Below are 461,373 nucleotides of genomic sequence, written 5' to 3' on the forward strand. Positions count from 1 at the left end.
AAGAGGAACTCCCCGATGTAAGGCCGAGGGAGTGAACTCTGCCGGTTCGCGGCTGGGGGCCGGAATCCCAAAAAGTCGAAGGCCCTGGAGCCCCCAGCTTTCGCCAAGGACTCCAGGGCCTTCTATTGGTCGGGGCGACAGGATTTGAACCTGCGACCACTTGCACCCCAAGCAAGTGCGCTACCAGGCTGCGCTACGCCCCGAGAACTTCTTTGCGGCCGCCGTCGTGAAACGGTGCGCCCTTATGCCCCTACACAACGCCCAGGTCAAGCAAGAGCAGCAGGGCGCCGTGGAAAAACCTACCCTTCCGAGTCCTCCATTCCCTCCTCGTCGAAGTCCTCGCCACGGGCCTCCGCCGCGTCCGCCGCCGCCTCCTCCCGCGCGTCGATCTCCGCGTGATCCTCGGGCGGGGCCTCGCCGTTCAGCGCGCTCTTCAACACCTGGCTCGGCCGGAAGGTCAGCACCCGACGCGCCGAGATCTCGATCTCCTTGCCCGTCTGCGGGTTGCGGCCCACGCGCGCCTTCTTCTGGCGCACCTGGAAGTTGCCGAACCCGGAGATCTTGATCTTGTCCCCACGCTCCAGCGTCTCCTTGAGCGTGTCGAACACGAGCTCCACGATCTCGGCCGACTCCTTCTTCGAGAAGCCGACCTTCTCGTAGACGCCCTCGATGATGTCCGCCTTCGTCATGCGAATCCTCGGGATGCCCTCACCCTCAGCGCGGTGAACGCCCGGCCACTGTTGCAGCCTTCCCGAAGCCAAGTCAACCCTCTGACTTCATTCAGGAATTCAGGCACGCAACGAAGCACCCAGCCGCTGGTCCACCTCCGAGACGATCCGCTTGTGCGCCTCGTTGACCTCCACGTCCGTCAACGTCCGGTCCGAAGCCCGGTACCGCAGCGCGAACGCCAGGTTCTTCTTCCCCTCGGGAATCTGCTTGCCCGTGTACACGTCGAACACCAACGCGTCCTCCACCAGCGCCCCGCCCACCTCCAGAATCACCTTCCGCACCGCCCCCGTCTCCAGCTCCACCGGCACCAACACCGCCAGGTCCCGCAGCACCGCCGGGAACTTCGGCAGCGCCCGGTACTCGGGCACCAGCCGGGACGCCGCGTACAAAGGCTCCGTGTCCAGCTCGAACACGAACACGCCCTCGGGCAACCCCAGCGCCTTCACCACCTTCGGGTGCAGCTCCCCCACGTGGCCCAGCACCGTGCCGTCCGCCAGCTTCACCTCCGCGCTGGCTCGCGGGTGGTACGCCGACGGCCCGCCCAGCGACCAGGTGACTCCCTCCACCCGCAGCGCCGCCAGCAGCGCCTCCACCGCCCCCTTCGCGTCGTAGAAGTCCGCCCGCGCGTCCTTCTGCGTCCAGCTCCGCTCCCCACCCCGCAGGCCCCACACCAGGCCCGCCACCCGGTTCACCTCGCGCGCCGCCGGCCGCGTCCCCTGCCCGCCCTGCGCATCCCGGAAGTACGCCCGGCCCGTCTCGTACAGCGACACCGACTCCACCTGGTGCCGCACGCTGCGCGACAGGTTCTCCAGGAGCCCCGGCAGCAGGCTCGTCCGCATCACCGACTGCTCGACGCTCAGCGGGTTGAGCAGCGCCACCGGCTGCTCCTTCAGGCCCAGCACCTCCAGGCTCTTGGGCGCCACGAACGAGTAGTTCACCACCTCGTCCAGCCCCGCCCCCGCCAGCGCGTGCCGCAACCGCCGCTCGGCCTCCGAGTTCGCCGGCTCCGGCGCCAGCGACGCCAGCCCCCGCGGCAGCTTCGCCGGGATGTTGTCGTAGCCGAACACGCGGGCGACCTCCTCCAGCAGGTCCTCCTCACGCTCCACGTCCACGCGCGCCCGAGGCACCTCGTACGTCGCCTGCCCCGCGCCCTCGGACACCTGCTCGAACCCGAGCGCCGCCAGGATGCGACGCACCTCGACCTCCGGCACCGCCACGCCCAGCACCTTCTCCACCCGCGCGAAGCGCAGCGTCACCTGCCGCCGCGGCTTCTCGGCCGGGTACACCTCCACCCGACCCGGCGCCACCGTGCCGCCCGACAGCTCCGCGATGAGCTGCGCGGCCCGATCAATCGCCGGCACCACCGCGTCCAGGTCCGCACCCCGCTCGAACCGGTGCGACGCCTCCGTGTGCAGCGCGTACCGCTTCGCCGTCCGGCGCACCCCGGCGCCCGCGAAGTTCGCCGACTCGAGCACCAGCCGCGTCGTCTTCTCGGTGACCTCGCTGTCCCCACCACCCATGACGCCCGCGAGCGCCTGCGGCCGCTCCTTGTCGCAGATGACCAGGTCATCCACGTCCAGCGTGCGCGCCTTGCCGTCCAGCGTGGTCAGCTTCTCGCCCTTCGCCGCGGTGCGGACGACGAGTTCCTGCCCCGACAGCTTGTCCAGGTCGAACGCGTGCAGCGGCTGGCCGTACTCCAGGTTCACGTAGTTGGTGACGTCCACCACGTTGTTGATGGCCCGCACGCCACAGGCCTTCAGTCGCTCCTGCATCCACTGCGGCGACGGCTTGATGGTGACGTTCTCCACCACCCGGGCCGCATACCGCGGGCAGCGCTCCGGGCTCTCCACCCGGACCTTCACCTTCTCGGACGCGGGCGAGCCCGACTCCACCGGCTTCGGCTGGGGCAGCTTCAACGCCGCTCCCGTCACCACGCCCACCTCGCGCGCCACGCCCAGGTGGCTCAGCGCGTCCGGCCGGTTCGGCGTGACGTTCACCTCCAGCACCACGTCATCCAACCCCAGCGCCTGCGCGATGGGCGTGCCCGGCTTCAGGTCCGGCGAGAGGATGAGCAGCCCGCTCGACTCCTCGCTCAGCCCCAGCTCCTTCGAGGAGCAGAGCATGCCGGAGCTGTCCACACCGCGCAGCGCCGCCTGCTTGATCTCCATCCCGTTGGGCAGCTTCGTCCCCACGGTGGCCAGCGGCACCTTGTCGCCGACCTTGTAGTTCTTCGCGCCGCACACCACCTGGATGAGCGCGTCCCCGCCCGCGTCGATCTTCGTGACGGAGAGCTTGTCCGCGTTGGGGTGCTGCACCGACTCCTTGATCTGCGCCACCACCACGCCGCGCAGGCCCTCGGCCGGACTCTCCTGGCCCTCAATCTCCAGGCCCGCCGCGGTCAACTTGCGCGCCAGCTCGTCCACCGACGGCGGCAGCGCCACGTAATCGCCGAGCCACTTCACCGAAATCTTCACAGGTCCACCCTCTTGCTCTCTCGGGACGAAGACAGGAGCGCGGGCCGCGCCACTCCTCCAGGGAGCGGCATGCGGGCCCGCGCCCGCCAGGACTCAGAACTGCTCGAGGAACCGAGCGTCGTTCTCGAACATCATCCGCAGGTCGTCGATGCGGTAGCGCAGCATGGCGATTCGCTCCACGCCCATGCCGAACGCGTACCCCGTCACCTCGCCCGGGTCATACCCCGCGGACGTGAAGACGTTCGGGTGCACCATCCCGCTGCCCAGCACCTCCAGCCACCCGGTCTGCTTGCACACCCGGCAGCCCTTGCCGCCGCACGAGGTGCAGGAGATGTCCACCTCCGCCGACGGCTCGGTGAACGGGAAGAACGACGGACGGAAGCGCGTCTTCGTCTCCGAACCGAAGAACGCCTTCACGAACGCGTCCAGCGAGCCCTTCAGCTCCGCGAACGTCACGTCCTTGTCCACCAGCAGCCCCTCCACCTGGTGGAACATCGGCGTGTGCGTGATGTCCGAGTCGCGCCGGTACACCCGCCCCGGCATCACAGCGCGGATGGGCGGCTTGCGCTGCAGCATGTAGCGCACCTGCACCGGCGACGTGTGCGTGCGCAGCAGCACCGAGCTGTCCGCCTTCTTCGCGTGTCCCAGCGAGGGCTCGTCCACGTAGAACGTGTCCTGCATGTCCCGCGCGGGGTGGTCCTTCGGCAGGTTCAGCGCCTCGAAGTTGAAGTAGTCCAGCTCGATCTCCGGACCACTCGCCACGTCGAAGCCGAGCCGGGAGAACGTCCGGACGATGTCCTCCATCGTCCGCGACACGGGGTGCCGGCTGCCCGGCTTCACCGCGCGGCCCGGCAGCGTCACGTCCAGCCCGGGGCCCTGCAGCTGCGCCTCCAGCTCGGCGTCCTCGACCCGCTGGAGGGCGGCGGACAGGAGCGTCTCCAGCTCCGCCTTCACGGTGTTGGCCACCTCGCCCAGCGCCCGGCGCTCGTCCGGGGCCAGCTTGCCCATGCCGCCCAGCACCGCGGACAGCTCGCCCTTCTTGCCCAGGTAGCGGACCTTGAGCGCCTCCACCGCGGGCCTGTCCGACGCGCCCGCAATCTCCTGCCGCGCGGCCTCCGCCAACGCCTGCAACCTGTCTCGCATGGCCGTGTGCCTCCGTTGTCGCTTCCCCGGGCCCGAGGGCTTCTTCCGGGACAAAAAAAAGGGCCGCCTGGTGAGGCGACCCGTTCACTCTCGCAGGCGGGCGGCCCGTGAAGGCCACCCCACCCGCTCTGTCACCCGCCCGTGAGGGCCGGCGTGTCTCAGGCCGCCTTCGCGATGTTGGCGACGGCCGCGAAGCCCGCGGGATCCGCGATGGCCATGTCCGACAGGACCTTGCGGTCCAGGCTGATCTTCGCCTTGGCCAGGCCCGCGATGAGCTTGGAGTACGAGAGGCCGACGGTGCGGGCCGCCGCGTTGATGCGGACGATCCACAGGCGACGGAAGTCGCGCTTGCGCTGCATGCGGTCACGGCTGGCGTAGTCCAGCGCGCGCTCGACCGCCTGGTTCGCCCGGCGGTAGCAGTTCTTGCGACGGCCGCGGAAGCCCTTGGCCAGCTTCAGGATACTATTGCGACGGCGACGAGCCTTTACACCCTTCTTGACGCGCATGTCTCACTCACTCCGTACTGCGTAGGTTGTCGGTCCCGGGGCGCAGGCTTCACGCCGCTCCACCAGGGACGTCAGGGTTGCCGAGCCGAGGCTCAGGCCCCGTAGGGGAACATCTCCTTGATGACCTTCTTCGCGTCCATATCGCGAAGATGGCTGGTGCCGCGGTTGCCGCGCTTCTGCTTCGGCGTCTTGGCGTGCGTGAAGAGGTGCTTGCCGTAGGCCTTGCCGTGCTTGACCTGGCCGCTCTTCTTCACCTGGAAGCGCTTCTTCGCGCCACTGCGGGTCTTCAACTTCGGCATCGTCCTGATTCCTTCCTTACAGCGTGCCGTCAGCTTCGCGGCCTCAGGCGTTGTCACTTCCAGGCCACGGCGGGAGGCGGCAGCCTGTATCACTCTTTCGTCTCGACTGGAACGGCTACCGCACTCAGAAGTGGCACCGCGCGCCTACACGGTCGCCGCCTCTCCAGGTTGCCTGCCCACGCCCACACCTTCCGTCCGCCCTGGCCACCCTCCCAGTCCTCCACCCTCGCCCATCCACCCGCTCGCTCACCACCCGAGCGGTGTACGCCCCCATCGGAAAGCGCCGCACCTTACTTGGGTGCAACTGGGAGTCAAGACCCGTCCGCAAGACGCGGGCCAACTGCTCACGGCAGCGCGGACTCCTTGGCCAGCAGGGCCTCGAAGTCGGTGAGCTTCATGCTCTTGAGGTCCTCGCCGCCGTAGCGACGGGGCGACACGCTCTCGGAAGAGACCTCGTTGTCGCCCACCACGAGCGTGAACGGGATCTTCTGGAGCTGGGCCTCGCGGATCTTCGCGTTGAGCGACATGCCGCGATCATCGAAGTCCACCCGGAAGCCCTTGGCCCGCAGGGTGTCACGCACCTTGCGGGCGTAGTCTGCCTGACGGTCCGCCACCACGACGATGACCGCCTGGATGGGCGCGAGCCACGCCGGGAAGGCCCCCGCGAAGTGCTCGATGAGGATGGCCGTGAAGCGCTCGAAGGAGCCGAAGATGGCGCGGTGGAGCACCACCGGGCGGTGCAGCGCGTTGTCCTCGCCCACGTAGGACAGGTCGAAGCGCTCCGGGGCCAGGTAGTCCAGCTGCATGGTGCCCAGCTGCCACCGGCGGCCGATGCTGTCGGATACCGCGAAGTCGATCTTCGGGCCGTAGAAGGCGCCGTCGCCCGGGGCCAACTCGTACGCGAGGCCCAGCGACTCGAGCGCCGTCTTGAGGCCCGCCTCGGCGCGGTCCCACAGCGAGTCGTCGCCCAGGCGCTGCTCGGGGCGGGTGGACAGCTTCACCGCGTACGTCAGGCCCACCGCCTTGTAGACGTGGTCCAGCAGCTTCACGAAGCGCTTCACCTCGTCGGTGATCTGCGCCTCGGTGCAGTAGATGTGCGCGTCGTCCTGTGCGAACTGGCGCACGCGGGTCAGGCCACCCAGGGAGCCCGCCGCCTCGTTGCGGTGCAGCACGTCCTGGGTGTGCAGGCGCAGGGGCAGGTCGCGGTAGCTGTGCTTCTTGAAGCCGTAGAACAGGTGGTGCGACGGGCAGTTCATCGGCTTGAGCGAGAAGTCATGCTCCCCCGACTCGCTGTCGAGCACGAGGAACATGTTCTCCTTGTACTTGCCCCAGTGGCCGCTGGTCTCCCAGAGCCCCTTGTTGAACATCAAGGGGGTCTTGATCTCCACGTAGCCGTCGTCCTTCGTCAGGCGGCGCATCCAGTCGGAGAGCGTCTGGTAGAAGGTGGTGCCCTTGGCGGTCCAGAAGGCCGCGCCCGGCGCGTACGGGTGGAAGTGGAAGAGGTCCAGCTCCTTGCCCAGCTTGCGGTGGTCGCGCTTCTTCGACTCCTCGATGCGCGTCAGGTACTCCTGCAGCGCCTTCTTGTCGAAGAAGGCCGTGCCGTAGACGCGCTGGAGCATCGGGTTGCGGTGGTCGCCGCGCCAGTAGGCGCCGCTCGAGGAGAGGATCTTGATGACGCCGATCTTCCCCGTGCTCGGGGCGTGGGGCCCCAGGCAGAAGTCCACCCAGTCGCCGTGGGTGTAGAGGGTGAGCGTCTTGGCGCCGCGCTCGGCGATGTCCTTGACGATCTCCACTTTGAACTTCTCACCCTTCTCCTCGAAGAGGCGGATGGCCTCCTCCATGGAGATCTCGGTGCGGACAAACGCCAGGTCCTTCTTCAGCTCGGCGTTGGCCTCGGCCTCGATCTTCTCCAGGTCCTCGGGCGTGAAGGGCTTCTCGCGGAAGAAGTCGTAATAGAAGCCCTCCTCCGTCGCCGGACCGATGGTCACCTGCGTGCCGGGGAAGATGCGCTGGACGGCGCTGGCCACCACGTGGGCCGCGTCGTGACGGATGAGCTCCAGCGACTCGGGGCTCTTGGGCGTGAAGATCTGCAGCTTCACGTCCTCGTCCAGCTTGCGGCTCAGGTCCATGTCCTGGCCGTTCACCCGGGCGAACAGGGCGGCCTTCGCCAGGCCCGCGCCGATGCCCTCCCGCACGAAGTCCGCGATGGTCGTCCCCCGGGCCGTCTGCTTCTGGGTGCCGTCGGGGAGCGTCACGGTGATCATGTCGGACATGCGATACCTCCGAAAAAACCGCGGGCGGCAGGGCTCTTGAGAAGCCGTGCCGCCCGCTGGAGATTCACTTCAACTGAGTTGGGTCGTAGTGGGATCGAACCACTGACCCCTACCGTGTCAAGGTAGTGCTCTACCGCTGAGCTAACGACCCGTTGGTGCTGAGGTGGCGCGGGGAATACCAGCGGGCTCCCGCGACTGTCAAGCAAACACGCCGATGAGCCTTCGATCTTCCTTCTTTTAGCGGATCAGCGCGTGGACCCTCGCCATCACCGCGTCGAACATGGCGGGCGTCAGCCGCCCCGTCTGCGTGTTCTGCTGGCTCACGTGGTAGCAGCCCACCAGCGTCCGCCCGCCCGGCAGCGGCAGCTCCGCCCCATGCCCGAAGGCCGGCCGGGGTGAGCCGAACGTCACCCCCGTCCGCTCCAGCGAGGCCAGCGCCGCGTTCCAGCCGATGGCGCCCAGGGCGAGCAGGACCCGCGCGGGTAGGAGCGCCATCTCGCGGTCCAGGAACGGCGCGCAGCGGGCCACCTCCTCCGGGAGCGGCTTGTTATCGGGGGGAGCGCAGCGGGCGGCCGCCACGATGAAGGCGTCCTTCAGGGCCAGGCCGTCGTCCCGGTGCTCGCTGGTCCCCTGGTTCGCGAACCCCGCGCGGTGCAGCCCCGCGAACAGGAAGTCGCCCGAGCGATCTCCCGTGAACATCCGCCCCGTCCGGTTGGCTCCGTGCGCGGCCGGCGCCAGACCGACGATGACCAGCCGGGCCCGTGGATCACCGAACCCCGGGACGGGACGGCCCCAGTAGGTCCACTCGCGGTACGCACGGCGCTTCACCCGGGCGACCTCCTCGCGCCACTCGACCAGCCGGGGGCAGGCCCGACACGAGGCGATCTCCTGGTGTAGCTTCTCCAGCTTCGTCAACGCACGCTCCTGTTCAAGGCGGCCCTCCGCCGCTCGAAACCAGCCCGGGCATAACGCGGAGGCCCGCTCCTGGCGCGGGGTTCCCACCCGAGGGTGGCCCGGCGGCTCGCAGGGAGCCGCCCTCCCCATCAGGCGGACTGCGACTCGCCGGTGTACAGGCGTGTGCGCTGGTAGCGCTGCACCACCACGCGCAGCACCACCTTGAGGATGGCCGCCACCGGCACCGCCAGGAGGATGCCGACGAAGCCGAACAGCTCGCCGAAGGCCAGGATGGCGATGATGACCGCCACGGGCGCCAGGCCCACCTTCTCGCCCACGATGCGCGGGGTGATGACGAACCCCTCCAGCATCTGGCCGATGATGAACGTGCCCGCCACCACGCCAATCTGCCAGGGCCCCTGCCACGACAGCATCAGCCCCACCAGGGACAGCAGGATGCCCACGCCCGTGCCCAGGTACGGCACCATGTTGCCGAAGCCGGCGATGACCCCGATGACGATGGCCATGTCGATGCGGCCGATGGACAGGCCCGCCGCGTAGATGACCGACAGCAGCGCCCCCACCGTCAGCTGCCCGCGCACGAAGGCCGAGAGCACCTCGTCGACCTCGGCGAAGCGGCGCGCCACCAGCGCCACCGAGCGACGCGGGAGCAGGTCCTTCACCCGCCCCATCAACCAGGGGTAGTCCTGGAGGAAGAAGAACGCCAGCACCGGCACCACGGCGAGCCCCAGCAGAGTGACCACGAAGCGCGCCGTGTTGCCCGCGAAGGCCGCCACGATTCGCGCCGCCGCGGGCCCCGCGCTCTGCACCAGTTCGGAGGCCTGCTGCCCCAGCTCCGTCGTGCGCTGACGGATGAGGTCCGGCAACGAGGCGCCGACCAGCGCCTCCACACGCGGCACCACCTGCGTGCTCGCTCGCGAGAAGAAGTCCGGGAGCTTCAACGCCTCGTCGCGGAACACGGGGATGAGGTAGAGCACCGCGCCCACGAGCAGCAACGTCCCGGCGACGAAGACCAGCGTCGTCCCCAGGGTCCGATCGAGTCCGCGGCGCTCCAGGGATGTCACCATCGGGTTGAAGATGTAGGCGCCGGACAGCGCCAGCAGCACGGGCACCGCCACGCCGCCGAACACCGCGAGCAGCGCAAACACCAGCCCCAGCGAGCCCACCATCACCGCCGACCACCACAGGTCGATGCGGCGCGCCTCGGTCTCCGTCAGCTCGACGTCAGGTACGGACTCGGCCACGGGGACCGCGGGCTCCTCCGTCTTCACCGAGTGAAGCACGGGCGGCACCGGCGCACGGCTGATGGACCCAGGGCTGCTCTTCTTGTTGCGCCGTCCGATGACCCACGCTCCTCCGCGAAGCACTCGCGGACTCCGGCTCCTTACAAGCCGCCATGTCACGACCCGAAAGCGCGCAGCCTAGCTTGCAGGCCCCTCCCGGACGAAGGACCCACCTCGGGCCGCGCCCTCGCAACCCTGAATACCTCGGCGAGCGAGCGCCTGGCTGGTCGAAGTGCCTCCCTGCCCCGCGCGGCCGTCCCGAGGAAAGGAGGAAGGGACGAGAAACCAAGTGGGGCTCCTCGCTCAGGCGCCTCCTGACCTGGGGGACGCACCTTGTTCGTACTTCCTGGCGACATCGAACACAGGGCCGCCCTCCCGAGAGCGGTCCGGGACCTGCATCGGGAGCGAGCAACCGGCTGGCCGAAGTGCCTCCTTACGTCCCGCGCGGGCCGTCCCGACGCACGAAGGAAGAGGCGAGAACACTGGAGACGGACCTTTTCGCTCGGGCGCATCGTGGTGTGGGGGGCGCACCTTGCTCGTGCATCCTCGCGACATCGAACACAGCGCTGCCATGCGGAAGGAAGGGACGAGAATACGGGAGGATGCCCCTCTCCCTCGGGCGCATCGTGGTGTGGGGGGGCGCACCTTGCTCGTGCATCCTCGCGACATCGAACACGGCGCTGCCATCCGGAGGACCCTCTCGCTGGGGCGCCTCGTGGTCTGGGGCGCACCTTGCTCGTGCATCCTCGCGACATCGAAAACAGCGCTGCCATCCCGAGCGAAGGTCCGGCACGCCCCGGGAATCACCGTCGCGCCGTGCACCACAGCGCCCGAGTCACCGCCGAAGACTCACGCCCCTCAGGGCGTCCCTTCCGCGGGAGGCGCGGACTCCGTGGCGCGCAGCGTGACGTTCAGTCGCGCCCGCGCTCCGCTGGGCTCGTAGTACGTCGTGTACGGCCAGTACCCGTGCTTCTTCACCTCAATCTGATGCAGCCCGACGCCCAGGTTGAGCCCCCGTGGATTGCCCGCATAGTCGCTGCACACACCCTGGAGCACGCCGTCCAGATACACCTCGGCGTCCTCGGGCACGCAGCGCAGCGACACATCCCCACTGGTGGGCTTCGCCCCCGCCATCAGCTCGCGCGCCTTCGCTACGGAGTCGGGCTCCTTGCGCCCACACCCCGACAGCGCGCCCACCACCAACCACGCACACCACCCAGTCACCAGACGGCGTCGCACCCCGTCACCCACTCTTCCCTGCGAAGTCGCGCCGCGAATCCATGCCCGGGTCACTGCGTGACGATGACGACCCGGCCCTCGGCGAGGAAGCGCGCGTCGACCTCACCCAGCGTCTTCACATCCTCCGACGCGAGCACCAGGTCCGAGCCCTTCAGCCCCGTGGCCTTCACCACCATCGGCTTCTCGCCCACGAGCGCGGCCTTCTTCGCCGCGTCCAGGCTCCGGAACCACGCGGCGACCCCCGTCGATTCCCGCACCTCGCTCGCCAACGCACCCGCGCCATAGAGCGCCTTGCCCGCCGCATCCAACAACCGGGGCGCGAGCACCGGCTTCGCCCCGAGCCCTCGCGCGTCCACCACCAGGCCCGTGTACTTCTTCGCGCCCTCGCGGTTGAAGACGATGACGGACTCCGGCCCGCGGTCCACCAGCGCGGAGGTGATCGCCGCCAGCGGCACCTCCACGTCCAGCTCCACGCCACTGTCCGAATAGAAACGCTTCGCGACCACCTTGAACCCGTTCACGGCCGCTTCCACCCGGCCGCGCACGTCGTCGCGCGCCATCTCGTCGCCGACGCTCCGGTCCGCCCGCAGCTGCAGCGCGCGCACCTGTTCGAGCAGATTCCGGGACGCGACCTGCCGCGCCACCCGCTCGGCCCCGAGTCTCGCCTGAGAGGGATTCGCGGCCTTCAGGTCCGGAGCACCCGCTCCCGTCGCCCGGAGCACCTGCCCCTCCCAGTTCACACCCACACTTCCCACCGGACGGACAACCTCCACGGTGGGAGCGGGCTTCACCGCCTTGCCCTGGGCCGATGCCACCATCGGCACCACCAGCAATACCGCCCATCGTGCTCGGCTCACGGAGCTCCTCCTGTCCTCACCCGATACCTTGGGTAGTCCCAGGGCAGAATGGCAACCCATTCAACGAGCCCACCTCGAAGGAAGTCAAGGCAACCCCCGAGGCCCGACAGCGCGGTGCGTCAGTTCTCGCTGCCCGCGCGGCCGTGACGGTCCACGTACGCGTCGATCATCTTCCGGTGCCGCTCGGTGAGCAGCGTGAAGCGCACACCCGAGTGCTCGCGCTTGGCCGTGGACAGCTCCACCCACTCGCGCACCACCTCGCCCTCCGCGTAGATGATCTCCTCCGAGCCCGGCAGCTGGAACTGGAGACCCACGCGCTTGGCGTCGTGCTGGGGCTCGATCAACCGGGCCAGGCTCACACCCTCCGGGCTGATGTCCGCGGCCCGCGACATGTACGGCACGCCGCCCATGTACTTGTTCAGGTAGATGTCGAGGGGCGCCCGCTTCGACTTACGCTTGTCGCTCATCGCTCCAGCTCCTTCGCTGCGTGCAACAGGTTGCTCCGGGGTTGAAGCAACCTGGACGCAGGGTAGAGGCACGAGCGTGTCGCGCAAGAAAACGACCCTTTCGCGACTCCCAGTTCGTGCTGGGCGCGGACGCTCGGGCCCTATATTCCAGTGCCCATGAGGAAAGGTGGAACCATGCGAACGATGTGGATGGCAACGCTCGCCCTGGTGCTCGGCGCCACGGGTGCGCACGCGCAAGGCGGTGCTCCGGCTCCCGTGAAGAAGGCCGAGCCCGCCACGAAGGCGCCAGCGGCGCCAGCGGCCGTGGACCCCGGCGAGCTCACCGAGGAGCAGCAGACCATCTACGCGCTGGGCGCCAGCGTGGGGAAGGACCTGTCCCTCTTCGCGCTCACGCCGGAGGAGGTGCAGATCCTCCAGCGCGGCATGGTGGACGGCATGGCCGGCACGGCCGCCCTCGAGCCCAAGGAGTTCGCGCCGAAGATCCAGGCCTTCGCGAAGTCGCGTCAGGCGCAGGCCGGCAACGCGGCCCTGGTGCGCGCGGCGAGGGAGCCCGGCGCGGTGAAGCTGCCCTCGGGCGTCATCTACCGCGAGACGCAGGCGGGCACGGGCAAGAGCCCGCGCGCCACCGACACCGTCAAGGTCCACTACGAGGGCCGGCTCGTGGACGGCTCCATCTTCGACACGTCCGCCAAGCGCGGCATCCCCGTCGAGTTCCCCCTCAACGGCGTCATCCCCTGCTGGACGCAGGGCGTGTCGCGCATGAAGGTCGGCGGCAAGGCGAAGCTCACCTGCCCTGGAGACACCGCGTACGGCGAGCGTCCGCCCTCCGGCTCGCGCATCCCGCCCAACGCCGTCCTCACCTTCGACGTGGAGCTGGTCGCCATCCCCGGCGACACCCGTCAGTAGTCAGCGCCTCACTTCACCCGACGCAGCCAGAAGCTCCCGGGCCAGTCCTCGGGAGCCCCCCGGTACGACGGGAACGCCTGACGCAACCGCTCCGGATGCGTCAGGTGCATGAAGCTGCTGCCCCAGAGCACCTCGAAGCTGTCGTTGAAGCTCAGGAACGCCTGCAGCAGGTACTGCTCCGTCCAGAAGCGCCGGTGCTCCAGCACCCACGCGCGCGGGTACTCCGCCGGCAGGAAGATGTCGTGGACGTGCACCACCACGCCCTTCTTCAGCCGAGGCAGCAGCTCCAGGAACTCCACCTGCACGTCGCTGCCCACCTTCAACACATGGCTGGAGTCGATGAAGAGGATGTCGTCCGCCTCCAGTCGCTCCACCTCCGAGTACGGGATGTCCTGCGCCTTCAGCGGCTCCAGGCGCGTCAGGCCCGGGAAGCCCGCGCGCAGCACCTCGCTCGGATAGGGCTCGAAGGCCACCAGCTCGCACGCGGGCGCGCCCTCCCCTTCGTTCTTCCGGCACGCCTGCGCGGACAGCCGCGTGGACCAGCCGGAGCCGATCTCGAACAGCCTTCGCGGCCGCAGCTCGCGCACCAGCCCGTAGGCCACCTCCGCGTCCACCGTCCCGAACTCGCTGTTGCCCAGGTGGTAGACGTGCGGCTCGCCCGTCGCGGACCTCGGGAACGCCTGGTACTCGTCGCGGTACTTCGAGGACAGGCGCTCGAGCAGCGCGAGCTGGCTCGACTCGCGCAGGTCGATTCCCACCATCTTCGAGCGCGTGCCCCACAGCGCCTCGGGCAGCGAGCCCGTGTCGGGGATGGGCTGATAGAAGTGGTTCGGCGTGACGTGGTAGCCGCCACGCTCGTAGACCTGGAACAGCCTCGGGTCGTCGAGCAACCCGAGCCGCCGGCTTCCCTTCACCACCCCCTGGGCCAACAGCTCCTTGATGCGACGCTTGATGGGCATGAGCGGCGCCGAGCCTACCCTACGGTCGCGCCTTCAGCGCCGCCTCTGTCGCGCGCAAGAGCGGCTCCGCGCTCACCGGCGCCCCCGTCGCGTGCGTCATCCACAGGTCCGGCGTCACCGAGCCGTACGTCGCCATCCGCTCGAACTCCGCCCCCAGCGGCCCCTTGCGCGACAGGTGCTCCTCGATCTGGAACGCGATGAGGTGCCCCAGCGGATAGTCCGGCAGGTACAGCGGGTAGCTGATCATGTGGCTGTAGACGGCCAGCAGCGTGGTGTCCTTTCCCCCCAGCACCGGCGCGAAGTAGCGATTCCACACGTCGCGGGAGATGGACACCACCGCGTCCCGCAGCTGCGCGGGCGTGGCCTCCGGGTTCGCGTACAGCCAATGCCACACGGCCATGTCCACCATCGCGATGCCCGAGCGCTCCCAGGTCTGCCAGAAGTCGCCGAGCACCCGCTCCCGCTCGCTCTCCGCGGTGGGCCTGCCCTGCCCCAGCAGCTCCAGATCCCTCGCCTGGAACACGAAGGCCAGCGCCTCCGTGAAGGCGTTGTTGGGCACCCCGGTGAGCAGCGTGTGGTCCACGCCGTAGAGCCCGAAGGTCTGCTCCACGTTGTGCCCCAGCTCGTGCACCGCGATGTTGTAGCCCTTGTAGTCCATGCCCCCCTTCTCCACTCGCGTGCGCAGCCGGGCGAAGTCACCGCGCCGCAGCGCCTGCTGCGCATGGCCCGCGCCACGCGAGGCATCCACGCGGATGCGCGCCGCCAGCCAGTCCGCCTTCTGTGCGCTGAAGCCCATGCCCTGGAGGATGCGCGGCAGGTCCTTCGCGAACGCCTCCGCCGTCGGGTAGCGCTTGCGCGTCAGCGCATCCAGCTCCGACTCCGGCCGCTTCGCCCCGGGCTTGAAGCCCGCGTACCAGACGTCCTGCGGCTCCAGCTTCCGTCCCAGCCGGGATTGGATCTCCGCGGCCACGCGGGGCACCAGCGGTGACTCCAGCACCTGCGTCAGCAGCGCCTTCACCCGTGCCTCGGGCAGCTCACGTCCCAGCTCGAACGAGCGGGCGATGCGCGTGGGCGCCACCGGCGCGTACGCGTCCAGCTTCCGCTCCGCCCGGAAGATGGCGAGCATCCGCGCATAGCGCACGTCCGCCTCCCGCGTGGCGTCCGCGCGGGCCTCGCGCGAGGGCGCGTCCGCCTCCACCGTCTGGGGCGGCGCCACCGTGACGGCGTTGGTGAACGGGTTCCAGTCCAGCCTCGGGTTGTCGATGACCGCGGCCGGAATCGTCTGGGTGACGATGCGCTCCATCACCTGCACGATGGTCCGCTGCTTCTCGTGTCCGCGCGGGTCCGCGTAGTCCGCCTTCAGCTCGTCGCGCAGGTTCCAATGACTGATGAGGCGCAGGCCCTTGGGGAAGAGCCGCTCGCCGCGCTCGTCCACCAGGTGGTGCATCCACACGTTGTACTCGGCGATGTACAGGTTCGCCGCCGCCACCTCGCGCGAGGACGCCTGCTGCACGTCCGCGGGGATGCGCATGCTGAAGCGCCCCGCCAGCCGAGCCTCGGCCCACTGCCGCCGCGTCCACGTCGCGCCCTGGCGCGCCCGCTCCTCCAGCGTCGTCAGCGGGAAGTTGAGCAGCACCACGAAGCCGACCTTCGCGCGGAACAGATCCTCCGTCACATGCGAGGACGGGTCATACGACGCCACCAGCGGCTCCACGGGAAGCAGCGGACCCAGGTCCAGGTCCGTGTACCACTGCGTCTCGCGCCCCAGCTCCAGCATGTGCCCGTCGAGCTGCTCGAACAGGCGCTCCAGCCGCGCGAAGGTCGCGTCCAGCACCTGGGGGTCCGACACGAACTGCTCGCGCGCGAAGGCGGCCAGGTCGCCGTCCTCGGTGCGCCACAGCAGGGCCACCTGAGCCACGCCGCGCTCGATGCGCGCGCGCTGCGCCTCGCCGTGCTTCGCCACCAGCTCCGCCGTCACCTGGGCCAGCGCGTCGGACGAGGGCTTCATCGCGGGGCCTTCGGGAGCGGGCCGCGCATCCACCGCGGCGGCGGGCGTCGGCGTGGGGGACGTCGTGGAGCACCCCAGCAGCATCACCAGGGGAAGGGCGTGCAGCGGGGACACCCGACGCGGCTTCGACGAGGACATGGACAGCTCCGAGAAAGCACGAAGGGCCCGACCCTTGGCAGGCCGGACCCTCATGATGCATCCAGGAAGTCGTTACGAACGACGCCGGGAATCAGGCAGCGCGGACGTTCTGCGCCTGAAGACCCTTGGGGCCGCGGGCGACCTCGAACTCCACCTTCTGCCCCTCCTGGAGGGTGCGGAAGCCATCCATGTTGATGGCGGTGTGGTGGCAGAACACGTCCTCACCACCGCCGTCCTGGGTGATGAAGCCAAAGCCCTTCGCATCGTTGAACCACTTCACGGTACCAGTAGCCATTTGCTTTCTTCTTCTTTCGTCACGGACGCGAAAATCCGCCGTCCGGTCCTACCGAGCGAACTCTAACGGACCCCGAGAATCTACGCGGCCTTTCCCCGGGAAGTCCACCAGGGACCTTCACCATCCGCACTTCTGGCCCTTGTTCTGGGTCTTCAGCCACTGACGCAGAGGGCTGAAATAATCCAGCAACGGTGTCGCATCCATGCGGCGAGTCCCAGTGACGACCTGGAGCGCATCCGGCCAGGGCTTGCTGGCGCCGAGCTCCAGCATCGCCTGCAGCCGCTTTCCGGCCTCCTTGTTCCCGTAGATGGAGCACTCGTGGAGGGGGCCCTTGTAGCCGGAGGCCTCGCACAGGGCCTTGTGGAACTGGAACTGGAGGATGCGGGCCAGGAAGTAGCGGGTGTAGGGGACGTTGGCGGGGACGTGGTACTTGGCGCCCGCGTCGAAGTCCTGCTCGGAGCGGGCCACCGGCGCGGCCACGCCCTGGTACTTCTGGCGCAGGGCCCACCAGGACTTGTTGTAGTCCGCCGGCTTCACGCGGCCGGAGAAGACCTCCCAGCGCCACTGGTCCACGAGCAGGCCGAAGGGCAGGAAGGCCACCTTCTCCAGCGCGTCCTTGAGCTGGAGGTTGATGAGGTTCTTGTCGTTCTTCGCCACCTCCTTGAGCAGGCCGACCTGCTGGAGGTACGCGGGGGTGATGGACAGCGTCAGCGCGTCGCCGATGGCCTCGTGGAAGCCGTCGTTGGCGCCGGCCTGATAGAGCACGGGCAGGTTGTAGTAGTACGTGTAGTAGTAGTTGTGGCCCAGCTCGTGGTGGATGGTGACCAGGTCCTCCTCGGTGGGCTTGATGCACATCTTGATGCGCAGGTCGTTCTCGTACGTCACGTCCCAGGCGCTGGCGTGGCAGACGACGTCGCGATCCCTGGGCTTGGTGAACTGCGAGCGCTCGAAGAAGGTCTCCGGCAGCGGCTTGAGGCCGAGCGAGGTGAAGAACTTCTCCCCCAGTCGCACCATCTTCAGCGCGTCGTAGTTCTGCGCCTTCAGCGCGGCGTCCACGTCCAGGCTGGCCTGACCGGGGAACGGCTCCACCAGGGGGTAGATGTTGTTCCACTCCTGGGCCCACATGTTGCCCAAGAGGTGCGCCGGGATGGGCTTGCCCGCGGGCACCTTGTCCGCGCCGTACTGCTTCGCCAGCCGCCCGCGCACGTAGCAGTGCAGGTCGTCATACAGGGGCTTGACCTGGCCCCACAGGCGCTGGGCCTCCTTCTCGAACTCCGCGGGCGGCATGTCGTAGCCGGAGCGCCACAGCGTGCCCAGGTCGTTGAAGCCGATGTCCTTGGCGCCATCGTTGGAGATGGTGACCAGGTTCTCGTACAGCGGGCGCATGGGCCGGGAGATGGAGTGCCAGCCCTGCCACGCATCGAGCAGCGCGGCGTAGTCGCGGCTCTCGGCCATGACGTCGGAGAGCTCCTCCAGGTCGCGGCACTTCCCCTTGCCGTCGGCGCCACAGTATTTGCCCTTGCCGTAGAGGCCCTCCAGCTTGGCGGCCGTGGTGGCCAGCTCCGCGCGCTTCTTCGCGTCCGACGGCGCGGGCAGCGCCTGCGACACGCGCAAGAGGTGCAGCATGCGCGCGGTGTCGGCGTCCAGCTTCAGCCCGTCGAAGCGGCGCGAGTCCTTGATGGCGCCGTTGACGTAGCCGAGCACCTCCTCGTTGACGTAGGCGGCGTTCCGCTCGGTGTCGTCGGTGATGTACGTGGACTTGATCCACTCGGCGGTGGCCTGCTTCGTCCACAGGCGCTTGAGGTCCGCGTTCACCTTCTCGGCGAACTGCTTCGCCTCTTCGGGCGTGGCCTTGGGGGCGGGCGTCTGGGCGAGGCCAGGGGCGGCGGTCAGCGCCAGGGCCGCGAGGGCCGAGCGCAGCAACGACTGCGTGAGTCGGGTCCGGTTCATGGACGCGGACCGTAGAGGAACCGCCGCCCGAAGACATCCAAGAAAACAATGTCTACGGCGCCGGCGCGCCCACCCCACCGCGTCGGCCTCGGCGTTCGTTCGCGAGCTGACGCAATGCGAAAACCGCGACGTCCTTCTCCTTCGCCTCCAGCATCAGGTCCGCCGGCACGGGCAGAGCGGCCACCATCCTCCGGAAGTCCGCCGGGTCCACGCGGTCCGAGTGGGCCCCGGCCCGCGCCTGGGGACGCTGGCTGGCCAGGTGGAACTTGGGCCGCAGGTCCAGCGCAGTCCACGTCGACGCGGCCTCGCGCAGGAGCTCCTTCAATGACATCACAGGCGTCGAGGCGAGGACCGCGTTGTGGAGGTTGTCTCCCACCATCGGGACGCCGTGCTCGCGCGCGAGGGGCAGGACCTCCCGCGCGCTCCACACCTTGTCGTCGTGCTCGATGGTGAGCCGCTCGCGCAGCGACTCGGGCAGCTCGTCCAGGAATCGGTGCGCGGCGACCCGTGCCTCCTCGCGCGTCGGCGCGGCGCCGCCGACGTGGAGCACCACGCGCGACTCGGGCCCGGCCTCCAGCAAGTCCAACACGCGCGCGCTGTAGCGCAGCTCCGCCAGCGAGGCCTCGCGAACCCGCGCGTGCCGGGAGGACAGCGAGGCGCCCGCCGGCGAGGGATGCATCGACAGCCGCTGATTCGAGCGGCGCGCGATGCGCGCCAGGTGCTCGAAGTCCCGGCCGAAGGTCTTCCACCACGGGAGCGTGTTCATCGGGTGCGAGCCGAACGGGATGAGCGAGGAGCCGATGCGGAACACCTCGATGCCTCGCGAGGCGTTGAACTCGAGCAGGCGCTGGAGCTCCTCGAGGTTTTGAGCAATGAGCGACTCCAGGCGTTGGGGCGTGGCGCCCGCCAGGCGGCAGGTGTGCCCCGCGCTCACGCCCAGCGTCAGGCTCTGCGCGACATAGCCGAGTCGGTAGGAGTCGAAGCCTTCCATCACCAGGACAAGCTCGCCACGAACGGGCCCACGCACAGCGGGCCACCAGCCCCACTCGGGCACGCTCGTGGAGCAGGCGGGCTCCCCTTGCCGCTCCTTCTGCTGTCAGGGGTTGGCGTTACAGCTTGAAGGCATGCTGCTCGGTCACACGAAGGACCCCGCCTGGCCCACGTCTGAAAAGGCGCTCGCCGAGGCCCGACGCTTCATCCAAGCCCAGCGCGGCAAGCGCGTGCTGGTGGCGCCCCACTCGGATGTGGATGGCCTGGCCTCCGGCGTCCTGATGGTGCGAGCGCTCGAGGCCGTGGGCGCCCGCGTCGCCGTCCGCGTGCCCGGGAAGGGAGAGCATGCCCACTCGCCCGGCTTCCTGGAGCGGCTCGGCGCGACGAAGCCCGACGCGCTCGTCGTCCTCGACATGGGCAGCAGACCCGCCCCGCTGCTGCCCTCTGTCCCCACCCTCATCGTGGACCACCACGCGGCGGAGTCCTTTCCGCCCGAGGCACGCGTCGTCACCGCGTACGGCCATGAGCCCATCGCGAGCAGCAGCCTGCTCACCTACGTGCTGGTGTCGCCGCTCGTCGTGCCGGGGCCGCTGGAGTGGCTCGCGGTGCTCGGTACCGTGGGGGACCTGGGCGCGGATGCCCCCATGCCGTTCCTCAAGGACGCGCTGCGACGCGCGAACCGCAAGGCGGTGACGGAGACGGTGTCCCTCATCAACGCGGCCCGACGCTCGGCCCGCTTCGCCGCGCCCCGGGCCCTGGAGGTCCTGCTGCGCGCGGGGGCCGCGAAGGACATCTCCGAGGGTCGCGTGCCCGGCGTGGACGAGCTGCACGACTGCCGCGTGGAGGTGCGCCGCGAGGTCGAACGGTGTGCTCGCACACCGCCGCGCGTCGCCTCGCGTGTGGCGCTGCTCCTGTTCAGCTCAGCGGCGCAGGTTCATCCGCTGGTGGCCGTGCGATGGACGCAGCGGCTGCCCGAGCACATCGTCATCGCGGCCAACACGGGCTACCTGCCCGGCCGCGTGAACTTCGCGATGCGCAGCCATGCGCCCATCGACCTGAGGGCCTTCATCCAGGGACTGGGCCTGCCGCCGATGGGCGAGGAGCTGGGCCACGGCCATGCTCGCGCCACGGGAGGCAGCGTGAGCCAGTCCGACTTCCTCCGCTTCGCCGAAGCCGTGGGGCTGCCAGGGCTGCGCGCCCAGGACGTGGAGCGTCGCGGTGCGTTCCCCGGCTGATGCGGTATGACGGGGGCGTGCACGCCCAACGCCTCCTCACCCTCCCCTCGCTGCTCGCGCTCCTGTCCCTGTCCGCCTGCGACTCCTCGGACGCGGCGCCTGGCGGCTGCGGCCAGTTCAGCTTCCCCCTCTCCACGCAGACGTCCTCCGGGCACCTCGCCGTCTGCGACAGCCCCGCCTGCGGCAACGGGGAGAACCCTCCGAACTCCGGTCCCCACTGCGCCAGCGTGGCCCGCTGTGGCATCTACGAAGAACCCGTGTCGCGCTGCCTGTACGTCCACAACCTGGAGCACGGACACGCGGTGTTCCTCTACAACTGCCCGGACGGCTGTCCCGACGAAGTGGCGAAGCTGGAGGCCGCGGCGGCCACCGTGCCCATCGGCGCCAACGGCGTGCGACGCGCGCTCATCGCGCAGGACCCGCGACTGCCCAACCGCGTGGCCGCAATGCTGTGGCGGCGCACGTATCTGGCTGACGCCGCGGATCCGGAAGCGCTCCGCTGCCTGCTCGCCTTCCAGGACACGGACGCGCCCGAGCCGGGCCTCGCCTGTCCCGGCCCGTGACACCGAGGGGCTGAGGCCCCGGACGTGTAGCAGGCGACGAGGCTCCCGCTGCGGGCAACCGGCGTGGCGACCGCACGCCGTTTGTATTCAGGGGCATGAGAACAACGCTCCGAAGAACCGTCGCCGTGCTGGCGCTGGCCTGCACGACCCTGGCTGTGTCGTCCGCGTTCGCTCAAGCCGCACCGCCCGGCGTGAAGGGCCCCGTGCCCACGGGCCTCCCCAATCGCCTGTCCATCGGCCTGTTCGAGGAAGCGGGCCAGAACTGGATGCGTGACAGCGGCGTCCCCTGGGACGTGCGCTACCGCTACCTCACCAAGGGCTGGGTGGACAACTGGGGCTGGGGCCCGCGCGATGGCGCGTGGGCGAAGACCTTCCTCACCGAGTCCAACACCCAGGGCTTCATCCCCGCGCCCGTCTTCTACCAGCTCTTCGCGGAGCCGGGCGGCGGCGAGGCCGAGTCCCTCGCGAAGGTGCAGAACATCGACACCATGCGCGGCTACTTCAGTGACTTCAAGATCCTCCTCCAGCGCGCGAAGGAGTACGGCAGGCCGGTGCTGATGCCCATCGAACCGGACGCGGTGGGCCTGCTCCAGTTCTATACGAACTCCAACCCCAACACGTACGCCGCCGTCGCGGCGACGGGCATGCCGGAGCTCGCGGGCCTGCCCAACACCGTCGCCGGATGGGGGCTCGCCTTCCTCCAGCTGCGCAAGGCCGTGGGCGCGAACAACGTCATCCTCGGCCTCCACATCTCCGCGTGGGCCAGCGGCAAGGACATCTCCTGCTGCTCCATCAGCGATCCCCTGCAGCCGGAGGTGGACAAGGTCGTCAACTTCCTCAAGCCGCTGGGCCTGGGCGCCAACAGCACCGGCGCGACATATGACGTGCTCGTCGGAGACCCGCTGGACCGTGACGCGGACTTCTACAAGCTCACCCGGGGCCAGGACGTGTGGTGGGACACGAACGACAACGCCGCCATCGCCTCGCGCTCGTTCAATCGCTACCACCAGTGGCTCACGCTGATGAACCAGACCTCCGGCAAGCGCTGGGTGCTCTGGCAGATTCCGCTCGGCAACTCACAGCACCGCAACATCAACAACGATGGCACCCCTCGCGCGGGCTACCGAGACAACCGGACCGAGTATTTCTTCGGCCCCGCTGGAGACGCGCACCGGCGCAAGTTCGCCAACGCGGGTGTCATCGCGCTGCTCTTCGGCGCGGGCGCGGGCGGACAGAGTTCCTACACCAATGACCTGGGCACGAACGGCCAGCCCTATCTCAAGAGCAACGCGTCGCCCTTCCTGACCGCCGGTGGACTGACGCTCCCGGCCACGGGCACCACCCTGCCCGTCCCGGGCACTGGCACCGACGGAGGAACCGACGCGGGGGTTCCGGATGCAGGGGGACCGCGAGACGCCGGCTCGGGCGGCACCGACGCGGGGACACCGGATGCCGGCTCGGGCGGGGGCACGGGTCGTGGGTATGGCTTCGAGTCCGGCACCGAGGGCTGGTCCGCCACGGGCGCGCCGCTCAAGACCGCGACGTCCACCACCACCCGGCCCCATTCGGGCACGCGCTCGCTCGCGATTCCGTTCAGTGGCACCGCGGGCACGGGCGTCGTGTCCGTGATGACCGCCACCGTGCCTCAAGCGGGCGTGGTCACGATGCGCCTGTGGGTTCCCGCGGGGAGCAAGCTCACCGCCGTCCAGCCGTTCGCGCTGGAGGGCGCCACCAGCAACTGGCGCTACACGGGCAAGTGGACCGCCGCGAGCAGCCTCCAGACGGGGGCCTGGAACACGCTGACCATTCCCCTGCCCTCGGACAGCACCACGCCGCTGTACCAGCTGGGCGTGGAGCTCATCACCAACGCGGGCTGGACGGGCACCATCCACCTGGACAGCGTGGCCTGGTAGCAACCAGCACGACGGCTCCGGCGCTCGACTCGAGAGACGGAGCCGTGTCGTTCCCGTCCGGACTCAGTCGTCCAGGCCGAGCTCGCGGTTGTCCAGGGCGGTGCCCCGCGCGGTCTCGTAGATGGTCGCCAGCAACGGATTGGAGATGGCCTCTCCGAAGAGCAGGTGGAAGGGAATCGCATCCTTCGGGTCATCCGGATGCTCCTTCAGCGCGTCGGTGACCCAGTCCTGGATCTGGTCGAGCGTGAGGTCGCGCACGCTCCCAATCACGGGGAGCGACACATCCGGAAGCAGGTCCTTGGCCTTGAAGATCAACCCCACCAGGCCCTCGGTGGCCTCGTTGCGCGCGTCCAGCTCCTCGACGGCGAGCATGAAGCCGCCCTCGATGGCGCCCACGAGGCTGCCCATGCCCCGGGCCAGGCGCTGAGCGTCCTGAGAAGGAGGATTGGCGGTCGCCTCGGTCTCCAGCCGCCTCTGCATCTCCCCCAGCTTCTGCACCACGAACGTGTGCAGGGCCTCCTGTCCCTCGAATGAGGGGTCGGTGAAGAGCGTCCTCGTGAAGAACTCGGCGAGCTTCCCGGCGCTCTGGCTGCTGATGGCTCCAGAGGCGTCCGCCACGGACGCGAGGATGGCATCCGCGTTGCGCGTGAAGAACCGGGCCGCCGCGGCGCGGGACTCCTCGTTCTCACCCAGGTACGGGATGCTGTCCATGAACACCTGGAGGGACTGGGGTGTGGGCGGCTGGATGGCGCCGGCCGCGTCCAGCAGCTTCCCGAGCGCCTCGTACGACCCCGTTCCCATGCGCGCGATGGGCTCCTCGAGGTTCTTCAACACCCGCGAGACGACCTCCGGGCTGCGCTCGAGGAACTTCTGGAGCTCGTCCGGCGGAAGGCTCGCCAGGGCCGTGGCGATGGCCACCGCTCGCGCGGGGTCCTCCACGTTCTCGGCCTGCATGATCTCCAGCTCGCGCTCCACGTAGGCGTTGATGAGGTCCGGGTTCCCCGTCCCGGCGATGATCTTCACCAACATCTCGTGGGACTCGCCGCTCCACGTCCCGTTCCCGTGGGAGCCGACCGCCTCCTTCAGCTCCTCGAGCGTGACCTCTCCCCGCCGGTAGGCCGCGTCCAGCGCGTCCGAGAGGAGCTGCTGGTCCTCCGGGCTCAGGTCGTCCGCGTTGTCGAGGATGTTCCCCACCGTGGGGCCGTAGTCGAAGAGCATGTCCATGAACGCCGCCTGCTCCGCGGGGTCCGGATGCGCCCTCAGCCACTCCGCGATGGTCTCCGGGTCCTCGCGGCCCGTCGCCTCCTCGATGGCCCGCCGCGCCTCCGCCTCCTCCGCGGGCGTCAGCACCGGGACAGGACACGCCGCCCCCTGCTTCGCGAGCGCCGTGGGATTGCCGAGGCTCGCCAGCGAACGCTCGCTCAGCCGCGCTCCCTGAAAGGCATCCACGACGCCCTTCTGACGCGCCCGCTCCGCGACGCCGTTCCCGGAGGGCGTCCGGACCGGCACGGCCGAAGGCTCCTCCTTCTTCTGGGTGCTCCCGACGTGCGGGCGTGGCTTGCCATCGATGCGGGCGGTCATGGGCAGACTCTCGCGTGCTTGAAGGAAATGACTGACAAACCAGTTCTCGGCCTGGCGCGCGGATTTGTTGCCTCGGCCCGCAGGCCTCGCGCATCTCCCCCGCATGACGCGGCCCGCCGCGAGCCCCGCCAGCCTCCGGGCCCACACCTGGAAATCAAAAACAAACCATCAACACACCGTCACCCGCAGAGCGGCCCGCCATGCCCCAATCAACTCGAAACATAATCGTGCAAACAAATACACGAATCCCTACCCTGGTGCGCATGACAACCAATCCAACGAAGCGACCGAGTGGCTATGACGTGCTCCTGTCCGCGCTGCGGGCCTGGGGCGTCACGACCTGCACTGGAGTCACGGGTGGCGGCCTGCTGCACTTCCTCCAGAACCTGGAGCCCCATCCAGGACGACGGGAGGAGCCGCGCGGCGAGGAGTCTCCCTGGTTCTTCACACTGGGCGAGTACGCCGCGGGCTTCACGCCCCTGGGCAGCTATCTCGCCACGGGCGGGCTGGGATGCTGCGTCGCGACCACGGGCGCGGCGACCAAGCTGCTGTCCTGCGGCTTGAGCGACGCCAAGCTGCATGACATCCCGGCGGTCTTCCTGGTGCCCCTGTGCTCCACGAAGAGTCAGGGGCTCAGCCCACTCCAGGACACCTCCCCGCTCGGCAGCAACATCGTTCCCCAGCTCCAGGCGGAGCTCCCCGGGGGCGTGTTCGTGCTCGACCAGCCCGCCACCCTCATCCCACAGCTGCGCCGGGCCCAGCACCGGCTCCAGCAGTCCAAGCCCATCGTGCTCGTCATCGAGCCGAACCTCCTCAAGCTCCCCAGCGGCGAGGAGTCCTGCCATTTCCACCCGCTCCGTCCACCCGAGGCGAAGCCGGAGGACGTCCGTCACTTCGTCAAGACGTTCCACGCCGCGGCGGAGGGGCGGCGCGTCGTCATCCTTGCCGGCGAGGAACTGGCGCGCGCACCTCGGGCACCGAGGCTCACCACCCGCCTGTGTGAGCAGCTCGGAGCCTCGCTCGTCTGGAGCATCAACGGCGCCAACGGTGTCGAGCGACAGAACCCGTGGGGCCATGGCTACATCTCCTTCGGGGGCAACGACGCGGCCATGGACGTCTGGAAGGACCTGGGCGAGGAAGATGTCCTCCTGGTGCTCGGAGCGTGTCCGGACGAGTACACCGTCAACCTCCAGCCCTACCCCGCCGGGAAGACCTTCGTCGTCACGTCCATCGAGGACGGCTACGGCCAGCTCGACGGCAGCTTCGCCCACCGCTCGCGGCACGAGTTCCATCAATGGGTGACGCCCCTGGACAGCGCCCTGCATGCGCTCGTCGAGCACCTGGAGCACAGCCCTCCGCGCACCCGACGCGCCTCCCCCGCGCCCGCGAACCTCAACCACACGCCGCGCCTCCCACCCCGTCCCGGCTTCGTGGACCTGCGCCAGCTCTTCACCCGGCTGGACACCCGCTGGGCTCCGGGGACACTCGGCTTCGATGATGTCTGTCTTTCCTACAAGGACCGGCAATATGTCACCCAGCGCCCCCATCCGAACGCGCGCTTCTTCTCTCTCTATCGGGGCTCGGCCATGGGCAACGTGCTGGGCCTGTGCATCGGCGCGCGACTGGCAAGCCCCGACAGCCACGTCGTCGGATTCACCGGTGACGGTTGCTTCCGGCTCTTCGCGGGATGTCTTTCCGAGGCGAGCCACCTGGACCTGCTCCTGTTCGTGCTCGACAACTCCAGCTACGGCATCGTCGAGCAGGCCCTGCCCACCATCCTCCCGGGCATCCAGGCCACTCGCCGCCACACCCAGCTCACCCCCATGGAGTTCGGCGACATCGCTCGCGCCTGTGGCTGGGTGGGGTTCGATCTGAAGCCAGACCTCACCAACCTGGACGCCATCCTGAGCCTCCACCGTGCTCGCGCGGGGCAGTCCATCCTGGTGACCGTCCCTGTCGACAGCGAACAGGTGCTCGGCCTCAACCCCCGCGCCGGCAACCTCTGACCGCCCGCGCTTCCCCGGAGGAACCCCGATGAAAGCCATCCACGAAGTGCTGCCGTACCTGAAGCTGCTCGACACCACCTACCGGCGATATTTCAACAAGCCCCTGGGCGTCGGCTTCTGCCCTCCCCACCTCGAGCACGTCTCCGACCCGACCCGCCTCTCGTGGGTCCACACCGAGGCGCCCTTCATGTTGCTGGCCCAGGATGCCCAGCCAGAGCCGGTCTATTTCTACACCAACGCCGCCGCGTCCCGGCAGTTCGGCTACTCCGCCGAGGAGTTCCTCCGAACACCCGCTCGACTCAGCGCGCCACCCGATGGCCGGGAGCATCGCGCGGCCGTGATTCGAGAGGTCGAGGAGCGCGGCTTCATGAAGGGTTACTCCGGCATCCGCGTCACCCAGGGTGGGAAGCTGTTCCGCATCCGCGACACGGAGCTGTGGCTCGTCCATGACGCGAAAGGAACCCACCTGGGCCTGGGCGCGCTCGTCTGGCCCGCGCCGCTCTAGAAGGCCCTCGCATGGGTCACTCGCGACAACTCAAGCCTGGTAGGATGAAACGCTGTTTTGTTGCCTACCCGATAAAACCTTGAATCCGGAGTGTTCCTTCGCATACTCTCCGTGTGCGCTCATGTTTCGCGTGAGCGCGCTCAAATCACTCGAGGGGGACATTCCATGGCAGCAGACGCAGCGGCGAACGTATCCGACGCCCTGGCCACGGTGGACAACATCGCCATCCAGGTCGAGCAGGCGCTGTACAAGCTGTATCTGGCGGTGAGCGGTTCGGGTTTCAAGACCATCACCGACAAGATTGCTGTCATCTGGACGCCGGTGCGCAATGTCCTGAGCTCGGTGCTCAAGCAGGTGGAGGGGCTCATCAAGCCCCTGATGGACCCCAACGTGGTGGACTCCATCAAGAACGTGCTGGAGGCCGGGCGCGACCTGGTGAACTCCACGTTGGATCTGCTGCCGGACTCGGCGCGGAACCTGGCGCTGACGGGACAGCGCTTCCTGAACATCATCGTCGACTTCGTGGGAGCGGGCGTCGAGCACATCGTCGCCATCGTCGACCTGCTGCTCAACGTGGGCAAGGCGCTCATCAACGAGGCGTCCACGCTGCTGCCGGCGACGCTCGCGGCGCTGCGCAAGACGGGCGTGCAGATTCCCGCCACCAATCCCTGATTCCAGACGTCGTCGGCTCAAAAACAACCAGTCATTGAATAGGACCGTGCCCCGGTCGGGGTGGGCGTGTGCCCAGTCACACGGTCCGGGGAACCTGCACCCTGAGCAGGGTTCGATACCCCCTCGCTCACGAGGGTCGGGGAGCGTATGGCCACAGGTCTCATCATTCCCGGTGTCCAGGTCACGGTCGTCAAGGAAGTGTTGCCCCAACAGCTCGCGCCGTCAGGGGTTCTGGGTATCACCGGCTTCCTGGAGTCAGCCCAGGGCAAGGTGATACGTGCCAGCAGCTGGTCGCGGTTCCTGGAGGTGGCCGGACGCGCGAGCGCCTACAGCCTCCCGGAGGCGCGACAGGCATTGGACAACGGTGTCTCGGAGCTGGTGATTTCGCCGCTCGCCGCGACGGCGGGGACGAGCGCGACCATCACCGCGCCGCCGGATGCGAGCAAGTATCCCTCCGGCTCCACCGGGGAGAAGTATGGCGCGACGTTCCAGGCGCGCGTCGCCGGCCCGTGGGCCAACGGCATCACCGTCAAGGTGAGCTACCGGGACAACATCGACAAGACGGTGTCGTTCGACCTGGAGGTCATCCACCCGGCGAGCGGCGCGGCGGAGGTGCTGCGCAACGTGAACTCGGCGGGGCTGGTGTCGACGCTGGACACCTCGTCGTTCATCCGCGTGGACACGACGAAGGGCGTGGGCTGGCCCACGGCGGGCACGTACACGCTGGCGGGCGGCAAGGACGCGTCGCCGGACGAGTACGCCACGGCGCTGGGGAAGCTGAAGGACCATCCCGACGTGGACCTGGTGCTGGCCGCGGTGCAGGACTTCACCGACAGGACCAAGCTGTCGCGCATCTATGGCGACGTCATCAGCCACTGCAACGCGCTGAGCGGCGAGAGCAAGGGGCGCCTGGGCTTCGGACAGATTCCTCCCACGGGGACGCTGGAGGAGACCGCGCAGCTGGCCTCCAACCTGGTGAGTGACAGGTTCGTGCTCGTCGCGCCGCACGGCGTGGTGGGCGCGGTGGCGGGCATGGTGGGTGGCCTCACGCCGCACCAGTCGCCCACGTTCAAGCGCGTGTCCGGGTTGAACGAGCTGTCCCTGAGCGTGGAGGAGCAGAAGGCGCTGCTCAGGGCCTTCGTGGTGCCGGTGGTCACGGAGCGCGGCCGGGGCACCATCGTCGTGCGGGGCCTGACGACGGATGGAGATCAGATCAACGTGCGCCGCGTGGCGGACCGCGCGGTGCGCACGCTGAAGATGGTGGGCGACCTGTTCATCGGGTTGCTCAACAACGCGGACGGGCGCAGCGCGCTGAAGCAGAAGCTGGTGGAAGCGCTGGTGCAGATGGAGAAGGACGGCGCCATCGTCCCCTCCACCGACGGCAAGGACCCCGCCTTCAAGGTGGAGGTCTATTCGTCGCAGCAGGACTTCGCGCTCGGAATCGTGAGGGTCAACATGGCCGTCAGGCCCGTGCGCGCCATCGACTACATCTACGCGACCATCACGGTCCAGGTCTGATGAGGGAACGCATCGATGCCAACGGTATTCTCAGCCAACCGTAGCAGCATCCTCGTCGACGGCGAGGCCGTGGACGGCCTCCAGTCGCTCGCCTTCCGGGTGGTCACGGAGCGCGAGGACATCCGCGCCATCGGCTCCAACGAGCGCGTCGACGTCATCTTCGGCCTGCGCACCGTCATCGGTGAGCTGGTCATCCGCTCCGCCGCCGTGAAGCTGGACTCGCTGCTCGACGCGCGCGGCAAGTTCCAGCTGGTGGCCAACCTCAAGCGCACCGAGGGCACGGACGACACGCGCACCCTGTCCTTCGACGACTGCTTCGTGGAGAGCAAGTCGTTCCAGATGGACGCCCACGGCAGCGCCGCCACGACGTACGCCTTCACGGCGACCCGCCTGCGCGAGGAATAGTCCGTGAGGGAGGCGCCCGCGAGCCCACACACGGAATCGCCCGGAGCGTCGGTCTCCATCGAGATCGACGGCCGGCGATTCCGCCTCCACACCGAGGACTCCTCGCGGAGCATCGAGGTGGAGGTCGCCACCGGGGAGCGCTTCCCGCTCCGACGGTGGGGCTTCGGGGCGCACCTGCGCGCGCTGGACTCGCACGCGCGGCTGGAGGGCGCAAGGCTGGACTTCGACGCGGAGGCCTTCGCGCTCGACGTGCTGCGGGACTCGGGCGTTCCGGAGTCGTGCTTCACGGAGCTGGCGCCGCTCGCGCTGTGGTGGGCGCTGTGTGGACTTCGCGAGCCGTCCGTCGGGGTGCTTCCCGAGGGATGGCGGCAGGTGGGCGAGGTGCGTGCCCGGCTGCGCCCATGGACGTTCGCCGAGCGCACCCAGGTGCTCGAGGCGAGCCTGGTCACGATGGCCGATGGCGCCCGCGAGCTGAGCCTGGAGCGGTATCTGCGCGGGATGCTCGACGCGTCGGTCGTCGAGTGGGCTCCCCCGGTGACGCTGGAGTCGCTGGACGGCGCCACCACCGCGGCGCTGCTGGAGGCGGTGGTCACCGTCAACGCGGACGCCGCGAGTCCCGAGGACCGGATGCTGGAGGCTTCCGGCAAGCAGGCCCGGGTCCTCGCGGAGATGACGCTGAAGCTGTGCCGTGCCCTGGGGTGGACTCCCGCCCAGGTCTGGGCGACGCCCGCCTCCGAGGTGGACCGACTGCTGACGATGTTGAAGCTCACGGAGCCTCCTGCTCCGCCTCCGCGTCAGCCCCCCGCATCGCGGGCCCCGCGGCTGTCCGACCTTCCCGATGCGGTGGTCATCCAGGTGGAGGACGACTGATGCGAACGACGTTCACCACCGCGGAGCTGACCTCACGCCTGCGCACCCCGGCGCTGCGTGCACTCGAAGGGGTCGCGCGGCAGATCGGCGCGCCCCTCCCGCGCCCCCTCGAGGAGCCACGTCCCGGGCCAGCCGAGGAGAACGTCGCGAGCGCGACGGCTGGAACCGACGCATCCCGCCTGGCTCGCACTCCGAACCCGTCAAGCCACATGCAGTCCGGAGCGCTCGTCATGGCGAATGACGGAGCCCTCTTGAAGCCCGCGCATGGACACGAGGTGCCCTCAGGCCTCTCGTCGAGGGACGTGGCGCCGCCCCAACGAGCACCCCTCTCCCCATCGATTGAGACGCGGGGGCTTGCGTCCCAAGCATCCGTTCCGAGCAGCCTCTCGACAGCTGCCACGCACAAGATCCAGCAGGACGTGGCCGCGAGTCACGCAGCGCATGAGACGCGCGACCTCGCGCTCTCGACGGAGGCCGCGCACATGGCCCCCCAAGGCCCTTCCTCGGGTCACACAGCGCCTGGGCCGCGCGACTTCGCCCTCTCGACGGAGGCCGCGCACAAGGCCCAGCGGGCTCCTTCCGCGAGTCACACAGCGCCTGGGATGCGCGACTTCGTCCCCTCGGCGGCTGCCGCGCACATGACCCAGCAGGAGCCTTCCGCGAGTCACACAGCGCCTGGGCCGCGCGACTTCGCCCTCTCGACGGATGGCGTGCACAAGGCGCGGCAAGCTCCTTCCGCGAGTCACACAGCGCCTGGGCCGCGCGACTTCGCGCTCTTGACGGAGGCCGCGCACAAGGCCCAGCAAGCTCCTTCCACGAGTCACACAGCGCCTGGGATGCGCGACTTCGTCCCCTCGGCGGATGCCGCTCACATAGCCCAGCAAGCTCCTTCCGCGAGTCACACAGCGCCTGGGCCGCGCGACTTCGTCCCCTCGGCGGATGCCGCGCACAAGGCGCAGCAGGCTCCTTCCGCGGGTCACACTGCGCAGGGAACACGCGACCTCGCCCTCTCAACGGATGCGACGCGTGAGATGCAGCACGCTTCGCGCGCGAGTCACACGGCACACGGGACGCGCGCTCTTGCCCTCTCGATGGTTGCGACGCGCGAGGCTCGGCACGGTCCCGTCGCGAGTCACGCAGCAGATGGAGCAGCGGCATCCAGCCCGTCTTGGGCCTCATCCCGTGATGCGGCGCATGGGGCATCCGACCTCACATCGCTTGCGTCATCGAGCGAAGCCGCCCTCGCCGCTCGGGGGCTCTCCCCTGAAGCGTCCGCGTCTCACGCCTCGTCGGGTGACTCGGTGCGAACCGGTGCCTCCGCGACACATGAACACGCTCCGCGCGTGCAGCACGGAGTTGCGTCGCGGGCGTCCGAGTCCCTCGGAGCTTCTCCAGTTCCCAGGGGGTGGTCCTCCGACGCCTCGATGTTCGCGAGCGATGACGGAAGCGGCACGGCCACGACTCCCCTGTCCGTCTCCGTGGGACCGCGCCCCGATGCATCGCCGCACGCCAGCGTTCCCCGAGGGCCCGAGGTCTCCGCCGGGACGCCCGTTGCTTCCGCCGCAACAAGACCCGCACCGGAAGGACTCCGCATCACCGTCAAGTCCACGGACCCGGCCTCGCCGAAGCGACAGGTCGTCCGGCTCATGCGAGCCCTGCCTCCCAGCAGCACCGCGGTGCCCGCTCCGCCGCTCGTCGCCGATGCGACGAACCTCCCGGCTCCGCACGAGCGAGCCTTCGAGGTCCCCCTCCCCTCGCCCGCCGCGAGCGGTACTCCCACGAGCGCGGACGCCGGCCCACGCCCGCGCGTCGTGCAGTTGCTGTCTCCCACACCGCCGTCGCCCACGACTCCCCACGCTCGTCCCAAGTCCCGACTCACGTTCGCGCCTCCCGAAGCGCCGTCGCCCGCTGCCGCGCCCTCCCCCCAGCCGGTGCTCCCCCTCTCGCGTGATGTCTCCCACGCGATGGCGCCGCTGCTGGAGCACGCGCGACAGCTCTCCGTCCCCGCCCCGAGCACCGAGCCCAACACCAGCGCCCCCGTCCAGAACACGTTCAACGTGAGCGTGCAGGTCGGCGCCGACAACACGGCGACGGGCATGGACCGGCGCACGCTGGAGGACGCGCTGGTGGACATCCTCCGCGAGTCGGCGCGTCGCCACGGACTGGAGGTCTGAGCCATGGCCGGCATCGGATACACGGTGAGCATCGGCTCGCTCCGGGCCTCCAACTCCTCCCGACAGGGCCAGGCCCTCGTCCGCTCCATCTCCAGCGAGCTGACCATGGACGGCGTGGGCGGACGATGCACCGTGGAGCTCGTCCCCTCCGACGCGGGGCTCCCCTCTCCCGGCGAATCCACCACCATCGCCCTGGACCCGGGTGACGGCTCCGTCACCGTCTTCACCGGACAGGTGCTGGAGGCCCGCGCCGCCGCGGACTCCGCCGTCGTCATCGGCGGCGACGCGCTGACCCAGCTCGCCCGCATCGACGCCACGGGCGCCTACGAGCAGATGTCCGCGGGCGCCATCGTGCGAGACCTGCTCGGGCTCGCGAGCGCGAAGGCGGGCACCGTCGAGGACGGCCTGACGTTCCCCAGCTACGTGCTCCACCGCGGCCCTCGCGCCCTGCGCCACATCCAGCGCCTGGCCGAACAGTGCGGCTTCGACGTCTTCACGAACGGAAGAGGCCAGGTGCACTTCTCCGCGCCCAGGAAGGGCGGCGCGGACCACACGTTCGTCTACCGTACCCAGGTGCTGCGCACGCAGCTGCACCAGGCGCTCCCCGCCATCGACGGCTTCGAGGTCTGGGGAGAGGGCGCGGCCAGCTCCCAGGGCGACAGCAAGGCCCACTGGCTGGTGGACGACGTCGCCCCCATCCACGGCAAGGCCGCGCTGGGTGACCAGGGGCAGGTCCGCGGTGGCTCCGTGGGCAAGCACTCGCGCGAGGTGAAGGACGGCGCCGTGCGCAGCGGTGACAGCGCCTCCGCGCAGGCCAAGGGCCGCGTCACCGCGCTGGCGTCACGCAAGCTCCAGGGCTTCCTCGTCGTGCTCGGCGCGCCCGCCGTCCAACCCGGAGACCTCATCGCCGTGAAGGACATCCCCCAGGGACACCCCGTGGAGGACCTGCTCTCCGGACAGGTGCTCCGCGTGCGCACCGTGCGCCACCAGCTCGACGCCCGCACGGGCTTCACCACCCGGATGGAGCTCTGACATGCCCGTCCGCATCGGAAGAATCGAGCTCATCGGGCTCACGAAGATCTACACCGAGGACGCGCGAAACCTCGTCCAGCAGCGCGTGCCCGGGCAGGCCGGCAGCTTCTTCCAGGACCTGGGCCGCGAGCCCGTCACCGTGGTCATGGAGGGCCTGCTGCTCGGCGAGGATCCGCAGGCCGCGCTGGAGGAGCTGCGTCAGGCGCAGATGAAGGCGACGCCCCTTTCGTTCGCCTCGGACGCCATCGCCGGCGCGGACCTCACCGACGTCCTCATCGCGGACTTCCAGGTGCGCCAGCTCGCGGGCCACCAGAGCCGCTTCAGCTTCTTCCTGCGCGTGAAGGAGTACGTCGAGCCCCCCGCCAAGGCGGACGCGGGCGTGGGCGCCGTGAACGACGCCGTCTCCCAGGACGCGCAGTCCTGGGCCAGGAGCTCCACGGACGCCGCGGGCGTGCTCCAGAAGCCGGAGACGCTCATGGACGCGGTGGACGCGAACCCGGAGCTGCTCGGCCACCTGTCGCCGGACGAGCTGGGCTCGGTGGTCAACGGCACCAAGGGCTCGCTCACCGGAGGCAACTTCAGCAGCCTGCTCGGCAAGCTCGGCAAGGTGAACCCCGGCGCCATCATCGGCTTCGTGCAGTCGCTCAGCCAGGCGGGGAGCCTGGGCGAGTTCATCGAGAAGCTCGCCACCGAGGGCATCAACATCCTGGAGCAGATGACGGGCCTGGACCTGGGCGACGCGCTCGAAATCATCAAGGACATCGCCGGCGCCGGAGACTTCCTCGCCAAGGTCCAGCGCGTGGGCAAGGAGGCCGTCGCCCTGGGCGAGGTCATCAGCGGGTTCGATCCGCTCGGCCCCTTCAAGGACCTGGAGAAACTCCCGTGAGCACGACGGCCGACATCGTGGATGGCATCACCCGGCTCATCGACGCGCTGGACGAGCTGCTCGAATCCAACACCGTCGCCGCCATCGTCCGGCTGGTGCGCAAGTGCGGCATCGGCGCCCCCGTGAAGGTCGTCCTCGACGGCATGGACAAGGCGCTGGACTTCATCATCACGTGGATCGGCAAGCTGGAGCAGGTCGCGGCCATCCCGGACCTGCTCGACGCGCTGGACCCCGCGCTCGATGGGCTCAAGGCGCTGGGCGAGAAGTCCGAACAGGAGATGCGCGACATGGGTCTGGAGCCCCTGGCCCCGCTGGCGGGCGCGGCGCACGCGGCGCACCAGCTCCTGGAGAAGATCCGCGCGGGCGTCACCGTCGTCCTCCAGGGCTACCTGCCCAAGCAGTCCCTCGCGTCGCTGCGCGGGGCCGTCATCGACCTGAAGGACACGCTGAAGGAGCTGGCCGAAGCGCTCGTCGCCCCCGGCAACGAGTCGTTCACCGCCCTGCCGTCCAGCGCGCCCCAGCTCGTGGGAGGCGGAGCATGAGCGACCTGGTCACCATCATCCGCGCCATCATCCGCGACGAGCTGGCCTCGCTGCGCCTGGGAGACCTGGGCGTGGTGACGAGCGCCTTCCCCCACGCGGACGGCGACGCGCACAACCACGAGTGCAACGTGAAGCTGCGCGAGAGCGGCCTGGAGCTGCGCCGCGTGCCGATCGCGACGCCGCACCTGGGCATGGTGAGCGCGCCGCACGCCGGGGACCTCGTCGTCATCACGTACCTCAACGGCGACCCCAACCGCCCCGTCATCACCGGCCGGCTCTACTCGGACAAGCTCAACCCGCCCATCCACGAGGCGGACGAGTGGCGCGTCGTCTCGCCCCCCAACGGCAAGACGTCCATCGCCATCGACCAGGAGCAGTCGGTGGTCATCACCGCCGGGGAGACCGTCGTCACGGTGAAGCAGGACGACGTCATCACCATCAAGGGCAAGACGGACCTGTCGCTGGAGGTGGAGGGCAACGTGCAGCTCAAGTGCACCGACTGCACGGTGGACGCGTCCGGGAAGATCGACCTGGGCAAGGGCGGCAGCGGCGTCATCACCGAGCAGAGCCACAAGTGCTACTTCACCGGCGCGCCGCTCAAGGGCTCGCAGGACGTGAAGGCCAAGTAACCATGCCCGCACCGAGCGGAAGCGAGATAGGCGGCCTGGCGAAGGGCGCCATGCAGTCCGCGGGGCTCCGGGGAGAGAACGCCCCGGACCTGGCCACCGCGCTCGGCGACGCGTGCGGCCAGGCGTTCACCCTCTTCGCGAACATGGCCATCGTGTCACCAGGCATCCCCGCCGCCGCGCCTCCGCCTCCGGGCGCGGGCAGCACCGCGGGGCCCGGCATGATGCTGCCCCCGCCCGCGGGCGGCCCCGGCGCGTCGCAGATAGAGCCCATCGCCAAGGGCCTGCTCGCGTCCAACCAGCTCAACGGCGAGCAGCGCGACGCGCTGGCGAAGGCCATCGCGCAGACGGTGGAGCAGGCCCTGGTGCTCTTCACCACGACGGTGATGGTGGCGCCGGGGATGGCCATCGCGGGCTTCACCACCACGTCGCCGGGCAGCCTCATGGGCGCCGCGCCCGCCAAGCCCATGCTCCAGCCGATTGCGCTCGGCTTCCTCCAGGCCGGTGGCATCCGGGGAGAGAACGCGCCGGACCTGGCGGGCGCGATGGCGCAGACGCTGGCCGACGCGCTCACGCAGATGATGACGCGCCTGAAGGTCGCCCCGGGCATCCCCAGCTCGCCCGGCGCCACCGCGGGCCCGGGGAGGTTGCTCTGATGGCGGACGCGCTCAAGACCGACCTGCGTCTCTCCTTCAAGGAGTCGGGCGGCGTGGACCTGGACTGGTCCGACGACGGCGGCGCCGCGACGGTGAGCGGCAAGGACAACCTCATCCAGGCCCTGACGATGCGGCTGCTCGTCTACCGCGGACACCTGGAGCAGCTGGGCCACCAGCGCTACGGCAGCCGGGTGGCGGACCTCATCGGCGAGCCGCTGGACCGCGCCAACCTGGACCTGCTGCGCAGGTACGTGCGGCAGGCCATCAAGGAGGACCCGCGCGTGGACGAGGTGCTGCAGCTCACCGTCTCCGCGCGGCCGGACCTCCCGGGGGCCGTGGAGGTGCGGGCACGCATCCGCGCCATCACCGGCGACCCGGTGGAGCTGGGGCTGTCGCTCGACCTGGGCTGAGCGCGGCGGGACACACGGGGTACGGACACGACTTCGGGAGAGCGTGATGAACGGCAAGGAAACGCAGGGCATGAACGGAGTGCTGACCCTGGAGCTCTTGAACCTGGACGGCACGCTGATGGAGCGCCGCAAGGTCCCCAACCTCATCACCATCGCCGGCAAGCGACTGGTGGCGGAGCTGCTCATGGGGCGCGTCAACGCGCTGACCACGAGCTGGTCCATCGCCGTGGGCACCGGCACCACGCAGCCGATGCCTTCCAACATCAAGCTCGACAACCAGGTGGACCTGGCCGCGGACACCGCGCCCAAGGTGGAGGAGGTCATCCTCGGCGACGGCACCAGCACGGTGCGCGCCCTGGTGACGGCCACCCTGCCCCCGCCGCCGGCCCAGTCCACGGTCCAGCCCCTGACGGAGGCCGGCATCCTCGTCACGTTGGGGACGGGGGCGCCCATCCTCTTCAACCGCGTGCGCTTCGAGGAGGTCAACCGGGGCTCCAACATGGTCATGAAGATGACGTGGGAGATCTCCTTTTGAGCCTCATCCCTCCGGAGACGACCACGTTCAGCGCCATCGTCGAGCGGCTGCTGGCGAACATGGGGGCCGGAACAGACCCCAACGCCGGAGGCATGGCTCGGACCCTCGCGGAGGCGTACGCGCGGGAGATGGCGACGTTCTACGCGATGATGGAGCTGGCGCACCGCTCGGGCTACCTGGACACCGCCGAGGGCGCGGCGCTGGACAACGTGGTGGCAGTGCTGGGCCTCACGCGCGCACGCGCCGGACGCCTCACCGGGGAGGTGGAGCTCAGCCGCGCCGCGCCCGCGCCGGAGGACATCGGCATCCCCGCCGGACGCCAGGTGACAGGCATGGCGGCGGACGGCCAGCCCCTGCCCCTCTTCGAGACGCGGGAGGACGCCACGCTGCGCAAGGGCGACACGCGCGTGCTCATCCCGGTGCAGGAGGTCCAGTCGGACGACGAGGACGCGCGTCAGGCGCCCCCCGTCATCAACCCCTTCCAGCTGACGCTGATGCCCCGGCCCATCCTGGGCATCGAGGCCGTCTCCAACCCGGCCCCGCTGCGCCGGGACTCGGAGGACGAGACGGACACGGACCTGCGCGCCCGCGCGCGCACCGCGATGCGCGACGGCGAGAAGGGCACGCTGGAGTCCATCGCCGCGGCGGTGCGCAAGCAAGGGGTCCAACACGTCACGGTGCGAGAGCCCGCGGACGCGCCGCCTGGCGTCGTCGACGTGCTGGTGGGCGACACGGACTTCGAGTCGGACGTCGAGGGCGTCCGGCGCGTCGAGGCCGCCATCCGCGAGTCCAAGGCCGCGGGCATCCTGGTGCGGCTGCGCTATGCGCGCACCATCTTCTTCCTGCTCGACTTCAAGGTGGAGCCGAACGACGACGCCATGGACGAGGCGACGTTCGACCGGCTGCGCCGCGAGCTCCAGCAGAAGCTGTCCAGCTACATGCGGGAGCTGCCCGTGGGCGCGTCGGTGAGCCGGCGCAAGCTGGAGGCGCTGTTCTACGGCGACCCGGCGGTGCGGCGCATCTCCGACATCCAGGTGGAGACGTACGTGTGGGGGACCGCCTCCGAGGCCGCGCTCGGGAAGACGCTCGTGTTGGAGTCCACCAGCCGCCTGTATGGCGCCAACCGGGACTGGCGGCTGGAGTCGCTCGAGGCCGCGCGCGTGGACCTGGTGCGCAAGCCGCCGCGCATCACCCGGCTGCGCCCCCCGACGTGGCGGCTGGACCTGGTCGTCACACTCGCCCAGGGCGACACGCGCACGGCGGAGCAGGTGCGCGACGCGCTGCGCGGCGCGGTGGAGGTCCACGCGGCGCGGCTCACCGAGGAGGCGCAGCAGCGCCCCACCCTCCCGACGTACCTCACGCGCGGCAAGCTGGAAGAGGCGCTGCGCTCGCAGGCCCACGTGGCGGGGCTGCTCGGCTGTGACGTCACTCTGCCGTCGGGGACCACGGTGGCCCTGGTCTCCGCCCCGTCCGCGAATGCGCTCACCGAGGAGGTGACGCAGCTCGAGGTGTCCGCGGACCTGCGCCTCGTGTTCGGCGGAGCGGAGCTGGTGGGGGGCGGATGAGCGCGGACCAGCGCAGACGCCGCATGGTCGGCTACCTTCCCCCGGTCCTCCAATCGGGGACGAAGCTCAACGAGTTCTTCTCCACGCTCGCCCTGGAGCTGGAGCAGATGGAGGGCGGGCTGACGCGGCTGATGCGCTCGCGCTGGTACACCCTGGCCCGGGGCTTCGCCGTGGCGGAGTCACCCGCGGACAAGGCGCTCTCCGAGCTGGGGCGGCTCGGGGCGCTCCACGGGCTGCTGCCCCGCCGGGGTGAGTCCGCCGAGTACTTCCGCACGCGACTGGCGACGGTGGTGGAGTTGCACCGCACGGGCCTGGGCTCGGCGTCCGCGCTGCTGCGCCTGGTCTCCCTGGTCTACATGGCGCGGCAACCTCCGGCGGTGACGTGGGAGGAAGGCCGGACGGTGGCCCGGCTCGTCGTGCCCCGGAAGGACGGCACCTTCCGGCCACTCACCCTGGAGCTGGTGGACAATCCGCAGACGCCCGCCACCGCCGGCTTCCGCGACGTGAGCGGCGGCCAGCGGCTGCTCACCACGAACGCGGGGCTCGCGACGGCGATGCCCACCATCACCCTGCGGGCCACCTCGCGCGAGGTCGCGGTCCCCATCCTGCGGCACGCGGAGTCCGGGCTCGACCTCATCTACCTGGGCCGCATCCCCCAGGGCGCCACGCTGAAGCTGCGGGACGGCTTCGCGCCCATGCTCGACGGCGTCCCCGTGGAGCGGCCCATCATCCTGGCCCACCCCACCCGCTTCTCCGACGAGGACGGGACGAGCCCACCGACGCGCTTCGACGCGGTGGACTCCCGCTTCTCCGTGTTCAAGGAGGACCATCGGCTGCCGGAGCTGCCGCCCGGCGAGAGCCACTGGACCTACGGCACGCTGGAGCGGCCCGAGGTGCGCGCCTATCTGCTCGGGTGGAGCGAGGAGGACGTGCTCGAGGCCGAGGCCCAGGCCCTGCCCCAGCGGGACACCCCGCCGTTGGAGCTGCGCTTCGACTGGACGGAGGTGTCCCCCGCCACCTTCTCGCTGCGCATCCCCGCGGACCACATCCCGCCGCACCTGCTGGAGCCGAACGAGGAGGGCGTGACGCCCGGACTGCCAGGGCTGGTGCAGGAGCTGACCGCCGCGCTGGAGTACGGACGGTGCGCCGGCGTGCGCACGCGCATCGAGCTGACGCTGCCCATGCCCGCCGAGGCGCTCGTGGCGCGCGAGGGCCCGCTGGGCGTCGTGCTGGAGGCGGACTTCTCCGAGCGGCTCGTCCCCACCGACGCGCTGACGTCGTTCGGCTCCCACATCGAATTGCACGAACAGTTCCCCGCGCCCCAGGAGTCGCTGACCTGGGGTGGCGTCTTCGACGGCACCCGTTTCGATACCTCGAGGTTCCAGCCATGAGTCAGCCCTACTACCCCGCCCGTCCCGGTGACCCCATCCTCGCGGACACCTGGAACAACATGCAGTTGCAGGCGCGAGCGGAGATCCACAACCACACCCACCGCGGCGGCCTGGATGGCAAGCAGCTCGCGGGCGACAGCATCTCCCCCTCCGCGATATTGAAGGTGACCCGCGTCGAGGCCACCGACACCCTCGTGGTGAGGAATGTCGACGTCACCACGCGCTTCCTGGACCTGGAGGCCCAGAAGCTGTCCCTCACGGGGGGCACCCTGAGTGGCCCGCTGACGGTGAACGCCAACGTGGGCATCGGCGCGGCGCCGGGGACCAAGCGCCTGCTGGTGGTGGCACCGCCGAACACCGAGGCCCCCGCGCCCCTGGAGGTGCGCACCTCGGGCAGCCAGACCTGGGGCATCGGCCTCGTCGTCAAGACGATGGGCGGCGCGGAGGGCGCGTCCATGCTCCTGCGCACCCGAACCAAGAGCTGGCAGGTGCGCGGAGAGCCCGGCCCGGCGGCGCTGGGCTTGCAGATCACCGAGGACGGAGGAGACCCGGAGACGGGCTCGGGCCCGGGCACGCCTCGGCTGCACATCAAGGCCGGCGGAAGCGTGGGGCTCAACACCAACGATCCGCAGGGCGCGCTGGACGTGCGGCTGCCGGGGGGCGCGTCCGGGTTCGACCGCTTCGTGGTGAACCTGACCAGCGACTGGTCCCCCGGCATGTCCCACGTGACCATCGGCGCGGGGCAGGCCGCGGGGCTGATGATCAACAACCCCCACGTCGTCTGGCACAAGGGCGAGTCGCGGGCGTCCATCCGCTATGGCCTGAGCGGCGGCACGGCCTCCGGCCTGTTCTGGGACGTGGGCGCGCGCGCGAACAACGCGTTCTCCTTCATCGTCAACAACACGTCGACGCTGTGGATGAACGCGGATGGGAACATCGGCATCGGCACGCAGACGCCGGGCGCGCGGCTGGACGTCCAGGGGGGCAACCTGCGCGTCAGCGGCGCCATCACGCCCTCCATCGGGAACTCCACGGGCAATGGCATCCAGTTCCCCGTGGACGCCTTCGGTGGCGCGGGCGACGGCGCGTGGATCCGCTACTACCGGCTCCCCAATCCGCTCCCGGGCGACGAGGAGAATGGCCGGCTGGTCATCGGCGTCGAGAACGACCCCGGGGACGCGTTCGCCATCTTCCAGGGGACCGCGGAGCGGCTGTGCATCGTCAACGGCAACGTCGGCATCGGCGCGGCGCGGCCCTCGGCCCCCCTGCATGTCCAGCAGCGCGAGGCGAACGTGGGCATCCGCCTCAGCGAGAACACCTCCGGTCGCTACATCGACATCGCGTACGAGGGCCAGGGCACCTTCCGCATGTTCCACAGCAGCGGCAACGGCCGCTACATGCCCCAGGATGGTGAGTGGCATAAGTTCTCCGACGTCCAGCTCAAGGAGAACATCGAGTCGCTCCAGGGCATCCTCCCGCGCGTGCTCGCGCTGCGCCCGGTGAGCTTCGACCTGAAGTCCACGGGCCATCACCAGCTGGGGCTCGTCGCGCAGGAGGTGGAGCCCCTGTTCCCGGAGCTCGTCTCGGACGCGCCCATGCTCGAGGACGGCAAGCCGCTCAAGGGGCTCGCGTACGAGGCCTTCAGCGTGCTGGCCATCGCAGCGCTCCAGGAGCTCAAGGCGCACTACGACACACGCATCGAGGCGCTGGAGCGGCGCCTCCACGACCAGGAGCAGCACGGATGAAGAGCCAGATCGAGAAGCGCCTCGCGGACCTCAAGGCCGAGCACGAGGCGGGACAGAAGATGCTCGCGGAGCTGGATGCGAAGCGCACGGGACTGGTGCAGACGATGCTGCGCATCGAGGGCGCCATGCAGGTGCTCCAGGAGCTCCTGCCCGCCGACGAGGCCACCAACGCCACCGTGACGAACCTCCCGCACGCCGCGCGCTGAAGCCCCGCGGCGCAGAGACTCCTGCCATGAGCGACACGCGCGTCGGCGCCACGCTGACCTATACCGGAACGGCCACTCCTCCCACGCCCGCGCAGGTGCCGGTGGACCCGGCCGGGCTCGTCGTCGCGCTGGAGGTGCCGGCGGGGGTGGTGTTGCTGCGCGCGTCGCTCGCCCTGCGCGCCCCGGGCGACGACGTGACGGTGAACCTGATTCCCACCGCCACGCTGGCCACGAGCACCGGGCAGAACGTGGTGGACGCGAGCCAGGCCATCACCTGGCTCAGCCTGGACTGGGGCTCGCGGCGGCCCCTGTCCTCGATGGAGCTGACCCTTCCGGCGTCACCGACCCAGACGGCCAAGAAGGGCCGCCTCAGCATCGCGGAGGGCGGCGCCTGGTATCCGCCCACGCCGTCCGACACGGTGGGCGTCAACGCCGTGGAGCCCCTGCCCGGCATCTTCGCCAGCCGCCTGCTGGTGGAGTTCGTGGAGGCGAACAACTCCCATCCTCCGTTGGGGACGCCGAAGACGCTGTCGGCGACGAAGCTCGCGAGCCTCACCCTGCGCGCGCCCGCGCGTCCGCCGGACCTCACCGCCTCCGCGGGCACGGGCTCGGGCGCGCTCTTCTTCCACCAGGCGCTCCCGATGAACGCGCGCCAGGAGCTGGTGATGGAGGACGTGCTCACCCAGGCGCTCCAGCGCGCCTGGCCCGCGAACCTCGAGGCGGGCCGCGTGACGGTGTCCCTGCGCGCCTCCGGGCTGGGCATGTTCGACCGCGTCCGGCTCGCGCTGGACACGCTCGATGACATCCGACGCTTCAGCGACGGCGCCGATGAGCGGACGCTGGCGCTGGACACGGACGGCACCGCCATCGCGAGCGTCTCCGTCCCCAGGGACCGCGCGCTGTCGGAGGTGCGCTTCCACGTGCGCCACGCCTTGCGCGACGAGCACCTGCCTCTGACACCGCGTCCACCCGCGCGGCCCTCGCGCGCTCATCGCTGCGGCTCCGGGCGCTCCGCCGCACAGGCCTTCATCGCGTCGCGTGCTCCGGGGGCGTTGACGGCCGTGGACCTCCACCTGCGCCCGGGGACGCGCCAGGTGACGGGCACCGTCGCCCTCCACGCGGACGTGCACGACCGGCCCGACGAGGCACCGCTCCCGGGGAGCGCCGTGCCACTGCTGCTCGAGGCGTCGGGGCCTCCGCCGTGGCCCGCGCGCTGGGTGTCCTTCACGCTCCCCAAGCCCCTCGCGCTGAACAAGGGGCGCTGGTGGGTGGTCGTCACCACCGACGAGGGAGAGGTCCTCTGGAGCCTCATCGAGCCCGCGTCCGGCACACCCGAGCCGGGAGCGGTGACACCGGACACCACGCTCCATCGCACCGAGCCGACCGGCCCCTGGCTGCCGCGCGACAGCGAGCTGCCCGGAGAGGCCCCGGGAGCCGCGCCGCTCTGGGCCTGCGCCCGTCCCCGCCTCCGCCCCATCGTGCCCGTGCCGCCGCCTCCGCCCCGGCTCCAGTTGCGCTGGGGTACGAAGGTGCTCGACGTGACACCGGACGGTGACGGCGTCGTCCACCTGGACGCCCAGGCGCTGGCGGTGCTCACTCCGCCCGGAGGAACGGGCGAAGCACCACCGCTCGAGCTCATCGTCCAATCCCGCGTGGCCGGTGAGGTCACCCTCTCCGGACTCCAGGTCGTCATCCCCCGGCAGGAGACGTACGCGCTCTTCCCGAGATAGCGAGCCCCCACCCATGCTCCTCGCCATCGAGTCCTACTTCCACGATGCGCTGCGCGCCGCGATTCCCGAGACGGTGGAGGTCGCGACCGGCCCCTCGCGAGGGCCCTCAGCCGAGATGGAGGCGCTCGTCGAGGTCATCGCCTCGCGGATGAAGCTCACGCTGCCCGAGGGCGATGACCTCACCGCGCTGCGACAGCCGTCCTACTTCGCGCAGGTGCATCGCTGGGCTGGCAATGGCACGCGCAAGGACTTCACCCTGCCGGCGAACGCGACGGGACAGGTGGTGGAGGTGGAGTCACCTCCTGGCCGTCCGCTGCGTCGGGGCGACGACTACGTCGTGGAGGAGTCCACGCTGCGCCTGTACCGCGCGCCCGCGGTCGCCAGCGAGGCCGTGGTGGCCTACCTGCGAGGGACCCGCGCCGAGGGCTTCCTGGAGCGGCGGCGCTGTGAGCTGCGATTGTCCGTCCGCGCGTGGGTGAAGTCCCCGGGCAACGCGGCGCCGCTGCTGTCCCGCGCGCTCGCCGCGGCCCTGGCCGCGTCCGCGGACCTGGGAAACCTGGAGGACGAGGACACGGAGGCGGAGACCTCCGGGGTGCGTCTGCGATTGCTCCAACCCCAGGCAACCCTGGTGGAGGTCCATCGCACCCTGGAGCTGCAGGGCGACATTCCCTATCACCGCGCCCAGGCGAACTTCCTGGTCCGCGGAGAGCTGGAGCAGCTCGTCTCGCTCGGCACGCCCGAGTCCGAGGGCATCATCCTCGAGGTGCGGCGGGAAACGTAGGATTCACAACAGCTAGACTAAGCAGCAATTGAAGCAACTCCAGCATGTGTCGTCCCATCGACATTCGGGCGCGAGCACCCACGCACGCGCTCCGAACCCTAAGGACATCGACATGCCTCGTCATCTGTCGACCGTGCACGCGCTGACCGCGCTCACCGCCTTCGTCACGCTGTCCACTGCCTCCGCCGAGGAGCGCGGCGAGCCCGTCGCCCCCCAGGCCACGACGCCCGCCGTGGTCGTCACCGAGAAGGCTTCGCCCCGAGCGGCGCCCACGTACTCGGACGCGAGGATGGAGTCGGTGGCGCGGACGTGCGGGGCGGACGCCATCGGCAGCGTCACGCCGGACGGGTCCATCCGCTGCCAGTCCAAGCCAGCCACCCTCGCGCAGACCGGCCCGCGGGAGCTGCTGGCCGGGACGTACTACGTGTCCATCCCCGCCATCGCCTGCACGCCGCAGGGGACCGCGGCCGCGGCGACGACGGGCCAATGCAGTGGCGGCGGCACGCTCCGGACCGATGGGGACAACCTCTTCCCCTGCACCGTGAACGCCAACGCCACCCGCAACACCTTCGTCTGCGGTCTGGACCTCCCGAACGGCGCGCAGATCCAGGAGGTCATCGCCTACGGCCTGGACTACTCCACCGCCGGATACTTCGAGGCGGCCATCTGGAGCACGGGGGATACGACGTTCGCGCCCATCTACTTCAGCAGCTTCGGAGGCACCTGGCAGTCCTCGGGTGTGGCGTTCAACGGCGGCTTCACCAGCTTCCCCATCTTCTCCGCGTCCCAGCCGGCCCACACGGTGACGGTGGGTAACCGGTATACGATTGGCTTCGGCACGCGCGACCCCAACGCGAGCGTCAATTTCTACGGCTTCCGCGCCCGCTACTTCCTGCCGTGAGCCGCGCGGCCTGGGGTGAGGCATGGACGCGCGGGGCACGCCTCCCGCGCACACCATCCTGGCCGGTGAGCGGTATGTGATTGGCTTCGCGGCCAGGGACCCGAACGGGTTCACCTGGGTCGGCGGCTTCCGCGTCAATGACTACCAGCCCTGAAGTCCGCAGCATGGCGGCCCCTTCCTCTCGAAGGAAGGAGCCGGCACGTCTGGCCATCCCACCCCATCCGCGAGATGAGCCACGCCACGAGTGACACCAATCGCACACTCAGTCACACTGAACCATGAAATCCAGACAAAATAGTCACTCCTGACAAATCTCCCGCGACAATTCCGGCCCCCGCTCGTTCAATCCAATGCATGGGAGGCCGGCACACCGGCGCCCATGTCATTCCAGTCAGCATTCGAGCGAAAGGGAGACACATGGCGTCCTACGTCAGAGCTGTTTCGAGCGTGAAGGGTTTGCGTTGGGGTGCGGTGTTGCTGGCGGGCCTGGTGGGCTGTGAGCCCACGACGACGAAGGAGCCCGCGACGAATCACCAGGAGGTGGGCTCCCTGGAGGAGCAGGCCAGGCTGCTGACGGCGCCTCCGGGCTGTGAGGAGATCACCCTCGGGGAGATGGCCAATGGCATCGAGCTGACGCCGGTCATGTACACCAACCAGCCCACGCTGCGCGGCGACTTCAGCAGCTTCGGAGACCCGGCCGCCCGGGACCGGGCGTTCATCCGCCTGGACGTGGACACGACGCCGGGCCTCTACAACCTGGCCACCGCGGGCGGAAACACCTTCGCGTGCGACCAGTGCGTCTTCGGAACCAAGGACTCGGGCGCGGCCACGCAGAAGGACCTGGTGGCCGAGTCCGGCACGCTGCTGCTGGCGCTGAAGGTGTCCCCCGACCAGACCATCGGCGCGCTGGCCAACGTGGTGCTGCGCGAGGCCGTGGACGCCCCGCCCCTCAACGCGCCCTTCTGGGGCAGCGCGCTGGTGCCGGGTGGGGAGTGCAAGTGGATCCGCTTCGCGACGTGGAACACCGTGCGCCAGGGCGGGTGTGATCCCCGCCAGGGCTCGCTGACGGCGAACCTGCCGGACACCACGTGCGTGCCCACCAACTACGTGGCCTCGGACGGCACGCTGGAGCGCTCGCTGGGGACCAAGACGCAGGGCGAGGCGTGCACCACCACGCCGGCCGCGAGCGAGTACGAGCTGGCGTCGACGGACTGCGAGCAGGGCTACACCTGCACGGATCTGCTGTCGGAGAACGCGCAGTGCACCCAGACGTGTGACTTCCTGGCCGCCGACCCCGGCTGTCCCCAGGGCATGATGTGCGGCGTCTACGGCCTGTGCACCACGCAGGCCGTGCTGCAGTCGTTCGGCTTCCGGTTCGACACCGCGCCGGTGGGCTCCACGTGCACCCCGGGCGTGACGTTCGCCGAGTTCTGCGGCAGCGAGGGCGCGCGCGGAACGTGCCTGGACCTGGGCCGCACGGGCACCGCCACCTGCCTGCGCTACGAGCGGGCCCGCACGAACTGCGGTCCGGGTGAGGAGCTGGGCTACTTCAGCTACTCGCGTCCGCCCGGCGGCTTCGACCGCACCATGGGCTTCTGCTACCACGACGGCCTGTAGTCACCGCCATTCCTCGCGGCCCGGGTGCCTCACGAGGCCCGGGCCGCGCGTCCACCGATGCGCGAGCCCGCGTCCTCGGGCAGCCGGCGGAACAAGAACCCCGCCAGCGAGGACACCACGCCGATGGCGATGAAGGGCATCAGGAAGCGGTCCGGCGTCAGGGGCAGCTCGCCGGCCCCGCGCGCCAGGTGCAGCATGAGCGCGCCGAAGCTGATGCCCACGCTCAACGCCATCTGCTGCGTCACCACCGCCATGGTCGACGCCTGGCTCATCTTCTCCGGGGGGATGTCCGCGTAGGCCACGGCGTTGATGGCGGTGAACTGGAGCGAGCGCACGAAGCCGCTGACGAACAGCGTGACGACGATGACCGGGATGGGCGTGCCCACGCGGAACAACGCCGGCACGGCCGTCAGCACCGCGGCGGCCAGGTTGGAGCCCGTCAGCGTGGCGCGGAAGCCCAGCTTGCGGATGACCCACGGCGCCAGCGGCTTGCAGGACATGGCCCCCAGGCCCGTGCCGATGGTCATCATGCCCGCCTCGAAGGGACCCCATCCCAGGCCCACCTGCAAGAGCAGCGGCAGCAGGAAGGGCGTCGCGCCCAGGCCCATGCGCACCAGCCCTCCGCCCGCGATGCTGGCGCGGAACGTGGCCACCTTGACCAGCCGCACGTCCAGCACCGGCCGATGGCGCCGCAGCGCGTGGCGCACGTAGAGCACCCCCGCGCCGACGGCCACCAGGGCCATGCCCAGCTGCGTCTCCGGAGGCACCAGCCCCACGCCCAGCGTCTCCACCGCGACAATCGTCAGCGTGATCGCCACGGCGGCGATGGCATAGCCCTTCCAATCGAAGGGCCCCGGGTGCGGCTGCGGCAGCTCCGGGACGAAGCGCGCCACCGCGAGCATGCCCAACAGGCCCACCGGGACATTGACGAAGAAGATCCATGGCCAGTCGGCCACGCCCAGGATGAGCCCGGCGATGGGGGGACCGATGAGCGGCCCCACGAGCGCGGGCATGGTGAACCAGCTCAGCGCGGACACCAGCTTCTCGCGCGGCGCCGAGCCCACCACGATGAGCCTGCCCACGGGCGTCATCAGCGCGCCGCCCAACCCCTGCAGCGTCCGGAAGAGGACCAGCTGCGGCAGCGTGCGCGAGAAGCCGCACAGCACCGAGCCCAGCAGGAAGACGCTCATCGCGACCATGAAGACGCGACGAGGGCCGAAGCGGTCCGCCACCCAGCCGCTCGCCGGCGCGAGCACGGCCAGGGCCAGGATGTACGACGTCAGCGCCAGCTTGAGGTGGATGGGGTCCGTGCCGAAGGCCGCGGACAACGTCGGCAGCGCGGTGGACAGCGCGGTGGAGTCGACGAACTCCATGAACAGCGCGCTCGCCACCGCGATGGACGCCAGCCGGGAGCCTCTCTGGGAGGACGCGGGCGGCGAGCCGGGTGGAGAGGAGCCAGGGGAGTCGGACACCTCTCTTCTATGCACATGTGGCCGCGCGACTGTCACGCTCGACGACACTGCGCGCGGGCGGCCCCTCGCCCACCCTGCCACCGGGCGGCCGGCACTCGGCCGACGCCCCGGTGGAATCACGGACGGGGCGCGGGGGACTCGTCAGGCCGGCCGCTCCAGCCGGCCATCCGCGTGCCGGGCGAAGCGCCCCTCCTCGCGCGCGTGCACCGGGTCATCGCTCTTCCAGGGCCACCCGCCGAACTGGGTGCGCTGGTAGTCGTTGAACGCCTGGACGATCTCCTCCCGCGAGTTCATGACGAACGGCCCGTGCTGCACGACGGGCTCATTGATGGGGCGCCCCTGGAGCATGAGCAGCTCCGTCTCGTCCGGGCCGTTCTCCAGCAGCGCGTCCGCGTCCGGGCGCAGCTGCAGGACATGCCGGGCGGGGACGTCCCGGCCGCCGACCTTCAGCGCGGAGCCCTTGAAGAAGTACACGAAGCGGTTGCTGCCGCGCTGGGCCGCGGGCAGCGTCCAGCGCGCGCCGGGCGACAGCTTCACCGTCCAGATGGCCACGTCCGAGTCCACCCGCGCGGCCCAGGACTTCGGCGGAGGCGACGGCGGCTTCGCGTCCCCCAGCCTGCCGGCCACCACGGTGACCTCGGTGGTGCGCCCCGCCTCGTCCTTCGCCACGTGGCGGGGGATGGCGTGGTCCCAGAGCATGGAGAAGTGCGGCGCCACGAGCTTGTCGGCGCGCGGGAGGTTGAGCCAGATTTGAAACAGCTCCACGGGGTTGGGCGCGTCCTTCTTCAGGAGCGGGAACATCTCCGAGTGCAGCACGCCGCTGCCCGCCGTGAGCCACTGCACGTCCCCGCCGCCGAAGCGCGCCGCGGCGCCCAGCGAGTCCGAGTGATCCAACAGCCCGCTGCGGACGATGGTCACCGTCTCGAAGCCCCGGTGCGGATGCTGCGGGAAGCCCGGCACCACGGTGCCGTGGTACATGTTCCAGCCGTCGCGACCCTCGAAGTCCTGGCCCAGCTGCCGGCCCGCCAGCGACGCGGTGGGCCCCAGCTGCTCGTTGCCCTGGGGGTAGGCGTCGACGTGGTGGACGCAGAACAGGAACGGGTCCGGCGTGGGCCAGGGCATGCCCCGCAGGGGGCCCATGCCCAGGATGACGGGTGGCGCTTCACTCCCCTTCGACGACTGGCTCATCCCCTGCTCCTCTGCCTTTCCCGGGCTCTTCGTGCAGCTCGCCGTGGTGGTGGCCCCCGCCACCGCGAGCAACCGCAGCGCCGCTCTCCGACTGACTTCCTCGCTCAAGGGGCCTCCTGCCACGCGTGACGCCGTCCGGAGCCTCTAATCCCGGCCAGCCCGGGGCGCATTCTTTCACGTCCGGGGCCCGCCAGCCCGCTCCCCATACACCTTCGCCTGGGGTTGCCGTAGGGTTCGCCCGCCGTGAGCCCATCCCCCCCCTTCGCCGTGTCCCAAGAGCGCGTGCGCGCCATCGACTGGCTGCGCGGCATCGCCGTGCTGTTCATGGTCCAGACGCACTCGCTGGCCCTGCTCACCCCGGAGCTGCGCAAGAGCGTCTGGGTGGGCCGCCTGCTCAAGGTGGACGGGCTGGTGGCCCCCGCGTTCATCTTCTCCGCGGGCTTCGCCCTGGCCCTCGTCATGGTGCGCAGCGCCGCCGCCGGGAAGCTGCGCGAGCGCGTGCCGCGAAACCTCCGCCGCGCCTGCGAGGTGCTGCTGGTGGCCTCGCTGGTCAACTGGGCCTGGTTCCCCCTGCTGAGCGAGCCGAAGTGGCTGCTGCGCATGGACATCCTCCAGTGCGTGGGCGTGTGCCTGCTCCTGATGTTGCCGGTGGCCGCCCTGCTCGCCTCGCGTCCCCGCGCGCTGGCCGGCCTGAGCCTCGCGCTGGCGTTCACCGTCTTCGCGGTGGCGCCGCTGGGGGAACAGGTGACGGGGCCGTGGGCCACGCTGACGAACAAGTCCTCCTTCGCGCCGTTCCCCCTGCTGCCCTGGCTGGGCTTCGGGTGGCTGGGCGCGTTCGCGGGGACACTCGCGGGCGCGTGGGGCCGCCGCGCGCTGGCCCTGGCGTTGCTGGCGCTGGTGACGGTGGGCGCCGTGGGCGCCGCGTCCGGCGACTTCCTCTTCCAGCTCTACCCGCACCACCGCTTCTTCGTGGCCAACCCGTCCAACTCCGCGGCGCGCTTCGCGTGGGTGTGCGCGGTGCTGCTCGGCTTGATGTGGCTGGAGGGGCGCGTGGCGGAGGCGAGCGCGCCTTCGCGCCTGCGGCGGTTCATCGAGGTGTTCGGCACCTCGTCGCTCTCCGCATACTTCTTCCACGAGATGCTGCTGTTCTACCGGCTGGGGGGCGTCTTCTCGTTCCAGCGCTTCTGGGGGGACAAGAGCGACTGGCCCCAGTACTGGCTGCTCACCGCCGTGCTCATCGTCGCCACGTGGATGCTGTGCCTGGCGTGGGACGGGCTGGAGCGCCTGGTGAAGAGCGCGCTCCGGGCCGTGACGAAGCGCCCGCGTGGAGCGCTGACGTCAGTGGGAAGCTGACGCCAGCTTCTCGAAGGCGGAGACGACCTCGGGCGGGGCCTGCACCAGCTCGATGAGCACGCCCTCTCCGCTGTAGGGGAACTGCTCGTTGGCCTTGGGGTGCACGAAGCAGATGTCGAAGCCCGCGGCGCCCTTGCGGATGCCGCCGGGGGCGAAGCGCAGGCCCTGCTTCTCCAACCACGCCACGGCGACGGGCAGGTCATCCACCCACAAGCCCACGTGGTTGAGCGGCGTCTCGTGGACCCGGGGCTTGCCCTCGGGGTTGATGGGCTGCATCAGGTCCACCTCCACCTTGAAGGGGCCCGCACCGGCCGTGACGATGTCCTCGTCCACGTTCTCGCGCTCGCTGCGATAGGTGGAGTGAGGCGTCAGGCCCAGCAGGTCCACCCACAGCTTGCGCAGGGGGGCCTTGTCGGCGGCGCCGATGGCGATCTGCTGGACGCCCAGGATTCGAAAGGGTCTCGAGGTCTCCATGGGGGGCACCCTGTCACGGGAAAATCCGGGGGAATAGACCCATTTCCCAGGTCGTGCGTTTCGAAGCGGCGAACGTCGTATCCGTCCCCCGGAGAACGCATGTCCCAGTCCTTCCTGAAGCGCCGCCTGAGCCAGTGGGGAAGTGCCCTGCTCGTCGCCTGCACCCTGCCGGCGTGCACGTCGTCCAAGCCCACCGCGGAGGGCCTCTCCGTGGCCCCCCAGGCCGACTACAAGCCCCGGGCCGCCCACCGAGATGACGCGGCGCAGGACGGCGCCAAGGACGAGCGCAGGGAGAAGGCCCCCGCGGGCGCCGTGGCGCAGGCGATGCGGCCCGAGGCGCCCAAGGCCGACCCCCACACGTTCGCCGAGACCGAGCACGACGAGTCCTCCGCGGTGGAAGGCGCGCCCATGGAGGAGCCGAGCGCAGTGATGATGGCCGCGCCTCCTCCGCCGAGCCCCGCCACGCTGGGTGGCGCGGGCGCCGCGCCCAGGTCCATGGAGCTCGCCAAGCGCGCGGCCCCCGGCCCCAGCAAGAGCATGCCCAGCCTCCCCACGCGCAAGCCCGCGCAGGACACGCTGGCCCCGGCGGACGCGGACACCACGCACCAGGGCAACACGTTCGAGAACTGGAAGCCCAACGCCTTCACCGAGACGGCCAAGGACGCGCTGTCCACCTTCGCCGCGGACGTGGACACCGCGTCGTACACCGTGGCCCGCCGCTACCTGCAGCAGGGCAACCTGCCGCCGGCCTCCGCGGTGCGCGTGGAGGAGTTCGTCAACTACTTCAAGTACCGCTACGCCCCGCCGGAGAAGGGCGCGTTCACGGTGCACCTGGAGGCGGCGCCCTCCCCGTTCGACTCGAAGCGCCACTTCGTGCGCGTGGGCGTGCAGGGCAAGGTCGTCTCGCGCTCGCAGCGCAAGCCCGCGCACCTGGTGTTCCTCATCGACACCAGCGGCTCCATGGCGTCGCAGGACAAGCTGCCGCTCGCCAAGGAGGCCATCAAGATCGCCGTGAAGAACCTCAACGAGAACGACACGGTGGCCATCGTCACCTACGCGGGCTCGACGCGGGACGTGCTGGCGCCCACGCCCGCCACGGACGTCAAGCGCATCCACGCGGCGCTGGACGGGCTGGAGTCCGGCGGCGGCACGGCGATGGGCTCGGGCATGGAGATGGCCTACAAGCACGCGGTGAAGAAGGCGTCCGGGCAGGTCGTCTCCCGCGTCGTGGTGCTCACCGACGGCGACGCCAACATCGGCAGCGTGTCCCCGGAGTCCATGCTGGAGAGCATCCGCAAGTACGTGGCCGAGGGCGTCACCCTCACCACCGTGGGCTTCGGCATGGGCAACTACCGTGACGACATGATGGAGAAGCTGGCCGACAAGGGGAACGGCAACAGCTTCTACGTGGACAGCTACAAGGAGGCCAAGAAGGTCTTCGAGACGCAGCTGACGGGCACGCTGGAGGTCATCGCCAAGGACGTGAAGCTGCAGGTGGAGTTCAACCCCGCCGCCGTGAGCCGCTACCGACTGGTCGGCTACGAGAACCGCGACGTGGCGGACAAGGACTTCCGCGACGACAAGGTGGACGCGGGTGAGATTGGCGCGGGACACAACGTGACGGCGCTGTACGAGGTGGAGCTGGTGAAGGGCGCCAGGGAGTCGCTGGCCACGGTGCGCGTGCGCGCCAAGGCGCCCAACGGCACGGAGGCCTCCGAGCAGGCCTTCCCGCTGGAGCGCTCGCTGCTGCGCGACTCGCTGGAGGCCGCCTCGCCCGACTTCCGCTTCGCGCTGGCCGTGGCCGCCACCGCCGACGTGCTGCGCGGCAACCCGGCCGCCGAGGGCTGGAGCCTGGCCACCGCGCAGAAGCTGGCCGAGGGCGCCGTGGGCGGTGACGCGGACCGCGCCGAGTTCGTCCGGCTGGTGACGCAGGCCCGCGCGCTGTCGGGTGCCTCGGCGCGCGGTCGCTGAAGAGAGGTTCGCTGTCGGGGGTCGTGGGGTGGAAGGCCCACTGGGGGAGCCTTCCACCCCACTTTTTCATTCCGGCACGCCCGCTCAGAACGCGAGGACGGTGCCCGGCGTGGTGCTGGTGAAGAAGTCGGGGTACGACACCACGAACTCCGGGCCGGTGCCCGTCTCACCGTAGATGACGCCGGCCTTGGTCCCGTAGGACGTCAGCGTCGTGCCGTCCAGCTCGATGGCCACCGACGTCAGGTCAATCGTGCCGGACACCTGGTGGCCATCCCGCCGGATGATGGTCATCGTCTCCGGGTCCACGTGGAAGAAGCTCAGCGTGCGGTAGGGCCCGCCGCCATAGCTGCTCTTGTAGGTGAGGCCCACCGCCACGCCCAGCTCGTTGGCCGCGACGTACAGCGACGGGGGCGCGTAGCCGCTGGACGAGGGCAGGGACAGGCTCGCCGCGGCCCACGGGCACGACGCGGACGCGCGCCGGTGCAGCTTGTTCTCGGTGACGGGAGGCACCGGGGCCTGCGTCACGACCACCGACGTCACCTCGAACGTGCAGCCCCTGGACGTCGCCGTGGACGACAGCGCCGCCTCCCGAGCCTCCAGTGACGCCTCCTGCTCGCTCCCGGGAGCCTCCCCACCGCAGGCGGAGAGGACCGACATCGCACAAAGACAGACAGACTTCTTGAGGAACCCCATGACGTGACAACCCCCGGTTCAGGAATGTGGCGGCGGCACCGTACCACCCCCGCAATGTCTTGCATCCGGAATCGCAGCCAGACAAAGACTCACGCGCTGAGAACCCCAACCCCATCCTCTCCGTCTCCGAGAATCACCTGGAGGCCCGGTCCGCCCACGGCCGCGCTCAGTACGCGACGACGCTGGGTGGGGTGGTGCTGGTGAAGAAGTCCGGGAACGTCGCGATGAAGTTGCTGCCGCTGCCCGTCTCGGTGGGGCTGATGATGCCCGCCTTCGTCCCGCCCGCGGTGAGCGTGGTGCCGTCCGCGCCGATGGCCAGGTAGCCCAGGAAGACGCTGCCGGTGCCCAGGTACACGGCGAAGCCGGTGTTGCGCACCACCGTCAGCAGCTCCGGGTCCACGTGCTTGATGCCCACGGTCCTGGGCGAGCTGCCGCTGTAGCCGTTCTTCACCGTGAAGCCCGCCACCACGCCCAGGTCATTGGCCACCAGGGACAGGCTGGGCGTGGAGTTGATGGAGGTGCCCAGCCCGATGCTGGCCGCGGGCCACGCGCACGTCCCGGAGGCCAGCCGGCTCAGGAAGATGTCGTGGATGGGCGGAAGCGTGCCCGCGCGCACCACCGAGGTGAGCTCGAAGACACATCCACGGGACACCGCCGAGACCAGCTCCGCCTCGCGGACGTCGAACACCTCATCGAGTCCGCCCGTGGGCTCCTCCACACCACAGGCCGGAAGGACCATCGCCGCACAAAGAGAGACAGCGCGTCGGAAGCTTCGCATGACGTGACAACCCCCTGGTTCGCTAACAGCGCCCGCACGCTAGCAGCCTGCAAGTCATTGCACCGACATTTCCAGGCAACGGGCCTGGGCACCGGGAGGACGCCTTGCGGTATCCTCCGCCACGTATGCGCCCATCCCACCTGTCCTCCCGAGTGCTGCTCGTTCCCCTCGCCGCCTCCCTCCTCGCCTGCGGCGGCTGCGGAAAAGATGACCCCTCCGGCGGAGGCGTGCCCCTGGGCGAGGAGCAGAAGGGCATCGCGACGTTCTACGACGCCACCGGCGCGGGCAATTGCAGCTACGACGCCAGCCCGGACGACATGATGGTGGCGGCGATGAACACGCCCCAGTACGCCAACAGTGCCGCCTGTGGCCAGTGTGTGGACATCCAGGGCCCCAGCGGCTCGGTGCGCGTGCGCATCGTCGACCGCTGCCCTGAATGCGAGGCGGGCCACCTGGACCTGAGCCGCGAGGCCTTCGCGAAGATCGCCGAGATGCGCCTGGGCCGCGTGGACATCACCTGGAAGGTGGTCTCCTGCGACGTCGCCGGCAACCTGGAGTACCACTTCAAGAACGGCAGCAACCCGTGGTGGACCGCCATCCAGGTCCGCAACCACCGGCTGCCCATCTCGAAGCTCGAGTGGCGACGCGGCGATGGCGCCTGGAAGAACGTGCCGCGCGAGGACTACAACTACTTCGTCGAGTCGGGCGGAATGGGCGAAGGCGCGTTCACCGTGCGCGTGACGTCGTCCACCGGCGAGCAGGTGGAGGACACCCTCCCCCGCGTCCTCGACGACGACAGCGTGCGCGGCACCCAGCAGTTCCGCTGACCCCGAGCACCCCGGACCGAGGCTCGCGCGAAGCGAGCCCCGGCCCGCACCTCAGCGCCGCAGCATCGAGCGCAGGAGCTCCAGCGCCTCGGTGACGTTCTGCCAGACCTGGAGCGACTTGACGCCCTCCCCTTCGCCCTGCACCGCGCGACGGGAGGCCCGCTCCAGGGGCAGCAGCACACCCTCCACCAGCTCGATCTGCCGGCTGAGCTCCGCGGGCGAGGGTCCGGCCACGGCGGTCCGCTGGAGCGCCTCCGCCGGCACCTGGGCCGACACATTCACGGGGCGGTCCGCCAGCGCCGCGAGCGCTCGCGACAGTTGGTCCAGGTACGGCCCGAAGTCCTGCGCGGGCGCCTGCTGGACGACGGGCGCCTGAACGGGCATGGCCGCGCGCTCCGTCAGCGCCTTGAGCAGCTGGGCCAGGTGCTTGAGGTACGGCGTCAGATCCGGGCTCGCGGCGACGGGCGCGGCGGCCGCGACGACCGGAGCCTGCTTCACCTCGCGGCCCACCCGCGCCACCTCCAGCACCGCGTCGCGCAGGGCCTCCAGGTACGGCAGGGCCTCGGCCGTGGGGTCCGCCTCGTCATTCGCGGCGCCCTGGGCCAGCTGCGTGGCCGCCTGCGCGACGGCGTCGCGCACCGCGCCGAGCTGCTCCTCGATGCCGCTGAGCTGCCCGGTGACGCGGGCCACGGGGTCGTCCTCCTTGCCCCCCATGCGCTTGACGCGCGCGAAGCCCTGCTTGATCTCCTCCCAGCGCTTCGCCTTCTCCGGGGTGAGCCGGCCGCGCATCTCCGCCAGCTTCAGCAGATTCTGCTCCGCGGCGGTGGTGAGCGTCTGGGACTCGCCCTGGTAGTGGTCGTCGATGAGCCGCTCCAGCTCCGCGTCCGTCATCGCGGAGACGAGCTTCTCCGTCAGCTTGCTCATGTTGCGGTAGCTGCCCTGGAGCTTGAAGGCCGGCTCGGTGCGGAAGCGCTCGTCCTGCGCCGCCGAGGCGATGTACTGCATGTTCACCTTCAACAGCACCGACTGCACCCGGAACATCCGCTGGAAGATGGCGATGATCTCCTGCAGCTCCGCCGCCGCGTAGCCGTGCTTCATCTCGCCCGCGGGCACCTCCTCGCCCTGGGCCATGCGGATGAGCCGATGCGTGTCCGCCGAGTCCCGCGTGGCCAGCGGCGCCGTCACCGTGTTGGAGGTCAGCGCGTTCTCCAGGTAGCTCAGCGCGAACAGGTGCTCCTTCCCGTCCAGGATGTCGCCCAGGTTGTACGTGTCCGCGCGGTTGGCGAGCATGTCCGGGATGCGGAAGCGCTCCCCCGTCTCCGTGTAGGGATTGCCGGCCATGACGACGCAGAACTTCTTGCCGCGCAAATCGTAGGTGCGCGTGCGGCCATTCCAGACGCCCTCGACGCGGCGCTGGCCGTCGCACAGGGAGATGAACTTCTGGAGCAGCTCCGGGTCCGTGTGCTGGATGTCGTCGAGGTAGAGCATCACGTTGTTGCCCATCTCGAAGGACAGGTTGATGCGCTCCACCTCCTGCCGCGCGGTGGCGTTGGGCGCCTCCGCCGGGTCCAGCGACTTCACCGAGTGCCCCAGCGCGGGGCCGTTCACCTTGACGAAGGTGAGGCCCAGGCGGCTCGCCACGTACTCCATCAGCGTCGTCTTGCCGTAGCCCGGCGGCGACATGAGCAGCAGCATGCCCATGCGGTCCGTGCGCTTGCCCTCGCCCGCCGCGCCGAGCTGCTTGGCCAGGTTGGCGCCGATGAGCGGCAGGTACACCTCGTCGATGAGCCGGTTGCGCACGAAGGACGACAGCACCTTCGGCGTCAGCTCCTCCAGGCGCAGCTTGCGCCGCTCGCGCTCCAGCAGGTCCCGCTGCAACGCGCGGTAGGCCTGATACCGGGGCACGCGCAGCTGCCGGAACTCGCCCAGGCGCGCCAGGAACTCATCCAGGCGCAACGGCAGCTTGCGGTCCTGGATGCGCGGGTGGCTGCCCAACAGGCCCGTCACCTCGGCCGCCGTCAGCGCGCCCGCGGGCTCGCGGTCCAGCTTGCGCTCGGTGAGCAGCAACACCGCCGTCTCCAGCACGAAGTAGCCGGAGTCCCCGGGGCCGCCGTCCCGCTGCGCGAGCCACGCCTGCACCCACGCGCGCGCGATGTCCAGCCGCGACGCCAGGTCCTTCTCCAGCCCGCGCAAATCCTCCTCGAAGGCCGTGCGCGTCCCCTGCCGCTCCAGCTGCGCCAGGAACGCGTCCCGGAGCACCAGCGCCTCGCCGCTCGTGGTGAAGCGGGGCCGCTCCACGGCCAGCTCCTCCACCAGGTAGCCACCCGCCAGCCGCGCCTCCGCCGGCGAGTGCGAAAGCCCCTGCGCCTTCAGGAAGGCCCCCACGGCCTCGCCCAGCGCCATGCCCAGTTCGTGCAGGCCGCCCGCCGCGGAGAACGTCTGCCGCAGCCGCGCGAGGCTGCGCGCCCGACGGTGCAGGAGCGCCCGCGCCGCCTCCTCGGTGTCGAAGGCCCAGTACAGCGCCGCCAGGGCGCGAGGCACCGGAGCGAAGCGCAAGAGGCCCGCGCCCTGGTGCAGCGCCAGGAGCTTCTCCAGCACCGCGGCCGCGTCCACGTCGTGCACGCCGCGCTCGTAGCCCTCGTCGAAGCGGTCCGCCGCGTACGCGCGCACGGGCTCCAGCAGCGTCCCGCCCATCACCGCCGCGTGCAGCCCCGTCAGGGACAGGCCGTTCTTGCCCTCCTCCGCGTCGGAGAGGATGCACGCGGCCAGGTACTCGGCGCGGTACACCTCGCGCGTCTCGGAGACCAGGTGCTGGTCCCAGAGGTCCTTCTGCTCGAGCAGCGCCGGGTCCTCCAGCTTCTGCGCGTAGTCGGAGCCGGTGAGCTGCAGGTACAGCGCGCCGTCGCGCGGCACCAGCGTCAAATCCAGCGGCTGGGTGTTGACGTTGAAGCGGTAGGTCCCCAGCTTGATGACGTTGTCGCCGTCCGCGAACAGGTCCTGCTTGTCACGCAGCGCGCGCAGCGCGTCCTGCTTGGCGGACTTCAGCCGCGACTGCACCTCGTCCGAGCGCACGCTGTCCTGCAGCGCCATCAGCTGCTCGGAGAGCTGCCGCAGCTTGAGGATCATCGCGTCGGTGGCGAAGTACGCGTTGAGCTCGTCGTCGGACTTGAACGCCTTGGAGCGGCGCTGCACGCCCTGGAGGATGCGCTCCGCGGCGCCGAAGAGGCTCTGCGCGCGGCGCTGGCGCTCGTCCACCAGCGTCTGCTTGCGCGCGCCGAACGCCTCCAGCAGCTCCTCGCGCTTCTGGGTGATCTGCCCGAGGAACTCGTCGAACTCGCCGAAGCGGCCCTCCAGCTCCTCCAGCTGCACGGTGAGGCGCGACAGGCCCTCGTCGCACTTCTCCGGCACGTCCGCCTGCGCCAGCGCGTTCTCGATCGCCTGCCCGAGCAGCTTGAACTGGGCGCCGAACTCCGCGCGCTTCTCGCGGCCGGACAGCTCCTTGCGCTTGGCTGACAGGCTCGCGCGCACGCGGTTGAGCCGGCCGAACAGCTCGGAGATGCCCTCCAGGATGCGGGCGCGCGCGAGCGGGTCTCCCACCTGGAGGCCGCCCACCACCTCGCCCAGCACGGTGAGGCCCTGGGCCGTCTTCTCGATGTCCTCGCCCAGCGGCTGCAGCTCCGCCGTCGTCTGCACCGGCTCCAGCTTCGCGAGCAGCTCGTCCAGTCGCGCGGCCAGCGGCTGGAGCGCCTCCCCCTTCTGGAGGAACTCCACGCACGCGGTGCTGGTGGAGTCGGACGCCTCCACCACCGCCTTCTCCAGGGCGTCCACCCGCCCCAGGTCCATGTAGCGGATGTCCTTGAGGGTGATGAGGTGCCCGCGCTGCTGGCGCAGCTCCGCCAGCACCAGCATGAACTCCTCGGCGGTGGTGAGCAGCTCCGGCCGCACCCGCGCGAGCAGCTTCGCCTGGGCCTGCTCCGCCTCCGCCAGGGCCTCCGTGGCGCGCTTCTGGAGGGCGAGCACCTTCTCGAACTCGTCGATGATGAGCTCGGAGGTGCGCCGCAGCGTCTCGATCGGCTCCTGGAGGCCCGTCTCCGCGTGGCCCAGCCAGTAGTACGCGTCCAGCGCGCGCGTGGCCGCGGCGACCAGGTCCTCGTAGGTGCGCCGGCTGGGCTTGTCCGTCTTCGCGATGCGCTGGAGCGTCAGCGAGTCGGAGATGCCGCGCACCAGCTCCGCGTTGCCCACCTTGCCCAGGTACCCGGGCGCGGGCGGCGTCGCCGCCGCGTGCTCGTCCGACGCGAAGGGCGTCTGCCACACCTGCATCGGGTGCACGCGCGTGGGGTCCGCCGACGTCTCGCGGAACACCACCAGCCCGCCGTCCCCGAAGAGGCTGTACCCGTTGCACACCAGCGGGTTCTGCACCTCCTTGCGCACCAGGTTGTACGGGAAGAGCAGGTAGCGCCCCACCTCGCGCTGGTGGAAGACGTAGAGCACGTCCTCGCCATTCGGCGAGCGGATGACCTTCTTGAACTCCATGCCCTCGCCGGTGGCCTCACCGTCGAAGACCTTGTAGTCCCCCGTCTGGAGGTAGTAGCCGCCGGGGAAGATGATGCCCTGGTCCTCGGGCAGCCGGATGCACGCCTGACCGATGGCGTCGATGCGCACCACGTGCTGCGTGCGCGAGTTGAACACCAGGTAGCGCTGCACCTTCTCGCGGAAGGGCAGCACGCGCAGCAGGATGAGCGTGCCCACCTGCGCCCAGGCGAAGCGCGCGTCGTCCAGCGACTGGTTCGCGTCCTCCACCGGCTCGCTGTAGATGCCCAGGCCCGAGGACGTGTTGTCCTCCACCTTCACGGTGAGGTCCCCCTTCACCGTCTCCACGAAGACCTGGTCCAGCACGTTGACGTGCGGGTGGGCGCCCAGCACGTAGTTCTCGCGCGTGGCCACCGTCCACTCGAAGTCGTGCGACGGCGGGAAGGTGTGGTCCTTGTCGCCCTGGTTGTCGAGGTAGGTGGCGTTGCCGTCCGTGTCCAGGCTGAAGCGGAAGACCTTCAGGTCTCTCGCGGACTGGCCCGTCTTGAACACCGCCAACAGGCGCGCGTCCTTGCGCCGCAGCTGCAGGAGCTTCGCGTCCTTGTAGTAGCGGTACAGCTCGCCGAAGTCCTTGATGAAGCGCGGGTCCGCCAGGAAGCCGCCGCCTTCCGTGTGCGGCACCGCGGACAGGTCGAACCCGTCCGCCGTCTTCTCGAAGCGGTGCAGCGAGAACACGTCCGCGACGGACGTCTCCTTCTTCAGCCCGATGAAGACGTTGTAGCCGAAGAGCAGGTACTTGCCGACGCTGACGATGTCGCGCGCCACGCAGTTGTTCTCGGTGCGCACGCGCTCGTTGCCGATGACAGCCAGCTCCGTGCCACCGAAGAACGCCTTGCGCCGCGCGTTGAGGTCCGCCGCCTTGGTGCCCAGCGCCTCCGCCTGCGCGAGCAGTCGCGTCCGGATGACCTCGTAGCTGCCCCCCTCTAGCGCGACCTCGCCCGTGGGCGCCGCGCCCTTGCCACCTTCAGTTGCCATGAGTGCTCACCGGAATTGCGCATGGACCCCGCCCCGTCCCCCGTCGAGGGGACGCCACCCCGGATGGCCCGGGGCGGAGTCGTCGTGACGTCATGGCCGCCACCGCACGGCTCGCGCGGCGATGGCGGCCCCCTGCTGATGGCCTCAGCCCTGCTTGTCGGCGGAGGCGGCCTTGCCGTCGGAGCCCAGCAGGGCCTTCAGGCTCGCCGCCGTCGCGTCCGTCGCGCTCGGCGTCATGCGGTGCAGCAACGCGGCCACGGCCAGGTTCTGCGCGTCGTTGCTCAGACCCGGCTTGGAGAGGATCTCCTTGAGGTCCGCCGGCAGGTCCTTCTCGCCGTTGACGTACCCGCCCAGCGCCTTCTTCAGCGACTCGCTGTGGTCCAGCGCGCCGTCCACCGCCGTGCCGAAGGACACCGCCTTGACGAAGCGCTCGAAGAACTCGCCGTCGCCGCCGACGATGTTGAACTTCGAGTTGGCGAACGCCTTGGCCAGCACCTCCGCCTGCGCCTGCGCGATGTCCTTGCGCACGCGGATGTTCTCCAGCTCCACGTCGCGCTCCTTTCCGAGCCGCAGGCGGAACTCCTCGTGCTCGCGCCCCACGCCGTCCATCAGCTTCATGGACGCCGCCTTCTCCGCCAGGCCCCGGGCCTCGGCGAGCAGCTTCTCCTGGATGGCCGCGGCCTCCGCCAGCTGCTTCTCCTTCGTCGCGATGGCCTCCGCCTCGCCGCGCTTCTGGATGGCGACGGCCTCCGCCTCCTGCACGCGCGCCCGGGCCAGGCCCTTCTCCTGCTCACCCGCGGCCTCCGCCAGGAGCTTCTCGCGCACCGCCTGCGCCTGGGCGTGGCCCTGCTTCTCGATGACGCCCGCCTCGGCCTCCTGCACGCGCACCTGCGCCATGCCCAGCTTCTCCGTGGCCGCGGCGTCCGCCTCCTTCACGCGGATGCCGGCCAGGCCCGTCGCGGCGGCCTCCGCCTGGATGCCCTCGGCCAGGCGCGTCTTCGCCTTGGCCGTCTTGTCCGCGGCCTCCAGGTCCGCCTCGGCCAGGGTGAGCTTCTCCTTCGCCATGTACACCGCCATCTCGCTGTTGGCCTTGGCGGCGTTCACGTCCTTGACGGTCTTCTCCTGCGCCTGGCCCTCGGCGGTGATGATGAGCGCCTGCTTCTTGCGCAGCGCGTCCGACTCCACGCGCAGGTCCTTGATGCGCTCCTCCTCCTGCGCCACCGTCTTCTCCACGGCGATGCGCGCGCGCACCACGTCCGCGATGTCCTTCTTCTGCTCCTCCAGCGCGCGCTCCTTGGCGATGCGCTCCAGCTCCGTCTCACGCTCCCGGCCGATGGCCGCCAGCGAGCGGGCGCGCTCCACGTTCTCCGCCTCCACGCTCACCTCGCGCTCGCGGTGCTTCTGGGCCACCTCGATGTCGCGCGTCTTGTTCTGCTCCTGGACGAGGATCTCCTGCTCGGCCTTGATGCGCGCCAGCTGCGCCTTGGAGTACTGCTCCTGCTTGACGCGCTCGGCCTCCGCGGACTCCTCGGCCTGCACGGATTCAATCGCGCGCTTCTGCTTGGCGGCCGCCTCCTCGCGCTGACGCTCCAGCTCGAAGATGCTCTGGTCGGCCTCGACGTTGCGCTTGGTCACCGCCTGGCGCTCGGTCTGCTTGAGCTCGTTGGTGACGATGTTCTGCTCGGTGGTGAGCTTGGTGATCTTCCGGATGCCCTCGGCGTCCAGGATGTTGTCCTTGTCCAACATCTCCACCGGGGTCTGCTCCAGGTAGTCGATGGCGCAGTCCTCCAGCATGTAGCCGTTGAGGTCGCGGCCGATGACCTCCACCACGTTGTCCTTGATTTCGGCGCGCTTGGTGTAGAGGTCCACGAAGTTGAAGTTCTTGCCCACCGTCTTGAGGGCCTCGGAGAACTTCGCCTCGAAGAGCTTCTCCAGCGTCTCCTGGTCGCTGGCGCGCACGCAGCCGATGGACTGGGCGACCTTGAGCACGTCCTCGCGCGTCTTGTTCACGCGCACGAAGAAGGTGACCTTGATGTCCGCCCGGATGTTGTCCTGGCAGATGAGGCCCTCCTTGCCGCGGCGGTCGATCTCCACCGTCTTCAGGGAGATGTCCATCACCTCCGCCCGGTTGATGATGGGGAACACCACCGCGCCGGAGAAGGTCACCAGCGGCTCGCTCTTGAGCGTGTTGACGATGAGCACCTTGCCCTGGTCCACCTGCCGGTAGAGACGGACGATGGTGAGAATGATGCCGGTCAGGAGGATGACACCTCCGCCGACGGCGGCTACCAGCGTGATGGGATCCATGGCCTTTTCCTGTGAAGTATTGACGGCGGGCCTTGTATCAGGCGCCAGGGATCCCCCGCGAAAGCCCCCTGGCGTCGAATCCATTCACGGCCCGCCCCCCTCTGAAGCGGACCCGTGCCTCGACTCAAGTCATGCGCGCGCCCGGGAGCGCGCCAGCGCCGCGGCCCGCACCGGGTCGCGAAGCTGATCCATCTCCTCCGGCAACAACCAATCCACCGGCTCCACCTCGTACGCGTCGCGCTCGGCGTCGTACGCGAGCACCAGGGCCGGGTCTCCGCGCTTCAGGCCGTTCGCCTTGGCGCAGATGACATTCAAGATGATGCCCGCGCCGCCGTCCTCGAACGTGGCGTGGCCGTTCCTGTCCGTGACGCTGCCGCTGGAGATGGTGCACACCCGGCCGAGCAGCGAGTCGCGCCCCGGCGCCTTGTGCGCCACGAACACGGGCCGCAGCGGCCGCACCGCGAAGCCGGAGATGACCAGGCCCGCGATGAAGCACAGGATGCCCAGCGTGGAGTTGATGAGCCACGATGGCAGCGCCCCGCCGAGCAGCGCGTGCGCCGGCGGCGTGGCCAGCAGCGACAGGAACCACGAGAAGAACGACACCAGGCTCACGGACACCGTGAGCGGAATCCCCGCGAAGCCCAGCGTGGAGAGGATGCCCCCGTCCACGTGCGCGTCGTGGTCATGCCCCGCGAGCGCCTTGCCGCCCTGGAGCGCCTCGCCCGCCGCCTTCGCCCCGCCCTCCAGCGAGCCCGCCAGCGCCTTGCCGCCACCCTCGATGGCCGCGCCCAGCGCCTTGCCGCCCGACTCGAAGTCGACGTGCCCGCCGTCCAGCAGGTCGATCCCCACCGCGCCCACGATGACGAACAGCCAATAGGTCAGCACCACGCCCATGGCGGTGGTGAAGAGGGCGGTGGGGAACGCGAGGATGGCGTCGAAGAAGGGCGTCATCAGCGCTCCGGACTCTAATCCACGGGCATTCCCTGCGAAAACCGGGGGGGTCGTTTTCCTGCCTGCTCCACGGGCGGGAAAGCAGAGGCGACCTTCGTTGCCGCGCGCGCTCGGGATTGGCACCTCCAGAGGGCCGGGACCCAAGGGTTCCCGGGGTCCACCTCCACCCGGAAGCCGCGAAATGCAAGCCACCGCCGCCACTGCCCGCCCGCCTCGAGCCCCCGCCCGGAGCCGGGGTCTCACGCGGCTGGAGCGGCTCCAGCAAGAGGGCCTGCGCCGCGTGGGCTCACCGGCCCGGGGCTTCCGCTACGTGGACGCGAGCGGAAGGCGCGTGGACGCGAGGACGAAGGAGCGCATCGAGGCCCTGCGACTGCCGCCCGCGTGGCGCGACGTGTTCATCGCCCCCTCCCCCACCGCGAGCCTCCAGGCCGTGGGCCGCGACGCCGCGGGCCGCTGGCAGTACCGCTACCACGCCGCGTACCGGAGGAAGGCGGACGAGGCGAAGTTCCGGCGCATCGTCGGCTTCGCCCGGGCCCTGCCGCGCATGCGCAGGCGCGTGAACGCGGACCTGCGGCGCCAGGGGCTGGGGCGCGACAAGGTGCTGGCCGCCACCCTGCGCATCCTGGGCACGTGCTTCATCCGCCCGGGCAGCCAGCGCTACGCGGAGGACAACGCGAGCTTCGGCATCGCCACCCTGAGGAGGAACCACGTGCGCGTGTCCGGGGACACGGTGTCGTTCGACTTCCCGGGCAAGAGCGGCAAGCAGCAGCACCGCCAGCTCACCGACCGGCGCGTCGCCACGCTCGTGCGCAAGCTCCTGAAGGTGCCCGGGCGGGACGTGTTCAAGTTCGTGCTGGATGACGGGCTGGTGGTGGACGTCCGCCGGCGCCACATCAACGCGTACATCCAGGAGGTCATGGGCGAGGACTACAGCGCCAAGGACTTCCGCACCTGGGCGGGCACCCTCATCTGCGCGTGCGCCCTGGCCCGGGCCCGCGCGAAGCAGGCCCAGGCGAAGGGTCCCGCGCTCAAGAAGAGCATGGTGGCCGCGGTGAAGGAGGTCGCCGAGCACCTGGGCAACACGCCCGCCGTCGCGCGCTCCTCGTACATCTACCCGTCCGTGCTGGCCCTGTTCGAGCGGGGCCAGGTGGTGGACCGCTACTTCGACTCCGTGGACGAGCTGACGTCGTCGCGCGGCGACAGGCTGCACTGCTCCGAGAAGGCGCTCCTGCACCTGCTCGACACGCCCCGGCGCCGGCCCGACGCGTGAGCCGGGCCGGGCCCGTCCCGCGCCTAGGCGGGGACGACCTCCACCACGCTCGGCGGCATGTACGTGGGCAGCACGCGGTGCACGCGCAGGCCCGCCTTCTCCACCAGCGCGGAGTACTCCGGCCCCGTGCGCTCGCGGCCGCCCACCAGCACCAGCATGGCCATGTCGTAGAGGTTGCCGAAGTGCGGCACGTTGTCGCCCGGCAGCACCGTCTCCACGATGAGCAGCTTGGACTGCGGGCCCATCGCCTCGCGCATGTTGGTGAGGATCTTCAGGCTGCGCTCGTCGTCCCAGTCGTGGAGGATCTGCGACAGGATGTAGACGTCGTGGCCCGCCGGAATCTTGGCGAAGAAGTCGCCCTCCAGCACCTGGCAGCGGTTGCCCAGCCCCATCCCGTTCAGCCGCGCCGTCGCCTCCGCCTTCACGTGCGGCAGCTCGAACAGCGCGCCCTTCAGGTGCGGGTGCGACTGGAGGATGTGGCCCAGGAGCGTGCCCGTGCCGCCGCCCACGTCCACCACCGAGCGGACCTGCGAGAAGTCGTACGCGCCCACCACCGCCGGCGCGTTGAGGCTCTGGTACGCGGCCATGCTGCCGTTGAAGATGGCCGCGTCCTCCGGATGACTCGACAGGTAGCCGAAGAAGCTGTCCCCCATGAACTTCTCGACGGACGGCTGCCCCGTCTTCAGCGACGACACCAGGTCACCCCAGGCCGACCACGACAGCAGGTGGCCATGCGCCCGCAGCGAGCCGTACACCGAGCCGGGGCTGTCCTTGCGCAGCATCTCCCCCAGCTCCGTCAGCCCGAAGGCCTGTGTCTGTTCGTCCTTGATGAGCACGCCCAGCCCGCTGAGCAGCCGGAGCATGCGGCGCAGCGCGGGGGCATACGTGCCGCTCGCCTGCGCGAGCTCCTCCGCCGTCTTGGGCACGTCACCGATGATGTCGGCGATGCCGAGCTCCGCCATGATTTGCAGGCTGCGAGAAATCCAGAATCCGTAGACCATCTGGGTCATCACCGCCGCGGCCGGCGGAGAGCTGGGAGCAGCGGAGGGAGCACTGTTGACGGAACGAGGTTGCTGGCTCATGCAGGGGGGACCTTGCGCGGGGGGGAGGGACGGCCCCGCAATTCTGGAACCTAAAAGGTAGGCAGTAAAAGCCAATTGATCCGCTCCCCCTGAAACTCCGTTATTTCTCGTCTTGAGCGCCTACATCACCCACCGTCAAGCCCTGCCTCCCGGTGAGCTGGAGGCCCTCCGGGACGCCCTGCTCGGCTCGCGCTTCGTGGCGCGCAGCCCGTTGATGGGGACGTTCCAGGGCAGCCGGGGCTTCGCCCTCATCTTCACCCGGGAGGGCCGCCCCACGCTTGAGGCGCGCTTCCCCTTCCTCACGCCCTTCCTGGCGCGCGTGCTGGAGCCCGGAAGCGCGCGGGGCCTGCTGCCGTGGCGCGAGCGACTGTTCAGCGGACGACAGCCCCGAGCCGAGCCGAACGCCTTCTATCTGAACCTCCTGCTGCTCGACGCGGGCATGGGCGTGGGCCGGCACATCGACGCCACGCTCCAGGGGCCCAGCGGCGTGCCGGACGCCACGCCCCGCCACGTCAGCGTGCTCTACCTCCAGGTGCCTCCGGGCGCGCGAGGCGGCGCGCTGCGGCTGCTCGAGGACAACCGCCCGCTGGGTGAGGTGCGGCCGCGCCCGGGACTGCTGGTGCACTTCCAGGGACACCTCCAGCACGAGGTGCAGCCCTTCATCGGCGCAAGCGACGACACCCAGCGCGCCAGCCTCGTGTGCGAGCAGTACGTCTTCGCGCCCGAGGCCCTCGCGCGCCTGCCGCCCTTCCGCATCCAGTCCAAGGCGGGCTTCGCGGCCTACCTGGACTCGCAGCGCGAGCGCACCGACGGCTGACCCGCATCCGTACTGCTGGTGTCACCGGATTGCGCGAAACCAAGAAATCAATGTGAGGAGCAACTTCCAGGCAGGCTGCGCGGATGACTCTTTGCGGCATCTCCTTGAGCAAAGGGGAAGCCGCGAAGCGAAGTGGCGAAACCCCATGGAGGCAACAATGAGGTGGAATTCCCCGCTGCGGCGCGGCCTGTTCGGCGCCGTCACCACCATCTTGGCCCTGGGCGTTGGCTGCGGTCCCGCATCCGACGCGAACGAGCCTCAACCCCCGACCCCTGAAGCACCCGCCGAGTCATTGCAGGTGGAGCTGGATGACGCGTTCGTCGCCGTTCCGCGCAAGGTGAGCGCCGAGGAGCAGGGCCGGGTCGTCCAGCGACTGGACGGCTCCGTGTCCAACTCCGGCGAGAGCTTCTACCTGGCCATCCGCAAGAGCGAGCTGGGGCAGCGCTGGTTCATGTCGGCGTACCTCAAGCAGCTGCACCCCGGTGCGGTGTACTACGGCGCGGCGTCCTCGCTAGGCACGCGCGTGGTGAGCTTCAAGGAGCAGAACGGGAAGCTGTTCGTCTTCGACGCGGATGACCGCAAGACGATGAGCGACGTGTTCGACCCGGAGGTGCTCATCGAGGCGTGGCCCATCGTCAACGACTACGGCGCCTTCAACGTCCTGCGCGGCTCCAACAGCTACATCCTGGTGGACCCGACGGCGGGGCTCAACCGCTACGGGGTGATGGGCGAGGCCTACGGCGCCACCGGCGTGCGCTTCCAGACGGAGCTGAGCTTCGCGCAGCGCTTCCGGAAGATCTCCGACGGCGTCACGTTCGAGCAGGTGTTCACCGGCTACGCGGACGTGCCGGACCCGTCCGCGCCGGACTTCCTGGAGGACAACCTGTTCCGCACCTCCGGCACGCTGGGAATCGCCCTGCGCCAGTACAAGGAGGGCCAGGGCTACACCCCCACGGAGCTGCCGTGGCTGGAGCACTACTTCCGCGGTGAGCCGCGCATCCTCCCCAACACGGGCTACGTCACCCAGACGGCGGCGAAGTGGAACATCCGCCCGGGCATGAAGCCCATCAAGTGGATCATCACCGACACGGTGAACAAGGTGCAGGCCGACCCGCGCTTCGCCAACTACGACGTGGTGGCGGCGGTGAAGCGGGGCGTCGAGGGCTGGAACCAGGCGTTCGGCTTCAAGGTGTTCGAGGCCTCCGTGGGCGCGACGTCGGGCTTCGCGGACGACGACAAGAACGTCATCATCTTCGACCCGGACGCGTCCGCGGGCTTCGCCTTCGCCGACTGGCGCCTCAACCCCAACACCAGCGAGATTCGCGGCGCCACCGTCTACGTCAACGCGCTGTGGCTGGAGCTGGCCGACGGTGAGTTCGGCGACGACGCGCAGGCCGCCGTCGCGGCGAAGCTGAAGAACGCGCGCAAGCCGGTGCGCATGTCGTGGGGCGGCTTCGACAAGGACCACCTGTGCGCCATGCCCCTGCCCCCCATGCGCGACGACGCGCTGGCCAAGCACAAGAAGCTGCCGGGGCCCGCGGCGGAGACGCAGCGCACGAAGAAGGAGAAGGTGGAGGCGTACCTGACGCACGTCATCCTCCACGAGGTGGGCCACACGCTGGGCCTGCGCCACAACTTCGCCGGCTCGCTCGTGTACACCGGCGCGCCCAACAGCCCGCGCTCCAACTCGGTGATGGAGTACGTGTACGATCCCGACGCCATCTTCGTGGACACGCCGCAGTCCTACGACGTGCAGGCCGTCCGCTACCTGTACGATTTGTCGCCGGACGAGCCCACGGAGCTGTTCTGCACGGACGAGGACACGGAGCTCGAGCCGTACTGCAACCCGTATGACCGCTACTCCGACCCGCTGGGCGCCTTCTACGGCTCCACGTACGCGCTGGTGCAGGAGCTGCTGCTGTACGAAGTCCTCCCCTTCCCGCTGCTCGCGGGCTCGTTCGACTACTACCTGAACGCGACGCTGCAGTGGGCGCGCTCGGGTGTGGAAGCCGACCAGACGTACGCGTACGACGTCGCCATCGCGGCCGTGCGTCCTCCGCTCGCGGTTCCGCCGGACGCGGGCCCGGGCTACGGCGCGGTGGCCGATGACCTCGCCCGTCGCGTGCTGTCCCGCCTGTACCTGGACCCGCTCGCCGCGCGCGGCAGCTTCACGGCCACGCCCGACGAGGACAGCGCCATCACCCCGCAGGTGCTCGCGGACATCCACGGCATCCTCATCAACGTGGACGGCGTGCGCGGCTTCCAGTCCCGCCGCGCCATGGTGGACATCCTGAAGAACATGCAGAGCCTGCCGGCCTACGTGGCCCTGCGCCAGGGCCGCGACGCGGTCCAGGCCCAGTTGGGGACGCTCAGCGGCACGGAGCTCATCCAGGCCGAGGACCTGCTGGCGCGCATCCAGGCCGCGCTGTCGCCGTACTACCGCTGATGACGTGACGCCCGGGGCCTCGTGCACCGGGCTTCCGACCGGGGCCTCCGCCACTCGTGACGTGCTCGTCGTGGGTGTCGGGGGCCCCAGTGTTTGACAGGGCCGAGTCGCCGGCGCGCCAGGTGCACCACACTGCGCGTCTGGGAGACAATGGCTCGCCGTCTCGATGGGGGGCGGATTGATTCACAGGAGCGAGGAGGCATCACCGTGGCCGTCGATCCGCAGGGCAACGACATCGAGCGATTTCTCCAGGAAGACCCCGGCGGTCCCCTGGTGATGATGAACCTGGTGAAGTTCAAGGAGGGTGGCCGCGCCTCGTTCGCCGAGTACGCGAACGCCGTGATGCCCTTCATGCTGAAGGCGGGCGCGCAGCCGCTGTACGCGGGCGACTGCTCCACTCCGCTGGTGGCCGAGCCGGGCCAGACGTGGGACGCGGTGATGCTGGTGCGCTATCCGAGCCGCGCCGCCTTCCTGCAGATGGTGAGCGACCCGGAGTACCAGCGCTTCAACCACCTGCGCACCGCCGCGCTGCACGAGGCGGTGATGCAGGCGACGCTGCCGTGGGCCGCGTCGCCCTGAGCGGTGTAGCGCCGACTCAGCGCCCGGCGAGCAGCCGCAGCTCGGCGGTGGGCAGGAAGCCGGGCGGACGTCGGTGGCGGGTGGCCTGCTCGTAGGCGTAGGCGAGCTTGAGCAGCGTGGGCTCGCTCCAGGCCTGACCGATGAAGGACAGCCCCACGGGCAGCCCGCGCACGTAGCCCGCGGGCACGGTGAGGGTGGCGTAGCCGGAGACTGCGGCGGGCGTGGAGCTGCTGCCCAGCCAGTGGTCTCCGTTCACCAGGTCGATGAGGCTGGGAGGCGCCTCGGTGGGGGCGACGAGCGCGTCCAGGCGGTGCTTGCGCATCACCGCGTCCAGGCCCTGCTCACGCGACAGCTTGCGGCACGCGGCCAGCGCCTTGCGGTACTTCGCGTCGGTGAGCGGCCCGCGCGCCTGGGCCTGACGGAACAGCTCCTGGCCGAAGTACGGCAGCTCCCGGTCCGAGTGCTCCTCGTTGTAGCGGATGAGGTCCGCGAGCGTGCGCAGCTTCGTCTGGTCGCCCAGGCTCGCGAGCCAGGCCTCCGTGCCGGCCTTGAACTCGTACAGCATCACCTCGAACTCGTGCTCCTGGAGCTTCTCGACGTTGGGGATGGGCGCCGGGTCGATGATGATGGCGCCCTTGGAGCGCATGACCTCCAGGGCCTGCTCCGCGAGCGCGTCCGTGGCGGCGTGGTAGCCGTAGTAGTGCTCGCGCGGGACGCCGATGCGCGCGCCCTTGAGCCCGTCGGCGTCGAGGAACTTCGTGTAGTCGAGCCCGGTGTGGCCCTCACTGCGCGCGGTCGCCGCGTCCGCGGGGTCGATGCCCGCGAGCACCGTGAGCAGCGCGGCGGCATCCGCCACGGTGCGCGTCATGGGCCCCGCGGTGTCCTGGCTCTGGGAGATGGGGATGATGCCCGCGCGGCTGATGAGCCCCACCGTCGGCTTGAGGCCCACCAGTGAGCACGCCGAGGACGGGGACACGATGGAGCCATCCGTCTCCGTGCCCACGGACACGGCGCAGAAGTTGGCCGAGGTGGCCGCGCCCGAGCCGGAGCTGGAGCCCGACGGCGTCCTGTCCAACGCATAGGGATTGCGACACTGCCCGCCCCGTCCGCTCCAGCCGCTGGCCGAGCGCGTGGAGCGGAAGTTGGCCCACTCGCTGAGGTTCGTCTTGCCGAGGATGACGGCGCCGGCCGCGCGGAGCTTCGTGACGAGGAAGGCCTCGCGAGGAGGCACCGCGCCGACGAGCGCGAGCGAGCCCGCCGACGTCTGCATCCGGTCCGTCGTGGCGATGTTGTCCTTGAGCAGCACGGGGATGCCGTGGAGCGGTCCGCGCGCGCCCTTGCTCTTGCGCTCTTCATCCAGGGCCTGCGCGATGGCGAGCGCGTCCGGGTTCACCTCGATGACGGACGACAGCGGCAGCGGGCCCGAGCGGTCCAGGGCGGCGATGCGCGACAGGTAGCGCTCGGTGAGGCCGTGCGCGGTGTACTTCCCTTCCCGCATGCCGGCCTGGAGGTCGGCGACGGTGGCCTCTTCCAGCTCGAACGGCGCGGGCAGGGACTTCGTCGCGTCGGGGCTCGCCGAGGCGTCGAGCGTGGCCAGCGCGGTGGCCGCGGCCGTGCCACCGAGGAAGGCGCGACGACTCAGATTCCATTCGGAGGGCGGGAGCTTTTTCATGGCGTCGCGCGCACTACAGCAGTGGTGCATGAACGGCCGCAACCCGGGTGGGACGATTGGAGGAAGTCCCGCGCACGACGCGTCGCCCTGTTAGCGTACCGGGTCGACATGGCATCGAACCTGACGCTTCTGGCCGGCCCCGACGCACTGCGGCTCCTGCGCGCGCGGGGCCTGCGTGGTGACGACGTGGACGTCGTTCCTGGGGCCTCCGGAGGTCCCAAGTGGCTGGTGCTCGCGGGGCTGGACCGGGCGCTCTTCGGTGGGCTCTTCCAGGGGCGCACCCGTCCGCTGCACCTGATTGGCAGCTCCATCGGCAGCTGGCGGCTGGCGTGTCTGGCGCAGAAGGACCCGGTCGCCGCGCTACATCGTTTCGAGGCGGCGTACATCGACCAGCGCTATCCGCCCAAGCCCTCCCCCGCCCTGGTGAGCGAGACGAGCGAGCGGATCCTCGACGCGCTCCTGGGCGATGACGGCGTGGAGGAGATCCTCCGCCACCCGTGGGCCCGGCTGCACGTGGTCACCGCGCTGTGCAAGGGGCCGCTGGGCGTGGAGCATCCGCGCGTGCAGCTTCTCGGGCTGGCGCTGTGCGCCATGGGCAACGTGGTGAGCCGCCGGAGCCTGAGCCTGCACCTTCAGCGCGTCATCTTCGACACGGCGGGCGACACCAGCCCCTTCGTGGGACAGAAGGACCTGCCCTCGGTCCACCTGCCGTTGACGAAGGAGAACCTGAAGCCGGCGCTCATCGCGTCGGGCTCCATCCCGCTGGTGCTCAGCGGCGTGCGCATCCCGGGCGCGCATGCGGGCGTGTACCGGGACGGCGGCGTCATCGACTACCACCTGGACCTGGACTTCGGCGCGGGCGAGGGCCTGGTGCTCTATCCGCACTTCTATCCATACGTGGTGCCGGGCTGGTTCGACAAGGCGCTGCGCTGGCGACGGGCGAAGCCGCTGAACTTCCGCAGGGCCCTGCTCATCTCCCCTTCCCCGGAGCTGGTGGCGCGCCTGCCCGGAGGACGGATTCCGGACCGCTCCGACTTCGAGCGCATGAGCGACACCGCGCGCATCCGCGCCTGGAACCAGGTGGTCGCCGAGAGCGAGCGCATGGGCGACGAGCTCCAGGAGTTGATGACCACGGGCCGACTCGCCGAGCACGTGCGGCCGCTCTGAAGCGACAGCGGTGCTACGTGCGCGCGGGCGGCTCGCTGTCGAGCTGGACCTTGTCCACGTAGCACCAGCCCCAGCGCTCGCCCGGCTCCACGGAGCGGATGATGGGGTGGTCCGACTCGTGGAAGTGCCGCGTCGCGTGCTTGTTCTTCGAGTCGTCGCAGCACCCCACGTGGCCGCACGTCATGCACAGCCGCAGGTGCACCCAGGTGTCGTGGAGCTTCAGGCACTCCTCGCACCCGCGGGTCCTCGGTCGCACGGGTCGCAGCCGGTCGAGGTGGCCACAAGGCCCTGTGCCCGGCTTCGGCAGGAACTCGAGGGTCGCCTGCGTGTCGATGAGCTCCGCCGACGTGCGAGGCGCGGCGGGCACGGGCTCCAGCTCGATCCCCTCGGGCGCGGGGGTGCGGAACAGCTCGGCGCAACGCTCGAAGGCGTCCGCGGCGCCCTTGAGCACCAGCTCGTCACCGGCCTCGAAGAGGGTGTGGGGCGTGACGGAGGTCAGCGGCACGTCGTCTCGTCGCAGCTCCAGGACTCCAAGGGCGCCGCCCGCGCGCTCGATGAGCGCCGCGACCGAGAGCCCCACGAGGGGCGCGCCCGGACGGACCGACACCCGGCGGGAGCCGAGACAGTCCTTCTCCAGCGCACAGACGAGCAGCGGCTTCTCCAGCGCGCCGGACCTGCGCAGCGCCGCGTAGCCGGAGCGACGCACGGAGTCCTCGTGCCCCTCGATGTCCTCGGGGGATTGGCGGTAGTCCTCGAGCACCGAGGAGAGCACGGCCACCAGGCTCTCCAGCTCCTCGCAGACCACGACGTCCGCGCCGGCCTCGCGCAGCGGCTCCACGTCCGCCACGGCGCGCACCCGGGCGACGAGTCGCAGCGTCGGGTTCTCCATCCGCGCGACGGCGACCACACGGTGGGCCATGGCCGCGTCGTCATCCACGACGAGCAGGAGCTTGGCGCGCTGGACACCCGCGACGCGCAGCGTGCGCTGTCGGGCGTAGTCGCCGCGGAGCACCGCCATCCCCTCGGCCTCCGCCTCGTTCGCGCCCGGGGGACTCAGCGTGGAGACGAGGAAGGGAATGCCCGAGCCGCGCAGCACGCGCGCGAGCCTGCGTGCCCCATCTCCGTAGCCCGCGACGATGACGTGGTTCTCGTAGCGGGCGAAGGACTCGGCCGCGAGCGCCTCCGCATCGTCCGTGGTGGGGCCCGCCTGCGCCACCGCGCGATGGACCTTGCGGGTGAGCCGCCCCTGGGCCCAGCCGCCCAGCCGTGACAGCAGCGGCGTGAGCACCATCAACATCACGGTGGCCGCGATGAACGCCTGCGAGCCCTCCTCCAGCCCCGCGGGGAACAGGCCCAGCCGACGACCGCTGCGCTCCAGCACGAAGGAGAACTCGCCCACCTGGGCCAGCAGCAGCGCGCTCTCCACCGCCACCGGCATGCGGTAGCCGAGCGCCAGCACCGCGATGCCCGTGGTGAGGACCTTCACCAGGAGCACCGCGATGATGGCCAGGAGCACCTCCGGCAGGTGCTCCACGAGGAAGCCCACGTCGAGCAGCATGCCGACGGAGACGAAGAACGTGGCGCTGAAGAGGATTTGCAGCGGGAGGATTTCGCCGAAGGCGTGCTCGCTGAAGCGGCTCTCGCTGACCACCAGCCCCGCCAGGAAGGCGCCCAGCGACACGCTCACACCCGCGAGGCTGGTGAGGTACGCGGTGCCGAAGCACACGGCGATGACGGTGAGCAGGAACAGCTCCGGTGAGCAAGTGCGCGCCACCACCTCGAGGAGCCTGGGCATCAACCTGCGCGCCACCACGAGCACCGCGACGATGATGCCCAGTGCCTTGCCGAAGGCCCCCAGGAAGTGGAGCGGCGTATCGCCCTTCCCCGCCAGCACGGGCACCAGCAGCACCATCATCACCACGGCCAGGTCCTGGAAGATGAGCAGCCCCAGCGACACCTGCCCCACGTCCGAGGACGTCTCGCCCCTATCTCCCAGCAGCTTGAGGACGATGGCGGTGGAGGACAGCGCCACCAGGAAGCCCGTGAAGAGCGCGGGCCGCCACGCCACGCCGAACAGCATCAGCAGGCCCATCATCCCCACGGACGAAAGGCCCACCTGGAGCCCGCCGCCGCCGAACAGGAGCTTCTGGAGGCGCACCAGCTTCTCCAGGCTGAACTCCAGGCCGATGCTGAACAGGAGCAGGATGACGCCCAGTTCCGCGGCCGAGTTCACCAGCTCCAGGTCCTTCACCAGCTTCAGCGCGTTGGGACCAATCAGCGCGCCGGCGAGCAGGAAGCCGACGATGGGCACCAGCCGGAAGCGATGGCCGACATAGGCCATGAGCGCGCCTGCGAGAATCAGCACCACGATTTCCTGCAGGAACGGCGCGGTAGTGGTGGCGAGCTGGGGCATGGGCGCGACACGCAGACCCCACGATGGGCCCGCCGTGTGCCTCCAGCCTGCTCCGGGCCCGCGTCCGGGCTTCATGCCCCACGGGAGCATTCGTGCACCAGTCAGCGCCCGCTGCAGCGCGAAAGCTCAACGGCCGACACCCTCGCGCGAGGATGCCGGCCGTCGGACTGCTTCAGACTGTCTCGAGCGACTCCGGGTCCGGGCCTGTCAGGCACCCGACCCCGGAGGGTGCCACCTCTCCGAGGAGAGGCGGCGTCCGGCTCAGCTCACGCGGCGACGACGGTGCAGCAGGCTGAGGAGCGCCAGGGCGATCATGCCCGCCGGAGCACCCGCGCCCGTGGAGGAGCAACCCCCGCCCTCGTCGGGCCTGGCCGTCGCCTGCACGGTGACGCTGTGCGAGGCGCCGCTGGGGTCCTTCACCGTCAGCTTGAAGGAGAAGGTGGCGCTCTCGCCGTCCAGGTCCGGCACGTCCACGCTGAGCACCGCGCGGGTGGACTCGTTGAGCGTGACGCTCGGGCCCCCCGTCTGCTCCCACTTGTACGTCAGGGCGTCACCATCGGGGTCGCTGGACTCCGAGCCGTCGAGCGTCAGCGACGTCTGGGAACCATTGACGATGATGCGGGCCTTCGCCACCGGGTCCTGGTTCGGAATCGGCGACGGGGTGACCTGCACGTCCACCGTGTCGCTGGCGATGACGCTGCCATCGCTCACCGTCAGGCGGAACGTCAGCGTCTCGGCGGCCGACAGGTCCGGCGCGGTGAATGTCGCCACGGCGGAGGTGGCATTGGACAGCGCCACCGACGTACCCGCCGTCTGCACCCACGTGTACGAGAGCGTGTCACCGTCCTCGTCCGTCGCCGAGCCGCTCAGCGTGGCCGTGGCGCGCGCGGCCACGGTGCCATCCAGACCCGCGTTCACCGTCGGCGCGCGGTTGACGTTCAGCACGTCCACCGACACATCCTGGGTGGCGTTGGCCGTCCCGTCGGACACCGTCACGCGGAAGGTGAGGACAGCGTTGGCGGCCACCTCACCCGTGGCGAACGTGGCCGTCGCCGTGTTGGCGTTGTCCAGCGTCACCGGCGTACCGGTCAGCTGCGTCCAGGCGTACGTCAGCGTGTCGCCGTCGGCGTCCGAGGCCACGGCCGTGAGCGTGGCCGTGCTGCGCTCGTTCACCGTCACGGACGTCGCCGTCACCACCGGCGCGCGGTTCGCGGGGTGGATGACCACGTCCACCGTGTCGTTCACGCTCGTCTTGCCGTCGGACACCGTGAGGCGGAAGGACAGCGTCTCGTCCCCCGTCACCTCGGGCGCGACGAAGGTCGCCGTCGGCGTCGTGTAGTTCGCGATGGCCACGGGCGTACCGGACACCTGGGTCCAGAGGTACGTCAGGGGGTCGTTGTCCGCGTCCGTCGCGGCGCCGGACAGGGTGACGGTGCTGCGCTCGTCGGCGGATCCATCCGCGCCCGCGTTCACCGTGGGAGCGCGGTTGACGTTGCGCACGCGCACCGTGACGTTGTCGGAGGTCGTCAGGGTGCCGTCGCTGACGGTCAGCCGCAGGACGATGTTCGAGTCGACGGCCACTTCGGGCGCCGTGAAGGTCACCGTCGGCGTGGTCGCGCCGGACAGCGCCACCGCCGCGCCGGACACGCGCGTCCACTGGAACGTGAGCGAATCGCCGTCGGCGTCCGTGCCGCTGCCCGCCACCGTGACGAGCGTGCGCTCGTCCACCGTGAGGTCAGGACCCGCGTTGGTGACGGGGGGACGGTTGAAGCAGACGCCCGTGTCCGCCACCAGGCTGGTGAACGGGGTGTTGGTGATGCCCGTGAAGGCGATGTTGTCGATGGCCCAACCCGTCGTGCCCGTCGCGTTGTCCGTGCCGATGCGGAAGCGCAGCTGCACCGTCTTGCCCGCGTACGTGGTGCCCAGGTTCAGCGTGGCGGCCACCAGGTTCGGGAAGCCCGCGCTCGTGCCGACGATGGCCTGACGGCCCTGCAGGTTGTTGATGATGCCCGCGGCCGTGTTCAGCGTGCCGCCATAGAGCGGAGTGCCGACGTCCACCCATGACTGCCCGCCATCCTGGGTCAGCTCGATGACGGCGCCGTCGTAGTAGACGGTGGGGTTGGTGCCCGTCTCGAACTGGTAGGCATGGTCGAACCGGACGATGAGGTCCCCCGTCTCCGCCACGTTCAGCTCCGGCGTCTTGAGCCAGAAGTCCGTGGGTCGACCCGCGGCCTGCCCGAGGAACGCGCGGTTCAGGCCACGCGTGTCCAAGGTGGTGAAGGAGAAGTACTGCTCGGTGATGCCACCACCCTCGGCGGACTCCATCTCCCATGGCAGCAGGAGGATGTTGGACTGGACCGTCTCCGTGGTGCTGGTCGCCGGCGCCTCGTTGTAGTTCGTCGTGGCGGCCATCGAGGCGACCACGTCTCCGGGGTTCGCGCTGTCGGGATCCCGGAGCGCGACGGTGAACTCCGCGACCGTGCTGGGCGCCGCGTCCGTCAGCGTCACCGGCACGGACACCGTCGCCTGCTCGAAGGAGCCCAGCGCGGGGATGGCGACGACACCATTGTTGCCGAGGGTGATGCCCCGCGTCGGGGAGATGACCGTGGCGGTGCTCGCGTTCGCCGGCACCGAGCCATTGTTGATGACGGTCAGGACCAGGCGGCCCGTCTCGCCGTTGTCGAGCACGCCGTCGCGATCACACGAGCCCGTCGGAGAGTCGTCCGCGAGCGTGAGCGCCACGAACTCGAGCGAGGCGCCGACCTTGAAGCTCTCGACGACGCCCGCATGCGTGGTGGAACCGCGCGGTGGGGAGATGGCGCCCGGGCCCATGCCGCGCTTGGCGAAGGCCACCCAGAAGCGCTGCGCGTCCTCGGGATCATTCGCCTCGGCGGCGGCGATGAGGGCGTTGCGCGCCTCGTTGTAGGTGGGCGCGGCCGGCGTCAGCATGTAGCCGGTGACCAGGTAGCGCTTCATGCGCGCCTGGGCCTCCTCGAACGGGTGGACCCGCAGCAGGGACGTGTACGCCTCCCAGAGCATGGTGGCCCAGATCTCACCCGAGTTGTGGACCTGCGAGTTGACGCTGGCGCTCGGAGAGATGGGCGCGGTGGTGGGCAGCGGCACCCCGTTCATGATGTGGCGGAACGTCAGCGCGTTCTTCGCCATGTCCGACGAGTAAGCCACCCGGCGGATGCCGTAGAAGGCGCTGTCCAGGGAGATGGCGCGCGTGGCGAACTCGCCCGGGCCGTAGGCGCCCATCCAGTTGGCGTTGGACTCGACCTGGATGTCCTCCGGACGCGTCATCATCAGCAGGCCGTGGAAGTCCGCCCAGCCCTCGCCCATCGCGCGGCCCTGGTTGTTGGTGAGGCCCGCGGCGTTCTGGACGAGGCGGTTGCTGATGTAGTGACCCCACTCGTGGGCCACGATGAAGTTGTCGACGGTGCCATCCGGCCGGTACGTCGCGGTGCGGTTGAGGTGCAGCGTCAGGCCCGGCGCGTTGCGGATGCGGGTCGCATCCGGCAGGGTGATGAGCACCACGGGAATGCCGATGGTCCTCGAGGAGCCACCGAGGTTCGCGACCGCGCCCGCCACGTTGTTGGCGATGATGACGGCCGCGGCGCCAGCCGCCTCCGCGTTCTGCACCTTCACGACGAAGGAGCACTCAGGGGGGCCGCCTCGGTCGATGATGGCGATGTTCCCCGCCACCTCCGCGGCGTTGGTGAGGGGGCTGCAGCCATCACGGTCCGTCGAGCCGGGACCCGCCGCGTCCAGCGCGTTGACAGCGGGCCGCGTCAGGTCGAAGCCCTGCGGCCCCATGTCCATCGCGATGCCCACGGGGACACTGCCCGCGACCTCGGCGGGTGCCGTCACCGTCAACGTCGCGATGCGCTCCGCGTTGAAGACGTACATCTGCATGACGGGCGAGGCACCGTCCGCCGGCGTCGACATGTTGGCGTTGTTGGTGCCGCTGTAGTCCTGCGCCTCCGCGAGGACCGGGTCACCGCCGATGCCACCGCGACCGAAGTTGTCGGTCTGCGCGTTGCCCGACGCCTCGTCGAAGCCGGAGTCGTAGTACCAGTCGTGCAGCCAGTTGTTCACGAAGAACAGGCTGGTGGTCGCCGCGGCGATCTGCTCGTCGTTGATGTTCGGCCGCATGTCGAACTGCATCGTCCGGTCGAACACGCCGGGCGCGGTGACGGTGGGCCGCAGATCTCCGGCGGAGAAGCGCGGGGGGGCCACGAGGTCCGCGTAGGCGTCCACGTTGTTGCCCGTCGTCACCGTCGCGTCCGCGGGCAGCCACGGGTCGTTCCGGCTGAAGGGCGCGTTCTGCAGCGTGATGAGCGCGGGGGGCACGAAGGCCGGGCGGAAGCCGGTGGGCGCGCCGTCCGGGTGCGGGCTCGCGTTGGTGCCCGCGGGGCCGTCATGCGGCGTGTACGGAGGCGTGGTGTCCGCGAACGCGCGGTAGCTGAAGGCGGCCTCCTCGCGCATGTTCTTGCGCATGAGGACCTGCCCATCCACCGCGGAGATGACGTACGAGTACGCATCCCACTCGAGGCTGTCCTCGCGTCCGCTCTGCACCTCCACGTAGTACGCGGGGACGAGCCTGTCCTCGAACGGGTAGTAGAGCGGCCGGGCCCGGGCCGGGACGCGCAGCCCCTCCTCGAGGGGACGCGCGTAGGTCGCGAGCGAGAAGTGCGTGTACCGGTCTCCAGGCCGCGCGCTCTTGACCTGCGCCAGCAGGCTCGCGTCCAGGCGCGTGCCGGTGACGTCCTGGTACGCGGCGGCGATGGCGGCGCTCGCGCTCCCCTTGAACGCCAGGCGCTCGGGGACGGCGCTGGTGGACACGTGCTCGGACAGCGCACCGGACAGGCCCACCACGGAGTTGCCCTTGTCGAGCAGCACCGTCACGTTGTTGCGGAACACCTCGACGCCGCCGAACTCCTGCGTCAGCGTGACGAGCCGGGCGTTGCCGAGCAGCTTCACGGAGGTGACGCGCGCGCCGGCCTCCTCGAAGGAGCGGAGGCCGAAGTCGGAGGCGTAGTCCTTCAGCTGCGAGAGCGCCGCGGCCTCGGGCGACATCTTCGCGAGCTTCGCACGCTGCGCCTTCTGCGCGTCCGTGGTCCGGGCCCAGATGAAGCGAGGAGCACTCGAGCCTGCCGCGGGCAGCGAGACACGCGCACTCGTGTCACCAGCCGCGGACTTGAGCTTCGCGGACTTGGGCTCCGCGGGCTTGGCTTCCAGGTATGCGTCGTAGTTCGGCAGCGTCCGAGCGAAGGAACCGGTACCCGAAAGTACCAGCGCCAGGCCGGACAGCTTGGCAACCAACCTTCTCACGTGGGGGTGCTCCCTTGGGAAAGCGCGGGGGTAGGAAGCCACCCCGAAGAGACGGGTATTGCGCGCCCCGGACAGCTCACCGGGTACACGGATCTCTTCGGGAAGGCCCCCAGGTGACAAATTGTCACCTGTTGAAGAGATTAGTGCCTTTACTGATGTAGGTTGAAAGGCGACAAAGCCGTTTTTTCTACGCTCGCGGGAGATTTTCATGGGCACGGGAGACCCGGCGCAAAATTTCTCCAGCAAGAACAGAGGGTTGCAATGTCCCTGGCACACATTCCAGTGAGGACGGACCTACCCAGTTTCTCCAGAGTCAAGTCAGTGATGACCCGCACGGTGGACAAAGTGTCGCGGCGGAGACAGGCGGGACTCGGAGCCCCTCTGGCGAAAGCTCGACGCGAGCCTGGGCAACGGCACGCGGAACTCAGGGAGCAGGACGCCTGAAAAGCGAAGCCCCATCCTCCGGAGCGGGAGGATGGGGCCTCTTGAAACATCATTGCGGGGGCAGGATTTGAACCTGCGACCTTCGGGTTATGAGCCCGACGAGCTACCAGGCTGCTCCACCCCGCGTCATGTTGATGTCTGCCTTTGAACACCAGAGGTCCGGCTTTGATTCACCGGACCTCTGGCTTCCTGAATTGCGGGGGCAGGATTTGAACCTGCGACCTTCGGGTTATGAGCCCGACGAGCTACCAGGCTGCTCCACCCCGCGTCAGCGGCGAGGGAGGTAGTACCGCCCCTCGCCGGGGACTGCAACATCTATTTCGAGCGAACCCGAGCACGCATCCAACACGTGCTCGAGCGCGCGGTGTGAATCACTTGCGCAGCTTGCTGAAGAGGTCGGCCATCGTGCCGAAGCCCTTCTTGCCCGCGCCCTGCGGCTGCTGCGTCTTCTGCCAGGCCTCCACCTCGGCGCGCTCCTCCGCGCGGACGGCGGCGGTGACGGAGAGGCGGATCTTCCCGGACGCGTCGATGTCCAGGATGGCCACCTTCACCTCCTGGCCCAGCGCGTAGTGCTTGCGCAGATCCGTGCCGCGCTCGGTGCCCGTCTCGCTCGCGGGGAGCAGGCCCTTGCCACCGGCGAACACGAGGAAGACGCCGTACGGCTCGATGCGGTCCACCTTGCCGACGACGACCTGGCCCACCTTGGGACGGGGCGCCGCGGGAGCCGCGGGCGCGGCCTTCTCCGCCGAGGCGGCCGGACGCTCCTCGGGGGGACGCTGCGCCTCCTCCTCGGAGATGCGGCGCAGGCCGATGCGCTTGTCCTTCTCGTCGATCTTCTCGACGGCGACCCAGATGGTCTCGCCTTCCTTCACCACGTCGCGCGGGTGCGCGATGCGGCGGTCGCTCAGCGCGGAGATGTGCACCAGGCCATCCACGCCCGGACGCAGCTCCACGAAGGCGCCGAACTGCTGGAGCCGGACGACCTTGCCCTGCAGACGGTCCCCCTCCTTGATCTCGGAGATGGCCTTCTTGAACGGGTCCTCCTGCCGCGAGCGCATGGACAGCGTGATGCGCTCCTTCTGCTTGCTCTTGTCGGGGGAGTTGGGCTGCGCGGCCTCCATGCGCAGGATCTCCACCTCCACGTCGTCACCGACCTTCACCACGTCGCTGGGGTGACCCACGCGCGTGTACGAGAGCTCGGAGACGGGGATCATCCCCTCCACGCCGCCCAGGTCCACGAACACGCCGAAGTCCCGGACGCCGGTGACCTTGCCCTTGACGACCTTGCCGTCGCCCAGGTTCTTGCGCGTCTCCGCGGCCAGCTGGCGCTGCTCGTCCTCGAGCAGCGAGCGGCGCGAGAGCACCACGTTGCGGTCCCGGACCTCGGTGACGCGGAACTTGAGCTTCTCGCCGATGAACTGGTCCGGCTTCTCGACGTAGCGCAGGTCCAGCTGGCTGATGGGGCAGAACGCGCGCACGTCGCCGATGGCGACCTCCACGCCGCCCTTGTTCACGCTCAGCACCATGCCCTCGACGGGCATGCCCGACGCGCGGGCCTCGGCCAGCATCGCCATGGAGGCGCTGCCCTTGGCCAGCGCGCGGCTCAGCACGATGCCCTTGGCGCCCACCTCGATGACGTGCGCGTCCAGGCTGTCACCCACGCCGTAGCGCAGGATGCCCTCGTCGTCCTTGAGCTCGCGCAGCTCGATCATCGCCTCGCTCTTGGACGCGCCCTCCAGCGACACGAACGCGGTGTCCGCGCCGAGCTGGAAGATGGTGCCCTTGACCTTCTCGCCCAGGCGCACGCCCCGGCGGCCCGGCGCCCCACCCTCCTTGGCCTGCGCCTCGAACATCTCGGCGAAGGACTCGGACTCGGGAACCTCCTCGTACAGCGCGGAGGAAGGCGCCGGCGTCGGCGTCACAGGGCGCGGCGCGGAGGTCGTCGTCGGCGCGCCGGAGGCCTCGGCCTCCGCAGTGGTCGCCTCGGCGGTCGCGGTCGCCTCGGCGGGGTTCTCCCCCACCGGGCCTCGCGTCTCGATGGCGCCCGACGCGCGCTTCACGACGACCATGGGACCGGACGGACGGCGCTCGCCGCCACCGCGGCGCTCGCCTCCACCCCGCTCCTGACCGCCCTGGCCACGAGGAGGACGGCGCTCGTCGCGCGGAGCCCCTCCCTCGGAGCGCGGACGCGCGTCACGGCCCTGACCGGGACCGCCGCGCTCGCCGCCGCCGCGAGGACCCTCGCCACGGCCGCTGCCGCCCGAAGGGATGCCGAGCATCACGTCACCGAAGGTGGCCTTCGGCTTCTTGGGGCCGCCCATCCCACCCGGACCGCCCGCATTGGAACCGTTCTTCTCGTCGCTCACTGCCGAGACCTTCCTGAGACGAAGTCAGCCAGACTTCCCGTGAAGCCGGGCCCATGAAAAAGGCGGCGCACTCTACACGCGCGCCCCGTCCGGAGGAAGCCCCGAAGACAGGCACGCGGCCCACACCACCGCAAGGACCTCAACGGAGGCCCCCCGCCAGCCCATCCCGCCCACCCCCTCCTTGCTGCTCCAACCACCCCCTGCCCGCTCCGTGAGGAGCCGAGCATCGGCGAGCACTTAGCGCGCCCGGCGCAGCCGTCCGGAGACCTTGCGGAACACCGCGCCGGCCTCGGGGACACCCAGCGCGGCGGCCACCGCGAAATAGATGCCGCCCATGGGGATGGCGACGGCCAGGAAGCCCAGGACGGGGTGCAGCCTGGGAGGCGCGAGGAAGGCCCCGCCCCACTCCGCCTGCACTCCCGGCATGGGGCCCAGCACGGCCGCGAGCCCCAGCTTCACGCCCAGGGCCACGAGGCCCGCGATGACGGCCGCGCCCCACAGCCGGGGCAGGAGCCCCGGGGGAACACCCACGGGCCCCAACTGCCGGGTCAGCTTGCGGCGCAGGAGATACGACTCGAGCCAGGCCACGAGCCCGCTGGCGAGCGTGAGCCCCAGCGCGCCCAGTTCCGAGGGCAGCCCCAGCCACCCGGGCAGATGCAGGCCGAGGATCCAGGCGCCCACCGAGCCCACCGCCACGCGGACGATGGCGAAGCGCAGGGGCGTCTTGGGGTCCTTCAAGGCGTAGAAGGCGGAGGCGTACAGCCGGCCCACGGTGGAGGCCACCAGCCCCACGGCGGCGCCCATGAGCAGGTACCAGAGGTAGCGCGAGTCCGCCGCGTCGAAGCGGCCCGTCTGAAGGAGCGCCGCGGCCACCATGTCGCCCAGGAACAGGAAGGCCGCCGCGGAGGGCACCACCCAGAAGGCGATTCGCCGCGCCCCTCCGTCGATGCGCTGACGCAGCTTCGCGACAGCCTCCTCCTTGTCTCCGTCCGCCGCGCGCGCCATCTCCGGTAGCTCCGCCGCGGACACCGCCATGCCGAAGAGGCTCACCGGGATGAGGTAGATGGTCTGCGCGTACACGAGGGACGACATGGCGCGCTCGGAGATGAGCGTGGCGAAGGCGGTGTCCACCCAGGCGCTGAACTGCACCACGCCGCGCCCCAGCACCACCGGGCCGAAGCTGCGGAGCACCTGCCGCACCGGCTCCGTCGCCGTGGAGAGCGACGGGCGGAACCTCCCCAGCAGCTGGAGCGTGCGGGGCACCTGCACCGCGAACTGGAGGAAGCCGCCGGCCACCACGCCGTAGGCCAGCAGCTCCACCAGCCGGTCCTCTTCGTAGCGGCCGCCCACGACGAGCAGCGTGGCGATGATGGCCCCGTTCCAGACGACGGGCGCCAGGTACGACAGCAGGAAGCGTCGGTGGCTGTTGAGGATGCCCAGGCACCAGGCGCTCAGCACCAGGAAGCCCGTGCCGGGGAAGAGGATGCGCACCACGCGGATGGCCAGCTCTCGCGCGTGGCCCTCGAAGCCCGGAGCGATGAGGTCCACGAACACGGGCGTGAACAGCATGCCCGCGCACACCAGCAGCGCCGTCGCCAGGGACAACAAGCCGAAGACCGCGCCCGCCACCCGGTCCGCCTGCTCCGTGTCCTTGCGGCCCAGCAGCTGGGCGTACACGGGGATGAAGGAGCCGGAGAGGACTCCCTCACCGAAGAGGTTCTGCAGGAAGTTGGGGATGCGCAGCGCGGCCTTGAAGACGGCGGCCGCCTCCGCGTTGCCCAGGTAGTGGGCGAAGACGCGCTCGCGCACCAGGCCCATCAGGCGCGAGGCGAGGATGCCCGTGGCCACGAGCATGGCGCCCCTGCCCCCCGAGCGTTCGGACCGTCCGGTCGAGGCGGGAGGAGTCGGGGAAGGCTCGGGCGCGGAGGCGGTCACGGGCCGGGGACTCTATGCGTGACGTCAAGTGGCATGAAGCGCGAAACCCATGGCCCCTGTTTCTCTTGACGGTGCCCCCGGCGGATTGCGAGGGTCCGTCCTCAATGGCCGACATACCGGACAGCGACCTGGACGACGTGGCGCGTATCCGCCTCGTGCTGGCGCGCGAGCTCGAGACCATCAACGAGTACGAGGCCTTCGCCCGGGCGTCCTCCCACCCAGAGGTGCGGGCCTTCTTCCTCCACCTGGCGACGGAGGAGAAGGAGCACGTGTCCGAGGCGGTCCACATGCTGCGCATGCTCGACGCCCACCAGGACTCGCGCTTCACCACGCCCATCGCGCCGGGTCACTTCCAGCAGGCCGTGGGCGAGGCGCCACCTCCCGCCGCCGTGCTCGCGCCGCCGCCTCCTCCGCCTCCGGCCAAGCAGGTCCTCAACGGCCGCTCTCCGGTGGAGCCCCTCACCGCCCTGCCCCCGCAGCGGCTCATGTATGGCCTGCCCGCCCCGCCGCCCGCCGTCGAGTCCCACCCCCTCACGGTGGGCTCGCTGCGCCGTGGCGGTGGTGGCGGTAATCGCTGACGACGTTCCCCTTTTTCTCCCTAGATGTTGAGCCGGAGATTGTTCGATGCCTGACTTCCTTGGACATGCCGAGAACCCGCTTCGTGAGGAGGAGTGGGCGCGCCTGAATGAAACCGTCATCCAGGTGGCGCGCCGCTCACTGGTGGGCCGCCGCATCCTCGACATCTACGGTCCGCTGGGCGCGGGCGTGCAGACGGTGCCCTACGACGAGTTCCAGGGCGTGTCCCCGGGCGCTGTGGACATCGTCGGCGAGCAGGAGACCGCGATGGTCTTCACGGACGCTCGCAAGTTCAAGACCATCCCCATCATCTACAAGGACTTCCTGCTGCACTGGCGGGACATCGAGGCGGCGCGCACGCACAACATGCCGCTGGATGTCTCGGCCGCCGCCGGCGCCGCGGCGCTGTGCGCGCAGCAGGAGGACGAGCTCATCTTCTACGGCGACGCGCGCCTGGGCTACGAGGGCCTGATGACGGCCAATGGCCGGCTCACCGTGCCGCTCGGTGACTGGACGGCGGCGGGTGGCGGGTTCCAGGCCATCGTCGAGGCCACGCGCACGCTCAACGAGCACGGCCACTTCGGCCCCTACGCCGTGGTGCTGTCGCCCAAGCTCTACTCGCAGCTGCACCGCATCTACGAGAAGACGGGCGTGCTGGAGATCGAGACCATCAAGCAGCTGGCCGCCGACGGCGTCTATCAGTCCAACCGCCTGCGCGGCGACTCGGGCGTGGTGGTGTCCACCGGCCGCGAGAACATGGACCTGGCGGTCTCCATGGACATGGTGGCCGCGTACCTGGGCGCGTCGAGGATGAACCACCCGTTCCGCGTGCTGGAGGCGCTGCTGTTGCGCATCAAGCACCCGGACGCCATCTGCACCCTCGAGGGCGCTCCCGCGGCTGCCGCCCGTCGGTAGTCCAGCCCCCCATGGCCAAGGTCCTGGTGATCGACGACGAGGTGAACCTGCGCAAGGTGCTCGCCGCCATGCTGCGCAGGGACGGCTTCGACGTCACCGTCGCGGAGAACGGTGAGCAGGGCCTGGCCGAGTTCAACAAGAACGGCGCGGACATCATCGTCACCGATCTGGTGATGCCCAAGGTGGGCGGCATGGAGGTGCTCGGCACCATCCGCGCCGCCAACCCGGACGTGCCGGTCATCATCATCACCGCGCACGGCACGGTGGACTCCGCCGTGGACGCCATCAAGGCGGGCGCGTTCGACTACATCACCAAGCCCTTCGATCAGGTGGAGCTGTCCTCCGTCGTCGCGAAGGCCGCCAAGACCAACGAGAGCGCCCGTCGCTCCGTGCGTCCGGACCTCAAGGCGCGCGCCGCCATCATCGGCGAGGCGCCGCAGATGCAGGAGGTCTACAAGGTCATCGACAAGGTGGCGGACACACCGTCGACGGTGCTCATCACCGGAGAGAGCGGCACCGGCAAGGAGCTCATCGCCACCGCGCTGCACGGCGCGTCCAGCCGCCGCGACAAGCCGTTCATCAAGATCAACTGCGCGGCCATCCCCGCCACGCTGCTGGAGAGCGAGCTGTTCGGCTACGAGCGGGGCGCCTTCACCGGCGCCGTCACCTCCAAGCCGGGCCGCTTCGAGCTGGCCGACGAGGGCACGCTCTTCCTCGACGAGATTGGCGAGATTCCCGTCGAGATGCAGGTGAAGCTCTTGCGCGCGCTGCAGGAGGGCGAGTTCGAGCGCGTGGGGGGCATCAAGACCACGCGCGTGGACGTGCGCCTGGTCGCCGCCACCAACCGCGATTTGCAGGCGGAGATCGAAGCGGGCCGCTTCCGCAAGGACCTGTACTACCGCCTCGCGGTGGTGCCGCTGTCCCTGCCGCCCTTGCGCGAGCGCCGCAGCGACGTGCTGATGCTCGCGCGGCACTTCGTGGAGAAGTACAACAAGCGCCTCAACAAGAAGATCGAGGGCATCACCGACGACGCCCTGGCGCTGCTCCAGGCGTACTCGTGGCCGGGCAACATCCGCGAGCTGGAGAACCTCATCGAGCGCGTCCTGCTGTTCGCGGACGGGCCGTTGATCACCGCCAAGGACCTGCCCGAGCCCATCCGTCAGGGAGCGGGCGTCCAGGCGAGCCCCACCTCGGCGCCCTCCCTGCCCGCCTTGGAGGTTCCCGCGGGCGAGGTGGGCCTGAAGGACATCGTCCGGATGAAGGCCGCGGAGTTGGAGCGAGACCTCATCGTCAAGAAGCTCGACGAGACGGGCGGCAACGTCACCCGCGCCGCGCGTCTCCTCCAGATCAGCCGGAAGTCCCTGCAGACGAAGATGAAGGAATTCGGTCTGCGAGACACCACGCCTGACGAGCAAGAGGACGGCCCCGAGGATTGACCCTCGGTTGGCGGAATTCCTCGTCGCGGGCGCTGGTTTCGCGCCCGCTCACTCTTTCCGATTCATGGAGCCAGCATGCGGCCGAACCTTCCCACCCTCGGTGCACCTCCGAAGCGGAGCCCCATCGGGCCCGTGGTCGCCGTGTCACTCATCCTCGGCGGCGCTGCCGGGGGCGTGTGGTGGTGGAAGCAGCGCATGGCCACCGCCACGCAGGAGGCCGCCGTCACCCAGGCCACCGCCGATGCCGCCGCCACGCCCGACGCGGGCGCCCTGGCCGCGGCGCCCACCGCCCCCGCCGCTCCCACCGACCCGGTGAAGGCCGCGGGCATGGAGCGCGCTTCCATGCGCATCGACGGGCCGCTGGAGACGGCGTTCGTCAACTCCGCGGGCGCGGACGTGGGCCCGGCGCTGGCGCAGGTGGTGACGCGCACGCTGGTGTGGTGGGTGGCCGTCCCCAACGAAATCCTCCGCGGGGACACCCTGGACGTGCTCTTCCAGCGCCGCCCCAACGAGGAGCCGCTGGTGCACGCGGTGCGCTTCACCAGCGCGAAGCTGGGCAAGACGATGAGCGCCTACCGCTTCCAGGGCTCCGCGGAGAACACGGCGCGCTACTACCTGCCCTCCGGCGACGAGCTGGAGCTGCGGCTGGAGAAGTCCCCGCTGGACGACTACGAGCAGGTGACGTCGCTCCTGCGCGATGGCCGCCGCCACAAGGGCGTGGACTTCCGCACCCCGGTGGGCACGCCCGTCAAGGCGCCCTTCTCCGGCGTGGTGAAGCGCAAGAACTGGAACTGGAGCAGCAACGGCAACTGCCTGGAGCTGATTGAAACGGGCGGCAAGGGCCGCCGCGCGCTCTTCCTGCACCTGGACGAGGTGTCCAAGGACATCCAGGCCGGGACGCGCTTCAACGTGGGCCAGGTCATCGCGCGGAGCGGCAACACGGGCCGCTCCTTCGCGCCCCACCTGCACTACCAGCTCATGCAGGGCGAGGAGAAGGTCCTGGACCCCTTCGACCAGCACAAGACCTACCGCCGCACCCTGGCCGCCAACCACAAGACGGCCTTCGACGACGAGGTCCGCCGCCTGGAAGGGCTGCTCGGGACGTCCGTCGCGGGGAAGTAAAAGCAACCCGATTCTTGACACTCCTCCGACGGCGCGGCTAGCTGGAAGCCCCCCGGGCTTGCCGGAAGGCCCGGTCGTTTCGCCGTCGGAGGTCGGATGCACAGGCTTCGCGCCGTACTCGCCGCGCTGACGCTAGGCGCGCCGTTCGCCGCCAGCGCGGCGGATATCACCCGGATCGCCTCGTCCTTCGAGGACGATGACCCGTTCGATCTGTTCATCGACGTCGGGTTCGAACGCACCCAGACTCGCGCGAAGATCATCCGCGAGCAGCTCGCGCCGGTGGGGAGTGAACCCGGGCGCGGTGATGCCTCGGAGCTCTGGTACAAGGGCGTGGACGCCCGCCTCAACCTGAGGATGGCCGTCGGCCTCTACCGCGACCTGGAGCTGTCCTTCACGCTCCCGCTGGTGTTCCAGCAGAACGAGCGCTGGGACTTCACCTCCCAGTCGTCGCAAGAGACGTCCACCATCACCAACAACTGCATCAACCCGGACGGCTCCACCATCCCCGGGTGCCTCGACGACCCGCAGGCCAACGGCGTGCCCCTGTTCGGTATGCCGCAGGAGAGCTTCCGCGGCGGTCTGGGCAACCTGCACTTCGGCCTGGCCTACGCGTTCTTCAACCAGGACAAGGACGTCACCAAGCCCACGTGGATCGTCGGCATCGACTACGAGGCGCCCACGGCCAAGCAGCGGGACCCGAGCGTCGACACGACGAACTCGGACGACCGCGGCAACATCGGTGACCGCGTCCACAAGTACCAGCTCTACACGTCGTTCTCGCGGCGCATCGGCGTGGCCGAGCCGTACTTCAAGGCCAGCTACACCATCCCCGTGCGCGGTCCGGTCTTCTATTCGAACTGCGACCAGCGCGACGCGGATCCCGCCACCCTGGGTGCTCCCGCGAACTGCGGCACCGGGCCGTGGGACCGCAAGGAGACGGGCATCAAGGCGCCCAAGATGATGGGCATCCTCGCCGGCGTGGAGCTGGTGCCCTTCGACCGGCCGCAGAAGCACCAGAAGTTCACCCTGGACCTGCGCGCCATCGGCAACTACGTGGGCGCGGGCCGCTACCACAACGAGCTGAGCGCGGCGCTGCGCAAGCTGCTCACCTCGGAGGAGTACTTCCAGGTCGGTGGCATGCTCGGCGTCACCGCGAGCGCCTCGGAGTCCTTCAAGATCCGCGCGGGCGGCACGTTCCTCTACAACACGGACCACACGCTCACGAACGAGGAGCTGGGCAAGGACCTGGACGGCAACGGCGAGATCGACGCGAGCCTCGGCTCGCCCGAGCTCAACCCCACGTTCGACTGGCGCTACGACCTGGTGTCGCGCCGGTTCCGCGCCATCGGCAGCACGACGTTCCGCTTCGACCTGAGCGCGTCCTTCAACTTCTAGCGCCAGGGAAGTCCCCGGGAGACGCGGGCCTCGAGCACGCGCCTCCCGGTTCCGGACCACCTACTTCTTCAGCGACAACCCGAGTCGGTACACGTCCTGTCCCGACCACCCCGCCCGGCGGGCCAGCTCCGTGCTCAGGGCCTTGAGCTTGTCGCCTCGCGCGAGCCCGTCCTCGAGCGCCCGGCGCAGCTCCTCCTCGGACCAGCGCCGCTCCCCGGTGCGCCCCTCCACCAGCACCACCACCTCGCCCCGGGCCTCCTCCGTCGCGTAGCGCGCGGACAGCTCGGACAGCGGCGCGCGGATGAACTCCTCGTGCAGCTTCGTCAGCTCGCGTGCCACGCACGCCCTGCGGTCCCCCCACGCCTCCTGGAGGTCCTGGAGCGTCTCGCCCAGGCGGCGGGGAGACTCGTAGAGCACCAACGTGGCGGACAGCGAGGCCACCTCCTCCAGCATGGCCCGCCGCTCCGGCCCCTTGCGCGGCAGGAAGCCCAGGAAGTGGAAGCGGCCCGTGGGCAGCCCCGAGGCGCTCAGCGCCGCGACGAGCGCCGTGGCGCCCGGCACGGGCACCACCGTCAGCCCCCGCTCCAGCGCCTCCGCCACCAGCCGCTCACCGGGGTCGCTGATGGCCGGGCTGCCCGCGTCGGTGACGAGCGCGCAGTCCTCGCCCTCCCCGAGCCGGTCCAGGATGCGCCCGGCGCGCTGCCCCTCCGCGAACGCGGGCAGGCTCACCAGGTCCTTGCCGCCGATGCCGAAGTGGTCGAGCAGCACGCGTGAGTGCCGCGTGTCCTCACAGGCGATGAAGCGCACGGCGCGGAGCGTCTCCAGCGCGCGAGCAGAGATGTCACCCAGGTTCCCGATGGGCGTGGCCACCAGGTACAGCGTTCCAGCCATGACTTCCCTCACATGCCCGCATCGAAGGCGCCGGGGATGTGCTCCACGGTGGCCCGCTCGCCGCGCCCGACGACGGCTATCACATCGAAGCGCATCATCCGTCCCTGGAGCTCATGCGCGAAGAGATAGTGCAGCGCCGCCTTCACCACCCGACGCTGCTTCGCGAACGACACGGTGTGCGCCGGGTCTCCCCACACCGCCGTGGAGCGCATCCGCACCTCCACGAAGCACAGGAGCTCCTCGCGCTCGGCCACCACGTCCAGCTCGCCATACCGACAGAGCCAGTTGCGGGCTCGCACGCGCCAGCCCCGCTCCTCCAGGTACCGCACCGCCGCCGCCTCCGCCTCATCCCCATACTCCCGCCGCACCCCACGCCCCATCCCGCCCCCACTCCCACGCCCTCCTCCATGGAGGGCACCCGCCACATCGGACTACACGTTAACCGTGCCGTCCGACATCTGGGCGAAGCCGGGGTGTGACGTGACGTGGACCACCTGCGTGAGGGTGCCCAGGTGCTTGAGCATGCGGGCGATGAGCGGCAGCTTCACCTCGTCCATGCCCGCGAAGACGTCCTCCAGGACGAAGGGCCGCTTCACCCGCGCGCTCCCCTTCTCCACCACCGTCATCCGCAGCGCCAGGTAGTAGAGGTCCAGGTCCTTCGGCGGCAGCTCACCCACCGGCACGCGGCGCCCCGAGGCGAGCGCGAAGGCCCGCCCCTCCTTGTCCCACTCGACGCCCTGGTAGCGCCGGTCCGTGAGCGCGGTGAGGTACTGCACGCAGCGCTCCTTGAGCATCCCCTGCACGCTCAGCACATCCGTCGTGAAGATGTCCGCCGCCTGGGACAGCACGGCGGGAGACGGGTCCTCCAGCGGCTCCACGGGCGCGGGCGAGCCATCCGCCTGCGTCACCGGCGCGGGCGGGGCCTTGGCCAGGGTGATCGACTCCTTCACGCGCCCCAGCTCACGCTCCACCTCGCGGATGTCGCGCACGTAGGAGCCCTTGCGCGTCAGCTCCGCGTTGAGCGCGTCCATCTGCTCCTTGAGCGCCTGGCGCTGGGTGGACGCGGCCACGAACTCCGGGTCGGCCTCCACGGCCGCGAGCTGATCCTTCAGCTCCACCACCCGCGCGGCCAGCAGCTCCTTGCGCTCGAGCGCCGCGGGAATCTCGTCCAGGCTCTCCACGCCGAGCGCCTTCTGCGCCATGCGCACCGGCGCGGCCTCGGCCTCGAACTCCTCGTGGATCTTCTTCTCGCGCGCGTCGAAGCGCCCCTCCTTGCTGCCCTTGCGCGAGGCGCGCTGGAGCTCGTCCACGTAGCGCAGCGCCAGGAAGGCCGCGAAGCCGAAGGCCGGGATGTCCAGCAGCGCCAGGTAGCGGAACGCGCGGTGCACGCCGAGCCCCAGGCCCAACGACAACCCGAGGAACAACACGCCCACCACGATGCCCAACCAGAACATCCGGTCCTGCGTCAGCGGCTCCACCGCGTCCGGCACGTCCGCCGCGTCCGCGTCCCGGTCCGCGCCCAGCCGATTCAAAGCCTCGTCACGCCGGGACAGCGCCTTGGGATAGCGCTGCACGCGGTTGAGGATGTCCTGGGGCAGGCCGAGCGTCTGCGGCGTCGGAGCGGCCCGCCACGCGTTCTCCGCCTCGTGGATGGCCGCCTTGAGGCCCTCGGTGCCCTTGAGGCGCTGGTCCGCGTCGAAGATCTGCGACGACAGCCCATCCACCTTGAACTGGAGCTGATCCACCTCGCGCGCGGAGACGAGCTCCGCCTCGAGCGCGCGCACCTTCGCCTCCGCCGCGGGGATGTCCTCCGCCGCGGCCACCGAGGACGCGTTCGCCAGCGAGGGGAACTTGCCGGAGGTCTTCGGATCCGCCGCCTTCGCCGCGGCCTTGCGCGGACGCCGTGACGGCAGCTGCCCCGGCTGCAGACAGTAGAGCTGCTCGAAGCTCGTGCGCGGCGGCAGGCCCACCTGTCCGCGCAGGAACTGGTTCATCTCCGAGGCGTCCGACGACACCAGCTCCGGCTGCTGCGTCGTCTTGTTCATCCGGTGCAGCGTCCCGGAGCCACCCAGCTCGCGCAGCACGCGGTACGTGGCGCCGTCGATGCCCACGAAGGTCAGCGCGGCCTTGCCGGACTTCGCGCCCGGCGCGATGAAGGACGCATCCCCGCCCCGCCCGTCGGCGTAGAGCAGCGCGAGCAGCACGCCCGCGAAGGGACTCGCCTCCGCCGAGGGCGGCTTGAGGACGAGGTACCCGGCTTTCAGCGCGAAGCGGCCCGCGGCAGTGAATCCCCGGACATTCTGGACGGCGACCTCGACGAATTGCATGGCGCGTCCATGTTAGCGCGAATGAAAAAAGGAGCGCCCGGTATCGGACGCTCCTTCTCACGACGGCCCGAGGGCCGACGAGGACTCAGGGAATCAGGCCTTCGCGCCCTTGCCCTGGGTCGTGTCCGCCTCCTCCTGCACGTCCACGCGGGCGGCTTTGCCCTTGAGGTCGCGGAGGTAGAACAGACGGCTGCGGTTCACGCGGCCGCGCGAGAGGACCTCGATCTTCTCGTAGCGGGGGCTGTGCAGCGGGAAGATGCGCTCGACGCCGACGCCGAAGGACATCTTGCGCACGGTGAACGTGGCGCGGTGGCTGCCGGAGGTCTTCCGGATGACGGTGCCCTCGAACGCCTGAACGCGCTCCTTCTCGCCCTCCTTCACCTTCCAGAAGACGCGCACGGAGTCACCAGGACGGAACGAGGTGACGTCCTGGCGCAGGTACTTGGCCTCGACGTGCTGAATGGCGGCGTTACGCATTTCGGACTCCAGTGAAGCGGAAGCTGACGCGATGAGAACGCGTGAAAGAGCGGGCCGTACTAGCAGAGAGAGCGGTGTCGGACAAGCCCGCTGAGGCCCGACTCCCAAAGAACCCCCAGGGTTACAGCTCTTCCTCCCGTCGGGCCAGCAGTTTCTCGTCGGCCTTGGACAGGGTGAGGCGGGCGAACAGGTCCGGCCGTCGCTCGCGCGTGAGCACCAGCGACTTCCACCGGCGCCACCGGGCGATGCGCGCGTGATCTCCGGACTGGAGGGCCGCCGGCACCTCGACGCCCTGGAACACGGGCGGGCGGGTGTACTGGGGATGCTCCAGCGTCCCCTCCTCGAAGCTCTCCGACACCGAGGACGCCACGTTGCCCAGCACCCCGGGCACCAGCCGCGCCACCGCGTCCACCACCGCCATCGCGGCGATCTCCCCGCCAGTGAGCACGAAGTCCCCCAGCGACAGCTCGCCGTCCAGGTGGCTCATCACCCGCTCGTCCACGCCCTCGTAGCGGCCGCAGACCAGGATCAGCCCGGCGGTGTGCGCCACCAGCTCGCGCGCGGTGACCTGGGTGAAGGTCGCGCCGCGAGGGCTCATCAAGAGCACCTTCGCCCCGGGCAGTCGGGCCCGCGCCGCGCTGATCGCCGCGACCAGCGGCTCGGGCTTCATCACCATGCCCGCACCGCCTCCGTAGGGCGCGTCGTCGGTGACACGGTGCTTGCCCTCGGCGTACTCGCGGATGTCCGTCACGGTGGCGGACAAGAGGCCCTTCTCCTGGGCCTTGCCGAGGATGCTCGCGCCCAGGTAGCCGGACACCATCCCAGGGAACAGCGTGAGCAGCTCCACCGGATACGGCGGGCTCACGACTCGGACCCGTCCGGGGCGTCCTTGTCGGCGTCGCGCCGGCCGACCTCCACGTACTCGGGAGGACGGATCACGATGCGCTGGGCCGCCAGGTCCACCGTCGGGACGAACTCGTCCGCGAACGGCACCACCAGCTCCTGCCGGCCCGCGGCGCGGATCACCAGGTTCGGCACTTCACCGGTGGCCCAGATCTCCTCCACCTTGCCCAGCGGCGTCCCCGCCTCGTCCACGGCGGACAGGCCCAGGAGGTCTCCCTGGAAGAACTCACCCTCCTCGGGCGGCTCCAGGTCCTCGCGGAACACGAACACCGTGGAGCCCACCAGCCCCTCGGCCTCGGTGCGGGACTCCACGCCCTCGAAGGCGACGATGTCCTCCTTCGGCGTGGGGCGCAGGGACTCCAGCACCAGGTCCCGCTCCACGCCCGCACGGGTGCGGACGCGGACCCGGTCCACGGTGGAGAGCGTCTGCGAGCCCGGGTCGAACGGACGCACCGCCAGCTCGCCCCGCAGCCCGTGCGCGCGAGAGATGAAGCCCAGCTCCAGCAGGGGCTTCTGCGTCACCGCGACGCGTCCGGTGCGGCGGCGGGCGGCGTGCCGGCGGCGTTGCGGCGGTCGTCCAGGATCTCCAGCCGGACCTTCTGGCCAGACTTCTGGGCGGCGGCATTGAGCAGCGTCCGGAGGGCGTTCACGGTGCGCCCGTCACGGCCGATGACCTTGCCGACATCCTCGGGGGCGACCTTCAGCTCGTAGAGCCGTGCGCCGTCCACCTCGGAGATGCGCAGGCCCACCTGGTCAGGTTGATCGACCAGGGCCCGCGCCAGATACGTGAGGAGTTGCTCCACGTCCGCTCAGTAAAGCCGGTCGCGGATCAAGCCGCGGGGGTGGACTTCACGGCCTTCGCGTTGACCTTGATGAGGTCCGCGACGGTCTCGGAGGGGGTCGCGCCCGTCTTCAGCCAGTAGTTCAGCCGCTCCTCGTTGAACTCCACCTTGGGGGGGTTGAGGTTCGGGTCGTACGCGCCGACGGCCTCGATGAACTTGCCATCCCGCGGGTTGCGGGAGTCGGTAGCGACCACGTGGTAGTAGGGCTTCTTCTTGGCGCCCGCGCGGGCAAGACGGAGGACGACGGCCATGGAGTGCTCCAGCGAACAAGAAACGACGATGTAAACGGGGTGGCGCTCTTAACGCCGCACCCGCGGGATTGTCAAGGAAGCTCGGGACTTTATGTCGTGCTTTCGGCCGGAGTGGCCTCGCCACGATTCGCGAGCTGCCCGCAGGCCCCCGCGATGTCCCGGCCCCGATTCTTCCGGATGTAGGCGGCCACGTGGCCGTCCGACAGGATGGCCCGGAACTGCTCCGCCCGCTCTTCCGCGGTGGTGAGGAACCCCAGGCCAGGGTTCTCGTTGTAGGGAATCAGGTTGACCTTCGCCGGAATTCCCTTGAGCAGCTGGATGAGCCGGTGCGCGTCCTCATCGCTGTCGTTGAAGCCCTGGATGAGCACGTACTCGAAGGTGATGCGGCGGCCCTGGCGCAGCGGGAACTTGCGGCACGCGTCCAACAGCGCGGCGATGTTCCACTTGCGGTTGACGGGCATCGTCTTGCTGCGCTGCTCGTCCGTGCTGGCGTTGAGCGAGATGGCCAGCTTCACGTCCGTCTCCTGGCCGAAGCGCTCGATCATGGGGACGAGGCCGACGGTGGAGACGGTGATGTGGCGGTGGCTGAAGTTGGGCCCGTCCTCGGACTGGAGGATGGCGAGCGCCGTCTTGAGGTTCTCGAAGTTGTGCAGGGGCTCGCCCATGCCCATGAACACGAGGTTGCTCAAGGGACGCAGCGTCTCGTGGCCCTCGTTCTTGCGGACCTCGCGATTGACGGCGTGCACCTGCGCGACGATCTCGCTGGGCGTCAGGTTGCGCTTGAGCCCCATGGTGCCCGTCATGCAGAAGCCGCAGGCCATGGCGCAGCCCACCTGGGTGGACACGCACAGCGTCCGGCGGTCCTCGGAGGGCATGTAGACGGACTCGATGTAGCGCCCGTCGCGCGTCTTCCACCGGTACTTGATGGTGCCGTCGACGCTGCGCTGCTCCAGGTCCTTCACCAGCGGGATGATCTCCGCGGCGACCTTGAGCTTCTCGCGGAAGGCCTTGGACAGGTCCGTCATCTCGTCGAACGAGGTGGCGCCGCGCTGGTGCAGCCAGCGGTAGATCTGCGGGGCACGGAAGGCGCGCTCGCCCAGCTGCTCGGTGACGAAGCGGGTGAGCCCCTCCATGGACAGGCTGGCCACGTCCACGAGCTTCGCGGGAGCAGGCGCCGGCAAGGGCTCCGTGACGGGAAGGGTGGCGGTGGCGGAGGTCTCGGTCATCGTCGTCGCGCAGTGAAACGGGGGCCCGGGGGCGTCCCTTCCCACACCTGGGGTCGAGGTGTCAAAGGAGGCCCTGGTCGCCAGGTCGACACGGGAACGCACTCCCCTCCCCCAACCCTACGCATCCTCACACCGCCCCGCTCGAAAACCAACGGCCCGGGCCAGCCCCATGACGGGTGCCGACACCGGGCCGCGGGTCAGGAGCCCTTGGAAGGGCCCTGTCGCCTACTTCTTGGCGGTGTACTCGTACGGCTGGATCTCCGTCTCCCGGAAGAAGTACGCGATCTCGTTCTTCGCGTTCTCCAGGCTGTCGGAGCCGTGGACCGTGTTCTGGTCGATGCTGGTGGCGAAGTCCTTGCGGATGGTGCCCTCGGCCGCCTGCGCGGGGTTGGTGGCGCCCATGATGTCGCGGTTGCCCAGGACGGCGTTCTCGCCCTCGAGCACCATCAGGACGACGGGGCCGGAGATCATGAACTGCACCAGGTCCTTGAAGAAGGGCCGGGCCTTGTGGACCGCGTAGAAGCCCTCGGCCTCCTTCTGGGAGAGCTGCTGGAGCCGGATGGCGACCGGCTTCAGACCCTTCTCCTCGAAGCGGCTGATGATCTTCCCGATGACGCCCTTCTGCAGACCGTCCGGCTTGATGATGGACAGCGTACGCTCGATGGCCATGTGACTGGCTCCTTTTCCCTTTAAGGGGTGTTAGCGCTTCTTGGGGCCGCGCTTGACGGCCTCCTGGAGGGTGGTGCCCAGCTCGGCGGGGCTGGCGGCCATCAGGATGCCCGCGGCCTCCATCGCCTTGATCTTCTCCGTCGCCGTGCCCTTGCCGCCGGAGATGATGGCGCCGGCGTGGCCCATGCGCTTGCCCGGGGGCGCCGACTGGCCGGCGATGAAGCCGGCGATGGGCTTGGTGAACTCGCGGGCCACGTACTCCGCGCCCGCCTCCTCGGCGCTGCCGCCGATCTCACCGATCATGATGACGGCGTCCGTGTCCGGGTCCGCCTGGAACAGCTTCAGCACGTCCACGAAGTCGGTGCCGTTGACCGGGTCTCCGCCGATGCCCACGGCCGTCGACTGGCCCAGGCCCAGCTGGGTGAGCTGGTGCACCGCCTCGTACGTCAGCGTGCCCGAGCGCGACACCACGCCGATGCGGCCCGGCTTGTGGATGTGGCCCGGCATGATGCCGATCTTGCACTTGGCGCCGGGGGTGATGACGCCAGGACAGTTCGGGCCGATGAGGCGCACGCCCGGCTTGCCCTGCAGGTAGCGCTTGGCGCGCACCATGTCGAGGACGGGGATGCCCTCGGTGATGGTGATGATGAGGGACACGCCCGCGTCGGCGGCCTCCATGATGGAGTCGGCGGCGAACGGGGGCGGGACGAAGATGACGGACGTGTTCGCGCCCGTCTGCTTCACGGCGTCGGCGACCGTGTCATACACGGGAACCTTGCCCTCGAACTGGGTGCCGCCCTTGCCCGGCGTCACGCCGGCCACGAGCTTCGTGCCGTACTCCAGCATCTGCTTCGAGTGGAACGAGCCCGCCGAGCCGGTGATGCCCTGGCAGAGGACCTTCGTGTTTTCGTTGACGAGGATGCTCATGGCGCTCCTTAAGGTGTGGGCAATGAAGCGCGCGGACTACTTCAGCGCGGCGACGGCCTTCTCGGCCGCCTGACGCAGGTTGTCCGCCGGGGTGATGGCGAGGCCGGAGTTGCTGAGCAGCTGCTTGCCCAGCTCCACGTTGGTGCCTTCCAGGCGCACCACGAGCGGGACCTTGAGCTGGACCTCCTTCGCCGCGGCGATGATGCCCTCGGCGATGACGTCGCACTTCATGATGCCGCCGAAGATGTTGACCAGCACCGCCTTCACCGCGGGGTCGGCCAGGATGAGCTTGAAGGCCGCCGTCACCTTCTCCTTCGTCGCGCCGCCGCCCACGTCCAGGAAGTTGGCCGGCTCACCGCCCACCAGCTTGATGGTGTCCATGGTGGCCATGGCCAGACCCGCGCCGTTCACCATGCAGCCGATGTTGCCATCGAGCGCGATGTACGCCAGGTCCCACTCCTTGGCCTGCGTCTCGCGCGCCTCCTCCTCGGCGAGGTCGCGGTACTCGAGCAGGTCCTTGTGCCGGTAGAGCGCGTTCTCGTCGAAGGTCACCTTCGCGTCGAGCGCCACCACGCCGCCATCCTTCAGGATGACCAGCGGGTTGATCTCCACCAGGGACGCGTCCGTCTCCACGAACATCTTGTAGAGCGCGGTGCAGAACTGGACGAACTTGTTCACCGTCGGGCCCGTCAGGCCCAGGCCGAAGGCCAGCTTGCGGCCCTGGAAGTCCAGGAAGCCCACCGCCGGGTCCACCGTCTCGCGGAGGATCTTCTCCGGGTGCTTCTCCGCCACTTCCTCAATCTCCACGCCGCCCTCGCGGGACGCCATGAAGGTGACGCGGCTGGTGGCGCGGTCGAGCGTCACGCCCAGGTACAGCTCCTGGCCGATGTCGAGACCCTGCTCGATGTAGACCTTGTGGACCGTCTGGCCCTCGGGCCCGGTCTGGATGGTCTTGAGCTTCATGCCAAGCATCTGCTTGGCCAGCTCCTTCGCCTCGGCGGGGCTCTTGGCGAGCTTCACGCCGCCGCCCTTGCCACGACCACCGGCGTGGATCTGGGCCTTCACCACCACGACGGGCGTGCCGAGCGTCTTCGCCGCGGCCTCCGCGTCGTTGGGCGAGAGCGCGAGGATTCCCTTCGGCGTGGGCACGCCGTACTTCCGGAAGATTTCCTTGCCCTGGTACTCGTGGATCTTCATCGAGGCTCCATGTGGAGACGAGGGGGACGACCCCTTACAGGCGTCAGCGCGTCGCCCTCATTGCGCAGAAACCGACGGATGGCAAGGCCGTTTGACCCGACAGGCACCGCGGTGCGGCACGGTGTGGACCGCTGATAACCAGGAATGTCCGGGCAGATGAGGCGCCCTTCACCGCGCCCCTGCCCCTGGAACGTCAACAGCCCCGCCCGGGCTCCACGAGGGAGACCGGCGCGGGGCCGAGGACACGGCGGAGCGCCCGCGCGAGCGTCACCCTGGACCGCTGTGGCCCTTCTTCTCCTCCTCCTGCGAGAAGAGGTCCTTGATGACCAGCTTGGTCACCTGGCGGTTCATCATCGCGATGGAAGTGGTGAGGGGGATCTCCTTCGGGCAGACCTTCACGCAGTTCTGCGCCTTGCCGCAGTCCTGCACGCCGCCGGGGCCCATGAGCGCGCGCACGCGCTCCTCGGAGTTGAGCTTGCCCGTGGGGTTCATGTTGAACAGGCGGGCCTGGCTGATGGCCGCGGCGCCCACGAAGTCGTTGCCCAGGGTCACCTGCGGGCACGCCTCCAGGCAGCTGCCGCACGTGATGCACGTGGACAGCACGTACATGGTGGACTGGTCCACCGGGGACTGGCGCGGGCCGGGGCCCAGGTTGTGCGTGCCGTCCGTCGGGATCCAGCCCTTCACCTTCTTGAGGGCCTCGAACATGCGGCTGCGGTCCACGGCCAGGTCCCGGACCACCGGGAACTTGCTCATGGGCTCCAGCGTGATCGGCTGCTCCAGCTTGTCGATGAGCGCCGAGCAGGCCATGCGCACGCGGCCGTTGATGTTCATCGCGCAGCTGCCGCAGACCTCCTCGAGGCACGCGGCGTCCCACACCACCGGCGCAACCTTCTTGCCCTCCACGGTGACGGGGTTGCGCTGGATCTCCATCAGGCACGAGATGACGTTGGCGCCCTTGCGATACGGGACCTTGAACTCCTCGTAGTGGCCCGGCTGGTTCGGATCATCCTGCCGCCAGATGCGGAAGGAGATGGTTTGGCTGCTGACGGCGCCTGCCTGTGCGGTGTCCATGTCGCTCGACCCTTCGCTTCCAAGTCAGTTACGGGGGCCCGCGCGATTCAGGCGCGGGCACGCCCAGAAAGTTCCCCGGTGCCTTACGCGTACCAGCGCGGCTCGGGCTTCAGCACGGGCGTCGGCACATCCTCGTAGGAGATGTTCGGCCCCTGCTCCGCGTACTTCGCGATGGTCGTCTTCGCCCACTTGTCGTGGCGCGCCTGCCACAGCGCCATCCAGGCGGGATCGTCGTTGGGATCCTTCGTCTTCGGCTCGGGCAGCGAGAAGTCCGGCTTGTAGTGCGCGCCGCGACTCTCGTCGCGCAAGAGCGCGCTCGTGGCGATGACCTCGCCCAGCTCCAGCATGTTCCAGAGCTGGTTGACGAACGACATCGAGCGGTTGGACGAGTTGCCCGTGTCCAGCACGTTGACGCTCTTCCAGCGGCCCTTGAGCTCGCGGATCTTCTCCACCGTCTTCTTCAGGCGGTCGTTGTAGCGCACGACGGTGCAGTTCTCCGTCATCACGTCGCCCAGTTCCTGCGCCAGGCCGTACGGGTTCTCCGGGCCCGCCATCTTCTTGATGGTGGCGAACCGGTCCTCCCAGTAGCGCCTGGCGTCCTGGAAGTACTTCTCCGGCATGGCCGCCGCGCTCGTCGTCTGGCTCTTGGCGAAGGACGCCATGGCCGGGCCGCCGATCATCCCCGAGTAGATGCAGGAGAGCAGCGAGTTGGCGCCCAGGCGGTTGCCGCCGTGGAACGCGTAGTCCGCCTCGCCCGCGGCGTACAGGCCCGGGATGTTGGTGGACTGGTTCTTGGGGCTGCCCTCGAGCGGCGTGAGCGTCTTCGAGTCGGCCTCGAACGTCACGTACAGGCCGCCCATCGAGTAGTGCATGCCCGGGAAGATGACCATCGGCGTGACGCGCGGATCATCTCCGACGAACTTCTCGTAGATCTCCATCACGCCCTTGATCTTGGCGTCGAGCGTCTTGGCCGGGATGTGCGTGACGTCCAGGTACACGCCGTCGCGCCCGCCGACGCCCAGGCCCAGGTCGCGGCAGACCATGAAGATCTCGCGCGTGGCGACGTCGCGGGGGACCAGGTTCTTGTACTTGGGGTACTTCTCCTCGAGGAAGTACCAGCGCTCGCTCTCCGGGATGTCCCGGGGCCCGCGCGTGTCGCCCTTCTTGCGCGGCACCCAGACGCGGCCACCCTCGCCGCGCACCGACTCGCTCATCAGGCGCAGCTTGTCCTCGCCCGGAATCGACGTCGGGTGCACCTGGATGAACTCGCCGTTGGCGTAGATGGCGCCCTCCATGTAGGCGCGACCCGCGGCGGTGCCGGTGTTGATGATGGAGTTGGTGGAGCGACCGAAGACGATGCCCGGGCCACCCGTGGCGAGGCACACGGCCTCCGCCGGGAAGGTGCGGATCTCCATGGTCCGCAGGTCCACGGCCACGCTGCCGATGCAGCGGCCGCCCTCGTCCTTCACCGTGCCGAGCCACTCCCAGTACTCGTACTTGGTGACCTTGCCCTCGGCCTCGTAGCGGCGGACCTGCTCGTCCAGCGCGTAGAGCAGCTGCTGGCCCGTCGTGGCGCCGGCGAAGGCGGTGCGGTGGTGGAGCGTGCCGCCGAAGCGGCGGAAGTCCAAGAGGCCCTCCGGCGTGCGGTTGAACGTCACGCCCATGCGGTCCAGCAGGTAGATGATGCCGGGGGCCGCGTAGCACATGCCCTTCACGGAGATCTGCTCGGCCAGGAAGTCGCCGCCGCGCAGCGTGTCCTTGACGTGGATCTCCGGGTGGTCACCCTCTCCCTTGGTGTTCACCGCGCCGTTGATGCCTCCCTGCGCGCAGACCGAGTGAGAGCGCTTCACCGGGACGAGCGAGAGCACATCCACCTGGTGGCCCGCCTCCGCGAGCTTGATCGTCGTCATCAGCCCGGCGAGACCGCCGCCCACCACTGTGAACCGCGCTGCTGCTGCCATCATCGTCTCCTTGACCGCCGGATCCAGGGCGCCTGCCGTCAGCCGGCCCGCCACAACCGGCGCGCCACGCTCCGGACATCTCCGTGCGAGTTCTACAGGCTAGTTAACTTGCTGGAAGCACGCCGCAACGGCGGCGAGAAACTCGATAAGCCCGCGTCATTCGCGGCATCAGCCAAGAAGCCCGCCGGGGGTCCCCGACGGGCTTCTGACTGGAACGGCCTACAGCTTGACGGAGTCGACCGTCTTCTTGACCGACTGGAAGGACTTCTCCAGCTCGGCCTTCTCGGCGTCGTTCAGGTCGACGGTGATGACCTTCTCGATGCCGCCCGCGCCGATCTGCACGGGGGTCCCGAAGAAGTAGCCGTTGATGCCGTACTGGCCCTTGAGCAGGGCCGCGCCCGGCAGGATGCGCTTGCGGTCGAAGATGAAGCTCTCCGCCATGGCGATGGAGGAGGCCGCGGGCCCGAAGTAGGCGCTGCCCGTCTTGTACAGGCCGACCAGCTCCGCGCCGCCCTCGCGGGTGCGCTTGACGATGGCGTCCAGCTTGTCCTTCGCGATCAACTCCGTGAGGGGCACGCCGCCCACGGTGCTGTGACGCACCAGGGGCACCATGTCGTCGCCGTGGCCGCCGAGCACCAGCGCCTCCACGTCACGGATGGAGCAGCCGAGCGCCTCGGCCACGAAGCACTTGAAGCGGCTGGTGTCCAGCACGCCCGCCATGCCCACGACCATGTTGTCCGGCAGGCCGGCGATCTTGTGGAGCGCGAACACCATCGCGTCCAGCGGGTTCGCCACGTTGATGACGAAGGCGTTGGGGGCGTGCTGCTTGATGTTGCCCGCCACGTCCGTCATGATCTTGAGGTTGATCTCCAGCAGGTCCTCGCGGCTCATGCCCGGCTTGCGGGGCATGCCGGCCGTGATGATGATCACGTCCGAGCCAGCGACGTCCTTCCAGTCCGTGGTACCGGTGACGCGGCAGTCGTAGCCGTCCACCGCCGCCAGCTGGTTGATGTCCAGGGCCTTGCCCTTGACCAGGCCTTCGGCCGCCGGGATGTCGTACAGGAACACGTCACCGAGCGACTTCTGCACCGCCAGCAGCGCGAGGTTGCCGCCGATCTGCCCGCCACCGATGAGGCCAATCTTCTTCTTGCGATTCTGAGCCATGGCTTCGCCGTCTCCCAATTCCCCGCGAGGGGACTACATGTGCTTGATGATGGCCTGACCGAACTCGGAGCACTTCACCTCGGTCACCCCGGACTGCCCCTCCTGCTTCATCAGGCGGGCGAAGTCGTACGTCACCGTCTTGGCGGCGATGGCGCGGTCCATGCCCTGGATCATCAGGTCCGCGGCCTCGTGCCAGCCCAGGTGCCGGAACATCATCTCACCAGAGAGGATGACCGAGCCCGGGTTCACCTTGTCCTGGTCCGCGTACTTGGGCGCCGTGCCGTGCGTGGCCTCGAACACCGCGTGGCCCGTGACGTAGTTGATGTTGCCGCCCGGGGCGATGCCGATGCCGCCCACCTGCGCCGCCAGCGCGTCCGACAGGTAGTCGCCGTTGAGGTTCAGCGTGGCGATGACGTCGAACTCGTCCGGACGCGTGAGCACCTGCTGCAGCGTGATGTCCGCGATGGAGTCCTTGATGACGATCTTGCCGGCGGCCACGGCGGCCTTCTGCTCGGCGTTGGCGGCCTCCTCGCCCTTGGCGGCCTTCGTCACCTCCCACTGGTCCCACGTGTAGACCTTGTCACCGAACTCCCGGGCGGCCAGCTCGTAGCCCCACTTGCGGAAGGCGCCCTCGGTGAACTTCATGATGTTGCCCTTGTGGACCAGCGTGACGCTCTTGCGCTTGTGGTCCACCGCGTACTGGATGGCCGCGCGGATGAGCCGATCGCTGCCCTCCTTGGACACGGGCTTGACGCCCAGGCCGATGTCCGACGGGAAGCGGATCTTCCCGAACTCCTTCGGGAACTCCTGCTTGAGCAGGGACAGGAACTTCGCCGCCGCGGGGCTGCCGGCCTCGAACTCGATGCCCGCGTAGATGTCCTCCGTGTTCTCACGGAAGATGGTCATGTCCACCTTGTCCGGCGACTTGACCGGGCTGGGCACGCCCTTGAAGTAGCGCACGGGGCGCAGGCAGACGTACAGGTCGAGCAGCTGGCGCAGCGCCACGTTCAGCGAGCGGATGCCGCCGCCCACCGGCGTCGTCAGCGGGCCCTTGATGCCGACCAGGTAGGTGCGGAAGGCCTCGACCGTCTCGTCGGGAAGCCAGTTGTTGACCTGCTTGAAGGACTTCTCGCCGGCGAGGACCTCATGCCAGGCGATCTTCTTCTTGCCCTTGTAGGCCTTCTCCACCGCGGCGTCGAACACGGCCTGGGACGCGCGCCAGATGTCGCGGCCCGTGCCGTCGCCCTCGATGTAGGGGATGATCGGATGGTCCGGCACGGACAGCTTGCCGTTCTGGAGGGTGATCTTCTCGCCGGAAGTCGGGGGAGCCATGGACGTACTCCTGGAAGGTGTGGCCGTGTAAGAATTGGCGCGGGATAGTCGAGAACCCGCCCCCCTCCCGTCAAGGAGTTTGGCCGCTCCTCCAGGTTGCAGGACTTATCGGACCCAGCGGCGCCGCATGCGCTGGGGCATGCGCGCCAGGCCTGGAGGACCGCGCCTGCGCACCGACCTACCAGCAGGCGAGGCCCGGCGCGGGAAGCTCCACCGTCACCGTGAGGCCCTCGCCATCGCCGCGCTCCACGCCGAGCGCCCCGCCCACGGACTCCACCAGCTCCCGCGCCCGGGCGAGCCGACGATGCGCGGGCCCCACCAACATGGGCGACAGGAACACCGCCTGGAGCTCGCGCGCGGACAGCCGCGCCGCGGACGTCACCACCTGGAAGCGCGGCGGCTCGTCGCCGAAGTCATCCGGCGCGTCCAGCACCACGCGCACACTTCCCTCCCCCGCGTGGTCCGCCGCGTGCGACAGCAACAGCAGCAACACCTGCCGTGTACGTCGCGCCCCTGTCCGCGCCAGAACGGTTTCCCCTGGAAGTTCCAGTTTCACTTCGATGCCGTGGATTCTTCGCGTGGCTTCCAGCAATTCCAGGGCTTCTTCCATGAGCGCCGCGACCTCCACTTGCTGGGAATCCGGACCCTCCACCGACGCCAGCAAGGCCCTCGGGGAAGCAGCCTGGGGCGCCGCCCCGGCTTCACCCGACGTCCTGTCCACCCAATCCCGCGCCGCGCTCATGCCGCACCTCGTCCCGTTGGCCCTACAGAGGGACTTTACTGGCGGAATCCGACGCGCTCCATTTCACTACGAGAAAGTACGCAGGGCGTGGTTGACTGGAGACATTACAGCTTCGCGACATCTTGGCCGTGCCGTTGTCGGGTGCTGGGCATGCAGTTCGTGAAACTTGGAGAAATGGCCTGTCACGGTTGACCCAGTGCCCTAGATTCCGGCCTTGACGAAAACAGCAAGGCTGCACAAATTCGATTTGACTGTTCCTCTCGACTCCGTATGATACGGACCCATAGCGAAATGCCGCCCACCGCAGCACCGCTGGAGCAGGGAGGAACTGTTGTGCTTGCAACTTCGCCATCCGCATCAGGCGTTCCTCACTACCGGAGAAGGGGGCTCCTGGACATGGAAGGGGGAAACCCGCTCTCCGACCGGCGGACGGTCGAGTTCGATAGCCGCGACGCATTCATCAATGTGATTCCGCTGCCGCCAGCGGAAGCCGCGCTGGACGACTCGGGCTATTCGCTGCACGGCCGGGGCGCCAACGCCATCACGTGCTCGCTGGGCACGCTGGACGCGACGCTGGGTGAGGTGACGCGACTGAGCCCCACCGTGGTCTGGGTGATGCCGCGCGGTCCCGTGACGCACACCGAGGGCCCCACCCTGCCCGTCTTCCTCAAGGGCCGTGGGCTCACCATCGGTCCCCTGGTCGGCGCGTTCATCCGCGCGGACGCGGAGACGGCGAGCGCGCCCGTCGGCCTTCAGCTGGTGGGCGTGACGGTGGAGCAGGGCCGGCAGATCCTCTCCCTGCTGGCGGACGCGCTGAAGAACGGCGTGGCGGAGCCGGCGGCGTCGGTGTTGCCGGTGCAGGACACCATCGAGCAGGCCGAGCGCATCCGCTCCATCCTGGTGGCCATCTGCGCGTCCGGGAACAACGGCGTGCTGCGCCGCAAGGGCCGCTCGGTGCGCATGGTGCTCGAGCGCTTCAACACGGCGACGTCGCAGCTGGAGTGGCGCTCCGAGGAGCCCGTCACCGAGTGGGGCGAGGCGCCCTTCGACGTGGACGTCATCGGCTACAACAGCGCGTACCGCATGCGCCTGGACGGCGGCAGCGGCGACGGCGAGCGGCTCTACACGCAGCTGCCCACGCGCATCTCCCGCATCCGTCACCGCTGGCACCGCCGCGTCCCCGCCCCCGCGGGCGCGAACGTGCGCTTCCATCACCCGCTGTGGCGGGAGCTGGGCGAGCTGCAGCGCGACGTGGTGGACCTGTCGTTCTCCGGCCTGTGCCTGCGCTGCAAGCCCGAGGACCTGATGTTCCCCGGCCTGCTGCCGCCGCACATCGAGCTGCAGACGGGCGAGGGCCAGACGCTGACGTTGCGCGGGGAGATCCGCTACGTCACCAGCCCCCGCGCGGATGGCTACATGCTGTGCGGCCTGAGCGTGCAGCCCTACTCCGTGGACGAGGCGCGCTGGGTGCGCTTCGTGTCGCAGACGACGTCCCCCGCCACTCGCACCAGCGAGAACATGGAGGACGGGCTGTGGGATTTGTTCACCCGCTCGGGCTTCTTCAGCCTCGCGGGCAAGACGTCCGAGGAGTTCGAGGAGCAGCGGCTGGCCTTCCGGAGCATGGCCAAGCGCGGCGCGGAGATTCCGCAGCTGTTCTGCCAGGCGGTGTGGCCGTCCGAGCGCGGCCCCGAGGCGACGCTGTCCTTCATGAAGCCCTACCGCCACGCGTGGATGGGGCACCAGGTCGCCAAGCGTCCCGGCAAGCCGCCCCCGAGCGTGCAGGAGCCGGGGCAGATCATGCGCGACTTGTACGTGCGCACCTTCGAGCATCCGCAGAGCGACCCGGACTTCCGCTGGGTGGTGGCCTACGTGGAGGCGCTCAACCCGTGGATCGCCAAGGCGCACGTGCGCTACGCCGAGCGGCAGATGGAGACGGGCCAGGGCCTGGCCTTCACGCGCAAGGTGCACATGCTGGACGTGTACACGCACGAGCAGACGGGCCGCGCGCACGAGGGCATCCAGATTGGCCTCGCGACGGCGCAGGAGCTGACGCTGCTGGCGGACACCATCGCGCGCACCCGCCCCGCCTGCTACGTGGACGCGCTGGACTTCACGCGCGAGCGCATCGACATGCGTCCGGTGCAGGCGCGCTGGAAGCAGTTCAATCTCGAGCGTGAGCGGGAGATCCTGGTCGCGCGGCGCAACGGAGTCCCCGTGGCCGCGACGGTGCTGGAGCTGGGTCAGCGGGGCACGAACCTGTACTGCCTGCTGGACATGGCCCGCCTGTTCCCGCTGACCGAAGAAGGACCGTCCACCTATGTCGCATTGGTGGACGCCGCGCGCCGGTGGTACGCGGCGCGCCGCCGCACCTCGTTCCACTTCCTATGTGAGGACGAGGGGGGGGATTACGTGCAGGAGGCCGGCATCCACGGAGGGCCCGATCCCTACATGTGGATCATCTCCTCCAAGCTGATTCCGGACTTCCTCGAGCACATCAGTGAGCTGACCATCGGGCGCCGCGGCGCCCACAACCCTCGCTAAACGCCCCAGAGGTAGACACATGAGCAAGCAATTCGTGGAGCAGAACTATGTTCCGCACGTGGCCCCCGTGCGCGAGCGCCTCAAGACGTCCCCCGCCCTGAAGGCGCTGCTGGATCCCAACGTGGACCCGGCGCTCGTGGAGGGCTTCCTCATCCAGCTCAACTCGCTGGGTGTCTACATGACGGAGCCGGTGGACAAGTGGATCCGCCGCGCGGGCGAGGCCTCCGTGAAGATGGGCCTCAAGGACGTGGGCGAGAAGCTCATCACCCACGCGAAGCACGAGGAGGGCCACCACCTGATGATGATCGAGGACACCAAGAACCTGGTGGCCCGGTGGAACTCGCGCCGCTCTCCGCAGCTGGACGTGAACGCGCTCTTGAGCCAGACGCCCACGCAGGCGATGGTCGAGTACCGGAAGATCCACGAGGACACCATCGTCGGCGAGATGCCGGCGGCGCAGGTGGCCATCGAATATGAAATCGAGAACCTGTCCGTCGTGTTCGCGCCCGGGCTGATGGAGCAGGCCAAGCGCGTCTGTGGCGAGGACATCATGGAGGCCATGTCCTTCGTGAAGGAGCACGCGGAGCTGGACGTGGGCCACACCGCGCTCAACGAGGTCATGCTCGGCAAGCTGCTGGACCAGGTCCCGGAGAAGACCGCGGTCATCGGCAAGACGGGCGCGCAGGCGCTGGACATCTACCTGCGCTTCATGGGCGACTGTGTCGAGCGCGCCCAGCAGATGATCAAGCCCGCCGCGGCTTGAGGTCCCACCGGGGCCCGCTCGGAAGGCGAGCCCCGCTCAGTCATGCCCGGGGGCGTCACGGGCCGAGGAATCGGCCTGGGCGCCCCGTCGTGTTCCACCGACCTACCCCGCGCGACGCACCACCGCGTCCGCCGTGCGCGCGCGCGGACGGATGCGTCCACGCAGCGAGCGGCGAAGCCCCTCCAGCTCCGGCCCCGTCGCCGTGCCGAACACGTAGCGGTCCGGGCGCAGCACCACCACGTCCTTGCCGTGGCGGGCGAACCACGCGACCAGCCGGCCCTCCGTGTCCACGAGCGCCTCCGGCGGAGGCTCGCCGATGCGCTCCGCGGAGAGCACGGTCCACGCACGCGCGCCCAGCTCCGCCGCCAGCGCACGGGCCTCCCGCTGCAGGTCCTGCGAGGCGCCCGGCCGCGTGAGCACGACGAAGCCATCGCCCAGCACGTGGTCCAGCAGGACCCGCTGCCCCTCGAGCACCTCCACGCGCGGCTGCGGGAAGTAGGTGCCCTCCGGCGCGGCCTTCTTGCGTCGCGCGCCGAGCAGGAACCCCTGCTCCAGCGCGAAGACGGGCTTCACCTTGAACTGGCGGATGAACTCCCCGGTGACGGGCAGGCGGTAGAGGAGCTGGATGAGCGCGTTGCGCACGCGCGAGAGCACCTGGCCTCCGGACATCATCACCCGGCCCATGGCGTCCGAGCTCTTGATGACCTCGGCCACGTGGCCGCGCCGCTCCTGCTCGTACGTATCCAAGAGCGAGTCGTCCGCCGAGCCGTCCAGCACCCGCGCCAGCTTCCAGGTCAGGTTCGCCGCGTCGCGGAAGCCCGCGCACAGGCCCTGGCCCAGGAACGGCGGCATCAGGTGCGCGGCATCCCCCATCAGGAAGGCGCGTCCCACCCGCCAGCGGTCCACCAGGCGCGAGTGGTACGAGTGGACGTTGATGGAGCGGATCTTCACCGTCGACGGGTCGATGTACGGCGCGATGAGCGTGCGCACGTGGTCCGGCTGCCGCACCGCCTCCAGGTCCGCGTCCGGGTCGACGATGATGTCGAAGCGCATCTCGTCCCGCGCGGTGCGCGCGATGAACCCGCGGCGCTTCGGGCCACACAGGTAGCTGGTGTAGTCGGGCTCCGGCGACGACGTGCTCACGGTGATGGCGAGCGCGTGCTCCAGGCCCGTGGTGCCCTCGAGCTTCAGGCCCAGCTTGCGTCGGATGGGGCTGTGCGCGCCGTCGCACGCGAGCAGGTAGCGGGCGCGGACGGTGAGCACCCGCTCGCTGGCGAGCTCGCGCACGCGCACCGTGAGGCCCTCTGCGTCCTGCACGAAGGATTCGACCTCGTGGCCCTGCCACAGCTCCACGTGCTCGAAGCGCGCCATGCCCTTGCGCAGCATCGCCTCCATCCGCGGCTGCTGGAAGAAGGTGGCCACGTCATGCCCGTAGGGGCGGTCCAGCTTCGTGAAGTCCACCTCCGCGAGCACGCGCAGGCGGTCATCCAGGTAGCGCAGCGTCTTGCAGGGATGGAAGCCCGGCCCCAGCTCTCCCTCCAGGCCCGCGGACTGGAAGATGCGCTGCGCCTCGTCATCCAGGCTGATGGCGCGCGACTGGGCATGCGCGGACAGCTCCTTCTCCACGATGAGCGTCCTGACGCCCTGCAGTCCGAGCAGGTTGGCCGCCATCGCTCCGACCGGTCCACATCCCACGATGATGACATCAACAGTTTCTGGAGCCACGTCCGCCCTCCGGGTCGTCTCGTTGTTGAGCTGCCTTTGATGATTCATCCCCCAGGCCATGGCTGGAATTATCAGCGGGCCATTCACCCTCGCTCTCGCGCGGTCCCCTCACGCGAGTGGACTCCAGAAAGGCGCCGCCGTCGCGTTTTCACTCGGCCCACGCAAACAATGCGGCCCCGAGTCCTCGCCAACTCCACCGGCGAGCGTGCGACCCATCCCGTCACCCCCACCCCGTGCCTCTCGATTCAAAGAACGCCCCGGGGAAAATTCCTTGCATGTTTGAGTTTCACCCCTCGGCGAGCCTCTGGAATCAGCCCCTGGGTGTTCGCGGTTGCAGGCGGGGGTGCACTCCCCACCCGGTGGGTTCCCGCGAGGAGTCAAGGTGGGCAGACATTCTTTGCGGACTTCAACATTGCACTCACACCGAATCACAGTTGTCGAACGGCAGAAGGAATCGCTGTCGGAAACACCGCATTGACGTCGTGGGCAACGCGCGGCGTCGTGCATTCGGAGATCGCCAGTGGTTAGGTGGCGCTTCCCCCTCACGCGTGGTTCGCGAAGGAGCAGTTCCATGGAATGGCTCGAATTCTCCCGTTGGTCTCCCGAGGTGGAGCGTCAGCTCGCGCAGCAGGCGGCGCGGCTGGGCGACACGGCGGCCCGCGGAGCCTCCCTGACCCGGCGGGTCCGGATGAGCGCCACGGTGGCGGCGGCGTACCGCTTGAGCGCGATGCTCCGCGAGTATCCGCGCACCAACCCCTGGGGCCACCCCGTCTCGGAGTCCTGAGCCCCAGGCGGGGCCGCCGTGAGCCCCGGGGCTCCGGCACCTCGTGATGCTCGGGACACACCCTGCTCCACCGTCGACGGTGAGCGCATGAAGGGCCCTCGAGGGCTCCATGCCCGCATCCCTCCGGTGGAAACGACAGGGACCTCGCGGTTCGCCGCGCACTTGATTGACCTGTCAATCCACGGTGGCTCCTCCTCCCGCGTATCGGCGGGCTGGTTCCGGTCCTTCGCCCGGGGTATTGCTCCCCTCCCACTTCGAGTGCCGCGCCTCGTCGCGGTCCTGGTGTGCGGAAGAGGACGTCGGTGGGTACCCACACACGCAGCCCTGGCCTCGCAGCGCGCCCCGAGACGGCGCTGACGCGACTTGTCCCCTGGGCGGGGGCGCTCCTGGGGGTGCTCTGGTTCATCGCGCTGGGCGGCGCGCGGGCGCTGGACCCCACATCTCTGGAGTGGTTGGGATGGGGGGACTGGGCGCAGCACGTGCTCGGCTGGTGGTTCTTCCGTGAGGCCCCCTGGGGTTTTCCCCTCGGCAGGACCCCCGGCTACATGGCGCCGCTGACCACCACGGTAGGCTTCACGGATTCGAATCCGTGGCTCGCGCTGGCGTTCAAGCCCTTCGCGGGCTGGCTGCCCCAGGACTTCCAGTTCATCGGGCTGTGGCTCGTGTCGTGCCTGGCGCTCCAGGGGTTCATGGGCGTCAAGCTGATGGCCGTGTTCACGTACCGGGCCTCGCATCAGCTCCTGGGGGCCGCGCTGTTCGTGCTCGCGCCGGTGCTTGTCTTCCGATTCGAGCACGACACGCTCTGCGCGCACTGGATGCTGACGGCCTTGCTGTGGCTGCACCTGCGTCCGCGGCCGGATGCGCGAAGTGCGTGGCGGACGCTGCGCGAGGTCCTGCTCATCAACGTGCTCGCGGCTGGCGTCCACCCGTACTTGATGGTCATGGTCTTCGCGCTCTCGACGGCGCTGCTCGTCAGCATGACGTGGCAGGAGCGGCTGCTCACGCGGCGGCAGGCGGGACTCGCGTTCCTGGGGGGCACGCTCATGCTGGGCGGGCTCTTCTTCGCGTTCGGCTATGTGGGCCAGGGGGTACGAGGCGCGGCGCATGGCTTCGGGGCGTACAGCTCCGACATGCTCACGTTGATCAACCCGATGGCGTGGTCACGGATGTTGCCGGCGCTCCCGACGCGCAAGGACCAGTACGAGGGCTTCGGCTATCTCGGCACGGGAGTGCTCGCGCTCGGCGCGGTCCTGGGGCGACCTTCTGTCTGGTGGCCCGAGGTTCGAGCGTGGGCCCGAGCCCATCAGCCACTGTGGGTCGCGGTGGGACTGCTCACGCTGCTCGCGTTCTCGACGACGCTGACCTTCGGCGGCGTCATCGTGCTGTCGGCGCGCAAGATGGCCGACGTGTTCATGCCGGTGCTGGGGATGTTCCGCTCCTCGGGCCGCTTCATCTGGCCGCTCCACTACCTGGTGCTCACCGGCATCCTGGCGCTCGTCATCTGGCGCTGGCGCGAGCGTCCCGCCGTTCTCACGGGCATCCTGCTGGGCGCGGTGGTCACCCAGGTGGTCGACACCGAGGAACTGTGGACGCAGAGGCGGTTTCGACCGGCGCCGTGGCCTCGGCTCGGTGCACCGGAGTGGGCGCAATTGGATTCGTTCTACCGGCACGTGGTGCTGTATCCGCCGTACATCCATGACTCGAAGCTGCCATGCACCCAGAACACGTTCCGCCGGGATGACTATGTACGCTGGGGGGACCTCGCGTACCGGAAGGGCCTGTCGACGAACAGCGGATACGCCGCGCGCTTCAATGAACGACATGTCCAGCAGGTCTGTGAGGAGCTGAAGGCCGATGTCGAGCAAGGCCGGCTCTCGTCGGACACGCTCTACGTCGTGGACCCACCGAAGCTGGCTTTGTTCCAGCGCCTGGGCGAGCACGTCACCTGCGGCAACGTGGACGGGTTCAACGTCTGCGTGGCCGCTCGTGATGGGCGCTTCAGGGAGGTGCTCCTGAAGTCCTCGGCCCGTGCGCCACTGCCTCCCACTGCGGAAAGTCCTATCACCCCTCCGTGATGCCCTTGCGCAGCGCCGTGCGCTCGAGCTTGCCCATCGCGTTGCGGGGCAGCGCGTCCAGCCAGATGAAGCGCGTGGGCAGCTTGAAGCCCGCGAGTGAGTCACGGCACCAGGTCTCCAGCACCGGTGCATCCGGACGCTGCTGGCCGGTGCGTGGCGCGAGGAAGGCCACGGGGACCTCGCCCCATCTCGCGTCGGGGACGCCAATCACCGCGGCCTCCTGCACCGCGGGATGATTGGCGAGCACCGCCTCCACTTCCGCCGGGTAGATGTTCTCCCCTCCCCTGACGATGAGGTCCGTTCGACGTGAGAGCACCGTGAGGCGACCTCGCGCGTCCAGCACCCCGAGGTCCTTCGTGTGGAGCCATCCGTCACGGAACGCCTCGCGCGTCGCGTCGGGACGATTCCAGTAGCCCGCCATCACCGTGGGGCCTCGGACCTCGATGTTGCCTTCCTCGCCAGGGCCTCGTGCAGCGCCGTCATCTCCGACGATGCGCACCTGGGTCCCCGGCAGAGAGCGTCCCGCGGTCTTCCCATCCGCCTCGGAGGGAGACTCCGTCGTCACCTGGGAACAGGCCTCGGTGAGACCGTAGGTCTGGAGCGCCAGGAGCCCCACTGCGCGTGCCCGGTCCAACAGGAACACTGGCACGGGCCCACCGCCAATCAGCGCGAGCTTGAAGGTCTCCGGCACCTGGCGACCGGCTCGGATGTCGAGCACCCGCTCCAGCGTCGTGGCGACGAGGCTCGCGTGCGTCACGCCTTCGTCGATGGCTCGACTGGTGGCCTCCGCGTCGAAGCGCTCGTGCAGCACGAGACAGCCTCCCTCGTACGCGGTGCGCGTCAACATCGCGAGACCACCGACATGGAACAGTGGCAACGTCCCGAGCCAGCGCGGCGCGGGATGCGCTCCGAGGTTCTCCGCAGAGGCTCGGCACGACGCACGGAAGTTGCCCTCCGTCAGCACCGCGCCCTTCGGCCTGCCCGTCGTCCCGCTTGTAAAGAGCACGACGCGCGGTGCGTCCTCAACCAGCGGCACGCAGGTCGTCGAGGGCTCCGAGGGAGCCAGGGGCTCGCCTTCCGTCGGTCGCCCTGTCGACGACGCACAGGCCGTGGACGGCGTCAGCGACGCACCCGTTACCAAGAGTTCCTCGTCTGGCGGTCGTACTGCCGACGCCACAGAGGACTTCAGCGACTGCGCATTCGGCAGTTGCCCTCCCGACGCCAGCTCAGGTGTCGGCGTCTCCGACGACGCGCGGGTCTCCCTCGTCCGCTCGCGCGGTAGCCGCTCCCTCGACGCCACGTACTCCGACGCCACGTACGCCGGCGACGCGAAGGTCTCTATCGTCCGCTCGCGTGAGAGACTCTCCCCCGACGCCACGAACGTCGTCGACGCGAAGGCATCCGGCGTCCGTTCGCGAGGGAGCCCCTCCCCTGAAGCCACGTACGCCGTCGACGCGAAGGTCTCCAGCGGCTCCGCCCCTGGCAGACGCTCTCGCAAGGCCCCCATCGCCAAGGTGAGCGCGGGCGCGATGTCCTCGACCAACGGGGCCAACTCAGCGCGAGTGAGGCGCGCGTTCAGCGGCGCCAGCAGCGCTCCCAGCCGCCCCAGGGCCCAGAACAGGAACACACAGGCCGGCTGGTTCGTCGACAGCAGCGCGACCCGCTCTCCCGCGCCGATGCCCCGGGCCTCGAGCGCGGCCACCCACCGATTCACCTCGGCGTCCAACGCTCCGTAGCTCCACGAGCGCCCGGCGTATGTGAGCGCCTCCGCTTCCGGATGAACGCGGGCGCCCTCGCGGATGGGACAACCGAACGTCGTCACACCACCGCTCCGGCATCCAGCCCGAGCCCCGGCGTCTCCGGCAACCGGATGCGCCCATGCAGCGGCCGGTAGTCATGCACGGCGGGCTCACTCTTGAAGAGCTTCCCCACCGCGAGCCCCGACGCGAGCGCCCCTGAAGGCAACGCGGCCGCGAGGTGCGCCGCCCCAGCCCGAGCCACCACGCCGTCCAACGAGCTCGTCACATACGCCTGCATGCCCAGCCGAGCGGCGCGCATCGCCACCACGAGCCCGGGCAGCAGCCCTCCCAACACCATCGGCTTGAGCACCACCGCGCCCACCGCCGGCCCACCGCCCAACAATGGATCCGAACCCAGCAGCGCGCGCAACGTCTCCGGAGAACCGAGCGACTCGTCCGCCGCCACCATGCACGGCGCACGTCGCTGCACGCGCCACAACGCGGCAAGGTCGTCCGCCGGCGTCGGCTGCTCCACCAGCTCCAACTGGTACCAGCCCAGCTTGTCCAACGCGCGCTTCGCCTCGAGCTCCGACCAGCCACCGTTCGCGTCGAGCCGCAGCTTCACGTCCGGCCCCACCGCCTCGCGCACCGCCTTCACGCGCTGCTCGTCCTCCTCCAGCGCGCGACCGCCCACCTTCAGCTTGAGCGTCCCATACCCCTCGGCCACCGCCACTCGCGCCTCATCCACCAGCGCCTCCGCCGTCTCACCGCCCAGCAGCGCATTGACCAGGACCTCGGGGCGCGCCTCCTCTGCCAGGAGCCAGCACAGCGGAACCCCCTGCCGCCTCGCGAGCAGGTCCAACAGCGCCAGCTCCAGCGCATGCTCCGCGGCGGGCACCGGCCCCGGAGGCGCGGGATGACGGGCTCGCACCCGGACACCCTCTCCTCTCGCCACTGTCGGCGGGAACGGAGACAGCGTGTCCTCGACGGCGCGCACCGTGTCGCCCAGGAACTGCCCTTCGAGCGAGGACAGCCACGCCGCCAGCACCTCGCCGCAGACGGGGAGCGACTCCGTGCCGAACTCGGGCAGCGGCATCGCCTCACCGAGCCCCACCCGCCCCTCTTCGTCCTCGAGGCGCACGAGGAAACCCTCGCGCGCGGAATAGGTGCCTCGGGCCGTCTTCAGGGGCTGGAGCAGCTCCAGTCGGAGCGGGGTCAGGGTTGCCTTGACGATGCGCATGGACTCACATCATCGCAGGTACAGGCCCAGCCCGAACAGCACTCCGAAGATGAGCTGGAAGCGCGCGGTGCCGCCCAGCGCGGGATTCAGCGCCGCCCCCTGCTCGCGCATCACGCGCTGGAGCGGAGGCACCGCCAACGGGAGGCTCAGGAACGACAGGAACACCCAGGGTGCCGCGTACCCCAGCGCGTACATCGCGACAGGCGTGGCGAACGAGGCGGCGAGCAACAACACGTACTCCGCCTTGCCCGCCGTCGTGCCCCAGCGCACCGCCAGCGTCCGCTTGCCGGCCTTCACGTCCGTCGTCACGTCGCGCAGGTTGTTCACCACGATGAGCATGGTGCCGCTCGCCCCCACGGGGATCGCCGCCCACCACGCCGCCGGATGCACCGTGCCGGCCTGCACGTAGAACGTCCCCGTCACCGCGACCAGCCCGAAGAAGATGAAGACGAACAGGTCTCCCAGGCCGTTGTACCCCAAGGGGAACGGCCCACCCGTGTACGCGTAGCCACAGAGCAGCGACGCGAGTCCAATCGCGACGATGGGCCAGCCGCCCACCGCGACCAGATAGGCGCCCACCGCCGTCGCCGCGATGAAGCACACCGCCGCGCCCATCAACACCGTGCCCGGCGCGATGAGCCCGCTCTGCGTGACGCGCACGGGGCCCAGGCGCTCGTGGGTGTCCGCGCCCTTCTTGAAGTCGTAGTAGTCGTTGATGAAGTTGGTGCCGATCTGGATGAGCACCGCGCCCACCAGCGCCGCGAGCGCCGGGAGCAGTCGCCCCACGCCCAGGCCGAACGCGAGCGACGTCCCCACCAGCACGGGCACCAGCGCCGCCGTCAGCGTCTTCGGACGCACGGCCATCAACCACGTCTTCACCGTGGGACGAGGCTTCGACAGGGACACCGGTGCGCCAGGAACCGACGTGCTCACGGACTCATCCTCCCAGGGTCCGCCCCCGTGGCGGCCGCCTCGAACTGGGGCGCCTCGTACCAGGGCGTCTGCAGGAAGCCCAGCACCTCGCGGACGTACTCCTCCGGCGCTTCCAGATGGGGCGCATGGCCACAGTCCGTGAAGGCATGTCGCCACACCACCGGGAGCTCCGCCGCCATCCGCCGCGCCGTCTGCGTGAACTTCTCGTCCTTCGCCCCCGTCAAGAGCAGCGTGGGCAGGCGCTGGTGGTGCAGCTCCGACCAGTAATCGGGTTGCACGCCCAGCCCCAGGCACTCCAGCGCTCCGGCGAGCCCCTCCGCCGTGCAGGCCCGGCGATGGGCCCGCAGTCGCTCCCGCCGCTCCGCGGGCATGGCGCGCAAGGAGTCGAACAGCGGCAGCGCCTCCCAGCGCTCCACGAAGGCGTCGACGCCCTTCGCGCGGATGAAGGCCGCCAGTTGCCCGTCCGACTCCCGCCGCTCGGCGCGCTCCTGACGACGGTGCAGCCCGGGCGAGCCGCTCTCCATGATGAGCCGACCGAAGCGGTCCGGCGCGCGCACCGCCGCGGCCAGCGCCACGCGCGCGCCCTGCGAGTACCCCAGCAGGTCCACCGTGCCCAGCCCCAGCGAGTCCACCAGGGACACGAGCGCGTCCACCGTATCGAGGAAGCCATCGCGTCCGCGCCGCTCGGGCAGCGGCGTGGCGCCGTGGCCCGGCAGGTCCACCGCGATGGCCTTCACCGAGCGGCCCATCAGCGGCTTCAGCCCGTCGAACGAGCCGCGATTCCCGGTGAAGCCGTGGAGCAGCACGAGCGGTCGGGGGCCTTCGCCCCACGTCTCGTACGCCAGCGTCACGCCCATGGTCCCTCTCCGAGTGCGGCGGCCATTCTCGCGAAGAGCTGCCGGTGGTCATCCACGTTCGCGGCCCGGTCCACGCGCACCTCCACGAGGTGCAGGCCGCCTTCCAGTCCCTCACGCACCGCCGCGCGCAGCGCCGCGGGCGTCGTGGGCCGATGCAGCCGAGCCCCACCCAGCGCCGCCGCGTGCGACAGGTCCACGCCGTGCGGCGTGCCGAACAGCGACTCGAACTCGTCCGGCTTCGCCGCCTGCGCGATGGGCAGGAACGAGAAGATGCCGCCGCCGTCGTTGTTCACCGCGACCACCGTGAGCGGAACGCGCGAGCGCGCCGCCGTCACGAACGCGCCCACGTCGTGCAGCAGCGCCAGGTCCCCCGTCAGCAGCACGGCGGGACGCGACGCCGCGGCCGCGACACCGAGCGCGCTGGAGATGATGCCGTCGATTCCATTCGCGCCCCGGTTGGCCAGCACGCGCAGCGGCACACCACTCGCCGGGGCGAACGCGTCCACGTCCCGGATGGGCATGCTGCTGGAGACGAACAGCGGGACCTCGGCCGGAAGCGCGGCCACCACCTCGCGAGCGATGCGCGGCTCGCTGAGCAAGTCCGGTCGCTCGGCGAAGGCCGTCTCCAACGCGCCGCGCACCATCCGCTCCGCGGCGAGGAAGCCCTGGGTCCACCGGCCCACGCTCCGCTTCACGCCCTTCGCCAGCGCGGCACACGCCGCCACTGCCGAGCCCTCCACCACCGTGGCCGCGCGGTGCGCGGGGTCGAACAGCGCCCCCCCGTCACTGAAGAGCACGATGTCCGCGCCCGAGCCGTCCAGCCACTGCTGCGGCACCTTGGGCGTCAGCCCCCCCCCGAACCGCAGCACCAGCTCCGGCCGATGCGCCCTGGCGAACGGCGCGTGACGAAGCATCGCGTCGTAGTGCGAGAGCGTCAGCGGACCGCCGCCATACCGAGCCTGGGACGTGGCCTCCGCCAGCACCGGGTAGCCCGTGGCCTGCGACAGCGCGGAGATGGCCTCGGCGAAACCGTCCACTTCGTCGCGAGGACCGCAGACGATGACACCCCGCTCCGTCGCGGCGATGCGCTGACGCACCGACTCCAGCACCGCCGCGTCCGGCACCGGCGCGGGCGCGGCGATGCGCGTGAACGGCATCCCCGGGCGACCGTGCTTCGCGAGCGCGGACAGGCGCTCCTCACCATATGCCTCGGTCACCGGCGCGAGCGGCTCGCGGAAGGGCACGTTGAGCTGCACGGCGCCCCGAGGGGCCCGCAGCGAGGTGGCCACGGCGCGGGCCGCGGTCGCGCGCAGGTGAGACAGCGCCACGTCGCTCGACTCCGGCACGCCCACGTCCGTGAAGCTGCGCGCGTGCTCACCATAGAAGCGCGCCTGCGGCACCGTCTGCGCCGCGCCCCACCCCTGCAGCTCCAGCGGTCGGTCCGCGGTGAGCACGATGAGGGGCACCTGGGACAGCGAGGCCTCGATGACCGCCGGGTAGAAGTGCGCGCCCGCGGTGCCGCTCGTCGCGACCAGGATCACCGGCGTGCGCGATTGCTTCGCGAGCCCCAACCCGAAGAAGGCCGCGCTCCGCTCGTCGATGACGGACCAGGTGCGAAGGCCCTCCGCGCGCGCGCAGGCGATGGCCAGCGGCGAGGAGCGCGACCCCGGACACACCACCGCGTGTCGCGCGCCGCCGCGCACCAGCTCCTCCACGAGCGCGCGAGCCCACAGCAGGTTGAGATTACTGTCGCCCGACATCCCCGCCTCCCAACGCACGCAACACGGCCAGACTCTTCATCTCCGTCTCCCGCCACTCCGCCTCCGCGATGGAGCCGGCCACGATTCCGCAACCCACGTACAGCCGCGCGCGAGCACCCCGCACCCGCGCCGAGCGCAGCCCCACCATCAGGTGCGCCCGCTCGGGCCCCACCCACCCCACCGGCCCCGCGTACCAGCCCCGGTCCAGCCCCTCGTGCTCCACCAGGAAGGACAACGCGCGCTCCCGAGGCGTCCCGCCCACCGCCGGCGTCGGATGCAGCGCCTCCACCACCTGCGCGGCCGACACCCCCTCGCGCAGCCGCGCGCCGATGCCCGTGCGCAGGTGCACCACGTTCTTCAACGCCAGCAGCTGGGGCTCCGCGTCGGAGTGGACCTCGTCCGCGAGCGTGCGCAGCGCCGCGAGGATGTAGCGGACCACCGCGGCGTGCTCACGCGCGTCCTTGTCCTGTCCTCGCAACCCCTCGGCCTCGCGCGGCGCCGCGGTGCCCGCCAGGGCCTCCGTCTCCAGCGCCCGGCCCTCCACCCGACACAGCGTCTCCGGCGTCGCGCCCAGGAAGCACGTCCCGTCCAGCGCGCGGAAAAGGAAGGTGGCGCAGCGCGGGTTCTGCTCACGCAGCCTCGCCAGCACGTCCACCACGTCGAACGCCTCGGCGGCCTCCACATCCACGGGCCGCGCCAGCACGACCTTCTGGAGCTGTCCCGAGGCAATCGCCTCCAGCGCCCGCTCCACGCGCGCCTCGAACTCCGGCCGCGACGACACCACCTTGAGCGCGACCTCCGCGCCCCGCGCGTGGCGATACCCCGCGGAGAACCGCGCGCGGACCCGCTCGAGCCGCGAGCGCACCACGTCCTCGCCCCCTCGCTCCTCGGGCGCGAACGCGGCCACCGCCAGCCCGCTCCCGGTGCGCCACACCAGCACCTCCGGCAGCGTCCAGCGCGCCACGCCATGCGCGGCCCACGCCTCGTCCACCACCCCCGCCGCGCCGAAGCGGAGCCCGCCGAACCAGGGCCCCGGCATGTCGGACGGAGATGGGCCCAACCACCGCAACGAGAGGACACCCAAGGAGCCCAGCACCGCGGGGACCTGTGCGGGCACGGTCGCCTCGACGACCGCCGCCTCGCCCCAGCCCGCGGCCGCCTCGCGCGCCAGGGGCCGCTCCCAATACACCGTCGGAACGCCCAGCGAATCCGCTCCGGAGAGTGGATCCACCGCCGCCAGGGGCATCATTCCGGCCACCCAGCGCTGGCCCTCAACGGGATTGAGCGTCTTCATCAGCGGTCCTCATCCGCGACTGCCCTGAAATCACCTTCGGTTGTCTTCTAAGCCATAACGGCTATACATGCACCAAGGAGTTCAAAACCTCTTGAACTCGGTGGATGGGAGGGCTCGTGGGAGGCAAGCAGCCAGACGAATCCGCGCCGGCGGTGGCCGGGAAGGAGACGGGCGCGCGGCGTGTGCTCCGAGCCTTCCGTCCCGAGGGCACGCGGGTGCGTGCGGGCTCGGTGGAGGTGGGTGGACCGGGGTTCGTGGTGATGGCGGGGCCGTGCGCCGTCGAAGGTCTGGAGCAGGTGGACCGGACCGCCGCCGCCGTGGCCCAGGCGGGCGCCCACGTGCTGAGGGGTGGCGTGTTCAAGCCCCGCACCAGTCCCTATGCGTTCCAAGGAATGGGCGAGCCCGGCCTGCACCTGCTGGCCGAGGCGGGCCGTCGCCACGGGCTGCCCATCATCAGTGAGGTGATGGAGACCGCGCAGATTCCCTTCATGGCGGAGTCCTCGGACATCCTCCAGGTGGGCGCGCGGAACATGCAGAACTTCTCGCTGCTGCGCGCGCTGGGCAAGGTGCGCCGGCCGGTGTTGGTGAAGCGGGGCCTGTCGGCGACGCTGCAGGAGTGGCTGCTGGCGGCGGAGTACGTGCTCGAGGGCGGCAACGAGCAGGTGATGCTGTGCGAGCGGGGCATCCGGACGTTCGAGACGGAGATGCGCAACACGCTGGACCTGGCGGCGGTCGCCTGGGCCAAGCAGCGCACGCACCTGCCCGTCATCGTCGACCCGTCCCATGCGACGGGGCAGGTGGACCTCATCCTGCCCATGTCCCTGGCCGCCGCGGCGGCGGGCGCGGACGGGCTGCTGATTGAAGTCCATCCCCGGCCCGAGCAGGCGCTGTGCGATGGGAACCAGGCGCTGACGCCGGAGCGCTTCCAAACGTTGATGCAGCGGCTACCACCCGTGCTAGACGCGGTGGGTCGACATCTTTGGCGGCCGGAGAGTCCGGCCCAGGTCGTGAGGGCGAGATGAGCACCGAAGTCCGTCAGATGTTCTCCTCCATCGCCACGAAGTACGACGTGACGAATGAGGTCCTGTCGTTCGGCATCCATCGTCTGTGGCGACGGACGGCGGTGCGCCTGAGCCAGGCGAAGCCGGGGGACAGCGTCCTCGACTGCGCCTCCGGCACGGGTGACCTGGCGCTCGCGTTCAAGCGCAAGGTGGGCGCCACGGGCCACGTGATTGGCACCGACTTCTGCGCGGAGATGCTGGAGAGCGGCCCCGCCAAGGCGGCGAAGGCGGGGCTCCCAGTGGACTTCCAGGTGGCCGACGCCATGGACCTGCCCTTCGAGGACAACCGCTTCGACGTGGCGTCCATCGCCTTCGGCATCCGCAACGTGGATGACCCGGTGAAGTGCCTGAGCGAGATGGGCCGCGTGGTGAAGCCGGGCGGCCGCGTCGTCGTGCTGGAGTTCGGTCAGCCCACGGGCATCTTCGGCGCGCTGTTCCGCTTCTACAGCAAGACGGTGATGCCCACGGTGGGCGGCCTGCTCACCGGCAACCGCGCGGCGTATGAGTACCTGCCCCGCACGTCGGCGGCGTTCCCCGCGGGGGAGCGCTTCCTGTCGCTGATGGACCAGTCCGGCGCCTATGCGGAGCGAAGCGCGCATCCGCTGACGTTCGGAACGGCGAACGTGTATGTCGGCCTCGTCCGCTGAGCCGCGGCAACACCTCGTCGAGAATGTCCTCTCCTCGGTGGATCCCCGGCTCAGGCCGGCACTGAGGGACGCCCTCACGCGCCCGGGGCCCACGCCCCGTCCCGCTGCGGGGCAGACCGTGGTGCTGGGTGGCCACCGGGGCGCCGGCAAGTCCACGCTGCTGCCCCGCGTGGCCCGGCTGCTCGGGCGCACGGGCGTGGACCTGGACGCGCACCTGGAGAAGACGCACGGACGTCCGCTGCGCACCTGGGTGGCCCAGGCCCCCGCCGAGTTCCGCGCCGCCGAGCGCCGCGCGCTGCTGGAGCTGCCCCCCGGGGGGCTCGTGGCCGTGGGCGGCGGGTTCCTGTCGCATCACCCGGACGCGCTCGCCGGCACCTTCACCCTCATCATCCCCGTGACGTTCGAGACCTACCGCGAGCGGCTGCTCACGGACCGGACGCGCCCCCGGCTGCGACCGGAGGTCTCCCTGGAAGAGGAGATCGCCTCCATCTTCCGCGAGCGCGAGGCGCTGCACGCCCGCGTTCCCACCGTCGCCCTGGTGGACTTCCTCCGGGGCTGCCTGCATCCCGAGGAGGTCTTGTGACGCCCGCCCGGCGCATCGTGACGCTGCCCCCCACCCTGCTCGGCCCCGACGCCGTGCACTTCGCCCGGGGGTGCCAGCGTCGCGGCGCCGACGTGCTGGAGATTCGCACCGACCTGCACGCCCCCGACGCCGTGGACGCCGCCGCGCTCGCGGACGTGCTCCCGCTGCTCGTGTCCGAGCGTGGCAAGCCCCTTCCTCCCGCCTGGGTCGCCGCCGCGTGGCGCGTGGACCGGGACCTGATGGACGCCACCGGGCAGAAGGGCCCGCTCGACGCGCCCTCCGGCAAGCTGCTCGCGTCGCACCACGCGGACCGGCAGCTCACCACCGATGAAGCGCTCGCGCTGTGGTCGCGCGAGCTGCCCGCCGACGCGCTGGTGAAGCACGTGGAGCCCATGACGGACCCGGCCCACCTCTCCGTGCTGCTGGAGACGCAGCGACAGCTGGGCGAGCGCTTCGGCGTGTCGCGCGTCACCGTGCTCGGCATGGGCGCGGTGGCGCTGCCGGCGCGCGCGGTGCTGGCGCGCAACAACCTGCTCGACTACGTGGCCGCGGGCGGCTCCTGGGCCGCGGCGCCGGGACAGCGGCTGCTCGACGACGCCGTGCGCGAGTGGAGGGGCGCGGACCGCACGACGCTCCCCGCCCCCCTGCGCCTGGGCATCTTCGGGACGGCCATCACCCACTCCCGCTCGCCCCGCATCCACCGCCAGCCTTTCGACCGCATCGACCTCCCCGAGGACGGACCCGTCGAGGCGGTGCTCGACTCGCTCGTGCCCCACTACGGCGGCTTCGCCGTCACCAGCCCCTTCAAGCTGCGGCTCGCGAAGCACACCGGCTCGTCGCTGGACGCCATCAACACCCTGGTCCGCCGGGGCTCCCAGTGGGAGTCCTTCAACACCGACACCGAGGGCGCCCGGAAGGTCCTGGAGCGCCTGGACGCGAAGGACGTCGTCATCCTGGGCGACGGCGGGGCGACCTCCGCGCTGCGCACCGTGGCCGCCGAGCGTGGCCAGGCGCTGCGAGTCCTGCGGCGCGCCGACATCCAGGGGCCGGTGACGGGGGCCGTCGTGTGGACCTGGCCGGACCGGGTGGCTCCACCGGATTCCCTGCGATTCGAGCGAGCACGCGTCGCGGTGATCGCGTACGGTGCGCCCGGCCGACGCATCGCGGCGGAGATCACGCGGCGCGGCGGAACCCCGGTCCTGCTGGGTGCGGCGTGGTTCGTCGCGCAGGCCCGGCGACAGCGCCAGCTCTGGGAGACCGCGACATGAACACCTTCGGCGTCCTCTTTCGCTTGACGACCTTTGGCGAGAGCCACGGCCCCGCGCTCGGCGCGGTGGTGGACGGCTGCCCCGCGGGTGTGCCGCTGACGAGCGCTCGCATCCAGGCCGCGCTGGACCGCCGCCGCCCGGGCCAGTCCGCGCTCGTCACACCCCGCAACGAGCCGGACCAGGTGGAGATCCTCTCCGGTGTGTTCGAGGACAAGACGCTCGGCACGCCCATCGCCGCCATCGTCCGCAACACCAACCAGCGCTCCGGTGACTACAAGGAGCTCAAGCAGGTGGACCGGCCCGGCCACGCGGACGCCGTGTGGCGCGAGCGCTACAAGCACCGCGACCACCGCGGCGGCGGGCGCACCAGCGGCCGCGAGACGCTCTGCCGCGTCATCGGCGGCACCATCGCCGAGGCGTACCTGGAGCGGGACATGCCCACCCTGAGCACCGTCGCGTACGTGTCCCAGGTGGGCGACCTCGTCGCCTCCGTGCCCGCCCCGGGCCTGACGCGCGCCATGGTGGACGCACACCCCACGCGCTGCCCCGATGAGGCGGTGCGCGAGGAGATGTCCCGCCGCATCCTCGCCGCCAAGGAGGCCGGAGACAGCCTGGGCGGCTCCATCGACATCCGCGTGGAGGGCCTGCCGGTGGGACTGGGCGAGCCCATCTTCGGGAAGATCAAGGCGCTCATCGCCCAGGCCCTGGGCAGCGTGGGCGCCGTCACCGGCGTCGTCTGGGGACCGCCGGACCTGATGCAGCGCATCGGTCAGCCGGGCACCCAGTTCCACTCCGTGAAGGACGTCTACGGCGGCATCCAGGGCGGGCTCACCAACGGCGAGCCGCTCCAGGTCCGCGCCTACTTCAAACCCCCAGCGACGCTGGCGGACCACGCGAAGGGTGGCCGTCACGACCCGTGCATCATGCCCCGCGCCGTCCCGGTGCTGGAGTCCATGGTGTCCCTGGTCATCGCAGACCTCGTCCAACAGATGAACGCACGCCCCAACACCCTATGACCCCCTACCCTCCCGGCGCCTACCGTCCACCCAACGATCGCTGGGGACCCTTCACCCGACTCGCCAGGCGCCTCCCCGAGGGAAGCCTCGCGGTGGTGGACCGCACCGTCGCCAGGCTCCACCCGACGCTCCTCCCCGCGCTCGAGGCCCGCGCGCCTCGCGCCATCGTCCAGTTGGTGGGCGGTGAGAGCGCCAAGAGCTTCGCGGCGCTGGAGAAGGTGCTCGCCGCGGGCCTGTCCCTGCCGCGCTCGGGCACGCTCGTCGCCGTGGGCGGCGGCACCGTGGGAGATGTCTCCACCGTGGCCGCGCACCTGCTCAAGCGCGGCGTGCGGCTGGTGCAGGTGCCCACCACGTTGCTCGCCGCCGTCGACAGCAGCCTCGGCGGCAAGGGCGCGGTGGACCTCACCGTGAAGGGCCGCGTGGTGAAGAACCCCGCCGGCGTCTTCCACTACGCCGACGAGTCGTGGATCTGCCCGGAGCTGTTCGCCTCGCTGTCGCCCACGCAGGTGCGGGAGGGCTCGCTCGAGGCGTGGAAGATGGTCATCAGCCTGGATGCGGCCCTGTTCCGCCGCTACACGCGCACGCCCCCCGCGCTGGAGAGGCTGGTCAAGCACGCGCGCGGGCTCAAGGAGAAGGTCTGCGCCCAGGACCCGTACGAGTTCCAGGGCCTGCGCCGGGTGCTCAACTTCGGCCACACCTTCGGCCACGTGCTGGAGAGCGTGTCCCACTTCAAGCTGTCGCACGGCGACGCGGTGGGGCTGGGCATCCTGCTGGCCCTGGACGTGGGCCGCCACCTGGGCGTCACCCCCGAGCCCATCGCCGCCCAGGCGGAGGCCGCGCTGGAGAACGGCCCCGGCGTGCTCGGCCGCGAGCGCGTGGCCCAGCTGCTGCGCCCCGCATCGCTCAAGACCATCACCACCCTGCTCGACGCCGACAAGAAGGCCGGCGCCAAGGGCGAGCTGCGCATGGTGCTGCTGACGGCCATCGGCGCCACCGAGGTCCGCGACGTGGGCCCGGAGACGTGGCGCGCGCTGTGGCCCGCGTGGGCGAAGGGGGTGCGCCCGTGAGCGCCAGCACCCATCGCATCGTGGTGGAGACCTCGGGCCTGAAGGCTTCGCCCCTCACGCCGCCCGTGTCCAAGTCGGACGCGCAGCGGGCGCTGGTGCTGGGCCACCTCACCGGCTCCTGGCCGCTGCCCTCCGTGCAGGCCGAGTCCGACGAGGACCTGCCCGCCGACGTGCGCGTGCTGCGCCGGGGCGTGGAGGCCCTGCGCCTTCCGGCCGGCCCCGTGCGAGACGTGGACTGCGCCGACGGTGGCGCCCCGTTCCGCATCCTGGCCACCCAGGTCGCGGTGACGCCCGGCGCGCGCGTGCGCCTCACCGGCACCCCTCGCCTGGGCGAGCGTCCCCACGGGCCGCTCTTCACGTCGCTGAAGGACGCGCTCGGCCCCGCGGGGCTCACCCTCACCGAGGGACAGCCCTGGCCGGTGGAAATCACCGCGCCCACGGACACGTCCTCCGTCGAGCCCGTGTTCCGTGTCCCCGGCTCGCAGAGCAGCCAGTACGCCTCCAGCCTCCTGTTGGGCTGCGCGGCGCTGTCCCTGCGCGAGCGCCGCGCGTGGAGCGTGGACATCGAGGGCACGCTGACGAGCGCGGGCTACCTGGACCTCACGCTGACGTGGCTGGAGCGCTTCGGCTTCGAGCTGAAGAAGTCCGCCTCCCGCTACACCGTCTGCGGCTACACCCCGCCGCCGAGCGTCCCCACGCTCCCGGGCGACTGGTCCTCGCTGGGCTACCTGCTGCTCGTGGCCTGGAAGGCCGGCGGCACCGTGGAGCGCGCGGACACGGCCAGCGCCCATCCGGACCAGGCCATCCTCCGGCTCATCGAGCAGGTGGGCTTGAGGACCGAACCCGCGTCGGAGGCGCACGTCCTGAAGGTGACGGGACGGCCCACGGGCGGCCTGCGGGCTTCGGGCAAGGAGTGCCCGGACCTGTTGCCGACCCTGGCGGCGCTCGCCTGTGTGCTCCCCGCGCCCTCCACGCTCACGGACGTCGGAATCCTCCGACTGAAGGAGAGCGACCGGTTGGAAGGCATCCGGGACCTGGTGACGGCCTTCGGCGGCAAGGCGGAGCTGGAGGATGACACCCTCCTCGTGACGCCCCCGTCCACGCCGCCCGCCCGTTTCGAGATGGACAGCCGGGGTGACCACCGGCTCGCCATGACGGCCGCGACCCTGAGCGTGCTGTCCGGAGTGACCCTCGTCCTCACCGGCCCCGAGTGTGTCGAGAAGAGCTTTCCGGGCTTCTGGCGTCAGCTCACCCGCTCGGGCGTCCGCATTTCAGCGTCCCCGTAGGAAACATCAGTGTCTCCCTCACCGACTTATCGTTCTTTTTTGTTGAAAGCGATCTGCGCCCTGTGAAATCTCCGCCCATGCCCAAGGACACGCTGACGATCACCGACAATCGGACCGGCAAGACGTACGAGGTCCCGGTCGAGCACGGCTGTATTCGCACCAACGCCCTCCGCCAGATCAAGGTCTCGGACGATGACTTCGGTCTGATGGGCTACGACCCGGCGTTCCTCAACACCGCGAACTGTAAGAGCGCCATCACCTTCATCGACGGTGACAAGGGCATCCTGGAGTACCGCGGCTACCCCATCGAGCAGCTGGCCGAGAAGTCCAGCTATCTGGAGGTCGCCTACCTCCTGCTGAACGGTGAGCTCCCCACCCCGAAGGAGCTGGAGCAGTTCGTCCACCTGGTGACGCACCACACGTTCGTGCACGAGAACGTGAAGTCCTTCATGGACGGGTTCCGCTACGACGCGCACCCCATGTCCATGCTGGGCTCCACCGTGGCCGCGCTGTCCAGCTTCTACCCGGACGCGAAGAACACCAAGGATGCGCTCAGCCGCCGCATCCAGATCACCCGGCTCATCGCCAAGATGCCCACCCTGGCCGCGTTCTCCTACCGGCACACGATGGGCCTGCCCTACATCTACCCGGACAATGACCTGTCCTACGTCGCCAACTTCCTGGCGATGGTGAAGCGCATCGGCACCACCACCTACAAGGTGCACCCGGTGCTCGAGCGCGCGCTCGACGTCCTCTTCATCCTGCACGCGGACCACGAGCAGAACTGCTCGACGACGTCCGTGCGCACGGTGGGCTCGTCGGAAGTGGACCCGTACTCGGCCGTCACGGCGGGCATCGGCGCCCTCTACGGCCCGCTGCACGGCGGCGCCAACGAGGCGGTGCTGCGCATGCTGCGTGAGATCGGCCACATCTCCAAGGTCCCGGACTTCATCAAGTCGGTGAAGAGCGGCGAGGGCGAGAAGAAGCTGATGGGCTTCGGCCACCGCGTCTACAAGTCGTACGATCCGCGCGCCAAGGTCATCAAGCGCGTGGCGGACGAGGTCTTCGAGGTGACGGGCAAGAACCCGTTGCTGGAGCTGGCCGTGGAGCTGGAGCGCATCGCGCTGCAGGACGAGTACTTCGTCAAGCGCAAGCTCTACCCGAACGTCGACTTCTACTCCGGCCTCATCTACGAGGCGATGGGCTTCCAGGCGGAGATGTTCCCCGTCCTCTTCGCCATCCCCCGCACGGTGGGCTGGTGCGCGCAGTGGGAGGAGATGGTCCTGGACTCCGAGCAGAAGATCGCCCGTCCGCGCCAGGTCTACACGGGCCAGAAGCGCCGGGACTACGTCCCCATGGACAAGCGCGCCGCGAAGTAGGCCGCGGTCCTCCGTGAGGTGAGAAGGGGCGAGGGACCCAAGAGGTTCCCGCCCCTTTCTGCTTGCGGGCCACCCTGCCCCGCACCGCCTCAGCCCGTGTGGGCCGCGCCGAGCTCCGCGTAGAGCGACTCGATGAGCGCCGCGTGCTTCTGCTCCACGGCCTTGCGGCGGACCTTCAGCGTGGGCGTCAAATCACCGGCGTCCACGGAGAGCTCCTGCTCCAGCACCGCGAAGCGCTTGATGGTCTCGAAGCGGGACAGCTTCGGGTTGATGTCGCGGTCCAGCTTCTCCTGGAGCAGCTGGCGCAGGCGCGCGTCGCGGGCGAGCGTGCCCACGTCCTCGGGCCAGCCCTTCTCCTTCGCCAGGGCGCGCACCTTCTCCACGTCCAGCGCCAGCAGGGCCACCAGGTAGTTGCGCCGCTCGCCCACCACCACCGCGTGGCCCACCGCGGGCAGCGACTTGAGCAGCTCCTCGATGTTTCCCGGGGCCGTCTTCTTCCCGCCAGAGGTGACGATGATCTCCTTCTTGCGGCCGGTGATGTGCAGGTAGCCCTCGCCGTCCAGTTGCCCCACGTCCCCCGAGTGCAGCCACCCGCCCTCCAGCAGCTCCGCGGTGGCCTCCGGGTTCTTGTAGTAGCCCATGCACACGTTGCCGCCCTTGACGAGGATCTCCCCGTCCTCGGCGATGCGCACCTCCACGCCGATCATCGCGCGCCCCACGGTGCCCAGGTGCGTGGCCTCCTGGGTGTTGACGGTGCCGGGGCCGGACACCTCCGTCATGCCCCACACCTCGTGGATGAAGATGTCGATGGAGGCGAAGAACTCCAGCACCTCCCGGGCGATGGGCGCCGCCGCGGTGGCGAAGAAGTCCACCCGCTCCATGCCGATGCGGGCCTTGAGCGGCTCGAACACCAGCCGCTGCGCCAGCTTGTACTGCGCGTCCAGCGTCACGGGGATGCGCTCGTGGCGCTGGGCCCGCGAGTGGTACTCGGAGGCCACGCCGCGCGCCCAGGACACGATGCGGCGCTTGAGCGGGGGCTGGGAGCGCAGGCCCTCCTCCGCCTTGGCCCGGAACTTCTCCCACACGCGGGGCACGCCGAAGAAGAACGTGGGGCGCACGTCCTTGAGGTTGCCCGGCATCGCCTCCACCGAGTCGGCGAAGTACACCTGGACGCCGAGCATCAGCGGGCTGTGCAGCGAGATGACCTGCTCGGCGATGTGCGACAGCGGCAGATACGAGAGGATGACGCCGTCCTGCTTGCCGAACTCCACGGCCATGATGAGCTGGCGCGACGTCCAGGCGATGTTGTGGTGGCTGAGCATCACCCCCTTGGGGTGGCCCGTCGTCCCGGAGGTGTAGATGAGCGTACACAGCGCCTCCGGCTGGAGCGCATTGACGCTGTCCCAGTAGGGCTTGTCGTCCACGCCCGTGCCGCGCGCCAGCACCTCCGAGTAGCGCCACACGCCCTCGGGCAGGGGCCCCTCCGGCACGTCCAGGGCGATGATGTGGCGCAGATTGGGCAGCCGGGCCTTGAGCGCCAGGCCCGTGGCCAGGTGCTTCTCGTTCTCCACGACGAGGACGGTGGCCTCACAGTGGCCCAGGATGTACTCGAGCTGCTCGAGCGCGCTGGTGGTGTACAGGCCCACCGGCACCCCGCCCATGGCCATGGCGGCCAGGTCCGCGACGTGCCACTCCTCGCGGTTGAAGCTGATGATGCCCAGCGGCTGGCCCGCGCCGTAGCCCAGGCTCCTCAGGCCCAGGGCGAAGGCCTTGACCTTCTGGGCGTACTCGAACCAGGAGGTGGGGACATAGGCGCGTCCTCGACGCGTCCAGAGGGCCGGCCGATGCTCATGCTGCGCGGCCCGGTCATGGAGGGCATGCACCATCGTCTTCGGGAGGTCCATCCGACGGACGCTACCGGATGTAGGGCCCTCACCACCACGCCCCCTTTTCGCGGACGTTGACAGCTGGTTGGAGGGCTTTGTATGCCGCGCCCGACCATGAGCATCGACTTCACCTGCCAGAAGTGCGAGGCAAGCTTCGAGCTTGACGTTCAAGACCTCATCGAGGGGACGGAGAAGATCGTCTGTCCCCACTGCGACGCGAAGGCGCCCGCGAATCTCACGGAGGACTTCGTCGCCGCGCTCTCGGAGATGCGCGCGCAGATCGCCGTGCTCGACAAGAAGTTCGCCGTCTCCATGACGCTGGAGTCGGAGGACGTCGCGGACACCCTCGACGACGAGGATGAAGACGAGGACGAGGACTCCGAGGACGAGGATGACGACCTCGACGAGGATGAGGACGAGGACGTCGACGACGAAGAGGACTACGACGACGAGGACGAGGACGACGAGCGCCGCTGACGTTCGCTCCCTTGCCCTCCGGGCGGCCGGTTCGTGGCGCCCAGGGCAACCGGGCGGAAGCCGTACCCTCCCGACAGGGGTGCGGGTGCGTAGCTTCAGGGTGTGAGAACACCCAACCGCGCCACTTTCTTCTTCGCCCCCCTCTCGGCGCTGTTGCTGGCGCTGGGGGGGACGTTGCTGCTCCCCGCCTTCACGGCGCCCGGTGCTGTCGCCGCCACCCTGCCTGGCGCCACCGAGCAACCCTGCATCACCGAGCACGGGGGCGACCCCAAGGCCTGCTCGGAGCTGGTCGAACTGGAAGTCCAGGACGTCGTGCCGCTGATGGAGGCCCAGACGCACGCGGTGGTCCTCACCACCAAGGATCGCCAGGTGGTGCTGCCCGTCTTCGTGGACGAGGCCTCCGCCGTCTCCATCGCCTTCCGCCTGGCCAAGCGCGAGCCGCCGCAGCCGCTGGCCCAGGACCTCCTGGACAACGTGGTGGACGAGCTGGGCGGCAAGGTGACGGAGGTCCGCATCGACGACCTGCGCGACAACGTCTACTCGGGCCGCGTCTTCCTGGAGCAGGGCGCGAAGAAGATGACGCTGGAGGCCCGACCCTCGGACTCCATCGCCATGGCGCTCACCAGCCACGCGCGCATCCGCGTCACGCGCAAGGTGCTCACGCTCGCGGGCATCAGCCGCGAGGAGATCGAATCCCTCCAGGAGGGTGGCCCCGGCGTGGGTGGCAGCGGCCCGGGAGGCCTGATGGACGAGCCCGCCCCGCTGCCTCCTCCCGGCATGCCCGCCCCGGGCAGCGCGCCTCCCATCGACATGGACGCGGAGGTGCTGCCGCCGGGCCACCCGCCGCTGGGCGCGCCCAAGGGCTCGGGGAAGACCCTCGAGCTGTGACGCGCCCCGTTGGACGCGAGAAAGCCCGGCCCCCCCTCCCAGGGAAGCCGGGCTTTCTTGCTGAAGCTCGGTACTTGGACGCGAAGAGTTAGTCCCCCGAGCGCGAAGCTGTCAAGCCACGCACCCGGGCGCCTAGGATGCGTGCACCTATGCGCAAGGCGAAGATCATCTGCACCCTGGGGCCCGCAACGAGCTCGCTGGAGGCCATCGAGGGCCTCATCCGCGCGGGCATGAACGTGGCCCGGCTGAACTTCTCGCACGGCACGCATGACGAGCACCGCCACCGGGTGTCCCTCATCCGCAAGGCGGCCCAGCGGCTGAAGCTGCCGGTGGCCATCCTCCAGGACATCCAGGGGCCGAAGATCCGCCTGGGAAAGTTCGAGGGAGGACAGCTCGTGGTGAAGCCGGGCCAACGCGTCACGGTGACGACCCGGGCCGTGGTGGGCCAGGGCTCCATCATCCCCACCCCCATCAAGTCGCTGGTGAAGGACGTGGCGGCCAGGGACGCCATCCTCCTGGACGACGGCCGGGTGCGCCTGCGGGTGCGCAAGGTGTCCGGCCAGGACGTGCTGTGCGAGGTGGAGGTGGGCGGCCTGCTCAAGGACCACAAGGGGTTGAACCTGCCCGGCTCGCCCATGTCCGTGCCCACGATTACCGCCAAGGACGAGGCGGACCTCGCCTTCGGCCAGGAGGTGGGGGTGGACTACGTGGCGCTGTCCTTCGTGCGCACCGCCGAGGACATCCACCGCGCCCGCAAGCACGTGGCGAAGAACAAGACGCCGCTCATCGCCAAGATTGAGAAGCCCCAGGCCGTGGAGCAGTTGGAGGCCATCGCCCGCGCCGCGGACGGCATCATGGTGGCGCGCGGGGACCTGGGCGTGGAGATGCCGCTGGAGCAGCTGCCCGCCATCCAGAAGCACATGGTGAAGGTGGTCAACCAGATGGGCGGCCTGGTCATCGTCGCCACGGAGATGCTGGAGAGCATGGTGGGCAACCCGCGCCCCACGCGCGCGGAGGTGTCCGACGTGGCCAACGCGATTCTCGACGGCGCGGACGCGGTGATGCTGTCGGGCGAGACGGCCGCGGGGCGCTACCCCACGGAGGCCGCGGCCACCATGGCCCGCATCGTCGAGGAGACCGAGCGCGGCGTGACGCGCCACCAGCACCACTCCCCCTTCGAGCGCTCGGAGGATCTGGGCACGGGCGTGGCGGCGGCGGCGGTGGCGGCGGCCGGTCAGCTCAACATCGGGACGATTGTCGCGTACACGGAGAGCGGCCACACCGCGCGCCTCATCTCCGAGTTCCGCCCCAACGCGCGCATCATCGCGCTGACGCCGAGCGAGACCACCGTCAACCGGATGTCGCTGTACTGGGGTGTGACGGGGCTGCAGGTGCGCCGGGTGCGCACCACCGACGCGATGCTGGGCCAGGTGCGCAAGCTGTGCCTGCGCGAGGGCATCTGCGAGGAGGGCGCGCCCGTCGTCGTCGTCGCGGGCGTGCCGCTCAACATCCCTGGCAACACCAACCTGATGAGCATCCACCGCGTGTGAGCGCGGTGGACGCGCGTCGTCAGAGCACCTTCTGCTCGAAGTCGTAGATCTTCTCGACGGAGAGCTGGCGGTAGCGGTCCATGTTGAGGGCGCGGCGGGCGCACTCCCAGACGAGCTCGTTGGGGGTGCGCTGCGGCTCCTTCTTCTTGCGGCGTTTGACTTCGGCCTTGATGGACTTCAGCGCCACGCGCGGGTGGTAGCAGAACGCGGCGGAGAACAGCAGGTGCCCGCCGAAGGGGATGAGCCGGGCCTCCAGGATGTCGCCCGTCTCCAGCCCCGCGATGTGGCGGCGCTCCGTCACGTCGAAGTCCTTGCCCGAGTACAGCTCGCGCAGCCGCACCAGGCCCTTGGCCAGCTTGCGGACCTCGAAGAGCCCGTGGACCGTCTCGGTGAAGCTGCGGAAGGCGTTGGCCTCCTCGGGCGGGGTGTTGGCCAGCCGCTGCTCGTAGAACTCCGCGGCCGGCGTCTTGCCAGTGAGCGGCGAGACGCGGTCGTAGAGGTAGAAGTCGAGGAACGACGCCATGCGCAGCTCGAAGAGCTTGTCGTCCTCGAAGACCTCTCCCGTCAGGCGGAAGTACTCCGCCTTGGCCGCGAGGAGGTCCTCCTTCCGGGACTCCGCGCTGCCGAAGGCGATGAGCTGGTCCAGGTACGGCTGGTAGGAGAGCGGTGACAGCGGGGAGTCCATATTGGGTGGTAGATCCTACCCCGCCATCAGCTTCGCGAAGCGGCCGAAGAGATAGCGTGCGTCGTGGGGGCCCGGAGAGGCCTCGGGGTGGTACTGCACGCTGAAGGCCCGCGCGTCCGGGACGGCCAGACCCTCCACCGTGCCATCATTCAGGTTGATGTGCGTCACCACGGCCTTGCCCTTGAGGCTGGCGTCGTCCACGGCGAACCCGTGGTTCTGCGCGGTGATCTCCACCTTGCCCGTCGTCAAATCCTTCACGGGCTGGTTGCCGCCGCGGTGGCCGAACTTCATCTTGTACGTCCGGCCGCCCAGCGCCAGGGCCATGATCTGATGCCCCAGGCAGATGCCGAACACCGGCACCTTGCCCAGCAGCGCCGCCACCGTGCGGTCCGCGCCCTTCACCGCCGCCGGGTCTCCGGGGCCGTTGGCCAGGAAGACGCCGTGGGGCTTGCGGGCCAGCACCTCGTCCGCCGTGGTGTGGGACGGCACCACCGTCACGCGGCAGCCCACGTCGACCAGGAAGTGCAGCATCGACTTCTTCAGGCCGTAGTCGTACGCGACGACGTCGAAGCGGGGCTCGCCCTGGGGGTGGGCCTCGCCGATGCCCGTGAAGACGTCCGGAGAGGGCGCGGTGAAGGTGTACGGCGTCTTGGTGGACACGCCGGTGGCCAGGTCCAGGCCCTCCATGCCGTGCGCCGTGCGGGCGCGCTCGGCCAGGGCGTTCGGGGACAGGCCCTCGCTGGAGATGACGCCCATCTGCGCGCCGTGGGTGCGCAGGTGGCGGACCAGGCGGCGGGTGTCCAGGCCCTCGATGCCGGCGACGTTGTGGCGCTTCAGGTACGCGTCCAGCGACTCCTTCGAGCGCCAGTTGGAGGGCTGGCTCGCGAGGGCGCGCACCACCATGCCCACCGCGTGCGGCTTGCCCGCCTCCTCGTCCTCCGGCGTCGTGCCGACGTTGCCCATCTCCGGGTAGGACATGGTGACGATCTGCCCGACGTACGAGGGGTCCGTGAGGATCTCCTGGTAGCCGTACATGGACGTGTTGAAGACCACCTCACCCACCGTCTCGCCGACCGCGCCGAAAGCGCGACCCTCGAAGGTGGTGCCATCCGCCAGGGCGAGCACTGCCCGCTTCGTCATCACCGCGACTCCTTCACCTGACCGTCGGCGTACACCTTCCGGCCAGAAACCCAGGTCTGCACCACGCGTCCCTTCTGCTTACGGCCATGGAAGGGGGTATTCCGGCTGCGGGAATAGAACCGGTGGGCATCCACCGTCCACTCCTCCGAGGGGTCCACCACGGTGATGTCCGCCGGAGCCCCGGGGGCCAGGTGGCCGCCCGGCAGGCCGAACGCCTTCGCCGGGCCATGCGAGAGCAGTTCCACCGCCCGCTTCGCGTCCAGCCGCCCCGCGTGCACCAGCTCCATCGTCAGCCCGAGGGCCGTCTCCAGCCCCACGATTCCGTTGATGCCCTTCTCGAACTCCACCTGCTTGTCCAGCACGCCATGGGGCGCGTGGTCCGTGGCGATGGCGTCGATGGTGCCATCGACGATGGCCTCGCGCAGCGCCTCCACGTCCCGGTCCGCGCGCAGGGGCGGCGCCATCTTCGCGTGCGTGTCGTAGTCCCCCACCGCCCGGTCATCCAGGATGAGGTGGTGCGGCGTCACCTCGGCGGTGACGAACAGGCCCCGGCGCTTGGCCTCGCGGATGAGCCGCACGCTGCCCTCGCAGGACACGTGGGCGATGTGCAGCCGGCCCTTCGTCTCCTCGAGCAGCACCAGGTCGCGCGCCACCATGGCCACCTCGGCGGACGCGGGGATGCCGCGCAGGCCCAGCCGAGTGGACGTGGGCCCCTCGTGCATGGCGCCACCGGCGGACAGCGTGAGGTCCTCCTCGTGCACCATCACCGGCACGCCGAACTGCGTGGCGTACTGGAGCGCGCGGCGCATCAGGGCCGCGTTCATCACCGGCCGGCCGTCGTCGGTGATCGCCACGCAGCCGGAGGAGATGAGCTCGCCCGTCTCCGCCAGCTCCTCGCCCTTGAGGCCCTTGGTGATGGCCCCCGCGGGATACACGTGGCACAGGTTCGCGGCGCGGGCGCGCGACAGCACCAGCTCCGTGACGAGCCCGCTGTCGTTGACCACCTTGGTGTTGGGCATGGCCACCACGGCGGTGAAGCCCCCGGCCACGGCGGCGCGGCAGCCGGTGAGCACCGTCTCCTTGCCCTCCTCGCCCGGCTCGCGCAGGTGCACGTGCAGGTCGATGAAGCCCGGCAGCACCCACTTGCCGTCGGCGTCCACCACCTCGGCGCCGGCGGGCGCGGACAGCGGCGCGTCGGAGACCTGGGCCACCTTGCCGTCCTGCACCAGGACGTCGCGCACGCCGTCCACGCCGTTGCGCGGGTCGATGACGCGGCCTCTGCGGAAAAGCACCGTGGCACTCATGACGTGCAGACCTCGAGGATGGCCCGCCGCACGGCGACGCCGTTGGACACCTGCTCCAGGATGACGCTGCGCGCCCCGTCCGCCACCGAGGGCGCCAGCTCCAGCCCTCGGTTGATGGGGCCCGGGTGCATCACCAGCGCGCCCGCCTTCATCCGCTCCTCGCGCGCGGCGGTGAGGCCGAACAGCCGCGAGTACTCCTTCGTGGAGGGCAGGAACGCCTCGCCCATCCGCTCCAGTTGCAGCCGCAGGCACATCACCGCGTCCGCCTGCGGCAGCGCGGCGTCCAGGTTGTGCGTCACCTCCGCGCCCAGTTCCGCCAGCCCCGGCGGCATCAGCGTGGGCGGACCGCAGAACACCACGCGCGCGCCCAGCGCCTTCAGGCACCAGAGGTTGGAGCGGGCCACGCGGCTGTGGAGGATGTCGCCGACGATGAGCACCGTGCGACCGTCCAGGCCGCCCCAGCGCTGGCGCAGGGTGAAGGCGTCCAGCAGCGCCTGGGAGGGGTGCTCGTGGGTGCCGTCGCCCGCGTTGATGACGGCGCAGCGCACGTGCCTGGCGACGAGGTGCGGCGCGCCCGACGAGCGGTGCCGCATGACGATGGCCACGGGGCCCGTCGCCTCGATGTTCCGGGCGGTGTCCAGCAGCGTCTCGCCCTTGGAGGTGGACGAGCCGGAGGGGCTCCAGTTGAGCACGCCCGCTCCCAGGCCGCGGGCGGCCATGTGGAACGAGGTGCGAGTGCGCGTCGAGTCCTCGAAGAAGAGGTTGGCGACGACCTTGCCGCGCAGGGTGTGGGTGGCATCCGGGCCACCGGGCAGGTGCGCACGCGCCCTGTCGAGCACCGCTTCGAGCTCGTCCCGGCGCCAGCCTTCGATTCCAAGGAGGTGTCTCATGGCCGGGGCCGCCGCGTACCCCGGGCCGTGCGGCGCGTCAAGCACCGTCCGAGGGACGGCGGGTCGCTCGCCCCCCTGGGTGTGGTTCAGCGCACGGGCTCGAAGAAGCGGTCCACCCGCAGACCGGTGCCGCCGAACAGGCCGTGCAACAGACCACCGTGGCTCACCGACAGCCACATCACCAGCGCCTTGCCCTTGATGTGGCCATACGGGACGTAGGCCGGCTCGCCGTAGCCCCCGGGCCTGCCCAGCCCGTGGCGGCTGTCGGCGCTGTTGTCCCGGTTGTCGCCCAGGACGAACACATGGCCCTCGGGGACGACGTAGGGCCCCTCGTGGCGAGGCGTCCGCGTGGGCGTCTGGAGCACCGCGTGCGACACACCTCCCAGGTCCTCCCGGTAGAGCGCCTCCTGTCGCTCGAACCACGTCCCCTCCGCGAGGTCGTGCACGACGAACTCCGGGTCCTCGAGCTGGCGGGCCTGCGCCTGGCCGTTGATGTGCACCACGCCGTCGAACAGCTCCACCGTGTCGCCCGGCACGCCCACCACGCGCTTGATGTAGTCGGCGGACGTATCGACGGGGTTGTTGAACACGACGACGTCCCCTCGGGCCGGGGGCCGCAGGATGACGAACGGCACCACGTTGGCGAACGGCACGCGCACGCCGTAGATGAACTTGTTGATGAGGACGAAGTCGCCGATGTGCAGCGTGGGCAGCATGGAGCCGGACGGAATCCGATAGGGCTCCACGCAGGCGGTGCGGAACACCAGGGCGATGAGCAGGAACTTCGCCACGCCGCCGAAGAGCTCCACGGTGGACTCCTTGCGGAAGGCGCCCAGGTGCCGCTCCGTGAGGGCCGACAGGAGCTTCACCTCTCCGTGCAGCACGTCCGCGTCCCCGCGCACCGAGGCTGACTCCACCTTCAGCGCCTGCTCGGCGAAGAGCTCGCCCGTCCCCACGGCCAATGCCTGCTTCGCCTGCGCCCGGGCCAGGGCCCGCTCGCTCTCGTCGAGCTGCTCGCGCGCGGCGCGACGGGCCTGGAACCAGGTGGGCTGGACGCCACGCCGGCCCCAGAGGACGACGTAGTACGCCACCATGAGCAGCCCCAGCCCCTTCATCAGCGGCTGTGCCCAGCTCGCCGCCGAGGGCACGTACGCAATGAGCGTCATGTACGGAAACAGCGCCGCGGCGATGATGAGCACCGGGGCCCACAAGCTGGTGAGCCGCTCTCGCCACCGGAGCCGCTGGTAGGCCTGCCGTTGCGCGACGGTGCGCCGGGCCGCCATCAGGGAGGGCAACGACACCACGGACACGGCGGAGGGACTCGAGGAGCTCATGGTCGACCGCTCCCCTCTACGAACCACGAGGGGAACGATTGCCAGGAACTCCCGTCAGCCCGGGACAGGCGACGTCAGCGCACGGGCTCGAAGAAGCGGTCCAACCGGAGGCCGGTGCCGCCGAACAGCCCGTGGAACAGGCCGTGGTAGCCCAGGGACAGCCACACCACCATGGCCTTGCCCTTGATGTGGCCGTACGGCACGAACTCCGTGCGGCCGTAGCCGGTGACGCCCAGGCCGTGGCGGCTGTCGGAGCTGTTGTCGCGGTTGTCGCCCATCACGAAGACGTGGCCCTCGGGGACGACGTAGGGGCCCTCGTGGCGGGGCATGCGCGTGGGCGTCTGGAGCACGCTGTGCGGCACGCCGCTCAGGCTCTCCTGGTAGAGCGCCTCCTGCTGGTCGTACCACTGGCCGCTGTCGGTGATGTTGTGGACGATGTACTCGCCGTCCACCAGCTGGCGCGCCTGCGGCTGACCGTTGATGTGGACCACGCCGTCGTACATCTCCACCGTGTCGCCCGGCACGCCCACCACACGCTTGATGTAGTCGGTGGCCTCGTTGACGGGGTTGTTGAACACGATGACGTCGCCGCGCGCGGGGGGGCGGACGATGACGAATGGCACCACGTTGGCGAACGGCACACGCACGCCGTAGATGAACTTGTTGATGAAGACCTGGTCGCCGATCTGCAGCGTGGGCAGCATGGAGCCGGACGGAATCCGGTAGGGCTCCACGATGAAGGTGCGGAACACCAGCGCCACCAGCAGCATCTTCACGAAGCCGCCCACGAAGTCCGCCGCCGACTCCTTGCGGAACGCCCCCAGGTGCTGCGTGGTCAGCGCCTCCAGCGCCTTCACCTCGCGCACCAGCGCGTCCGAGTCACCCGCCGCCGACGCGCCCTCCACCTTCAGCGCCTGCTCGGCGATCTGCTCCGCCACCGCCGGGGAGACCTTCTCCCGCACGCCCGGCTTCTGGAGGATGCGCTCGTTCTCCGAGATGAGCTCATGCGCCTCGTGCCGCAGGCGCCGCAGCTGCTTCTCCTTGGGCGACACGTTGCGCCACACGAGCAGCGCCGCGAAGTACGCCACCATCAACAGCCCCAGCCCCTTCATCGCCGGCTGCGCCCACGAGGCCGCCGTGGGCACGTACTCGATGAGCACCGTGTACGGGAACAGGACGATGGCGATGATGCACAGCGGGGCCCACAGACTGGTGAGCATCTCCCGCCACACCAGCGTGCGCCGGGCGCGCACCTGCTCGGGGGTGCGCCGGGCCGCCATCACGGACGCCAGCTTCGCGGGAGGGGTGGCCGAAGGACTGGCGGCGTTCATGGGCTACTGCTCCGTCTTCAGGACCGCGAGGAAGGCCTCCTGCGGAATCTCCACCGTGCCCACCTGCTTCATGCGCTTCTTGCCCTCCTTCTGCTTCTCGAGGAGCTTGCGCTTGCGGCTGATGTCGCCGCCGTAGCACTTGGCGAGCACGTTCTTGCGCATGGCGGAGATGGTCTCGCGCGAGATGATCTTCGCGCCGATGGCCGCCTGGATGGCCACCTCGTACATCTGCTTCGGGATGACCTCCTTGAGCTTCTGGCACACCTCGCGGCCGCGCAGGTACGCGCGCTCGCGGTGCACGATGACGCTCAGCGCGTCCACCGGGTCCCCGTTGATGAGGATGTCCAGGCGCGCCAGGTCCGCCTCCTCGTAGCCCGTCAGCTCGTAGTCCAGGCTCGCGTAGCCGCGCGACACGCTCTTGAGCTTGTCGAAGAAGTCGAAGACCACCTCGGCCATCGGCATCTCGTACGTCACCTGCACGCGCTGACCGCTGCTGCCCAGGTACTTCATGTCCTTCTGCACGCCGCGGCGCTCCTGGCACAGCTTCAGGATGGCGCCCAGGTGATCATTCGGGACGTGGATGTGACAGGTGAGGATGGGCTCCTCGAACTTCTCGATGCTCTGCACCGGCGGCAGCTTCGCGGGGTTGTCCACGAGCAGGACGTCCCCCTTGCTGGTGGTGATGCGGTACACCACGCTGGGCGCCGTGGTGATGAGGTCCAGGTTGTACTCGCGCTCCAGGCGCTCCTGGACGATCTCCATGTGCAGCAGGCCCAGGTAGCCGCAGCGGAAGCCGAAGCCGAGCGCCGTGGAGGACTCGGGCTCGTACGTGAAGGCGGAGTCGTTGAGCTTCAGCTTCGCCAGCGCGTCGCGCAGGTTCTCGTACTGGTCCGAGTCCACCGGGAAGATGCCGGAGAACACCATCGGCTTGACTTCCTGGAAGCCGGGGAACGGCGCGTCCGTGGGACGGGCCTCCTCCGTGACGGTGTCACCGACCTTGGCGTCCTGGAGCTCCTTGATGTTGGCCACCAGCACGCCCACCTCGCCGGCCATCAGCTGCTGCACCGGACGGGAGAACGGGCTGAAGACCCCCAGCTCCTGGACCTCGAAGACCTTGTTGTTGCTCCACAGCTTGATCTTCTGCTTGAGCTTCAGCGTGCCCTCGAGCACGCGCACCAGCGTCACCACGCCCCGGTAGTTGTCGTACCAGGAGTCGAACACGAGCGCCTTGAGGGGCGCGTCCGGCATGCCCGTCGGCGGGGGCACGCGGGCCACCACGGACTCGAGGATCTCGTGGATGCCGATGCCCTCCTTCGCGGACGCGGGCACGGCCACCGACGCGTCGATGCCGATGACGTCTTCAATCTCGGCGCGCGTGCGGTCCACGTCGGCGCTGGGCAGGTCGATCTTGTTGATGACCGGGATGATCTCCAGGTCGTGATCCAACGCCATGTAGACGTTGGCGAGCGTCTGCGCCTCCACGCCCTGCGACGCGTCCACCACCAGCAGCGCGCCCTCGCACGCGGCCAGGCTGCGGCTCACCTCGTAGGCGAAGTCCACGTGCCCCGGCGTGTCGATGAGGTTCAGGACGTACTGCTTGCCGTCCTTCGCCGTGTAGTTCATCCGCACGGACTGGGCCTTGATGGTGATGCCCCGTTCGCGCTCGATGTCCATGTTGTCGAGGAACTGGGCCTGCGCCTCGCGCTTGCTCAGCGTCCCCGTCTTGTCGAGGAGGCGGTCGGCCAGCGTCGACTTCCCATGGTCGATATGGGCGATGATGCAGAAGTTGCGGATGTGCGCGTTTTCAGCCGGCATGTTCGGGGCGCTCGTCGAAAGAAGCGGGCGTGAGTAACATCGAACCGCGCGAAAATCTACGCGCGAACGACTGCCCGACGAGCAACCCGTCAGGGGCGCTCGATTGTTCCCCAAGCATCATGCCGCCCGAGGCACGCCCCAGGCCATGACAGGACCCCGGGAGGCACCCCGAGGGCCCCTCCCGGACTCCCCTGCCCTGCGACCCGGCGGGCTTCAGCCGTGGGCGCGGCCGGGCTCGGCCTTCTCGCGGAAGAACGCCACCGTGCGGCGGGCGCCCTCGCGCAGGTCCACCGTGGGCTCCCAGCCCAGGACCTTCTTCGCGAGCGAGTTGTCGATGCACGAGCGCAGCTGCTCACCCGGCTTGCCCGGGGCGTGGGCCGCGGGCGCGGACGAGCCGGCCGCCTCGGCCAGCAGACCATAGAGGCGGTTGATGTCCGTCTCCACGCCGGTGCCGATGTTGATGGCGCCCACGTAGTCCTTCTCGAAGGCCAGCCGGTTGGCGCGGGCCACGTCGGGACCGAAGACGAAGTCACGCGTCTGCTTGCCCTCGCCGAAGATGGTGCAGCCCTGCCCGGACAAGAGGCGCTGGCAGAAGATGGCCACCACGCCCGCCTCGCCGTGCGGATTCTGGCGCGGGCCGTAGACGTTCGCGTACCGGAGGGCGACGTACGGCAGGCCGTACTGGGCCTTGTAGTAGCCCAGGTACAGCTCGCCGGCCGCCTTGGAGACGCCGTACGGCGACACCGGCCGCGTGGCGTGGGACTCCGGCGCGGGGAACACGTCCTGCTCTCCGTAGATGGCGCCGCCCGTGGAGCTGAAGATGACCTTCTTGACGCCGGAGACGCGCGCGGCCTCCAGGAGGTTGAGCATGCCGCGGATGTTCACGTCCGCGTCGAAGCCCGGGTCGTCCACGCTGCGCCGCACGTCCATCTGCGCGGCCAGGTGGCAGAGGACGTCCGGCTTCTCCGCCTTGATGAGCTCCGAGGCCTCCCGGCTGCGGATGTCATGCACCGCCAGCCGGACGCGAGGGTCCAGGTTCTCCTTCCGGCCGCCGGACAGGTCATCCAGGGCGATGACCTCATGCCCACCCCGGAGGAACTCGTCACACACGTGCGAGCCAATGAAGCCCGCGCCACCCGTCACCAGGACTTTCACGCTATCGCTCTCCCCGCCATCCGGCCGTGGCCGGACCCGTCTTCACATCCAGGATCACTCGCGGCGGCAACCTATGCCGGGGAGCGTCGCACGGCAACCTCGCGGAAGTACGCGATGGTCTCTCGCAAACCCTCTTCCAGCGGCACCTTGGGCTCCCAGTTCAGGATCGTGCGGGCCCGGGTGATGTCTGGCTGACGCTGCTTGGGGTCGTCCTTGGGCAAGGGCTTCTCGATGATCTTCCCGCCCCCGCCCGCCGCCGTGCGCACGGCCTCCGCGAACTGGCGGATGGTCATCTCCCGGGGGTTGCCGATGTTGACCGGGTTGGGCTCGTCCGACAGCGCCAGCCGCACCAGGCCGTCCACCAGGTCCTTCACGTAACAGAACGAGCGCGTCTGGCTGCCGTCCCCGAACACCGTGAAGTCCTCGCCCTGCAGCGCCTGGCCCACGAAGGCCGGCACCACGCGGCCGTCGTTGAGGCGCATGCGCGGGCCGTAGGTGTTGAAGATGCGCACGATGCGCACCTGCACGCCCTTGCGCCCGTAGGCCGCGGTGATCGCCTCCGAGTAGCGCTTGGCCTCGTCGTACACCGAGCGCGGACCGATGGGATTGACGTTGCCCCAGTAGTCCTCGCGCTGCGGGTGCACCAACGGGTCTCCATACACCTCGGAGGTGGAGGCCATCAGGAAGACGGCGTGGTGCTTCTCCGCCAGCTTCAGCCCGTTCTCCGTGCCGATGGAGCCCACGCGCAAGGTCTCCAGCGGGAGGTTCGCGTAGTCGATGGGCGAGGCGGGCGAGGCCAGGTTCAACACGTAGTCGAGCGGCCCCTCCACGGGGATGCCCTCGGTGATGTCCGCCTTCACGTACGAGAAGCCCGGGCGCCCCTTCAGCGTGCGCAGGTTCTCCTCATTGCCCGTGATCAGGTTGTCCACCGCCGTCACCCGGGCCGCGCCGTCATCCAGCAAGCGCTCACACAGGTGCGAGCCAACGAAGCCCGCGCCGCCCAGGACCACCACTCGCTTCCCCTGCATGCTCTTCACGTGCCGCCTCTTTCTTCTCTCAAATCTCGTCGAAGGTCGCCTGCCCCGGCAGCTGCGCCTTGTACTTCTCCAGGACCAGGTCGATGCCCTGGCGGATGTACTCGGCCACGGGCACCTTGGTCTTCTGGTTCAGCGCCTTGAGGAGCTCGTTCTGCTCCGGGGTAATGTAGATGGTGGTGCTGACTTTCTTTCGGGCCATGGCGATATGTGAAAATATATGGAATGACGTGGCGCGCGGAAGCATCTCGTGCACATGTCCTGGCCCAGACGCCCCATCGTCGCGGGAGCCCCGGATGACAGTCGGCAAGCGCTGGATTTTCCTCGGATTCGTCACCACGGGCCTGCTCGCGGGCTGTGCCGGGAACAAGGCCTCCGGGCCCAAGCAGGGCGCCTCGGGTCAATCCTCACCCACCACCACCGGCGAGTCCGTGCAGCCCGAGCGCGCGCGCGGCGAGCACGTCACGGCGCAGGACGTGAATGGCGACGGCAAGCCCGACGTGTGGACGTACACGGTGGACGTGGAGGGCTCGGACACGCTGCGCAAGGTGCGCCAGGAGCTGGACCTGAACTGGGACGGGCGCGTGGACCTGACGCGCTTCTTCGACGAGTCCGGCGCGCTGATGCGCGAGGTGATGGACCTGGACTACGACGGCAAGGTGGACGCCACCTACTTCTACGAGAAGGGGGCCAACACGCGCCGCGAGCGGGACTTCGACGGGGACGGCAAGCCCGACAGCGTCACGTACTACGAGCGCGGCGTGCTGGTGCGCAAGGAGCGCGACACCAACGGCGACGGCCGCGTGGACTATTGGGAGTACTGGGAGAAGGGCCAGGTGGACCGCATCGGCGAGGACCTGGACGGCGACGGCACCGTCGACAAGTGGACCCGCAATCCCAACAACGCGGCCAGCGACTGAAGGCGCCGGGCCGCGTCCACCTTCCGGGTGCGGCGAGGACGGCTACGGCTTGCTGGTGCCGGTGCGACCGTAGGAGTCCTCCAGCCGGACGACGTCATCCAGCTCGGGGGTGCTCACCTCGAGGATGTCGCAGTCGGTGAGGGCCACCATGCGGTGCTTGGTGAGCGGCTTGATGTGGTAGCTCTCGCCCGGGTTCATCTCCTTCTCGATGAGCCCCTGTCCCTCGTCGACGACGAAGAGCAGCTTGCCGCTCTGGACGTGGATCGTCTCGTCCTTCTGGTTGTGGTACTGCAGGCTGAGCTTGTGGCCCTGCTTCACGTGCAGCAGCTTGCCCACATAGCGCTCGGTGTGGGCCCAGATGAGCTCGTGGCCCCAGGGCTTCTCCACCCGCCTCGTCGTCGTCATGGTGCTTCCTGTCTTCCTCGGCCGCTCTTCAGTTCGTGCCGGCCACGAACGCGTCGAGCTGCGTCTCTCGCTTGAAGTCTGACAGATACCGGGTGGCAGCGTCCTTCGAGGCGAAGGTGCCCATGCGCACGCGGTACCAGGTGCCCTTGCCGGCCACCTCCGCGGTGACGATATACGGGGCATAGCCGCGGTCGCGCAACCGACCCATGAAACGCTCGGCCTCCTGCTTGTCCTGGAACGCCGAGAGCTGGAGCGTGAACGCCCCACCCTTCACCGCGGGGTCCGGCAGCTGCGCGGCCCGGGCGATGGCCTCCTTCAGTCCGCCACCCTCCTTCTGCGTCGTGCGCGTGGGGACGGCCGCCACCTCCACCTTGCCGGACACCACCGCGGGCTTCACCGCGAGGGCCGCGGGCTTCTCGGCCGGCTTCTCGGCGGCGGGCTTCTCCACGGGCTTGGGTGCCTCGACGACGGCCTTGGGCTCCTCGGCCGGCTCCTCCGGGGGCAGCTCACCGGTGTCCGGGTCCGGCGTCGGGGCGAGCGCGGCGGTCTTCACCGGCTCGGCGGGCTTCGCCACGGGCTTCTCGGCGACGACGGGCGCCTTGGGGGCGGGCTTGGGCGCGACAGGCGCGATGGGCTCCGCGCTGGCCTTGCGCGTCAGCTCGTCCTGGAACGTCAGCTGCGGCTCCTTGCGCACGGCCTGCAGCGCCTGGGCGTTGGCGTCCAGGGCGGAGAGCAGGTCGGGGGCGCTGGCCGTCTGGGCATCGCCCGCGAGCTTCTTGCCCACGACGACGCCCAGCACGAAGACGGCGCCGAGCACCACGATGCCGGCGATCAACAGGCTGACAATCTGCCGGTTGTCCAGAGAGACATCGAACTTCTCTTTCATCCGGTGGGCATCACGCATGACTCAGGAATCCTCGCGCGCGGACAGAGCGGGCCACACGAGTCCGTGTTGCGGCCTGTAGCGTCGGCGTCGAGGGAAGGTACGCCCCACCTCCCACACGGTCAAATTCACGGAAAGCCGCGCGCCCGCGCCCCCGCTAAGGGGCGAGCGACGTCGACGCGAGCGGCTGCGTGGCGAGCACCCCCGGCGGCAGCACGGAGCCCACGGGCTCCTGTCGGGGCGCTGGCGCGTTGAGGCGCGCGCGCAGCTCCTTGCCCGCGGCGAACGAGAGCGTGCGGCGCTCGGGCACGGCGACGCTCTTGCCCGTCTTCGGGTTGCGGCCGGTGCGCGCGCGCCGGGTGCGCAGCGAGAAGACGCCGAAGCCGCGCAGCTCGATGCGCCGGCCGGCCACGAGGGCCTCCGCCATGCAGTCGAAGACGGCGTGGACGATGGACTCCAACTCACGTCGCGGCACGTGGGGCGCACGCTCCGCGATGCGTTCGATGAGCTCACTCCTCGTCATGGCACACCCCGGCCGAGAGGGACGAGGGACTCTACAGAAGCCGGCCCCGCGAGGACAAACCGTCCCCGGGTCCAGGCTCAACGCAGGCGCACGTCGGCGGGCCCTTCCACCTCCACCTCGACGCCGCCCGCGCCCTTGAGGGTGACCTCCGCGCCGTCCGGCACCAGCAGGCGCACGGTGCGGCCCAGCGGCACCTCGCGCCCCTCCAGCAGCACCGCGGTGGCCAGGTCATCCGTCTCCGCCACGGCGAAGCCGTCCTCCACCACCGCCACCAGCCCGCCCTCGCCCAGGTCTCCGGCGTGGATGAAGGGGACCTTGGGGCGGAACGGCGGCGCGGGCAGCGGCTGGTGGGGCCCCTCGTGCTTCGTGTCGGAGCCGAGCCGGCTCAGGCCGTTGGGCGTGAAGAAGGCGACGAAGTACTGGGTGGACGTGTACGCGTCCTCGTGCGCGCTCTTGGGCGTCACCTGCACGTTGGTGTAGCGGGCGGCGACGATGCGCAGCGCGCGGGGCGCCTCCTGCACGCCGCCGTCCGCCCAGCGGTACGACGGGAGGTTGGAGCCGTGCAGCTTCGCCTCGTCCGCGTCGCCCACCTCCAGCGTGTCACCCTTCTCCAGGAAGCGCAGGCCGCCGCCGAAGTACTCGAGCACCGCGGGCCCGGTGGCGGTGAGCTTCACGTCGCCCAGGAGCTGCGCGCCCACGGCGATGGTGTACTCGGCCTTGCCTTCCTTGCGCACCACGGGGGCGCCGGCCGCGAGCAGTCCGGCGATGGGCTTGTCCGAGCGCTCCTTGCAGCCGGCGACGAGACTGGCCGCGACCAGCAGGCATCCCACGAGGCGCTGCGCCATGTCCCGTACTCCTCCCGGTTGACTCGAGCTCAGACGATCCACCCACCACCCAGGACCCGGTCCTGAGCGTAGACCACGGCGGCCTGTCCCGGCGTGACGGCGCGCGCCGGCGCATCCAGCTTCACCGAAACGAGCCCGTGGGGGGAGATCTCCACGCGCCCGGCGGCGCCGGCGTGGCGGTGGCGGATGCGGACCTCCACGGGCGTCTCGGGAGACGGGGGCGCGTCCACCCAGTGGGGCTGGAGCAGCCCGAAGCGATCGCGCCCCGTGTCCTCGGCGTTGCCCACGACGACGCGGTGGGTGTCCGGCTCCAGGCGCTGGACGTAGCGCACCTGGCCGCCGCCCAGGTTGAGGCCCTTGCGCTGGCCCACCGTGTAGCGATGGATGCCGTGGTGCTTGCCGAGCACCTGCCCTTCCGCGTCGACGATGTCGCCCTCGGGCTGGGGGCCGGCGACCTTCTCCACGAAGCCCGCGTAGTCGCCGTCCGGCACGAAGCAGATCTCCATGCTCTCCGGCTTGTGGCTGGTGGGCAGCGCGTGGCGCTCGGCGACGGCGCGCACCTGGGCCTTGGTCATGTCGCCCACGGGGAAGACGATGTCGCGCAGCTCGTCCTGGCCCAGCGTGAAGAGGAAGTAGCTCTGGTCCTTGGCCAGGTCCGCGGCGCGGCGCAGGACGTAGCGGCCGTCCTGCTCCTCGACGCGCGCGTAGTGGCCCGTGGCCAACCTGGCGCCGAGCGCCCGGGCCCGCTTGAGCAGGAAGTTGAACTTCACGTCGCGGTTGCAGGCCACGCACGGGATGGGCGTGCGTCCGCCCAGGTACGACTGGACGAAGGGGTTGACGACGCGGTCCTGGAAGATCTCCTCCGCGTTGGCGACGTAGTACGGGATGCCCAGCGCCTGGGCGACGGCGCGCGCGTCATCGATGTCGTCGGGACTGCAGCAACTGCCGCACTTCGCCTTGCCCTCGTAGGACCAGACGCGCAGGGTGATGCCGATGACCTCGTGGCCCTGCTCCTTGAGCAGGGCGGCAGCGGCCGAGGAATCCACCCCGCCGCTCATCGCAACGACGACTCGCATGGTGTCCCTTCCTACACGCCCCGGCCTCCGGGCGCACGCGGCAGGACGCTGGATGCCCCCGGAACCCGACCGGGAGCCCCCCTTGGACAGGGCAGCCCCGGCCGACACGAGAGCAGGCGCGCCCTCGTGCGCCCCGGTGGGCCCACGCCCGACAGGGGAAGCGAGCCGCCCCTGGCGGCGCTGGCAAGCCGCGTGTCAGCTCGGACGCCGGGCCGCCAACCTCGGGGCCCCTCTGACAAGCCATGCGCCGCCGCGCGAGGGGCTCACCTCGGGCCTTCGTCCGAGCCAGGTGTCAGCCCGCGCACCGCCGCGCGAGCAGTCCCCGCCTCAAGCCTTCGGGCGGGCCGCGTGCCAGTCCTTGAGCCGCTGCGCCAGGGCCTCGCGGGTGTTCAGCGCGGGGTCATCCAGCACGGAGTCCATGAGGAAGCGGGTGGCCTCTCCGACGATGGGCGACGGGCCGACCCCGAGCGTGGACATGATGTCGCCGCCGGTGAGCGCCAGGTCCTTGGCCACCAGGGGCGGCTTCGCGGCGGCGAGCGCCTCCAGCCGGGCGCACAGCCGCTCCAGCTCCGCCGAACGCTCGGGCGCCCGAGCCTGGACGCGGGCCCGGGCCACGGTGAGCAGCGCGGGCAGCTGCGCGAGCCCCACCCGGGCCAGGAGCCGGCGCAGCGCGGGGTCCGGGTCCGCGAAGCGCTCCTCGAGCTTCGCGGTCTCCACGAGCAGCGCCACCAGGTCCGCGACCTTGTTGGGGAACTTCAGGCGCAGGCCGATGTCCCGGGCCTGGCTCCGGTCCACCAGGTCCGCGAGGAGCGCGGCCATCCGGACCTCCACCTCCGCCGGCGCGGCCTGCACGGCGGCGCGCGCGAGCCGGGCCTCTTCGGGCGCGGCGCGGGCCACCTCGGGGAGGAACACGTCCAACAGCCCCGTCTCCACCAGCAACACGAGCCCGCCCTCGGCGCGCGGGGACAGCAGCAGCTTGACCAGCTCCTCGCGCACGCGCTCCAGCGCGACCTTGCGGAAGACGCCGAGCGTGGCGGGGATGGCGTCGCGCGTGGCCGAGTCCAGCGAGAAGCCGAGCACCGCGGCGAAGCGGACCGCGCGCATGGGGCGCAGGCCATCCTCGGAGAAGCGCTCGAACGCGGAGCCCACGCACTTGATGAGCTGGGCCTGCAGGTCCGTCTGGCCGCCGAACGGGTCCACCAGGTCGCGGTCCAACGGGTTGTAGGCCATCGCGTTGATGGTGAAGTCGCGGCGGGACAGGTCCTTGACGATGTCGCGCTCGAAGGCGACGGAGCTGGGCCGGCGCCCGTCCAGGTAGTCCCCCTCCGAGCGGAACGTCGTCACCTCCACATGCGTGCCGCCCTGGACGACGGTGACGGTGCCGTGCTGGATGCCGGTGGGGATGACCTTGCGGAAGGCGCGCTGGACCTCCTCCGGCAGCGCGCTGGTGGCCACGTCGAAGTCCTTCGGGGGGACCTTGCGCACCATGTCCCGCACGCAGCCGCCCACCAGGTACACGGCGTGGTTGAGCTCCCGCAGCCGCGCGATGACGTCGAGCACGGGGCGGGGAATGTCGGCGTTATGGAGATTGGCGAGCATGCGTCCCAGGTCGGCGGGCGTCGTGCCCGCCTGACACCTGGGTTGTACTTGCGCCCCCCGCTCTGGATCCAGGCCCAGGATGCGCCGTCGTGTTCAGGACTCCGGCGCGCAGGACAGTCCGACGGACTCGTGGGGCTGCGCGGAGTTGGCGCAGGCGATGATGAAACACTCGTTCTTGGAGCGGCACACCCCGTCACAGCACAGCTGCTGCCCCGTCGGGCACGCGCCACCGTCCGGGCACGGGCCGCAGTTCACCGACGTCCCACAGTTGTTGGCGACGCAGCCGCAGCGGTTCTGGCAGGTGGTGAGGAGGGGGTCCGGCACACAGCTCGACTCGCAGTAGTTCAGCGGGTTGCACTCGTAGCCGACCCCGCAGGAGCCACACTCCAGCTTGCCGCCGCAGCCATCCGAGGGGCTGCCGCACTGCCAGTTGTTCGCCAGGCACGACGTCTTCGGCACGCAGCCCGTCGAGTACAGCTCACTGGGCTGGCGGGACCACACGCCATTCGAGTCGACGTTCCACCCGCCGTTGAGCAGCACCTGGTCCGGCGCGTTTCCAACGAGCGACATGCCGAAGTCCCGCCGCGCCAGCGCGAGCGCCGTCAACGCGGTCCAGCCGCCCGTGCCGATGTCGTAGCGCGAGACCCACTGCGCCGGCGCGCCCGTCGTCGGGTGATATCCGCCGACCACCAGCACCGAGCCGTTGCTCAGCTCCACCGCGCCGTGTCCGACGCGAGGGAACGGCGCCCAGATGGCGGTCGTCCAGGTGTTCGCGACGGGGTCGTAGCGGGAGGCCATCTGGCTGGGCACATCGCTCTGCCACTGCGGCCCCACGACGAGCACCTCGCCATTGACCGTGGTCGTCAGCAACGTCGCCGAGTGTCCCGCCGCGAGCACCGCGCCGCTGTTCGTCGTGGCGATCCACGTGTTGGTGCTCGGCCGATAGCGCTCGTGCTGGTTGCGGTTTCCCAGGAGCAGCACGTCGCCATTGCGCAGCAGCGTCGCGGTGTGGCCGGAGTACCCGCCCCTCGAAGGCGAGGCGGCGAGGGTCCACGTGCCGGTGGCGGGGTCATACAGCTCCGCGGAGCCAAGGCCCTGCGTGGTGGCGGTGCCGTCGCCGCCCACCACCAGCACCTTGCCGTTCTGGAGCAGCGTCTGGGTGTGTCGGGCCCGCGCCGCGATGAGCGAGCCGGTGGCGGTCCACGTCCCCGTGGCCGGGTCATACAGCTCCGCGTCGCGGCCATTTCCCAGGGGGGTGATGCCTCCGGACACGAGCACGCGCCCGTCCTGGAGCCGGGTGGCGGCATGCTCGTACCGCGCCACCACCATGTCCCCGGTGGTGCTCCACGGCGTCGAGGCGCCCGGCGTGTAGAGCTCGGTGGCGCGGAAGTCGGCGGGAGCGCCCTGCGCGGTGCCTCCGGCGACGAGCACCCGCCCATCCGCGAGCGTCGTCTGCGTGAAGCCCGTCCGGTTGTACGTGGGCGAGGCCGTCAGGACCCGCGTCTGCTGGGACACCAGCGCGGCGGGCTCGGCGCTCTTCGGCGCGGGCGAGCCGCAGGCCATCACGAAGAACATGCCCAGGAGCGCGGCGCCCCTCTTCATCCCAGCCTGCTGGCTCACGACGCCTCCGGAGAACAGTCCGTGACGTATACGGAGCGGGCCCGGAAGTCCGGCAGTTGCCTCCTCGCATTCCCCTACCCGGCCCCTTGTGGGAGCCGGGCGTCGGGGGTGCTCAGCCCTCGATGTCGCCGAGGATCTTCCCGATGGGGGTCGGGGTGCCGATCATCTTCTGGAAGACGCTGCGATTGTCGGAGCCCTCGTCGTAGCGCTGGATGGCCTCGTTCGTCGGGTTGGGCAGGTTCGGCGCGCGGCCCGAGTAGTCATTGCGGCTGGGCAGGCCGTGCTCGGCGCGGATCTTGTTCTCCGTGGGCGCCCAGCCCGCGGGCGTGTGCGGCGTGGGCTTCAGGCCCACCGTCTCGAACTCCTCGGTCAGCATCGTGCGACGGTTGAGGTTCGCCTTCATGTTGTCGGCGAAGTCGGGGTAGCGCTTGAAGACGTCGGCGTTGGCGTGCTTGCTCGACTCGATGGAGCCCACCTGGAGGCCGTTGGAGGCGCGCCACGCGTGGACCGACTCGTGGCCCAGGCTGTTGAAGCGCATGTTGCCGGGGGCCGTCTCATCGTAGTTGATGCGGCTGGGCAGGCCCGCGCTGGGCTGGCCATCGTGACGGTAGGCCGGGCGGATGGACTCGTAGGTGCCCTGGTGCCTCGGCAGGTGCGACATGGGCATGTCGGCGTTGCGGCCCGAGTAGATGTCCGTGGAGGTGATGGGGTTGCGCACGGTGCCCGTCTGGCCGGGGTTGAGCGCCTGGGTGCGGCCGTCCAGCTCCGTCAACATGCGATTGCCGGTGGGCCGGTTCATCAACGTGTGGGTGGACTCGCGCGTGTCGCGGGTGAAGTCCGCGAACTGGGCGCCGCTCTGCCCGCCATCGCGGCGGGTCCGGATGCCCGGGAGGTCCGGGTGCGTGACGCCGTAGTCGGTGGGCTTGAGGTGGTTCTTCCCATCCTGGAGCTCCGTGGCGGACGGACGGGCCTTGGGCAGCGACGTCGTGTCGGGCTTCGCCGGGGTGCTGTTGGAGCGGGGGCGCGACGTCGTGTCCGTCTTGGGGGCCGGCGTGGAGAACGACGGGCGGGAGCGGAGCTTCATGGGGGATCGCCTCGGAGTGGGAGTCGGTGACGTGGAAGCCCTGGAGCATTCGCCGTGCCGACCCTTCCCCACTTCGACTCCGTCACCTGGGGCTCGTGATTCCAGTGGGTTGCGGTTTTGAGGGGACGATTTCGGGCGGGGGCGGTGATGTCTGGGGGCAAGGGGGTGATGACGGTCGTCATCAGGGGCGGGGCCGGGATTGGAGGCGCGGGGCTCGGACGTGGCACGCTGGGCGGTGGCCGTGCGGCGTGCGCATGGCCAGGGTGTTGGTGTTGGAGCGGGTCCCCACCAGTCGCGGGAGGCTCACGGATGCTTCGCCACACGCTCACGCAGGCATTGAAGGAGCTCCGGACCCGGATTGCCTCGGGGGACCCGGACTTGAAAGCCGCGCGGCACTTGGTCGAGCGACAGGTGCGTATGTCCCCGGAGGCCCACGCGTACCTCGACAAGCTGCTGGCCGAGACGCGCAAGGAGTCGAGTCGCGAGGAGCTGCGGCAGCCCTTCCCGGCGGAGCCATCGGCGGCCCAGGTCGTCGAGCACCGGCTCTGGGATGAGGCGTGTGAGAGCGCGCGGCGGAACATGGCGCCGCCGTTGAGCCTCATGGTGTGGAGCGATGAGGAAGGGCTGACGCGCCTGGAGGTGCTGGGGTTGTTGACGTTGGCGTTGCGCAGGCTCGCGGCGACGCCGGAGTTCGGCGCCGGGCCGCTGCTGCCAGGACTACAGCGGTGAGCCGATACGCTCCGTCGGCGAGCCCTGCGGACAGGAGCTCGCCGGGCCTGCCTGGGACTCGGCCTGGCGCCCGGCTTTGAAGCCAGGCGTTCACAGGTCCGGGGGTACTCCGCGCCCGAGCCGTTGCGGCGGGCGGTGGAGAACCTGACCAGCAACGCGGTGAAGTACGGCTCTTCGGAGCGGCCCATCACCATCACCGTGGACAGCCTTCCCGAGCGTGGCACCCGTTTCACCATCGACATTCCCAAGGACGCGCGGCCGTTCCAGCAGGCGCCGACGCTCGCTCGGTGAGTGATTGCCACCAGCGTCCATCAGCGGACGGAGACCTGCCCGACAGAGACAGTGGCCGGCTCCAGCCGTGGACCCAAGGATAGAGCAGCCAGGCACACTCCCTGGTGCCTGACCGCCCAGCCTGTCATGACAAGCATTGGGCGCTCACCCCCGCCGGTCCAGACATGCCCATCCCTCTCAGAGCAGTCTTTTCGTCGTTGAGCTGTGCCCTGCTGTTGAGCGCCTGCGGCCCCGATTACGAAGGCGACGTCGGCGCTCCTTCTCGGTCGGAGGACGTTTCGCCCGAAGTCGAAGAGCCAGGAGAGGACGGCAGCGTGTCGCAGGCGACGTTCGGGGGGCATCTGGGCAGTGCGCTGGGCCACATCGCCTCATTCGATAGCTGCGCCGCCAACAACGAGTGGCGCACGACCTGCGGCACGGGCGCGGCGCGGGACATGTCGTACACGTGGACGGTTCCTGTCACCGGGGACTACTCCATCACCACCTACGGGTCGTCGTACGACACGATCTTGGAGGTCCGCAGGGCCGCGGACACGGGCGTTGTCTATGCCTGCAATGACGATTGGGCGGATGGCAACTATCGGTCTCGAGTCGTGCTCCGGGACCAACCCAAGGGCCGCAAACTCTTCATCATCGTCGACGGCTACAGCGGCGATTGCGGAGCAGGCCGCCTGTACATCAACGGCCTCTAATCCGAACCCACCCTCGGATCCGCCGATCCTCGCGTAAACGGCGCCCTGTCCTCATGGAGCGAGGCTGCTTTAGATGCCCTGTGCATTCACAGCAGCCTTCCCGGAGGATCTCTTGCTCGCGCGTCCGACCCTCACCGTGTTCGTCACCGTTGTCTGCCTGATGGGCTGTCGAGGCACGTCCTCGAACACCGCCTCCGTGCAACCCTCGATGGCCGAATCCGCGGCCCCTGCGGCGTCAGCAGTGTCTGACGCCGCCAGGGAGCTGACCGGGACCTGGACCTGCAACGGCTCCATCCACGGACCCGGCGGTGCGAGCCCGAGCAAAGTCCGATTCGAGGCCCGGCTCGAGCTCGACAAGGCCTGGCTGCGCACCGACTTCGTGGCGGTGTCCGGTGAGTACCCCTACAAGTTCACGTCGTACCGGACGTTCGATTCAACGGCTCGCACGTGGAGGAATGTCATCCTCGACAACATGGGAGGCGATGCCACGTCTTCGTCCACGGACGGCGTCACCTGGGTCGGCGAGTCGACCGGCCCCATGGGCAGGATGAAGATCCAGGACACCGAGCACCTCGTCTCGCCTGGGATGCTGACCCTGCGCGGCCAGTATTCGATGGATGGCATGAGCTGGAACACCGGCTACGACCTGACCTGCGAGAAGTGACGAGTCACGGGATGCGGGGCCGGGACGACTCAGGTGTCTGGAATCGACCCAGGTTGCTCCCCGCACTTGAATCCCCGACGATGCGCGCGGCCCGGTCGTCCTTCGCTCGCACATCTTCACATCAGGGGATTCTCCATGAACCGCTTGAAGCTGTTGTTGCTGGGATGCGTCGCCGTGCTCGCATTCGGTTGCGGAACTCCGTCGGACGAACTCGCCGTCGAGGACGCGACCGGCGCTGCCCAGGAGCTGACTGGATGTACCGCGACCTGCGAGCAGGGCACGGTCAGCTGTCCGTCTTCGTCGACGACGTGCTCCGCGACCCACTACGTGGGCGTGACGTGCGACGGCGTTGACATCCCGTGCCCTCCGCCGGAGCCGCAGGAGTGCGACCCTTCCCTGCCGCTCTGCACGACGCTTCAGGGCCAGCTTTGCAACTCCCTCAACGCCGAGACGCCCTGCTGTATCGTGGAGACGTCCGGCTCGTGGGAGAGCTCCTGCGTGTGCTTCCGAGCTGGCGCGACGCGGCCTCCCTACCGGTGGGCCTGCGCGTTCTAGTCGCGGCGCATTGACGGCCGTCCTCGATTCCGCTCGAGGATGGCTGGAATCACGCCCCTCCCGTCCCATGCCGGACATGGGAGGGGCGGCGGTGCACGAGTCTTCCAGGTAGGATGGCGAGGGATTCTTCTGTGTGGCGCTGCCGGCGCGTCACCCGGAATCCCTGGAGGGATTCGACGCCATGCTGAACAAGGCCTTCGTCGTCCTCGCGCTGGTGTTCATCAGCGGTCTCGAGGCCTCGGTCTTCTGCTACAGCCTCTGGGGTTACTTCATCACGCCGCCAAGTGGAGCGGGCGTGCTGGCCGCCTCGCGCCGACTCGAAGCACTGACGTCCTTCAGGAGCGACCCGAACGGGGATGTGGAGCTGCGTCCGACTCAGCCCATCGTGCCGAGCGAGTTCATCGGATGCCCGCTCTTCGACTTCACGTCCAGGTGCATGCATGACCGGCTGATGGCGGCGGTGATCACGTTACCGGGAGACCTCTCTCGGACGGAGTCGGTGGAAGAACTTCGTCCGCAGATTGAGAGCGTCTGCGGGAACTGGGCCTCGTCACGACGAGGTAAGGCGATCACCGTGCAAGGCGACTCGGGGCAGATGCGATTGATCACCTGCACGTCGGGAGAACTCAGCAATGACCTCTTTGCCTATCGGGAGGTGCTGTTCACCCAAGGCGAGGAGAAAGAGATCGCATCCATCGAATATGAGGTCTCGGGCTCCGAGTTCCTCACGATGCCCTTCTTCTTCACGTATCTGCTGCCCTTCAACATCTGCCTCTATGTGATTGGACGGGTCGCTGGGAGGCAATGGTACGGCCCGCCGCTCCCAGCAGCAGAGGGCGGACTCCCCACCGTCACATAGAGGGCTCCGGGCAGGAAATCACCTGGCCGCGGCGTGGCGCTTCTTCGCGGCGCTCGCCCTGGCCGACCGCCACGGCGCGGGCCCGCCTTCCTTCCACCATCAGCAAATGCCAGACCCCGGGTATTGCCGCAAGCCCCCCCGGTCATGGTCCACCCTCGCCCGTTTCGACCCAGGAGCGGGAGGACCGAGCCATGCACAGGGACATGATAACGCAACACGCCGTGGTGATTGCGGGAGGAGGCCCGACCGGGCTGATGCTGGCGGCGGAGCTGGCGTTGGCGAAGGTGGACGTGGCCATCGTCGAGCGTCGTGCCAGTCAGGATGTCGCCGGCTCGCGCTCGCGAGGCCTGCACGCGCGCAGCCTGGAGGTGCTCGATCAGCGCGGAGTCGTCGAGCGCTTCGTCTCACAAGGGCAGCCGGTCCAGAACGTGGCGTTCGGACAGACGCCGCTGGACCTCAGTGACTTCCCGACGCGTCACAACCACGGGCTCGCGCTCCTGCAGGAGCGCTTCGAGCGCATCCTGGCGCAGTGGGTCGAGGAGCTCGCGGTGCCCATCTACCGAGGATGCGAGGTGACGGGCTTCGCGCAGGACGACACGGGCGTCGACGTGGCGCTGTCCGACGGCCGCTCGCTGCGGGCGAAGTACCTCGTCGGGTGCGATGGGGGCCGGAGTCTGGTCCGCAAGGCAGCCGGCATCGAGTTCCCGGGGTGGGACGCGTCGATCAGCTACCTCATCGCCGAGGTCGAGATGACGGGAGCCCCCGCGTTCGGCATCCGCCGGGACGAGAAGGGCACGTTCGCCATGGGCAAGCAGGCGGACGGAAGCGTCGGCGTCGTGCTGCGAGAGGAACAGGTCAACACGGGCGAGGCGCCGACACTCGAGACGCTGCGCGAGGGCCTCGTCAGGCTCTACGGGTCGGACTTCGGCTTGCGAAGCGCCACGTACCTCTCCAGGTTCACCGACATGACGCGGCAGGCGGCGTCCTACCGGGACCGTCGAGTGCTGCTGGCTGGAGACGCGGCCCACGTGCACTCGCCGATGGGCGGACAGGGGCTCAACCTCGGAGTGCAGGATGCCGTGAACCTGGGGTGGAAGCTGGCGCAGGTCGTGCGAGGCGTTTCGCCGGAGAGCCTGCTCGACACGTACCAGGCCGAGCGACACCCCGTCGCGGCCCGCGCGTTGCGCAAGACCATGGCGCAGACCGCGCTCAGTCGCGGCGACGCGCGGATGGATGCCGTGCGCGAGACGCTGTCGGAGCTGTTGCGGATGGACGAGCCTCGCAAGCAGTACGCGGCGATGATGTCGGGGCTGGACGTCCAGTATGACCTGGGCGCTGGACACCCGTTGCTCGGGCGGCGCGTGCCGGACCTCGACCTGGTGACCGCCGACGGCCCACGCCGCGTGTTCCAACTGCTGCACGAGGCACGACCGGTGCTGCTCGACCTGGGCGAACCAGGGGCCCTCGACATCGCGCCCTGGGCGGACCGGGTTCAACGGGTCTCGGCTCGCGACCCGGGCGAGTGGGTGCTCCCAGTGCTCGGCGTGGTCCCCGCACCCGTCGCGGTGCTGATTCGTCCGGACGGACACGTCGCATGGGTCGGCGAGGGCACGGACCAGGGACTGCATGAAGCCCTGGCCCGCTGGTTCGGGGCGCCGAGCACGACGTAACACGTGCTCGACCCCGGGTGGCGCATAGGATGCGCCCCCATGGACTTCCAGGCGCGGCTCGAGGCGCTCACGCACCAACTCCGCCCCTGGTCCGCGCTCTGGTCCCGCTCCATCCTCCAGGGCTGGCCCGAGTCCGGCGCCGCCTATCCCGAGGAGTGGCGGGCCTATGCCCGGTCACTCGATGAAGCAGGCGAGCGGAGCTTGGACCAAGGAGTGCTCCAGGGAGTGCCGCCTCCCTCCCTGGCTGCGCTCCTGGGCGCGCTCCAGGAGCTGACGGCGATTCCCTGGCACGACGGCCGTCACGCGCTGACGGTCACGGAGACGCAGGGACTCAGCGACAAGAAGACCCACGAGCTCGAACGGGTGCTGGCCCTGCTGGGGCCCAGAACGCGCTTCATCCAGCAGGCGGTCGACATCGGCGGCGGCATGGGGCACCTGGCCCGCCTCTGTGCGCGGACGTTCGGCTGGACCTTCCACAGCATCGACAGGGACGCCGCGTTGCAGGACAAGGGCCGACAGTGGCTGAAGAGGACCCGAGCCTCGGTCGGAGACACCCTGCACTTCATCCAGGCCTCCGTCGAGGACGCCCCCCAACCGGGGATCGATCCGCTCTTCTCCGGTCGAGACCGCGCGTCCATCGGTCTGCACACCTGCGGGCCGCTCGCGCTCACGCAGCTCCGCAAGAGTCTGGGAGCGGGCTTCGTCCTGAACATCGGCTGTTGCTACGACAAGCTCGAGGTCCCCAGGGACTACCCCGTCTCCCGAGTCGGCCGCGAACATCCCCTGCCCTTCACACCGCATGCCCTGGCACTGACGACGCGGGGACGGCCGCGGAAGACCGAGGCGGAGTTCGCGCGGATGAAGCAGGTGTACGCGTGGCGCTTCGCGTTCCATCTCCTGTCGAAGCAGCGGTTTCCCGAGCGAGACTTCGTGAGGGCGGGAGACGCGCCCCGGGCGCTCTATGACGGACCCTTCGCCATCTATGCGCTCGACCGCCTGGAGCGCCTGGGGCTCTCCTCGGGAATGACCGAGGCCGAACTGGATGCCTTCGAGGTCTCCGTTCGCGCCGAGACGCGGGAGCTCCTGCTCTGCCATCTGCTGAGGGACCGCTTCGCGAGGGCGTTGGAGGTCGTGCTCCTGCTCGATCGCGCGATGTTCCTGGAGGAACTGGGCTTCCAGGTCGAGTTGCTCCAGCTCTTCGAGCCCGACGTGTCGCCGCGAAACCTCGCGCTCATCGCGTCACGGAACACCTGAGGAAAGCAGGAGGAGCACCACGACGGGGCTCCCCAGCCCAGGAGACTGGAGGAGCCCCCGATGGCGGCCTACCAATCAACGTCGACGCAGGACCATCCGCCCAGACACGTGCACTGACTCTTCCCTCCAGCGCTGTTGCAGCAGAGGACACTCTCTCCTCCCCAGCACTGCTGACTGGTGACCGAACTGCACGGCGCATACGCGCACGTGGGATCCGGAGGATTCGTAGGAGGACACGCATGGAAGACCCCACTGCATGTCACTCCCGAGTAGTCGACGGCCTGACACGGCGTTCCCGAGCAGCTGATGGGCCCGTTGGCGCAGTTGGCATAGCACGTCGCCAGCTCCTGCGAGCTTTCACTCAATGCCTCTTCGCCGACGACTTCTGTCGCGGCTCCGCCACACCCCAGTGCGAACATGACGGCGAAAGCCACCCACAGCAGCTTCAAACTCTTCATGAGGGTTCCCCTGTCGTGAGCGTGTGCGAGCGAGGGACCACCGGGCCACGGACATCCTCCGAGATTTGAGGGCCCAGGGCAAACCATACCCAATCGCAAGAGCCATCCTGGAGCGACTCGTCGCGACGCGCCTGGGCATTCGAGGAGTCCCCGGAGACGTTCTTCGGCTCCTCCTCGAGGGCATGACACTGACGCATGGCGGACACCCCAGGAACTGGGGCGCTTGTCGAAAGCCCGTGCCCAGGACGAAGCGTGGAGTTTTGGACGCTGGATGCCCGAAACGAACCCCATCGCCAGGACCCGACATCCATGTATGCGAATGACCGAAGCGCGCCCGGGCTGAGCGGAATCGAGAACGAGGGATACCGAGCCCTCGTGGAGCGGGGCCTCGATGCGGGCTGTCTGTGGAAGCTGCTTCAGGTGATGGGTGCGGCTCCAAGCGCCCCCGCCGACCTGCGCTATGTGCCACGGGTGGACCTGGCGAGCATCGACCGTGAGGTCGCCACGATTCAGGCGGAAATGGATGCCCGCGGGTTCATCCTGGCAGCGGCCCCACCCGGGGCGGAGCGGATGCGCTCACTCCTTGAGAATGACATGAAGGGCTACATCTACTTTCACATGTCCTGTGAGCGTTACGGATGGAAGGATGTGTTCCCGGAGCCGACGTACTTCGAGGACGTGTCCGTCCAACCTGGACAGGGGATTGCAACCAAGACCCATAGACACATCCCTGCACACGACTGACAAAGCAGCAACCAGAACTTTCCATTCCAACCACAAACACCCATCCGTCAACTCCAGCACACCCGAACCCCTGACAGCGTCAGAACCGCGCCCCACGACCTTGCCCTTCACATGTCCGTCATTCAGGCTGCACACAGACACAAACGAAGTGGAGGCCGCAATGACAGCTGTTGGACTGCGCCGTTATGTTTTGTGGGTTGGGCTCACGTTGATGATCGCGTGTGGAGGCCCCCTCCCGGAGGAGCAGGAGGGAGTCGAGGCGGCCCCCCGCGAGGAGTCGGCGGAGGTGGTCGAGAAGCCAGGTGCGGACCTCGCGTGCTTCGAGTTCGCGGAAGCCTGCGTTCCCGGGTGGCGCACGTGCGAAGTCCGTTGCTGTGATGGAGACCTGGACAGTTCCTACCAGGTCTGTGGCAACTGTCTGGATTGGGCTCAGGGCAGGTGTAGCAACCACGGCGGCGTTCGGCGCGTTCGCTGGTCGCCGTAGCCTACCGACTCACTCCGGACGGCGGAGCCACGCCGTCCGGAGCAGTCGGACAAGGGAAGGACATCCAAGGGCGGCGCTGGAATCAGCATTGATGCGCCGATGACCGGGACGTCGGCGCTGCCGTCGTCAACCTCGTCGTCGTCTGCATGGTGACAAGGCCTACGCATCGAAGAGGAGCTGACGTGGGCTGCGCCTGCGCGGCATCACCGCTCGCATGGCGCGTCCCGGCGGTGAATCCAAGGAACGACTGGGGCGCCACCTCGACCACCCGTGCGTGAGGGCGCTTGGCCCGGACGTGGGCGAGGAGCGCGGGACGTACGTCGGCGTCGTGCATGCCCGCGAGAAGGGGTGGACGGTTCGGGTCCGCCCGTTCTCCCGGCCACGCACACCATGCCCCTATCGCCCCTGGGCATTGGCACGGTCGTGACACGCGGCGTGCAGGAGAGTTCTGCTCGGCAGTGGACTGCCGGCCTCCCTCGCGACTGATGGCTGGCACCTTTCTGTCCTGCGACGGTGAGTCCTCTCTCAGGGGTTCTCGGGATGATTCGAATATCGTGGTTTGCTGGGCTTGGAGCGCTGCTGTCAACCCTGGGTTGTCGTGATCCGGAGCCCGAGCAGCCGTATTGCGCGCTCCTCGACGAGCGAGTGGCTGCGTGTAGAGACGGCTCCTGCGACTCTGAGACGCAATTGGCGATTTGCAATAACATCATTGCCTTCTCGTCACTATCTCCGTACCTCTGTGGAGAGTATGAGCCGTTACCGGAGCCCATTCCCACATCATGCGAAGACTGTAGCATCGACTTCTGTGAGCCTCTCCTTGAGGAGTTGAAGGCTGAATACCAAGACACCCGCTCTCCTGTCGTGGTGCGGAGCCAGCTCAAGCAGTTGCATGACAAGCTGAGCACACTGTGTGAGGCACAGCCAAACGAGGACCGGCCAACTGCTTCGCAGCGCCCACAGTGCATGGCGCCGTCGCGGTGACGTCCGAGTGACCAATGGCCAAGAAGTAACGACCGCCCCTTCTTGGCCCTCATGAACCCACGATTGAAAACTCCATCTTCGCCCTCGCCGTCGGCCAGCTCCTGGTGCCACGCCTCAACGGACTCCTGTCGCGTCGGCAGGTGAAGCACGAGCAGGCCGCGGACCGCGCGGAACTCCGGCTGGTGGACCAGCGCCTGCGCGCGCTCGAGGCGTGGCAGGGCGAGGCCCGGCCCCAGTTCGGACAGGTCTCCAACCACGTTCACGTGCTCATGGGCGAGCACGGGGCGCGCCAGGGCCAGGCCACGCCCCCGTGCACTGGAGGGCCCGTTAGCATTAACGGCGGGTGCTGGGAGAAGGTGGAGTTGTGGATCAGAGACTGCGGTTCTGTTGGCTACGTTCACGAGGGCGGCTGCTATGTGCCCGCGAAGACGCCCCATGCGCGTGTTCCGCCGGGGTAGAGCTTCGCCGCAGCCGCCCGCACCTCCGACGGACGCCCCGGTGTTCGGGAGCGACCCGAAGGGCTACCGAGTCGATCGCCACCGGAGCCCCTATTCGCAGCCTTCACACTGAGTGCTAGATTCCGCCACTGCATTACCACTGCAACGGAGGGGAATCCATGAAGTTGCTCATGACTGGTGGTCTGCTGGCGCTTGGATTGATGTTCGGGTGTGGTGGGCCCGTCGATGACACCGAGAACGCGTCGGAAGCGCAACTCGTTGAAATTGAACAGAGCTCTCACGCGCCCGCCATCTGCGGAAAGACTGTCACCTGCCCACCGGGAATGCAGTGCTGCGGCTCTCCCGCGCGCTGCGTGCCAAATTGTGACCTTGGAGGGGTGGACTAGCCGGATGGGAGAGGGCAGCCCGCTCTGAGGCCATAGCGAGCTGCCCGCCACTACTGGCCGAACGTCCAGCGAGCGCCGATGCCGGCCAGCCCAGCACCGCAGAGGCCGTCTCGCGGATGGATGGGAGCATCGCTGCGGTGATCATGGAGCGTGAATGTCATATCTGGGCAATCTCATGCTGGGACCAGGGAGACTCCTTTTCCTCGTGGCCCAAGGCCTTCGCCCCGCGCGTCACCGGGGGGTAGACGCGCCTGTTGGCGCGAGACCGCTGCTTCCTCGATAGAAGAGCCAGTGGCTGTTGGCGCCGCCACTGCTGCAGCCATTGGCGGTCGTGTAGAACGTCATATGGACGACCTTGTCCCCCGGCGCAAAGGGGTTGAATCGCACGATGGCGGTCCTGCCTACATCCGTCGTTTCAAACGACAGGACCTCGGCGCTCGCTCCCGTGGGCTCCCCCAGGAGCCAGTACCCACCGATGCCTGGGCTGGTCACGGAGGCCCGCAGCAGCAAGCCATTCGTGCCGTAGGTCCAACCGTAGAAGTCCGTCCCGGTCACCAGCTCCACCGTCCTGTAGGAGCCTGCATTGGTCTCGAAAGTGAGGGTTCCGTAGGGCCGGGTCAATGAGTAGGGGCCAGAACGGACCCTCTTGGTGAGGGTGGTGGTTCCACAGGCGCCGGAGATGGTCGCGGTCAGGTCGACATCGCCGATTTGAGGCCCTCGAGCGAGCGTTCCAGTGTTGTTGCCGTGGGTGGTCGCCGTCGCCAAGGTCGGGTTGCTTGAGTTCCAGACGACGGAGGCACCACAAGGCAGCCCTGTAACTCGATACTCCTGGGGTGTCGCGGCGCAAAGGATGTCGGGGCCTGTAATAGCCATCGTGGGGTAGCCAGAGTTCGCCACGATGGACCGGTAGGGCCCATGAGTGGTGCTCCCGGCCTTCACCGAGACGGCGATGCCCGACTGAGCAGCTCCGCAGTTGGGCGTCAACGTGAGGGACGGTTCGGAGGTCGTCAGCGTGGCCGGTGCTGGTCCGCCCTGGTGGAGCCAGCCATTGCTCGCCGAGCCAAGGTCCCACTCGTACGCCGTGACGTTCGGAATTCCTCCGAGGTTGTTCACAGTGAAGGTCCGCGCCGACGTGTCCCCGCACGCCAGGGCGATGGACGCAGGGGTGAGGGAGAACACGGGAGGAATCGTCTCCGTAATGGAGATCTTGTTGATCAAGACCTGCGTCGACTTCGTGCTGGAGCCCTGGGTCGCCAAGACGAAGAGGTAGTCCAGGTCCTCGCTGGCGGTCCACTCGGTGAGGGGGTAGTTGCTGGCGGTCGCCGAGCTGATGTAGGCCGCCCCCACGACGTCATCCAGCAGCATCGACCAGCGGTCCGCGCCAACGGGCCCGCAGCTCGTGGGTTGGGTCTCATTGGGCGCAGGGAGCGACGTGCGCACAGAGAAGATGAGATGGGGGCTGGACACAGGATCATCTGAGATCTTCGACGCAGTCACCGCGAGGGTGTACTTGCGTCCGGCCTTGAACCCGACCTTCAGGGCATAGGCCGTTCCCAGGTTCGAGGCTGAGGTGTTTCCTGCCTGGGCTTCGAGGATGACAGCGCTGCCATTGAATCTGGCCCCTCCAGAGACCGGGTAATGAATGATGTCGTTGACTTTCGCAGGCGTCGAGAGATTGAAGACGTTGCAGATGCCGGTCGAGAGTCCGCTTGAGCTGTTGTAGGTGATGGTCCTCTGCGCGAGGGCGCTTGAGGTCGTCAGCAAGGCCACGAGCGCGAGTGTCTTCGCTAGGCCCCACGGAGATATGCCTCTCATTGAATGCTCCTGGGATGGGAGGATTCCGAGCTTGAGCGAGAATGTGATTGCTGTCCAGGTCCAGCCCTGCTCGAAATGTCATCCTTCATCGACCTTCGATGTGCAGCTGTTCTCGGATAGCATGTCGCGGAGGGCAGCGGCATTCCTGAACTCCCGCTTCCGTCCGAGTCGTGGAGTGGGTCCGAATCAAAGTCTTCGATGCGATGGCGCGGGGGCTTCCCGTGTCCGCGGCGAACGAGCGCCAGGTCGCGCAGTTCGTCAAGCAGCAGCGTCTGCCCTACCCGTCTGTCGGTCCGGATGTCAGGCATTGCGCTGACATCCGGACGGGAGGCTCCAAGGCAGCGCGAAAGGCGATGGTTCCTGGACCGGTGGTCCTGCGTTGGGCGTTCCAACTCGCCGCCGCGCAGGCCCAACGCCACGTGGACGCCACGCCGGGAGCCACTTCACCGGCGACATCCTCCGCCGCCCCAGGAAACCGCTGGGGTTCCAGGGAGTTGGCGAGTGACCCCGACAGGAATCGAACCTGTGGCCTGCGGTTTAGGAAACCGCCGCTCTATCCAACTGAGCTACGGGGTCGTGCCAACAAACGCCTGAAACAACGGCGCTTTCTAGCAAGAGCCCCGGGGTACCTCAAGCACCACGTACGTCCCCCCTCGCCCGGCTGCCCAAGCGCACCGAATCCGGTCGAATTCCGGCAGATCGACACCGGGTACGTCCCTGCTGGACCCTACGTACGGGTTCGCGGCACCGACCGCCAGGGCTCCGTCCACCCATCAACAGATCGCCCGTCCACGCCGTGGGCCACGGGACCCGGCGTGAACCGCGCAGAGGCCGGGCGCCCCCACATTCCTGGGATGGACCTGCCCGTGAGGCCTCGCTCACGCTGGGTCTCCACCCAGGAGCGTCACCAGCGCTCAGTCCCTGGAGCACCCGCCAGGATTCCCGGGGGAAGGCACCATGCTGGCTCCACTGACGCTCGCGTTGCTCCTGCGCCACCTCGTCGCGGCCTGGTTGGGGCGTCGCGACGCGGATGCCCCCGCACCCACGCAGCCCCTCGAGGAGTCGTGAATGCAACCAGGACCGTCCTGCCGTGTGGCACTGCTCTCCACCCTGCTCGCCCTGACGGGCTGCGGAGGCAATGCCGCCCCCGAGGCCCTCCCCTTCGCAGACGACCGCTTCCTCCTCGAAGACGCCGGAGGTGACCCGGATGGCGGAGCGTCCGAGGACGCGGGAGAAGAGGACGCAGGCGAGGAGGACGCGGGCGAGGAGGACGCCGGGAGCGAGGATGCGGGCAGCGAGGACGCCGGCACCGATGAGGACGCTGGAACGGGCGGCGGCCCCACCAACCCTGGCGGCCCCAACGGCCCGTACATCTGCCCCTACTTCCTCAACGTCGAGACGACCTATTACAGCGACGGGTACTACACCTACTCGGTCGGCACCGACATCTGCCGCTGCGGCGTGGGCTACAAATCCGGCGTCGAGACGAACTGGTACCTCACCTTCGACTTCGGCCACTGCTGAGCGACGCTCCGGCCCGCGCTCCTCCTCGAGCGCGGGCCGTGTTCCCTCCACTCACTCCTGACGGATGCTGAGCTGGAAGCTGCCGACGTCCCAGTCGCTGTAGCCATCCACGACGATGGAGATGGCCTGACCGGCCGCCAGCGGCATCCGGACCTCCGAGACGCCCTCGCCCCGGTAGTTCCCATCACACGTGAGCACCTGCCTCGGCTCGCACGTGCGCGGGTACACCGCCACCACCGTGCCGATGCTCGAGCCCGCCGTATCAATCACATACGAGCCCGCCGCCGGCGCCTCCCAGAAGAACACCTTCTCCGGCGCCGAGGAGGGATAGCGGCACGCCGGCACATCGTGGTCGATATGACCGGCCCCCGACGTGCTCCCCGCCGTCCAGAGGGGTAGCGCCCCCGTCAGCGTCACCCCCTCCACGCCCTGGCAGTTGGCGCGCTCCGTCCGGCCCGAGGCCGCCTGACAATCCGCGTCCTGCGGATAGTCCATCTCTCCGTCGCCATCGTTGTCCACGCCGTCGAAGCACGTGGGCAGCACCGCCGGGTCCACCTCGGACTCATCCTTGGGCGAATCGCACCCGGGCTCGCTCGGGTAGTCCACGCGCCCGTCACCATCGTCGTCGCGCCCGTTGCTGCACGCGTACGGCATGTCCACGTTCAGCGTGAAGTCCTGCGGGCCGTAGCTCTCCAGGACGACGACCACGCGCTCGTTCGCGGCGAGCGTCACCTCGCCCATCACGCCGTCCGGCCAGTTGTTCCGGCTGCACTTCGCGACGAACCCACCCCGGCAATTCTCCTGGCGCAGGGACAGGTAGAGGTTCGAGCGCCCCTCCACCGCGAACCGGTACGTCCCCGCGATGGGCGCCACCAGGTCATAGGCCACCGCGTTGATGGACGCCCCGCTCACCCCGCCACACTGCGCCGACACGTACCGCCCCGCCCGCGCCGTCTTCCCCGCGAGGACCAGCGGCGCCGTGGGGAGGTTCTGCGCCGGCAGGACCTGTCCACACGCGACCTCGTTGTCATCCGCGGCGCTCGTGCAGGACGGGTCTCCCCCCGGCGCCAGGGCGAAGTCGATCAACCCATCCGTGAAGCCCACCGGCTCGCTGTCCACCGAGTCGCCACACGCCGGCACCGGGGTCGGGTCCGTCTCGTCATCGTCCATCGGACTCTCGCACCCCGGGTCGTACGGGAAGTCGTTCTTCCCATCCTCATCCGAGTCCTCCCCGTCCGAGCACCGGGGCAGCCGGCACTGGAACAGCGTGGAGGACACGCCTCCCCCTTCCAGCTCCTTCGGCCGGCAGACCTGCGTCTCCGAGCACTGGAACCAGGGCTGCAGCGGGTCGCATGCGGCGTCGTCATCGAGCAGGCCGGACACGTCGATGCGTCCCAGGCCCGTCCCCTCGACGACGGCGAAGACCACGCCTGCCTCCGGCAGGTACGTGTAGCCGGTGACCTGCGCTTCCGACGCCACGTCACAGGTCCGGGTCCGCGAGTCCAGCGCGCACGCATCCCGCAGCGAGATGCCCTGCACCTGCGGGTCTCCCACCACGAAGACCGACCCGGGCCCCGGCACCCGGATGCCCACCACCCGGTCCACCTGCCCCGCCGTCGAGCAGCTCAACCGGTGGTCATCCACGGCCTCGGTGAAGTCGAGCGGCAGCACGGCCCGCGGCTCCAGGCCCACGCTCGCCTCCGTCGTCAGGTCGATGGGCGCCTCGCAGCTGTCGCCCTCACCCGACTCGGACGTCCCGGCCGCGCTGCCACACCCCGGGTCCTCCGGCCAGTCCACCAGACCGTCCCCGTCGTCGTCGTCGCCATCCGCACAGGCGGGCTGCGGCAGCAGGTCCGTCTCGTCGTCGTCCTCGGGCGACTCACAGCCCGGGTCGCTCGGGTAGTCGTAGACCAGGTCTCCGTCCGCGTTGTTCTTGCCGTCGTCACACGCGTTCGCCTGGCAGCGGTACACCGGTGAGCCATCCGGGTCCTGCTCGTTCTCCTGCTCGCCGCAGACACCGTGGCCGCAGACGAAGTTCGCGTTCCCGGGCGTGCACCGCGCCCCGACCCCCAGCACGGCGCTCGCCAGCCGCAGCCCCACGCCCGGCCCGGAGTTCGGGAAGTAGATCTTCGCGTCCTTCGACAGCGGCCCCGTCGTGAGGCTCGTCACCGCCGTCGTCCGGCACGTGGCGCGCTCGGGGACCGGCGTGCAGCCCTCCTCGCCCGTCATGTCCTGGATGAAGAACGCCAGCGGCAGGTAGTAGCCCGAGCTCCCCGACACCTCCAGGCGCTCGACCGGGCCATCGAACGGCAGCGACAACCACGTCCCGCTGCCCGAGTTGGAGCCATACCCGCAGGGCTGCTGCACCGTCGTGGCATGCGCCACGTTCAGCGGGAAGAAGTCCACGCCCGTGGGAATCGTGATGGAGGACTGGCACGCCCCGCCCCGGTCGGACGGATAGACAGGCACCTGGAGCGGCGCGGACGTCGCGGTCGCGCCGAGCCAGTCCGCCGCGAACGACGTGACGGTCATCGTCCCCGGGGCCGACGGCGTGTGCGTGCCCGTCAGCGTGTAACCGGAGTACGGACTCACGTCGATCCCACCGTTGCCGCCCAGCGTGACGCCGTCCGCCGTCAGCGACATCAGGGCGATGCGCTTCTCGTCGTAGACGGTCGCCCGCACCTGGATGGGACGGCCGGCCAGCGCATAGCTCTCACGTGAGGAGAGGTAGAACCACGGCGCGCGGTTCACCGCGACCTGGTGCGTGGCCTCGATGGACACGGACAGCCCCCGGACGTCGGTGAGGTCCGCCTCGAGGTGCAGCGCACCCGCCGGGAAGGCCCTGGACGGAAGCGCCACGTAGCAGTTGTTCGTGCCCGAGCAGGTGGTCGACGCGGTGAAGACCGCGCCCGTGGAATCGGTCACCGTCAGCGACACCGACTGGAGCCCCACGTCATCCCACGCGCTGACCCCCGCCTCGACGGGATGGCCCGCGACCAGCTCCCGGCCCCACGGCCATGAGCCGAAGTTGAAGGTGCCCTCGGGCACCTCGTTCTCGCTGATGTTCAGCTCGGTGTAGCGCCGGCTCTCGTGGCCCATCAAATCCCGGGCGACCACCATCACCACCAGGGACGTCTTGCCCGCCAACACCGGGTCCGACAGCAGCGGGACCGGGAAGGTGGCCTCGACATAGCCGTCGGTGCTGGTGGCCAGGTGCTGCGGCGTCCCGCCTCCCACGATGTGCGTGGGGCTCACCCAGGTCGCGCCGTAGATGATCCACGCGCTCACCGTGTCCAGGTCTCCGTCCACGTCGCTGGCCTCGGCGCTCATGTTCGTGGACGTCCCCTCCGCTCGCGTCTCGTACATCGACACGTACTCGATGTCCGGCAGGGCCACGGGCTCCAGCAGCGTGTAGCTGCGCTCACCCGTATCCACGCGCTGGCCCAGGGTGTCCTCCACCACCAGCCGCAGCGTCACCGTGTCTCCCGCCTGCTTCGTCGGGAACTCGAGCAGGTGCTCGAAGCCGTGCTCGCCGCCCTGCTCGTCCGAGGCGCTGCTCGCGACGACCACACCGTCCACGGAGAAGCGCAGCACGGACGGCCCGTCGTCCCACGCCGACAGGTAGAGCGGGTTCTTCGCGGGGCTCGCGAACAGGCGCGGCGGCAGACCCGACAGCAGCGTCGGCGGACTCGACGAGTCACGCACCTGGAGCGGCAGGGTTCCACGCACCGACTGGCCCAGGGCGTCCACCACGTCCACATGGACCTCGGGGTTGCCCACCAGGTGCGCCGGCAGCCGGACGACCCCCGCGTAGTTTCTCGGAGCGCCCACGACGGGCGACAGCACACCGACGAACACGTCCTCCATGCTCACCGTCACGGTGTACGGCCGGGCGCCGCCGGACACGTCCACCCGGACCGGGACCAGCTGACCGCTGGCGAACTCCTGATAGGCATACGGCTCCTGCATCGACACCCACAGCGACTCCTCCTCGGGAGCGCTCACGCGGATGATCTGGGCCTCGGACTGCGCCTCGGCGCCGCTGGCGGTCCGTCCGCGGACCTGGAGCAACCACTCCGAGCCGGGCAGCGCCGACTCCGGCACCCACCACTGCCCCGACACCGCGCCAGTCTCCAGGTGCGCGAAGGGCGCCCCGTCCACCCACAGCGTCGCGCTCCCCAGCCGCGCCCCGGACGTGCGGGCGTCGAACGACACCAGCGTGCCCGGCTCCACGATGAGCGGCGCGGCCGCCAACCGCAGGGTCGCCGAAGGAGGCGCGAGCTGCGCGGGCGCCGTGAACACCGACAGGCCCTGGAAGCCCCGCGCCACGACGACCTGGTCGCCGGCCAGCACCGCGTCGCGCGCGTCCGGCGCGTCGAGCGTGGCCCTCAACACGGGCGTATGGGACGAGACATCCCAGAGCTGCACGTCCTCGTCCGTCGACACCAGCGCCAGCAGGCCCACCATCCGGATGCGGCGCACGGCCCCCTCGGTGGGCACCGTGCCCACCTCGCGCAGGCTCCCCGCCGCGTCCAGCGTGTACACGCGGAAGCCGTCGTCGTTGCCCGCCAGCAGTCGCTGTCCCTCCAGCGCCACCACGTTCGCGGCCTGACCGGACACGCTCGCCCTCCGGAGGATGTCTCCGGCGCTGTCACGCTCCGCCCAGGTGAAGCCCAGGGTGCCCTGCGCGATGACGGCGCGGCGCTCATCACCCGCCACGTCGAGCGTGGGCCCCTGCAGGTCCAGCTTCTTGATGGACTCCACCGTGGGCAGGCTGGCCGTGGCGAGCACTCCGCCGCCCACCGTCCACAGCCGGCCGGTGCTCACTGCGAACCGCTCCACGCTCCCGATGCCGCCCAGCCGGCTTCCCCGCGTGGAGTCCACGGTGAAGGCTCCCGTGGTGTTCGCGTCGGTATGCACGGACAGCGTCGCGTCGTTCAGCAGGAAGGTGTCCCCACCGAGCCGCTCCGTCTGCCGCACCGCCTTCAGCGTGGTGGAGACCGCGCGATTCAAGACCGGGTGCGACGGGTCGGCCAGGTCCAGCAGCGACGCGCCACCCAGCCCGGCCGCCACGATGACACCCCGCCGCGCCGCAGCCACGCCCACCACGGCATCGGTCGTGGACCAGCCATCGCCCAGCATCGGCGGCTGCGTCCCTTCCGAGACCCGGTCGACGAGCTTCAGCACCACCAGCCCCCGCGGGGTCGCCGCCAGCAGCGCGCCACCCGACACGCGCAGCGAACGGGCCGCCACCGGCAGCTGCCCCAGCACTCGCGGCGCCGTGGGCTCGCGGAGGTCCACCACGCGCAGCACGTCGTCGTCGCCGGCCACGTAGGCCAGACCCCGACTGACGGTCAGCGCCCGCGTCCCGATGCCCAGCTGCGCCTCGCCCAGCGCCACCATGTTCGACGCGCCCAGGTGCACCACGTGGATGCCCCGCGCGGTGCCCACCACCGCCATGCCCCCCTCCACGTCCACCTGCCGGACCGTGGACTGCAGGCCCACGGACATGGGCCCACCGCAGCAAGGCACCGACTCCGACTCCACCTTGTGCGCGTAGAGCGTCTGCGCGGACGCGTAGAACAGCCGGTCGTTCGACACGCCCAGCAGCGGCGTGTTCAGCCACGGGTTGTAGCGCTCCACGTACCGCCGCAGCTCGGGCGCCGAGGGCTCCGTCAGGTGCACCTCGTCGACGTTGTACGAGGACTCGTGCGCCACGAAGGCCCGGCTCGACGCGCCCATCGACATCACCAACGACGTCTCGTGCCGGCCCACCACGCGCGGGGCCTCCGGCCTCGACACGTCCACCACCCACAGGCCGCCCTGCTCCACCGCCACCAGGGCGTGATGTCCCTGGACCACCAGCGAGCGGGGCGTGCCCTCCACGCGCACCTGTCCCACGGGCGTCACGGTGACGCCCTGCGCGTCCTCCACCCGGAGACCCACGGCCACTCCCGAGGGCGTGGCGACGAGGACCCGGTCGCCGAGCACCGCGAGGTCCACCGCGTTGGCGAACATGCCCGCCACCGTCACCGCGCCGTCGGACAACACCGGCGCGCTCACGGTCCGCTCCCGGAACGCCTCGCCGACGCGGCCCTGGAGGTCCTTCACCCAACCCTCCACGCGCAGCACGGTGCCCGAGGGCGTGCCCACCGGCACGGTGTAGCTCAGCGCCGGCCCACCCGAGGCCACCAGCGCCCCGCCCAGCTTCACGCGCAGCACCTGCTCCGCCAGCGGCAACGTCCCATCCGCGGCCACCAGCTTCGCCGTCACCGTCGAGCCCGCGGACACCTCGGTCCCCGTCGGCGTCACCACGATGTCGGAGATGGTCGGGTTCGACACATCCTCCAGCACCAGCACCTGCGTGCTCGCCACCGACTCGCGGCCGTCACCATCGACCAGGCGCGCGGTGATGAGCATCTGCGCCTGGACCTCTCCCTGGGCCAGGTTCGGCATCCGGGGCGTGGCCACGGTGGCGGGCGAGACGATGACCTGCTGCTCCGTCTGCGTCATCGTCGTCCTGCCCACCGAGAAGCTCACCGTGTACCGCTCCGGCGCGCTCACCCCGCTGCCGAAGGCCATCGTCACCTGCACCGGCTGGCCCTCGACGACCTGGGCCACCGCGGGAGTCAGCGTGAACGCCGTCCCCACCGGCTGGGGGTTGGTGAAGACGAGCACGGGCGTGGGCGCGGAGATGGCCGTGTGGACGTCGTCCGTCGCGGTCGCCTCCACCGTCACGCCATGGCCCACGCCGGTGCCCACCATGGGCACGCGCAGCACCGCCCGCAGGAAGGGCGCGCTCACGGTGACGCTGTCGAGCACCGTCGCCCCATCCTTCAGCGTCACCGTCACCTGCTTCACCCGCGACGGGTCCACGAACCTCGGGACCACCGTCATGAGCGTGCCCTCGTACACCTGCGCGGGCGCGTCCAGCGACACGAACTCCGGGCCCGTCGTCGGCGGGGTCAGCCCCACCTCGACGACCTTCGCGTCGGACCTGCCCGCCTGGTCGAACACCGACAGCTCGAGGCGAGCGGTGGCCCCCGTCAACGGCAGGTCCACCGCGGACGGCAGCCGTCCGTCCAGCACCTGCACCGTGCGGCCGTTCACCTTCAGCACCGAGACGAAGGCCTCGAACGTGTCCGCCTCGTCGGTCATGGACGCGGTCAGCGCCAGGCGGCTCCCCGCCACGGCCGTCGACGACGCCACCTGGAGCGACAGCTCGGGCCTGGCCGGCCCACGGACCAGCGGCAGGCGCGCCACCGCCCCGGCCTCCGCGGACAGGAGGTCTCCCGCCGCCAGGACCGCCGCCCCCGTCAGCGCGGGGAAGTCACCCGCGCCGAACGGATACACCCCACCCGACACCGGCTCCGAGCGCACGTCGAACACGCGCACGCCCAGGTCCGTCCCCACCGCGAGCCACGGCCCGAGCACGGAGGCCGAGCGCACCGGCGCATCCACGCCGGCCCCCGTCCCCTGCTGCTCCAGGAGGCTCCCGGCTTCCTCGAAGCAGCGCACGGTATGGGTCCCCATCACACAGGCCTGGTCCGCGCCCACGCCCACGACGAGCTGCCCATCCGACACGGGCGCCGACGCCTTCTGCGTGGGCGCGTGCGGCGTGGACAGGTCCAGCGACACCAGTCGGGTGGACTCGAGCACCAGCGCGCGCGTCCCGTTCGCCGACAGGGACTTCACCGGCGCTCCGGACAGCCGCGCGGCGAGCGCACCCGAGGCCGTGAGGACCTCCACGCCCTCGTCCGTGCCCACCATCAACAGCGCGCCACGCACCGAGGCCAGCGCCGTGGGCGTACGCCTCACGGGCACCGTCGTCACCGTCAGGTCGGGCAGCGACATCAGCTCGATGACGCCCGCGCCGTCGCGACGCACCGCCACCGCGAGCGAGTCCTCGACAAAGGCCAGGCCCACCGCGCGGCCCTTCACCCGACGCTCGGCCAACACCCCCAGCGCGCCGCGCGAGCGCAGCTCCACCAGGCTCTCGCCCGCCGGGTCCTCACGCACCACCGCCCACGCGTCGCTCCGCGCCGCCACCGCGATGACCGGCAGCGACGGCTCCCGCACCACGGACGCCTCCGTGCCCGCGAACACCGCCAGCGTTCCGGACTTCGTGCTCGCCAGCCGCTGCGAGCCCGTCTCCAGCGCCTCCACCCTCGCCACCACCGGCGCCGACTCCGGCCCGGACGGCAGGTGGTAAACGCCCGGCGCCGTCTCCGTGAGGGCGACCGAGCCCACCTGGAGCGAGGGCACGGGCGTCATGTTGCCCGCCTCGGCGCCCACGCGCAGGAACGAGCCTCCCAGCCACATCGGCCCCGCGGGGCGCGTCGCGACCTGGATGACCGGGTCCGGCTGCGTGTTCACCACGGAGAAGAAGTGCACCAGCTGCTCGCTCTGCAGTCCCTCCACGTCCGTGGCCACCGCCCGGACGGGCACGTAGTACGGCGCGTCCTTCACCAGCACGGGCACCTTGAACGTGTGCCGCCACGGCGCGTTCGTCAGCGTCACCGACTGCGTGTCCATCTCCAGCCGCACGGACTCGATGCCGGCGGGCGCGCTCACGTCCACGAGCACGTCCACGAGCGCCCCTTCCGCGAGCGTGTTGCCCACGGCGGGCTCACGCAGGCTCACCATCGGCCGCGTCGCGCTCGAGCTCGCGCCCAGCACGGTGACGTCCACCGTCGCCTCCGCGTCGTTGTCGCGCGCGTCGTAGGCCCGCAGGCGCAGCTTCACCTGCGTGTCCTGGGACACGGTCGGCGCCACCCAGCGCACCGCCCCGGGCACGCCCGTGAACGAGGCGACCTGCTTCGCCGCGCCGGTCCCCACCAGCTCCTCGATGGTGACGCGAGCGACGCGGTTGTCGTCCGTCACCTTCACGCGCAGGTCCAGCCCCGCGCCCGAGGGCAGCTTCGCGCCCGCCGTCGGCAACAGCCACGCCACCGTCGGGTCCTGCACGTCCGGCGTCACCGTCACCTGCAACAGGGCGGGCGGAGACGTCTGGCCCCGCGAGTCCGTCGCCACCGCGACCAGCTCGTGGACCTCGCTCGTCGAGCCCGACAGCGTCAGCGGGAGCGACTCCGTCAAGTCATGCAGCTGGCCCGACAGGCCCGTGACGCGCCGGAACGGCTGACCGTCCAGGCTGAGCTCCAGGGCGTTGAGGGCGTCGGGGTCCTCCGCGCGGACCACCAGCGGGAGCGTGCCCCCCTCCGTGCGCTCCACGGCGGACAGCGTGGGCTCGAGGAAGCGCACCGAGGGGACCCGGTCATTCGTCAGGAAGACGGTGGCCGACAGCTCGGCGTCGTTGCCGCTGGGGTCCGTCACCCGGGCCACGAGCGTGGACTGGCCGCTGGGCGGGATGCTCCGCCACGTGTAGCGGAAGTGCGGCGTCCAGCGGTCCACGCGCGACACCTCCTCGCCGTCGATGAAGAATTCCATCTCCAGATTCGTCCCGCTGGCGTCCGTGCCTGACACCGCGAAGACGTACTCCGTGCCGATGCCGAGCGTGGCGTTGTGCACGGGCATCGCGCGGCCGACGAAGGCCAGCGCCACCGTCGGGTCGATGGTGTCCTGGGCGTAGTAGTAGTGCGCGTCCGGTGAGGCCTGGACGTTGCCCACCAGGTCGTAGACGTTCTTCAGCGTCAGCTTGTAAGCGCCGTTGGACGCGAGGGTCGGCGGAGTCGTGCCGCGCGTCACGGTCAACGTCGAGCCCGACACGCTCACCGTGCCCGGCAGGACCTCACCCGTGGCGACGTTCGTCAGCACCGCCGTGGTGGCCGACTCGCTCCCCGTGTGCATCCGGATGGGCTCGTCGAACGTCGCGCTGAACACCTTCTGCGCGAGCGGCACGGCGCCCACGGGCGCGTACACGGGCCGCGAGGTCGGCGGCTTCAGGTCGCCTCGGGAGAGGGACTCGGGCAGCACCAGGCTCGCGCCGGGCTGCGACAGGTACAGCGGCACCCAGCCCGCCACTCCGGCGGGGACCTGGACATCCACGCGGGTCGACGTGAAGCCGGACAGCTTCGCGGCGGGAGCACCCGGCGCGAAGCGGACCTCCAGGCCCCGGGTGAAGCCCGTGCCCTTCAGCGTCACCCAGCCCCCGGCGAAGTCCAGCCGGTTCGGGGTGACCTCCGACACGGTGATGGGGGCCGTGTAGACGAACCCGCCCGGGACACGCGCCTCGTCACCACCATCGACCACGCGCACCGTCACCGGCCCCGCGAACAGGGTCGACGGCGCCAGCACCCGCAGCTCCGTGCTGCTCGCGGTGTGCGTCGGGTCGGCCTCCGCCCGCGTCGCGCCGAAGTACACCTGGGACGCGGCGGAGAAGCCCTGGCCCGTGAGCGTCACCACGGTGTCACCGGCCACCGGCCCGTGGTCCGGGCTGATGTGGCTGACGCGCACGCCCGCTTCGCCGGCGCCGCCCTTGAACGAGAAGGACCAGGGGCTCAGCACCGTTCCGCCACGGTACGGCGTCGCGCCCAGGGTGACGCGCGCGGTGTAGTCACGCGAGGACACCAGCGTGTCCTCGGGCAGCGCACGCACCACCGAGCCCGAACGCTCCACGCTCGCGAGCACCTCCGTCTCCCCTTCCAGCAGGAGGATGGAGGACTGCGCCGCCACTGTCAGCGGCAGCTCGCTGGCCAGGGACACCTTCACCGGAGCCTCCGGCGACAGCGCGCCTCCCGGAGGCGGCGACGTGTGCCGGACCGTCGGATACGGCAGCGTGTCGAAGAGCTGCGTGCGCGAAGCGCCCGCGAGCAGCGCGATGCCGTCTCCCAGCAGCGCCTTCGGCAGCGACGACACCGTGTGCATGAAGAACGTGCGCTCCACGAAGCCCGGCGCCGTCGTGGTGTCGATCCACGCCGCGCGGTTCGTCCCCGCGGCCAGCAGCCACGGGCCCGCGAGCGCCACGGTGCGCGGAGTGCTCGTCGACTCATCCGCCGACGTCCACGAGCCCAGCCGCCTCGGGAGCTTCGGGTCCAACACCTCCACGACATGGGCCGTGCGGCCCGTGGCCACGGCGATGCGGCTGCCATCCACGGCCAGGGCCTGGGCCACGCCCGCCAGCCCGCTCACCACGGAGAGCGGCTCCAGCTCGCCGTCGCTCAGGTCTCGCAGCTCCATGCGCGACACCTGGCCCTCGTCCATCAGCACCGCCAGCGCCTCGCCCACCACGCCCAGGGCGACGACCCGCGCGGGCGCCACCGAGTGCTGAGCGACGACCACCAACGCGTCCCGGGTCTGCGCGCCCTCGCGCAGCTCACCGAGCACCACCAGCTCGCTTCCCCCCGCCACGACCACCGTCGTCGCGCCGGGTCCCACGGCCACCGTCGACAGGGGCGCGCCGGTCACCAACGGGACACGGTCCAGCTCCTCGGGCGCGCAAGGCACACCCGGACCGCTGCCACAGGTCCCCAGGTCGTAGCGCACCACCACGTTCGTCCCGAGCAGCACGGCGCGGTCGCCCGACACCGCCAGCGACAGCGCGCCCTCCACACCGGCCACGCGGCCCAGCTCCAGCTTGTTGCCGGACGTCGACAGGTCGATGGCGACCAGGTCCTTGTCCCGCGCCTGCAGCAGCGTGGTCCCCACGAGCGCGCTCGCGGCCCCGCCCACCGTCAGGCTCTCGCGCTGGGCGAGCGTGAAGGTGAAGCCCGCCACCAGGGAGCTGCCCTGGGCATTGCCGCCCGAGCCCGTCTCCACGCGCACGTCCACCGGACCGACGATTCCATCCGGCACCGTCGCCGTCAGCGTGCCCGACACGTCCACCGTCGTGGTGAGCGCCGGCACGCCGCCGAACGTCACCTTCGAGCCCGCGTAGAAGCCCTCGCCCGACAGGCGGACCTGCGCGCGGCTCATCGTCTCCGCGAAGGCCGGCTCCACCTTCGTGAGCTTGGGCACCGGCAGGTAGCGGTAGGCCCCCAGCCGAGACACGGACAGGCCATCCGGATTGATGACCTCCACCGCCGCGGCGCCCGCGACGCCCGGAGGCGCCAGGACGGTGATGACCTTGCCCCCCTGCGATACCGCGCAGGCACCCAGGGACGTCGCGCCCGCCAGCTGCCCGCCGATGCGCACCGTGCAGCCGGACTCGAAGCCCGTGCCGTGGATCGTCAGCGTCTCACCGCCCGCCGTGAGGCCATACCCCGGGCTCACCTCGCCCAGCGTCGGGCGCTCCACGGTGTTGCGCGTGGCCGTCTGGAAGCGCACCTCCGTGTCCGCGCCCAGCGCGCCGCCCTGCAGGTCCGAAAGGCCGGCTCCGACCTTGAGCACGTAGCGCGTGCCCACCGTCAGCGCGGACGCGGGGATGAACGTGGCCCTGGCGCCGCCCTCGTCCGAGCGGGCCTCCACCGTGCCCGCCACCGTCTGCGGCGACGCCGACAGCGTCTCCAGGCGAAGCTCATCCAGCGTGTCCGTGCTCGGCAGCTCCGACAGGAGCACCGCCGGGCGCGTGCCCACCGGCACCGTCTCGCCGTCCTCGGGAATGGAGCCACGCACCTCCAGGTGGTCGAGCATCACCGAGGCCAGGGTGCCGGCCAGCTCGCCGCGCCCGTCGTCGGGAGGCTGCACGGGCAGCTCCACCGCGCGACCGTTCTTGTCGAGCACCAGCGTGCTCACCATCAGGTAGCGGTCCATCATCGCCAGCGACATGGCGTCGCCCTGGACGAGCGCATGCTCCAGCGGCGTGACAGCCCCGGCGTGCGTCACCCGGAAGCGCTGCACCTTGCCGCCGCCCGACGCGACGTACGCGATGCCCGCCGCCACGCGCGTCTGCTCCGCGGAGACGCGGCCACGGCCCGTCACGTCCGCCAGCACCAGCGCCCCCAGGAGCACCGGCGCGTCCGGCGTCTTCACGTCGATGATGGACACCTGGGCCTTGGCGCCGAGCGACACGAAGGCTCGCGAGCCGTCCATCGCGATGTGGCGCGCGGCGCCGATGAGCGCGTGCTCACCGACCTGCGCCAGGTCTCCGCGCCGCGCGTCCAGCACGAGCAGGCGCGTGCCGCCCGCGCCCTCCGTGGCGGCGAGCAGGTGGTGGCCATGCAGCGCCATCGCCGTCACGCCGCCCGGGATGGGCCGCTGCGACGTCAAACGGGGCTGCGGGTTCTCCGTGGTCCGATAGGCCCGGATGCCCGAGGCGTCCGCCGCGTAGAGCATGTCTCCCGCGGCGGCCACGCCCACCGTGGCCCCCGTTCCCGGCAGCGTGTACTTCACGCTCGCCGCGGAGGGCCGCGCCACGTCCACCACCTTCACGCCCGCCGTGCCCGCGGCCACGTAGAGCGTGCTGCCCTGCTTCGCGAGCTGGTACGCCCCCGACGTCCCGCTGTCGGTGAACATCACCCGGGCCATCTGCCGGACCGCCGTCTGCTCGGAGAGGTCCGCGATGTACAGGCCGCCCTGCGACTGCGCACGCGAGCCGCCACCCTCCACCGCCGCGCCGTTGGGCCCGGTGACCTCCACCTGTCCGCCGATGGCGCCATACAGCACGCCCCGGTCCACCAGCACCTGCCGCAGCGGAGGCGTCTCCAGCCGCGCCATGGCGCCCGCGCCGTAGAGGAACGCGTCGGGCCGCACACCCTCCTTGATTTGCGTCCCACCCGAGTGGATGGGCAGCTCCAGCCGCGCCGTGAGGTCCACCAGGCCCGCGCCGTGAGGCGGCGCCACCGCCGTGGCCTCGTTGGCCGAGCGCACGTGCACCGTGAAGGAGCGCGCGTCACCGAAGAAGACCTTCATGTCGGGCAGGAAGCCCGTGCCGCGCAGCGCCACCTCGACGCCGCCCTGCTGACCCGAGTTGTCGGGAACGGGCGCGCTCAACTGGAGCGCCTCGCGGTAGGTGAACGTCCCCAGCCGCGTCGCCGTCATGCCATCCGCGTACCCCACGCGCACCGCCGCCGGGCCGGAGTTCGTCGAGGGAGGAATGCGCACGGTGAGCGCTTCCGTCTCGGAGTCGTACACCACGTCACCCGCGCCGGTGATGGGCGTCTCGCCCACGAACACCACCAGCCCCGGGCTGCCCAGGTTCGTGCCGTCGATGCGCACCGTCGTCGTCTCGGTCTTCAGGCCGCTCGACGGGGTCAGCTGGGTGATGGAGGGCCGCGCCCGGCCCGCCTTGTCCACCTTGAAGCGGAAGTGCACGGGCGTCGCCAGCGGATACGTCAGGCCGGCCTCGGTCAGCATCGACCGCACGCCTCCCGCCGTCAGCGACACCTCGACCTCCTCCTCCGGCTCGAAGACATGGCCCGCGTCGGGCGTGAAGAACAGGGACGACGTCCTCAGCCCCGTCGCCTCCACCCTCAGCGTCCCCTGCACGATGCGCCCCGTCGGGTGGGCGTCGGAGACGGCCTCCACCACGAGCGCGCCCGGCTGCAGCGTGTTGAGCGCCACGGGCATCGTGAAGTCGATGCGGACGTCCGTGCCCACCGGCGCCATGGCCCCATCCGCGGGAGCCGAGCCCACCGCGAGCAGCTCCGAGGACGGCACCTCCACGACGCTGCGATTCTGACCGCGCGTGGCCACCCACAGCGCGCCGCCGAACCACGTCAGGCCCGAGCCCTCCGCCTCCAGCAACGTGGACTGGAGCAGCTTCGGCTGGCCCTCGTTCGCCGTCGTCACGTCGAAGACGTACAGGCGCGTGCCCACCGTGACGTAGGCCCGGCCGGCGCGCACGGTGATGCGCGCGCGCATCATCTGCTCCAGCGTCGCGTTCGCGTCGACGGTGACACCGCCCACCCGCGCACCCGCGCGGTCATGGATGGCCAGGCGCAGGCCGTTTCCACCCGAGGCGTTGATGTTCGACGTGAGGACGTAGAAGCGGTCCGGCCCAAGGTCCAACGCGAGCCCGTCCTCCGGGTACAGCAGGATGGCGTGGTCGAACTCGGGCTGCGGTCCCAGCAGCTCGAAGACCTGGATCTGCCCGCTGGGCACGCCGGGCTGGGTGATGCTGACGTACGCCATCGAGCCCTCGATGCGCACCCCTGTCGCCAGGCCACCGGTGTTCACCCGGCCGGTGATGTACGGCAGCCGGCTCCTGCTCGCGTCCACCACGGTGAGCCCCGAGCCCTCGGCCAGCAGCACCAGCGAGCCGCTCACGTCCAGCCCGTTGACCGGGTTGTCCGTCCGCACGCCGCCCAGGCGGATGGGACGCTCCTCGAGCGTCACGTCGAAGATGTCCAGCCCCACCGCGTTCGCCGGTCCGCCCACGCCCACGTACAGCGTGTTCCCGGAGAGCCGCAGCTCGGAGATGCTCTTGGGCGGGTAGCCGGGCAGCCCCAGGTTCGAGCCGAACGGCAGGTCGTAGGCGAAGGTCGCCACGTTCCACGTGTGCGTCGTCTCCGGCGTGGAGCCCGGGCGCACCAGCGTCACCGTCGCGAGTCCCGGCGCGGTCGCCGCGGGCACCGTGAAGCGCACCGTGCGCAGGTCGACGATGTCGACCGCCTCCGCCTCCAGCGACTCGCCGAAGCGGACCTTCATGCCGGGCTCGAGGACGGACTTGTCGAACGTCAGGGTGGCGCGCGTGCCCCCGCCCACCGGACCGTGGTTCGGCGAGAGGGTGGCCACCGCCTGGCCCGGGTCATCGACGAAGAAGAGCGCGAAGGGCAGCTCGGACCTCGGGCCCCCCGGGTGCTTCACCGACACGTCCACGGGGCCCGCCTGCGCCGCCGCCCTGGCGGTCAGCGACATCCGCGTGCCGCTCTCCGTCACCAGACACGTGCCCGCCACCAGGGCGCAGTTCACCACGTCCGTCCCCACGCGCACCTCCTCCGTGCCCGTGAAGCCCGAGCCCGCCAGGGTGATGCGGCCGCCCGTGGTGCGCGGCAGCGAGGTGGGCGACACGGACACCAGCATCGGCACCCGGGCGTTCGCCTTGCCTGTCGTGAAGGTGGCACGGAACTCGGACAGCAGCCGTCCGGCGCGCTCATCCGTCACGTCCTTCGTGAGCACCAGCGTGTAGTCCTCCTCGGGCTTCAGCGTGCCCTGCACGGTGGCCTTCACCGTGTAGTGCCGCTTCGCATCCACGCGCTCCACCGTGAGGTCCAGGGAGACCGGCTGGCCGTTCGCGCCGAGCGCGGGCTGCCCGTTCTCGCCCAGCAGGTACACGGAGCTGGGCGTCACGCTGGGCCCATGCACGGGCCGGTTGAGGCGCACCGCCAGCACGGGGCTGTCGGGGGTGATGATGGCGCCACGCTCCGGCGAGACGTCGGTGACGAAGGAGAACGGAATCTCCAGCTCCGTGAGCTTGTCGCCCCCCGCGAGCAGCAGCCGGTCTCCCGCCAGCGCCGTGTCCAGCGCGGACTCCGTGTTGCCGCCACTCACCAGCTCCGGCTCACGCGGGTTCGCCACGTTCACCAGCACCACGCCGCCATCCTTCGCGGACACGAAGAGCATGTCGCCCACCAGCCGCAGACGCTGCGGCTGACCCGGCGTGTTGGAGAGCGTCTCGTCGAAGTCGATGCGCAGCGACTCCAGCTCCTCGGCGGTCGCCGGGTTGCTGATGTCGATGAAGAGCAGCCCCAGCTCCGCCGCCGCGACGATGGCCGTGTCGCCCACCACCACCACGTCGGTGAGGTTCGCGTCGTAGTCCAGCCGCTTCACCACCGAGGCGTCCGGGCGCGCCGAGTCGTAGATGACCAGGCTGCCGCGCGGGCCCGCCTCGGACGACTTCGCGTGGTACGTCGTGCGCTGACCACCACCAAGGCCTCCGCCGACGGAGTACTCGGGCGGCGGGGGCAGCGCGCCCTCCGGGTTGTTGCAGTAGTGCACGCCCTCGTGGTGCCCCGTGGCCACGAACAGCCGGCCACCGTGCACCGTCATGCCGTACGGCTCGCCGCCGGGGCTGAGGCTGCCCACCAGCAGCGGGTCCGCGGGGTAGCGCGTGTCCATCAACCGGAGGACACCGCCGTTGCCCGCCGCGGGCTCGAAGCCCTTGCAGGGCCCCGCGTCCGGCGGAGGATTCGGCACCATCTTGTTGAAGGCCACCCAGCTGCCCATGGGCGTCGGCAGCAGGCGCGTCGCGAACTCGGGGTCCGCCCAGCCTCCGAACTTCGCGCGCCCCAGCTCCGTCATGGCGCGGTCATTCGCCGTCGTCACCGCGAGGCCCGACGCGCCGTTGGCGATGAGGACCTGGCCCGGCAGCGTCGCCACGTCGAGCGAGTCCGCCGTCAGCTCCAGCTCCGGCCACGGCGTCTGCGCGGGCAGGTAGCCGAACAGGATGGCCTGCAGCAGGTCCACCCGGGCCGGGTTCGGGTTCAGCGTCTGGCCAATCGAGGCCAGGGCCTGACCGGGCATCCGCACGTCGAACGTGGCGGCCGTGAACGCGTCGAAGAAGTACCCCTCGTCGACGTGCGTCCCCTGGAACTCCTTGCGCTGACGGTTGCCCCGGATGGAGGCACCGGCGGCGGAGTACAGGTAGAGCGGCGAGTCGAGGTCCGCCACCAGGGCGCGGGTGTTGAAGTCGCTGACGGAGACCACGCCGTCCGAGGGCAGCACGGGTCCCGTCGCGTTCTCCGGACGTCCACGCTCCAGACCGTAGCCCACCTTGCGCGCCAGGCGCACGTCCTCGAACAGGTCCGTCCCCGTCTCGGAGCCCCGATTGTCCGGGAGCTGCGACGTCACGCGGACCTCGGCGAAGCCGTCCTCGCCGAACGAGCCCAGGGGCGCCGTCAGCGTCAGCTCCTCGGTGGACACCACCTGGACACCCGTGGCCTGCAACGTGCCGACATACACCTTCGGCGGTCCGAGCGCGCCATAGGCCCACGCCGGCAGGAAGCCGTCACCGCGCAGCCGCATGGGGCTGCCGCCGAACGGGTTGAGGAAGCGCGGCGTCGCGGCCGAGAGGAAGAGCGGCGCCTTGTACAGGAAGCCACCCGCCCTGCGGTCCCACAACCCCGAGCCCGACACGAGCACGCCCGCGTCGTTCACGACGCCGTTGATGACGACCACGTCCGCGAGCCCCGGCTCTCCGCCCGGGACCATGACGACGAGCCGCTCCGACGACGCGGGCCCGTCCGACGGGAGCACGGTCGCCTTCGCGCCGCCAATCAGGACGGTGGTCTCCTCCGCGAAGTTGCGGCCCAGGATCTGGACGAACGAGCCACCCCCCGTGGGCCCCACGCGAGGCACCACCTGCGAAATCTCCGGACGCGCGCCGTCGTCGGCCGCGGCATCCAGCACCACCGAGAACGGCGTCAGCAGGTGCTGGCCGTCCGGCGTGAGCAGGTCCGTGGACACGGAGAGCTGCAGCACCGCGCTCGGAGGCAACGGCATCTCCGGACGGAAGCGCACGAGCACCGTGCTGACGGGCTGCTCCGCGCTCCCCGCCTCCAGGTCCGCGCCGGGCGCATCCGGGCCCAGCCACTCCACGCCGTCCACCCTCAGCGACACGGCCTGCTTCGCGCTCTCCGGCGTCACCGTCGTCGAGAACGACAGCATCATCGAGGACAGGCCCAGCGGGACGACGTCGCCCGACTTCACGCTCGCGGAGACCAGCGTCAGCTCCGCCGCCTGACCGAACTCCAGCGCCCAGCCCGCGGCGCCACGGTTCCTGGCGCTCACGACGCGGCCCCCCGCCACCGCCACCCGCTCGGCGGCGCCACCGTTCGCGCCCGCGACGTGGTGCATCAGCCGAGGCGCCGCCAGGTTGCTCAGGTCCACCACCGCCACGCCCGCCGCGCCCACCGCGACATAGGCCACGTCCCCCACCACCCGCACATCCGAGGCGAAGCCCTTGAGCACGTCCGTGCCCACCGACGCGCCCCGCTGGGGGGCATCGGGGTTGGACACGTTCACCAGCACCAGGCCCTCGTTGCCCGCCGCCACGACGGCCCAGTGGTCCCGACGCAGGCGCACCCGCTGGACATCCAGCGCCAGCGAGCCCCGCTGCGACGGACGCTTGTCCACCCGCACCGTGTGCAGCTGGCCCCCGGTGAAGCGGTGCCCCGGCGTCCACGTGCCGGTCCCCACCACCGCGAGGCCCTCCTCCACGGCCAGCGCGCTGACCTCGGGGGCCAGCGGTGACTTCAGCGTGTGGAGCAGGAACGCCGCGTTCGTGATGTCGAAGCCGAGCAGACCGCCCTTGCCGGCCGCCGTCAGCAGCCGGTCTCCGCGCAGGTCCAGGCCGAAGGCCGCGCCGTCGCCGGCGGACGTGGTCCGCACCAGCTGGGGCCGCGCGGGGTTGGAGATGTCCAGCTCCAGGACCGTGGCCGCCGAGTACGCGCTCTGGCCCCGCATCGAGCCCGAGCCCAGGAACAGGCGGTCATTCCACTCGGACGCGTACGCGATGGAGAGCAGGTCCGCGCCCAGGTAGTCCCACTTCCCGATGATGCGGTCATCCAGCCGGTCATTGTCCTCGTCGATGAGCTCGCTGCGGCGCTCGGGAGGAATCGGCGTCCCGGCCAGGCGCCCCTTCAGGTAGAGGCCCGACAGGTCGACGATGCGCAGCCCGCCCGCGCCCACCATGTAGACGTGGTCGCCGATGGCCACCATGTCGCGAATCTCGCCCTGGAACGCCACCGAGGCGTCCGTGGGCTGGTCGAAGATGTACGCATCCTCGAGCACCGCGGGCGCAGCGCCGTCCTGGACCACCGACACGTCCACCGCCCCACGAAGCCCGTTGGGCGTGTACGCCTCCAGCCGCTTCATGCCCAGCACGCGCACTCGCAGCGCCGGCGTGGTGCCGAACAGCACCCGGACGGTGCCGCTGGTGGAGAAGCCGTTGCCCTCGAGCACCACCTTCGTGCCGCCCGACGACGGGCCGCGCCCCGGCGAAATCGAGACCAGCGACAGCGGCCGCGTGTAGATGAACGCACCCGCGCGTGTCAGCGAGGTGCCCGAGAGGTTGCGCACCTCGATGGCCACCGCGCCGTCCACCGTGGACACGGGCGTGCGCACGGTGACTTCGTTCGCCGAGAAGGACTGGATGTCCGCGGGGAGGCCGCCGATGCGGACCTCCAGGCCCGCCTCGAAGCCACGCCCCTTCAGCGTGACGAGCGTGCCGCCCGCCACCGGGCCCTCGCGCGGCGAAATCGTGTCGACCACCACCTGCCGCGTCACGGTGTCCTTGGACGTCCGGAACTCGGTGACGAAGCGCCCGGGCATGAGCGAGCCGTCCGCGTCGTCGGCCTGGAGGCCGGAGATGATCAACCGATAGCGCGCATCTCCCGCGAGCGCGCTCACGGGGTCGATGACGAGCTTCTGGACGCCCTCCTCCACCGGCGTCCGGAGCTCCGTGGTGATCTCCTCACCCAGCGCGGAGCCATCCAGCGCGTACAGGCGCGCGTTCACCGACGACACGTTCCGGATGGGGACGTTGAGCTCGGCGACGAGCGTCTCCAGCGTGGACACGCCCAGCTCGGAAGCGGCCGGACGCATCGCGGTCACCATGGGGAACGGCACCGCGACGACGGCGAACCCGTCATTCGGCGTGGGCAGGTTCCTCGGCGAGAAGACGCCGTTGATGCTGGCCACGACCACGCCCCGGTCGATGCCCACGTCGGCGAGCGACGTCGCCGGCCACAGGTCCACCGCATCCACGGCGAGCGGAGCGTCGATTTCGGAGGCGGCCGACAGCTGGAGCACGCCCGCGCCGGCGTTCACGCCCAGGTGCGGGCCCAGCGCGGACTGGAAGAAGCGCGTGCCCACCAGGGACGGAATGGACGCCACCTTGCGCGGCAGCGTGGGCGGAGACAGCGACACCGTGGCCGCCGTCTCGAGCGAGGCGAGGCCCCGGCCCGAGTGGATGGCGAGGTCTCCCACGTCCGGCGTCTCGCCCACCACGGGGAGGCCCGGGCGCGCCAGGTCCACCGTCAGGGTGGCCGCGGCGTTCCCCAGCCGGGCCCGCAGGACCGCGTGCCGGCCGAGGATGCGCACCTGCTCGATGGAGGGCGTCTTGACGGTGCCGTTCATGACGAACGACTTCACGGCGCCCAGCAACATGGGGCGCAGCGGCTCCACCAGCGAGAACACCGCCAGGCCGCTGTCTCCCGCGGCCACGAGCGCCAGGTCATCCACCACCGCGACATCCAGCGCCTCGCCCTCGTAGGGCAGCGCCTGCACCAGCTTGGGCTCGGTCGGCTTGCTCACGTCCACCACGAGCAGCGACGGGCCCCCCTCCCCCACCATGTCCACGTGGGTCAGCTCGGCCGCGTCGGCCGCCACGTACGCGATGGTTCCGCGCACGGTGAGCGCCTTCGGCTCGTAGGGCGGCGGGAACGAGACGCCGCCCATCATCCCGGCGTTCTCCGGCACGGAGACGTCGATGACCGACAGCGCGCCTTGCGTGCTGCGCTTGAGCACGTCGATGACGTCGACGCCCTGCTGGATGGACGCCTCGGAGAGCACGTAGGCGCGGCCCCCGGAGATGACGAGCGGCCCTGGGCGGCCCTGCGGCATCCGGTCCGACGGGCGGCCGTCCGTGCCATCGATGGAGGGCTGGTACCGGCCGATGCGCTTCGTCGTCGACAGGTTCGTGTAGAGGTACGCGCTCTCGGCCACCGCGAGCTGCCCGTCCGGGTTGGCGACGAAGACGTCCGCCGGACCGTAGCCGCCCTCGGGCGTCTCCACGAGCAGGCGGCCCGGCGACAGCACCGTGACGGAGCGCGCCGGGCGCCCCCGCGCCGTCTGCGATCCCTGGCCCCGGAAGAAGACCTCCGCGCCGTGCTGGAAGCCCGCGCCGGACAGCTCCACCAACTGCCCGCCCGCCAGCGGCCCCGAGGCCGGCGAGGCATGGCTCACCTGGAGGATGTCCATGAAGATGAAGCCGCCCAGGAGGCTGCCCTGCAGCCCGCCGGGGTTGACCACCGTGACGCGCGCGGGGCCCTCCACCTGCTGCGGCGTGCGCGCGGTGAGGCGCGTGCCGGTCTCATCGACGGAGACCTCCGTCGCCTCCGCGTTGGAGAAGTACACGCGCGCGCCCTGCGCGAACCGCTCGCCGTGAATCGTCACGCGCGTGCCGCCATCCACCGGGCCCGCGCGAGGCACCACGCGGTCCACGCTGGGCAGCTCGCCCTCCGTCGTGCGCGTGCGGAAGCGCGAGAGGTAGCGCCGCTCCAGCGTCTGGCCGAAGGTGCTGCCCAGGCCCGCCTCCACCGCGATGGAGTGCTCCTTGCCGCGCGCCAGCTTCACGCCCGCGGGCAGCACCAGCTCGACGCGGAAGGCATCCGTCGCGCTCACGCGCACGTCGGCGGTCACCACGCGGCCGTTCAGCAGGCCCTCGCGCAGGATGACGCGCGACGCGCTCACCGTGGCCGCGTCCACCGGCTGCGAGAAGCCGACCGACAACACCGGCGCCTCGAACGACACCTGCTCCGCGCCGTCCGCCGGGGTGACGTCCGTCACCAGGAAGCGCGGCAGGGTGAACTCCGCCACGCCCTGGTGACCGAAGAGCGTCATCGGCCCGCCGGACGTCATCTCCACGTCGCCCGCCGCGGGGACGTTGGCGCGCACGGACGTCGTCGTGACGCCCTCCGCGTCCACGATGGAGGCCGTGAGCAGGCCCTTCACCGGACGGTTCGTCGCGTCGATGAGCTGCACCGTCGACACCGACACGTTGCCCAGGCCGGACACGGAGCGCTGGCCGGTGGCCAGCAGGTCCGCGCGTCCCGGCGCGTGGGAAAGCAGCGACAGCACGCGCGGCGCGGCGCGCACGTCCACCACCGCCAGCGAGGCCGAGGCCCCCTGGCAGCCCACGTGGACGCGCTCGCCCACCACCGTCACCGTCTCCGCGCCACCCGGCACCGCCGCGTACCCCAGCTCACCGAGCTTCGGGTCCAGCAGGTCGAACACCCGCAGGCCGCTCGTCCCCGCGGCCACCAGCAGCTTGTCGCCGAGCACCGCCACGTCGCGCGCCGGCGCCGGCGTGGGCAGCGTCGTCACGCGCTGGGGGTAGTCGCGGTCCGACAGGTCCACCACCACCACGCCCGCGGCGCCGTTGGCCACGAAGGCCAGCTGCCCCGCCGCCACCACGCCCCCCACCTCGGGGCCGGACAGCTCGATGCTGCCCTGCTGGAGGATGTGGGCCGCGTCGTTCGTCTTGAACAGCACCAGCTCACCGTTTCGCGCCGCCGAGTCGTGGCGGACGCTGACCAGCGCCAGGCCGTCGTGGAACGCCGACGCCACCGGCACGCCCTGCAGGGCATGTCCCACCAGGGCCGCCAGGGGGGCGTCCGTCACGCGGAAGAACTCCACGCCACGCGAGAAGGGCGCGCCCTTGGGCAGGCCCGTGGCGCCGACGATGCCCAGCCCCTCGCCGTCCACCGCCAGGGCGGACAGCCGCGTGCTCTCACCCGAGCCACCGAAGGGCTTGTAGGGCGCGCGGGAGGGCCGCATGCCGGCCTCCACCTGGACCACGGGCGTCGCCTTCGGGTTGCCCGACAGGTCGCTCGCGAGCGCGTGGAGCGTGATGGCCTTGCCGGCCATCGGCGTGGGCACGAGCCACGAGTAGCGGTACTGGGGCCGGTTCGCGCTGCTCGTCACCGGCACCACGGAGGCGCCGACCTGCGCGGACACCGGCTGGCCGGCGACGTTGGTGTAGGCCGCGTGGAAGGCGACCTCGTGGATGCCGGCGTTGTCCTCGGCGAAGGCGGACAGGAGCAGCGGGTCGCCTTCGGTGACGACGTCCAGGTGCGGCGGGTCCACCAGCTCCACCTCGGGCACGGTGGTGTCGGGGATGGTGCCCACCTTGCGCTCGGGCGTCTCCACCTCCTGCCCCGCCTTGTCCACCGCCACGGCCTTGATGAAGAACTCACGGCTGCCGCTGCCGATGGGCGCCACGAAGCTGCCCACGTAGGCGTTGGGGCGGCCGGGGATGCCCGCGGGCGTCAGCGCCGTGGCCACCTTGCGGCCGTCCACGAAGAACGACACCGCCTCGATGCCGCTGTCCACGTCGAAGGCGTTGGCCTCCAGCCGCAGCCGCGCGCCCGCGAAGACGGTGCCATCGGGCTCCGGCCGCGTCAGCTCCACCGAGGGGAGCTGGTCCGCCACCACGCTGAACGCGATGGGCTCCGACTGCGTCGCCTGTCCGGCGGTGTCCACCGCGCGCGCGGCGATCCACAGCCGCTTGCCCACGTCCGCCGGGTCCGCCACGTGGATGTGCTCGAACGGGAGCTGGAAGCGGCGCCCCACCTCGGCCAGCTGGTCCCTCGCGGGCCCCACCAGGAACGTCACGTAGGACACCGCGACGTCGTCGCCCGTCTCGGTCGCGAAGGTGCTCGGCAGCTTCGCCACCACCTTGAACGGCGGGTTTCGCAGCGACACCGACGGCGGCTTGTCGTTGATGGCGCTCACGGTGACCACGTCCGACGAGGTCCGGTTGCTCAGGTCCACGGCCCGGGCGGTGAAGCGCAGCGGCACGCTCACCCCGGCCTCCGTCACCAGGTTCTTGGGCACCAGGTAGGAGAAGCGATACGGCGGCGCGGGGACCTGGGCCAGCTGCGTCTCCGCCCCGTCGCCCACCTTCACGAAGAACGTCACGCTCGCCACGCCCACGTTGTCCTCGGCGCGCGCCTCCACATCCATCCGCAAGCCGGACACCATCGCCGAGCCGTTCGCCGGGGACACCAGCTTCACCACCGGGTCCTGCGTGTCCGCCTTCGCCTGCACCGTCACTTCACGCGCCTGGACCGTCCTGCCCGACGAGTCCCGCGCGTTGGCGCGAATCGTCAGGTGACGCCCCGCCGAGCCATGCGGCAGCGGGACGCGGAAGGAGTACGGACGGGTGGCGCTGGCGAAGCGCAGCGGCCCCTCGACCCCGCCCTCCACGGTGACCTCCACGCGCTGGACCTCGACGTCGTCCTGCGCGGCCACCAGCACGGCGAAGTCGCGGCCCTCGGTGACGATGGCGCCATGCGCCGGCTGCGCGATGGCCACCGTGGGAGGCTGGTCGCCCACCACGGAGAGCACCACCGTCTGCGAGCTCACCTCGTGCCCGAAGCTGTCCACCGCGTGGCCGCGCAGGCGCAGGGTGTCCCCCGTCGACGCGGGCACGGGCACCAGGAAGCGGAACGGCGGCTGGTTCAGCGTGGCGACGGGCGCCGTCTGGTCATCCAGGTAGAGCGACACGGACGTGACGCCCACGTCGTCCTCCGCCGAGAGGATGACCGGCAGCGGGTTGTCCGCGACCACGGTGGTGCCATCCGACGGGGAGAGGATGACCAGCGCGGGCTCGCGGTCCCTCACGATGTCGATCTGCTGGTACTCCAGCTCGCCCTGGTTGCCGGAGACGTCACGGGCACGCGTGGCGATGAAGTACGGGACCAGGTCCAGGCCGCCCAGCTCCGAGAGCCTCGGCACGGAGTACTGGAAGGTCACCACCGGCGAGTACACGTCGAACGGCGAGCCGGGCAGCCCGTTCTCCGACGGGAAGCCTCCGGCGACGTGGATGAGCTTCAGACCCTCCGCGCTCGGGCCGGCGTAGATCTCCACCCGGTCCACGAAGGCGTTGTCGTGCGCCTGCACCTGGATGAGCACGGGCGTGTTCTCGATGACGTCGCGGCCCAGGCTGGGGCGCAGCACGTTCGCCACCGGCAGGGCCGTGTCCTCGGCGATGCGGATGCGCCGCTCGACGGAGGAGCGGTTGCCCTCCAGGTCGCGAGCCTCGACGCGCAGGAGCACGTGGCTCTCCGTGCGCGTGGGGTCCAGGCGCACGAAGCCCGGGGGCAGCGACAGCAGCCCGCGGAAGATGCGGAAGCGGGAGATGTCCTCGGGCGCCACGCGCAGGGCCGCGAGCGTGTCGCGCACGGTGACGTCGGCGGCGACGGGGTTGCCCTCCGGGTCGAAGAGCGTGGGCACCACGGTGCCGTCGCGCTCGGCGAGCTGGAGCGCGGGCTTGCCGTTGACGAAGAACTCCACGCCCGTCACCTTCGTGTCGTCCGCGGCCAGCGCGCCCAGGCGCAGCTGGATGCTGCCTTCCACCAGGTAGGCATCCGCCGCGGGCTCCAGGAAGGCGAGCTGGGGCGCGCGCGGCCTGCGGCTCTCGATGACCAGCCGCGCGCTCTTCTCCTGGTTCGCCGTGTCCTTGACGGTGAGGGTCAACACGGTGGGCTGGCCATCGGCGCCCATGGGCGGCGTGAACTTCACGCTCAGCGACCTGCTGCCCGTCACCGCCGGCGTGAAGGGCCGCGTATCCGGCAGGCCGTCTCCGTAGGTCGTGGTGACGGAGGCCACGCCCACGTCGTCCTTGACGGTGAAGTGCAGCGTCGCCTCCTTGCCCTGCAGGAGGCTGACGAAGCCGTTCTCCAGCTCCGCGCGGTGGATGGTCTCCCCCGTGGCCACCAGCCGGTCCAGCTGGAGCGTCGGCGCGGCGTCGGGGACGATCTGCACGAACACCGGATGGGACACGGCGTCGTTGCCCGCGCGGTCCGTGACGAGCGCGTCGAGCTTGACGGGCCCCAGCGTCGTGCGCTGCAGGGTGAGCTCCACGTCCTGCGAGGTCCCCACCAGGAGGGTGTCGCCCTGGGGCTCACCGTTCACCAGCAGTTGGACCTTGGCCAGGCTCGCGTTGTCCGCGGCGCGCAGGCGCACCTTGAAGGGCTGGCCCGTCACCGCCGAGGCGCCCTCCCCCAAGCCGACGAAGGCCACCGTCGGGTCCACCGTGTCGGGCACCACCTTCAGGACGCGAGCGTCCTTCGCCACCACGCCCGCCGTGTCCACCGCGACGGTGGTGAGGCGCGCGTCCGTGGCCGTCCACGCCGCCGGGATGCGGAAGCCCGCCTGGCGCGCGCTCAGCTGGCCCGCCGTGAGCGTCGCGGACAGCGGGTCCACCGTCAGGCGCTGGCCAGCGGCGGCCACGCGGACCTGGTGCGGCTGGCCGGACTGGTAGCGCAGCGCCAGCTCGGAGACCAGCACCGGGCGCGAGTCCCCACCGACGGCGTGCAGCGACACGAGGACCTGCTCCACGTCCACCGCGTTCTTCGGGAAGCCGAGGTCCACCTCGTACAGGTTGCCCGCGTCGAGCGTGAGCACGCGCGTCTGCGTCAAATCACCGGAGGGGAACAGGGCCTTGAAGGCCGCCAGCTCCGCCTGCGCCTCGGTCGACAGCTGCGTCTTCGGCCGCAGGTGGTAGGAGACGTGCGCCTGGGCACCGTGCGAGTCCGCGGCGACCTTCAGGCGGAGCTGCCCCGGGCCGTTGTCCGAGGGATGGGCCGCGTGCGGCGTGACGCGCACCGCGCCGTCCTCACCCGTCACCACGAAGGTGAACGGGGTGCCCGCCGACGTGCCGCTCCCGGGCTGGGCGCCGAAGGTGAGCGTCGCGCTCGACACCGCGTGGTTCGACAGCGAGAAGGGCACCTGCGGCGTGGCCGTGAGCAACGGGGCATCGAGCGCCAGGCCCGTGGCCGTCGCGGACTTCACCTCGGAGGTGGAGGCGACGAGCCACGCCGCGCGCAGCCCCACGTCATCCTGGAGCTCCATCGAGCCCGTGTAGCGCTGCTCCTCGATGAGGTCCCCGCTCGTGGGCGACACCCAGCGGACGACGGGCGCCGCGTCGGGCACCAGCAGGCACGAGTAGCCGGACACCGTGGTGCGGCCCAGCGTGTCCGTCGCCGTGGCCTCGAAGCTCACCGTGCGCGACGCGCCGCTCGTCAGCGTGGGCATCACGAACGGACCGCTCAAGTTCACCGAGGCCGCGGGCAGCGTCTCCGGTCGCTGCTCGAGCCCCTCGATGCCCTCGGGCTCCTCCAGGCCATCATCGAAGCTCATGGCGAGCGACTGCACCGCGCTGTCGTCGGACGCCTGCGCCTGGAGGGTGACCTCCGAACCGGACACGCACGTCTTCGCGTCGGGCACGCCTCGCAGCGAGATGCGCACCACCGGCGGCAGCTTGTCCTCGGGGGTGATGATCTCGAACTCGACCTTGGACGTGTCGGTGGGGTTGCCGGCCGGGTCATACGCGCGGGCCCAGACGACGTGCTTCTCGGGCGCGGTGTTGGACGGGTCCGTGCCAGTGCGCTGGACGGGAATCGTCCCCGAGTAGGTGCCCACGTAGCGCCGGCTGACGAGGATGTCGCCGGGGCCCTGCGGGTTGGGGGCGCGGACCTCCTCGAAGTCCTCGTGGCTTGCGCGCAGGTAGTCCTTCTGCGGCTCGGGCCGGATCTCGACACCGTCCAGCACCACGGCGACGCGCGAGACGCGCACGTCGTCGGAGACATCCACGCGCAGCCCCAGGCTGCTGCGGTTGGCGACCTGCAGGGGCTGCGTGGCCGTGCCGGGAATCGGCGACAGGAGCAGCGCGGTGGGGTGCTCCACGTCGTCGATGACGTCGAGCAGCACGTCCTCGTGGCCGAGCTGGGGCACGGGGCTCACGTCCTTGGCGACGACCCCCACCGAGCGCTCGGACGCGGGCGTCGTCGACGTGACGATGGGCGCGCGCACCACCAGCTTCTGCTGGATGGCCGTGTTGACCGGACCGATGAACGGCTCCAGCGTCACGCCGCCGGAGCGACCCGCGACGCTCGCCACGCCCTCGTCGTCGGACACGGTGAAGGTGATGGTGACGTCCTGGCCCTCCTTCACCACGGAGCTCGGCGCGGGCAGCATCAGGTTGACCACGGGCGCGGTGTTCTCCACCGCCTGGAGCACCAGCCGGCGCTCCGCGGAGCGGTCCCCGTCATCCACCACCTCCGCGCGCAGCCGCAGCGGATGGCCCGCGTACGCGGCCGGCACGTCCAGCTTCCACTTGAACACCTGGTACAGCCCCTCTTCCGTCCCGGCGTTGACGGAGCCCACCGGCGACTCGGGAGCGTCCGGGTTCTTGGGCTGGAGGGGGTCCTGGAGGAAGAGCCGGGCGTTCTTGACGTGGACGTTGTCCGTGGCGACCACGACGACGTCCACGCTCCGGTTGGGGCCCGCGAACACGCGCGTGCCCTCGGCGGGGCTCCGGAAGGCCACCATGGGCGGCTCTTCGTCCGCCTTCACGTCGAGCGTGAGGCTCACCGTCTTCGTGTTCTTCTCGTTGTTGCTGTCGGTGACCTCGGCCTCCAACCGCACGCTCCCCGCCGTCGAGGGCAGGCGCAGGTCGAAGCGGTACGGCGGCAGCGTGGCGACACCGGCGGAGTGGCGCGCGGCGCCGCGGTACTCGAAGAGCTCCACCCTGGAAACGGCGACGTCGTCCTCGGCGTGGAGGACGATGGGGACGAGCGTGTTCGCGGTGCCGACGAAGCCGGGGCTCGGACTGAGGAACTCCACGGTGGGCGGAAGGTCCCCCTGGAGGGTGACGGTGTGGCTCACCTCGTCGTGATTGTCCGAGGTGTCGTAGGCGCGCGCGGTGAGCTTGAGGCTCGTCTTGGGGACCGCGCCGTCGAAGAAGTGCTCGGTGGGGATGACGGTGTAGCTGATGAACGAGCCGGGCACGCCCGCGTTGTCGCCGGGTGAGGTGTCGGTGAAGACGGGCGTGTTGAGCTCCTCGCCCAGGAAGAGCTCCACGCGTTTGGCGCCCACGTCGTCGAAGCCGGCGATGGTGACGAGCAGCCCCTGCGAGTTGGGCACCTTCACCAGGTGCTGCGGCGTGAGGATGTTCACCTTGGGCTTGTTGAGGTCCGGGCGAATCACCACGTCCACGTGGTGGCTCTCCCGCTCGTGCCCCTGGGCGTCGCGGGCGGTCGCGATGAGGCGATAGGTGGTGGCCGTCGTCACCACGGACGTGCGCCACGTCACCCGGTAGGGCGGCACGGAGGACTGGCCCACGGGCACGCCGTTCACCTTCCACGTCACCTGCGGCGCCTCGCCGCTGTCATCCGAGGCGGCGGCGGTGAGGAGCACCTGCGTGCCCCCCACGTACGAGTCCGTGAAGGTGGGCGTCTGGATGGCCACGTTGGGCGGGCCGTCCTGCACGACGACGGCCTCGAAGCCGACGCGGCGCTCGAGCCCGCCGTGGTCGATGGCTTGAATCTCCACGCGAGGCCGACTGCCCGCGGAGCCCGCGGGCGGCGTCCACAGGAGACGGAAGTTCTGCGAGCCCTGCGCGGTGCCGCCCTGCCCTCCTTCGTCCAGCCGCGTGGTGGCCACGGCGTTGCCGTTGACCAGCAGCGCCACCTTGACGCCGAAGGACAGCGCGTCGTCACCCACGGTGCCCTCGACGGCGAGCGGCACCTTCTCCGTCACCTCCACGGTGCTGCCCAGCGGGGCGCGGCGGGTGATGAGCGGAGGCGCGTTGCCGACGATGCGCACGAGGACGGCGGAGCCCTCCGCGGTGGCGCCATGGCGGTCCACGGCGATGGCCTTGATGGAGGCGCCCGTGCCGGCGCTGCCCGGCGGCGGCACGTAGCTCACCTCCCACAGCGGGACGGCGACGATCTCCTGCGGCACCTTGTCGGGGATGGGGCGCAGCTCGATGCGGGCCGTGGACGACGCGCCCACGGGGGCCCCGTCCACGGTGAAGCGCACGACCTGGAAGTCGAGCGGGGACAGCGTGCCGGACGTCCAGTCGCCGCTCGTCACCCGGAGGATGTGCGGGATTCCCTCGATGAGGTTCGCGCCGGAGACGGGCTGTTCGTAGACGACCTGTCGGGTGCTCGGGCCCGGGGGCGCCGTCACCTTGACCTGGAGCACAGCCGGCGTGGACTCCTGGTCACCGGAGTCCACGGCGATGGCGGACAGCTTGAAGGTCGCCCCCACGTTCGGCGGGGCCTGGATGCGCAGGGTGTACGGCGCGGTGTCGTCGATGACGGTGGGCACGCCGTTGACGAGGAAGCTGACGTGCTTGACGGCCACGTCGTCGGAGGCCACGGCGCGCAGCTCCACGCTGGCGCCGGCGGCGATGGAGGTGGGGCCGGACAGGCGCACCGAGGGGACGCCGTCCTTCGCCTCGACGCGGCGGGTGTCCGTCCACGGCTCGTTCTCCGAGGTGAGGTGGGTGGCGGTGATGGTGGCGCTGCCGGGGGCGAGCGAGGTGACCTTGCCCTCGGAGCTGACGGCGACGATGGCCGGGTGCGAGGAGCTCCAGGTGGTGCGCAGGGTGCTCGGGGTCAGGTCGATGACGCGGCCGGTGACGGGGTGGTCCAGGCGGCCCTGCAGTTGGAGCTGGAGGCTGTCCTTCACGCGCGCGAGCGTGACGGTGTCCGGGAGGATGCTCACGCCCGCGATGCGCGAGGGGTCCGTGACGATGACGGGGACCTCGCGGGTGCGCTCGGCATACGTCACCTTGATGGTGGCCTCGCCCTGCGCGAGCGCGATGACCTCACCGGACTGGGTGACGGCGACAACGGCGGGCTTGCTGGACTCGTAGAGGACGCCGCGGCGACCGCCGGAGAGGTCCGCCTGCCCGGCGACGGCGAAGTTGCCGAAGACCTTGAGGTCCTCGCGCTGGCCCACCTGCTCCAGCAGGAGCGAGCTGGGCTGGACGGTGATGTCGACGAGCGGATCGAAGGACGTGGAGCTGGTGAACTCGACGGCGGAGGTGTGAACGGTGCGGCCGAAGGGGTCCTGGAGGGCGACGTCGGCGATGACGACGCCGTCGGGGGGCAGCCTTCCGTCGGTGGTGGGGATGAAGAAGCTGATGCGGCCGGGTGTGGCGACGTGGGGACGGCCGACGAGCCGGCGCGCGGTGACGAAGGCCTGGGCCTCGGCCTCGCCGAGGTCACCGTGCACGGTGCGCAGGGCGAGCGCGGAGGCGCCCATCATGGAGAGCTCGGCGGAGGCGACCTGGCCGGTGTAGGCGACCTGCAGGACGATGCCGCCCGCGGTGGCGTCGGAGCGGACGGTGACGGGCGTGGCGGCGAAGCCGGGCGGGCTGCCCTTGGCGTTGAAGGTGGTGACGAAGGGGGTGCCCGGAACGGAGTCGGACCCGATGGGCGTGGCGGTGACCTTCAGGGCGCCGTCGTCGGGGAAGGCGACCTTGAGGGGCACGAGCACGTGGAAGGGCACGGCGCCCGCGAAGTCACGCTCGACCCGGAGGTTGGAGGTGGCGACGAAGGAGCCGTGGGCGTCCGAGGTGCCCTCGAGGGTGACGAGGACCTGGGAGACCTGTTGCTCGATGTCGAAGCCGATCTCGACACTCTGGGCGCCGGGGCGCAGAGGCGCGAGGGGATAGGCCGCCGTCACCACGGGGGGCTCCGCCCGGGCAACCAGAGCGAACCCCAGACACAGCACCGTGAGCACCGCGCGAACACCGCTCCAACCCTGACTGTTCACAGCCCCTCCCACCGACGAACCACGAACTCCGGAACCCCCACCTGCACGCCGCCCACTTCCCGACAATCGAGACGCACCTACCCACATACGGGGCCACCCATTAATTGAGGTCGTCAGGCCTTCCGCTTTCCCTCACGGGAGCGGGAATCGAGGCGCGCGGACACACCTCCGGCGTGGCGTCGCGGGTCAACCGCGACTGCGTTCACGCCTCGGGGCTCTCGAGATTTTTCAGCGCGGAAGCGCCCGTTCAGGGCTCGCCTTCACGAACCAAGAACGCGCCGCCGGACGAAGACATCGCATACCGGCCGGAACAGACGGGACAACGGTCGCTGACATGGCCGACACCATGCTTCTCACAGCGGCCGGTTCCGTCCCGCGGTGCGTAATCCAGCGCCGTGACGGTGCCCGAGCCTTCATTGCTCGCGCAGGGCCCCTGCCCAGACCAACACCGCCGTCAAAGGAATCGCGCGACACGCGTCGCATCGTGAACCAGGACCATCAATGGCCCATCGAACACCGACCCGTCTTCTCCTCGCCTTTCGAAGAGCACGACCCACTCGTCCGGCATCCTGGGGTGCTTTCTCACCAGGGGATCTGGCTTCAACTCCCGCCCCAGTTCTCGACGGATGAACGCACCCGCAATCTCGGCCACCTCTTCCGCATTCAACATTCAAGCGCCTCTCGAACTACCAGGTCCCGAGCTTGTCGGACTCTTCCGCCGTCAACCCTCGCCCACCATATCCTCCGCTGCCCTCAATATAGTTGAGCGCATGGCGTCGCTGGTCTTCATTGAAGTGCGTGCGCCACTTGTTCGACCGCGAGAGAACATCGAACACACGCTGCTCGGTGGGCCATCCGCTGGCGATGTTCCGTGGCAGCTTCAGGAACGCATCGCGCCCCACCTCGTTGTAGTGCATCCAGTGGGCCAGCTCGTGCCAGACCTCATACTCCGTGGGATTGCTGCGCAGGTAGATGATAGGACGCACGGACTCATCAGGGCTCACCCAGAACCCACCTGCCTTCTTGTCGGGCAAGAACTCGTCCCCAACCATCAAGTCGACCTCGCGACCCTCCTTGTTGAGATAGGCCCTGAGCCGCTCAATCCGCTTCTCGCCGTAGAGGCGGCCACCCAAGCGGGTGCCCTCGAAGACTTCGTCGGCCATCTCACGAGGCGCGACACTCTTGACGCCACTCAGTCCGAACCTCTTCCGCAACCGCTCGAAGCGTTTGGTGGAAAGCCGGCTAGAGACACCTGCGGGGATGTAGTCCATCACAGGACCCGCTGCGCCACTTCGATAGCTCTTGGCCCCGGTGCGAACAAAGCGTCCGGCTCTTCCAACCCCGACGACCTGAGCCGCGCCATCAACCTCGGCCATCGTCAACCCGAGGGATGGCATGAACGCATCCGCGTGAGACAGAAGCCCGATTGTTCCAAAGCCCGCCGTCACGGCATTGAACGCCACGCCTTCGGCCGTGACGTTGCCGGTCAGGCCATACTCCGAAACAGTTCCTGCCCCTGTCTCGACCAGCCACACGCCAGTGGCGGCCGTTGTCCCCGAGATGCTCCCAGCTTCAACCATTGCAAGAGCGATCGGCGGAGCCGCAAGAGAGATCCCCACGCCCACGGCGAGGAAAGCCCCCTGGACGCTCTTCTGGAGTTCCCGCTGCCGCTCCTCCTCCATCCGCTCATAGGGCCCGCGGAAATCGGTCAGATCACCTTGGTGGAAGGGTGAGGAGCCCCAACGTCCCGACAACGCCAGGCGCGCTTCGCACGCAGTGTGGCTCTCTCCGCTGTAGCAAGAGGACCGACCATCCGGGTCCGTGAATCGGGTCGGATTGGCATTGCCATAACCCCAGGGCTGCATGCCCATGGGAGCATTCAGGTACGCCTCCGCGCCCACGGAGTCCTCGGACAGGAACCGTCCGGTCCTTCCGTCGTACCAGCGCTGCTGGGCATAGGTGAGCCCCGCCGCCGCGTCCCATGCATGCCCCGTGAAGCCGACACTGGACTGGTTCTCACCCGGGACATGGCCCGCCCGGTATCCACCCCAGGCATCGAACCGGGACTGCGTCGTCAGGTTTCCGGTCCCGTCAACGCGCCCCACCGCGCTGCCCAGTCCATCGTGGACGATGCGCTCTCCACCCGAAGAGAGCGTCAGTCCCGCGAGCACCTCCTGGTGCAGCCGCGTGCCCCCGACAAGCTGCTCCTCGACGAGCTGCTCACCCGCCCACACGTAGCGGGTGGTGCCCGAGGACGTGGTCCTCGACCGCCGCAGGCCGTCGTAGCCATAGCGGTACTGGGTCGCCGTCGTCACCGGCGGCGCACCGCCAACACCGGGCTTCTGGTCGCGGACCTGGGCCAGCCGCCCCTCCGCATCCCAGTCGTAGTTCGTCACGTCCGTGTCCGAGCGCTTCTCGCGCCGCACACGTCCCGAGCCATCCGTGAAGTACTCCGCCACGCGCTGTCCGCTCGAAAGCGCCTGGTCATCGATGGACTTCAGTCCACCCGCGCCGTCGAAGCCGTACACCAGGCGCCGCTGCGCCCCCGACGCCAGGTCGTACCCTTCCGTCGACAGCGAGCCGGAGTGGCTCGTGGCGAACAGCGCCCCCAGCCGCGTTCCATCCGCCGCGAGCCTGTACAGCTCCGCCGCGCCACCCGGGTAACGGACTCCCGTCAGCCGGTCCGCCAGGTCATAGCCATACTCCGTCGGCTCGTTGACCAGGGCGCCCAGCGCGTCCGGGCGTCGAGCGTCCTCGCGGATGCGATTGCCGCGAGCATCATAGGTGTACTCGAAGGCAAGCCGCGGCGCGCTGGGCGACTGGCTGCACTCCACATCCATCGCCACCGTCGTGGCCCGGACCGACGTCAGCCAACCACGGCCGTCGTAGCAGTTGCGCTCGACGAGTGAGCCGTCCGCGATACGCGAGAGCCGACTCCCACCCGGCTCCCACGCCACGGTGCGCTCGCTCTGCTGGACGCCATCGACGCGCATCCGCACGGCGTTGATGCGAGCCAGCGCGTCGTAGCTGAACTCCTCCTCGAGCCGAGCCCCATCCGCCGCGCGACCCGACGTGCTCCGGTGGAGCAGATCGCTCCCCGTCACATACGTGAAGTCGACCCGGTCATCCTTGTCCGTCGCGTGGTCCTTGCCGCGCTCGAGCCACTCGATGCGTCCGCGTCCGTCGTAGCTGAACCGGTTCAGCACGTTCCCGCTACCACGCGTCTCGTGCGCCTGCACCAGCGAGTCCAGCGCGTCGTAGGCAAAGCCCACACGGCTGATGTCCTGCTGGTCCTCCGACGAAGCCCCAGCGGTGATGGCCTTCCAGACCGGCCGTCCCCGGCCATCCACCAGCGTCTCGGTGATGTCCCAATCACTGCCACCCGACGTTTCCGAGTTGCTCGGGCTCGTCGAATGAACGACGCCGTTCACCCACGACGACACCCACTCGGAGGTCCCGCGCTTCCGCTTCGTGCTCCGCCCCAGGTAGTCGTACTCGAACGACTCCGAGGGCACCCCACCCGAAGGCCGCTGGATGGCCGTCAGTCGCCGCGCGGCGTCGTACTCGTAGTTGAAGGCCGCGAGCCCCGGCGGCGTCACCCGGCGCACTTCACCGAACGGGCCGTTCTTGTACTCCCACGCCTCCGCGGGCTTCGCGGGGTCCTTCCACACCTTGGCGAGGAAGCCACCCGCGTCGTAGGAGAGGTTCGTCTCCGTCGACTCGCCGCCCTTGCCGAACCACTCGCGCACCAGCAGGCCACGCGGCCCATAGAAGTACGCCCGCACGCGCTCGGCCGGGTCCGTCACGCTCTTGAGCCGACCGTCCTGCCGGTACGCCAGGTGGGTGGGCTCCGAGTCCGCGCCAGTGCCCAGGACGAGCTCGGTCAGCAAGCCCTGCTCGTACGTGTAGCGCTTCGACGGCTGCCCCGCGGGCTGCTCGCGGGCAATCAGGCCCACGGCGTCATAGGCCCAGGTGTCCGTCAGCCCGCCCTGCGTCCGGGACTCCATCTGTCCCAGGCCGTTCGTCTCCACCTCGAACTGCCGCGAAGGCAGCGTGACAGGCGGCGAGGCGCTCATCGTCCCCGTCTGGAGCACCGTCACGGTGCGCCCCATCCACGGCGACTTCGTCACGTACTCATACGAGTCCGAGCCCCGCTGCCAGTGCTCGCGCGCCTCCAGCGAGCGGCCCCGGTCATCGAACTTCTTGTGCTCGAACGTGAGCACCGTCGGAGAGCCCGTGCCACCCGCCGTCTGCTCCGTCGTCACCTGCTTCTGCAGCCAGGGCCCCGCGTAGCTGTACGTCGTGGTCCGGGTGTTCCCGCTCGTGCTCGTCCCGCCACCGGCGACCTCGAGCTTGTCCTCGCGCACCTCCTTGAGGACCTGGTAGCGCGCGTTGAAGTAGCGATAGGTCTTGTACCCGAGCGGGTCCGTCTCCACCGTCGCCGAGTCCGGCACCGAGCCATCCGCGCCCGGCTTCCCACTCAACCCATAGTCATACGTCCACGTGGCGCCGACGGTGTTCTCCCCCGCGGCCACCAGCTCCTTGCGCGAGAGCTGTCCGAAGGCGTCGTACCGGTAGCGCCAGTCCACATCGGGATGCGGCCCCACCTGGCGCACGGTGCGCCCTTCCCCGTCCACGAAGAGCTCCGTGACGGCGGCGGGGTTGGCCGCGTCCCCGGGCTCGTTCTTGCGGTAGAGGTTGCCCGCGGAGTCATAGTGGTACGTCGTCGTCTCGGTGCCCGACGCATCCGTCGGCACCACCTCGGTCAGCACCTGGCCCCGGGGGTTGTACGTGTAGCGCCACCGGGAGACCTGTCCCGAGAGTGTGCGGGACTGCTCCACCAGCCGCCCCGCCAGGTCGTAGTACTCCTCCTCCACCTCGGTGCGCGGCGTCCCGCCGCCCGGCAGACCGATGGTCCGCGTAATCGTCACCTTCCGGCGGTTCTCGGAGGAATGCGTCCCATCCTCGTAGCGACGCGTCTCCACGAGCTGCAGCGGCGCCGAGCCCGTCGCCATCGTCCGCGTGTAGCGCGTCTGGCGACCGAGCACGTCGCGATACTCGAAGTGCTCGTCCGTCTCCATGACGTGGTCCTGCTGCCGCGTCACGCGCCCCAGGTCGTCATAGTCCGTGGTGACATCGACGCTCGTCGCCGCGCCCCCCGCGAGGTTCGTCTTCGTCGAGCGCACCTGTCCCAGCGCGTCCGGAGCGATGTCCAGCACATGGCTGGAAGCGCTGTTGCCGAACGAGCGAGACACCACGTCGCCCTGGAAGTTTCGGCGCCACTCCTCGGTGCTGGCATCTCCGCTCAGTCCGTCCGCGCCGGTGTAGTCCCAGTACACGGGCCGACCCAGGAAGTCGTGACCGATGCGCGTCACCAGCCCGTTGTGGTCCGTGATCTTCCGCGCGCTCCCGTTCGTGTCGAACTCCGAGAAGCTCTTCTCCACCGCCGTGGCGGGGCCGGTGGTCGTCCCGGCGTTGACGATGCGCACCGCCAGCAGGCGACCCGACGTGTCGTAGTCGTACTCACGCTCCACACCCGACGCGTCCGTCGTGGAGACCCACCGGCCGTTGCGCAGGTGCCGCTTGCGCACCGCGATGGCCTCATGGCCGGGAGCGCCGTAAGGCGTGCGCTCCTCCTCGAAGAGCCCGCGCGTCGACTCCTCGCCCTCCGTCACCTCCCAGGTGTCCACCGTGCGAACGGGCGCGGAGCCATCCAGGTGCTCGGTCATCGTCACCCGACGGTTCGCGGGCGTGTACGTGTACGTCCAGGCCCAGCCCTGCGTGGGCGACAGCTGCACGCGGTGACGGGTGACACGGCCCAGGCTGTCGTAGCTCCACTCCTCCCAGGTTCCGGTCTCCACCTCCGTGAGCTTCGTGACGTGGCCGAAGTCGTCGTACGTCAGCTCACGCGTCAGCGTCCCCAGCCCCAACCCATCCGTGGCATTCGGGTTCGTCACGACGATGCGCTGCGACAACCCCAAGGCGTTGGGGTTGCTGTACGTCGTCACCTGTCCCTGCGCGTCCGTCTCCGACTCGAGGACGCCCGAGCCGTCCGTCTTGAACCGCCGCGTCCCGGTGTTGCGCGCCGTCGTCCCGTTGCTGTTGGTGACGGTGACCCCCTCCACCTGCCCCTGAGGGGTAACGCGCGTGGTGAGGGACTGCGTCCCCGTCGTGGCGGGGGTGATGCGCTGGTCCGGGATGCCGAACTTCTGGTTGGCCGGGTTCGGGAACGTCTGGCGGACCACCTCCGCCTGGGTGCCGGGGGCGATGGGCCCCTGGTACTCATTGCCCCCAGGCGCAGTCACCTTCAGCGACAGCAGTCGGTGCGACGCGTCGATGTCGTAGTCCAGCTTCGACTGGTTGGGCAGCGTCACCTCCTTCGGCGACACCTGTCCATCCGAGCGCCACACCGTCTTGTGTTCGTTGAACGAGCCCACGGTGACGCTCTCGGCGCTGCCGTAGCTCGTCAGGGTGTAGAGCACCTGCACGCCATCGGGCCGCGTCACCGTGCGGCTGCCGCCGCTCGCGAAGACGTACTGGTACGGCCGGGGCCCCTTGCCCGAGCTCGTCGCCGAGTCGATGACCTCCGCGGACTGCACGTGCTCGTAGGTGCGGGACGTCCCGCTGCTCGCGTAGTCGGCGACCCACTGGTCGTGGAACGTCGGCTCGCCCAGCACCGGCACCGGAACCGCCGTCACCTGGTAGCGCGCCGTGCGCAGCTCGTTGATCAGGCGCCACTTGTTGTACCCCGAGCCCGTCTCGGGCAGCGGCGCGTACTCGTACACCCACGCCTGCTGCGGCAGGCCCGTGCGCCGCACCGCGCGCCTCAGGTTGCCCCACTTGTCGTGCTCGAACTCCACCCGGTGGATGGCGTCGTCCGAGTCAGGCGCGTCCTCTGGATCCTCAGGCAGGTGCTCGTTGCGATACACCCCTACCGCGGACAGCAACTTCAGTCCCTGCGTCCGCGCCAGGAGCTGGAGCTTCTCCGAGGCCTCGTCCTCGTCGATTTCCTCGTACTCGAACGCCAGCGACACATGCCCGGGCGTCCGCGTCACGCGCAGCACGCGGTCCGAGTCCTGCGCGTACGTCAGCGCCGTCCAGCCCTGCTTCGGGCTGTCCTGCCCCAACCCATCCGAGTACTCGGAGAGCACCCACCGGCGCTGCTCCGCGATGCCCGTGTCCAGCACAGAGGGCCGCAGGAACCGGAACACCATGCCCTGAGGCGTCACGAACTCCGCGCCCGCGCGCGTCACCGTGAGGCTGCCACCGTGCGACTTGTCCGTCCGGCAGTCGCTCGCGGACTGGTCCTGGCGAAGCACCGTCTCGCACCGGGGGAAGTCATACGACTGGCCGCTCAGGACGACGATGTAGCGCCCGAGCTCCTCCTCCACGACGAAGCCCTCGTACGCATGGGACCAGCCCACGCCCAGCGGCGTCATCTCGTTGCGCTGGTTGTTGAAGGTGCGCGAGAAGCTCACGGACTCCGCCAGGTGCGGCACGGAGAAGTCCTCGTGCGTGACGCTCAGGTGGCCACCGGCGAGGTTGACGTTCTCCACCACCGACTGACCCGCCGCACGCGCGTTGACGAAGCTGTAGCGGCCCACCGGCTCGCCCAGCGCCATCTTCACCGGCGCGCTCGCGCCGAAGATGCCGGGCTCCGGCTCCAGCACCAGGAACAGCTCCCGCCCGCTCGACAGCATGTCGTGCATGCGGCCCAAATCGTTCGACAGCGGCAGCGCGAAGCGGCGGGCGCCATTCGCGCCGGGCTTCGTCAAGAGGATGAGCGGCTGCTTGACGCGCGCGTTGCCCTCGTCGAGGTAGCGCACCACATCGTACGTTCCGACGCCCGTGTCCGCGTTCCGGCTGTACTTGAGCTCCGCCGCCTTCAGCAGCGTGTTCGCGTTGCAGTCCGGCCCCTCGCACAGCCGGACGATGCCGTTCGTCATCGTCTCCGGTTCAATCGCGAAGTGAGCCATCGCCTTGACGGAGATGGGACGCGCGACCTCCGGTGACGACAGACCCGTCAGTGACGGGGACGAGGACGTCGCCCGCGCCATGGAGCGCTCCAGCGTGTCCTCGCTGCCCGCCGTCACGAAGTCCGTGCGCGGCGAGATGCCATGGAAGTTGAAGCGGTACAGCACATTGTCCGCGTTCCCGCTCAGGTACAGCTCGAAGTACAGGATGTCCGCAGCCGACAGCACCTCCGGCAGGAACTCCCCATCACACGTGCCGCGGATGCGGCCGCCCTCGATGACCACCGGGCACTCGATGCCGAAGTCGTCCGTGCCCAGTCGCAGGCGGTACTCACCGCTCACCGTGCCCGCGCGGCCCGGCACGTCCGGCTCCTGGAGGCCGTCGATGAGGAACTGGTACGCCAGGTCATCCTCGCTGGCCGAGGGCCTCGGCACACCCGTCAGCACCCGCCCTGCGTCCGGGCTTCCACCATCGGCGCCCGCCCCGTCACCCGGCCGGGCGCTCACCGTCACCTTGCCCAGCTCCAGCACGCGGAACTCGTGCTCACGGGCGCGGTCATACCGCTCCAGCGCCGAGCCATCCGACTCGCGGTGCCGGTAGACGTTCTTCAGCCCCACCGCCCACTTGGGCAGCTTGTCGGGGTTCGTCTCCGACTCCTCGTCGGGCTCCACCTCGCCGTCGCGGTTCTGGCACTCGCCGGGCTCGCAGAAGTTCGGCGGCGGCGAATTCACCTCGTCCGGCTGCAGGAAGCCGTCGTCGTTCCGGTCCCGCTCGTACATCGGGTGACCGACGACGTGCAGATAGTAGTTCGCGCGCGTCAGCGAGCTGAGCGACACCATCGCCCCGGACTCGTTCTGGTACGTCAGCGACGCCTGCACGGAGGCGGTGTGGCGACCCGGGCGCACCGGGAAGGCCACCACCACCGGCTGCTCCACCGCCGTCTGCGTCACCTGCACCAGCCGGCCCGCGAGCGGAGGGACACCCGGCGGCACGTCCACCACGCGCGGCGTCCCCGTGTCGCACCGTCCCTGCAGGCGCTGGGGCGACGTGGGCGGCAGCTCCGAGCAGAACTGCTCCAGCTCCTCGCCCGGCTCGCCACGGTCTCTCAGGAGGTCGGGCTCGCAGATGCCACCGTCGGCCAGGAAGCCCGCGTCCGTGCACTCGGAGCCAGAGGAGCCACCATCGCCGCCACCGGACGCGCCGGCATCCACCACGCCGCCATCCGTGTGCGGCTCGGGGAGCTGACGCACGCGCCAGTGCGTGGCCATCTGCAGGAAGTCATCGCGCGTCGTGGCCGCGCCGCCATGCCGGATGAGCGTGGGGCGCATGGCGACCTGGACACCCTCGGGCGTCATGCGTCGGGCCACGCGGACATCGATTTCGGGCGGGAAGAGCTTCAGGTCCGCGGGGATGCCCAGCTCGGTCTGCGTGCACCGTGACAGCGTCATCGGCTCGCCCAGCTCCGTCACCTGGAGCGGTCCGCCGGCCTCGTCGTCGGCCTGGCATCCGCCGGTCTCCGTGCGGCTCACGCGGTTGATGGCCGGCACGACGACGGACGTCATGCCCGAGTAGCCCGTCGCGTGGTTCACCGCGAAGACCACCAGCCGGTCTCCCGGGTTCAGCCGCAGGGTGTTGGTGCGGTTGTCGCGGCAGTTGCCGTCGTAATAGCCCTGGTCCTCGGCGCTCAGCCCACCGGCATCCGCCCCGCCCAGCTGCCTGTCCAGCTCACGGCAGCGCTCACGCGCCATCTGCCGGATGCGAGCCGCCGGGCCGGTGCGCACGCGCGCGTAGTAGCCGTGCGGCGAATCCTCCGTGGGGCCCTGCGTGCAGGCCACGCCGTTGGGCGTGCCCGCGGCGAACGTCGCGATGGGATGCTCCAGGTCATCGGCGCGGAAGAAGTGGACCTCCGTCGACTTCACGTCCTTGAGCGCGATGTCCGTGTACTCGCCCTGCACGGGCGCCTTCTGGCTGTGGGCCTCCGGGTCGCAGTTGAGGGCCAGCGGCTCGCCGTGGCGGTCCACGAACGTCAGCGCGCCGTACAGCATGCGCACGTCCACCAGGATGTCCGCGCGCGTCGTCCTGCCGGGGTACAGCCAGTACGTCTGCGAGCAGACGGGGAACTGGTTGAGCGTGGGCGTGTAGTGCATCACCCCGTCCTCGCCCAGGCGCTCCACCATGCGCGGGCCGGTGGGAATCTCGGTGCAGGAGATGCCCATCTCTCCGCCCATCAAGCCCGGCACGGGGATGCCGTAGCCGCCCGACTCACCCGTCGTGCCCGCCGAGCCGCTGCCGGGCCCCGTGAGCGTCACGCGCAGGTTCTTGAAGCGCACCGGGCTGTGGACCGCCTCGTCCCCGGCCTCGGAGAAGGTGTCCTCCAGCGTGCGCAGCCGCAGCTTCGCGCTCGCCGGGCCGCCATCGGAGGGCTCCACCACCAGCTCCGCCTCGAACTTCATCAAGCGGTGCGTGGACTTCGACTGCGCGGACAGCGTCAGCGTCGTCTTGCCCACGGGGAGCGCGACGCGAGGCGCCAGCGCGGCCTCACCCTCGCCCTCCGACTGCCAGGCGCCGGCGGTGGGCTCGGGCAGGTTGCCCGAGGGCCCCTGCGCCACGAGCTTGACGAGCACCGTCTCCGGATTCTCGACGTCATACGGGTCCGAGGAGACGAACTGCGAGCGGAAGTCGAGCGCCAGCGTGTACGGCATCGCCACCGTCTGCTCGGACGCGGGCTGTCCCACCGCGGGCAGCGCGGGCGCACGCACCTCCAGCTCGAGCTGCCGCTCCAGCGGCGCGCGCACCGAGCCCAGCACCGCGCCGGGCACGGCCATCCCGAGCATCGTGTCGAAGGCGTTGTACCCCGCCAGGTCCAGCCCACCGAGCTGGGCATGCGCCTGGGTCACCATGAAGTTCGTCATGAACTTCTTCCAGAGCGGCTCGGTCGGAGTGCTCCGCGGCCTCGAGCCCTGGAATCCCTCGCCCTCCTCCGTGCCCGCATCCGGCAGAGAGAGCCCCAGCGCCTGGGCGACGGCGACATGCTGCTCGTCGTTGAGCGGCACGTAGCCGATGAACTCCAGCGACGTGAGCCCCAGCGGCGCCAGCGGCTCCAGCGTCTTGCCGTTCGGCGACACCTGGGCGAAGCCCACGCGCTTGAGCACGTGGCGCTGCGGGTCATGTCCCAGCACCAGGGCCAGCCGTCCGACGGGGAGCTGGGCGCGGTTGGGGAACGTCACGGACACGGTCTTCTGCAGCCGCACGCCCGCGGGGCCTATCTGCCACAGCGCGCCGAGCGCCGCGCGTCCATCCATGGGCAGCGGCAGCGCATACGGCTGGAGCTCCGTGGCGGTGACGAGCCCACGCGTCATGCCGTCCTCGAAGAAGAGCCCATCCTCGGGCACGTCGATGTGCAGGTCGGGCTGACGGTCCGCGAAGCGCAGCGCCATGGGGTGCAGCGCGTCCACGACCTGCGCGGACGCCATGTCCACCGCCGTGAGCACCAGGGGCGCGTCCAGAGTGTCGGCCTCGTGGTTGACGAACAGGCGTCGACGCAGGCTCGGGTACGTGGCGCCCTCGGACGTCAGGCCGCCCTCGTACCGCATCACCACTTCCCCACCCCGGGGGCTGAACAGCGTCCAGTTGCCGTCGGGGCCCGTCACGGTGGAGAGGCTCGTCCCCTCCATCGCGACCTTCACCCCGGGCAGCGGGCGGTAGTCCGCGTCGACGACGTAGCCGCGCACGCGCGTGAGCGGCCTGCGCACCGTGAAGTCGCTGGAGAAGTCGCCCCCCATGCCCGGCGGAGTCTCGGGCGCCAGGCCCTGCTTCACCTCGACCGTCAGGCGGGCCCCTTCGGGGAGAGGATCTCTCGCGATGAAGGAGACCGTCTGGGAGCCCGGCACCACCGAGTAGCCACCCGGCAGCGGCGTGGACTGCCCCTGGACACGGACGAGGAAGCGCTCCGACAGGCCCGTGCCCAGGATGGGCTTGTTGAAGGACACGCTGATGAGCGCGTCGGGTTCCACGCCCTGCTCACCGGCGCGGGGCGACACACCCGTCACCACGAGCGGGGCCTTGCTCGCCTCCAGGTAGCGCACGGTGACGCTGGCCGAGCCCACCATGCCGCTGGCTTCGCCCTCGGGAACCTGGCTGTCCTCGGCGGTCACGTGGATGACGTTCTCCCCGTGGGACAGCGGCACCTCCGCCGTGTACACGTCCGTCGTCGACGTCACCGTGCTCGTGCCGATGCGCACCTCGCGCAGCGGCGCGGCGCTCTCGACGCGGGCGCGCACCGTCACCACCGCGTCCTCGGACTCCGAGCCCTGCGCGGGCTCGAGGATGGTGACGCGCGGCGCGCCGCCCCGGAGGGTCAGCTCCACGGACCGCTGGCTGCGATTGCCCACGACGTCGGACGCGGTGACGACCACCGGCGTCGGCGTGTTGGGGACCAGCTGCACGTACGCGCTGAACGCGCCCGCGATGACGCGCGCGGGGGTGCCATTGACCAGCACCTCCGTCAGGTGCCGGTCTCCGGCGGTGCCCTGCAGCAGGTAGGGAGAGCGTGAGAGGCGATTCCACGCCTCGGGAGGCGTGGGCTCGGTGAGCACCAGGTGCGGCGGCGTTCGGTCCACCGCCACGGCGCGCGTCTGGGTGTGGCTGCGCCCCCGGGCATCCGTCACCTTGAACTGGAGGTCGTGGTCTCCATCATCGAGCGTCAGCGCGCCCGTGAAGTCGCGCCCGTTCACCGCCACGCCAACGCCCTGCACGGTGACGCGCAGCGGGAGCGTTCCACCCTCGACATGACCGCTGACGACGAAGCGGGCGCCGCCGTACACGCCGCCCTCCACCGGCGCCTCGACCACCAGCATCGGGTCGGGCTCCACGCCGGGCCCCGCGTCCTGGGGCGAACCCTGGCCGCCACCATCCGGAGAGGCCGTCCCGCCATCACTCGACGCGCCACCGCCAGCATCCGGGCGAGCGCCCGCGTCCGGCGACCCACCGTCCGCCTCCGCGCGCGTGAGCGTGCGGACGACCTCCTCCGTGGCGCCATGGTTGTCGCGCGCGATGATGGAGATGGAGCGCGTCTGGCCCGGGGACAGCGACACGACGTGCGAGAAATCGCCCGAGGCCGAGACGGTCGCTGGCGCGCCATCCACCGTCACGGTGACGGTGCCCAGCGGCTCACCAGCCTTGGCGTTGCCCACCACCGTCACCGTGGCCGTGGTGACGACCATGTCCTCCGCGGGCGAGGTGACGACGAGCGTGGGCTTCGTGGCGCTGACGCGGACGGTGCGGGACACCGTCTCCACGTGCCCGTGGGCGTCCGTCGCGACGAGCGTCAACGTGTTCACTCCGGCGGTCAGCGTCACGCGGTGGGAGAAGCTCCCATCCGACACGAGCGTCACCGGGGCCCCGTTGAGGGTGAGCGTCACCGAGGACGCGTCCACGACGCGGCCGATGACGTCGGTGAACAGCTCCGCCACCTGGACATTGTCCTCCGGTGCGGTGACGATGATTTCGGGCTTCTTCGAGTCGCGAATCAGCGAGACGGCATGTCGGGTGACGTTGCCGGCCTGGTCGGTCGCGACGACCTCGAAGAGGTTCGTCCCCTCCACCAGCGCCAGCGACGTCCGATAGCGCCCGTCGCCGCCAGGGGAGAGCTCCGTGGCCCCCAGCTCCACCGTCACGTTCGACCAGGTGTCCGTCACCTGGAGCACCAGCTCCAGGCTCTCCTGGGGGGTGCTGGTGCCATCCGCGGGGCTCACCCGCGTCACCACGGGGGCCGAGCGGTCCACCGTGAAGTAGACCGTCCGCGAGTCCTCGTTGCCCAGGTCGTCCGAGGCGGTGACGACCAGCGTGTGAGGGCCCTCCCCGGTCACGGGCGTCCCACGCTCGAAGGGTGCGTCATCGAGCGTCGCGGACGCCGTCACCGTGCCTTCATCGGTGACGGTGTAGTTCGGCGTCACCGTCTCCTTCGTGATGAGACCCTCGGAGACACCCGTGATGGTGATGACCGGGGCCTGGGCGTCCACGCGGAATTCGCGCCGGACCTCCGTGCGGTTCTGCGCCTGGTCGAGCGCGACGGCGACGAAGACATGGGGCCCATGGGTGGTGATGGGGTCACCCGACGTGTACGGCGCTCCGTCCAGCGTCCCCGTCACCGAGAGGAAGTTCGCGTCGGTGGCGGAGAAGGTGATGGCCACCGGCGCGGCGTAGCGGCCCCCCTCCTCCACGCCCGTCACCGTCAGCGACGGGTCCGTCCGGTCGATGGTGAAGGTGTGCTCCTGCCGCGTGACGTTTCCGGCCTGGTCGGTGGCCTCCACGATGAGCGTGTGCAGCCGCTGCAGGGTGATGGGGTCACCACTCGCGATGGGATTCCCGTTGAGCGTGGCGGAGATCGACACGCTCGTGAGCGAGTCCGTGGCCTCGAACCTGGGAACCACCTCCTCGACATCCACCACGGGGCTGCTCGGCAGGCCCGTCACCGTGAGGACGGGGGGCACCGGGTCGAGGATGAAGTTCACCACCTCACGGGAGAGGTTGAAGAGGTCGTCCTCGGCGGTGACCTCCAGCGTCAGGTTGCCCCAGATGGGTGTGGCATCCCCGCTGTTGAACGACTCGCCATTCAGCCGCGCGCGCACGTCGACGGGACCTCGCGAGTCATCCGTCGCGCTGAAGTGGATGACCACCGAGGACAGCTTGCTGATGAAGCCCTCGTGGACCCCGGTGATGGTGATGACGGGTCCCAGCGCATCCACGAAGAAGTTGCGCGTCACGATGGACGTGCGGCCGAAGCGGTCCTTCGCGGTGAGCTGGAACGTGTGGGCTCCATGGGCAGAGATGGTGGTCCCCTGCTCGTAGGGTGCGCCGTCGAGCGTCGAGACGACGGTGTCCAGGGTCAGATCCGTGACGCTGAAGAGGATGACGGCGCTGGGATACCGGCCGCCGTTCGCCACGCCGCTGACGGCCACCACCGGCGCCGTCCAGTCGAGGATGAAGTGGAGCTCCCGGGTCGTCGCGTTGCCCGCGGCGTCCGTGGCGGTGACGATCAACGTGTAGGAGCCCACCGTCGAGACGGTGGTGCCGCTGGTGAAGGGCTGGCCGTTCAGGGTCGCCACCACCGTGGGCGGCGTCCCTGTGTCGTCCGTGGCGCTGAAGGTGATGGTGAGCGGGACGTCGCGCTCCCATCCCGCGTCGACCCCCGAGACGGTGACGACGGGCGCCGTCGTGTCGAGGCGGAAGCTCCGCGTCACCGTGGTGGTGAGCCCCATGGTGTCCGTGGCGCGGACGACGAGCGTGTGCGCGCCCTGGCTGGAGACCGTCACGCCGCTGGTGGCGGGGTTGCCGTCCAGCCACGCCTCCACGCGCGTGGCGCTCTGGTCCGTGACGACCCACGACAGCGTGGGCGGCACCTTCACCGAGGCGTCCGGCGCCACCCCGCTCACGACGATGGTCGGAGGCGAGGCATCTCCGGCGACCGCCTGACGGACCTGTTCCACGCGAGGCGCATCACTCGCGGCGGAGGTCTCGGGACGAGACCGCTCCTGGCCACACCCCAGCCACAAGCCGAGGAGGGCCACCACCCACACGCCACGACCATTCATGGAATTTATTCCTTGCCCGTCTGACTCGTGGCGACGGACGCGGCGGCGTCCAGACGCTCCGGGTGGGTCTTCACGGCAATGCGCTCACGAAGCTCCTTCATGAGCCGCGCCTGCGCGTCACGCCGCGCGTCCGACTCCAGCCGCCCCCGCGCTTCCTCGAAGGTCGGCACCACCGTCTTCATGTCCGCGACGGCCTCGAGCAGATGCAGGCCATACGCCGTGGAGAACGGCCGCGAACGCTCGCCCTTGGAGAGCTGCGCGGCCTCGGTGAAGAACACGTCGTCCACCTGGCCTTCGAGCACCGGCCCCAGGTCTCCGCCTCGCGCCGCGCTCACCGTCTCCTCGGAGGTCTCGCTCGCGACCTTCTCGAAGGGCTCACCGCCCGCGAGCCGCGCGAACAGCGCGTTCATCCGCGACTGCGCCCGGGCCCGCGTCTCGTCGTCCGCGCCCGGAGGCACGCGCACCAGGAGCTGCCGCACGTGGACCTCGCGGCGGCCGAGCTGCTCCCGCGTCGCCGCGTAGCGCTCCCGCAGCCGGGCCTCGGTGGTGACCTCCGCCAGGTGCTTGTCGAGCAGCGCATGGGCCAGCACCTCGCGCTCGGCGCTGCGCAGGCGAGCCTGGACGGCCGCGTCCTCATGCAGCCCCGAGCGACGGGCCTCCTCGGCGAGCAGCGAGCGCTCGACGAGCGCGTCCAGCGCCTCGCCCGACGTGGGGCGTTCGCGCGAGCTGCGCGAGGCGATGAGCGCGGAGACGTCCGCCTTGGAGATGTCGCGCTTGCCGACCTCGGCGACGAGGCTCTCGTCCTGGCAGGCGCCCAGGGTGAGCGCGAGCAACACCCACGCGCAGCAACGCCATGCGCGCCGGAGCCCCGGGCGCAGCGCGGTTCGGTCTTCAGGGCACACGACGCCGTCGACGGCGCCCAAGCCGTCCGAGACAAAGAGATGCACAACCCCTCCCGCCTGCGCCCTCAGGGCGTCCCAGGCATGTCGATGCTCACCGAGCCCGTCTCACGCAGCCGGGCCAGCAATCCTTCCAGAACCTTTCGCTTCCACTGCGGCAGCGCCCGCCCCTCCACCTCCGCCCTCACCTCCTCGAACGCCGGCACCCTCGCCTCCCGGCGCTCCAGCAGCCGCACCACCGAGTACCCCTTCGCCTCCGCCACCACCGCGCTGGTGTCTCCCACCTTCTTCAAGCCGAACGCCGCGCTCTCCAGCTCCCGGTCCGGCAGGTCTCCCCGCGCCACCCACCCCAGCTCCCCGCTGCGCCCATCCCCGTCCGCCGCCACCTTCTCCAGCGCCTCGCCGGACCGCAGTCGCTGCGCCAGCCGCTCCGCCTTCTGCTTCGCCTGGGCGCGCTGCGTCGCCGTCGCCGCGGGCGGCACCACCACCTGCACCCGCGCGAGCCGCAGCCGCTCGGGCTGGGCCAGCTCGTCGCGGTGCTGCTGGTAGTACTCGCGCAGCGCCTGCTCGCCCGGCGTGCCCACCGCCTTCTCCTCCGCCGCGAGCAGCTCCTGGATGACCAGCCGCTCCTCCAGGGCCTGCACCTGCTTGTGGATCTCCGGCTTCTGATGGAGGCCACGGACCCGGGCCTCCTGGGCCAACAGGCGCTTGTCGATCATGGAGCGCACGAACTCGCGCTGACCGGCGGGGCGCTCGAACTGCTCGCGCAGGGGCGAGGGCAGCCGGGCCGACTCCTCGGCCAGCTCCGCCTGCGTCACCACGCCACCATCGAAGCGGCCCACGACGGGGCCCTCCCCCGCGTGGGAGGGACTCGCGACGGGGGCCGGCTTCGTGCAGGCCGCGCACAGCGCCCACGCGACCAGCAGGACCCGACGCGTCCGTATCGTCCTTGGAGGGACGCTTTCCTTCCGCCCGTTGGACCCAAAACGAGGAACGACGGGATTCGCACCTTGCGCCATGTTGGATATACGATTCAGCGCCACTTCTTGGTTGTCGCTTCACGCGTTGCTTGCGGCTTCCGCTCGAGAACGCGGAGCTCCCACACGCAAGGTGAAGGCCCCGAGGTTGATTCCACCCATGCACACGCGCTCCATCCGAACCCGAGTCCTCTCCGCCGCCCTCGCCGTCCTCGCGCTCTCCGCCTGCGAGGGGGGAAGCGCGGGCCCCGCGAAGCAGGCGCCCCAGGACTCGAGCCCCGTCGTCGCGGTCATCAATGACCGCAACCTGACCGCCAACGAGGTGAAGGCGAAGCTGGACGAGCAGCCCCTGTTCGTTCGCAACCGCTACGCCACGCTCGAGAAGAAGAAGGAGTTCGTCGACAACCTCGTGCGCTTCGAGCTGCTGGTGCAGGAGGCCCGACGTCAGGGGTTGGAGGACGACCCGGAGATCAAGGCGACGGTGGAGAAGGTGATGGTGCAGAAGCTGCTCCGGAAGCAGCAGGAGGCGGCGGCCGGAAAGCTCGACGAGCCCGAGCTGCGCAAGTACTTCGAGGAGCACCAGTCGGAGTTCGTCCGGCCCGAGCGCGTGCGGGTGAGCCACATCTTCCTGGAGGCCCCGCAGGCCGACGCGGCCAGGCGGGCCCAGGCGCGCACCGCGGCGACGAAGCTCCTGGCGGACCTGAAGGGCAAGGAGGCGGGCCCCACCAAGAGCGCCTTCGAGCTGGCCGCGTCCGAGCAGTCGCAGGACCCCGTCTCCAAGTCCTCGGGTGGAGACCTGGGCTTCCGCAGCCGGGAGGAGCTGACGCAGAGCTGGGGCGCCACGCTGGCGGAGGCGGCCTTCGGGTTGAAGACGCCGGCGGACATCGGCCAGGTGGTGGAGACGGAGAAGGGCTTCCACCTGGTGAAGCTGCAGAGCCGTCAGGTGGGAATGGACCTGTCCTTCGAGCAGGCCCGGCCGCGCATCGAGGCGCGCCTGTTGGGTGAGCGCCGCTCCAAGGCGATGGAGGGCTTCATCGACGGCCTGAAGTCGAAGGCGAAGATCGAAGTGAAGGACGCGGCCTTGGAGCAGGTGAAGATCGAAGGCGCGGACAACAAGGCCGCCGAGCCCGCGACGGCTCCGACGGCCCAGCCGTAGCGCTGCGGCCCTCGCGTCATGCAGTGCACGAGGAAACCCATGACGTGCTGGTGGGTCCACGGCACATGCTCTACCGTCGACCCTGCCTGCTCATGGGGGGTCGACGCCGTGAATCAGACTCAGCTTCTCGCCAGTTTGACCCGGTACATCGCCGAAGAGATTCTCGAAGGTGAGGCGGAGGAGCTCCTGCCCTCCACTCCCCTGCTCGAGCTCGGCATCCTGAACTCGCTGGAGACAGCGCGGATGATGAGCTTCATCGAGAAGCAATACGGCATCACCATCCCCGCGGACGCGATGCGCGTGGAGAACCTCGCCACCCTGTCCGCAATCACAGCCATGGTCCAGGCCTGCGCGCAGGCGTCCCAGCGATAGCGCCCCTCAGCCTCTTCGCTGCTGGCCCTCCAACAGCGCCTGGACCTGCTCGTCCGTGAGCTGTTCGAGCAGGTCCAGCTGTCCCGCCAACGCCTCCAGGTCCCCTCCTGGCAAGGCGGTGGGCACCTCGGGCGTCGCGGGGCGATCGAACCAGTACCGACTGCGCTGGAAGCAGCTCGTCGGGAGCACCACCTTGTCGTGGGCCCTGTCCCGATAGACCTCCGACCACGCGACCTCGGCCCCCGCGGCCACCAGGCCCGCGAGGCTCTCGACGAGCACGGTCCTGTCATCGTCAGGTGCACGCAGGCTGGGGAACCAGGGGTGCGCTGGCACGGGACGGACACGCAGCCCCAGGGCCATCCAGCCCGCGCCGGGGCCCACGTCCAGAGAGCCGCTCACCCCGTGCCCCCTCAACGCGTCCATCGCGGTGAGCCATTGCCCAGGGGCCCCCGGGCGCTCTCGCCAGCACTCCGCGCTCGGCGCCTCCATCACCTTTCCCGTGAGCGCGGACAGCCAGGGGACGCGGGGTCGTTCGTGCACCTTCGAGCGCGCCGCCGCGGCCACCGCCTCGCGCGCGGCGCTCCAGGCCGTCAGGGTGAGGGCGTGTGACGTGTCGCGCGACTCGGCATGAATCCCCTGCTCGAGCAGCTCCGCTCGCGCCGCTTCGATGGCCGCGCGAGTGCCTGAGAGGATGCCGCGCCCCTCGCCATCGAGCCCCAACAGGCACACGTCCGGAAACCTCGGGAGGACATCCGAGAGCTGCTCGGGCTGCTCGACCCTCAGCTCGGCGCCAGGGGCCGCGCGCTCGAGCTGCTCACCCAGCGTCGCCACGAGCGCCATTCCATCCGCCCAGGTGAGCACACCCGCGGCACAGGCCGCCGCGTACTCTCCTACGCCGACGCCCAACACCGCCGACGGCGCGATGCCCCACGCCCTCCACAGCTGAACCAGTCCACACTGCACCGCGAACATCCCCGGAAGCGTGAGGCCTGGTCCCAGCGGGCCCGAGTCCGCCCCTCGCACGGAGAAGAGCCCCGGGACCAGAGGCCGGCCCAGCGCGCCCTCGCAGTGGAGGATGGCTTCTCTGAAGACAGGCTCGGACTCGAAGAGTCTTCGTCCCCAGCCGTGCCATTCCCACGCCCAGCCCGCGAACAAGAACGCCAGACGGGGCCGCTGTCGCCCGGAGCCGGTCCACACACCTGGCACCTGGTCGCCTTGCATGAAGCCCGTGAGCTTCTGGCGGGCCTCGCTGTCGCTCGACGCCACGAGAGCGACCCGATGCGCGAACGCGACCCGGCCCGTGTTGGCCGTGAAGCAGACGTCCCCGAACGAGGGCCGGTGCGCCGTCTCCGTCGAGAAGTGCTCCACGTAGCGCCGCGCCAGGGACTGGAGCGCTGGCGCGGAGCGGGCCGACAGCAGCAGCAGCTGGGGTGACGGTGCGACCTCCATCGGGGCGGACTCGACGAGGGGCGCCTCTTCGACGAGCACGTGCGCGTTCGTCCCGTTGAAGCCGAACGCCGTCACTCCGGCGATTCGCCGCTTCGCCCCTCGCGCCCAGCGCATGCGCTCGCGCGGCACGACGACGGGCAGCGCATCCCAGCGGATGTTGGGGTTGGGCGTCTCCAGGTTCAGGTGCGCGGGGATCTCCTCGTGTTGGAGCGCGAGCACGACCTTGATGATGCCCGCCACCCCCGCCGCGCCCTCGGTATGGCCGATGTTGGTCTTCACGGAGCCGACGACCACCGGCGCCTCTCGCGAGTGCGCGGGCCCGAAGACGCGGCCCAGCGCCTCCATCTCGATGGGGTCCCCGATGGCCGTTCCCGTGCCATGGGCTTCCAGATAGCCCACCTGCTCGGGCTCGACACCGCCGGACTTCAGCGCCGCGCGCATCACCTTCGCCAGCGCATTGCCATTGGGAACGGTCAGACCGCTCGACTGACCGCTGTGGTTGGTCGCGGAGCCTCTCAGCAACGCCAGGATGGGGTCCCTGTCCGCGACCGCGTCCGACAGTCGCTTGAGCGCGAGCATCCCGCAGCCCTCGCCTCGCACGAAGCCATCCGCCGAGGCGTCGAACGTGCTGCACCGCCCCTTCGCGGAGAGCATGCGCATCGCGCAGTTCACCACGGACGTCAGCGGCGACAGGATGAGGCTGATGCCACCGGCCAGGGCCAGGTCACACTCGCGCGTCCGCAGGCTCTGACATGCCAGGTGCACCGTGACCAGCGATGACGAGCAGGCCGCGTCGACGGCCATCGTCGGCCCCTGCAGTCCCAGGCTGTAGGCCAGCCTCCCCGCCGCGACACTCAACCCCGAGCCCGAGGCGGTGTGCAGGTCGATCTGCGTCGCATCCGTCATCAGGTGCGAGAAGTCCTCGTTCATCATGCCGACGAAGACGCCCGTGGAGCTGCCCTTGAGGTCCGCCGCCGACAGGCCCGCGCGCTCCAGCGCCTCCCAGGTCACTTCCAGGAGCAATCGCTGGTGAGGGTCCATCCGGGACGCTTCTCGCGGAGAGATGCCGAAGAACTGCGGGTCGAAGTCCTCTACCCCTCGGATGAAGGCACCATGCCGCGTGTACATCTTCCCCGGCGTCCCCGGCGTCGGGTCGTAGTACGCGTCGACATCCCAGCGCGAAGAAGGAATGGGAGTGATGGCCTCCCTCCCCTCCTTCAACAACTCCCAGAAGGACTCCGGCGTGTCCGCGCCGCCAGGGAACCGCAGCCCCATCCCGATGATGGCGATGGGCTCGCTCAACGCCAGCGACAGCTTCGACTCGACCTTGCGCGCCAACAACGCCAGCTTGAGTGGCGGCAGGTCACTGAGGCGGGGGGTGGAATCCGTCGTCATGGTGTCCTCGAAGGGCTCGGGTCAGCGGCGACGGCGCAGCAGTTCCTGGACGTCGCCATCGGCCAGGTCATCCACGTCGGACAGGAGCGCTTCCAGGTCCGCGTCCTCGACCCGCTCCCTCGCGGGTGCCGCCTGCTCCGGCAGGCCCAGCACCTCCCTGGCCAGATGGTCCACGAGCGCGTTCACCGTGGGGTTGTCGAAGGCGACCGTCGCGGGCAGCGAGACGCCCAGGCTTCGCTGGAGGACGTTGCGCAGCTCCACGGACATCAGCGAGTCCATGCCCAGGTCGAAGAAGCCCTGGCCCGGGTCCAGCGCCTCCGTCAGAGGTCGCCCCAACACACCGTTCACCAGGCCGCCCACGTGCACGCGCAGCTCGGCTCGGCGCTCGGCGGGCGGCAGGCGCTCCAGCTTCGCCCGGAGGTCTTCGCTCGCGGCCGGCCCCGGCTGCGCGACGAAGTCCTCGTACAGCGCGGCGCGCCCCCGGCGCCCGAGCACGGCCCAGTCCACCGGCAGGATGCCGAGCTGACCTCCCAACCCCAGCGCCTGCTCGAAGACGCGCAGCCCGTCCGCGGGAGGAATCACGCCGAAGCCCAGCTGCTCCATGCGCCGCTGGAGTGACTCCTCCGCGGCGGCGCCGACTTCGGACCAGGCGCCCCAGTCGAGGCTCAGGCCGGGCAACCCCTCGGCACGACGCAGGTGCGCCAGTGAGTCCAGGAATGCATTCGCGGCCACGTAGCTCGACTGACCGGCGGAGCCAATCATCGACGCCGCCGAGGAGAAGAGGACGAAGAAGTCGAGCGCCGCCCCCTGGAACACACGGTGCAGATTCCATCCGCCGGAGACCTTCGCGGCGAACACGTTGGCGAACCGCTCGGGCGTCATCTGCATCAACAGCCCGTCGTCGATGACACCCGCCGCATGCACCACGCCACGGATGGGCGGCTGACATCCCTCGAGGGCACGCTCGAGCTCGGAAGCCACGGACACGTCGCACGAGAGCGTCCGCACCTCCACGCCCCGCTCCGCCAGTCCCGCCAGTCGCGCGCGTGCAGATTCCCCCGGAGCCCTTCGCCCCAGCAGGACGAGATGCCGCGCCCCACGTTCCACCAGTCGCTCCGCCACGGCGAGCCCCAGCCCGCCGAGCCCCCCCGTGACTAGGTAGCTCGCATCCGGACGCAGCGAGGCTTCGGTCTCGCCGCTCGACAGCCGCAGTCGACGGCTGCGCACCAGTCGTGGCACGCGGCGGCTCCGACCTCGAAGGGCCACCTCCTCCTCGCTCCCGCCGAGCAGCTCGTCCCGCAGTTGCTCCACCTCGTGCTCGGGAGCACTCGGGTCCAGGTCCACGCGGCGGCATTGAAGCTCCGGATGCTCGCGAGCAATCGCCTTGCCGAGTCCCCACAGGACCGCGCCCGCGGGTCCGGAGAGCGGCCCTCCTTCGACAGCGGCCTGCGCCCCTCGTGTCACGAGCCAGAGCGACGTGGACCCCATCGGGGCCCGGACGAGGGCCTGCACCAGCTCCAGCACCCGCGTGCCGTGCTCCAAGGCCGCACCGGGCACATCGGTCCCCGCGCCATCCAAACTCCAGAGGTCGATGACGTGCACCGGTGCCGGGCCTTCACGCATCGCGAGGAGCGCCTCGGCGCGCTCGCGGTCGAAGGCACGCTCTCGCGCCACCGTCTCCACGCGCCAGCCTCGTGCCCGGAGCCCCTCCGCGAGGCGGCTCCCCACCCCTGTCCCGTCATCGAGGATGAGGCCGAAACCGACAGACCGGGACGCCGCCACTGACGGAGCGTCCCGCCACTCCAGCTCATAGAGCCAGTTCTGCAAGCGCTTGCTCCTTGCTCCCAGGAATCCGTCGCGACCGACACGCTGCAGTCGCAGCCGCTCCACCACGGCCACGAGCTCCCCCTCCGCGGTGACCAGCTCCAGGTCACACGTGTAGCCGGACCCCTTCGCCTCCTCGTCACGCGACATCCGCGCGTGCGCCCAGACCTCACGTGCCCCCGCTCTCCGCACCTGGACCCTTCCGACGCCGACCGGCAGATAGGCGGCATCGCCCTCCTCCTCCAGGACGGCCCCCACCATCTGGAAGCAGGCATCCAGGAGCGCGGGCACAAGGACATAGCGCTCCGCATCCACCACGGCCCCACCGGCCAGGGCGAGCTGCCCCAACACCTCGCTCCCACCACTCCACAGCCCGCGAATGGCTCGGAAGCTGGGGCCATAGGCGAGACCCGCCTTGCCCAGCTTGTCGTAGTAGCCATCCACGGCCACTTCGGCGCCGAGCGCGGTCCGCAGCGCTTGGAGGTCGACACGTCCACCCGACTCTCGCGTCGCCGCGCGGAGCCTGCCGTGGGCATGGAGGGTCCATGACGGCTCGGGCTCACCTGCCGTCGACTCCTGGCTGAAGATCTCGAACCGCCCCGCGCGGTCTCCCTCCGGCGTGTAGAGCAACTGCACGCGCCGCTCCCCTTCGTCAGGGAGGAAGAGCGCCTGGGAGAAGCCGAGCTCGTCGACAACGCCTCCGTCCGCTCCGAACAGCGCCAGACCCGCGGCGAGCCCCATCTCCACGTACGCCGCTCCCGGCACGACGAGCTGTCCGTATACGGCGTGGTCCCGAAGGAACGCGGGCGAGGAGGCCCCCAGCGAGGACTCGAACTGTCGTGTCCGGGCCGGCGAGTCCTGTCGGCTCCCCAGCAGCGGGTGGACGCCCGCGGTGCTCCGGGCTCGCACGCCCTGACGATCCCACCCCGTGCCGGCCAGCTCCATCCAGTGCCTCTTGCGTTGAAAGGGGTACCCCGGCAGCGAGACCTTGCGTCGCTCCCGGCCTGCATCCAGCCCGAGCCAATCCACCGTCGCGCCCGCCGAATAGAGCGAGGCGAGCCCCTCCAGCATCTGCCGCCAATCCGAGCGCTCCGGCCGGAGGCTCGACAACCAGAGCGTTCCCTCCCCGGAGACACACGCCTGCCCCATCGCGGTCAGGGTCGGCCTGGGCCCCACCTCCACGAAGGCCTGGACCCCCGCCCGGCTCAGCGTCTCCACGCTCCGCGCGAACCGCACGGGCCCCCGGAGCTGCTCCACCCAATACCGGGGCTCCAGCAGCTCACCACGGGCCTCCTCACCGCTCACGTTGGAGATGAGTGGGATGGCCGGAGGCTGGAGGCGGACCTTGGCCACCTCGCGCGAGAACGCGTCGAGGATGGGGTCCATCAGCGCCGAATGGAAGGCGTGGGACACACGCAGGAGCGAGCCGCGCTTGCCCTGCTTGTCCAGCTCGCCGAGACAGTCGCGCACCGCGCCCTCGCGACCCGAGATGACGACGCTGCGCGGACCGTTGAGCGCCGCGATGGAGACCTGTCCCGCGTACCGGGGCAGCAGCGCCTCCACCATCGACGGGTCCGCGGACACGGTGGCCATCGCGCCCCCCGAGGGGAGCGACTGCATCAACCGGGCGCGCGCCACGATGAGCTGGAGACCCTCCTCCAACGTGAAGACACCGGCCACGCACGCGGCCACCAGCTCGCCCACGGAGTGCCCCATCACGAAGTCAGGGACGATGCCCCACGACATCCACACCCGCGCCAGTGCGTACTCGAGCGCGAACAGCACCGGCTGCGTGAAGCCCGTCGCGTCCAGTCGCGCGCGGGCGGCCTCGTCGCGCTCGGACGGGTACAGCAGCCCGGGGAGCGACTGTCCCAGCAGCGGAGCCAGCACCTCGTCACAGCGCTGCAGCGTCTGACGGAAGAGCGGCTCCGTCCGGAAGAGCTCCTCGCCCATCCCGAGCCACTGCGAGCCCTGTCCCGTGAACAGGAACGCGATGCGGGGAGCGCCTTGGACGCGCTGCACGTCACGTCTCGCGCGGAGCTGCTCGCGCAGGCCCTCGTGCGAGTCCCCGAGCACGGCGAGACGGTACTGGAAATGGGTGCGCCCCGTGTTCGCGGTGAAGCACACATCCTCCACGGGCGTTGCGGCCAGCTCCGCGCTCCCGAGCGCCTCGTCGTAGCGCTGCGCGAGCGCCCCCAGCGCCTCCGGACTCCTCGCCGACAACGCCAGGACGTGGACGGGCCTCGGGAACTCCTCCGGGCCCCTGGGGGCCTCGGGCGGGGCCTCCGCGACGAGGACATGGGCGTTGACCCCACTGAGGCCGAACCCGCTGATGCCCGCGACCCGGGGCCCCGCGGGCCACGGTGTCATCTCCGTGGGCACCCGGAGCCGCAGCTGCTCCCAGTCGATGGCCGGGTTGGGATTGCGCAGGTGCAGGTGCGGAGGAATGGCGCCATGGCGCAGCGAGAGCGCGACCTTGATGAGCCCCGCGGCGCCAGCGGCCGACTCCAGGTGGCCCAGGTTCGTCTTCACCGAGCCGACCAGGAGCGGCGCCTCTGTACCTCGCCCCTCCCCGAGCACCGCGTCCAGGGCCCGCAGCTCGATGGGGTCTCCCAGCGGCGTCCCCGTCCCATGCGCCTCCACGTAGCGCACGTCGGACGGCGAGAGGCTCGCGGACCTCAGCGCCCTGCGCAGCAGCTTCTCCTGCGCGGGCCCATGAGGCACCGTCAGCCCACCGCTGGGCCCGTCGTGGTTCACCGCCGAGCCCCGGACGACGGCGTGGATGCGGTCCTTGTCCCGCAGCGCATCCGAGAGCCGCTTGAGCACCAGGACGCCGCAGCCCTCACCTCGCCCGTACCCGTTGGCGGACGCATCGAAGGTCTTCGAGCGCCCATCCGGCGCCAGCGCCCGCATCTTCGACAGGACGATGTTGTTGTCCGGATGGAGGATGAGGTTCACGCCCCCCGCGAGTGCCAGCGAGCACTCCGCCTGACGCAGCGCCTGGCACGCGAGGTGGACCGAGACGAGCGCCGACGAGCACGCCGTCGCGACGACCATGGACGGGCCCTGCAATCCCAGCACATACGAGACGCGTCCCGCCGAGAAGCTCAGCTCGTTCCCCGTCCCCATGTAGGGCAGGTCCCTCGTCGGCAGCGCATTGAACGGGACGCGCCCGTAGTCGCTGCTGAGGAAGCCGACGTACACGCCCGTGTCGCTCCCCGCCAGCGAGCCCGGGGCAATGCCCGCGTCCTCCAGCGACTCCCACGCGACCTCCAGCATCAAGCGCTGCTGGGGGTCGACGTAGCTCGCCTCGCGTGGCGACAGCCCGAAGAACTCGCAGTCGAACGCGGCGATGGGCTGCGAGAGGAAGCCCCCTTCGCGCACGACCATCTTCCACGCGGCATCGGGGTCCTCGGCGAAATAGGCCTGCGCGTCCCAGCGGTCCGCGGGCACCGGCCCCACCGCGTCGACTCCCGCGCGCAGGAGCTCCCAGTACCGCTCCGGCGTGTCCGCGCCCCCAGGGAAGCGGCACCCCATGCCGATGATGGCGATGGGCTCCGAGCGCGCGTGCTCCAACCCCTCCACCTTCGCGCGGAGGGTCTTGATGGCCAGGGCCGCCCGCTGCAGGGGCGTCAGCTCCTCCGTGGGGGAGGACGTCGAGTCGTCGGGCATCGCGTGGGCCTAGGTCGAAGAGGCGACGAGCTGCGCGGGGCCGGGGCTCACCGCCGGCCTGGCCCCAAGACGGGCCCAGTCGATCGTGCCCAACTGCGCGGCCATCTTCAGGTCGATGATGCGCTGGCGCTCCGTGCGGTCCAGCACGAGGCTCAGGTGCTTCGCGCCCTCGCGGATGACCCAACCCCACTCCAGGAACCGCGCGAGCATCGCGTCGAAGTCCGCCGCCGGCATCGGGCCTCCCTCGCGCGACTCGTTCACCTTCTCGAGCCCGACACGAGCGCTCTGGATGGAGTCCATGGCCTTCAACAGCCGGATGCCGTCCACCGTCACCTCCGTCTCCCGCGACGCCCCGTCCCGCGTGTCCAGCACGTACGTCGCGCCATCGCGCGTCTTCAGCTCGAGCGTCACGCCCCGGCTGTACCCGTCGCGCCACTCCTCGGTCCGCTTCAGCGTGTCCTGGAGATAGACCGTCGGGTCGATGTCGCCCTCGAGGTCGTAGTCGAAGTAGTACGCGATGCGCCGGCGCTCCTCGGCGGGCAGCGCGGCGTAGACATAGTCATACGCCCACTTCTGGCGGACGTTCTTGAGGTTGTACTTCTCCGGCGTCTTCCAATACGGCGCGAACCGGTCCATGCGGATGCGCCCGCATCCTCCAGGCGGGGGCAGGTGGACGAGCGAGGGCATCAGCCGGGCCATCTCCGCGTACTCCTCGGGCGCCTCACCCGGGAAGCCGAAGAGGATGTTCCAGTTCACGTTGATGTCGAACTCCTCGCACCACTTGATGAGCTGGATGTTCTGCAGGCGCGTGGTGCCCTTGTCCATCAGCTCCAGGATGGGCGTGCTGAGGCTCTCGATGCCCGGCTGCAGCTCGGTGACCCCCCCGGCGACCATGAGCTCGAGCTGCTCCTTCCGGAGGTTGCTCTTCGTCTCATAGAACATGGTGATTTCGTCCCCCTGCTCGATGAGCGCGGGGAACACCGACTTGATGTATTTCAGGTCCAGGATGTTGTCGGCCATCATGAAGAAGTTGAAGCCGTAGCGACCCGCCAGCGTGCGCAGCTCCTGGACGAAGCGACCCGGGTCCTTGCTCCGGTACGCCATGCCGGAGCCGTTGAGGCCGCAGAAGGTGCAGTGCGACTTCGCCCCCCACCAGCAGCCACGTGACGACTCCGCCGTCAGGTTGGCGCGCTTGGCCATCGGCATGTCCTTGATGGCCTCGAAGTAGTGGTCGAAGTCCGGAATCGGCAGCGTGTCCATGGCCTCGAACGGCGGCGCGGCCACGTAGCGAGGCTGGGGGCGGCCGCCTCGGCGATCCAACACGCCCTTGACCAGGTCGACGATGACGCCCTCGCCCTCTCCGGAGACCACGTGGTCCATGAAGGGGAAGTTGTCCGAGAGCGCCTTGCCCATGTCGGCCTCGCAGTTGGCGCCGCCCATGATGAGCGTCAGCTCCTCGCGCGGGCGCAGCCGGCGCAGCTCCTTCGCCAGCGCGAGCGAGGCGACGCTCTGCTGGAACGTCGAGGTGAAGCCGATGACGCGCGGATTGTCCACGAGGATGTCCTGCGCCCACTGCCTGACGATGCGCGGGCTGTCCTCGCGCAGGGCGCGGATGAGCTCGCGGGCACGTCCCCAGTGCAGCGCCTGCTCACGCCGCGCGCCGCCCGAGGTGGCGCCCTCCGTGTGCTGCTTCACCTCCAGCAGCGGCGTCAGGCGGTCCGCGTACTCCTCCCAGTTCGAGGCCGCGTCGCCCCACAGCGCCGGAGCGAAGACCATCTCCCCCAGCAGCAGGTCCGGCGAGGCCGGCAGGAAGGCCATCTCCCCCGCGAGGATCTCCGGGGGCGTGGCGTAGGAGAGGTAGTAGTAGAGCTCCCAGCCGATCTGCCGCATGAACTGGACGTTGAGGTAGCGGACATCCGCCTGGATGCCGCTCCTGCCGAGCACCCCTATCAGCGTGCTCACGCCCAGCGCGGGCTGATGTTCGGGGAGGAAGGGAGCAACGACGAAGCGGACCTGAACGGAATCACCAGACACGTTCCACTCCTTTGCGAATCTCAACGCAGGGCTTCGTAGAGAGAACCCGACAGCTCACCGATGCTCTTGCCCCCCAACAGCTCCTGGAGGGGGAACTCCACCCGCAGCTCCGCGTGCAGCAGCTTCTTGAGCTCCACGCCCATCAGGGAGTCGAGCCCCAGCTCATGCAGCGACTGCTCCGGCTCCGGGAGCTGGGTGACGCCCAGCTCCAGCACCTTCGCCACCCGCGCGCGGAACCACTCGAGCACCGCGCTCCGCCCGTCCTCCGCGGAGCCCTGGCGCACGCGGCGCAGCAGCTCGCGTCTGAGCTCCGCGCCCGCGTGACCCGCGCCAGCATCCCCACCGAAGTCCGCGAACAACGGCGGAGGCCCGTCCCCCGGAAGGCCGCCGAGGAACGTGGGCCAGTGGATGGGCATCACCCCCACCACCGCCGGCATCGGACCAAAGACCTGCTCCAGGATGGCGAACGCCTGCCTCGCAGGCACCAGGCCCACGCCGCGCTTGCGCATGCGCGCGTCCAGCGCCGCCTGGGCCTCGTCGCCGGGCTGAGTCCAGGCGCCCCAGCTCGAGCTCTGCCCTGGCAGGCCCTGGGAGCGTCGGTACTCGGCGAGCCCGTCCAGGAAGGCTGTCGCCGCCAGGTGGTTGCCCTGCCCCGAGGCGCCCATCAACGACGTGGACGAGGACAGCGAGAAGAAGAAGTCGAGCGGCGTGCCCGCGAGCCACCGGTGCAGGTTCCACGCACCGGCGACCTTGGCCGCGAACACCCGGCCCAGGCGCTCGCGCGTCTGGTGCACGAGGATGCCGTCGTCCACCTCCGTCGCCGCGTGGATGATGCCTCGCAGCGGCGGCATGCGCTTCGAGATGCCCGCCATCACGAAGTCGAGGTCCGAGTCCACCGACACACCCGCGAGCGAGATGATGGCCGCGCCCCGGGCCCGCATCTCCTTCACCTCCTCGGCGGACACGTCGCTCGCCCGCTTGTGCCCCAGGAGCACCAGGTTGCGCGCCCCGCGCTCCACCATCCACCGCGCCACCTGGAGGCCCAGTCCGCCCAGCCCTCCCGTCACCAGGTAGGTGGCGTCCGCCCTGAACTGGAGGCGTCCCGCGCCCTCCCAGTCCCACCGCCGATGCCGGGCCAGCCGCAGCACGTGCCGACGCCCCTCGCGCAACAGGACCTGGTCCTCGTCGTCGCGGGAGCACAGCTCCGTCCACAGCGCCTGCGCTCCGTCCTCGAGGTCGCGCCGCGGATCCAGGTCGACCCGGCGGCAGTCGAGCTCCGGGTGCTCATAGGCAATCGCCTTCCCCAAGCCCCAGAGTGGAGCCCCCAGCAGGCCCGGGAGCCCGCCCGTGTCGTCGGCGCGCTGGGCGCCCCGCGTGGCCATCCAGAGTGAAGGCGAGGCCGGGTGGCTCGCGCCCGCCGTGAGCAGGGCCTGGGCGAGGTACAGCAGGCCGCCGCACGCATCGAGCGTCTCGTCCTGGAGCCGCGCGACGGTCAGCCCCTCCGGCTCCGGCACCTCGAGGCTCCACAGGTAGACGACCTGGGAAGGCACGAGCCCGGCGGCGGACAACGCCTCCATCAACCGGAGGAAGGACTCCGGGTTCCGCGGGGGCACTTCGTAACCGCCGTCCTCGCGCTGTCGGAACACCTCGCCGCGGTGGACGAAGGTGCAGCGTCCCCCCGCCTCGCTCACGCGCCGCGAGAGCGCCTCGCCCAGGCCTCCCTTGTCCGCGAAGACCAGGCAGTGCCCGGGCGACGGGGTGGCTTCCTCCGCGGGCGGAGGGCTGGCGACGGGACGCCACGTGGGCGCATACACCCACGTGTGTGGCAGCTCGGCGTAGGGAGTCGCCGCCGTCAGCCTCTCGCGGTTCAGCGCCTCCAGCTGCCCTGACTCCATCCCACCGCGCCGCTCGGCGGTCAGCAGCAGATAGGCGGCCGCGCCGCCACGGAGCAGACCGCCCATCACCTCGTACGCGCGGGCCACCTGCGCACGCGCATCCTCGCCCCCCCAGCCCAGCTGCGACAGCCGCGCGTCCAGCTGGGGCTCGTGGAGGAAGTTCCCCATCTCCCGGGCCGCGTCCACGCAGTCCACGACGAGGAAGCCATTCGTGGTGAGCCAGACGGCCAGCTCCTCGATGAGCGGCAGCGACAGTCGCTCGACGTGCGGCGGCGCCAGGCCCGTCTTCAGGAACACGTCCCCGAGGACCAGTCGCCCCCCTTCGCGGACCTTCTTCCCCAGGGCCGCGAAGAGAGCCCGCCGGTCCTCCGGAGGGCCGAGGGCCTCCAGTCCGAAGGCGACATCGAAGCCCGGCTCCAGCGCGTCGGAGTCGAGCCCGCCCGTCACGACCTCGATGCGGCCCTCCAGCGCCTGGGCACGCACGCGCTCGCGGGCCGCCTCCACCTCTCGGGACGAGGATGCATGGCCGAAGATGCGGAACGTCCCGGGCCGTCGGGCCAGCGACACCCACTCGCGGCCTTCACCGCCGCCGAAGCCGAGGACCCGCTCGCACGCGGTGAGGTCCACCGACCGGAACAGCACCCCGCGCAGCTCGCGGTGCGCGTCCTCCAGGAGCCGGGCCTGCTCGTACGTCCGCGTCCCTCGCGCCGCGAGCACCCAGGAGAACTCCGCGGCGACCTCCGGGAACGGCGCCAACGTCGCGAAGTCCTCCGTCCCCTCCTGGAGCAACACGTCCAGGCCAGGACGCGGACCCACCGCACGAGGTGCCGGGGCCCGCTTCAGCGCCAGCTCCAGCAGCGCCCTGCGCTCGGGTGAAAGCGCGGCGAGTCGCTCCGCGAGGATACGTCCCTGTCCCTCTTGTTCCATGAGACCGCCTCCTCGACGACACCTCGCCCGTGGTGGGACAGCGCCCACCGACGTGGCGAGGAAGACCGTGGATGCACGACGCGGACGACGTGGACTCAGGTGAGCGAAATCTTCTCCGGACCCGTGGTGCCGGGACGGCTGCCCGGCTCACCTTCCGTGCTCCTGGGGCGCTCCACCGTGCCATGGGTGGTGTGAGCCGGAGGACACGCGGCGTCGGGCCCATGGGCGTGAGCGACCCGCTCTCCGCGGAGCTTCGCGCTGGCCTCCTCCATCATCTGCTTGATGGTCATCATGCGCGGGCTGAGCGGCGACTCCGCGCACGAGGCCGCCGCACCGGCGACGCCCGGCCGGTACTCGCCCCGGATGGCCGAGTCGATGTGCTCCAGCTCGTGGATCTGCGCCTGGAGCAGGTGGGAGACCCCCTGCAGCACGTCCTTCTTCGCGCGGAAGAGCTGCTGGATGAAGCCCTTCCCTCCTGGAATCACGGCATCGACGACCTCCGCGACGCGGGCGCCTTCCTCGGGCTGCGTCTCCAACCGGAAGAAGTCCTTCGGCAAACGTCTGTTCTGCCAGACCATGTTCAAACCCTCTCTTTCTTGAACTCGACGACGAGTCTGTCGCCCTCCAGGCTCGCCCCGGCGGTGGCGAGTGGCGCGACCATCCTGGGGAGCAGGACATTGCGCCGGAGGGCACCTACCTGGATGACGAGCTCCGCCTCGCGCCGGGAGAGCGAGACCTCTTCCTTGCGCGCGAAGGGGAGCTGGACCTCCAGCCTGTACACATCCACGGCCTGCTTGCCGACGCCAACGCTGGGAGGCGTGCTCCCGAGCCGCGCCGGATCTTCGCCTCGGTACAGCAGCGTCGCGAAGGCCTCGAGCGCCTCCTCCCCGACGATGTCCCGCCCCTGGAGCGCAATCCCTGTCACCGGGATGGAGCCGACCAGGTGCTGGAGGTTCTCGACCGCCGGGTGCCGTGCGAGGGCCGCATCCTCCCCCACCAGCGCGAGGCGATTGAGGATGATTCCATCCAGGGCAAGACCTTGCAGACCGAACGCCGAGCAGGCCCTCCGGAGGCCCTGCTCGGTCCGGTGGTCATGCGTCGTCACCCACCGAACGCGCGTCACCGTGGGGTCTCGCAGCAGCGCGCCCACGTCCGTCAGCTTGTCGCTGACCGAGTGGAGGACATCCGGGTCCACGCGCGACGGCCGTGCCCGCCGAGCGCTCTGCTCCGGAGCCCTCGACCTGCGCGCATACCAGCCCACGGCGTCCGCGCCGCCGACGAAGCGCGGCGCGTCTCCCGCATCGATGACGATGAGGTCGTACGTCCGCGCGCGGCTGTGCTCGCCGAGCAGGAGGAGCGCCAGCAGCACCTCCACCCCCGGAGCGAGCGCCACCTCCTCCGCGGTCACGCCCTCCAGGCCACCACCGAGCAGCGCGGCCACCTCGCCGCGGCCCTCGCTCCAGCGGCGCTTCAGCTCCGACGTGACGTCGAGCTCCTGAAGTTGCAGCCGGTCATCGACGCGAACGGGCAGCCCCCGGGCATCCGGGAGCACCGGCGCCACCAGGCCGAAGGCCCCACGCAGATCTCGTGAGGAGTCGAAGGAAAAGACCAACGTGCGCTGGCCCCGACGCGAGGCCGCAAGGCCCGTCGCCGCCGCCACCGTCGTCCGGCCCGCGCCGCCGCTCCCCGAGACCAGGAGGACTTGCGTCGTCTCAGCCATCAGGTCCCCACCTGTGAGGGCTGCGTGTCCTGCCGCGAGTCGCCCAGCCAGCCGGACTTCTCGAGCCAGTGCCGCGTGCGCTGGAGCTGGTCCATGGTGGACTGCTGACTCAGCAGTTGGACGAGCGCCGCCTCCACATGCTTCGCGTCGTAGGCGGAGATGCGCTGCTCCACGATGGGGTCCAGCCGGAAGTACTTCTTCCGGAGGATCATCCGGCACTGGTAGTTCACCGCGTCCGAGCCCGCCTCCAGCAACATCTTCACCAGCACCATCGGGTCTCGGGTGTCCAACAGCCACCGGGCGAAGCCCCAGTTGGACTCGCCGCTCCGGAAGGTGGGCGAGAGGAAGGAGGACATGATGCCGTTGCCCATGGACAGCACCAGGATGGAGTCCAGGCTGGGCGGCTCGGTCGCCAGCGTGTCCACCTGCTCGTGCTTGTTCTTGCGGGAGCTGTTGTTGATGGCCTGGGCCAGCCCCACGAGCGAGGGATTGTTGGCGTACAGCCCGCCATCCACGTAGCCGCTGCCCCGCTCCTTGAGCCCCTGATAGATGGGATAGGAGAGCGGCGGCGAGCCGCTGCGCATCAGGACGTCGATGAGCAGCTCATTCATGTCCGGGTCGTTCTCCGGGCCCGTGTTGTGGAAGATCTTCGATTTCCACGTCCGCACGCCCTTGCGCTGTCCGTCGAGCTGGAAGCTCGGGATGACGACCTTGCGCTTCAGATCGCCCAGCCGCGTCGTCATCCCGAAGTAGCCGCCCAGGAAGTCGCGCATGTAGTTCGAGTCGAGGAAGGAGCTGGCGCCCGTCAGGGCCAGCAGCGTGCGTCCCAGGGAGACGCCCTTCCTGTTCATGGCGACGGCCTCGCCCCAGAACTGGAGGCTCTTGTCGTAGGCGCTGTCCGGGTCCGCCGCGCTGGCGAAGAAGGCCGCGTTGAACGAGCCCGCGGAGGTGCCCACGAAGAGGTCCACCTGATTGAGCAGGGCCCGTCGGTCTCCTCCCGCGTCGAGCGTCTGTCGGAGCGCTCCGAGCATGCCCGTGGTGACGTAGCCCTCCCCTCCACTGATGGAGGAACCATCCATTGACAGGATCCGGTGCGGCATCACACGACCTCCTTCGAGAACTGCGCCTTCCACCCATTCGCGGGCAGGAGCGCCCGAGAAGGTTCTTGTCCGGGCACTCCGGGCAGGGCCGCGTCCAGGCATTGCTGGAGTCGCGAGGCCAGCACCGCGGCGTTCTTCTCATCCATGACGAGTGTCATGTGATTGCCGGGGACCACGATGACCTGCAAGCCATTGGGCGCGAACCTGCGCACGCTGTCGACCAGCGAATCCCGCCCCTGGCTCGGGGGCTCGGCCCGGAAGAGCGTGGCGCGGCCCCCGTACGCGGTGAAGGTGTAGGAGCGCTCCGCCCGCAGGGTGACCAACATGTTCCGCGCCGTTCGCGACACGTCCTTCAGGAACCTGCGCAGGTACGTGCGCTGCCCGCCCGAGTCCTTGCGCCAGAGGTCCTTGGGCGTCTCCGGGAGGCTGATGCCCATCCACTCGCCCACGAGCCGGAGGTTCTCGTAGTCCCGCGGCAGCGGCGTCTGCGCCAGCACCTTCACCAGCTGCGAGCCCGTGGAGACCGCCTGCCGGAGGTCCTGACTGTCCTGCGCGGCCTTGCGGTCGAGCGAGGCGCCATCAATCAGGCCGAGCAGCGCGACCTGCTCTCCCTGCGCCTCGAGCTGGCGCGCCATCTCGCACACGATGATGCCGCCGAAGGACCACCCCGCGAGGCGATACGGCCCCCGAGGCTGCATCCGCCGCATGATGTCCACGTAGTGCGCCGCCGCCTCCTCGATGGTGGCCCTGGGGGCGCTGTCGTCCAGCAGCCCCGGCATCTGGAAGCCGAAGACGGGCTGCTCGGGACTCAGGTGGCGGGTGAGCGAGACATAGACGGCGGGATTGCCCGCGGAGGGAGGCGCGACGAACAGCGGCGGGTTGCTCCCCTGGGGCCTCAGCGCCACCACGCCCTCGGGCAGGCGCGGCGCGAGCACTCCGGCCTGCGCGTCGACCCACCGGGCGAGTCCCTCCACCGTGGGTCGCTCGAAGAGTTCGTTGAGGGGGACCTCCACGTCCAGCACGCTCCGGATGCGCGCGATGAGGGTGACGGCGAGCAGCGAGTGCCCACCCAGGTCGAAGAAGCTGTCGCCGGGAGCCACGGCGTCGAGCCCCAGCAGCTCGCGGAAGAGGGCCTGGAGCTTTCGCTCCGTGTCGGTCAGCACGCCGGATTCGCGCACGGCGAGGCCCCGGGTCCGTGGCCCTGCCTCCGCGCTGGGAAGCGCCTTGCGGTCGACCTTGCCGCTGGGCGTGAGCGGCAGCACGTCGAGGATGAGGAGGACCGACGGGCGCATGTACTCGGGGAGCTCTCCCTGGAGGAACTCGCGCAGCACGCGCTCCAGGTCCTCACCCGGCGGTCGCGGCTCCGAGGGCTGGACGTAGGCGACGAGGCGCGGCTCCTGTCCCGGAGCGCGCTGCAACACCACGGCGGCGTGGGTGACCCTCGGGTGTCGCGCGAGGGCGGCCTCCACCTCTCCGGACTCGACGCGGTGACCACGAATCTTGAGCTGGTCGTCCAACCGCCCCAGGAACTCGAGCGTGCCGTCCGGCAGATACCGGGCCAGATCTCCCGTGCGATACAGCCGCGCGCCCGCCTCGAAGGGGTCGGGCACGAAGCGCTCGGCTGTCAGGTCCGGGCGCCCCAGGTATCCCCGGGCCAGCCCCACGCCGCCGATGTACAGCTCCCCCGACACGCCGACGGCCACCGGCTGCCCCCAGCGGTCCAGGACATACAGCGCGGTGTTCGAGATGGGCTTGCCGATGGGGATGCGCTCGGGGAGCGCGCCGCCGTCCGCGGGCACGTCGTGGAAGCAGCACGCCACGGCGGCCTCCGTGGGGCCGTACTCGTTGATGACGCGCGTGGGGAGGCGCAAGGCACGCCACGTCTCCAGGTCTCCACCGTGGAGTCCCTCGCCACCGAGGACGACCGCATGGGTGCGCTCCAGCACCTCGCGCAGCCGCCCCAGCCCGTCGAACGCGCGCAGGTGCGAGGGCGTCAGCTTGATGAAGCTGAAGCCCTGCTCGGGGTAGTCCCTGGAGGACAGCAGGTCCAGCTCCCGCCCCCGTGGCAGCAGGAACAGCGCTCGGCCCGAGATGAGCGGCGCGAAGAGGCTGGTCAGCGTGCCGTCGAAGCTGATGGACCCGAGCACCGGGCTCCCCGTGCCCTCGTCGAGCCGGTACGTCCGCACGCTCCACTTCAGATAGTTGACGATGCTCCGGTGCGTGACCTCCGTGCCCTTCGGCTGGCCCGTGGAGCCGGAGGTGTAGAGGACGTAGGCCAGGTGGTCCGGGGTGACGTCACGGCGCAGGCACACACCGGTGGCGTCCGGGAGCCGCTCCGCCGCCGCGTCCACGTGGAGGACCGTCATGCCGGCCTCCAGCTCCGGGTGTGTCCCGGAGGTGAGCAGCACCCGCGGACGGGCGTCGTCGAGGATGCGCCGCAGTCGCGCGTGCGGCTCGTCGGGGTCGAGCGCGAGGAACACGCCGCCCGCCTTGAGCACCGCCAGCAGGCTCACGATGAGCCGGGGCGAGCGCTCCATGCAGAGGCCCACCCGCGTCTCGGGCCCCACGCCCAGCGCCTGCAGCGCCGCCGCGAGTCGGTCCGCGCGCTGGTCCAGCTCGCCATAGGTCAGCTCCCAGTCCCCCATGACGAGCGCGCAGGCGTCCGGCGTCCGCGCCGCGCGGGCCTCGAACAACGCGTGCAGGCACGGCCCGTCCGCGCCCTCCCCTCGCGTGTCGTTCCACTGCCGGAGGATGCGCTCGCGCGCGTCCGCGGGCAGCAACGGGAGCTCGCCCACCGGGCGCTGGGGCTCGGTGAGCAACCCCCGCAGCAGTTGCTGGAAGCAGTCCGCGTAGTGCTGGACGGTGCCCTGGTCGAAGAGGCCCCGGTTGAACACGAAGCGCACCGTGAGCCGGTCGCCGTGGTCCTCCACGAAGAGGTCCAGGTCGAAGCGCGAGGTGGTGGTCTCGAACTCGAGCGGGAGGATGTTCATCCCGCTCGGCGCCGGCGTGCCTTCCATGGCCCGCGTCCACGAGAACACGGTCTGGAACAGGGGATTGTAGCCGGGGTTGCGCGGGGGCTTCAGCTCCTCGACGAGCAGGTCGAAGGGCAGGTCCTGATGAGCGAAGGCGTCGAGCACCACCTCCCGGACGCGCTTCACCACGGTGGAGAAGTCCGGACGGCCCCCCAGGTCCACTCGCATCACCAGGTTGTCGACGAAGAAGCCCACCAGCGGCTCCAGCTCGGTGCGGGTCCGGTTGATGGAGTTCGCGCCAATGACCAGGTCCTCCTGTCCGGTGAACCGGTGCAGCAGGACGAAGAAGGCGCCCAGCATGCCCATGAAGGGTGTGGCGTTGGCCGCATGGCTCAGGGTCTTCAGCGCCTCGGTGAGCGGGGCCTCCACCTCGAGGCGGACCTCGCCTCCCGCATAGGTCCGCACCCGGGGACGCGGGCGGTCCGTGGGGAGCTCCAGCAGCGGAGGCATCCCGGCCAGTCGCCGCTTCCAGGCGTCCACCAGCTCGCGGCGGACCTCGCCCCGCAGGTGCCCCCGCTGCCAGATGGCGAAATCGGAGTACTGCAGCGGCAAGGGAGGCAGAGGAGAGGGCCGCCCCTGGACGAAGGCCGCGTAGAGGGCCGTCAGCTCGCGGATGATGAGGCCGCGCGCCCAGACATCCGCCGAGATGTGATGCAGGCAGGCCTGGACGTACTGGCCTTGGGGCCCCCGGTCGACCACGAGGATGCGGATCAACGGGCCCTCGGACAAATCGAAGGGCCGCTCCCCTTCGCGGCGCAGGAACGCCTCCGTGCCCGAGGGCTCGTGGGCGAACACCTCCGCCTCCTGCATCACCTCGAACTCGAGCCGTGGCTCGGGGTCGACGAGCTGCACCGGGACGCCCTCCTGCTCGGCGTAGCGCGTGCGGAGGATTTCGTGACGGCGGACGATCTCGACGAAGCAGCGCTCCAGGATCCCCACGTCGAGATGTCCCTCGACCCGCATGGGCATCACCAGGTTGTAGCTGGCGCCTCCGGGTTCGAGCCGGTCGAGGAACCACAGCCGCTGCTGTCCGAACGACAGCGGGGCTGGCCCCGTGCGCTCGACGGGGGTGATGGGGCGCTCCTCGTCCACCCGCTGGCGCTCTCTCAGCAGCGCCAGCAGCTCCTGCTTGTGCTCGGCGAGCACCTTCAGGAGCTCCTCGCCCGCGGCCCCCTTCGGGCCTCGGAGCTTCAATTGCTCGCCCTCGGCACGGACCTCGAGGCCCCGCCGATTCAGCTCGGCGAGCAGCTCACCCATCCTCATAGCGTCAGCTCCTCGACCTCGGACTGCGCGGCGGAGACGGGGACACGCGCGAGCAGCTCGCTGAGCTCGAGCTGCTCGTGCAGCGCCTCCACGATTCCGGCGACACCGGTGCCGTCGATGAAGCGGGCCATGGGCAGGTCCACCCCCAGCTCGCGGCCCATGCGGTTCTTCAGCTCGACGGCGCGCAGCGAGTCGAGCCCCATCTCGTTGAGGGAGATCTTCTTCTGGAGCACCTCGTGCTCCGGCGGGAACCCGAGCAACGGCGCCAACCGGCCCCGCACGTAGTGCGTCAGGAGCCCTCGCCGACGCGCGCCATCCGAGCGCGTGAACTCCTCCAGCAGCTCCACCATCCGGCCCGTGCCGGCGGAGGGCGCCTTCTCACGCGCCGCCAGCTCGGAGAACAGGGGGCCGTGGACCTCGGAGAGCGAAGCCCCCTGCGTGGAGGGGTCGAAGGGCAGCACCCCCACCTGCGCGACCTCCCGGCCCAGCAGCTCCTCGAGCAAACGCAACGCCCGCTGGGGCTGAAGGCCCGTGACATCCGCTGTCGCCGTGCGTCCCCTCGCCTTCTGGGCCATTCCCTCGCCAGCCCACTGTCCCCAGTTGACGCTGAGCGCGGGCAGCGCCTTCGCGCGGCGGTGGTGCGCCAGCGCGTCGAGGAAGGTGTTGGCGGCCATGTAGTTGGCCTGCCCGGCGACGCCGACGAGCGACGCCGCGGACGAGTACAGGACGAAGAGGTCGAGCGGCAGCCCAACCGTCGCGTGATGCAGGTTCCACGCGCCCATCACCTTGGGCGCGAGCACACGCTCCAGACGCTCCCGGTCCTGCCGCAGGAACACGCCGTCCTCCAGCACGCCCGCAGCGTGGAAGATGCCTCGCAGCCGGGTGCCTCTCCCGGCGAGGTCCTCCAGGACGCGCCGCACGTCGTCCAGGCGCGAGACATCCGCGCGCGCCACCGTGACCTCACAGCCGCGCGCGCCCAGCTCGTCGAGTCGCGGCTTCGTCGCGTCTGTCGGTGCGCCTCGGCCGACCAGGACCAGGTGACGGGCGCCGGCTTCCACCAACCACGCGGCGGTGGCGAGCCCGAGCGCGCCCAAGCCTCCGGTGATGAGATACGCGCCATCGGCGTGCACACCCATCGGGCGGGGGGTGTTCGACGGCGCGACGGGCCGCGTGAGCCGAGCGCCAAGGAGCCGAGCGCCTCGGAGCGCCAGCAGGTTCTCCCCTGTCACGCGGGTCATCCGCTCGAACAACCGCGAGGCGGCGTCCTCGCCGTCGTCCAGGTCCACCAACCGGCACCCCAGCTCCGGATGTTCGATGGCGGCCGCGCGTCCCAGTCCCCAGAGCATCGACTGCGCGAGGCCATCCACGGTGTCCCCTGGTGCGGCCGCGACGGCGCCTCGGCTCACCAGCCACAGCGCCGGCCGCTGGGCCCATCTCGCGCGCGCCATGGCCTGCACGAGGTGGAGGACGCCCGTCGCGCTCCGTGCGGTTGCCCCCATGAGGGAATCCGGTGAGAGCGCTTCGGCCCGGCGCTCGTCGAGCCCCCAGAGGCAGACGACCGTCGTCGGCGCGGCCCCCTCATCGGACAGCGCCTGGAGGAGTCGGACGAAGCCGTCTGGATCGCTCGGGTCGACATGGACGTGGCCCGGCTCCTCGCTCGCGTCCGGCGTCACCCAGACACATGTTCCACCGTGACGCTGGACCTGCGCCTTCAGGCCCTCCGCGACGCCGCCCGAGTCCGCGAGCAACAACCAACGCTGGGTCTGGAGGGAAGCCGGTGTCCGGGTCGGAGGAAAATCCAGCTCGCGCCACGCCAGCTCGAGGAGCAGCTCCCGCGTGGAGCCGGAGAGGGACGTCGAGAGCGCTCGCCGGTCGATGCGCTTCAGCAGCAGCCCCTCGACCTCGGCGATGACCTCCCCTGTCTCCCCGAGGATGCGCAGGTCGATGCTCAAGAGCTCATCGGAGGCGGAGGCTCGCTCGTCGTGGCGTGCGTGGACCCAGGCGCTGCTCCCGGGCTTCTTGAACCAGCGCAGGCGCTGGATGGCGACCGGCATCCGTTGGCGGTGGTCCCGTGCCTCGCTGGCCTCCTCCATGAACAGGGCCGCGACGGTCTGGAAGCAGGCGTCGAGGATGAGCGGATGCAGCCGGTACTCGCCCATCCCGATGACCTGGTTGTCGGGCAGCCGGACATGGGCGAGGCAGGCGTTCTTCCCGAACCTCAGCGCATCGATGGCACGGAACGACGGGCCGTACTCGATGCCATGGCGCGCCATCAGCGCGTAGAACGGCTCGACCGGTCGCGGCGGGGAGAAGCGCGCGAGCAGCCCGGCCTCCAGCTCGACGTGTCGCGCGGACTCGCGATGCTCCGCGAGATAACCATGGGCGAGGCGGGCCCAGTCGCCCTCGGCGCCCGTCGTCTCCTGACTGTAGATCTCGAAGTGCGTGCGCCCTTCCCCTGGCGTCAGCACCGTCTGGACCTCACGGCCCTCGGCCTCGCCGAGCACGAGCGGGCGCTCCAGCTCGAACGAGAGCACGTCGAACGACGCCTCCGGCGACGCCGTGAAGTGCGCGGCCCCCAGCGCCATCTCGACGTAGCAGGCGGCCGGCAGCACCGTCGCGCCGAAGACCCGATGCTCGGCGAGGAACGAGGGCTCCCGGATACCCAGGCGCGCCGCGAAGCGCGTCCCCTTCGTCCCCGCGAGTGACAACGGTGCGCCCGCGAGCAGAGGGGAACTGGCGCGAGCCGTCCTCCGCTCCGCCATGGAGCCCCCCGTCGGGGAGTCGATCCAATAGCGCTCGCGACGGAAGGGGTACGTCGGGAGGGTGACGGACCGCCGCTCGAAGGGTGCATCGAACGCGCTCCAGTCCACCTCGAAGCCCCGCTCGTAGAGAGCGCCCAGGACGGTGAGCAGCTGCGCTGTCTCGCCAGAGGAGGGACGCAGGCTCGGAAGCCAGCTCAGCGCCTCCTCGTGGGGGTAGCTGCGCAGGCCGAGGCCGGTGAGGACCGGCGTGGGCCCCACCTCCAGGAACGTGCGGTGCTTCTGTTCACGCAATGTCTCCAGCGCGTCGGCGAAGCGGACGGGCTCGCGCAGGTGGCGGCACCAGTACGCGGGGCGGGTCAGCGCCTCCGAGACGAGCCCGCCCTCCAGCGTGGAGACGAAGGGGAGCCATGGCGCGGCGAGCGCCACCCCGTCGAAGCACGCCTCGAACGCCGTCACCACCGGCTCCATGAGCGGCGAGTGGAAGGCGTGGGTGACGGACAGCGGCCTGCAGCCGATGCCCTCACGCGACAGACGCGCCGCGACCTCGGAGAGCGCCGCGCGGTCTCCGGAGATGACCAGGTCCTGGGGACCGTTGACCGCCGCGAGCGAGATGAGCTGGGAGACCGGCGCGAGCGTCGGAGCAAGCACCTCCTGCGTGGCGTTGACGGCCAGCATCGCGCCCTCGCCCGGGGCCTCATGGATGAGCCGGGAGCGCGCGACGACCAGCTTCAGCGCGTCCTCGATGGACAGGACTCCGGCGACCACGGCGGCCGCGTACTCGCCCAGGCTGTGACCGACCACCGCTCCTGGGACGATGCCCCACGACGACCACAGCTCGCAGAGCGCGTATTCGAGCGCCACGAGCGCGGGCTGGGCGTAGCGCGTGTCCGCGAGCAAGGAGGAGGACTGCTCGCCATGCAGGATGTCCTCGAGCCTGGGTTCGAGCAGCCCCTTCAGCGCCTCCGAGCACCGCTGCACCGCCGCATGGAACACGGGCCAGGTCTGCGCGAGCTCGCGCCCCACCCCGGGACGCAGCGAGCCCTGCCCCGTGAACAGGAAGACCGGCCTCGGGCCCTCCGTCCCCCGTCGAGGCTCGCGATGTGGCTGGGTCCTCCCCGCGCCCAGACGCGACAGGCCCGCCCGGAGCTCGGCCGCGTTCGCGCCCGAGACCGCCGCACGGTGCTCGAAGTGGGAGCGACCGACGTTGGCCGTGTAGCACCAGTCTCCGAGCATTTCGCCCTCGTCGGGCAGCGTGGACGCATGCACCTCCACCAGCGCCTCGAGCGCGGCCTCGGTCTTGGCCGACAGGGCCAGCAGGTGGACGGGGCGCTCACGCACCACCGGAGGGCGAGGCAGCAGCGGGGCCTCCTCCACCACGAGGTGCACGTTGGTGCCGCTGAAGCCGAAGCTGCTCAGGCCCGCGAGCCGCCGCTGTTCCCCTCGCGGCCAGGGCTGCAGCGCGGTGGGGATGACCACCGGCAGGTCCTCCCAGCGGATGTTCGGGTTCGGCCGCGAGAAGTGGAGGTGCGCGGGGATGGCCTCGTGCCGCAAGGCCAGCAGCACCTTGATGAGCCCCGCGATTCCGGCCGCGGCCTCCAGGTGTCCGATGTTCGTCTTCACGGAGCCGACGAACAGCGGCGAGGCTCGCGCGGGCGCGCGGCCGAAGACCGAGCGGAGCGCCTCCATCTCGATGGGGTCGCCGAGCGACGTCCCCGTGCCGTGGGCCTCGACGTAGCCCACCTGCTCGGGCTCCACTCCGCAGCCCTCCAGCGCCATGCGGATGACGCGCTCCTGCGCGCGCCCGTTCGGCACCATCAAGCCGCTGCTGCGTCCATCGTGGTTGAGCGCCGAGCCCCGGATGACGCCGAGGATGGGGTTGCCCTGGGCCAGCGCGTCCGACAGGCGCTTGAGCACGACGACGCCGCACCCTTCCCCGCGCGAGAAGCCATCCGCCGACGCATCGAAGGTCTTGCACCGACCATCGACCGCCAGCATCCGGTTCTGGCACTCGAACATCATGGTGATGGGGGACAGGCTCAGGCTGACGCCTCCCGCGAGGGCCAGGTCGCTCTCGTCGTTGCGCAGGCTCTGGCACGCCAGGTGGACGGCGACCGCGGAGGATGAACAGGCGGTGTCCACGGTGAGCGCCGGCCCCTGGAGGCCCAGCGTGTGGGCGATGCGCCCCGCCGCCATGGACGGGTAGTTGAGGGACGCGGAGTGCATCTCCACGCCCGCGGTGATGCCGAGCACGTTGTAGTCGTTGTGCATCAGCCCCACGAAGACACCGGTGCGGCTCCCGGTCAGCCCCGCGGGAGGGATGCCCGCGCGCTCCAGGGAGCGCCAGCACTCCTCGAGCAGCATGCGCTGCTGCGGATCCATGTCCTTCGCGTCGCGCGGAGGGATGCCGAAGAACGCGGGCTCGAACAGGTCGACGTGCTCGATGAAGGCGCCCCGGCGCGTGTACACCTTCCCCTTCGCGCCCGGCGTGGGGTCGTAGATTTCGTCGATGTTCCAGCGCTCGGGAGGCACCTCGCGGGTCGCATCGCCTCCCTCGCGGAGGAATTGCCAGAAGGTCTCCGGCAGCTCGCCTCCGCCAGGGAAGCGGCAGGACATGCCGACGACGGCGATGGGCTCCGCGGCCAGGAGGTCCTTCTTGGCGCGGAGCTGGTTCGCGAGATAGGCGAGCTTGACGGCCGGCAGCTCGCTGATGCGTGTCGGTAGTTTCGCCATCCGGTCCTCAGCGGGTGAGCGCGCTCACCAGCTCCTGGTCGATGAGTGAGGTGAGCTCCTGCTCCGACAGCGCCTGTATCTCCGCGGTCAATGCGTCCTCCCGCGTCGGACCCTCCAGTGGCCGCTGGGTGGGCTCGCCCAGCCCCAGCTCTCCCGCGAGGTGCGTGACGAGCCCCGACACCGAGGGAAAATCGAAGACCAGCGTGGAGCGCAGGCTCTTGCCGAGGCTGCTCGCGAGCCGGTTCTTCAGCTCCACCGCCAGCAGTGAATCGAAGCCCAGGTCGAAGAGCCGCTCGCCACCGGAGAGCCGCTCCGACTCCGCCAGCCCCAACGTGCGTGCGACCTGCTCCGCCACGTGCTGGCGCAGCAGCTCCAACCTCCGGTTCGGCGCGGCCGCGTCCAGTCGCGCGCGGAAGGAAGGCGCCCGCGGCTCCATCGGCGCGCCTCCCAGCAGGCCCTGGAAGAAGGCCTGACGCGAGAGTCCCGGCCACTGCTCCGCGAGCCGGGTCCAGTCGATGGGGAAGACACCGAGCGAGGTGTACGCTCCCCCCATGAGGCGCTCCAGGACCTCCAGGCCCCGCTCCACCGGAATCGTCCCGAAGCCCAGGGCCGCGGGCGACCTCGCCGACGCCGGGCCCATTCGCGCGGCCATCCCCGTCTCTGCCCAGGAGCCCCAGTTGAGGGTCAGCGCGGGGTGCCCCTGCGCGCGCCGGAGCTGGGCCAGTGCATCGAGGAACGCGTTCGCGGCGACGTAGTTGGACTGCCCCGGCGTTCCCAGCACCGAGGCCGCCGAGGAGAAGCAGACGAAGAAATCCAGCGGCATCCCGGCGGTGAGCGCGTGAAGGTTCCACGCGCCCTGGACCTTGGGTGCCAGCACTTCGCGGAAGCGCTCCGCCGTCTGATGGGCCAGGGTGCCGTCGCGGAGGACTCCCGCGGCGTGGAAGAGTCCTCGCAGCGGAGGAGCGTCGTTCAGCTGGGCCAGGGCCGCCGCGAGCTCGTCGCGAGAAGCCAGGTCCGCCAGGGCCACACGGATGTGGACGCCTCGCGCCGTCAGCGCGTCGAGCTGCCGCTGGGTCTCCGCCGATGGCCCATGCCGCCCCAGCAGGATGAGGTGTCGCGCGCCCCGGTCCGCCAGCCACCCCGCGAGTCGGAGTCCAAGCCCGCCCAGTCCACCCGCGACGAGGTAGGACGCGTCCGAGGAGAGCTCCAGCTTCCGCGTCACCGCGCGAGCGCGGGCGCGCTCCAAGCGAGCGACGGACAAGCCCTCCGCGCGCACGGCGACCTGCTGCTCCTGCTCGGCCAGCGCGAACGCACGCAGGCAGGCCTCGGCCTCCCCGTTGACGGGCGCACCGGGGAGGTCGACCCGGAGGCAGCGCAGCTCCGGCAGCTCCGTGGACACCGCCTGCCCGAGGCCCCACAGCGGCGCCTGCGCGATGCGCGGCTCGTGGGCATCGGAGGACAGCGCTTGAGTGCCTCGGGTGATGAGCATCAACCGGGGCGTCCAGGAAACTCGCGCCAGGGCCTGCACCAGGTGCAGCGCGCCCTCGCAGCTCGACCCCTCTTCATCGTCGCCCCACAGGTACACGAGGCCGTGCGGAGCCGCGCCGTGCCACTGCGAGAACAGGTGGTCGAAGTGGTCGGGCCTCGCGGGGTCCACGGAGAGGCCCTTGCGTACGCGGGTGACTCGGGCACCCCGCTGTTCGAGCAGCGCGGCCAGCGAGTCCCCGACGTCCTCATCGCCGATGAAGACGACCCAGTGCTGCCCCGCCGGGCGCAGCTCGCCCTGGGAGGCACACGGGCGCCAGGTGACGCGGTACAGCCAGTCCTGCCAGTCCACATCGAGGCCGCGCAGCAACACCTCCCGCTCGGCCTTGCGGACGGAGAGCCCGGTGAGGGACGCGACCACGCTGCCGTCCTCGGCGCAGAGGGTCATGTCGGTGGTGGGGTGTTCCGTCGAGCCGGCCTGGGCGCGCTGCGAGGCGAAGGTCCAGAGGCGCGCGGGCAGGCGCTGGTAGAGGTCGAGGCGGTGGATGGCGACCGGGAGCAGCAGCGCGTCGTCTGGCGACAGGGGCGTGACGGCGGCCGCGGTCCGGAGGCACGCATCGAGCAGCGCCGGATGGGCGCGGTAGCCCACGCCACGCGCTTCCACCTCGCTGAAGGAGCACGCGGCCCCAGGCCCCCGGTGCAGCGACGACAGCACTCGCAGCGAGGGGCCGTAGTCGAGCCCGCGCTGACGAATCGCCTCGGAGAAGGCCTCGAGGTCGACGGGGCTGGGGCAGTCTTGCCGTCGTGCCTCCAGCGCCACCCGAGGCGGCGGCGTCGCACCGGGCGCGTGGACCCGACAGGTCAGGTGGGTGATCCAGGAGGAGCGCTCGCCCCGCCCTTCGTCCTCCCGGCTCATCACGGTGCACGTGAAGCCCGCGGCGCCCTGCTCCTCCAGGAGCGTCTGGACGACGCGCGTGCGCGACTCCGGCAGGACGAGCGGCTGGTGGAGCGTCACCGCCTCCAGCGTCATGGACTCCGAGCCCGACACCTGCGCCACGGCCGAGACCACCATCTCCACGAAGGCCGCGGCGGGGACCACCGCCTTGCCGAACACGCGGTGGTCCTCCAGGAGTGGAAGGGCCCGCGCCTCCAGCTCTCGCGAGAAGACGGCGGTGCCTTCACGCAGCGCCACGGAGTCCCACCGCTCACCGAGCAGTGGATGCACCGCGGGCTTCGTGGGACGTGACCAGGGCGCGGGAACGTCCAGCCAGTGCCGCTGCCGCTCGAACGGATAGGTCGGAAGGGCGATGCGCCCGCGTGCGCCATCGACGCGCGCCAGGTCCACCGTCGCGCCACGCACGTAGAGCTCCGACACGGCGCGCAGCAGTCCCATCCGGTCCGAGCGACGCGGGTGCAGCGTCTCCAGCCACAGGGCGGATTCGGAGGCCGCGAGGTCTCGCGCGAGGTTCGACAGGACCGGCTTCGGACCCACCTCGAGGAAGGCGCGCACCCCACGCTGGAGGAGCGTGCGGAGTCCCTCCGCGAAGCGGACCGGCTCGCGGCAATGCCGGACCCAATAGTCCGGACACGTGAAGCCCTCCCCTGCCTCGGCGCCGTCGAGGTTGGAGATGAGGGACACCCGCGGCGCCTGGAGGCGCACACCGGCGACGACGCGCGCGAACGACTCCAACATCGGCTGCATCAGCGGCGAGTGGAACGCATGCGAGACCTTCAGGCGCTGGCTCTCGATGCCCTCGGCGGCCAGCTCGCGCGCGATGGCGTCGAGCGACTCCCGCGCTCCGGAGATGACCGTGTTCCTTGGCCCATTGAGCGCCGCCAGCGACACCCGCTCATGCCCCGCCACGGCTCGGAGGACTCGCGCCTCGTCGGTGAAGAGGGCCAGCATGGCGCCGCGCTCGGGCAGCGCCTGCATCAGCCGCGCGCGCTCGGCCACCAACGGGAGCCCGGCCTCGGCGGTCAGGGCGCCGGCGAAGATGGCGGCGGCATACTCACCGACGCTGTGCCCCAGGACCGCGTCGGCGTGGAGGCCCCACGAGCGCAGCAGACCGGCCACCGCCAGCTCGAGCGCCACGATTGCCGGCTGCGTGTACCGCGTCTCGTCCAGCGCGCCCGCGTCGCCCTGGAACAGCACCTCGGTCAGCGGCCGGTCGAGATGGGGGCGGAGGATCTCCTCGTAGTGGAGGAGGTCGCGACGGAAGCCCGGCTCCGTCTCGAACAGCTCCCGCCCCATGCCCACGTACTGGGCCCCCTGCCCGGTGAAGAGCCACGCGACGAGCGGCGCCTCCGGGCCTCGCTGCCCTTCGACCCACGCGCCGGGGGTTCGGGACTCGCCACGGCTGAAGTCGCGCAGGGCGGCGGCCAGGTCCTCGGAGGTCGAGGCCACGAAGGCCACGCGCTCCTCCAGCGAGCTCCGGCTGACCCTCGCCGTGTGGCAGACCTGCGCGAGCGCATCCTCGCGCGCCCCGCCGAGCGCGTCCGCGAACGACGCCGCCAACCGGCGCAGGCTGCCGCTCGTGCGGGCCGAGAGCGTCAAGAGCTGCGGCAGGCGCGCGGTGGCCTGGACGGCCGCCTGTTCCGGACGCGGCGCGGACTCGAGGATGACGTGCGCGTTGGTGCCCGAGAACCCGAACGAGCTCACGGCCGCGAAGCGCGGCGCCTCGGCTCGCCAGTCGCGCCGCGCGGTGGGGACCTCGACGAAGAGCCGGCTCCAGTCGACGTGCGGCGTGGGGGTCCGCAAGTGGAGGTGGGGAGGAATCGCCTCGTTCGCCAGACACAGGGCGGCCTTCATCAGCCCCGCGATGCCCGCCGCGCCCTCCAGGTGGCCCAGGTTCGTCTTCACCGAGCCCACCATCAAGGGCTGCTCGCGCGTCGCCCTGTCCCCGTAGACCGCGGCGAGCGCCTCCAGCTCGATGGGGTCACCGAGCGCCGTCCCGGTCCCATGGGCTTCGACGTAGCCCACGCGCGCCGCATCGACGCGCGCATCCCTCAGTGCCTCCGCGAGGACCTGTCGCTGCGCGAGCCCGTTCGGGACCGTCAACCCGCTGGTCCGGCCATCCTGGTTGACCGCCGAGCCACGAATCACCGCGACGATGGGGTCCTTGTCCGCGAGGGCATCCGAGAGCCGCCGCAGGAAGAGGAGGCCACAGCCCTCCCCTCTTCCCATCCCATTGGCCGCCGCATCGAAGGCCTTGCAGCGCCCGTCCACGGCGAGCATGTGCGCGCGCGACTCAATCAACGTCGCGACCGGCGACAGCACCAGGTTCACCCCGCCCACCAGCGCGAAGTCGACCTCGCGCTGGCGCAGCGAGCGGAGCGCGAGATGGACGGCGACCAGCGACGACGAGCACGCGGTGTCGACCGTGAGGCTCGGCCCCTGGAAGTCGAACGTGTACGACAGCCGCCCCGAGGCGACGCTCGCGCCATTGCCCGACCCCGTGTGCGCGTCGATGAGCTCGGGGGACTGGGTGGCGAGCTGCGTGTAGTCCTGCCCCATCATCCCGATGAACACGCCCGTTCGGCTTCCTCGCAGGGAGCTCGGGTCGCGCCCCGCGCTCTCCAGTGCCTCCCAGGCGACCTCCAGCAGCAGCCGGTGCTGCGGGTCCATCCGCGCCGCCTCGCGCGGGGAGATGCCGAAGAACCGGGGCTCGAACTGGTCGATGTCCTCCAGGAACGCGCCGTGACGGCAGTAGACCTTCCCCGGCTGGTCGGGCTCGGGGTGATAGAAGGCCTCCGCGTCCCATCGCTCCTTGGGGACCTCGGTGACGGTGTCGACACCGTCGAGGAGCAGTCGCCAGTAGCGACCGGGAGTCGAGGCATCGCCCGGGAACCGGCATCCCATGCCGACGATGGCCAGGGCCTCATGCCGCTCGCGTGCGTGGGCGTCGAGCTGTGCCTGCGCCTCCTGGAGCTTCAGGAGCGCGCGCTTCATCAACTCCGCATGGTCTGCCTGGGCGGACACGGCGGGCTCCTAGTTCATCTTCGAGAGCTGCTCTTCGAGCAGGTGGGCGAGGTGCGCTTCGGACAGGTTCTCCAGTTCGGACGTGCCCTGCTCCGGGGCTTCGGGAGGGGCGCTGGTGGGCGAGGCGAACTCCAGGGGAAGGAACGCGGTGGCGAGCTGCTCCGCGAGCTTCTCGGTGGTGGGGTAGTTGAAGACGAGGGTGGCGGGCAGGGAGAGCCCGAAGCCGCTCTGGAGCCGGTTCTTGAGCTGCAGCGCCGCCAGGGAGTCGATGCCCATCTCGCTGAAGCCTTGCGAGGGGTCGACCGACGCACCGGAGGCCGCGCCGCGAATCCACGCCACCTGCTCACGCAGGTAGTCCAGGAGCAGCTTGCGACGCTGCGTGACGGGCGAGCGTGCGAGTGTCTCCAGGAAGCGCGCGCGCTCCACGGTCCGCCCCCGGGCCGCGTCGCGCAGCTCGGCGTCGTAGGGCGAGGAGCGGCCACCGCCGAACACCGCCCAGTCGATCTCCGCGACGCCCACCTGCGCGACAGGGCTCGTGAGCAGCGCTTCCAGTGCCGCCAGCCCCTCGCGCACGGGGAGGCTCCCCCAGCCCGGAGTGTGGGAGCGCGCGCCGACGTCCACGCGGGCTCCGGCGTCTCCCGCCCACACCCCCCAGTTGATGCTGAGCCCCGGCAGTCCGAGGGCTCGGCGGTGATGCGCCAACGCGTCCTCGAACGCCGTCGCCGCGCAGTGGTTCGACTGTCCGGCGGAGCCGACCAGGGAGGCCACGGACGAGAACAACACGAAGTGGTCGAGCGCGAGCTTCGAGGTCAGCCGGTGCAGGTTCCACGCTCCCCTCACCTTGGGCCTGAGCACGTTCTCGAAGCGGGCCCAGCGCTGCTGGCGCAGGACTCCGTCATCCAGCACACCCGCCGAGTGGAACACGCCACCCAGCGGCGCGAGCTCGTCGGAGATCTCCCGGAGCACTGCCGCGAGCGCGTCCTCGTCCGCGACGTCCACCTGTCGGTACTCGACGCGCACCCCGAGCGTGCGCAGTCGCGCCAGCCGCTCGGCCGCCTCCGGCCCCACCGCGCCACGCCCCGTCAGCACGAGGCTCCGCGCGCCCCGATTCGCCAGGAGCTCCGCCGTCAGCAACCCCAGCCGACCGAGCCCACCCACCACGAGATAGGTGCGATCCTCCCGGACAGCGTCAGCGCCCGCCCGCCGCGAGGACGCGGGCAGAACCTCGCGAGCAGAGACCCTGCGCAGCCGTGCGACCTGGCGGCCACCGCGGAAGGCGACCTGGTTGTCCGCCACTTCTGTTCGCGCGTGGAGCTCCCGCGTGAGCGCCTCCACCTGCGCATCCGGTGCGCTCCGTGGATCAAGGTCGACGCACCGGACATCCAGCTCGGAGGACTCGATGGCGACAGGTCGCGCCAGGCCCCAGAGCAGCGACTGTGCAATCCCAGGGAGTGACTGCCCGGTGACGACGGCCTGCGCGCCCCGCGTCACCCACCACACGGCCTGGGAGTATCCACGCTCGATGAGGTAGCGCAGCAGCCCGAGGCCGCCTCCGCATCCGCGCCGCGCGTCCGCGTCGAGGCTCACCGGGTCGAGGTCCTCCGAATCCGCGCCGTCGAGCCCCCACAGCAGGATGACGTCCGAGAGCGAGGCCGGAAGCCGCAGGGTCCGCAGGGCCTCCGCGAGCACCTCGGGGTCCTCCGGCAACTCGAAGCGCGTGTCGCCGATGGCACGGAACGTCTGGCCGCGGAACGCGATGAAGCAGGTCCGTCCATCCCGTTCGAGTGCTCGCGCGAGCTGCAGCCCCAGCCCACGCTCGTCCGCGAGAATCAGGCACGGTCCGCGCTCCGTCGGAGGGGTGCCCGCCGCCTCCAGCGCGAGCGGCTCCCACCGTCGCTCGTAGAGCCATCCATCCAACGGGGCCTGGGTCGCCGGGCTCAAGGCTTCCCGACGGGTCCGCTGGAGCTCCAGTCCGAGGACTCGCGCGCACAGCCTCCCCTCCCTCCCGAAGACGTGGACATCGGCGCGAAGCCGCTTCCACGTGGCATCCAGGGGCAGCACCACCGCGTGGCTCCACATCCGCGCGTCGAGTCCTCCGAACAGCTCGAGGCTCTCCACGTTCATCGGCACATAGAGCTCGGAGCCGCTCGACTCCGGATACACGCCGCCCACCACCTGGAGGCACGCATCCAGCAGCGCCGGGTGCGCGAAGAACGCGTCGTGGTCCCCGAGCGCGGCGGGCCTCTCGATTCGGGCCAGGACCTGCTCCGACTGTCGGCGCAGCTCGGTGATGCCCTGGAACTCCGCGCCGAAGTCGACCCCGGACTCCCGCGCCCTTCGATAAGGGTCTGGGATGAGCAGCGCGGCCCGCTGCATCGCGAGCACCGCGTCGTAGCCCGCTGACTCACCAGGCGCCTCTCCCTCGAGTGGGGCGAGGAGCGTCGCGGTCGCATGAAGGACCCACTCGCCTTCCGCGTCATCCATCGCGCGACTGAAGATGCGCGCCGTCGCCGTGCCAGCCTCGTCCTTGCTCACCGAGCACTGCACCCTGCGACTGGAGTCTCCAGGGAAGGTCATCGCCGCGAGCAAGGACAGGTTCTCCAACCGCGGCGCCTTCGTGCCGAGCAGTCGCGCGCCCGCGGCCAGCGCCATCTCGACGTAGGCCGTCGCGGGCAACGTCGGAGTCCCGAAGACGCGATGCTGCCCCAGGAAGGCCTGCGACGAAGGACCCAGCGTCGACTCGAACAGCAGCGCGTCCGCCCCGATCACGGCCAGCGGCAGGCGCGCGCCGAGCAGGGGGTGCTCCTCCCGGGTGACGCTCGTGCCCTGAAGCCGCTGCAGCCCCGCGCCCTCTTCCCAGTACCTCTGCCGCTGGAAGGGATACGTGGGGAGCGCCACCTTGCGCCGGGTGAAGCCCGCCTCGAAGGCCGTCCAGTCCACGCGGACGCCTCGGACATACAGCGCCGACAGACTCTCCAACATCTGCTGCCAGCCGCCGTCTTCGGGCCGCAGGCTCGGCAGCCACGCGCACTCCCCTTCCGGAACGCACCGCGCCGCCATGCCGAGCAGCGTCGCCTTGGGCCCCATCTCGATGAACACCCGCACCCCGTCGCGGTACAGGTGCTCCACGCCCTGCGCGAAACGCACCGGGTCTCGGAGCTGGCGGCACCAATAGTCCGGCGTGGTGATGGCGTCCGTGATGGGCTCGCCGGTCATCCCGGAGACCATGGGGATGGCGGGCCGCGTGTAGGAGAGCGTGGAGGCGACGGCCCTGAACTCCGGGAGGATGGCCTCGACCATGACCGAGTGGGCCGCGCGCGGAATGTTCAGGCGGCGCACCTTGAGGCCGCGCGACTCCAGGGCCGAGGCCACCTCCCCCAGCTCGCCAGGGGGACCGGAGACGACCACGTTGTCGGGACCATTGCGCGCGGCGATGGAGCAGCTCCATCCGCCTCGCGCCAGGACCTCGCGCACCTCCGCCTCACCCGTGGAGACCGCGAGGTTTCCTCCCTCTGGGAGCTGATGCATCAGCCGGCCACGGTGGAGCGCCAGCTTCAGTCCGTCCTCGAGGCTGAACACCCCCGCGAGGCACGCCGCCGCCAGCTCTCCCGTGCTGTGTCCGAGCAGGACATCGGGCTGGATGCCCCAGGACATCCACAGCTCGGCCAGCGCGTACTCGAGCGCGAAGAGCACCGGCTGCGCGTAGTCGAACTGGTCGATGGGCGAGTCGTGTCCCGGCTCCGGATAGAGCACGGAGTGGAGCGAGCGTCCCCAGACGTCACGCAGCAGCACATCGAACGCATCGATGCGGCGGCGGAAACCCGGATGCGTCGGATAGAGCTCGCGAGCCGCGCCGACGTACTGCGAGCCCTGCCCCGAGAAGAGGAACGCGACCTTCGGCGACGACCTCGCGTCGAGCACGCCGTGTACCAACCCCGGACGCTCCTCGCTCCTCGCCGCGGCGCCGAGCGAGGCGGCCATGGCACCACGCTCCGAGGCCACCATGGCGAGCCGATGCTCGAAGGCGACTCGCCCCGTGTTCGCGGAGAAGCACACGTCCGCGAGCGACACGTCGGTTCCCTCCAACAGCGCCTGGTACTGGCCCGCGAGCAACCGCAGCGCCGCGTCATTGCGCGCCGAGAGCGTCAGGACATGACGGGGGCGATCCGCGCCGGAGGTTTCGGGCGCCTGTGCCGCGGGAGCCTCTTCCACCACCACATGCGCGTTGGTGCCGCCGATTCCGAAGGAGCTGACTCCGGCGCGGCGCGGGCCGCTCGCCACATTCCACGGCGTGGCCTTGTCGACCACGAAGAACGGGCTGTGCTCGAAGTCGATGCGCGGGTTCGGCGCCTCGAAGTGGAGCGAGGGCGCGAGGGTGCGGTGCTGGAGGGACAGCACGACCTTGATGAGCCCGGCGACTCCCGCCGCGCTGTCCAGGTGCCCGATGTTGCTCTTCACCGAGCCCAGCGCACAGGACCGGGACTCCGCCTGCTCACCGAAGGCCCGGGTCAGCGCCGCGACCTCGATGGGGTCGCCCATGGCGGTCCCCGTCCCGTGCGCCTCGACGTAGGAGATGCTCCGAGGGTCGATGCCGGCGCGCTGGTGCGCCCGGCGGACGACGTCGGATTGCCCTTCGACACCGGGCGCCATGAAGCCGACCTTCCGGTGCCCGTCGTTGTTGATGGCGGAGCCCTTGATGACCGCGAGGACCCGGTCCCCATCGGCGAGCGCTCGCTTCAGGCGCTTGAGCACGACGACGCCGGCGCCGCTTCCAGGGAGGGTGCCGCTGGCCCGGGCATCGAACGGCCGGCAGTGGCCGTCCTTCGAGAAGATGCTGCCCTCTTCGTAGAGGTAGCCGACTTTGTGCGGGACCTTGATGGCCACCCCGCCCGCGAGCGCCATGTCGCAGCGTCCGTCGAGCAGCGCGTCGCAGGCCGTCGACACGGCGACGAGCGACGTCGAGCAGGCCGTCTGGAGGTTCAGGCTCGGACCGCGCAGGTCGAGCTTGTAGGACGTCTGCGTCGCCAGGAAGTCCTTGTCCTGGGACACGAGGTCCTGGAAGAAGCTGAGCGGCCGCGTGAGGTCCGGATACGGATAGCGGTAGTGGCTGACGCTCTTGCCCGCGTAGACACCGACGACGGCGTCGCCCGCGCCAGGTGGGTAGCCCGCGTGTTCGAGCGCCTCCCACGAGCACTCCAGGAACACGCGCTGCTGAGGGTCCAGCGAGCGCGCCTCGCGGGGGGTGAGGGAGAAGAAGTCGGCGTCGAACGCGTCGAAGTCCTCCATCACCGCCGAGGCGCGGACGTAGCGCGGGTCCCGGAACGCCGACTCGCTCACGCCCGCGGCCCGCAGGTCGTCATCGGTGAAGGTGCCGACGGACTCGACGCCATCCACCAGGTTGCGCCAGAACGCATCGAGCGTGGCCGCGCCGGGGAAGCGTCCGCTCATCCCGATGATGGCGATGTCCCGGTCCTCCTGCGTCGGAGGTGCCTCGACGACGGGCGTGGTACGCGCCGCGGTCCCCGGAGCGCCGAGTCGCGCCGCGAGCGAGCGGACCGTCGGGTTCCCGAACAGCTCGACGACGGGGATGGTCAGCGCCAGGGCCTGCTTGATGCGCAGGTGGAGCTGGATGAGGTGCACGGAGTTGGCGCCGAGCTCGAAGAAGTTGGTATCCGGATGGACCGCCGGAATCCCCAGCACGGCCCCGACGGCCTTGGACAGCGCGTCCTGGAGCGCGCGCGTCCCTTCGCCGCCCCCTATCGCCGGGGGCGGCCGCGATGCGGTGTCCTGCTTCGCCTGGGCGACCTCGTCGGGGTGAGGCAACGCCCGGCGGTCCACCTTGGCGTTGCGGGTCAGCGGAAGGGCGTCCAGCACGACATACGTCGCGGGCACCATGTGCTCGGGGAGCACGCGCGAGAGGAACTCGCGGACGCGCCTCGTGTCGAGCTCCCGCGCACCGTCCGCGAGGACGACATATGCGACGAGTCGCTTCTCATGGTGCTCACCGACGGCCCCCACCACGGCGGCGCGGATGTCCGGAGCACGGAGCAGCGCCGCTTCGATTTCTCCGGGCTCGATGCGCTGTCCACGGATGGAGAGCTGGAAGTCGACGCGGCCGAGGAACTCGATGGTGCCATCGGGCAGATACCGGCCGAGATCTCCGGTGCGATAGATGCGCTCGCCCGTGCGAGGGTGGACGGTGAACTTCCGCGAGCCCGCCCCCGCGCCGATGTAGCCCAGGGCCACGCCAATGCCCGCGCAGCACAGCTCGCCGGGGACCCAGACAGGCCGCTCCTCCATCCGTTCGTCCAGCACGTAGTACCGGGTGTTGGCGATGGGCTTGCCGTACGGGATGCTGCGACGACGCTCGTCCGCCTCCTCGACGGGATGGGTGATGTTCCAGAGCGACGTCTCGGTCGGTCCGCCGACGCTCACCACCTTCACACCGCCGAAGCGCGCGCGCAGGCGCCCGGGGAGCGTGACGGCGATCCAGTCGCCCCCCAACATCACGAGCCGCAGCGGACACGCGAGCCGGACGTTGCCTCCCTCGAGGTACGTCAGCAGCATCTCCATCATCGCCGGCACGGTGCTCCAGAGCGTGACGCCGTGACGGGCCATCAGCTCGACCCAATGCGAGGGGTCTCTGCGCCGGGAGGCATCGGGCATCACCACCGTGCCGCCCGCGCTCAGCGTTCCGAAAACGTCGTAGACGGAGAAGTCGTGGTGGAGGGCGCTCAGGGCGATGAGCCGGTCATCCGGCCCGACGCCGTACTTGCGGTTCGTCCACTCGATGGCGTTGACCATCCCCGCGTGCGTGAGCATCGCCCCGTTGGGCTGGCCCGTGGATCCGGACGTGTAGAGGATGTGCGCGAGGTCCTCGGGCCGCTGCGCGGTCGACAACGGCGCGTCGGGGTACTCACCGAAGGCCTCGGGGGTGAGGACCAGCACCTGGACGGACCCGGGCCACGAGTCCCGGGCGAACTTCGGCTGGGTCACCACCCGCTCGACGCCGCCGTTGCGCATCATGAAGGAGCGCCGCTCCAGCGGCAGGCCCGCGTCGATGGGCAGGTACGCGGCGCCCGAGGCCAGGACGCCGAGCACCGCGACGACCTGCTCCCACCCCTTCTCCATCACCACCGCGACCACGTGATTGGGCGCGGCGCCACGCTCGCGCAGCACATGGCCCAGGCGGTTGGCGCGGCGGGCCAGCTCGCCATAGCTCAGCGTGCACCCCTCGGCGACCAGGGCGAGTGCGTCGGGACGCGCGGCGGCGTTCCGGTAGAAGCCCGTGTGGAGCAGCTCACCACTCAGCGGACGGGCCGTGTCGTTGACGCGGGCGATGAGCTCGCGCTGGCGCGGCGGAAGCAGGTCCAGGTCCGCGCGCTCCCAGGCCGCGTCGTCCTCCGCCAATCGGAGGAGCAGCGCGTGGAAGCTGGCGAACATGTCCTCCAGCATCCCGGACGGGAAGAGTTCCTCCGCCACGTCCCAGTTCAGGAAGACGCCGCCCCGCTGGTAGACGATCTGAAGGTCGATCCACACCTGTGGCGTCTGCGTGAGGGCCTCGACGAGCCCGCCGAACGACTCCGCCAGGAAGTCCACCCAATGCGAGTCCCCGCTCCGGGAGTGGGAGGCGAAGCTCGTCATCACCACGGGCATGATGGCGCCGGAGATGCGCCCCTGGGCGCGGAACAGCTCTCGCAGCAGCTCGACGCCGCTCACCTCGCGATGTTCGAGCGCGAGGAGGAGCTGCTCGCGAATCGCCAGCGCGCGCTCGGTGAAGCTGCGCTCCGGATGGTGGTCCACCTCGACCAGCGTGAAGCTGGCGAAGGTGCCGATGATGTCGTTGACCTGGGGGTGGACGGGCAGCCGGTTGAAGTGCGGGACGTTGAGCGTGAAGCGCGGGCCACGGCTCCAGCGGGCGATGACCTCCGCGTACGCGGCCAGCAGCAGCTCGGGTTCGGTCAGCCGGCGTGCACGGGCCCGCTGCTTGAGCCGCTGCCACACCTCCGCGTCCACGCGCGCGAACCAGCGGCGGAAGCGCGGGCGCCGGAGCGTACGGGGGTCCTTCTCCAGCGGGAGGTCGGGCGCGGGGGGAAGGTGCGGGAGGCGTGCGCGCCAGTATTCGAGCGAGCGCGCGTAGCGGGCACCTCGGGCGTGGTGCACAGCGAGCGAGTAGTCCCGATACGACAGCGTGAGAGGCGCGGCGATGGCTTCGGGGTGCCGGTAGAAGTGCACCAGGTCCCGGTAGAGGAGCTGGAAGCTGTACCCATCGATGAAGGTCCCATCGATGCTCATGAAGAGGCGCACGCGGTCGCCGTCGAGCAGGCACGCGCGCAGCTCGAACAGGGGCCACTGGTCGAGCGGGAGCACCTGCTGGGACAGCCGCTCGCGGATGGCGACGATGCGTGCCTCGGCCGCCTCCTGGCCGCGCCCGCGCAGGTCCTCGACGGGCAGGTGGTAGCGAGGGACGGAGGGGAGGATCTGCTGTTGGAAGCCCGGGGCCTCCACGGCGCGCAGCATCTCGTGTCGGTCTACGACCCGGTTCCACGCCTCCTCGAAGCGCGCGAGGTCGAGCGCGGGGCAGTCGAGCTCGTTGTACGCGTGCATCGACGCGTTCATCTCCAGCTCGGCCTGTCGGCCCACGCTGTAGGCCTGCTGGAGCTCGGTCATCGGGAACGGCAGGTGCCGCTCCTCGGGCCGAGGAACCACCTCCAAGGGAGTGCCTGACAGAGGCTCGTCCCGCTCCGACAGGAGTGCGCGGAGCGCCGCCTTGTGCTCCATGAGCTGTTCGCGCAGGTGCGGGGGAAGCACCCCGTCCGGCGCGTCGACGGCCAGGTGCTCGCCGTCCACGCTCAGCGTGATGCCGTGAGCGGCCAGCGACTGGAGGAGCTCCGCCAGCGTCATAGGAGGACCCGCTTGGTATCGGTGCGCACCGAGGACACTCCGCCCATCACACTGGCGACGGCGAGCTTCTCCAGCAGCTCGGCCGCCACCTGCCCGATGGAGCCGTCATCCACGAAGCGCTTGAGGGGCAGCCCCACCTCGAGCTCGCCCAGGACCAGGTCGCGCAGCTCCAGCGCCATGATGGAATCGAGGCCCAGCGACTCGAACGAATCCGTCGCCGCGAGACGCTCGGGAGCCAGTCGGCAGACCTGGGCCACCATGTCCTTCAGCCGGGCCTCCATCATCTGGGAGCGCGCGGAGCCCTCCAGCGAGAGCAGCACCTCGCGGAGCTTGCGCGGCTCAGCCTCCGCGGCGGGCGCGTGGACCCGGGGACGGAACAGGGACGAGCGCGCCACGGATGGGTGACTGCGTGCCCAGCGCTCCGCATCGAAGCGGGCGATGGCGCGGACCACGGGGGAGTCCGCGAGCGTGAGGGCCATGGCGGACAGCGCGGCGTCGACGGACATGGGCTCCATGCCGTGCTCGGCGAGTCGGGCACCGCGCCTGGCGTCCGCAGCGGCCATGCCGACCTCCGCCCAGCTTCCCCACTGGAGGCTGATGGCGGGCAGCCCCCGTGCGCGACGAAGGTGGGCCAGCGCATCGAGGAAGGCGTTCGCCGCGGCGTAGTTGGCCTGCCCCGGAGCGCCCAGCAACGAGGCGGTCGATGAGAACAGGACGAACTGCTCCAGCGAGTCATCCGTGGCCAGTGTGTGGAGGTTCCAGGCGCCGTCCACCTTGGGGCCCATGACGCGGTCGAAGCTCCGGGGCTCCAGTTGGAGCAGGGAGCCGTCGGCCAGCACACCCGCGCAATGGAAGAGCCCGCCGAGGGGAGGTCCTCCACTGCGCACCGAGCGCAACAGGTCCGCGACCGCCTCGGACTGGCTCACATCGACGGAGAAGACGTCCACCCGCGCTCCCGTGGCGCGCATGGGAGCCAGGGCCCGACGCGTCTCCGGCGTCTCTCCCATCCGGCCGCAGAGCGCGAGGTGACGCGCGCCGTGGTCCACCAGCCAGGAGGCCAACCTGAGCCCGATGCCGCCGAGCCCGCCCGTGATGAGGTACGTGCGGTCCGCTCGCGGACGGAACGGCTTCGTGGAGGGACGACGTCCTTGGGTGAGCGTCGGGACCAGCCGTCTGTCTCCGCGCAGCGCGACCTCGTCGTCCTCCGCGCCGGGCGAGGAGGAGCGACGGAGCTCGTCCACGAGCAACCGCGACGAATCCACCCCCGACGCGGAGTCGACGTCGATGCGGAGGCACCGCAGCTCGGGGTGCTCGTAGGCGATGACCCGCCCGAGCCCCCAGAGGGGGGCGCCCAGGAGAGACACCGACTCCGAGCCTCCGCCCACGGCCTGCGAGCCTCGGGTGATGAGGTACAGCCGAGGGGGCCTCTCCAGCGTCGCGCGGGCCAGGGCCTGAACGAGCGAGGTCAGGGCGACGGCCTGGGCCCGGACATCACGGGGCAAGGACTCGGGGTTTCCGGCGCGAGCCAGGAAGAGCACTCCGCGAAGCGGCTGGTCAGCGGAGCAAAGCTCGCGCAGCAACATCGAGAAGGACGCGACCTGGGTGAAGTCGAGACGATGGTCGCGAGCCGACACGCGCTCGAAGGCAGCACCTGGACGCGCCAGCACCACTTCGCCTCCCGCATCGGCCAGTGCATCACGGAGCGACTGGGTGGCCTCCGGTTCCTCGGAGACGATGAGCCAGGTGCCATCCAGTCGGGCCTGCGCGTGCTCCGACTCACGAGGGCTCCACGAGAGTTCGTGAAACAACTCCGCACCCGCGGCGGCATCTTCGACCACCACGGGCGCGATCTCGCCGTCCCACCAGAAGCGCTCGCGCTGCCACGGGTAGGTCGGAGCGACGACCTTCCTCCCCTCCGGGAAGAGGTGCTCGAAGCGGAGAGGGACTCCAGCACAGTAGAGCCTCGCGGCGAGGGTCAGCAGCTCCTGACGGGTCCCCAAGCCGGCCTGCAGCACGAGCACGTCCCGGCCCCGGCGCTGCGCTGCCGCTTCCAACGCTTCGCCGAGAGAGGCCTCACACGCCAGCGACAGGTAGACGGAGGCGCTCCGCTCCATCAACTGTTCGGCGGACAGGTCCACGTCGGGAGCATCCCGGTTCGCCAGGTCGCCAGCTGTCCCGTTTGCTCCCGCGTCCAGCCACGCCTCCTCTCGGAAGGACAGGAAGGCGCACTTCGCCGGACGGACAGGAAGCGAGCCAGGCGGGAGAAGCCCCAGGACGCTCCGGAGCGCCTCCTCCACGGTGAGCAGGCCCGCGATGACGGCGGCGGAGATTGAACCCACGCCATGACCGGCGACAGCGGACGGCTCGACGCCAAAGGCGCGCCACATCTCCGCCAGGGCGAGCTGACAGATGAGGAGGAGCGCTGCATCCCCCTCGTGCCCACCCACCGGCTGGAACACCGACTCACCCTGCGTTCTGCCGACGAGGCCATCGCGGCTCTCGCCATGGGGACGGCGCGCAGCCACCTCGTCGCGCCCCTGCGCGAGCACCGAATCGCCCGCCTCGCCGACGAAGCCATCGCGCCCGTCGATAGGGCGAAGGCGTGCAGCCGCCTTCGTGCGCTCCTGCTCGGCCACCGACTCGCCCGCCACCTCGTGGGCGAGGCCGTCGCGTTGGTCGGCGGAGCGCAGGTGCCCGGCCTCACGCTCACGCGCAAGTTCGAACACGGACACGCCCGCCACCTGCCGGAAGACGCCGTCGAGCTGCTCGACGTGGCGAAGGAATGCCTGCTCCTGGCCACGCTCCGCGCGCATGCGCCCACGGGCCGCGGAGACGTCATCTCCCAACACGAAGACCACGCCACGTCCGCCCGAGCCCTTGAGCCGCCCCTGGAACGCCCCCTCCCCCTCACGCCCCTCCGAAGCGCGGCGCAGCAGCGCCTGCAGCTCCTCGCGCGTCCTGGCAACCAAGGCGAGGCGCCGCTCGTGGTGCGCACGTCCCGCCCCCGCCGTGAAGCATGCATCCCGGAGGTTCATCCCCGGCAACTGACGCGACCACGCTCCAGCCAACTCCCTCAGCGCGGCCTCGCCACGCGCCGAGAGCGGCAACAGGTAGGGCCCCACATCCGGAGCGGCAGCCACCGTCTCCCGATGCGCTTCGAGCAGCGCATGAGCATTCACCCCGCTCATCCCGAACGAGCTCACGGCGACCCGATGCGGACGACCCAGCTCCGGGAGGGACCTGCGCTCGCGGACCACTTCGAGACCGGAGCATTCCCAGGTGAACTCGGGCGTCGGGTGCTCGAAGTGCACAGCGGGCGGGACCTCCCCCGTCTGCAGGACCGTCACCGCCTTGATGATCCCCGCGATTCCCGCCGCCGCTTCGGTGTGACCGATGTTCGGTTTGACAGAGCCGATCCACAGCGGCCGCGCCGAGCCCCGCCCACGCCCGTAGACCCTGGCAATCCCCTCCAGCTCGATGGGGTCTCCGAGCCGGGTCCCCGTCCCATGGGCCTCCAGGTAGTCCACCTGCCCCGCCTCGAGTCCCGCGCGCTCCAGCGCGAGCCGATACAGCGACTCCTGCGCTCGGACATTGGGCACCGTCAGCCCACCGCTCGCGCCATCATGGTTCGTCGCCGTGGCTCGAATCGTCGCGAGGATTCGATCTCCATCCCGGACGGCGTCCCGCTGCCGCTTCAGGATGATCACGCCACATCCCTCCCCCTGCACCATCCCGTCCGCGTCACGGTCGAAGGCGCGGCAGGTCTGGCGAGGAGAGAGCGCCCCCGCCTTGGCCAGGAACACACTCAGATGCGGCGCCAGGAGGAGCTTCACGCCGCCCGCGATGGCCACCGTCGACTCGCCCGCGCGCAGGCTCTGGCAGGCCAGATGCACCGCGACCAGCGAGGACGAGCAAGCCGTGTCCACGGCCATGCAGGGCCCCTCCAGGCCCAGCAGATACGAGAGGCGCCCGGCGACATAGCTCGCGTCCACGCCCGTCGAGTAGTGCGCGTCGACGCGCTCCAACCCACCGTCCGCGATCAGCGCGTAATCCCGAGCGTGGATGCCGGCGAACACGCCTGTCCGCGTCCCCGCGAGCCGGTGCGGCGAGAGCCCCGCGTCCTCGAGCGCCTCCCAGCTCACCTCCAGGAAGAAGCGCTGCTGCGGGTCCATCCCCTCCGCCTCCCGTCGGGAGATGCGGAAGAACTCCGCGTCGAACCGGTCGACGCCTTCCACGAACGCCGCCCGGCGCATCGTCGTCCTGCCAGGCGCGGACGGCTCAGCGTCATGAGCGCCCCGCAGCGCTCGACGCTCAGCGGGGACGTCCGTCACCGCGACACCCGAACTCCAGAGCAGCTCACGGAAACGTGCGGGATTCGAGGCTCCGCCTGGAAACCGACAGCCCATCCCGATGATGGCGATGGCGCCGTCGTCAGCCCGGGCGACAGCCCCGAGCTTGCGCTGGAGCTTCTCGATGGTCAGCAAGGCCTGCTGCAGCGGCGTCAACTCCACGCCCGCACGGTCCTCGCGGCTCATCCCTCCACCTCCTCGTGGTCGAGCTCCGCGAGCTTCCGCGCAATCAGCTCGCGGGCCTGCGCCTCCGACAACCCGGAGATGCGCTCCACCAGCCCCGCGTCCTCGTCAGACGCCCGAGCGCCCCCCGCCCGCGAATCCAGGAGCCCCTGCAGGCCCGTCGCCAGCGAGTCCAACCGTGGATGCTCGAAGAGGAAGGTCGTCGCCACCGCCACGCCCAGCTCCCGCGTCAGCCGACCCGAGAGCATCACCAGGGACACCGAGCTCATTCCCAGCTCGAACAGCGTCCGCCCTCGCCAGTCCAGCTCCGCGGGCTCCACCTCCAGCACCGCCGCCACCTGCCCCTGGAGGAGCTCCAGCAGCCGGGCCTCGCGCGCTGGTGTGGTTCCCTCCCGGAAGTCCATTCCCGTGGCCGTCCTGGGCACGGGCGCCTCGGCGGACTCCGGCCTCGAACGCGAGGGAGCACGAGACACCACCTCGGGCGAAAGCCACTCCGGCCACAAACGCTGTCTCTGAAAGGGATAGGCCGGAAGACTCACACATCGTCCTTCGAGCCCTGGGAAGGCCTCGCGGCAAACCCTGCCTTTCTCCAGATAGGTCCGCGCCGCCTCGACCCAGTGGCTCGGCAGGCCCTCCTCCACCCAGAGGGTCTGTTCCGGAGAACCGATGAATGCCTTCAGCATTCGCATCAATCCTTCCCGCCCCCCGGCGAGCATCGCGGCACGATGGCGATGGTGCTGCCGCTTGAACATCGCGGTAAAACAGACATCCCCGAGCCGGACAGCAGAGTCTGCGTTCTCCGAAAGGAAATCCAGAACCTGCTGGGACTGCTGCCTGAGTGCCTCCGGGGTCAGCGCGGAGAGCACCAGGAGGTGGTTCGACGAGATGGCCGCAAGCCCTTGCATGAGAGGAAATTCCGGGACGGACTCCAGGACGACAAAGGCATTGGACCCACCCAGGGAGGTAGACACGACGCCAGCGCGTGCGGGTCGACCTGCCCCGCGGTCTGACCAGGCCTCCAGGCTTGACTGGATTTGCAGCCCCAGCTCGTCGAAAGCGAGTGTGGGATTAGGGGAATCCACATGAATCGTCGGTGGTAGGGTGCGGTGGTACAGCGACAGGCAGACCTTGATGAGCTGCGCGATGCCAGCCGCCGCCCCCAGATAGCCCAGGTTGTTGCTGATCGCGCCCAGCCGGCAGGGCTCCGAGCGCGCGCCACCCAGCGCCTCGGCGATGGCGATGGCCTCCGCCGCGTCGCCCTTGAGGAAGGCCGAGCCGTGCAGCTCCACGTAGTCCAGGCTGGCGGCCTCCACGCCGCCCCGTGAGCAGGCCTGACGGATGACGTCCGTCTGCGCCTCGATGCTGGGCGCCATGATCCACTCGTTCCGGCCGTTGTGGTTCACGGCGCTGCCGCGGATCACCGCGTACACGCGATCAGTCGGGTCCACCCGGGACAGCGGCTTGAGGACGAGCATCCCGGCGCCCTCGCCACGGATGTAGCCATCCGCTCCGGCATCCAGGGTCCGGCACTCCCCGCGCGCCGACAGCACCCCGGCCTGGGAGAGCATGATGCTGCTGTCCGGAGAGAGCATCAGCTCCACACCACCTGCGAGCGCGCAGTCCACTTCTCCCAACATCAGACTTCTACAGGCCTCATGTACGGCCGTCGTCGACGAGGCGCAGCCCACGCTGGAGCAGGTGCTGGGCCCCCGGAGGTCGAACGCATGGGAGATGCGATTGGCCGCGAAGGACGGTGTGGACCCCAGCACGGAATACCCATCCAGCGCCCCCCAGTCCCGCGCCAGCATCCGCTGGAAGTCATTGAAGTTGACCCCGACGAAGACCCCGGTGCGGCTGCCTCGGAGGGAATCCAGGGGGATGCCCGCGTCCTCCAGCGCGTGCCACGCGCACTCGAACAGCACGCGGTGCTGGGGATCCATCTGCCGCAGCTCCCGCTTCGACAGACGGAAGGCCTGGGGATCCGCCGATGCGACGTCCTCCAGCAGTCCAGCGCGCCAGTGGCGCACCTTCCCCGGAGTGGCCGGGGTGGGGTCATGGAGCAAGCCCTTCTCCCAGCGGGAGGTCGGGATCTCTCGGGTGGCGTCCAATCCCTCGCACAGAAGCCTCCACAGGCTCCGCGGACACTCGGCCCCAGGAAATCGAAGGCCGATGCCCACGACAGCGATTGCCTCGTGTCGCATTGCACAAACCCTTAACGCACCCGGAATCTCCAGGTCAAACATTGCGAATCACATACCAGACAATCAAAACAGACCCAACCCGGCACACATGCAAGCCAAGGCAACCCGGGGGATTCTTGACGATTCACACACACCAGGGTGAAAGTCTTCAGACGCCCACGAATCTCACGGCGCGGCTGGCCCATCAACCCCTGACGACTCAGGACCGCATGGACTTCAGCTTTTCGAGTGAACAGGTGGAGCTGTACGACAGCGCTCTGTCGTTCGCGAAGTCGGAGTTGAGCGCGGAGGCCAGCGGCCATGAGGGATTCCCGAGGGACCTTTGGCGCCGATGCGGTGAGTTCGGCTTCCTGGGCCTGCCCGTGCCCGAGCACCACGGAGGGCTCGGGCTGGACACGTTGACGACGGCGCGGGTGATGGAGGCGCTGGGACGCGGATGCGCGGACACGGGGCTGGTCTTCTCCGTGGGGGCGCACCTGTTCGCGTGCGTGCTGCCGGTGCTGGAGTGCGGCGACGAGGCGCAGAAGCAGCGCTACCTCCCCCGGTTGTGCGCGGGAGCGTGGGTGGGCGCCAACGCCATCTCGGAGCCGGAGGCGGGCTCGGACGTCTTCGCGCTCAAGACGCGGGCGGTGCGCGACGGCCACGACTACGTGCTCGATGGGAGCAAGAGCTACGTCACCAACGGGCCGGTCGCCGACGTGTTCCTGGTGTACGCCGTCACCTCGCCCTCACACGGCTACATGGGCTTGAGCGCCTTCCTCATCGAGAAGGACACGCCGGGGCTCTCGGTGGGACGGCCCTTCCAGAAGATGGGCCTGTCCACCTCCCCCATCGCCCCGCTCTATCTGGAGAGCTGTCGGGTGCCCGCCTCCGCGCGGCTCGGGGAGGAAGGCCAGGGCGCGCCGATGTTCAAGCGCTCGATGCAGTGGGAGCGGGCGTGTCTGTTCGGCGCCTATGTCGGGTTGATGGAGCGGGTGCTGGAGCAGACGGTGGACTTCGCCCGACAGCGCAAGCAGTTCAAGCGGGCGATCGGAAAGAACCAGGCCATCTCCCATCGGCTGGCGGACATGAAGCAGCGGCTCGATGCGGCGCGACTGCTCCTGTACCGGGCCTGCTGGCTGATGGACCGCGGGCAGGACGCGGCGATGGAGGTGTCCCTCGCCAAGCTGGCCATCAGTGAGGGGGCGATCCAATGCGGCCTGGATGCCATCCAGATCCACGGAGGCCTGGGCTACGTGGCCGAGGTGGGCATCGAGCGCGTGCTGCGTGACGCCATTCCCAGCGCCCTCTTCTCCGGCACCTCGGAGATGCAACGCGACATCATCGCCAGTCACCTGGGCCTATGACGCTCGACCAGATTGTCATGCGCGCCGCGGCGCGGAACCCCGGGGCCATCGCCGTCAGGGGTCCCGATGAAATCCTCACGTACGGACAGCTCGACGCGCTCGCCAACCAGGTGGCGCGGGTCCTCCAGGAGCTGGGGGTCCAGCGCGGCGACCGGGTAGGCCTGTGGACCGAGAAGTCGGCGCGAGCAGTGGCCGCCATGCAGGGCATCGCGCGGCTGGGCGCCGCCTATGTCCCGTTGGATCCACTGAACCCGGCCGCGCGCACGCGGCTCATTCTCGACGACTGCCGCATCGACGTGGTGGTGACCAGCGCCGCACGTGCATCCGAGCTGCGCAACGGGGGCCTCGACCGTCTGCGCTTCCTGCTGGTGGACGACACGGGTCCTGCGCGCGCATGGACGAACCTGGGCAACGTCTCCCCGGAGTCGCTGCCGGGGCATGGCCTGGACGACCACGCGCTGGCCTACATCCTCTACACCTCCGGCTCCACGGGCACGCCCAAGGGCGTGTGCATCAGCCAGCGCAACGCCCTGGCCTTCATCGAGTGGAGCCATGCGCTGCTGGGCACCACGCCGGAGGACCGCTTCAGCAACCACGCGCCGTTCTTCTTCGACCTCTCGGTGCTGGACCTCTATGCGGCGTTCCTCGGGGGCGCCTCCGTCACGCTCATCCCGGAGGCGCTGGCCTTCACGCCGAAGAAGCTGGTGGAGCTGGTGCTGCGCGAGCGGTTCACCGTCTGGTACTCGGTGCCCTCCGCGCTCATCCTGATGATGTCGGAGGGAGGACTGCTGGAGCACGAAGACCTCCCGTTCCGGACGGTGCTGTTCGCGGGCGAGCCCTTCCCCATCCGCCACCTGCGCCCACTGAGAGAGCGCCTCGCCACCGCGCGGTTCTTCAACCTGTACGGTCCCACGGAGACGAACGTCTGCACCGCCTACGAAGTGGGCGACATCGCCCCCGAGCGCACCGAGCCGGTGCCCATCGGACATGCGAGCTGTGGTAACCGCGTCTGGCTGGCGGACGAAGCGACGCAGCCGGGCGTCGGAGAGCTGATGGTGGAGGGGCCCACGGTGATGCTGGGATACTGGGGTCAGCCGCCACAGGAGGCGCGGCCCTACGCGACGGGGGACCTCTGCCGTCAGCTTCCGGATGGCGGGTTCGAGTACCTCGGTCGCCGCGACAACATGCTGAAGGTGCGAGGGCGGCGCATCGAGCCGGGCGAAATCGAGACGGCGCTGCTGACCCATCCAGCAGTGCGGGAGGCAGGGGTCGTCACCACCGAGTCCGGCCTGGACGCGCGACTGGTGGCCTTCGTCGTGGCCGTCGACGGCACGAAGCCCACCCTCCTCCAGCTCAAGAAGCACTGCGCCGAGCGACTGCCCCGGTACATGATCATCGACGAGCTCCGCGTGCTGGCGGAGCTGCCAAGGACCCAGAACGGCAAGCTCGACCGGCGAGCGCTCCGCGACCTGGCGCCGCGGCGCACTTGACGGAGCTCACCCCTCCCGCAGCACCTCACCCAACCTGCGCACCGCCTCGGTGATCCGCTCCGGCGCGCAGGCGGAGAAGTTCAACCGCAGGCCATGCGACGCCGAGCGTCCACCGCTCACCGCGAAGGCCTGTCCCGGCAGGTACGCCACCTGCTGCGTCTCCAGCGCGCGTGACAGCAACACCGTGCTGTCCATCCCCTCGGGCAGCTCCACCCAGACGAACATCCCGCTCGTGGGCGTCGTCCACGTCGCCCCTGTGGGCAGCTGCGTCTCCAGCGCCTTCAGCAACGTGTCCCGCCGCAGCCGGTACTCCCGCCGCAGCGTCGCCAGATGTCCCTCCAATCGCCCCGACTGGAGGAACGCCAGCACCATCCGCTGCGGGAAGGTCGTCGTGTCGATGTCGCTCGCCTCCTTCACCGTCGCCAGCCGGAACACCATCCACTCCGGCACCACCACCCAGCCCACCCGCAGCGCCGGCGCGAGGATCTTCGAGAACGAGCCGACGTAGAACACCCACTCCGACTCCCACGCCTTCACCGGTGCGAGCGCCCCGCCCTCCTCGTAGTGCAGGAACCCATACGCATCATCCTCGATGACCGGCATCCGGTACTCGCGCGCCAGCCCCGCCAGCCGCTCCCGAGCCTCCCGCGCGAGGCTCGTCCCCAGCGGGTTGTGCCCGTCGCTCATCGTGTAGAACAGCGCCGGCCGCTCACCCGCCGCGAGCAGCGCCTCCATCCCATCCAGGTCCAACCCCGTGCGTGCATCCCGCCGCACCGGAACCCGACGCACGTCGTAGGGCGCGAGCACCTGCTGGAACCCCGAATACACCCGGTCCTCCAACAACACGCTCCGCCCCGGCTCCAACAAGAGCCGCGCGAGCAGGTTCATCCCCTGCTGCGCCCCCGTCGTCAGGAACACCTGCGCCGGCGAGCACCGCACGCCCCGCTTCGCCATCAGCGCCACCACCTGCTCGCGCAACGGCTCCAGCGTCGCCGAGTACTGCAACGCCTGCCCCTGCTCCGCCAGCACCCGCGCCGCCGCCTCCGCCATCCCCTCCGTCGGGAACAGCTCCGCCGCCGGCAACCCCAGGGCCAACGAGTACACCCCCGGCCGCGTGATCTTCTGCAACATGTCCTGGATGGCGGACGGCCCCAGCCCCCGCGCCCACGACGCCACCGGCAACTCGGCCACACTCGACGGAGCCTTCACGATGTCTCCACGTGATGACGCGCAAAACCTGCGCACTCTTGAAACTCCGCCGCAATCGTAGCGCACGGGAAAGCCGAGCGAGCAGGAAGCCACACCCGGAAGACACACCCCGCGTGGGCCCGGAGCCCTACTCGCGCTCGGCGGGCGGCCAGCCGTCACCTGGGGCTTCCCAGTCTCCGAGCCCTCCTCGATAATCGAAGCTCGCCTGGAGAACCGATGCTGGACCGACCGATGTACCTCAAGCCCAACGTGGCGATCGAGCCGCTGTACAACCAGTGGTACGCGTGGTGGTACCTGCTCTCGCCGGCCACCGCGCCCCTGTTCGTCACGAACCTGCACCAGAAGCTGATGCAGTCCTTCGTCGCGAACCCGGACGTGCACGTGGCCGCGCTGAAGAACCCCATGTTGATGGGCGGCCCCTTCATCAACCACCCCACGGCCAAGGCCCCTCGCGTGAAGGAGCTCCTGGAGCGCACGCAGAAGGAGCAGGCCCACATGCTCGCCTACACCAAGGCGGTGGGCGAGCTGGAGCAGCTGCTCGCGCCCAACAACGGCGGCTCGCTCGAGGCGCTCTACGCCAAGGTGCCCGACCTGCTGCGCGGCTACGTGGAGCTCACGTACGACCTGAGCAACCGCGCCAGCGCCCGCTTCATCGAGCCCCTGCTCTACAAGAGCCGCTTCTACCAGGAGTCCTCGCAGAGCGTGACGCTGTCCCAGGTGGACGGCGACTGGCGCCCGTACATCTTCAGCACGCCGCGCCTGGAGGAGGACACGCCCATCTGGCTCAACGTGCCCTTCCGTCACGAGGGCCTGGACGCGCTGTTCCGCATGCGCCACACGCCGGGCTCCCCGGGCCAGGTGGCGGAGATGCTCGGCGTGCCGTCCAAGGCCGCCGCCGCGTTCGCGGACCTGTTCACCGACGTGGTGCCGCGCAAGGCCGCCCGCTATGACGGCGAGGGCGTGCGCGTGCGCTACTTCGGCCATGCCTGCGTGCTGCTGGAGACCCGGGAGGTGAGCATCCTCACCGACCCCGTCATCAGCTACGAGTTCCCCACGGACCTGCCGCGCTACACCCACGCGGACCTGCCCGAGCACGTGGACTACGTGGTCATCACCCACGGACACGCCGACCACCTGATGATGGAGACGCTCATCCAGCTGCGTCACCGCGTGGGCACCATCATCGTCCCGCGCAACAACGGCAACTCGCTGGCGGACCCCTCGCTGCGGCTGATGCTCCAGGCCACGGGCTTCAAGAACGTGGTGGAGATCGACGACCTGCAGGAGATTCAAATCCCCGGCGGCTCCATCACCGGCCTGCCCTTCATCGGCGAGCACAGTGACCTGGCCATCCAGGCGAAGACGGCGCACCTGGTGCGGCTGGGCGGCAAGTCCATCCTGATGGCGGCGGACTCCAACGCGCTCGAGCCGCGGATGTACCAGCACCTGCGCGAAATCATCGGGCCCATCGACATCCTCTTCCTCGGCATGGAGTGCGAGGGCGGCCCGATGAGCTGGATGTACGGCCCGCTGCTCACCAACCCGCTGCCCCGGAAGATGGACCAGGCCCGGCGCCTCAACGGCTCCGACTGCGCCCGCGCGTCGGAGATCTCCAACTACCTGACGCCCAAGGAGGTCTACGTCTACGCCATGGGTCAGGAGCCCTGGCTGCGCCACGTGATGATCCTCGTCTACGACGAGACGGCGCCCCAGCTCATCGAGTCCAACAAGTACCTGGAGCACTGCCGCGCCAAGGGCATCCAGGCCGAGCGCCCGTACGTGCGCATGGAGCGCGTGCTCTAGCGAGCGCTCACGCGGCGCGGGGTGACAGGTGGCCCCGCGCCCGGAGCGCGTCCAGCACGCGCTCCACCCCCGCCTCCACCGGCTCCGTCGCCGAGCGGACCGTGACGTCCGGCGACTCCGGGGCCTCGTAGGGGTCCGAGACGCCGGTGAAGTGCGGCAGCTCCCCCGCCAGCGCCTTCTTGTAGAGCCCCTTCACGTCGCGGGTGATGAGCGCGTCCAGGGGCGCCTCGATGTAGACCTCCACGAAGTCCACCTGGGCCTCCGCCGCCAGCGCGCGCACCTCCGCGCGAGAGCGCTGGTACGGGGAGATGGCCGCGACGATGACGCCCACGCCGTGCCGCGCGAGCAGCCGCGCCACATGGCCGATGCGCCGCGCGTTCTCCTCGCGGTCCTCGCGCGAGAAGCCCAGGCCCCGCGTCAGCCACGTGCGCACCTCGTCGCCGTCCAGCACCTCCACGGCGCGCTCGGGGGAGAGCCGCTCGCGCAGCGCCCGCGACAGCGTGCTCTTGCCCGCGCCCGACATGCCCGTCAGCCAGAGGATGAAGCCCCGCCGGTTCATGCGCACCTCACACGGCGGGGCCGTTGATCATCCCGGCCCCCACCGTCGCGTTCGTCGCTTCGTCGATGAGGATGAAGCTGCCCGTGTGCCGGTTGTCGCGGTACGCGTCGAAGAACAACGGCGCCGTGGTGCGCAGCGTCACCCGGCCAATCTCGTTGAGCGCCAGCCGGGGACTCTGCTCGTCGCGGCTGAGCGTGTTGATGTCCAGCCGGTAGTGCAGCTGCTTCACCTGCGCGCGCACCGAGCGCGTGGTGTGCTTGAGCGCCAGCCGCGAGCCCGTCTGCAGCGACACGCCCTCCGCCAGCCAGCACACCATCGCGTCCAGGTCCTGCCCCACGTGCGGCGGGTTGCCCGGACGGCACAGCAGGTCGCCCCGGCTGATGTCCAGCTCGTCCGCCAGCGACACATTCACGGACATGGGCGGGAACGCCTGCGCCACCTCCCGCCCCGCCAGGTCCAGCGAGCGGATGCGCGTGGTGAACCCGGAGGGCAGCGCCATCAGCTCGTCGCCGGGCTTGAGCACCCCGCCCAGCACCTGCCCCGCGTACGCGCGGTAGTCCGGGAACCTCGACGACATGGGCCGGATGACCGTCTGCACGGGGAAGCGCACGTGGATGAGGTTGCGGTCCGACGCGATGTGCACGTTCTCCAGGTGGTGCAACAGCGTCGGCCCCTGATACCAGGGCATCTTCTCCGAGCGCGTCACCACGTTGTCCCCGCCCAGCGCGGAGATGGGGATGAACGTCAGGTCCGTCACGTCCAGCTTCATGGAGAACTGGCGGAACTCCTCGCGGATGGCCTCGAAGACGGCCGCGTCGAAGCCCACCAGGTCCATCTTGTTCACGCACAGCACCAGGTGCGGCACGCGCAAGAGCGACGCGAGGAACGCGTGGCGCCGCGTCTGCTCCAGCACGCCCTTGCGCGCGTCCACCAGGATGAGCGCCAGGTCCGCCGTGGACGCCCCCGTCACCATGTTGCGCGTGTACTGCAGGTGCCCGGGCGTGTCCGCGATGATGAACTTGCGGCAGGCCGTGGCGAAGTAGCGGTACGCCACGTCGATGGTGATGCCCTGCTCGCGCTCGGCCTTGAGCCCGTCCAACAGCAGCGCCAGGTTGACGTACTCGTCCCCGCGCGCGCGGCTGGTGCGCTCCACCGCGGCCAGCTGGTCCTCGAGAATCGAGCGCGTGTCGTGGAGCAGCCTGCCGATGAGGGTGCTCTTGCCGTCGTCGACGGAGCCCGCGGTCGCGAAGCGTAGCAGTTCCACTAGAAGTACCCCTCACGCTTGCGGTCTTCCATCGCCGTCTCGCTGAACTTGTCGTCCGCGCGGCTCGCGCCCCGCTCCGTGACGCGCGAGGCGGCGATCTCCGAGATGACGTCCTCCACCTTCACCGCCTCCGACTCCACGCACGCGGTGCACGTCATGTCGCCCACCGTGCGGAAGCGCACCGCCGCCGTCGTCACCTCCTCGCCCGGGAGCAGCGGCAGGTACGGGGACCACGCCATCAACATGCCGTCCCGACGGAACACCTCGCGCCGGTGGCTGAAGTAGATGGAGGGCAGCGCCACACCTTCGCGGGCGATGTACTGCCACACGTCCAGCTCCGTCCAGTTGGACAGCGGGAAGACGCGCAGGTGCTCACCCCGGCGGTGGCGGCCGTTGTACAGGCTCCACAGCTCCGGGCGCTGGTGCTTGGGGTCCCACTGGCCGAACTCGTCGCGGAAGGAGAACACCCGCTCCTTCGCGCGCGCCTTCTCCTCGTCCCGGCGCGCGCCGCCGAACACGGCGTTGAGGCGGTGCTTCTCGATGGCCTCCAGGAGCGGCACCGTCTGCGCCCGGTTGCGCGAGGCGCGGGGCCCCTTCTCCTCCGCCACCCGCCCGGCGTCGATGGCCTCCTGCACGGACGCCACCAGCAGCCTCGCGCCCAGCTCGGCCACGCGCGCGTCCCGGTACGCGAGCACCTCCGGGAAGTTGTGCCCGGTGTCCACGTGCATGAGGGGGAATGGCAGCGGCGCGGGCGCGAAGGCCTTCACCGCCAGGTGCAGCATCACCGCGGAGTCCTTGCCGCCGGAGAACAGCAGCACCGGGCTGTCCAGCTCGGCGACCACCTCCCGGATGATGAACACCGACTCCGCCTCGAGGGCGTCCAGGTGCGAAAGCTCGTAGCTCACGAGAGAAAACGCTAGCACGCCTCGCGCGGAGTCCCGCCAGTCCACTCATTCACGAAATACGCGCGTAACAAGGCAGGTATGTACACGGGGTGGAAGTCTTCAGCGGGCTCGAAGTGGCCAGGGCTTGACCCGTTTTCCTCGGCTGTGCGACAGAACCGTACCGTCATGCCCAGTGCGCCCACCTCGAATCCGAACGCCCCCGAACGCTGGTTTCCTTCCCGCAAGCCCCTGCCGGACGCCCGGCTGCGGCTGTTCGCCCTGCCCTTCGCGGGCGGCAGCGCCTCCATCTACAGCGGCTGGCAGGGGGGCCTGCCGCCGGGCGTGGAGCTGTGCGCGGTGCAGCTGCCCGGCCGCGAGCGCCGGTTGATGGAGAAGCCCTTCGACAGCCTGCCCGCGCTGGTGGACACGCTGCTGCCGGTGCTGGCGCCGCTGCTCGACAAGCCCTTCGCCTTCTTCGGCTACAGCATGGGCTCGCGCATCTCCCTGGAGCTCACCCGGCGGCTGCAGGCGCGCAACGGCCCCATGCCCCGCGGGCTGGTGCTGGCCGCGTCCGGCGCCCCACGCGAGTCGGACCGCAAGCCCATCCACCACCTGCCGCAGGAGCAGTTCATCGAGGAGCTGCGCCGCTACGACGGCACGCCCGAAGAGATTCTGCAGCACCGCGAGCTGCTGGAGCTGCTGGTGCCCACGCTGCGCGCGGACTTCGCGCTCGCGTGGTGGGAGAACGGCGTCTCCCCCGTGAAGCTCGACGTGCCCATCTCCGTCATGGGCGGCACCGCGGACAAGCACGTGTCGCTCGCCCGGCTGGAGACGTGGCGCGAGGAGACGCGCAGCCCGGACTTCCGCATCCGTCACTTCGAGGGCGGCCACTTCTTCCTGCGCGCGCAGCAGGCCGCGCTGCTCGCCGCGCTGGGCGAGGACCTCACCCGGTGGATGTCGACCCCGGCGTGAGGCCCCGCGCCGCCTCGAAGCGGGGCGGCGCATCCGACGCCAGCGGGACGGTGAACTGCCAGCGCACACTAAACGGCTGGTCCCACGGCCGCCGCATCGCCACCGCGGCCTGGTGACGCGCGGAAGGGCGCAGCTGCATGAAGCGCCAGGTCTCCGGCGTGTCCTTCATGCGTGCATCGAACGAGATGCGCGGCTCCCTGCCCGCCTCCAGGTGGAAGGCGAACTGGTCCAGCGGCAGGGACAGGCCCGCGCCCCGGGCCTTGATGTAGGACTCCTTGAGCGTCCAGTACTCGAAGAAGCGGCCGCGCTGCTCGCTCTCGGGCAGGGCCTTGAGCGCGGCGACCTCGGGCGCGGCGAAGAAGCTGTCGGCGATCTCCACCGTCTCGCCCTTGCGCTCCGCGTCCTCCACGTCCGCGCCCAGCTCCGCGTCCAGCCCCACCGCCACCAGCGCCATGCCGTCGGTGTGGGACAGGTTGAAGCGCAGCCGGGCACCGTGCTCACCGCGAATCTCCGGCCGCCCGTAGGCGTTGGTCGAGAAGCTCCACGCCGTGGGCGGCACCGGCGCGTAGCGCGACAGCGTCAGGCGCACCAGCGCGTGACTCACCAGGTACTGCTTCTGGTGGCGCTCGAAGCGGAAGCGCTGCTGCTTCTCGCGCTCGGCCGAGTCCAACAGGCCCCAGTACGCGTCCAGGAGGTGCCGCTCCAGGATGCGCTCGGGCTCGACAATCCACACGTGGACTTCGTCCGGACCCAGTTCCAGCGGCGCGACAGTCGACATGCGCCTGCTCTACCACGCCCACCCCACCCCCGCGTAGGCTCCCCAGGTTCAAGGCCGGCCTCGCGCCGGACGGGGGGAGCCACATGGATCCACGCGCCGCGACGAAGAAGCTGGAGACCCTGCGCACGCTTATGGCCGGTCATACCGACGCCAGCGAGGAGCGCCGCATCCTGGACCTGCTCGGTGACGCGACGCCCGCCGAGCTGAACTACCTGTTGGCCAACGTCGACCTGGAGTCGCTCCTGGGCGATCTGGACGACCGGGTCTTCGGCCCGGACCACCACACCGTCCTCATGAAGCTGCTGTGCCGGGAGCGGGCGCAGGATCTGGCGCTGCCCGTGCGCGCCAGCCTGGTGACGGCCATCCAGAGGGGCGGCACGCCCTACACCGCCGAGCAGTGCATCAAGGATTTGTTCCTCGGCGTGCGGGGCCGAGAGCTGACGGCGTTCAAGAACCTGCTCGACGCCGGCAACAACCACCAGGACCTGGAGAAGCTGCTCTTCGACGACGTGGACAACGTGGCGCTGCGCGAGGAGATCCTCGGCCACATCCAGCACGAGGCCCGCCTGGCGCCCAGCGGCGAGAGCAAGGTGCTCAGCGACATCGACGACACCTTCTACGCCAACCTCAAGGACAGCCGGTACCCGCCCAAGACGGTGTACCCGGGCGTGCTCGCCTTCTACGCGGAGCTGGACCGGGGGCCGGGCATCATCCCCGGACGCGAGGGCGACCTCACCTTCGTCACCGCGCGCCCCATGGACCCGCTGGGCGCGGTGGAGAACCTGACGTTCGACAGCCTGCGCAAGCACGGCGTTCCACCGCACGTGGTGCTGTCCGGCAGCCTCACGCACCTCCTGGGCAACTCGCGCATCGCCACGAAGAAGTTCGACAACTTCCTGCGCTACCTGCGCTGCTTCCCCGAGTACAGCTTCGTCTTCGTGGGCGACAGCGGCCAGGGCGACGTGGAGTTCGGCGACCGGATGCTCCAGCACGCGCCGGAGGCGGTGCACGCCGTCTTCATCCACGACGTGGTGGACACCCCGGAGACGACGCGGCGGGCGTGGCTCGACAAGCGCATCCACTTCTTCGACACCTACGTGGGCGCGGCGGTGGACGCGTTCGCGGTGGGCCTCATCTCCCGGGATGGCCTGGCCCGCGTGGCGCTCGCGGCGCGCGAGTCCATGGAGGGCATCGCCTTCACCTCCGCGGCCCAGCGCGACGCGCGCAAGACGGAGCTGTTGCGCGACCTGCAACGCGCGGATGCCTTGACGTCGCCCTCGCCGCCCGCGGCGCACTGACGTCCCGAGGGAGCGTCGGCTGGCGGAAGCGCCCCTCGACGCGGGGGCGGGCCGGCTGACCTGTTCCGGACGGCCGCTGGGGCGCGCGCTCGCGCCGGTGGGCAATCCCCTTCCACCGTCCCTGGGGGCAGTTGGCGCGGGCCCCCGCGTCGCCAACTTTCCCACCGCTCCCTCATGGGGGCCGAGGGGCGGAGCGCCCCCCGTGGCGAGGGAGGGTGGCGTGATGGGGGGCGGGGTCTGATGGAGCTCTTTCCCATCCACCTGCTGTTCATCGTCGTGCTGATGAACCGCTACATCCTGGGGCCGTTCCTGCGCCGCGTGCGGGGCCGGAGCATCGACCAGGTAGACGAGTCGTACCGGCCGCGGGTCGCCATCGTCATCCCCCTCTTCAACGAGGGCCAGGGCATCTTCCAGGCCGTCCGCAGCCTGCTGGAGCAGGACTATCCCCGCGAGCTGCTGCAGATCGTCGTGGTGGACGACTGCTCCAAGGATGACAGCTACGCGTGGGCGATGAAGGCCGCCGAGGGCCACCCCAACGTGCTCGTGATGCGCAACCCGGAGAACCTGGGCAAGCGCAAGGGCATCAACCGGGGCGTGAAGGCCGCGGTGGACGCGGAGATCATCGTCTCGGTGGACTCGGACGTCATCGTGGACCGCGCCGCCGTGCGCCACCTGGTGCGCCGCTTCACGCACTCGCGCATCGCCGCGGTGGGCGGCCGCACCTACGTGACGAACCGCCACCAGAACTGGCTGACGCGCATGGTGGAGATCAAGTTCCACTTCGCCCAGCAGTGGCTCAAGGACCTGGAGCGCAGCTTCCGACAGGTGATGTGCCTGTCGGGCTGCCTCACCGCGTACCGCCGCGACGTGCTGCTGGAGCTGGAGCCCATCCTGGAGGCGCGCGCCATCGCGGGCGTGCCCATCAAGTACGGCGAGGACCGCTTCCTCACGCGGCAGATCGTCAAGCACGACTACGAGACGGTCTACACGCTGGACGCGTTCTGCTTCACCGCCGCGCCGGCGACGCTCGCGGGCTACTTCTCCCAGCAGCTGCGGTGGCGGCGCTCCAACCTGGTGGACCTGCTGGGCGGCCTGTCCCATGCGTGGCGGCTGCACCCGGTCATCACCATCCACTACGTGTCGCAGCTCGCGCTGCTGCTCGCCTACCCCGTCGTCATCGTCCACAACGTCCTGACGGGTGAGTTCATGGACATCCTCGCGTTCCACTTCCTGGTCATCGGCCTCCTGGGAATCATCTACCGGCTGGAGACGCGGCACCTGCCGGAGGAGCGACGGGTGCATGGGGCGTGCTTCCTGCCCATGGCCCTCTTGATGCCGGTGACGTACGCGCTGTTCACGCCGCTGGCGCTGCTGACCCTGGACTCCGGTAGCTGGGAGACGCGGGGCAGTCCCAGCGCCGCGCCGGCCCCCAGTCCCGCGGCCAACCGCGGCGAGCTTCCGACCGACCCCGCTGGTGAGGGCTCTCCATGAACCAACGCGTCGCCAATCGCATCAACGCAGTGGCCGTCTCGCTCTACAAGATGATGGGCTCGGTGTTGCTGGGCCTCATCCTCACGGCCCTCATCTCGTTCCTGTCGGTGCAGGGCTTCTTCCTCCTGAGCCACTCCTGGGCGACGCCGACGGTGATATCGCCCACCGACCCGCAGATCCTCACGCTCAACACCCAGCTCGCCGCGCAGACGTCGTCCCGGGACCATGTGCTCGCGGAGAAGCGCGCGGTGGAGAACCGGATGACGGACGCGCAGCGCACCGTGGCCGCGGAGCGCTCGTTCCAGCAGCGCTTCCTGGTCGCCCTGCGCGGCGAGCGCGCCTCCAAGGACCGCACGGCCAGGCGCCTGGCCACGCTGCGCCGCGAGTACCAGGAGGCGCGCAAGGAGATCCTCGAGTCCAACCGCGCCTACGCGGGCCTGTCCCGCGCGCGCACGGATGCGCTGTATGGCGCCCGGCTCCTGCAGCAGGAAGACAAGCTCACCCTCAACCACCACCTGGCGCAGCTGGCGCAGAGCAACCTGTCACTGGCGCAGACGACGGTGGACCTGGAGACGCGGGTGGAGGGCATCCACCGTGAGATCGCGGGGCTGACGGCGGTGCAGGACGGCACGCCGGACGGGATGACGTCGGACGTGCTGCTGCTGGAGCGGGAGTACACGCACTCGATGCTGGAGCAGGCGCGCGCGGAGGCGACGCTGCGCAGCCTGGAGCACGACGCGAAGGCGCTCGACGACGTGGCCCAGCGCTACGAGGCGCTCATCGCGTCGCTCAAGGCCTCGCCGTACCTGCGCGCCATCGAGAAGGACCTGACGGTGGCCTTCGTGCCGTACGAGAACCTGGGCAACGCGGCGGAGGGCGCGCCCCTGTTCGCCTGCGCCCTGAAGGTCGTCTGGTGCCGCGAGGTGGGCGTGGTGGGGCGGGTGCTGGAGGGCGAGGTCTCCATCAAGCACCCCATCCGCCAGCACATGCTGCGCGGGGTGATGGTGGAGCTGAAGCTCACGGACGCCGCGTCGGCCCGGGAGGACCTGCTGCACCTGGGCCGCGCGCCCCTGGTGCTGTGAGCCGCGCGCCCATGACGACACGGTGGAGAAGTCCCATGCGGAAGAGCCTGACTTGCGGCGCGCTGCTGTTGCTCGCCGCGCGAACTCCCGTCTCCTGGGCCCAGTCGACGCCCGAGGCCACCACGCTGGAGGCTCGCTTGGAGGAGCGCTCCGCGGGCTACTGCGACTGGGTCCAGGGGATGGGTGACGCGGAGGCCGCGCTGGAGCTGGCGCCGGAGGTGTTCGGGAGCTTCGGCGCGGTGAACACCGGCGAGGCCGAGGGCGGCACCGCCCTGGGCAAGCCCAAGCTGCGCGTCACCGCGGGCCTGAGCTACGACTTCGTGGGCCTGTACCGCGGACGCACCATCCACCGGCGCGCGGCGGCGGAGTGCCGACGCTACCAGGCGCTCTCGTCGCTCCAGGCGGCGGTGCGCCAGGGCTCGGGGCTGGGCGAGGACTCGGCGCTGGAGGCCCGTGCCCGTGTCCTCCAGGACGCCCTGCCCCGCGCGGAGGCGCTCGTCACCGCGCTGCGCGAGGACCTCAAGCAAGGCCGCGCGACGCTCGAGGAGCTCAACGCCGTCCAGGTGCGGCTGGACCACCTGCGCTCGCTGAGCACGAACACGGCGCTGGCGCGGGAGCGGCTGGCCGCCCGTCCCGCCTTCGCCCGGGGGCAGCGGCTGGAGACGCTGCTGGAGGAGCTCCGGGCGGCCGATGACGCGGTGGAGTCCGCCGCCGGTGGCCTGCGTCGAGCCCGCGCCTGGCAGCTCAGCGTGCGCGGCGGGTACGACGAGGTCTTCGACGTGGACCAGGACGTGCCGCTCTTCGGGCAGGTCATGCTCACGTACGATCTGGGCCACCTGTGGCAGGGCAAGGCGAACGCCCGCGCGCGCGACGGCCGCCGCCGCGCGACGCTGCATGACGTGGAGGGGATGGACCAGCAGGTCTCCGAGCTGTTGGTGGAGCTGCGCTCCCGGCACAGGACGGAGGAGGCCCGGCTGCGCGAGGTCTCCGCGCTGGTGACGGACCTGGAGGGCCAGCTGCGCGACGTGGAGGCGCTGCAGACGCGAGAGATTCGCCGCTTCCGGGACTACCTCCTGTTGGAGCTGGCGAGGCTTCGCGCCGAGCAGGCCTACCTGACGGCCCATGTGGAGGCGCTCACCTCGTTCCTCGGGAACACCCAGCCCTGAGGCGGACCCGCGCGCGCACGTGGCTCCTGGTGACCTGCCTGGGGTCAGGAGCCCTCGCGGCCGCGCCCAGGACGGCGGACAGGCCCTTGCCACCGAGCCAGCTGAAGGTGACGGAGGGGGCGACCCGGCGGCGGCCCGACGGCCGGCTCGACGTGGACGGCGCGCGGCTGCGAGCCATCCTCCCGGGCTCCGACTCCTCGCGGGCCGAGCTGCGCTTCACGCCCCACGCCCCGTCCGAGGAGCAGCGCGCGTTGCAGTCCGGAGCACCGCGCCAGCAGGTGGGCCTCAAGCTGCGCGCCCTGGATGGCTGCAACGTGGTGTACGTGATGTGGCGCTTCACGCCGAAGCCCGGCCTCGTCGTCAACTACAAGCGCAACCCGGACCTGCACCGCAGCGCCGACTGCGGGAACTCAGGCTATGTCACCGTGCGCCCCACCCGCCGTGTCGCGCTCGGCGCGCCCGCCTGGGGACGAGAGCACGTGCTGCGCGTCGAGCTCACCCGCCCCACCTTGCGCGTCTGGGCCGATGACACCCTGGCGTGGGAGGGAGCGCTGCCTGCCGAGGCCTTCTCCTTCGATGGCCCGGTGGGGCTCCGCTCGGACAACGTGCGCCTGACGCTCCAGCTCCGCGTCCCGCCTCCGTAGGCCCCGCGTCGACATTGACCCTGCCGACGCGTGCCAGCGGATCCGCTGCTGCGCGTGTCGACACGACGCGTGATTTCTCTCGCCGCGAAACAGCAATCCCAGACATCCACCCTCCGCGCGCTCGCGGCCCCGCTGAAACACGCTCGTCCGGATTCCAGAATCTGGATCCAGCTCCCAGACAGACACTTCGAGCGTGTGTTTCACGCGGCCTCGAAAACCGACAACCCAGCCGTGAATCCTGTGTTTCACGCTGGCACCCCGGTTGCTTTTTCGACGGTCCGTGACAGAGCGAGCCACCCCCGCCTCCGAGCCGTCCCCCCGGCGAGCCATAGCTGACTGGGATTCCATGCCCCCCGGCGATTCCCGGGCTCGTGGCGTCCAGCGCCAGGTCGTCGCGGACCTCGCTCATCGGTCCCCTCCTCCCGCCCCTTCAGGTACCCCCACCATGACCACGACCTCCACTCGCGGCGCCGCGTCGCGAAGGCGCTGGGTGCTGCCGCTGCTGATGACCGCCTTCGCGGGCCAGGCGCAGGCGGCGCCGGTGCTTCGCCACACGGCGGACCAGCGCGGCGACCTGCTGATGGTGGGCAACACGCTCGCCCACGACTGCGCCCCCAACGTCCCCGGGCCGGTGGTGGGAACCGTCGGGAACTGCGGCTCGAACACCTCCGATGACGCGGTGGATGTCTATTGGACCCTCCAGTCGGGCGTGGCCCAGGCGAACACCTCGGTGACGGCCACGCAGGCGCGCAGCCGGGCGGCGCTGGTGATTCCCCCGGGCGCGGTGGTGACGTACGCGCGTCTGTACTGGGCCGCGCACCTGTCCACCAGCACCAACGCCCGGACGCCGGACACCACCGCCGAGTTCGGCCGGCCCGGCGTCTTCACGCAGATGCTGACGGCGGATGTCTCGCACAGCTACGCGCCGAGCGGCCGCTACATCTACGAGTCCTCCGCGGACGTCACCACCCTGGTCGCCACGAACGGCTCGGGGGTCTACGAGGTGAGCGACGTCGACTCCGCGCCCCTCGCCAGCCTCAACAACACGGACACGTTCAGCGCCTGGGCGCTGGTGGTGTTCTACCGCCACCCGGACTCGCCCATCCGCAACCTGACCCTGTTCGACGGCATGGACTACGTCAGCAATGGCAACCCCCAGACGGTGACGCTGTCTGGCTTCAACGTGCCGAGCTCGGGCTTCGACGCCAAGCTGGGCGTGCTGGCCTTCGAGGGCGACGCGACGCGCACCGGCGACCAGTTCCGCGTCAACGGCAGCAACATCTCCGACGGCGCCAACCCGGTGAACAACTTCTTCAACAGCACGCGCTCGGTGCTCGGCACGCCCGCGAGCCACGCCGACGACCTGCCCCGGCTGACGGGCGCGTCGGCGAGCATGTCCGGCGTGGACATGGACGTGGTGGACATCACCAACCACGTCTCCGGTGGCGCCACGTCGATGACCGTCACGGCGACGTCCTCGGGTGACTCGTACATCCTCGGCGCCTTCGCGACGTCCATCGCCACGCTGCGCCCGGACTTCACCAACACGTACAAGACGGCCACGGCGGTGAACCCGCGCGCGGACGGCTCGCTGCGCGGCGGCGACCTCATCGACTACACCATCGTCACCACGAACACCGGTGACGACGTCAGCATCGAGACCGTCCTCCAGGACCCGCTCCCCGCCCAGCTCGCCTATGTCCCGGGCTCGCTCGAAGTCCTCACCGGCCCCAACGCGGGCCCCCTCACCGACATCCAGGGCGACGACGTGGGCGAGGTCAGCCCCACGGGGGTCATCACCGTGCGGCTGGGCACGGGCGCGACGAGCACGCTGGGTGGCAGCCTGCAGCTCAACCAGAGCACCAGCATCCGCTTCCGCGCCGTGGTGAACCCCGCGGCCTCCGGCGTCATCGCCAACCAGGCCACCATCACGGCCCAGGGCGAGCGCGGCGCGCCGGCCAGCTCCGCGAGCAGCTCCCCGTCCCCCAGCACCACCGGCCCGACCAACATCGTCGTGTCCGTGCCGCCCGCGCCCGTCGTGACGGCGCCTTCGAACGGGAGCACCCTGGGGACGAACCAGCCCGGGTTCACCGGCACGGCGGAGCCCGGCAGCACCGTCAGCGTGGTGATTGGAGGCGTGGTCGTCTGCACCGCCCCGGCCCACCCCACCACGGGCGCCTGGTCCTGCACGAGCAGCGCGCTCCCCGACGGCGCGCACACCGCCACGGTGACCACGAGCGACCCGGCCGGCAACACCAGCCCCGCCACCACGGTGAGCTTCACCACCGACACCGCCGCGCCCGACACGAGCCTCCTCACCGGCCCCGTGGGCACGGTGGCGGCGCCGGGCGCGAGCTTCACCTTCGACTCCAACGAGAGCGGCGTGACGTATGAGTGCAGCCTGGACGGCGCGGCCTTCACGGCCTGCACCTCGCCCACCAGCTACACGGGGCTCGCCCAGGGCTCCCACACGTTCCAGGTGCGGGCCCGGGATGCGGCCGGCAACGTGGACCCGACGCCCGCCAGTCGCACCTGGGTGGTGGACACCGTGGCGCCGGATACGACCATCGTCAGCGGCCCGAGCGGCCTGACGAACAGCGCGAGCGCGACGTTCGACTTCAACTCCAACGAGCTCGCGGTGACGTACCAGTGCTCGCTGGACGGGGCCCCCTTCGCGGCGTGCACCGACCCGGTGACCTTCCCAGGCCTGTCTCAGGGCAATCACACCTTGCAGGTGCGGGCGGTGGACGCCGCCGGCAACCTCGACGCCACGCCCGCCAGCCGGACCTGGACCGTGGACACCGTGGCGCCGGACACCAGCATCACCTCGGGCCCGACGGGGACGACCAACTCCAACAGCGCCACGTTCACCTTCACCTCCACGGAGTCGCCCGCCCTCTTCGAGTGCAGCCTGGACGGTGGGACCTTCTCCGCTTGCACCACGCCCGCGACCTTCAACAACCTGTCCCAGGGCAACCACACGTTGGCGGTCCGCGCGCGTGACAGCGCGGGCAATGTGGATGGGACGCCGGCCACGCGCACGTGGACGGTGGACACCGTGGCGCCCGAGACGACCATCGTCAGCGGCCCATCCGGGACGACGGCCTCCACCGAGGCGACGTTCGACTTCGACTCCAACGAGAGCGGCGTGACGTACGAGTGCGCGCTCGATGGTGCGACCTTCACCGGCTGCACGGACCCGATGACGTACACGGGGCTGTCGCAGGGCAGCCACACCTTGCGGGTCCGCGCGCGCGACAGCGCCGGCAACGTGGACGCGACGCCAGCCACCCGCACGTGGACCGTCGACACGGTGGCCCCCGACACGTCCTTCGCGAGCACGCCCCCGGCCGTGTCCAACTCGGCGGTGGCCCACTTCCAGTTCAGCTCCAACGAGAGCGGCGTGAGCTACGAGTGCCGCCTGGACGGCGCGGTGATGTTCACCGCGTGCTCCGCCTCGCAGAGCTTCCCTGCCCTCGCGCAGGGCAGCCACACGCTGGAGGTCCGCGCCGTGGATGCCGCGGGCAACGTGGACCCCACGCCCGCCGTCTACACGTGGACCATCGACACCACCGCGCCGGACACCACCCTCTCGGGCGGCCCGACGGGGACGACCTCGGACACCGGCGCGACGTTCACCCTCACCTCCACCGAGAGCCCGCAGACGTTCCAGTGCTCGCTCGACGGGGCACCGTTCACCGCGTGCACCAGCCCGACGTCGCTCTCGAACCTGGCGGATGGCTCGCACACCTTCGCGGTTCGCGCCGTGGATGCCGCGGGCAACGTGGACCTGACGCCGGCCACACGCACGTGGACGGTGGACACCCTCGCGCCGGACACGACCATCGTCAGCGGCCCGCCGAGCCTCTCCGCTTCGGCGGACGCCGGGTTCACCTTCAGCGCCACCGAGACGCCGGTGACGTTCGAGTGCTCGCTCGACGGTGGGACGTTCGCCACCTGCGCCGCCTCGCAGTCCTTCCCCGGCCTCTCGGACGGCGCGCACACTCTTGCGGTCCGCGCGCGCGACACCGCGGGCAACGTGGACCTGACGCCCGCGACGTACGCGTGGACGGTGGACACCACCGCGCCGGACACGAGCATCGTCAGCGGGCCCTCCGGCCTGACGAACAGCGACAGCGCGACGTTCGGCTTCGACAGCACGGAGTCCGGCGTCACCTTCGAGTGCTCGCTGAACGGCGCCACGTACGTCGCCTGCTCGAACCCCGTGACGTTCGACGACCTGTCCCAGGGCAGCCACACGCTCACCGTGCGCACCCGTGACAGCGCGGGCAACGTGGACCCGACGCCGGCCACCCGCACGTGGACCGTCGACACCGTGGCGCCCACCACGACGTTCACCAGCACCCCGCCCTCCATCACCAACGCCACCTCCGCCACCTTCGGCTTCGGCAGCGACACGGACCCGGTGACGTATGAGTGCTCACTGGACGGCGCGACGTTCATCACCTGCTCCAACCCCCGCACCTTCACGGGCCTCTTGGAAGGCAGCCACACCCTGGCGGTCCGCGCTCGCGACACGGCGGGCAACGTGGACGCCTCGCCCGCGACATACACCTGGACCGTGGACACGACGGCGCCGGATGCGCCCGTCATCGACACGCCCGCCAACGGCGTCGTGGTGCCCACGCAGCGCCCGGTCATCTCCGGCACGGGGACGGCGGGCACGCTGGTGACGGTGAGCGTGGATGGCATCGTCCTGGGCGCCGCGCCCGTGGATGCCCAGGGCCGCTGGACGTACACCCCCGCCGTGGACCTGGGCCAGGGGCTCCACACGGCCACGGCGACGGCCACCGATGCCGCGGGCAACGTGAGTGACGACAGCGCGCCCTCCGAGTTCACCGTGGACACGGTGGCTCCCGACGCGCCGGTCATCGCCACGCCGGCGGACGGCACCACCATCGCCACCGCGACGCCCGTCTACTCCGGCACCGCCGAGCCCTTCGCTCAGGTGACGGTGGAGGTGGACGGGGACGTGATTGGCACGGTGACGGCGAACATCGACGGCGAGTGGAGCCTGCCCAGCCCGACCGCGCTGAGCGAAGGTCCCCACACGGTCGAGGCCACCGCGACGGACTCCGCGGGCAACACGAGCGAGACGGCGTCCAACGGGTTCGACATCGATTTGTCCACGCCGGAGACCTTCATCGACTCCGGCCCCGCGGCCTTCACGCGCGAGACCGCGGCCACCTTCGTGCTCCGCATGGAGAACGGCGGCGTCTCCTTCGAGTGCAGCCTGGATGGCGCGGCCTTCACGCCCTGCACCAGCCCGCTGAGCATCACCGGCCTCTCCGAGGCCACCCACGTCCTCGCGGTCCGCGCCGTCAACGCCCTGGGCACGGTGGACCCGTCGCCCGCGACGTACACGTGGACGGTGGACCTGCAGGCGCCCTCGGCTCCTGTCGTCGTCTCGCCGGCGAATGGCGGCACGGTGGGCACCGCGACGCCCACCATCACTGGCACGGCCGCGTCGGACAGTCAGGTCTATCTGGAGGTGAACGGCGCCACCTACGGCCCCATCTCCGTGACGTCGTCCGGCACGTGGACCTTCACCTTCCCCACCGCGCAGCCCGAAGGCCCCCTCACGCTCACGGCCGTCGCGGTGGACTCCGCGGGCAACACCTCCGATGCGACGTCCCACGGCTTCACCATCGACCTGACGCCGCCGGAGACGTTCATCGAGTCCGGACCGGACGCGCTCACCCGTGAGACTTCTGCCACCTTCGAGCTGCGCTCCGAGGGCGGCGCGGTCGGCTACGAGTGCAGCCTGGACGGCGCGGCCTATGTGGCCTGCACCTCACCCGTGAGCTACTCGGGGCTCGCGGACGGTGAGCACCAGCTCCGCGTGCGCGCGGTGGACGCGGTGGGCAACGTGGACGCGACGCCCGCGACCCACACCTGGACGGTGGACACCACTGCGCCGGACACGCTCATCGTGTCCGGTCCGGACTCGCCCACCCGCGCCGTGGATGCCTCGTTCGAGCTCGCCGCCAGCGAGCCGGGCTCCACCTTCGAGTGCAGCGTGGACGGCGCGACGTACGTCGCCTGCACCAGCCCGGCCCTGTTCGAGGGCTTCGCCGAGGGCGAGCACACCCTGACGGTGCGCGCGGTGGACGCCGCGGGCAACGTGGACCCCACGCCCGCCGAGTACACGTGGACGGTGGACCTGACGCCGCCGGCCGCTCCGCTCATCGCGTCGCCCGCCCAGGGCGCGGTGCTGGATGACGGCGTCGTGACGCTCACGGGCACGGCCACGGACGCGACGTCGGTGATGGTGACGGTGGGAGGGACGACCTACGGTCCCATCCCCGTGAATGGCGCCGGTGGGTGGACCTTCACGCCGCCCGTGACGCTGGGCGACGGCACGTACACGGCGGTCGTCACCGCCACGGATGCCGTGGGAAACACCAGCGGGCCGACGAGCGTCACCTTCACGGTGGACACGACGGCGCCGGACACGGTCATCGACAGCGGTCCCGAGGCCCTGACGAACGTGGCCTCCGCGTCCTTCGTCTTCTCCTCGAACGAGTCGCCGGTGAACTTCGAGTGCAGCCTGGACGGCGCGGCCTTCGTCGCGTGCTCCGCCCAGGCGACGTTCGACAGCCTCGCGGACGGCGCGCACACCCTCGCGGTGCGCGCGGTGGACGCGGCGGGCAACGCGGACGCGACGCCCGCGGAGCACACGTGGACGGTGGATACCCAGGCGCCCGCCGTGGACATCGACACGCCGGCGGATGGCTCGGTGTCGAGCGTCGCGACGGTGACGTATTCGGGCACGGCGGAGCCGGGCAGCATCGTCACCGTGACGGTGGACGGCACGGTGCTGGGCACCTTCGAGGTGGATGGCTCGGGTGCGTGGACGCTGACGGGGAGCGCGCCGCTCGGAGAGGGCTCGCACACCGTCTCCGTCAGCGCGACGGACGAGGCGGGCAACACCAGCACCCCCGTCGTCCACACCTTCACCGTGGATGCCGAGCCGCCGCAGACGGCGTTCACCCAGACGCCGCCCACGCTGACGCGTCAGTCCTCGGCCACCTTCGGCTTCAGCTCGGACGAGTCCCCGGTGACGTACGAGTGCAGCCTGGACGGCGCTCCCTTCGGCGAGTGCCAGAACCCCTCCGAGCTGACGGACCTGACCGACGGCGAGCACACGCTGGAGGTCCGCGCGAAGGATGAGGACGGCAACGTAGACCCGACGCCCGCCTCGTACACGTGGACGGTGGACACCCAGGCGCCGGACACGCGCATCGTCAGTGGTCCACCGCTCACGGAGGCGCCCGCCGACGCCACGTTCGTCTTCGAGTCCACCGAGCCCGGCTCCACTTTCGAGTGCAGCCTGGACGGCGCGACCTGGACGCCGTGCACCAACCCTGTGGCCTTCACGAACCTGGCGCTCGGGGCGCACACCCTGGAGGTCCGCGCGGTGGACGCGGCGGGCAACGTGGATGGCTCGCCGGCTTCCTACGCGTGGGTCATCACGGCCGACTCGGATGGTGACGGCCTGACGGACGCGGAGGAGGTCGCGCTCGGCACGGACCCGAACAACGCCGACACGGACGGCGACGGCCTGCCGGACGGCATCGAGGTGAAGGTCGCTGGCACGGACCCGCTCGATGACGACACGGATGACGACGGTCTCCTGGATGGCAACGAGGACGCCAACCACAACGGCCTCGTCGATGACGGTGAGACGGACCCGAAGAAGGCGGACACGGACGGCGACGGGCTGACGGACGGCCTGGAGCTGGGCCTCACCGAGCCGCAGGGCACCGACACGGACCCGGCGCGCTTCACGCCGGACGCGGACCCTTCGACGAAGACGGACCCGCTCAACCCCGACACGGATGGCGGCGGCGTGCGCGACGGCATCGAGGACGCGAACCACAACGGCCGCGTCGACGCCGGCGAGACGGACCCGCTCTTCGCCCCCGACGACGTCGACTCCGACATGGACGGCATCGATGACGCGACGGAGCTCGCGCTGGGCCTCGACCCGCGCAACGCGGACTCCGACTCCGACGGAGTGCCGGATGGCGTGGATGGCATCACCGACACGGACGGGGACGGCCTCATCGACGCGTTGGACCCGGACAGCGACAACGACGGCGTGCTGGACGGCACGGAGCTGGGCGTGACGCGCGAGACGGCGCACCCGCACACGGACCAGACCTCGCCGAACTTCCGTCCGGACGAGGACCCGAGCACCACCACCGACCCGAAGACCCCGGACACGGATGGCGACGGGCTGACGGATGGCGAGGAGGACGCCAATCACAACGGCCGCGTCGACGCGCGGGAGACGGACCCGAACAACCCCGACACGGATGGTGACGGCCTGCCCGACGGCATCGAGGTGAAGGGCGAGAACCCCACGGATCCGCTCAATCCGGACACGGACGGGGATGGCCTGCCGGACGGCGAGGAGGACGCGAACCACAACGGCCGCGTCGACCCACGCGAGACGGACCCGAACAACCCCGACACGGATGGGGGCGGCGCCAGTGACGGCGTGGAGGTCGCAGACGGCTCGAACCCGCTGGACGGCAATGATGACTTCCTCATCGCCGGAGGCGGCTGCAGCACCGGCGGCGCGGCCACGCTCGCGCCGCTGGCCCTGCTGCTCCTCGCCCTGCCGCTGCGTCGCCGGGCGCGTCGCGACGGATGAGTCACCGAGGGCTCCGGCGGCCATGCGCCACCGGGGCCCTCGACGTCAGTTGATGGGATAGGAGTGCACGAAGAGGAACACGAGCATGCCCTGGAACAGGGCCATGCCCAGCACCACGGGCCCTCGCAGCGCGGGCCGGCGCGCGAGCCACGCGCCCAGCGGCAGGAACGCGGGCCACACGGCCGCGCTGTAGCGCCCCAGGCCCACCAGGCCCACCGTCCACAGCACCAGCATCAACGGAATGCCGAACGCGGCCAGCGGCCACCACCGGCGACGACGCGTGAGCAGGAGCGCCCCCACGCCCGGGATGAAGGACACCGCCACGTAGAGGCTGACCTCGGGCGCCCAGTCATCTCGGAGCCACCACGTCCCGAGCCCCGACCACGCGCCCGACCACTCGCCGGCGCGGACCTTCCACCACAGCTGCGGGTCGCCGAACTTCCACGCGAGGAAGACGAAGTAGAGCGACGTCACGACCAGCGGCACGGCGAGCGCCAGGATGTCGCGGTGGAACCACGCCTTGAGCCCGCCGCCGCGGGAGCGCAGCTGCTGATAGAGCAGCGAGAGCCCCGCCACGAGGGACAGGTGACGTGACAGTCCGCCGAAGCCCAGCGCGAGCGCCGCCCACCAGTGTCGCCCTCGCACGCTGAGCAGCACCGCGAGCGCGGTGAGGAACACCATCCACGACTCCGGGTAGCCCGCGGACTGGAAGAAGGCGAACGGATAGGCGGTGAAGACCAGCAGGGCCGCGCGGGCCGTGTCCTCGTCCTCGAGCGCGCGGAAGAGCCGATACAGGACGATGAGCCCGAGCAGCCCGGCCACGTTGGCCACCAGCACCAGCGACACCTGGATGCTCAGGCCTGTCGCCTCATGGACCAGCCGCCCCAGCATGGGCAGCAGCGGGAAGAAGTTGGTGGCCTGGGGGCGCTCATAACCCTGCCGGGCGATCTCCGTGTACCAGCCGCAGTCCCAGCGGCAGAACGCATCCAGCCCCGCCGGGCCGGTCTGCTGGAACGGTGGGCGGTGCAGCCGGTTGTCGAACACCAGCGACACCCGCGCGAGCAGCAGCAACGCCAGCCGACTGAAGAAGAAGAGGCTGACGGGGAACGCCAGCTCCGAGCCCAGGGCCCGGAGTCTCACCCGCCAGGGCGCGGGACGCACGGCCTCTTCGGTGACAGGAACGTCCGTGGACATGCGGTCGAGGAATCCCGAGGTGCGAGAAGGGGCGACACCCTACCCCACTCCGGCCCCCATGGCAGCGCCTCCGCTCCGCGCGGAAGCAGGCTGCGTCCCAAGTCCCCTCTTGTCCGAAGCCGCCCGCGTCAGTCCTTGTGTGGGAGGTACACCTGTCTGCCTATTCCTGGGCGGCCGCCTGCGGCGCGGGCTTGGGGCCGTTCTTGGCCGCCTCGAGGATCTTGCGCAGGCGCGTCTGTGCGTCGTCCTCGGGGAGGATGCCGGCCTGCTCCTCGATGGTGGCCACCTTCTTCTGCATCCGCGCCTTCTGCAGCCCGGCCACGGCCTCGCGTGAAGGCAGGTTGGGCCCGAGCTGGTCGAGGACCACGGAGCGGGTCTTCGCCGCCGTGTTCTTCACGACCTGTTCGTTCTGGAAGAGGGTGCCCTTGTCCTCGGCCTGCGACGTACCGGTGCCGTATGCGGAGATGACCTCGCCGCGCACGGTGAAGGCCTTCATGGAGACGAGCTTGCCGCCGCTCGTGCCCACCGCGTCGGAGAGGAAGACCGCCGGGAAGACCCACACGTCCGGGGAGATTCCCTTCCCACGGGCCGCGTCGATGCGCTCCTCGGCGGAGGCCCCCGGGCGCAGGCTCGTCGAGGGCAGGCCCTTCACGGGGACGATGCGCAGCCGCGAGTCATGGGACAGCTCGCCCAGGAGCATGGCCTCCAGCTTCTTGCGGTCCACCGACTGGGAGAGCTCCTCGGAGACGGAGGTCTCGAACACGGCGACCTCGATGACGTCCTGGGGCGCGCGGCGGGGCGCGGCGGCGATGGCCTTGGCGTAGTCCTCGTTCTCACGCGCCTCGGCGTCGATGCGCGCCTGCTCCGCGGGGTCCGAGCTAAGTAGGTCGCCACAAGTTCCGAGACAAATGCAGGGACCTTGCCCGTTCCCGCTCCGCCTCGGATTCGCTCAGGAACATTTGGCGACCTACTTAGTGACGACCGTCTTTCCATCGAGCCCCGTCTTGGTCGTGGTGACGACCATGCCGGCGCAGCCGGTGAGGGAGAACGCGACCAGGGACGCGACGAAGGCGCGCGAAGACATGTCAGCTCCGGGGGATGTGGCCGGGGGGACGCGTGGCCAGTGAGTGCGCTGAAGACGCGCTCTCCCTGGAAATATTCAGGGGCGCCTGTCTGCCTCGCTCAGGGCGGTGGTACCGTGGACCGTCGCGCCCACGAAGCGCTCGGAGGTCCGCGTCATGCGAGGACGAGGTGGATGGATTGCCGTCACCGGGCTGGCGGTCTCGCTCTGCGCGGCGGCGTTGGTGCGACAGGAGTTGACCCGCGCCTCGCCTCCGCCCGTGTCCACCCCCACCCCGGCGCCGCTCCCCGAGCCGGTAAAGCCCGCCGTCCCCAGAGAGTCCCCACCCCGCCTTCCTCCCTCCCTGGACGGCAGGGGAAAGGCGCAGGTCCGGGTGGTCTCCGCGAAGGATCAGCGCCCACTCCCTGGAGCCACGGTGGCGCTGCTGAGAGACCCCGTCGACGTCTCAAAACCAATGGAGACGGCCGTCACCAACGCCCAGGGCATCGCGCTCTTCTCCGAGGCGCCGACGGGTGTGGTCCATCTGTGCGCCCGAGGTGTCGGACACGGCGAGGCCTGTGAGCACGACCTCGGGCTCGTCGCGGGCGGGAGCATCTCCACGGTGCTGGCCTTGCCTCCAGGGGCGACGCTCAGCGGACAGGTGCGCAACCTGGATGGCACGCCCGCGGTGGGCGTGAGGCTGATGGCGCTCAGCGTTCCATCCCACCCCCGGCAGATGCCCACCCAGGCGGTGACGGATGTGAATGGCCGCTACATCCTGGACGGCGTCACTCCAGGCACGGTGCGAATCCATCCATTCACGGCCGAGGCGCAGGCCCATCCGCGTGAGGCGGAGGTCCAGGCCGAGGCGTGGGCGTCGCTGGACATCCAGCTCGCGGGCTTCACCCCGGTGACGGTGAAGCCCCGGCGCAGCCGCAGCGCCAGGTGGCGCCACTTCCAGCCGGCCGCTGACGACGCCATCGATGCCGTGTCGGTGGGCGTTCCCCTGCGACGACAGGACGACGGCACATGGACAGGCCTGGTCGAGGCAGGGAACCACACCGTCGCCGTCACGGGCTACCACGGGTGGCGCGACTTCCACGGCGGGAAGGAGGTGGCGCTGAAACCCGAAGAGCCCGCGGTCGTGCAGGTTCCCTACGACCCGAGTTCATTCCACGTCATCGGCCCACCGCATGCGCCCACGCCCCGGTACTTCGAATTCGCCGGACACGTCCTCTTGCCCGACGGCACGCCGGCGCAGGGAGCGCGCATCGCGGTCGCGCAGCCGCCGACGTACTGGCTCCGCTGCGGGAACACGACTCCGACCTACCATCACGTCCGGTTCGAGGGCTCCGGCTTCGCGGTGAAGCCCGCCGCCGGACATCGGACCGTCCATGCGTGGCTCGACGATGGTCGCTCCGGAAGCGTGACGGTGGAGGGCAGGGAGGGCGAGCGCATCGTCGCCGACATCCGCCTGGAGGACACGGGCGCCGTCGTGGGCAGCCTCGACCCGCCGGCCGAACCCTACTTCGCACAGTGGCCCTCCATTCGTGTCTGGGATGACGACGACCGCCCGCTCAAGCGCATCACCGGGGACGGACGCTTCATCATCGCGGGGCTTCCGCCGGGCGACCACGCGTTGAGCCTGGAGCAGGACCCCAAGCGGCATGCCTTCGTCATCCATCCCGGGCAGCGAACGGACCTGGGACACCTGCGGTACGAGGTCTCCCAGTAGGGGCCGTCGCGTTACTTCGACTTCGTCAGGACCCCGTGCGTCGCATGGGCCGTGGCGACGTGCTCGGAGCACTGGTAGCCGAGGCCCACCGTGTCGATGCCGCCGAGCAGGTGTTCTCCCCGGCCGAGGAGCACGGGGGAGATGGCCAGGTGGAGTTCGTCGATGAGTCCCGCGGAGAGGTACTCGCGGATGGTGGCGACGCCGCCGCCCAGCCGCACGTCCTTGCCCTGAGCGGCCTCCTTCGCGCGCGCCAGGGCGGCGTGGATGCCGTCCGTCACGAAGTGGAACGTGGTCCCGCCCTGCATCTCCAGGGGCGGGCGCGCGTGGTGGGTGAGCACGAAGACGGGCACGTGGTACGGCGGCGTCTCACCCCACCAGCCCTTCCAGCCATCATCGGTCCAGGGGCCACGGCTGGGCGCGAACATGTTGCGCCCGAGGATCCACGCACCGATGTTCTCGAAGCCGCGCGCGGCGAAGTCGTCATCGGGGCCATCTCGGCCCGCGGCGTCGCCAATCAGGTCGGCGGCGAAGTCTCCGTGGAGTTTCTGGAAGGTCTTCGTGCCGAAGATCCAGTTGTGCAGCGCGGGGCCGCCCACGCCCAGCGGATTGGCCAGGTCCTGGCTGGGACCGGCGCCGTAACCATCGATTGAAATCGAGAACGAGTTGACCCGCAGCCGCGACATGGAATGACTCCCCTTTTCGAGACGGCGGCATCATCCACGCGGCCAGGGCCGCCGCTCCAGCACTACCGTACTTCGGGCCCAGAACCTCATCGTCTCCGAGGTGGCCTTCTCGTAACCTGGGGTCGACCTCGAACCGAAAGCATCACATGGGTACGCGTCTGGGCGTCGTGAGCCTGCTCCTCATCCTCCTCACCTCGTGCGCCACTCCGAATGTCGTGCGCCTCGACACGGGAACGGGCTCCCCTCTGGAGTACAGGCCCGCATCCACCACGTCCATCAGGGTGAGCGCGAGCGCATTCGAGAAAGCACTGGGGCACTTGGTGCTGGAGGCGCCACTGACGATTCGTTCCCCACGGCAAGGTTGGCTGATGCACGCCTCGCATACTGGGGACACCGCGGACAGTCGCTGGCAGCTCCTGATGCGCAAGAGCTACGGGGGCTTTTGTGCGCCGGGCCAGAACAAGGGCCGCTGCCTCTCCCTGCTCGATGACTGGATGAGGTTGAGCGAGTCGGACAGACTCGGGGTCGCTCTCGGCCTTTCGCTCGCCCCGCTCAAGCAGAGCATTGCCAGGGCCGTGGAGGAGACCCTTGCGCCCCAGCTCTTCTACACGGTCATCGCCACGGGCCTCGTCACCTGGGTCGTCCTCGCGGTCAACCCTGAGCCGCTGTTCACCAAAGCGGCGGCGATCATCTCGGCGGTCCTGCTCATCTACCTGGGAGTCGAGACCTTCCTCGAGGTGGTGGACGCGTCTCGTGAGCTGAAGAGAGCCACCGACCAGGCCACGACATGGGTGGAACTGGAGGAGGCCGGCCAGCGCTTCGCCGATCGGATCGGTCCTGAGGTGGCACGCGTCTTCGTCCTCGCGGTCACCGTGGTGGTGAGTCAGGGCATGGCGAGTGGCGCATCATGGCTTGCCTCACGCCTGTCGATGTTGCCTCACATCACCGACGCCACGATGGTAGGAGCCTCCAGGGTGGGCATCCACCTGGCGAACGCCGGGCAGGTGCATGCGGTCGCGGTCAACGGGAGTATCGTCACCCTCTCCCTTCCCGCTTCCGCGGTCGCCATGGCGGCCCGACAGGCAGGCGGAGAAGCCGCGACGGGAGGCAGCTCCGCCACCTTCAAGTCCTGGGGCTCGTTCAGCGGTCTCAAGCGGGCATTGGGCAAAGCGGGCCCAGGACAGCAGTGGCACCACGTCGTCGAGCAGACTCCCGGCAATGTTGAGCGATTCGGCCCTCGCTCCATCCACAACACCGAGAATGTCGTCCGCTTGGAGGAAGGACTGCACTCACGTGTGAGCGGGTTCTACTCGTCGATTCAACAGGAAATCACCGGCTCGAGAACATTGACGGTGCGACGGTGGTTGAGCACGCAGTCCTTTGAGGCCCAGCGCCAGTTCGGGCTGCGGGCCATCGAGAAGCTCCGGCAGGGAACATGGGGAGTTCAGAAGTGAGTCTCGAAAAACTCGTAGAGGCCTTTGCCCAGCACACCGCAGCACAGACGGACTCCATCGGGCGAGGAGACTCGCAGGCTGCCAACAAGCACGCCAAGAAGGTGAACGCGACGTTCGACAAGCTTTGCGCTCATGGCACCCCTGGGAGGGACGCCCTCTCCGTGCTGTTCACGCATCCTCGCATGGACGTCCGCGTCAAGGCGGCGGCGTTCCTCCTGCGCCATAGGACGGAGGAAGCCACGACGGTGCTGAAGGAAGCGGCGCAGAGCGAGGGGCTCGCTTCCTTCTCCGCGTCCGAGGTCCTGAAACGCTGGGAGGAAGGCACCTGGGCATTGGACCCAGAGTAGAGAAAACCCCACCCGAGCATGGCGCCGAAGACCCATGCGCGTGGGGCTTGATCCACATCCATCGGTAGTGTGTCGTGCGGGAATGCCCGTCCTCCGAAACGACTACTTGGCACTCCTGGAGCAGTCGTACTCCAGGATTGATGCCCGCGAGTACATCAACGCGGAGGAGATGATCCGCCACTTTCAGGAGCGGTTTCCACCTACCCGATTACGCCAGCTTCAAGGAACCGAGCTCCTGGAGGAACTCCACGGGCGCGAGAGTCGCGACTGCATGGCGTACTGGCTAGAGTTCCGCGATGAGGACGACTTCAAGGCACGGCTCTTCGGCAGCATTCGAGGTGGGTCGGCGCTGAAGTTCGGCATCTATCAGCGGGCAGAAGACGGCGAATGGTATGTACATAGCGGCGAGGCAGGTGGCCAGAGGAAGCTTGCCCTTGATGAGGCCGTGCAAATCGCCGAGAGACAGCGAGATCAACTTCTGGCAGCCAGGGACGTCGTCGCGAGCCTCCCACAGCAACCTGATCCATCTGCATATGCCCACTTGCAGCATAGAGTGGCAAAAGCAGCGCCAGAACTCTATTGGCTGGCGTTCCTCCATAAATTCCTATTCCTTCAGTTTCCTGATCGACTCGACGACTACCACTCGTTCGACTACCAGCGACACCATCTTCTGCAGATGGGCGTAAGACCTCCCGAAAGCGGACTCTATACGCGCGCAGGGACCTTCGTGCAGGCATGGCATGAATTCCAACGCCTGCATTCAGTGCCCATGTCTCTCTTCACCCAACTACTCAACACCGTGAACGGCCCTCCCTGCCGATTCTGGCGGCTTGGTACGACCCTAGGCAGTGGAGGAGCGAGTCAATGGCCAGGGATGGCTGACGGCTCATACATCGCCATTGGATACTGGTCCGAGTTGGGCGATCTCTACCAAATAGTCGAAGGGCTCCAAGGAGCAGACGCGAAGGAGGCTATTCGCGATGCCCTTGAGAAGCACTACCCCGAGATCATCCCACAACAGCGTGGTAGGGACGCGACACAACTCTGGCGGTTCTTCGCACATATTCAGGAGGGCGACAGAATTTTTGCCGCCGACGGTCAACGGATTGTCGGAGTGGGGCGCGTGACGGGCCCCTACCGATTCGAGCCAGGCACGGTGTTTCCCCATCGCCGAAACGTGGAGTGGCTGTCTCGTGAACCATTCGATGCGCCGGACAGGACTGGGCTCCAGACGACCGTCTACCCGCTCGACAATGCCATCGACCTGCTACTCGCGGGCGTCGAACACGTCCGGAAACGTCCAACTCTAAAGCACGATTCAGGGGTGCGAGGCCTCAAGCCCGCGCCGCTGGAGGGCATGCTCTCTGCCATCCACGAGGAACTCCTGCGCAAAGGACAGGTCATCCTCTATGGCCCACCGGGTACTGGGAAGACGTGGCATGCACTCCGAGCTGCTGAGGAGTTGTCCTCACGCAGCACCTTTGACCGAAGCTGGCAGGACCTCTCGGAATTCGAACGCGAGGGTCTACGAGGCACGAAGGCCCCTGGCGACCAGCGCTTCTGGGCCTGCACGTTCCACCCAGCATATGGCTACGAGGAATTCGTCGAGGGCATTCGCCCTCAGACAAGTGAAGGCGGGATGCTCGGCTTTGCCCCTCGCGAGGGGCTGTTTCGGTCCATTTGCGAGCAGGCACAGCAACACCCCGACCATCTGCACTTCTTGCTCATCGATGAGTTCAACCGAGGAGACGCAGCACGCATCTTCGGCGAACTTCTCACGCTTCTCGAGTTGGACAAACGGGGCCGAGTTCACGTTCAGCTTCCATACTCACGAAAGCCTTTCTCGGTCCCACGCAACGTACGAATCATCGCCACGATGAACACGTCCGACCGATCCATCGCCTTGCTGGACAGCGCGCTGCGCCGCCGATTCGGCTTCATCGAGCTTCTGCCAGATCCGTCGGTACTGAAGGATGCTCAGGCCGGGGGCGTGGTGCTGAAACGGTTACTCAACACGCTCAACCAGCGCCTGGTGAAAGCCCTCCCGCATGGAGCACGCAATCTCCAGGTAGGCCACTCGTTCTTCCAGCGCGACGGGAGCCCCCTGAATGACTTCGCTGACTTCCGCCGGGTGATGCGCCACGAGGTCGTCCCACTCCTCCAGGAGTATTGCTACGACGAGCCCAAGGCCCTCCTGGAGATCCTCGGAAACAAGCTCTTGGATGCCAGTTCTGGAGAGGTCCGCAACGAACTCTTCGCCATGGGAAGCGAAGACCACTTGCGCACCGCACTGAGAGAGTGGGATCCGTCCCTCGTCGAGGCAGATGCTGTGGAACCCACCCTTCCAGAAGAAGGAGGAGAGGAGTAACGGATGGCGACGACGCCAAGGCTTGTACTGCGGGAATGGGAGACGGCCCATGCGTCAGACCATCCCGTGCTCCACAATCTCTGGACCACCCACCCAGATCTCGAACGCGACGCAAGGAGACTGAGGGAAGGTAATGCGCTGCGAGTCGAGGACGGCCGCCAAGGCGTGTCTATCAAGGCACAACGGCATGTGGGTGTAGTCAGGCTCGGACCATTGCACGTGACGGTGCAACCCCGGCTTGCGCATGCGGACCTCTGGTACATCCTGGAGTACGGTCTTGGCATTGACAGGCTGGACCGCCCACCCCCCGTGGATCTGTTGCTTCCGGAGGCATCCTTCGCGGACCTCATCGCGCTCGCACTACTCGAGAAAACGAAGCGCCTGTCGCGGCGAGGTCCGCGACGAGGCTATGCCCGCCAGGAAGAATGGCTGTCCCAACTTAGGGGGCGTATCGATATCACCTGCACGGAAAAGGCCATGCCGCTAACGCGCGCATCCCTGCCCTGCATCCACCACATCCTGTCCACCGACATTCCAGAGAACCGCATGGTGCGTGCGGGCCTGAAACTCGCAGCACAGGCAGCCTACTCACCAGGACTGAAGGCGGAGCTAGCCAAGCTAGAACGTTCGTGGAGTGAGCTATGCGGCTCTCTGATGCTGGATACCGCAACCTTGCGCCAGATGAGTCGCGAGTTGACTCGGTTGACAGCGGACTATGCCCCCATCCTGCGACTGATCACTCTGTTGCATGAAGGGAGAGGCATGTCGGACACATTAGAGATTCTGACACCTGGTCAGGAGCGCCTGCCTGGTTTCTTGTGGGATATGGCCTCGCTCTTCGAGCGATTCGTTGAGCGATTCCTTCGGGAGCACCTGAAGAGTGCGAGTGTTTCTCGCCAGAAGCCTATCGAAGGGCTGTATGAGGTAGTACGCGCGCCACGCGGTTTCTCAGCGAGGAACCGGGAACCGCGCCCCGACATTCTCCTCGAGCGCGAGGGTCAGGTCGTCGCGGTGCTCGACACCAAGTACAAGGACTTCAAGGACGACTATCTCGACCGCAACAGCCTCTACCAGATGTCTGTCTACGCAGTGGCGCATGCACCGTCGGACGCGGCGACCATGCCAGTGCCGGTCATCGTCCTCTACCCACGGGCGAATGCCACGTCCGCAGATGATGTCGTCTATGCCTTTAAACACGGCCGACAGGGGCGACAGAGCCCTATCATTGTCCGAGGCATCGATTGGAGTCGGGCGAGCCAAGCACTCAGGAATCCGGCACGTCACAATGAACTGGCCACGATCGCCGAGGAATGGACACGTACAGAGGAGTAACCTCCACATCCCCTCCATCAACTCCTGGGACACTCACCCGGCACGCTCCAGCACCCAGACGCCATAGGTCACCTTCCCGAGCAACAGGAAGATGTTCCACTCGTCATAGGCACACAGCACATCGAGCGCGTCGGCCCCCAGCCGGGACTCCATCTGCTTGCGCGCCCGCCGCACCTTCGCCAGCCGGAGCGCGTGGCGAGCCATCCCCTCGTCGAGTTCCTCCAGGTACGGCGAGCCCTCGTCCGTCGTCGTGCCGAACTCCACGATACGCAGCCCGGCGGCAGCGCAGGCCGCCGACATCCGCTCACGTGACAGCGTCGCGGGGTTCAACCCCAACCGCCAGGTGACGCGCTCCGCCTCGCGAGGCTCCAGCAGCTCCGTGGCCAGCGCGCTGCAATTCATCATCGCCCCCCCCGGGCGAAGGACACGCGCGCACTCCTTCATTGCGCCCTCCAGGTCCTCGGCGTGGTTGAGCATGTCCAGACACCAGACGAAGTCGACCGAAGACGTCTCCAGCGGCAGCCGCTCGATTCCGCCCCGCGCGAAGCTCACCCGCCCCTCCACCCCTTCCCGTCGGGCCCGCTCCGCCGCGAGCGACAGGTTCTGCTCCAACGGGTCCACCCCGACGACGTGCCCCTCCAGCCGTCGCGCCAGCGCCACCACCTGACGCCCCTTGCCACACCCGACGTCCACCACGCGCGAGCCCTTCCCCACGCCCCGCCGCGAGGGAATCGCATCGAGGAGCTCCGACATCGGCCGTCCACCGGGCGACGCGTCCAGATACACATACCGCGTCCCCTCCTCCTCCAGGAATGGCCAGAGGAAGTCATAGAACGCGGCGATCCGCTCTTGCAGGGTCGACATAAGACAGACACCCCAGCAGACCTCCGCCACACAGACAAGCCCCATCCCCAAAGACATCGCGGGAACAACAACAGCCCCGCGCGTCAAGAGGTGAAGCCTGTCCCGGAAAGATGCCCCACGCCGTGATGACCATGTGGCTCGCACCGAGGAACCCCATCCCATCCACCGCGCGGCTCGGCGACACTGGCCGGGGGCCACGTGAGGTCGTACGTGCAACCGAAGGACGAGGACGTCGAACGGACCGAAGGCTACTACCACCGCTATGGCGAGGCCGTGTACCGGCGCTGCCAGCGATTGCTCGGGGACGACGCGCAAGCCTGGGACGTGACACAGGAGGTCTTCCTGCGGGTCCACGTCCACCTGAAACAGGTGCGCGAGGCCACCTCCGCGCTCTCGTGGCTGCTCACCGTGGCGGACCGCCAGTGCTTCTCGCTGCTGCGCCGTCGTCGCACCGAGCGCACCTCCGCCATCACCCTGCGCGCCCTCGTGGACGACGAGCTGGACACCTCGATGGAGCGGTTCGTCACTGACGCGGACCTCCTGAGACACGTGCTCGCCCACTGTCCCGAGGACGTCCAGCGCATCGTCGCGCACCGGTTCCTCGATGAGCTGGAACAGGAGCAGATCGCCACCCTGCTCGACGTCTCACGCAAGACCGTGCAACGAAAGCTCCAGACCTTCTTCGAGACCGCCCGGCGCCTCCTCGAGGTCTCTGAGAGCGCCGTCTCGTGGAAAGGACCCGCCTCCGCATGAGCCCCTCACCCCTGCCCCGCTTCCCGGGCGTCCCGGATCTCCTGATTGAACGCTACCTCTGCGGTGAAGTGACACCCGAGGAGGCCCGGTCCATGGAGGAGGCCGCGCGCGAGATGCCCCTGCTCGCGGCCCACCTGGAGGAGCGTCGCGCCGCCCAGAGCACCTTCGTGCGGCGGCGCCCCTTCACCGTCATCGCGGCACGCCTGCATGAGCTCAAGCCCGCCCCCGTCCACCCCTGGGCAGGGCCGCTGCGCTGGGCCCAGCCAGCGCTCGCGCTCTGTGCCCTGCTCGCCCTGGGCCTGCCGCTCCTGCGCCCCGCGCCGGACGTCGAGGAGCGGATCCGCGTGCGCGGAGGACTGACCACGCGCCTGCGCGTCAAACGCGGCGACGCCGTCTTCGAGCAGGCCCTGGATGCGGCGCTGCGCCCCGGAGACCGCGTGCGTCTGGAGGTCGAGGACCCGGTGGGCGGCGCGCTGTACGTGCTCGCCGTCGACAGCCGGGGCCAGGTCACTCCGCTGCATGGCTTCGCGGAGACCGGCGGCGCGCTCCGGCTGGAGCCTGGACGGATGGCGCTCCCCGGGAGCCTGGAGCTGGATGCGGGCCCGGAGCGCGAGGCGCTCGTCTTCGTGCTGACGGCATCCGCCCCCGAGGCCCCCTCACCGACAGCCGTGCGGCGGTGGCTGGAGCAGGCGGCCCGGACCACCCGCTTCCCTCCCACCCTCGAGCCACTCCCATCCCTGCGCCACGTGGTGCGTGAGCTGCGCCGGGAGCAGCCCTGACCTCTCGTCGCTTCGACATGTCCCACGCCACACCCGTGTCGCGTCTTCCGGGATGAACCCACCACGGGAGCGAAGCATGACGAGACGATGGCGACACGGAGTGTTGTGCCTGGGACTGCTGGCCGGCGCATCGATGGGCTGCGGCGGCCTCCTCGGAGAAGAGGGCGAGGACGACGCCTTGTTCAGCGTGGAGGGCACGCTGGTCTCGGCCGAGTCACTCGACGACGCGCGCCGCGAGAAGCTGCGCGTCGCCCTCCATTGGGAGCACTGGCCCGAGGCCACGGCCGAATGCATGAAGACCATCACCACCCTGAAGGACTACAACAAGTGCCTGCGCCTCAGCCCGTCCTCCGCCTACTCGCGGCAAGGCGTGGACGTGAAGGTGAAGGGCCGCTTCCCCAACACCTTCGACATGCCCGTGCGCAAGCTGCCCGAACCGGGCCTCCTCAACGGAGACGAAGGCGCGAAGTTCGGGCTCGCCTACGTGCTGGCCTACGTCGACGGCAATGGCAACGGCAGGCTGGACCCCGTGAGCCGGACCGCGACGAGCAGTCCGGACGAGGTCATCGGACACCAGGAGGGCTACACCCTCGACGCGCTCGTCTACCACTACGTGGTGTATCGCGAGGGCGCGCTCCACCCCTTCTACAACGCCATGTTCCCGCAGTGCCCCGAGCCGCCGCAGGGCTACTCCCTGGTCTCGTATCGATACAAGGAAGACCCGGCGCTGCCACCGGGTCAGACCTACTTCGACGGCTGCGACGTCGACAGCGGCCGCGTGAAGATGGACCTCTTCATCGAACTGGACGGGAGATTCCGCGGGTACGTCTGCGAGCACAACACGAGCGCCCTGCGCACACAGGTGCGCGCCGCCACCGCGACGCCGCCTCCGTCGGGCAGCGAGACGTATTGCAGGAACTTCAGCTTCAACATCCAGGAGCCGGCCCTCTACGTGAACAGGCATCCGGAGCGCTATTGCGTCTCCGCGAACACGGAGGTCTACACGCTGCGTGATGACTGGGACGGAACCTGGGATGACCGCGCCACGCCGCCCGCCTGGTGGCCCTGTGCGACCTCGACCGTCCCCTGATACCCGCCCTGCGTCCCCGTGCAACGCGCCTGCGTCCCGGGGGCAAGCAGCGGGCCTCCACCAGGGTCCTCCTCGCTCCAGAAGCCCGCGGGCTCCCACTGGTACGTGCCTTGCTCAGTGGGAGCCCGCCTCGTGACTCATCCCTGACGAAGTCCCTCCGCGAGAGGTCTCCGGGAAAGCCCCCCCGGAAGCGCCGACCTGTCACCCGCCGTTCTCCGCGGCCATGTCCTCGTCAGGGCTCGGTCTCGAGGTCCCCCTCGAGGAAGGTCCATGCCCCCGACCCAGAACAACACGGCCGTGTTCCTGATGGACGGCGAAGAGTACTTCGACATGTTCCGCGACTGCCTCTACGAGGTGCGGGACGCGCAGCCCCACGCGAAGACCTATGTGCGCCTGGGCTGGTGGTGCCTCCAGCACGACACCCTGCTCGACCGCCACGCGAACCGGAACTTCGGAGAGGTCCTCAAGGAGGTCGCGGACGCGGGCCACCCCATCGACATCTGCCTCTGGCAACCCGACGACCTCACCGTCAAGGGGCTCGAGCTCGCGAAGATGTCGGACCACTTCTCCCTGCAGACGCTGGCCAAGAACAAGGCCACCCAGGCCCTGCTGCACAACCACAACCAGCGCATCCAGGTGTACCTGGAGAAGCACAGCGGCGCCGGCGTGGGCTACTCGCTCCACCAGAAGATCGCCATCTTCTCCATCGCCGGCACGCTGAAGGTGCTCGTGGGCGGCTTCAACATCGAGCACGAGTACTGGGACAACATCGCGCACTCCCGGCCCTACGGACACTCCTGCCACGACACCGGCGTGCTGCTCCAGGGCCCCGTCACGCTCGACATCGAGTCGGAGTGGCTGCGCCGCTGGAGGAAGCAGCTCCCCACGCTCAGCCTGTTCGGCAAGCCGCACCCCGCCGCCGCCCGCTCCACCCTCCAGGCCACCGCGAATGACCAGGTCATCCAGGGCGGCAACCTCACCATCACCGCGCTGACCACCAACAGCGAGTCGTTCTCGAACCAGACACACATCCGAGACAAGCTGGTGGAGCTCATCTCACACGCGAACAAATACATCTACATCGAGAACTTCCAGTTCTTCAATCCGGAGCTGGTGAAGGCGGTGCGCACGCGCATCAAGCAGATGGGCGCCAAGCAGCTCAAGGTGGTGCTGGTCATCCCGGATCCCCTCCATGACTCCGACAAGGGCGTCACGTACCTGACGCGCATCACGTACGCGATGATGGCCATCGAGAGCGGCTACCTGGACGAGAACTGCCTGGCCGTGGAGGTCATCGACGGCGAGATCACGACGCACGTCGACCCGCGAACCCAGGGGACGAAGACGTACTCCAAGGACGACTACGTCTGGGAGGTGTACGAGCCCTCCATCAACCTGCATGACTGGCCCCAGCAGGACTACCGCCTGCGGCTGACGCACAAGAAGACCCAGGCGAGGACGGAGGTGCGGCTCGACGCCGTCCTGAGGTTCATCCACAAGGGGACGGGCCAGAAGAGCAAGGCCCAGCCCAAGCACGACGACGTGGCGCCCAAGATCCAGGTCTACTTCCCCTACCGCTACGGGGGCATCAACCAGGCACCGGAGACCGTCTACCTGCACACCAAGCTGATGATCATCGACAGCCAGCACGTGGTGCTGGGGAGCGCGAACTTCGACTGCCGGGCCATGGACTACGACGGTGAGCTGGACGTGCACATCGACGACGCCGCCTTCGCGACCACCGTCAAGGCGAGGCTCGTCAACCACTACGGCATCCACGGGATGTATGAAGTCCCGCGCGCGTGCTGGAATGACTCGGCCGAGGAGCGCCACCAGGCGAACTGCGTGGGGCTCGCGCGCAGGGACCCCAAGGACCTCTGGGCCATGTTCGAGAACGTGGGCAGTTCGAAGAAGTTGAAGTTCACCTGGCTCTGAAGCCAGTCACGCCAGGAGCCACACATGACCCTCATCGGACAGTTCAACAACAACGGCACGCGGCTGAACCTCCTCCAGAAGAAGCCGCTGTTCCTCCACCACACCCACCGGCCCGCGCCCGGCTGGTACAACCGCACCAAGCCCCTGGCCGGGAACGCCCCGTTCGTGCACCTGCTCGCGACCGACGTCGCGGCGATGGTCGTCGGGGGCGTCGTCGGGGCGCCCAACAACGCCGTCATCGAACAGAACAACATCGACATCTACCTGGACATCACGGCGGGGAAACAGGCCTTCTTCAGCAACGCGCCAGCCAACGAGCTCCACGCCTATCAAGTCAATCCAGGAGGGGCGCTGGCCTGCCAGTACTTGAGCTGGGAGGACTCCTGCATCGTCTCGATGGACCTCTCCAACGTGGGGCCGCCCCTGATGATGTCGGGCCCGTTCAACGGCTGTCATTTCTATGTGACGCAGGACACCGTCACGAACCAGGTCCGGGTTCATCACGCGAACGCCAACAAGATTGGCATGTCGACCGACCACAATCGGCCGGACCTGGCCGAGGCCTACATGGACGGGTTGATGGCGGCGGCGCAGGGCCCCAACGAGGTCATCACCCACCAGATGCGCAAGGACGACTACCTGGCCAGGGTCTGGGACCCCATCGCGGGCGCGAAGGTCGAATCCCCGGTGACGCTGGCCTACCGCAACTACAAGCAGGGACAGGGCCGCACGAACGTCGCGCTCCATGAGACGATGTGCCTGGTCTTCGGCATCCGCACCGCCGTGAACACCTGGGACTTCTTCTTCCACGTCGCGGGCGTCACCGACTACAACCGCTCCGGGCTGCGCTCGAACCGTCAGGGCTACCTGAAGACCGTCATACCGTGGCAGGCGATTTGAGCGGGGCCCCGCCTCCTCCGTCATCCGCCCGAGGCGCGAGGCCCGGCTCGAGCAGTGCCAGCGCCCGGGCGCGCGTCCGCTGGATGCACTCGCGGGTCCAGTGCCCCAGCTCCGCCTGGGATAGCAGGCCGTGCCGCGCCAGGAAGTCCTCGTCCACGCCCGGGATGGGCGGGAGCGAAGGCGTGCTCCGCGCGTCCAGCTCCGACAGGGCCCGCCGCAGGCCGGCCTCCGCGCTCCCGGCGCCTCGCTCCAGCGCGAAGTCGAGGACTTCCCAGCCCAGCTCGGCGTGCCGCGCCTCGTCCTCGGCGATGACCGACAGCGTCTCGCGCACCACGGGGTCCGCGGCACGCCGCGCGCCCTCCGCGGCCACCAGGGAGGCCACGCCCTCCGCGAGGCACCCGTCCAGCAACGAGCCGCGCGCCAGCCGCGCCCAGGCCTCCTCGGAGCCCGTCGCCATGGGCTTCACGCCCTCCTGCTCCAGCTCCGGAATGGGCCCCGCCGTCCAGTCCACTCCCGAGAAGGCCCGGGCGAGCGCGAAACACCTGCGTGCGTGGCGGACCTCGTCCAGCGCCGCCAGGTGGCAGTCCTCCAGCAGCGCCGACGGCGCCCCCATCGCGGAGAGCCGGAGCGACAGCTTCGCGAAGGCTGGCACCGACGCATGCTCCATCCGCGCCGAGGTCATCCACGCCTCCCCGAGCACCGTCCGCTGCCACGTCGTGAGCCCCGAGACCTCCGGCACGGCGTCATCCGCCCAGCCCGCCCCCAGCGCCCGGCGAGCCACGCGGGCACGCCCGCGCAGGCGCAGCACCCGCCCCTTGGAGAAGTTGGTGTTGGAGAAGAAGTCGACGACGCTCCAGACGAGCCACGCCATCCCGCCAGCCGACAACACCCCGCCCGCGATCAGCAGCCCGGCTCCGAGCCGACGCGTCTTCTTCGAGTGGGTCCTGGGGAGCGCGAAGACAATCCCCAGGATGAAGGACACGGCAATCGCACAACCGAGGATTACCGCCAGCTCCAAGGCCATCACATCCCCTTTCCTGGAAGTCAGCCCAGGATGTCATGCACTCCGGATGCCCACCAGGGTGTCAGGGCGTCCGCGCGTGAAGCAGGGGCACCACCGTGCAGGGGACGGCACGCCGGACGGGCGAAGCTGTGCAACCGGCTGCACGGTGGAAGGGGCGGCTCAGTCCTCCACTTCCGCCTCGTCCCACTGCTGGTGGTTGAGGTGGGGGTCGCGGTTCGGGTCGTAGTTGGGGTCGTTCGACGGGACGTATTGGCCGTTGCCGTTCATCCAGTACTGATTGGCGCCCGTCTGGACTTGGTGGCGCGTGCCGGTGGCGGTGTTGCGCACCGTCTCCTCGTCCTTGATGTAGTTCACGAAGCGGTGGTGCATGCGGTCCGACGCGGCGTCGCGGCTGGCGTAGGTCTCCGCGATGGACCTGTTGATGGCGTCGTTCTTCTCGTGGAAGGCACGCTGCTGCGCCTCGAAGGCGGCCTTGTTGGCCTGCATGCGCTGGTGGTGCGCCGCCCAGCTCGCGCGCTCCCGGGCCATCTCGCCCTGGTTGTAGGCCTGGACGTACTGCGGATTGTAGCGCGTGCCCGCGAGCGCCTGGAGGACGACCTTCTTGCTCTCCTCGTAGCGCTCCTTGGGCGCGTCGAGCGCGTGCGTGTAGTAGTTCCAGGACACCATGTTGCCCAGGTCCGTGGCGCTCAGGTGGACGACCATCATGTACGGCTCACCGCGCTTGTCGGTCCACTCCGTCACCTTCGCCAGGAAGAGCTGGCGCATGGGGGCGACCTTGTAGAGCAGGTCCGAGAAGCCCTTGTCGGACGCGGCGATGTCCGGCGCGTCGTATTGCTTCACCAGCTTCGCGCCCTCCTTGCGTGCAATGGGAACCAGGTCCTGCTGGATGACCTGGTCGATGGACTCGAAGCGCCGCATCGGCTGGCCGCTGCGCGCCGCCACCTGCTGCATCATCGGGTCGCCCGAGAACATGAACGTCTTCGTGGGGACCATGTAGACATTCACGTTGCCCGGTCCGCTGATGACCGCCTTGCCGTTGTTGACGATCCAGTTGTCCGGCAGCGGCATCGCCGCCATCTCCATGAACTTGTCGTCGAACACCCGGTGCATGACGACCTTGCCGTTGGGTGGCACCTCGAGTCGCTTCTCGACTTCGGGTGCCCCAGGACCCGATGTGTCACCCTCGACCTTGTTCTCGCGACAGCCGCCCACCACGACACACGACGTCACGAGCGGAATCATCAGCGCCTTCATCGGAGTTCCCCCTCCTGGACTGCATTGCCATCCAGGCTACCAGAGGCCCGGTGCGGGGGACACCCGGGCCCCTGGCGGGCTCACAGCTCCGGGAAGACGAGCAGGCCTCGCTGCGAGTCGACCACGTAGACATAGCCGTCCCCTGGGACGCGGATGCCGACGGCGCCCTCCCAGGAGGAGACGTTGAGGAACACGGGGTCGTGCTCCCGCCAGGTGTGGTGATAGGCGATCTCCCGGGGACGGCTCGGAACGGTGACATCCAGGACGCGCACGCCCTGCTGGAAGTGCGCCAGATAGAGCCGGTTGCCGACGAGCTCCATGTTGTGGATGGAGACCTCCGGCGACAGCTTGTACTCGCCGATGAGGGTGGGGTTCGCCGGGTCGTTCAGGTTGAGCACCCGCAGGTGGGCGCCCCACCCCTCGCCGCCCTCGAACGCGATGAGGTTGTTCTGGAAGTACGCCACGCGCGAGTAGTGGCTCATCGCGTTGGGATACTCGTACGCGCCCAGCTTCTTCACGTTCGCGGGGTCGCGCGCGTCGAGGATGAGCAGACCCGCGCCCCAATGGTTGACGAAGAGCAGGTGGTTCAGGGAGGTGGCGTCGTGGGGATAGGAGTTGCGCCCCGGCATCCGGGAGCTCTCGTCCCGGTAGCTGCCCAGCAACACGGGCTCGCGCGCGTGGGTGACGTCGAAGATGAGGACGTCCCCGTTGTCCATGGCATACAGCCGATTGCCATTCACGAAGAGGGTATGGGTGCTGCGCCGCATACCGCCCGACAGGTCCTGGAGGAGCCGGGGGGACGCGGGGTCGGAGATGTCGAACACCAGGACGCCCCGGGCCGCGCTGGCGACATAGAGCGCGTCGTCCTTCGCCCAGACCCCGTTCCAATAGGCATCATCGGGGTGCGTGATGGACGCCACCAGACGCGGCGCGGTGCGGTCCGCGAGGTTGAAGACGAACAGCCCTCCCTCGCCCGGGAAGCCCGCCTCGATGTTCACCACGTAGGCGTGCCCCTTGGTGACGTAGACATCCACCCCCATGCCCGTGTTCGCCCCCGTGGAGGCCTCGCCGATGAGTCGCAGCCCGCCCGAGGACTCTGCTTCCCCGGGCCGGCGGCGGGTCCGGACGCTCTCGAAGCTGAGCACCCGGGGCGGCTTCCCCGCCTCGCAGTAGACGTCACAGCCCAGCACGCGGTCCGTCCCCACCGCCCGGCACCCCAGCTCCGCCGTCACGCTGTAGGGACGGCCGGGAATATTGGCGGTCGACACCAGGAACATCGGGTGGGCCGCCTCCGGTTCGAGGAAGTAGTACCGGCCCAGCAGCTGATCGGTGGCGCGCCCCGGCCCCGTCGAGGTGTCGTGGAAGCGCGCGTTGAAGGGGCCCGAGGTGTCCACGCCCTTCAGGCTCTCCAGATCACAGCCCGTCAGGTCGTAGGACTCCAGCTTGCCGCAGTCATCCGGGGTGCTGACGGAGACCCGGAGCGCGCAGCTCACGGCCGGCGGTGGCCCCAGGTCTCCCGGGTCCGGCAGCGGCGTGCCGGGAGACAGATCCACCGGCACCTCGATGACCTCACGGTCCGGGCTGTCGCACCCGCCCGCGCCAGCGAGCCACCACACCATTGCGACGACGACCCACGTCCACTTCACCATGTCTGCCCCCGGGGATGGGGCCGGCGCGAGCGGGATGGACGTGCACGGAGGAAGGCCGACCCGGAATCCCTCGAACGAACAGGGGCCCTCCTCATATCGCGGGGCCGCGGACGCCGTTCAATCCCTGACATCCGCGCGGGCCCTGGGGCGTCAGAAGATGGTCCGCACGCTCCGGTCCCCGGCGATGTACTGGTTCAGCGTGTAGCCGAAGTCGGACGTGCACGCGTGGTTGAGCTTCCGGACCAGGCCATACAACACCCGCCCCAGAGGCGAGGAGTCGAGCACGGAGCGGACGCTGCAGATCTCCTCGTGCTCGGTGACCTTCAGGTCCTGGTCGAGCACGACCTTGTGCACGGCGTGGTACGTGAAGGTATCCCCCACCAGCGCCTGCCAGGGCCGCAGGGCGAGGAAGTGCTTGAAGACGAGCGAGGTCTTCACCTCGGCCATCACGACATGGGAGCCATCCGGACGCCGCGACTCGGTGACGTCGCCGAAGGCCATGCGACAATCCGAGAGGAAGGTCCTGTTGACATACACGAGCCGCCGGGCGCGCTCCAGCCCCTGCACCGTGACGAGTGGGTCATGGAACGTGGTGTCCGGGTGATAGTGCCTCGACGCGGCGGCGCGGGGACGGTGCTCATCACAACCATAGAGGATGGGCAGGAAGCTGCGGACGAGCTCGGCGGGCCCCCGGGGCTCCGAATGCAGCGGGGTGGTGTGCGCGACTTCCCTCATGTGGAACTCCTCCAACGACGATGTGAAACCAGACGGCCCGCGGCCGCTCAGCAGGCGCGAGCCAGCGGGCCGCTTCGCGGCGAGAGTCCCGCTCCACCTCGTGCCCCGCCCGCTGGCACTCGGCCGCGGACACGACGCCGCCGACTCCCGCGCCAAGGACAGCCACTCGGAATCGCCGGTCGAAAGCGCGGCCTCTGGGAATGACTCTCATGGGGGTGGCCGATGGTGTCCGCTCGGGCCGGGGCTCGTAATCGCCTGCCGGTCCCGGATGGCTGTCGCCTGCACGACCAAGGCGCGTCCCCGTCCTCCCACGAAGAAGGCCCCGGCGCGCTGGACGCACCGGGGCCCTTGGACTTCAGGGTGTCAGGGACTTCACGGCAGCGGCGGCAGCGTCAGCACGCCGTTGCACTGGCCGGGCGTCGAGGGCACGCCGGTGCCGCCCCAGGGCGCGCCGGTGTTCACCACCACGCTGCCCCCAGGAGGCGGCGGGCAGCCGTAGCCCTGGGCCTGGCGCACGACGATGTTGGCGTTGGCCGGCAGGTTGTAGAGGACGTCCGTGCCCGCGCCCACGCAGATGTTGCGCGTCTGGCTGCCACCGGTGGGGAGCGGAATCTCCAGCTCCAGGCAGATGGGCAGCGTGGTGCCCGGCGGCAGTGAGGCCGCGTTCACGTCGATGCGCAGACAGGCGGGGTTGGTCTTCTCGATGTCGGCGTTGATGAAGCCGACCTCATTGGTGTTGGCCGTGAAGCCGCTGTTGGAGATGCGCGCGCAGTCATCCGCGTTGCAGCTCACCGTCTCGCGGTTGTTGCACTGCACGGGGTTGCTCGTGCGGGTGCCGCTGGTGGGCTGCTGCCGCCACTGGTTGGAGCCCACGGGCATGGACCAGAAGGCGATGTTCGCCGGGGCCGTGGGGGCCAGGTCATTCGTCAGCGGGATGAAGACACGCGCGGTGGCGCCCGGGGCCAGCTTGAGCAGCTGCCCCCTGCCGTCGCGGACCTCCGTGTAGATGGCGCCGCGCGACTCCAGGAACACCTGCTGGCCCGACAGGTTGACGGCGCCGTCGGTGCCCGGCATCGACAACAGGCCCGTGTCGATGTGACGCACGCCCACCGTGAACGGGCCCTGCACCTGCTCACCCGAGGGGCCGCGCAGCGCGGACAGGTTCACCTGGATGGAGGCGCCGTTGCGCGGGTCCGTCACCACGACGGTGCCCGACGCGCTGAACGTCTGCCGGTGCAGCGAGTGCAACACGAAGCGCGCCCCGAGCACGTTGCGTGTGACGGCGCCCACGTAGGGCATGTAGCCCGGAACATCGATGGTCACCGGCGTGCCCATGGGCACCGCCGCCGTCACCGAGAACGAGCCGTCCGAGGCCGACGTCCCCGCGGCGCTGCCGACGCTCACCCTCGCCCCGGCGAGCGGGGCTCCGGCCGCGTTGGTGACGACGCCACAGATGGTGGTGCCGGAGCTGGCGGGCGTACACGTCACCAGCGGCTGTACGTGCTCCACCGCCGCGGGAGCCTCCGCCTCACCCTCGGGCGCACCACAGGCCGCGCCCAGCAGCATCGTGCCGCTCAGCGCGCCACACAGCCACATCCACCGCTTGCTGACCATTGCCGACAGAGACATCACATACCTCCCCGTTGAAGAAAGGCGACACCCCGAGGGCGTCACCTCCTCGCATGGTATGTGATTCATCTGACATTGACACGGCAGCGCCGGATGTTTCAATCCCAGCACCAATGTTCATCAAACACAGACACGTCACGAAAGACCCGAGGCGACGGCGACCACACGTGTGACACCCCGCGCTACAAATCAAAGGCTCTCGACCCACCCATGTAGCCTGGAATGTCACAGGAGGGTGCGAAACACATACGGGGTTCCCGCATGGCCCGGTGTGCCATGGCGTCGACACACGAGGATTTCAGAGCGCGAGCGGCTCCTCGGCCGGTGCGGGCGTGGCGGGCTTCTCCGACACGGACTCGGCGCAGAGGGTGGAGCCGTTCATGGCGCACCGGCCTCCGTCCTCCAGGTCGAACTGCCAGCGGTGGCGCGGGCAGACCAGGTACCTGCCCTCCTCCACCCACCCCTCGGACAGGTCCGCGCCCTGATGCGGACAGAAGCGCTGCACGGAGAAGCGCCGGTGGCCCACCGTCACCACGGTGCGCTCGCGCTGGGACTCGGTGGAGCGCACGCCCTCGCAGAAGGCCCGCATGTCCTCGATTTCGACGCCCAGGAAGCCGTGGAGGATGGGCTCGTAGACGTCCGGGAAGCGGCTGAGCCGCAGGCGGAACGACAAGAGGAAGTCCTCCCACGTCAGCTTCCGGTCCAGCACGCGCACCATGTCCGCGGCGCTCACCTTCATGGTGTAGCGCGTCGTCTCGCGAATCTCCGCCACCTCGTCCACGCGCCGGCCCTTGAAGTCCACGCGCAAGAGGCGCTCGGGCAGCTCCGTCAGCTCCACGTACAGCGGCATCCCCACCCGCTCGTGCAGGTCCAACAGGTCCAGCTTGCGCTGCAGCTCCACGCGCAGCCGGGCGTGGATCTCATCCACCTCCGCGCGCAGCATGTTGCGCCGCCGCTCCCGGAACAGGTGCGCCATGTCCGCCGCGTAGGTGCGCAGGTAGGACTCGAAGCCCTCCTCCGTCAGCCGCGCGCCGTCCAGCGAGACGTACTCCAGCGAGGCCGCGTCCAGCACGTCCCCCGGCATGGGCTCCAGGAAGCGGGTGTGGGCGCCGGGCAGCCGCTGCTCGAGGAAGCGGAACAGCGTGGTGGCGTTGGGGAAGATGTTCACCTTCTCCAGGTTGAGCGCGAACAGGGCCGGGTCCAGGAAGCACGCGGGGCCGGCCGAGGCCAGGTAGGCCCGCGGCTTCACCACCTCCAGCGCGCGCGCCACCGCCTCGAACTTGCTCTCGCGCTTCTTCAGCGAGATGGCCGCGTACGTCTCCGGCGTGTACTCGTAGCAGGTGGGGTGCCAGATGGCGCCGGAGAACTGGGCGGTGAAGAGGTCGATGGGCCCCTCCTCCTCGCTGATGCGCGCCAGCCGGTCATGCAGCTTGCAGTCGTTGAGGTTGACGAAGCACTGGCCGTCGCCGCGCACCATGATGGCGGAGTCGCGGTTGGTGCCCTGCTCGGACACGAAGAGCTTGAGGTAGCCGCCCTTGATGGGCACCTCGCGCCCGTCCTCGCAGGCGATGACGCGCTTGCAGCCGTAGCGGGCGAAGATGTCCTGCAGCTCCGAGCGCTGGAAGCGGGGAATCACCACCGTGAAGTCCCGGGTGCGGAGGCTGGCCAGGAACTCCGGGTCGAAGTGGTCCTTGTGCTCGTGGCTGACGTACAGGTAGCGCTCGCGGCCGGGCGTCTCCAACAGCTCGCGCACGCGCGGGGCCAGGTGGTGGTTGCGGGGCAGCTGCATCCACGCCGAGTCGAACGCCCCGCGCGGGGACAGCCACGGGTCCATGACGACGACGCTCCCCGCGCACTCCACGGCGAAGCCTGCATGGCCCAGGAAAGTGATTCGCATGTCCCCGCCCCCCACCGAAGCGGCCCGACGACGCGCCGAGGCCGCACACACCCGAGTCGCCGCCCGCTCTCACGGCCGGCGTGAAGTAGGCTGCGAACGGGGTGTCACCTGGACCAGGGGCCTTCCAGTCCCGGCTCGCGTCCGCGTCCCGACACGGCCCCGGGCGGGAGACACGAAGGGCGCGGAAGGAGGACCTCCCGCGCCCCGGTGTCGTCGTCGGTGGAGACGGCTCAGCGACTACGGCTGGATTTCACGGACGGACAGCCACTTGAAGTCGACGTCCTCCGCGTTGTCCCAGCGGAACGTGGCGATGGGGCCACCCCAGGTGATCGGCATGGCGCCCACGGAGCCGCCGCAGTGCCCGGCGTCCCCGCCCCAGTCCCCAGCGTCCACCCAGTCGTAGACCTTCTTCCACGTCACCTTGTCGGCGTTCTCGTTGACGTACATCTCCAGCCGCACGGCCTCCTTGCCGCTGACGGTGGTGTTGCGCATCACCGCCTTGAAGCCCACCCAGCGCCCCTTGAGCGCGGAGGTGGCGGGCTTGTACGGCGCCTGGTCGTAGGAGACATGCCACGTCTCCTTCTGCCAGCGGGCGCGGCCGTCGTAGTGCAGGCCGCCCTTGTAGCTGCTGCCCTCGCAGCCGGAGTTGTTGTTGTTGTGCTTGCCGCCGCGCGCGTACCAGTCGAAGTTGTCCGAGCCGTCCGACGCGGCGTTGAGCTTCACGAAGCCCGTCATCTCGACGTTCTTCCAGTCGTTGGGCGCCTGCATGTAGCCCCGGCTGGCCAGCACATCCCGGTCATACGTCGGAATCTTCGCGGCGGAGTAGCCGGTGGAGGTGGTGACGCCCATGCGCACCTGGCTGTGCTTCATCTTCCACGAGCCGTCCGCGTTGCGGGTGATGGCGCGCTGCGGGTCGAACCGGGGGTCCGACGTGGGGTCGTCCGCCAGCGCCCAGGACTCGCCGCCCGCCTTGGACGGGTACAGCCGCGTCACGCCGAACTTGTCCACGGAGGGCTGCTCGGGAGTCGGCTCCGGGGTGGGCTCGGGCGTCGGCTCGGGCGTCGGCTCAGGTGTCGGAGTCACCCCGGGCGTGGGCTCCGGCGCGGGGTTGCCCGGCGTGGGGTCGGGGCTCGGGACCTGGGGTTGCTCGGACGGAGACTCGGTGCCGCCGGGCGTCTGGGCTCCGGGAGCGCCCGGGTCGGCGCCGCACGCGGAGGCGGACAGGAGGAACAAGGCGCCACACAGGGATGAGAGAACACGGTTCCGGATCAAATGGCGGTCCTTCTGCGAGGGGCCGCGAGAGTGGCGGAGGAGCCGCGGACGCCTATCGCCCTGCGGGCCCTCGCCGCGCCGCTCCCCCGAGGCCAGGATTGCCTCGGGGCGTCGACGCCTGGCTGGTCTCAGCGGCCCGGTGACTGTCGTTTTTCCAACCGGACGGCCCGAAACCCACCACGTCCCGCAACCCTTCCCCAGCCAGTGACGCCCGCTCCGGCCCTCCCCGGGCCGCCCCCTCCCGGGACAGCCCTGGAGCGCTTGCGGGAGCCATCCTTCGGTTTTTCCGAAGGAGTGAGTCTGTAATCCCTATTTGTCGAAGAGAACGGTGGCTCTTATCTGAACCCCACCTATGGAACCTCTACAAACCGTCGGCAGTCCCGTCCTGTGGGGCGGCTTCATTGCCTTCGTCATCGCGATGCTCGCCCTGGACCTCGGCGTCTTCCACCGGAAGGCCCACACGGTCAGCTTCAAGGAAGCGCTGGGCTGGAGCACGGTGTGGATCAGCCTGGCGCTGCTGTTCAACGCGGGGCTCTGGTGGAAGTTCGGAGGCAAGCCCGGGCTGGAGTTCCTCACCGGCTACCTCATCGAGAAGTCGCTCTCCGTCGACAACATCTTCGTCTTCGTCGTCATCTTCTCGGCGATGCGCATCCCCGCGCTGTACCAGCACCGGGTGCTCTTCTGGGGCATCCTGAGCGCGCTCGTGCTCCGGGCCATCATGATCTTCGCCGGCGTGGCCATGCTGGAGCGCTTCCACTGGCTCATCTACGTCTTCGGCGGCTTCCTCATCATCACCGGCCTGAAGCTGTTCGTGCAGCGCAACAAGGAGGACCATCCGGAGGACGGGTGGATGATGCGGATGCTGCGCAAGAGCATCCCGTCCACCACGCGCTTCGACGGGCACCACTTCTTCACCATGGAGAACGGCCGCCGGCTGGCCACGCCGCTGCTGATGGCGCTCATCCTGGTGGAGGCGTCGGACATCCTCTTCGCCCTGGACTCCATCCCCGCCATCTTCGCGGTGACGCGAGATCCGTTCATCGTCTTCACGTCCAACATCTTCGCCATCCTGGGCCTGCGCTCGCTGTTCTTCCTCCTGGCCGGCGCGGTGGAGAAGTTCAGCTACCTGAAGGTGGGCCTGTCGGGCGTGCTGGTGTTCGTGGGCGCGAAGATGGCGCTCATCGACTTCGTGAAGATCCACCCGGCCGTCTCGCTGGGCGTCATCGCCACGCTGCTGGGCGCCAGCATCGTCGCCTCGCTCATCAAGGCGAAGAACCTGCCGCCGCACACGCCGGAGACGGGCGCCGACACGCTCGTCAAACCGTCGGAGAGCTGAAGCAGCCCGCAGCACATCCCCCGAAGCCAGGGCGCGTCCGGACCTCATGCCGGGCGCGCCGGAGCCGGGCGCCGCCAAAGTCATGCGCCGGAAAGCGAAGAGGCCGTGAACCCTTGGGTTTCCCCTTGGATTCACGGCCTCTTCTGGTTGGGCGCAGCAGGGTTTGAACCTGCGACCCCTGCCGTGTGAAGGCAGTGCTCTACCGCTGAGCTATACGCCCGCGCTGCGTGTTGCCACCGCGTCGCGACGGGGAGCTAGATGCCATCTGCTCCCTCGGGTGTCAACGCAATTTCTACGAGAGCCCATCCAGCTTCTCTTCCAGCTCACGCAGCCGACGCTTGAGGCCGGACAGCTGCTTGCCCACGGCCTTGAACTCGCTCTTCGGCGCGAAGTGGAACGCCTTGAGCAGCTCCTCCTGGCCGCGGTCCAGGGCCTGCTTGCCCCGCTGGGCCTTGCCGATGGCGTTGGCGATGGCCATGGCGCGCTTCTCGTCGGCCATGAGCTTCTCCACGGCCTTGCTGGAGAGCTCCAGCGCCTGCTTCTTCAAGTCGTCACGGATACCCATGGCTCGTTGCCCCCCGGCCTACGGCTCGTCGATGTACTGCGTCTGCAGCTTCGCGAAGACGCGGTCCGCGATGCCCTTGTACTTCATGCGCTCGATGAGGGGCTGCAGGTCACCCTTCATGGAGATGCGGCGCTTGAGCACCGCCTCCACGGGGTCCAGCGTCCCCTGCAGCAGCTGCTTCCAGACGGTGTACGGGGCGCGGGCCAGGTAGACGGGCTCGAGCTCGTCCAGGTCATCCGGGTCCGCGAGCACGCGGGCCTTCTCGATGCGGCAGTCGCCCGGGACGACATGCACCACGAAGGACTTCGCCAGCTTGCCGGGCTCGGCCTCGATGATGGCCCCGAAGTCGCCCTTCCATCCCTTGCCGGCGACGGCGCACTCGGGGTCCTCGTTCGTGAGCCGGACCGCTTCGTCCAGCCACTCCTTCGACGGGAACTTCGCCATGAGCTGCTACCTATCCTCTTCGGAAGACTCTCTTGATGCTGGAGAGCAGGCCCCGCTCGTCATCGCTGGCGCCGTTGGAGCCGCTCGCCACGGGCTGATGGTCGACGTTGTTGCGCAGGACATCCGAGAGCGCCCGCTTGAGCTGCTCCGGGGTATCGCGCGTGGCCAGGTCCACCCGGCGCGGAGTACCACTGGCCTCCTCCACCGTCACCTGGAGCAGACACTCCTCGGTGAGGCGGAAGTCGATCTTCCTGCCGGCCGCGGCGGACGGGACCCGGACGGTGCCCAGGTACTCGTTATCCACCATCAGGTCGCTGTCCCCCTGGAAGATGTCCAGCTCGATGTAGGCCGAGCCCGGCTCCTTCGGCGGAGGCAGGCGGAAGCTCTTCACCATGGGGATGAGCGAGTTCTTCTCGATGATGCGCTTCACGCGGCCGTTGGGCAGCGCGTAGCCGATGGGCATGGACACCGCGTCCAGCAGCGTCACCGCGTCGATGCTGCCCAGCGAGTCGCCCAGCAGCGCCGCGCCCAGGGCCACGCACTCGTCGGGGTGCACGCCCTTCCTGGGCGGCTTGCCGAAGTGCGCTTGGATCTTCTGCTGCACGAGCGGCATGCGGCTCTGGCCGCCGACGAGGATGATCTCGTCGATGTCCGAGCGGGCGATGCCCTTCTCCTCGAGCACGCGGTCGCAGATCTCGAAGGTGCGGTCCACCAGGTCGCCGGTGAGGCTGTTGAGGAACTCGCGCGTCAGGGGGATGCGCAGGTCCACCGGCTTGCCCTTGCGCTCGTCGATGAAGGGCAGGTCGATGACGACGTTGGGGATGAGCGTCAGGTCGATCTTCGCCGCCTCGGCGGCGTTCTTGATGCGCTGCAGGGCGATGGGGTTCTCGGTGAGGTCGACCTTGGTCTCCTCCCGGAAGCGCTCCAGCACGTACTCCATGATGCGCGTGTCGAAGTCCGCGCCGCCCAGGAAGGTGTCGCCGCCCGTGGCCAGGACCTCGAAGACGTTGCCGGCCAGGTGCAGCACGGAGACGTCGAAGGTGCCGCCGCCCAGGTCGTAGACGAGGACCTTCTGGTCCAGGCCCCGGTTGAAGCCGTACGCGAGCGCCGCCGCGGTGGGCTCGTTGACGATGCGCTTGACGTCGAAGCCGGCGAGCCGGCCCGCCTCCTTCACCGCCTGGCGCTGGTTGTCGTTGTAGTAGGCCGGGACGGAGATGACGGCCGCGTCGATGGGGCCGCCCAGGAACTGCTCCGCGATGGTCTTCAGCTGCGAGAGCACGAAGCTGGAGACCTGGGGCAGCGTGTAGAGCTTGCCGCCCATCATCACCGCGGCGTCCCCGTTGGGGCCCTCGACGATGTCGTACGGGAAGGAGCCGCGCAGGTCCTCCACCGACTTGGAGTGGTACTTGCGGCCGATGAGGCGCTTGGTCCCCCACAGCGTGTTGCGGGGGTTGGTGACCATCTGGTCCTTGGCCACCCCGCCCACCAGGAGGTCTCCCTTGGCCGACAGGGCGACGACGGTGGGGAGGATGAGGTTGCCGCGATCCGTGGGGACGATCTTCGGGATGCGGTTGCGCACGGACGCCACCAGCGTGTTGGTGGTGCCCAGGTCAATCCCGACGATGCGAGGTCTGTCCGCCATGAAGTTCACGGGCGCGGGCCACCAGACGCGCGCCCCCGTCCCACTCTGTATCACGTCGCGACTTCGCGCGCGCGTTTCTGGGCGAAGCCCTCAGTCCTCCACCTCGGAGCCCTCCGGACCCGGCTCGTTCCACCCCAGGGGGGGTGGGAGCACCCCTCGGACCGCCTCGGTGGAGGGCAGGACCAGGCGATCATACGGCCCCCCCTCCCCCGTCGGCAGCTCGTCCAGGAAGCGGGACGGGCGCAGGACGATGCGCTCGCCCTCCCGGGGCAGCACCGACAGGGGGTACACCAGCGCCAGGAGGTCCCGGGCCCGGGTGGTGGCCACGTAGAACAGGCGCCGCTCCTCCTCTTCCTCCTCGGCCGAGCGAGTCGCCTGGGACATGGGGAAGCGCCCGTCCACCAGCCAGAGGACGAAGACGCTCCGCCACTCCAGCCCCTTGGCCTGATGGACGGAGCTGAGCGTCAGGACGTCCCCGGGGGCATCGCCCTCCAGGGCCTCCTTGGCGGCGAACTCCGCCACCAGCGCCAGCTCCGACAGGAAGCGCGGCAGGTCCTCGAACCGCCGGGCCAGCTCCGCCAGCCGCCGCAGGTCGTCCTCCCGGCTGTCCTCGGGCATGGCCTCCAGGGCGAGCCGGGCGGCGTACCCACCCGCCAGCACGTCCTCGATGAGCCCCCCCGGGTCGCGCGTGGCCTCCGGGCGTCCCAGCCGCCCCATCAGCGCCGTGAGCCGCTCGAAGGCCGGAAGCGACTTCTTCGACACGTGGCGCCGCACGTCCTCGTGGACCAGCCGCTCCCCCAGGGGCAGGCCCTCCGGCAGGGCGCGCAGCGAGGTCCACAGGCGCTCCGCCGTGGTGGGTCCCACGCCCGGCACCGCGCGCACCACCCGGCGGAACGCCAGCTCGTCCCGGGGGTTGTTCACCCAGCGCAGGTGGGCCAGCACGTCCTTGACGTGGGGCTGCTCGAAGAAGCGCACCCCGGAGCGCACCCGGAACGGCAGGCCCCGGCGCGTCAGCTCCAGTTGGAGCTCCAGGCCGTGGTTGTGGGCGCGGTAGAGGACGGCCATCGACTCCAGGGGTTCGCCCCGCGCGCGGAGCGTCTGGATGTGCTCAGCCACCCAGGTCGCCTGTTCGGCCGCGTCCAGCGTGGGGACGACGAGGGGTCGGGGCCCGGAGGCGCGCTCGGAGACGAGCGCCTTGGGGAACTGCCGCGTGTTCTGGGCGATGGCGGCGTTGGCGAGCTGGAGGACCTCCGGGGTCGAGCGGTAGTTGCGCGTCAGGGTGAAGACGGCGCAGCCGGGGTGCCGCTCCGGGAAGCCCATGATGTTGGAGAAGTCCGCGCCCCGGAAGCTGTAGATGGACTGGCAGTCGTCCCCCACGACGGTGAGGTCCTGACGCTCCCCGGCGAGCAGATCCACCAGCTCGCCCTGGAGGCTGTTGGTGTCCTGGTACTCGTCCACGAGCACGGCGTGGAAGCGCTCGGCGAGCAGGGCGCGGACGCGGGGGTGTTCGACGAGCAGCCGCTTCAGGTTGAGGAGCAGATCATCGAAGTCCATCAGGTGCAGCCGCGTCTTGCGCAGGCGGTAGAGCGCCGCCGTGGCGAGCACCTCCGGCGCCAGCGGGACGAACTGCGGCCGGCGGTCCACCAGCACCTCCGACACGGCCTGCTGCAGGTTGGTGGCGAGCGACACCAGCTCCAGCACCAGCTCCGGCCGGGGGAAGCGCTTGTCGCTCTTGAGCTTGCGCTCGGCCAGACAGCTCACCATGAGGTCCCGCGCGTCCTGCCGGTCCAGCACGGTGAAGCGCTCCGAGTAGCCCAGCGCCGTCGCGTGCTCGCGCAGGAGCGCATGCGCCACGTGGTGGAACGTGCCGCCCGTCACGCGCCCCACGTCCACGAAGCCGCCCACCAGCTCCGCCAGGCGGCGGGTCATCTCGCGCGCGGCCTTGTTGGTGAACGTCAAGAGCAGGAGGTGGTCGGGCGAGAGGCCCAGCTCCAGCCTGCGCGCCGCGCGGAAGGTGAGCGTGCGCGTCTTGCCGGAGCCCGCGCCGGCGATGACCAGCACCGGCCCCGCGTCCGCCTCCACCGCGCGCAGCTGCTCCTCGTTGAGGAGCCGGGCGTAGTCGATGCGCGACGGGCCACTCGGCGGACCGAGCGGCCTGGGGGTGGGCGGGGAGACCATGGGGCGCGGAACTCTAACCGCCCCGCCCGCCCGGGACGAACGGATCAGCCGGACTTCACGGCACGGGCTTGTGCGCCGTCAGCCGCGCCGAGGCCGCCTCGCGGACCTGGGCGGACGGGTCCCGCTCCCGGGCCAGCTCCAGCAGCACCCGGCCCACCTGGGGCAGCTTCGTGCTCACCGTGGCGAGGGCGGCGGTGCGCTCCTTCACCCCGCCCTCCAGCCGCTCGGTGACGCCGCGGTCCGCGCAGGTGCGCACCCCGGGCGACTGCTCGCGGAGGATCAGCTCCGCGTCCGCCAGCCGGGCCTCGGTGAGGCGGCGGGCCTCCTCGGCGCGGCGCTCGAACTCAGCCAGGTCCTCGGGGAACTCGGTGGAGACGGCGCGCGCGCGGGCGATGGCCTCCTGGGCGAATCTCGCGTTGACGGCCGCCGCGCACAGCTGCCGCGCCGAGGCCAGGGGCACGCGGCCCTCTGTCGTCACCGTCTCGTCGCGGGCCACGTTCAGCGCCCACACCGCGAGCTGGCGCGCGGCCACCGCGGCGGAGAAGGGCTGCTTGCGCCCCTCGCGGATGTCCACCCAGCGGCGCAGCACCACGGGGTCCGGCACGCCGGAGTCGAAGGCGCGCTGGTACTCGGTGGAGGCCTGCGGCAGCTGCCCGGAGAGGTCCAGGAGGACGGCCACGGTGAGGTACATCTCCGCGCTGCTGGCCCGCTCGCGCAGGGCGTCCAGCCGGGAGGCCACCTCGTACTCCGCCACCGGGCGCGGCAGCGACGTGAGCACCGTGCGCAGCGACTCCAGCGCGTTCTGGCGGATCAACGGGTTGCGCGCCGAGCGCAGCGCGTCCAGGAGCGGATCCACCGCGCGCACGGAGACTTGCTGGCCCAGCTCCTCCGCCGCCTGCCAGCGGTCCAGCGCGTCCGGCGCCAGCAGCGAGCGCTTCAGGTCCTCCAGGTCGCGCAGGTAGTGGCCCACGTGCGCGGCGCGCACGAGCGGATCCGGATGCGCCAGCGCGGCCTGCTCGGCGCGGGCGCGCGTCAGTCGCGCCGGGAAGTCCGTGAGCTTGGGCCCCAGCGGATGCGCCTTCACCCGCGCCTCGGCCTCGTCCACCAGCCCCGAGACGAGCAGCCCCTCCACCTCCAGCCCCAGCAGCAGGACGCGCGCCTCCTCGCGGTGCACGCCGGCCGGGAAGTCCTTGAGGTAGGCGAACAGCTTCGTCGCGCCGGAGCCCCTGGCCTGCTCGAAGGCCTGCGCGTCCAGCCGCGACTCGACTTGGAGTCGGCGTGGATCATCCGGCTTCTCGCGCAGGTACTCGGCCAGCCGCTTCGGGTCCTCCGTCGTCGCCAGCTCGCGCGACTCCGCCTCCAGCATCAGCCGCTTCGCCTCGTCGCGCTGGGCGCCGTCCGGGTGCTCCTGGAGGAACTGCTTCCAGGCGGCCACGGAGTCGGCCTCCTTCGCGGCGTTGAAGCGCAGGCCCTCCAGCAGCGTCCTCGCGGTGCGCGTGTGCGGCGCCTCCGGGTACGCCTCCAGGAAGCGCTTGTAGGCGAGCACCGTGTGCAGCCGCTTCGCCTCCTCGAACTCCAGCTCCTCCAGCCGGGCCTCGGCGGCGTCACCATCCGGGTGCGTCGGGTTCTCCCGCAGGAAGGCGCGATAGCCCTCCACGGTGTCCGTGCTGGCGGCGCGGTCATACGGATTGGGCAGGCACCCGGTGGCCAGCAGGAGGACGGGGAAGGCTCGGCGGAGTGAAAACATTCTCCTGGAGCAATACCGCACCCCGCTCCCCCCGGAAACACGCGCCGCCACGGACGGTTGCCTGGGTAGGTTTTTTGACGACACACGAAGCCGGGGCCAGCATGGTGCCCCAGGACGCTACAGGGAGGTCGCGCATGCGGTGGCTCACGCTGATGGGAATGCTCTCGATGCTCGCGACGGGCTGCGCCACCCCGTCCGGCCGGCTGGAGCCCTGGCTGGACTCGTACGCGGTCCGCTACCACTCGGCCTCGCCGCCGGCCTTCCCGCGCGAGTCGCTCTCCACGCCCGTGGCGCCGGCGCAAGCGGAGAAGAAGCCCGCGCCGGCCAGGGCGAAGACGCCCGCGCGCGCCGCCGCGTCCCGGCCCGCGAAGGGCAAGCCGGCCACCACGAAGGTGAGCACCCAGGGCGCGCGCCCCGTCTCGGCCGATGCGCGCGAGAAGGTCCTGGCCGCGGCGCGCTCGGTGGTGGGCAAGCCGCAGGTGACCTTCGACGGCCGCAAGTACCCGTCCGACTGCACGGGCCTCATCGAGGGCGTCTACGCGCAGGCGGGCCTGTCCTTCCGCGGGACGCTCAAGCCTGGGGACAACGGCGTCACCGCGCTGTACCGCTACGCCCGCGCCCATGGCCGCGTGTACGAGGACGGCCGGCCCGTGCCCGGGGACCTGGTGTTCTTCCACGAGACGTACGACCAGAACCGGGACGGCCGCCGCAACGATGGCCTCACCCACGTGGGCATCGTCGACAGCGTGGACGCGCAGGGCACCGTCACCGTCATCCACCGGGTCAACCGGGGCGTGGTGCGCTACCGGATGAACCTGGCACGCCCCCACCTGCCGAGGGATCCGAAGACGGGCGAGGTGCTCAACGACCTCTTGCGCCACCCCGGCCCGAACAAGGCCCCGGTGCTCACCGGGCAGCTCTTCGCGGCCTACGGCAGCGTGCTCCCCGCGAGCGCCCCGGCGAAGAAAAAGCCCGCGCCCATCCCCGTGGCCCTGCGCTGAAACGAACGGCGCCCGACTCCAGGAAGAGCCGGGCGCCGGTGAAGCGGCGAGGACTTCGTCTCAGGACGCGCGCGCGGTGCGGTCCCACGCGGCGCGCTGCGAGTTGCGCAGGAAGCGCCAGAAGCCCACGACGATGGCCAGGTTCATGGTGACGAAGTAGTAGGCCACCGAGGCCACCCGCTTCGCCGCGCCGCGCTTGAGCACGCCCACCTTCCCCAGGTACGCCAGCGCGTAGAACAGGCCCTGGGCGAAGAGCGTGGCGCGGTAGAACATGCTGTCGAGCAGGAACAGGTTCGCCAGCAGCGCCACGCCCATCAGCGCGGGCGCGCACCAGCGCAAGAGCTTGTGCGACCAGAACGCGAACGCGGGGAAGCCCGCGGTGGGCAGCAGGAGGCCCGGCACCATGCGCAGGCTCTGGAAGTTGCCGGCGGCGATGCGCGCGCGGCGGCCGAACTCCTTGCCGTAGTCCTCCGTCGTCTCCTCGTGCGCGACGGCCTTCTCCTCGTACGCGACCTTGTAGCCCTTCTCGAGGATGCGCAGCGGGATGACGAAGTCATCCACGATGGTGGACGGCGGCAGCTGCGTGTAGAGCGTGCGGCGGATGGCGTACAGGCCCCCGTTGGCCCCCACCACCGCGCCCCGGCGCCCCTCGTACATCTTGATGAGGGACTCGTAGCTCCAGTACGCGCTCTCCTCGTAGTCCTTCTTCGTCGGGTTGTAGAGGCGCAGCTTGCCGCAGACCGCCCCCACCTCCGGGTCATCGAAGTGGCGCACCAGCTTCTCGATGGCGTCGGGCTCGATCATCGTGTTCGCGTCCGAGAGGACCACGATGTCGCCCTTGGCCATGGGGATGCAGCGGTTGAGCACCGTCGTCTTGCCCGCGCGGGGCGCGGGGGACAGGCGCACGCGCTCGTCCCGGCACTCCAGCACGCGCTCGTTGGTGCCGTCGGTGGAGCCGTCCGAGCCGATGAGCACCTCGAAGCGGTCGGCCGGGTAGTCGAGCGCGAGGCTGTTCTCGAGCTTCTGCCCGATGCAGGACGCCTCGTTGTACGCCGCGACCACCAGGCTCACCGATGGAGCCGCCCCACGCCTGCCCGGCAGCTCACGGCGCGCGTCCCCGCCTCGCATCGCCCGGATGTTCTGCGCCACCTGCGCCGCCCCATCCAGCACGAACAGGCTCAATGGGTAGAGAAAATACGTGTGCGCCAGCAGCAGCGCGGCACACCAGAAGAAGACCTCCGCCATCGACCATGCCTCCCAAGACCCAGTCCTCGAATCGGCCCTGGGTTCAGCAAGAGGCATGCCCCGCGCGAGCAGCCCGCTCCGCTCGGAGCGCGGAGGCAGGCGTGGGGATCAGCGCCGGGTGGGACTGGACTTTCTCCAGTCCTCCGCCCGGGTGGGACGCACGTCGTTTCAGGGCCGCGGGGCGCTCGTGGAGACCTGCTCGAGCAGCTTTCGCGCCAGCTCGTGGTTCTTGTTGAGCGCCAGCACGTCGTCCAGCAGTGAACGCGCCGCCGACGGGTCCTTCTGGCGCAGGGCCAGTCGGGCACCCAGGACGTAGGGGCGCAGCAGGGTGCCATCCGCCTGACGGAGCGCCTCCAGCTCCGACACGGACTGGGCCACCGACTCCGGCGGAGAGCCGGAGCTGAGCACGTACTCGGCGCGGGCCACGGTGCTCCACGCCTTCGGGGCGCCCTCCACGTTGCGCAGGCGCTCGGCCAGCGCGAGGGCATCCGGCGCCGCCGTCACCCCCGCGTGGAGGGCCCGGGCCTTCACCCGCGCGGCCAGGGCCGGCGTGGGCTCCACCTCGGGCGCGGCCTCGAGGGCCTCGGCCAGGACGTCCACTTCCTTGCGCAGGCGGTCGATCTCGATGCGCAGCGGTCCGCCGAGCTTGATGACGTCCTCGCGCTGCGCCTTCAGCGCGTTGACGCGGCTCTCCCAGTCGACGGTGGCCTGGGCGGCGGCGCGCTCGTCGATGTCTCGCTGGAGGAGTTCGCCCTGGGTTCGCAGCCGCTCGGCCTCGGCCTGGAGCTCGCCCAGGCGCAGCGAGAGCGCCACGACGAGCTCGGCCTGGGCCTCGGTGTATTTGGGATACGTGGCCGTGAGGGCCTTGAGGCTCTGGATGGCCTGGTCCCTGGAGGCGGAGTCGTCCCTGCGCAGCAGGACCGAGGCCCGCTCCTTCTCCGTCACCGCGGTGGCCGGCATGTCCGCGTCACGGTTCTTCCACGCGGGATAGGCGAGCACTCCGGCCAGCAGCACCCCGGCCGCCACGACCAGGCCCAGCCAGAGGCGCGAAGAGGAGCTCGAAGGGGTCGAGGCCACGAGGTCCGCGGACTCGCGGTTCGCGGACAGCAGCTCCGGTGGGAGGGAGACGGCGCCTCGGCGGTAGGCGGGCTCCGAGGTGCTGGGTCCCTGGCCACCGGCGGCGCCCAGGGCGCCGAGTCCCGGCAGCTCCATGGGCGGAAGGTTCACGCCGTGCGACCCGGCGTCGGTGGCCGCGCCGTACACGGAGGTCTTGCGATTGACCGGAGACCCGGGCGCGTTGGCGGCACCGAAGAGCTCGGTGGACGACGAGGCCTCGCCGTAGAGGCTCGTGGACCTCTCGGCGGGGAGCTCGGGGACGGCTCCCGCATCGGCCGAGTCAGACACGGCTCCGTACGTGAGCGTGCGCCCGATATGGGCGGGAGTCCCGCTCGCGGGTGAGGACGGGCTCGCGCCTGACGTGCCCGAAGCTCCGAGCGTCACGGGGGCAATCGATGGAGGCGACGGAGGGGGGCCTGACGTGGCCGCACCGAAGACCTGCGTGGTCTGGCGAGGACTTCCGCCCGTGTGGCTGGGGAATATCGGGCTTCCTGAAGTGGGGGCCGGGCCCGACGGAGGGACAGCGCCGAAGGTCTGCGTCGAGCCGTGAGCCCCCGCCGAGGCCTGCGTCATTCCAGGCGTGCCCACCGCGCCGAAGGTCTGCGTTGAGCCGTGAGTGCCCGCCACCGAAGGCTGCGTCATGCCAGGGGCACCCACAGCTCCGAACGTCTGCGTCGACCCCTGAGCCCCCACGCCGGAGGCCTGCGTCATTCCGGGAGCGCCGACTGCGCCGAAGGTCTGCGTCGCCCCGTAGGCGCCCGCACCCTCGGTCGATGGCGCGCCCTGGGAGCCGACCGCGCCGAAGGTCTGCGTGGCCCCATGAGCACCCGCGGCCTGCGTCCCGCCCTGCCCGCTCACGGCATCATGCGCCCCGCCCACCGCGCCGAAGCGCTGTGTCGTCCCCTGCACGCCCGAGGCACCCGCGACCTGCGCACCGCCAGCGCCTTCCGACGCCTTCCCGGAGCCGAAGATCTGCGTGCGCATCAAGCTGGGATTGCCACCGGGCGCCGTACCCCACGAGCCACTCGGCGTCTTGGGGCCAGCACCCTCCGCGGTGACGGGGCGCGGTGTCTGCGCCTGCGGCGACGCCAGGAACACATGGCTGCAGCGCGTACACTGGACCGACGCCCCTCCCGGCGGAAGCAGGCGGGGATCCAAGGCATACTGCATCGAGCACTGAGGGCAGGCGATCTGCACGCCGCGTGCTTACCACACGGGCCCGGCATCCGGAGGCGAGCCCAACACCGTGGCCGCCTGGAGGGTCTTCAACCGGGCTTCACCCACCCCGGGGACCTCGTCCACCGCCTCCCAGCTCCGGAACCCTCCCGCCGCGTCCCGAGCCTCCACCAGCGCCCGCGCCAGCGAGGCCCCCACACCCGGCAACAACGCCAGCTCCTCCGCCGTGGCGACGTTCAGGTCCAGCCTGCGCCCCAACGCCAGCGCCGCCGCCCCCGTGGGCTCCTCGCCCTCACCACACGTCGCCACGCCGTCCTCCCGGATGCGCACCGCCTCCGGAGGACAATCCAACGCTGACCGGGAATCCGGCCAGCGCCAGCGGGCCACCGCCCCGACGCCCATCACCGCCAACGCGACGACGGCGAGCGCGGCCGTCCGGCCCGCCACCGGCTCAGACCTTCTCGCCCTTGAGCGCCGCCGTCTCCGACACCGTCGTCGCGCCCTCGGGCGGCAGCGGCTGATCCAACCCGAACGCCGTGTGCAGCGCCCGCACCGCCAGCTCCGTGTACTTGGAGTGGACCACGCACGACACCTTGATCTCCGACGTGGAGATCATCTGGATGTTGATGCCCTCGGCCGACAGCGCCGTGAACATCCGCGCCGCCACGCCCGAGTGGTTGCGCATGCCCACGCCGACGATGGACACCTTGGCCACGTTGTCGTCCGTCTCGATGCCGGAGACGGGAATGTCCTTCACCGCCTCGCGCACCACCTCCTGCGCCTTGAGGAAGTCCGACTTGCCCACCGTGAAGGTCAGGTCCGTGCGCCCCTCGCGGGACTGGTTCTGGACGATGAGGTCCACCACGATGTGCTTCTCGTCGAGCGGGCCGAAGATCTTCGCCGCCACGCCCGGCACGTCCGGCACGCCGCAGATGGTGATCTTCGCCTCGTTGCGGTCATACGCCACGCCGCGGACCAGCACGTCCTCCATGGACTTGTCCTCCTCACACACGAGTGTGCCCGGGTCCTGGGTGAACGACGACTTCACCCAGAGCGGCACCTTGTACTTCATGGCGAATTCGACGGAGCGGATCTGCAACACCTTCGCGCCCACGCTCGCCAGCTCCAGCATCTCCTCGTAGGCGATGCGCTCCAGCTTGCGCGCGGCGGGGACCATGTTCGGGTCCGTGGTGTAGACGCCGTCGACGTCCGTATAGATTTCACACGCATCCGCGCTCAGCGCCGCGGCCACCGCCACCGCCGTGGTGTCCGAGCCTCCGCGCCCCAGCGTCGTGACGCTCCCCTCCTCGTCCACGCCCTGGAAACCCGCCACCACCACGATGTGCCCCTTGGACAGGGCCTGTCGGATGGGCTGCGCGTCGATGCTCTTGATGCGCGCTTTCGAGAAGGTGCTGTCGGTGACGATGCGCACCTGGTGCCCCAGGAAGCTCGTCGCCTTGCCACCCTGGGCCTGGATGGCCATCGCCACCAACCCGATGGAGACCTGCTCCCCGGTGGCCACGACGACGTCCTGCTCACGCTCGTCCGGCCGGTCGGTGATCTGCGCCACCAGCTTGAGCAGCCGGTTCGTCTCACCCGACATCGCCGAGACCACCACCACCACGTCATGGCCCGCCTGCTGGGCGGCCAGACAGCGGCGGGCGACGTTCTTCATCCGCTCGGTGTCACCAACGGAGGTACCGCCGTACTTCTGGACGATCAGCGCCACGGGGACCGTGACCTCCCTCTTCAGTCGCGCGGACCTATACGAGCCCCACTCCCCGGTGTAAAGCCCCGCTGCCGCTGTCTCGCATTCCACCACCCCTTGGAGCCCCCAATGTCGCGCCCCCGTATCCTCATCGACGGTGACACCCTGACGCTGGAGCAGATCCTCCAGGTCGCCCGCAACGAGGTGACCGTGGAGCTGGCCCCCGAGGCCGCCGCCCGGGTCCGCGCCTCGCGAGCCCTGGTGGACCGGGTCGCCGCGGGCGACACCCCGTCCTACGGCATCAACACCGGCTTCGGCACCCTGGCCGAGGTCCGCATCGACAAGAAGGACCTGCGCGACCTGCAGCGCAACCTCATCCTCTCCCACGCCTGTGGTGTCGGCACGCCCCTGCCCCACGGTGAAGCGCGCGCGCTGCTGCTCTTGCGCTGCAACGTGCTCGCCAAGGGCTACTCGGGCATCCGTCCGGAGACGCTGACGCTGGCGCTGGACATGCTCAACCGCGACGTCGTCCCCGTCGTCCCCGAGCGCGGCAGCGTGGGCGCGTCCGGTGACCTGGCCCCCCTGGCGCACCTGGCGCTCGTGTTCATCGGCGAGGGCGAGGCGTTCCACCAGGGCCAGCGGCTGCCGGCGCGCAAGGCGCTGGAGATGGCGGGCCTGCAGCCGGTCATCCTCGAGGCCAAGGAGGGCCTGGCGCTGGTCAACGGCACCCAGGCGATGTGCGCGGTGGGCACCCTGCTCCAGCTGCGCGCCGAGTCCCTGGCGGAGCTGGCCGACGTCGCCGGCGCGATGACGCTGGAAGGTCTGCTCGGCAGCCACAAGCCGTTCATCCCGGAGATTCACGACGTCCGAGCCCATCCGGGCCAGAAGGCGTGCGCGGCGCACCTGCGGCGCATCCTGGTGAACAGCGAGCTGGTGGAGACACACGTCAACTGCAGCAAGGTGCAGGACCCCTACTCGCTGCGCTGCATGCCGCAGGTGCACGGCGCGGCGCGCGAGGGCCTGTCCTTCGCGCGGCGAATCCTCGAGGTGGAGGTCAACAGCGCCACGGACAACCCGCTGGTCTTCACGGAGACCGAGCGCATCGTCTCGGGCGGCAACTTCCACGGCCAGCCCATCTCCCTGGCGATGGACGTGGTGGCGATGGCGCTCACGCAGCTGTCCTCCATCAGCGAGCGGCGGGTGGAGCAGCTGGTGAACCCGGCGCTGTCGGGGCTGCCGGCGTTCCTGGCGAAGAACTCCGGGCTCAACTCGGGCTTCATGATCGCGCAGGTGACGAGCGCGGCGCTGGTGGCCGAGTCGCGCGTGCTCAGCCACCCCGCCTCGGTGGACTCGATTCCGTCGTCCGCGGGCCGTGAGGACCATGTGTCCATGGGCATGACGGCGGCGCTCAAGGGCCGGCAGGTGGGGGACTTCGCCCGCTCGTGTCTGGCCATCGAGATGCTGGTGGCGGCGCAGGCGCTGGACTTCCGGCTGCCCGTCAAGCCCGGCAAGGGCGCGCTGGCGGCCTACGAGCTCATCCGCTCCAAGGTGCCGCACATGGAGAAGGACCGCGAGCTGCACAAGGACATCCAGGCCGTGAGCGACATGGTCGACTCCGGCGAGCTGCTCGCGGCGGTGCGCGCGGCCACGGCCTGAGCCTGTCATTCACAGACACCGCGGCCCGCTCCGGAAGCACTCCGGGGCGGGCCGTCGTCGTTTCAGCAAGACGTGCTAACGACACGTCCCGTAGTAGGACTCGACGAACGCCGAGGTCCGGCCGTAGTTCAACCAGAAAGCACAGTCACAGCCACGGAAGCCCACGACCGTCGAGTAGGTGGCGTCGCTGTAGTACGTGTGCTCGTAGAACACCCCATTGCAATTGGGGGCGGCATCCTCGCGCGACGCGAGATCCTGCGCCTCGGCGTCCTCCACCACGGGACCACCGCAGCCCACCAGCATCAACCCCACCGCTAGCAACGCACCGCTGACGAACCTTCCAGCCTGCATTCGTGCCTCCAGGGAACTTCCACGGGTTGTACGGCCCTCCCAGGCTACCAGCCTGAGAGGGATTTGCCCATGGACACCCCCTGAGAGGGAATGCCACCAGCGTCAGGGGCGAGGCAGTCCGCTGTCCTCCCGGTATGACAGCGAAAAGACGGAGGCGCCCAGCTGGGCCAGGCCAGCGGGGGCATCCAGCGGCGCCAGCCGGACCTCCACGAACACCAGACGTCCCTCGTGCTGGGCACGCACGGCCTCCGCCAGCACCGGTGCCAGTTGCTCGGGCTTCTCGATGAGCAGGGTCAGCGCTTGCCCCGGCGTCCCCAGCGCATCGCAGATGGCCGGGTAGTTCCACTTCGGGATGTCATTGTAGACGGACCGCGGACCGACGATGAGGCGCTCCACGGTGTAGCCCGCGTTGTTGAGGAGGAACACCAGCGGCTTGAGCTTCAGGTGCAGCAACGTGGACAGCTCTTGCGCCGTCATCAGGAACGAGCCGTCCCCGATGAAGAGCAGCTGACGCCGCTCCGGGGCCGCCAGGCTGGTGCCCAGCACCGCCGGCAGCGTGTAACCGATGGAGCACCACAGCGGCTGAGCCACCCAGCTCGCTCCCCGTGGCAGCTGCGCGGAGGCGAAGCCCACCATGGGACTGCCCGCCTCGACGACGAGCACATCCTCCGGCTCCAGCAGCGCGGACAGCGCGGGCCACAGCTGCGCGTGCGTCAGGGGCCCCTCGCTCCTCGCCGCCGGGGCCGCTGTCCTGGAGGCCGCCTGGGACCGGAGTCGCAGCGAGCGGGGCACGAAGTCCTGCCGCTTCCGACTGCCCACCGCCTCGCGCAGGGCCTCCAGCACCTCGCCCAGCACCAGCCCGCCGTACAGCGAGGGCAGCCACGGAGACTCCGCCCGCCCCAACGCCGCCGTGGTGGACTGAAGGTCCACGAACCGCGAGGGCTCCAGCCGCTGGGTGAAGGAGTGCGTGTTGAGGTCCATGAAGCGCGTGGACAGGCCCACCACGCAGTCGGCCCCGTCCACCCACTCCCGCACGTACGGGTCCGACAGCCGCCCCCCGTAGAAGCCCAGGAAGGCCCCGTGAGCTTCGTCGAGGAGGCCTCGCCCCGAACCCAGCGACGCGATGGGTATCCCCGCGGACTCCGCCAGCGCCACCACCTGGGGCCCCAGCCCGAAGCGCTGGGCGTCGCTGTCCACCAGCAGCACGCTGCGCCGTGCCCCTCGCAGCCGGGGCACCAGCTCCTCCAGCAGCGCGCGCAGGCTGGCCCTGTCACTGACAGCCGCCTCCCGCTCGAGCGGCGCCTCTGGCGCGGGCACCTGCTGGAAGCACACGTCGGTGGGGAGCTGGAGGTACACGGGCCGCCGCTCACGCAGGCACGTGCGCAGCACCCGGTCGATCTCCATCGCCGCGTTGGCCTGTGTCAGCACCGCCCGCGCCGCGGTGAACGGCGCGATGCTGGCGAGCGTATTGCCATACTCACCGTCCCCCAGCGTGTGGTGTATCCAGCTGCGCCGCTGCATATGGGACAACGGTGGTGCCCCGGTGATGGCCACCACCGGCACCCGCTCCGCATATGCGCCCGCCAGCCCGTTGACGGCGCTCAGTTCGCCCACGCCATACGCCGTCGCGAGCGCGGCAATGCCTTTCAATCGCGCATACCCATCCGCGGCATAGGCGGCGTTGAGCTCGTTGCAGCACCCCACCCAGGTCAGCCCGGGTTGTTTCAACAGCTGCTCCAGCATCCCCAGGTTGAAGTCTCCGGGCACGCCGAAGACATGACGGACTCCCAGCTCCTGGAGACGGAGCCACAGATAATCCCCCACGGAAACCGTCTTCTCCTGGACCTTGGCACAAGTAAGGCTCACGGCGACTCCCCCGCATGCGGACCTCTCCGGGCGGCGACAACCGCCCCGGGCCGGCACGCAAGCAATTACACCGAGTGCCTCACAGCACAATCCAAACACAACCAGACCCCCTCGCCCGTCGGCTTCCCCTCAGTCCGAGCGGCGACTCACGGGAGGTTGGCATGTCTGTCCAGGGTTCGAACAACTCGCGGGCCACCGGAATCCCCGCAGACGCGAGACGCCTGCGGGGCCCGCGAGCCCGTCCTGCGGGGCACGTCAGGGATAGCGGGGCACGCTCGGCTCGGGCTCCGGCAGCGGAATGAACTCCGACTCACCGGGGACCTGACCGATGCGCTGGGCCGTCCAGTCCTCCTTCGCCTGCTCGATGCGCTCCTTCGAGCTGGAGACGAAGTTCCACCAGATGTGCCGGGGCCCATCCATCGGCTCGCCGCCGAAGAGCAGCAGCCTGGAGCGCGTGGTCCCGCCGCCCCGCGCCACCACCTCCTTGCCCGGACGCAGCACCAGGAGCTGACCGGGGCCGAAGCTCTCGCCGCCCACCTCCACCTGTCCCTCGGCGACGAAGAGGCCGCGCTCCTCGTGCACCGCGGGCACGGGAATCCGCGCCCCCGCGTCCAGCTTCACGTCCGCGTAGAAGAGCGCCGACTGCGTCGTCACCGGCGAGCGCGCACCGGCCAGCTCCCCCGCGATGAGCTTGAGCTCGACGCCACCATCCTGCACGACGGGCAGCGCCTCCGACGGCGTATGGACGAACGAAGGCGCGTCCTCCTCGTGCTTGCCGGGCAGCGCCACCCAGAACTGGATGCCGAACATGCGGTTGGACGCGACCCGCAGCTCCGGAGGCGTACGCTCCGAGTGGACGATTCCGCGCCCGGCCACCATCCAGTTCACCGCGCCGGGGCGGATGCGCTGCACCACGCCCAGCGAGTCGCGGTGGAGCACCTCGCCCTCGAACAGGTACGTCACCGTGGCCAGGCCGATGTGCGGATGGGGCCGCACGTCCAGCCCCTTGCCGGCCTGGAGCACCGCGGGGCCCATCTGGTCCATGAAGATGAACGGGCCCACCATCCGCCGCCGCGACGACGGCAGCGCGCGGCGCACCTCGAAGCCGTCTCCCAGATCCCGGGTGCGTGGGACGATGACGGTCTCCAGCAGGGAGTCAGGCTCCGCGTCGACAAAGGGTTCCTCGGGCATCTTCCAGGCCATCCGCTCACACTCCTGTCAAGGTCCTGCGCGTCCACACATGCCATGGGTCGGTCCGGACGCTCCAGTCCCAACCACCCGCCCCCTTCGCGACTCAACGAATGGCGTCTGTCAAGCGCGGCCCGCCCGCGTGTCAAACCTTCACGCGTCGTGATGTCAGCATTTACGTCACGGTGCGGAACCACGGAAGATTGCCCATTCCCACCCGGCCGTCACTCCCCTGTCGGAGGGAGGGAAGCGTCACCCATCCCCTGGAGCGCATCATCGTGAAAGCCTCGTGTACGGCTGTTCGAGCTGGTGCCGTAAGAAGCGTCGTCGCGCTGTTGTTGGTGGCGGGAGTCGTGGTGGGCCCCCGAGCCCAGGCCTCGTCCTTCACGCTGTTCGAGAGCGGGCAGGTGCGGCCGCTCGCGCTGTCCCCCGATGGCAAGCTGCTCTTCGCCGTCAACACGCCGGACAACCGGCTGGAGATCTTCCGCGTCGCGAACAACGGCCTCACCCACCGAGGCTCGGTGCCCGTGGGCCTGGAGCCCGTGGCGGTGGCCGCGCGGACGAACGACGAGGTCTGGGTCGTCAACCACCTGTCGGACAGCGTGAGCGTGGTGCGCGTGGACGCGGACGGACAGGGCGGCGTGGTGACGCGCACGCTGCTCGTGGGCGACGAGCCCCGGGACCTGGTCTTCGCCGGTCCTGGGCGTCGGCGCGCGTTCATCACCGCGGCGCACCGCGGCCAGAACGCGCCGTTCGACCCGAAGCTCACCACGCCGGGCATCGGCCGCGCGGACGTGTGGGTGTTCGACTCGGAGCAGCTGGGGTCCACGCTGGGTGGCACGCCGCTCACCATCGTCTCCCTGTTCGCGGACACGCCCCGGGCGCTGGCGGTGACGCCGGACGGCTCGCGGGTGTACGCGGCGGCCTTCCACTCCGGCAACCGCACCACGGTGATGCATGAGCTGGCGGTGCCGGACGGCGGCGAGGCCGTGGGCGGAGTCCCCGGCCCCAACACCAACTTCGCGGGCGCGCGCGCCCCGGAGGTCGGCGTCCTGCTCAAGCACAACGGCCAGGACTGGGTGGACGTGCTGAACCGCTCGTGGACGTCGTCGGTGCGCTTCTCGCTGCCGGACAAGGACGTCTTCACCCTCAACGCCAACGCCAACCCGCCCGCGCCCATCCACGGCCCCGGGAGCGTGTACTCGGGCGTGGGCACCATCCTGTTCAACATGGCCGTCAACCCGGTCAACGGGAAGGTGTACGTCAGCAACACCGAGGCGCGCAACGACCTGCGCTTCGAGGGCCCGGGCACCTTCGCGGGCAGCTCGCTGCGCGGCCACCTGCACGAGAGCCGCATCACCGTGCTCGGCGGCTCGAGCGTGACGCCGCGCCACCTCAACAAGCACATCGACTACGACGTGTGCTGCGCGCCCACGCCCAACGCGGAGAGCGAGAAGAGCCTGGCGCAGCCGCTGGGCATGGCGGTGACGGCGGACGGCTCGACGCTGTTCGTGGCGGCGTTCGGCTCGTCGAAGCTGGGCGTCTACTCCACGGCCGCGCTGGAGAACGGGACCTTCGTGCCGAGCACGGCGAACCAAATCCTCCTCTCCGGCGGCGGGCCCACGGGCATGGTGCTGGACGAGGCCCGGCGGCGCCTCTACGTGCTGACGCGCTTCGACAACGCCATCTCCGTCATCAACACGACGACGCGCCAGGAGATCGCGCACCTGCCCATGTACAACCCGGAGCCCGCGAGCGTCGTCGAGGGCCGCCCCTTCCTCTACGACGCGCGGCTGAGCTCCAGCCATGGTGACTCGTCGTGCGGCAGCTGCCACATCTTCGGCGACTTCGACAGCCTGGCGTGGGACCTGGGCAACCCGGACGGCGCGGTGAAGGCCAACCCGAGCCCCATCGTCCCCATCCTCCCGGAGTTCGGCGACGACCCGACGTTCGGCCAGTCCACCGCGTTCCATCCGCTCAAGGGCCCCATGGCGACGCAGAGCCTGCGCGGCATGGCGAACCAGGGCCCCATGCACTGGCGAGGCGACCGCAACGGCGGCTTCGACGCGGCCACCGCGCAACCCAACTCGGGCTCCCATGACGAGGCGGCGGCCTTCAAGCAGTTCAACCCGGCCTTCGTGGACCTGCTGGGCCGCGACACGACGCTCACGCCGGCGCAGATGCAGAAGTTCACCGACTTCGTGCTCCAGGTCGTCTATCCGCCCAACCCCATCCGCCACCTGGACAACTCGCTGACGCCCGCGCAGGCGGCGGGGCGGGACTTCTTCCTGAACACGACGACGTTCTTCCACGGCTCCTGCGGCGCATGCCACGTCATCGACCCGGAGGCGAACCCGTCCGAGGGACCGTTCAAGGGCTTCTTCGGCACGGCGGGCCAGTCATCCTTCGACGTGGAGCCGCAGTTCCCGAAGGTGCCGCACCTGCGCAACGCGTACCAGAAGGTGGGCATGTTCGGCGCGCCGTTCGTCAGCGGCAACGCTCCCATCGACCCCTTCCTGGGAGACCAGGTCCGGGGCTTTGGCTTCCTGAGCGACGGCAGCGTCCCCACGCTGCTCACCTTCAACAGCGGCTTCGACTTCCACCCCATCTTCAACTCCGTGGGCATCCCGAACACGCCCGAGGGCCACACGGCGAAGCTGAACATGGAGCAGTTCATGCTCGCGTTCGACACGAACCTGGCGCCCATCGTCGGGCAGCAGGTGACGCTGACGGCCGCGCGCGCGGCCGTGGCGGGGCCGCGCATCGACCTGCTGCTGGCGCGCGCCAACGCGGGCGAGTGTGACCTGGTGGCCAAGGGCCGGGTGGGCTCGCACGAGGTGGGCCTGCTCTACGTGGGAGGTGGGAAGTTCACGTCGGACCGGCAGGCCCTGCCGGCGGTGACGGATGCGACGGTGCGTACGGCCACCACCGCGAGCGGCGGCGTGTTGACGTACACCTGCGTGCCGCTCGGCTCGGGCACGCGCATCGGCATCGACCGGGACCTCGACGGCGCGCGTGACGGGGACGAGCGCGCGGCCGGGACGAATCCAGCGGACCCGACGAGTCACCCGTGAGAACAACGGCCTGAAACACAACTCAGTTTCAGATCCGCCTCACCAGGGCGGGGAGGGCCAGCCAATCTTGCGTCTGTCTGGCCAGGCCTCCTAGATATGTCTCACGCGTGACGCCCTGTCCCATCGGCTGCCGTGTCGCACGCGGCAGCCACCGTCTCTCATCTCCTGGGGGCGACGCGTTGACATGCTCGACGCCCCCTCCTTGTCGACCCTCCCGCAGGATTCCTCTCCGGCCAGCATCGCGGAGGCCTTCGAAGCCCAGGTCGCCCTGCGGCCCCAGTCCCTGGCGCTCACCAGTGACGGCGAGAGCCTGACGTACGCGGAGCTGGAGCGGCGGGCCAACCAGCTCGCGTGGCGGCTGCGCGCGGAGGGTGTCGGACGCGAGAACCCCCGGGTGGGCGTCTGCCTGCCGCGCTCGGCGGAGCTGCTCGTCACGCTCCTGGCCATCCTCAAGGCCGGTGGTGCCTACGTGCCGCTCGACCCGGACTATCCCTCCGAGCGACTGGCGCTGATGGCCCTGGACGCGGACGTGCGGGTCATCATCACGCGCACGTCGCTGCTGCCACGACTGCCCTCGGAGGGCGTGCGCCTGTGTCTGGATGTCCTCGGCGACGCGCTGGCCGTGCTCCCCCACCATCCTCCCGCGCGAGACGTGTGCCCGGATGACCTGGCGTATGTCGTCTTCACCTCGGGCTCCACGGGCAGGCCCAAGGGCGTCTGCGTGCCGCATCGCGGAGTGCTGCGGTTGGTGCTGGGGGCCAACTATGTCGACGTGACGCCCCAGGACGTGCTGCTGCAGCTGGCGCCCGTCGCCTTCGATGCGTCGACGTTCGAAATCTGGGGGTCGCTGCTCAACGGGGCGCGGCTGGCGGTGTTCACCCAGGGCGCCGCGGGACTGGATGAGCTGGGGCCGTTCCTCGAAGCGCAGGGTGTGACGATTGTCTGGATGACCACGGGCTTGTTCCACCAGCTGGTGGAGCTGGGGTTGCCCGGCACGGCGAAGGTGCGCGAGCTGCTCACGGGAGGCGAGGTCCTCTCCGTGCCCCATGCGCGCAAGGCCCTGGCGCAGCTTCCCCACGTGCGCCTGGTCAACTTCTACGGGCCCACGGAGAACACGACCTTCACCAGCTTCCACCCCATGCGAGGCGCGCTGGCGGAGGAGGACTCCACGGCCGTGGCCATCGGCCGGTCCATCTCGGGGACCCGGATGTACGTGCTGGACGAGTCGCTCCGCGCCGTCCCAGACGGAGACGTGGGAGAGCTGTACACGGGAGGATGCGGGCTCGCGTGGGGCTACTGGCAGCGCGCGGACCTGACGGGTGAGCGCTTCCTGCCGGACCCATGGAGCCACACGCCTGGAGGTCGCATGTACCGCACGGGAGACCTCGCCCGTGTGCGTCCGGATGGCGCGGTGGAGTTCATCGGGCGACGCGACCACCAGGTGAAGCTGCGAGGCTTCCGCATCGAGCTGGGCGAGGTGGAGAGCGCGCTGCGCCAGCACACGGGGGTGACGGAGGCGCTCGCGTTCGTTCGCGAGGACTCGCCCGGTGACAGGCGGCTGGTCGCGTATGTCGTCGCGAGGGCTTCGTCGTCGGAGCTGCGGGAGCACGTCCAGCGCCAGCTCCCCGGGCACATGGTCCCATCCGCCATCGTGGTGATGGAGGCGCTGCCGCTCACCCCCAATGGCAAGGTGGACCGCGCGCGGCTGCCCGCGCCCCAGGCGGCCTCGGAGCTCGTCGCGCCGGAGACAGGGCTCGAGCAGACCGTCGCGCGCATCTGGGCGGAGGTGCTGGGGATGGACGCGGTGAGCGCCACCGCGAACTTCTTCGACCTGGGAGGCCACTCACTGCTCGCGACCCAGGCGGTCACCCGCATGCGCGAGGCGACGCGGCGGCACATCCCCCTGCGTGCCCTCTTCGACCAGCCCGTCCTGCGCGAGCTGTGCGCGGGCCTCGAGGAGGCTCCGTCGGACAACGAGGATGAAGGCCTCATCCCACGTGCCGTGGGTGCCGAGCGTCGAGTCCCTTCGTTCGCCCAGCAGCGACTGTGGTTCCTCGACCGATGGATGCCGGGCAGCGCGGTCTACTCGCTCCCGATGGCGTTCCAGGTGGACGGGCCACTCGAGGCCTCCCTGCTGGAGCAGAGCCTGCGGGTCCTGGTGGCCCGGCACGAATCCCTGCGCACGTGCTTCCCCGGCGAAGGAGCGCCCGAGCAAGTGGTCCTGGAGTCATGGTCCATCACATTGGAGCGGCGGTCCGCTGCGTCCCTGGAGGAGGCGCGAGGACGGGTGCAGGCGGAGGCGGAACGACCCTTCGACCTGGCCCGAGGTCCGCTCTTTCGAGCGATGCTCGTGACGTGGGCCGAGCAGCGACACCTGTTGTTGCTCAACCTGCACCACATCATCTCCGACGGTTGGTCCTTCGGAGTGCTCTTCCGGGAGCTGTCCACCGAGTACGCCGCGCGAGTCGGGGGCACGCCCCCGGTGCTGCCTCCGCTCTCCATCCAGTACGCCGACTACTCATCGTGGCAGCGGGTGCGGCTCGCGGGTGAGGCCCTCGCGACGCGGCAGACGTTCTGGAAGCGACTGCTGGACGGTGTGCCTCACGTCCTCGCGCTGCCCACCGATTTCCCTCGCCCGCCACATCAACGCATCGAGGGCGCGCTCCACCGCTTCTCGCTTCCGCTGCCGCTGGTCGAGGCCCTCGAAGGACTCGCGCAGGATGAAGGCGCCACGCTCTTCATGGCCTTGCTGGCCACCTTCCAGGTTCTCCTCTCCCGTTACTCCGGCCAGCTCGAGTTCCTCGTCGGCTCGCCCATCGCCAATCGCACGCGGCCCCAGCTCGAATCGCTCATCGGCTTCTTCGTCAACACGCTCCCCCTCCCCGCTCGCCTCTCCGGCAACCCGTCCTTCCGCGACGTCCTCCATCGCACCCGTGACGCGTGCCTCGGCGCCTACGCACATCAGGAGCATCCCTTCGAGCGGCTCGTCGACGAGCTCCAAGTCGAACGGGAGCCGGGACGCAGCCCGCTGGTCCAGGTGCTGTTCGCGCTCCAGAACGCACCGGGGGGACAGCTTCGCCTTCCAGGTGTCCAGGTCGCGCCGCTGGAGGTGGACACCGGCACGGCGCGCTTCGAGCTCTTCCTCTCGGTGGAGCCCTCGTCCAACGGATGGCGAGGCACCCTCGAGTACTCCACCGCGTTGTTCTCCGAGCCCACCGTCGCGCGGATGGCGGAGCACTTCGTCCGGCTCGCCGAGACCTTCGTCCGTGCGCCGGAACATGCCTGCGCCCGGGCTTCGTTGCTCTCCGAGGATGAGCAGCAACGGTGGTTGGTCGAGTGGAACGACACGACGCGCGCGTACCCGTCGCAGACACCGCTCGGAGCGCTCTTCGACGCGCAGGTGGCGCGCAACCCCGACGCCGTGGCCGTGCGGCACGGAGTGTCCGAGCTGACATATGCCCAGCTCGATGCCCGCGCCAATGCGCTCGCCCGGGTGCTGCGCGCGCGAGGCGTCGACCGTCGGAGTCCGCAGGTCGGCGTGTGCCTGCCCCGGTCCGCGGACCTCATCGTCGCGTTCCTGGCGACCATCAAGGCGGGCGGGGCCTACGTCCCGCTCGACCCGGAGCACCCCACCGAACGGCTGGCCTTCATGGCCCACGACGCACGCCTCACGGCCCTCGTCTCCCATGGCGCGTTGAGTGAGCGGCTGCCCGAGGGTCCGTGGCGCACGGTGAAGCTCGACACGTTGGAGTGCACCGAGGCCACGCCGCTGCCGACCGACAGCACCGCGGAGGACCTGGCCCACATCATCTACACCTCGGGCTCCACGGGGCGCCCCAAGGGCGTCTGCATTCCACATCGAGGCGTCGTGCGCATGGCGCTGGACCCGGACCAGGTCCGCCTGGGGCCCGACGACCGGGTGGCCCAGGTCACCACCGTGACGTTCGACCTCTCCACGTTGGAGATCTGGGGCGCGCTGCTCAACGGGGCCACGCTGGTCATCATCGACAAGGACGAGCTCATCCAGCCCTCGGTCTTCGCTCGCCGGCTAAGGGAGGAGCGCATCTCCGCGCTCGTCGTGGCCACCGCCATCTTCCACCACACTGCGCGCGTGCACCCGGATGCGTTCTCCGGCCTGCGCTGGATCATCTTCGGTGGCGAGGCCGCGGATGCCACGTGTCTCCAGAGCGTGCTGACGCATGGCGCCCCTGGTGCGCTCGTGAACGGGTATGGCCCCACCGAGAACAGCACCTACAGCACGTGGTATCGGGCGCGGCCATCCTCGGAGCTCTCGGTGCCCATCGGGCGACCTGTGTCCAACAGCACGGCCTATGTCCTGGACGCCAACGGGCAACCCGTCCCCGTCGGTGTCACCGGTGAGCTGCATGTCGGTGGTGACGGCCTCGCGTGGGGTTACTGGGACAGGCCCGACCTCACCGCGGAGCGCTTCGTTCCCCATCCGTTCTCCTCGGTGCCGGGGGCTCGGCTCTATCGCACGGGAGACCTCGTCCGACTCCGCCAGGATGGAGAGCTGGAGTTCATCGGCCGCGCCGACAACCAGGTGAAGCTGCGCGGCTTCCGCATCGAGCTGGGCGAGATTGAAGCCGCGCTGCGTGCGCATCCCGAGGTCCGTGACGCCGCCGTCCTCGTCCGGGAGGACACTCCGGGGGACAGACGCCTCGTGGCCTATGCCGTGACGCAGGTGGCGGGGACCCGGCTTCGCGAGGAGCTGGGACGCCGACTCCCCAGCTACATGGTCCCCTCGACGGTCGTCGTCCTCGACTCGCTTCCGCTGACGCCCAACGGGAAGGTGGACCGACGCGCGCTTCCGCCTCCGATCCTCGGCCTGCTCGACGCCGAGGACTTCGTCGCGCCTCGCACGGAGCTGGAGTCGCGACTCGTCGACATCTGGAGCACGGTGCTGTCCTTGGAGCGCGTCAGTGTCACCGCGAGCTTCTTCGACCTCGGTGGGCATTCACTGCTCGCGACCCAGGTCGTCTCGCGCATCCAGGACACGCTCGGTGTCCACGTCCCCGTCCGAGCCCTCTTCGAGTCACCCACCATCGAGTCCCTGGCGCGCGTGCTGGAGCAACTCCTCGGCGAACCCCAGCCCACCGGGTCCACGCTCATTCCCACGGTGAGCCGGGACTCGGCGCTGCCCCTGTCGTTCGCGCAAGAGCGACTCTGGTTCTTCAGCCAGCTCCATGACCAGAAGGGCGTCTACAACATGCCCTTCGGGCTGAGACTCGAAGGTGAGCTCGATGTCCCTGCGCTACGTGAGCGTCTTCGAGCCGTCGTCCTTCGTCACGAGTCTCTGCGCACGCGCTTTCCTGGGGGCGGCACTCCCACGCAGGTCATCTCCGACGACATGGAGCTCGACTGGCGGGTCGTCGACCTGACCTCGTCTCCTGACGACCTCCAGGAGTGCCTCCAACGCGAGGCCGCGGCGCCGTTCGACCTCGAGAAGGGTCCGCTCTTCCGCGCTCGCCTCTTCCGCCTGGCTCCCCAGCGCCACGTCCTCCTCCTCAACCTCCACCACATCATCTCCGACGGCTGGTCCTTCGGCGTCCTCTACCGCGAGCTCTCATCCCCCTCGCTGCCTCCCCTCTCCCTCCAGTACGCCGACTTCTCCTCCTGGCAGCGCTCCCACCTCTCCGGCGACCTCCTCTCCTCCCAGCTCTCCTTCTGGACTCGCCTCCTCGACGGCGTCCCCCACCTCCTCTCGCTGCCCACCGACTTCCCTCGCCCCTCCCTCCAGCGCTTCGACGGCGCCCTCCACCGCTTCTCCCTCCCCCTCTCCCTCCGCTCCTCTCTCGACTCCCTCGCTCGTCACCACGGCGCCTCCCTCTTCATGGCGCTCCTCTCCTCCTTCCAGCTCCTCCTCTCCCGCTACTCCGGCCAGCTCGACTTCCTCGTCGGCTCTCCCATCGCCAATCGCACTCGCCCCCAGCTCGAATCCCTCATCGGCTTCTTCGTCAACACGCTCCCCCTCCCCGCTCGCCTCTCCGGCAACCCTTCCTTCCTCGACGTCCTCCTCCGCACCCGCGACGTCTGCCTCTCCGCCTACTCCCACCAGGAGCTTCCCTTCGAGAAGCTCGTCGATGAGCTCCGCGTCGAGCGCTCCCTCTCTCATGGCCCTCTCCTCCAGGTCATGTTCGCTCTCCAGAACGCGCCCACCGGTCAGCTTCAACTCCCGGGCCTCACGGTGGACGCGGTGGAGCTGCATCCCGGGACGTCGAAGTTCGACCTCACGCTCTTCATCGAGGAGACGCCGCACGGACTGAACGGCGTCTTCGAGTACGCCACGGCCCTGTTCTCGCCGGACACCGTGGCGCGGATGGCCGAGCATCTCCGGAACCTGATGGAGCAGGTCGCGCGAAACCCTCACGCGCCCATCCACTCTCTCGACGTGCTCTCCGCGAAGGAGCGCACTCGGTGGCTCGTCGAGTGGAATGACACGGCCCGCGCCTTCCCGGCCGGTGCGTCCATCATCGACCTGTTCGCGGAGCAGGTGTCCCTGCGTCCCCACGCCATCGCCGTGCGGCACGGGTCGACGAGCCTCACCTATGGAGAACTCGACGCTCGCGCCAATCGTCTCGCGCGACGCCTGCGTGGCCAGGGGGTGAGCCGTGCGCGTCCTCAGGTCGGCGTCTGCCTGCCTCGCACGCCCGAACTGGTCGTCACGCTGCTCGCCATCCTCAAGGCCGGTGGCGCCTACGTGCCGCTCGACCCGGACTATCCCTTTGAGCGACTCGACTTCATGGTCCGTGACGCTCGGGTCGTCGCCATCGTGAGCCTCGACGCGCTCCGCTCGACGTTCTCCTCGGACATCCCGGTGCTGAGTCTCGAGTCACCTGCCGAGGAACCGACGAGGTCCGATGAGAGCGCGCTTCCTCGTGAGAGCACGTCAGAGGACTTGGCGCACATCATCTACACCTCGGGCTCCACGGGCCTTCCCAAGGGTGTCTGCATTCCCCATCGCGGCGTGGTGCGCATGGTTCGCGAGGCCGACCACATCCGGCTCGGCCCTGACGACCGCGTTGGACAGGCCGCGACCATCGCCTTCGATGCCTCCACCTTCGAGCTGTGGGCTCCGCTGCTCAATGGCTCAACGCTCGTCATCCTGGACAAGGACGAGGTCCTCGACCCGGTGCTGCTCAACCGCCGCATCCAGGACGAGCGAATCACCACCCTCTTCCTGACCACCGCGCTGTTCAACCTCGTCGCGCGCTCCCAGCCGGAAGTCTTCAAGGGTCTGCGATGGCTGGGGTTCGGCGGAGAGGCCGCGGACCCGTCCTGTGTGAACGACGTGCTCACCCATGGCGCCCCCGTGCAGCTCGCGAACTTCTACGGCCCGACGGAGAACAGCACCTACAGCGCCTGGTATCCGGTGCGTCAGCGACAGGAGCACTCGGTGCCCATCGGTCGCCCCGTGTCCAACAGCACGGCCTACGTCCTGGATGCCCACGGGCAACCCGTTCCCCTGGGCGTCACCGGTGAGCTGCATGTCGGTGGCGAGGGGCTCGCGTGGGGCTATTGGGACAGACCCGACCTCACCGCCGAGCGCTTCGTTCCCCATCCAGACTCTTCGGTTCCAGGGGCTCGGCTCTATCGAACCGGGGACCTCGTCCGACTCCGCCAGGACGGTGAGCTGGAGTTCGTCGGCCGCGCCGACAACCAGGTGAAGCTGCGCGGCTTCCGCATCGAGCTGGGTGAGATTGAAGCCGCGCTGCGTGCACATCCCGAGGTCCGCGACGCCGCGGTCCTCGTCCGCGAGGACTCTCCTGGAGACAGACGCCTCGTGGCCTACGCCGCGACCTCCACGACCGCGACAGCACTTCGTGAGCACCTGCGGAGCCAGCTCCCGGCTCACATGGTGCCGTCGGCCTTCGTCGTGCTCGATGCGCTGCCCCTGACACCGAACGGCAAGGTCGACCGACGCGCACTCCCAGCCCCGGAGGGAGGCACCGTCGAGGACTTCGTGGCGCCTCGCACCGGGCTGGAGGTGGCGTTGGCGGCCATCTGGTCCTCGGTCCTCCAGCTCGAACAGCTCAGTGTCACGGCGAACTTCTTCGAGCTGGGCGGGCACTCCCTGCTCGCCACACAGGTCGTCTCCCGTGCGCGGGAATCGCTCGGTGTCACCGTTCCCGTGAAGCTGCTCTTCGAGGCGCCGACGCTCGATCGCTTCGCGCGTGCCGTGGAGAAGCTCCTCGGAACCTCGCCCTCGGTACAAGACGCCGGGCTCATTCCCCGGAGGACTCGGGACACGGCGCCTCCGCTCTCCTTCGCGCAGGAGCGACTCTGGTTTCTCAGCCAGCTCCACGAGCAACAGGGCGTCTACAACATGCCCTTCGCGCTCCGACTGGACGGCGAGCTCGATGCCGAGGCGCTCCGCGCGCGCCTCCAGCGCCTCGTGGACCGACACGAGTCTCTTCGCACGACCTTCCCAGGCCACGGTGCTCCCCTCCAGCACATCCAGGAATCAGCACAGCTGTCCTGGGAGCGATTCGACCTCTCCGCCCTGGAATCGCCCGATGAGGAGGCCACGCGACGCGTGCGACTCGAAGCCGCGGCGCCGTTCGACCTCGAGAAGGGTCCGCTCTTCCGCGCTCGCCTCTTCCGCCTGGCTCCCCAGCGCCACGTCCTCCTCCTCAACCTCCACCACATCATCTCCGACGGCTGGTCCTTCGGCGTCCTCTACCGCGAGCTCTCCTCCCCCTCGCTGCCTCCCCTCTCCCTCCAGTACGCCGACTTCTCCTCCTGGCAGCGCTCTCTCCTCTCCGGCGACCTCCTCTCCTCCCAGCTCTCCTTCTGGACTCGCCTCCTCGACGGCGTCCCCCACCTCCTCTCGCTGCCCACCGACTTCCCTCGCCCCTCCCTCCAGCGCTTCGACGGCGCCCTCCACCGCTTCTCCCTCCCCCTCTCCCTCCGCTCCTCTCTCGACTCCCTCGCTCGTCACCACGGCGCCTCCCTCTTCATGGCGCTCCTCTCCTCCTTCCAGCTCCTCCTCTCCCGCTACTCCGGCCAGCTCGACTTCCTCGTCGGCTCTCCCATCGCCAATCGCACTCGCCCCCAGCTCGAATCCCTCATCGGCTTCTTCGTCAACACGCTCCCCCTCCCCGCTCGCCTCTCCGGCAACCCTTCCTTCCTCGACGTCCTCCTCCGCACCCGCGACGTCTGCCTCTCCGCCTACTCCCACCAGGAGCTTCCCTTCGAGAAGCTCGTCGATGAGCTCCGCGTCGAGCGCTCCCTCTCTCATGGCCCTCTCCTCCAGGTCATGTTCGCTCTCCAGAACGCGCCCACCGGTCAGCTTCAACTCCCGGGCCTCACGGTGGACGCGGTGGAGCTGCATCCCGGGACGTCGAAGTTCGACCTCACGCTCTCCCTGGAGGAGTCCGCGGATGGGCTCGTGGGCGTCTTCGAGTACGCCACGGCCCTGTTCTCACCCGCGACCATCGAGCGCATGGCGCGGCATCTCCGCGCGCTGATGGAGCATGCGGTCCGGCATCCCCATGCCTCCATCCACGCGTTCGACCTGCTCTCCGCACAAGAGAGACAGCAATGGCTCGTCGAGTGGAACGACACCGCTCGCGACTACCCGGTTGAGAGTTCCATCGTCGACCTGTTCGAGGCCCAGGCCACCCGACGGCCCGAGGCCATCGCCCTCCAGCATGGCACCACGGTGCTCACGTACGCGGCCCTGGAACGACAGGCCAACCAGCTCGCGCACCTGCTTCGTGCCCAGGGCGTGAGCCGTGCACTGCCTCGGGTCGGCGTGTGCCTGCCCCGCTCGCCTCGGCTGGTGGTCACGCTGCTCGCCATCCTCAAGGCCGGTGGTGCCTACGTGCCGCTCGACCCGGACTATCCCTCCGAACGGCTGGAGTTGATGGCCCGGGACGCGCAGGTCCAGTGCATCGTCACGCAGACCTCACTCGTGTCCCGCGTGCCGAAGGGCATCGCCGCACCGCTGTGCATCGACGCCCTCTCCCTCACCGACGAGGAAGCGACGGACCGACCCACACGCGACACCGGACCGGACGACCTGGCCTACGTCACGTACACCTCGGGCTCCACGGGCCGGCCCAAAGGGGTCTGCATCCCCCACCGCGCCGTCCTCCGGCTCGTCCTGGGCTCCGACTACGTCCAGCTCGGACCGGACGACCGCGTCGGCCAGGCCGCCACCATCGCCTTCGACGCCTCCACCTTCGAGCTCTGGGGCGCGCTGCTCAATGGCGCGACGCTCGTCATCCTGGACAAGGACGACGTCATCGACCCGACCATGCTCTCCCGCCGGCTGCGCGAGGAGCGCATCACCGCGCTGTTCCTCACCACCGCGCTCTTCAACCTCGTCGCACGCACGGAGCCCTCAGCCTTCTGCGACCTGCGCTTCCTCCTCTTCGGTGGGGAGAACGCCGACCTCGCGTGCGTCAACCGGGTCCTCTCCGCCGGCGCGCCTCAAAGGCTCCTCCACGTCTACGGTCCCACGGAGAACACCACGTTCAGCTCCTGGCACCCCGTGAGCACGCCGCAGGAACACTCCGTTCCCATCGGGCGGCCCATCGCCAACAGCACCGCCTACGTCCTCGATGCCCACCTGAGGCCCGTGCCCACGGGCGTCACGGGCGAGCTGTATGTCGGCGGCGACGGGCTCGCGTGGGGCTATTGGGACAGAGCCGACCTCACCGCCGAGCGCTTCGTCCCGCATCCGTTCTCGACGACGCCCGGCGCGCGGCTGTACCGCACCGGAGACCTCGTCCGGCTTCGCCAGGACGGCGCGCTGGACTTCATCGGCCGGACCGACAACCAGGTGAAGCTGCGCGGCTTCCGCATCGAGCTGGGCGAAGTCGAGGCCGCGCTGCGCGCCCATCCCGAAGTCCGTGACGCCATCGCCCTCGTCCGCGAGGACATCCCCGGCGACCGGCGCCTCGTCGGCTACGTCGCGAGTGAGCCGGAGCTGGCGCCTCGCGCGCTCCGCGACTTCCTCCAGGGTTGCTTGCCACCGCACATGGTCCCCTCGGACTTCGTGGTGCTGCCCGCGCTGCCACTCACCGCCAATGGCAAGGTCGACCATCGCGCCCTGCCTCGTCCCACCGCGTCCGCCGACGATTCGACGCGCGTGGCGCCGGGCACGCCCCTCGAGGAAGAGCTCACAGCGCTGTGGGCGCAGGTGCTGGGCCGCGAGGTCCGCGACGTGACGGCGAGCTTCTTCGACCTGGGTGGGCACTCATTGCTCGCCGCGCAGCTCGTCGCGAAGCTGTCCGAGCGCTTCGGCTTCAAGGTCCCGCTGCAGGTCCTCTTCCAGAGCCCCACGGTGGCGGCGCTCGCCGCGTGGCTCGAGGAGCAACGCGCGCCCGTGGCCTCCACCACGAAGGCGCCGTCACTGCCCGACGGCGTCGTCCTCCTCCAACGAGGACGTGACGACCGCCTGCCGCCGCTGCTGTGCATGCACCCGATTGGCGGCACGGTGTTCTGCTATCAGGAGCTGGTCCGGGCACTCGGTCCCGAGCGCTCCGTCTACGGCTTCCAGGCGCCCGGCGTGAACGGAGAATGCGAGCCCCTCCAGACCGTCGAGCAGCTCGCCTCCGTCCACCTGAACGCGCTGCTCCAGCTGCGCCCCGAGCCGCCCTACTACCTGGTGGGCCTCTCCATGGGCGGCACCATCGTCTACGAGATGGCGCAGCGGCTGCGGCGGCTCGGCGTCCCTCCCGAGCTGCTCGTCTTCCTCGACACGCCGGGCCCGGGGCAGCTCCCCACGCGCTTCGAGGATGACGCGGAGCTGCTCGCGGCCATCTTCGGGGACTCGTCACCCGCGCTCATCACCTTGCTGCGCGGACTGGAGCCGCAGGCACAGATGCTCGAGGTGCTGCGTCGCGCGCGGGATGGCGCCACGGTGCCGGAGTCGTTCTCCCTGGTGGACCTGCAGATCTTCCTCTCCGTCTGGAAGGCGCACATGCGCGCGCTGTTCAGCTACGAGCCCGGCCCCACCGAGGGCCGCGCCATCTATCTGCGCGCCCAGGAGTACACCCCGCCCCATCCGCTCCATCCCGAGCGCCCATGGCAGGAGCTGGTGCGCGGCGGGCTGGAGCTCATCGGCGTCCCCGGAAACCACCAGACGATGATCGAACCACCGCACGTCACGACGATGGCGCGACACCTGAATGACCTCATGCGCCGACTCGAGCAGCGCGAGGATTCCAGGCAAACAGGGAGCGGATGCCCGAGGCATTGACGTCCTCCAGGCCCCGGGCGAGAACCCATCCATGGCTGATCCTGATTGGAAGCGACTCCAGGAGCTCAATGGCGGTGACGCCATCTGGTACTCGGACCCGCAGCTCGATGTGAAGGATGAGCTCTGGCTCTACTCGGAGGGCGGTGAGCTGCGCGTCTCGAGCGCCGGGAGGCTCTACAAGCGGGACCCGGAGGCGGAGAAGTTCTCCGCGCCCGTGACGGCGCGGCACGTGTTGTATCGGGGAGGCTGGCTCCTCTACGTCGATATCTCGGTGCGCGGGGACAAGGCCCAGGTTCGCCGTGGCACGTTGAACGGGCACCACCACGTCGCGCTCGTCGACGCCTCCGAGGTCGAGGACCTGCTGGCTCGCTACCGCAAGCTGGGCTTCCGTGACGGCAACGCCTGGAACCCGAACTCGAAGAAGGTGCTCGAGCGCCAGTACCTCAAGGGTGGGAAGCAGTACTGGTCCATCCATGTCGATGGGAACCACACGCTCGAGGATCGCCAGGAGAAGGCGCACGAGAGCTGGGAGGCGGCCGTCGCCTACGCGGAGAAGCGCGTCCGCGCGAAGGAGAAGGAGGGCTTCGTGCAGTACAACCAGGAGCTCTGGAAAGCGAAGCACCCCAATCCGGAGCCCAAGCCCGTGAAGGGCGCGCCCAGGAAGCCCTCGCGGCCCAAGGGCACGAAGTTCCCGAAGCCCCAGGACGCCTTCGAGGCCGTGGACCTCGCCGTGGCGATGCTCAAGGACCTCCATGAGCGAATCCCCTCGGGGCACTTCATCGCGGAGCTGGTCGACGCGAAGAAGGACAAGAAGCGCATCGCGTCCGCCGAGGAACATGTGTCGTTCTTCGTGCGCTTCCACAAGCCGCGCATCGGGCAGTGGTTGAAGGCCCGGCCGCTCAAGCCCAGGAAGAAGGAGTCGAGCTGGGAGTACTTCCTGCGCGTCTACGGCTCCATCACGTGGATCATCTCCGCGAACGCCGACGAGGACCTGCCGTGCTTCCACGCCGGCAACGTCACCGGTGGTGGCTGGAGCTGCATGGAGATCGCCGACGACGTCTACGACATCAACGATCTGGTGGAGGCCTCGGGCAATGAGGCGCTGGAGGACCTGCAGCCCTTCCATGGCGGCTGGCATGTCGACCGGTCCTTCGCCTTCGACAACCGCTCCGTGAACGCCGCCGGGGAGCGGGCCATCGTCGCGTTCGACGAGAGCATCACCGACCTGCCGAAGAAGACGCCCGTCGGCCGCATCCAGCCGTTCGGGTCGTGGCTGCACAAGCGCGTCTCCCTGCTGACGAGCATCGCGGAGAGCAACCTGAGCGAGCTGCTGTAGGGCCAGTCCGGTTCGGCGGAGCCTCGCTCCGCCCCCCGCTCAGCCCGCGCGTTTCCGGGCCGCCACCTTCTTCGGCGCGCGCTTCTGGCTCGCTGGAGCTGGCGTCTTCGACGCGCTCTTCCTGCTCGCGGGTGCCGCCTTCTTCGTCGAGGGCTTCTCACGCGCCGGGGCGGGCTTCTTCTTCCCGGCCGCGGCCTCCATCTTCTTGCGCGCCTCGGTCTTCTCGCCCTTGCGCAGCGCGAGGACCGCGGCGATCCACTCCGGCGCGTAGCTGGACGTGCAGCCCTTCGGGATGGGCCTCGGGTCCCAGCGCCCCAACCGCTCACCGATGGCGATGACCTCGGCGCGGTGCTCCGGCAGATGGAGGCCGATCCACACGAGGCAATGGTTGAGGCCCTCCTTCACGCGGTACGGCGCACCCGGAAGCTCCCTCTCGATGCGAGCGAGCGTCGCCCCGACATCGAGGTCCTTCGCCAGTCCCGCCGGAATCCGTCCGGCGAGGAGCTTCCAGCCGGCGCGGCGCGGCAGTTCCTGATCGCCGTCTCGCCAGCGCTTCTCCAGGGCCTCGGCGACCGGCGCCTTCACGAGCACCCGGCCCACCAGCTCGTCCACCAGGAGCGGCAGGGTGAGCGGCTCGACCAGCTCGCGGGCCGCCTTCTCCGTGAGGGCATCCGGGTCCAGCAGCATGCAGGCGAGGAGGCGGGCCTCGTGGTTCCCCGTGGCCCAGAGCTCCAGGCCCAGCGCGTGGTCCTGCCCCACCTGGCCGGCGAGCGCGCGAACCTTCCCCATCAAGACGCCGAACACGTTCTCCCCGGCGCCGTCGCGCACATAGCGCTCTCGCACCCTCGGGTCGCCGGCCGCCTCGAGCGCCTTCATCACCTGGGACCGCGTCATCTGGCTCGGCACCTGTGTCTCTCCTTCGTGGGAACCCCTGCTCACCACGAACTCCACCACAACGCCGCGGCGGTTCCATCGCCTGGCCGGTTCGTGGGCGTGTCACCACCGCCTCCCCCCGGATTCCCGAGCAGGCGCACGGCTGCTCCCCGGGTATCCGGACACCCAAATCGCCTGGAAAGTCGGGAAGTTGAGGGACCGGGCAAGCGCGTGTTACGACCGCTCCCGGCCATTCTCCCCTCATCATCCCTGGCCCCCGGAGCCGGCCTTTCATGAGCGAGCGCAACGACATCCCGCGACCCCCTGTCACGGCCGCCCCTCCTCCGTCCGCCGTCGTGTCTGGCAAGACGGGCCCCTCCGCCACGGAAGTGCTCACGCAGTCCGTCCAGGCCGCGCCCCAGGCGGCGCCCACGCCCAGCATGGAGGACGAGGCCCGCGAGCGCATCGCCTCGCTCGAGCGCGAGGCCCGGACGCTCAGCGCGACGGACGCCACCACCGCCGCGCAGCTCTTCCACGAGGTCGGCCTGCTCTGGGAGGAGCCGCTCAAGAATCCGCGCAACGCGGCCGTCGCGTTCCAGAACGCGTACAAGCTCGCGCCGCGCTACCTGGTCAACATCCGCGCCGCGCGCCGGCTCTTCGCGGACGTGGGCAACTGGCAGATGGTCATCCAGCTGCTCGACGCGGAGCTGGCCGCCACCGACGACGCGCGCCACCAGGCCGCGCTCCTGTTCGAGAAGGGCATCGTCCTCCAGGAGCGCCTGTCCCGCGACGAGGAGTCCGCCGCGTGCCTGCGCCAGTGCCTGGAGCGCCGCCCCACCGACGTGGTGGTCCTCACGCAGCTCGAGTCCGTCTACGCCGCGCGCAATGACGCCGCCGCGCTGGTGGAGGTCTACCGGCTGCTGGCCGCCACCATGCAGCAGCCATCGCTGCGCGCGCACTACCTGACGTCCGCGGGCCTGCTGCTCGAGGAGCGCCTCAAGCAGCGCGAGCCCGCCGCGTCGCTGCTGCGCGAGGCCTTCGCCCTGGACCGCGCGGACCCGCTGCTGCTCGCCGCGCTCAAGCGCGCCGCCGAGCGCGAGGGCCACACCGAGGAGCTGCTGGAGGCGCTCACGGCGGAGGCCACGCTGCTGGGGCCCCAGGCCGCGCCGGCCTACCTGCAGATCGCCAAGGTCCATGAGCGCATGGGTCAGAAGGGCGAGGCCCTGGCAGCGCTCCTGGACGGACGCCACGCGGCGCCCAATGATCCGCTCATCCTCAGCGAGCTGGCCGGCATCTACGAGACGCAGGGCCGCTTCGAGGAGCTGGCGGACGTGCTGCTCGCGCGCGTGGGTTCGCTCAACGACGAGAGCGAGCTGGTCGCCACCAACCTGCGGCTGGCCGCGCTGTACGAGGAGGTCCTCAAGCGCGAGGCCGACGCGGCGGCGCGCTATCAGGCCATCGTCGCGCGCATCCCCGGCCACGCCGCGGCGCTCGCGGGCCTGGGCAAGCTCTACTACCGGATGCAGAACTGGGAGGGGCTGGTCTCCGTCTTCGACGCGGAGGTCGCCGCCGCCGAGGACGCCAAACAGAAGGCCGCGCGCATGTACAAGGCCGCGGAGATTCTCGAGGAGCGGCTGGGACGGCAGGAGGACGCCATCTCCCGCTACAACTCCTGCCTGCAGCTTCAACCCGGCTACCTCCCCGCGCAGAAGGCCCTCACCCGCCTCTACGAGCGCCAGGGCCGCTTCGCGGAGCTGGTGGCGATGTTCGAGCAGGACCTGATCCAGACGTCGGACCGGGATCAGCTCATCACCACGCTCAACAAGATGGCCGGGGTGTACGAGGACCGGCTGGGAGACCTGGACCACGCCATCGAGTGCATGAAGCGCATCCTCGACCTGGCGTCGGACCACCTGCCCACCATCCGCAACCTGGCGCGGCTGTACGAGCGCGCGCAGCGCTTCCGGGAGCTGCTGGAGACGCACGACCTGGAGGCGTCGCTCGCGGGCGACACCAAGCAGGTGCTGTCGCTGCTCCACCGCAACGCCGAGATTCTCGACGAGAACCTGAAGGACCGCGCGGGCGCCATCACCGCGTACGAGCGCGTGCTGGCGCTGTCGCCGTCGTACCTCCCCGCGCTCAAGGCCCTGGGCCGGCTGTACGCCCAGGACGGCCGCTGGGAGAAGCTGGTGGACATGTACCGGGCGGAGTCGGAGAGCTCGCAGTCCACGGAGCAGGCCGCCGCGCTCATCTACAAGATTGGTGAGCTGTACGAGCAGCGCCTGTCGCGCGAGGACGACGCCATCGCCTCGTACCAGGAGGCGCTGATGCTGGCGCCCAGCTACTTCCCCGCGCTGCGCGCGCTGGCCCGCATCTACCGCGCCCAGGGCGCGTGGGAGAGCCTGGTCGCGATGCTGCGAGAGGAGGCCGCCAACCGCACGGATCCGCTGGAGCGCGCCAACGCGCTGTTCCAGGCCGCGGTCATCTGGGAGGACGCGCTGCGCCGTCCGGACCTGGCCATCGAGACCTACCAGGAGGTGCTGCGGCTGACGCCGGGACACGCCGCCACGCTGCGCGCGCTGGAGCGGCTGTTCCTGGCGCAGGACAACGTGAAGGAGCTGGTCGCCATCCTGGACCGCGAGACGCAGGTGGGGAACACGCCCGCGGCCAAGGTGACGGCGTACCTGAAGCTGGCGCGGCTGTACCTGGACCGCTTCCAGGAGCCCTCTCGCGCGGCGCTGTGCTGCGAGGCCGTGCTGGGCCTGGACGCGGGCAACCTCACCGCCCTCACCCTGCTGGAGCGCATCCGCGCTTCGGACCGGCCACGCCGCGCGGAGTTGCGTCAGCGCATCGCCGAGCGGGTGAATGACCCGCGCCTGGCCACCGCGCTGCGGCTGTCCGCCGTGGTGGACCTGGACAAGGGCCCCGCGGAGGGCACGCTGGAGGCGTACAAGCGCGCCTTCGAGGCGGACCCGGGTGACGCGCGGCTCGCGTTCGCGCTGGAGCGCTCGCTCAAGCTGGCGGGGGACGTGTCGGGCCTGGCCCGGCTGTACACGCTGCGGCTGGCGCACGCGCGCGACGCGGACGAGGCGCTGGAGATGCTGCTGCGCACCGCCGAGCTCGCGGAGACGCGCTTCGGGGACCTGGAGCGCGCGGCGGCGCTCTACAAGCAGGCGCTGGAGCTGCAGCCGCAGTGCATCCCGGCGCTGCAGGGGACGCGGCGCGTGGCGATGCGGCGCGGAGACGCGGCCGAGGCGCGCTCGGCGCTGGAGGCCGAGGCGCGACTGAGCAAGGACCCGCGCGGTGCCATCGACGCGTTCATCGGCGCGGCGCGGCTGGCGTCGCTCATCCAGAAGGACACGGACGGCGCGGCGGCGCTCTACAAGCAGGCGCTGGAGAGAGACCCGCTGCACCCGGCGGCGCAGGCGGGGCTGGAGGAGCTGCTGGCGCACCGGGGCGGCTCGGCGGACCTGGCCGCGCTGCACGAGCGGCGCGCCGAGGCGAAGCTGGCGCAGAAGGACCACGTCGCCGCGGCCACGGGCTTCGTGAGCGCGGCGCGGCTGCACCACGGGGCGCTGGGAGACAAGCCGCGCGCGGTGGCGCTGCTGGAGAAGGCGCTGTCGGCGCAGCCGGGCCACATCGAGGCGCTGGAGCTGCGCGCCGCCCTGCTGCTGGAGGCCCAGCAGTACGCGGAGGCCGCCGCCATGCTGACCCAGCGAGTGCAGCTGGGCGGAGACGTGCGCACGCTCGCGCCCTTCCACCTCACGCTGGGCACGCTGTACCAGACGCACCTGAACGACGCGACGCGCGCCATCGCGTATCTGATGACAGTGCTCGCCTCGCAGCCCCGGCACCAGGAGGCGCTGGAGCGGCTGGCCACGCTGCACACGCAGGCGCGCAACTACGCGGGCGCGGTGGACTGCCTGCACAAGCTGTTGCAGCAGGAGCTGCCCCCGGACGCCCGCGCGCGCTTCACGCTGGAGCTGGCGCGCACGTACGACGAGGGCCTGGGTGACGCGGCCGCGGCCACGCCGCTGTACCGCCGCGCGCTGGAGCTGTCGCCCGGCGACACCACGCTCATCGACAAGCTGGTGACGCTGTACGAGCGCGCGAGGAACCTGCCGGAGCTGGCGCAGCTCCTGGAGGCCCAGGCCTCGGCGTCCACGGACCCACGACGCGCGAGCGCCCTGCGGGTGCGGGTGGCGGAGCTGTACGCGGGCCCCCTGTCCGAGCCCGCCCGCGCCACCGGGCTGTACCGCCAGGTGGTGGACGCGGATGGCACGAACCTCACGGCCCGCTTCGCGCTGGCCGGCCTGTACGCGCGCGACACGTCGTCCGTGCCGATGGCCATCGAGGAGCACAAGCAGATCCTCCGCCAGGACCCGACGCGGGTGGACAGCCTGCACGCGCTGTTCAAGCTGTGGGAGGGCCTCAAGCAGCTGGACAAGGCGTTCTGCGTGGCGTCGGTGCTCCAGTTCCTGCGCTCGACGAACGAGGTGGAGCTGGCCTTCTACACGGAGGGCCGCGCGCGGCTGGCGCAGGAGGCTCGCGAGGCGCTGACGTCGACGGACGTGGACACGGTGCTGCTGCACCCGGGCGTCCGTGGCCCGCTGCTGGAGGTGCTGCGGGCGATGGGCGACCAGTTGGAGAAGGTCTACCCGCCGAGCTTCGACATCGTCGGCGTCAACCCGAAGACGGACAAGCTCAAGCCGGACAGCGCGGTGTACAAGGCCGTGCGCGCGGTGGCGCAGGTGTTCGGCGTCGAGGAGTTCGACGCGTACCAGGCGCGGCGCGGGCTCACGGTGCTGGAGACGACCGAGCCCATGTCGGTGTGCATCGGCCAGGACGTGGTGCGACGCTTCAACGCGCGCGAGCAGAAGTTCCTGCTGGGCCGCGCGGCGCTGGGCCTGCTCAACAAGGCGGCCGTGCTGGAGAAGCTGTCGCAGGGCGAGACGGCGGACCTGTTCGGCAACGCCATCCGCATCCACGCGCAGAACTTCTCCGCGCTGGGCCGGCGCAACGACGAGGCGGTGAAGCAGCTGCGCAAGGCGTTCTCCCGCAAGGCCATCAAGGCGCTGGAGGGCCCCGCGATGTCGCTGGGCGACGTGCAGAAGCTGGAGCTGGCGCCGTGGCTGGACGCGCTGGACTACTCGGCGGACCGCGCGGGCCTGCTGATGGCGGGTGACGTGTCCGTGGGCCTGGGCATGGTGCTGCGCGAGGACCCGAACTTCGCGGGCGCGAAGCTGGACTCGGCCGAGCCCGTGATCCAGGCCGTGCGCGAGGGGGAGCGGCTGCGCACCCTGGTGTCCTGGTCCTTCACCGACGACTTCTTCCGGCTGCGCCAGCGGCTGGGGCTGTCGCTGTAGTCGCCGGTCGCGGCGGGAGGCTTCGTCACTCCCGCCGCAGCACCGCGCCGTCGGGCAGGCCGCCGATGATGCGCGCGACGGCCTCCTCCACCGGGCCTCGCTCGCCGGCCTCGACGGTGATCTTCACCCGGTAGTCCTTGGCCGGGTCGAACTCCGGATACGAGCCGATGGCCACGTGAGGCATGTTCAGCGCCACGCTGTCCAACACGGCGGCGATTTCACTCTCGCCCAGCCGCAGGAACAGGTTCTGGAGCACCACGGGGCTGCCGCTCAGGCGCGCGAGCACCGTCTCCAACTGCATCCGGAAGAGCTGCGGCACGCCGGGCAGCAGGTAGACGTCACCGACGGTGAGCACCGGGTACCACGTGCCCGCCTGGGGCAGCAGCACGGCGCCCTCGGGCGCGTCGGCCAGGCGCATGCCCTCCGGCGTCACCTTGCCCTCGGGCGCGCGCGCCTCGATGAGCGACACCATCTCCGGCAGGCGCACCACGGACCTGCCCAGCGCCATCGCCACCGCGCGCACCGTGACGTCGTCGTGGGTGGGGCCGATGCCGCCGCTGGTGAACACGTAGCGCGCGCGCTGCCGCGCCCGGTTCATCGCGTCCACGATGGCGTCCACGTCGTCCAGGATGGTCTCCACCGAACGCAGGGGGATGCCCACCTCGCGCAGCCTCTTGATGAGGTGCGGACCGTTCTGGTCCTGGACCTTCGCCGTCAGGACCTCGTTGCCGATGATGATCGCCGCCGCGCCCGTGCGCTCCATGGAGCGGCGGACTCTACCGCAACGGCTCGGATTTCCGTGGCGCGAGTCGGGGGGACTGTCCGCGATGTCCGAATTCAAAGGGCTCGGCCCCGCCCCTCGGGGCTGGGGCGCACCCGACCACGGGGGGCTGCAGGCCCCCTTTAGCGCTTGCGTCCGAGCAGCTTGCGAATCTGGACCAGCGAGGCCTGCGTCACCGCCTCGATGCCCTGCTCACCGTCGATGTGGACGATGCGCTCCTTCTTCGCGCGGCGGCGGATGGCGGCCAGGTACTGCTTCGCGATGCGCCGCTGCGCCTCGTCCGCCTCGAACAGCTCCGCCGCCCCACCCCGCGCCGCCCGTCGCTTCGCGGCGACTTCCGGCGCCACGCCCACGAACAGCGTCAGGTCCGGCGACACGGCGTAATCGTTCACCTGCTCCACCCAGCCCATGGGCAGGGACGCCCCCTGGTAGGCCAGCGAGGACAGCACGTACCTGTCACACAGCACGAGCTTGCCCTCCTCCAGCGCGGGCAACACGCGCGCCGCCAGGTGGTCCGTGCGGTCCGCCGCGAACAGCAGCGCCAGCGTCTGGGGCGTCAGGGGCCCCGCGCCCTGGGGCAGGCCCAGGCGGCCCGTGAGGGCCTGGCGAATCAGCGTGCCCACCGGCCCGTCCGAGGGCTCACGCGTGGTGAGCACCCCATGCCCCTCCGCCCGCAGCGCGGCCGCCAGCCGCTCCGCCTGCGTGGTGGTGCCGGCCCCGTCCAGTCCCTCCAGGACGATGAACCGGCCCCGACGGGAGACCTTGCGCGCCCCGCTCACTGGGGCAGCAGCGCGGAGGGCTCGTCCAGCCGGAGCTGGCTGCGCAGCTCCAGCATCGTCTGGTAGCGCTGGAGCTCGTCCGCCAGCACCCGGCGTCCCAGCACGTAGCGGCGGAAGGCGTACCCCAGCAGCACCACGGCCAGCAGGGCCACGCCCCAGGCCAGCAGTGGGGTGCGCAGGGAGTCGTAGAACAGCTTGCCCGCCGCCCCACCGAACATGAGGGCCACCATGGTGGCGACCCCGGTGTGGGCGAAGTGGGTGGTGCTCTGGCGGACGGACAGGCTCTCCTGGAGCTGGTCGAGCCGCGTCCTCAAGTCCTGGGTGTTGGCGCTCATCTCGGAACGGGGCACCCTACAGCAGCCCGTCCCACGCGTCGAGTCATCGTCCCTGGGGACTCCAACCTTCCAGGTCGCACACGATTCCGCCCACACCGAAACGGGCAGTCGGAGGAGCGCCCCTGGAGGACCTACTCCGGCCCATCATCCGGGCGCACGCCGGGAGGCGGGTTGGCTTGCCAGCCCCGGACCTAGACGCTACATGCGCCTGCACATGCAGACCCGCGAGCGGACCGAAGCCACCATGAGCCACGACGCCAAGCTCTCCTCCATCGAGGATGCCATCCAGGACATCCGCGACGGCAAGTTCGTCATCGTCGCGGACGACGAGGACCGCGAGAACGAGGGCGACCTCATCATGGCGGCGGAGAAGGTGACGCCCGAGCACCTGGCCTTCATGGTGCGCCACACCAGCGGCATCGTCTGCATGCCCATGCTGGCGGACCGACTGGACGCGCTGCGGCTGCCGCAGATGGTGTCGGACAACACCGAGTCCCACCGCACGGCCTTCACGGTGTCCGTGGACTACCGGCACGGGACGACCACGGGCGTGTCCGCGGCGGACCGCGCGAAGACCATCCTGGCGCTGGCGGACCCGGAGAGCCAGGCCAACGACTTCCTGCGCCCCGGGCACATCTTCCCGCTGCGCTACCGCGAGGGCGGCGTGCTGCGCCGCGCGGGCCACACCGAGGCCACCGTGGACCTGTCCCGGCTGGCGGGCCTGGGCCCCTCCGGCATCCTGTGCGAGCTGGTGAAGGACGACGGCACCATGATGCGGATGCCGGACCTGCAGGCCTTCGCGCTGGAGCACAAGCTGCGCGTCATCACCATCGCGGACCTCATCGAGTACCGCCGCCGCAAGGACCGGCTGGTGCGCCGCGAGCCGGGCCAGCACACCGTCACCACCCGCTACGGCGACTTCACGGCGCTCACGTACACGTGGCTGCCGGACGGCGCCAAGTCGCTGGTGCTGGTGAAGGGAGACCCCGCCGCCCGCCCGAGCGCCCTGGTGCGCCTGCACGCGGCCTGCACGATGGGCGACGTGTTCGGCTCGCCCACGTGCAACTGCAACGCGCTGCTGGACCAGTCGCTCGCCCGCATCGCGCGTGAGGGCACCGGCGTCCTGGTGTACCTGCCCGGCATGCACGGGGACGACTTCGGCATCCACCACAAGCGCAACGCGGACGGCAGCGCCGACCTGCGCAGCGGCCCGCACGAGACGCGCGACCTGGGCATGGGCTGCCAGATCCTCAACGACCTGAACGTGCGCACGCTGCAGGTGATGACCAACACGGACGTCACCTACCGGGGCCTCGCGGGCTTCGGGCTCACCATCGACAAGCGCGTCCCGCTGCTCGCGGACTGACGCGCGCCTCGCCGTCTCCGGGGGCGGCGGCTCCCCTCGAGGTGAGCCCCGCCCTTCCCTCGCGACGTCAGCCCAGGTCCGACAGGGCCGAGCGCACCGCATCGAGGTTCGCGGGCAGCTGCACCGGAGGATTCGCGTAGCGGCTGGTGACGTCCGCCAGCGTGCCCCGGTGGTAGCCCACCTTGAAGTCCGCGAACTTCAGCCCGTGCGCGGTGGACACCACCGCCACGCGCGAGCCCTTCTCGATGACGCCCTGGGCGACGAGCTTCTCCAGCGCCGCGAGCGCCACGCCCGTCTGGGGACAGGTGAACGTCCCCTCGCGGTCCGCGCGCGCGGCGGCGTTGGCCAGCTCCGACTCCGTCGCCTCCTCCACCACGCCGTCGAAGGCCTTGAGGATTCGCACCGCGCGGCGGAAGGACACCGGGTTGCCAATCTGGATGGCGGACGCCAGCGTGCTCTCGGCCTGCATGGGCCGCAGCTCCTGGAAGCCGCCCCGGAAGGCGCGGGCCAGGGGGTTGGCGCGCTGGGCCTGCGCCACGGCGATGCGCGGCCTGCGGGTGATGAGGCCCAGCTCGAGCATCAGCTCGAAGCCCTTGCCCAGGGCGCTGGCATTGCCCAGGTTCCCGCCCGGAATCACCACCCAGTCCGGTGGCTCCCAGCCCAGGTCCTGGCACAGCTCCACGGCGACCATCTTCTGGCCCTCGATGCGCAGCGAGTTCATCGAGTTGGCCAGGTACAGGCCCGTGTCCGCCGTCACCGCCTGCACCAGGCGCATGCAGCCGTCGAAGTCCGTGTCGAGCGACAGCACACGCGCGCCATTGGCGATGGGCTGCACCAGCTGCGCGAGGGAGACCTTGTCGCGCGGCAGGAAGACCACCGCGGGAATCCCCGCCGCCGCGCAGTAGGCGGACAGCGCCGCGGAGGTGTCTCCCGTGGACGCGCACGCCACGGCGCGCAGGGGCATGCCCCGGGCCCGCATGTGCTTCACGGCGGACACGAGCACCGTCATGCCCCAGTCCTTGAAGCTGCCCGTGGGCGAGACGCCGCACTCCTTCAGGTCCAACGCGGACAGCCCCAGCTCGGACGCCATGCGCGGCAGGGGCTTGAGCGGGACGCGGCCCTCGCCCAGCGAGACGATGTCCTCCACGGGGAGCTGTGGGTAGGCCCACTCGCGCTTGCCCCACACGCCGGAGCCCTCCGGCAGGCGCGATGAACCGAAGCGCGACTCGAAGCGCCGCTTCCACTCCGCCGCGGGCACCGCGCGCAGGGCGTCCACGTCGTGACGCACCTCCAGCAGGCCTTCGCAGCGGGGGCAGCGATAGACGACGTCCAGGAGCGAGGCCCGGAAGTCGCAGCCCTCGCTGCACGCGTACTCCGCCTTGAAGCCGGACTCCGAGGCGCTCATGTCTGCTCCACCAGTCGCGTGCCACACTCGGAGCAGGCCCGACCCGGGCGGCCCCGGGTGTGGCACGAGGGGCAGGCCATCCAGTCGTTGTCCTCGCCCGGCTTCCCGGCCACCACGACAGGCGCCACGCGGGCGCGAGGCAGCCGCATGCCGCAGTTGTCGCAGAGCAGCCCCTGCGCCTGGACGTTGCGGCAGTAGCGGCAGACCACCGCGCCCAGCGGGGCCGCGGTGCGCACGCCGTCATCCGGCGCGCGGCCCGTGTCCAGCTCGGGGAGCACCGCCACCGGCAGGTCCCCCGTCGGCGCCGAGCGCGTGAGCTCCAGGTCCTGCACCACCTGCGGCGGCAGGTCCGGCCCGCTGCGAAGGCGCGTGATGTCCAGCTCCGGCAGCGGCTGCGCGTTCACCGCGTCGCGGCCACCGGCGTGCGGCGTCAGCTCCAGCTCCGGCAGCGGGGCCACCGGGGGCGTCGCGCCCGCGGCGTCCACCGGGAAGCGCTTCCCGCAGACATCGCACTCGGTGCCCTCGGGCTGTACGTGGTCGCAGACCGGACAGATGATCATGATGCCGGGACGTTAGCGGGCGGCCACGTTCGGGGGCAACGCGACTTCTCGGCCCGTGGTGGCTTCCAGGCATCCGGGCGGACCGCTCCCCTCTCGGACCCGTCAGGGTCGGGGGACTCCCGTCGGCCCCGTCAGGGGGACGAAGCGCACGGGCAACAGGGACTCCACCCGGGGGAGCTGACCCACCTCCTTGGCCCGATGGATGAGCAGCAACTGCTGGGCGCCCTCCAGCGGTCCGACGGGGACCACCATCCGGCCCCCGCGCCGGAGCTGGGAGAGCAGCGAGGAGGGCACCTCGACCGGCGCGGCGGTGACCATGATGGCGTCGAACGGCGCCTGCTCCGGCCAGCCCTCCGCGCCGTCGCCCTGGCGGAAGTACACGTTCTGGAAGCCCAACCGGTGGAGCCGCTCGCGCGCCGAGCGGGCGAGCTCCGGGACGATCTCCACCGTGAACACCTCGCGGCACAAGAGCGACAGCAGCGCCGTCTGGTAGCCGGAGCCCGTGCCGATCTCCAGCACCCGCTCATGCCCCTCCAGGCGCAGGGCCTGCGTCATGAACGCCACGACAAAGGGCTGGCTGATGGTCTGTCCATGGCCGATGGGCAGCGGCGCGTCGACGCCCGCCTCCGAGCGCGAGTGCTCCGCCACGAACTCCGCCCGGCTCAAGCGGCCGATGCCCTCCAGCACCCGAGGATCATGAATGCCCTGTCGGGACAGATACTCGGCGCGCTCCAGATCTCCCATGCCCGAAGCCTAACCACGCGAGGCGCTCGCAGCAGCGGGCGGGTCCGACAAGCCTCGCGGGAATTTCCCCGGCGGCACGCTATCCAAGGCAAGGCCCCCCACCCTACGCTCGCGCGATGGCCGAGCCGGCGTACATCTTCGGGCGAGTCGAATCCCCAGGCGGTATCCAACCTCCGCCCACGCGTCTCCCGTTCGTCCAGGGAATCATCCCGCTGCTGCTGGCGCTCGTCGGCGGGTATCAGCTCCTCGGCCTCCGGACGACCACGCTCGAGCCGGTCAGCCTCCAGGGCGCGTTGCTCGTGGGGACGTTGGTGTGTGGCGTCTGGGGCGCGGTCCGCATGCGGCGCTCGCTGCGGCTGCGAGCCTTCGCGAAGGCGCACCGCGCCGAGCCCTGGCTGTGGGACCACCCCTGGACCCAGGAGACGGTGGCCCCCCAGCTCGCGACCGGGCCGCTCCCCGCTCCTGCGTCCCCTCCTCGGGGGCCTCGCCATCGTGGGGCTGCTCGGCGCCTTCGGGCACCTCGCCCCCGAGGTCCTGGGCCCGGACACGCCCCAGAAGCAGCGGCTCGGCGGTGGATTCATGCTGCTCGCGCTGACGACCTTGGGGCTCTACGTGACCTGGCGCTTCCTGCTGCGGGCCTTCTATCGCCGCTGGAAGGCACGCCGCGTCTTCGGACGCTATCACCGACGCGCGCTCCTCCACCTGGCGACAGCTGGGCGAGGAGGTCTCCTGGGAGCTCGAGGTTTGGGGCGTCACCGAGCAGGAGAAGACCTTGGACGTGAATTTCCGCCTCCCGGTGTACGTCACGGCCGCCACCCGCCTCTGACGCGGACGCCCTCCATGATGACACCCCTGCTCCTGCTGCTCACGGCCGCGCCCCCGGACGCCGCCACCCTGCGTGCCCAGGCCCAGAAGGCCTATGACGCGAAGCAGTTCGCCAAGGCCTGTCCCCTGTTCGAGAAGCTCACCCAGCTCTCACCCCAGGACGGCGCCGCGTGGGCGGACCTGTCCTTGTGCCTGTTCCGCGCGAAGAAGAAGCCCGCGGCCCTCGACGCCGCGCGCCACGCCGTGCGCTGGGGCGATGAGAAGACCCGCAAGAGCACCTACTTCAACCTGGACAAGTTCGGCGGGGAGGATGGGGTGTTCACCCGCGATGGGGACGACGCCCCCTGCAAGAAGGCCCACCTGCCGGCGTGCGCCGAGACCGCCTGGCTCTGCGCCGACCCGTACTCGGACCTCTATCGAACGTCCGGGGAGACCTCGGGCGGATCCTACAGCGCGGTCTTCCTGTGCTCCGAGCCCCAGTCCTCGGAGGGTGGGGGCTGTACGACCATCGACCTGGGTGGAAGCCAGGACACCTTCGCCGGGACCTCGGACGACAGCCCCGGCATCTACTCGTTCAAGGGCTGCACGGTCGTCGCGGTGGACCCGTGCGAGCGGAGGTTGGGCCTGGCCTGCACCGAGGGCGAGGGCGTCCTCGCCGGACCGGAGGGGAGGACGGCCACGCGCAAGCGTGCCTGGGTAGAGGAGCGCGGCTACGAGCCGCTCCCGAAGCCCAAGAGCCCCGACGCGGAGCCCTGACGCGCGCTACCCCACCCGCGCGAGCGCGAGCCGGCCTTCCCACCGCTCCTCGAGCGCCTTCACCAGGCCCTGGTGCTCGGGAGACTTCATGTCCGGGTCCCTGGCGAGGATGCGCCGGGCCTCGGCCTGCGCCATGGAGAGCAGGTCCCCATCCCGCGCGAGGTTCGCCACCGCCAGCTCCGGCAGGCCGCTCTGCCGCGTGCCGAGGAACTCGCCCGGCCCGCGAATCTCCAGGTCCTTCTCCGCGATGACGAAGCCGTCGCTGCTGGCCTCCATCACCGACAGCCGCTCGGTGGACTCCCACGAGCGCGCGCTGCTCGCCACCAGATAGCAGTAGCTGGCCGCGGCGCCACGTCCCACGCGCCCACGGAGCTGGTGGAGCTGGGACAGGCCGAAGCGCTCCGCCGCCTCCACCACCATCACCGAGGCGTTGGGCACGTCCACGCCCACCTCCACCACGGTGGTGCACACGAGGACGTCCAGCCGCTTCTCGCGGAAGTCCTCCATGACCGCGTCCTTCTCCTCCGCCTTCATCCGCCCGTGCAGGAGGCCCACCTTCGCCTGGGGGAAGGCCGCCCGCAGCTTCTCCACGCCGCGCGTCGCGTCCTCCAGGTCCAGCTTCTCCGACTCCTCCACCAGCGGATACACGACGTAGGCCTGGTGGCCCTTGGCGAGCTCCGAGGCGATGGACTCGTAGACGCGCGCGCGCTGCTTGTCGTTGAACACGCGCGTGTTGATGGGCGTGCGGCCAGGCGGGAGCTGGTCGATGATGGAGAGGTCCAGATCTCCATAGAGCGTCATGGCCAGCGTGCGCGGGATGGGCGTGGCCGTCATCACCAGCACGTCCGGCTTGGGGCCCTTGCTCATCAGGGAGTGACGCTGGAGCACACCGAAGCGGTGCTGCTCGTCGATGACCACCAGCCCCAGCTTGTCGAAGGACATGTCCTGCTGGATGAGGGCGTGCGTGCCCACGGCCAGGTGGATGTCTCCCCGGGCGACGGCGTCGCGCACCTGGCGCTTGGCCTTCGCCGCGCCGGAGGCGCTCACCAGCCCCACCTGGAAGCCGAGCGGACCGAGCACCTTGCGGAAGTTGCGCTCGTGCTGCTCCGCCAGGATTTCGGTGGGGGCCATCACCGCGACCTGGTAGCCGGCCTGCAGCGCCACCATCGCGGCGACCATGGCCACCGCCGTCTTGCCGCTGCCCACGTCGCCCTGCACCAGCCGGTTCATCGGCTCCTCGCGAGCCATGTCCCGGGCGAGCTCCTCCACCACGCGCGCCTGGGCCCCCGTGAGCTGGAAGGGCAGCGCCGCGCGCGCCTTGTCCATCCGCGTGGGGGACACGTCGAACGCGATGCCCAGCTCCGCCTTGACGCCCTGGCGCTTGAGCGCCATGCCGAGCTGGAGGAAGAACAGCTCGTCGAACGCGAGCCGACGGTGCGCCGGGCTCTGGTGGACGTCGAGCGCCTCCAGGTCGGCCGAGTCCGGCGGGAAGTGGATGAAGCGCAGCGCCTCCGGCAGCGGCATCAGCTCCAGGCGACGGCGCAGCTCCGGGGGCAGCGGGTCCTCGAGCTCGTGCGCGTACTGCTCACCGACGCGCGAGGCCAGCTCTCGGAACGAGCGCTGCTCGCCGCGCTCGAAGCCCGGGTACACGGGGACGATGCGGTTGAAGTGCACGGAGCCGGCGGAGTCCAGGTCCTCGGCGGGCTCGATCTCCGGGTGCGCCATCTCGCGCCCGCTCATCGTCGCGCGCACCTCGCCGGAGAGCACGATGCGCTTGCCCACGGTGAAGCGGCTCTTGAGCCACGGGCCGGCGTTGAAATACGTGGCCGCGATGCTGCCCGAGCGGTCCCCCACCACCGCGCGGAACATCCGCCGTCCCTGCTTGCCGGGCACGAAGTCGGCGACCTTGACGATGCCCACCGTGACGCCGCGCGCGCCGGGCTCCAGCTCGGCGATGGTGAGCAGCCGCCTGCGGTCCTCGTAGCAGCGAGGCAGGAGGAAGAGGATGTCGCCCATCCGCCGGAGGCCCTTCTTGTCCAACGCGGAGATGAGCCGGGGCCCCAGCCGCTTGCCCAGCGTCTTCAGCGGCGAGGACAACGGCCCCGAGCGCGGCGCGATGGACAAGAGCTTCGCCTCGGAGCGGGAGGCCTCCGCCGCCACGGCGCGCTTCTTCTTGCGCTGCTCCTTCTCCTTGCGCGCCTTGGCCGGGGACGTGCTCGCGGGGCCCGTGTCGATGGAGGTCTGTCGGCCCGGACGTCCGTCGGCGCGCGGGGCTGGGGGCGTACCAGGACGCGCGAGTCCCGCCTGCGCGCCGTATGAAGCGCGGGGCGCGTTCCCCATCTCCGCGCCCCCGGTGCGGGGCGCCGCGGTCTTCGCCCGGGCAGAGGTCGGCACGGGCTCGTTCGACCTCCACGGTGGAATCTGGACGTAGCCCGGAGGCGGCCCACCCTGTCCGCCGTCCACCGAGGCGCGTCCGCTCGCCCCCCGGACCACCGGGCCCAACTGCCCCTCCTGGACCCGTCCCGCGTTCGGATGGGGGCGAGGCGTCCGCGCCGTGTCGGCCCCTCCACGCGCCTGGTCTCCCGACGCCGGAGGACGTGCTCCGGACGCGGCCTGGCGAGGCTCCAAACCCGGCATCCCTCGCGGAGGGTTCGGCTCGCCCGAAGGTGTACGCCGCGCGCTGGCCGCATGACCGCGAGGCTCCGACTCCGACGTCCCTCGCGGAGGGTTCGACTCGCCAGAAGGGGCGCGCCGCGCGCCTGACGCCTCACCGCGCGGCTCCGATGCCAGCGTCCCACGCGACTCGTGCCCCGCGTCCTCGGTCCCCTCCCCGCTCGCGAGCCCCTCCAGCTCCGCCGGCAGCGCGACGCCGCTGAGCTTCAGGCCCGCGACGACCCGCCGCAGCGCGGCCTTGCGGCGCTCGGGCGTGGGGTGGTCCACGTACGGCAGCGCCGCGCGCAGGTGTCCCAGCGCCTCGGCGTTCACGCCGCTGGCTCCGGCCAGCGCGCGCTCCAGGACGGGCGTCAGCCCCTTCACCGTCGCGAGCATGGCGAAGTCGCGCTGACACGCGTAGCGCAGGGGCCCTACAAGACTGGCGAGCGGATGGTTCACGCGTGAGTCACGTCCATCCATCCTACGGAACGGGGGTGACGTCTCCCAGAAAACGCGACCGGGGAAGCGAGCCAAGGCCCGCTCCCCCGGTCCGCTGTCCTCAGCTGTTCCCGTCGGACGGCGGACTCAGCCCTCGCCAGCCGGGGCTTCGTCCTGGGGATCCTCGAAGCGGATCTCCTGGATCTCCAGCTCGCGCGTGCCACCGGGGCTCTGCACCGTGGCGATGTCGCCCACGCGCTTGCCGATGAGCGCCCGCGCCACCGGCGACGTCACGGCGAGCCAGCGCTTCTTCAGGTCCGCCTCCATCTCCCCGACGATGCGGTAGGTGACGGGCTTGTCCGTCTCCGTGTCCAGCAGGTCCACCGTCGCCCCGAAGATGACCTTGTCACCGCCCAGCTTGCTGGGGTCGATGACCTCCGCGCGCGCAATCCAGTCATTGAGGGTCAGGATGCGGCCCTCGATGTGGGACTGCTTCTCCTTCGCCGCGTGGTACTCCGCGTTCTCGCGCAGGTCCCCGTGGGCGCGGGCGACCTCGATCTCTCGCGAGATCTTGCCTCGCTCGACGGACTGCAGGTGCTTGAGCTCCGACTTGAGCTTGCGCAGCCCGGAGGGGGTCATCGGGATGTTGTCGCTCCCGCTAGCCATCGACACAGCTCCTTCCACCACTCCCAGGTTCACGAAAAAGTCGAGGGCCGGCGCTCCTCCCGGAGCCCGGCCCCCTCCATGAAGGTCCCAATGTAGGGAACCCGTGACATGCAGGTCAATGAAAGCCGTACAGGGACCCTCGCGGACGCTGGGCGCACGCGGGGTGAGCCGCTAGGCTGCCTTCCGTGCTGTCCGTCCAGGAATTGCGCGCGCTCGCCGCGTCACTGCCCGCCAGGGATTTCGAGCGCCAGCTGGGGCCCTTCGCCCTCATCCAGCGTCCCCCCTCGGAGGCCTCGGCCGCCGTGCTCGCGCCCACCCGCATGGCCGCGCCCGAGGACATCAGCCTGGGCATGATGACCCTCCTGTTCGAATTCGAACACCTGCGCGTCGCCACGCTCCCGCCGCTGCACGCCACGGACCGGCTGCGCATCGGCCGGCGCATGGACTGCGACGTGGTCATCGACGACGCGTCCGTCTCCAAGCTGCACGCCGAGCTGCGCTGGAGCGAATCCCAGCACCGCTGCACGGTGCAGGACCTGGGCTCCACCAACGGCACGTTCCTCAACGCGGGCACCCTGGGCCTGCGCGAGGCGACGCTGCGCGACGGCGACATCCTCAGCTTCGGCAACGTGCAGTTCTGGTACCTGGAGGCCCGCACGCTGCACGAGCGCCTGAAGGCAGGCGAAGCCACGGGCCTGGGCTCGCGCAGCGGCTGAAGGCCCCACAGGGTGACAGTGTCCTCGACAGGAGCAACGCCCCCATGACGCAGCCCGCGCGCGACGAGCGCGACTACTTCGAGCGCATCTACACCGTCGTCCAGGCCGTCCCCTCCGGCAAGGTGGCCACCTACGGCGACATCGCGACCATCGTCGGTGACGGCTGCGACGCGAGGGTGGTCGGCCATGCGTTGGGCGCGCTGGGCGCACGCTCGGCCACGGTGCCCTGGCAGCGCATCATCAACCGCACGGGCGGCATCAGCCTGACGGGCCACGGACAGAAGGAGCTGCTCGAGGCCGAGGGCGTCGGGTTCGACGAGCGAGGCCAGGCGCGCATGGACCTGCACCACTGGTCCGGCCCGAGCGAGGACTGGGCGCGCGCCCGCGGCTTCCAACCATTGCCCGCACCGACGGCCAAGCCCGCCGCCGCGCAGCTCTCGTTGTTCTGACGACGCGAAACCGTCCGTCGAGGGCTCGGCTCCCCGGCTGCTTGCCTGCGGGAATGGACGCGCGAAAGTCAGGCCCCAACCCCCGGGCCGGATTCCGCCATGTCGCTCGCGCTATTCCGCTGGAGTGCCGTTCTCCTCGTGTGCCTCTTCACGACCGCAGTCCTCGCGGCAGAGGCCCGTCCTCGTCGCAAGGCGAAGGCCGCGAAGCTGGTCCACATCGACGGCGGCCACCGTCTCCACCGCGACGCGGCCTCCGCGCTCCAACGCATGACGTTGGACGCGGCGAAGCACGACATCGCCCTCCGGGTCACCAGCGGCTACCGCTCCCTGCCCGAGCAACGCCTCCTGTACGAGCAGTACCGCCGGGGTCGGGGCAACAAGGCGGCGCGGCCCGGACGCTCCAACCATCAGCGCGGGCTCGCGGTGGACCTGGTCATCGGCAAGCGCACGTCGAAGCGCTATCAATGGCTCCAGGCCAATGCCTGTCGCTTCGGCTTCCGCCGCACCGTGCCCTCCGAGCCGTGGCATTGGGAGTACCGCCCCAGCAGCACCTTCCCACCCGTGGTCGGACACGACTGCACGGGCAAGGAGGTGAAGCGCCCCAAGCCCACGCCCGAGCCCGTCGCACGTCAGGACGCGAGCTGACCCTGGGTCGCGCAGGCCGCACCTCCCCAGCGAAAAGGCTTCCACGCTAGGCTGGCCGACAGGTCCCGACACATGGCGCCCCGGTGACACCCGGACGTCACGAAGACGTCACGGGACCGGGCTGTCACGTGCGCCCGGCAGCGTTTCATCAAGGGGCGAACCCACCGTGGGAGGGCGCAATGATGGACCCCTTGAACCTGTCGGGCCCGGATTTCCTCGCGCTGTATGTCCTGCTGGCCATGGGCGCCGTGGCGCTCGGACTGCTGCTGCGCTGGATGCTGCGCACACCGGGAGGCGGCCCGGACGTGTTGCCGCAGAAGCTGGACCCGTACGAGCTCGCGATGCTCTCCGGCCCCAAGGCCGTGGCGCACACGGCCCTGGCGAGGCTGCTCCACGACAAGGCCCTGGTCATGGACGGCACGACCCTGACGACGACGGGCAAGCGGTCCGACTTCGCGTCCCCTTTCGAGCGGCTCGTCTACGCCGCGGTCCATGAGTCGAAGAAGAGCAACGCGGAGCTGGTCGCCAGCATCGAGCCCGCGCTGGAGCGGCTCAAGCATCCCCTGCAACAGCGCGGCTGGTTGGTCGACGAAGGACAGGCCACGCGGGCCCGGTGGCTGCCGCTGCTGCCGCTGCTCGGCGTCCTCCTGCTGGGGCTCGCCAAGATCAACGTGGGCCTGGAGCGCGAGAAGCCCGTGTCCTTCCTGGTCTTCCTCTGCTTCGTCACGGCGGTCACCCTCTTCTTCCTCACGAGGCCCGTGTGGACCAGCCGCCGGGGCTCGGCGCTGCTCCACGCGCTGCGCTGGAATCAGCAGCCGCTGAAGACGTCCGTCATGAGCACGGAGAACTCCCAGGTGCTGAACAGCCAGGACCTGGGGGTGGCGGTGGCCCTCTTCGGCCTGGGCGCGGTGGCGATGAGCGACTTCGAGCTGATGCGCCGGCACATCGACCCCTCGGGCTCATCCTTCGGCGGCGTGAGCAGCTCGAGTGGTTGCAGCGGCTCCAGCAGTTGCAGCAGCGGCGGCGACGGAGGCGGCGGTGGTGGTTGCGGCGGCTGCGGTGGAGGTGGCGATTGACGGTGCCCGGTTTTCGGGGAGTCGGCATCGGGTGGCGACGCGAGCTGGCGCTCTTCATCGACCGGCGCCCCGGGCTCGGCTTCGTGGAGGTGCTCGCCGAGCACCTCTCGCCGAAGGGCCCCATCCCCGAGCCGCTCTCACGGCTGCGCGAGCGCGGTGTCCCCGTGGTGCTGCACGCGGTCTCGCTGGGTCTGGGCTCCGCGGAGCCGCCCGACCCGCGGAGGCTGGCGTGGCTGGCGGGACTGGCGGAGCGACTGGGCGCGGTGTGTGTCAGCGAGCACCTCGCGTTCGTCCGCGCGGGAGGGCTCGAGTCGGGGCACCTGCTGCCGGTGCAGCGCTCCGAGGAGGCGCTGGAGGTGCTGACCGAGAACATCCGGATGGCCGAGGCCGCGCTGCCCGTGCCGCTCGCGCTGGAGAACGTGGCCTCGCTGTTCGAGTGGCCCGACGCGGCCTTCTCGGAAGCGGACCTGCTGCGCGGCGTGCTGGAGCGGACCGGGGCCTCGCTGCTCCTGGACGTGGCCAACCTCCACGCCCACGTGCTGAATCACGGCACGGATGCGGACGCGGTGCTCGCGGCCGTGCCTCGTGAGCGCTTGGCCTATGTGCACGTGGCCGGCGGCGTCCAGCGCGGCGGGCTGTATCACGACACGCATGCGCATCCGCTCCCCCCGGGGCCGCTCACCTTGCTGGAGCGACTGGCCGCGCGACTGGGGCCCGTTCCGGTGATGCTCGAGCGCGATGACCGCTTCCCTCCCGAGGCGGAGCTCACCGCGGAGCTGTCCGCGATGGAGCAGGCGCTCCTGCGCGGCACGGAGCGACATGGCCGAGGGGCCCACCGAAGCACGCCCGAGCGAGATGTCCCCCGCGGGGTCCATGAGCAGCGGGATACGCGGAGTGCCACGCAGGAGCGCGGCGCCACCGACGCGAATCGGGAGGGCATGGCATGAGCGCCCGTGAGCGACAGGCCCGCGCCCAGGCGGAGCTCGTGCGCGCGCTCGGAGTCGGCGCGCCTGTTCCACCAGGGTTCGACGAGGCCCGCGTGCTCGCGGCCGCGCAGTCCCTGATGAGCAAGCGCCGCCGGGGCGTGGAGCGTGCGTGGCCCTTGCTGGCCTCCGCGCTCGGTCCCGACTTCTCGCCGCGCTTCGAGCAATGGGCCCGGTCCAACCCCATGTCCGTGGAGCCCGACTCGCGCGTGGAGGGACGGCGCTTCGCCCAGGCCCTGCGCGACGAGGGCCGACTGCCGGGCGCCCTGTCCAGGGACCTGCTCGACTTCGACGCGAGCTGGCGCGTGACAGCCTCGGGCGAGTTGGTGCGACGTTGGGGACTCGTGCTCATCGCCCGGCGTCACGACACGACGCGCCGGCGCCAGTGGGCCCTGCGACTGCCCGGTGGACGCGTGCTGCGGTGGGCCCCGGAACCCCACCCCCAGGGCCCCACGGCCCCACCCGGGGTGGACGTCCCCAGGGGGACATGATTCCGGAGCCCATCTCGACTACCCTTGCGCCCTCACCTGAGCCGAGGGGGCGCATGCTCGTCGTGCCATCCATGTTGGATGCGGTCACCGTTCACGCGGAGGGGGCGCTTTGCACGCGCATCGCCACCCTCCAGCTGGTGGAGGACCGCGTCCCCAATGAAATCCAGCTCAACGGACTTCCCCTCTCGCTGCGAACCGGGACGCTCCGGGCCGCGGTGCGACAGGGCCCGCCCGGCCTCACCATCCGCGCCATCCGGCCCACCTTCGATATCCAGCTCCCTCCCGAGGTCGACGTCCCCCAGGAGCACCGCGCCCTGGAGGAAGCCCTCTCGCGCGTCTCGGACGTGACGGCACGCCTGGAGGTCACCCGGCGCGAGCTGCAGGCCGTGGGCAAGCTCAAGCCCACCTTCCCGCCGCAGAAGAAGGCCCGCTACACGCCCCACCAGACGCCCCTCGACTCACTGCTGGCGCTCACGTCCTTCGTGGACACGGAGCTGGCCACGCTGAACGCGCGGCTGCTCGACCTGGAGCGGGAGCTGCGCGACGCGGAGAGCGACGTCCGCCTGCGACGTCAGCGCCTGCACGAGGCCTCCTCGTCCGTCCGCGGCGAGCGCGCCCGCGTGTACCGCGCCGCGGTGCTCACGCTGTCCGGCAACCCCTGGCCTCGCGAGACGCCCGCGCTCATCGCGCTGGAGTACGCCGTGCCCGGCGCGCTCTGGGTCCCGACCTACGATTTGCGGCTGCCTCGCACGCTGGAGGAAGGCACGCTGCGCATGCGGGCCACCGTCAGCCAGAACACCGGTGAGGACTGGACCGGCGTGAAGCTGTCCGTCTCCACCGCGGCCCTGGACCGCCGGGCCGAGGTTCCCGAGCTCAAGGCGCTGCGCATCGGCCGTCGCCAGCCGCCGCCACCGCGCTCGGGCTGGCGTGAGCCGCCCCCGGGGCTCGACGAGCTGTTCGCGGGCTACGACGCCCGGCGCGCTCCGGCGCCCGCCAAGCCGAGGCCGCCGCCGATGGAGCCACCTCCGCCCCCCGCGCCCGCGCCGTACGTCGCGGACCACGAGAGCACTGACTCGGGAATGGAGAAGCTCCGCAGCGCCCCTGGTGGCGCCCTGCGCTCCGCGCCATCCATGGCGAAGGCCAAGCGCCTCATGGCGGGCTCCGCTCCGTCCGCCCCGCCCCGCCCCGCCGCCGCGCCCCAACGAGAGCTGTCGCGCTCGCGAGGCGGCTTCGCCAGGAACCAGGCGCCCATGGAGGAAGAGGTCCTGGCCGAAGCGCCGGGCGACTCCGACGACATGCCGATGGCCTCGATGGACCTCGCGGACCTCGACGGGGCCATGGGAGGTGGCGGCGCGAGCGTGGACCGCCTCTCCTCGGCGCCGCGCCTGGAGCCCTCCGACAGCCTGCTGGACTACGACCGGCTCACGCTCACTCCCGCCGATGACCTGGAGGGCCGAGGCCGCCTGCGCTCGCGCCCCACCCACGTCACGCGGGAGCTCATCGCCCTGCAGGCCATGCAGATCCAGGTGAACGTCCTCTCGTTCATCGCCGTGAGCGAGCAGCAGGTGGCGAGCCTCCGGCATCTGCCCCTGCCCACGTGGTCCGTGCCGCCGCGCGAGTCGGCGATGCACTTCGACGCGAAGTTCGACCTGGAGTCGCGGGTCGACGTGCCCTCGGACTCGGCCTGGCACACGTTGCCGGTGTTGTCGGTGCCCGTGGGCCTGTCCGCCGAGTACGTCATCGTCCCCTCCGTGGAGCCCAGGGCCTTCCGCACGGTGCGCGTGGAGAACCGGACGCCCTACCCGCTGCTCGCGGGCCCCGTGGACGTCACGCTCGGCGACGAGTTCCTGATGACCTCGCCCCTGCCCACCATGCCTCCGGGAGCCACCCAGCGCCTGGGCCTGGGCGTGGAGGAGTCCATCAAGGTCGCGCGCAACACACGCTTCGACGAGGCCACCGGCGGCATCTTCGGCGGCGCGACGATGCTCACGCACCACGTGTCGGTGGAGCTGGCCAACCGGCTCTCCAACCGCATCCTCGTGGAGGTCTGCGAGCGCGTGCCCGCCGTGCCCACCGGCTACGAGAAGGACATCAAGGTGGACGAGACGGAGACGGCGCCCCCCTGGCAGAAGCGCACGCCGCTTCCGGGCGAGACACCCGTGGAAGGCGAGCGGGCCTGGCGCGTGGTGCTCCAGCCCGGTGAGGCGCAGACCCTGAAGGCGACGTGGACCGTGAAGATTCCCGCCAGCAAGATGCTGGGCGGCGGAAACCGGAGGACCTGATGAGCACGCCCCTCACCCTGCCGGTGGTCAAGGTCACCGTCCTGGAAGATCGCGCGCTCGTCGAGCGTCGCGGCGAAGTCCCCCTGGTCCCCGGAGCGCAGCGGCTGGTCATCGCCGGCCTGTCGCCGCTGGCGGTGGACCGCTCGCTCCAGGCGAAGCTCTCCGGAGGCACCGTGTCCCAGGCCCGCGTGCGCCGCGTGACGCGCGCCCAGCCTCCGGAGGCGCTGCGCGAGCACGCCACGGAGCTGAGCCGCCGCGTCGCGGACCTGGAGCGACTGGAGCGTCAGGCCCGCGCGGACCGGGAGCGGCTGAACACGCGCCACGGCCTGCTCACCGCGGCCCACGCGGACGTGTACCGCGCCATCTCCGAGCAGTCCGGCGGAGGCGTCGCGCAGCCCGACACGTGGAAGCAGCAGCTCGACAGCGTGCGCGAGGCGCTGGAGGCCGTGGACTCGGCCCGGCGGCTGGCGGCCGTGGAGGAGCAGCGCCTGCAACAGCAGCTCGCGCAGGCCCGCGGCGCGCTGTCGAACACGCAGAAGTCCGAGACGAAGCTGGACGTGCACGCCGAGCTCGAGGTGGGCCACCCAGCGGGCGGCACGGCGCTGCTGTCCATCACCTACCTGGTGCCCTGCGCGGCGTGGCGCCCCGCGTACCGCGCGACGCTGGAGCCGGCCCAGGGCACCCAGGGCCCGACGGTGCGGCTGGAGTGCGAGGCCGTGGTGTGGCAGCGCACCGAGGAGGAGTGGAAGGACGTGGAGCTGGCGCTGTCCACGGCGCGTCCCACGCTGGGCGCGGCGCCGCCCCGGCTGGAGTCGGACTGGCTCTTCCTGCGCGACAAGACGGAGCGCGAGAAGCAGGTGGTGGACGTCTCGGTGCGCGAGGAGGTCATCCAGAACACGGGCGAGGGCGCCGGTGCCCGACGCGACGAGGGCCTTCCCGGCATGGATGACGGTGGCGAGGCGCTGTCCCTCACCGCGCCCCACCGCGCCCACATCCCCGCGGACGGAGAGCCGCACCGCATCCCCCTGTTCCACTTCACCGCGCCTGCCGCGTCGGAGCTGGTGGTGTGCCCGGAGCTGTCGCCGCTGGTGCACCGCGTGGCGAGGTTCGACAACGTGGGCCCGTCCGTGTTGCTGGCGGGGCCGGTGGACCTGGTGCGGACCAGCGGCTACGTGGGGCGCTCGCAGCTGCGCTTCACCGGCAAGGGCGAGCGCGTGCGCCTGGGCTTCGGCAGCGAGGACTCGCTGCGCGTCGCCCGGATGACGGACATCCAGGAGGAGACGAGCCGGCTGTCGGGGCGCAAGCAGAAGACGCACCACGTGAAGATGTTCCTCTCCAACATGAGCGCCCAGCCCGCGGCGGTGGCGCTGGAGGAGCGCATCCCCGTCTCGGAGGTCGAGTCGGTGGAGGTGACGCTCCAGAAGGACACCACCCGCCCGGCGCCCACGAAGGTGAGCGCGGAGGGCATCGCCCGCTTCGAGCTGACGGCGCCGCCGCGCTCTCAGCAGGAGTTGACGTTGGTCTACACGGTGAGCAGCGCCGCGAAGGTGGCGGGGCTCTAGAGGTCCATCATGCGCACGTCCCTGTATGGACTCGGGTTGCTCATGGCGTGGGGGCCGGTGTCCCCGGCCTTCGCCGACACGCCGCCTCCTCCACCGGAGCCCGAGCAGGAGCGGCGCATCCCCCAGGTCGCCGTGGACGTGGGCGGCGGCTGGGGGCGGATGCAGCACCCGACCACGGACATCCCCGGGCTGAGGAACGAGGTGCGCACCGTGGGCGCCCGGGCCAACGCGGTGCGACTGGCCGGAGGAATCCACTTCAACATGGTGCGCGGCTCCGGTCGGACGGACTGGTGGTGGACCAATGGCGTGGACTGGTACCTGCTGGGTGACGACGTCCAGGTCCTGGCGCTGCGGCCGGGCCTGGAGAAGCGCCTGTCGCTCACGGACTCGCTGAGCCTGGGCGTGAGCCTGTTCGGCGCCGCGTCGGAGGTGTCGCTCGCCACCGGCCGCATCTCCGCGAACATCCCCGGGACGGGCGGCGGAGACCCGGTCATCGACGGCCGGTACTTCCAGGCGCGCTCGCGCAAGTGGATCTTCGGCGGAGGCGCGGGCGCGGCGCTGCAGTACCAGCTCAACCGCTGGTTCCACACGCGGATGCAGGTCGGCTACACGCAGTTCGTGTCGCAGGCGAAGAACTTCCAGGTGAGCCCGGTGAAGGGCCCGGACAGCTTCTCCGTCTCGCTCAGCGGCCCGTGGGCCGCGGCCTACGTGGGCGTGGGACTGTGACTCCGTCCCGTGCCCGTCAGTGCTGGACGACGGACACGTAGGCGCCGTAGCGCGTCTGGATTTCGGAGACGTACTTCACGGGCTCCGAGCCCCGGCAGTAGCCGTGTCGCGCGCGGCGGTAGTGCTTGGGCTTCTCCAGGAGGAGCATGGCCTTCTCCACGTTGCCGAACCAGCGGTTGGGGTCCAGGCCCTGCTCCTGCGCGAGCCGGCGTGCGTCCAGCACGTGGCCCAGGCCCGCGTTGTAGGAGGCCAGGGCGAAGCGCAGGCGCTGCTTGAAGGGAATCTCCGGAGCGATGCGGCCGAGGAGCTGGTGCATGTACTTCACGCCCGCGTGGATGCCCTGGTCGGGGTCCTCGAGCTTGCGGAAGCCCAGCTCGCGGCCCGTGGCGGGCATGACCTGGAAGAGGCCCTGCGCGCCCACCCAGCTGCGCGCCGTGGGGTCGAAGCGGCTCTCCTGGAACATCTGCGCAACCATCAGCCGCCAGTCCATGCCGTAGCGCGAGGAGTACGAGCGCACCAGCAAGTCATAGGGGGAGATGGTGCCCGTGGCCACGGCCGCCTCGGTGGTCGCCGGGGCCTCGGCGCGGCGGCCCTCGAAGTAGCGGCGGCGAGCCAGGTTGTATTCGGTCCCGCGGTAGGTCTTCTGCACGAAGCCGTCGAGGAAGGCGCGCAGCTTCACGCTCCCCGGGCGCACGGCGAAGGCGATGCCGTGGTGTCCGTCCTTGCCCGCGGGCGCGCCCTGCCCCGGTACCGTCAAAGCGGCCTCCACGTCCTCGCGATAGACGCGCTCGGCGGCGAGGATGTGGCTGTCCGTGACGGTGAAGGGAATCTCGCCGCGCGCCACGCGGTCGATGAGCGTCTCGGTGTCCTGGTCCTCGGGCTCCTCGACGACGGTGAACCCGTGCTGGGTCGCGAGGGTGCTCAGATTGGAGAAGTGGCTGGACGTGCGACGCACGTGGATGGACTGGCCCTTCAGGTCCGCGAGGGACGCGGGACGCGGCGAGCCGACCCGCTGCACGAGGACCTCCTCCACGAAGAGATACGGGCGACTGAAGGCGACCTCGCGCTGGCGCTCGGGTGTGACGGTGAGCGCGGCGGCGATGACGTCGCCCCGGCCTTCCTTGAGCCACGTGAGCAGCTCCTCGTACGTGTCCGGGACGACGACCTCCAGGCGCACCTTGAGCGCGTCCGCGGCGAGCTTCGCCATCTGGTAGTCGAAGCCCGCCTGTTCGCCGCGGTGGAGGAAGTACGTGACGGGGCTGTTGCGCGTGAGGACGCGGAGCACGCCGCGCTTGCGGATGCCGTCGAGGTCTCCGGTGAAGCGCTGCTCGCGGTGGTCGGTGAGGGCGCGCTCGACGAGGAAGGCGTCCAGCGCGGTGCGCAGCAGGGGGTTCTCCAGCCGCACGGCCCAGGCGAGGGCGCGCTTCTCCGCGACGGGGAAGAGCGCCTCGACGTCCGGGTTGTAGGTCTGGATGGCCGCGAGCAGGTGGCTGTCGACCACGGTGAGGGGCAGCTCGCCGCGGGAGACCTTCCACACGAGCTCCTCGGAGTCGAGGCTCTCGGGCTCGGGATGGACGGTGAGGCCCGGGGCCTGGGCTTTCGCGAGCGCGGCGAGGGACGTGGCGAAGGTGGAGCTGGCGCGCACGTGCACGGCGCGGCCCGCGAGGTCCTGGGGCTTGCGCGGCAGGTCCGGGGCGCCCTTCTTGCCGACGAGCACCTCGTTGACCATGGCGATGGGGCGGGTGAAGGACAGCTCGCGGGAGCGCTCCGGGGTGACGGTGAGGTCGGCGGCGATGATGTCCCCGCGTCCCTCTTTCAGCAGGGGGATGAGCTGGTCGAAGCGCTCCACGGCGATGAGCTCGACTGACACGCCGTGCTTCTCGGCGAAGCGCTCCAGCAGCTCGCGATCCTGCGAGCGGGGCGTGCCCTGGCGAGGCAGGGAGCTCTCGTCGGTGGTCTCCACGAGGATGCGCAGCACGCCGCGCTTGCGAAGGGCCGGGAGGTCACCGGTGAACGGGGGCTCGGGAGGCTTCGCGGGCTCGGCGTCGGGCGGCGTGGCTTCGGCGACGAGCGGCAGGGGTGTCTCGGGGAACGGCAGGTCCTCCGGCTCCGTGATGACGGGCGCGGCCACGGGCGCCGGCGGGGGCGCGGGAGGCTCCTGCTTGCAGGCGACGACACACACGAGCAGCGCGGCGACGAACCAACGAGACGACTCCATGGGTGCTTCCCCCTCCTCGGAGCCATGTCCGGATGCGTGGACACGCTCCCCTCGCCTCCCCTCTACCCGAGGTGACGGGTGAACGCACGTGGGCCCAGCGAAGACGCACACGGAGGGTTCCCGGACCTGGGACGGCGACCCACCCGGAGTACGGACGCGGGCCGGTGTACCGTGGAGGGCGACATGAAGACGAAGAGCTCGCCGCCCGTGGCCCTGTTGCGAGGACGCAAGACGCTCCCGCTCATCGAGACGTACTTCGAGCTGAACCACTTGAAGCAGCTCTTCCGGCAAGGCTGGCTGCGGGTGGAGATTCCGGCCGAACGCTGCGAGAGCGTGGCGGAGCACTCGCTCTTCGTGGCGCTGCTGTGCCTGTTCATCGCGGACAGCCACTTCCCGGAGGCGGACGCGAGCCGCGCGGTGCGCATCGCACTGCTGCATGATTTGGGTGAGGCGTACGTGGGAGATCTGACGCCGCACGACGGCGTGGGGCGCGAGGACAAGCACGCGCGGGAGCGGCGGGCCATGGAGCAGCTCGTGGGGAAGCTGCCGCGCGGCGCGGAGTACCTGGCGCTCTGGGATGAGTACGAGCAGGGCACGTCGTTCGAGGCGCGACTCGTGCGGCAGGTGGACCGACTGGAGATGGGGCTGCAGGCCTGCGTCTACGAACACCAAGGCGCGGGAGACCTGTCCGAGTTCTTCGCGTCGGTGGAGAAGGCGCTGGAGGCGCCTGAGTTGCGCGCGTTGCTCGCGGAGTTGGAGGCACTGCGGCCGGACTGAGCTGTTCAGCGCGACAGCCCAGGGCTCAACCGAACCAGCGGCCCGACTCGGGCGCGAAGATGCGGACGCGCTCCGCGAGCGTGGGCGGCAACCGCTCACGAACGAGGGCGTGCACCTCCTGCGGCCCGAGCGCCTGGCTGAAGTGCATGAGCACGAGGGCCTCGTTGCGGAAGCGGTCAGCCTGGGCGAGGAGTTCGTCGAGGTGGAGGTGCGCACGATCCCTCGCGTCCTGCACGGAGCGCTTCGGGTCGACGAAGGTGCACTCGATGACGAGCACGCGCGAGTCGAACAAGGTCGGCTCGGTCTCGAGGATGCGCGAGAGCGTGTCCGTCGCGTAGGCGAGCTCCAGGTGGTCCACCTGGGTGAAGAGGTCCTCCCCGGCCTTGCGCCGCGTGGCGATCTCCTGCGGCGGCAGCGCGAGGAACTCGGGGCGGAGCTTCGTCGCGCGGCGGAAGAACTGATAGCCGAGCGAGGGCACGGGGTGATGCGTTCGGAAGGCGCGCACGTGGAGCCCCTGCCCCAGCGCCTGCACGTCTCCGTGCCGCATGGGGACGGTGGTCACCTCCATCGACGTGTGATGGAGCCGGGAGAGGACCTGGAGGGCCTCGTGGACGGGCGCCTCGATTTCGGCGGGGATGAAGAGCTGCGGAGCGCCCTTCCCCATCAACCGGCGGATGCCGAGCAGCGCCCCGAGCGCGCTGGCGTGGTCCGGGTGCGCATGGCTGAGGAAGATGCGATCGCACCCGGCGAACGAGCGGATGGGGATGCCGACGTCGAGCACCACGTCCAGCTCGGGCACCTGGAGGGAGGTGTAGACACCGCCGACGGAGATGCCTCGGACGGTATAGGGACCTGCCTGGACCTCGGTGATCATCGCCGTCGCTTATCGCGCGACTCGTGTCACGTCGCAACCCGGGGCACGGCAGGCCCCGGGCATGACGCGAGTGCTCAGGTGTCGAAGCGGAAGGTCGTCTCGACGCACGAGGCGCGCTGGCCGAATCGCTGACAGAACGCGGTGAGCGCCGCGTAGGGGGTGGTGTCCAGCACCTCGCGGAACGACAGGTGCATCACGAGGCAATAGAGGGAGACCTCGAGGAAGCTCACACTTCGCTCCGAGGGGAGCTCGGCGAGCGCGGCGTCCACGTTCTGCTCCAGCCACGCCATCATGTTGAGCAGGCTCGTGCGCAGCTTGTCGTGGTGAGCCCCGGCCTGGGCCCCGCCCCCCACCTTGGACATGACGATCGTCACCTCCGTGGCCATGGTCTGGAGGACCAGCTCCTGCATGTTGGCGGACAGGGACTCGGTCAGGTCCTCGGGCCACAGCACGCGTGCCTTGTGGGTGGAGTGGCGCCGCAGCTCGCGACAGACATTGAGCGTACCGAACCACGAGCCTCGGGCCGTGCGCAGCACGGGAATCTTGAGCGCGGGATTGCCGCCGTAATCCTGGAGATTGGGCGACATGATGTCGCGCAGGATGTGGAAGTCGTAGGCGACGCCCAGCTCCGCCGCGAAGATGCGCGCGATGCGGGTGAAGTGAGAACTCGAGCGGCCAATCAGGATGGGCCGGGTGAGGTCTTCGTTCGCGACAGTCATCGGTGTACCCCCGTCAGGGTTTGACGGAGGTCACCGTAGGCGCTCCCCTCCCCGGGTACAACGCGCGGAGGGCTCGACTTCGCGCTGTACCGCTGCGGGCCCATCGAAGCTGTGCTCCTCGACGAGCCTCCCAGGGCCTCACTCGGCGTCGGAGGGAATCCGGAGCGCGGAGCGCACCTCGGCGGTGGAGCGCCCGGCCCAGTGGCGACGATGGTTCTCCCCCGTCGTGAAGCTGCGAGTGGCCATCCGGTCGACGTAGAGCGTGCCGTCGAGGTGGTCCAGCTCGTGCTGAAGGATGCGGGCGTACCAGCCCGTCGCGCGAATCGTCACGCGGCGGCCCTGCTCGTCCAGGGCGTCCACGCGCACGCCTCGGGCTCGGGCCACGAGCGCCGCGAAGCCCGTCACACTGAGGCAGCCCTCGTGGAACTCGGCGGGGGTCGAGTCCTCCACCGTCAGCTTCGGGTTGATGAGCACATGGAAGGGCACGGGCTGGCGCTCACGCGCCGCGAGGTCCGCGGGCGCCACGCCGGCCTGATACTCCGCGCGGTCCTCGATGACGACCAGCCGAAGGCCCACGCCGACCTGGGGCGCCGCGAGCCCCACGCCCGGGGCGTCTCGCATCGTGTCGCGCATCAACACGATGAGCCGCTGAATCTCCGGACTGCCAATCTCCTCGGGCGTCAGGTCTCGCGCCTGTTGACGAAGTACCGGCTCTCCCGCCTGGACGATCTTGAGCACCATGCGACGAGCGTAGCAGGCGAACTGGAGTCCCCTGCCGCCGAAAAACGGCGGCCCGCGATTCGTCTGTCAGGCCACGCTGTTCGCCCCCCATTGGCCTGGCTTGTGAGCAGAGGTTAGGCTGCGGTCCCATGGCTCGTCGCAAGAAGGCCGATGAGATCGCCGCGCGTGTCCGCAACCTGATTGCGATGGACGCGGCTGGAATCATGCGCCGGTTGGAAGCAAGGCGCGACGAGATGTTCGCGCTCTTCTCGCGTTTGCGCAGCCGGGAGCCGCTGCTGGAGACCATCGCCTCGCGGTACGCGGAGGGGGCCTTCGAGCAGCTCATCCACCTGCCCGAACAGGAGCAGGCGGTGGTGGACCGGTACTACACGCACCTGGACGAGCTGCGCTGGTACTTCACGTACACCGAGGACATGCCGGGCACGGCGCAGGTGAACTTCATCAAGCTGCACAAGCGGCTGGAGGAGTCCTACCGGGTGCTCGTGGTGACGCTCGGGCCGCCTGTCTCCGCCGATGGTGCGCGGGTGGTGGACGCGGAGGTCCTGCGCCGAGAGGACAACGGTGGCACGGCGGAGAAGACGCTGACGCGGGCCATGCCGCCCCGCCAGCGCCGCGCATCACCGAGCTGAGCCCTGGAGTCAGGCCACGTGAGCCTGGAGTGACTCGGGGGCGACGGGAGCGGCCTCCGCGCTCGCGCGCGGGGTGAGCTTGCGCATGGAGCGCTTGCCCACGACGACATCCACCATCTTCCGGACGCGGGTCCAGACGCTCTCCTGGACATAGGGGATGCCGTACTTCTGGCAGAGCGCGAGGACCTTGGGCTGGGCCTCGCGGTACTTGAGCATCGGCAGGTCGGGCCAGATGTGGTGTTCGATCTGGTAGTTCAGCCAGAGGTGGGCGAAGTCGTTGAGGTCTCCGCCGGTGCGGTAGTTCGCGCTGCCGATGACCTGCTGGACGTAGCGCTCGCCCTTGTTCGCGGGGGACGTGTCGAAGCGGTACAGGTCCTCGCCGGTGTGGTTGGGGCCGACGACGAGGAACGTGTGGACGCTGGTGAGCACGTCCGCCATCAGCGAGTTGCAGAACGCGCTGAACGCCGCCCAGGAACCGATGATGAGGAACAGGGCCGGGAAGAGGACGAACTGGACGGCGGCGTACGGGAGGTAGCAGCGCAGCAGCAGCTCCTTCCACTCGGCGCCGGAGAGCGAGCCACCATCGCGACGGCCCTTGCGGCGCAGGGCGCTGAGCGTCTCGGGGGCGTAGTACGAGGCGCGCCAGGTGAGGGCCAGGAGCGTGAGCTGGACGTAGCGCAGGAACAGGGGCCGGGCCGGGTTGCGCAGCGTGCCCTCCGCGTTGCGCTCGAGGAGGTCGGGGTCCGACTCCTCACCGGTGTACGAGTGGTGGAGGACGTTGTGCTCGAACACCCAGGCATCCGGGAGCATCCAGTCGAGCCAATCGAGATAGCGACGTGCGCCCTTGGCGAAGCCCTTGCCGGTGCGGGACGCAGGGAGCCCGGGGACGCGGTCATAGCCGCGGTGTCCCACGTGATGCATGAGGAGCCAGCGCGTCGAGCGGCCCACACTGAGCGCGGCGGCGCTGAACGGGTTCGGGGCGATCCAGCAGGTGGCGATGCCCAGCAGCGTGCCGATGCGGCCCCAGCGCTCGATCTTGCGGAGATGCTTCGCATCCGCTTCGCCCAGATTGGCGTCGAGCTCCGCGCGCAGTGCCTTCAGGTCCCGGTGGAAGCCCTCCACGTCCACGGAGGCGATGTTGAAGGCGGGGGGCAGAGACGACGACATGCGTGAAGCTCCTCGGGGGAGGATGTAGGTCCAGGGGCGGAAGCAGCGCGTCAAGGGTAGCCGCCCAAGCGTGGGACGGGAAGCGCTTCCGTCCGGCGACGAAGGCAGAGCACACCGCGAGCGAACCCAATGCCAGATGCAATACCACCACGGTAGTAGGGTCAAAGCGTGACACAGGGTCTGCCTTGACCTTGCTCAAACAGCCGATACCGAGAGGTGTTTGAGTGATTCGCGCCATGCGTTAGCGTGTAAGGGATGCGGCGGTGCGCCGTGCACGAAGTGGGGGAACGACATGGGCCTTGGCGAAGATTTGCGACTGCTGTCCGAGCAGGTTCGTAAGCGGCAGGCGTTCATCAAGGGGGAGGAGGCCACGAAGCAGGCTCTCATCCTCCCGTTCATCCAAGCGCTGGGTTACGACATCTACGATCCCACGGAGACGCAGCCGGAGTACGTCGCGGACTTCGCCAAGAAGCGCGGCGGCGTCATGGAGAAGGTGGACTATGCGCTGCACCTGAAGGGGCAACCCGCGCTCTTCATCGAGTGCAAGGCCGCGGACGCAACTCCCGAGGACCACGACGGACAACTGGCGCGCTACTTCAACGCCACGCCGTCCGTGCGCATCGGAGTCGTGACGAATGGCACGCGCTACCGGTTCTTCACCGACCTCCAGTCCTCCAACATGATGGATGCGACTCCGTTCATGGAGTTCAACGTCCTCAACTTCACCGATCGGGATGTCGACCTGCTTCGCCCCTTCACGAAGGAGTTCTTCGATGCGACGTCCATCCAGGGACACGCAGAGGAGATCATCTTCGTCGGCAAGGTCACGGCGCTCATCAACGAGCTGCTGCGCAACCCCTCCGAGAGCTTCGTTCGGTTCCTGCTGGCGGAGGTCGAGCTGGTTTCCGGGCGCGTCACACGCAACGTGGTCGAGCGCTTCGTCCCCATCGTGAAGAAGTCCATCCAGACCACGCTCCTGGACATGATGACGAAGTCGATCCAGCAGGAGATCGCCCAGCCCAACGCCCCCAGTGCCGCCGCGCCGAGCCCCGCGGAGGCCCTGCAGCGAACGGCAGAGGTCGCGGAGGGGCCAGTGGTGCCACAGATCGAGACCACGGAGCTCGAACTGGAGATCTTTCGAATCGTCCAGAAGCAGTGCGCCGAATCCGCGCTCAGGCAGTCCATCAGTTACAAGGACTCGACCACCTACTTCGGCATCAACCTGGGCAAGGTGACGTCCTGGTTCATCCGGGCCTTCACCAATGGGAAGAAGAAATCGCTCGTCACCCGGCTACCCGCGGAACAGGCGGCGATGCTCGCCCCGGGGTTCGAGGTGGAGGCGGCGCCGGACGGCATCGGTAGGAGCCGCATCTACTTCAACGCGTCTGGCGACATCGAGAAGCTCCGGACGCTGGTGCTCGTCGCCTACGAGGAGGAAGCCAGGAGGCAGAGCAGCGGTAACGCCGATGGTGGCTCCTCCGAGAACGCGACGTCAGTTTGACCTACTCAGGAACCCGCCCCACTCATGCCCGTTGAAGCCCTTGAACGACTCGCGTCACCCAACTCCCTGCTCAACTCGCTGAGCAACAGCGACAAGAAGATTGCCTTTCTTGTGGGTTCTCCGTTGTCGATGCCGGACACACCCGGATCCCCCGGTGTCCCAGGCACCGCGGAGATGGTCAGGCGCGCCAGGGCGGCAGCAGGCGCGAAGGCAGAGGCCGAGTTCGATGCCACTCTTGCGACGGCGGACAGCACACGGCAGTACCAACTCGCGATGCAGCTCCTTCGGAGCTGGAGCAATCAGGAGGCGGTCAATCGGGTCATTCGCGAAGCCGTGTTGCAAGCCAGGCTGACTGCATCCTCCGCCGAGACCGCTGACGTCCAGCGCTTCGACGAAGACCACCACGGTTGGTACCTGCCTGCCGCGACGCGAGATCTCGGAAAGCTGGTCGTATCGTTCCCCGAGCGATTCGGTCCCATCCTGACGACCAATTTCGACCCCCTCATCTCCGTTGCCATTCGGCAAGCGGGGGGCCGGGTGTCGCAGGTCATTCTTCACGCAGACGGACGACTGGATGCCGTGCGGCCCGAGCGGGGCGACCATCGCGTCGTCCATCTGCATGGGTACTGGACCCGCTCGGATACGCTTCACACCCCGATACAGTTGACCCAGGAACGCCCGAATCTTGACGCATCACTCCAGTCACTTCTGCGTGAGTACATCCTGGTGGTGGTTGGCTACGGCGGATGGGACGATATCGTCACGCAGGCCCTGGCGAAGTGTGGCCATGACACTCACGCCAATGTGGACATCGTCTGGGCCTTCTATGAGTCGGATAGTGCCCTGGTCCACTTTCGATACAAGTCTCTCATCTCGAGCATTGGCTCCATTTCCGGACGCGGCCGGTTCCGCATGTACGGAGGCATCAACTGTCACACGATGTTCAAGGACCTCCATAGGGAAATTGAACGTCTGGCAACACCTACGTCCATTGCTCCGCCCCCCTCCGTGCCCAAGGAGGTCCTCGTTCCGGTCGCAGCCCCACCTCGCCCGAGTCCGGCCGACGTCGTGAAGGCCGTGCCTCCAGCGCCCCCTGCGACCACCGCCGGGCGAGTCGATCCACCCGTGGCTCCGACAGCGAGCCTCCCCCCGACGAAAGTCGAACCTTCAAGAACGCGCTTCGGGCCACGACTGCTGGTCCCTCTGCTACTGGTCGCAGTGGGATTCCTGTACCTGCGCGAGTCCGAGTCGACGCCCCACCGCCCCGAGCCCACCACGCCCTCTCCAGAGCGCGGAAGGTCCCAGCGCCAGCGGGAGTCGAGAGGGAGCAACCCCGACCTGCCGATCGTTCCAGTCGCGCAGCAGCCCGCACCACCGCGAGCCGTTCCCATCAGCGGCCTTGTCGGTGCTTCAACGCACCCCTCCACCATCGAGGGGCTCCGCAGCAAGAACCAGGTCAGTCTCATCCCTCGAAGCAACAGACCTCAACGTGCGAACGACATGCCCGAGGGTTCCTACGGTTTCGCGCCAACAGAGACGGTCTATCAGTTGAGAGCAGCCACCGTCGTCGCCACCCCTACGGGCGAATCCTTCGAATTCCACCGCCTTCGAAACGACACCTTCACCCTGGTCGGCTACGTCCAGCCCGCGAGCCGAACGGCCTTTGACCAAGGTCGAGCCATGAACCTCGTGCTCGCTCCGCGTCCTGACTCGGAACGACAGCAGCTCCTCGGTGTCCCCTTTCAGCGGATTTCCTCCTTGGGGCTGCGTTCGGACGGAGGAAGCAGAGTCCTCCTGGTGTCGCTGAGCGAAGCACCTCGCTGACTTTCACATCCGAGGCGCAGCCCACCGCGCCTCGTTGAATCCTTCACGTCGCATCACCTGAAAAGCTCATGCACAAATCCCTGTTTCTGGCTGTACTCGCCGTTGTGTTGATGGGAGCGGATGAAGGTGGCTGCGGAGATACCTCCGAGCCGCTACCGCCCCCGCTGGTGGAATGCACCCCGGAGTCGTGTTCGGGCTGCTGCCAGGGAACCACCTGTATCGCGGGGAACACGACGAACGCCTGTGGGAACAGTGGCCTCTACTGTTCCGCGTGCGTGGGTTTGAACTCCTGCAATGTCGAGCGACGAGAGTGCGTGCTGGATGTCTCCTCCTTGGTGGCCATCCAGCCCTCTCAGGCCACCATCTCCGCGCAGGATCCCAACGACAACCTTGACTGGGACGTCGATGGCTCGGCGCCGGATGTGGTCGTCGAGCTGCGGTGCCCGACTTCCGTCGCTGGCGAGCCGCTGGTGACGCGGACACCCGAGATCTCCAGCTGGACGCCCCAGTGGAGCACGGGTGGCTGCTCCACCTCCGCGGAGGTGCTGCTCGCCCAGCCCATCGAGTTCAAGGTCCTCGATATCGACACGCTCCTCGACGACGAGATTGGAACCATCAAGCACCAGCTCACCCAGGATGAGCTCAAGGCAGGCACGGTCTCCCTCTCCCTGCCGCCGGCAATCACCTCGCTGACGGTGACGCTGTCTCGGGCTCGGTAACCATTCAACCGAGGCATTCCTCCCCCGGAAGCACCACGGCCCCGCTCCCAACTCAGGGGAACGGGGCCGCGATTCACCTCAGGACCGAGCGTCCTGAACCCTACCGGCGCGCCTTGCCCGGCACCGTGCTCGTAACGCCCAGGTACTCCTGCAGCGGCTTGACCTCCAGGTCCGCCCGCTTGAGCGACTCCAGCGCGCCCACCGCCATGCGCGCCGCCTGCACCGTCGTGTAGTACGGCACCGAGTGCATCAACGACTCACGGCGAATGGAGAAGCTGTCCGCGATCTCCTGCTTGCCGAAGGTTGTGTTGATGACCAGCACGATCTCCCCGTCGACGATCTTGTCGACGATGTTCGGCCGGCCCTCCTTCACCTTCTGCACCACCTGCGCCTCGATGCCCTTCGTCGCCAGGTACTTGTGCGTCCCCGCCGTCACGATGAGCGTGAACCCCATCGCCCGCAGACGCCGCGCCAGGTCCACCACCGCCGGCTTGTCGTCGTCCTTCACGGAGATGAACACCTTGCCGCTCTTCGGCAGCTTCACCCCCGCCGCCAGCTGGCTCTTGGCGAAGGCCGACGCGTAGTCCTGCGCCAGCCCCATCACCTCGCCCGTCGACTTCATCTCGGGCCCGAGGATGACGTCCACCCCCGCGAAGCGCGCGAACGGGAACACGCTCTCCTTCACCGCGACGTGGTTCATCTGGGGCTCCTGCGTCGCCCCCAGCTCCGCCAGCGTCTTGCCCACCATGCACAGCGCGGCGATCTTCGCCATCGCCACACCCGTGGCCTTCGAGATGAACGGCACCGTGCGGCTCGCACGCGGGTTCACCTCCAGGATGTAGATGGTCTTCCCCTGGATGGCGAACTGCACGTTCATCAGCCCCACCACCCCCAGCTCCTGCGCCAGCGCAATCGCCTGGTCCTTCATCCGCTCCACCAGGTCCGGCGACAGCGAGTGCGGAGGCAGCGTCGCCGCCGCGTCACCCGAGTGCACCCCGGCCTCCTGGATGTGCTCCAGCACCCCGCCAATCATCACCGCGCCCGTCCGGTCCGCCACCAGGTCCAGGTCCACCTCGATGGCGTCCTTCAGGAACCGGTCGATGAGCACCGGGTGCTCCGGCGACGCGCTCACCGCCTCACGCATGTACCGCTCCAGGCTGGCCGCGTCGTACACCGTCTCCATCGCCCGCCCACCCAGCACGTACGAGGGACGCACCATCACCGGGTAGCCGATGCGCTCGGCCACCTTGAACGCCTCCGCGTGGCTGCGCGCCACCCCGTTCTCCGGCTGCGTCAGCCCCAGCTTCTCGATGAGCGCGCTGAACCGCTCACGGTCCTCCGCCCGGTCGATCGCGTCCGGCGGCGTCCCGAGAATCGGCAGGCCCGCCTTCTCCAGTGGCACCGAGATGCGCAGCGGCGTCTGCCCACCGAACTGGACAATCGCCCCCACCGGCTTCTCGCGCTGCGACACCTCGAGCACGTCTTCAATCGTGAGCGGCTCGAAGTACAGCCGGTCCGACGTGTCGTAGTCCGTCGACACCGTCTCCGGGTTGCAGTTGACCATCACCGTCTCGTACCCGGCCTCGCGCAGCGCGAAGGCCGCGTGCACGCACGCGTAGTCGAACTCGATGCCCTGACCAATGCGGATGGGACCGCTGCCCAGGATGAGCACCTTCTGCCGGTCCGTCGGAGGCGCCTCGTCCTCCTCCTCGTACGTCGAGTACAGGTACGGCGTGAACGCCTCGAACTCCGCCGCGCACGTGTCCACCCGCTTGAACACCGGACGGATGTTGCGCGAGTGCCGGTGCGCCCGCACCTCCTCCTCCGGGTAGCCGAGCAGCTTGCCCAGGTACTTGTCGGAGAAGCCGTGCGCCTTCGCCTGCCGCAGCACCTCGTCCGGCAGCTGATCCAACCGGCCGTACTCCTGGATGGACTGCGCCTCGCGCACCAGCATCTCGATGTAGCGCAGGAACCACGGGTCGATGGCGGACAGCTGGTGCACGTCCGCCACCGTCAGGCCCTCGCGGAAGGCCTGGGCCACGAACCACGGCCGCTCGGGGCGCGGGATGCGCAGGGCCTCGCGCAGCACCTTCTCGCGCTCCTCCTTCTCCTGCGGCAGCTCGGGCGGCTCCAGCCCCACGCGCCCCAGCTCCATCGAGCGCAGCGCCTTCATGTACGCCTCGGGGAAGGTCCGGCCGATGGCCATCACCTCGCCCACCGAGCGCATGCTCGTGGTCAGCGTCCGGTCCGCGTGCGGGAACTTCTCGAAGTTGAAGCGCGGCACCTTCACCACCACGTAGTCCAGCGTCGGCTCGAACGAGGCCGGCGTGTCGCGGGTGATGTCGTTGCGCAGCTCGTCCAGCGTGTAGCCCAGCGCCAGCTTCGCGGCGATCTTCGCGATGGGATACCCCGTCGCCTTCGACGCCAGCGCGCTGGAGCGCGACACGCGCGGGTTCATCTCGATGACCACCATGCGGCCATCCTTCGGGTGGATGCCGAACTGGATGTTGCTGCCACCCGTGTCGACGCCAATCTCCCGGATGATGGCCAGCGACGCCTGACGCATCCGCTGGTACTCGCGGTCCGTCAGCGTCTGCGCGGGCGCCACCGTGATCGAGTCACCCGTGTGCACCCCCATGGGGTCCAGGTTCTCGATGGAGCAGACGATGATGACGTTGTCCGCCGTGTCGCGGACCACCTCCAGCTCGTACTCCTTCCACCCCAGCACGCTCTCCTCGACGAGGATGGTGGACGTGGGCGAGGCCTTCAGGCCCGAGCGGCAGATGGTCTCGAACTCCTCGCGGTTGTACGCGATGCCGCCGCCGGTGCCGCCGAGCGTGAAGGAGGGCCGGATGATGGCCGGGAAGCCGATCTCCTCCACCAGCGACATGGCCTGGTCGAGCGTCGTCGCATAGCCGCTCTTGGGCAGCGCCACGCCGATCTTCTGCATCGCCGCCTTGAAGAGCTGCCGGTCCTCGGCCTTGTTGATGGCCTCCAGCGACGCACCGATCAGCCGCACCCCGTACTTCTCCAGGATGCCCTGCTCGGCGAGCGCCTTGGCCAGGTTGAGGGCCGTCTGGCCACCCATCGTCGGCAGCAGCGAGTCCGGCCGCTCGGCGGCGAGGATGCGCTCCGCCGCGTCGACGGTGATGGGCTCGATATAGGTGCGAAAGGCGAATTCGGGGTCCGTCATCACCGTGGCGGGGTTGCTGTTGAGCAGCACCACCTCCACGCCTTCATCCCGGAGAGCCTTGATGGCTTGAGTACCGGAGTAGTCGAACTCGACGGCCTGCCCGATGACAATCGGGCCCGAGCCAATCACCAGAACCTTGCGGATATCGGTACGCTTGGGCATCGGGGCGCCCCCATACCAACCTCTGCCCCGGCATGCACGGATGTTATGTGGCCGTGTCCTGCCGGCCGCCCAGCCGCCCGGTGCGCCGGGTCCACACCCGGCACGCGCCAGGGCGCCCCGCTCTGCTACGCTCCGCCCCTTCTCGGAGGTCGCATGCGTCGCTGGTCCCTGGCCCTCATCCTCTCCCTCACCTCGCCCGCGCTCGCCCTGGCGCAGGAGACGCCCGAGCCCACCGCCGCGCCCCCCGCCCCCCAGGAGCCCGCCGCCCAGGCCCCCGCCGCCTCGCCTCCCGTGAAGGCCGAGCCGCCCCCCGCCCCCGTCCCCAAGCCGGCCGAGCCCCCCGCCGCCGCGGAGACGCCCGCCGCGGCCCCGGAGAAGCCCGCCGCCGCGGAAAAGCCCGCCGCCGCCGCGCCAGAGAAGCCCGCCGCGGACGCGAAGCCTCCGCCGCCCAGGCGCGCCGAGCCCGTCGCCCCCGCGCCCGCACAGAAGCCCACCACGGCGCCCCCGACGGCCGCCACGCCTGTGCCGGCCATGCCCACGAACCTCCAGGCGGGGCTCGACACGGCGCCCCCTCCGCCCACCTCCGCGGAGGAGCTCAAGCGGCAGGACATCCAGACGAGCGCGCGCGTGCTCTTCCAGTTCCTGCTCACCGGCGACGTGCGCAGCACCGCCAACGAGCTGTTCTACCCGTTCCAGCTCGAGGACAAGCGCTACGCTACGCCCGAGGAGCTCGTCGCCGCGTGGGTGAAGCAGCTGCGCGTGAAGCGCACGGACCTCATCTCGCTCTACGACGTGGAGGTGCTCACGCTCGAGGCGATGGAGAAGAAGTACGGCAAGGCCCCCGCCCGGCTGGGCCTGGACCTGCGCAACGCCAAGGACATCTGGGTGGCCGTGGGCAACCTCTCCGGCCGCGCCGCGGTGCTCGTCTACCGCCCCTATGGCGAGGAGCACCGCGCCTTCGCCTACACGGACTGAGCCCGTTCGCTCCGGCGTCGCACTCGGGCGACACCGGAGCGCTCGAGGGACTTCAGCGCAGCGCCTGGACCAGTTCGCCCAGCCGCTCCAGCCCCTTGCCGAGCACCTGGCGCGAGGTCGCGAAGCTCATGCGGATGTAGCCCTCGGCGCCGAACGGATCTCCCGGCACCGCGGCGACGCGGAAGTCGTCCAGCAGGATTTCGGAGAGCTGCACCGAGCCCGCCACGGCCTTGCCCTTGTAGGGCCGCCCGTAGAGGCCGCGCACGTCCGCGAGCGCGTAGAAGGCGCCCTCGGGCATCCGGCAGCGCACGCCGTCGAGCGCGTTGAGGCCGCCCACGAAGAAGTCCCGGCGCTCCTGGTACTCCTTCACCATGGCCGTGATGGTGTCCGGCGGGCCCTTGAGCGCCGCCAGCGCCGCCTTCTGGCCGATGGACGAGGTGTTGGACGTGGACTGGTCCTGCACCAGCTGCATCGCGGACAGCACGGGCCGGGGCCCCGCCGCGTAGCCCAGGCGCCAGCCCGTCATGGAGTACGCCTTGCTCATGCCGTTGACGACGACCAGCCGGGGCACCAGGTCCGGGGCCACGTCGCTGAGGCCCAGCCGCTCGCCCGTGTAGAGGAGCTTCTCGTAGATGTCGTCGGTGACGATGAGGCAGTCGTGGCCGCGCACGGCGTCGGCGATGCCCTCCAGCGCGGCGCGCGAGTACACCGCGCCGGTGGGGTTGCCCGGGCTGTTGATGATGATGGCGCGCGTGCGCGGGGTGAGCACCCGGCGGATGGCGTCCGGGTCCGGCGCGAAGCCGTCCTCCTCGCGCGTGTTGACGATGACGGGCGTCGCGCCGGCCAGCCGCACCATGTCCGGGTAGCTGACCCAGTAGGGCGCGAAGATGATGACCTCGTCACCCTCGTCCAGCACCGCCTGGCAGAAGTTGTAGAGCGCCTGCTTGCCGCCGGAGGTGACGAGCACCTGCTCGGGGGTGAAGCGCAGCCCGTTGTCGCGCTCCAGCTTGTTGCAGATGGCCTCACGCAGCTCGGGGATGCCCGCGGTGGCGGTGTATTTGGTGAAGCCCGCGTTGATGGCGTCGACCGCAGCCTGCTTGATGTAGTCGGGCGTGTCGAAGTCGGGCTCGCCCGCCGCCAGGACCACGATGTCCACGCCTTGGGCCGCGAGCGCCTTGGCGCGGAAATTGAGAGCGAGCGTCGGGGAGGGCTTGATGGCCTGGAGCCGGCGGGCAAGTTTCATGGCCCGGATGCGTAGCGCGCCAGGGCCGGCCCGACAAGTGCTGTCGGGCCGCTACGTCTTCCGCGCGAATTTCGCCTGCAGCCCCGCGTGGACGTTGGGGGGAACCAGCCCCGTCACGTCCCCTCCGAACGAGGCGACTTCACGCACGAGCTGGGAGGAGATGTAGAAGTAGTCCTCACCCGTCATCATGAAGACGGTCTCCACGGTGGGCGCCAGCTTGCGGTTCATGTTCGCGAGCTGGAACTCGTATTCGAAGTCCGACACCGCGCGCAGCCCGCGGACGATGACGTTCACCCCGCGGCGCTTGACGTAGTCGACCAGCAGACCATGGAAGGCGTCCACCTCCACACGGTCGTCCTTCACGGCGTCGCGGATGAGGTCGCGGCGCTCGTCCTCGGTGAAGAGGGGGGTCTTCTTGGGGTTCACCGCGATGGCGACGATGACTTTGTCGAACATCTTCAGGCTGCGCTGGATGAGGCTCAGGTGCCCGTTGGTGAGCGGATCGAACGAACCTGGGTAGATGGCGACAGGCATGCGACGGGGAGTCTCGGACGGGGCCGAGGGCCGGTCAAGGAATGCTCACGGCGCCCGGTAGAAGCTGACCAGGGTGTCCCCGAAGCGGCGCTGGTCCTCCCGGGTGAGCCCGGCGTGCGACTCGGGGGCCTCCTCGCGCTTGTCGTGCTCGACGACGAGCATCCCGCCGGGCGCGAGCACCTTCGCCGCCGTGACGGCCTCCAGCACCGTCTCCACCACGCGCGCCGCGTAGGGCGGGTCCGCGAAGATGAGCTCGAAGCGGTCGCCCCGGCGTCCCAGCGTGTCGAGCCCTCGCGCCACGGGCTGGGAGAGCAGCTCCACCTGGGCCGAGAAGCCGAGCGCCTGGGTGTTCTGCTTGCACAGCGCCTGGGCCTCGCGGTCCTGGTCGACGAGGACCACGGCGCCCGCGCCGCGGGACAGGGCCTCGAGGCCGAGGGCGCCGGTGCCGGCGTAGAGGTCGAGGACGCGCTGGCCGTCGAGGAACTGGCCGAGCACGTTGAAGAGGGTCTCCCGCACGCGGTCCGCGGTGGGGCGGATGTGTTGCGACGTGGGCTTGGGGCCGGCCAGCGCCCTGCCCTTCGCGGAGCCTGAGACGATTCGCATGGGGCCTTCTACACCGCGCGGGGGCTACTCGCCCTGGTTCTGCGCGAGGAAGCGCATGACGGAGTGGCCCGTGCCGGCGGCGCCCAGGGCGGCGAGGACCTCGGCGGCTTCGGCGAAGGAGAGGGCCTCGAGCCGCTCGCGGGCCTGGGGGTCGAGGGGTGGCAGGGAGTCCTCGACGACGCTGAGGAGCTCTCCGGCGGCGACGCCCGAGGCGGTGGACCTGGACTCGAGACTCTCGCGGACCTCGGGGGGCCAGGAGGTCAGCGCGAGCCGCTCGAAGGGGCCCACGCAGTCGACCTTCTTCGCGCCCGCGGCGACATAGGTGGGGAGCATGCGGGGGAAGCCCTCGCGGACGTCGCCGACGCAGACGGAGGCGTTGTAGTCCGTGGCCAGGTCGACGATGGAGCGCAGCGTGCCCACGTCGGGTTCGGCGCCGCCGAGGTCACGTTCGGAGACGCGGACGAAGCGGAGGGGGACCTTCCACTGGGACAGGCCCTCGAGGAGCGTGCGGTAGGCGTCGATGAGGCCGCCCGAGGCGGGCGTCGGGGCGCTCAGTTCGAGGGCGAGCTCGCGCTCCGTCACGGGACCGACGAGGGCGTTCACGGCCTCCACGGCGGCGTAGGAGTCCAGGCGGGACAGGTCGAGGGAGACCAGGGTGAAGCCCGCGTCGACGACGCGGAAGAGGTTCTCTCGCAGGGGGGCGAGGGAGTCCTCGTCGGAGCCGGTGACGCGGATGGGACCGGCCTGGAGGAACAGGGGGCGCGCGTGGTCGGCCTCGGCGGCGGCCTCGTGCACGGCCGCGACGAAGCGCTCGGCGGCGCCACGGTCGGCGGTGGGGTGCGGGCAGGCGAGTCCGAGGACCGCGTCCTCGGAGCGCGCGGCGCGGAGCAGGCCCGGCAGCGCGGCCTTCGACTGGACGGGGAGACAGGCCAGGGCGACCGGGAGGCGCTCGAGGGCGCGCAGGGGCTCACGCGGGTTGAGCAGCGGCACGCGCGAGCTCGCGCCCACCCGGGCCACCGTGTTGCCGGGCCGCAATGACAGCACCTTGTCGAGCACGCTCATGGGGCGCGGAGAATCGTCCGCCCGTGGGGCCCGTGGCAAGGTGCAGCGTGGGGGGAGCGTCGGTTGGAGTACGGGGTCGAGTCCCGTACGCCGCGCCCCTGGAAGGACCTGGAGTCGAGAGGGAAACCTCAAGGATTCCAGGCCCTTTGTCTCCGTCCTGTGCTTCAGCCCCTCGCGCGGTGGAGTTGACGGAGGTTCGCTCCGCGGCGGCTCGTTACCGTGCGTCACAGGTATAGTCTTCCCCCGTGGACTGGAACGATCTCCGCTACTTCCTCGCCCTGGCTCGGCTCGGCTCGGTGCGCGCCGCCGGCGCTGCACTCGGCGTGAGCCACAGCACGGTGGTCCGGCGGGTCGACGCGCTCGAGTTCGAGCTGAGGACCCGGCTGTTCGACCGGCATCGCGACGGGTTCGTGCTCACCGATGCCGGCGAGCGAATGATGCCGGCGGCCGTGCGCGTCGAAGACGAGGTCTGCGCGCTGACGCGCGGCGCTGCCGGACATGACGAGAGCCTGTCGGGGACGGTCCATCTCACGTGCTGCGACGAGTACGTCGCAGGGCAGATCCTCGAGGACCTGCGGCCCTGGTGCGAGCAGCACCCAAGCGTGGAGATCGCGGTCACGACTGACAGCCGGCCCTTCAACCTCGCCAAGGGCGAAGCCGACCTCGCCGTGCGGGCACTCCCCAGGGACACCACGCCACCGGAGTACCTGGCCGGGCGGCGGCTTGCCCCCATCGTGTGCGTCAACTTCGTTGGAGCGGCGCATGTGGAGCGGCTTGATCCACGCGGGGGCGCGGCGCGGTGGCTCACCATCGAAGATCGTCGTCAACTCGAGCCCCTCGTCCGCGAGGGCAGCTATCCGGGGCTGCCGATGTGGGGCGCGTTCTCCACCTTGCAACTGCTGGTGCGCGCGGCGAGCGAGGGGCTCGGCCTCGTGATCCTCCCCGCCTATGTCGGAGACGCGGAGCCCGGGCTGGTACGGCTTCCAGAGGCAGACGCCCGGCACGTCGCCGATATCTGGCTCCTGTACCACCCGGACCTGCGCGACAACGCGCGCGTGCAGGCGGTCCGCGGCGTCATCCGCGAGGGGTTCGAGCGTCGCATCGCGCGGTACGCCGGGCGGCGCACGGACGCACCACAGCGTTCCGCCGACGCACCAGCCTGACCGAACGCCTCCGGTGTATCCACCAGCGGACCAGGAGGCCGACATGACGACGCACCCGAACGCTCGATTCTGGGACGGAATTGCCGAGAGGTACGCGAAGAAACCGCTCCCGAACCCCGCCGCGACCGCTCGCAAGCTCGCACTGAGCAGGGACCGGCTCCGCCCGACGGACCGACTGCTCGACGTGGGGTGTGGCACCGGCAGCATCGTCCTCGAGCTCGCGCCCCACGTGGCGGAGGCACATGGGGTCGACATCTCGCGGAACATGATCGCCATCGCCCACCGCAAGGCCGCGGCTGCGGGCACCGCGAACGTCGTCTTCCACGCGCAGCCTGCCGGCACGCTGGACGCGTTCACGGACGCGCAGTTCGACTGCGTATGCGCCTACAACCTCCTGCACCTGCTTGACGATCCAGCGGCGCTCCTGCACGCGATGTATCGCGTGACCGTGCCGGGGGGCACGCTCGTCACCTCCACTGCGTGCCTCGGCGGCCCCCTGGGGCCAATATTCGGGGGCCTCCTCGCGGTGATGCGTTGGCTTGGCAAGGCGCCACGGGTGACGGTGCTCCGCCGAGACGAGCTTCGGGCCGCTGTCGCCGATGCGGGGTTCGTCGATATCGAGACGCCCGACGTCGGCGACAGCGCGCAGAACGTATTCCTGATGGCGCGCAAGCCGCGATGAGCTGGCGGTTCCCGTCCCCTGGCCGAGCAGAACGGACGTCACCGTCCGGCGAGCGACGTGGCGGGAGGCACTGCCGGGCCAGCAGTTGTGGAGGGCCCTGGCCGGAATGTCGAAGCCGGTTGAGAAGCAGGAGGGATTCCAGGTCGCCGAAGCCTTCGATGCGAGCGGCCTGACGCAGAAGGAGTTCTCCGCGCAGCGAGGGTTGAGGCTGAGCACGCCCCTCTACCCCGTCGACTTCTCGACCGGGACAGGGCCTGGACGCGGGGGCGTGACAGGGGGAGGTCGTGTCTCGGTATTCGCCAGCCGCTCGAGAGGGCGGAAGAGCGACATGACGCCATGGCTCAACACGGGCAAGGCCACGGAGGGCTGGAGAACCGCCTCCAGCCCCGCGTGCAGGTGCAGCATCCGGTAGAACTGGCGATGGACGTGTGCGTCCGTCGACGTGCGCTCCATCAGCCGCAGGATGTACCAGTGCAGCAAGCCCAGCCCGAAGGGCCGCTTCCCGACAGCCTGCCGATACAGCAGGTCCATGCCCGTGCCCAACAGCCACGGGAGCCGGATGACTTCAGGCAGCCGCTCGCGGAAGCGCTGCGCCAGGCCCGACAGCTCGCCTCGTCCGGTCTGCTCGCGAAGGCAGGTGTCCAGCAGGTCGGCGCCAAGCCCCGCCACCGACATGCCTTGCCCGTAGAGAGGGTTGAAGGCACACGCGGCGTCTCCCAGGATGACCAGCCCCTCGGGAAAGCGGGGCAGCTTCTCGTAGTGCCGCCACCGGCAGTCCTTCACCTTGTGCTGGGAGATGGGCCCTATCGGCGTGGCCTCTTTCAGAAAGTCGTACAGGTCCGGACGCGTCAGTGAGCGCGCGTACTCGCGGAACCCCGCGTACTCGGTGGGCGCGTGCTCCCCGAAGTAGCCATTGAGGGTGACGATCCACCGGCCTCCCTCGACGTGGGAGATGAAGCCCGCGCGCCAGGCCTTGGGAGGATTTGGATAGAGGAAGAGCGCCTTCCATTCCTTCTGGAAGTGGGGCGGCGGCTCGTGCAGGCACGTCGTGTAGGAAAGGTCCACGACGACCTGCTCTTCCTCCGGGCGCGCGTAGCCGATGGCTTCCAACCACTGAGGCATCCGCGAGCCCCGGCCGCTGGCATCCACGACGAGGTCCGCCGACCACGACTCCTCGCCCTGGGGTGTCTTGACCCGGACGCCCGTGATGCGTCCCGTGCCCTTCTCGTCGTGGATGAGCCCTTCGATGGAACAGCCCTCGCGCACCACGACGTTGGGCCGCGCCTTCACCCGGCGCAGGACGTTCCACTCGAGCAGGGGCCGGGTGCACAGCAACCCGGGGATGCCGCTGGTGCGGCGCAGCTTCCACACCCCGAAGTGGTGCCAGGCGAGGTCCCCGCTCGAGTCGATGAGCTCGGCGCCCTGGACCTGGAGTTGCTCGAACAGGTCCGGGAAGTACTTGTCGAGGATGCGCCGGCCCGCGTCCAGCAGCACGTGGATGTGCGGCCCTTGCGGAACACCCTTGCGCGCTGCGGGCCCCTCCCCCCGGACATCCCGCTCCACCAGCGTCACCGTGTCGAAGTGGTCCGCGAGCACCCGGGCGCTCAGGAGTCCCGCCATGCTGCCGCCAATGACCACGGCGCTTCCGAATCTGCGTCCAGAGGGTTCCAAGTCCCAAGCCTCCACGGGTTCATGTCGTGGCGCCGCTGCTCAGAGGGGTCCGCCGTCCCCTGGGCCGCGCGCGCCCGCCGAGGAGATTGCACATCACCGGTCTGACATGCCCTCTCGGGTCCGGGGCTCGAATGCCAGGCCCGCTGCCTGGAGCCTGGGGCAGCGATGGTCGCGTTCCGCATCGAGTGTATCCTGCGCGCTCACGCAGGATCATGAAGAGGCCCATATGCTCGCTGGACGTCTGGGTTCACGCCGCTGGCTCGTGCTGTCGTCGCTGGGAGTGAGCGCGTTGGGATGTGGAGGTCCGCTGGAGGCCGTGGAAGACACCGTGCTCCGCGACACGGAGGCGTCCCTCGCGGGACTCCAGGGCAACACGGTGTATGGGCGCTGGCTCGGCTCGGGTGGCAGGAATCCCACGCATCCCGGCAATCGCACCTTCATCGTCGACCATGCGGGCCCCTCGGCGACGGTGACCTTCTCGCTCACCTCGTCCGTGGACGCCTACCTCTATCTCCTCGACGCCAGCGGCAACGTGCTCGCCGAGGACGACAACAGCGCGGGCAACCTGGGCGCGCGGCTCGCTGTCTCCCTGGCCCCCGGCACGTACAAGCTCGTCGCGGCGACCGCCTCACCGGGCCAGAGCGCGGACCTCACCCTCACCTCCGACAGGGCGCCGCTGCGCTTCAGCCAGCGACTCCTCCTCAAGTCCGTCTCCGCCTTCCAGTGGATCTACGACGACAGCGGCACGGGCTCGCACAACGACATCTCCATCTGGCGGCCCAACCTCGCCCAGGCTCCGGGCTACTACTCCCTGGGCGATGTCGCGATGCCCAACGGCGGCGGAGGCCCCGCCCCCTCGACAGCGCTCGTGGTGCAAGGCGAGGGAGACCTGCTCGCGCGGCCCGTGGACTACGTCTGGGTCTGGAACGACAAGGGCTCCGGCGGCACCCATGACGGCTCGTTCTGGGAGCCCGTGGCGCCCGCTGGCTACACCTGCCTGGGCGCGGTCGGGGTGCTGGGCTACGGCAAGCCCTCCACGGACCTCATTCGCTGCCTCAAGAGCGAGTACGTGGTGGCCGCCGCTCCGGTCGCCCTGTGGAATGACAGCGGCTCCGGCGCGGACAACGACGTGGGACTCTGGCAGCCGAACGCCAGGGATCACAGGGGACTGCCCGCCTCAACCTTCGTCGCGCGTCCCAGTCACTCGGACACAGGGGGCAGCCGCTACTGGGCCATCAACAAGAGCGCGACGGCGCACCCGGAGCTCCAGGGGCTGCCCGTGAGCGCGGCCACCGCGGCGGCCTTCGCCCCTCGCGTGTGGCTGCACCCGAGCGAGGCCTACTTCCCCTCCTCCACCGAGTTCCACCTCGCCAACGTGCACGTGGAGGGCGGTCATCAGGTGACGAACCAGGCGCTGGGCTGCGACTCCTGCACGGACCCGCAGTTCCTGGACGGGCAGCGACCGAACCAGACGCCGGTGCCTGTCTATGCGGAACTCATCACCCGCACCGTGAACGGCCAGGCCACGTCCACCACCGACGTGGTGTATTGGATGTTCTACCCATACAACAATGGCAAGCGGGTCTGCATCGGTTGGTACTCGCCCTGGGGCTGCGTGGGCGGGTACTCCACCTTTGGCAACCACGTGGGGGATTGGGAGCACGCCACGGTGCGCTTCGTGGAGGGCCGCCCGTCGCAGGTCTACCTGAGCCAGCACGCCAGCGGGCAGACATTTACGTATGGCGACAAGGGCCTGGGCCTGTCGGGCTGGCGACCGGAGCTCTTCTCCGCGCAGGGCTCGCACGGCCTCTACGCGGATGCCGCGCGGCACATCTACCGGAACCTGCCCAACGGGGACTTCCTGGCGGACGACACCGGCCGCGGCATCGCATGGGACACGTGGAGCGCGCTGGTCCCCTTCGACTGGCGAACGCCGGGGACCTTTGAGGGGAGCCTGTCCTGGCTGAACCGCACCGAGCGCTGGGGCAACCCGAAGTCGGGCTGCGAAGTGTCCGAGCCCATCGCTGGCGAGTGCATCCTCAACGACGGGCCCACCGGGCCCATGTCCAAGAACGCGTCCCGGCCGGACTTCCTGCCCCTCGACTGACCTGGAGTGCGCTGTCCGGAGGCCGCACCGCCTGCTACGGGGACGAGCCAGCCTCGGCTGGCCACCTGACGGCCACCTCTGTCACCCGGATACCGGTGTCGCCCAGGTCGCGGAGGACCACCACGAAGCGCTCACTCGCAACCGTCATGGCTGGGTTCCATGTGAACCGAAAGACGTCGAGCCCGCGCATCGCGGAGGAGTCGAGCCACTCAGCACCCACCGCCGGCCTCCGCCTTCTCTGCGCTCCACACACAGGGCCCGGCTCGCCCACCGGCGCGGGGCGGCACTCTGGCGTGTAGTCACCGCCCAGTTGGAGCTCGATCTCCAGGAGTGGAGGGACGTCGCGCGCAGTCTTTATCGCGGTCGGCACCGGCGAGATGCCGCACAGGCCCGCCGCCAGTAACCGCTCCACGCCCTCGGGCTGGGCGAAGAGGTTCCACGACGAATCCATCGCGACGGGTGACGGGCGCCCGCGAACCCGCCCCGCAAGCGGCCCCATCCCTATTCCCGGCTGAACGACGGCACCTGGCGGCAGCAGCGGCAGGATGCGGTCACGGAGCTGGACGTACTCGTCCCACGGGGCCACCCTCGCCTTCCGGTACTCCCGCTCCTCAGGCAGCTTGGACAGATCGACGCTCGGGTAGTTGAGCGCGATGGCCAACGGCGAGGAGTGGCACCGAGGGCACTCCGTCCCCGGCAGGCCCCAGCGTCGCTTCGCGTCGAGGCTCCAGCGCCCCTGGGCGGCCGCCGCGTCGTCGATAGGGTCGAGTCGGTAGTAGCGCATCCCTATTCCTTCGCCAGTTGCATGTTCGCGGTGAGCCGCTACCAGTATGACATCGGCATCCCGACGAGACGGCACTTTTGATCATGCCCCACGGTGGACAGCACTGCGCATAGCCGCAACAGCGCAGAGTATTGTTCTCGTCGTCAGCGAATACCGATTGACCAACTTCGTCCCCCGCACCGGCAGCGACATGCCCCCCAATCCAGGCACCTAATCCACATCCACTCCGAGCACTTGAGTCACTCTGCCCAGATTCAAATGTGTGAGTTACTCGAGGAATCACGCATCGCCTTTCTGCTGATGCAAGTCCGGTGAATTGACTCAACGAAGCTGGCACAAGTCGAGTGCTGATGGTTTCCGATAGCGAGTCCATCTCGACCCATCCACAAATGAGGTGAAAGCCACCCACCGACGGGAATCCACTCATTCGAAGTGGCGCCATGCGCAAGACCTGCGTTGATTGACAAATAGCTCACAGTCGTATCCAATCCACCACAAGCAACAATGGCAGCACCACGTCGTTGATCAGGTGGGGGAACAATGACAGTCACACGCAGGCGGCTGACCGCCTCCGCGCCATTTGTCGCCATTCTGCTATGGGGCCTCACTGGCACGGGTTGCGATCCACAGCCCTATGGTCAGAGCCCTGATGCGGGAGGGGCGGACTTCCGTGAATACTGCCGGATGCACACCGAGTGCAAAGAAGGGTACTACTGCTGCGCGGAGCTCTTCTGCACGAATGACTGCCGGCAGAGCGTAGACTGTCCTAAGGATTGCCAATGCGACACCATGCGAGGACTCTGTTTCTCCGAACAGGGAGCCGTGTGTCCATCGCGCCGATGGAACGTCTCGGGAGGAGGCCCCGTCGATGTCTGGCCATTCCCGCCGCGTGATGCCGGGAGCGGTATCGCGGACGCGGGAGCCGGAGATGGCGGCAGCGGGGATGCAGGCGGCACGGATGGAGGAATAGAAGACGGGGGCACCGCGGATGGAGGCACAGAAGACGCGGGCACAGGGGACGCGGGAGCTGATGCTGGCAGCACGGATGCTGGTGAGGACGGAGGTGCCCCATGAACTGGCGCAACGCGCGCGGAGTGCTGGCGGTGACGCTGGTGACCATCGGGATTGCGCGACCGGTGCTCGCTCAGCCGCCCAGCACATCATGTGACGCGCTTCACCCTGGCTACTTCACCTATATCCAAGAGCGACGGGAGTCGCTCTTATCCGAGACGAGCTTCGACCTGTACGAGCCCTTCGGCAAGACAGATGCAGAGCCAACCACGGACGTCGTCTCGCATACCCTGCGCAGGTTCGCTCAGCTCAATAACCTCAAGATGCCGCCGTGCCTGGAGGGCAATCATTTCCTACCCGGCCGATTCCAGGTGGGGGAACGCTCCGAGATCGTCATCGCGTTCAACCCTTCACTCATCAAGGAGCTCTCCGGCCAAGTAGGGCGCGTCGACGTTGAAGGAAAGGTCATCACCGGGGGGGTTACGTCCCGGGAGATCGAGATTCCCGGCTATCGGGAAATTGGTAGGGCCACCCCATCCGTCACAGATCAATTCGCACGCGCCGAAGCCCTTGTCGCGGACGTCCTCCTCATCCTCCAAATGGTCGAGAATATGCGGACCACGAGCGAGACTTATCACAGTGAGCTGTTCGACACCCTATCTGCAGGGTATTCCAACTCAAAAAGGCCCCTTTCCAAGAAGACAGACTCCAATCCATCCCTTCCCGCTGAAAAGCAACAACACCAAGTGCAAGTCCTCTGGGCGCTTTTGAATCTCTTTCCCAATCGTGACGCCTATTTGGCTTCGTTCAACAACCTGCTGGCCAATGGCGACGCCCTTAGTCGCGAGGAAGAGACCCTTGACGACAAGGCAGGCGAGACACTCAAGTCAATCTTGACGGTTGCTCAATTGGGCAAGAGCATCCTCTCCACTCACGATGAGAGCATCAGGGAACTGAGAGAGAAGCTCGCGCGAAGCCGCGCGACACTCGAACTCGATCAGTTCAACATCTACTTCCTCCATTTTCGACGGTGGCAACAACTCGCCGCCGGAACCGGTGAACGCGGCAGCGCGCGCGATGATGTATGCGACTCGCATACTCGCTTTCGTGCCGCAAGTTTCGAATGGTGTACCGACTCTCGTCTGACTGCGGCGTGTGACCTCCTCACCCGGGCAACCACCCGCATCTGCGACGGAGCTGGCCCCGCGGCCCCCACGCTCGCCATCCTTCAGGCCGAGTATGAGAAGGCGCGCCCCCTTATGGCGCAGCGAAGCACCGAATATGCGCAGGAGCTGTCGACTCTCGATGCCCCGGTGGTGCAGGAGCGACTCCGAGCGACCCTCAAAAACTGGCGAAGATGGGAGAGTGACGAACGCGCAAAACAGGAAGCCACCGACCTGCTCACGCTCTCTCGCACCTCCCCTCACTTCAGCTCATTCATCAGTGCGCTCGAAAAGATCGCAACCGAGAGCAAACAGTCAGGTTCAAGCGGCGCAGTCCTGAACCTGCTTCGAAAGAACATCCACTCCGTGGAGATGCTGGGTTTCCGAGAAATTCGCCTTCAACCACGTATCATCGGTGCCACGGCCGGGGACGTCATCGAAATCACCATCAGCTACGTGCCTCCTGGCGCCGGCCCACCTCCTCCTTCTGGAACAACGGCGACCACGACCACGACGCCAGCGCTCGCCAACCCATCAGCGTTCGACGGCCGGCTCCGCACCGCAACCTGGACGTTGAGATTCCTCGTCGACCGGACGGGTTGGTACGTCCTCGCGGGCCCTCGACTCAGCATGAACTTCAGTCGGAGGTACACTCCCGAGGCCGAGAACCTCAGAGGAACGTGGGGCACCCTCTCGCTCGGAGTCGGCGCGGATTTCACCTACTTCCCAGGCAAGGAAATCTCCCCTGATCTGCGAGGTGTGCTCGCCGTCGTGTCGGGAGTGGGCATCCGCGTGGATCAGCTCGATTTCGACGAGCGCCAAGCCGCGGAGTTTGGCATCGAGGGGCATCTCCTCCTCTTCAGGGGAATGCTGACAGCGGGTGTAGGCTTCAACACAGCCGTGTTTCCTATCAAGAGCGGTCGCCCCGTCTACTTCTCCGTGGGCCTGGGGTTCGAACGCATCCTGGATGAAGCGCTCCGGCTGGCCGACCAATCCAAGCGATGAGGAGGCGCCCCATGTCACCCATGTATCGTCTTGGAGTCTTTATCGGGTCGCTCCTGCTGGCGGGTGTCGCCTCGGCGGACCGCCCCCCTCCTGATGAGGTCATCTCGTCCCTGCTTCGACGCCACGAGCATCAGGCGCAGCTCGTCGCGGCGCTCTCCACTCTCTTCGTAGATCCGAGGTTCAAGGAAGCCCAGCAGGACTGCTGGGGTACCTCTGAGACAGAGCTTGAGGATGCCAGCAACGCCCTCTCTGGGCTCGACACAGACATCAAAAGTCTCGGCGACGCCCTGAAGGACTTCCAGCAGAAGTGCCTCGGTTCCGACACCTCTGACCCCATCTGCTCCAAACTGGGAGAGCAGGCACGCACGCTCGAGAAGCTCGAGAAACGGCTCCGCACGCGCAAGACTGAACTCTTCCTTCCGCGAAGGAACGCAGCGACGCGACTGCAAACACACCTGCTCGCCCCCTCCCCTTCCTACACCTGCGCGACGCTCGCGAAGGCGACGGCCGAGGCCCTCGCTTCGAGCACCTCCCAGGTCGCCTCGCATTGGAGGGAGCAGGAGTCCTTGCTCAGAGCCTCGTTCCTCTTCCGCGCCGTCTCCAGCGACGTCCTAGCCACCACCTCCTCCGCGCTTGGATCCATCACCTCCCAACCCCTCGGGCTCGTCGAGCGCCTGGGCGGTACTGACCAACTCTCCCTTGCGCTCTCCGGTGGACTAGGTGCGGCCCACGCGCTCTCCGGAGGCCGGCTCCAAGTCAATCTCCCCAGCATCATGAACAGCCTGTTCACCAACGAGGACGACATCACTGGCAAGAGCAACACAGGCGCGCACAACGTAGACAAGGGGGAGTCAGGCCTGAAGCACAGCCTCGGGTTCCGCTTCGAGCTACCGCTCACCCGAACTGCTGTCACCGAGCCCTTCCCAGACGAACATCAGCGCATCGCTTATCAATACGGACTGTGGGCTCTCTGGAACATCCGGGACCTGACCGACCCGCGACGCCCGGAGCGCGAGCAGTGCTACCAGTCCGCCGAGGCACTGAGTCCCAGCCTCGGCACGGAGCCCGAGAAGTTGGCGGTCCTCGAGCAACAGCGGTACGCCCTGTACTCCCTCTGCGCGAGGCAAGCCCTACCGACCTGGCGGCTCGGGGTGCGCGCGGGAGTCACGCTTGAGACGAGCCCCCGACTGCTCGCCCCCCCCACCGACACCCAGCCACCCAGCCTCCCCGACGTTCGCGTCGGCGCTGCGGCGCTCGGCCTCATCTACGAGGTGACGCCCTGGGTGGCCTTCCAGCTCATGGGGCGCCGCATCTTGCCCGACTCCCTCAACGAGGGGAGTGCCGCCATCCATATCGGCGGAGGCATGGGCGGGCGCCGATACGGCATCGAATCACTTGTTCACGTCGGCATCGACTTCTCGACGACCTGGCGAGGCGCCAAGGAAGACGACGCGCCCACCGAGTTCTCCGCGCTCGCGGCCCCCTCCCTCGCCGTGCGGCTGGGCTCCTACGGCGCGCTCGGCATTTCGGCGGGCCGAGCTTTCGGCGGCCCTCGGGCGGGGTGGACCGGCTCGCTCGCGCTCGTCTGGGATATGGACCGCTACATCATCCCCGAGCCACCTCCCCTCACCTCCCTACTTCGCGCCTCCGAGCCCATCCCGCGCTGACTCGTGCGGGCCGATGGGCAGCGCCGTGGCATCCTCACGGATTCCAATTCCGAATCAGTCGCTCACTCCTGGCGTCGGCCCTCTTCCGCCATGAGCCCCGCCTGCGGACGTTTGAGTCTGCAGCAGTGTGCCCGTCGAACGGAGGCGATGTCGTGGAGCGCTCGACAGCGAGGGCGTCGAGCGCGCGGTCGACTGCCGGGGCGCGGAGAAGGCGCATTCTCCGCTCCGTCCCACCGCCGTCGGAGGGTATGAAGAACCGCATGAGTGAAGAGCGTACGCCCGCCGAACCCGAAGTGATGGAGCCCACGTTCTGGCGGAAGAATGGTTGGTCGGCCCGCGTCATCAAGAACGAGGAGGATGACGGCTGGGCCGTGGAGATCCGCAAGCAGGGCATCCCCGAGCCCGTCCTCATCAGCCCGTGGGTCATGGGCCGCGACAAGAAGAACCCCAAGCCCTTCGACGCGCCCGCGTTCGCGACCTTCGTGAAGACGGCCTCGGAGGTCCTCGACCGCTCCGCCCGACAGCGCGACCAGGCCATGACCCGCAAGCTCTCCATCGCCTGGGAGGGGCGCTGGTACGAGGTCCGCATGGAGCTGGTGGCCGACGAGTATGAGCCCCACGCCCTGCTCTCGGCCATCGACGACGCGGGCACCACGGTCGCCAAGCATCGCGTGCCGATGAACTTCAAGTTCAACAGAGACACCGCCAACGCCTGGGTGCGCGGCGGCTTCTCCGAGCCCTGAGCTGGCGGCCCTCCCTTGGGTTAGGCTTCTGCCCTCCGACCAATCTTCGAGGGAGGGCAGCACGCATGTTCAAGGACAGCGCCGCGTCAGGACTCGGGTCCGAGTACCGCCCGCTCGAATCTCCCCAACTCGAGAACCCCCACCCGTTCCTCGCGCGTGCGCGGCGGGAGGCGCCGGTGTTCTTCAGCCCGGCGCTGGGGGCGTGGGTGGTGACGCGACATGCGGACATCAGCGCCGTGGTCGCCGATACCGAGCGCTTCTCCTCCGCTGAATCCATCACCGTGGGCGCCGCGACCACGCCTCCCGAAGTCGTCGCCGCGCTGATGGACGGCTACCCCCTGGTCCCCAGCCTCGTCGACAATGATCCGCCCGCGCATTCGCGCTTCCGCGGCCTCGTCAGCAAGGCCTTCACCGGGCGGCGCCTCGCGCAGAAGGAGCCCTTCATCCGCGCCCTCGTGGACGAGCTCATCGACTCCTTCCGGAACGAGGGCAAGGCGGACCTGTTCCTCCGGTTCGCCCATCCGCTGTCGGCCAGCATCATCGCGGAGATCCTCGGCATCCCCCGCGCGGACATCCACCGGTTCCGGCGCTGGTCCGACGAGCTGACCACGGTCCTCGCCGCCCATGGCCCCATCGAGCACCAGGTCGCCTGCGCCCGAGGCGTGGTCGAATTCCAGCGCTACCTCGCCCAGGCGCTCGAGGAACGCAAGACAGCGCCCCGGGAGGACCTGCTGAGCGACATCGTCACCGGCTCGCGGGAGCTGACGCCGCCCATGAGCATGGCGGAGCTCGTCAGCATGCTGATGCAGGTCCACTTCGCGGGGCACGAGACGACCGCGGGCCTCATCGTGGGCGCGGTCGAGCTCCTGCTCGAACATCCGGAGCAGCTCCAGGCCCTTCGGGAGGACCCGGCCCTCATCGCGGGCGCCGTCGAGGAGGCCGTGCGGATGACCTCCCCCGTGCATGCCATGTTCCGGACCGCGCTGGAGCCCGTGGAGCTCGGGGGCGTCCCCATCCCCCAGGGCGCCCACATCCGCATCGTCTACGCGTCCGCCAACCGCGACGAGGCCCGGTTCCACGAGCCGGAGCGCTTCGACGTCCGACGGCCTGACGTCAAGAAGCACCTCGCCTTCGGACAGGGGCTGCATTTCTGCATCGGCGCCCCGCTCGCGCGGCTCGAGGCGCGCCTGGCGCTGGAGGCCCTGCTCCGGAGCCTCCCGGGGCTCCGGCTCGTGCCAGGGCAGACGCCGGGCTTCTTGAAGAGCGTCACCGTCCGGCGGCACGAGAGCCTGGAGGTCGCGTGGGAGGTCCACGCGACACAGCCTCGCTGACGACCGTGCTGCTGTCGCGAGGAGCCTGGGACCGACAGCTCCCCCGGTATCAGGGGCCGCGCCACTGGTTGTAGTTGGAGCGATGCATGTTCGTGTGCCCGCGCTGCTCCTGCTGCGCCAGGTACTTCTCGAAGGTGTCCCAGACTCCACCCTCCTGCAGCTTCGGCCCGTAGGTGTCGAGCGCGGCGGGCCATCCCAGGTTCTGGATGCCATGCGCCATCATCTGGTGGTGCATGGACAGGCCGTCGTACTCGGAGCGCTCCGCCTCGTGGGCATAGCGTGTCTCTCCCGCGTTCACATCGGACGGGTCCTCGAACTCGCCCGCCAGCGCCCGCGCCTTCAACGCGTCCGTCCGCGGCGTCTGCAAGGCATTGGTCATCTCGAACGCCATCATGCTGGCGCGCCGGGGCGACGGCGTCACCCGCTCCTGGATGAGAATCTGCCGGGCCAGCGGGCGCCAGGCCGCGAGCGGGGCATATGGGTCCGTGTTCCCGGTGCTGACATTGACCGAGCCTTGTTCGAGGATCGACTGCACCCATTGCTGATAGATGGGGTTGCGCAGGAACTCCTCATGCGCCCTCCGATCGAAGTCCGCGTACTTCGACGGGTCCGCGTCCACCACGTCCTCGCTGTCGCTGTCACCCTCGCGCTGGACGACGCCGCTCCCGCCCCACGACATCCGCTGCACCGGCGCCGCGCGAGGCCCTCCGTCGTACGCGCGCTGACGCTGGAGCTGCGCCTGGACCGAGGGGCGCTGATTGAGGCGCTCCGCCAGCATCCCCAACGCGCTCCCTCCCGCGGAGAAGCGCTGCGCGACCGGCCTCGCCGCATGCGACTCCAAAGCCCGTGCTGACTCGACCCGTTGAATGACGGTGTGCATCGCTGGATGACCTCGTGAGGGTTCACGGCGCCCGCGCGGAGGTGCATGGGCTCACGAGATGATCTCCAACCGCCACGCGGCTGTCACGCCACGCACGTCCGCGACGAGGCGAGGCAGCGAGAGCTTCGCCATGGCGACCCCACCTCCTCGGTGCGGTGGAGCATGAAGCGGGAGCCTCCCGCGACGTGGGCCTGGGCGCTCGCGGATGAGAGGAATCATCGAACCGCGCATCCTCGCAACCCGGCGCTCGCGGCTTCCTTCTTCACGCGTAGGCGGCGCCGGGAGAACTCGGCACCAGCCAGGTCGCGTGAGGCAGGACGACGACGCGGCGATTCAGGGCGCGACAGGACTCGGCGCGGGCGGGGACCCACCCGGGCAGTCCCGCTGGTAGTCCGCGAGGGTGCGCTCGAACCGCTCCCGCTCCTCTCGCGGCCACTGCTCCTGGAGCCTCGCCACGGCTTGCCGCTGGTCCGCCAGCGCCTCCTCGCACCGCCCCATCCCCCGAAGGACCGCGGCGGAGGTCTCCAGCACATAGGCGTTGCGCGGCGCCAGTTGCCGGGCCACCCGCACCCTCGGCTCCGCCTCCGCGTGGCGCCCCGCCTGGACGTAGTGCCATGACAGCTCGTTCGCGGCCCACCAGTACGTCGGTGCCAACGCGTTCAACCGCTCGAGCGCTTCGACATAGCCAGGGGCCTCGGGAGTCTGTGAGCCCAGCAACTTCGCCAGGTGCGACCAGGCGTCGGCGCTCCCGGGGAAGCGGGCGACGCGCATCCGGACCCACTCCAGCTCCGCCTCGGGAGTCCGGTTCTCGAGGGGCATCTGGAACTGGATCCGGAAGAGGCGCGAGGTCGCGATGGGATGCCCCGCGAGCATGGCCGGTTGATACCGGGTCGCGGCGAAGACCTTCACCAGCTCCTCTCCGAACTTCGGGAAGAGAGACTCCACGACCTGGAGTTCCCGCGCGCGTCCGTCCGTGTCCACCCGGCCCCGGAGGACGACCACCTGCGGCTTGCGGAGGAGGAAAGCCTCCCTCGGGATGTCCGGCATCGACGGCCCCTCCACCCGCTTCACGGGCTGGAAGTTCGTGAGCAGGAACTCACAGGCGTCGAACAGGTCGACGGCGCAAGCGGCCGACAGCGTCGCGGAGGCCTGCCGCACCTGCGCCTCCGTGGGCGCGCCCTTCAACAGCGCCACGGCCTCGACGAAAGCCTCACGCGCCCTCTCCGGCGCGACGCCTCCCTTCGCCCCCGGGTTGAACAACGACGCGGGCGGCAGCTCCGAGGGCTCGCGCGGATTGCCTTCCGGGTCCAGTTGGTACGCCATCGCGAGGGAGAGCTGTCCATGACTCGCGGGGAGTGACGGAGCCCCCGAATGGGCACAGCCCGTCGCCCACAGCACGACCGACAAGGACACGATGAGAGTGTGACGCATGGACGGTCACGCTACCCTCAGCCCGCCCCTGGGGCCACCGCCGACGCGGCTTCGTCAGCCCTCCGTCTTCCACTCGCGCACGAACCCGTCATGGAGTTCTTGGACCTGACAAGGTCAGCGGTGGTGCATCCCACCGCCCCAGCGAGTCCTGGGACAGGGCCGAACGTCCCCGCTCCTTCCTTCGCCCCGGGGGGCCCTCCACAATCCCTGGCCTCCACGTGGCATGGACAGGAGCCCCGCATGCGGACCCAGATGGCCCGGTCAACCCACGAGCGCGCCAGGCAGCCCGTGATGCGCGCGGGGCACACGACGGACTCCCCCCACGTCAGCCAGTTGAGAGCGCGTCAGGGAGAGCTCGACCAGAGTCCTCGCGTGCGGGCGCTGTCGCGCGTCGGCACCTCGCTCAACCCGGGCGCACCGAGCTCCGCCGCGCCCATCCAGCGGATGGAATGGCGAAGGCAGGGAGCGGGCGTCGTCCCGGAGGACACCACCTACGCCGGCCCGGCGCCCGACCTCGCACTGATTCCTCCGGGACTGCTGGAGCACCAGATCTGGGATGACGCCACGAACAACATCTACGACGGCGCCACCGGGCTGCTTCGCGCCAACCATCACGTGCCCCAGCCGGGAGACGCATTGGTTCCAGGGGACCTGCAAGCGCAGTTCGACATGCTGAGCGGGGGTCCGCCCGCCGCGAGCAAGAACGTTCTCAAGAACTATCTCCCCAAGCTCAACACCCTGTCCAAGAACATCGGGGCGTGGATGGCCAAAGAGGCGCCTCCGGGTAGCGAGGAGGAGATGGCGGGCCTCAGGCTCAAGGCGCGAATCGAAGCCATCAAGAGCCGCCCCGTGCTCCGTGAACAGCCGACCCTCCCCCCAGACAACGAGAGCGCCAGGGCCTCGTTGGCGCTGGGCGGCGCGGCCAACAGGCTCCATGACCACGTCAAGCCTGGAACCGACACTCCCGGGGCCCCCATTGACGTGAACGTCATCGACTCCGCGATATCCGAAGATCCCACCGGCCGGACCCGCTCCGTCAGTACTGGCGAGCTGACGCCCAGTGGTGACGGGCTCATCTGGTGGGCTTCGGCGGCCCAGGGCCTGCGCGAGGTCGCGGAGAGCAAAAAGACAGAAAGCAAGTTGCTCAGCCTGCCGGTGGGCTCCGGGAGGATCCCCATTGGCGTGAAGGGCCCGAGCAAGAGCCTGCCCAAGGGAGAGTTCATCGTTCTCGGACATGGCGCGCCGATTGCCTACGACGAGAACCCCAACCAGCAGGGATTGCGAACGCCCGGCAACGCCGGACCGGAGCACAAGGTCAGCTATCCCGAGTTCCTCAAGCGACTGACCCATCTGCAGGCAGCAGAGAGCGTGGACGACCCGGTGCTCGCCAAGGCGATGCTGGCGATGGTGAAGAACCCCGCCGAGGATCCTCCGGACGCGCTCGCCAGCTTCCACGACCTGCTGAGGGAGATGCTCGTCACCTGGATGGTCGCTGAGCCCGCCCGACACCGCTCCGTCATCTTCAACAGCGTGCTGAGTCTCCAGGAGATCGCCAACGGAACCCACAAATTCGCGGACATGCTCCCGGACGACGGCCTGTATCCGATGACCGGCGGAGGCACCGCGAAGGCAGGACGGAAGGCAGAGGAGTCCGAGAGAAATCTCTTCGCGAACAAGGCCGCCCACCCGCCCACGAAGGTCGAGAACCGACAGAAGGACCAACTGAAGCGGACCGCCACGGGCGGAGACCTCTCCTCCCCGCTCGAGCAGGTGCTCTTCGAGCACGGCATCGGAGGCACCCGCCTGCGCTACGTTCCGCAGGGGCCCTGAGCTGGGAGCAGCAGTCGCTCATCACCCTGGTGGCCATCCTGGCCCTGGGCCCCACCCACCCCGCCCTCCCTCGCGGCCCGCGCTTCGTCCGACCACTGGAACTGGTCTCCCCTCCCCTTCCAGGCTCCCCAGGGTGACGAGACTGGCGGACAGGTCCTGGGTCACGCGAGGCGCGCCGGCAGGGGCTGTCCCGTCGCGGGAGCAAAGACCTCGACGGGAAGCGTGACCGGCCCACGGACGATGAGGGAGGTCGTCCAGTCGATGTGCTCCGTGCGGAGCTCCAGCCGCTCCACCCGGGAGACGAGCTCCTCCAGGGCGACGCGCGCCTCCATCCGCGAGAGCATGGCCCCCAGACAGTAGTGGGCCCCATGTCCGAAGGAGAGGCGCGGCGGGCCCTCCCGCTCCAGGATGAACCGGTCGCCGTCCGGAAAATACTTCTCGTCGCGGGCGGCGGAGGCCAGCGACACCAGGACCAGGGCCCCCTGGGGCAGCTCCACTCCGGCCAGCGTCACGTCCTGGGTGCACAGGCGCAGCGTGGACATCACGCTGGGCTCGTAGCGCAGGGTCTCCTCGACGAAGCGAGGGATGAGAGTGGGGTCTTTGCGCAGGCGGAGCAGCAGCTCCGGATGTTGGAAGAACACCCGCGCGCATTGGCTGAGCAGGTTGACGGTGGTCTCCAGCCCCGCGACGAGCAGCAGGAAGAGGAAGCTCATCAACTCGTGATGGGTCAGCGCCACCCCGTCCATCCGCGCCCGGAGCAGGTCGCTGACCATGTCATCCCGCGGAGCGCTCCGCCGCTCGTCCAGCACGCCTTGGAAATACCGCTCCATCTCATCGAGGGTGCGGTGCTGGCGCTCCATCCCCACTGCGCCCTCCGGCTGGACTCCATTCATGGTGACGAGGACATGGGTCCAGCGCATGAAGTGTTGCTGCAACGAGGCATCCAGCCCGAGGAGCCAGCCCATCACGGTCGCGGGAATGGGCATGGCGAAGGCGTCCACGAAGTCCACGTGCTTCTTGTCCATCATGTCGGCCACGTGCCGCCGGACGACCCCGCGCAGGCGGGCCTCCAACTGTGCCAGCGCCGCGGGAGTGAAGGCACGGCTGATGAGCGCGCGCAGTCGCCCGTGCTGGGGCGGATCCAGGAAGAGGAGCGAGTCGGCGAAGGGGTTGACGCGCTGGAGCCACGGCGGCTGCGCGGTCAATCGCAGCCCCTGGGACGAGAAGAGGCTCGCGGACTTGAGCACCTGCTGTGCCTCGTCGTAGCGGGTGACGAGCCACATGCCACCGGGGTCCACCTGGACGACGGGGCCACGGCGTCGCAGCTCCGCGAGATGAGCGTGAGGCGACTCCAGGTATTCGCGGGACAGGAGATCGAGGCGGGTGTCCATGGGCGTGGGACCTCCACCTGGAGATGGTAGGGATTGCCAGACATTGCTCAAGCGAGCGCGGGAGGGCAGTCCGCCACCGGACAGATGAATTGTCCTTGGGCCCAGCGGGCCTCACCCCCACTCGACGTGAGCGTAGGCCTCCGTGGCCTGCTTCAGCTCCTGCATCTGCCAGGGCTTGAGCCTGCGCTCGCAGCGCACGCGAAGCCCTCGCGTCCCGAATCCTTCCGCCGCGCGAAGGACGTCCACGAAACGGCCGACGGCCTCTTCGCTCACCAGCGTCGCCTCGATGGGCACCTGCTCCGCGGGCCGCACCGTCAGCCGCCATGCGGCCTGCCTGTCGGCATCCAGGCGCTCCAGCTTTCTCACCAGGGAAGAGTTGGCGCAGTGGCGCAGGCCCACCGGGTCCGCGTCGCGGAGCTCCAGCCACGACAAGCTCGGCAGCAGCGCCAGCTTCTCGAACGTCTTCGACCAGCCAACCCCAGGCCCGGCGACCAGATGGGCCCCGTGCCCTCCGCACTCACACAACTCTAGCCTGCTCACGGAAGGATGGAGGTCCAGGTCGTGCGCCGCCGCGAAAGCCATCCGACGAATCCGTCGGACACCGCGCAGGTGCGCATGCATGAACCACTCCCTGTCGAGCCCTCCGCCCCAATCAATCTCACGCACCGTGCTCCACGCGACGCCCGGCTCGGGCCAGGGCGGTTGAAGGGTGGCTCTCCCACCCAGTTGGACAGCCACTGGGAACCCTCGCTCGAAACGCGTCGTGCCCGGCATGACGAGCAGCCCCAGAGGCTCCTCCCAGCTCGTTCGATGCGCCGCGAGCAGCGCGTCGACCCGGGCCTCATCGGGAGCGGGCGAGCATTGCAGCACGATGAACTCGCCCCAGGGGTCTCCAAGGGCCACCAGCTCATCGGCCATCACCAGCCGCGCGGCATCGTCGTCGAGCTGGGCGTAGACCTGGGGCAGCCACTGCTCCCGGATGCTCGCGCGGCGCCGCTCGTGGTCCCCTCTCGCGTCGAGCGCGTTGCGCACGTCCCGCAGCACGGCCTCGGCGCGCGCACCCAGGACCGGAGGCACCCACTCACGCCCCATCCGGATGATGAAGGCGAGCCGACCGGCGGATTCGTTGTCCGGCGCCAGTCTGGTTTGCAGCGCCTGGAGCGGCGCGATGTCGAAGGGCGGGCCCACGTGCTTGAGCGCCAGACACAGCTTCGTCAGGTTCAGCGGAACCTGGAACTCGGGCCGCCCGGACAGGCTCACCAGCGCGGGCCCGAGCTGCGGGTTCGGGGACATCCGCAGGACCTGGTCGAGGTAGAACATCTCCAGTGTCGAGGACCGCCTTGTCTCCGACACGAGGGTCGACGCCATGGCTCTGGGAGTGACCTCCCGCGTCCCGTCCGGCGACGGCTTCTCGTTGCCCTCCGCGTCGAGACGATTCGCGACCAGGCGCTGCTCGACCTCCTCACACAGCTTGACCAGCGCCGGTGAGCGACACACCCGCCAGGCGGCCAACAGGGCGCCGAGCGCCTCGTCTTCGTCGTACCGGGCAAAGGACTCCGCGGCGCGCTCCAGGTGACCCAACACGCTGTCTTCCACACCACCACTCTACCGCGACGTGGACACGCTCACATCCATTCCACGTGGGAGAACCCAGACGCGGCCCGGCGCAGGCGCTCGACGCGCTCGGCATCGAGGCTGTGCTCCCGGCGCACCCGCAGGCCCCGGGACCCGAACCCCTCCGCCGCGCGCAGGACCCGCTCGAAATCATCGATGGCCCGCTCGCTCAGGAGCGTCGCCTCGATGGGCACCTCCGCGCCCGGCCTCACCGTGAGCGACCAGCGTCCCTGCCCGACGATGTCGATGCGCGCCAGCTTCGTCGCCAGCCTGGAGCCCGCGCACAGGCTCACATCGTCCAGGTGCGCGTCACGCAGCTCCAGCCACGACAGGCTCGGCAGCAGGGCCAGCCTGTCGAACACATCCGCCGCCACGGGCGTGCCGCGCACCTGGGGCACGACAGGCCCACACAGCTCCAGTCGAGTGACGCCAGGCGGCTGCCCCATCAACCGGGCCCAGAACAGCTCCACGCTCCGCATCCTTGTCACGCCCCGAAGGTGCGGATGCGCGAGCCACTGTCCATGGACCACAGACCACGCGAGCCCCACCCAGTCGATCTCCCGCACCGAACACCAGGCCGGTCCTGGCTCGGGGGGAATCCGACGCGCCGCCTCTCCCGACATCCGCACCGCCACGGGCAAGCCCCGCTCGAACCGGGTCGTCCCAGGCTCGACGAGGCCCCCCAGGGACAGCTCCCAGCTCCGGACATGCTTCGCGAGCAACGCGTCGATGCGCGTCGGGTCCGGAGCGGCGGAGCACTGGAGCACGATGAACTCGCCCAGGGGGTCGCCCACCTCCAGCAGCTGGTCCGCCATCACCAGCCGCGTGGATTCGTCCTCGGGGTTCGCATGGATACGAGGCAGCCACTGCTCCAGGATGCGGGCGCTTCGCGACTGCTCGTCGGCCTCGTTCATTGGTAGATGGGTGGCGCGGTACCGGTCAGCGGCCCGTTTCCACCCGCCTCCTTTCAAACCGTACGTGCGGTTTTCCCGCATACGGCTTAACGAGAGTGTTGTCGTGCAGCATGCACGGTTTCGGGTAACGAATCGTCCCACGCAATCGGTGGAGCCCCTGTCCCCAGAACCATTCCCGATTCCACTCGTGAGCCTGTCCGGCTCGCAGGTTCCTTCCCCTGCGCTTCACCATGAACTGGTGCAGCCGCCTGCACACGTAGGAGTCGAGCTGATTGAACTTCCGGGCTGCATTCCCGCTGCGGAAGTAGTTGCCCCACCCTCGCAGCACCGGATTCAGGTCGGCGATGATGACTCGCACGTCCTTCACCCCGTACCGCTGACGACTCGTCAGCTCCTTCACCCGGGCCCTCACCCGCTTCATGCTCCGCGCTGACGGCCATCTGTGCAGGTAGTAGCGCTTGAGGCCACGCTCCTCCAGCAGCTTGCCCGACATGCGTTGATGCAGGTGACAGCCCAGGAAGTCGAAGCCTTCCTTGCCCTCGGTGAGTTCCACTCGCCGCGTCTTCTCCGGATGCAGTCGTAGCTTCAGCCTCTCGAAGATGATTCGCACTCTTCGTTCAGCCTCCTCGACAGCTTCGCGGCTTTTGCACAGCACCACGAAGTCATCCGCGTAGCGCACCAGCTCGCCTACCCGCGCGCACTGCCGCTGCCACACGCTGTCGAAGACGTGCAGGTAGATGTTGGAGAGCAACGGAGAAACCACTCCGCCCTGCGGCGTCCCCGAGACCGTCTCGGAGTACCGGCCCTCTTCTACCACTCCCGCACTCAGCCACTGCCTCAGCAGCTTGAGCACCCTGCGGTCCGACACCCGTCGCTCCACCCGCTCCATCAGCAGCTCATGCTCGATGCTGCCGAAGTAATCGCGGATATCCGCGTCGAGCACGTGGCGACATCCGGCATTGACTACCTCCCGGATGCGCTCCAGGGCCTGCAACGCGCTTCGGCGAGGCCGGAAGCCATACGAGGACGGCAGGAAGTCCGCCTCGAATACCGGCTCCAGCACCAACTTCACCGCCATCTGCACGATGCGGTCCTTCACCGTCGGAATGCCCAGCGGCCTTCGCTTCCCGTCCGCCTTGGGGATGTACCGCCTCAGTACCGCGGGCGGCCTGTACGCTCCTGCTCGCAGCACCTCGCCCAGCTCCTCTACCAGCCGCTGCGCGCCGTACCGCTCCACCGCCGCCAGCGTGACTCCATCCACGCCAGCCGCGCCCTTGTTGCGTCGAACCCGCTCCCACGCTTCCCACAGGACGTCACTCCGGTGGACTCGGTCATACAGCGCATGGAAACGGCGCTCCTTGCACCGCTTGGCTGCCACGAAGAGCTTGCGCTGGAGTCGTCGAACTTTGTCGGTGGACTCTGGTCCACCGGGGAGATTGGAGCCGCCGTGGCGGCTCATGCCCTCGCTCTTACCTCCCACCCAAGCACCACTCAAGCAGGGGCCCTTCCCTCCGGGCGCGTTGTCCTGCACGCCCCTCATCGGTACTACGGCCCCCTCGGACTCCCGCTGCACTCCCCTCGCTTTCGCCTTCGGCTTATACGCGGGGCCCTGCCGCGACGACGGCTGCGCAGTCGGGTCTCTCCTGTTCCCCACCACTCCTTGAACACGTGCCGCGCCCCATACCCCGGGGAGTTCCGCTGCTTCACACCCGGACTCGTCCGCAGCGGACCTGGCCTTCACCGTGACATGCTCGGCTCGGCTCTCCCATTGTGTCTCTGTCGAGGCGGCAGGCTTCACTTCATGTTGCGGCCCGTGCTCTTGCTCCCTCCCTGTCGGAGGCTTTTGACGCCCCGCTGTGGCCTGCCGCCTCTCGGCGACCGGCTGGGGCCTGCTACCGGGCACTCCGGTGTCTACCCGGACGGGACTCTCACCCGCAGGTCTGGTGGAGCATGGACGTGCTCCTCTTTCTCGTCCTTCAGGACGCACCACGTCACCAGCCTATCGCAATCCGACAGCCCCGCCGCCCGTGGGGACGGCGGGACCGAAAAGCCCGACTACGGAACCGCGCTCACGTCGACGTCGATGATGCGCGGCTCCTCGGAGCCGTTGGGCCCCGTCACGCCGACGGTCCCGGCGCCCACTTCGAGCGTCAGCGTCCACTCACCGGTCGACAGCTGGGTGGGGACATACTTCCAGAAGAGGCGCACGTTCCCCGCGGTCTCCCCTTCCGCCAGCAGGGCCTCCCGGGCGCGTTGCTCGATCTCCGCGGTGGACAGGCGCGTGCGGAGCAGATGCCCCGTGCGGGCCAGCGGAGGCCAGGTGATGAGCGCGCGCTGGAAGGTGCCATCCACGCCGTGCGTCACCACCGCGCGGTGGCCCTCCACGCGGATGCCATTGATGGCGCGCACGACGAAGGTCTTGTGGCGGTGGAGGACAGGCGAGGTCTCCACGCCCTCCTCACGATGCTGGACGAAGGTCTTCCGCTGGAACACGGGCCCCATCTCCGCCGTGGGGATGCCCCAGCGCTGCAGGCGGGCCAGGGCCGTTCGCTGCAACACCGCGGGGTCCTGCGGCGTCGCCGGCCCGCTGCCCAGGTTGTTGAGCACCAGGACCTGGCCCTCGGCGGGGTCGCTCTCCAGCCGCCAGGTGCGGGACTCCCTGTCCCTGCGCGTGCCGAAGGCCTCCACGTCCGAGAAGGCCTCGGTCGAGCCCACCAGCAACCCTTGCAGCGACGCGTCCGTGAACGCGCTCTGGGTCAACAGGGTGGTGGGCAGGGCCCCCGAGGGAGGCGTGGCGATGCGGGTGGAGTCGAAGACGAAGCCGAGGGTCGCGGGCGCCACGTGGGTGTCGAGCTCCGCGGGGTCGACGGGCGCGCCGCTGTCGCAGCCGAGCGCGGCGGCGAGCGGGAGGGCGGTCAAAAGACGGATGAATGGAGTCTTCATGGCGTGGAGGTCTTTCCGGGCAAGGGCCTGGCGGGAGGTCACTGCGAGGGCAGCTTCATGCCGTTGTCGGGGTCGCACTCGTAGACGCCGTAGTAGGAGGAGCGGACCTTGGGGCCGGTGTTGTGGCGGTCCGTCCAGCCTCCGGACTCGTACATCTTGAAGCGCTTGGCCTCGGTCTCCCCGAAGACGATGGACACCGGGCAGTCGTCGTTGTTCTTGCCGTAATCGTGGTCGTAGAACTCGTCGATCCAGTTCTCGCCCACGCCGGTGCTGCGCGACTGGGAGACGTAGCGCCGCACGTAGCGCTTCACGAAGTTGCCGCACGATGAGTCCCCGTGGAACGCGTTCCACACGGTGAAGCTGCTGCTCGTCGGCGCGAGCCCGTTGTACCCGCCCGCCTTCCAGACCTCGAAGTCACCGGACTGGCACGCCTTCACGACGGCGATGTTCAGCTTGGTGTTGCCCAGGCGCATGTCGTTGGTGATGGCCGCGCAGCCATCCACGTTGCTGCCCATCACCAGCCAGCTCTGGTTGTAGCCCAGGTTGTGGCCACCGTGCGTATGCACGAAGACGACGTCGGCGTCGTCGACGCCCGCGTTGGCCCGGTCGTCCTCACCGTTCGGCGAGGAGACCAGCGCGGCGTCCCTCCAGAGGTTGGCGCGCGCGCTCCCGTTGTTGAGGGTGCGGACGTCCGACCACTTGCCGCTGTTCTTCAGCGAGGTGAAGTAGCCGGCGAACTCGGCCGCCGACTTCGTGTGGACCTTGTGGGTCTTGGCCTCGCACAGGCCGCTCGACGCGCTGCCGAACTCGGCGATGCCGTAGACATGGGTCTCGTTGGCCAAGGCCGCCGAGGGCAGCAGCAGCGCCCCCACGAGGGCCTTGCTCGTCCAATTCCGGGTGTGCTTTCGAGGTTTCATCGTCCAGGTCTCCCCCCATGCGGGGCATGAGTGACTGGGGCCGGGAGGCGCGCGATTCGGCGGCGCGCCAGTTCCGGCCTCGGCTCCTCAACGAAAATCCCGGCGAAATCCCCTCACCCACCGCGCACGGCCCCCGAGCCTCGCTTCACACGCGCGGCGAGGAGGTCATTGGATCGACCGCCTCGCCACGCTTCGTCAGCGACTACCAGCTCGTGTCGTAGCCGACGCCCGTCCTGAGGGACAGGGAGGTCTCATCGCAGCGGTGGTCGATGTTGCCATTCGCATCGTAGTCGCACTCATAGATGCCAGTCCCGATGTAATAGCTGTGGCCGCCAGCCTGCAGGGTGGTGCTGAGGTTGCTCCGCACCACCTGGTTGTACTTGTAGTTGTAGAACGTGGATTGATAGTTCAGCTGGATGGCGGAACCCAGGTTGACGGGGATGCTGCGCGCGCGGTCGGCCCAGAAGGTGGCGTAGTAGGCCGTCTCCACGTGGACATAATAGGTGTCCTGATACCGCGCGGTTTCGACCGCCTCGAGGGTGACGAAGGGCGCCGCGAGCAGCGCGTCGCGGTGGCTGTCGACGGAGGCGCCGCTCCTCTGCTCCGGCGCGCCGGCCGTCTCCGGATTCTGGGCATCGATTTCCGGCTGGCAGGCAAACATCAGGGGGGACAGCGCGAGCACTGCGGCAAGGAAGGTACGGTTCATGGGTTCGAGGTGTGACGTTGAATGACAGTCATTGGGCCGGACGGGCCGGCTCGGTTTGAATGAACAGACGAGGGGAACAACCCTGCGGAAAAGACCGTGAGTTCCTCCTTTCAACGAGAGTTCAACCGCCCTGGACATCCATGTGGCGGGGCCTGACCGCTCAGCGCGAGCGCCCCTTCTTCGCCGGCCCCGTCGTCGGCTTCAGCCGCCCGAGCGCCTCGCGGGCCTCGTCACACCAGCGCAGGTGCGCCTCCAGCCCGATCAGTCCCGCGCGAATCGACAGGTGCTCGTAGGCGAACTCCGGGTCGTCCTTCCGGGCGGGGCGGACCTCCCCGTCGATGAGGCGCAGCACCGCCAGCAGTGATTCCGCCTCGGCGCGGCTGCGCTCCACCTGCGCCAGCGAGTCCGCGGGTCCCACCTGGGCCCCGAAGAAGAGCTTGAGCAACAGCTCATTGCGCTCGACGTGGGGGAGCACCGGCCGCCGCAGCCAGTCCGCGAGCGCCTTCCGCCCCGCGGCCGTCACCCGGTACACCTTACGGACCCGGTCGCCCGACGAGCCGTCCTCCGGGTCGAGCTTCACCAGCCGCTCCTCCGCCATCCGCGCCAGCGTCGGGTACAGGTTGCCGTAGCTCTCCTGCCAGAAGTGCCCCACCGAATGCTCGATGGCGCTTCGCAGGTCATACCCACTCATCGGCCTCCGGCACAGCATCCCCAGGATGGCGAACCGACAGGTGCTCTCCCGCGCCATGACTGCCTCCTCCACCCAGACATATCAGACTGATATATCCGGCCGCCAGTCCCATGGCGGTGCGAGCGTCAGGTGTGGCGCGCGGGCCACAAGCTGGGGTGGACACTCCCCCGCTTCAACCAGACACAGGCGTTGAGAGGCATCCCCTGCCCACTCGGAGCGCCCGCGCGCGCGCCCATGGCATATGACTTGCGAAGGGGCCGCGCATGCCCCACCGAAAGCTCCCCCCTCCAGGGCTGGCCGCCGCGCGAGACGCGCGCACGCTGCTGTGGCTTCTACCGTTCCTTGTCTGGCTGGGCTGCTCCGGCAGCAGCTCGTCCGGAGGGCCGACTCCGAATGGCGAGGACGCTGGCTGCGTCGAGCCCCCGCCCGAGGAAGGCTCCGACGCGGGTGTGCCGGCCGACGTGCTCATCCCCAGCCGCCTGCTGCGGCGCAGCGCGCTGGCGCTGAGGGGCGAGCCTCCGACAGATGAGGAGTACGCCGCGCTGGAGGCCGCCGGGAGCGAGGCGGCGCAACGCGCCTACGTCTCGGCCTTCGTGGACACCACGCTCCAGGACCCTGCCTTCTATCGGACGCTGTTCGAGACCGCGCGCGACTGGTTCAACATCCCGCCCGTGGGGCCGACGGCGGATCCTCCGGAGTATGGCCTGCAACAGCAGCGCTCCATCGTCCGGTGCCCGGATGGCACCCCGAAGGCCGGCGCGTGGAAGTACTTCCGCGACGACAAGGATGCCTGTCTTGGCCTGAAGCCAGATGGCTCGCCCGCGGAGGAGCGCTCGCTCGAGGCGTGGTGGGCCCCGGGCGCGACGACGGTGCTGGTGGGCTTCGCGGCGAGCGTGTCACCCACGGGGCAGACCTACGACGCGAGCGGCTTCCCGGTGACGGTGAACTGCGCCACCGCGGGCCCCATCGCGAACTGTGGCTGCGGGCCCGCCGCCGTCCGCTGTCACGCCGACACGGGCAGCTATCCGGGCTGGGAGGACTACGGACTCCACAGCCCTCAAGGGCAGCGGCGGCTCGTCGCCGAGGAGCCCGCGCGGCTGTTCGCGCACCTCGGCTGGCATGACCGGCCGATGACCGACCTCATCCTCGGCGACTACTCCGTGGGACCCACGCGCCTGCAGGCCGCCTATGTCATGCAAGGCCTCGCCGGTGAGCTGACGTATCTGCTCGAGGACGACTCCTGGTGGAGACCCTCGCGCTTCGCCAGCGCGCCAGTCGACCCCCTCCACCGCCAAGGCGACCCGACAGCCTGGCGCGAGTACTCCGTGCCGGCCCGCAACCCCTTCTTCCTGGAGGAGCGAGACTACCGCTACGACCCCCGCACGCAGACCGCCGCGATGAAGGGCATCCCCGCCGCGGGCATGCTCACCAGCCTCGGCTTCCTCAGCGCCTATCCTCGTGAGCGGGTGCGCGGCGCGCGGGCGCTGGAGATGCTGGCCTGCGAGGAGCTCTCCCCTCCGCAGGGCCAGACGTTCAACGAGTACAAGCGGGACCCGGGCACGGAGGGGCCCTGCCAGCATTGCCACCGCCGGGTGGACCCCGCGGCGATCCACTTCAAGCGCTTCGCGAAGATGGGGCACGGCTTCGAGGGCCATGGCGCGACGTACCCGATGCCGGGCGTGGGCAAGGTGTGGCACTGGCCCGCGCGCTGGCGCACCGGCGAGTACCCCTATCACTCGGACCCGTTCAGCCACTGGAACCGGTGGTACATGCCGGACACGCTGCTGACGCCCGTGACCCAGGCCCAGGCTGACGCGAATCCGGAGGCCGTCTTCATCGACTTCCTCCCGGCGGAGCAGAACCTGCTGGGCCAGACGAGCGATGGGACGGTGGGGCCGCTGGGCTTCGCCAAGCTCATCGTCGCCTCGGGCTCGTTCGACCGGTGTGTCGTGCGTCGCCTGCACGCGCAGGTGATGGGGCGGGACATCGACCCGGCGAAGGAGGCGGGCTACCTGGAGGACCAGGTGGCGCGCTTCATCGCCGGGGGCCGCAAGGCCCGCCCGTACATCAAGACACTCACGCAGTCGGACCTCTTCCAGAGGGGGCGCTGACATGAACCGCTACGCATGGCTCCTCGTGCTTCCCTGGATCGCCGCCTGCTCCTCGGAGGTGACTCCATCCACCACCCGCGCGCAGGAGCAGTCGGCCTGCGGTACGCCAGCGACCTCGGAGACCCTCCGCGTCATGGAGGGCCTCAAGCCCCACTGCGAGGGCTGCCACGCACAGGGCGCGCGCGGATACTTCGCCTCGGTGGAGGCCTTCCAGGGTCTGCTCGTCGCGGACGTGCGGCTGGTGAAGGCGGGCGACCCCGACGGGAGCGAGCTGCTGCGGCTGCTGGAGGGCCGGGGCACCGGCGCCTTCAAGCAGATGCCCATCGGCCAGAAGACCTACGCGCAGCTCGTGTCGGAGGGCACCGCGAAGCTCCCCGTGGAGGCGGTGCGCGCCTGGATTCAAGGGCTCGGCACGCAGCAGCGCGATGCCCGACCCGACCGCGACGCCCCGCGAATCACCCGCATGAGCGCGGACCAGATACAGCGCGCGCTCTACCAACAGCTCGGGTTGAGGTACGACGACTTCTTCGTCAACGCGAAGGAGTTCGGCTTCGACATGGCGGAGTCACGAGGCGAGGAATACCTCCCGCTGCAGTCGCCGGACGCCATCCCCTCCCCTCGTCAGTACATCAGCGGCGAGCGCTACCATGGGCTGGGGGGAGGCTCGGTGATGAACCAGGTCTCCGCGGACCGGACCCCTTCGCCCACGCTGGCCCTGACGCTGACACAGGTCTCCCAGCGCTGGTGCCGCAAGGCCCTGGCCAGGCCCGACAACACGGCGCTGTTCCCGAAGGGCGCGGCGCGCTCGGCGGACCCGGCCGAGGTCAAGGCCACGCTGAAGCGCTGGTCGCTCCACTTCCTGGGAGAGCGCTTCACCGACGCGCAGGTGGACGAGCTGTACACGGACGTCTTCGTGGCGCTCGCGACGCCGACCGACACCGAGCCCGCCTACGTGGGCGTCTGCTCGTACTTCATCCGCCACCCGCACTGGGTTTTCTACTGAGGCCCGCCATGAAGCTCTCGCGTCGCAATCTCTTTCAAGCGGCCTTCGGGGCCGCGCAGGTCGGGCTGCTGGCACGGTATGGCCTGCCGTCGGCGATGGCGCAGTCAGCGTCGGGCCGGCCCACGAAGATGCTGGCCATCTGGCTGGTGGGCGGACTGCATTGGGAGTCCTTCTTCGCGCCGATGACCCGCGCGGGCATCCAGAAGTTCATCCCGCCCGCGCAGGGAGGCAACCAAGCCTACGGGTACAACCCCGAGCAGGTGGAGCACCTGGACCGCTCGCCAGTGGACCTGATGTCCCCTGGGCCCTCGCGCAAGCTGCGCGTGCCCGTCTACTGGAACTGGGCCAATCCCGCGGACAGGAACGGGAACAACCCCGTCGTCGGCAACGCCCAGGTGTATCGCCCGGAGGGCTACGTGTGGGCCAACCCGGCGTACAAGCTCTACGAGAAGGCCGCGCTGCTGGTGGGCGCGGACCAGGGGACGGCGGCGCACGCCAGCGGCCTCATCGCGAGCATGTCCGGTGTCGCCGGCTCCACCTTCCGGGCGCCGTCCGTGCAGGCTGTCGTGGCCAACGCGATGGCCTCACGCTTCCCGGACCGCCCCCTGCCCAACGTCGCCCTGGGTGGGCCGCTGCCGATGGCGCTCGGACTGCCCGCGCTGGCGAACCCGACGCTGCTCTCCTCGAGCGCGACGGTGGAACCCACGCTCTCCGACCGGCGAGACGGCACGTGGCACGGCCTGCGCGCGAGGAAGAACGAGCCGGAGCTCGCCTTCGACGGCACGCCGATGCCCGGCACGGTGCCCGCGACGGCCGTGGACGCGGCCCTGCTCAAGGCGGTGCGCCGCGAGCGAGGCATGTCCAGCGCCGGGACGGACGGGTACCTGGAGCAGCTCTACGACACGTACAAGGGCGCCAGTCGCACGATTCGCCGGGACATGCTGTCGGTGCTGGAGAAGACGCCCGCCTGGGAGAAGCTCAAGGCCGACCCCGCGTATCCCGAGGACTGGATGGCCTGCACCGGCTATGCGGATGCCTGCGGGACGATGCCGTCGATGGGTGACTATGCGTTCGCGCTCCAGTTGCTGAAGTCAGACCTGGTGTCGACCGTCACCTTGCGGGCCACGAGCATCGAGGGCTTCACCTTCGACTCCCACTTCGTCAGCGGGCAGATCGTCCATGCCCAGTACCTGCGCATCGCCATGGAGATGGTGGGGCGCATGTGCCTGGAGATGAGCCTGACACCGAGCCGCTCGGACCCGTCGCGGTCGCTGCTGGATGAGACGCTCGTGTATGTCTACAGCGACTTCGGGCGGACGTTCCCCAAGGTGGGCAGCGACCACCACCCCGCGACGTGCGCCCTGCTGGTGGGCGGCGGCATCCAGGGGAACCAGATGCTCGGCGGCTACGACGAGCGGATGGAGGGCTCGCCCATGGGCATTCCGGTGCGGCTCGTCGAGGAGTCCGGGGACGTCGTGACGCGGACGCCGAACTCGCAGGACGTGGCGGCGACGGTGCTGCGCGCCTATGGGCTCCAGCCCGGCAAGGACTTCTTCATCCCGGGTGGCTACGGCGTCTTCGACGGCGTCGTGAGGAGCTGAGTCAGCACCGCGGTGCCCCCTACAGGACTGGACACAGATGCGCCCTTCTTTGCTCGTTCGAAGCCTTGTCCTCGGAGTGTTGCTGCTGGGCGTGACTGGCTGTTCCGGCGGTACCGCGACTCCGCCGGATGGCGGCGGAGTCCTCGCGGATGGGGGAACCGACGCCGGTGCCAGCGCGTGCGCGACGAAGCGAGAGCGGCCCGCCGCGCCCACCGAGCTCGTCGCGGCGAACGTCTCCTCCTTCGAGGTCTCGCTGACGTGGGCGCCGTCGACGACGGCCTCGGTCCAGCGCTACCGCGTGCTGCTGGGTGCGGGCCAGGTCGGATTGGTCGAGCGGCCGTCCCTCGCCCACCGCCCGGTCGTCCCGGGCGAGACGTACACGTACACCGTGACGGCGCTCACCGATGATGGGGCAGAGAGTCTTCCGTCCAATCCAGTGACGGTGACGATTCCGACCCCACCGCCGGATGCGCTCTCCGGGCTGGCGCCGGGGCACTGGTATGAGTTCCCGAGCTCGAACCTGCGGGCGGCGGCCCTGTCCCCCGCGCTGCATCCGTGGCTCGGCTGGGGCGAGGGCATCAGCGGAATCATTAACGACTGGTCGAGTGGTGCCCTCGACACCCAACGCGACCGGCTCTACATCACCGGCGGCGGGCACAACGGTTACTACGGCAACGAAGTCTACGGCTTCGACTTGCGGACCGGCGCGTGGGTCCGCCTGACGGCCCCGGACCCGGTCAGCCCTGGAGCGGAGTGTCCCGACCGGGCGCTGGGCGTCAACTGCGCCATCCACACCTACGATGGGCTCGAGTACCTGCCTCCACCCTTCGACCGGTTTCTCGCGCTGGGCTGGGATGGCTGGCCGCAGACGGCGCTCGACCTCGACACCCAGCGCTGGGAGAACCACCCCGAGCTGCCACAGCTCGGAACACGCACCGGCGCCAATTCCGCCTACGACCCCAACACCCGCGTCCTCTGGTACCACTCCGGCGCGGAGGCGGTGTCGGTCTGGGAGCCCGCCACCGGCAAGTGGACGATTCGAAGCGAGTCGAACCAGCTGGGCTATTACAAGAACGCGGTCGTCGACCCTCGGCGCAAGCTGTACGTCGAGGTCGGGCAGGGCTCCACCGACACGTGGACCATCGACGCGCTGGGGAAGTTCGTTCCGAAGCGCACGCGGCTCGCGACCACGGGCGCGCGGGAGATTGAAGACGTGGGGAACCCCGGCGTCGACTACGACCCGGTGACCGACCAGCTCGTGGCCTGGAACGGTGGCGGGGACATCTACACGCTGAACCTCGACACCCGCGTCTGGACGAAGCGTGCGGCGCTGGGCACGGTGGTGCCGGGAGCGGCCAACATGAACGGGACGTTCGGGCGGTTCCGCTACGTGCCGAGCCTGAATGTCTTCGTGGTGGTCAACACCGTCGACACCCATGTCTTCGTGTACCGGCTCGACGCGCGCCCCGCGCGACTGCTGCGGCGCATCGACGTGACGGCGCCCGCCACGAAGGTCGAGACGAACTCGGCCGGCAAGCTGGGGGTGACGGCGGTGTTCCAGGATGGGACCTCGGTCGTCCCCACTTCGGGAATCACGTTCAGCTCGCTCGACCCGGAGGTGGCGACCCTGGATGCGGATGGCACCTTCCGGGCCATCAACCCGGGCCGGGCCCGGCTGCAGGCGAGCTACACCGACCCGCTCACCCGGCGCGGGCTGGTGGGCGCGCTGGTGCTCGAAGTGGTGTCGATGACGGGCGACGTCGTGCTCGATGCGTTGACGATTCAGCCCTCGTCGACGCTCAAGGTGGCTCGCGGAGGGACGGCGGTCCTCACGGCCGTCGGCGCCTACCATCGCGGCGCCGACCACTTCACCCGCGACGTCACCTGCGAGGCCACCTGGAGCTCCGACGGCGCGTCGATCGCCACGGTGGCCAACGGCACGGTCAGGGGCGTATCGGAGGGAACCACGACGCTCCACGCGAAGGTGGGGACGGTGGAGGCACAGGCGACCCTCGAGGTCATCCCGCGCGCGACCCAGGACCTGGTCGCGCTGAACTTCCAGCCTTCCGGCGCGCCGATGGTGACGGGCTGGGCGGTGGCGGACGACTCCGCCTTCAATGCGAGCCGCGGTTGGGGCTGGCAGGACGCGGTCGGGCTCCAGACCCGAGGCGACCGCAAAGGCACCCAGGACGCGCGCCTCGCCAGCTTCGTGCAGACGTCGCAGGCCGGAGCGAGGTTCCGGCTCCAGGTTCCCGACGGGCGGTACCACGTGGCGGTGTCCGTGGGAGACAACACCTTCGGCGTGGGCCTCGCGAGCGTGGAGCAGGCGGGCGCGAGCATCGTCTACGGCGTCGGCACGGGGAACACCGCGGGAGCCGGCCTCGTCGAAGCCACGGGTGGCGAGGGCCTCGTCTTCGACGTCGTGGGGCCCATCAACTGGCTCGCGGTGATGCGGGTCAACGGCATGGACTTCGACGCGGTGCTCGCCGCCGCGAAGACCTGGTAGAGGCCGAGGCGCTGGCGGCGGAGAGCCGCGCCACCCTCCCAGGCCCACGATTTGATTTCATTGGCCTCGGCCCTCCCTGCCATCCTCTCTTCGACTCGATTCCGCGGCAGCCGAGGGTGTCCATCCGCGAGCGGTGTCCGGAATGCTCGATGCGGCGACTCCGACCAGCCGCTCGGCTACCTGTCCCTCCCTCTCGGCTGAAGCGAGTCCCTCGCACGTCGCCGCGAGCACAGGCGGAACCAGGTCGAGGCATCGGTTGAAGGGGATGCCCCGTCGCTGAAATTCATCCTTGTTGCCCTCCCCCGGGCGGATGGCCCGAGGCGCCGCACGGCCCCCACCTTCGCGGAGTCACGGAACGGGAGGGCCCATGCGACGCACGTGGACGATGGTCCTGGGGAGCGCAATCCTGGCGGGTGCACTTCATGCGGGATGTGGACCCGTTCGGGAGGAAGGGGAGACGACGATTCGAGAGAAGCCGAGCGCGGTAGAGGAGTCCCCTCTCGCGAACAGGCATGCGCCGAACAAGGCGTTCCAGGCGGCGCCGCTGGCCCGCAGTGGTGCGGCGGTCGCCTCGGGTGGTGGCAAATACCTCGCGGTCTGGGGAGATATTCGCCAGGGAGGCATCTACGGCACCCGGGTGGCGAGGGACGGCACCGTGCTGGACCCCGAAGGCATCCGCATCAACGTGGGGACGTCGAGGGGCCGCGCCCCCGCCATCGCCTTTGATGGCACCCACTTCTTCGTCGTCTGGGAGACGGGCAGTGGCATCGAAGGCATCCGCGTCGGGACGAACGGTACAGTGAAGGGGAAGGTCTTCTCCGTCATCAGCTCGGGTGAGACCTTCGGCCCCGTCCGCATCGCATGCTCCCCTCAGGCCTGCCTGGTGACCTTCACGGTCATCGGCACGGATGAGTCCGTCATCCATTTCAAGCGGGTGAGCCGTGAGGGCGTCGTCCAGCCCTCTCCGGACGAGACCGTGAGCCAGGGGTTCGCCTTCGCCTTCGACAGCGCCGTCACCTGGAACCCCAGCACGCAGCAGTTCCTCGTCGTCTGGTCCGACGCCCGTGGTGACACGGAGGACGAGAACGACATCTACGGCAACAGGGTGAGCGAGAGCGGTATCATCCTCGACGGAACCGGGTTCGCCATCTCCACGTCTCCAGGGCTCCAGGTGACTCCGGACGTGGCGTGGACCGGGCGCAGGTTCCAGGTCGTCTGGTCCGACCTCGAGGGGATGGACGCCAACATCCGCGGTGCGCTCGTGCGCCGGGATGGCTCGGTCGAGACTCCCGCGGGCTTCGACGTCTCCGTGGCTCCAGGACAACAGCGGGACCCTCGGCTGGCCCACCACGGCTCGAAGTCCCTCGTCGTCTGGGATGACACGCGTGAAGGCTCGCACCGTGTCTGGGGGACGCGCCTCGGCGAGGATGGCTCGACGTGGGACCCAGCGGGCTTCCCTGTCTCGGGAAATGACACTTCACAGGCCTTCGGACCGGCGGTCGCCTACGGAGGCAACCGCTTCCTCGCGATATACGGCGCGGGGGAGAGCTCGACGCCTGGCCTGCCCCACTTCGTGCTGGGGACTCGGGTGGGCCACGATGCCGAGATCGAGGATTCGCCCGCCCTGCCGCTCACCCTCGAGCCAAGGCCCGGCATGAGGAAGCTTCCATGACGAGTAGCCCGGCGCCGACAGCGAGCGCCGTCGATGCCATTCATCTCGATACACGGGTTGGACTCCAGAACAGGACAGCGAGCCATGATGAAGCCCTTGGGTGCCCTTCTCCTCCCGTTGGGCCTGCTGGTGGGCTGCGCGCCGTCGATGGCCGACGAGGCCGAGCCATCCAGTGAGAGCCTGGAGGTGGCGGCGCTCAGCCGTCGTGAGTGGGCGCCCTGTGGCTTCACGCCCCGCAGGCTGAGGAATCTCGGCTCGGCGCGCGTCTACGCCTACGACCTCGTCCACGGGGATGGCGTTCTCTTCTTCGCCGCGAGCGATGGCGTCCATGGCACCGAGCTCTGGATGAGCAGCGGTACCGAGGGCGCGGGCACGGTGATGGTGCGAGACATCGCGCGAGGGCTGGAGAGCTCGGGGCCCACGGAGCTCACGATGGTGGGGGACCGGCTCTTCTTCGTCGCGGATGACGACGTGCGAGGTCGCGCCTTGTGGACGAGCGATGGCACCGAGGCGGGCACCGTCCTGGTGAAGCGGGTGCTCCCCATCGATGCAAGCTTCGGTGAGGGCCAGACGTTGGTGGCCTACAAGAACCGGCTCTACTTCTCCTCGGTCGTTCCAGATGGCACGGATGGGTACGAGTTGTGGACGAGCGATGGCACCGAGGCGGGCACCTATCGCGTGAAGGACATCGCTCCCGGACAGGCGAGCTCCTTCCCGCGCCGTTTCATCGTCCACGACGGATCTCTCTTCTTCGTCATCAGCATGGGGGATGAGAACTGGCTGGTACGCAGCGACGGCGGAACAAGCATCATTCCGATGCTCAAGGTCCACGACGGCACGCTCACGGAGGACGCGCTCATCTTTCGCATGAAGTCGGTAGGCAGGAAGCTCTTCTTCCTGGTGGACCTCAACGACGGCGGGGCTCACCTCTACGTCACCGAGGGCACGGCTTCGAGCACGCGCAACCTCCGCTTCTTCCCAGGGAGAGTTCCCCACGACCTGGTGGCGCTTCACGGCAAGCTGTACTTCAGCGCGGGCTCGGGCCTGCCCGAGGGTGAGGAGCTCTGGGTCAGCGACGGCACGACAGAGGGCACGCGGCGGGTGAAAGACGTGCGCCCGGGTGCAGTTGGGTCGGAGCCCACCGCCCTGGCGGTCGCCGGAGGGAGGCTCTATTTCGCCGCGGATGATGGCGCGCACGGGCGCGAGTTGTGGATGAGCGACGGCACGGCCTCCGGCACGAGGCTGTTCAAGGACATCGTGCCCGGAGCCCAGGGGGCCGCTCCCGCGAGCGTGACGGCCCTTCAGGACTGGCTGTTCTTCAGCGCGACGACGCCAGGACGTGGGGCCGAACCCTGGGTGAGTGACGGCACGACCTCTGGCACGCGGGCGCTCGACGAGGTCGCGCCAGGCCCGGCCTCCTCCTCCCCCCGCGACTTCATCCGCTCTGGCTGGGACGTGTTCTTCACCGCGGAGCAAAGCACCGGGCGCGAGTTGCATGCCCTGCCCTTCCGTCCCGACGCCCGCTGCACGAAGAAGCGCTAGCGCGAGGTAGCCCGCGCGCTCCCCTCGGTCCGAGTGGCAGACAGCCACAGCCGCGTCGCGACGGGTGTGCCTGACCGAGCTTCGCTCGCCGCGTCGGGAACGCTTGAGGCACGCACACAAGGAAGGTGGGGTCCTGTGGCGACACGGAGCGGAGCGCATCGGGGATGCGGCCTCCGGCGCGCCAGGCGATCCATCCATGACCTCAGGCCATGAGAGCGCCGAGATCGGCCGTCACCCGAACGCTACTTCGACGCGGGCGTGAGCAGACTGTTGAGCGTGTTGGCCACCGCGGCGCCCTGCGCGACGAAGGGCACGGGCAGCGCCGCGACGAACGCCGTGGAGGCATCGATGGCCGCGTGGGTCTTCTGCGCGGGCGTGGACGCGGGGTTGGTGAACACGCCATGCGCGTTGGAGGCGGAGGCCACCGCGTTCGCGATGTTCAACCCCGGCACGAACCGTCCCAGCGTCTTGCCGACGACCGTGGTGGGCATCGAGGTCAGCTCCACGCCCTTCTTCAGTTGCCCCACGGCCCTCACGCCGCTGTCGAACGTGTCCGCCACGCTGGCGATGTTGCCCACTGTCCCGGACACGCTGCCCACCTTCTCCAGCACCTGCTGCGGCGTCGTCACCGGCGCGGACGGCGCGCCCTTGTTGCCCGCGCTCTTGGCCGCGGTGGCCTCGAGCGCCACCACGTTCATCGTCCTGTCCAACGACTCCATGACCACAGCGCTCGTCTTCGGTCCGCTGACTCGAAACATGGTTTCTCTCCGTGGAGGCATGTGCTGCGTACAAAGGACTTATCGGAGGCGCGTCGAGCGAGTTTCGTCTGCCTTTACACTCCCCAGCGCTGATACGACATCCGACCGATGCGGACAGCCTTTACGACATCTGACCGATGCCACCGCCGTCGAATCGATGCCGCGACAGGCCCAGTCAGGCGATGATGGGGCGGCACCAGGAAGCAAGCGTCGGAGAGGAGACACAGGGGCATGGCCGCGAAGCGCGCAGCGAAGTCCACACGAGACGGCTCGACGGAGGTCACCGCGCTGATTGAGGAGCGAGCGCACCCTCTTCGCAAGGACATCGACCAGGTCCGGAAGATCATCCTCGGTGTCGACCCTTCCATCTCCGAGGCCGTGAAATGGAACTCCGCGAGCTTCCGCACCACCGAATTCTTCGCGACGGTGCACCTGCGCTCCGAGGACCGGGTGCAGCTCGTCTTCCACACCGGCGCGAAGGTGAAGCAGAGCGCGAAGCATGGCGTCGAGCTCGACGACCCGGAGGGACTCTGCCGCTGGCTCGCGAAGGACCGCTGCCTCGTCACGCTCGAGTCCGTGAAGGGCCAGCGCAAGGCGCTCGAAGCACTCGTGCGTCAGTGGATTCGACAGCTGGGGTGAATCGCGGACTGCGGGCCCTGGAGACCCAATGCCTATAGGGCTAGGGGCTCTACCCTGGAGTCCGCCTGACTTGGTTGGCTATTCGAAACAGCCGCGCGATCGACAGTCCCCATGAAACCTCGGACAAATTCACTGGACAGCTCAATACTCCGCATCAGGAGGAATCCAGAGCAAGGACAGAGTGCCACGCAGTGCAGGGATTACCTGACAATGCTCAACTATATCATATTCCCTCGACACCCCAAACCCATCCAACCAAGCCGTCGCAGGAACCGGCTCGGCAACATCCACAGGGCGCTTTCCTGCGAAATAGTCACTCGCGATCGAAAACTTCGAAAGCAGGCGCCCTCGCCGGATAAAATACCCAAAGTCTTCACCAGTCACAGCCCAGGACACCTTTCCGTCCTGAGCCAACACCACTGCACATCTTTCAGGTGAGAACCTCGAAAACCGAATGCTCGCCGCGACAAAACTAACTCCGAACTCTCTCTGCAGCACCTTGACAACATCAAAAGATGGCCTTCGCACATCGCATCGAACTGACCAAATTGCCCTTGGCATCAAGAACTCTGACGCAAACGCATTTGCCTCGCGCTCCGTGGAGGGCGCGTAAATCTCCCGCAACTGTGCATCATCCGACGTTTGAACAGAGTCACAGAGCTCAATCTGATTACGATCCGCGCCGTGGATTTCGTAATGACCGAACTCATGAGCGATAATAAACCGCCGCCTGGGCTGATACTCAACGGAACTGCTCACTGAAATTATGGCTCTGCCGGCAACACGAGTTGTGCGTCCGACACAGCCCCCAAGCGGCACATCACGAACAACAATACGCCGAAGCACCCATAGCAGGTCTGCAAGATCGTATCCCGCCGGGTGTGCCACCCCGAGTTCCGCAAGTACCTTGCGCGCGGCATGCTCTCCCCGCGCCAAGTCAGCATCGGCAACGCTCTTACTTTTCATTTTCCATTGCCAGCAACACTTCAATCTCTGCAGCAAGAGACTCAATATCCTCGTCAGTTGCAGTTTCGAAACTACGATGAAATGCCTGAGGACGACTGGCCGGAGGCAAGGATTGACCAGCCTTGTGAATAAACGAAATACTTTCCGCCCTACTTCTGACTGACCTTCCGCCCTCAAATCTCTTCAACATAGACAGGCGCTCATCCCGAGCTGTTCTCAGTGCATTCTGCAAGGCAAGCCCCTTGGCGGCTTCGACTAATGCCAAGGCTTTCTGTAGCCCCTTTGCCACGTCCATTCCTGCCGCTCGCACGATTCGCTTGGCCTCTACATCGTCCAGCACTATTGAATCACCAAGCTCATCCAGCCCGTCGACCAGCTTTTGATCATCATTCCGCGACTCTGTGTGACTCATCATGAGGCCACCTTTAGCTTGGCTGCGACCTCATCCAGCCGTCGGTGAAGTCGTTTGATGGCGTTATCGAACCGCTTGGCATCCAACCCCGTTTCTTCGATCAACTCCGCTCGTTTCACACAATTGTCCAACATCGCAGCCACAATTCTCTCCACCTCGAGATCTCCAGAGACAGCGCCGAGGACAGCTTCTGCTAGAAGCTTATATCGCTGCAGTGCAAGGAACTGCTGCTCTGGAGATGGAGTCTGCAGCATGGGGTCCATCGCGTCTCCGGACGCCTGTGCAGAATCGGCATCAATGGCCCTGACACGGTTCGAGAGCCCCTTGACTGCACTACTGGCTATGCTTCTCACGCTTTGAACGAGGAAGTCTTCAAGACTGATTTTCTCGTGGTCCCACGCTCGAGAGCCATCAATCAGACGGCGCAACGCTTCCTGGACTAAATCCTCCGCCTCCTGTCCTTCAGGCATCGTACCCGGGAGAGTCCACCGTTTGCGGCTCACGATCTGAACCGCACGAGCAGCCACTCGCTCGTAGATTAAGGGCAGCTCGGCTTCGAGCCGCTTGATGACCACAGGGCTGACACTCACCACTCCCCCCTCTCATGCTCCGGACCGACTTTTTTTCGCCGTGACGGCAAAAAAGGTCCAACCCGGAGCAATAGCAACTGAGCGGGACAGCACGCAATGGGTGCTCGCCCACCCCAACCACAGGAGGGATTACATTGAAAGGTGAGGTCGAAAACCACATCGTCACTCAGGCCCAACCCAATGACGCAGTGCCCCAGGAACTGAGGGAGCTTCTTCGAGGTAACGGGTACGTCCTGCAGGCCATGCAGGGCGAGGACTCCGTACCTGTGAGCACAGGGACAACGCCCCACATCAACGGCGTCCTTCTGGTCCGACGTGCGACTGGCGCAGACGTGCTTCTCGTCCTGATCTCGCCTGGCGCGAGCACAAAGGCACAGGTCAATCAAGAGATTGAGCGCGCGAAGAAGCAGGGGCTGCGCATCGTCGGAGTGTACGTAAATGGGGGGCAAGAATCAGACATTCCAACCGGCTTTCAGATGTACGGCGATGCACTGGTAGGCTGCCTGGCTGACCACGTGATTGATGCCATCTGCGGGAGGATCAACATCTGGCTCAAGCCAGACTGTGAGGCACCGGTGCCCGAACGGGATATCGAACACTACACCTGCGGGGAACCTGACCCCGAATGAAGCTCTTTGCCTATGTGGTCCGTCGAGACTACGGGTTCGCGCCGAACCCCTTCTTTGGCCAATGCACTCTTGCCACCTGCAAACCTAAGATTCGGAAGGGTGCTCATGTCGGAGACTGGATCGTTGGAACCGGCTCAACAGAATATGGACTGGGTGGACAGCTCGTCTACGCGATGCGAGTGGGCGAGACACTCACGTTCGAAAATTACTGGGAAGATTCTCGCTTCTGCCTGAAGCGTCCCAACATGCGCGGAAGCATCAAGCACGCGTTCGGCGACAACATTTATCATAGGTCCTCCCCTACCGAACACTGGCATCAGGAGAAGTCCCACCACAGTCACAGTAACGGCCAGACCAATCGAGCCAACATAGCGAACGACACTCAGGTCAATCGAGTGCTAGTGAGCGACTGGTTCGTCTACTTCGGCAAGGACGCCATCCCCATTCCGGACCGGTTTCGGCGCGGCAAAAGGGAAACTGTTGCCAGGCAGGGCCGGGGGCATTTGGTCAATTTCCGCTCCGGATTTGAAACGGAGTTTATCGAATGGGTCCTCTCCCTGGGCAAGTGTGGTATTGAGGGTGAGCCTGTGGAGTTCCGCAAGCATCTAGCCAGGACAGGGGGGAGCAATGAACTGGCTCGTCGAGTTCGCGGCCGCAGCAGAAAAAACCGATAATTTGAAAGGAAAACCTGAGCACAAAGAACTGCTGGCTGCCGGCCTATTGGGGGAGGTCGGGGGTGTGCTCGCAGAACTCAAGAAGCACAAGCGCGAGGGTCTCGCCTATCCGCTCTACGCGGAGAGACTGAGGGACGAGATTGGCGACACGCTATGGTACTTCACGCGGCTCGCAGACGTTAATGTACCAGACCTACTTTCGACGCTCGCGCTCAGCGCGCCTGGCGAAAGTAGCGAAAAGTCGGTTCTTCTCCTGGGCGCCGCAGCCGGCCGCGCACTCGAAGCCGTCCATCGCTCTAACTCGGACAGTCTGCGCGTAGCACTCGAGGAAACATGGCAGCACTTGCGAGCTGTCGCCACCTTTGCCAGCGTGGATATAGAAGAAGCATCTAGACAGAATCGGAAGAAGATCATCAGTCGCTGGCCCGCCACAAGACAGCCACACGCGCTCTTCGATGAGCAGAACCCAGCAGAAGAACAACTTCCCCGGCTCTTTACTATCGACTTCATCGAGCGAGGCGCCCCAGAGAGGCCCCAGGTCCTACTGCGCTACAGGGATGTCAACATTGGGGATCGTATTACCGACAACATCGCAGACCCGGACGGCTACCGATACCACGACATTTTCCACATCGCTTACGCGGTCTTCCTGGGCTGGTCACCGGTTCTCCGGTCGCTGCTGCGGTCCAAGCGCAAGAGCAACCGAGCCACCGACGAGAGCCAGGATGGAGCACGAGCCGCCATCATTGAGGAAGCCATCTCGGCTATCGTCTTTAGCCGCGCAAAGCGGGTGGCCTTTTTCAAGGATATTCAGCAGGTAGATTACGACTTGCTGAAGAGTATCCAGGAGTTCACTGTAGGCTACGAAGTCGCCGAACTCCCAGTGTGGCAGTGGGAGCAGGCGATTCTCGAGGGGTTCCGGGCATTCCGCTTCCTCAAGGATCAGAAAGGAGGCAGAGTGACCCTCCACCTCAATGCACGCGAACTCGTCGTGGAGCGGCTAAGGTAGGACGACTCATGCGTCGCCCCCTCCAGCAAGGCACACTCTTCTCTGCCGATCCTAGTCCCGGCGCAGGTCGTGATATTCGACTGCCGGGAGGCAAGATCTTACGTACCACTGCCGTATTTGATACCTACTGGCGCTTTGCAGCGGAGCGCCAAGAGATTTTCTTCCGGCGACTCTCCGGAGCCCCCCCTCCCTGGACCGAAGATTCGATTCTTCGCTCGTTCCGTTTCACCAACGTCTACCGAGCAGCAGACAGGGTGAGCCAGTATCTCATTCGGCGCGTTATCTATCAGGGTCCCCAGAAGGAAGAGGAGGTCTTCTTCCGCATACTTCTCTTTAAGCTCTTCAACCGCATCGAGACCTGGGAACTGCTTGAGAACCAACTAGGCCCGCTCACATGGGAGCACTTCGACTTCGAAAAAGCTGATGCAGTGCTTGGCACAGCTATCAAGGGAGGCGGCCGCCTCTACTCCGCTGCGTATATCATGCCCTCGCCACAGTTTGGGGCGCCCCGCAAGCACACAAATCACCTGGAATTGCTGCGCCGGATAATGATGGACCGAGCACCTCAAAAGGTGGCGTCCGCGCGTACACTGCGCGAGGTTTTCGAGTTGCTGCGGTCCTTCCCCTCACTCGGAGATTTCTTAGCGTTCCAGTTCACTATCGACCTGAACTACAGCGAACTTATTCAGTTTGAGGAATCCGAGTTCGTTGTCGCGGGTCCCGGCGCGCGCAGCGGAATTGCCAAGTGCTTTAGCAGCACCGGGGGGGCCGATGAGGCCGAGGTAATTCACGCAATGGCGAATATGGCCGCACAGGAGTTCGGCCAACTGGGACTCCACTTCCGGGACCTTTGGGGTAGGCAGCTACAACCCATCGATTGCCAGAACTTGTTCTGCGAGGTCGACAAATACTCGCGGGTGAGGCATCCGGAGGCCACTCCTGCGGGTGGGCGCACCCGTATCAAACAGCGGTACGAAGCTCGTCCGGCCCCCATCTCCCATTGGTATCCCCCCAAGTGGAGGTTGTTTCCAACGTGAGAGTTTGACAGCGGTGATCAGTCGCACGGAACCGAGTAGCCGCAATGAATGAACCAGCCCTCCGCATCTCGCTGAGAAACAGCTTCAGTGGCCTTCTGGACGTCGACCTTCAGCCTGCGGACCGTGCGTGCCACCAGCTTGCGAAGCAGGGCTTTCATCTTGCTCCAGCACAGCTCAATGGGATTGAGGTCTGGGCCGTAGGGCGGCAGGTACAGCACGTCTGCCCCCGCTGCTCGGATGGCCTCCTTCACGCCCGTGGCGTGGTGTGCCCCCAGGTTATCCATCACGACCAGGTCGCCGGGGCGTAGCGTCGGCACCCGATACTCACGGACGAACGTGAGGAAGACTGCACCCGAAGTGCCGCCCTCCACGGTCATGAGCGCTTCGACGCCATCCAGGGGCAGGGCGCCAATCATCGTGAGCACCTTGCCCCGGTTGCGCGGAACTCGGCCCACCCCTCGCACCCCGACGGGGGCCCACGCGTGCTCACGTATCATGCTGACGTGGCTGCCGGATTCGTCCAGGAAGACGAGGCGGCCTCCCTCAACGGCCTCGGTGGCCGCCAGGAACTCTTCGCGCTTTTGTTGCACGCTGGGCCGGTCTCGCTCGCTGGCCACCAGTCCCTTCTTCTTTCGCGAGTAGTCGAAGCCTCACCATCAGCCGACCCATGGTGGGGCGACTCACCGAGCGCCCAGCTCACGGCTGACCATGACGGCCAACTCCGCGAGGGTGGCGTCCGGGTGTGCATCCACGACGCCCTTCACCCTGGGCAGGTGCTCGTCAGGCCCCCGCTTGGGCATCCCGCCACCGTGGGGCCGCGGCTGAAGTCCACCCGTCTCTCGATTCAGTCGCAGCAACCGATTCACCGTGGCGCGGCCGACCTGAAACTGCTCGGCCAATTCCTCGTACGTCTTGCCGGTCGTCTCTCGCACCTTGAGGATACGGCGACGTAAGTCCTCGGAAATCGGTCGGGTCATCCCCCGAGCAGATCACGCCCGAAGGATCCGCTCAACCGAGCCCCGCTATGAGAACCATGCAGAAGTCGGTCGTGGCGACGTAGGGTTACGACAGTCACGCTCCGCCGCAGGACTGTCGCGTTGGAAGTTCGCGGCACGTCAGGCCCTCAAGGTCCAGCCGGCGCACAACATCCGCGAAGCGTTCTGTACCGATGACCATCGTTGCGAAGTTGCCCACACGGAACAGGTCCAACTCCAGGGGCAGCGATGCCGCGTCCAGGATGGGCTCATCCGGCATGCTGAAACCCTAACCCCCAGAAAGCGCGAAGTCCCAGCATGCGCCAGACCATACCCATCTGATCTGTCATGGCATTCGGTTGACTTCGCGCTCGTATGCGCTGACCGCCCTCAGTGCACCTCACCCAGATGGGCGTAGCTCTCGCTCTCTATCTGGATGGTGGTGTGGTCGATGCCGAACTTGTCGTACAGGTCGTGCTTCACGGCCGAGAGAATCTCGTCGTTGTTGCAGACCATCGGGTCCAGCACCACCAGGTGCGCGGACAGCGCGTACACGCCGCTGGAGATCGTCCACACGTGCAGGTCGTGCACCGCCGTGACGCCCGGCACGCGCAGCATCAGCTCGCGCACCTGCGGCATGTCCACGTGCGAGGGCACCGCCTCCATCAGCACGTCCACCGCGTCCCGCACCAGCCGCACCGCGCCCACCACGATGACCACCGAGATGACCGCGGAGATGATGGGGTCCACCACGAACCACCCCGTCAACGCCATGATGCCCGCGCCAATCAACACGCCCACCGAGGACAACGTGTCCCCCAGCACGTGAAGGAACGCGCCACGGACGTTCATCGAGTGTGTGCGATGCAAAAACCCCAAGGCCCCCAGGTTCGCCACCAGACCCACCGTGGCCACCAACGCCATCGGCTTCACGTCCACCGGCTGCGGCGAGTGGAAGCGCTCCCAGGCCTCGTAGAGAATGAACCCGGTGATGCCCAGCAACAGCACGCCGTTGAGCAGCGCGCTCAGGATCTCCATCCGGTAGTAGCCGTACGTCTTCTTCACGTCCGCCGGCTTGCCCGCGAACCACAGCGCCACCAGGCTCAGGGCCAGCGCGGACACGTCCGTCAACATGTGACCCGCGTCCGACATGAGGGCCAACGAGTGCGTCAGCCAGCCCCCCACCGCCTCCGCCAACGCGATGGTCGCCGTCAGCACCAGCGCGAAGATGAGCCGCCGACGGTCCTTGCGCCGCTCCTCCGCCAGGCCCCCCCGCTTGGGACCGTGCCCATGGCCGTGCCCATGCCCATGGTGGTGATGCCCATGGCCGTGGTCATGCCCGTGGTCGTGGTCATGCCCATGCCCCGCCCCGCCGCGTGTGTGAGTGGAGGTAGTCACGGGAGAGAGAAGTGAGGATACGGCCGGGTCCTGGGGTAAGAGAGGGGAGAAACGCGATTCCGACGGCCCGGTCCCTCCCCGGAGCGCGGGGCCGGACGGAGGTAGGGATGGACTTCGAGAAGCACCAGAGCCTGCACACCATCATCATGCTGAGAGATGTCATCCGCAAGTGGTGGCAGATGGAGCTCTCCTTCGCGGATCGCCACGGCGTGGTGCACGAGTGGCAGCGGGGGGACATCTCCCCGCCTCCCAACCCGTTCTGTCGCATCGCCCTGTTCTCGAGGGAGGGCCTGCGCCGCTGCAGCCAGTCCGTGCGCGTGCTCCACGAGAAGTTCCGCGGGAACAAGAAGCTGCGCCGCTCGCTCTTCCACGACTGCCACCTCAACTTCAGCATCGTGGGCGCCCCGCTCTACGTCGACAACGAGTACGCCGGCTGCCTCTTCGTCGAGGGCTTCTCCCGCCAGATGCTCAACGCGCGTGAGGTGGAGGTGCTGCGCTCACGCCTGCTCCAGTTCGCCCCGCCCTTCTCCGACCTGGACCGCGCCGATGAGCGCGTCCCCGTGCTCGACGGCGCGGAGCTGGCGAAGCTGTCCGACCTGCTCGAGTTCGCCGCGCTGGAGATCGCCAACCACGAGTCGGAGCTCGCCCGGCGCGAGGAGCAGCTGCCCCCGCCATCCCCCGAGGTGCAGGAGCGCTACCGGTTCGAGAAGATCATCGGCCGCTCCGGGCCGATGATGGAGGTCTTCCGGTTGATGGAGAAGGTGGCCAACTCCGACTCCACCGTGCTCATCAACGGCGAGTCGGGCACCGGCAAGGAGCTGGTCGCGCGCGCCATCCACCACAACGGCCCGCGCAAGGACCAGCCCTTCGTGGTGCAGAACTGCTCGGCCTTCAACGACAACCTGCTGGAGAGCGCCCTCTTCGGCCACACGCGCGGCGCCTTCACCGGCGCGCTGCGCGACAAGAAGGGCCTGTTCGAGGTCGCCGACGGCGGCACCTTCTTCCTCGACGAGGTGGGCGACATGTCCCCCGCCCTCCAGGTGAAGCTCCTGCGCGTGCTCCAGGAGGGCACCTTCCTCCCCGTGGGCGGCACGCACCACAAGGAGGTCAACGTCCGCGTCGTGGCCGCCACGCACAAGGACCTGGGCGAGCTGGTCAAGCGCGGCGAGTTCCGCGAGGACCTCTACTACCGCATCAACGTCATCCGCGTGCAGCTGCCCCCGCTGCGCGAGCGCCGCGATGACCTGCCCGTCCTCATCGACCACTTCCTGCGCAAGCACCACCGCGAGGGCCAGCGCACGCGAGGCCTGTCCCCGGAGGCGCTCGCCATCCTGGGCGCCTACGCGTGGCCGGGGAACATCCGCGAGCTGGAGAATGAGATCGAGCGGCTGCTCGTGCTCGGCGGAGACCTGGAGATGCTCCCCGCGGAGCTGCTCTCCAGCCGCATCCGCGACGCGGTGGTGCCTGGCGGTGGCCCCTTCATCCCGCCGCGCGCGCACGGCCGGCTGCACGAGGCGGTGGAGGCGCTGGAGCGGGAGATGATCCACCAGGGCCTCTTGCGCACGCGCAACAACAAGAGCCGGCTGGCGCGCGAGCTGGGCATCAGCCGCTCCAACCTCATCCTGAAGATCGCCCGCTACGGGCTGGACCGGGGCCTGCCCGAGGACGAAGAGGCCGAGGTGGAGGCATGAAGGCGGAGGCCGTCTACTTCCACCAGGACTACCTGCGCGTCCCCGACGGCGCCGACCTGTACTACCAGGTCACCGGCGACGGAGAGCCGGGCGTGGTGCTGTGCGACGGCCTGGGCTGTGACGGGTTCGCCTGGAAGTACCTGGCCCCGTACCTGTCGCGCCGCCACCGCGTGCTGCGCTGGCACTACCGCGGGCACGGCCGCTCGGGCATCCCCGAGGACCGCGAGCGCATCGGCATGCTCTACACCTGCGACGACCTGCAGCGGGTGATGGACGCGGCCGGGATGGAGAAGGCCGTGCTCTTCGGCCACTCCATGGGCGTGCAGGTGGCCCTGGAGTTCCACCGCCGCTACGCCAGCCGCGTCGCGGGGCTGGTGCTCATCTGCGGCAGCTACGGCAACCCGCTCGACACCTTCCACGACTCCAACGTGCTCAAGAAGCTCTTCCCGTCCCTGCGCCGGGTGGTGGAGCGCTTCCCCGAGCAGTCCGCGCGCCTCATCCACGCGGCCCTGCGCACGGAGCTGGCGGTGCAGCTGGCCATCTCCCTGGAGATGAACCGCGAGCGCATCGCGCGAAACGACCTGGCCCCCTACTTCGAGCACCTGGCCCGCATGGACCCGGTGGTGTTCGTGCGCACGCTGGACTCGCTGTCCGAGCACAGCGCGTGGGACCACCTGCTCCACGTGGACGTGCCCTCGCTCGTGGTGGCCGGAGGCCGGGACAAGTTCACCCCGGGGTGGCTGTCGCGGAAGATGGCCTCCCGCATCCCCGAGGCCGAGCTGGTCCTCATCCCCGACGGCACCCACACCGCCCCCCTGGAGGCCCCGGGGCTGGTCGAGGTCCGCGTCGAGCGCTTCCTCCGGGAGCGGCTGGGCGGGCCCTCCGCTGGCCGGCCCCTCGCTGCGTCCGTCCGGGCCCCCACCACGGGTTCCTGAGAGTGACGACGGGGTGACAAGGCCCCCCTGGGAGCCCCTGTCGGGAGGGGTGTGCCGGCCGTCCAGTCGCCCGGGGGCCGTCCGCGCTCATTGCAGGGGACGCACTCACGGCATATAAGCCCCCGCCTTCCGGGTTCCGGTGGGGTTCGGGAGACCTGTCTTTCTCGGGGCATCCCCCCCGCCCTTTCACCTCAGTTCGGTTCGTATGATTCCTCGCGAAAACATCCGTAACGTCGCCATCGTCGCCCACGTTGACCATGGCAAGACCACGCTCGTCGATCACCTGCTGCGGCAGGCGGGCACCTTCCGTAGCAACGAGCACGTCGCCGAACGGGTGATGGACTCCAACGACCTCGAGCGCGAGAAGGGCATCACCATTCTCGCGAAGAACACCGCGGTCTCCTACAAGGGCATGCAGATCAACATCATCGACACCCCGGGTCACGCCGACTTCGGTGGTGAGGTGGAGCGTGGTCTGCGCCTGGTCGATGGCGTCATCCTGCTGGTGGACGCCGCCGAAGGTCCCCTGCCCCAGACGCGCTTCGTGCTCAGCAAGGCGCTGGCGATGGGCCTGAAGACGGTGCTGGTCATCAACAAGATCGACCGTCAGGACGCCCGCGCCCCCGAGGTGCTGGACCAGGTCTACTCGCTCTACATCGACCTGGGCGCGGACGATAAGCAGCTCGAGATGCCCGTGCTGTACACGATTGCCCGTCAGGGGCAGGCGTCCACGAAGCTCGACGTCCCGGGCACGACGCTGGAGCCGCTGTACGACGCCATCATCAACCACATCCCGCCCCCGCCGGCCTCCCAGGAGACGACGCCGCAGCTGCTCGTGGCCAACCTGGACTACGACGACTATGTCGGCCGTCTCGCGGTGGGCCGCGTGCAGGCAGGTCGCTTCACGCCCAACATGCCCATCTCCGTCGTTCGCGAGGGGGGCAAGGTCGAGCCTGGCAAGATCGTCAAGCTGTACGGCTTCTCGGGCCTCAAGCGCGTCGAAATCCAGGACGCCGGCCCGGGTGAGATCGTCTCCATCGCGGGCATCGAGGACGTGTCCATCGGCGACACGTTCGGCGACCCGGAGAAGCCCGTGGCGCTGCCGCGCATCACCGTGGACGAGCCCACGATGATGATGATCTTCAAGGTCAACGACGGACCGCTGGCCGGCAAGGAAGGCAAGTTCGTCACGTCGCGCAACCTGCGCGAGCGCCTGTACCGCGAGGCCTACCGCAACGTGGCCGTGCGCGTGGAGGACACCGCGACGCCGGACGCGTTCCGCGTGGTGGGCCGCGGCGAGCTCGCGCTGGCCGTCATCATCGAGAACATGCGCCGTGAGGGTTACGAGCTGACGGCCTCCAACCCGGAGCCCATCACCAAGACCGTGGACGGCGTGCTGCACGAGCCCATGGAGCTGGTGTTCTGCGACGTGCCGGAGACGAGCGTCGGCTCGGTGACGGAGCGCATGGGCACGCGCAAGGGCCGCATGACGGACATGGGGCAGCTGGGCTCGGGGCGCACCCGCCTCCAGTTCCGCATCCCCGCGCGTGGCCTCATCGGCTTCCGCTCGGAGTTCCTCACGATCACGCGCGGTGAGGGCATCATGAGCAGCCAGTTCGACGGCTTCGAGCCGTGGTTCGGCTACATCGCGAAGCGCCAGAACGGCGCCATGGTCTCCGACCGCCTGGGCGACACGGTGCCGTACGCGCTGTTCAGCATCCAGGAGCGCGGTCAGCTCTTCGTGGGCGCGGGCACCACCGTGTACGAGGGGATGATCATCGGCGAGCACTCGCACCCGTCCGAGCTGAACGTGAACTGCTGCCGCGAGAAGAAGCTCACCAACATCCGCGCCGCCGGCCGCGACGAGAACGTCATCCTCGTCCCGCCGCGCGAGATGGGGCTGGAGAAGGCCCTGGAGTGGATCGCCGACGACGAGCTCGTCGAGGTGACGCCCAAGTCCGTGCGCATGCGCAAGAAGGCCCTCTCCGTGGGCGAGCGCTACCGCGCCGAGCGCGACCGCAAGCGCGAGGACCGCGCGGCCGAGGCCGAGTAGTCGCGCTGAGTTGATTTGATGCACGAGGGCCCGTTCCTTCCTGGGAGCGGGCCCTTCGTGTTTCCAGGGGCGGGCCTTCCGCCTCGAGGGGCATCGCCGGCCGCGGGCTCCGGGTGGCTTCCTGGTCCACGGCTTCGACCCACGAGGCACCGGGTCTCGCGGGGCCCGGCTGGCCTGCTTCTCAGTCGGACGTGGCGCTGCACGAGGCATCCATGCCCGAAGGCGTCACCGGCTCGAGGTCCGGTGGGCCCAGCGAGGCCAACGTGCGGCGCACCACCGTCCAGGACTCGCCGGGGCCCAGCTCGCCCGAGGCGAAGGCTCGCTCGGGTGCGTCCTCGACCACCGCGAGCTCCTCCGCGTCCACGTAGAGCGGCGCGCCCCAGTGGAAGCCGGGTCTCGGCGGGAGGTGCCACGTGGCGCCATCGGAGAGGCGCGTGAGGACCAGCGTCCCTTGCGGCTCGCCTCTGCGTGTCTCCAGATGCAGCGCGTGACCTCCGCCCACGACGGCGGAGACCTCCGTGAGGAAGTCCTGCCGCGAGGCGCGCAGACGCCTCGGGCGCAGGTCCTCCGCGTGGTGCGCCAGCGGAGAGGTCATCAGGTCCATGCGCGTGAAGGCGTGGCGCTCGGCGTCGTAGCCGTGGCCCTCGAACCAGACCAGGTGCTCGCCATCCGTCCGGGGACAGGCCGCGCCGCCGCCCATCGAGGGCACCACGAGCGGTTGCGCGGGCTCCCCTTCCCTCCAGGACCACAGCGACGCGCGGCCCTCGTCCAACGCGCTGAAGAGCAGCGCGTCGCCGCCCACGGTCAGGTGCGCCGTCACGGTCCGGTCCGGCGCGCTCCATGCCTCCACGGGCCCGCCGTCGCCCTCCCAGCGCGCGCTCCAGACCCGGCGACGCGTGGGGGTGCTCGCCATCCATCCAGGCCCCAGGACGGCCTCCAGGGGGCTCGCGCCCTCGGGCCGGGGCCACACCCGGACCGAAGCGCCCGCGCCCTCGAACAACACGCCGATGAGGCTTCGCGGACGCGTGCGCCCATCGACGGCGTTGCCCTCGAACAGCGCCTGGTCCGTGCGCAGGTCCCGCAGCCGCAAGTCGCAGCCCTTCGCCCCATCGAGCACGCGGGCGAGGAACAGGACCTGCCCCAGCGAGAGGTTCTCGATTCTCAGCTCCAGCGCGGAGTCACGAACCTGGGAGTAGCCCAGCATCCGCGTCCCATCGCGAGCCGCGCCGAAGAGCGCGAAGTACCGGTGCCCCGAGCCCGGGTCCGGTGCCAGCTCCTGACAGCCCTCGCCACATGGCCGCCACGACGACGCGGGATGATGTTGGGGGCGCGGGTCCACCGCCAGGCCCTCACAGGCCGGGGACACGGGGAGCGGTCCTCCAGGCCGGGAGGGCGCGATGCGCGAGGACAGCCCCCACAGGACGCCCAGCACCAGGCACAGCGACAGCAGCACGAGCCCCCGCGTCGGCCGGCGCGGAGGCAGGGACCTTCCAGGGGACATGCCGGGACAACGACGGCCCCGGCGTTTCTTCCCGTGAAGCCCTCAGCCCACGCTCAGAACGTGTACTTCACCTTCGGGAAGATGGCGAAGGACGTGATGTTGGGGCCGATGACGTAGCGCGCCAGCAGGTCCGCGCCGACGGTGAAGTGGTCCATGCCCGTGGCGTACTCCAGCCCCACGCCCACGCCCGCGTTGGGCGAGCTGACGGCGCGGCCCGGATCGTTCTCGTCGGGGTCCACCGGCGCCGGGTCCATGCGCGTGTAGCCCGCGACCAGCTTGGGCGTCAGGTACAGCCGGTTCATCAGCGGCACGTGGTACGCGGCCGACACGTCCAGGAACTGCATGGTGAAGTTGTCGGACAGCGAGCACGTCTCGGTGCCCGGCAGGTAGCCCGCGAAGCAGTTCTGCGCGGACGAGCCCATGCCGAAGTGCGCGCCCAGGGAGATGCGCTCCGTCAGGTCGTAGCCGATGCCGAGCTGCAGATAGGTCTGAGCGTTCGAGTACGCGTTCTCACCGCCCACGGTGAAGAACACGCCGACGTTGGTGTCGGTGTAGAAGCCGCGGCGCGGCTGGAACTCCACTCCCTCCGGCGGCGTGGCCGCGAGGGCCGGAGACGACAGCAAGGCGAGCGCGGCAACGAGCTGGGACTTCTTCACGGGTCCTCCCCACGCGGTGCCCCTCCGGTCCAACCGGAAGTGGCGACGGACGTTAATGACGCCCCCCTCGTTCCGGCAATGAGGGGCGGGAATGAAAATGGCGTGGACCGTTCCGTCCACGCCACTTGGAGGGACGGCGGAGCGCCGTCCCGGGCTTTACACCCGCGTGACTACCCCTCGCCCTCGGAGCCCGCCGGCGAGAACATCCACGGGTACGTCACCGCCACCACGCCGCCGCCCTTGGGCTCCGGGAACTTCCAGCGACGGATGCGGGAGATCATGCACTGCTCCGCGCGGGAGTTGCCCAGCGTCGACTCGGAGACCGTCGCGTCGGAGACCATGCCCGCCGGGTCGATGGTGAAGGCCACCGCCACCTTGCCCGCGAGGCTCGGGTCCTTGTTCAGCTCCGACTCGTAGCAGTACTTGATCTCGTTCTGGTGGCGCCGGATGACCTTGGCGATGACGTCCTTGTCCAGGCCGCCCACCACCGTCGTCTTGCCGGGGATGACCTTGGTGATGGACTTGCCACGGCCGCCCAGGTCGATGCCGCCCGAGCCTCCCGCGCCGCGTCCCTCACCCTTGGTGCCCAGGCCGCCGATGCCCATGGCCGTGCCGCCACCGCCAGTGCCGGAGCCACGTGAACCCAGGCCCCCCACGCCCTGGGCGTCACCCATCGCCGCGCCGCCCTTGAGGCCGCCCAGCGCGTTGTTGAGGCCGGTGCCGAAGCCGCCGGGGCCGAACACGTCCGAGGCCCCGCCCTTCAGGCCCTTGAACGCGCCGAGCAGACCGACCTTTCCCACCACCTGGCGGTCCTTCTCCTTCTTCGTCTTGTCCACCACGGGCGTGCCGGGCTTGGACGGCGCGGCCTCGGCCTGCTTGGCCTCCTCCTTGCCGAACTTGCCCTCCTCGTCCTTCGCCTTCGCGCCCTCCTCCACGCCGGACAGCTGGAGCTTCTTCTGCTCGAGCTTCTTCTCCGGGGTGATGAGGAACTTCGCGACGCGCTGCTGGGACTCGAAGATGTCGTTCGCCGGCGCCTGCTCCGAGCGGGGCGTGAGCGCCATGGCCGCCACCACCGCCGCGCCCGCGAGCAGGCAGATGCTGACGATCTTGAAGAACGTGTAGTCGGCCTCCGCCAACGAGGTGGCGGCGATGGCCGGCGACGGCTTCACGTACCGGGCGACGAAGGCCACCGTGCCGAACGACACCTCGACGCGGTCATGCAGGCCCAGCTTGAAGACCTGCTCCTTGTCCTCGGGCGTGCCCGTGAGCAGCCCCGCGGCGCGCAGCGTGTCCTTCGACTTCACGTTGCCGCGCTCGGTGACGATGACGCCCGTGCCCTGCGGCGCGTGCACCTCCAGCACGTCACCGCGGCTGATGACCAGTTCGTGGCGCTTGCCCACCGTCGGCGCGAAGACGTGGAAGAAGTTCTTCTTGCCCTCGCCGATGGTGACGGGGACGCCGTCCTTGAAGTGCTGCACCTGCAACAGGGTGTCGCCCCACAGCATGGACACCTGGAGCACCTTCTCCCGCGCCGTGGGCATGGCCTCGGGCGGGAGCTGCTCCTGCAGGTGAGGCAGCACCGCGCGACGCGGGGCCGCCGCGACGGGAGGTGTGTCCACCCGGGGCGTGGGCCGCGCTTCCTCGCGCGCCATGGGCGGCGGAGGCGGAGGTCCCACGCGGTTGAGGCCGGGCGGAGCCACGCGCTCGGTGCGCAGGCCGCCGACGTTCGCCGAGGGAGCAGGACGCGGATTCGTGAAGACGAAGCCGCCTCGCGTGTTGCCGCCCGCCGCCGACGGAGGAGTGACCACCTCCGGCACCGTCCGGTTCACGGGCGGCGGAGTGGGCGTCCGCTGCGTCACAGAGCCCTGGAACGAGCCCTGGAAGCGCGGTCCCGCCACCTTCGCGCCCGCGGGTGCGAGACGCTCGGGTTCGTCGGAGCCTCCGAAGAGGACCTCCACCCGCGTGCCTCCCACGCGCAGCACATCCCCGGGTTTGAGCGCGGTGGGGATGACCAGCTTCTGGCCGCTCACCTCCGTGCCGCCCTCGCTGCCGAGGTCGATGGCCGTTACCGAACCATCCTTGTCCACCTTGAGCATCACGTGGAGATTGGAGACCCGCGGATCCTGAACCTTCACCGCCGCCTGGGCGCCCGACCCCACGATAACGCTCTCCGCCTCCGACACGGTTTCCACCGTGGAGCCATCAGGCCCCGTGATTCGAAGGGTCAAGCCGTTGTTCTTCGCCGCCGCCATGAAGTTCTTCCTTCTTCCCTTCCGCTCCCGAAAACGCCTGACCGCCGCCGCTAGAGGTTGTCGACGGACTTCTGTAGCTCCGGGTCGAAGTTCTCCCGGACCTTGATGAGACTCTGGAAGTCCGTCTTCTTGCGGTGGAGCACGTATGAGCCTTCCGGCTTCGTCAGCTCGCCCTCCACCGCGACATCGGTGAAGTCGATCACCGTCTTCTTCCGGAAGACCGTGCGGTCCTCCTCCTGGATGATCTTCACCGAGTCTTTTGACTGCTCCTGCGCCATCACCGCCGGCGCCGCGAGCAGGCCCATCATCGTCACCGTCGCTGCCAGTCGCCGCATCTCCAGACCTCCTCTTGCTTCCTCGGGTGTGACAGCGGGTTCCGAGTTGGGTACCCGCGACTCTTTGCACGAGGCGATCCACACCCAAGTCCCTGAATCCTATGGAACTCGCTCGCCGCCTTCCAAACCAGGGCCCGGAGGGAGGAAAAAACTTCCTCCCGGCCCTGTAGGGACTGCCGTCCTACGGAGCAGGCGCGGGCTTCGCGTCCTGCTGCGGCGGGGCCGTGGGCACGGGCGCGGGCGCCTGGGCGTCCGTTCCCTGCTGCACGGCGTTGGACGCGCCCGCGGGGGCCTGCTCGTCGGCGGGCGGCGTCGCTTCCGCGGCGTCGGTGCCCTCGGCGGGCGCGCCGTCGGCCGGTGCGCCTTCCGGAGCGTTCGCGTCCTGCGGCAGGCTGTTGAGCATGTTGCCCCCACCGCCGGTGGCCTCGTCCTTCTTGTCGCCCTCCGCGCCGGCCGTCGCGGCCTCGGGCGGCGGGGCCTTGAGCATGTTCGTGAGGCCCGTGACCTTGGCGGTGATCATCTGCCGGTCCTGTTCAGACGTGGACTCCAGCGTCTTGCAGCGGTCCAGGAAGCCGATGGCGCGCTCCCAGCCCGTGCGGTCGGAGGCATAGGCCCAGCCCGCGCCGCACACGGCCTCGGGCAGGTCCGCGCGGTTGGCGAGCACCTTCTCGAAGGTCTCCCCCGCGGCGATGCCCTTCTTCGGGTCCTTGCCCTTCTGGCCATCCAGCGCCCACGCCAGTGACAGGCGCGCCTCGGCGGAGTCGGGCTCCAGCTCCGTGGCGCGGGTGAAGGCCTTCTCGGCGCCCGCGTAGTCACGGTAGCTGAGCGCCAGCGCGCCCAGGTTCACGTAGGCCGGCGCGTACCGGTCATCGAGCGACACGGCCTTCTGGAACTGGGCCAGCGCGCGCGAGCGCTCATCCAGCTTCAGGTAGACCATGCCCAGCAGGTTGTAGAGCGACGGGTCCTTCTCCGCGTGCTTGCGCGCGGTGCCGACGAGCAGCTCCGCCTGCCGGTACTTCTCCCGCGCGTAGGCCACGTAGGCCAGGTTCTTGTACGCGCCGGGGTGGTCCTTGTTGCGCTCGAGCACGCGGCGCGCGGTGGCCTCGGACTCGTCCAGCTTGCCCAGGTGCCGGTACGTCGCGGACAGCCCGTTGAGCAGCGACGCGTCGTACGCGCGGCCCGGCGTCTTCAAGGCCTTCTCGAACAGCGCAATCGCGTCATCGCCCCGCTCCTGCGCGCGGTACACGCCCGCCAGGTTGACGACGGACGGCGTGTGGGCCGGGTCCAGCAGCAGGACCTTCTCGTAGGCGGTGCGCGCGTCGTCGACGCGGCCCTGCCGCTCGGCGATGACGCCCAGGTTGAACTGGGCGTTGAGCGTCTGCGGCGACATCACCAGCACCTTCTCGAAGCCCTGGCGCGCGGCGTCCAGGTCACCGGCCTCGTAGGACTTGATGGCCGCCGCGAACTGCTCGGCCATGGTGGACGTCTCCTTGGGCGCCGCGGGGGTCGCCTCCGGAGTCGTCGAGGGCGCGGCGGCCGTGGGCTTCTCCGGCAGCGCGCTGGTGGTGGTGGGCTTCGTCTGGGGGCCCGTCGCGCACGCGGCCGTGAAGGCCAGCGAGCCGACGACGAGCGAGCGGAACCATTTCATCGGCATCATTCCGGTGTGAGGCGTGAAGGCGTTCTTCGCGTCGCGGGTCATGGCCGCACCTCCTGGACCTGGGCGGTGGGTGCCTGCGTCCTGTCCTCCGGCAGGGGCGTCTTCGGCGCGCCCTCCACCGGCGGGAGCTGAATCGAAGGAGCGCCCGGCTCCGGCGTCACCGCGGGCGTGGCCGTCGCGCCCGAGGGGCCACCGGGCTCGCGCGCGAGCTCCGCCGCCGCGAGCGAGTCGTGCGTGCGGTAGCCCACCTTGCGCACCTGGGCGTAGGTGCCCGGGTGGTAGCGGTTGACCTGGTCCTGGGCGGCCAGCGTCCACGGGCTGTAGATGCCCAGCTCGTAGGCCTTCTCCAGCGCCTTCTCCAGCGCCTCGTTGGCCTTGTCCTCCAGGGGCAGCGCCAGGTTCTCCAGCTCCGAGCGGTACATGCCGAGCTGCTCCTCGTCGAGCCCCGTGGGGTCCGGCGAGTCCATGATGTTGCGCGCGAAGTCCGCGTACGCGAGGCCGATGCGCGTGAGCGCCGCGATGCCCCACTCACCCGAGCCCGTGGAGAGCACCGCGAGGTACTCCTTCTCCACGCGCTGGATCTCCCGCTGCTTGGCCGTCAAATCCCGTCGGATGGTGGCGACGCGCGAGAAGCGGATGTCCGTGTAGCGCTTCCACGCCGGCTCCAGCGCCAGGAAGCGCGCGTGGGCGTAGGCGTTGAGCGCCGCGTCCTCCTTGCGCGTGGCCTCGGGCAGCCGGCCCCAGGCGCGCACCAGCTCCGTCTGCACGCGCTCCTGCTCGCGGACGTTCTTGAGCTGCTGCCACGCGAGCAGCTCGTGGTAGCGCGCCAGGTACAGCTGCGAGGGCGTGGCGCGCGCGTCGCGGCCATAGCCGTCCGCGAAGGCGCCGAACGCGCGGGCCGCCTCGCTCCACTTGCGCTCCTTCTCCCAGACGAGCGCCGCGGAGTACGCCACCTGCGGCACGTCCTTGCGGTCGCGGAAGCGCGCGACGTAGGCGTTGTAGGCCGCCACGGCCTTCTGGGCCTCGCCGGCGCTCTCCCACCACACGCCCGCGTTGAACTGGGCATCCGCCACCCACGCGCCCGCCTCGGCCACCAGCGCCTTGCGCTCGGCGGCCTTCTGCGAGCGGCGCGAGTCCGCGTCCTCCTCCGCGCCCGGCGTGTCCCCCTTCTTCGCCACCGTCTTCGCGCGAGCGTCCTTGCCCTTCTTGCCCTCCGCGTCGCCCGCCTTCAGCGCGGCGTCGTAGCTGGAGAGGAAGGACTCGGCCAGGGTCGCGGCCTTGCGGTAGTCGGCGACCTTCTCGTAGAGGCCCGCCAGCGTGTAGCGCGCCTTGAGCTCGAAGGGGCTGCGCGGGTACTCGGCCAGCACGCGCTCGCCCGCCTCGATGCCGCGGTCCAGCTCCCCCGCCTCCTGGGCGATGGACATGGCGTAGGTGAGGGCGCGGTCCGCGTTCTCCGACTTGGGGAACTCCTTGACGTACTTGAGGAACTCCTCGGCGGCCTTCTTCGGGTTCTTCTCCTGCTTGTAGACGACCTCGTCCACCCACTTGTAGTGGCTGCCCTCCACCACGCGGGCGACGCGGGCGGCGAACTCGGAGCCGGGCTTGGACAGCTTCTTGTTCTCGAGGAACTTGCGCGACAGCGTGGCCAGCTCCAGCCACTCCTGGCGGCTCTCCAGCACGTACATCGTCAGGTCCGCGGCGTCGCGCGAGCGGCGCTCCTCCGGGAACTTCTCGATGATTTCTCCGAAGCGCCGCGCCGCGTCCACGAAGTGGCTGCGGTCGTAGAGGATGACGGCGGCCTGGTAGCGCAGGTCGATTTCATCCTGCGTGCCCGGGTAGAGCTTCACGTAGACGTCGCACGCGGAGACCAGCCGCTCCTCGAACTTCGTGAGCGCCTCCTCCTGCTTCTCCTTCGCGTCGCGCTTGACGATCTTCTGGCGGGCGACGTCGCCCTTGTCCTTCTTCTCGTCGACCTTCTGGCCGTCCTTGAGGTCGCTCTTGGCCAGCTGGCCCCGTTCAATCTTCACCAGCTTGTCGTAGGCGAGGATGGCGTTGAACGCGGCGCTCTTGCGGTAGCTCTCGTTGGAGACCTCGCGCGCCGAGTCGCGGTCCGGAATCTGGAAGGCGACCACGGCGTCGTACTCCGCCGCGGCGGCCTGCCACTCCTCGAGCGCCCAGAGGATCTCCGCGTAGAAGAAGCGCAGGTTGAAGGCGGAGTCCGCCACGAACTCCGGGTTCGCGTTCGACGCGAAGGCGTCCACGTACTGCTTGTAGATGTCGCGCGCGAGCCGGTAGGTCTCCACCTGGCGCGTCTTCTGCGCCTCCTGGTGGTACTCCGTCACCATCACCCGCATCGCCTCTTCCGTGACGTTGAAGGCGTTGCGCAGCACGGGGGCCTTGCCCTCGTTGGACTTCCACCACTCGCCGCCCGGGCTGTAGAGGTCCACCATCCGCTTCATCTCCTTGCGGACCTGCTGGCGGTTCCTCAAGCCCTCGAAGGCGCGGACGATGGCCTGCTGGTACTCCGGCGCGTTGGCGCCCATGGGCTCGTCATCCACCAGCGTGCGGTACAGGAGGATGGCGCTGTCGAAGTGTCCCGCGTCCACCAGGCCCGCGGCCGTCTTCGCGAGCAGCCGTCCCTGGCGCTTCGCCGGCGCCTTCTCGCGGAAGTACGCGATGGCCTGCTTGGGCTGGTCCAGCTGGACGTAGAAGACCGTCAGGTCGTTGAGCGCCTCGGTGCGCAGGTCGCCAAGCTCAGGCTGCTTCGCGGCGTAGTCCACCACCTCGTGCAGCTTGGCCAGGCCCGCGTCGTAGTCGCCGGTGTTGTAGTCACACCAGGACAGCTTGTAGACGGCGTACGCGTAGATCTTCGGGACGCCGGAGTCGCGGGCCTTCTCGTAGTTGGCCTTGGCGGGGATGAGCTTGTTGGACTCGAAGTAGTGGTTGCCGAGCTGGATGTACGCGTCCGGCACGAACTGCGAGCGCGGGAACTCCTTGATGAGCTCCTCGTAGCGGGCCACGGCGTCGTCGCGGCGGCCCAGCTCGTAGAGGTTGTAGCCCATGGAGAAGAGGACCTCGTCGCGCTGCGGGTACTGCGGGTAGCCGCGCAGGATGTCCTCGTAGATGCCCATCGTCTCGGTGCGGTAGCGCTCGCTGTCGCGATGGTCCTGCTTGGGCGGCTCCGCCTTCTCGCCGCGAGCCACGGCCGCGTCGTACTTCTTCTCCTCCGCCAGGAAGCGGTCCATCTCCAGCTGGTAGAGGTACTTGGACTTCTCCCAGTACAGCTCCGACAGGCGGTAGAGCATCTCCGCCTTCTGCTGGTTGCCGTCCTGCAGCTTGGGGATGAGGCGCTTGAAGGCCTCAATCGCCTCGTCGCGCTTCTTGTCCGCCAGCGCGTTCTTTCGCGAGTCCGCGATGCGCGGGATGTCCGCGAACTTGGCCGTCGCGGGCTTCACGCGCGCGGGGCCCCGCCGCACGTCCTCGGGCGCGACGCCGGGCGGAGGCTGAGCTTTCTCCTCGGCCTTCTTCGCCTGGGCGCCCTTCCTGCCCTTGTCCGCCCCTGGATTCTTCGACGCCGAAGCCGCGGGCTTCTTCGCCGCCTTGCGCGCCGGCGCTTCCGCCGCCTCCCCCACCCCGCTGGTGGCGAGCGCCACGCCCACCGCCAGCGCACCGAAACGAAGCACCACCTTCATGCGAGCTCCCGCCTGTGACGCCGCCCCGCCCCCCGAGCAGTCATTCACCCGGCGACGAGGGACGAACGAAAGTAGACGCGCCTACCCTGAATGAGAAGTGGTGTGGAACGGCTCTTGCGACGCAGGAAACACGAAGGGGACCACCCCGGCACACGATGTGCGCGAAGGAGGTCCCCTTGGGTACGAAGGCCGGGCACCGTGTGCCCGGAATGTCACGGTTGGGCGTCCGCAGTCTTCGCCGGGCAGCCCCGCTTCAAGGTGTACTGGTAGTAGCCAATCTCGTCGATCCAGAACTCGCCCTGGAACTTCCAGTAGTTCCACGCCGCGCCCGGCATCTTCGGTCGGTAGAGCGACTGGCGCGTCAGGAGCGCCTTCTGGTCCAGGCCCGCCTGCAGCAGGTCCTTCTCATCCAGCGCCGTCTGCACGCGGATGATCTCGGCCTGGTCGGAGAACGTGCGCAGGTTGTCGGCCGCCTCACGGA

Annotated in this window: 299 protein-coding genes, 6 tRNA genes and 3 pseudogenes (2 of these 308 cut by a window edge); 135 read left to right on the top strand and 173 right to left on the bottom strand. The window is 69.6% G+C overall.

What is annotated here, in order from left to right; all coding sequences use genetic code 11:
- Positions 1-35: the 3' portion of an MFS transporter gene (locus tag AC6JA9_RS22775; RefSeq protein WP_497957825.1), read on the top strand. It extends 1,291 nt beyond the left edge of the window; 35 of the gene's 1,326 nt are visible here — the last part of the coding sequence; its start codon lies off the left edge, out of view; its stop codon occupies positions 33-35.
- A 91-nt stretch (positions 36-126) separates the two neighbouring features.
- On the opposite strand, the gene AC6JA9_RS22780 is transcribed toward AC6JA9_RS22775, so the two are convergent.
- From AC6JA9_RS22780 to AC6JA9_RS22840, 13 genes are all read right to left on the bottom strand, one after another.
- Positions 127-203, bottom strand: a tRNA-Pro gene (locus tag AC6JA9_RS22780).
- A gap of 96 nt (positions 204-299) precedes the next feature.
- Positions 300-689 carry an integration host factor subunit alpha gene (locus tag AC6JA9_RS22785; RefSeq protein WP_046713974.1) on the bottom strand — a complete coding sequence of 130 codons (390 nt, stop codon included), beginning with the start codon at positions 687-689 and terminating at the stop codon, positions 300-302.
- A gap of 99 nt (positions 690-788) precedes the next feature.
- Entirely contained in the window at positions 789-3,203 is a 2,415-nt protein-coding gene (gene pheT, locus AC6JA9_RS22790; protein ID WP_267700844.1) for a phenylalanine--tRNA ligase subunit beta, read from the bottom strand.
- Positions 3,204-3,296: 93 nt separating this feature from the next.
- Positions 3,297-4,346 (bottom strand): phenylalanine--tRNA ligase subunit alpha, encoded by a 1,050-nt coding sequence (pheS, locus tag AC6JA9_RS22795; protein WP_074952357.1) that lies wholly within the window; start codon positions 4,344-4,346, stop codon positions 3,297-3,299.
- A 158-nt stretch (positions 4,347-4,504) separates the two neighbouring features.
- Complete coding sequence (rplT, locus tag AC6JA9_RS22800) at positions 4,505-4,852, bottom strand: 50S ribosomal protein L20 (RefSeq protein ID WP_141323077.1); 348 nt, start codon at positions 4,850-4,852, stop codon at positions 4,505-4,507.
- A gap of 92 nt (positions 4,853-4,944) precedes the next feature.
- Positions 4,945-5,151 carry a 50S ribosomal protein L35 gene (gene rpmI / locus AC6JA9_RS22805; RefSeq protein ID WP_046713978.1) on the bottom strand — a complete coding sequence of 69 codons (207 nt, stop codon included), beginning with the start codon at positions 5,149-5,151 and terminating at the stop codon, positions 4,945-4,947.
- Between the two features lie 344 nt (positions 5,152-5,495).
- Positions 5,496-7,424: a threonine--tRNA ligase gene (gene thrS / locus AC6JA9_RS22810; protein WP_223785854.1), complete on the bottom strand. Its 1,929-nt coding sequence runs from the start codon at positions 7,422-7,424 to the stop codon at positions 5,496-5,498.
- Positions 7,425-7,503: 79 nt separating this feature from the next.
- Positions 7,504-7,575, bottom strand: a tRNA-Val gene (locus tag AC6JA9_RS22815).
- A gap of 86 nt (positions 7,576-7,661) precedes the next feature.
- On the bottom strand, positions 7,662-8,339 hold the full coding sequence (locus AC6JA9_RS22820; protein ID WP_223751820.1) for a uracil-DNA glycosylase: 678 nt from the start codon (positions 8,337-8,339) through the stop codon (positions 7,662-7,664).
- Positions 8,340-8,467: 128 nt separating this feature from the next.
- Positions 8,468-9,610 (bottom strand): AI-2E family transporter, encoded by a 1,143-nt coding sequence (locus AC6JA9_RS22825; RefSeq protein WP_497960735.1) that lies wholly within the window; start codon positions 9,608-9,610, stop codon positions 8,468-8,470.
- 870 nt (positions 9,611-10,480) lie between these two features.
- Positions 10,481-10,861 (bottom strand): PEGA domain-containing protein, encoded by a 381-nt coding sequence (locus AC6JA9_RS22830; RefSeq protein WP_497957826.1) that lies wholly within the window; start codon positions 10,859-10,861, stop codon positions 10,481-10,483.
- A gap of 50 nt (positions 10,862-10,911) precedes the next feature.
- Positions 10,912-11,718 carry a TP0624 family protein gene (locus AC6JA9_RS22835; protein ID WP_194869005.1) on the bottom strand — a complete coding sequence of 269 codons (807 nt, stop codon included), beginning with the start codon at positions 11,716-11,718 and terminating at the stop codon, positions 10,912-10,914.
- Between the two features lie 119 nt (positions 11,719-11,837).
- A complete protein-coding gene (locus tag AC6JA9_RS22840) occupies positions 11,838-12,185 on the bottom strand; it encodes a PilZ domain-containing protein (RefSeq protein WP_046713983.1) in 348 nt (115 codons plus the stop codon).
- A gap of 174 nt (positions 12,186-12,359) precedes the next feature.
- Between AC6JA9_RS22840 and AC6JA9_RS22845 the strand changes: the two genes are divergently transcribed.
- Positions 12,360-13,091 carry an FKBP-type peptidyl-prolyl cis-trans isomerase gene (locus AC6JA9_RS22845; protein WP_497957827.1) on the top strand — a complete coding sequence of 244 codons (732 nt, stop codon included), beginning with the start codon at positions 12,360-12,362 and terminating at the stop codon, positions 13,089-13,091.
- Between the two features lie 8 nt (positions 13,092-13,099).
- Here AC6JA9_RS22845 and AC6JA9_RS22850 read toward each other — a convergent pair whose 3' ends face one another.
- The 5 genes from AC6JA9_RS22850 to uvsE all read right to left on the bottom strand — a co-directional run bounded on the left by AC6JA9_RS22850 (position 13,100) and on the right by uvsE (position 19,432).
- Positions 13,100-14,050 (bottom strand): class I SAM-dependent methyltransferase, encoded by a 951-nt coding sequence (locus AC6JA9_RS22850; RefSeq protein WP_497957828.1) that lies wholly within the window; start codon positions 14,048-14,050, stop codon positions 13,100-13,102.
- Between the two features lie 19 nt (positions 14,051-14,069).
- Entirely contained in the window at positions 14,070-16,196 is a 2,127-nt protein-coding gene (locus AC6JA9_RS22855) for a hypothetical protein (RefSeq protein ID WP_305070717.1), read from the bottom strand.
- A gap of 91 nt (positions 16,197-16,287) precedes the next feature.
- Positions 16,288-16,491, bottom strand: a complete 204-nt coding sequence (locus tag AC6JA9_RS22860) for a cold-shock protein (protein ID WP_015349926.1) — start codon at positions 16,489-16,491, stop codon at positions 16,288-16,290.
- A gap of 117 nt (positions 16,492-16,608) precedes the next feature.
- Entirely contained in the window at positions 16,609-18,441 is a 1,833-nt protein-coding gene (locus AC6JA9_RS22865; RefSeq protein WP_497957829.1) for a M2 family metallopeptidase, read from the bottom strand.
- Between the two features lie 52 nt (positions 18,442-18,493).
- On the bottom strand, positions 18,494-19,432 hold the full coding sequence (gene uvsE, locus AC6JA9_RS22870; RefSeq protein WP_497957830.1) for a UV DNA damage repair endonuclease UvsE: 939 nt from the start codon (positions 19,430-19,432) through the stop codon (positions 18,494-18,496).
- 133 nt (positions 19,433-19,565) lie between these two features.
- Here uvsE and AC6JA9_RS22875 point away from each other — a divergent pair, with 133 nt between their 5' ends.
- From AC6JA9_RS22875 to AC6JA9_RS22885, 3 genes are all read left to right on the top strand, one after another.
- The gene (locus tag AC6JA9_RS22875) at positions 19,566-20,666 is read left to right on the top strand and encodes a DHH family phosphoesterase (protein WP_473566230.1); all 1,101 of its coding nucleotides are present in this window, start codon (positions 19,566-19,568) and stop codon (positions 20,664-20,666) included.
- Positions 20,666-21,229: a thioredoxin-like domain-containing protein gene (locus AC6JA9_RS22880; protein ID WP_223785847.1), complete on the top strand. Its 564-nt coding sequence runs from the start codon at positions 20,666-20,668 to the stop codon at positions 21,227-21,229. The genes AC6JA9_RS22875 and AC6JA9_RS22880 overlap by 1 nt, the downstream gene beginning before the upstream one ends.
- A 95-nt stretch (positions 21,230-21,324) precedes the next feature.
- Positions 21,325-23,142, top strand: a complete 1,818-nt coding sequence (locus tag AC6JA9_RS22885) for a hypothetical protein (protein ID WP_497957831.1) — start codon at positions 21,325-21,327, stop codon at positions 23,140-23,142.
- 63 nt (positions 23,143-23,205) lie between these two features.
- Here AC6JA9_RS22885 and AC6JA9_RS22890 read toward each other — a convergent pair whose 3' ends face one another.
- Complete coding sequence (locus AC6JA9_RS22890) at positions 23,206-24,723, bottom strand: hypothetical protein (RefSeq protein WP_497957832.1); 1,518 nt, start codon at positions 24,721-24,723, stop codon at positions 23,206-23,208.
- Positions 24,724-24,986: 263 nt separating this feature from the next.
- Here AC6JA9_RS22890 and AC6JA9_RS22895 point away from each other — a divergent pair, with 263 nt between their 5' ends.
- The 23 genes from AC6JA9_RS22895 to AC6JA9_RS23005 all read left to right on the top strand — a co-directional run bounded on the left by AC6JA9_RS22895 (position 24,987) and on the right by AC6JA9_RS23005 (position 47,496).
- Positions 24,987-26,729: a thiamine pyrophosphate-dependent enzyme gene (locus AC6JA9_RS22895; protein WP_223751812.1), complete on the top strand. Its 1,743-nt coding sequence runs from the start codon at positions 24,987-24,989 to the stop codon at positions 26,727-26,729.
- A 28-nt stretch (positions 26,730-26,757) separates the two neighbouring features.
- Positions 26,758-27,234, top strand: a complete 477-nt coding sequence (locus AC6JA9_RS22900; protein ID WP_223751811.1) for an MEKHLA domain-containing protein — start codon at positions 26,758-26,760, stop codon at positions 27,232-27,234.
- A gap of 165 nt (positions 27,235-27,399) precedes the next feature.
- The gene (locus AC6JA9_RS22905; RefSeq protein ID WP_046713996.1) at positions 27,400-27,906 is read left to right on the top strand and encodes a hypothetical protein; all 507 of its coding nucleotides are present in this window, start codon (positions 27,400-27,402) and stop codon (positions 27,904-27,906) included.
- 147 nt (positions 27,907-28,053) lie between these two features.
- Entirely contained in the window at positions 28,054-29,424 is a 1,371-nt protein-coding gene (locus AC6JA9_RS22910; protein WP_223751810.1) for a phage tail sheath C-terminal domain-containing protein, read from the top strand.
- A gap of 15 nt (positions 29,425-29,439) precedes the next feature.
- Complete coding sequence (locus AC6JA9_RS22915) at positions 29,440-29,829, top strand: hypothetical protein (protein WP_046713998.1); 390 nt, start codon at positions 29,440-29,442, stop codon at positions 29,827-29,829.
- A gap of 3 nt (positions 29,830-29,832) precedes the next feature.
- Positions 29,833-30,699, top strand: coding sequence for a hypothetical protein (locus AC6JA9_RS22920; RefSeq protein ID WP_497957833.1), 867 nt, complete (start codon positions 29,833-29,835; stop codon positions 30,697-30,699).
- A gap of 1,646 nt (positions 30,700-32,345) precedes the next feature.
- The gene (locus AC6JA9_RS22925; RefSeq protein ID WP_497957834.1) at positions 32,346-32,873 is read left to right on the top strand and encodes a hypothetical protein; all 528 of its coding nucleotides are present in this window, start codon (positions 32,346-32,348) and stop codon (positions 32,871-32,873) included.
- 3 nt (positions 32,874-32,876) lie between these two features.
- Positions 32,877-33,905, top strand: coding sequence for a hypothetical protein (locus AC6JA9_RS22930; protein WP_497957835.1), 1,029 nt, complete (start codon positions 32,877-32,879; stop codon positions 33,903-33,905).
- A gap of 1 nt (position 33,906) precedes the next feature.
- Positions 33,907-34,791, top strand: a complete 885-nt coding sequence (locus tag AC6JA9_RS22935; RefSeq protein ID WP_497957836.1) for a hypothetical protein — start codon at positions 33,907-33,909, stop codon at positions 34,789-34,791.
- Complete coding sequence (locus tag AC6JA9_RS22940; RefSeq protein WP_497957837.1) at positions 34,788-35,333, top strand: hypothetical protein; 546 nt, start codon at positions 34,788-34,790, stop codon at positions 35,331-35,333. Before AC6JA9_RS22935 ends, AC6JA9_RS22940 begins: the two co-directional genes overlap by 4 nt.
- On the top strand, positions 35,330-35,962 hold the full coding sequence (locus AC6JA9_RS22945; RefSeq protein ID WP_223751804.1) for a phage baseplate assembly protein V: 633 nt from the start codon (positions 35,330-35,332) through the stop codon (positions 35,960-35,962). Before AC6JA9_RS22940 ends, AC6JA9_RS22945 begins: the two co-directional genes overlap by 4 nt.
- Positions 35,963-35,964: 2 nt before the next feature.
- A complete protein-coding gene (locus tag AC6JA9_RS22950; protein ID WP_223751803.1) occupies positions 35,965-36,615 on the top strand; it encodes a hypothetical protein in 651 nt (216 codons plus the stop codon).
- Positions 36,615-37,025 (top strand): contractile injection system sheath initiator, encoded by a 411-nt coding sequence (locus AC6JA9_RS22955; RefSeq protein WP_141323099.1) that lies wholly within the window; start codon positions 36,615-36,617, stop codon positions 37,023-37,025. The genes AC6JA9_RS22950 and AC6JA9_RS22955 overlap by 1 nt, the downstream gene beginning before the upstream one ends.
- A gap of 46 nt (positions 37,026-37,071) precedes the next feature.
- Positions 37,072-37,560 carry a hypothetical protein gene (locus tag AC6JA9_RS22960; protein ID WP_141323100.1) on the top strand — a complete coding sequence of 163 codons (489 nt, stop codon included), beginning with the start codon at positions 37,072-37,074 and terminating at the stop codon, positions 37,558-37,560.
- Entirely contained in the window at positions 37,557-39,125 is a 1,569-nt protein-coding gene (locus AC6JA9_RS22965) for a hypothetical protein (protein WP_497957838.1), read from the top strand. Before AC6JA9_RS22960 ends, AC6JA9_RS22965 begins: the two co-directional genes overlap by 4 nt.
- The gene (locus tag AC6JA9_RS22970) at positions 39,122-40,516 is read left to right on the top strand and encodes a hypothetical protein (protein WP_223785838.1); all 1,395 of its coding nucleotides are present in this window, start codon (positions 39,122-39,124) and stop codon (positions 40,514-40,516) included. The genes AC6JA9_RS22965 and AC6JA9_RS22970 overlap by 4 nt, the downstream gene beginning before the upstream one ends.
- Entirely contained in the window at positions 40,513-42,261 is a 1,749-nt protein-coding gene (locus AC6JA9_RS22975) for a tail fiber domain-containing protein (RefSeq protein WP_426746241.1), read from the top strand. Before AC6JA9_RS22970 ends, AC6JA9_RS22975 begins: the two co-directional genes overlap by 4 nt.
- The gene (locus tag AC6JA9_RS22980) at positions 42,258-42,467 is read left to right on the top strand and encodes a hypothetical protein (protein ID WP_223751799.1); all 210 of its coding nucleotides are present in this window, start codon (positions 42,258-42,260) and stop codon (positions 42,465-42,467) included. Before AC6JA9_RS22975 ends, AC6JA9_RS22980 begins: the two co-directional genes overlap by 4 nt.
- A gap of 26 nt (positions 42,468-42,493) precedes the next feature.
- Positions 42,494-44,197, top strand: a complete 1,704-nt coding sequence (locus AC6JA9_RS22985; protein WP_223785836.1) for a hypothetical protein — start codon at positions 42,494-42,496, stop codon at positions 44,195-44,197.
- Positions 44,198-44,210: 13 nt separating this feature from the next.
- Complete coding sequence (locus tag AC6JA9_RS22990; protein WP_267700822.1) at positions 44,211-44,978, top strand: hypothetical protein; 768 nt, start codon at positions 44,211-44,213, stop codon at positions 44,976-44,978.
- Positions 44,979-45,090: 112 nt separating this feature from the next.
- Positions 45,091-45,879 carry a hypothetical protein gene (locus AC6JA9_RS22995; RefSeq protein ID WP_223785834.1) on the top strand — a complete coding sequence of 263 codons (789 nt, stop codon included), beginning with the start codon at positions 45,091-45,093 and terminating at the stop codon, positions 45,877-45,879.
- Between the two features lie 22 nt (positions 45,880-45,901).
- Complete coding sequence (locus tag AC6JA9_RS23000) at positions 45,902-46,033, top strand: hypothetical protein (RefSeq protein ID WP_255510287.1); 132 nt, start codon at positions 45,902-45,904, stop codon at positions 46,031-46,033.
- Between the two features lie 293 nt (positions 46,034-46,326).
- A complete protein-coding gene (locus AC6JA9_RS23005; protein WP_370640443.1) occupies positions 46,327-47,496 on the top strand; it encodes a hypothetical protein in 1,170 nt (389 codons plus the stop codon).
- Positions 47,497-47,525: 29 nt separating this feature from the next.
- Here AC6JA9_RS23005 and AC6JA9_RS23010 read toward each other — a convergent pair whose 3' ends face one another.
- Together AC6JA9_RS23010 and AC6JA9_RS23015 are read right to left on the bottom strand one after the other, a co-directional pair.
- A complete protein-coding gene (locus AC6JA9_RS23010; protein ID WP_223751830.1) occupies positions 47,526-48,887 on the bottom strand; it encodes a DHA2 family efflux MFS transporter permease subunit in 1,362 nt (453 codons plus the stop codon).
- Positions 48,888-49,109: 222 nt separating this feature from the next.
- Positions 49,110-50,090, bottom strand: coding sequence for a pirin family protein (locus tag AC6JA9_RS23015; protein WP_408891723.1), 981 nt, complete (start codon positions 50,088-50,090; stop codon positions 49,110-49,112).
- A 309-nt stretch (positions 50,091-50,399) separates the two neighbouring features.
- Between AC6JA9_RS23015 and AC6JA9_RS23020 the strand changes: the two genes are divergently transcribed.
- The gene (locus tag AC6JA9_RS23020) at positions 50,400-51,509 is read left to right on the top strand and encodes a heparan-alpha-glucosaminide N-acetyltransferase domain-containing protein (protein ID WP_223751794.1); all 1,110 of its coding nucleotides are present in this window, start codon (positions 50,400-50,402) and stop codon (positions 51,507-51,509) included.
- On the opposite strand, the gene AC6JA9_RS23025 is transcribed toward AC6JA9_RS23020, so the two are convergent.
- Positions 51,495-51,983 carry a VOC family protein gene (locus AC6JA9_RS23025; RefSeq protein WP_223751793.1) on the bottom strand — a complete coding sequence of 163 codons (489 nt, stop codon included), beginning with the start codon at positions 51,981-51,983 and terminating at the stop codon, positions 51,495-51,497. The two genes, AC6JA9_RS23020 and AC6JA9_RS23025, sit on opposite strands and share 15 nt — an antisense overlap.
- A gap of 99 nt (positions 51,984-52,082) precedes the next feature.
- Between AC6JA9_RS23025 and AC6JA9_RS23030 the strand changes: the two genes are divergently transcribed.
- Positions 52,083-53,954: a vWA domain-containing protein gene (locus tag AC6JA9_RS23030; protein WP_408890273.1), complete on the top strand. Its 1,872-nt coding sequence runs from the start codon at positions 52,083-52,085 to the stop codon at positions 53,952-53,954.
- 84 nt (positions 53,955-54,038) lie between these two features.
- Here the strand turns inward: AC6JA9_RS23030 and AC6JA9_RS23035 are convergent, their stop codons facing one another.
- A complete protein-coding gene (locus tag AC6JA9_RS23035; protein ID WP_408890272.1) occupies positions 54,039-54,611 on the bottom strand; it encodes a hypothetical protein in 573 nt (190 codons plus the stop codon).
- Positions 54,612-54,813: 202 nt separating this feature from the next.
- On the bottom strand, positions 54,814-55,386 hold the full coding sequence (locus AC6JA9_RS23040; RefSeq protein WP_223751790.1) for a hypothetical protein: 573 nt from the start codon (positions 55,384-55,386) through the stop codon (positions 54,814-54,816).
- Positions 55,387-55,550: 164 nt separating this feature from the next.
- Between AC6JA9_RS23040 and AC6JA9_RS23045 the strand changes: the two genes are divergently transcribed.
- Positions 55,551-56,252, top strand: a complete 702-nt coding sequence (locus tag AC6JA9_RS23045; RefSeq protein WP_223751789.1) for an expansin EXLX1 family cellulose-binding protein — start codon at positions 55,551-55,553, stop codon at positions 56,250-56,252.
- Positions 56,253-56,303: 51 nt separating this feature from the next.
- Here the strand turns inward: AC6JA9_RS23045 and AC6JA9_RS23050 are convergent, their stop codons facing one another.
- From AC6JA9_RS23050 to AC6JA9_RS23060, 3 genes are all read right to left on the bottom strand, one after another.
- Positions 56,304-61,817: a DNA repair ATPase gene (locus AC6JA9_RS23050; RefSeq protein ID WP_497957839.1), complete on the bottom strand. Its 5,514-nt coding sequence runs from the start codon at positions 61,815-61,817 to the stop codon at positions 56,304-56,306.
- A 144-nt stretch (positions 61,818-61,961) separates the two neighbouring features.
- Positions 61,962-64,124, bottom strand: a complete 2,163-nt coding sequence (locus AC6JA9_RS23055) for a hypothetical protein (protein ID WP_141323116.1) — start codon at positions 64,122-64,124, stop codon at positions 61,962-61,964.
- A gap of 129 nt (positions 64,125-64,253) precedes the next feature.
- Positions 64,254-65,075, bottom strand: coding sequence for a hypothetical protein (locus AC6JA9_RS23060; protein ID WP_223751787.1), 822 nt, complete (start codon positions 65,073-65,075; stop codon positions 64,254-64,256).
- Between the two features lie 181 nt (positions 65,076-65,256).
- Between AC6JA9_RS23060 and AC6JA9_RS23065 the strand changes: the two genes are divergently transcribed.
- Positions 65,257-66,345 carry a DNA topoisomerase IB gene (locus tag AC6JA9_RS23065; protein ID WP_223785829.1) on the top strand — a complete coding sequence of 363 codons (1,089 nt, stop codon included), beginning with the start codon at positions 65,257-65,259 and terminating at the stop codon, positions 66,343-66,345.
- A gap of 23 nt (positions 66,346-66,368) precedes the next feature.
- Here AC6JA9_RS23065 and AC6JA9_RS23070 read toward each other — a convergent pair whose 3' ends face one another.
- Positions 66,369-67,346, bottom strand: a complete 978-nt coding sequence (locus AC6JA9_RS23070; protein WP_141323119.1) for a methyltransferase — start codon at positions 67,344-67,346, stop codon at positions 66,369-66,371.
- Positions 67,347-67,539: 193 nt separating this feature from the next.
- Here AC6JA9_RS23070 and AC6JA9_RS23075 point away from each other — a divergent pair, with 193 nt between their 5' ends.
- The 3 genes from AC6JA9_RS23075 to AC6JA9_RS23085 all read left to right on the top strand — a co-directional run bounded on the left by AC6JA9_RS23075 (position 67,540) and on the right by AC6JA9_RS23085 (position 71,269).
- Positions 67,540-68,244, top strand: coding sequence for a 2OG-Fe(II) oxygenase family protein (locus AC6JA9_RS23075; protein ID WP_267700811.1), 705 nt, complete (start codon positions 67,540-67,542; stop codon positions 68,242-68,244).
- Between the two features lie 157 nt (positions 68,245-68,401).
- Positions 68,402-70,690 (top strand): zinc-dependent metalloprotease, encoded by a 2,289-nt coding sequence (locus AC6JA9_RS23080; protein WP_497957840.1) that lies wholly within the window; start codon positions 68,402-68,404, stop codon positions 70,688-70,690.
- Between the two features lie 207 nt (positions 70,691-70,897).
- The gene (locus AC6JA9_RS23085; protein ID WP_141323122.1) at positions 70,898-71,269 is read left to right on the top strand and encodes a DUF1330 domain-containing protein; all 372 of its coding nucleotides are present in this window, start codon (positions 70,898-70,900) and stop codon (positions 71,267-71,269) included.
- Positions 71,270-71,285: 16 nt separating this feature from the next.
- Here AC6JA9_RS23085 and AC6JA9_RS23090 read toward each other — a convergent pair whose 3' ends face one another.
- Positions 71,286-72,941, bottom strand: a complete 1,656-nt coding sequence (locus AC6JA9_RS23090) for an amidase (RefSeq protein ID WP_223783623.1) — start codon at positions 72,939-72,941, stop codon at positions 71,286-71,288.
- A gap of 108 nt (positions 72,942-73,049) precedes the next feature.
- Here AC6JA9_RS23090 and AC6JA9_RS23095 point away from each other — a divergent pair, with 108 nt between their 5' ends.
- Entirely contained in the window at positions 73,050-74,108 is a 1,059-nt protein-coding gene (locus AC6JA9_RS23095; RefSeq protein ID WP_497957841.1) for a patatin-like phospholipase family protein, read from the top strand.
- A 13-nt stretch (positions 74,109-74,121) separates the two neighbouring features.
- Here AC6JA9_RS23095 and AC6JA9_RS23100 read toward each other — a convergent pair whose 3' ends face one another.
- From AC6JA9_RS23100 to murJ, 6 genes are all read right to left on the bottom strand, one after another.
- A complete protein-coding gene (locus AC6JA9_RS23100) occupies positions 74,122-76,611 on the bottom strand; it encodes a cation:proton antiporter domain-containing protein (RefSeq protein ID WP_497957842.1) in 2,490 nt (829 codons plus the stop codon).
- A 171-nt stretch (positions 76,612-76,782) separates the two neighbouring features.
- Positions 76,783-81,855: a myxosortase-dependent M36 family metallopeptidase gene (locus tag AC6JA9_RS23105; protein ID WP_497957843.1), complete on the bottom strand. Its 5,073-nt coding sequence runs from the start codon at positions 81,853-81,855 to the stop codon at positions 76,783-76,785.
- Positions 81,856-82,351: 496 nt separating this feature from the next.
- Positions 82,352-82,425 (bottom strand) — tRNA-Met (locus AC6JA9_RS23110).
- A 68-nt stretch (positions 82,426-82,493) separates the two neighbouring features.
- Positions 82,494-82,567: transfer RNA gene (locus AC6JA9_RS23115), tRNA-Met, on the bottom strand.
- Positions 82,568-82,670: 103 nt separating this feature from the next.
- Positions 82,671-84,665, bottom strand: a complete 1,995-nt coding sequence (locus AC6JA9_RS23120; protein WP_223747475.1) for a S1 RNA-binding domain-containing protein — start codon at positions 84,663-84,665, stop codon at positions 82,671-82,673.
- Between the two features lie 237 nt (positions 84,666-84,902).
- Positions 84,903-86,600, bottom strand: a complete 1,698-nt coding sequence (gene murJ / locus AC6JA9_RS23125; protein WP_497957844.1) for a murein biosynthesis integral membrane protein MurJ — start codon at positions 86,598-86,600, stop codon at positions 84,903-84,905.
- Positions 86,601-86,704: 104 nt separating this feature from the next.
- On the opposite strand from murJ, the gene encB reads away from it, so the two are divergent.
- The 5 genes from encB (at position 86,705) to AC6JA9_RS23150 (ending at position 92,044) form a co-directional block, all read left to right on the top strand.
- Positions 86,705-87,178 (top strand): encapsulin nanocompartment ferritin-like cargo protein EncB, encoded by a 474-nt coding sequence (gene encB / locus AC6JA9_RS23130; RefSeq protein WP_223747473.1) that lies wholly within the window; start codon positions 86,705-86,707, stop codon positions 87,176-87,178.
- A 46-nt stretch (positions 87,179-87,224) separates the two neighbouring features.
- Positions 87,225-88,091, top strand: coding sequence for an encapsulin nanocompartment shell protein EncA (gene encA / locus AC6JA9_RS23135; RefSeq protein WP_141332916.1), 867 nt, complete (start codon positions 87,225-87,227; stop codon positions 88,089-88,091).
- An 11-nt stretch (positions 88,092-88,102) separates the two neighbouring features.
- Positions 88,103-89,527 carry a sigma-54-dependent transcriptional regulator gene (locus tag AC6JA9_RS23140; RefSeq protein WP_223783627.1) on the top strand — a complete coding sequence of 475 codons (1,425 nt, stop codon included), beginning with the start codon at positions 88,103-88,105 and terminating at the stop codon, positions 89,525-89,527.
- Positions 89,528-89,602: 75 nt separating this feature from the next.
- Entirely contained in the window at positions 89,603-90,649 is a 1,047-nt protein-coding gene (locus AC6JA9_RS23145; RefSeq protein ID WP_223747471.1) for a M23 family metallopeptidase, read from the top strand.
- Positions 90,650-90,745: 96 nt separating this feature from the next.
- Positions 90,746-92,044 carry a hypothetical protein gene (locus AC6JA9_RS23150; protein ID WP_223783628.1) on the top strand — a complete coding sequence of 433 codons (1,299 nt, stop codon included), beginning with the start codon at positions 90,746-90,748 and terminating at the stop codon, positions 92,042-92,044.
- Between the two features lie 60 nt (positions 92,045-92,104).
- On the opposite strand, the gene rsmI is transcribed toward AC6JA9_RS23150, so the two are convergent.
- From rsmI to AC6JA9_RS23235, 17 genes are all read right to left on the bottom strand, one after another.
- Entirely contained in the window at positions 92,105-92,935 is an 831-nt protein-coding gene (gene rsmI / locus AC6JA9_RS23155) for a 16S rRNA (cytidine(1402)-2'-O)-methyltransferase (RefSeq protein WP_223747469.1), read from the bottom strand.
- A gap of 8 nt (positions 92,936-92,943) precedes the next feature.
- Positions 92,944-93,315 carry a YraN family protein gene (locus AC6JA9_RS23160; protein WP_046714041.1) on the bottom strand — a complete coding sequence of 124 codons (372 nt, stop codon included), beginning with the start codon at positions 93,313-93,315 and terminating at the stop codon, positions 92,944-92,946.
- 51 nt (positions 93,316-93,366) lie between these two features.
- Positions 93,367-95,262, bottom strand: a complete 1,896-nt coding sequence (locus AC6JA9_RS23165; protein ID WP_223747468.1) for an AAA family ATPase — start codon at positions 95,260-95,262, stop codon at positions 93,367-93,369.
- A 93-nt stretch (positions 95,263-95,355) separates the two neighbouring features.
- A complete protein-coding gene (gene rplS / locus AC6JA9_RS23170; RefSeq protein WP_223747467.1) occupies positions 95,356-95,739 on the bottom strand; it encodes a 50S ribosomal protein L19 in 384 nt (127 codons plus the stop codon).
- Positions 95,740-95,860: 121 nt separating this feature from the next.
- Positions 95,861-96,604, bottom strand: a complete 744-nt coding sequence (gene trmD, locus AC6JA9_RS23175) for a tRNA (guanosine(37)-N1)-methyltransferase TrmD (protein WP_223747466.1) — start codon at positions 96,602-96,604, stop codon at positions 95,861-95,863.
- On the bottom strand, positions 96,601-97,164 hold the full coding sequence (gene rimM, locus AC6JA9_RS23180; RefSeq protein WP_141328670.1) for a ribosome maturation factor RimM: 564 nt from the start codon (positions 97,162-97,164) through the stop codon (positions 96,601-96,603). The genes trmD and rimM overlap by 4 nt, the downstream gene beginning before the upstream one ends.
- Positions 97,161-97,445 carry a KH domain-containing protein gene (locus AC6JA9_RS23185; protein ID WP_046714046.1) on the bottom strand — a complete coding sequence of 95 codons (285 nt, stop codon included), beginning with the start codon at positions 97,443-97,445 and terminating at the stop codon, positions 97,161-97,163. Before AC6JA9_RS23185 ends, rimM begins: the two co-directional genes overlap by 4 nt.
- Positions 97,446-97,471: 26 nt before the next feature.
- Positions 97,472-97,735: a 30S ribosomal protein S16 gene (gene rpsP / locus AC6JA9_RS23190; protein ID WP_141328672.1), complete on the bottom strand. Its 264-nt coding sequence runs from the start codon at positions 97,733-97,735 to the stop codon at positions 97,472-97,474.
- A gap of 89 nt (positions 97,736-97,824) precedes the next feature.
- Positions 97,825-98,961 (bottom strand): dual-specificity RNA methyltransferase RlmN, encoded by a 1,137-nt coding sequence (gene rlmN / locus AC6JA9_RS23195; protein WP_426746227.1) that lies wholly within the window; start codon positions 98,959-98,961, stop codon positions 97,825-97,827.
- A 225-nt stretch (positions 98,962-99,186) separates the two neighbouring features.
- Complete coding sequence (gene ndk, locus AC6JA9_RS23200) at positions 99,187-99,630, bottom strand: nucleoside-diphosphate kinase (RefSeq protein ID WP_046714049.1); 444 nt, start codon at positions 99,628-99,630, stop codon at positions 99,187-99,189.
- Positions 99,631-99,660: 30 nt separating this feature from the next.
- Entirely contained in the window at positions 99,661-100,557 is an 897-nt protein-coding gene (gene sucD, locus AC6JA9_RS23205) for a succinate--CoA ligase subunit alpha (RefSeq protein WP_141328676.1), read from the bottom strand.
- Positions 100,558-100,593: 36 nt separating this feature from the next.
- On the bottom strand, positions 100,594-101,754 hold the full coding sequence (gene sucC, locus AC6JA9_RS23210; RefSeq protein ID WP_046714051.1) for an ADP-forming succinate--CoA ligase subunit beta: 1,161 nt from the start codon (positions 101,752-101,754) through the stop codon (positions 100,594-100,596).
- 267 nt (positions 101,755-102,021) lie between these two features.
- Positions 102,022-102,828, bottom strand: a complete 807-nt coding sequence (gene sdhB / locus AC6JA9_RS23215) for a succinate dehydrogenase iron-sulfur subunit (RefSeq protein ID WP_141328678.1) — start codon at positions 102,826-102,828, stop codon at positions 102,022-102,024.
- Positions 102,829-102,911: 83 nt separating this feature from the next.
- On the bottom strand, positions 102,912-104,789 hold the full coding sequence (gene sdhA / locus AC6JA9_RS23220) for a succinate dehydrogenase flavoprotein subunit (RefSeq protein ID WP_223783630.1): 1,878 nt from the start codon (positions 104,787-104,789) through the stop codon (positions 102,912-102,914).
- A gap of 219 nt (positions 104,790-105,008) precedes the next feature.
- Complete coding sequence (gene mdh, locus AC6JA9_RS23225) at positions 105,009-105,953, bottom strand: malate dehydrogenase (protein WP_141328680.1); 945 nt, start codon at positions 105,951-105,953, stop codon at positions 105,009-105,011.
- 33 nt (positions 105,954-105,986) lie between these two features.
- Complete coding sequence (gene icd / locus AC6JA9_RS23230) at positions 105,987-107,285, bottom strand: NADP-dependent isocitrate dehydrogenase (protein ID WP_223747460.1); 1,299 nt, start codon at positions 107,283-107,285, stop codon at positions 105,987-105,989.
- A gap of 178 nt (positions 107,286-107,463) precedes the next feature.
- Positions 107,464-107,895 (bottom strand): ATP-binding protein, encoded by a 432-nt coding sequence (locus AC6JA9_RS23235; protein WP_223747459.1) that lies wholly within the window; start codon positions 107,893-107,895, stop codon positions 107,464-107,466.
- Positions 107,896-108,423: 528 nt separating this feature from the next.
- On the opposite strand from AC6JA9_RS23235, the gene AC6JA9_RS23240 reads away from it, so the two are divergent.
- Together AC6JA9_RS23240 and AC6JA9_RS23245 are read left to right on the top strand one after the other, a co-directional pair.
- Positions 108,424-110,568 carry a hypothetical protein gene (locus tag AC6JA9_RS23240; protein ID WP_223747458.1) on the top strand — a complete coding sequence of 715 codons (2,145 nt, stop codon included), beginning with the start codon at positions 108,424-108,426 and terminating at the stop codon, positions 110,566-110,568.
- A 19-nt stretch (positions 110,569-110,587) separates the two neighbouring features.
- Positions 110,588-111,331 (top strand): hypothetical protein, encoded by a 744-nt coding sequence (locus tag AC6JA9_RS23245; RefSeq protein ID WP_074952194.1) that lies wholly within the window; start codon positions 110,588-110,590, stop codon positions 111,329-111,331.
- 102 nt (positions 111,332-111,433) lie between these two features.
- Here AC6JA9_RS23245 and AC6JA9_RS23250 read toward each other — a convergent pair whose 3' ends face one another.
- Complete coding sequence (locus AC6JA9_RS23250) at positions 111,434-113,116, bottom strand: bifunctional 3-(3-hydroxy-phenyl)propionate/3-hydroxycinnamic acid hydroxylase (protein ID WP_497957845.1); 1,683 nt, start codon at positions 113,114-113,116, stop codon at positions 111,434-111,436.
- Between the two features lie 511 nt (positions 113,117-113,627).
- On the opposite strand from AC6JA9_RS23250, the gene AC6JA9_RS23255 reads away from it, so the two are divergent.
- Both AC6JA9_RS23255 and AC6JA9_RS23260 read left to right on the top strand, forming a co-directional pair.
- Entirely contained in the window at positions 113,628-113,840 is a 213-nt protein-coding gene (locus AC6JA9_RS23255) for a hypothetical protein (RefSeq protein WP_223747456.1), read from the top strand.
- Positions 113,841-114,142: 302 nt separating this feature from the next.
- Positions 114,143-115,915 carry a DUF6311 domain-containing protein gene (locus AC6JA9_RS23260; RefSeq protein WP_497957846.1) on the top strand — a complete coding sequence of 591 codons (1,773 nt, stop codon included), beginning with the start codon at positions 114,143-114,145 and terminating at the stop codon, positions 115,913-115,915.
- Here the strand turns inward: AC6JA9_RS23260 and AC6JA9_RS23265 are convergent.
- The 6 genes from AC6JA9_RS23265 to AC6JA9_RS23290 are packed head-to-tail and all read right to left on the bottom strand — an operon-like array spanning position 115,902 to position 123,738.
- The gene (locus AC6JA9_RS23265; RefSeq protein WP_483578018.1) at positions 115,902-117,737 is read right to left on the bottom strand and encodes a class I adenylate-forming enzyme family protein; all 1,836 of its coding nucleotides are present in this window, start codon (positions 117,735-117,737) and stop codon (positions 115,902-115,904) included. The two genes, AC6JA9_RS23260 and AC6JA9_RS23265, sit on opposite strands and share 14 nt — an antisense overlap.
- Positions 117,734-118,894 (bottom strand): mandelate racemase/muconate lactonizing enzyme family protein, encoded by a 1,161-nt coding sequence (locus AC6JA9_RS23270; protein WP_223747453.1) that lies wholly within the window; start codon positions 118,892-118,894, stop codon positions 117,734-117,736. Before AC6JA9_RS23270 ends, AC6JA9_RS23265 begins: the two co-directional genes overlap by 4 nt.
- A gap of 9 nt (positions 118,895-118,903) precedes the next feature.
- Positions 118,904-119,827 carry a 1,4-dihydroxy-2-naphthoate polyprenyltransferase gene (locus AC6JA9_RS23275; protein WP_223747452.1) on the bottom strand — a complete coding sequence of 308 codons (924 nt, stop codon included), beginning with the start codon at positions 119,825-119,827 and terminating at the stop codon, positions 118,904-118,906.
- Complete coding sequence (gene menH / locus AC6JA9_RS23280; RefSeq protein WP_223747451.1) at positions 119,824-120,684, bottom strand: 2-succinyl-6-hydroxy-2,4-cyclohexadiene-1-carboxylate synthase; 861 nt, start codon at positions 120,682-120,684, stop codon at positions 119,824-119,826. The genes AC6JA9_RS23275 and menH overlap by 4 nt, the downstream gene beginning before the upstream one ends.
- Entirely contained in the window at positions 120,675-122,444 is a 1,770-nt protein-coding gene (menD, locus tag AC6JA9_RS23285) for a 2-succinyl-5-enolpyruvyl-6-hydroxy-3-cyclohexene-1-carboxylic-acid synthase (protein WP_473566167.1), read from the bottom strand. The genes menH and menD overlap by 10 nt, the downstream gene beginning before the upstream one ends.
- Positions 122,428-123,738: an isochorismate synthase gene (locus tag AC6JA9_RS23290; RefSeq protein ID WP_497957847.1), complete on the bottom strand. Its 1,311-nt coding sequence runs from the start codon at positions 123,736-123,738 to the stop codon at positions 122,428-122,430. Before AC6JA9_RS23290 ends, menD begins: the two co-directional genes overlap by 17 nt.
- 116 nt (positions 123,739-123,854) lie before the next feature.
- Here AC6JA9_RS23290 and aroF point away from each other — a divergent pair, with 116 nt between their 5' ends.
- The 8 genes from aroF (at position 123,855) to AC6JA9_RS23330 (ending at position 132,045) form a co-directional block, all read left to right on the top strand.
- Entirely contained in the window at positions 123,855-124,760 is a 906-nt protein-coding gene (gene aroF / locus AC6JA9_RS23295; protein WP_223747448.1) for a 3-deoxy-7-phosphoheptulonate synthase, read from the top strand.
- Complete coding sequence (gene ubiE, locus AC6JA9_RS23300) at positions 124,757-125,446, top strand: bifunctional demethylmenaquinone methyltransferase/2-methoxy-6-polyprenyl-1,4-benzoquinol methylase UbiE (RefSeq protein ID WP_473566165.1); 690 nt, start codon at positions 124,757-124,759, stop codon at positions 125,444-125,446. The genes aroF and ubiE overlap by 4 nt, the downstream gene beginning before the upstream one ends.
- Before the next feature lie 37 nt (positions 125,447-125,483).
- Entirely contained in the window at positions 125,484-126,029 is a 546-nt protein-coding gene (locus tag AC6JA9_RS23305; protein WP_223747446.1) for a shikimate kinase, read from the top strand.
- Entirely contained in the window at positions 126,026-127,297 is a 1,272-nt protein-coding gene (locus tag AC6JA9_RS23310; protein ID WP_223747445.1) for a shikimate dehydrogenase, read from the top strand. The genes AC6JA9_RS23305 and AC6JA9_RS23310 overlap by 4 nt, the downstream gene beginning before the upstream one ends.
- Positions 127,294-128,313 carry a chorismate synthase gene (gene aroC, locus AC6JA9_RS23315; protein WP_463750966.1) on the top strand — a complete coding sequence of 340 codons (1,020 nt, stop codon included), beginning with the start codon at positions 127,294-127,296 and terminating at the stop codon, positions 128,311-128,313. Before AC6JA9_RS23310 ends, aroC begins: the two co-directional genes overlap by 4 nt.
- The gene (locus tag AC6JA9_RS23320) at positions 128,310-129,380 is read left to right on the top strand and encodes a 3-dehydroquinate synthase (RefSeq protein WP_223747443.1); all 1,071 of its coding nucleotides are present in this window, start codon (positions 128,310-128,312) and stop codon (positions 129,378-129,380) included. The genes aroC and AC6JA9_RS23320 overlap by 4 nt, the downstream gene beginning before the upstream one ends.
- Positions 129,377-130,666 carry a 3-phosphoshikimate 1-carboxyvinyltransferase gene (locus tag AC6JA9_RS23325; RefSeq protein WP_497957848.1) on the top strand — a complete coding sequence of 430 codons (1,290 nt, stop codon included), beginning with the start codon at positions 129,377-129,379 and terminating at the stop codon, positions 130,664-130,666. Before AC6JA9_RS23320 ends, AC6JA9_RS23325 begins: the two co-directional genes overlap by 4 nt.
- Positions 130,667-130,743: 77 nt before the next feature.
- Positions 130,744-132,045 carry a citrate synthase gene (locus AC6JA9_RS23330; RefSeq protein ID WP_223747441.1) on the top strand — a complete coding sequence of 434 codons (1,302 nt, stop codon included), beginning with the start codon at positions 130,744-130,746 and terminating at the stop codon, positions 132,043-132,045.
- Positions 132,046-132,134: 89 nt separating this feature from the next.
- Here AC6JA9_RS23330 and AC6JA9_RS23335 read toward each other — a convergent pair whose 3' ends face one another.
- On the bottom strand, positions 132,135-133,949 hold the full coding sequence (locus AC6JA9_RS23335) for an AMP-dependent synthetase/ligase (protein WP_473566162.1): 1,815 nt from the start codon (positions 133,947-133,949) through the stop codon (positions 132,135-132,137).
- Between the two features lie 81 nt (positions 133,950-134,030).
- On the opposite strand from AC6JA9_RS23335, the gene AC6JA9_RS23340 reads away from it, so the two are divergent.
- The 3 genes from AC6JA9_RS23340 to pyk all read left to right on the top strand — a co-directional run bounded on the left by AC6JA9_RS23340 (position 134,031) and on the right by pyk (position 136,846).
- A complete protein-coding gene (locus tag AC6JA9_RS23340; RefSeq protein WP_194869028.1) occupies positions 134,031-134,408 on the top strand; it encodes a hypothetical protein in 378 nt (125 codons plus the stop codon).
- A 102-nt stretch (positions 134,409-134,510) separates the two neighbouring features.
- On the top strand, positions 134,511-135,296 hold the full coding sequence (locus AC6JA9_RS23345) for a bifunctional nuclease family protein (RefSeq protein ID WP_223783641.1): 786 nt from the start codon (positions 134,511-134,513) through the stop codon (positions 135,294-135,296).
- Between the two features lie 149 nt (positions 135,297-135,445).
- Positions 135,446-136,846 (top strand): pyruvate kinase, encoded by a 1,401-nt coding sequence (gene pyk / locus AC6JA9_RS23350; protein WP_267700789.1) that lies wholly within the window; start codon positions 135,446-135,448, stop codon positions 136,844-136,846.
- 19 nt (positions 136,847-136,865) lie between these two features.
- Here the strand turns inward: pyk and AC6JA9_RS23355 are convergent, their stop codons facing one another.
- The 10 genes from AC6JA9_RS23355 to AC6JA9_RS23400 all read right to left on the bottom strand — a co-directional run bounded on the left by AC6JA9_RS23355 (position 136,866) and on the right by AC6JA9_RS23400 (position 147,736).
- Entirely contained in the window at positions 136,866-137,531 is a 666-nt protein-coding gene (locus AC6JA9_RS23355; RefSeq protein WP_223747437.1) for a DUF7986 domain-containing protein, read from the bottom strand.
- Positions 137,532-137,546: 15 nt separating this feature from the next.
- On the bottom strand, positions 137,547-138,671 hold the full coding sequence (gene carA / locus AC6JA9_RS23360; RefSeq protein WP_223747436.1) for a glutamine-hydrolyzing carbamoyl-phosphate synthase small subunit: 1,125 nt from the start codon (positions 138,669-138,671) through the stop codon (positions 137,547-137,549).
- The gene (locus AC6JA9_RS23365; RefSeq protein ID WP_141323313.1) at positions 138,671-139,975 is read right to left on the bottom strand and encodes a dihydroorotase; all 1,305 of its coding nucleotides are present in this window, start codon (positions 139,973-139,975) and stop codon (positions 138,671-138,673) included. The genes carA and AC6JA9_RS23365 overlap by 1 nt, the downstream gene beginning before the upstream one ends.
- Entirely contained in the window at positions 139,972-140,865 is an 894-nt protein-coding gene (locus tag AC6JA9_RS23370; protein ID WP_223747435.1) for an aspartate carbamoyltransferase catalytic subunit, read from the bottom strand. The genes AC6JA9_RS23365 and AC6JA9_RS23370 overlap by 4 nt, the downstream gene beginning before the upstream one ends.
- 86 nt (positions 140,866-140,951) lie before the next feature.
- On the bottom strand, positions 140,952-142,199 hold the full coding sequence (lepB, locus tag AC6JA9_RS23375; protein WP_497957849.1) for a signal peptidase I: 1,248 nt from the start codon (positions 142,197-142,199) through the stop codon (positions 140,952-140,954).
- Between the two features lie 74 nt (positions 142,200-142,273).
- Complete coding sequence (lepB, locus tag AC6JA9_RS23380; protein ID WP_223747433.1) at positions 142,274-143,530, bottom strand: signal peptidase I; 1,257 nt, start codon at positions 143,528-143,530, stop codon at positions 142,274-142,276.
- Between the two features lie 3 nt (positions 143,531-143,533).
- A complete protein-coding gene (gene lepA / locus AC6JA9_RS23385; RefSeq protein WP_141323305.1) occupies positions 143,534-145,345 on the bottom strand; it encodes a translation elongation factor 4 in 1,812 nt (603 codons plus the stop codon).
- 213 nt (positions 145,346-145,558) lie between these two features.
- Positions 145,559-146,500 carry an NAD-dependent epimerase/dehydratase family protein gene (locus tag AC6JA9_RS23390; RefSeq protein ID WP_223747432.1) on the bottom strand — a complete coding sequence of 314 codons (942 nt, stop codon included), beginning with the start codon at positions 146,498-146,500 and terminating at the stop codon, positions 145,559-145,561.
- A 71-nt stretch (positions 146,501-146,571) separates the two neighbouring features.
- Positions 146,572-147,528: a UDP-glucuronic acid decarboxylase family protein gene (locus AC6JA9_RS23395; RefSeq protein ID WP_223783748.1), complete on the bottom strand. Its 957-nt coding sequence runs from the start codon at positions 147,526-147,528 to the stop codon at positions 146,572-146,574.
- A gap of 28 nt (positions 147,529-147,556) precedes the next feature.
- Positions 147,557-147,736, bottom strand: coding sequence for a ribbon-helix-helix domain-containing protein (locus AC6JA9_RS23400; protein ID WP_046714083.1), 180 nt, complete (start codon positions 147,734-147,736; stop codon positions 147,557-147,559).
- Positions 147,737-147,830: 94 nt separating this feature from the next.
- Here AC6JA9_RS23400 and AC6JA9_RS23405 point away from each other — a divergent pair, with 94 nt between their 5' ends.
- Positions 147,831-148,454 (top strand): hypothetical protein, encoded by a 624-nt coding sequence (locus AC6JA9_RS23405; RefSeq protein WP_223747430.1) that lies wholly within the window; start codon positions 147,831-147,833, stop codon positions 148,452-148,454.
- Positions 148,455-148,496: 42 nt separating this feature from the next.
- Here the strand turns inward: AC6JA9_RS23405 and AC6JA9_RS23410 are convergent, their stop codons facing one another.
- The 8 genes from AC6JA9_RS23410 to AC6JA9_RS23445 form a co-directional block, all read right to left on the bottom strand.
- On the bottom strand, positions 148,497-148,859 hold the full coding sequence (locus tag AC6JA9_RS23410; RefSeq protein WP_046714085.1) for a cupin domain-containing protein: 363 nt from the start codon (positions 148,857-148,859) through the stop codon (positions 148,497-148,499).
- Positions 148,860-148,887: 28 nt separating this feature from the next.
- A complete protein-coding gene (locus AC6JA9_RS23415; RefSeq protein ID WP_223747429.1) occupies positions 148,888-149,763 on the bottom strand; it encodes an SPOR domain-containing protein in 876 nt (291 codons plus the stop codon).
- Positions 149,764-149,899: 136 nt separating this feature from the next.
- Positions 149,900-150,265 carry an integration host factor subunit beta gene (locus AC6JA9_RS23420; RefSeq protein WP_223747428.1) on the bottom strand — a complete coding sequence of 122 codons (366 nt, stop codon included), beginning with the start codon at positions 150,263-150,265 and terminating at the stop codon, positions 149,900-149,902.
- 77 nt (positions 150,266-150,342) lie between these two features.
- Positions 150,343-151,110, bottom strand: coding sequence for a hypothetical protein (locus AC6JA9_RS23425; protein ID WP_141323298.1), 768 nt, complete (start codon positions 151,108-151,110; stop codon positions 150,343-150,345).
- 29 nt (positions 151,111-151,139) lie between these two features.
- On the bottom strand, positions 151,140-152,186 hold the full coding sequence (mnmA, locus tag AC6JA9_RS23430) for a tRNA 2-thiouridine(34) synthase MnmA (RefSeq protein WP_497957850.1): 1,047 nt from the start codon (positions 152,184-152,186) through the stop codon (positions 151,140-151,142).
- Positions 152,187-152,513: 327 nt separating this feature from the next.
- Complete coding sequence (locus AC6JA9_RS23435) at positions 152,514-153,785, bottom strand: CCA tRNA nucleotidyltransferase (protein ID WP_426746207.1); 1,272 nt, start codon at positions 153,783-153,785, stop codon at positions 152,514-152,516.
- 93 nt (positions 153,786-153,878) lie between these two features.
- Complete coding sequence (locus AC6JA9_RS23440) at positions 153,879-155,387, bottom strand: Kelch repeat-containing protein (protein ID WP_497957851.1); 1,509 nt, start codon at positions 155,385-155,387, stop codon at positions 153,879-153,881.
- Positions 155,388-155,517: 130 nt separating this feature from the next.
- The gene (locus tag AC6JA9_RS23445) at positions 155,518-156,489 is read right to left on the bottom strand and encodes a M91 family zinc metallopeptidase (protein WP_248543522.1); all 972 of its coding nucleotides are present in this window, start codon (positions 156,487-156,489) and stop codon (positions 155,518-155,520) included.
- A gap of 309 nt (positions 156,490-156,798) precedes the next feature.
- Here AC6JA9_RS23445 and AC6JA9_RS23450 point away from each other — a divergent pair, with 309 nt between their 5' ends.
- The 9 genes from AC6JA9_RS23450 (at position 156,799) to AC6JA9_RS23490 (ending at position 166,328) form a co-directional block, all read left to right on the top strand.
- Complete coding sequence (locus tag AC6JA9_RS23450; protein ID WP_497957852.1) at positions 156,799-157,218, top strand: hypothetical protein; 420 nt, start codon at positions 156,799-156,801, stop codon at positions 157,216-157,218.
- 135 nt (positions 157,219-157,353) lie between these two features.
- Positions 157,354-157,509 carry an ATP-binding protein gene (locus AC6JA9_RS23455; protein WP_267700779.1) on the top strand — a complete coding sequence of 52 codons (156 nt, stop codon included), beginning with the start codon at positions 157,354-157,356 and terminating at the stop codon, positions 157,507-157,509.
- A 197-nt stretch (positions 157,510-157,706) separates the two neighbouring features.
- Positions 157,707-158,201 (top strand): hypothetical protein, encoded by a 495-nt coding sequence (locus AC6JA9_RS23460; protein ID WP_223747421.1) that lies wholly within the window; start codon positions 157,707-157,709, stop codon positions 158,199-158,201.
- Positions 158,202-158,313: 112 nt separating this feature from the next.
- Positions 158,314-158,865, top strand: a complete 552-nt coding sequence (locus AC6JA9_RS23465; protein WP_223747420.1) for a DUF1579 domain-containing protein — start codon at positions 158,314-158,316, stop codon at positions 158,863-158,865.
- A 688-nt stretch (positions 158,866-159,553) separates the two neighbouring features.
- Positions 159,554-160,279, top strand: a complete 726-nt coding sequence (locus tag AC6JA9_RS23470; RefSeq protein WP_223747419.1) for a hypothetical protein — start codon at positions 159,554-159,556, stop codon at positions 160,277-160,279.
- A gap of 191 nt (positions 160,280-160,470) precedes the next feature.
- Positions 160,471-161,949 carry an FAD-dependent monooxygenase gene (locus AC6JA9_RS23475; protein WP_497957853.1) on the top strand — a complete coding sequence of 493 codons (1,479 nt, stop codon included), beginning with the start codon at positions 160,471-160,473 and terminating at the stop codon, positions 161,947-161,949.
- 39 nt (positions 161,950-161,988) lie between these two features.
- A complete protein-coding gene (locus AC6JA9_RS23480; RefSeq protein ID WP_497957854.1) occupies positions 161,989-163,203 on the top strand; it encodes a methyltransferase in 1,215 nt (404 codons plus the stop codon).
- Positions 163,204-163,970: 767 nt separating this feature from the next.
- On the top strand, positions 163,971-164,405 hold the full coding sequence (locus tag AC6JA9_RS23485; RefSeq protein WP_497957855.1) for a hypothetical protein: 435 nt from the start codon (positions 163,971-163,973) through the stop codon (positions 164,403-164,405).
- 1,569 nt (positions 164,406-165,974) lie between these two features.
- Entirely contained in the window at positions 165,975-166,328 is a 354-nt protein-coding gene (locus AC6JA9_RS23490; protein WP_223783647.1) for a hypothetical protein, read from the top strand.
- Between the two features lie 617 nt (positions 166,329-166,945).
- Here the strand turns inward: AC6JA9_RS23490 and AC6JA9_RS23495 are convergent.
- Both AC6JA9_RS23495 and AC6JA9_RS23500 read right to left on the bottom strand, forming a co-directional pair.
- Positions 166,946-168,484, bottom strand: a complete 1,539-nt coding sequence (locus AC6JA9_RS23495; RefSeq protein WP_497957856.1) for a hypothetical protein — start codon at positions 168,482-168,484, stop codon at positions 166,946-166,948.
- A gap of 547 nt (positions 168,485-169,031) precedes the next feature.
- Positions 169,032-169,105, bottom strand: a tRNA-Arg gene (locus AC6JA9_RS23500).
- A gap of 492 nt (positions 169,106-169,597) precedes the next feature.
- On the opposite strand from AC6JA9_RS23500, the gene AC6JA9_RS23505 reads away from it, so the two are divergent.
- Positions 169,598-170,053 (top strand): hypothetical protein, encoded by a 456-nt coding sequence (locus tag AC6JA9_RS23505; RefSeq protein ID WP_223747414.1) that lies wholly within the window; start codon positions 169,598-169,600, stop codon positions 170,051-170,053.
- A gap of 51 nt (positions 170,054-170,104) precedes the next feature.
- Here AC6JA9_RS23505 and AC6JA9_RS23510 read toward each other — a convergent pair whose 3' ends face one another.
- The 4 genes from AC6JA9_RS23510 to AC6JA9_RS23525 all read right to left on the bottom strand — a co-directional run bounded on the left by AC6JA9_RS23510 (position 170,105) and on the right by AC6JA9_RS23525 (position 219,490).
- Positions 170,105-202,183 (bottom strand): IPT/TIG domain-containing protein, encoded by a 32,079-nt coding sequence (locus tag AC6JA9_RS23510; RefSeq protein WP_497957857.1) that lies wholly within the window; start codon positions 202,181-202,183, stop codon positions 170,105-170,107.
- Positions 202,184-202,869: 686 nt separating this feature from the next.
- Entirely contained in the window at positions 202,870-217,749 is a 14,880-nt protein-coding gene (locus AC6JA9_RS23515) for an RHS repeat-associated core domain-containing protein (protein ID WP_497957858.1), read from the bottom strand.
- Between the two features lie 5 nt (positions 217,750-217,754).
- Complete coding sequence (locus AC6JA9_RS23520) at positions 217,755-218,585, bottom strand: peptidylprolyl isomerase (RefSeq protein WP_497957859.1); 831 nt, start codon at positions 218,583-218,585, stop codon at positions 217,755-217,757.
- 131 nt (positions 218,586-218,716) lie between these two features.
- A complete protein-coding gene (locus AC6JA9_RS23525) occupies positions 218,717-219,490 on the bottom strand; it encodes a peptidylprolyl isomerase (protein WP_370640340.1) in 774 nt (257 codons plus the stop codon).
- Between the two features lie 295 nt (positions 219,491-219,785).
- On the opposite strand from AC6JA9_RS23525, the gene AC6JA9_RS23530 reads away from it, so the two are divergent.
- Positions 219,786-220,781 carry a peptidylprolyl isomerase gene (locus tag AC6JA9_RS23530; RefSeq protein ID WP_223747411.1) on the top strand — a complete coding sequence of 332 codons (996 nt, stop codon included), beginning with the start codon at positions 219,786-219,788 and terminating at the stop codon, positions 220,779-220,781.
- A 108-nt stretch (positions 220,782-220,889) separates the two neighbouring features.
- The gene (locus AC6JA9_RS23535) at positions 220,890-221,153 is read left to right on the top strand and encodes an acyl carrier protein (protein WP_223747410.1); all 264 of its coding nucleotides are present in this window, start codon (positions 220,890-220,892) and stop codon (positions 221,151-221,153) included.
- Positions 221,154-221,159: 6 nt separating this feature from the next.
- On the opposite strand, the gene AC6JA9_RS23540 is transcribed toward AC6JA9_RS23535, so the two are convergent.
- The 13 genes from AC6JA9_RS23540 to AC6JA9_RS23600 form a co-directional block, all read right to left on the bottom strand.
- The gene (locus AC6JA9_RS23540; RefSeq protein WP_497957860.1) at positions 221,160-223,997 is read right to left on the bottom strand and encodes a type I polyketide synthase; all 2,838 of its coding nucleotides are present in this window, start codon (positions 223,995-223,997) and stop codon (positions 221,160-221,162) included.
- A gap of 21 nt (positions 223,998-224,018) precedes the next feature.
- Positions 224,019-229,493 carry a type I polyketide synthase gene (locus AC6JA9_RS23545; protein ID WP_497957861.1) on the bottom strand — a complete coding sequence of 1,825 codons (5,475 nt, stop codon included), beginning with the start codon at positions 229,491-229,493 and terminating at the stop codon, positions 224,019-224,021.
- Positions 229,494-229,502: 9 nt separating this feature from the next.
- Complete coding sequence (locus tag AC6JA9_RS23550) at positions 229,503-231,527, bottom strand: RiPP maturation radical SAM C-methyltransferase (RefSeq protein WP_223747407.1); 2,025 nt, start codon at positions 231,525-231,527, stop codon at positions 229,503-229,505.
- A gap of 20 nt (positions 231,528-231,547) precedes the next feature.
- Positions 231,548-234,349, bottom strand: coding sequence for an SDR family NAD(P)-dependent oxidoreductase (locus tag AC6JA9_RS23555; RefSeq protein ID WP_497957862.1), 2,802 nt, complete (start codon positions 234,347-234,349; stop codon positions 231,548-231,550).
- A gap of 95 nt (positions 234,350-234,444) precedes the next feature.
- Entirely contained in the window at positions 234,445-234,927 is a 483-nt protein-coding gene (locus AC6JA9_RS23560; RefSeq protein WP_497957863.1) for a hypothetical protein, read from the bottom strand.
- Positions 234,928-234,929: 2 nt separating this feature from the next.
- A complete protein-coding gene (locus tag AC6JA9_RS23565; protein ID WP_497957864.1) occupies positions 234,930-236,069 on the bottom strand; it encodes an ArsA family ATPase in 1,140 nt (379 codons plus the stop codon).
- Positions 236,069-237,169: a patatin-like phospholipase family protein gene (locus tag AC6JA9_RS23570; RefSeq protein ID WP_223747404.1), complete on the bottom strand. Its 1,101-nt coding sequence runs from the start codon at positions 237,167-237,169 to the stop codon at positions 236,069-236,071. Before AC6JA9_RS23570 ends, AC6JA9_RS23565 begins: the two co-directional genes overlap by 1 nt.
- Entirely contained in the window at positions 237,169-241,464 is a 4,296-nt protein-coding gene (locus AC6JA9_RS23575; RefSeq protein WP_497957865.1) for a non-ribosomal peptide synthetase, read from the bottom strand. The genes AC6JA9_RS23570 and AC6JA9_RS23575 overlap by 1 nt, the downstream gene beginning before the upstream one ends.
- Entirely contained in the window at positions 241,461-246,956 is a 5,496-nt protein-coding gene (locus AC6JA9_RS23580; protein ID WP_497957866.1) for a type I polyketide synthase, read from the bottom strand. Before AC6JA9_RS23580 ends, AC6JA9_RS23575 begins: the two co-directional genes overlap by 4 nt.
- Positions 246,957-246,963: 7 nt before the next feature.
- Positions 246,964-252,390: a type I polyketide synthase gene (locus AC6JA9_RS23585; protein WP_497960739.1), complete on the bottom strand. Its 5,427-nt coding sequence runs from the start codon at positions 252,388-252,390 to the stop codon at positions 246,964-246,966.
- Between the two features lie 39 nt (positions 252,391-252,429).
- Complete coding sequence (locus tag AC6JA9_RS23590; RefSeq protein WP_497957867.1) at positions 252,430-261,324, bottom strand: amino acid adenylation domain-containing protein; 8,895 nt, start codon at positions 261,322-261,324, stop codon at positions 252,430-252,432.
- A complete protein-coding gene (locus AC6JA9_RS23595; RefSeq protein ID WP_497957868.1) occupies positions 261,321-265,859 on the bottom strand; it encodes a type I polyketide synthase in 4,539 nt (1,512 codons plus the stop codon). Before AC6JA9_RS23595 ends, AC6JA9_RS23590 begins: the two co-directional genes overlap by 4 nt.
- The gene (locus tag AC6JA9_RS23600) at positions 265,856-268,057 is read right to left on the bottom strand and encodes a beta-ketoacyl synthase N-terminal-like domain-containing protein (RefSeq protein WP_497960741.1); all 2,202 of its coding nucleotides are present in this window, start codon (positions 268,055-268,057) and stop codon (positions 265,856-265,858) included. Before AC6JA9_RS23600 ends, AC6JA9_RS23595 begins: the two co-directional genes overlap by 4 nt.
- Before the next feature lie 209 nt (positions 268,058-268,266).
- Here AC6JA9_RS23600 and pigA point away from each other — a divergent pair, with 209 nt between their 5' ends.
- Both pigA and AC6JA9_RS23610 read left to right on the top strand, forming a co-directional pair.
- Positions 268,267-269,403, top strand: a complete 1,137-nt coding sequence (pigA, locus tag AC6JA9_RS23605; RefSeq protein WP_473566113.1) for a prodigiosin MBC biosynthesis dehydrogenase PigA — start codon at positions 268,267-268,269, stop codon at positions 269,401-269,403.
- The gene (locus AC6JA9_RS23610) at positions 269,400-270,893 is read left to right on the top strand and encodes an amino acid adenylation domain-containing protein (RefSeq protein WP_223747397.1); all 1,494 of its coding nucleotides are present in this window, start codon (positions 269,400-269,402) and stop codon (positions 270,891-270,893) included. The genes pigA and AC6JA9_RS23610 overlap by 4 nt, the downstream gene beginning before the upstream one ends.
- Before the next feature lie 6 nt (positions 270,894-270,899).
- On the opposite strand, the gene AC6JA9_RS23615 is transcribed toward AC6JA9_RS23610, so the two are convergent.
- On the bottom strand, positions 270,900-272,102 hold the full coding sequence (locus AC6JA9_RS23615) for an aminotransferase-like domain-containing protein (RefSeq protein WP_497957869.1): 1,203 nt from the start codon (positions 272,100-272,102) through the stop codon (positions 270,900-270,902).
- A 216-nt stretch (positions 272,103-272,318) separates the two neighbouring features.
- On the opposite strand from AC6JA9_RS23615, the gene AC6JA9_RS23620 reads away from it, so the two are divergent.
- Positions 272,319-273,905 (top strand): MBL fold metallo-hydrolase, encoded by a 1,587-nt coding sequence (locus tag AC6JA9_RS23620; protein WP_248543510.1) that lies wholly within the window; start codon positions 272,319-272,321, stop codon positions 273,903-273,905.
- A gap of 7 nt (positions 273,906-273,912) precedes the next feature.
- On the opposite strand, the gene cysC is transcribed toward AC6JA9_RS23620, so the two are convergent.
- From cysC to cysD, 3 genes are read right to left on the bottom strand one after another with little or no spacing between them, the layout of a single operon-like run.
- On the bottom strand, positions 273,913-274,464 hold the full coding sequence (gene cysC / locus AC6JA9_RS23625; protein WP_046714122.1) for an adenylyl-sulfate kinase: 552 nt from the start codon (positions 274,462-274,464) through the stop codon (positions 273,913-273,915).
- Between the two features lie 7 nt (positions 274,465-274,471).
- The gene (locus tag AC6JA9_RS23630) at positions 274,472-275,728 is read right to left on the bottom strand and encodes a sulfate adenylyltransferase subunit 1 (RefSeq protein ID WP_497957870.1); all 1,257 of its coding nucleotides are present in this window, start codon (positions 275,726-275,728) and stop codon (positions 274,472-274,474) included.
- Entirely contained in the window at positions 275,728-276,633 is a 906-nt protein-coding gene (gene cysD / locus AC6JA9_RS23635) for a sulfate adenylyltransferase subunit CysD (RefSeq protein WP_497957871.1), read from the bottom strand. Before cysD ends, AC6JA9_RS23630 begins: the two co-directional genes overlap by 1 nt.
- Positions 276,634-276,798: 165 nt before the next feature.
- On the opposite strand from cysD, the gene AC6JA9_RS23640 reads away from it, so the two are divergent.
- The gene (locus AC6JA9_RS23640) at positions 276,799-277,584 is read left to right on the top strand and encodes a thioesterase II family protein (protein WP_497957872.1); all 786 of its coding nucleotides are present in this window, start codon (positions 276,799-276,801) and stop codon (positions 277,582-277,584) included.
- On the opposite strand, the gene AC6JA9_RS23645 is transcribed toward AC6JA9_RS23640, so the two are convergent.
- Positions 277,556-278,362 carry a 4'-phosphopantetheinyl transferase family protein gene (locus AC6JA9_RS23645; protein ID WP_248543509.1) on the bottom strand — a complete coding sequence of 269 codons (807 nt, stop codon included), beginning with the start codon at positions 278,360-278,362 and terminating at the stop codon, positions 277,556-277,558. The two genes, AC6JA9_RS23640 and AC6JA9_RS23645, sit on opposite strands and share 29 nt — an antisense overlap.
- A gap of 131 nt (positions 278,363-278,493) precedes the next feature.
- On the opposite strand from AC6JA9_RS23645, the gene AC6JA9_RS23650 reads away from it, so the two are divergent.
- The 6 genes from AC6JA9_RS23650 to AC6JA9_RS23675 all read left to right on the top strand — a co-directional run bounded on the left by AC6JA9_RS23650 (position 278,494) and on the right by AC6JA9_RS23675 (position 292,726).
- A complete protein-coding gene (locus AC6JA9_RS23650) occupies positions 278,494-279,660 on the top strand; it encodes a phosphatase domain-containing protein (RefSeq protein ID WP_497957873.1) in 1,167 nt (388 codons plus the stop codon).
- Positions 279,661-279,900: 240 nt separating this feature from the next.
- Positions 279,901-281,151 (top strand): glycosyltransferase family 2 protein, encoded by a 1,251-nt coding sequence (locus tag AC6JA9_RS23655; RefSeq protein ID WP_141328034.1) that lies wholly within the window; start codon positions 279,901-279,903, stop codon positions 281,149-281,151.
- Positions 281,148-282,233: a hypothetical protein gene (locus tag AC6JA9_RS23660; protein ID WP_497957874.1), complete on the top strand. Its 1,086-nt coding sequence runs from the start codon at positions 281,148-281,150 to the stop codon at positions 282,231-282,233. Before AC6JA9_RS23655 ends, AC6JA9_RS23660 begins: the two co-directional genes overlap by 4 nt.
- 35 nt (positions 282,234-282,268) lie before the next feature.
- Entirely contained in the window at positions 282,269-283,399 is a 1,131-nt protein-coding gene (locus tag AC6JA9_RS23665) for a hypothetical protein (RefSeq protein ID WP_497957875.1), read from the top strand.
- 86 nt (positions 283,400-283,485) lie between these two features.
- Positions 283,486-284,043, top strand: a complete 558-nt coding sequence (locus tag AC6JA9_RS23670) for a hypothetical protein (protein WP_223783667.1) — start codon at positions 283,486-283,488, stop codon at positions 284,041-284,043.
- Positions 284,044-284,488: 445 nt separating this feature from the next.
- Positions 284,489-292,726: an Ig-like domain-containing protein gene (locus AC6JA9_RS23675; RefSeq protein WP_497957876.1), complete on the top strand. Its 8,238-nt coding sequence runs from the start codon at positions 284,489-284,491 to the stop codon at positions 292,724-292,726.
- A 45-nt stretch (positions 292,727-292,771) separates the two neighbouring features.
- Here the strand turns inward: AC6JA9_RS23675 and AC6JA9_RS23680 are convergent, their stop codons facing one another.
- Together AC6JA9_RS23680 and AC6JA9_RS23685 are read right to left on the bottom strand one after the other, a co-directional pair.
- A complete protein-coding gene (locus AC6JA9_RS23680) occupies positions 292,772-293,920 on the bottom strand; it encodes a mannosyltransferase family protein (protein WP_223747388.1) in 1,149 nt (382 codons plus the stop codon).
- Between the two features lie 160 nt (positions 293,921-294,080).
- Positions 294,081-294,683, bottom strand: coding sequence for a hypothetical protein (locus AC6JA9_RS23685; protein ID WP_223783670.1), 603 nt, complete (start codon positions 294,681-294,683; stop codon positions 294,081-294,083).
- A gap of 772 nt (positions 294,684-295,455) precedes the next feature.
- Between AC6JA9_RS23685 and AC6JA9_RS23690 the strand changes: the two genes are divergently transcribed.
- The gene (locus AC6JA9_RS23690; RefSeq protein ID WP_408890219.1) at positions 295,456-296,715 is read left to right on the top strand and encodes a carboxypeptidase-like regulatory domain-containing protein; all 1,260 of its coding nucleotides are present in this window, start codon (positions 295,456-295,458) and stop codon (positions 296,713-296,715) included.
- Positions 296,716-296,726: 11 nt separating this feature from the next.
- Here the strand turns inward: AC6JA9_RS23690 and AC6JA9_RS23695 are convergent, their stop codons facing one another.
- The gene (locus AC6JA9_RS23695; RefSeq protein WP_408890218.1) at positions 296,727-297,398 is read right to left on the bottom strand and encodes a dihydrofolate reductase family protein; all 672 of its coding nucleotides are present in this window, start codon (positions 297,396-297,398) and stop codon (positions 296,727-296,729) included.
- A 146-nt stretch (positions 297,399-297,544) separates the two neighbouring features.
- On the opposite strand from AC6JA9_RS23695, the gene sitA5 reads away from it, so the two are divergent.
- From sitA5 to AC6JA9_RS23715, 4 genes are all read left to right on the top strand, one after another.
- Positions 297,545-298,852, top strand: a complete 1,308-nt coding sequence (gene sitA5, locus AC6JA9_RS23700; RefSeq protein WP_408890217.1) for a SitA5 family polymorphic toxin — start codon at positions 297,545-297,547, stop codon at positions 298,850-298,852.
- Positions 298,849-299,199 (top strand): DUF2019 domain-containing protein, encoded by a 351-nt coding sequence (locus AC6JA9_RS23705; protein ID WP_408890216.1) that lies wholly within the window; start codon positions 298,849-298,851, stop codon positions 299,197-299,199. The genes sitA5 and AC6JA9_RS23705 overlap by 4 nt, the downstream gene beginning before the upstream one ends.
- A gap of 82 nt (positions 299,200-299,281) precedes the next feature.
- Complete coding sequence (locus tag AC6JA9_RS23710) at positions 299,282-301,567, top strand: McrB family protein (protein ID WP_408890215.1); 2,286 nt, start codon at positions 299,282-299,284, stop codon at positions 301,565-301,567.
- Between the two features lie 3 nt (positions 301,568-301,570).
- Complete coding sequence (locus AC6JA9_RS23715; RefSeq protein ID WP_408890214.1) at positions 301,571-302,899, top strand: McrC family protein; 1,329 nt, start codon at positions 301,571-301,573, stop codon at positions 302,897-302,899.
- 33 nt (positions 302,900-302,932) lie between these two features.
- Here AC6JA9_RS23715 and AC6JA9_RS23720 read toward each other — a convergent pair whose 3' ends face one another.
- Positions 302,933-303,763 (bottom strand): class I SAM-dependent methyltransferase, encoded by an 831-nt coding sequence (locus AC6JA9_RS23720; protein WP_497957877.1) that lies wholly within the window; start codon positions 303,761-303,763, stop codon positions 302,933-302,935.
- A gap of 210 nt (positions 303,764-303,973) precedes the next feature.
- Here AC6JA9_RS23720 and AC6JA9_RS23725 point away from each other — a divergent pair, with 210 nt between their 5' ends.
- The 5 genes from AC6JA9_RS23725 (at position 303,974) to AC6JA9_RS23745 (ending at position 309,220) form a co-directional block, all read left to right on the top strand.
- Positions 303,974-304,516: an RNA polymerase sigma factor gene (locus AC6JA9_RS23725; RefSeq protein WP_223783673.1), complete on the top strand. Its 543-nt coding sequence runs from the start codon at positions 303,974-303,976 to the stop codon at positions 304,514-304,516.
- Entirely contained in the window at positions 304,513-305,295 is a 783-nt protein-coding gene (locus AC6JA9_RS23730; RefSeq protein WP_497957878.1) for a hypothetical protein, read from the top strand. The genes AC6JA9_RS23725 and AC6JA9_RS23730 overlap by 4 nt, the downstream gene beginning before the upstream one ends.
- 76 nt (positions 305,296-305,371) lie before the next feature.
- A complete protein-coding gene (locus AC6JA9_RS23735) occupies positions 305,372-306,385 on the top strand; it encodes a hypothetical protein (RefSeq protein ID WP_223747382.1) in 1,014 nt (337 codons plus the stop codon).
- Between the two features lie 270 nt (positions 306,386-306,655).
- The gene (locus tag AC6JA9_RS23740) at positions 306,656-308,320 is read left to right on the top strand and encodes a phospholipase D-like domain-containing protein (protein WP_223747381.1); all 1,665 of its coding nucleotides are present in this window, start codon (positions 306,656-306,658) and stop codon (positions 308,318-308,320) included.
- A 24-nt stretch (positions 308,321-308,344) separates the two neighbouring features.
- Positions 308,345-309,220 carry a hypothetical protein gene (locus tag AC6JA9_RS23745; protein ID WP_223747380.1) on the top strand — a complete coding sequence of 292 codons (876 nt, stop codon included), beginning with the start codon at positions 308,345-308,347 and terminating at the stop codon, positions 309,218-309,220.
- Here the strand turns inward: AC6JA9_RS23745 and AC6JA9_RS23750 are convergent.
- From AC6JA9_RS23750 to AC6JA9_RS23780, 7 genes are all read right to left on the bottom strand, one after another.
- Positions 309,198-310,244 (bottom strand): ferritin family protein, encoded by a 1,047-nt coding sequence (locus AC6JA9_RS23750; protein WP_223747379.1) that lies wholly within the window; start codon positions 310,242-310,244, stop codon positions 309,198-309,200. The two genes, AC6JA9_RS23745 and AC6JA9_RS23750, sit on opposite strands and share 23 nt — an antisense overlap.
- A gap of 159 nt (positions 310,245-310,403) precedes the next feature.
- Positions 310,404-311,498 carry a hypothetical protein gene (locus tag AC6JA9_RS23755; protein ID WP_223783676.1) on the bottom strand — a complete coding sequence of 365 codons (1,095 nt, stop codon included), beginning with the start codon at positions 311,496-311,498 and terminating at the stop codon, positions 310,404-310,406.
- Between the two features lie 80 nt (positions 311,499-311,578).
- The gene (locus AC6JA9_RS23760; RefSeq protein WP_497957879.1) at positions 311,579-313,147 is read right to left on the bottom strand and encodes an LVIVD repeat-containing protein; all 1,569 of its coding nucleotides are present in this window, start codon (positions 313,145-313,147) and stop codon (positions 311,579-311,581) included.
- Between the two features lie 150 nt (positions 313,148-313,297).
- Positions 313,298-313,882 (bottom strand): hypothetical protein, encoded by a 585-nt coding sequence (locus tag AC6JA9_RS23765; RefSeq protein WP_223747376.1) that lies wholly within the window; start codon positions 313,880-313,882, stop codon positions 313,298-313,300.
- A 372-nt stretch (positions 313,883-314,254) separates the two neighbouring features.
- Complete coding sequence (locus tag AC6JA9_RS23770) at positions 314,255-315,511, bottom strand: carboxypeptidase-like regulatory domain-containing protein (RefSeq protein ID WP_223747375.1); 1,257 nt, start codon at positions 315,509-315,511, stop codon at positions 314,255-314,257.
- Positions 315,512-315,809: 298 nt separating this feature from the next.
- Positions 315,810-317,408: a Rieske 2Fe-2S domain-containing protein gene (locus tag AC6JA9_RS23775; RefSeq protein ID WP_267700733.1), complete on the bottom strand. Its 1,599-nt coding sequence runs from the start codon at positions 317,406-317,408 to the stop codon at positions 315,810-315,812.
- Positions 317,409-317,645: 237 nt separating this feature from the next.
- Positions 317,646-318,680: a carbohydrate-binding protein gene (locus AC6JA9_RS23780; protein ID WP_223747373.1), complete on the bottom strand. Its 1,035-nt coding sequence runs from the start codon at positions 318,678-318,680 to the stop codon at positions 317,646-317,648.
- A 352-nt stretch (positions 318,681-319,032) separates the two neighbouring features.
- On the opposite strand from AC6JA9_RS23780, the gene AC6JA9_RS23785 reads away from it, so the two are divergent.
- Positions 319,033-320,016, top strand: a complete 984-nt coding sequence (locus AC6JA9_RS23785; protein WP_223747372.1) for a TerC family protein — start codon at positions 319,033-319,035, stop codon at positions 320,014-320,016.
- A 148-nt stretch (positions 320,017-320,164) separates the two neighbouring features.
- Here AC6JA9_RS23785 and AC6JA9_RS23790 read toward each other — a convergent pair.
- The 6 genes from AC6JA9_RS23790 to AC6JA9_RS23815 all read right to left on the bottom strand — a co-directional run bounded on the left by AC6JA9_RS23790 (position 320,165) and on the right by AC6JA9_RS23815 (position 326,592).
- A tRNA-Val gene (locus AC6JA9_RS23790) sits at positions 320,165-320,236 on the bottom strand.
- A gap of 72 nt (positions 320,237-320,308) precedes the next feature.
- Positions 320,309-320,581, bottom strand: coding sequence for a hypothetical protein (locus AC6JA9_RS23795; protein ID WP_141332022.1), 273 nt, complete (start codon positions 320,579-320,581; stop codon positions 320,309-320,311).
- A gap of 18 nt (positions 320,582-320,599) precedes the next feature.
- The gene (locus tag AC6JA9_RS23800) at positions 320,600-321,025 is read right to left on the bottom strand and encodes an SCP2 sterol-binding domain-containing protein (RefSeq protein ID WP_046714145.1); all 426 of its coding nucleotides are present in this window, start codon (positions 321,023-321,025) and stop codon (positions 320,600-320,602) included.
- A gap of 10 nt (positions 321,026-321,035) precedes the next feature.
- Positions 321,036-322,667 carry an Hsp70 family protein gene (locus AC6JA9_RS23805; RefSeq protein ID WP_223747371.1) on the bottom strand — a complete coding sequence of 544 codons (1,632 nt, stop codon included), beginning with the start codon at positions 322,665-322,667 and terminating at the stop codon, positions 321,036-321,038.
- 90 nt (positions 322,668-322,757) lie between these two features.
- A complete protein-coding gene (locus AC6JA9_RS23810) occupies positions 322,758-324,845 on the bottom strand; it encodes an ATP-dependent helicase (protein ID WP_223783679.1) in 2,088 nt (695 codons plus the stop codon).
- 55 nt (positions 324,846-324,900) lie between these two features.
- Positions 324,901-326,592 (bottom strand): HEAT repeat domain-containing protein, encoded by a 1,692-nt coding sequence (locus AC6JA9_RS23815; RefSeq protein WP_497957880.1) that lies wholly within the window; start codon positions 326,590-326,592, stop codon positions 324,901-324,903.
- A gap of 134 nt (positions 326,593-326,726) precedes the next feature.
- Here AC6JA9_RS23815 and AC6JA9_RS23820 point away from each other — a divergent pair, with 134 nt between their 5' ends.
- Positions 326,727-327,593 (top strand): CHAP domain-containing protein, encoded by an 867-nt coding sequence (locus tag AC6JA9_RS23820; RefSeq protein WP_408890205.1) that lies wholly within the window; start codon positions 326,727-326,729, stop codon positions 327,591-327,593.
- A 60-nt stretch (positions 327,594-327,653) separates the two neighbouring features.
- Here the strand turns inward: AC6JA9_RS23820 and AC6JA9_RS23825 are convergent, their stop codons facing one another.
- From AC6JA9_RS23825 to AC6JA9_RS23845, 5 genes and pseudogenes are all read right to left on the bottom strand, one after another.
- The gene (locus AC6JA9_RS23825) at positions 327,654-328,838 is read right to left on the bottom strand and encodes a glycosyltransferase family 2 protein (protein ID WP_223747367.1); all 1,185 of its coding nucleotides are present in this window, start codon (positions 328,836-328,838) and stop codon (positions 327,654-327,656) included.
- 168 nt (positions 328,839-329,006) lie between these two features.
- Entirely contained in the window at positions 329,007-330,242 is a 1,236-nt protein-coding gene (locus AC6JA9_RS23830; RefSeq protein ID WP_497960743.1) for a hypothetical protein, read from the bottom strand.
- An 810-nt stretch (positions 330,243-331,052) separates the two neighbouring features.
- Positions 331,053-331,151, bottom strand: a pseudogene (locus AC6JA9_RS23835) (zinc-ribbon domain-containing protein); the annotation flags it as partial.
- A 9-nt stretch (positions 331,152-331,160) separates the two neighbouring features.
- The gene (locus tag AC6JA9_RS23840) at positions 331,161-331,577 is read right to left on the bottom strand and encodes a ComEA family DNA-binding protein (protein ID WP_408890204.1); all 417 of its coding nucleotides are present in this window, start codon (positions 331,575-331,577) and stop codon (positions 331,161-331,163) included.
- Positions 331,578-331,581: 4 nt separating this feature from the next.
- Positions 331,582-332,859 (bottom strand): aspartate kinase, encoded by a 1,278-nt coding sequence (locus tag AC6JA9_RS23845; RefSeq protein WP_141323427.1) that lies wholly within the window; start codon positions 332,857-332,859, stop codon positions 331,582-331,584.
- A gap of 108 nt (positions 332,860-332,967) precedes the next feature.
- Between AC6JA9_RS23845 and hutH the strand changes: the two genes are divergently transcribed.
- Complete coding sequence (hutH, locus tag AC6JA9_RS23850; protein WP_223747365.1) at positions 332,968-334,494, top strand: histidine ammonia-lyase; 1,527 nt, start codon at positions 332,968-332,970, stop codon at positions 334,492-334,494.
- 75 nt (positions 334,495-334,569) lie between these two features.
- On the opposite strand, the gene AC6JA9_RS23855 is transcribed toward hutH, so the two are convergent.
- The 3 genes from AC6JA9_RS23855 to AC6JA9_RS23865 form a co-directional block, all read right to left on the bottom strand.
- Positions 334,570-334,845: a hypothetical protein gene (locus tag AC6JA9_RS23855; RefSeq protein ID WP_223747364.1), complete on the bottom strand. Its 276-nt coding sequence runs from the start codon at positions 334,843-334,845 to the stop codon at positions 334,570-334,572.
- Between the two features lie 102 nt (positions 334,846-334,947).
- Positions 334,948-336,711 carry an alpha-keto acid decarboxylase family protein gene (locus AC6JA9_RS23860; protein ID WP_497957881.1) on the bottom strand — a complete coding sequence of 588 codons (1,764 nt, stop codon included), beginning with the start codon at positions 336,709-336,711 and terminating at the stop codon, positions 334,948-334,950.
- A 255-nt stretch (positions 336,712-336,966) separates the two neighbouring features.
- On the bottom strand, positions 336,967-337,914 hold the full coding sequence (locus AC6JA9_RS23865; RefSeq protein WP_223783683.1) for a pirin family protein: 948 nt from the start codon (positions 337,912-337,914) through the stop codon (positions 336,967-336,969).
- Between the two features lie 338 nt (positions 337,915-338,252).
- Here AC6JA9_RS23865 and AC6JA9_RS23870 point away from each other — a divergent pair, with 338 nt between their 5' ends.
- The 3 genes from AC6JA9_RS23870 (at position 338,253) to AC6JA9_RS23880 (ending at position 354,538) form a co-directional block, all read left to right on the top strand.
- Positions 338,253-340,973 carry a beta-propeller fold lactonase family protein gene (locus tag AC6JA9_RS23870; RefSeq protein WP_497957882.1) on the top strand — a complete coding sequence of 907 codons (2,721 nt, stop codon included), beginning with the start codon at positions 338,253-338,255 and terminating at the stop codon, positions 340,971-340,973.
- A 202-nt stretch (positions 340,974-341,175) separates the two neighbouring features.
- Entirely contained in the window at positions 341,176-353,202 is a 12,027-nt protein-coding gene (locus AC6JA9_RS23875; RefSeq protein ID WP_497957883.1) for a non-ribosomal peptide synthetase, read from the top strand.
- A 31-nt stretch (positions 353,203-353,233) separates the two neighbouring features.
- Positions 353,234-354,538: a hypothetical protein gene (locus AC6JA9_RS23880; RefSeq protein WP_497957884.1), complete on the top strand. Its 1,305-nt coding sequence runs from the start codon at positions 353,234-353,236 to the stop codon at positions 354,536-354,538.
- 39 nt (positions 354,539-354,577) lie between these two features.
- On the opposite strand, the gene AC6JA9_RS23885 is transcribed toward AC6JA9_RS23880, so the two are convergent.
- On the bottom strand, positions 354,578-355,432 hold the full coding sequence (locus AC6JA9_RS23885) for a DNA alkylation repair protein (protein ID WP_497957885.1): 855 nt from the start codon (positions 355,430-355,432) through the stop codon (positions 354,578-354,580).
- A gap of 272 nt (positions 355,433-355,704) precedes the next feature.
- Here AC6JA9_RS23885 and AC6JA9_RS23890 point away from each other — a divergent pair, with 272 nt between their 5' ends.
- Positions 355,705-360,777 carry a tetratricopeptide repeat protein gene (locus AC6JA9_RS23890; protein WP_497957886.1) on the top strand — a complete coding sequence of 1,691 codons (5,073 nt, stop codon included), beginning with the start codon at positions 355,705-355,707 and terminating at the stop codon, positions 360,775-360,777.
- 25 nt (positions 360,778-360,802) lie between these two features.
- Here AC6JA9_RS23890 and AC6JA9_RS23895 read toward each other — a convergent pair whose 3' ends face one another.
- The 3 genes from AC6JA9_RS23895 to AC6JA9_RS23905 form a co-directional block, all read right to left on the bottom strand.
- Positions 360,803-361,540 carry a competence/damage-inducible protein A gene (locus AC6JA9_RS23895; protein WP_141323435.1) on the bottom strand — a complete coding sequence of 246 codons (738 nt, stop codon included), beginning with the start codon at positions 361,538-361,540 and terminating at the stop codon, positions 360,803-360,805.
- 140 nt (positions 361,541-361,680) lie between these two features.
- Entirely contained in the window at positions 361,681-362,337 is a 657-nt protein-coding gene (gene tmk / locus AC6JA9_RS23900) for a dTMP kinase (protein WP_223747355.1), read from the bottom strand.
- The gene (locus tag AC6JA9_RS23905; protein WP_223747354.1) at positions 362,334-362,672 is read right to left on the bottom strand and encodes a hypothetical protein; all 339 of its coding nucleotides are present in this window, start codon (positions 362,670-362,672) and stop codon (positions 362,334-362,336) included. Before AC6JA9_RS23905 ends, tmk begins: the two co-directional genes overlap by 4 nt.
- Positions 362,673-362,886: 214 nt before the next feature.
- Here AC6JA9_RS23905 and ribB point away from each other — a divergent pair, with 214 nt between their 5' ends.
- Positions 362,887-364,038, top strand: coding sequence for a 3,4-dihydroxy-2-butanone-4-phosphate synthase (ribB, locus tag AC6JA9_RS23910; RefSeq protein WP_497960745.1), 1,152 nt, complete (start codon positions 362,887-362,889; stop codon positions 364,036-364,038).
- A 67-nt stretch (positions 364,039-364,105) separates the two neighbouring features.
- Here the strand turns inward: ribB and thrC are convergent, their stop codons facing one another.
- From thrC to AC6JA9_RS23925, 3 genes are all read right to left on the bottom strand, one after another.
- Positions 364,106-365,443, bottom strand: a complete 1,338-nt coding sequence (thrC, locus tag AC6JA9_RS23915; protein ID WP_223783690.1) for a threonine synthase — start codon at positions 365,441-365,443, stop codon at positions 364,106-364,108.
- Positions 365,440-366,003, bottom strand: a complete 564-nt coding sequence (locus AC6JA9_RS23920) for a hypothetical protein (protein ID WP_141323439.1) — start codon at positions 366,001-366,003, stop codon at positions 365,440-365,442. Before AC6JA9_RS23920 ends, thrC begins: the two co-directional genes overlap by 4 nt.
- 102 nt (positions 366,004-366,105) lie before the next feature.
- Complete coding sequence (locus AC6JA9_RS23925) at positions 366,106-366,747, bottom strand: protein-L-isoaspartate(D-aspartate) O-methyltransferase (RefSeq protein WP_408890195.1); 642 nt, start codon at positions 366,745-366,747, stop codon at positions 366,106-366,108.
- Positions 366,748-367,587: 840 nt separating this feature from the next.
- Between AC6JA9_RS23925 and AC6JA9_RS23930 the strand changes: the two genes are divergently transcribed.
- Entirely contained in the window at positions 367,588-368,328 is a 741-nt protein-coding gene (locus tag AC6JA9_RS23930) for a tetratricopeptide repeat protein (protein WP_497957887.1), read from the top strand.
- Positions 368,329-368,334: 6 nt separating this feature from the next.
- Here the strand turns inward: AC6JA9_RS23930 and recG are convergent, their stop codons facing one another.
- Positions 368,335-371,439: an ATP-dependent DNA helicase RecG gene (recG, locus tag AC6JA9_RS23935; protein ID WP_497957888.1), complete on the bottom strand. Its 3,105-nt coding sequence runs from the start codon at positions 371,437-371,439 to the stop codon at positions 368,335-368,337.
- A gap of 126 nt (positions 371,440-371,565) precedes the next feature.
- Positions 371,566-372,084 (bottom strand): transcription elongation factor GreA, encoded by a 519-nt coding sequence (gene greA, locus AC6JA9_RS23940; protein WP_141323442.1) that lies wholly within the window; start codon positions 372,082-372,084, stop codon positions 371,566-371,568.
- Between the two features lie 185 nt (positions 372,085-372,269).
- On the opposite strand from greA, the gene AC6JA9_RS23945 reads away from it, so the two are divergent.
- The 9 genes from AC6JA9_RS23945 to AC6JA9_RS23985 all read left to right on the top strand — a co-directional run bounded on the left by AC6JA9_RS23945 (position 372,270) and on the right by AC6JA9_RS23985 (position 381,014).
- On the top strand, positions 372,270-372,800 hold the full coding sequence (locus AC6JA9_RS23945; protein WP_497957889.1) for an FHA domain-containing protein: 531 nt from the start codon (positions 372,270-372,272) through the stop codon (positions 372,798-372,800).
- Positions 372,801-372,844: 44 nt separating this feature from the next.
- Positions 372,845-373,249 (top strand): MGMT family protein, encoded by a 405-nt coding sequence (locus tag AC6JA9_RS23950; RefSeq protein WP_223783693.1) that lies wholly within the window; start codon positions 372,845-372,847, stop codon positions 373,247-373,249.
- 138 nt (positions 373,250-373,387) lie between these two features.
- A complete protein-coding gene (locus AC6JA9_RS23955) occupies positions 373,388-373,894 on the top strand; it encodes a M15 family metallopeptidase (protein ID WP_223783694.1) in 507 nt (168 codons plus the stop codon).
- Positions 373,895-374,073: 179 nt separating this feature from the next.
- The gene (locus tag AC6JA9_RS23960; RefSeq protein WP_483578064.1) at positions 374,074-374,970 is read left to right on the top strand and encodes a TIGR04222 domain-containing membrane protein; all 897 of its coding nucleotides are present in this window, start codon (positions 374,074-374,076) and stop codon (positions 374,968-374,970) included.
- A gap of 2 nt (positions 374,971-374,972) precedes the next feature.
- Complete coding sequence (locus tag AC6JA9_RS23965; protein ID WP_483578065.1) at positions 374,973-375,917, top strand: MbnB/TglH/ChrH family RiPP precursor modification enzyme; 945 nt, start codon at positions 374,973-374,975, stop codon at positions 375,915-375,917.
- Positions 375,914-376,444 carry an SCO6045 C-terminal-like domain-containing protein gene (locus AC6JA9_RS23970; RefSeq protein WP_483578066.1) on the top strand — a complete coding sequence of 177 codons (531 nt, stop codon included), beginning with the start codon at positions 375,914-375,916 and terminating at the stop codon, positions 376,442-376,444. Before AC6JA9_RS23965 ends, AC6JA9_RS23970 begins: the two co-directional genes overlap by 4 nt.
- Before the next feature lie 53 nt (positions 376,445-376,497).
- Complete coding sequence (locus AC6JA9_RS23975) at positions 376,498-378,726, top strand: DUF4139 domain-containing protein (RefSeq protein WP_483578067.1); 2,229 nt, start codon at positions 376,498-376,500, stop codon at positions 378,724-378,726.
- Positions 378,726-380,288 (top strand): DUF4139 domain-containing protein, encoded by a 1,563-nt coding sequence (locus AC6JA9_RS23980; RefSeq protein ID WP_483578068.1) that lies wholly within the window; start codon positions 378,726-378,728, stop codon positions 380,286-380,288. Before AC6JA9_RS23975 ends, AC6JA9_RS23980 begins: the two co-directional genes overlap by 1 nt.
- Positions 380,289-380,297: 9 nt before the next feature.
- The gene (locus AC6JA9_RS23985; protein ID WP_267700708.1) at positions 380,298-381,014 is read left to right on the top strand and encodes a hypothetical protein; all 717 of its coding nucleotides are present in this window, start codon (positions 380,298-380,300) and stop codon (positions 381,012-381,014) included.
- A gap of 16 nt (positions 381,015-381,030) precedes the next feature.
- Here the strand turns inward: AC6JA9_RS23985 and AC6JA9_RS23990 are convergent, their stop codons facing one another.
- Positions 381,031-383,232, bottom strand: coding sequence for an MltF family protein (locus AC6JA9_RS23990; RefSeq protein WP_497957890.1), 2,202 nt, complete (start codon positions 383,230-383,232; stop codon positions 381,031-381,033).
- 183 nt (positions 383,233-383,415) lie between these two features.
- Here AC6JA9_RS23990 and AC6JA9_RS23995 point away from each other — a divergent pair, with 183 nt between their 5' ends.
- Complete coding sequence (locus tag AC6JA9_RS23995) at positions 383,416-384,009, top strand: HD domain-containing protein (protein ID WP_483578070.1); 594 nt, start codon at positions 383,416-383,418, stop codon at positions 384,007-384,009.
- A gap of 25 nt (positions 384,010-384,034) precedes the next feature.
- On the opposite strand, the gene AC6JA9_RS24000 is transcribed toward AC6JA9_RS23995, so the two are convergent.
- From AC6JA9_RS24000 to def, 3 genes are all read right to left on the bottom strand, one after another.
- Positions 384,035-384,883 (bottom strand): MBL fold metallo-hydrolase, encoded by an 849-nt coding sequence (locus AC6JA9_RS24000; protein ID WP_483578071.1) that lies wholly within the window; start codon positions 384,881-384,883, stop codon positions 384,035-384,037.
- A 74-nt stretch (positions 384,884-384,957) separates the two neighbouring features.
- Positions 384,958-385,602 (bottom strand): glutathione S-transferase family protein, encoded by a 645-nt coding sequence (locus tag AC6JA9_RS24005; RefSeq protein WP_223783702.1) that lies wholly within the window; start codon positions 385,600-385,602, stop codon positions 384,958-384,960.
- Positions 385,603-385,740: 138 nt separating this feature from the next.
- Complete coding sequence (gene def / locus AC6JA9_RS24010) at positions 385,741-386,343, bottom strand: peptide deformylase (protein WP_483578072.1); 603 nt, start codon at positions 386,341-386,343, stop codon at positions 385,741-385,743.
- A gap of 128 nt (positions 386,344-386,471) precedes the next feature.
- On the opposite strand from def, the gene AC6JA9_RS24015 reads away from it, so the two are divergent.
- Positions 386,472-386,972, top strand: coding sequence for a hypothetical protein (locus AC6JA9_RS24015; RefSeq protein WP_141323456.1), 501 nt, complete (start codon positions 386,472-386,474; stop codon positions 386,970-386,972).
- Between the two features lie 9 nt (positions 386,973-386,981).
- On the opposite strand, the gene AC6JA9_RS24020 is transcribed toward AC6JA9_RS24015, so the two are convergent.
- Positions 386,982-388,139 carry a fatty acid desaturase family protein gene (locus tag AC6JA9_RS24020; protein WP_497957891.1) on the bottom strand — a complete coding sequence of 386 codons (1,158 nt, stop codon included), beginning with the start codon at positions 388,137-388,139 and terminating at the stop codon, positions 386,982-386,984.
- Between the two features lie 292 nt (positions 388,140-388,431).
- Between AC6JA9_RS24020 and AC6JA9_RS24025 the strand changes: the two genes are divergently transcribed.
- From AC6JA9_RS24025 to AC6JA9_RS24035, 3 genes are all read left to right on the top strand, one after another.
- Positions 388,432-389,640 (top strand): type I restriction endonuclease, encoded by a 1,209-nt coding sequence (locus tag AC6JA9_RS24025; RefSeq protein WP_223747334.1) that lies wholly within the window; start codon positions 388,432-388,434, stop codon positions 389,638-389,640.
- A 24-nt stretch (positions 389,641-389,664) separates the two neighbouring features.
- Positions 389,665-391,464 (top strand): SIR2 family protein, encoded by a 1,800-nt coding sequence (locus AC6JA9_RS24030; protein ID WP_223747333.1) that lies wholly within the window; start codon positions 389,665-389,667, stop codon positions 391,462-391,464.
- Between the two features lie 314 nt (positions 391,465-391,778).
- Entirely contained in the window at positions 391,779-392,183 is a 405-nt protein-coding gene (locus AC6JA9_RS24035; protein ID WP_141323460.1) for a hypothetical protein, read from the top strand.
- A 100-nt stretch (positions 392,184-392,283) separates the two neighbouring features.
- Here the strand turns inward: AC6JA9_RS24035 and carB are convergent, their stop codons facing one another.
- Positions 392,284-395,538: a carbamoyl-phosphate synthase large subunit gene (gene carB, locus AC6JA9_RS24040; RefSeq protein WP_223783706.1), complete on the bottom strand. Its 3,255-nt coding sequence runs from the start codon at positions 395,536-395,538 to the stop codon at positions 392,284-392,286.
- A 153-nt stretch (positions 395,539-395,691) separates the two neighbouring features.
- Here carB and AC6JA9_RS24045 point away from each other — a divergent pair, with 153 nt between their 5' ends.
- Entirely contained in the window at positions 395,692-396,513 is an 822-nt protein-coding gene (locus tag AC6JA9_RS24045) for a hypothetical protein (RefSeq protein WP_497957892.1), read from the top strand.
- A 52-nt stretch (positions 396,514-396,565) separates the two neighbouring features.
- On the opposite strand, the gene AC6JA9_RS24050 is transcribed toward AC6JA9_RS24045, so the two are convergent.
- The 4 genes from AC6JA9_RS24050 to AC6JA9_RS24065 are packed head-to-tail and all read right to left on the bottom strand — an operon-like array spanning position 396,566 to position 399,955.
- Positions 396,566-397,756: a pyridoxal phosphate-dependent aminotransferase gene (locus tag AC6JA9_RS24050; RefSeq protein WP_223783708.1), complete on the bottom strand. Its 1,191-nt coding sequence runs from the start codon at positions 397,754-397,756 to the stop codon at positions 396,566-396,568.
- A 51-nt stretch (positions 397,757-397,807) separates the two neighbouring features.
- Positions 397,808-398,290, bottom strand: coding sequence for a pantetheine-phosphate adenylyltransferase (gene coaD, locus AC6JA9_RS24055; protein WP_046714191.1), 483 nt, complete (start codon positions 398,288-398,290; stop codon positions 397,808-397,810).
- Positions 398,291-398,335: 45 nt separating this feature from the next.
- Positions 398,336-398,893 carry a 16S rRNA (guanine(966)-N(2))-methyltransferase RsmD gene (gene rsmD, locus AC6JA9_RS24060; protein WP_223783709.1) on the bottom strand — a complete coding sequence of 186 codons (558 nt, stop codon included), beginning with the start codon at positions 398,891-398,893 and terminating at the stop codon, positions 398,336-398,338.
- A 24-nt stretch (positions 398,894-398,917) separates the two neighbouring features.
- Positions 398,918-399,955, bottom strand: a complete 1,038-nt coding sequence (locus tag AC6JA9_RS24065) for a hypothetical protein (protein WP_497957893.1) — start codon at positions 399,953-399,955, stop codon at positions 398,918-398,920.
- 245 nt (positions 399,956-400,200) lie between these two features.
- On the opposite strand from AC6JA9_RS24065, the gene AC6JA9_RS24070 reads away from it, so the two are divergent.
- Entirely contained in the window at positions 400,201-401,118 is a 918-nt protein-coding gene (locus AC6JA9_RS24070) for a LysR family transcriptional regulator (RefSeq protein WP_223783711.1), read from the top strand.
- Positions 401,119-401,161: 43 nt separating this feature from the next.
- Complete coding sequence (locus AC6JA9_RS24075; RefSeq protein WP_223783712.1) at positions 401,162-401,800, top strand: class I SAM-dependent methyltransferase; 639 nt, start codon at positions 401,162-401,164, stop codon at positions 401,798-401,800.
- Between the two features lie 222 nt (positions 401,801-402,022).
- On the opposite strand, the gene AC6JA9_RS24080 is transcribed toward AC6JA9_RS24075, so the two are convergent.
- Positions 402,023-403,486, bottom strand: a complete 1,464-nt coding sequence (locus tag AC6JA9_RS24080) for an FAD-dependent oxidoreductase (RefSeq protein WP_497957894.1) — start codon at positions 403,484-403,486, stop codon at positions 402,023-402,025.
- 301 nt (positions 403,487-403,787) lie between these two features.
- On the opposite strand from AC6JA9_RS24080, the gene AC6JA9_RS24085 reads away from it, so the two are divergent.
- Positions 403,788-405,578 (top strand): Vps62-related protein, encoded by a 1,791-nt coding sequence (locus tag AC6JA9_RS24085; RefSeq protein ID WP_497957895.1) that lies wholly within the window; start codon positions 403,788-403,790, stop codon positions 405,576-405,578.
- A gap of 34 nt (positions 405,579-405,612) precedes the next feature.
- Here AC6JA9_RS24085 and sitI6 read toward each other — a convergent pair whose 3' ends face one another.
- A complete protein-coding gene (gene sitI6, locus AC6JA9_RS24090) occupies positions 405,613-406,362 on the bottom strand; it encodes a SitI6 family double-CXXCG motif immunity protein (protein ID WP_497957896.1) in 750 nt (249 codons plus the stop codon).
- A gap of 1,070 nt (positions 406,363-407,432) precedes the next feature.
- Between sitI6 and AC6JA9_RS24095 the strand changes: the two genes are divergently transcribed.
- The 4 genes from AC6JA9_RS24095 (at position 407,433) to AC6JA9_RS24110 (ending at position 413,282) form a co-directional block, all read left to right on the top strand.
- A complete protein-coding gene (locus tag AC6JA9_RS24095) occupies positions 407,433-409,541 on the top strand; it encodes a hypothetical protein (protein ID WP_497957897.1) in 2,109 nt (702 codons plus the stop codon).
- 11 nt (positions 409,542-409,552) lie between these two features.
- Positions 409,553-411,208 carry a hypothetical protein gene (locus tag AC6JA9_RS24100; RefSeq protein ID WP_497957898.1) on the top strand — a complete coding sequence of 552 codons (1,656 nt, stop codon included), beginning with the start codon at positions 409,553-409,555 and terminating at the stop codon, positions 411,206-411,208.
- Between the two features lie 260 nt (positions 411,209-411,468).
- On the top strand, positions 411,469-411,951 hold the full coding sequence (locus AC6JA9_RS24105; RefSeq protein ID WP_223747320.1) for a hypothetical protein: 483 nt from the start codon (positions 411,469-411,471) through the stop codon (positions 411,949-411,951).
- A 65-nt stretch (positions 411,952-412,016) separates the two neighbouring features.
- Positions 412,017-413,282 carry a cytochrome P450 gene (locus tag AC6JA9_RS24110; RefSeq protein ID WP_497957899.1) on the top strand — a complete coding sequence of 422 codons (1,266 nt, stop codon included), beginning with the start codon at positions 412,017-412,019 and terminating at the stop codon, positions 413,280-413,282.
- A gap of 49 nt (positions 413,283-413,331) precedes the next feature.
- Here the strand turns inward: AC6JA9_RS24110 and AC6JA9_RS24115 are convergent, their stop codons facing one another.
- On the bottom strand, positions 413,332-414,162 hold the full coding sequence (locus tag AC6JA9_RS24115) for a hypothetical protein (RefSeq protein WP_497957900.1): 831 nt from the start codon (positions 414,160-414,162) through the stop codon (positions 413,332-413,334).
- 333 nt (positions 414,163-414,495) lie between these two features.
- Positions 414,496-415,593 (bottom strand): energy transducer TonB, encoded by a 1,098-nt coding sequence (locus AC6JA9_RS24120; protein WP_497957901.1) that lies wholly within the window; start codon positions 415,591-415,593, stop codon positions 414,496-414,498.
- 240 nt (positions 415,594-415,833) lie between these two features.
- Here AC6JA9_RS24120 and AC6JA9_RS24125 point away from each other — a divergent pair, with 240 nt between their 5' ends.
- A complete protein-coding gene (locus tag AC6JA9_RS24125) occupies positions 415,834-417,423 on the top strand; it encodes a hypothetical protein (protein WP_497957902.1) in 1,590 nt (529 codons plus the stop codon).
- 161 nt (positions 417,424-417,584) lie between these two features.
- Here the strand turns inward: AC6JA9_RS24125 and AC6JA9_RS24130 are convergent, their stop codons facing one another.
- The 8 genes from AC6JA9_RS24130 to AC6JA9_RS24165 all read right to left on the bottom strand — a co-directional run bounded on the left by AC6JA9_RS24130 (position 417,585) and on the right by AC6JA9_RS24165 (position 426,656).
- Positions 417,585-418,814 carry a cytochrome P450 gene (locus tag AC6JA9_RS24130; RefSeq protein WP_497957903.1) on the bottom strand — a complete coding sequence of 410 codons (1,230 nt, stop codon included), beginning with the start codon at positions 418,812-418,814 and terminating at the stop codon, positions 417,585-417,587.
- Positions 418,815-418,925: 111 nt separating this feature from the next.
- Positions 418,926-420,398: a hypothetical protein gene (locus tag AC6JA9_RS24135; protein ID WP_497957904.1), complete on the bottom strand. Its 1,473-nt coding sequence runs from the start codon at positions 420,396-420,398 to the stop codon at positions 418,926-418,928.
- A gap of 41 nt (positions 420,399-420,439) precedes the next feature.
- Positions 420,440-421,342: a TIGR02996 domain-containing protein gene (locus AC6JA9_RS24140; RefSeq protein ID WP_497957905.1), complete on the bottom strand. Its 903-nt coding sequence runs from the start codon at positions 421,340-421,342 to the stop codon at positions 420,440-420,442.
- A gap of 25 nt (positions 421,343-421,367) precedes the next feature.
- Positions 421,368-422,801 carry a group II intron reverse transcriptase/maturase gene (ltrA, locus tag AC6JA9_RS24145; protein WP_408888341.1) on the bottom strand — a complete coding sequence of 478 codons (1,434 nt, stop codon included), beginning with the start codon at positions 422,799-422,801 and terminating at the stop codon, positions 421,368-421,370.
- A 596-nt stretch (positions 422,802-423,397) separates the two neighbouring features.
- The gene (locus AC6JA9_RS24150) at positions 423,398-424,285 is read right to left on the bottom strand and encodes a hypothetical protein (RefSeq protein ID WP_497957906.1); all 888 of its coding nucleotides are present in this window, start codon (positions 424,283-424,285) and stop codon (positions 423,398-423,400) included.
- Positions 424,286-424,323: 38 nt separating this feature from the next.
- Positions 424,324-425,202, bottom strand: coding sequence for a hypothetical protein (locus tag AC6JA9_RS24155; RefSeq protein ID WP_497957907.1), 879 nt, complete (start codon positions 425,200-425,202; stop codon positions 424,324-424,326).
- 202 nt (positions 425,203-425,404) lie between these two features.
- A complete protein-coding gene (locus AC6JA9_RS24160; protein WP_497957908.1) occupies positions 425,405-425,908 on the bottom strand; it encodes a hypothetical protein in 504 nt (167 codons plus the stop codon).
- A 160-nt stretch (positions 425,909-426,068) separates the two neighbouring features.
- Positions 426,069-426,656 carry a PadR family transcriptional regulator gene (locus AC6JA9_RS24165; protein WP_497957909.1) on the bottom strand — a complete coding sequence of 196 codons (588 nt, stop codon included), beginning with the start codon at positions 426,654-426,656 and terminating at the stop codon, positions 426,069-426,071.
- Positions 426,657-426,862: 206 nt separating this feature from the next.
- On the opposite strand from AC6JA9_RS24165, the gene AC6JA9_RS24170 reads away from it, so the two are divergent.
- The 6 genes from AC6JA9_RS24170 to AC6JA9_RS24195 all read left to right on the top strand — a co-directional run bounded on the left by AC6JA9_RS24170 (position 426,863) and on the right by AC6JA9_RS24195 (position 437,034).
- Positions 426,863-428,710, top strand: coding sequence for a hypothetical protein (locus AC6JA9_RS24170; protein WP_497957910.1), 1,848 nt, complete (start codon positions 426,863-426,865; stop codon positions 428,708-428,710).
- Between the two features lies 1 nt (position 428,711).
- The gene (locus AC6JA9_RS24175; protein ID WP_497957911.1) at positions 428,712-429,713 is read left to right on the top strand and encodes a hypothetical protein; all 1,002 of its coding nucleotides are present in this window, start codon (positions 428,712-428,714) and stop codon (positions 429,711-429,713) included.
- 8 nt (positions 429,714-429,721) lie between these two features.
- Positions 429,722-431,314, top strand: coding sequence for a DUF1501 domain-containing protein (locus tag AC6JA9_RS24180; protein ID WP_497957912.1), 1,593 nt, complete (start codon positions 429,722-429,724; stop codon positions 431,312-431,314).
- A 91-nt stretch (positions 431,315-431,405) separates the two neighbouring features.
- Positions 431,406-433,820 (top strand): Ig-like domain-containing protein, encoded by a 2,415-nt coding sequence (locus AC6JA9_RS24185; protein ID WP_497957913.1) that lies wholly within the window; start codon positions 431,406-431,408, stop codon positions 433,818-433,820.
- Positions 433,821-434,187: 367 nt separating this feature from the next.
- Positions 434,188-435,492 carry a hypothetical protein gene (locus tag AC6JA9_RS24190; protein WP_497957914.1) on the top strand — a complete coding sequence of 435 codons (1,305 nt, stop codon included), beginning with the start codon at positions 434,188-434,190 and terminating at the stop codon, positions 435,490-435,492.
- An 84-nt stretch (positions 435,493-435,576) separates the two neighbouring features.
- A complete protein-coding gene (locus AC6JA9_RS24195; protein WP_497957915.1) occupies positions 435,577-437,034 on the top strand; it encodes an ELWxxDGT repeat protein in 1,458 nt (485 codons plus the stop codon).
- Positions 437,035-437,276: 242 nt separating this feature from the next.
- Here AC6JA9_RS24195 and AC6JA9_RS24200 read toward each other — a convergent pair whose 3' ends face one another.
- Positions 437,277-437,753: a hypothetical protein gene (locus AC6JA9_RS24200; RefSeq protein ID WP_497957916.1), complete on the bottom strand. Its 477-nt coding sequence runs from the start codon at positions 437,751-437,753 to the stop codon at positions 437,277-437,279.
- 270 nt (positions 437,754-438,023) lie between these two features.
- Here AC6JA9_RS24200 and AC6JA9_RS24205 point away from each other — a divergent pair, with 270 nt between their 5' ends.
- Positions 438,024-438,431, top strand: coding sequence for a DUF1801 domain-containing protein (locus AC6JA9_RS24205; RefSeq protein WP_497957917.1), 408 nt, complete (start codon positions 438,024-438,026; stop codon positions 438,429-438,431).
- A gap of 141 nt (positions 438,432-438,572) precedes the next feature.
- Here AC6JA9_RS24205 and AC6JA9_RS24210 read toward each other — a convergent pair whose 3' ends face one another.
- From AC6JA9_RS24210 to AC6JA9_RS24220, 3 genes are read right to left on the bottom strand one after another with little or no spacing between them, the layout of a single operon-like run.
- Positions 438,573-439,433, bottom strand: coding sequence for an ImmA/IrrE family metallo-endopeptidase (locus AC6JA9_RS24210; protein WP_497957918.1), 861 nt, complete (start codon positions 439,431-439,433; stop codon positions 438,573-438,575).
- Positions 439,387-439,812 carry a hypothetical protein gene (locus AC6JA9_RS24215; protein ID WP_497957919.1) on the bottom strand — a complete coding sequence of 142 codons (426 nt, stop codon included), beginning with the start codon at positions 439,810-439,812 and terminating at the stop codon, positions 439,387-439,389. Before AC6JA9_RS24215 ends, AC6JA9_RS24210 begins: the two co-directional genes overlap by 47 nt.
- A complete protein-coding gene (locus AC6JA9_RS24220) occupies positions 439,809-440,384 on the bottom strand; it encodes a sigma factor (RefSeq protein WP_497957920.1) in 576 nt (191 codons plus the stop codon). The genes AC6JA9_RS24215 and AC6JA9_RS24220 overlap by 4 nt, the downstream gene beginning before the upstream one ends.
- A 149-nt stretch (positions 440,385-440,533) precedes the next feature.
- Between AC6JA9_RS24220 and AC6JA9_RS24225 the strand changes: the two genes are divergently transcribed.
- From AC6JA9_RS24225 to AC6JA9_RS24240, 4 genes are read left to right on the top strand one after another with little or no spacing between them, the layout of a single operon-like run.
- Positions 440,534-441,028 carry a TIR domain-containing protein gene (locus AC6JA9_RS24225; RefSeq protein WP_497957921.1) on the top strand — a complete coding sequence of 165 codons (495 nt, stop codon included), beginning with the start codon at positions 440,534-440,536 and terminating at the stop codon, positions 441,026-441,028.
- Positions 441,025-441,702, top strand: a complete 678-nt coding sequence (locus AC6JA9_RS24230) for an Nmad2 family putative nucleotide modification protein (RefSeq protein WP_497957922.1) — start codon at positions 441,025-441,027, stop codon at positions 441,700-441,702. The genes AC6JA9_RS24225 and AC6JA9_RS24230 overlap by 4 nt, the downstream gene beginning before the upstream one ends.
- On the top strand, positions 441,656-442,711 hold the full coding sequence (locus tag AC6JA9_RS24235) for a MazG C-terminal domain-containing protein (RefSeq protein WP_497957923.1): 1,056 nt from the start codon (positions 441,656-441,658) through the stop codon (positions 442,709-442,711). Before AC6JA9_RS24230 ends, AC6JA9_RS24235 begins: the two co-directional genes overlap by 47 nt.
- Positions 442,712-442,719: 8 nt before the next feature.
- A complete protein-coding gene (locus AC6JA9_RS24240; RefSeq protein ID WP_497957924.1) occupies positions 442,720-443,748 on the top strand; it encodes a nucleotide kinase domain-containing protein in 1,029 nt (342 codons plus the stop codon).
- Between the two features lie 17 nt (positions 443,749-443,765).
- Here AC6JA9_RS24240 and AC6JA9_RS24245 read toward each other — a convergent pair.
- From AC6JA9_RS24245 to AC6JA9_RS24260, 4 genes and pseudogenes are all read right to left on the bottom strand, one after another.
- A pseudogene (locus AC6JA9_RS24245) lies at positions 443,766-444,380 on the bottom strand (IS630 family transposase); the annotation flags it as partial.
- 48 nt (positions 444,381-444,428) lie between these two features.
- Positions 444,429-444,725, bottom strand: coding sequence for a helix-turn-helix domain-containing protein (locus AC6JA9_RS24250; RefSeq protein ID WP_497957925.1), 297 nt, complete (start codon positions 444,723-444,725; stop codon positions 444,429-444,431).
- 94 nt (positions 444,726-444,819) lie between these two features.
- Positions 444,820-445,011: pseudogene (locus tag AC6JA9_RS24255) on the bottom strand (double-CXXCG motif protein); the annotation flags it as partial.
- A 101-nt stretch (positions 445,012-445,112) separates the two neighbouring features.
- Positions 445,113-446,120 (bottom strand): cation diffusion facilitator family transporter, encoded by a 1,008-nt coding sequence (locus AC6JA9_RS24260; RefSeq protein ID WP_223747307.1) that lies wholly within the window; start codon positions 446,118-446,120, stop codon positions 445,113-445,115.
- A 107-nt stretch (positions 446,121-446,227) separates the two neighbouring features.
- Between AC6JA9_RS24260 and AC6JA9_RS24265 the strand changes: the two genes are divergently transcribed.
- From AC6JA9_RS24265 to typA, 3 genes are all read left to right on the top strand, one after another.
- Complete coding sequence (locus AC6JA9_RS24265; protein ID WP_223747306.1) at positions 446,228-447,811, top strand: sigma 54-interacting transcriptional regulator; 1,584 nt, start codon at positions 446,228-446,230, stop codon at positions 447,809-447,811.
- Positions 447,808-448,746 carry an alpha/beta fold hydrolase gene (locus AC6JA9_RS24270; protein WP_223747305.1) on the top strand — a complete coding sequence of 313 codons (939 nt, stop codon included), beginning with the start codon at positions 447,808-447,810 and terminating at the stop codon, positions 448,744-448,746. The genes AC6JA9_RS24265 and AC6JA9_RS24270 overlap by 4 nt, the downstream gene beginning before the upstream one ends.
- Positions 448,747-448,951: 205 nt before the next feature.
- The gene (gene typA, locus AC6JA9_RS24275) at positions 448,952-450,799 is read left to right on the top strand and encodes a translational GTPase TypA (protein ID WP_223747304.1); all 1,848 of its coding nucleotides are present in this window, start codon (positions 448,952-448,954) and stop codon (positions 450,797-450,799) included.
- Positions 450,800-450,980: 181 nt separating this feature from the next.
- Here the strand turns inward: typA and AC6JA9_RS24280 are convergent, their stop codons facing one another.
- From AC6JA9_RS24280 to AC6JA9_RS24310, 7 genes are all read right to left on the bottom strand, one after another.
- A complete protein-coding gene (locus tag AC6JA9_RS24280) occupies positions 450,981-452,300 on the bottom strand; it encodes a hypothetical protein (protein WP_497957926.1) in 1,320 nt (439 codons plus the stop codon).
- Positions 452,301-452,353: 53 nt separating this feature from the next.
- Complete coding sequence (gene cglE / locus AC6JA9_RS24285; RefSeq protein ID WP_141323891.1) at positions 452,354-452,956, bottom strand: adventurous gliding motility protein CglE; 603 nt, start codon at positions 452,954-452,956, stop codon at positions 452,354-452,356.
- Positions 452,957-453,126: 170 nt separating this feature from the next.
- Positions 453,127-455,208: a TonB family protein gene (locus tag AC6JA9_RS24290; RefSeq protein ID WP_223747301.1), complete on the bottom strand. Its 2,082-nt coding sequence runs from the start codon at positions 455,206-455,208 to the stop codon at positions 453,127-453,129.
- A 50-nt stretch (positions 455,209-455,258) separates the two neighbouring features.
- A complete protein-coding gene (locus AC6JA9_RS24295; protein ID WP_063789782.1) occupies positions 455,259-455,543 on the bottom strand; it encodes a hypothetical protein in 285 nt (94 codons plus the stop codon).
- A 181-nt stretch (positions 455,544-455,724) separates the two neighbouring features.
- Positions 455,725-457,242 (bottom strand): tetratricopeptide repeat protein, encoded by a 1,518-nt coding sequence (locus tag AC6JA9_RS24300; protein ID WP_223747300.1) that lies wholly within the window; start codon positions 457,240-457,242, stop codon positions 455,725-455,727.
- Positions 457,239-460,892 carry a tetratricopeptide repeat protein gene (locus AC6JA9_RS24305; RefSeq protein WP_497957927.1) on the bottom strand — a complete coding sequence of 1,218 codons (3,654 nt, stop codon included), beginning with the start codon at positions 460,890-460,892 and terminating at the stop codon, positions 457,239-457,241. The genes AC6JA9_RS24300 and AC6JA9_RS24305 overlap by 4 nt, the downstream gene beginning before the upstream one ends.
- Before the next feature lie 212 nt (positions 460,893-461,104).
- Positions 461,105-461,373 carry the 3' portion of a tetratricopeptide repeat protein gene (locus tag AC6JA9_RS24310; RefSeq protein WP_497957928.1) on the bottom strand. 1,267 nt of this gene lie beyond the right edge of the window, so 269 of the gene's 1,536 nt are visible here — the last part of the coding sequence; the start codon falls outside the window, past its right edge — the gene reads right to left on this strand; it ends in the stop codon at positions 461,105-461,107.

The sequence above is a fragment of the Myxococcus sp. MH1 genome, assembly GCF_059738865.1.

Coding starts and splice junctions, on each gene's coding strand:
- AC6JA9_RS24115 (WP_497957900.1), bottom strand. CDS start 414,162: ATGCACACCGTCATTCAACGGGTCGAGTCAGCACGGGCTTTGGAGTCG.
- AC6JA9_RS22900 (WP_223751811.1), top strand. CDS start 26,758: ATGAAAGCCATCCACGAAGTGCTGCCGTACCTGAAGCTGCTCGACACC.
- greA (WP_141323442.1), bottom strand. CDS start 372,084: ATGGCTAGCGGGAGCGACAACATCCCGATGACCCCCTCCGGGCTGCGC.
- sitA5 (WP_408890217.1), top strand. CDS start 297,545: ATGGGTACGCGTCTGGGCGTCGTGAGCCTGCTCCTCATCCTCCTCACC.
- rlmN (WP_426746227.1), bottom strand. CDS start 98,961: ATGACCGAGACCTCCGCCACCGCCACCCTTCCCGTCACGGAGCCCTTG.
- rpmI (WP_046713978.1), bottom strand. CDS start 5,151: ATGCCGAAGTTGAAGACCCGCAGTGGCGCGAAGAAGCGCTTCCAGGTG.
- encA (WP_141332916.1), top strand. CDS start 87,225: ATGCCTGACTTCCTTGGACATGCCGAGAACCCGCTTCGTGAGGAGGAG.
- AC6JA9_RS24105 (WP_223747320.1), top strand. CDS start 411,469: ATGAGTGAAGAGCGTACGCCCGCCGAACCCGAAGTGATGGAGCCCACG.
- AC6JA9_RS23545 (WP_497957861.1), bottom strand. CDS start 229,493: ATGCCCGACGACTCGACGTCCTCCCCCACGGAGGAGCTGACGCCCCTG.
- AC6JA9_RS23160 (WP_046714041.1), bottom strand. CDS start 93,315: ATGGGGCGTGGGGTGCGGCGGGAGTATGGGGATGAGGCGGAGGCGGCG.
- AC6JA9_RS23675 (WP_497957876.1), top strand. CDS start 284,489: ATGACCACGACCTCCACTCGCGGCGCCGCGTCGCGAAGGCGCTGGGTG.
- lepB (WP_497957849.1), bottom strand. CDS start 142,199: ATGAGCTCCTCGAGTCCCTCCGCCGTGTCCGTGGTGTCGTTGCCCTCC.
- AC6JA9_RS23025 (WP_223751793.1), bottom strand. CDS start 51,983: ATGGAGACCTCGAGACCCTTTCGAATCCTGGGCGTCCAGCAGATCGCC.
- AC6JA9_RS23715 (WP_408890214.1), top strand. CDS start 301,571: ATGGCGACGACGCCAAGGCTTGTACTGCGGGAATGGGAGACGGCCCAT.
- AC6JA9_RS22970 (WP_223785838.1), top strand. CDS start 39,122: ATGAGCGCGGACCAGCGCAGACGCCGCATGGTCGGCTACCTTCCCCCG.
- AC6JA9_RS23400 (WP_046714083.1), bottom strand. CDS start 147,736: ATGGCCCGAAAGAAAGTCAGCACCACCATCTACATTACCCCGGAGCAG.
- AC6JA9_RS24170 (WP_497957910.1), top strand. CDS start 426,863: ATGCCCCACCGAAAGCTCCCCCCTCCAGGGCTGGCCGCCGCGCGAGAC.
- AC6JA9_RS23740 (WP_223747381.1), top strand. CDS start 306,656: ATGCCCCCGACCCAGAACAACACGGCCGTGTTCCTGATGGACGGCGAA.
- AC6JA9_RS22905 (WP_046713996.1), top strand. CDS start 27,400: ATGGCAGCAGACGCAGCGGCGAACGTATCCGACGCCCTGGCCACGGTG.
- AC6JA9_RS23805 (WP_223747371.1), bottom strand. CDS start 322,667: ATGGCGGACAGACCTCGCATCGTCGGGATTGACCTGGGCACCACCAAC.
- AC6JA9_RS22995 (WP_223785834.1), top strand. CDS start 45,091: ATGCCTCGTCATCTGTCGACCGTGCACGCGCTGACCGCGCTCACCGCC.
- sucC (WP_046714051.1), bottom strand. CDS start 101,754: ATGAAGATCCACGAGTACCAGGGCAAGGAAATCTTCCGGAAGTACGGC.
- AC6JA9_RS22875 (WP_473566230.1), top strand. CDS start 19,566: ATGCTGCTCGGTCACACGAAGGACCCCGCCTGGCCCACGTCTGAAAAG.
- AC6JA9_RS23930 (WP_497957887.1), top strand. CDS start 367,588: ATGATGACACCCCTGCTCCTGCTGCTCACGGCCGCGCCCCCGGACGCC.
- AC6JA9_RS23440 (WP_497957851.1), bottom strand. CDS start 155,387: ATGAAGAGGGGCGCCGCGCTCCTGGGCATGTTCTTCGTGATGGCCTGC.
- AC6JA9_RS23480 (WP_497957854.1), top strand. CDS start 161,989: ATGGACTTCCAGGCGCGGCTCGAGGCGCTCACGCACCAACTCCGCCCC.
- AC6JA9_RS22840 (WP_046713983.1), bottom strand. CDS start 12,185: ATGAGCGACAAGCGTAAGTCGAAGCGGGCGCCCCTCGACATCTACCTG.
- AC6JA9_RS23890 (WP_497957886.1), top strand. CDS start 355,705: ATGAGCGAGCGCAACGACATCCCGCGACCCCCTGTCACGGCCGCCCCT.
- AC6JA9_RS23320 (WP_223747443.1), top strand. CDS start 128,310: ATGACCCCCTACCCTCCCGGCGCCTACCGTCCACCCAACGATCGCTGG.
- lepB (WP_223747433.1), bottom strand. CDS start 143,530: ATGAACGCCGCCAGTCCTTCGGCCACCCCTCCCGCGAAGCTGGCGTCC.
- AC6JA9_RS23580 (WP_497957866.1), bottom strand. CDS start 246,956: ATGGCGAAACTACCGACACGCATCAGCGAGCTGCCGGCCGTCAAGCTC.
- AC6JA9_RS23555 (WP_497957862.1), bottom strand. CDS start 234,349: ATGGAACAAGAGGGACAGGGACGTATCCTCGCGGAGCGACTCGCCGCG.
- AC6JA9_RS22930 (WP_497957835.1), top strand. CDS start 32,877: ATGGCCGGCATCGGATACACGGTGAGCATCGGCTCGCTCCGGGCCTCC.
- AC6JA9_RS23750 (WP_223747379.1), bottom strand. CDS start 310,244: ATGGCCTTGGAGCTGGCGGTAATCCTCGGTTGTGCGATTGCCGTGTCC.
- AC6JA9_RS24175 (WP_497957911.1), top strand. CDS start 428,712: ATGAACCGCTACGCATGGCTCCTCGTGCTTCCCTGGATCGCCGCCTGC.
- AC6JA9_RS24240 (WP_497957924.1), top strand. CDS start 442,720: ATGCGTCGCCCCCTCCAGCAAGGCACACTCTTCTCTGCCGATCCTAGT.
- menH (WP_223747451.1), bottom strand. CDS start 120,684: ATGGGCGTGACGCTGGCGTACGAGACGTGGGGCGAAGGCCCCCGACCG.
- AC6JA9_RS24180 (WP_497957912.1), top strand. CDS start 429,722: ATGAAGCTCTCGCGTCGCAATCTCTTTCAAGCGGCCTTCGGGGCCGCG.
- mdh (WP_141328680.1), bottom strand. CDS start 105,953: ATGGCTCAGAATCGCAAGAAGAAGATTGGCCTCATCGGTGGCGGGCAG.
- AC6JA9_RS22945 (WP_223751804.1), top strand. CDS start 35,330: ATGAGCGACCTGGTCACCATCATCCGCGCCATCATCCGCGACGAGCTG.
- AC6JA9_RS24270 (WP_223747305.1), top strand. CDS start 447,808: ATGAAGGCGGAGGCCGTCTACTTCCACCAGGACTACCTGCGCGTCCCC.
- AC6JA9_RS23765 (WP_223747376.1), bottom strand. CDS start 313,882: ATGAGGGAAGTCGCGCACACCACCCCGCTGCATTCGGAGCCCCGGGGG.
- AC6JA9_RS23065 (WP_223785829.1), top strand. CDS start 65,257: ATGCAAGCCACCGCCGCCACTGCCCGCCCGCCTCGAGCCCCCGCCCGG.
- AC6JA9_RS24190 (WP_497957914.1), top strand. CDS start 434,188: ATGCGACGCACGTGGACGATGGTCCTGGGGAGCGCAATCCTGGCGGGT.
- AC6JA9_RS23595 (WP_497957868.1), bottom strand. CDS start 265,859: ATGAGCCGCGAGGACCGTGCGGGCGTGGAGTTGACGCCGCTGCAGCAG.
- AC6JA9_RS23970 (WP_483578066.1), top strand. CDS start 375,914: ATGAGCGCCCGTGAGCGACAGGCCCGCGCCCAGGCGGAGCTCGTGCGC.
- AC6JA9_RS24050 (WP_223783708.1), bottom strand. CDS start 397,756: ATGAAACTTGCCCGCCGGCTCCAGGCCATCAAGCCCTCCCCGACGCTC.
- encB (WP_223747473.1), top strand. CDS start 86,705: ATGGCCGACATACCGGACAGCGACCTGGACGACGTGGCGCGTATCCGC.
- AC6JA9_RS24205 (WP_497957917.1), top strand. CDS start 438,024: ATGGCCGCGAAGCGCGCAGCGAAGTCCACACGAGACGGCTCGACGGAG.
- AC6JA9_RS23620 (WP_248543510.1), top strand. CDS start 272,319: ATGCTGGACCGACCGATGTACCTCAAGCCCAACGTGGCGATCGAGCCG.
- AC6JA9_RS23825 (WP_223747367.1), bottom strand. CDS start 328,838: ATGGCGGAGGTCTTCTTCTGGTGTGCCGCGCTGCTGCTGGCGCACACG.
- ubiE (WP_473566165.1), top strand. CDS start 124,757: ATGAGCACCGAAGTCCGTCAGATGTTCTCCTCCATCGCCACGAAGTAC.
- AC6JA9_RS23030 (WP_408890273.1), top strand. CDS start 52,083: ATGTCCCAGTCCTTCCTGAAGCGCCGCCTGAGCCAGTGGGGAAGTGCC.
- AC6JA9_RS22925 (WP_497957834.1), top strand. CDS start 32,346: ATGCGAGCCCTGCCTCCCAGCAGCACCGCGGTGCCCGCTCCGCCGCTC.
- lepA (WP_141323305.1), bottom strand. CDS start 145,345: ATGCCGGCTGAAAACGCGCACATCCGCAACTTCTGCATCATCGCCCAT.
- AC6JA9_RS23515 (WP_497957858.1), bottom strand. CDS start 217,749: ATGAATGGTCGTGGCGTGTGGGTGGTGGCCCTCCTCGGCTTGTGGCTG.
- AC6JA9_RS23045 (WP_223751789.1), top strand. CDS start 55,551: ATGCGCCCATCCCACCTGTCCTCCCGAGTGCTGCTCGTTCCCCTCGCC.
- AC6JA9_RS24025 (WP_223747334.1), top strand. CDS start 388,432: ATGGGCCTTGGCGAAGATTTGCGACTGCTGTCCGAGCAGGTTCGTAAG.
- AC6JA9_RS23530 (WP_223747411.1), top strand. CDS start 219,786: ATGCACACGCGCTCCATCCGAACCCGAGTCCTCTCCGCCGCCCTCGCC.
- sdhA (WP_223783630.1), bottom strand. CDS start 104,789: ATGGCAGCAGCAGCGCGGTTCACAGTGGTGGGCGGCGGTCTCGCCGGG.
- pheS (WP_074952357.1), bottom strand. CDS start 4,346: ATGCGAGACAGGTTGCAGGCGTTGGCGGAGGCCGCGCGGCAGGAGATT.
- coaD (WP_046714191.1), bottom strand. CDS start 398,290: ATGCCTGTCGCCATCTACCCAGGTTCGTTCGATCCGCTCACCAACGGG.
- AC6JA9_RS24155 (WP_497957907.1), bottom strand. CDS start 425,202: ATGAAACCTCGAAAGCACACCCGGAATTGGACGAGCAAGGCCCTCGTG.
- AC6JA9_RS24015 (WP_141323456.1), top strand. CDS start 386,472: ATGGCTCGTCGCAAGAAGGCCGATGAGATCGCCGCGCGTGTCCGCAAC.
- AC6JA9_RS23785 (WP_223747372.1), top strand. CDS start 319,033: ATGGAACCTCTACAAACCGTCGGCAGTCCCGTCCTGTGGGGCGGCTTC.
- AC6JA9_RS22850 (WP_497957828.1), bottom strand. CDS start 14,050: ATGCCCATCAAGCGTCGCATCAAGGAGCTGTTGGCCCAGGGGGTGGTG.
- AC6JA9_RS23000 (WP_255510287.1), top strand. CDS start 45,902: ATGGACGCGCGGGGCACGCCTCCCGCGCACACCATCCTGGCCGGTGAG.
- AC6JA9_RS23410 (WP_046714085.1), bottom strand. CDS start 148,859: ATGACGACGACGAGGCGGGTGGAGAAGCCCTGGGGCCACGAGCTCATC.
- AC6JA9_RS24005 (WP_223783702.1), bottom strand. CDS start 385,602: ATGACTGTCGCGAACGAAGACCTCACCCGGCCCATCCTGATTGGCCGC.
- AC6JA9_RS23475 (WP_497957853.1), top strand. CDS start 160,471: ATGCACAGGGACATGATAACGCAACACGCCGTGGTGATTGCGGGAGGA.
- AC6JA9_RS23665 (WP_497957875.1), top strand. CDS start 282,269: ATGCGGAAGAGCCTGACTTGCGGCGCGCTGCTGTTGCTCGCCGCGCGA.
- AC6JA9_RS23040 (WP_223751790.1), bottom strand. CDS start 55,386: ATGGTCCTTCCGGCCTGTGGTGTGGAGGAGCCCACGGGCGGACTCGAT.
- AC6JA9_RS23140 (WP_223783627.1), top strand. CDS start 88,103: ATGGCCAAGGTCCTGGTGATCGACGACGAGGTGAACCTGCGCAAGGTG.
- AC6JA9_RS23090 (WP_223783623.1), bottom strand. CDS start 72,941: ATGAAAAAGCTCCCGCCCTCCGAATGGAATCTGAGTCGTCGCGCCTTC.
- AC6JA9_RS23250 (WP_497957845.1), bottom strand. CDS start 113,116: ATGGCCTGGGGGATGAATCATCAAAGGCAGCTCAACAACGAGACGACC.
- AC6JA9_RS22860 (WP_015349926.1), bottom strand. CDS start 16,491: ATGGCTACTGGTACCGTGAAGTGGTTCAACGATGCGAAGGGCTTTGGC.
- AC6JA9_RS23415 (WP_223747429.1), bottom strand. CDS start 149,763: ATGCGTGATGCCCACCGGATGAAAGAGAAGTTCGATGTCTCTCTGGAC.
- rsmD (WP_223783709.1), bottom strand. CDS start 398,893: ATGCGAATCGTCTCAGGCTCCGCGAAGGGCAGGGCGCTGGCCGGCCCC.
- typA (WP_223747304.1), top strand. CDS start 448,952: ATGATTCCTCGCGAAAACATCCGTAACGTCGCCATCGTCGCCCACGTT.
- AC6JA9_RS23730 (WP_497957878.1), top strand. CDS start 304,513: ATGAGCCCCTCACCCCTGCCCCGCTTCCCGGGCGTCCCGGATCTCCTG.
- AC6JA9_RS24150 (WP_497957906.1), bottom strand. CDS start 424,285: ATGAAGACTCCATTCATCCGTCTTTTGACCGCCCTCCCGCTCGCCGCC.
- AC6JA9_RS23990 (WP_497957890.1), bottom strand. CDS start 383,232: ATGGAGTCGTCTCGTTGGTTCGTCGCCGCGCTGCTCGTGTGTGTCGTC.
- AC6JA9_RS23055 (WP_141323116.1), bottom strand. CDS start 64,124: ATGGATCCCATCACGCTGGTAGCCGCCGTCGGCGGAGGTGTCATCCTC.
- AC6JA9_RS22960 (WP_141323100.1), top strand. CDS start 37,072: ATGAACGGCAAGGAAACGCAGGGCATGAACGGAGTGCTGACCCTGGAG.
- AC6JA9_RS23560 (WP_497957863.1), bottom strand. CDS start 234,927: ATGGTCTGGCAGAACAGACGTTTGCCGAAGGACTTCTTCCGGTTGGAG.
- AC6JA9_RS23095 (WP_497957841.1), top strand. CDS start 73,050: ATGGCATCGAACCTGACGCTTCTGGCCGGCCCCGACGCACTGCGGCTC.
- AC6JA9_RS24215 (WP_497957919.1), bottom strand. CDS start 439,812: ATGATGAGTCACACAGAGTCGCGGAATGATGATCAAAAGCTGGTCGAC.
- AC6JA9_RS24075 (WP_223783712.1), top strand. CDS start 401,162: ATGACGACGCACCCGAACGCTCGATTCTGGGACGGAATTGCCGAGAGG.
- AC6JA9_RS23570 (WP_223747404.1), bottom strand. CDS start 237,169: ATGCCGCACCGGATCCTGTCAATGGATGGTTCCTCCATCAGTGGAGGG.
- AC6JA9_RS23015 (WP_408891723.1), bottom strand. CDS start 50,090: ATGCCCTGGCCCACGCCGGACCCGTTCCTGTTCTGCGTCCACCACGTC.
- AC6JA9_RS23995 (WP_483578070.1), top strand. CDS start 383,416: ATGAAGACGAAGAGCTCGCCGCCCGTGGCCCTGTTGCGAGGACGCAAG.
- AC6JA9_RS23165 (WP_223747468.1), bottom strand. CDS start 95,262: ATGCAATTCGTCGAGGTCGCCGTCCAGAATGTCCGGGGATTCACTGCC.
- AC6JA9_RS23920 (WP_141323439.1), bottom strand. CDS start 366,003: ATGATCATCTGTCCGGTCTGCGACCACGTACAGCCCGAGGGCACCGAG.
- AC6JA9_RS22955 (WP_141323099.1), top strand. CDS start 36,615: ATGGCGGACGCGCTCAAGACCGACCTGCGTCTCTCCTTCAAGGAGTCG.
- AC6JA9_RS23540 (WP_497957860.1), bottom strand. CDS start 223,997: ATGACGACGGATTCCACCCCCCGCCTCAGTGACCTGCCGCCACTCAAG.
- AC6JA9_RS23035 (WP_408890272.1), bottom strand. CDS start 54,611: ATGTCGGTCCTCTCCGCCTGCGGTGGGGAGGCTCCCGGGAGCGAGCAG.
- AC6JA9_RS23720 (WP_497957877.1), bottom strand. CDS start 303,763: ATGTCGACCCTGCAAGAGCGGATCGCCGCGTTCTATGACTTCCTCTGG.
- AC6JA9_RS22855 (WP_305070717.1), bottom strand. CDS start 16,196: ATGTCCTCGTCGAAGCCGCGTCGGGTGTCCCCGCTGCACGCCCTTCCC.
- AC6JA9_RS24290 (WP_223747301.1), bottom strand. CDS start 455,208: ATGGCGGCGGCGAAGAACAACGGCTTGACCCTTCGAATCACGGGGCCT.
- AC6JA9_RS23445 (WP_248543522.1), bottom strand. CDS start 156,489: ATGAAGCTCCGCTCCCGCCCGTCGTTCTCCACGCCGGCCCCCAAGACG.
- AC6JA9_RS23235 (WP_223747459.1), bottom strand. CDS start 107,895: ATGGAAGAAGCCCTGGAATTGCTGGAAGCCACGCGAAGAATCCACGGC.
- rsmI (WP_223747469.1), bottom strand. CDS start 92,935: ATGGCTGGAACGCTGTACCTGGTGGCCACGCCCATCGGGAACCTGGGT.
- AC6JA9_RS23575 (WP_497957865.1), bottom strand. CDS start 241,464: ATGAGGATGGGTGAGCTGCTCGCCGAGCTGAATCGGCGGGGCCTCGAG.
- AC6JA9_RS23760 (WP_497957879.1), bottom strand. CDS start 313,147: ATGGTGAAGTGGACGTGGGTCGTCGTCGCAATGGTGTGGTGGCTCGCT.
- AC6JA9_RS24045 (WP_497957892.1), top strand. CDS start 395,692: ATGCGTCGCTGGTCCCTGGCCCTCATCCTCTCCCTCACCTCGCCCGCG.
- AC6JA9_RS23610 (WP_223747397.1), top strand. CDS start 269,400: ATGACGCTCGACCAGATTGTCATGCGCGCCGCGGCGCGGAACCCCGGG.
- AC6JA9_RS23855 (WP_223747364.1), bottom strand. CDS start 334,845: ATGCAGGCTGGAAGGTTCGTCAGCGGTGCGTTGCTAGCGGTGGGGTTG.
- AC6JA9_RS23755 (WP_223783676.1), bottom strand. CDS start 311,498: ATGAAGGCGCTGATGATTCCGCTCGTGACGTCGTGTGTCGTGGTGGGC.
- AC6JA9_RS22985 (WP_223785836.1), top strand. CDS start 42,494: ATGAGCGACACGCGCGTCGGCGCCACGCTGACCTATACCGGAACGGCC.
- hutH (WP_223747365.1), top strand. CDS start 332,968: ATGTCGCGCCCCCGTATCCTCATCGACGGTGACACCCTGACGCTGGAG.
- AC6JA9_RS23505 (WP_223747414.1), top strand. CDS start 169,598: ATGCAACCAGGACCGTCCTGCCGTGTGGCACTGCTCTCCACCCTGCTC.
- AC6JA9_RS24120 (WP_497957901.1), bottom strand. CDS start 415,593: ATGCGTCACACTCTCATCGTGTCCTTGTCGGTCGTGCTGTGGGCGACG.
- def (WP_483578072.1), bottom strand. CDS start 386,343: ATGGTGCTCAAGATCGTCCAGGCGGGAGAGCCGGTACTTCGTCAACAG.
- AC6JA9_RS23150 (WP_223783628.1), top strand. CDS start 90,746: ATGCACAGGCTTCGCGCCGTACTCGCCGCGCTGACGCTAGGCGCGCCG.
- AC6JA9_RS23145 (WP_223747471.1), top strand. CDS start 89,603: ATGCGGCCGAACCTTCCCACCCTCGGTGCACCTCCGAAGCGGAGCCCC.
- AC6JA9_RS23355 (WP_223747437.1), bottom strand. CDS start 137,531: ATGGACTCCCCGCTGTCACCGCTCTCCTACCAGCCGTACCTGGACCAG.
- AC6JA9_RS23660 (WP_497957874.1), top strand. CDS start 281,148: ATGAACCAACGCGTCGCCAATCGCATCAACGCAGTGGCCGTCTCGCTC.
- AC6JA9_RS23050 (WP_497957839.1), bottom strand. CDS start 61,817: ATGGCAACTGAAGGTGGCAAGGGCGCGGCGCCCACGGGCGAGGTCGCG.
- aroC (WP_463750966.1), top strand. CDS start 127,294: ATGAACACCTTCGGCGTCCTCTTTCGCTTGACGACCTTTGGCGAGAGC.
- AC6JA9_RS24160 (WP_497957908.1), bottom strand. CDS start 425,908: ATGAACCGTACCTTCCTTGCCGCAGTGCTCGCGCTGTCCCCCCTGATG.
- AC6JA9_RS23815 (WP_497957880.1), bottom strand. CDS start 326,592: ATGTTTTCACTCCGCCGAGCCTTCCCCGTCCTCCTGCTGGCCACCGGG.
- AC6JA9_RS24200 (WP_497957916.1), bottom strand. CDS start 437,753: ATGGAGTCGTTGGACAGGACGATGAACGTGGTGGCGCTCGAGGCCACC.
- AC6JA9_RS23365 (WP_141323313.1), bottom strand. CDS start 139,975: ATGAGTGCCACGGTGCTTTTCCGCAGAGGCCGCGTCATCGACCCGCGC.
- sitI6 (WP_497957896.1), bottom strand. CDS start 406,362: ATGCGCTACTACCGACTCGACCCTATCGACGACGCGGCGGCCGCCCAG.
- AC6JA9_RS23405 (WP_223747430.1), top strand. CDS start 147,831: ATGACAGTCGGCAAGCGCTGGATTTTCCTCGGATTCGTCACCACGGGC.
- AC6JA9_RS23340 (WP_194869028.1), top strand. CDS start 134,031: ATGCCGCGCCCGACCATGAGCATCGACTTCACCTGCCAGAAGTGCGAG.
- AC6JA9_RS22910 (WP_223751810.1), top strand. CDS start 28,054: ATGGCCACAGGTCTCATCATTCCCGGTGTCCAGGTCACGGTCGTCAAG.
- carB (WP_223783706.1), bottom strand. CDS start 395,538: ATGCCCAAGCGTACCGATATCCGCAAGGTTCTGGTGATTGGCTCGGGC.
- AC6JA9_RS23600 (WP_497960741.1), bottom strand. CDS start 268,057: ATGCGACACGAGGCAATCGCTGTCGTGGGCATCGGCCTTCGATTTCCT.
- thrC (WP_223783690.1), bottom strand. CDS start 365,443: ATGAGCGCCTCGGAGTCCGGCTTCAAGGCGGAGTACGCGTGCAGCGAG.
- AC6JA9_RS23590 (WP_497957867.1), bottom strand. CDS start 261,324: ATGACGCTGGCGGAGCTCCTCCAGTCGCTGGCCGCTCACGGCATCACG.
- AC6JA9_RS22845 (WP_497957827.1), top strand. CDS start 12,360: ATGCGAACGATGTGGATGGCAACGCTCGCCCTGGTGCTCGGCGCCACG.
- AC6JA9_RS23770 (WP_223747375.1), bottom strand. CDS start 315,511: ATGTCTCTGTCGGCAATGGTCAGCAAGCGGTGGATGTGGCTGTGTGGC.
- AC6JA9_RS23775 (WP_267700733.1), bottom strand. CDS start 317,408: ATGCGAATCACTTTCCTGGGCCATGCAGGCTTCGCCGTGGAGTGCGCG.
- AC6JA9_RS24250 (WP_497957925.1), bottom strand. CDS start 444,725: ATGACCCGACCGATTTCCGAGGACTTACGTCGCCGTATCCTCAAGGTG.
- AC6JA9_RS24095 (WP_497957897.1), top strand. CDS start 407,433: ATGAACTGGCGCAACGCGCGCGGAGTGCTGGCGGTGACGCTGGTGACC.
- AC6JA9_RS23735 (WP_223747382.1), top strand. CDS start 305,372: ATGACGAGACGATGGCGACACGGAGTGTTGTGCCTGGGACTGCTGGCC.
- AC6JA9_RS24125 (WP_497957902.1), top strand. CDS start 415,834: ATGCGGACCCAGATGGCCCGGTCAACCCACGAGCGCGCCAGGCAGCCC.
- AC6JA9_RS23745 (WP_223747380.1), top strand. CDS start 308,345: ATGACCCTCATCGGACAGTTCAACAACAACGGCACGCGGCTGAACCTC.
- AC6JA9_RS22935 (WP_497957836.1), top strand. CDS start 33,907: ATGCCCGTCCGCATCGGAAGAATCGAGCTCATCGGGCTCACGAAGATC.
- mnmA (WP_497957850.1), bottom strand. CDS start 152,186: ATGCGAGTCGTCGTTGCGATGAGCGGCGGGGTGGATTCCTCGGCCGCT.
- AC6JA9_RS23370 (WP_223747435.1), bottom strand. CDS start 140,865: ATGAGACACCTCCTTGGAATCGAAGGCTGGCGCCGGGACGAGCTCGAA.
- pyk (WP_267700789.1), top strand. CDS start 135,446: ATGCGCAAGGCGAAGATCATCTGCACCCTGGGGCCCGCAACGAGCTCG.
- AC6JA9_RS23895 (WP_141323435.1), bottom strand. CDS start 361,540: ATGGAGCGCACGGGCGCGGCGGCGATCATCATCGGCAACGAGGTCCTG.
- AC6JA9_RS23585 (WP_497960739.1), bottom strand. CDS start 252,390: ATGAAGCGCGCGCTCCTGAAGCTCCAGGAGGCGCAGGCACAGCTCGAC.
- rplS (WP_223747467.1), bottom strand. CDS start 95,739: ATGCGTAACGCCGCCATTCAGCACGTCGAGGCCAAGTACCTGCGCCAG.
- AC6JA9_RS23565 (WP_497957864.1), bottom strand. CDS start 236,069: ATGGCTGAGACGACGCAAGTCCTCCTGGTCTCGGGGAGCGGCGGCGCG.
- AC6JA9_RS24000 (WP_483578071.1), bottom strand. CDS start 384,883: ATGATCACCGAGGTCCAGGCAGGTCCCTATACCGTCCGAGGCATCTCC.
- rplT (WP_141323077.1), bottom strand. CDS start 4,852: ATGCGCGTCAAGAAGGGTGTAAAGGCTCGTCGCCGTCGCAATAGTATC.
- AC6JA9_RS23395 (WP_223783748.1), bottom strand. CDS start 147,528: ATGCAGGGGAAGCGAGTGGTGGTCCTGGGCGGCGCGGGCTTCGTTGGC.
- sdhB (WP_141328678.1), bottom strand. CDS start 102,828: ATGGACACCGCACAGGCAGGCGCCGTCAGCAGCCAAACCATCTCCTTC.
- AC6JA9_RS24065 (WP_497957893.1), bottom strand. CDS start 399,955: ATGAGCGTGCTCGACAAGGTGCTGTCATTGCGGCCCGGCAACACGGTG.
- AC6JA9_RS23795 (WP_141332022.1), bottom strand. CDS start 320,581: ATGGGTATCCGTGACGACTTGAAGAAGCAGGCGCTGGAGCTCTCCAGC.
- AC6JA9_RS22990 (WP_267700822.1), top strand. CDS start 44,211: ATGCTCCTCGCCATCGAGTCCTACTTCCACGATGCGCTGCGCGCCGCG.
- AC6JA9_RS24130 (WP_497957903.1), bottom strand. CDS start 418,814: ATGGACACCCGCCTCGATCTCCTGTCCCGCGAATACCTGGAGTCGCCT.
- AC6JA9_RS23330 (WP_223747441.1), top strand. CDS start 130,744: ATGCCCAAGGACACGCTGACGATCACCGACAATCGGACCGGCAAGACG.
- sucD (WP_141328676.1), bottom strand. CDS start 100,557: ATGAGCATCCTCGTCAACGAAAACACGAAGGTCCTCTGCCAGGGCATC.
- AC6JA9_RS23975 (WP_483578067.1), top strand. CDS start 376,498: ATGCTCGTCGTGCCATCCATGTTGGATGCGGTCACCGTTCACGCGGAG.
- thrS (WP_223785854.1), bottom strand. CDS start 7,424: ATGTCCGACATGATCACCGTGACGCTCCCCGACGGCACCCAGAAGCAG.
- AC6JA9_RS23425 (WP_141323298.1), bottom strand. CDS start 151,110: ATGGCGCAGCGCCTCGTGGGATGCCTGCTGGTCGCGGCCAGTCTCGTC.
- AC6JA9_RS23645 (WP_248543509.1), bottom strand. CDS start 278,362: ATGTCGACTGTCGCGCCGCTGGAACTGGGTCCGGACGAAGTCCACGTG.
- AC6JA9_RS23680 (WP_223747388.1), bottom strand. CDS start 293,920: ATGTCCACGGACGTTCCTGTCACCGAAGAGGCCGTGCGTCCCGCGCCC.
- AC6JA9_RS22980 (WP_223751799.1), top strand. CDS start 42,258: ATGAAGAGCCAGATCGAGAAGCGCCTCGCGGACCTCAAGGCCGAGCAC.
- AC6JA9_RS24265 (WP_223747306.1), top strand. CDS start 446,228: ATGGACTTCGAGAAGCACCAGAGCCTGCACACCATCATCATGCTGAGA.
- AC6JA9_RS23100 (WP_497957842.1), bottom strand. CDS start 76,611: ATGCTCCCGTGGGGCATGAAGCCCGGACGCGGGCCCGGAGCAGGCTGG.
- AC6JA9_RS23810 (WP_223783679.1), bottom strand. CDS start 324,845: ATGGTCTCCCCGCCCACCCCCAGGCCGCTCGGTCCGCCGAGTGGCCCG.
- AC6JA9_RS23710 (WP_408890215.1), top strand. CDS start 299,282: ATGCCCGTCCTCCGAAACGACTACTTGGCACTCCTGGAGCAGTCGTAC.
- AC6JA9_RS23255 (WP_223747456.1), top strand. CDS start 113,628: ATGGAATGGCTCGAATTCTCCCGTTGGTCTCCCGAGGTGGAGCGTCAG.
- AC6JA9_RS23800 (WP_046714145.1), bottom strand. CDS start 321,025: ATGGCGAAGTTCCCGTCGAAGGAGTGGCTGGACGAAGCGGTCCGGCTC.
- AC6JA9_RS24195 (WP_497957915.1), top strand. CDS start 435,577: ATGATGAAGCCCTTGGGTGCCCTTCTCCTCCCGTTGGGCCTGCTGGTG.
- AC6JA9_RS23650 (WP_497957873.1), top strand. CDS start 278,494: ATGGCCGGTCATACCGACGCCAGCGAGGAGCGCCGCATCCTGGACCTG.
- AC6JA9_RS22915 (WP_046713998.1), top strand. CDS start 29,440: ATGCCAACGGTATTCTCAGCCAACCGTAGCAGCATCCTCGTCGACGGC.
- AC6JA9_RS24295 (WP_063789782.1), bottom strand. CDS start 455,543: ATGCGGCGACTGGCAGCGACGGTGACGATGATGGGCCTGCTCGCGGCG.
- AC6JA9_RS23420 (WP_223747428.1), bottom strand. CDS start 150,265: ATGACGAGGAGTGAGCTCATCGAACGCATCGCGGAGCGTGCGCCCCAC.
- AC6JA9_RS22975 (WP_426746241.1), top strand. CDS start 40,513: ATGAGTCAGCCCTACTACCCCGCCCGTCCCGGTGACCCCATCCTCGCG.
- AC6JA9_RS23290 (WP_497957847.1), bottom strand. CDS start 123,738: ATGAAGACGCTCAATCCCGTTGAGGGCCAGCGCTGGGTGGCCGGAATG.
- AC6JA9_RS22890 (WP_497957832.1), bottom strand. CDS start 24,723: ATGACCGCCCGCATCGATGGCAAGCCACGCCCGCACGTCGGGAGCACC.
- cysC (WP_046714122.1), bottom strand. CDS start 274,464: ATGAACCGGCGGGGCTTCATCCTCTGGCTGACGGGCATGTCGGGCGCG.
- AC6JA9_RS24230 (WP_497957922.1), top strand. CDS start 441,025: ATGAAGCTCTTTGCCTATGTGGTCCGTCGAGACTACGGGTTCGCGCCG.
- AC6JA9_RS23885 (WP_497957885.1), bottom strand. CDS start 355,432: ATGACGCGGTCCCAGGTGATGAAGGCGCTCGAGGCGGCCGGCGACCCG.
- AC6JA9_RS23960 (WP_483578064.1), top strand. CDS start 374,074: ATGATGGACCCCTTGAACCTGTCGGGCCCGGATTTCCTCGCGCTGTAT.
- AC6JA9_RS23980 (WP_483578068.1), top strand. CDS start 378,726: ATGAGCACGCCCCTCACCCTGCCGGTGGTCAAGGTCACCGTCCTGGAA.
- AC6JA9_RS23435 (WP_426746207.1), bottom strand. CDS start 153,785: ATGCTCGCCAATCTCCATAACGCCGACATTCCCCGCCCCGTGCTCGAC.
- AC6JA9_RS23880 (WP_497957884.1), top strand. CDS start 353,234: ATGGCTGATCCTGATTGGAAGCGACTCCAGGAGCTCAATGGCGGTGAC.
- AC6JA9_RS23695 (WP_408890218.1), bottom strand. CDS start 297,398: ATGTCGCGGCTGCGGGTCAACTCGTTCTCGATTTCAATCGATGGTTAC.
- AC6JA9_RS23270 (WP_223747453.1), bottom strand. CDS start 118,894: ATGCGCATCGTCAAGGCAACCCTGACCCCGCTCCGACTGGAGCTGCTC.
- pigA (WP_473566113.1), top strand. CDS start 268,267: ATGGACTTCAGCTTTTCGAGTGAACAGGTGGAGCTGTACGACAGCGCT.
- AC6JA9_RS22950 (WP_223751803.1), top strand. CDS start 35,965: ATGCCCGCACCGAGCGGAAGCGAGATAGGCGGCCTGGCGAAGGGCGCC.
- menD (WP_473566167.1), bottom strand. CDS start 122,444: ATGTCGGGCGACAGTAATCTCAACCTGCTGTGGGCTCGCGCGCTCGTG.
- AC6JA9_RS23905 (WP_223747354.1), bottom strand. CDS start 362,672: ATGAGCGCCAACACCCAGGACTTGAGGACGCGGCTCGACCAGCTCCAG.
- AC6JA9_RS23245 (WP_074952194.1), top strand. CDS start 110,588: ATGAGCAAGCAATTCGTGGAGCAGAACTATGTTCCGCACGTGGCCCCC.
- AC6JA9_RS22865 (WP_497957829.1), bottom strand. CDS start 18,441: ATGAACCGGACCCGACTCACGCAGTCGTTGCTGCGCTCGGCCCTCGCG.
- AC6JA9_RS23925 (WP_408890195.1), bottom strand. CDS start 366,747: ATGGGAGATCTGGAGCGCGCCGAGTATCTGTCCCGACAGGGCATTCAT.
- AC6JA9_RS24165 (WP_497957909.1), bottom strand. CDS start 426,656: ATGGCGCGGGAGAGCACCTGTCGGTTCGCCATCCTGGGGATGCTGTGC.
- AC6JA9_RS23080 (WP_497957840.1), top strand. CDS start 68,402: ATGAGGTGGAATTCCCCGCTGCGGCGCGGCCTGTTCGGCGCCGTCACC.
- AC6JA9_RS24300 (WP_223747300.1), bottom strand. CDS start 457,242: ATGACCCGCGACGCGAAGAACGCCTTCACGCCTCACACCGGAATGATG.
- AC6JA9_RS23485 (WP_497957855.1), top strand. CDS start 163,971: ATGTATGCGAATGACCGAAGCGCGCCCGGGCTGAGCGGAATCGAGAAC.
- AC6JA9_RS24305 (WP_497957927.1), bottom strand. CDS start 460,892: ATGAAGGTGGTGCTTCGTTTCGGTGCGCTGGCGGTGGGCGTGGCGCTC.
- AC6JA9_RS22885 (WP_497957831.1), top strand. CDS start 21,325: ATGAGAACAACGCTCCGAAGAACCGTCGCCGTGCTGGCGCTGGCCTGC.
- AC6JA9_RS24235 (WP_497957923.1), top strand. CDS start 441,656: ATGAACTGGCTCGTCGAGTTCGCGGCCGCAGCAGAAAAAACCGATAAT.
- AC6JA9_RS23060 (WP_223751787.1), bottom strand. CDS start 65,075: ATGACGCCCTTCTTCGACGCCATCCTCGCGTTCCCCACCGCCCTCTTC.
- AC6JA9_RS24020 (WP_497957891.1), bottom strand. CDS start 388,139: ATGTCGTCGTCTCTGCCCCCCGCCTTCAACATCGCCTCCGTGGACGTG.
- ribB (WP_497960745.1), top strand. CDS start 362,887: ATGCAGACCCGCGAGCGGACCGAAGCCACCATGAGCCACGACGCCAAG.
- AC6JA9_RS22880 (WP_223785847.1), top strand. CDS start 20,666: ATGCGGTATGACGGGGGCGTGCACGCCCAACGCCTCCTCACCCTCCCC.
- AC6JA9_RS23950 (WP_223783693.1), top strand. CDS start 372,845: ATGACGCAGCCCGCGCGCGACGAGCGCGACTACTTCGAGCGCATCTAC.
- AC6JA9_RS23690 (WP_408890219.1), top strand. CDS start 295,456: ATGGAGACGGCCGTCACCAACGCCCAGGGCATCGCGCTCTTCTCCGAG.
- AC6JA9_RS24030 (WP_223747333.1), top strand. CDS start 389,665: ATGCCCGTTGAAGCCCTTGAACGACTCGCGTCACCCAACTCCCTGCTC.
- ltrA (WP_408888341.1), bottom strand. CDS start 422,801: ATGAGCCGCCACGGCGGCTCCAATCTCCCCGGTGGACCAGAGTCCACC.
- AC6JA9_RS24110 (WP_497957899.1), top strand. CDS start 412,017: ATGTTCAAGGACAGCGCCGCGTCAGGACTCGGGTCCGAGTACCGCCCG.
- uvsE (WP_497957830.1), bottom strand. CDS start 19,432: ATGGAAGGCTTCGACTCCTACCGACTCGGCTATGTCGCGCAGAGCCTG.
- AC6JA9_RS23070 (WP_141323119.1), bottom strand. CDS start 67,346: ATGGTCTACGGATTCTGGATTTCTCGCAGCCTGCAAATCATGGCGGAG.
- AC6JA9_RS23820 (WP_408890205.1), top strand. CDS start 326,727: ATGCGGTGGCTCACGCTGATGGGAATGCTCTCGATGCTCGCGACGGGC.
- AC6JA9_RS24280 (WP_497957926.1), bottom strand. CDS start 452,300: ATGTCCCCTGGAAGGTCCCTGCCTCCGCGCCGGCCGACGCGGGGGCTC.
- icd (WP_223747460.1), bottom strand. CDS start 107,285: ATGGCTCCCCCGACTTCCGGCGAGAAGATCACCCTCCAGAACGGCAAG.
- AC6JA9_RS24140 (WP_497957905.1), bottom strand. CDS start 421,342: ATGAACGAGGCCGACGAGCAGTCGCGAAGCGCCCGCATCCTGGAGCAG.
- AC6JA9_RS23985 (WP_267700708.1), top strand. CDS start 380,298: ATGCGCACGTCCCTGTATGGACTCGGGTTGCTCATGGCGTGGGGGCCG.
- AC6JA9_RS22895 (WP_223751812.1), top strand. CDS start 24,987: ATGACAACCAATCCAACGAAGCGACCGAGTGGCTATGACGTGCTCCTG.
- AC6JA9_RS23865 (WP_223783683.1), bottom strand. CDS start 337,914: ATGGCCTGGAAGATGCCCGAGGAACCCTTTGTCGACGCGGAGCCTGAC.
- AC6JA9_RS23335 (WP_473566162.1), bottom strand. CDS start 133,949: ATGGACCTCCCGAAGACGATGGTGCATGCCCTCCATGACCGGGCCGCG.
- AC6JA9_RS23655 (WP_141328034.1), top strand. CDS start 279,901: ATGGAGCTCTTTCCCATCCACCTGCTGTTCATCGTCGTGCTGATGAAC.
- AC6JA9_RS24100 (WP_497957898.1), top strand. CDS start 409,553: ATGTCACCCATGTATCGTCTTGGAGTCTTTATCGGGTCGCTCCTGCTG.
- AC6JA9_RS23450 (WP_497957852.1), top strand. CDS start 156,799: ATGCTTCGCCACACGCTCACGCAGGCATTGAAGGAGCTCCGGACCCGG.
- rpsP (WP_141328672.1), bottom strand. CDS start 97,735: ATGGCCGTCGTCCTCCGTCTTGCCCGCGCGGGCGCCAAGAAGAAGCCC.
- carA (WP_223747436.1), bottom strand. CDS start 138,671: ATGACGAAGCGGGCAGTGCTCGCCCTGGCGGATGGCACCACCTTCGAG.
- AC6JA9_RS22785 (WP_046713974.1), bottom strand. CDS start 689: ATGACGAAGGCGGACATCATCGAGGGCGTCTACGAGAAGGTCGGCTTC.
- AC6JA9_RS23640 (WP_497957872.1), top strand. CDS start 276,799: ATGCCCAGTGCGCCCACCTCGAATCCGAACGCCCCCGAACGCTGGTTT.
- ndk (WP_046714049.1), bottom strand. CDS start 99,630: ATGGCCATCGAGCGTACGCTGTCCATCATCAAGCCGGACGGTCTGCAG.
- AC6JA9_RS23240 (WP_223747458.1), top strand. CDS start 108,424: ATGGAAGGGGGAAACCCGCTCTCCGACCGGCGGACGGTCGAGTTCGAT.